A 461,373-nucleotide genomic window follows, 5' to 3' on the forward strand; every position below is an offset into this window, starting at 1 on the left:
CTGAAAAAAGAAAAGACACCGGCGGGTTTATTGACAGGTATTTTTATGATTTTCGTTTTCACGCTCCGCTTCTTTTATGAATTTTTAAAGGAGAATCAGAGTTCATTCGAAAATAATTTGACCTTAAATATGGGCCAAATTCTATCCATTCCGGCTGTCCTGTTTGGTATCGGAGTTCTTTTGTACGCGAAAAGAAAGGCTTAATTCGAGTAATCGAATTGCAGGTGATCTAAATTCGGAAGGTGTTTTTTGGGGCGTTTTACCTCGTAATCGTAAATGACTTGACCTAGGTTTTTGTAGAAGGGAAATCCGATCGTATCGTAATCATATTTCTCATCATTGAAGATTTCGTCTTCATTACAAAGCAAAACTGCGGTTACCATAAATTCGACTTTCTTGTCAAAATCCACCACATAGGCATTGTCTAATAGGAATCCATAGGCATCACCTACCTTATTGAAAATGCGCATGGATGGATTCAATGATGCATTTTTTTCTGATCCATAATATAAGAATTTGCAATAAGTCGCGAACTCCTCTTTGTAAATTGGATCTTTCGATTCCATCGGATACATCGACATATAGCGGTAAAGAAACCCATAATCCTCTTTAGACAGCTGGAATCGGTCTTTTGCTGGGAAGGCATCAGGCAACATTAATCTTTTGAGGAAATCATGTTGCGCCTGCAATGGATACGCATTTTTTAGGCTAAAGTCCAACGGTTTGTCTTCCACCACACCTGCATCATTCATGGTTCCCTTACCTAATAATATGGGTGTCGCTGCGCTGTAGGGTTTATCGTTAAAGGCCTCTGCTTGCTGGTAGATAACTTTGCCAGATGCGTCCATCAAGTTTATTGGGTTTGTGTATTGATTCTCTAAACGAGGCAGAGGAGTTTGTAAACGATGGGTAAGTCTAACCCCGTTGAACCCTTTCGAGCGCATCTTTTCGTTGAAAGGCCGTTGGCCTAAAAATTCGTAAAGGCGATTATAGGCTTCATTATCAGACACTAACAAAATCTTTTTAATGTAGTGTTCCACACTTGGTAAACCTGATTTTGCCGTGGTATCCGTCTTGATTTCGAGTTGAGATGGTCGGTTTTTTAGGGTTTGAAAGGCGGTTGATTTATCAATTTTTAAAGTATTCAATTTTTCTAAGGCCAAAACACTCGCCGCTAATTTCACGGTGCTAGCAGGATAGAAATATTCGTTCGAATCTGAGCGATAGGAATAGGTGGTCAGCCTAGGTTTGTTCTTCGCATCGCGATCTATCTGGGTATAAAGAATCTGAAGGCGGTATTTCTCCGGGTTGTCCGTCAATTTCTTGAATTTGTCTGGGTTAGATAGCAATAATTGCTCCAGTATGTTGGCGGGTTTTTGAGCGAATGTACTCATGCTGACGAAAAGAATAATAAGGATTTTACGCATAGCTTTTGATGGCTTCTGTGATGGTATCAATATCTGCTAATGTGAGGCAGGCAGGTAAGATGGCGCGACAGACAGGAGGTGCAGTGATATCTGGGTAGGCAAAATGATTCACTAAAATGCCGGCTGATTTTAGGTGTTCGAACAATCCTGGAGCTTTAGAACAGAAAGCAGGATAACCCGGTTCATAGGTCACAGGGGCATCAAATCCCTTGAGATTGTCTGCGAAGCGATCCGCTAAAGCCTTACTTTTCGTGCTCTGCTCTTTATAAGCTTCCATCGATTGCAACCCAGCATAACAAAAGGCAGGATTAGGGGGTGATGAGCCCACCCAAAAGGAATCCTTTTTGATCTCGTCTATGTCTGCAGCGGAACCTAAAATGACGCCAGCGGGTAATCCGAAGGCTTTGGAGAGCGAAACGGTTTGCAAAAGATGTCCAGAACAGGGAATGTGAATATCTTGCACTCCAGCTCGATGTGACTCGTCTACGATCAAATAATCATTCGGGTTAATCGTCGTGGCGAAAGAGAAATCAAAACTGTTGATCCAAGGAGATCCTATTCCGTCAGAGGCAAGGATTTGACCTTTTTGATGGCTGGAAATCCAATTTTTGTAGCTTCCGGCGAATGGGGTATGTGGATGGCGCCACAAGGCAGGGTGTGCCTGAGGTGCTAGGTTTAGGGTGAATCCTTTTTGTTGGGCGAATTGTACGGCGATTTGGGCGGCAGCTAGGCCGGAAGAACAGAGGGCTGCAGCTTCTACTTGAAAATAATCGGCAAGTGCACGTTCAAAATCTTCCCAAATCGAGAATTGTAAATTGTTGCGACGAGAGCTGCCGAAGTTTTGGGAATAGTGTTCAATTCCTTCTGTTAAGGCCTTTTGAAAGGTCGGATGAGAACCAATGTTCAGGTAATTCGTTCCTCCAAGCCAGAGGTATTCTGCACCTTCAAAGGTGATTTTTCGGCCAGGAATGTGATTTTCTGTTAAGGAATAACTCATAGCAAAGAAGCTCCAGTTCCTGGTAAATTAGCATAAGAAACAACGCCGTAGTCGATGGTAATACCAGTCGAAATTTGGTCATCCACTAATAAGCAGCCGTCCATATCAACGTAATCGAGTAAGGGAAGTAGTTGCGCGATGGCAGAGCATCCGATGGTCGATTCCGTCATACATCCCACCATGACTTTTAATCCCAGGGTTCTGGCTTTTTTGATCATGCGTAGGGCAGGCGTTAAGCCACCGCATTTCATTAATTTGATGTTGATGCCATGGAAATAGCCTGCACATTTTTCTACATCAGACTCGAGAATACAGCTTTCGTCAGCGATAATTGGTAAAGTGGATTCTTGATAAACACGCTTCATCCCCTCCCAATTATCGGCTTTCAAGGGTTGTTCGATGAATTCTACCCCCAGTTTTTCTAATTCTGGGGCAAAATATATCGTTTGTTCGGGCGTCCAAGCGGTATTCGCATCGACGCGGAAAATAGCATCTGTTTCTCTTCGTAAGGCTTCCACGATTTCTAAATCGTCGTCCGTACCCAATTTTATTTTATACAGAGGAAAGGGAGTCTGCTGCATTTTGGCCACCATCTTCTCTACCGTATCGATCCCGATCGTGTAATCCGTAATGGGATTATCGGAGATGTCTAGGTCCCAAATCTCATACAGCGGTTTGTTATGCGTCTTTCCCCAAAGATCCCAATAGGCTACATCCAGCGCACAAAGGGCGAAAGGGTGTTCGTCTAATAGGGTTTTGGACATCATCGCCCAAAAATCACTCGGATGCGGTAAAATATCGTGTGGCAATAAATCAAGTATTGATTCGATCTGAGACTTCATTTTCGCCATGGTCACGCCATAATAGGGCGTCTCTGTCGCTTCCCCAAAACCACTTTTTCCATGCCAGCTCAGCTCCACTATCAGGGTGGGTTGCACGTCACGCGATTCATGCGTAATCGTGAACGTGTGCTTTAAAGGCAAATCGAAAGTATGTAGTTTCAGTTCCATACGGGCTTATTTGAGTGGAATATAGGGCAATTTCTTCGCTTTATCACCCGCTTTTTGCCAAACCAATCCATCTGCACGAGACCAATTAATTAAGTCCCCTGATCCATTATGCGCTAATACTTCTCCATTCTCTACCGGGATCCATTGATCTAATTCCGCAGAGGGTTTAGGTAAGAATTTGATTTCTTTCACGTTGTATTCAGCCCAATCGCAAGATACCCACGGTAAGAAATAGACCCAGAAACAAGTCAGCGTTGAGATCGGATTTCCAGGGAAAGCGAAAACAACTTTTCCGTCAGAACGAGTGGCCACAAGCATCGGCTTGCCGGGTTTTTGGCTTATTTTGTGGAATACCGTTTCGAATCCAGCTTCTGCTAATACACTTGGAATTAAATCTTTTTTGCCAGCAGAAACGCCGCCAGATAATAAAATAATGTCATTTGATTCCAACACCTTATCGATGCTTGCTTTGATTTTTTCCGCTGAATCAGGTAGGTGACTTGAGTTTGCTTTGAAACCTTTGGACAATAAAACCGACTTCAACATCATCACGTTCGAACTGCGAATCTGGTGATCTTTCGGTGTCTCGTGCAAGCCTACGATTTCGTCTCCTGTAGAGAAAATGTGTACGTGAGGCTTCGATTCTACTTCAATATGGGCTTTACCCACAGTCGCTGCGATCGCAATTTCCACCGGTCCAATCTTCGTTCTTTTCTTCACTAAAACGGAACCAGCTGGTGCATCAGCGCCTTGCAGGTGAATAAATTGCCCTTTTTCTAAAGGTGTTTTCCCGATATAAGTCGCAATTTTTTTCTCGATACTTAGGTCCTCGATTTTAATGATGGCTTCTGTACCACGTGGGGCAGTAGCGCCTGTCATAATTTCCAATGAACCATCCATCTTTTTGATCGCTTTCACCGGTTCACCTGCAAATAACATACCCTCAATCTTCCACGTAGGTGCGGCGATATCCTTAACCGCAATGCCGTCCATCATGGCCCGGTCAAAAGGAGGGAAGTCACGATCGGCCACAATTTTTTCGGCGATATTCATCCCTAAGGTTTTCGCCAAAGGTAATTTTTCGGTGCGAAATGGAATGGTGATGTTTTTAAGGAGTTCAATGGCTTCTACAGGGCTGATCATGTTTGTTGTTTTACGTAATTGTTAAATTTCGCTATTTTTTGCTAATTCTCCCGTATTTTTGTCTTCTAAATTTCAAATCAGCTATGTCAATTGACTTTTCTCACCTGCAATCGGATGGCACTCCAGGAATGGTGGATGTGAGTTCGAAAAATGAAACGGTTCGGGAAGCGAAAGCCCAATCCATTGTGTATTTAGGGGCTGAAATTGTGCAGCATTTCGAGGCAGCCGGTTGGCAAAATAAGAAAGGTAGTATTCTACAAACCGCAGTGATTGCGGGTACGATGGCAGCGAAAAAGACGTCTGATTTGATTCCTTTGTGTCATCCACTTGGTCTGGACTCCTGCAAGTTTGAAACGGAAGTGTTAGCGGATCAGATTGTGATTACTTGCATTTGTCGTTTGGAGGCCAAAACAGGTGTTGAAATGGAAGCTCTCGTAGGCGCCTCTGTAGCCGCCTTGACAGTATACGATATGTGTAAGTCGGTATCCAAAGGTATCGTCATCAAAGAAACAAAACTGATCTCGAAATCAGGCGGTAAATCTGACTTTCAAGCCTAATATGTCTTCACACCACATCATCCGAGACAAACAAGAACCCGCGCTGATCATCGCGAATGGGGAGGCTTGCTCGTTGGATTTGGTGGAACAATTATTGGAATGGTCACCTACGGTCGTGGTGCTGGATGGGGCTTTGGAGAGAGTCATTTCGCTAGGCATCAAAGTAGACGTCTGGTTAGGCGACTTCGATCACGCTCAGGCAGCTGATTACAGTGATTATCCCTTGAAAAAAGTACATACGCCGGACCAAAATTTGACAGACTTAGAAAAAGCGTTTGAATATTTACTCGAGGAGGGTTACCCAGCTGTCAATGTCGTTTGGGCGTCTGGAAAACGGATGGATCACACGCTGAATAATTTTCATTCGCTGGTGCGCTATGGCCGAAAATTGAAGATTGTGTTCTTCGACGATTATTCAACGTCTTATTTATTACCTCCTACGTTTGAAAAGTGGTATCCAGCAGGAACTCCGCTGTCACTTATGCCCTATGGCGAAGCATTTCAAGTAAAATCATCCGGTTTAGTCTACGATTTAAACCACCCTGAGTTGCGCCTGGGAACTCAGACGAGTTCCAGCAATGAGGCGCGCGAAGATGGGATCGTAAAAATTTCGTACGAAAGCGGGGCGCTTATTTTGATGGAGTGCCACGATTAATTTTGTCCTGTTCTGATGGCTTGTAAAAGACCGGTCTCGAAGGAACCTCTGGAAAGTAATTCTGCTCCACCCAATTGCCCGGAAAATCGTGTGGGTATTTATAATCAGCTCCATAATTCAAATCTTTCATCATCCGCGTAGGCGCATTGCGTAAATGCAAAGGAACCGGCAAATCCCCCGTTTGTTCCACATAGGCCATGGCTTTGTTGATGGCATTGTAGGCGGAATTGCTTTTGGGTGAAGTCGCTAAATAGATAACCGTCTGAGATAAAATGATTCTCGACTCCGGATTACCAATTACTCGAATGGAATCGAAGCAAGATTGGGCTAATAGCAGCGCATTGGGATTCGCTAATCCAATATCTTCAGAGGCCAATATCAACAGTCTACGACCGATAAATTCTAAGGATTCTCCCCCTACTAACATCCGCGCTAACCAATACACTGCCGCATCTGGATCAGATCCGCGGATCGATTTGATAAACGCCGAAATGATATCGTAATGTTGCTCGCCGTCTTTGTCGTATTGCGCTAGGTTCTTTTGCAATCGTTCGGTAACTAAGGCATTCGTAACCTCGAGTTCATTTCCGCCTTCTGTGGTAATTAATAGCTCGAAAAGATTCAATAATTTACGACCGTCACCACCCGAGAAATGGAATAAGGCATCGGTTTCCGTTAGGGTAATTTTTTTATTCTTGAAAAGCGAATCTGTGGCGATTGCTTTGTCAAGCATCGTATGCAGGTGCTCATTCGAAAGCGATTCCAATACATACACTTGGCACCGCGATAAAAGGGCCGAAATAACTTCAAACGAGGGGTTTTCTGTCGTTGCTCCTACTAAGGTGACAATCCCTTTCTCCACCGCATTTAATAGGGAATCCTGCTGGGATTTCGAAAAACGGTGAATCTCATCGATGAATAGGATGGGCGATTGCGCCTCGAACATCCGGTTCTTCTTCGCTAACTCCAAGGTCTCCCGCACTTCTTTTACCCCTGATTGAACCGCAGAAAGCGAATACATAGTTCGCTTTAAGGCGCCAGATAATAAAGTCGCAAGGGTCGTTTTTCCTACGCCTGGAGGCCCCCAAAGGATGCAAGACGGCAAATGTCCTGCCTCAATCGCTTTTCGCAAAGGCGCGTTCGGACCCACGACCTTTTCTTGGCCGATGTATTCATCCAGGGTTGTGGGGCGCATTCGTTCTGCGAGAGGCTGCATCATCTTTCGAAGTTACGCGAATTTTGTAAAATAGAAATAGAATTTGTAGCTTGAAGTTCTAAATAAACCTATCAAATATGAATCAATCTAGACGTTCCTTTTTGCTCAATTCTGCGATGGGACTGGGGGCTTTAGCCTTTGCTTCCCCTGCTTTGCAAGCTTTATCAGCGGTTAAATACAAGAAATTAGTGGGGGTACAATTGTACTCAGTGCGTGATGATATGCGCAAAGATCCACAGGCTACCTTGAATGCTTTGGCAGAAATGGGCTATAAATATGTGGAGCACGCAAACTACATCGGTCGTAAATTTTACGGCTGGGAGGCGAAAGAATTCAAAAAGCGTCTGGATGATTTAGGAATGAAAATGCCTTCAGGTCATACGGTGATGGGTAAACTGCACTGGGATGATGCGAAAAATGACTTTACAGATCTTTGGAAATATACGGTAGAAGATGCCGCGGTTATGGGTCAGGAATTAGTGATTAGCCCGTCCATCGATATGGGGATTCGCAAGGATAAAAACCTATTGTTGAAGTACATGGATATCTTTAATAAGTCAGGGGAATTATGCCAAAAATCTGGCATGCGATTCGGCTACCACAATCACGATTTCGAGTTCTCAGAGAAGTTAGAGGGAGAATTATTATACGACATCATGTTGAATAACACGGATCCTTCGCTAGTAGCGCAACAGTTAGACATAGGTAATATGATCAACGGTGGCGGTATTCCAGCAGAAGTGATGAAGAAATTCCCAGGTCGTTTCGTTTCGATGCACGTGAAGGACGAGGTGCCTTCGTCGGCAGGACATGAGAAATTCGAATCTACTGTTTTAGGGAAAGGTTCTGGCCAAATCGATGTACAAGCCTTAGTTAAATTAGGCGATAAGGAAGGTGGGACAAAACACTTTATCATCGAACAAGAAGCGTACCAAGGATTAAAACCATTGGATTGTATGAAAGAAAACATCGCGATCATGCGCGGATGGGGATATAAATAAAATAGAAATGAAAAAACTTGCCTTAGGTCTACTATTAGCTGCACCCTTTTTAGCGGATGCACAATCTTCTTTAAAACCTGTTATTGCTCAAAAAGCTGATGGCTTGAAAGACAAGGTCATCGCTTGGCGACGTGATTTTCACGAACATCCTGAACTAGGAAACCAAGAAGTGCGTACCGCAGGTATTGTGGCCGCACATTTACGCTCTCTTGGCATCGAGGTGCAAGAGAAAGTGGGAATCACAGGTGTGGTGGGTGTTTTGAAAGGCGGAAAGCCAGGTCCTGTCGTAGCATTACGTGCGGATATGGACGGTTTGCCGGTAACAGAGCGTGGAGATTTGCCTTTTAAGTCGAAAGTGGTAACAGAATTTAATGGCCAAAAAACGGGTGTTATGCATGCTTGTGGTCATGATTCTCATGTGGCTATTTTGATGGCGGTGGCGGAAATTTTGGCCTCTGAAAAAGCGAATTTAGCGGGTACGGTAAAATTCATTTTCCAACCAGCTGAAGAAGGCGTTTATAATGATAAAGGGGAGATGGTTCTTTCAGGAGCTGAATTGATGGTGAAGGAAGGCGTTTTGGAAAACCCGAAAGTAGACGTAATTTTTGGTTTACATATTGCTGCTGGATCTGATAACGGCGTTTTGGAATACAAATCCGGCGCAACCATGGCGGGTGTGGATCAACTAGACATCAAAGTGAAAGGGAAGCAAGCCCACGGCGCAGCTCCTTGGACGGGTGTAGATCCGATTGTTATTTCTTCCCAAATCGTGATGGGACTACAAACGATCGTTTCACGTTCTGTTAATATCACGGAAGATCCAGCCATCGTGACGGTAGGTGCGATTCATAGTGGTATTAGACAAAACATCATTCCCGAATCTTCTCATATGATCGGTACGATTCGTACGTTTGGCGTGGCACAACGTGAATTAGTGCACCAACGCATTAAGGACATCGCAACTAACATCGCTGAGAGTGGTGGTGGAAAAGCAGATGTGACCATAGGTACAGGATATCCAGTGACGTATAATAATCCGGGATTAGTGGAGAAAATGTTACCTACGTTGCATGGAGTAAATGGGAAAGATAAAGTGCGAGTGATTCCTGCTCACACTGGGGCAGAGGATTTTTCTTTCTTCCAACAAAAAGTGCCTGGCTTCTTCTTCTTTTTAGGAGCGAGACCAGACAATAAGAAAGCGGATGAAGTAGCTGGTCACCACACGCCTGACTTTCATTTAGATGAAGGTCATTTCCAAGTAGGGGTGAAAGCCTTGAGTAGTTTGGTCGTAGACTATATGGACATGGCGCAACCGAAGAAAAAGAAATAGATTTTGAGAGACGCGCTTGTCGCGTCTCTTTTTTTACCCCAATTTCTAAACCGATGAAAAAAATCCTCTTATTCCTTTTACTTATAGGCTCTGCAGTCTATGGGCAAAATTTAAAACAAGAACTTTGGAATAAACCGTGGAAGGCTTCCTGGATTACGTATGCAGAAAATTCGGCGAACGCGTATAATTTAGTCGGTTTGAAAGACTACGGGGTTTATCGCTTTCAGCACAAAGTTCCATTGTTAGCGAAGCCATCCAAATGTATTATTCACGTTTCGGGGGATAATCGCTATAAATTATATGTGAATGGGACCTGGGTTTCTGCAGGGCCTGCGAGGGGTGATCTGTATTTTTGGAACTTTGAGACTATAGACATTGCCCCTTATTTGAAAGCGGGGGAGAATAAAATAGAGGCTTTGGTTTGGAACGAGGGGAAAGGGAAGTCTGAAGCCCAAATTTCTTACGCGACTGGATTTATTTTGCAGGCGGACGAGGAGGCTTTTGACGTTTTTAACACAAGTGTACGCTGGGAGGTGGCTAAAAATATAGGTGTTAGTCCGCTGGCCGTTCGTGTACCAGGTTATTATGTGGCAGGCGCAGGTGAATTACAGGAATATAGTAAAGGTTGGTCGCCTTTTATATCTTCGAAATCACTAGGTCCAGGATTGACAAAAGGAGCCTCAATTGATGCTAAAGGCTGGATGCTCTATCCATCTGCGATTCCTTCTATGGAATTAAAATCACAAAGATTTGCAAATATTCGGAAAGGAGAGGGAGATTTGATTCATGGGAAAGCGCTTGTAGTGCCTGCAAATAGCTCGGTGGATCTTTGGATTGATCAAGGCGTTTTAACTAATGCCTATCCGCAATTAACTTTTAGCGGTGGTAAGGATGCCAAAATTGGCCTTACGTATGCGGAGGGACTTTACGAGAAGAAAGCCTTGAGTACAACCACGAAGAATGGGAATCACAAAGGCAATCGGAATGAGATCGATAACAAATATTGGTTAGGACGTAAAGATAGCTTGATTGCTGATGGCGCAGACCATACGTTTGAATCGATGACCTATCGTACGTTTCGCTATGTGCGTTTGACCGTAAAGACGGAAGCGGAGGCATTGACTTTACAGGATTTTAAGAGTGTATTTACAGGTTTTCCTTTTCAAGCAAAGGCATCTCTGAAAACGGATAATCCCCTGATTCCTCAATTATTGGACGTAGGTTTCCGCACCGCGCGTCTGTGTGCTATGGAAACCTATATGGATTGTCCCTATTACGAACAATTGCAGTACATCGGTGATGCACGGATACAGGCGCTTGTGAGTCTATACTATGCGGGCGATGAGCGCTTGGTTCGTCAGGCACTTGATCACATGGATCATTCGCGTATCGCGGAAGGGATTACATTAAGTCGTTATCCGACAGACTTGCACCAACAAATTCCGACGTTCTCCTTGTGGTACATTGGGATGTTGCACGATTATTTGCGTTACGGAAAAGACCCTCAATTTTTGAAGAATAAGTTAGCCGGGATGCGGGGTATTTTGGATTATTTTGCCCGTTTTGAAGGGAAAGATGGCACCTTGCAAAACATTCCGTATTGGACTTTCTCGGATTGGGTAAATGCGTGGCCACGGGGAATTGCTCCGGTGGGACCGTCGGGTCGTTCGGCGGTGATTGATTTTCAATATATGTGGGTGTTGCAAAATGCGGCGGAATTAGAAAGGTATTTTGGGTATCCAGAGATGGCGGCTAAATACGATGCGAAAGTGAAAGCGTTAAAGCCTGTCTTGAGCGCCTTGTATTGGGATGCCTCACGGGGTTTATATGCGGATAGCGAATTACATGATAAATATTCGCAGCATGCTAATTCGTTAGCGATTTTAGCCGGAATGCCGGCTGCCGGTGTGGCAGATAAATTGCTAGCTGATAAAAATATGGCTCAGGCGACGATCTATTTTAAGTATTATCTGCATTTAGCTTTGGCCAAAGCAGGGAAAGGCAACGACTACTTGAAATGGCTTTCTATCTGGAAAGAAAACATAGACATGGGATTGACGACTTGGGCAGAAACCTCTGACATATCTACTTCTCGTTCTGATTGTCACGCCTGGGGTTCAAGTCCGAATATTGAATTCTTCCGTATTGTTTTGGGCGTAGATTCAGATGCACCAGCTTTTGCTAAGGTGAAAATAGAACCTCATTTAGGTGAACTTTCGCAAGCAGAGGGTATTGTGCCGCATCCGCAGGGTGAAATCCAGGTACAGTACAAGCCGGGAAGCGCTTCAATTACATTACCGGGAACGGTAACTGGAAGATTTGTTTGGCAAGGAAAGAAATACCCATTAAGAGCTGGAAAAAATTTATTGACTATCCCTAGGTAGGATAGGACGGTTAGCCGCTTTTACCTCTGTAGTTTTAAGAAAAAAATAGAACCATGTACAAACACGTATCTTATCTCTGGGACGACGCTAAAGCAGCGGCACTCGCAGGGAATGAAGTCCACTTATTCATCTACCGCTCGAATATTTTAGGGGCGGATTTACGCATCACGAATTATGGCGGGGGAAATACCTCGGTGAAATTGCAGGACAAAGACCCGTTAACAGGTTCTGAAACTGAGGTGATGTGGATCAAAGGTTCCGGTGGCGATATCGGTACTTTGAAAAAGTCAGGCTGCGCGGCCTTGTACGTGGATCGTTTACGTTCGTTGACGAATGTCTACCGTGGATTGGAACACGAAGATGAGATGGTGGAATTATTCAATCATTGCATTTTTGATTTGTCGTCCAAAGCGCCTTCGATCGACACGCCTTTACACGGATTTTTACCTTTCAAGCACATTGATCACTTGCATCCTGATGCGGCCATTGCGATTGCGGCATCGAAAGATGGGGAGCAAATTACCAAAGACTTGTTCGGTGGATTAATTGGCTGGGTAGGCTGGCAACGTCCAGGCTTCGATTTAGGCTTGCAATTAAAGGCCTGTTTAGACGAAGCTGCTTCACGTGGTGTGCAATTGCGCGGCATCATGTTAGGCTCACATGGTTTATTTACTTGGGGTGATACCTCTTATGAATGTTACGTCAATACATTAGAAGTCATTGAAAAATGTGCGGAATACATTGAATCGAAAACGGCCACTGTTTTCGGTGGTGCACGGATGTCTTCGTTCTCTGCGGAGGAGCGTGCTGCAAAGTCAGCCGAATTAGCGCCGGTATTACGTGGATTCTGTTCCTCTCACGTGCAAATGGTCGGACATTTCTCTGACGATGAGCGCGTATTGCAATTCATTAATTCGAATGATTTAGATCGTTTGGCACCATTAGGAACCTCTTGCCCGGATCACTTCTTGCGGACGAAAATTTCGCCATTGGTCTTGGGTTCTGATGTTTCTGTGGAGGCCTTGACGCCCTTGTTCGAGGATTATCGCATCATGTACGGATCGTATTACGATTCCTGCAAGCATGCGAATTCTCCAGTGATGCGCGACCCGAATCCGGTCGTGATTTTATATCCGGGTGTGGGAATGTTTACGTTTGCCAAAGACAAACAAACCGCCCGCGTTGCCGCCGAGTTTTATACCAATGCCATCAATGTAATGCGTGGTGCGGAGGCGATTTCGTCGTACACATCCTTGCCACGTCAAGAAGCTTTTGATATTGAATATTGGTTATTAGAGGAAGCTAAATTGCAGCGCATGCCAAAACCAAAAGCCTTATCTGGCCGTGTCGCATTTGTGACTGGATCAGGTGGTGGAATCGGAAAGGCGATTGCCAAAAAGATGGCTCAAGAGGGTGCCTGCGTGATTTTAAATGATGTAAACGCGGATCGTTTGGCGGAGGCCAAAGCAGAGTTTATTGGTTTATTCGGTAAAGATGTCGTTTCGACCGTGATTGCCGATGTAACGAATCAAGAGTCGATTGAAGCGGCGATGAAGCAAGCTTGCTTGGATTTTGGTGGTGTGGATCTGATTGTGAATAACGCAGGAATATCCATCTCGAAAGGGATTTTGGAACATACGCAGGCAGACTGGGATAAATTATATGACATTTTAGTGAAGGGACAATACTTGGTTTCGCAGGCGGCGATTGCCGTGATGCGCAAGCAGGGATTAGGTGGTGATATTGTGAACATTGTTTCGAAAAATGCTTTTGTTGCAGGTCCGAATAACGTCGGTTACGGAAGTGCGAAAGCAGCGCAGGCACACATGACTCGTTTATTAGCCGCGGAATTAGGACCGGATCACATCCGGGTGAATACAGTAAATCCAGATGCGGTGATCGCGGATTCCAATATTTGGGCAGGTGGATGGGCTGAAGGTCGCGCGAAAGCCTATGGCATCACCGTGGCTGAATTGCCAGCTTATTACGCTAAAAGAACCTTATTAAATGAATCTATTTTGCCGGATGATATAGCAAACGCGTGTTTCGCATTCGTGGGTGGCTTATTGAATAAGTCGACTGGAAATGCGCTAAACGTGGATGGTGGTGTAGCCGCAGGATTTTTAAGATAATGATGACTATGAATATTTCGAACCATAACGAAGCCTTATTGGCTGGGCATACCCGCCGATTGGATTTCTTGAAATCCGAGGTGAACTTGCCAGCCGGCATTTTGCAGAAATTAAAAGATTTTCAAATCGCGATTCCCTCTTGGGCCTTAGGCACGGGAGGAACCCGTTTTGGTCGCTTCTCCGGCGGAGGCGAACCGCGTAATTTGGAAGAGAAAATCGCTGATGTGGGTTTATTGCACGCCCTGAATCAGTCATCCGGCGCGATTTCGTTGCACATTCCCTGGGATATCCCTACGGATCCTGCGGCGATTCGTAATCTGGCAGTCCAACACGGTTTGGCATTCGATGCCGTGAACTCCAATACTTTTCAAGATCAAGCGGATCAAGCGCATTCCTATAAATTCGGATCCTTGCAACACGTTTCTGCAGCGACTCGGAAACAGGCGATTGATCACAATATTGAGGTAATTAAGCATGGAGTTTCGCTCGGTTCAAAAGCCTTAACTGTTTGGTTATCTGATGGATCTTGTTTTCCAGGTCAGTTGAATTTCCGTCACGCCTATGAGCGCACGGTGGATAGTTTGCGGGAGATTTATGCGGCGCTACCTGCCGACTGGTCTTTGTATTTGGAATACAAAGCCTACGAGCCGAACTTCTATTCGACGACTGTGGGTGACTGGGGTGCGTCGTATTCAATGGTGAATAAATTAGGGCCACAAGCAAAGACTTTGGTGGATTTAGGACACCATTTACCGAATGCGAACATCGAGCAAATCGTTTCGATCTTGTTGATGGAGGGTAAATTAGGCGGTTTCCACTTTAACGATTCGAAATATGGCGATGATGATTTGACGGCTGGGTCAATCAAACCATACCAATTGTTCTTAATCTTCAATGAATTAGTGGACGGGATGGACGCAAAAGGAATGAATCATGCCAAAGACCTAGGTTGGATGATCGACGCCTCACACAACGTAAAAGATCCCTTAGAAGATTTATTGCAATCGGTGGAGGCAATTCAAATCGCCTATGCACAGGCATTATTGGTGGACCGCGCGGCCTTAGAGGCAGCACGCGAATCGAATGATGTGGTGCGTTGCCAAGAGATTTTACAGGCTGTGTTTCGTACGGATGTGCGGGCATTAGTGGCACAGGCTCGTTTGGAATTAGGCGGAGCATTAGATCCGATCGCCCTATTCCGTCAGGAGAAAATGCGGGAACAACTTATCAAGTCTCGCGGTGCAAAAACAGTAGCGACTGGATTGTAATATGAGCGTTAAAACACCTGTCATCGCGGTATTTGACATCGGAAAGACGAATAAAAAGGTCTTTCTGTGGGATACTTCGTTTCAGATTGTGTTTGAGAAACAACAGCATTTTGCAGAGATTGTAGATGAGGATGGATTTCCTTGCGAGGATTTGCCGGCACTTCAAAAATGGATTGTTTCCACGTTTACAGAACTTTGCCAAATGCCAGAATTTGAGCTCATCGGCTTGAATTTTTCTGCCTATGGCGCTTCGTTTGTATATGTGGATCGAACGGGGGAGCCGGTGGCGCCCTTGTATAATTATCTAAAACCTATTGCAGAGCCTTTTCCCTATGCAGATTTTGGAGGGGAGGCGGAATTTGCGCGCAAAACGGCATCACCCATTTTAGGGAATTTGAATTCTGGATTGCAGGTGTATGCGGCTCGTTCAAAGCCTTTTTGGTCGGAGGTGTTCAAAGCCTTTCATTTTCCTAATTACCTCGCATCCCTATTTACGGGAAGATTTTTATCTGAGATTACCTCCATCGGTTGCCACACCGCTTTATGGGATTTTGACAAGGGGCAATACCATCCTTGGGTCTCAGCTATTGAAGATAAACTACCTCCAATAGCCAGCGAGTCTAGTATGGAAATGGATGGAATAAATTACGGGTTCGGCCTACATGATTCCTCTGCAGCTTTAGTACCTTATTTGCGCACGGTTTCGGATGAATTTGTACTATTATCCACGGGGACTTGGTGCATTGCTATGCATCCGTTCAATGAATCGCCCTTGACAGCCGAAGAATTAGCGAATGATGTCTTATGTTATCTGCAGCCCAATGGAAAACCTGTGAAGGCATCTCGCTTATTTGGAGGGCATTTTCATGAGGAGCAGGTGGCTATGATGGAGCAGCATTTTGGCGGATCATTTAAAGATTTGAAATTTTCAGACGAAGTGTTTGAATTAAAATCGAAAGCTTCTTCCGTTTTCGAATGTGCCTTCTCTTCGCGAAATTTAACTGATTTTACAGATTTGGCTTCGGCTTATGATCAATTCATGGTAGATTTAGTAGGCCAACAAATCTATAGTTTGAATTTGTTGCTGAAAGAGGCACCGGTCAAACAATTGCTTGTCGATGGCGGTTTTAGTAAAAACGAATGGTATATGCGCTTGTTGGCACATGCCTTCCCCGAAATAGAAGTGTATGCCGCAGAAGTGGCACAAGCCAGTGCTTTAGGGGCTGCTTTACTAGTTTACGAAGGGGAATTACCCCAAAATTTAATTCAATTGAAACGATATTAGGATGCGCGTTGCCCTGTTTGTTCCATGTTACATTGACCAATTCTATCCGCAAGTAGCGGTGGCGAGTTTGGAATTGTTGGAAAAATTGGGTTGCGAGGTTATCGTTCCTACTGACCAAACTTGTTGTGGCCAACCGATGGCCAATTCCGGTTTTGCGTCAACGACGGAAGGTTGCGATGCGAATTTTACACATAATTTTGCCGGTTTTGATTACATCGTAGGACCTTCGGGTTCATGTGTGTTGCATTTGAAAGAGCATCATCCATCGGAGAAAATACGGAATTCGGTGTATGAGATTTGTGAGTTTTTAACGGATATTTTGAAGATCTCGAGCTTGTCAGCTAAATTTCCACACCGGGTCGGATTACATCAAAGCTGCCACGGACAGCGCGGTTTGCGTTTAAGCTCGATGACAGAGCGCAATGAAAAACCCTTTTCTAAGTTAGAAGATCTACTGGGACTCGTGGAAGGTGTTGAAATTTTAAAACCTGAACGAGCAGATGAATGCTGTGGTTTCGGTGGAACCTTCTGCGTAACGGAAGAAGCTGTTTCCGTGAAAATGGGAGTGGATCGAATTAAAGAACACGACGTGAATGCGGTAGAATATATCGTAGGTGCGGATACTTCATGCTTGATGCACATGGAAGGGATTTTGCGTCGCCAAGGTTCCAAAGTTCAGGTAATACATATAGTTGAAATATTAAATCATGAGTAGCCACGCTGAAGCTTCGGAGAAATTTATTGCGGATGCTGAGCGGACCGACTGGCATGATGAGACCTTGTGGTTTGTCCGCGAAAAACGCGATATGGCATCGAAGGTTTTACCTGAATGGGAAGCGCTTCGTGAACATGCCTCCCAAATCAAAGATCATACCCTAGCAAATTTAGGCAGCTATTTGCAAGCCTTCGAAGCGAAAGCGCAAGCAAATGGAATTAAAGTGCATTGGGCTAAAGATGCGGCAGAACATAATGCGATTGTTCACCAGATAATTGCCGATCAAGGTTCTAAAATCTTGGTGAAGAGTAAATCGATGCTAACGGAGGAATGCCACCTCAATGATTATTTGGCAAAAAAAGGTATCGAAGTTGTAGATACCGATTTAGGTGAACGCATTGTTCAATTCAGAAAGGAAGCGCCAAGTCACATTGTTTTGCCTGCGATTCATCTGAAAAAAGAGGATGTAGGGGAGACGTTCCATCAGCATTTAGGAACGCCAAAGGGCAATAAAGATCCCCAATTTCTAACAGAGGCCGCTCGCCAACATTTGCGTGGGCATTTTCTAGCCTCTGAAGTGGCCATCACCGGAGTGAACTTCGCTATTGCAGAAACAGGTGAATTTGTGGTTTGCACGAATGAAGGAAATGCGGACATGGGGGCACATTTAGCCAAAGTCCACATCGCTTGTATGGGGATCGAAAAGATTATCCCGAAAAGAGAGGATCTAGCCGTGTTTTTGCGTTTGCTAGCTAGAAGTGCTACAGGGCAATTGATCACGACCTATTCCTCCCATTTTCATAAACCACGCGAAGGACAAGAGATGCACATCGTCTTGTTAGACAATGGTCGCACACGTCAGCTCGCTGACCCGAAATACAAGAATTCATTGAAATGCATCCGCTGCGCGGCGTGCTTTAACACCTGTCCAGTATACAGAAGAAGTGGGGGACATAGTTATCATCAACCAGTGGCTGGACCGATTGGCTCCATTTTAGCGCCAAATATTGACAAGAAGGCCAATGCAGATTTGCCTTTTGCTTCCACGCTTTGTGGTTCTTGTTCGAATGTTTGTCCGGTAAAGATTAATATCCACGAGCAATTGTGGTTTTGGCGTCAAGACTTGATGGCGGCTGGATTAGCTCCAGTAGGCAAAACGATAGGCATGAAGCTGATGGCGTTCACCTTTGCCCATCCTGCGATTTATCGAATAGGAGGGTCGCTACTGCGGAGATTTGCGTCCCTATTAAATACAAGATTAAATCCTTGGTACAAACAGCGGGAAATGCCAGAAGCACCCAAGGAAAGTTTTCAAGAATGGTATAAGAAACGATGAGCGTAAGAGAAGAAATATTGGGGAAAATTCAAGCTCAAAGCGAAATGAAACATCCGGGAATTTTTCAAGGAGCTTCTGTGGATTTTGATTTCAAAGCTTCTTTGGAGGTGGTAGGAGCGCGTGTTTTGACCGCCGAAGCATTGGAAATCGAATTTCCAAGTAGGCGTAGATATGACAAAACCTTAGATGGTTTGAGTTTAGCCGAAGTGGAAGTATTAGAAATCGATGGCGAATTTGGAGTTGCGGAAAATGGGGCGATTTGGTTGACGGAAGAAGCGTTGCCGCATCGCGTGGCGCCGTTCATTTGCCAACATTTAGTGATCAACGTTTCTAAAATAGTTCCGAATATGCACGCCGCTTATGAAGAATTAAAAATGCCAAACTCGAGTTTTGGTTTATTTTTAGCCGGTCCATCTAAGACCGCGGATATTGAGCAATCGCTCGTGATTGGGGCACATGGCGCTCGGAGTTTAACCGTGGTAATTCGGGCTTAATTTTGTATTTTTGCTTCGTATGAAGCCCATTTTCTTCTTTTTTGTCCTGTTTTTTCAGCTGTCAGCGCAAGCCTTTCAAGGCACGCAGGAGAAAATCCAACGCTACAAACCCTTCATTGATTCCTTGTCTCTAGTCTACGGGATTCCTTCGAAATTAATTATTGGGGTAGGGATCTGTGAATCCGGTTTTGGCCAGTCTAAACAATCCATTAAACAAAATAATTACTTTGGGTTACGCGGTAAATACGTGCGTAAAAAGAAGTCGAGTTTTAAACATTATGCGAGGCCAGAGGATAGCATGGTAGATTTTTGTGAGGTTTTGGCTAGCAAAAAATACTACACAAATTTGAAAGGGAATCCTGATCCGATGAAGTGGACGCGAGCAATGGCGAAGGCGCGTTATGCGGCGAATGCGAAACGCTGGATTCGGTTAATGAAAAAATCCTTTACGTTGATTGATTAGATGAAAAGGTTTTATCTGTTTTGGGCGGCTCTTTGTTTTATTTTAGCGTGTTCTGCGCTGTATTTGTACAGTTATATCCCCAGCACGTATTTACTTGCGGATCAAGAAATCAAGAAGTTATTTGAGATAGAAAAACCCGTGGAGCAGGTTTCGGAAATTATCACGGTAGCGAAAATTGACACGATTCCCACGTATGTCGTCCCTTCAGATACAGCCCAAATGGTCTATTCTGCCATTCCTGAGCCTATTTTGCCGGACTCTAGTGTGGATGATTCCACGCAGCATCGGGTGCTTTTAATAGGGGACTCGGAAGCCGGAGGGATGAAAAATGTGTTGAATGATTATTGCCAAAGCAACGGCCACAAACTCGTCGCCACCGTCGAATGGGCTTCAGCCACTTCCTTGAACTTTGCGAAATCCGATACGATTTCCAAGATTATCAAACGCTACCGTCCCACTTTCGTTTTCGTTCTTTTCGGTCTAAATGAAGTCCTAGCGAAGGATTATTCAACGCGTAAAAACCTCGCAAAAAGTTTTCATAAACGCCTGAACGGCCTTCCGTATGCTTGGATAGGACCTACGAATTGGGGTTATGATTATGTCGTTTCTGATGCTTTTCAAGCGGCGGCTGATTCCGCTGCCTTTTTCTCGTCTAAGCATTTAGTTTTACCTAAAGCGACTGATGGCAGACATCCTTCTTTGTCGGGATACCGCATTTGGATGGGAAATGTGGCGAATTGGTTACAGGAATCGAGTCGTTGGAAGATACGGATGATGCCGCCAGAGCGGTTTGGCTATCCGAAAAAATACAAAGCAATTGTGTTAAATGCAGCAGATTATAGAGGTTATTAAGCAGGCGTTTGGGTCGATCCCCTTTGAGCAGCTCCTTCGTGAATACCTGCTGTATTCCACGAAAGAGCCCTGGTTTTTTACGGAGTTTTCGTTCCTATTTACATTCGGGATTTTTCTCTTTTTCTATGCGCTCCTTTTTACCCAAAATGCCCTGCGCAAAATCTATTTAATCGCTTTTAGTTTATTCTTTTATTATAAATCGAGCGGCCCTTTTTTAGCCCTATTTGTATTCCAAATCGTAGTTGATTTCCTTTTCGCTCGTAGAATAGAACGGGCTGAAGGCAACTCAAAGCAAATTTGGATGAGCGTCGCCGTTCTGTTTAGCCTTTCTTTCTTGCTATATTTTAAGTACCCTAACTTCCTTTTAGAGAACACGAATTGGCTCTTATTGACGCATTTCGAACCAGTAGATTTGTTTCTTCCCATTGGGATTTCCTTTTATACCTTTCAGTCGATTTCCTATATTGTGGACGTGTACCGCGGAGAGATTCGGTCCTCCAAAAGCTTCCTCGATTATGCTTTTTACATGACCTTTTTTCCACACTTGGTGGCGGGTCCCATTGTTCGGGCGAAGGATTTTTTAGGCCAAATAAATTCCCCAGAAAACCTGGATGCTCGCCGCTACAAAGAAAGTTTGTTTCGGATTGTGACTGGACTGATCAAGAAATTATTGATTGCAGATTACCTGGGAAAATACGTGGATATGGTATTTGAAAACCCAGCCTTTTATACGGGAGGGGAGAATCTGTTGGGTGCTTTGGCCTATAGCTTCCAGATCTATTTTGACTTTTCTGGCTATTCCGATATCGCTATTGGATTAGCTTTGCTGTTAGGTTATCGCTTGAAGGAGAATTTTGAAAATCCGTATGGATCCTCGAATGTGACCGAATTTTGGCGCAAATGGCATATTTCACTCTCCACTTGGCTTCGTGATTACGTCTACATCCCGTTAGGTGGAAATAGAAAAGGTACATTTAATACCTTTCTTTTTTTGTTGATCACGATGTTAGTAGGTGGTTTTTGGCATGGGGCTAGTTGGCAATTTGTTTGCTGGGGAGCAGCACACGGATTAGCGCTGGCACTTCACAAAGCGGTTCACAAGCACCTTCCGGAAGGCAAATGGATGGACTTTATGGGCGGTATTTTTACGTTCAGCTTTGTTACGTTCTGTTGGATTTTCTTCCGAGCGCGTGATTTCGATACGGCTGTGTTAATGCTGAATCAAATGGCCATAGCGACTTCGGAAGCTGATTTTGTTGGTTTTTGGTTTTCTCGGAATGAACTGGCTATTTTGCTCGTGACCCTTTTAGCTTGGACTTTAATTCCTGGAGATTGGAAGCGAAAAGCATTTGAAGGAACATTTTATGTGCCATCCTTCTTTTGGTTTTTCATCTTATTAGCAGCCCTACAATTAATCATTCAATTCCGAGACACCTTAGTGCAACCCTTTATTTACTTTCAATTTTGAGGCATCTATTTCTGCTTTTCTGGGTGTTATCGCTTCCTCTTTTTGCCAAAGTGGATTCCACCCAAGTCTGCCATTCTTGCAATGTCATTCGGCGGGATTCAGATGTAGCTGAATTAGCACCTAAATGGAAATCCGGAACATTAAAAGTTCTGCATCTTGGGGATTCCCACGTACAAATTGGCCATTTTTCAAGCGAGATAAAACGGCTGTTAGGTGTTCAACAGGAAGGAATTCAATTCCCTTACAGCCTTGCTAAAAGCGTTGATGGCCGAGTCTTGAAGTCCAAAGCGAGTGGTCGCTGGGAAGGAACATCCATTCTAAAACCATCCGCTGGTTGGAATATTGGTTTAGCCGGTTATGCCGTTTCTACGCGTGATAGTACCGCACAAATCACCTTTACTTTAAAGGATTCCCTGGCTAGGTTTAATCAGATTCGGGTTTGGACTAATTCAGATTCTTGTGCAATGATTCCAGATGTAGGACCGGAATTTACTTTGGATAAACGTGGGCAAAGTGGAAACGTGGCCTATTGGGATTTTAAAAGCTATACGCCTGTAAGTCAATTTACCCTAGCTCTTCAAAAAAGCGCTTCAAATCAAGATGAGTTTACCCTACACGGGGTGGAGGTTTTGTCCAATGTAACCAGTATCGATTACCAAGATTTAGGCGTGGCTGGAGCGCAGTTTACGCATTTGAAATCTCGTGGGAATGTAGATTTGGACCAAATTGAACTCCTAAAGCCGGATCTACTGATCTGTTCCTTTGGAACCAATGAAGCCTATAATGCAAACTGGAATCTGGCAACCTACCGCCAGGCACTTGTCGAATTTATGCAAGAAGTGAAGTCCAAATCCCCCGGAACCGTTTTTCTATTTACTAGTCCACCAGATACGCGAAGTCAAAAACGCATCCCCAAATTTCAGCAAGAGGTCGTTCAAATCTTGTCTGATTTGCCTGCAGCCTATTATGATTTGAATCAGGTGATGGGTGGTTTTGGTTCAAGTGCAGAATGGGTAAAAAATGGTTGTTTTCTGAAGGATCAATTGCATTTAACGAAAGAAGGGTACCAGTTGCAGGCTAAACTTTTTGTTTTGGCCTTATTCAAATCCTGGGGAGAATCTGCCGCCTCCGAAATTTTACAAAATCAGGTCAATCAGCACACAGTCAGCATCGGAATTCCTAAATAATTCCTATATTTAGTGCAAAACCTGTTTAATCTATGTCAGTTTCAAGAAGGAAATTTATAGGACAATCTGTTCTAGGTTTGGCTGCATTTAGCATCGTGCCACGCCACGTATTAGGAAAGGGCTTTTTAGCCCCATCTGATCAATTAACCAAAGCGATTATTGGGACCGGAGGAATGGGGCGGGGGCACATACCTTATGCAGGAACGCGAGTAGTTGCGCTATGTGATGTGGACAAGAAAAACCTACAGCTTGGATTAGATAAAGTAGAAAAAGGAGTAAAATCATTTCACGATTACCGGGAGATGATTCAGTTGCCAGAAGTCGATATTGTACACGTGGCCACTCCGCCTCATTGGCATGGAATTATGGCGGCAGATGCGGCAAGAGCAGGAAAAGATATTTGGTGTGAGAAACCGATGACACGTACGATCGGGGAGGGTAAACGCCTCAAAGAAGCCGTTCAGCAGCATGGACGAATTTTTAGGCTTAATACCTGGTTCCGCTTTGAAGGCAACTTCTATGGAATGAATACAACCGTAAAACCAATGAAAAAGGTGGTCGATTCTGGGCTATTGGGCTGGCCATTGAAGTTTACAGTGAGTAAGCATACCGGTTTTGATTGGAAATTTTACTGGGTAGGGAAAACGGATTTGACGCCGCAACCGGTGCCTTTGGAATTAGATTACGAAAGTTGGTTAGGGCCAGCGCCCTATAAACCTTATAACGTTCACCGTACCCACCAAACCTTCCGCGGCTATTGGGATTACGATGGAGGTGCGCTAGGAGATATGGGGCAACATTATTTGGACCCGATACAATACATGCTGGGAAAAGATAACGAGTCGCCGGTGTACATCGAAGTGGATGCGCCTGTGCAAGATAAAGACGCCGTGGGTATCTTTAATCGCATTACCTATACGTATGCAGATGGATGCCAAATCGTGTTAGACGGCGAAGCCAAAGACGAAAAAGTCGCTTACATCGAAGGCCCTAAAGGGAAATTGTACCGCAATATGCAGTCGGATATTCCGGATTTGGCAAAAAAACTAGCCGAATTCCCGGATCCCGTGATGCAACAAACGGATTTCGTTGATTCTGTCAAAAATCGTAAGAAATTTGCCTTGAATGAGGAAAATGGACACCGTTCTTGCACCTTAATTAACCTGGGTTTAATCGCGATGCGCGTGCACCGCAACTTGAAATTTGACCCCATCAATCAAGTCATTGTGGGGGACGATGAGGCAAATCGCCTAATGGATCAACCGATGCGCGCACCTTATATTTTATAAAACGATGAAATATCTATTCCTATTTTTATTGATTGGTACCACGGTGTTCGCGCAAGACGCGAGCCGCGTGGAACAAAATCGCCTCCGTTCTCTAGCAGAGAAAGGCGACTTTTCTAGCTTGAAATCCTCGGCTTATGTCCTAAAAGGCGCCTATGATCCCACGCAAGTGACGGAATCCTATATCCAAGCCATCTCGAAAAACAGAGCGGAATTGCTGGCCTATTTGGCGATTGGTTTGACGGAAAACGCGGAGATGAAAACCATGGCTCATTTGGATGCAGCGGTTTGGTTACAGCGTTACGCAGCAGCAAGACCTCAGGTGATGGCGTTTATTTTGAAGAACTATTTAAGTGCGCCGCGCGATTTTCAGCTTTTGAAAGCGGCAAGTAAATCTTGGGATGCCACGCACGCTCAAGCGTTTGTAAAAGCGGTAGGTACCTATAAAGCTGCATGGGCTGTTCCGGCAATGCCTTCGGGTTTTACCAAGGAAAAAGCCTTGGCTTTGTTGCAAGTGGGCGGCGTAAATAATCTGGCGACTGTGTGGGCCCTATTAGCCTCATCTACAGAATCGACGCTTGAAATAGCCGATTTTTGTACATATCTTAAGGCAAATGACTTCTTCAAAAAGGCTTTAGCGAACTATGAAAATGCCAGTCTAGCTCAAAAATCAGTATTGTTTGTGTATGGATCTTCGCGTCAATGGCCTGAGGTGAAACCTTTGGTTTGGCGATCTGTTCAGTCGAATGCCGTAACTCGCGCAGTTGGATTCTATGCCTTACCTTATTGGGTATCGGTAGCAGATTTTGATATTATCGCGGGCAAATTAGGGAATGCTGATTTAGCTAATGAAGTGAAATCGTTGCAACAGGCAATGGCTCAAATCACTCGACAAGATGGCACGTTAAATAGCAAAATTACTGCCTTCGCTCTGCAGGCTACTCAAAAAGCGAATTGGATTCCTTTCGTACAAGAAGTGGAAAACCTAGGTTGGTTGTATGCAGAAGCTAAGAAAACGAAAAACGAAGAGGCTATTCGTGCTTTCGCACGGATCAATGCGAAGTTGTTTAAAAATGTAGATCAACAGGTTTTGAACTACCGCAATGCGTTGGATTTAACGGCTAACTTGGAGACGCGGGAGCAGATTTTTAAGGGTTTGGCAAAATGTAATTCACTTTCAGCGATGCGTACGCTTTACCTCGGATTACAAGATCCTAATGTTCGCCAATACGCAGCAGATGGTTTAGCGACTCTCTATCTGGCTAATCCAGATTTCAGAGGTCAAATGACGAAGGAGTGGGTGCAAGAAGTGTTTTGGCAAATAGCTGATCCTGCGGTTCGCGAGAAACTGAATGATGCTTTTAAAATCGCTGATCGTGGATTTTACACGATGTACAATGGACAAGATTTACGTGGTTGGAAGGGACTTGTAGCGAATCCAGTGAAGCGCAGAACAATGTCTGCTGATACATTGGCTTTGTTACAAGTAAAAGCGGATGAAGTTATGCGCTCAGGATGGGAAGCGAAAGGAGAGGAGCTGCATTTTACAGGGCATGGTGACAATTTGTGTTCGGTGAAAGACTACCAAGATTTTGAAATGTATGTCGATTGGAAAATCGAAAAGGACGGAGATGCCGGTATTTATTTGAGGGGATCTCCTCAGGTGCAGATTTGGGACATTTCACGTACAAATGTGGGAGCGCAGGTAGGTTCTGGAGGTTTATACAATAACCAAATCAATCCACGCAATCCCTTGAAAGTGGCGGATAATCCGATTAATGAATGGAATACCTTCCGCATCATCATGAAAGGCGAGCGGGTAACGGTATACCTAAATGGCGAATTAGTGGTGAATGACGTACTTTTAGAAAATTATTGGGATCGCAAAATTCCGATTTTTGTCAAAGACGCGATAGAATTGCAAGCCCACGGGAATCACATCGTTTACCGTAATATTTATGTAAAGGAATTAAAGCCATCGACAGCCTATGTGGCTCCAGAAGCAGACTTTACTGCCTTATTTGATGGTTCCTCTTTATTTAATTGGACCGGAAATACGACGGACTATTTCCCATCTAACGGTGAATTAGTGGTGGATCCGACCCGTGGAGGAAAGGGTAATTTGTATACCAAAAAAGAATACGGTGATTTCCATCTCAAATTCGATTTTCAATTAACGCCTGGGGCTAATAATGGCTTAGGCATTCGCGCACCTTTAGAGGGAGATGCGGCTTATGTGGGGATGGAATTGCAGATTTTGGACAATACAGCGCCTATTTATGCGAAACTTCAACCCTATCAATACCACGGTTCCGTTTACGGAATCATTCCGGCGAAGCAAGGTTTTTTAAAACCGGTGGGAGAGTGGAACGAAGAAGAGGTAATCGCTCAAGGAAATAAAATCAAAGTAATTTTAAATGGAGAAGTTATTCTAGACGGGGATATCGCGCTGGCTACAAAAGACGGTACGGCTGATCACAAAGAACATCCAGGATTGTTAAACAAATCAGGTCATATTGGGTTTTTAGGACATGGTTCTCCTTTGAAATTTAGAAATATTAGAATTAAAGAATTGATCAAGAAAAAATAGAAATATGGCTATCAATTGCACAGTTAACAAGAAAAAGGTCTCTTTGGATATTGATCCAAACACCCCCTTATTATGGGCGCTTAGAGATCATTTGTCCCTTTTAGGAACAAAGTATGGTTGTGGTATTGCTCAATGTGGAGCATGTACCGTTTGGGTGAATGGAGAACCAACGCGTTCTTGTGTATTGCCTATTTCTGCCGTGTCAAACGCACAAATTACCACGATTGAAGGACTGGATCCTGCCGGAAAACACCCGGTTCAAGTGGCTTGGGATGAGCTGGATGTTCCTCAATGTGGTTATTGCCAAGCAGGTCAAATTATGACTGCTGCGGGTCTTTTGAAAAAGAATCCGCATCCCACAGATCAAGAAATTGTAGATGGAATGTCCGGCAATATTTGCCGTTGTGGTACTTATCACCGAATTCAAGAAGCCGTAAAATTAGCCTCTAAAAAGACCAAGAAATGAAAACATCGAGAAGAGATTTTATTCAGAAAACCGCCTTATTTACAGGTGTTTTTACCCTAGGTTTTGATTGGTTTTCAGCCGAAGCTTCCTCCATGGAGGTGGTGGCTGGTGCGAGTCGATTTAATGCCTTTTTGTCGATCGATACGCTAGGCAAAATCACCTTATTTTCACCCAATCCAGAAATTGGACAAGGGATAAAAACGGCTTTCCCAGTAGTGGTGGCAGAAGAATTAGATGTGGATTGGGCGCAAGTTCAAGTGGAACAAGCGAATCTAGATACGAAACAGTTCGAACGTCAATTGACGGGAGGTAGTGGCGCATTGAAACATTCGTGGGAGCGATTAAGAAAAGCTGGAGCCACCGTGCGGAAGATGATGTTGCAAGCGGCAGCAGATCAGTGGAAAGTGGATGTAGCACAATGCAAAACCTCGAAAGGATTTGTAATAGGTCCAGCAGGCCAAAAAGCCTCCTACGGATCCCTTGCCGAAGCGGCTGCTAAATTGCCTGTTCCGTCTGAGGTCACGTTTAAGGATCGCAAAGAGTATAAAATTATTGGAACGCGCGTAAAGGGCGTTGATAATAAAAATGTAGTAACGGGTAAGCCTTTATTTGGGATCGACATTCGTAAACCAGGGATGGTTTTTGCACAAATCGTGCGTCCACCTTTTGGGGCAACGTTGAAATCGTTTTCGGCGGAGGATGTAAAGAAAATGCCGGGTATTTTAGAGGTAGTTTCGTTTAAAAACAAAGTGGCCATTGTAGGTGAGAGTACCTACGCCATCTTGCAAGCCCGCGCTAGCTTGACTTGTGATTATGGTTCTGATGTGCCTTTGGAAAGCAATGATACCCACCAAAACTGGTTCGACGAAGGAATGAAATCCGATAAGGCTCAGGTAATGCGTAAAGACGGCGATTTTGCTGCTGCCATCGCCTCAGCTGCTAAAGTAATTGAAGCGACCTACGAATGCCCTTTCATCTCCCATTCACCCATGGAACCGATGAATTTCTTTGCAGATGTTAAAGCTGATTCTGTTTTACTAGCGGGTCCTACACAGGTTCCGCAACCAGCACAAAAAGCCGTTTCGGATTTATTGAAAATTCCGGTGGATAAAATTCAAGTGGAATTGTCCAAAATGGGAGGAGGTTTTGGCCGTCGTCTAAGCAATGATTTTGTGCTAGAAGCGGCTGAATTGTCGAGCATAATCAAGAAACCTGTTTTAGTGATGTGGACTAGAGAGGATGATATGACAGGGGGGACCTACCGTCCGGCGGCTCGATATCGTTTTAAAGCTGGGTTAGATAAAAATGGTGAAATTATTGCTTTTGCCTTGAGAGGTGTAGGCCTAAATGCGGGTAATTCAACACGTCAAGATAATTTCCCAGTGGGAGCCATTGAGAATGTATTGATTGAATCCATTGATCAAAAATCTGCCGTAACCACAGGACCTTGGCGTGCACCTATCACGAATTTCCTAGGATATGCAGAACAGGCCTTCTTGGATGAGGTGGCAGAAGCCGCTGGAAAAGATCCAATTCAGATGCGTTTAGCCCTTTTGGAAAAAGTAAAAACGAAACCAGTCGGTAAAATCACCTATGAGCCGGCTCGCTTTGAAGAAGTGATCAAGCAAGTAGCTGAAAAGGCGCAATGGAAGAAGAAACCAGGTGTTCACCAAGGATTTAGCGTCTATTATTCTCACTTATCCTATGTGGCCCAAATCGCAGAAGTCAAAGTCGAAAAAGGCAAACCAAAAGTGACGAAAGTAACGGCTGTAACCGATTGTGGCGAGGTTGTTAACTTGAGTGGCGCTGAAAATCAGGTAAAAGGAGCCATCATTGATGGAATGGGACACGCCCTTTTTGCTAAATTAAATTTCCAAAAAGGGGTAGCCAGTCCTTCCAACTTCAATGCTTACCGGATGATTCGCGGAAATGAAATTCCAGTAATCGATGCGCATTTTGTGAATAATGGAATTGCTCCTACTGGATTAGGCGAACCGGCTTTGCCTCCCACCGGTGGCTCGATTGCCAATGCTATTTATGCGGCGACTAAGAAACGCCATTACAAACAGCCGTTCAACTAGATGAAAATAACCTGGCTGGATAATCTTCGTGTAAATGCAACTATAGGGGTGATTTTGATTCACGCCTCGGCAACTATATTATTTCGATTTACGAAGGTTCCAGCTGATTATTGGTGGTTCGCAAATCTCTACAATGGGGGTTATCGCTATGTGGTGCCCATTTTTGTCATGTTATCTGGCGCTTTACTATTGCCGCGCGAGGAAGCGATTGGACCTTTTTTGAAGAAGAGTTTTATGCGCATCGTTTTGCCTTTTCTCTTCTATAATTTGATCTTTTCAATCTTTAATTGGCAGGTGCGATTGCGTGGAAAATCTTTTGGTCTAGAGGAAGGGTTGAACTGGTTAGGACAGCAATATTTTAATGGGGCTTCCTACCATTTTTGGTATATCTACATGATCATTGGGATTTATTTGTTTATCCCCATCATAGGTCGTTGGATTAGGTCTGCTCCGGAATCGCATATCCAGTATTTTTTGGGTATTTGGGGCTTGACAATTTTGTTTAATAATCCGCATTTTCCTTATCTGAAGCTACCAGTCACATTAACGGTTTTTACTGGCTATGTGGGCTATTTAGTACTAGGTTATTACCTGAGTACAAAGGAATTTTCTTCCAGAATCAAAGGGAAGGCTTTTGTTATTTTCTTGATAGGTACGCTCTGGACGATGGTTGGCTCCTATTATTTTACCTCCGAGAGTGGAAAGTTTTACGGCTTGTTGTATGCTAATTTTTCCCCTAGCGTTGTTTTAGCTACGGCAGGCTTATTCTTGTTTTTCAGGTACCAAAACCTTGATATTCGCATTCTGTCACCTTTTCGCGATTGGGTGAGTTCGCACAGTTATGGTATCTATTTAGTGCATATTATTGTATTGTTTTATTTGGCCAAAGCGGGTGTGTACGGAGAAATGCTTCACCCTAGTATTGCGGTACCTTTGACTGCATTGGCTTGTCTGTTGATTTCGGGAGGAATCGTTTGGGTATTACGGAAAATACCCCTGATTAAATACATGGCTGGTTGATTGATTGTGGGGGTATTTTTGTACATTCGTTAGAATACCTGTAACCACTCATACCTAACCATTTAATGCACGAAATTTATAAGTTTGGCCACAGCCTCGCTGTGTTCATGAGCTTTTTCATTATCCTGCTTTTACTGTTAAAATCCTCCGGACCTTTCTTTAAAAGTCCGAAGCGATTTCTTTTTTTCTATTTTCTCATTTTCGGTTTATTCACGCTACTTCATTATTGTCTATTCGTTGAATGGCATGTGGAAATTGTAGCAGTCCTTTTCGGTAATTTTGATGCTTTTTTTTACTTGCTTTATCCTTTGGCCTATTTTTATGTGCGCGGGATGGTACAAGAAAACACCCTATTATGCCCCAAAGATTTGCTGCATCTGATCCCCTTTTTTATTCAGTTATTGGATATGCTGCCTTATTCTTTAACGTCTTTTGCACATAAAATTCTGATAGCGGAATTAATTAAATTCGATATTCACGAGTTGGTAAAACAGCAGTTGGGATTTTTCTTCTCTGCTCGTTTTCATTTTTATGTCAAGTTGTTACTGAGTAGTATCTATCTTTTTTATAGTTGTAAAATCTATTTCCGCCATCGTCCTCGAAATGAAAAAAACTTCATTTTGCATTATTGGATTCCCGGCTTCCTATTTGTTCAGATTTTATTAATCCTCTTCTTAGCTTATTTCTTTTTGATTCTGCCCGGCAGTAACCACTTTAAATTAACGTATCAAGGGAATTCTCCTTGGAATTACTTGGGACTGGGTTCTTATTTAGTGCTCTCCTTGAGTGTCTTTTATTTTCCAGAATTTTTGTATGCTCCTTATATTATTGCTGAGCGGGAGGCTAAATTGAAAATTCCGAACTATGAATTGTCGGCAGAGAAATTAGTAGAAATTGAGACAAAATTAGATTTGTATCTAGAGGAGTATAAGCCCTTTTTAAAGTCCACTTTTTCACTTGCGCAATTATCTGCAACGCTAGATATTCCCGTGCATCATTTTAATTATTACTTTCGGAAGACACAACAGTCTAATTTTTTGGAGCAAAGAATGCGTTGGCGTATTCGACATGCGAAGGAATTAATAGATGCAGGAAAGGATAAGATAATTACTTTAGAAGCCATCGGTTTAGAGTCTGGTTTTCAATCGAGAACCACCTTTTTTGTAAACTTCAAAGAATTAGTGGGGGAATCTCCCTCTGCTTATGCTGAAAGAAAAAATAGTAATTAAGGCTATTTTAGCTGTTTTTTGAGGTGGTTTGTTCGGATTTTCGAAAATGGAACATGTACTTTGTTATTTTTTCTCTCCTCTCAACTTTAATCCTTACTATTGTTTAAGCGAATCTGATACCGCCTAACCACTAAAAATAATAATAGAACAGATGAATGCAGGGAGCGAGGGTTAATGACCCTTTGCTCCTTTTTTTATTTGATATGCCCGTCTTCCATCTCGATGATTCGGGTCGTTCTAGCTGCAAATTCATTATCGTGAGTAACAATTAATAAAGTCTGCTTATACTCTTCCGCTAATTCTTGAAAGATGTTGAATACGATTTCAGAATTCTTTTTATCGAGATTACCAGTAGGCTCATCTCCCATAATGAGAAGCGGGTCGTTGATGAGTGCACGAGCGATGGCAACGCGTTGTTTTTGCCCGCCGGATAATTGATTGGGATCCTTTAAAGCTTCGTTTTCTATGCCTAGTATTTTTAATTTTTCGTAGGCTCTATGTTCGATTTCCTTCTCTGAATATTGCCCTAGCTTTAGGCCTGGGAGCATGACATTACGTAAAACAGAAAATTCGTTTAACAGGTAATGAAATTGAAATACGAAACCAATTTTTTCATTTCGAACGATGGCAAGTTCTCCCTCTTTTTTATCCTTCATCGATATGCCGTCTACCAAGAGATTGCCTTCATAGTCTGTATCCATTGTGGACAAAATATAGAGCAAGGTAGATTTGCCACAGCCTGAGCGTCCGATTACAGAAACGAACTCACTTTGCTTCAGCTGGAAGCTAACCTTGTCTAATATCTTCACGGTCACAGGGTCGTGAAAATATTTTGTAATTTCTTTTGCCTCTAATACAACCTTGTTCATATTATTTTCCTCTAATGATGATGACAGGGTCGATTCCACTTGCTTTTCTAGAAGGGAAGAAGCCTGCGAAATAGGTAGTCACAATGGCAAACGTTCCACCAATAAAGTAGAATTTTGGATTGTAATTAATCGGGTATGTTTTGACTGTAGGAAGGGATTCTGTGTTGAAGGGGATTTGGTCAATAAGCGACGATAAACTAAAACCCATTAAAAGCCCCATCAATCCACCAAAAAACCCAATACTCAAGGCAATGGATAGGAAGATTTTATTGACGTCATTTCCAGAAAACCCAACCGCCTTTAAGATGGCAATCGAATCCATTTTTTCGTATATCATCATATTCAAAATGTTGTATATCCCGAATCCAGCCACTAATAATAGGGTAATCCCTACTGCATAGGAGATGAGCGTTCTGACGGAGCTACCCGTTTCGAATTGAGAGTTTGCCGTTTGAATATCCACTGCGTTTAATTCGTAAATTCTACGATACTCTTTGGCTACTTCAGGAGCCCAAAGGATATCTTTTAATTTTACTTGAATGTCCGTGATGTAATTACTAGGTTGTCCCAGTAGTTTTTGCGTAGTAGAAAGAGAGCAATAGCTTTGTACATTATCTAAATCCTGTATACCTGATTGGAATATACCTACGACCCTAAGTGCCACCTGATCCCCCTTGCTGGTGGTCACTTGAATGACATCCCCTACATTTGTCATCATTTTAGTCGCGACCCCTTTGCCTAAAACGATGCTATTGGGGATATTTTTCAAATCAATATAATTGCCAGAGGTTACATAATCACTAAATTTGAACAAACGGTTTTCCTCCACTGGATCAATACCGAAAATCGCCCCAGTTAAATCCACTGCCCCCACATTGTAAAATACCTGGGCATTTATTTTAGGGGCAACTCCTAAAACACGGTCATCTTTTCTGATGGCCTCTATGATTGTTTTGCTGTTATTAATGCCTAATAATTCGTTTTTGGGTTTAATTGAAGAAACGAAATTATGACCTTGGGGATTCAAGAAATCGGCAGGTTGCTTTTCTGAAATTTGAATCTCTTTGTATATCCTTACGTGAGCCGTCCGGTTCGTAATTAAACCATCCAACATATCGTTAAGACCTGACATAAAGCTAAGCACCGTGATAAACATTGTGATACTAATCGTCACACCAATTGCAGCTACAAGTGTTTGCTTCCACCGCGCAATTAATAAAGAAAAAGCGACCTGATAGACGAGTTTATATTTCATTATTACGGCTTTACGATTTCATCCGTGGCTTTCAGGCCGGATAGAATCTCTGCTTTTTGGAAATCTTTTAATCCGATTTTGACTACTCTTTCTTCTCCAGAAGCCAAAGTGACGATGGAATCATTTTTCAAGAAATTTCTTGGAACTAAGATGACCTTATCTTTTCGGCTTAATAAGATATTTGCTTCAAAGGTGATATTGGGGAATAATTTAGGTGGCGCCTTCGTGAATTTTGCTTCCACTAGGAACGTTTTGCTGCGCTCGTTCATTATTTCGGAGATCTTAGTCACCTTTGCTTCGAACACCTGTTTTTTATAACTGTCCAAAGTCACTACCACATTTTGCCCTTTTTGAACACGTAGAATGTCATTTTCGTCCACTTGTAATTCCAATACGAAATCTCTGAAATTACCAATCACGGCAATCGGAGTTTGGGGAGTGACGATTTCGCCTTTTGATTTAAATAAACTATAGACAATGCCATTTGTCTTAGATCGCAAGGTGAAATCCTGTGCTTGGTTCGTTGAAATTTGTAGATTCTTCTTCGCTTGTGATGAGCTAAATTCCAATATTCTTTTTAAATCTTTGAATTTCTGGATGGCAGAAAAATAATTCGATTTAGAAGTCTGATAGGCTAATTCTTTAAGCTCAAAATCTACTTTCGTTCCGATTTGCTGGCTCCAAAGATTTTTTTGACGATAGTAAAGAGAAGAATCAACCCTGAACTTATTTTTGGCTGTTTCAATGACTAATTTAGCCTCATCTAGTTTGCCTTGATTCGCTGACAGGTCATTAAAATTTGCAGCTAAAGCCGCATTCTCTGCACTAAATCGCTGCGTTTCATTTGTAATGGTTAACAAGGGACTTCCAATGTGTACGGAATCACCTTCTTGAACCAAAACCTCATTGACAATACCGTTTACGGTTACAAATGCCTGGTATTGGTCAGTTGTTTTTAATACGCCAGAGGCGTAAATGGATTCAGTGATGGGACCCACCGAGGGAAGGCTAGTTTCTGGCTTCTTTCCACAAGATAAGAGAAGGATCCCAATCGCAAAAAGGACTACATGTTTCATAGTCGTAAATTACCCAAAAATCGAACACATTAGAATGATGCTAATCAATTAATTCTAAAATAGATGTTCGAATTCTTTGATTTCAGTCATGTTTTCCGGAATTGCACTAATTCGCAAACTGTTCCTTTGGATAAGAAATAGGCTAGGGGTGGAGAAAACGCCATACTCTTTTCGCAGCTTTTCGTTCGCTTTAATCGTTTTCCAGTGGGTAGGAAAGGTCCAAGGATTCATTTCTTCATCTATTTGAATGGCAATGACCGGTAGTTTTATTTTTTCAGAATAGGGGATTAAATCGACCAAAAGTTCGGTACAATGAAAGCAAGATGGGCTGTAAAATACGAGTAGAATTGTCGGTTTTTCTGAAAAATACTGTGAAAGCAGGAAATCTTTCAATCGAATCTCCGGCACTTTTTCTCCGATTTGTAACATTCGAATATGGTGAATTTGTTCGTTGATTTTAGCTCGACTATTAGCGGGGCAATCTGGATCAAGGCTGAATTCTTCCAGCTTTTCGATCCACTGATTTTTGCCTGTCGAAGCGATTTTTTTGTAATAGAAATCAACAGCTTCTCCATATTTAATGAAGGATTTTGTTTTTAATTCTCTGATGTGAATTACAACTTGAATAATCGAAATACGCTTCGCTTTTGGTTGATCATAAACGGGAAAGATTACCGCGGGACGTTGTGCAAATAGGGAAAAAGAAAGGAAAAGTAAGACGTATTTCATGTTCGATTAATCCCGAATACAACGTACTGATAGTCCAGCGTCCTTATCATTATTTGAAATTTGATTATAGGTCTGAGTCGTATAAATGACGAGGCCTTTAGCATAGGTCGCATCTGAATTAGAGGAACTCCAATAAAAAAACTGAGATCCTCTGTTAGTGAGTGTACTATTTACTCCAGTGCTCAAATAACCCGCTGCGTGCATTTTTAATGCACCTGCATAAGCCTGTGATCGAAGATTCGTATTGTTTACATTTGTCCATTCCGTAACAGTCGGAATTCTCCAGCCAGCCCCTAGTTCTAAGGTGCAAGGATCATTTGTTGCCCCCCAATTAACGGTTTCTGTATTACTATTAGTTGAAGGAAAAGCAGGGGATGTAGTTGTTCCATTATTTTTATAGCCTTTTTTCTTATTGAATTGCCAATACCATCCCGCAGCAGCTTCGGATGCATCTGTTTCTGATATGGCTTGATTAGTAGAGCCCAGATTTTGGGTAATCCAGCATTTTTGAGAACCACTTAGGTTTGAACTGACAGTACCATAGGTGACTGTTTTGTTGACAGGTGCTACCCCATTCGCAGTGGTATGAACAATCGTTAAATTATTGCCGCATACGAACATAATGGTCTTTTTGCCAAATCGCTCTAAACCTTTGCCACTACCGATTTTACCGCTAAAATCTACGAAAAGGGTTGGATTTGTGTGCCTAAATCCTGTTTTAGTTAATTGAGCAAAACTCAAAAACGGAATAAAAAGAAAGAAGAGGATTCTTTTCATGTTGTTAATAGAAATAATCAATTTGAATTCGATCTCCCGCTACCAAGGTGTAGGTCTCATTGTTCGCTGGAATATAGGTGAATGTGGTTCCCGATAAGCTAAATGCTGTTTTAGATATACGAACTCCATTGACGAAAAGTTTTATTACTGCATTGCTGGATTTAGTCTGTGTCAAGGTAAAAGCAGTTTGACCTACAGTCGCCGTATATTCATCTGATACCTCTCGAACTAAACTAAAATCAGTGCCTTGAACCGCAGCAGTCATGGCAGAAGTTCCATTTCCTTTTAGGATTCCAGTAATGGTTGAGGCACCTGTTCCTCCATTTCCCACTGCCAAAGTTCCAGTAACCCCCGTTGTTAATGGCAAGCCAGTTATATTAGTAGCAGTGCCTGATGCTGGTGTTCCTAGTACAGGTGAAGTTAGGGTAGGAGCGGTTAATGTTTTATTAGTTAAAGTCTCAATCCCGGTTAGACTTACTTTTAAATTTAATGCGGTTTGTGTGGCAGTGCTGATGGGCTTTAACAAATCCGTTGTGTTGTCAACATTCGCTAAGCCGACCATCGCTTTTGTGATGCCTGAAACAGAACCAGTAAAAGTGGGAGATGCAATAGGTGCTTTTAGGTTCAAATCCGTGATGTCTGCTTTTAGTGCGAGATCAGTTGAATTGGCTTTTAGATTAAGCGCAGTAATCGTAGCCTTTAAGTCCAGTGCCGTTTGGGTTGCCGTGCTAATGGGTTTTAATGCGTCGGTTGTGTTATCGACATTCCCAAGACCTACCATCGTTTTCGTAATGCCTGAGACAGTCCCTGTGAAAGTAGGCGCGTCAATGGGTGCTTTTAAAGCCAAAGAAATAGTGCTCGCTTTTGTATCTAGGGCAGTTTGGGTGGCTGTGCTGATGGGTTTAAGTAAATCGCTCGTATTGTTTACATTACCTAAACCTACTTTAGTGGGGTTGATTCCTGTGGCTATTTTTACATCAGTAATCGCTCCTGAAGCAATCGTTGGACTGGAAGCAGTTCCAGTTAAATCTCCAGCTAATCTAATTTTGCCATTCACTAGCGTGGTTGCATCCACCGTTATGGAGGCATCTACGTAGGCCTTGTTTGCCGCATCGGTAGAAAGCGCAGGAAGGTCAGTTAAGGTAATTTTTTTACCCGTGGGGAATTGTAAATTGCCTTGCATAGTGCTACCCGCTAACTGCACATAGCGAGCATCCGTAGTTCCGATATTATTCGTTATTTCATTCCAGACGGTACTCACATAAATAAAAGTTCGCCCATTGTTTGATCCCGTAGGATCACCAGATACGATGAATATATCACCTTCCACTGGAGTACTACTCGTGGTAAATGATCCATTATTATAGATTCCAGTGTAATTGCGACCAAGGGAGATGGCGATTTCTCCTGCAGCGTTAGGGGATACCCCATTTACTTTTTTTACGGTTCCTTTTAAATCTAAAGCCGTTTGTATTGCTGTACTAATGGGTTTATTGGCATCTGAGGTATTGTTTACATTGCCTAGTCCCACCATTGTAGCTGTGATGCCAGATACATTTCCGGTGAAAGTCGGAGAAGCTGTACCCGCTTTGGTCGCTAAACCGGCCTCTAATTCTGTCGTGTTTGCTTTTAAATCAAGGGCTGTTTGGGTGGCTGTGCTAATGGGCTTGTCTAGATCAGTCGTATTATTCACGTTTCCAAGACCCACCATCGTGGAGGTTATTCCTGATACATTACCAGTGAAAGTGGGTGATGAAATGGGTGCTTTTAGATTAAGGTCGGTAATGTCTGCTTTTAAGGCTAGATCGGTGGCATCCGCTTTTAAAGCCAAATCTGTGATCGTTGCTTTTAAGTCTAAGGCCGTTTGTGTGGCTGTGCTTATGGGTTTTGCGATATCAGTAGTATTGTTCACATTTGCTAGACCAACCATCGTCGCTGTAATACCTGACACAGATCCTGTAAAGGTAGGTGAAGCGATAGGTGCTTTCAAGTTTACATCCGAAATGTCTGCTTTTAGGGCAAGGTCGGTTGTATTCGCTTTTAAATTGACCGAGGTAATACTTGATTTTAAATCGAGCGCTGTTTGGGTGGCCGTGCTAATAGGCTTCGCTAAATCGGACGTATTATCGACATTTCCTAAACCTACTTTAGATGCACTTATTCCAGAGGCTATTTTAGCATTGGTGATGGCTCCAATTGCAATTTCTGGGCTAGCTGCTGTTCCCGTTAGATCACCTGATAGTCTGATCTTTCCGTTGATTAAGGAAGTCGCATCGAGTGTTTTAGAAGCATCTACATAGTCTTTATTAGCTGCATCAGTTGCAGCGGTAGGCAAATCAGTGAGGCTGACCTTTTTTCCAGAGGGGATACGTAAATCACCTTGCATTGTACTTCCTGCTAGTTGTACATACCTTGCATCAGTCGTTCCGATATTATTTGTTATCTCATTCCAATCTGGGTTCAGGTAAATGAATGTTCGGCCATTATTAGCGCCATCTGGATCTGCTGAGACAATAAATACATCCCCATCTACTGGTGGTGCACTCGTAATAAAAATACCCCCATTGTACAAACCGGTGTAATTTCTACCTAGCGTAATGACCACATTACCATTAGCATCAGGAGAGACCCCATTCACTTTTTTTACGTTACCTTTTAAATTAAGAGCCGTTTGAGTAGCTGTGCTAATCGGTTTCGCAACATCTGATGTATTGTCGACATTGGGAAGTCCTACCATTGATGCCGTAATTCCAGATACACTACCCGTAAAATTGGGGGAAGCTAAGGGAGCTTTTAAATCCAAATCAGAAGTGTTTGCTTTTATCGCCAAATCGCTCCTTGTTACTTTCTCATCTAACGCCGTTTGCATGGCTGTGCTAATGGGCTTATCTAGATCTGCTGTATTGTTGACTAACTCTAAGCCTACTTTAGCTGGATTAATGCCAAAAGCAATCTTTTGATCCACTACGCTCGAATCTCTTATCTTAGAACTTTGAATTGCCCCATTTACGATTTTTTCAGGAGTAATGGCATTCGCTTTGATAATCGGTGAAGTAGCATCTCCAGTTAAATCCCCTGACAATTTGATTTTTCCAGGCAAAATTTCAGAGGCTAAAGGGACCTCATTTAAAATTACTTTATCGATCTGATTTTTGATTTCGATCCGAATCGTTGCTAAATCAGTTTGGTTCAAAAGGCCCGCATCGTTTTGAAAGTCAGATAGTTTAGTGGGAGCACCTTTTACATTAAGGTAATCCACCGACTTAGCATATAGTGCATAAGGGCTGTATTGAAGTAGAGAGCGACTTACTTCGGTGAAGGCGGTCGCTGAGGGGAATTTGACCTCGACTTGTAACGTTTTTAATGTATCATTCCAAAGAACCGCATCAAATGAATTAATGGTGATTTTAGTTCCTTTGCCAATGATGGTATTAATCAGTCCATACTCATCAGTTTGAGTAGTTTGCATTTCTTGATAATCTAGACGCGTTCCCGAAAGTAGACTAAATCTCAATTGTATGGCTTTATTCGCGAGTGGTTGACCACTGTAGTTGTTGCCTGGCATCGGAATAGGATTCGGGTCAAGAATAACCGCTTGGTAATTGATGCCCGTTTTTTGGCCAAAAGAAAAGAGGGAAATCCCTATAAATAGGATTGTGTAGAATAGTTTATTCATAGCTATCGTAGGGGAGAGTATTGAATACCAAAACCGAATGAAACTGGATTAATCGCGAACTGACTACCGTCTTTTTGAATAGTATTCAATTGCCAAGCCTCTGAGAAGTAGGCGAAAAGGGCGGTATGATCGTTCATTTGTTTTGCGAGCTTAATTTCGCCTCCTAATTGCCATTGAATTCGATCAAATTGCTTATTCCCTTGTAGATTATATACTTTATTTCCCATTTTTTGGGATCCTAAAACCAATTGATTAATCTGCATTATTCCACTGTAAGAAAGACTCACACCTTTGCCTAAACGTGATTTTATACCTAAGCCTAACTTAATTCCCACATAGGTAGAAGAATAAGTAAATGGGATGTTTTGTGTCTCTCCAAAGGAATTAAACTGATTGATAGCAATTCCCACTTGGTAGTTTAGTTTACGCACAAATGCACTCTTTGTTTTAGCCGAATCGACAAGGCGATCATTTCTAAGAATAGAGAGCTGTAAGCCGGCGTCTGGTTGGAAGGAGTTTTGAGCAATACCTGCTGGACTTTGAAATCGGAAACTGGCGGAATTCAAACCTATCTGATAATTCCAATCTTGAGCTGAAAGCTTTGAAATAGGAATTATACAGATAAGTAGAAAGGTATAGAGAGGGGTTAGGTATTTAATGGTATTCATTTTTTCGTGGTTAGGCATTTTTTCAAAGGCTAAAGCAAGCTACATAAAAGGTTTTAAATGCGTTATAACATAAATTATTTGCAAATAGGTAATTCCTTAAAATAGGCATTTGGGGTTAAATTTAGCGCATTTTTTATTGTATTAAGTTGATAAATTATCAGTAAACTGATAATCTCATTTTTCGATTAGGATTCCAATTAATTATTTTTAATACACTAAAAATGATCTGTTTTTTATTTGGTAACTTGCTGCTTAAATCTCGCACAATGAAAATTACCTACCTTGAAAATTATGCTGCTCTGAGTGAAAAAGCAGCCCATTTAATTGCATCAGAAGTAAAGCAAAATCCCGACTTGTTGTTTTGTGCAGCGACTGGAGGAAGTCCTACGGGGATGTATGCTGAAATGGCGAAGGAAAAAGCGCTTTATTCTCAGATGCAGGTAATTAAAATGGATGAATGGGGAATTATCCCGCTAAGTCATCCAGATTCGTGTGAAACCTATTTGAAAAAGCATTTATTAGGTCCTTTGGGAATATCAAATGACCGATACACCTCCTTCGATACAGCTCCTGAAGTAGTTGAATCAGAATGCAAACGCATAAGTAAATTTATTCAAGAGAATGGTCCTTTAGATATCTGTATTTTGGGTCTAGGAAAAAATGGACATATTGCATTTAATGAACCTGCGGAAACGTTGAATCCAGATTTTCACAAAGCTATTTTAGCGGAATCTACTATTGCACATGATCCAGCTTTATCAGCTGGGAATGAACCAGCCTATGGTCTTTGCGTGGGAATGGAAGGTATTATGCAATCGAAGAAAATCATTTTCCTGATTACTGGAAAGGGAAAACAAGACGCTGTAAAGCGGATTATGGAACGCAAAATTGGAACCGATTGTCCTGCATCTTTTTTGTGGATGCACCCTAATGTGGAATGCTTAATTGATAATTCGGCCGTCTAATCCTTGTAGGGATGTCGCTCTATCCAGGTGGTAGCAGGTTCTAGAAGTGGGAAAATCCAGGATAGGTTAGTATGTATCATGCCAAAACGGTGCCGCATTAGACCCTTTAGTCGTACTGCTTTTGCCCCAATGGAGCTTTTAATTTCAAGGGCAGTTCTCCCCAGAATAATACGTTCAAATCCTTGTATGATACCGCAATTAATGAGGTCATAAAGCATGTTTAAGTACAGCATTTTTTCGCGCTGTATTTTTTCATCGTATCCAAGGAAATAGGTTTCTAATTCTTTGCCATGCCGAATGACAGTTGTGAATCCAACTAATTGATTTTTAAGGTAATATCCGCGCAATATAAATTCAGATCCTAGGTGTTTTTTGAAGCTAGAAAAGTGTTTTTTGGGTAAAATAAAGGTGTTAAATGGGGCATTTTTTGCCACATGCAGGTAGAGATCATAAATCGTTTCTTCTGCCTGCAAAATTTCCTCATAATTCAGCTCTTTCGTGCTAATTTCAGCTCCTTTTTTACGACAGCGCTTAAATTGATCCCGGTATTTTTTAGATAAGTCTGCCACATAATCTTCTTCCTTTTGCCAAATTGATTTTATTTCAAAAACCATATTGGGTTGAGAGCTGAATGGGAAGTCTGTTTGAAAGGCAGGGATTTGAAACGCTTGGATTTGGCTCTCCGTAAAATCTTTAAATATAGTTAAGTGATTTTTTTTTGGCCAAAATTCAACAACCTCCCGAAGCTTTTCAATCACCTTTGATTCATCCGCATCCGGTAAACAGGTATACGCATTTTGACCGCTTAACATGTTGTTTCCAACAAGCAATAATTTGGAGGCAAACTGTTTAAATAAAATATTTCTAAGAGCCGTTTTTATCGCATGATCTCTCTCTCCAAAACTCGGTAAAAGGGCAAGGTCAATTTCTTGAATTAAAGCCGTAGCCATCAGTTTCTCCCCTTCAAAAATGCCAAGAAATGTATTTAGCATATTTTCAGGTGATGATTCTTCCAAAATTTGCAAGTAGCATTTCTGTAAAAAAATACAAGATTGAGCTACCTGATCCCAGTTATCGGGTAATTCGGCTGTTTTCGTGAAAAGTTGATGGGTGTAAATTGTACTCAATTGGATCGGTTATTGAGGTTGTAACAAGTAGGAGATAGGAATTGTTCCGTCGTTAAGTACAAAGCACAAAGTACAAAGCAAAAAGTTCAAAGTTGGAATCCCCTCTGGGGATGATCTCATGAAATTTTTGTCCTCCGGACTCATTCCCTCCGGACTGACGCTTCGCGTCATGTGGCCCCGCCGGGAATCGAGTCGAGCGCGACCCCGGCCGTCTCTAGCGTTTAGAAGGGGCGCTCGTCTGCTTCCCTCTGGGTGGCCCCGCCGGGAATCGAACCCGGATCTAGCGTTTAGGAAACGCCTATTCTATCCGTTGAACTACAGCGCCAATATCTATAATCTCTACTCTCTTATCTCTACTCTCCCTCTGGATTATACCCATCACTATGCCCCATCAAGTGGTTACCTTCCAGCCAGTTAGGGAAAATCTGCATGTGCTTATCTTTCAACATGTCCATAATCGTCTCGCGAAGTTCTGCTAAATTACTGCGTTGTTCTGCTGAGATGAAAACGGTTTTAGGGGTGTTGGTTTTCCAGTGTGTACGTTTTAAAAAGGCCGTTACTCGATCCATTTTACTCAATTCTGGTTCGCCGTCTATACCTACTTCGGTTCCTTCAAAGAAAATATCTTCGACAGGGAAAAGGTCGATTTTATTGAAGACTAAGATGGTGGGTTTATCACCCACACCCATTTCATTTAAGATACCTTGAACGACTTCGATTTGTTCCTCAAAATTCGGGTGGGAAATATCTACCACGTGTAATAAGACATCCGCCTCACGTACCTCATCTAAGGTCGATTTGAAGGATTCGATCAAGAGGGTAGGGAGTTTGCGAATGAAACCTACGGTATCCGTTAATAAGAAGGGAATACCCTCCCAAACCACTTTGCGGACCGTGGAATCTACTGTGGCAAACAATTTATTTTCAGCGAAAACGTCTGTTTTAGCTAGTTTTTGCATTAAAGTAGACTTGCCTACGTTCGTGTAACCAACTAGGGAAACCCGAACCATTCGGTCACGGTTTTTGCGCTGGGTGTAGGATTGTTTGTCAATAGCCTCTAATTTGTCCTTTAAGAAGGCAATTCGGTCGTTTGCAATACGTCTATCCGTTTCTAATTCCTTTTCACCTGGACCACGCATACCTACGCCACCACGTTGTTTGGAAAGGTGAGACCACATGCGGGTAAGTCGCGGCAACATGTATTGGTATTGTGCGAGTTCTACTTGGGTGCGGGCTTGAACGGTTTGGGCTCTTTGGGCGAAAATATTCAAGATCAACAAACTGCGATCGAGAACTTTGACCTCTTTGCCGTATTCCTGAATGTTAAATTCAATGTTGCGGACCTGTGAAGGACTTAGGTCGTCGTCAAAGATGAGCATGTCCACGTCTTTTTCGATGACGTAAGCCATAATATCTTCAAATTTTCCTTTACCTACATAGGTCTTGTTGTCTGGTTTCGCTAAGTTTTGGGTAAAACTGTGTAGCGTTATCACACCCGAGGTAGAGGCTAGAAAAGCTAATTCCGCGAGGTATTCGGCCGTTTGTTCGGCGTTTTGCTTTTGGGAGGTAACTGCGACTAAAACTGCGGTTTCTTGTTCCTCATCCGTACTATGTACTACGTTATTTTTCATTTTAGCTAAAAAAAGCCTTTCTGGTAAGAAAGGCTTTCTTGTTAGGTAAGCTGTTATACTTATGCGTTTAACGCTTCTGCACCTCCTACGATCTCTAAGATTTCCTTCGTAATGGCTGCTTGACGTGAACGGTTGTACTCTAATTTCAATGCTTTAATTAATTCCCCAGCGTTCTCGGTTGCTTTATCCATTGCCGTCATACGAGCACCGTGTTCTGATGAATTAGATTCTAGTAAGGCACGGAAGATGGATAATTTGATTGACTTTGGAATTAATTCAGAAATAATTTCTTCTTCAGATGGTTCAAAAATGTAATCCACTGAACTTGCCTTTTCACCTGATTCTGAGGCTACTAAAGGAAGTAATTGCTCTGTTTGAATGATTTGTGTCGCTACGTTTTTCGAATAGTTGAAAAGAACCTCTACTACATCGAATTGTTTCTCTGTGAAGGCATTTAAAACCACTTCACCAATCTCGCGAACGTTATTGAAGTTCAATCGAGTGAAGATGTCTGCATGAGCTTCATTCACTTTGTACCCACGACGTGATAAATACTCACCCCCTTTTTTACCAAGAGCTAATATCTCTACTTGGCCAGCTGCGTGCAAGTCAGCATATTTTTCTTGTACTAAAGCCATGGTCGCTTTACCTACGTTCGCATTGAATGCGCCGCAAAGGCCACGATCAGACGTTACTACGATGATTAATGCATTCTTAATTTCACGCACCTCAGTGAAAGGATTCTCAGCACCTGCCTCTGTTTGAGCAGAAACGGTTGCGATCATTTCCGCTAATTTCTTAGCATAAGGACGCATTTGGTGTATTGCATCTTGGGCACGACGCAACTTCGCTGCCGAAACCATTTTCATGGCTTTGGTGATTTGCTGCGTCGAGTTGACAGATACAATTCTATTTCTTACTTCTTTTAAGGAAGCCATAGTATTCTAATTTTATGCTTTGTACTTAGCTGCTACTTCATTACCTACACGCTTCAAGGTAGCGGTTAAGTTGTCATCGTATTTCCCTTGACCTAAAGCTTCTAACGTAGCTTTTTCTGTCGCACGTAATACTTGAATGAAATCTTGTTCGAATTCACGAACTTTTTCTACTGGCACGTTATCTAAGTTACCAGTTGTCGCTAAATAAATCATCGCAACTTGCTCCTCTACACGTTGTGGTGCGAACTGAGGTTGCTTTAACATTTCTAAGTTACGGCGACCACGGTCAATCGTTAATTTAGTCGATGCATCTAAGTCAGATCCGAATTTAGAGAAGGCCTCTAATTCACGGAATTGAGCTTGATCTAATTTTAATGTACCAGCCACCTTCTTCATTGACTTGATTTGCGCGTTACCACCCACACGAGATACCGAGATACCTACGTTAATCGCTGGACGAATACCTGCGTTAAACAAGTTTGTTTCTAAGAAGATTTGACCATCAGTGATCGAAATTACGTTCGTAGGAATGTAAGCCGAAACGTCACCCGCTTGAGTTTCGATGATCGGAAGAGCTGTTAAGCTACCGCCACCTTTCACTAAGTGCTTGATCGATTCTGGTAAGTCGTTCATATTACGCGCGATCTCATCCGAGTTGTTTACTTTCGCTGCACGCTCTAATAAACGAGAGTGAAGGTAGAAAACGTCACCTGGATACGCCTCACGTCCTGGTGGACGACGTAATAATAAGGAAACTTCACGGTAAGCTACCGCTTGCTTCGATAAGTCATCATAAACGACTAAAGCTGGACGACCAGTATCACGGAAGAATTCACCAATCGCTGCACCTGTAAATGGAGCGTAGAATTGCATCGGTGCTGGATCTGCAGCTGTTGCAGAAACGATAACCGTATAATCCATCGCGCCTGCTTTACGTAAAGTTTGCTCAACCTGCTTCACAGTAGAAGCTTTTTGACCAATCGCTACATAGATACAGAAAACGGGTTCTCCTTTATCGTAAAATTCTTTTTGATTAATGATAGTATCGATACAAACTGCCGTTTTACCTGTTTGACGGTCACCGATTACTAGCTCACGTTGACCGCGACCTACTGGGATCATCGCATCGATTGCTTTGATACCTGATTGTAAAGGTTCTGTTACGGGTTGACGGAAGATAACCCCTGGTGCTTTACGCTCTAGAGGCATCTCGTATAAATCACCTGCGATAGGACCATTTCCGTCGATAGGCTCACCTAACGTGTTCACTACACGGCCTAAAATCCCGTCACCTACTTTAACAGAGGCAATTAAGTTTGTTCTTTTTACGGTATCCCCCTCCTTAACTGAGCTAGAGTCTCCTAATAATACGGCACCTACATTATCCTCTTCTAAGTTCAAGGCTAAAGCTTTTAGACCGTTTTCAAATACGATCAACTCACCTGCTTGTACGTTAGATAGGCCGTAAATACGTGCCACACCATCACCCACTTGGAGTACGGTACCTACTTCTTCTAGTTCTGCGACAGTTTTAGCTTGGGATAATTGCTCCCTTAAAATTGCTGAAACTTCATCTGGTCTTACTGATGCCATATAAAATGGAGGGGTTTATTAATTTATAAACTGATTTTTAAACTATTTATTTTGAATCAAATTTCGGGTGCAAAATTAGCTAGGAAATTTCAATATTCCCATAATTATTACAAAAAAAGACGTTAATCATAAGACTTTTTAAAGAACGTTATTTTGATAAATAATTTACACGTGTTAAATGCCGTTAAAATTCTTGAAAGAGAGGCTTTTTTCTGTATCTTCGAGGCTTTCTTTTGACATTAAATTAACACGGAATATGAAAATTAAATTACTTGCCATTCTTACTTGTCTTGTGTCTTTGTCTACTTTGGCACAAACTAAATCCAAACCTAAGCCTACCACAAAACCGAAATTAACTATTTCACTGACAAAAGTGCCTGTGAAAGAATTTGCGAATCAAGTGGATTCAGTTTCTTATGCCGTGGGTGTATTAGTTGCACAGAATTTCAAGTCTCAAAAGGTGACTTTGAATCCTGCGATGGTGGCCAAAGGTTTTGAGGCGGCTACCCAAGGTGGCGCTTTGAAAATGACAGAACAAGAATGCCAAAACGTTGTTTCTTCTTATATGATGAAGAATCAAGAAGCACTTGCTTTGGAAAAATCGAAAGAATTTTTGCCAAATAAAGAGGCTGGGGAGAAGTTTTTAGCAGAGAATAAAAAGAAAGATTCTATTGTGGTAACTGCTTCTGGCTTACAATACAAAATTATCAAATTAGGTACAGGCCCTAAGCCAGTAGCGACAGATAAAGTAAAGACTCATTACCACGGTACTTTAATTGATGGTACGGTATTTGACTCTTCTGTTCAACGTGGCGAACCTATTTCATTTCCGGTGACTGGAGTAATTCCTGGCTGGGTTGAAGCCTTACAATTGATGCCAGTAGGGTCTAAATTCAAATTGTTTGTACCTGAATATTTAGCTTACGGTGTTCGTGGTGGTGGTCAAACGATCAAGCCCTATTCTGCTCTAGTTTTTGAAGTGGAATTATTAGAGATTGAAAAATAAATCTATGAAGAAGATACTTCCTATTTTCATCCCGCTTTCCTTATTGGTTGTTTGGTTTATGCACGGTTCTGATCTGCAGAATCAAATCAATTACCAGGAGGGAGATTTGCAGCCTTCCGCTTTGCAGCGTAAAGTAGAAAGCAAAGTGTTCGAAATTTTGAGCAATTACCATTACCGCAAGGTGCCGGTAAATGACTCCTTGTCTTCGAAGATATTTGATTCCTACATAAAGCAATTAGACCCGAATAAGGTGTTCTTTTTAGCGGAGGATATCAATGATATAGAAAAGTATCGTTTTGCAATCGATGAGGCGTTGAATTTAGGAGATTTAACTCCTGCATTTCAAATTTATAACGTATACCAAAAAAGGATGAAGGCTCGCTATGCTTTCATTACTGCACAATTGGATAAACCAACAGATTTTACTGTAGATGAAACCTACCAGCCAAATCGCGAGAAAGCGACTTGGGCAAAATCGGAGGCGGAGTTGGATGATTTTTGGCGTAAAGATTTAAAACGACAATTGTTAGACTGGAAAATTGGTGGTAAGGCAGACACTACGTCGGTACGCGAATTAAAAGAGCGTTACAAGCGGACGGAGAAGTATATGGCCAAAACGAAGTCAGAAGACGTTTTCCAAGTCTTTATGAATGCCTACACGGAGAGTATTGATCCGCATACAACCTACATGATTCCTAAGGCAGCGGAAGAATTCAATAAGGATATGTCTCAAAGTTTCGAAGGAATAGGGGCTACGCTTCGTCTAGAAGGCGATTATGTGAGTATTGTGGATTTAGTTCCAGGAGGGCCAGCCTACCGCAGCAAGCAAGTGAATCCGAAGGATCGCATCGTGGGTGTAGCGCAAGGAGAGGATGGGAAATTTGTCGATATCATCGGTTGGTTTACCGATGATGCGGTGAAATTAATTCGTGGTCCTAAAGGAACCGTGGTTCGCTTAAAGATATTGCCCGCCTCTGGTGTGACAGGCTCACCGACTACAGAAGTCCGCATCGTCCGTGAGAAGATTAAATTAGAAGAGCAGACCGCTAAGAAAGAAATTTTGTTTCAAAAACAAGGCGACAAAACTATTAAAATCGGTTTAATCACGATCCCAATGTTCTACCGTGATTTCGAAGGCGCTCGTAATAATGAAGCAGGTTTTAAATCAACTTCGGCGGATGTGCGCAAGTTTTTAGTGGAGTTCAAGAAAGAAGGTATTGATGCCTTGTTAATTGATTTGCGTAACAATGGAGGAGGATCCTTGATTGAAGCTGTTGATTTAACCGGTTTATTTATCACGTCTGGACCAGTGGTTCAGCGTAAAGAATCAACGGGCCAAATTACCCAAGAAAATGATGAGAATCCAGAATTAGTTTACGATGGCCCTATGGCAGTTTTGATCAACCGTTTCTCTGCATCTGCTTCGGAAATTTTTGCTGGAGCCATTCAAGATTACCAACGCGGTATCATCGTGGGAGAGCAATCCTATGGAAAGGGAACGGTTCAAAGCGTACTAGATTTAAGTCGTTTCGTTCGATCTGAGAAGGAAAATCCTGGTGTTTTGAAAATCACGTTAGAGAAATTCTACCGTATTACTGGAAGTTCTACTCAACACAAAGGCGTGAGCCCTGATTTCGCGTTGCCATCTGCTTTCTCTGCGGAGGAATTTGGCGAAAGCTCACAACCAAGTGCGTTGCCTTGGGATATGATTCGTTCTACGACGTTTACGAAGACGGGAAAAGTAAATCCAGCGACGGTTAAAACGTTGCAGGTAGCTTTCCAAAATCGTTTGAAAACGAAACCTGAGCTATTGAAACTGAAAGAGGATTTAGAGCGTTGGAAGAAATTAAAGGAAACGAATTCGATTGCCTTGCAATATGATAAGCGCAAGAAGGAATTAGACGACCAAAAGAAAAAGCCAGATGAGACTACTGCAGTGATGGAAGCGATGGCGGGAGAGGCAGCAACGGATGTAGAGGGCAAAAAAGCGGAGTCGAAAGAAAAAGATAAGCACGCGAAAGATACGTATTTGAAAGAGACGCAGCAGATTATTGCGGATTGGCTGAAAGGACCAATGGCAAGCGTAAAACCAGTGGCTAAAAAATAATGAAAGCGTTAACCGATGTATTGGTAGAATCTTCGCAACTGGTTCGAGAGACCGGACGATGGATTCTGCAGCAATCATCGCAGTTTACGAGTTCGGATATTATCTACAAAGGAACGAATGATTTAGTTTCGTTTGTGGACCAGCAGGCTGAAGCAAAATTAAAGCAAGGTCTTTCGGCTATTTTTCCAGAGGCTGACTTTATCGCGGAGGAAACTTCATCCAATTATGAGGAAGTAGGAGATGGTTATTATTGGGTAATTGATCCTTTGGATGGCACCACGAATTTCCTGCACAAATTACCCGTATTTGCGGTTTCGGTGGGTTTGATTCTGAATAAACAGCCCATTCTAGGTTTAATATATGAACCGAATCGCGATGAATTATTTACGGCGGTAAAGGGCCACGGAGCGCATTTGAATGGCAAACCCATCCAAGTTTCCCCTGAAAATTCGCTTGCTAAGTCCTTACTGGCTACCGGATTTCCCTATTATGATTTCTCATACCAAGACCGCTATTTAGATTTATTGAAGGAACTAATGCGTTCCTCGCACGGTTTAAGACGCATGGGTGCGGCGGCCATTGATTTAGCGTATACGGCTTGTGGGCGTTTTGAAGGTTTTTTTGAGGCTAATTTGAAGCCCTGGGATGTCGCTGCAGGTAAAATTATTATCGAAGAAGCAGGAGGAATGGTGACCAATTTTTCGGGTGGCCAAGACGTTATTTTTACGGGTGAAATTATAGGTGCAGGTCCCATATTCTCGGAATTTTTAGGAACTTTGCAGTCTAAGTGGTTTGATTAATATGGAAAACGGGATCATCTTTTTGGTATTTGCTGCGGCGCTCGTTTATTTAGTTCGCCTAGTATACAATCAGTTTTGGGGTAAGAATGCAGGAAACTGTGCCAAAGGCTGTGGAACTTGCGCGGCTTCTTCCACCATCGATAAAATGAACAGTGAAAGAAGCTAATTCCGGTAAAACATTCGATTTTCAGATCATTAAACGGTTATACGGCTTTATTCAGCCCTACCGTTTTCGCTTTTGGTTTCTCGTATTTTTGATTCTTTGTATGGCGGGGATTTCACCCGTTGTGCCCTTACTCATACGCTATACCTTAGATAATTACTTAGGCTTGACTTTCGCCTCCGATTTAGTTCGTATGCTCGGTTGGATGCTGGGAGCACTTTTATTACAAACAGGTCTGCAGTTTTCTACCTCTTATTTAGCTGGTTACTTAGGCCAAACCGTCATCCGCGATATTCGTATTCAATTGTATGAAAAGATCGTTAATCTGCGATTAGCCTTCTTTGATGCGACGCCTATCGGGCGTTTAGTAACGAGGACGGTGTCAGATATTGAAACATTGAATGATGTCTTTTCAGAAGGTTTAGCTTCCATTGCTGGTGATTTACTACAATTATTTCTGATTTTAGGGGTGATGTTTTATGCGGATTGGCGCTTGACCTTGATCATCATTGCGACAGTTCCTTTCATGGTCTTTTCGACCTATGTGTTCAAGGAATATATTAAGAAGTCATTTAATGAGGTTCGGACGGCGGTAGCTAATCTAAATTCCTTTGTACAGGAGCATATCTCTGGAATGTTAATCGTCCAAATGTTCCACGCTGAAAAGCAAGAATTAGCGAAATTCAACCGTATTAACGAAGAGCATCGCGATGCCAATATTCGAGGTATTTTGGCTTATTCGGTCTTTTTTCCGGTAGCTGATGTTATTGCAGCAATTGGAACGGGGCTTGTAGTGTGGGCTGCGTCTACCTATATCGTGAAAGAAGAGATGGGAGTGGGGACATTGACTGCATTCATTATGTTCATTAACTTGTTTTACCGTCCCATTCGAATGCTAGCGGATCGTTTCAATACCCTACAAATGGGGATTGTGTCAACGGAGCGCATTTTAACCCTTTTGGATTCGACAGATTATATCCAAAATAACGGTACAATTGAGGCGGATCACATCGATGGTAAAATTGAATTTTCGGATGTTACTTTCGCGTATCAGGAGCCTGAATGGGTAGTTAAAAATGTGAGCTTTACGGTGGAAGCGGGCAAAACCTGTGCTATTGTGGGAGCGACAGGAGCAGGTAAATCGTCTATTATAGGTCTTTTAGGGCGTTTGTATGATTGCCAAAGCGGTGAAATTAACATCGATGGCGTTCCTCTAACCTCTTACGAAATTGGCTCTTTGCGTAAAAATATCGCCGTTGTTTTGCAGGATGTATTCTTGTTTAGCTCATCAATTGCATACAATATTCATTTAGGAGACGAATCCATCACGAATGAAAAAATGGTAGAAGCCGCGAAAGCGGTGGGTGTCCATGATTTCATTCTTTCACTACCGGGTGGCTATGATTATGAGGTTAAAGAGCGCGGAGCGACCTTAAGTGTGGGACAAAGGCAGTTGATTTCGTTTGTACGTGCTTTGGTCCATAACCCGAAGATTATTGTCTTAGATGAAGCTACATCCTCCGTGGATTCTGAGACGGAAGTGTTGATTCAGCAAGCCATTTCTACGTTGATGAAAGGGCGTACTGCCGTGGTGATTGCCCATCGTCTGTCTACCATTCGGAATTCAGATCAAATTTTAGTGATGGACAAAGGCGAAATTAAGGAACGGGGTACACAGGATGAATTATTGGCTTTGGATGGTTTATATGCGCAACTCTATCATCTACAATTCAGAAAATAAACGTATCTTTGCGGGCTTATGAATTTGAAAAATAAAATAGTAGTTTGTTTAATCGCCTTAATCGGTTTAAGTGCGTGTGGTAAGTTCGAGAAGTTCAGAAAGAGCGCGAGCGTAACAACGAAATACAAAGCCGCTGTCGATTATTACAAGAAAAAAGAATTTGATAAGGCTGGAATCCTTTTTGATGAGGTTTTGCCGTTGCTGACGGGAGATTCAACCCAGGAAATGGCTACTTTTTATCAGGCTAAATGTGACTTTGAATTAGCTAATTATACCGTTGCAAATACACACTTCAAGCGTTTTTCAGAGGTTTTCTCTCGTTCTGAATTTGCAGAAGAATCCATTTATATGGCTGCCTTCTCATTGTATAAAGATTCACCTAATTTCAATTTAGATCAAACAGGTACTTTGTCCGCCATTAACGAATTGCAGAGTTATTTGAACAATTATCCGGATTCAAAATACCGCGAAGATTGTAGTTTGATGATCAAGGATCTTCGTAAGAAATTAGAGAAAAAAGCCTACGAAAAGGCGAAGCTGTATTACAAGACGTCACCATTTAATATTGCGTCATTGAAGTCAGCCGTTATCGAGATTACGAATTTTCAACGTGACTTCCCTGATTCCGACTACAATGAGGAGATGGCCTATTTCAAGGTAGTTTCCCAGTTTGATTTGGCAAAAAGTACAGTTGAATTCAAACAAAAAGAGCGATATGAGGAAGTATTAAAGTTTTATTTAGAATTCATTGATAAATACCCACAAAGCTCTTATCTGAAAACGGCTGAAAAATGGTACACGACGAGTCAAAATGAAGTGACCCGTATCGCTAAATTAGAAGCTGAATACAAAGCATTGCAGGAAAAAGAGAAGTCGAATACTTCGAAAATTGCTACGAGCCCGCAATAGTATTTCTTAAAAATTAACGTTAAATTTGCAATCTTAAATTATATAGAGATGTCTAAGACTCCAACAAATCCATCCATCATTACACGTGATGTAGACAAGATCGCTGCTAAAACTGGTAACGTTTACGAATCAATTACAATCGTAGGACAACGTGCCCGTCAGATTTCTAGCAAGATGAAAGAAGAATTATCAGGTAAATTATCTGAGTTCGCTTCTTCTGTAGATAATCTAGAAGAGATTTTTGAGAACCGTGAGCAAATCGAAATCTCAAAATACTACGAGCGTATGCCTAAGCCTTCGGCTTTAGCTATCGATGATTTTTTAGCTGATAAAGTTGATTTCAGAAACCGCGAAGAAGGTACAACTGAAAACTAATCAACACTGATTTTAACGATCGATCATGAAATCAATACGATTTCTGTTGATATTCCTTTTAAGTTCTTGGGCTGTTCAAGCTCAAGAACTTTTAACTTCCATTAGTATCAGTACCGAGCAATTACAGCTCGATCAGCAGCGAGGCGGTTCTCAAGTCTACGCTGAATTACAAAGAACGATGCAGGAATTTATGAATGGCCGGAGATGGTCATCAGATAATTTTGCGACGGAAGAAAAAATCAAACTCAACATCAATTTACTGTTAACAAAATCCTCAGCGCAAGGTGATATTGAAGCTACTGCGCGTGTGCAAGTGTTGCGTCCTGTTTTTGGCACTTCTTATGAGACTGTATTGTTAAATTTAGTAGACAAGAATTTCAATTTCAAGTACCAATTAGGCACGCCCATCACCTACAATGACAATAGTTTCTCTGATAATCTGAGTTCGTTGATGGCCTTTTATGCCTATTTGGGATTAACGTATTCTTACGATTCTTTTGGACCTCGTGGTGGAGAACCATTCGTGCAGAAGTTGAATAATCTAACGAATCTAGCCCAAAATTCGGGTTCAGGATGGGGTGTTATCTCCGATGTGCGAAGCAGAATGGGAGTCTCGGAAAACTTGATTAATCAAAATCTTCAACCGATGCGTGATGTCTATTATGATTACCATCGAGTTTATTTAGACAAAATGTCTGAGAATCCAGATGCCGCCAGAAAAGGTATGTTAGAGATTTTGAAATCGATTCGTCAAATCAATTCATTGCGTCCTGGTGCGGCTAGTATTCGGGTCTTTTTTGATGCCAAATCAGAAGAAATTATTTCCCTTCTCGATGAAGCCCTGCCGGCAGAACGCCAGCAAGCATTTACGTATTTGAGTACGTTAGATCCGATTAGGACGGAGGCTTATCGCAGATTATTAAAATAGCGAGCTGCTTCGTAGCAGTAGCCAAGTTGATTGTGGTCATTCCACAGTAGTCGCAAGTGGCTTAGTAATTAGTCCGAAGAATAAAAGAGGTTTTTTGAATGAAATTCCCGAACCTAAAATTTTGTTTGGCTGAGAGTATTTTAAAAAGCAATTCAGAAAATTATTGCGCAGCACAATTTTCAAATTGTTATTTAAAATGCCTCAGCTTATTTTGTTATAGATAAGGGTTTCAACTCAAAAACCGCCACCAATTCCGTCTTATCCGTCACCTTATTTCGATTATCAATTCGCTGTCCTAGAATCCAGGCAACAGAACCTTTGCTTAACAGAATTTGGGTATTCTTTTTGATAGCTAAGGGTACTTTCTTATCCGTAAGGAAGTCGGAGATTAATTTCTTCTGATTCATTCCTAAAGGGCAAAACCAATCACCTTCTTGTACTTTGCGGATTTCTAATGGAAAATCGAGTGTATCTGCATCTAAACAAGCCACATTCGGATCAGTGATGGCTTTCCAGTCTGCGGTTCGTTCTTCGATGAATATATGCAATTCCTGATTTCCGATTTGTATCACTTCATCATCTTCTGAGATAACGATGGGTTTATAATCCGCTTGGCTTTTGAGAGATAAAATCCATTGACCTCTATCGACATTTAGGCTATGGCTTGGTGATTCGAAAATGGCTCCTACTTTATCAGTCTGTAAGATAGCTTCGATGGAGGCTGAATTGAAATGGTAGCTGAGTAATAGTTCAGTAAGTAAAACGGTACTTTTAGGCGTAATTGAAGGAATTTTGACCGTTACATTCCCAGTCGTATCAGTAGAGCTGTTTTCGCTGATAAAACCCTGTAATTCTTCTTGCATCCAGGCCTCGATTCCTTTGATTTTTGAGCTAGTGGCTGCGAGAGTTTGCTCGAAATGGGCGTTAAGTTCTTGGAACTTGGGCATTATTTCATGGCGAATGAAATTGCGTTGGTATTTATTGGATTCGTTCGATGAATCTTCGCGCCAAGCCAATTTATGAGCGACTACAAAGTCAAAAATCGCATCTTGGCTGGCAAATGATAAGGGACGTATTAATTTTCCTGATTTGATAGGAATTCCATGAAAGCCGGCGATTCCAGTGCCTCGAACGAGATTAATTAGCATCGTTTCTGCACTGTCTAATTGGTGGTGACCGGTCGCAATAAAATCATAACCTTCTTTTACGCGGATTTCTTCGAACCATTGGTAGCGCAAAATACGGGCGGCCATTTGGGTAGAGATCTTTTCTTGAGCGGCGAAAGCGTTAGTATCGAAACAGATGGTATGATAGGGCACTTTAAGGGTTTTGGCGAATTTCTTCACGAAAACCTCGTCCGCTAACGATTCTTCACCCCGAAGGCTGAAGTTGACGTGGGCAATTCCAAATTTGAATTTGGCCAAAGAAAAAAGCTTACTCAATACAATCGAGTCGATTCCTCCGCTTACGGCGATCAAAATTTTCTGATCAGGTTGGAATAAATTCTCTTTTTGGACAAAATGGATAAAATCTTCCAGCATAAAAATGGTAAATTGCGTGATCAATGGAGCTACGAAATTAGCGATTCAATTTCAAGATGCGTTACAAAGGTTGGATTTTCCTGGTATTTCTTCTCAGTTTGTCGTTTTTCGCACAAGCACAGGGGCAGCTTTTACAAGTCATTCGAGCGGACAGTTTGAATGGGATGCAACAAGAATTAATTGTGCGTAAGACCCTCATAGGTCGTGTATTATTGCAACAAGGAACGACTACACTTTATTGTGATCAGGCTGTCTTAAATTCAACAACGAATAACGTAGAAGCCTATGGGCATGTGCGTATCATTCAAGCGGATACGGTCACCATTACGGGGGATACGGCATTATATAATGGCAATATGCGCCAGGCCTATATAAGTGGAAGAGTGAAATTGGATGATCATACGATTATCTTGAATACGCCCAAATTAGACTATGATTTAAACTCTAAAATGGCCATCTATCATTCAGGGGCTAAGATTATCGACAAAAAATCCACCTTAACCAGTCGCGAAGGATTTTACAATACCACCACAAAGAACTTTTTATTTAAAGAAAAGGTCCGCGTCATCGATAAAGAGGGAGGTTCTGTGAAAGCAGATTCATTGAAATATAACACGCTTTCTAAGGAAGCCTTTTTTATCGCACCTACGGAAATTGTGACGAAAAAGGATACCGTCATTACAAGCCGCGGATTCTACAATACGATCACGAAAGTGTCGAATTTTACGGGTCGTTCGACGGCAAAAACCGACGAATATATTCTCACAGCAGATACCTTATTTTACGATTCTCCTACCCAAATTGGGGTGGCAAAAGGGAAGGTTGAATTCGTTAGCCAAAAAGAAAAGGTAATCCTGAAAGGTGACAATGGGCGTTATGCGGGTAAGACAGGAATTACCCGGGTTTATGGCCATGCCTGGATGCAGAACATCATGGAGAAAGACACGCTATATTTGACGGCGGATACCCTCGTTTCTGTTAATATAAAAAAAGATTCGATTCGAAAGTTATTTGCCTATAAAAATGTCCTCATATACAAGTCAGATTTATCTGGCAGATGCGATTCGCTAGGTTACAATGTGCAGGATTCGATTATTCATTTCTACCAAAAACCGATTCTTTGGACCCAGGATTCGCAATCTCAAGCGGATTCCATTTCCTTATTTATGGGAAATCAGAAGCTAAAGGAAATGCGTTTGCGTGGCAAGTCATTTGTGATCTCTATCGATTCAGCGAACCACTACAACCAGATTAAGGGAAGGAAAGTCTGGGTGCATTTCAAAGAGGATTCTAAATTAAATCGAGTAAATGTAGAGGGGAATGGGGAGAGTATTTATTATGTTATCGATGATAAGAAAGTAACCACTGGATTAAATCGGGTGGAGTGCAGTCGAATGAACTTGTTTTTCGAGGATAACAAGGTGAAGAAAATTGCCTTTATCACGAAGCCAGAGGCGAAGTTTGTACCTCCCAAAGAATGGAAAGGCGACCTACAAGAATTAGATGGATTCCGCTGGCGGATCTCTGAAAAGCCATCCCTCCAAACGATTCTGAAAAGAGTCGAATACCCAGTTCTTGTTAAAAAACCTTAAAAAGGACAGAGCGGTCTGAAATTGTACTAATTTCGTCTCAACGATTTGAGAATGAAAATAGTATTGCGACATATCACTTTAATTTTAGTCCTGGCCACTTTGGTAGGATTTAAAAATGATCCCTATTTATTTCAGGGTGATCGCATTTTTGTTTCTCATTTATATCCCAATCCTGCTGCTGAATATGCCTTGGTAGATTACCAGTATTCGGGCAATAACCAAGAGGTCAAAATTGCGATTTATAATGTCTTAGGATTGGTAGTGAAGGAAGTCGAATTGGACAAAGAGGATCGCAACGCTAAAATCTCTTTACGCGAATTGAATAGTGGCCTTTACATGTACCAGTTACTTGTAGATGGGAAACCGGTCGCCACGAAGAAGTTGATGGTACGTAAACAATAAAAAAAGAGCCGCTCAATTCGCGGCTCTTTTGATTTGTCTTAAAGACATGTCTTAAAATCCTCCCACCGTTCTTTTAATGAAGGCTGTCAAATCAGCCCCCGTTAACAGATTTTGCGATAGTAAGGCTAGGTCTGAGATTTGTTTCGCTAGCGCTTTTTGTTCGCTCTCGTCTTTCAAATCAGCTAGTTTACTAATCAATGGGTGGTTTGCGTTGATGGTGATGTTATAAGTGTTTGGCATAGCTCCAAACATGCCCATTCCGCCACCGCCAGTCTTCGACATGTCACTCATTCTACGCATAAACTCGTTTTGAGTTACGATTGCGGGTAATTCATCGGGTGACATCGCTTCCACGGCTACCACTTTTTGTTTGTCATTCAGAGTTTCTTCGAAGACTTTCTTTACGCTCTCTTTTTGCGCATCAGATAAAATCGCTTCTAATGTAATCCCCGTATCAATTAATTTGTCGACCGCATCAGCATCTACACGCTTCCATTGCGTCTTTTCTAATTTAGACTCCATCGTGTTAATGAAGTGGCTGTCGATCAGGGTATCTAATTTAATGACTGAATAACCTTTGTTTTGGGCGGATTGAATAAAGGCATCTTGTTGCTCGACGTCGGTGGTATACAAGAAAATCTTGTTTCCGTCCTTGTCTGTTTGGGCAGCTTGCACCTCTTCACTGTATTCGTCTAACGTGAAATACTTGTTATTCGTATCTTGAACTAGACAAAAATCTTTTGCTTTCTCTAAGAATTTCTCATCCGAGATCATTCCGTACTTGATGAATAAACCGATATTCGCGAACTTCTCTTCGAAAGCAGGACGATCCGATTTGAATAATTCAGCTAATTTATCTGCTACTTTTTTAGTGATATACGAATTGATTTTCTTCACGTTCGAATCTGCTTGTAAGAACGAGCGAGATACATTCAATGGAATATCTGGTGAGTCGATGACCCCGTGCAATAACATCAAGAATTCAGGAACGATGTCTTTGACCTCATCGGTGATGAATACCTGACGGCTGTAAAGGGAGATTTTTTCGCGTTGCAACTGCATCTCGTTCTTTACTTTTGGGAAATATAAAATACCCGTCAAATTAAACGGATAGTCCACATTTAAGTGAATCCAGAACAAAGGCTTCTCTTGGAATGGATATAATTCCTCGTAGAATTTCAAGTAATCCTCGTCTGTTAAATCAGAAGGAGATTTAGTCCAAATCGGGTTCGGGTTATTAATTACCTTATCGCCAAACTCAATCTCAATCGGCAAGAACTTGCCGTATTTCTCCAAGATCGACTTTAATTTAAACTCCTCTAAAAACTCCTCTGAGTCTTCTGCGATGTGCAAGATGATGTCTGTTCCGCGGGTCTTCTTTTTAGCTGGTCCAATCGTGTATTCCGTAGAACCATCGCACTTCCAAGTAGCTGCTTCAGAACCCTCTTGATATGATTTTGAAATGATCTCCACTTCTTTTGCCACCATGAAGGCAGAATAGAATCCTAGACCAAAATGTCCGATAATTCCTTTGTCATCCCCTTGGTCCTTGTATTTCTCTACGAATTCAGTGGCCCCAGAGAAGGCGATTTGGTTAATGTATTTCTTGATTTCTTCTGCGGTCATACCGATACCGTTGTCAGAAATCGTGATAGTCTTTTTGTCTTTGTCAAAACTCACTTTCACCTTCAGTTCTCCCAATTCGCCGTTAAATTCACCAATGGAACTTAATCGCTTGATTTTTTGGGACGCATCTACGGCATTTGAAACTAGCTCACGAAGGAAAATCTCGTGATCCGAATAGAGAAATTTCTTGATGATGGGAAAAATGTTCTCGGTGTGAATGGAGATGTTACCTGTTTCTTTCATATTTTTTAAAATTAATAATCCTAAATTTGGTCTACCTTTTGCAATTTTAATTCCAAGACGGCGGGAGGTGTCACATTGTCAGATTACTATGTCAAAATCAAAATTACGTCAAGAAGATAATTGCCTCAATTGTGGCCAAAAAGTGCATACTCGTTTTTGCTCCCATTGTGGTCAAGAAAACAAAGAGCCTTACGAGACATTTTGGGGATTACTGGTTCACTTTGTCGAGGATATTTTTCATTATGACGGGAAGTTATTTTCTACTATCAAAATTCTCTTTACCAAACCTGGATTTTTATCTTCCGAGTACCTGAATGGAAAACGTACGACGTATTTACATCCGATTCGTTTCTATTTATTTACGTCCGCTTTTTTCTTTATTTGTCTGTTTTATGTGTTTCACCCTTTGGAGAAATACCTTGAAAATCCGGCAACGAAAAAGGAAGCGTCAGTCCCCGTTATTTCCTTTAAAAATGAGTTAATGAAGGATCAGAAGGGAAATCCTAAAACCTTTCAAGATTATCTACTTGTTCAATCAAAATTGCCTGCTGCTAAAAGAGACTCAGAATTAGAACAAAAAATGGTCAAACAGGCGTATAGTATTGGGGAGGAATATACTAATTCAGAGGATTTATTGAAGGCGCTGGCAGATACGATGCTGCATAAAATGTCAACCATCTTATTTATTGCTCTGCCGCTTTTAGCTTTTATTCTGCAATTAGTGTTTATCAGAAGGAAGGGCTTTTATTATATGCACCATGGAATCTTTGTATTGCATTTGACAACTAGTTTATTTTTAGTTCTTTTCGTGACGGATGTGTTGGGTTTAGCAGCTTTAGCGCTTCATACGGATTGGATTAGTTCGATTTCGTCCTGGCTAGTTTTTGCTTGGTTTGTTTATTATTTCGTTGCATTTAAACGTTTTTATCGGTTAACAAGTGGGAAAGCTGTGCTTTATTTTATGGCCACGGCTTTTTTACAGAATATGTTAATGTTAGTCATTTTCTTAGGTCTACTTATCTTCTCATTCTTTAGTCTGTGAAAAAAATAGTCTTTTTATTGTGTCTAGCTTTCGCAGTAAACGCCCAGCAGGAGACCTTGCGAATGGCCTATCCATTTCTTCCTTTAGCCATTAATCCGGCAGATGCGGGAGCGCTGAAGATTTTTTCTGCCAAAGGGGTTTTTCGCAAAAAGCCTCTTTTCCAAACCATTGGTGGAGCTTCCTCCTCACAACAATTGATGAGCATTGATATGCCTTTGCAAAAGGGGAGCTGGGGCTTGGGGTTTTTGGGATACAATACAGATCAATCTTATGCGACTCCATCAGGCATGATTTCATCAAATCTAGGTTTAGCTGTGGTCGGTTCTAAGCATGAGTTTTGGGGAAGAGGAAATCAACTGAGTTATGGTGTGAATCTAGGTGTTAACCAATATCCAATTCTTGGAAAATCGGGTTCGAGCGAGCTTTTAGGGAGTATTGGGATAGGGGTGACCTATCGAAAAGAAGCATTTATGGTCGGAATTTCGAAGCCTACGAATCGATTTGATGGTTTGGGTGATGCTCCACTTTATGTGCAGGCGTCCTATTATTTCCCGGTGGGTGATTTGCATACACTGAAAGTGGGAACCGTTTTACGAAAAGATCAACAGACAAAAGTCGATTTAAATGCCGTGTTTTGGTTCCAAGAAAAGTTGGGGATAGGATTGTGGTACCAGCAGACGGGATCGGAATTTGGTGATCCAGCTTTAGTAGGTTCACTAGAGGCACCGCTAGGTTTGAATTTTAGGGTAGGCTACTCCTATGATTTTTTAGGTAAAAATGTGTCAACGCTGGGTTCTACCACGACTAGTGAAGCGTCTGGTTTTCATCAAATTTTCCTCCGATATGACCTCGATTTTGGGTTGGGAAAATTGGGGCAATTTAGGCCTTAAAACAATAGGCTAATTATTGGTGATTTTAGGGGAAAAAATTGAAATTATTAAAGAAATTTTAGGGGGCTTTTATAATGGATGAAATTCCTCAGAAATTTGTGCACTTATAGCTAAAAAACCCTCGAAAAATTAGGGGTATTTTGCGGAGCAAATAGTAAATTGCGTAGATTTTAGCATTTATAGATTGTTAAGATTGTACTAAACCAAAACATTGAAACATTTCTTTGGCCTAAAGCCTAGAAAATTAACTTATGGATCCATTTTCCTACGTAGCCAATGCCGATACGCAAGTCATAGCTGACTTGTATGAGGCGTACAAACAAGATCCCAATTCGGTAGATAGCTCTTGGAGAGATTTCTTCAAAGGTTTCGATTTTTCTCAAACCTGGTTAGGCGAGGGAGCTCCTGCGGGCGCTGTTTCAGCTGATTCAAGCCATGTTCAGAAGGAAATGGCGGTTATCTCCTTGATTAAGGCATTCCGTTCAAGAGGCCACTTATTATCTAAAACTAACCCGGTGCGTGAGCGCAAGGATCGTAAGCCACGTTTAGATTTGGCGGATTATTCTTTGTCTGATGCGGATTTAGATACCGTTTTCCAAGCGGGGTCTTTCATGGGTTTAGGTGCAGTGACTTTGCGCACAATTCAAGCAGCTTTACATAAAATCTATGCGGGTTCAGTGGGTTTCGAATATTCGTATATCCGCGACGTGCAGCAAAAAGAGTGGTTGCGTAATAAAATCGAGAAGGAAGCACTTTCATTCAAGCCTACGTTTGAGGAGAAAAAGCACATTCTTCAGAAGATGAATGAGGCCGTTGTTTTTGAGAACTTCTTAGGTACAAAATATTTAGGTCAAAAGCGTTTCGGCTTAGAAGGTGGTGAATCTACTATCGCTGGTTTAGATGCGATTATCAATGTGGCAGCTGATGCGGGTGTAAAAGAGGCGGTAATCGGGATGGCGCACAGGGGTCGTTTGAACGTTTTGGCAAACATCATGCACAAATCATACGAAGCAATCTTTGATGGTTTCGAAGGGAATGTGCCTCATGAGATTCATGGAGATGGTGACGTAAAATACCACCTAGGTTATTCAAGCAAACATATTTCTCCCAAAGGAAGCGAGATTTCGTTGAAATTAGCTCCTAATCCATCGCACTTAGAAGCGGTAAATCCTTTAGTTGAGGGTTTCTGCCGTGCGAGTGCAGATGCGCATTATAAAGGAGATTACGATAAAGTATTGCCTATTTTAATTCACGGAGATGCGGCGGTAGCTGGTCAAGGTATCGTTTATGAGGTAACTCAGATGGCGAAATTAAAGGGTTACGGGACAGGTGGAACGATCCACTTTGTGATCAATAACCAGGTAGGTTTTACAACTGATTTTGAAGATGCTCGTTCGGCGATTTATTGCACGGATGTAGCTAAAATCATCGATGCACCGGTATTCCACGTGAATGGAGATGATCCAGAAGCAGTGGTATTTGTGTCTCGTATGGCGGCAGAATACCGTCAAGAATTTAACCGCGATGTATTTGTGGATATGGTTTGTTACCGTCGTAATGGCCACAATGAATCAGATGAGCCTCGTTTTACGCAGCCTACTTTGTACGCGAACATCACGAATCATCCAAATCCACGCGAGGTTTACACACAACAATTAATCAAGAACGGTGAGATTGAGGCTAAATTAGCCGAAGAAATGGATTCTGCTTTCAAAGCAGAATTGCAGGCTCGTTTAGATATGGTGAAGCAAAAAGTGAGCCCACCCTATGTTCCCTTGAAATTAGATAACCGCTGGTCAGCGCTTCGTTTCTCCAACGAAACAGATTTCGATTCGTCTCCTAAAACGGCGATCTCGAAAGAAGTGATTGATTCAGTAGCGAAAGCCTTGACTTCTTTGCCAAAAGGTTTTACTGCCTTAAAGCAAATCGAAAAAGTAATTGCAGATCGCAAAGGATATTTCGAAAAAGGCCAATTAAACTGGGCAACGGCTGAATTATTAGCGTATGGTTCACTTCTTTTAGAAGGCAAACCAGTTCGTTTATCTGGTCAAGATGTGCAACGTGGTACGTTCTCTCACCGTCACGTCGTATTACACGATGCGAACACGAATGAGAACTACAATTCGTTAAACCACATCAAAGAGGGGCAAGAGCAAGCGCAGATTTACAATTCCTTACTTTCTGAGTACGGCGTATTAGGTTTTGAGTTTGGCTATGCCTTAGCGAATCCAGATGCCTTAGTTATTTGGGAAGCACAATTTGGTGACTTTGCCAATGGTGCTCAAACGATGATTGACCAATTCGTTTCGTCTCACGAATCGAAGTGGGGTACGCAGAATGGTTTAGTGATGTTATTGCCGCACGGGTATGAGGGCCAAGGTCCAGAGCACTCGAATGCGCGTCCAGAACGTTTCTTGCAGTTAGCTGCGGAAAACAATATGATCGTAGCGAACTTAACAACGCCAGCCAATATTTTCCACGCTTTACGTCGTCAATTGACTTGGGATTTCCGTAAGCCATTAGTGGTAATGTCGCCTAAGTCGATCTTCCGTCACCCGAAAGTGGTTTCGCCTATCGAAGAGTTTACGAAAGGTAAATTCCAAGAGGTGATAGGGGATAGCTATGCAGATAAGGCCAAAGTGAAGAAGGTATTACTTTGCTCAGGTAAAGTTTACTTCGATCTATTGGATCGCCAAGAAAAAGATAAGCGCAAGGATGTGGCAATTGTTCGTTTGGAACAATTACACCCATTCCCTACGAAGCAAGTAGACGCAGAATTAGCGAAATACAAAGGAGCTGATGTATTCTTCGTGCAAGAAGAACCGGAAAACATGGGCTACTGGTCGTATGTGATCCGTGAATTTGGCTGGTCTAAATTCAAAGGTTTAGTCGCGCGTAAAAAATCTGCTTCTCCAGCGACTGGATTCTTGAAAGTTCACGGCGTAGAGCAAGCAAACCTAATTAACAAAGCATTCGAATAATAGAATTATTATGGCTATAGAAATGAAAGTGCCCGCTGTGGGCGAGTCGATTACGGAAGTGACCGTTGCTACTTGGAACAAGAAGGAAGGCGATCACGTGAAATTAGACGAGGTTTTGTGCGAATTAGAATCGGACAAAGCGACCTTTGAATTGCCTGCAGAGGCGGAAGGTGTGTTGCATATTGTGGCGAAAGAAGGCGATGTTCTTCCGATAGGCGCGATCATCTGTACGATTGAGGCAGGTGGAGCGACGGCTTCGGTGAAAGTGGCAGATGCTGCACCAGCTGCAACCGTTGCTGAGGCCTCGACGCCAGCACCAGCACCTGCAGCAGCTCCTGCACCAGCGGCGGGTCCTACGTCTGTTTTAGAAGTAAAAGTTCCTGCGGTAGGGGAGTCGATCACGGAAGTGACGGTTTCTGTTTGGAATAAGAAAACAGGGGATAGCGTTTCTTTAGACGAAGTACTTTGCGAATTGGAATCAGATAAAGCGACGTTCGAATTGCCAGCTGAATCAGCGGGTGTATTAGAAATTGTGGCTGAATCAGGAACGGTAGTTCCGATTGGAGGAATTTTGGCAAGAATCACTGTAGGTGGTTCTGTAGCTGTGGCAGCTCCTGCTCCAGCAGCAGCGCCATCTGCTCCAGCAGCTCCAGCTTCTTCTGGGGATGCGACTTATGCAGCTGGTCACCCATCTCCTGCAGCAGCAAAAATATTAGATGAAAAAGGAATCTCCGCTGCTTCGGTAGCAGGTTCTGGCGTAGGTGGACGTATCACGAAAGAGGATGCGGTATCTGCGGTTAAGCCAGCTTCGGCACCGGCTCCAGCTGCTTCTGCTCCAGCAGCACCAGCTGCACCAGCGGGAGGTACGCGTCGCGAAAAAATGAGTTCATTGCGTAAGACAGTGGCTCGTCGTTTAGTTGCAGTGAAGAATGAAACAGCGATGTTGACGACGTTTAACGAAGTCGACATGAAGCCTGTGATGGATCTTCGCGGTAAATACAAAGATAAATTCAAGGAGAAACACGGTGTAGGCTTAGGCTTTATGTCGTTCTTCACAAAAGCAGTTTGCGTGGCTCTAAAAGAGTACCCATCTGTGAATGCAAAAATCGATGGAGACGAAATCGTTTTCCACGATTATTGTGATATTTCCATTGCGGTATCTGCGCCGAAAGGCTTAGTAGTTCCCGTGATTCGTTCTGCGGAAAACTTGTCTCTAGCGGGAATCGAATCAGAAGTGGTTCGTTTAGCAGGTAAGGCACGTGAGAACAAATTGAGCTTAGAGGAAATGAGTGGCGGTACATTCACCATTACGAATGGGGGGGTATTTGGTTCGATGTTATCGACTCCGATTATCAACGCACCACAAGTGGCGATCCTAGGTATGCACAATATCGTAGAGCGTCCGGTAGTGGTAGATGGCCAAATCGTCATCCGTCCTATTATGTATTTAGCACTTTCATATGATCACCGTATTATCGATGGTCGTGAGTCGGTTAGCTTCTTAGTTCGCTTAAAGCAACTTTTAGAGGATCCAGCTCGTTTATTATTAGATATTTAATCAATTGAATAGGCCTTTAGGGGCCTATTCGCTTTCAATCGCCTATATGCAAGATTTTGATGTAGTAGTTATTGGTTCTGGCCCTGGTGGATATGTTTCGGCGATCCGTTCGGCTCAATTAGGTTTCAAAGTGGCCATCATTGAGAAATACGCTGTGATGGGTGGAACTTGTTTAAATGTAGGATGTATTCCTTCCAAAGCGCTTTTGGACTCGTCTGAGCATTATTACAATGCCGTTCATAGCTTCGAAGAGCATGGAATCGATATCACGAAGCCGAAGGTGAACATGGGCCAAATGATCAAGCGTAAAGCGGGGGTGGTTTCGAATTTGAATGCAGGTATATCGTATTTGATGAAGAAAAATAAGATCACCACTTTCCATGGTTTGGGTTCATTTGACTCCGCTAAAACGGTGAAAGTGACGAAAGAAGATGGTTCTTCCGAAGTGATTTCTGCTAAAAATATTATCATCGCAACTGGTTCTAAACCGACAATCTTACCTTTTATCCCGGTGGATAAAGAGCGTATCATTACATCTACGGAGGCCTTAAAGATGAAAGAAGTTCCGAAACACTTAATTGTGATCGGTGCGGGAGTAATTGGTGCTGAATTAGGTTCAGTTTATGCGCGTTTAGGTTCTAAAGTTTCTTTCGTTGAATTTGCGGATAGCATGATTCCTACGATGGACAAGACGATGGGAAAAGAATTACAGAAGTCGATTGCCAAAATGGGCGCCGATTTCTATCTTTCACACAAAGTGACTTCCGCAGCCGTTAAAGGCAAAGAAGTGACAGTGAAAGCGCAAGATTCAGCTGGAAAAGAAGTCGAAATCAAAGGTGACTATTGCCTAGTATGTATCGGTCGTCGTCCATATACAGATGGTTTAAACTTAGCTGCGGCTGGTTTGACTGCTGATGAGCGTGGCCGTGTTGCCGTAGATGAGCATACCCTTCAAACTTCGGTTCCAGGCATTTATGCGATTGGTGACGTCGTTCGTGGTGCGATGTTAGCACACAAAGCGGAGGAAGAAGGAACCTTAGTTGCGGAAGTAATTGCAGGTCAAAAACCACACATCAACTACAATTTAATTCCAGGTGTTGTCTACACATGGCCTGAAGTGGCTTCTGTGGGAAAGACAGAACAAGAATTAAAAGCAGCAGGCATCTCTTACAAAGAAGGTTCATTCCCATTCAAAGCCTTAGGTCGTGCCATTGCATCGGGTGATGTGGATGGCGTGTGTAAAGTGTTAGCAGATGCAACAACTGACGAGATCTTAGGTGTTCACATCATCGGAGCTCGTGCCGCCGATATGATTGCGGAAGCAGTCGTTGCGATGGAATACCGTGCTTCAGCTGAAGATGTAGTTCGCATGTCTCATGCTCACCCGACGTATACGGAGGCGATGAAAGAGGCTTGTTTAGCGGCTACGGCGAAGAGGTCGATACATTCGTAGTGGTTAGATTAGAGATTATAGAGTAGAGAGTATAGATGGGTTCTACCGTTACAGTCATCAAAAAAGGGAGCATTTGCTCCCTTTTTTGATTCCATATCTCTACTCTTTACTCTATTATCCCTAATCTACCTCTAATTCTTCAAAATTAACTTTCTTCGCCCGCGCATAAAAGCGCCATGAAAGCAGGGCAGACGAACAAACTAAACTAGCCGTTAAGCCCACCCAGATGCCCACGGCACCTACTTTCTCGTAAATTCCTATGTAATAACAAAGTGGAATTCCGACTCCCCAATAGGATATAACGGTAATGGCTGTAGGGATTTTATAATCCTGTAGTCCGCGTAATAATCCAAGTGAAACGGCTTGAATGCCATCAAAAAGTTGGAATATAGCACCCCAAACGACCAACGTAACAGCAATCGCAATCACCGGTAATTCTTGCGTATAACCTCGTACAAGATATTCGCGGCCGAAGAAAAACAACAGAGCACAAGCACCCATAAATAAGAGGGAAAGGATTAACGCTGCTTTGCCAGACTCGATGATACCTGCACGGTTTCGTTCGCCAATGGCCGTTCCTACATTAATTCCGCCTGCCACGGCAATTCCGGTGGCCATCATGTACGTTATCGAGGCCATATTAATAGCCACAATATGAGCTGCTTGAGCCGTAACTGAAATCCAGCCCATCATCACTACAGCCATGCCAAAAGTCGCAATCTCAAAGAAACCTTGCATTCCAGAAGGAATTCCGATGCGAAGAATGTTTTTCTCTAGGACATTCTTGACCACATGGACATGTCCTTTACGCAGGTAAGGTTTGAACTCTTCTCTTGTAAATACATAAATAGCTAATGTTCCCGCCATGAATAAACGGGAAAGTAAGGTAGAAATGCCAGATCCGAATAAACCCAAGGCTGGAAAACCCCATAATCCATTGATCAAAATATGGTTACCAAATACATTTAAAGCCAATGCGATGATGGTAATCGTCATACCCACGGTAGTCCGTTGCAATCCATCCATGAAGCTTTTCAAAGCGATGAACCAGAATATAGGTAAAACGGATACCGATATTAAACTCAAGAAGGGTAGTGTCAAGGCTTTGTTAGCCTCTGTTTGACCAAATAAATCGTAGTTTAAACTAACGATGTATGTGATCAGAATAGTGATAAGGCCTAAAAAGGTGGCTACTCGCAGGTTTGCGCGCAATAGATTTCCACATTCCGTTTTGTCACCCTCAGCCACGGCTTTAGAAACCATGGGGGATACAATTTGTATGCAAATGATTCCTATAACCGCAATAGTGAAAAATATGGACTGCGCCATACCGGATGCACCGAGGCTTTCGGCGGCACCGGTGGACATTTGGCCTACTTGAATCGTATCAGCAAGGCCCATAAGCATAACGCCCAATTCGCCTACCACGATAGGTAAGGCCAATTGGACGGTCTGTTTGATTTTAGGAAAAAGAGACATTAGATACGGACGATTTCTGCGCCGATGGCATTTAGGCGTGTATCAATGTTTTGGTAACCGCGATCGATTTGTTCGATGTTATCGATGATCGAAGTTCCGTTCGCTGACATCGCTGCGATTAAAAGGGAAACACCCGCACGGATATCAGGAGATGACATGCGAATTCCTTTTAACGTTTGCTTGCGGTCGAATCCAACAACCGTAGCACGGTGTGGATCGCAAAGGATGATTTGGGCACCCATTTCGATCAAACGATCTACGAAGAATAGACGAGATTCGAACATTTTTTGGTGGATTAGGACCGTTCCTTTGGCCTGAATCGCAGTCACTAAAATGATCGATAATAAGTCCGGTGTGAAGCCTGGCCACGGGTGGTCAGAGATCGTTAACATCGACCCATCGATAAAGTTTTCTAATTCGTAATGCTCTTGAGAGGGGATGAAAATATCATCGCCACGGAATTCCATTTTGATCCCTAGTTTTTTGAAAACCTCAGGAATGATGCCTAATTCAGGAATTTGGCAGTTTTTGATCGTGATTTCGGATTGTGTCATCACCGCTAAACCGATGAATGAACCGATCTCGATCATATCTGGAAGCATCGTGTGCTCTGTTCCATGCAATTCGTCCACACCCTCGATGATCAACATGTTAGATCCAATACCAGAGATTTTCGCTCCCATGCGGTTCAACATCTTGCTCAATTGTTGCAAATAAGGTTCGCAAGCGGCGTTGTAGATGGTTGTTTTTCCTTTGGCTAAAACGGCAGCCATCAAAATGTTTGCCGTACCTGTTACAGACGCTTCGTCTAGAAGCATGTACGCACCTTGTAATTGTGACGCATCTACTTCGTAGATTCCGCCATCTTCTGGGCTATAGTTGAACTTAGCACCTAATTTCATGAAACCAAAGAAGTGGGTATCCAATCTTCTGCGGCCGATTTTGTCTCCACCTGGGGATGGAATACGTCCTTTTTTGAAGCGAGCCAAAGTAGGTCCTAAAAGCATCACCGAACCACGAAGCGCAGCTGCTTTTTTCTTGTAGGTATCTGAATCTAAGTAATCAATGTTCACTTGAGAGGCATCGAATTCAATGCTGGACTCGGATAAACGACGCATGCTTACGCCCATATCGCCTAATAAATCAATTAGTTGATTGACGTCGCGAATGTTCGGGATATTGTGGATGGTTACAGGCTCTGCTGTTAAAACCACGGCACACAAGATCTGTAATGCTTCGTTTTTTGCTCCTTGAGGAGTAATTTCTCCTTTTAAACGGCGGCCACCGGTTACTTTAAATGATGCCATAAATGATTACTTATTTTTACGGAAATTGTTATTTCGGTTGTTGTTATTGTTGCTTCTGAAGTTATTCTTCCGGTAGTTATTGTTCCGGTTATTGTTGTTGCTATTCGGATATTCCGGTGCGTTATACGCGTTTCTAGCGTTATTTGCCACCTTAGCGTGTCCTAATCCCTCTTGCGAAAGCTCATCCACGATAGTGCCTAAAAGGTTTTCTGACATCTCTTTGATGTTCTGCCAAATCACCGCATCGTCCACCGATTCTTTGTTCCAGGTTACATAAAAACCTTTCATCAAGCGGGCGATGTATGCTACTAAAATCTTTTTATCCTCTACTTTTTCTTCAGCAATCGCACGTAGAATTAATAATTCGACGTTACGGCCATAATGCTTGAAACGCAAGTTGTGCTGGTTATATGCCACTTTACGCGGTGCTTTTCCTAGCGATTCTGGTGATGGAGAAGGGAATGGCCCCTGCACATTTAACTCAAAATTGGACATGATGTATAAATCATCCCAAAGCTTCTTCGAATAATCTTGACTGTTATCCTTCATATTCGGGTGAATTTGTTTCATCACCTCTACCATCAAAAACGCGTATTTTGTCCGTTGCTCTTCATCGGCAATGGTCAAAATATAATTCACTAATTTTTGAACACTTGATCCGTATTCTTTCATATTTCTGTGCTCTTAAAGCATTAAACTCATTAAAATGCGTGGAACGGCGACGAGTAAAAAGACGATGACCGCCCAAATAGCCATCACTAAGACTGCTCCAGCGGCATAATCTTTGGACTTCTTCGCTAATTCACTCTGCTCCGGCGAAACTAAATCGGTGATACGCTCTAAAGAGGTATTCAATAATTCTGCCACCCATACGCCGGCCACCGCTAAGGAAATCCAAAGCCATTCCGACGCCTCAAACCCGACTTTCCAGCCCACATAAATCACGACAGCCGTGCTCACCAAATGAAAACGCGCATTGCGCTCATTCTTGATAAGTTCCACTAGTCCATTGATTGCGTGCTTTAAACCAAACATCTTAGAATTCAGCTGTTTTAGGAGTACGTGGGAAAGGAATCACGTCACGAATATTGCTCATACCCGTCACAAATAGTACTAAACGCTCGAAACCAAGTCCAAATCCAGCATGTGGCGCAGACCCGAATTGACGGGTTTCTAAATACCACCAGATGGATTCTTCTTCGATTCCCACCTCTTTCGTACGTTGCAATAATTTCGCATAATCATCTTCACGCTGCGATCCACCGATGATTTCTCCAATGCCTGGGAATAAAACGTCCATCGCACGAACCGTTTTTCCGTCCTCATCTAGTTTCATATAGAACGCTTTGATGTCTTTCGGGTAGTTCGTTAAGATAACCGGTTTTTTGAAGTGTTTCTCTACTAAATAACGCTCGTGCTCTGACTGAAGGTCGATTCCCCATTCAACTGGATAAACGAACTTGCCATTCTTGTGCGCTTTCGAATTCAATAAGATGTCAATCGCTTCTGTATAGGTCAAGCGTTCGAATTCGTTTTCTGTTACAAAACGTAATTTCTCCGACAGACTTAATTCCGATTGCTCTTCTTTCTTTTTGTTCTTTTCCTCTTCGATTAAGCGCTTTTCTAAGAATGCAATATCGTCAGCGCAGTGATCTAAGGCATATTTGATACAGAATTTAGTGAAGTCTTCCGCTAAATCCATGTTGTCTACTAATTCATTAAAGGCTACTTCTGGCTCGATCATCCAGAACTCCGCTAAGTGGCGGGTGGTGTTTGAATTCTCCGCGCGGAAGGTAGGTCCGAAGGTATACACTTTGGACAAAGCCATCGCTCCTAATTCTCCCTCTAACTGTCCTGAAACCGTTAAATTCGTCTCTTTTCCAAAGAAATCTTCCTTGTAATCCACTTTTCCTTCCTCTGTTAACGGAGGATTAATAGGATCCAAAGTCGTCACGCGGAACATCTCGCCAGCTCCCTCTGCATCCGAACCCGTAATGATGGGCGTATGTAAATAGAAGAATCCGTTGTTGTTGAAATAGGTGTGAATCGCGTAGGCCAAAGCGTGGCGGATACGCAATATCGCTGAGAATGTATTGGTCCTAGGACGTAAGTGTGCAATCTCGCGCAAGAACTCTAGTGAGTGTTTCTTAGGCTGTAAAGGGTATTTTTCTGGATCCGCTGTTCCGTAAACCTCGATGGAAACGACTTCCACCTCTACGTTTTGGCCTTGTCCTTGAGATGCTATTAATTTACCCGTAACGGCGATACAAGATCCCGTAGTCACTAATTTTAACGTTTCTTCTGAAACAGTTCCCTCGGAAACAACTGCTTGAATATTGTGGATGGTCGACCCATCATTCATCGCAATAAACGCGACAGAAGAGGAAACTCTTTTCGTACGAACCCAACCTTTCACAACGATGCTCTGCTGCGTGGGAGTTAAACCTAGTATTTCTTTGATTTGCATAAATGACTCGGGCATTATTAATAAAAAGGCCTCAATAGAGGCAATAACCCTCAAAAATACGGATAAAAAACCGATTTATTTTATTTATTTGTAATTAAAAATCGGCTTATCTTTGGTGTAGATTATTTAAACAATGCAGGGATTATCCTTAAAACAGAATCAACAACAGAACCTTTCGCCACAACAGATACAATATATCAAGTTGTTGCAGATTCCTACGGCTGAATTAGCGGCTAGGATCGAGGAGGAATTAGAGGATAATCCAGCATTAGAGGAAGGTTTAGATCATAATGAGGAGCAAGAACCCCGCGAAACACTAGATGACCTGGAGCGTGAGGAGATGGAAGTGGGGGATTATCTGCAAGATGAATATGCTGGCTACAAGATGGCCGGAGATTCCTATGATCCCAATGAGGAGACGCGCGAACGCCCTTTGGCCACCGAATCAAGCACCCAAGAATATTTATTGAACCAAATCCGTTACGTCGTTCGTACCGAGCGCGAAGAAGTTCTCGCCCAGCAAATCATCGGTTCCTTAGAAGAGGACGGCTATTTGCGTCGTAATATTGAGAGCATCGTTAACGATCTTGCCTTCACGCAAGGCTTTGAGACGGATTACGATGAAGTGGAGCAAGTATTGTTTAAAGTGCAGTCCTTAGATCCGGCCGGTATCGCCGCTCGTTCCTTGCAAGAATGTCTTTCCTTGCAATTGCACCGAAAAGAGTCAGACGCACCGGCTCATCTAATCGCCATACGTTTAGTGGATGATTTTTTCGAGGAGTTTTCCAAAAAGCACTTCAGCATTTTATTGACTAAACTTGCCATCACAGAAGAGGAGCTCAAAAAGGCGATGCAAGTCATCACCCATTTGAATCCCAAACCAGGTGGGGGAGACGACGCACCCATCGCCCCGTATTTACAACCGGATTTCATTATCACGAATCAAAACGGCAAGATTGAGATCAAAATCAACGGAAAAAACGCCCCTGAGCTTCGTGTTTCCCGTGCTTTCCAAGAAATGTTGCAGACCTACGACAAAGGCGACAAGCAGCAAAAAGATATTAAAGAGGCCGTTACGTTTATTAAACACAAATTAGACTCCGCATCTTGGTTCATTTCAGCCATTCAGCAACGACAAGGCACCTTGATGAAAACCATGGAGAGTATCGTTGCGAAGCAATATGATTTCTTTTTGACGGGAGATGAGTCCGTTTTAAAGCCAATGAAGATGAAGGAAATCGCCGCCATGATCGAAATGGATATTTCCACCGTATCTCGGGTGGTCTCGGCGAAGTCTGTGCAAGCAGATTTTGGCATCTATCCGCTAAAATACTTCTTCTCCGAAGGCATCACCCACGAATCTGGTGAGGATTTCTCTACCCGCGAAGTGAAGAACATCTTGCGCGAGATCATCGAACAAGAACCTAGCTCAGAACCGCATTCAGATGAGGATTTAGAGCAATTATTACTCGAACGCGGCTTCGTCGTGAAGCGCAGAACCGTGGCTAAATACCGCGATCAACTGGGGATTCCGGTGGCGAGGTTGAGGAAACACCTTTAAATGGTGAATGGTAAATGGTGAATGGTAAATGGGTGGATATTAAATGGTAAGTGGTGAATAAGGGGCGGTTTTTTATCATTGTGTTGATATGAATTGGACCTTAATTTCTCTATTTTTAGTCCAAAAACAATGACCACTAATCTTATTCAAACAAAAACCTTTGCATTTTCTTTGCAAATTATTTCGGTTTATAGAATTCTTCAAATTGAAAAGGAATACGTCTTATCTAAGCAACTATTGCGGTGTTCAACCGCTGTGGGAGCCATGGTGATGGAGGCTGATCACGCAGAATCGAGGGCAGATTTTAAACACAAAATGAGTGTCGCCCAAAAAGAAATTAATGAATCAATCTATTGGCTAAAGCTTTTAGAAGCTGCGAATTATCTTTCGGTAAAACAAATATTTTTACCATTGAAAGATGCGAACGATATTTTGCATATCATTACAAGAATTTTGATAACAGTAAAGCAAAACATAAAACTGAATACCTAGCGACCATTCACCATTCACCATTTCCAATTCATTCACCATTTACCATGAATTTTTTAAAACTCCACCGCAACGGCCCCATCTGGACTTTGACATTACATCGTCCTGAGGTATATAATGCCTTGAATGCAGGTTTAATTCACGAAATCAGGGAAGTGGCTGAAGCGGCGCAGATTGATGACGAGGTGCGTGTTTTAGTCATCACGGGAGAGGGAAAAGCCTTTTGTTCAGGTGCAGATTTGAAGTCCGGTGTAAGTGATCCTAATTTGGGTAATGTGTTGCGTTCCACTTATAACCCTATGATTACGGCATTGCGTGGTTTAAATAAACCCGTTATCGGAGCGATTAATGGGGTCGCTGCGGGTGCTGGCTGTAGTTTAGCCTTAGCCTGTGATTATATTGTTGCACACGAGGATGCGTATTTTTCTGAGTTATTTGTCCAAATAGGTTTAGCCATGGACGCGGGTTCTACCGCCTTTTTAATGCAGTCTGTGGGATACCACCGAGCTTTTGATTTAGCGACTACCGGTAGAAAGATGGGAGCGCAAGAGGCGAAAGAGATGGGTCTAGTGGCTGAGGTCGTTTCAGGAGCTGATTGGGAAGGGAAGGTGCATGAGGTGGCTTTAGCCTTTTCGAAAAAAGCAACCTTAGCGATTTCCTTAATGAAACGTAGTTTACAACGCGCTTATAATCAGGATTTAGCAGCGACGCTAGCCTCTGAAGCGGAAGAACAAACGATTTTGGGGCACAGCGAAGATTTTGCGGAAGGGGTGACGGCCTTTATGCAGAAAAGGACTCCTCACTTCAAAGGGAAATAATTTTTAGAAAATTTTAGAGGATAGTTTTTCATTTTGCCAAAGAAATTCTACCTTTGCAATCCCGAAAGGGCAATGGTTGCGTAGCTCAATTGGATAGAGCATCTCACTACGGATGAGAAGGTTTGGGGTTCGAATCCCTACGCGACCACAGAAAAAAGACCTGCACGAAAGTGCGGGTCTTTTTTGTTTTTTCTTCTATATTTAGGCAACCTATTTAAAACCATGAAGAAAATTCTTACCCTGTGCTTGCTAGCACCCTCCCTTATTTTTGCGCAAGAAATTAAAGTGCCTGCCGGCTTTCACGTGAGTGAAATAGGAAAAAACTTGGGCTCTACGCGTCATATAGCCGTTTCGAAGCAGGGCAATGTCTATGCTAAATTATCTAAATTAAAAGAAGGAAATGGTATCGTTTTGTTGAAAGACAAGGACAAAGATGGGGTGTTTGAGGAACAGACGTTGTTTGGGAATTATACGGGCACCGGCATCGCGATTCATGATGATTATTTATATGCTTCGTCGAATAAGGGCGTATTTCGCTATCGATTAAATGAAAAGGGTGAGGTAGCTGATTGGAATAAATTCGAGACGATTGTGGATGGCTTACCCGATCATGGTCGCGATAACGCGAAGTCGTTTACCTTTGATCAGGATCGCAAAAATATCTATGTGACCATTGGATCTTGGAATGACCCCTGCAGAGAGCCGGGGACTGGGAAAGGGATGAATCCTTGTGCGGTGTTGGATTCGGCGGGGGGAGTTTGGCGTTTTGAGGCGGCTAAACTGAATCAAGGTTTCGCTGATGGAACGCGTTTTGCGACCGGTCTGAAGAATGCGGTAGGAATTACCTGGAATAATACGACGAAGTCTTTGTTTGCAATGGCGCATGGTCGCGGTCAATTCCACGATTTTTATTCTCAATATTATACGCCAAAACAAAGCCAGGAACTTCCTTCAGAAGCAATGTATGAATTCAAAAAGGCGGGCGATGATGCGGGTTGGCCATATATTTACTACGATCATTTCCAAAAGAAGAAGATCGTTGCTCCAGAATATGGTGGGGATGGAAAGAAAACGGGAGGAGAAAAGGCATTAGATCCTGTAGTGGCTTTTCCGGCACACATGGGTCCTAACGATATCCTATTTTATACAGGAACAAGCTTCCCTGCTCGCTACAAAAACGGCGCCTTTATTGCGTTTCACGGTCAATCAGCAGAATTAAAGAAAGGTTATTTCGTTGCTTTTGTGCCGTTCAAAAATCGGAAACCGTCTGGCCCTTGGGAAATATTTGCGGATAATTTTTCTGGACAAGATTTGGCGAAACCCACAGGTCCCATCGAACACAGACCTTGCGGCTTAGCTCAAGGACCGGATGGTTCCTTGTTTGTGAGTGATGATTTGAATGGAAGTATTTGGCGAATTAGCTATAAGAAATAACTATTTCAGTGCCTTCTGTAAAACCTTTAAGTTCCCATCTATTGCCTTAGGATCATAACTTAATCCGAGGATTTTGGCCACAAAAGGGTAGACGTTCACATTCTCGAAACCTTCGAGTTGAAGTCCAGATTTGATGGCAGGTCCCCAAGCTTGGAAACTAGCGCGCATTTCGGGTAGGGCGGTGTCAAAACCGTGTTTACCTTTCGAGGTTTTGCGGGTAGAGAGGTTGAATACTTGTGGGAGTTTGGGTACTAATAATAGATCGCCTAAACGGTTAAAGCGATCATCTGATTTGCGGTAATGCCAATGCGCAGGTGTCTCATCAAGCTGAAAAGTCGTAAAACGCGTATCCTTTTTCAATTCCTGGTAGGTAGAATCAATTTTCGATGGCTCTTTGGCATACACATGCAACAAGGCATCGCCCCAAGGTACTTGAAATGCAGGGGTATTTAATGGAGCCGGTTTGCTTATCGTATTCACATTGTCCACTTCTTTCATCCCGTGATCGGAGACAAAAACGAAGTTAATGGGCAGTCCTAAGGGAGCAAGCGCAGCCTCTAAATCAGCGATAGCTTGGTCGACAAATTGCACAGATTTCTTAACACGCGGGTCTTCTGGGCCAAATTCGTGTGCGTCGTGATCGACCTCCGGAAAATAGAACGTGATTAAATGCGGACGCTTATCAGCGGGTAAGGAAAGCCAATTTTTGACCTGTGCGATACGTGTTTTGATGTCGATGACCTCGTTGTATACGTAATAATAGGAGGGGTAGGTGTCTTGAATATTCGCATCTGACGCCACCCAGTAAAAACTTGCGGCCATCATTTGCTGTTTTTCAGCTAGTACCCAAAGCGGTGTTCCCCCGTACCATTTTCCTTCGCCCACCATTTTCTTGTTGGACATCCGGTACTCTTGGCCAGAGTTTACATCTAGATAAGTATTGTCCACTAAGCCGTGATGCGCTGGGTATAAACCGGTAGCAATGCTATAGTGATTTGGGAATGTTAACGACGGGTAAGAGGGTTGCATATAGCTTGCCTTTACGCCGGAGGTTTCTTTCGATTGCAGTAATTTTGCTTCGTATTTATGCGAAAAATCGGATCGAAATCCATCCGCAGAAATCAGAATAACATAAGGCTTTTCTTGTTGGATCTTAGCGTTAGATCTACCCGCAATGATGTGTTGGGTAGTATCTTGTGCCCAGCCTGAAAGGCTAAAAAACAATAATAAAGCGAGTATTCTCATTTACTTCTTTTTCCAGAATTTACCACCGGACTTGCCGCCACCCGGTTTTCCGCCAGATTTGCCCCCGCCCTTATAGCCGCCGAAAGAGCTTTTTTGAGCAGCTGGATTGTATTCAGGGGTCTCCCCAAATTCCTCCGGTACCGCCGCTTTCGTTACTTCTTTCTCTAATAGATCTTCGATTGTCTTAAACTTACGTTGCTCAGATTCTGTGATGAACGTATATGCCGTTCCTTTCGTCTGTGCACGCGCGGTACGACCGATGCGGTGGATATAATCCTCGCCGTCATTGGGCACGTCGTAATTAATCACTAATTCGATTTCGTCGATGTCAATACCGCGGCTTAAGATATCCGTGGCCACTAAAATCTTCGTCTTCTTATTTCTAAAATCTTGCAATACCTGCTCGCGAACGTCTTGTTCTAAATCCGAGTGAATCTCTTCCACAGAGAATCGTGCGCGTTTTAAATCGGCTGTGAGGGATTTGACGTTTTGCTTTTTGGAACAAAAAACAATCACACGAGTATAGTCCTGCAATTTCAGCAGATGCTTCACCAGCGGACTCTTTTGCTTCTCATAGACCACAAAAGCCTCCTGAACGATTTGCTCTGGGGGTTTCGAAACGGCGATGTTGATCTCGACCGGATTTTGCAATAGCTTTTGGGCTAAGGTCCGCATCTTAGGCGCAAAGGTCGCGGAGAATAAGAGGTTCTGGCGCTTTTCTGGCAAGAACGAAATGATCTTCATCAAATCATCTGAAAATCCCATATCTAACATGCGATCAGCTTCGTCGAGTACTAAATAGCTGCAGTGTTTTAGGTTCACATAGCCCATATTCAAGTGGGCAATCATGCGACCTGGGGTACAAACCACGATATCAACGCCACTCGTTAAAGCCGTTTTCTCTGTCGTAAAGGAATTTCCATCCCCTCCACCATAAATGGCTATCGAGCTCACATTCGTGAAATAGCCTAATCCTTCCATGTTACCGGCGATTTGAATAGCAAGTTCACGGGTAGGAACAATGATCAGCGCATTAATGTGGTCCTCGGGATGAGGTTCAGTAATTAATTTGTGGATGATGGGCAAAAGGAAGGCAGCTGTTTTGCCGGTTCCGGTTTGGGCTGAGGCTAAAATGTCGCGGCCCGCTAAAATAGGTTGGATAACTTGGGATTGTACCGGCGTCGCGGTCTTATATCCCATAGAACTGATACCGTCTAAAATTTGTGGGCTAAGCCCGAGTTCTTCAAATGTCAAAGTATGTGTGTTTATTTTACCTTCTGATAGGTGGACAATCAATGCTTCGATCTAAATGGAAGATTAACTGAAATTGGGTAACAAAATAGTGATCGACTAAGTTCGTCGCGTATTCGGATGGAATTAAGAGTTTAGTGGTAAATTCCGTTTGTGCTGGTTGGTTTTTAGGCGCTGAAAAAAGATTACCTAGTTGCGTACGTAAGCTAGCCTCAAAGCCAAAATCCATAAAGTCATTCAACCGATACCGGAAACCTACTCCTACTGGAATAGAAAATCCAATCGATGGAATAGTCTCATTATAATTACGAATCATATTTGTAGGATAATCGCTAGCGATCACATCCGCATAATTTCTCCAAGAGGCGCCAGGTATACCAGCACCACCTAAAGAATCTAACTGATAAAGCTCTGGATTCGTAGAAACCAAGGCAATTCCGGCGGATAAATAAGGCGAGAACCGATTACGCTTCATATAATTCTGTTGATTCCCATTTAATTCCAAAAGCCCAGAAAGGCCAAACTCCACGATGTCATTTCTAAAGCGGAAACGCAAATCGGGTGTCTTAGGAAGCAGCGCTGAATTGTCAAATGTATAATCATTTCCGGCTAAGCGGATGTAATTCAAATTACCCTTGATGCTGAAATTTTTGCTGACGTGGCGGGTTAAATGGCCTCCTACATTGAAACGACTTTGGTCATTTACTAGGCGATTAAACATACCTAATTCGTCCGTCAAGCTGTAATAATGCGAGCTACCTGCCCCAAAACCAATCGAAGTATGTGGATTAAATGTCGTTCTTTTGAAACCGGTTCCTCCTTTTTTACCAATTTTCCAAAATTGCGCTTGGGTTGTTGAACTGAAAGCCAACAAGAGGATAAGGAGGATAGAACTTTTTCGTAGCATAGGGTACGGAATTTTTAACGTCAAAAACAAATATACTCATAATTCGATAAACGCTAAGAGCTTGTATTTATTTTGCGTGGCTAATTTGGAATATTTCTAACTTGCTTCTGTCGGGAAGCTTCGGTAATTTTAGGTATAATTCTGTAACCATGAAAAAAATCATTCTCCTTTTGTCAGTTGCTGTTTTGGCATCCTGTGGATCTAACTCCGAAGTGAGCGCACCCACAGAGAATTTAAATGAAGTTTTGACGTGTATTGATGCCAAAGGCTTAGTCTCCAAATACGGAGCTAAATCAGTCATTCTGGATACGTCCATCGTTTCCGGGGACGATACGCTGAAAGGAGCAATCATTTTTCCTGGTACGCCTAAGCAAGCGAACGTATTCTTTCACGAAGGGAAAATTTCTGACGTAAGCATCCAAGGTGAAAGTTCTGCTTGGAAAACGGTTTCGGGCTTATATCTAGGTTTGCCATTGCAAGATGTAGAGAAATTGAATACGAAAAACTTTACGATCTCGGGTTTTGGCTGGGCACATGGTGGCTCTGTCGTTTCTTGGGAGGGAGGTAATTTAGCCGGTGATAGTACCTTAACTCATTTGGCTTCGTTCCGGAATAAACGCCAAAATATCTCAGTAGAAGAATTCAATAAAGTGTCTGGGGAAGCAGAGTTTGACGTGCGTCATCCGTCTATCCAACAAATGAATCCCGTAGTAGAGCAAATCACGATTTTGAAACCTTACATTCCTTCGAAAGAAGAGGGGAAAGGTATTGCGAAGAAGATTCAATCCAGTCAAATACCGGTTCGCTAGGTTAATTTAGGGTTATTTTTGTGGCGGTCCGCATCGCGTTCCGTCTTCTTTAAGAGGTTCTGTTTCAGAGCCTCTTCTAGGTTAATTCCGGTTTGGTTTGCCAAACAAATCAACACGAATAACACATCAGCCATCTCATCGCCTAAGTCCTTGTTCTTATCGGATTCTTTCTCGGATTGTTCCCCATAACGACGCGCAATAATACGCGCGACTTCCCCCACTTCTTCGGTCAGCATCGCCATATTTGTTAACTCGCTGAAATAGCGAACCCCTACGGTCTTAATCCACTCGTCTACTTGTTGCTGCGCGTTTGAAATTGTCATAATTAAGGGTTTTTAGAGTCGATGATAATGGTGACCGGTCCGTCGTTCGTCAAGTTGATTTGCATATCGGCTCCGAAGACGCCGGTTTGGATTTGTTTACCTATTTTTTCAGTCAAAGTTTTAATCATCAGCTCATACAACGGAATGGCTTGTTCAGGCCGTGCGGATTCCAAAAAGCTAGGGCGATTCCCCTTGCGAGTCGCCGAATACAGGGTAAACTGACTTACTAATAAGAGCTCACCGTTAACGGCCTGTAAATCTACATTCATTTTTCCCTCCTCATCGGAGAAAATACGTAATCCAGCTATTTTGCTCGCTAAATACGCCACATCTTCCTGCGTGTCATCTACGTGAATGCCTAATAAAACCACAAAACCCTGTTGAATGGAGGCTTGCAGTGCACCCTCAATGTGCAGAGTTGCTTGACTTACGCGTTGAATAACGGCAATCATATTACAAGAGTAGGTAAACGATCAAGAAATAGACCCCGTAACCTAGGATGTCGTTTGTCGTTGTGATAAACGGGCCACTCGCCACCGCTGGATTTATCTTTAATTGATTCAATACCAAGGGGGTAATGGTACCCATTAGACTAGCCAGCATTACCACCGCGAAAAGAGAGATGGAAACGGTCATGGATAACATGATTTGGCCTGAATCCACTAATAATGAACATCCAAAAGCGAATATCGCTGCGATTAATGCGTTGATTAAAGCAACTAAGAGTACTTTCTGAAGACGTTTCCACAACGTAGTATCTAAACCACTTTTGTCTGCTAAAGACTGTACAATCAAAGAGGAGGATTGAATTCCTACATTGCCACCGGTCGAACCAATCAAAGGAATAAAGGCAGAAATGGCTGGTAAAAGGGAGATGGTGTCGTCGAAACGATCAATGATTTTGGCAGCTAAAAAACTACCCACCATACCACCAATCAACCAAGGCAAACGAGAACGAACTAATAACCACACGGAGTCATCTTCCTCCACATCCTCTGAGATACCGGCCATGACCTGAATATCCTCTTGTGCGGATTCTGTGATGAAATCGACCACGTCATCGATGGTAATGCGGCCTAATAAACGTCCTTGAATATTAACCACCGGAATGGCCTCTAAATCGTATTTCTGCATTAAATCGGCTACTTCCTCGCCGGAGGCATAGGTCTGAACCGAAACAATTTCATCATCTTCATAGACGTCTGCGATCTTAGAACCACGCTTCGCTAAAATGATTTTCTTTAAAGAAACAGTGCCCAATAACTTCCCGTCATCATCGATGACATACACCGAATACACTTTCTCCACATCCTCTGCCTGCTTGCGGATTTCCTCGACACATTCGGTCACAGTTTGAGAAATATTAATCTTGATTAACTCTTTTTGCATTAGACCACCGGCACAGTCTTCGTCGTAATGCATTAAATCGATAATGAAACGGGCCTGTTCGCGGTCTTTCAAGAGTGCGATCACTTCCTCGCGTACCTTGACAGGTTGCTCGTTCAGGATATCCACCGCATCATCGGAGTCAATTACGTTGATGTATTGCGCTACCTCCTTGGAAGTAAAGTTCTTTAAGAATTTCTTGCGGTCATCTGCGTCTAGGGTTGAGATGATTTCAGCAGCGATTTTCGTGTCAATTAATAACACGATATATTTCGCTTCTTCCGTTGTTAACTCGATTAAGATTTGCGTGATATCCGCAGGGAATAAGCCGTCTAGCTTCAATAAAATCTCCTCATTCGCCTGATTTTCGATTAAATGGCGAACGTCCTCTATGAACTCTTTGGTTAGTTCAAACGGAAGGTGATTTGGGTTAACTTCTTCCATGATTTGAGGGATTTTAGATGAAACAGCGCAAATTAGTAAAAATAGATCGATTAAGCGCCTAGGTAGCCATTATCTTTCCATAAAATCGTTAACTCGGTGAACTCGGCTACGCCTAGTTGTTCGGCACGTTTACTCAGTAAGGGATGTTCAGGTAATTGCAAGGCTCTGAGGGCATTACGCAAAGTCTTGCGACGTTGGTTAAAGGCCATCTTCACTAAAGACTTGAATTTCGCTGGATCGCATTCTAGTTTTTTGTCCCAATTTCGAACCAGGCGAATGACGCCGGAGTTGACTTTGGGAGGAGGGGTAAATACCTCCGGTCCTAAGCTGAATAAGTACTCGATATCGTAAAAGGCCTGAAGTAGCACGCTTAAAATACCGTAATCCTTATTGCCCGGCTTTGCCGCGAGGCGCACCGCTACTTCTTTTTGGAGCATGCCTACCACCTCGATGCATTGGTCTTTGTATTCCAAAATGCGGAAGAAGATCTGCGTCGAAATGAAATAAGGGAAGTTGCCCACAATGGCGAATTTCTCTTCGCCAAAAATATTCTCCAACGGGTAGCGCAAGAAATCGCCATCAATTAAGCGCGGCCCCGTAAATTCTAAATAGTTCTTACGTAAGTAGTCCACAGACTCTTTATCGATTTCGATGAGGGAGGTTTCGTATTCCGTTTTTTTGACCAAAAACTGTGTCAACACACCCATCCCCGGCCCAATCTCCAATACTTTCGTATAGGCTCCAGCGGGCTGCAATCCATCAACGATGCGCTTTGCCGCGTCTAAATCATTTAAAAAATGTTGTCCTAAACTCTTTTTTGCTCTTACTTGCACCGGGTCTCTGGGGTTTAAGGAGTAAAATTAAGCCCTTTTTTGTACATTTAAGCAAAATTTTCGATTAAAGGCATGGAGGACAAGCAGGCCCTGATTAAAACATTGGATTCCCTGAAGCTTTTTGGCATCGTTATGGCGCTCGATGGCACCATTACGCATGCGAATGCCTACACGCACCAATTGCTAGGCTATAAGCCGGGAGATTTAAATGGTCAGGATTTCTTTAGTACGCTTGTGCCGGACGGAGAGAGCGAAATCCGCCGCACTGCTTTTGACAAAGCCATCCAGACTGGAGGCCTTTTCGAAGAACGCGAACGGAATTACAAAACGAAATCAGGGGCCATCAAGTGGGTAGAAGTCGCTTCTACCGTGGTCAGCGATAATTTCCTGAGTATCATAGGGGAGGACGTCAGCGAGAAGAAGAAAGTATCGGAAGCCCTTTCGCGTTCCAATGCCCAATTACAAGACTTAATTAATAATACGACCGACCTCATCCAAATCACCGGGGTGACCGGTCGTTTCCTTTTCGTAAACCGTGCCTGGTTAGAAACTATGGGATATACGGAGGAGGAAGCCAAAGATTTAAAAATACAGGATGTGCTCCATCCCGAGTTTGCTCATCAGACGCAAGCTCAATTTGATATGTTAGCGAAAGGGGAGGATATTCCAGAATTTACCGCCGTATTTAAACGCAAAGATGGTCGTAGGCTCTATGTTTCAGGATCTGCTACTTGTCGTTTCGAACGCGGGGTACCTACGGCATACCGTTGTATTCTACATAACTCTACGGCGAAAGTCCGTGCGGAGCGAGCGAATAAATTATTCTCTTCTATCTCTCAGGTAGCGATCAATTCCTCAAATCTGGATGATTTGTTTGTGAACATTCACAAGCAATTAGGCGAGGTGATAGACGTGAAGAACTTCTTCATCGCGCAATACGATCCAGGGAAGAGTTATATCTATTTTCCTTACTACATCGATGAGTACTTTAATTCCCGGGTGCACTTTACGAAGCGCCGATTAGGGAATGGCTTGACTGAATATGCGTTGATGGCGAATAAGCCACTCATTTTACACGATGACGATATCCATCAATTAGCCGCGGAAAAGAAGATTTACTTGTACGGGGTGGTTCCTAAAGTCATGCTCTGTGTTCCCCTCCGCATCGGAGATCGGGTGACGGGGATCATTGGGGTGAAGTCCTATGAGCGCGCGAATAAATACGAGAACCGAGATCTAGAGTTATTGGACTTTATTTCGGGTCAGGTGGCGATTGCGATATCGAGGAAGCAGGCGGAAGAGGCTTTAGCGAGAGAAACGGCTCGATTAAATTCCATCTTCGAAAGTTCGTCTCACCTCATGTGGTCCGTGAACAAGCGATTGTTGCTCATGAGCTTTAACCACGACTATGCGGACTTATTGCAGCAAGAGATTGGGATAACGCCACAATTGAATTTCAGCTCGGAGACGATGGGCTTCAAGATGATGGCGCCGGCGGAACGCAAGGTGATGGAAGAGCATTATAAACAAGCGTTTAGAGGCACGAAACAGCACTTTGAGCTTTGTTTGAAGAAGAAAGACGGGACGGATCGCTGGTTAGAGATTTATTTGAATCCGATTTTAGACCAGGGTATTATCTCAGAAGTTTCTGGTATCGCTCGGGATATTACGGATATTAAGAAGTACCAAACGGAACTGGTGGAAGCTCGCGAACAGGCGGAGCACTCCTTGAAGGTGAAGGAGCAGTTTTTGGCGAATATGTCGCACGAAATTCGGACACCTATGAACGGGGTGATTGGGATGGTGGACTTGCTTTGCGATACCCCGCTAGAGGAAGAACAACGGGATTATTTACAAACGATACGGAAGTCGTCGGAGACGCTACTACATATTTTAAATGATATTTTGGATTTGGCCAAAATCGAAGCAGGCAAAATGGTCTTACATCCTACGGATATTCTCTTAGAGGATGTATTCGATCGATTAATGGCTTTATTTACGCCATTAGCGCATCAGAAAGGGAATAAAGTATCCTACAAATTAGATGATAAAGTGCCCGCTTATGTGAAGGCTGATGAGACGCGTTTACTTCAGATTCTATCGAATCTTACATCGAATGCACTGAAGTTTACAGAAAATGGTTCCGTTAAGATCTCGGTGAAACCCATTTCAGTTTCTTCCGATGCGACGGAATTAGAAGTACGGGTGACGGATACGGGGATTGGTATCAGTCCGATGAATTTAGAAAAGCTATTCAACGCCTTCCAACAAGTCGATAATTCTACTTCCAAGAACTATGGCGGAACGGGATTAGGTTTAGCGATTTCGCGCGAATTCTGTAAGATGATGGACGGCGAGATTGGGGTGGAGTCTGAGGAAGGAAAGGGAAGTACGTTCTGGTTTACGATTAAACTCGCGATAGGGGACTCTTCTCTAGCGGCCAAAACGAAGAAAGACGAGAATCTTTCCATTTCAGGGACTTTACATTCCGTACACGCTAGAGTCTTATTAGTGGACGATAATGCCACAAACCGCAAGGTAGCAAGTCAGATTTTGATGAAGGCGGGTTGTGAGGTTTTAATGGCCTCCAGCGGCCAGGAAGCTATTAGTGTATTACAAAAAGACGCTCATTTCGATTTAGTGCTGATGGATATTCAAATGCCAGAAATGGATGGGATGGAGACTACACGTCGCCTGAAAGCATTGAATCTAGCCTCATTGCCACCTATCGTAGCGATGACGGCTTATGCCATGAAGGAGGATCGCGAACGATTCCTAGCGGCCGGAATGGACGATTATTTGGCCAAACCGATACGGGCGCAGCAAATTATTGCGATGGTGTCTCGCTGGGTATCCGAGGGACATGGCTCGGTGGAGGAGGCTTTAGTGAACACTGATTTTGTGGTTGATGAAGAAGTATTAGCCTCGCTTTCGGATGCGGTAGGCGGAGATCCGGCTTTCGTGCAAAGCATGTTAGAAGAATTTATTGCGGAGGCCAAAGAACAGATTGCGGCTGCTATCTCAGTTCATTCAGCTGGTAGTTGCAAAGGAGTTCAATCTGAACTGCATACGTTGAAGGGAAATTCTGGAACCTTGGGTGCGGCGCAGGTACATTCGATTTGTGAAAAGATCGAATTGAAGGCCAAAGTTTGCGATTTCTCCCAATTTGCCACCGAGATTGTTGATCTACAAATTGCTTTAAAGAATTTTGAAGACGCGATTAAAGCCAAATTCGTCTAATATGCGCCATTTTGGCGTGTTTTCTCTTTTCGTTTTGCGAAATACAATGTCATTTTTTCCGAATTTATCGATTGGGTATTCATTTGCTAGGTAGGGGGAAAACCTAGCCGATATGAACCCAAATAATTACACTTCACAAGCTGGAATTATTATTCAAAACGCGATGGAAATCGCGAGCCAGAATGGCCAGCAAGCCATTGAAACGGGGCACCTTTTGCAAGCCATCTTGCAAGATGATACCCAAACATCCGCCTTTCTTTTAAAGAAGAACGGCGTGTCTGTTCTACAAATTCAAGAGAAATTACAAGCCATCCTTTCTTCTTACCCCAAAGTATCAGGCGCTCAGCCTTATGCGAGCAATGCCTTACAGCAAGTTTTGACGAAGGCAGAGGCTTTGAAAACTGAATTTGGCGATTCGTATGTCAGCGTAGAGATTTTATTTCTCTCTTTAATCGAATCCAAAGATACCATCGCAGACTTATTAAAGTCGCTGGGCATCAACAATGCAAATTTTAAGAAATCCATCATAGAATTAAGAGGAAATAGAAAAGTGAACGATCCACATGCAGAAGGTACTTACCAGTCTTTGGAAAAATACGGTAAGAATTTAAATGAATTAGCTAAAGCCGGAAAAATCGATCCGGTCATCGGACGCGATGAAGAAATTCGCCGGGTCTTGCAGATATTATCCCGCAGAACGAAAAATAACCCCATCCTATTAGGAGAACCGGGTGTAGGTAAAACCGCCATTGTGGAAGGTCTAGCCCAACGTATCGTCTCTGGAGACGTACCCGAAAACTTGAAATCCAAGATCGTCATGTCGCTCGATATGGGACTTTTAGTAGCGGGAGCGAAGTACAAAGGAGAATTTGAGGAGCGTTTGAAAGCGGTCATCAAAGAAGTAACCGACTCCGATGGAGAAATTGTCTTGTTCATCGATGAGATTCACACCTTGATCGGTGCAGGCGGCGGAGGCGAAGGAGCGATGGATGCCGCGAACTTGTTAAAACCTGCTTTAGCGCGTGGTGAACTTCATGCGATCGGTGCCACGACTTTGAAAGAGTACCAAAAGTACATCGAGAAAGACAAAGCCCTTGAGCGTCGTTTTCAATCCGTTTTAGTCGAAGAGCCGGATGTCGCAGATGCGATTTCCATTCTTCGCGGGATCAAGGATAAATACGAATTGCACCACGGTGTACGTATTCAGGATGACGCGGTAATTGCTGCGGTAGAATTATCGAACCGCTACATCTCAGATCGTTTCTTACCAGATAAGGCGATCGATTTAATGGATGAGGCGGCTGCCAAAATGCGACTTGAAATTGACTCCGTTCCGGAGGAAATCGATGACATTCAGCGCAAAATTATGCAGCTAGAGATCGAACGCGAGGCGATTCGTCGCGAGAATAACAAAGAGAAAGAGACGATATTATCCCGTGATTTAGCGGATTTATCGGAGAAACGAGATGCGTTGAAGGCCAAATGGCAAGCAGAGAAATCCGTGCTCGATGCAGTTCGCGCCGAGAAGGAGACGATTGATCGCTTAAAGCTAGAGGCAGAACAAGCGGAGCGCCAAGGCGAATACGGTAAAGTAGCCGAGATACGTTACGGTCGTTTAGTCGAGTCGGAACAGAAGTTGAAAGATATGCAAGCGCAGCCAGCGGGCGAAAACTCGATGTTGCAGGAAGAGGTTACCGCCGAAAACGTGGCAGAAGTTGTCGCGAAGTGGACAGGAATTCCCGTAAGTCGTATGTTGCAAACGGAAGTGGAGAAGCTATTGCATTTGGAAGATGAATTGCACAAGCGCGTAGCTGGACAGGATCAAGCCATTGAGATGGTTTCGGATGCGGTGCGTCGCTCTCGTGCTGGATTGCAGGATCCTAAACGCCCGATTGGTTCGTTCATTTTCTTAGGTACGACCGGGGTGGGGAAGACGGAATTAGCCAAGACTTTGGCCTCTTATCTATTCAATGACGAAAACGCGATGATCCGCATCGATATGTCAGAATACCAAGAACGCCATGCGGTAAGCCGCTTAGTGGGAGCGCCTCCGGGATACGTGGGCTATGATGAAGGCGGTCAATTAACAGAAGCGGTGCGTCGCAAGCCCTACTCGGTTGTGTTATTGGATGAGATCGAAAAGGCGCATCCGGATGTTTGGAACATCTTATTACAAGTATTAGACGAAGGTCGATTAACCGATAATAAAGGTCGTACGGCGAACTTCAAGAACACGATCATCATTATGACGTCTAACATCGGTAGCCACTTGATTCAAGAGAAAATGGCTCAGATGGAAGGTTGGAACAATGCCTTGATTTTAGAGGAAACCAAAGAAGAAGTAATGACATTACTGAAACAGGTTGTTCGTCCTGAATTCTTGAACCGTGTCGATGAAGTCGTGCTGTTCGAACCATTGACCTTAGAGCATGCACGCAAAATTTTGGCGATTCAATTCAAAGAGGTTCAAAAGCGTTTAGCAGAACAAAATATCACGTTGGAAGCTTCAGAAGAAGCCTTGAATAAACTCGCTACGGATGGATATGACCCGAATTATGGTGGTCGTCCGATGAAGCGCGTACTTCAAAAAGCGGTTCTGAATGAATTGTCAAAGGCTATTTTATCGGGTAAGATTCAGAAAGATTCAGCGGTGATGATGGAGTTGGATGCGAAGGGGGAGTTGAGTTTTGAGAATATTATCGTGGAGGTTTAAGAGTAGAGAGAGGAGATAGTAGATAATAGATAATAGAGTAGAGATAATTCACCTTTTTTATCTCTACTCTATACTCTCTACTCTCTAATCTATACTCTATTTTGCAAGCAAACCATCCTCGTAAACCGATAAATCGCCTGCGTTCCTACGCTCGTACTACGTGAATCCGTAGTAGCAGGGAAAGGTCCTCCGTGCACCATAGCGCCAGAAACTTCCACTCCCGTAGGGAAACCGTTGAATAATAGACGGCCTACTTTTTGTAATAAGGTATCTATTAGATCCTCTGAAATTTCGGCTTTAGTGCCATGAATAGTTCCGGTTAACTGCCCGTCAATCGATTCTATAAATGTCAACATTTCCGCTTCATTTTCGACCAAAATAGCCACGGTGCAAGGCCCGAAAACTTCTTCTAAAATTGCACGATTCGCATTAGCCGCATCTGCCACAAATAAGGCAGGAGAAGGTAGCTCGCGCGATGTTAATTTGGTAGAATGTTTAGCTAGGTTCGAAACGCCAAAAGTATAGGCTGATGCGATTCCCGGCATTAAAAAAGTACCCAATGGTAATTTATCTAATTCCGCAGCCAGCAAATCAAGGAATGCAGCATCTTTCTTTTGAAGGATAAGTAAACCAGGATTCGTGCAGAACTGACCTACACCCAGGCAGACAGAACCAGCTAGGCTAGCGGCTAGAGCTGATGGGTTTTCGGCGATTTTGTTCGATAATAAAATAACGGGATTCACGCTACCCATTTCCGCATAAACGGGAATCGGGTGGGGTCTACGAACAGCTAGGTCATACAAGGCTTTACCTCCTCTGTACGATCCTGTAAAACCTACCGCCTGAATGTCAGTGTGTTGCACTAATTGTGATCCTACCTCATTCGAAGAACCGTGAATCAAAGCGAAAACACCTGCGGGTAAACCACAAGAAGCGACAGCTTTAGAAATCGCTGAACCTACTAATTCTCCCGTTTTAGGATGTGCTGGATGCGCTTTGAAAACGACAGGGCAACCTGCAGCTAGGGCAGAAATTGTATCTCCACCTGCTACTGAAAAGGCCAAAGGGAAGTTGCTTGCCCCGAAAACAGCCACAGGACCTAGTGGGATTTGGGTTTGAAATAAATCCGGTTTAGGTAATGGTGCACGGTCCGGTTGAGCGGGATCGTGGATTTCTTTTTTCCAAGCTGGATTGGAGATGAAGTCTGCGAAGGCTTGAATTTGGCCTATTGTGCGACCTCTTTCTCCCGTAATGCGCGCTTCTGGGAGGTTTGATTCCGTGCAGGCGCTTTGGATTAATTCATCACCTAAGGCCATTATTTCGCGGGAAATGGCTACCAGAAATGCCGCGCGATCTACATCGGAAATACGACGGTAAATAGGGAATGCGGCTTTTGCAGCGGCAACGGCTGAGTCGATTTCTGCAATCGAAGCGTCTTTATAATTCATTAGGCAACAGTTTGAATGAGGGTTCCAATAGGTTCAATCGTAATGTGGATGCTATCTCCAGATTGTAGCGTGAAGGGTGGATCTGGGACAATGCAAGTGCCTGTCATCAAATAGACGCCTGATGGAAAGGACATTTCGCGGGTTAAATAATCCACTAATTCGGCGTGTGAACGCTTCATTTGGGAGATTTCAGTATCGCCCTGGAACACGCTTTCGCCATTTCGGACGATTTCCATCGAGATGATGGTGGTGGGTTCCAACGGTTTTTCGGTCACTAATAAGCATGGGCCTAGACCGGCGGCTGCGTCATAGACTTTGGCCTGAGGCAAATACAAAGGATTTTCGCCCTCGATATCTCTTGAACTCATATCGTTACCGATACTGTAGCCCGCTAATTCGCCATGTTTATTGACAAAAAGTGTCAATTCTGGTTCAGGCACATTCCAAAAAGAATCATTCCGAATACGCACCTTTCCGCCGGGTCCTACGGACCGTAAGCGATTGCCTTTGTAGAATATCTCAGGACGCTCTGCGTCATAAACTTTGTCGTAAAAGGTGTCTCCCCCGGATTCTTTAGACTCTTCCATCCGCGCCACTTTACTGCGTAAATAGGTCACTCCGGCCGCCCAAATTTCTTGCGAATCGATGGGGCAGAGTGGAGTTTCGATTTTGGCCTCCTGAAAAGCGAGAGAAGTACAATGCTGAAATAGCTGGGACTGATTTATAAAGTCATCCCAATTTCCAGGAACCGTGCAAACTAGCCCTTGCTGATCCTGCACCTGAATTCCAGCCGAGGTTAAATAAATTTTATAGGTTGTCATAGGTTGTCTAGTGAGGTATCAATCTCTGCTGCGTAGCGAGATGCATACGTCAATTCATAAGTACAAAGGTTATCAATTACCTGATTTACTATCGTAATCGGGTGTTTTTTGCAAATTTTCATCACTTCATTCATCTGAGCATAGCTAAACTGTATGCTGCGGATTTTCATGGGTTCTTTCTCATAAATTTCCGCTTGTTCTAGCGCATCCACCGCCCCTTCTTTATAAGCTTGAATGAGTCCGGGAACGCCTAAAAGGGTGCCGCCAAAATAACGAACAACTGCCACCAACACATAATGCAAATTTTGAGAGAGAATCGTATTCAAAATGGGTTTTCCTGCACTTCCGGAAGGTTCTCCATCATCGTTTGATCGCGCTTCTTCTGGAGAAAATCCGAGTCGATAGGCATAACAAATATGGCGTGCTTTGGGATGTGCTTCTTTCAAGGAAGCTAGATGGCTTTTGATTTCTTCCAAATCTTTCACGGGATATGCCCAACTGATGAATTTACTTCCTTTATCTTTGTAAAGTCCTTCAGCTGGTTTTGCGATCGTGAGATAGGAGTCGGGTATCAATGACATAAGGATAAATTTAGGCTAAGCGATGCACAATAACTATTATTTTCTGCGGATTTTATCAGGTCAATTACGTCAGATATTGATGTATGCACGCTTGAAACAGTGTTTTTCGCAGGAGAAGGATGAATTAGTTTTAGGTTTTGAACGCCAAAACGGCGACGATTTCTACTTCAAATGCTCCCTCGGTCCTCAATTCTCTAGTCTTCAATTCCCAGATTCTTTCCACCGTGCCGGTCGAAATTCCATCGACCTGTTCTCTGATTTACTGTTAGCCGAAGTGCAGGAAGTGGAGATGTACGAAAATGAACGCGCCTTCGGGATTCATTTTCTGGGCAATTATGTGCTCGTATTTAAGCTTTTTGGGAATCGGGCAAACTTGATTTTGTACCGCGATGGAGAATACGATTCACAGTTTCAAAAACGACTAAAGAAAGACGATGAGCTTTCTCTAGATTCCATCTCACGTTCCATCGATCAAAGTTTCGAAGCCTTACAGGCAGCTGATGGAGAATATTTTCCGCTCTTTCCCACGCTAGGTAAAGAAGGGCAAGCCTGGCTTGCAGCACAAGGATATGAAAACCTACACCTAAATGACCGCTGGTCTCTGTTGCAAGAGATGCTTCAAATCCTAGATGAAGGCACTTTTTACGTGGTAACAACACCTAAAGGCATTGGTTTTACTTTATTTCCTCCAACTTCAGAACCGCTTTTCCAATCGACGGATCCCATTGCCGCTTTGAATCAATTCTATGTGCTGCATTATTCGGTAGGGGAGTTCACTCGGGAGAAGAGACAAATACAGGAGGGTTTAGAACGAAATTTAGCGAAATCTCAACTTTACCTACAAGAGCTGGAGAAGCAAAAGGTGATTCGAGAGACCAATGTGCCATTCGAAGAAATAGGTAATATTTTGATGGCTTTTTTACACCTAGTTCCAGAGGGCGAAAGCAAGGTTGTTTTAGAGGATTTTTACCGAAATCAGCCCATCACGATTAAGTTAAATTCAACGCTTAGTCCTGCGGCTAATGCAGAGAATTATTACCGAAAGGGTAAAAATTTCTCCAAAGAACTAGCCCATTGGGAAGAAAATATTGCGCGTAAGCAGCAGGAAATCGCTGAAATTTCAGATAAATTAATTGCCTTAGCATTGGTCGAAACACGAAAAGGCTTGAAACCCTTTTTAGCCTTAGCCACAGATAAAAAATCCGCCGAAGAATTGCCCTTTAAGCAGTTTGAGATTGAGGGCTGGGTGATTTGGGTAGGAAAAAATGCCAAGAACAATGATCTCTTAACGCTGAAATATGCGAAGAAACAAGATATTTGGTTGCACGCTAGAGACGTTTCTGGGTCTCACGTTATCGTCCGTAATCCTCAAAATAAAACGGTTCCTGCCTTCGTCATCGAAAAGGCAGCAAGTTTAGCGGCTTATTTCTCCAAAAGACAGACCGAATCCCTTTGTCCCGTGATTGTTACCTCTAAAAAGTATGTGCGTAAAACGAAGGATTTGCTGCCCGGTATGGTCATCGTAGACCGCGAAGAAGAGGTTGTTTTAGTAAAGCCGGAGCTTTGGAATTAGTACAATTCCGATAAAAAGGTTAATTTAGTCAATTCAAGACCTTAATTAACTTTAAAACTCTATGCAATCAAACGGTTTACAAACACTTGACTACCTCGTATTTCTCTTTTATTTCGTGGTAGTAGCTGGTTACGGCTATTGGATTTACAACAAGAAAAAATCCGAATTATCTGACTCGAATGACTTCTTTTTAGCAGAAGGTTCGTTAACCTGGTGGGCGATCGGCGCGTCATTAATCGCGTCCAATATCTCAGCAGAGCAATTTATCGGGATGTCCGGCAATGGTTTCAGACTAGGTCTAGCCATCGCTACCTACGAATGGATGGCTGCAGCAACGCTCTTAATTGTGGCGATTTTCTTTATGCCGATCTATTTGAAGAATAAAATCTTCACCATGCCTCAATTTTTATCGCAACGTTACTCTCCTACGGTGAGTTTAATCATGGCCGTTTTCTGGTTAATGTTATATGTAGCGGTGAATTTGACATCCATTTTGTATTTAGGCGCCCTAGCGGTAACGACTATTTCAGGCATTGATTTCACCGTTTGTATGATCGGAATGTCTGTGTTTGCTGTGATAATCACGTTAGGTGGTATGAAAGTAATCGGGTTTACGGACGTTATTCAAGTATTCTTCTTGATTTTAGGGGGATTAGCTACAACGTATTTGGCCCTACAAATGGTGTCAGATCACTTCGGTGGAGAAGGTGTGATGAGCGGTTTAAATCATTTGATGACTAAAGCGCCAGAACATTTCCACATGATTTTAAACAAGGATAATGCCAATTACCCGTCTCTACCAGGTCTAACCGTGTTAATCGGGGGTATGTGGATTATCAACTTGAACTACTGGGGGTGTAACCAATATATCACGCAACGTGCTTTAGGTGCTGATCTTCCAACAGCGCGTAACGGTATCTTGTTTGCGGCATTCTTGAAAATGTTAATGCCCATCATAGTGGTTTTACCTGGTATTGCAGCGTATCTATTACACAAGGATGGTATGTTCCAACAAGAAATGATGAAAGATGGTGTTATCAATCAAGATAGTGCTTATCCGGTCTTATTGAACTTATTACCAGCTGGATTGAAAGGTCTTTCTTTCGCGGCTTTAACGGCTGCCGTAGTAGCCTCGATGGCAGGTAAAGCAAACTCAATTTCAACGATCTTCACCTTAGATATATACAAAAAATACATCAATACGAATGCGACAGAGAAACAATTAGTTTCCATTGGTCGTATTGCCGTAGTGGCTGCTATGGTGTTAGCAATTGCGATTGCTCCATTTATGGGTATCGACAAAAAAGGTGGTTTTGAATTCATTCAAGAGTACACTGGATATGTTTCTCCAGGTATTTTTGCCTTGTTTATCTTAGGTTTCTTCTGGAAAAGAACGACTTCAAATGCCGCTTTATTTGCATTAATAGGTGGTGTAACGTTCTCGATTTTGTCTAAATACATTCCTACTTGGACGGGCGTTAACGATTGTATGTTCTATACGGCATTCTTAGATGGCGATGTATATATGATTCCATTTATGGACCGTATGGGATGGGTATTCATCTTCTGTGTGGTTTCAATGGTGATTATTTCATTAGCAGATCCAGAAAGCAAGAACAACCCTAAAGGATTAGAGATTGATGCCAAAATGTTCAAACTCGAGCCTTCTTTCATTTTAGGAACGGTTGTGGTTGTGATGGGGATTATAGCGCTGTATACGTATTTTTGGTAATTTTCGATGGTAAGCGTTTTAAAATTTTGTTGCACAAATAATTTTGTAAACGCTTACCCTAGAAAATTCTGTTGATACATTGACTAAGCTGCGTAGCAGCGACTACATAAAAAAAGGGATCGAATTTCGATCCCTTTTTTTATAGTCGTCAGTTGTCAGTGGACAGTAGCCAGGCAAAACACTGCTGAATTCATCGCCGCAGGCGATTCCACCTTTATGCTTTGTGCTCTATTCTTTATGCTTTAAATCTATACTCTCTACTCTATAATCTATAATCTTTTGCGCTCCGCGCAAATTATAAGGCTCCGCTGATAATCGAATCCACCACTCCCGGATCTAACAACGTAGACGTATCTCCTAAGTTAGAAGTGTCACCTTCCGCCACTTTGCGTAGAATACGGCGCATGATTTTGCCTGAACGTGTTTTAGGCAGACCCGTTACAAATTGAATCTTATCTGGTTTAGCGATAGGCCCGATGACGCGTGCCACTGTTGCTAAGATATCTTTGCGGGTTAAATCATCATTGATGGTCGGGTGTTCGCAGATGACATAGGCATAAATGCCTTGGCCTTTAATATCATGCGGATAGCCTACGACAGCGGATTCAATCACACCCGTGTGCATATTGATAGCATTCTCCACTTCGGCTGTTCCGATACGATGTCCAGAGATATTCATCACATCGTCTACGCGTCCCGTAATGCGGTAGTAACCATCTTCGTCACGCATACATCCATCTCCGGTGAAGTATAAACCTGGATAGGTGGAGAAGTAGGTCGATTTGCAACGCTCGTGATCACCGTACGTCGTACGAATAATCGACGGCCACGGGTATTTAATACATAAATTGCCATTAACGCCATTTCCGGTGATCTCTTTTCCATTTTCATCCACTAACATGGGTTGAACTCCAGGTAGTGGTAATGTGGCAAAAGCTGGTTTTAATGGAGTAATACCAGCGATTGGCGAGATCATGAGTCCACCTGTTTCCGTTTGCCACCAAGTATCCACGATAGGGCAGTTGCCATGACCTACTTTGTCATTATACCAGTGCCATGCCTCTTCATTCAACGGCTCGCCTACGGATCCTAAAACTCGTAAAGAGCTTAGGTCTTTACCTTCGATATGTTCATCTCCAAAACCCATTAACGAACGAATCGCTGTAGGGGCTGTGTAGAAAATGTTAACGGAATGTCTTTTGATGATATCCCAGAAGCGTCCTGCATCTGGGTAAGTAGGAATTCCTTCGAAAAGAACGGATTTTGCTCCATTTAAAAGAGGTCCATATACTAAGTAAGAGTGGCCCGTAATCCAGCCAATGTCAGCCGTACAGAAGAATACTTCTCCAGGATTGTATTGGAATACATTTGCGAAAGTATAGGCGGTGTAGACCATATAGCCGCCGCAGGTATGTACGACGCCTTTAGGCTTTCCGGTAGAACCTGATGTATATAAAATAAACAAAGGATCTTCTGCATTCATCGCTTCAGCCGGGCAATCTGCTGCCGCCTCGTTTTCTTCTTGTTCCCACCAAAGGTCACGACCACCTATCATGGAAACAGGTGTTTTTGTTCGTGTTTTTACGATTACCTTTTCTACGGATGGACAAGTTACTAAGGCATCGTCCACCGTTTCTTTCATCGGAATGGTCTTGTTACCCCGAACAGCTCCGTCCGTAGTGACCACCACTTTACATTCCGAATCATTGATGCGATCTGCAATGGATTGGGCTGAAAATCCGCCAAAAACCACCGAGTGGATAGCTCCGATTCGGGCACAAGCTAAAACGGCGATAGCTAGTTCTGGAATCATGGGCATGTAAATACAAACACGATCTCCTTTTACGACGCCTTGGTTTTTCAACACATTACTGAACTTACACACTCTCGCGTGTAATTCACGGTAAGTTAAGGTGATGGCTTCATCTCCAGGTTCGTTAGGTTCATAGATGATGGCTGCTTGATCTGGAATCGTTTTTAAGTGGCGATCTAGTGCATTGGCTGTGATGTTCATTTGGCCATCTTCAAACCATTTGACCGAATAATCATCAAAATTCCAGTCTAACACTTTCGTGAATGGTTTAATCCAATCAAATTGATTTGCGATGCCTGCCCAGAACTTCTCTGGTTCTCGCACGCTTAATTCATACGTTTTTTGGTAATCTTCTAGGCTCGTAATTCTCATAATTAAATGTTATCAAATTCTCCCTGAAAGGAATAAAAGCCAAAAAGGCTCATTCCAATTGAAATAAGGGGTGCTAATACAAAGGTGTAAATAATGGCAGGGACGAGATCGTTCCCACCTTTGGCCCATAAAGGAACCGCTTGAAAATAAATCAAATAAATGCCTGCACCGATTCCTAGACCGATCCAAACTATCCCTAAAATGCGTTTGATAAGGTTCATTAGGCTGCTTTTTTAGCTGATTTGATATATATAATTCCAATGACTACGCATACGCTAATTAAAGTGATAGGGTAGTTTAATCCTTCCAAATAGGGTTTTTGAACGACTCCTGCGGTTTGTGCATTCGAAACTAAGAAGGTCGCGATCGCTGGCATTAATCCACCAAAAACGCCATTCCCAATGTGATAGGGCAAGGACATTGAGGTATATCGAATTTTAGTGGGAAACATTTCTACTAAAAAGGCGGCGATAGGACCATAGGCCATCGTCACAAAAGAGATTAAGAAAAACACATAAGCGACTAAAGTCCACTGGTCTTTCTCGTTTATTTTAATGCTAATCTTAGATTCCGTTTTATCTAGAGAAACTTCCGTAATGACATTTTTATAGGAACTGCCATCTGTAAATTCCTTAGTCACGGTAGTTGTTTTACCTTGTAGTATCATCTTTTCTGAACCCGGAACTACCGTTTTATTCGTCACATCCACTGTTTTGTACATTTGGTCAAAAATGGGACGATAGGAGAAAACGGCTATAATCATACCCGCCATCATAATTCCTTTGCGTCCTATTTTATCCGATAACGCGCCAAAAATCACAAATAAAGGGGTTCCCAATAATAGTCCTATGACTAAAATCATGTTTGTCTGAATATCATCTAGATTACAGATTTTTAAGAGGAAAGTTTGGGCATAAAACTGACCTGTGTACCAAACCAAACCTTGTCCCATTGTCGCACCGAAAAGCGCTAAGAGTACATATTTCAAGTTTAGTTTATTGCCAAAAGATTCTTTCAAGGGGTTTTTGCTGATATTTCCCTCTGCTTTGGCCTTCTCAAACATGGGTGACTCCTCCATGTTTTTGCGGATTAACAGAGAAACGAGCACCATCAAAATAGAAACCAGAAAGGGAATTCTCCAGCCATATTCATCGAATGCTTCTTTGCTCATGGATGACCTAGTGGCCATAATAACGGCTAGTGAAATAACTAGACCTAGTGTGGCAGTTGTTTGAATCCAAGAGGTGAAAAATCCACGCCTTTCTGCGGGCGCGTGTTCCGCCACATAGGTTGCGGCTCCACCATATTCACCGCCTAAAGCAAGACCTTGTAAGAGACGTAATGTTAAGACTAAAATAGGAGCCCAAGCTCCAATAGTGGCATAAGAGGGGATTAAACCAATCGCAAAAGTGGCGCCTCCCATCAGCATCAGGGTGACCATAAAGGTGTATTTACGGCCAATTAAATCACCCAATCGACCGAATACTAAAGCCCCAAAAGGTCGTACCACAAAACCGGCTGCAAATGTCGCTAAGGTGTTTAAAAAGGCTGCAGTTGGATTATCAGTTGGAAAGAATTTGGTCGATAAAACCGTAGCTAGGCTGCCAAAAATATAGAAATCATACCACTCAATTAAGGTACCGACAGACGACGCACTAATAATATAGGCGAGGCTTTGTTTTTTGGTTGTCATTATTATTAAATAGGTTGTAGCAAATCTATCATTTTCTGCCTAATTCTGCTAAATTTGAGCCAAAATTCTTGCTTATGTATACCGAAACACAACGCTTCACTCAGTGGTGGTTATGGCTGATATTAATAGGCTCTTGGATAACTATGATGTACTCCATTGCCACTGTATCACCTGCTACAACCATCTCATTTTTGATATCATTTGTTGTAGGGATGTTATTGCCTGTTTTGTTTTGGCAAATGAAATTAACGACTCGCATTACTGCTGATGGCATCTATGTGCGCTTTTTTCCATTCCATTTGAATGAGAAATTCTTCGCTTGGGATACAATCACATCTTCTTCCGTTCGCACTTACAGCCCTTTGATGGAATATGGTGGCTGGGGAATCAAATACAGCTTTAAGGGAAATGGTTTAGTCTATAATACGGCGGGAAACGTGGGTTTGCAGCTCTATTTTAAAGAGGGAGATCCTATCTTAATTGGCACCCAAAAAGGGGAGGAGATTAAGCAGGTTTTAGCGGCATTAGGTCATTTAAACGAATCTGTGAAATAAAAGGCGTACCTTTGCGCCACATTATGAGGATGTTTGTTAGTATTTCATTGCTCATAACACATCTTTATACAGTTATATGTCATTTGAATCATTACACCTCATTGAGCCTATTTTAAAGGCGCTCAAAGAAGAGGGTTATACAAATCCTACACCAATTCAAGCCCAATCAATCCCTATAGTCCTTCGTGGCACGGATTTATTAGGTTGCGCCCAAACGGGTACGGGTAAAACGGCAGCATTTACGTTGCCCATCATTCAACTTTTAGAGGAGAACAAATCGTTCTCAAAAAATAAGAAAATCCGCGCCTTAATCGTGACTCCTACGCGGGAGTTAGCGATTCAAATTGGTGAAAGTTTCAGAGCCTATGCGCGTCATACGGACTTGAAATATGCGGTTATTTTTGGGGGTGTAGGCCAAAGTCCCCAAGTCTCAGCCATCCGCAGCGGCGCTGATGTGGTGATTGCGACGCCTGGACGTCTTTTGGACCTAATGAACCAACGCCTTTTATCCATCGCAGATGTAGAATATTTCGTCTTAGATGAGGCGGATCGCATGCTTGATATGGGTTTCATTCACGATGTGAAGAAATTATTAGCGGCTTTGCCACACAAACGCCAGTCGCTTTTTTTCTCGGCTACGATGCCACCGGAAATTGTGAAACTAGCGGGAAGTATTTTGAAAAACCCGGCTTCTGTTTCCGTAACACCGGTTTCCTCTACCGTTGAGATTATCAATCAATCGGTTTATTTCGTAGACAAAGGCAATAAAAACGATTTATTGCTCGACATCTTACAAGATACCTCGATCAAAACAGCCCTTGTCTTCACCCGAACTAAACACGGAGCAGATAAAGTGGTTAAAATGCTATTGAAAGCTAGTATTAAGGCAGAAGCGATTCACGGGAATAAGTCCCAAAACGCCCGACAAACGGCGCTTAAAAACTTCAAAGCCCAAACTACGCGTGTGCTTGTCGCTACCGACATCGCCGCTCGTGGTATTGATATCGATGAATTAGAATACGTAGTTAACTTCGAATTATCGAACATCGCTGAAACCTACGTTCACCGTATCGGTCGTACCGGTCGTGCAGGAGCAAAAGGTGCCGCGATTTCATTCTGCGATATCGAGGAAAAAGCATATTTGAAAGACATTGAGAAATTAATTGGGAAGAAGATTCCAGTAGTGGAAGCGCACAAATACCCGATGAAAGTCTTGCATGTAGAAAAAGCAGCTAAAAAACCGCAAGGTCAATCGCGTAATGGCGGTGGTTCTCGTACGGGTGCTCCAGCAGCTGCAGCAAAAGATGCCAAGCCAGCTCGTTCTTTCGATAAGGCAAGTTCTGGCCGTAAATGGTACGGAAAGAAAAATACCTATTGATAAGTGAAAAAATCAGCTAAAATACTGCTCGTCATCGTAGGTCCCACAGCAGTGGGTAAGACCGCACTTTGTGTGGAATTAGCGAAGCACCTACAGACGGACATTATTTCGGCGGATTCCCGTCAATTTTACCGCGAACTTTCCATAGGGACGGCAAAGCCATCGGCTGAAGAGCAGGGTGGGGTAACCCACCATTTTGTGGATTCTCATTCGGTTGAGGACTATTTCTCCCCAGGCGATTTCGAGCGGGAGTCGATGAAGTTATTGACGAAACTCTTCAAAAAGCACGATGTTGTAGTCGCTACTGGCGGCTCCGGATTGTATTTGAAAGCCTTGATGGAGGGTTTGGATGTGATGCCGGAAGCGGATTTAGCCTTGCGCGAAACGCTGAATGCACGCTTGGAAAAAGAAGGACTTTGGGCTTTATTCTCTGAATTGAAGCAATTAGATCCCGTTTATGCCGCTCAGGTAGATGCCAAAAATCCACAGCGCGTCGTTCGGGCCCTTGAGGTCTGCCTTTCCACTGGGAAACCCTATTCTGAATTTCGATTAGCTCAAAAACCAGCCAGACCTTTCCAAGTCATTAAGATTTGTCTAGAACGTTCGCGTGAAGAGTTATATACGCGAATCGATCAACGGATGGATCAGATGCTCACGGCTGGTTTAGTGGCCGAAGCACGTGCATTCGAGGATAAGCAACATTTATATGCCTTGAAAACCTTAGGTTACAAAGAAGTCTATGCGTTTTTGCGGGGTGAATACGATGAGGAGGAAATGGTTCGCTTGTTAAAGCGCAATAACCGTCATTATGCGAAGAAACAAATGACTTGGTTCAGAAATCAGGATGAATTTATCTATTTGCATCCGTCGACTGCCTTTGTCGAAATATTGAAACAATTAGAGGCTTAAATAGGCTTCGAGACCACCTTCGAGGTGATCGATGTTTGTGAAGCCTTTGGCCTTTAACAAACGCATGGCAATCAAACTCTGCGTCCCATTATAACAGATAATTACCCAATTTTTATCTTTAGAAATTTCATCGATGCGCTCCAAAAGGGTATCCAATGAAACGTGAAAACCTCCTAAATTAAAGTCATCCCATTCTCTGGGCGTCCGTATATCTAAGAGGTTTAATTGGTTTAATTCAGCCTTGAAATCTGAAGCAGTCATGTTAATATCCAGCCGCTTGCCACGCCATCATTCCGCCTAACACGTTGCGTACATTCGAGTAGCCTTCTGCCGTTAAATAAGCTGCAGCACGTCCAGAACGAGCACCTGAACGACAATGGATAAGAATTTCTTCATTTTTAAGGTGAGCGATTTCGTCTAAACGATCAGGCAATTCACCCAAAGGGATCAAAGTCGCCCCTATGTTGAATTCATCAAATTCATATTCTTCGCGCACATCGAACAAGTTCAGTTTTTCACCCTTGTCCATTCGCTCTTTTAATTCTTCAATTGTAATATCCATCTTATTCGTTATTTCCGTCACCTACCACCCAAACATCAATCGTGTCACCTGGATGAATACTCGTTCCATCGCAAGTGGCACAGGTTTGTTTGAATACAGTTCCTGCTGTTAAATCACTATTTGCCTCGTAAGTCACGTGGCCTAATTTTAAATTCATTCCTGCCAAAATAATCGACACCTCATCTAAAGGCTTTCCAATCAAATCGGGTAATTCAATTTCCGCATCTGCAGTACCATTTCCGATATACAAATCCACCTCTGTACCCTTCGGAATACTGCTTCCAGCCGTTATTTTACGTCCCAAAGCTTGCATGTCAATGACCTCCTTCAAACGTGGATCATTCACTTGATGTACAATCCCTTTTTTCAATCCAGCAATAATCAATTGTTGCTCTGCACTTCGTACTGACAAGCCAATTAAATTAGGCATTCTGATGGTAGGAGGTGTTTCTGAATTGATTGTAATGTAGATTTTACGACCTGATTTAACTAAGGCATTTGGCAATGGATATTGCGATAAGATCGTCAAAGGTGGCTTATCTGCCACAAACGTACAGTCCGAAATTTCGTATTCTAGGTTATTCGCATCGACAGATTCCTCCATCTTATCCATCGACATTCCTTTTAAATTAGGAACTTTAATGGTCTCCCCATGATGCGTGCTCCAGGGTAAATACACAAAAAAGAAACCAAAAAACAACACTAAGAATAACGTCACTAAGATCGCGACGTGCAGGTAGAAGTCCTTTTTTGATTTAGTTGAAATGATTGCCATAGAGGGAGAAATCTAATATGGTGCAAGATAATAAAATCATCATAGAATTGGATTCAAAATGCAGAAATTGTGCTGCGCAATAATTTCTTGCATTTTAATCCAATTCCATTCTTCATTTTCTTTCTTCTCTCTAATCTAAATTTTGCGTAACAAAAAAGGGGCTTCCGCCCCCATTTTGTTTACTGACCACTGACTACTGACCACTGGCTACTGTCTAGTACTTAAACACCTTATCACCCGCCATTACCTCTTGCGTTTTTTCGTCAAAAGTAACGCGTTGTCCCGTGCGGTAAGCTGCATTAGACATGATGGTTGCGATCGAGTGTTGGTAACCTGCTTCGATAGGAGCATTAGGCGTTTTGCGAGAACGAACACATTCCATCCAGTTTTTCACGTGGTTGAAAGTTAAGATATCTCCGCCTGTATCTGCATCCGTCGCTACTTTTGCTCCTTCGATTTTCATCGTTGGTAATAAGTTGGCTTGAAGGCCCATTGCTTTTGCTTCGCGCTCACGAAGACCTCCGTTAGGCGAGATGGTATTCGTGTCTAGGTTTAATTCGCCACCGTTAGAGTAGTAAATTTCTTTCGTTCCACCGGCTGCATTAGAGAAGCGAGAGGTGAATTGTACCTGGAATCCTTTGTTTCCTTTGCCATAGTCAAATACCACAGTCATGGTGTCCGCATTTACACGGCCATCATTCCATTGGTAAATTCCTCCATTTGCTACTACTGAGTTAGGGTGAGATAAACCAGAGAACCAGTGTACGGTGTCGATTTGGTGAGACATCCATTGTCCTGGAATTCCTGATGAATACGGCCAGAATAGGCGGTATTCTAAGTATTTACGAGGATCAAATTTATCTGCTGGGCGATTCATTAAGAAGCGTTTCCAGTCGATATCAGATTCTTTTAAGATGCTTGTTAATTCTGGGCGTCTCCAGCGACCTGGTTGATTAACGTTCCACATCAATTCTACCATTTTAATATCGCCAAACTTACCTGACTTGATGAATTCATCCGCTGCCCAGTAGTTTTCTCCTGAACGACGTTGAGAACCGATTTGAACGATTTTGCCAGAGTCTTTAACCGCTTTTAAAACCGCGCGGTTGTCTTCCATCGTTTCGGCTAATGGCTTTTCTGTGTAGGTATCGCAACCTGCTTTTACGGCTTCAATCGTATGCAATGCGTGCTGAAAGTCAGCTGTGGAGATGAATACGGCATCGATCCCTTTCGCAGAATACAATTCCTCATTGTTTCTGTAAGTTTGGATAGATCCGCCTAATTCTTTTTCTAAAAAGGCTTTTCCTTCATCTCTGCGGCGATTCCAAAGATCTGAAAGAGCGACCATTTCGAAGTTCATTCCTTTGGCCAAAGCCTTAAAAGGAGGAACGTGTGAGGCACGGTGACGATCAGAGAAACCTACGCAAGCCACGCGAACGCGGTCGTTTGCGCCAAGAATCTTGCTGTACGATTTTGGGCTAAAAGCTAAAGTACCTAGAGAAGCTAGGGCACCTTTGTGTAAAAATTCTCTTCTTTCCATAGGTTGGTTTATTTAATTTCTCTGATTTTGATGTTTTTATAGAAAACGGAATCCCCGTGCTCTTGGAAAAGGATTGGACCTGAATCTTGCGCACCAAAACCATCCCACACTTTATGCTTGCTATGTGCAACTAACACTTTGAAGATATTGCTCTTGCGTTCGTATTCCACTACTTTGAAACCATTAAGCCAATGTTGAACGATGTTGTTTGGGTACACAATGATGCGACCTTGGTTCCATTCTCCTATTTTCTTTTGGAAACGGCCATCGATTTTATTCGATGGAATGATGTCATATAAACTCGCTAAAGTACGGTTTCCAACTGTTCCTAACTTCGCATCTGGGTGTTTTGCATCGTCTAACACTTGGTATTCTAAGCCTATCGCTGACATGCCTGAATTATAAGATTCATTCACGAAATACTTCACACCTGAATTAGCACCTTCTGTTAGTTTAAAATCAAATGTTAATTCGAAAGCGGAGAACTTATCATTCGTTAAGATATCACCGCCATTTCCTGATTCTTTGCCACCAGAGCTATTCACGTGAAGCGTACCGTCTTCTACTGTCCAAACCGATGGAGGAGCCGTTGTCTTAAATGCTGAACGGAAGCCTGTTAAGTCTTTTCCGTTGAATAATAGACGGAAACCTTGTGAGTGCTCTAAAGGCGATACATTGTTTAAGGTATAATTCTCAACAACTACTCTATTGTCCAAAGGACGCGGTTGCATCTCTTTTCCCGTTTGGATACGGATATTTTTCCACATCACTTGCATGCCCGGTTTCATCTCTCCATAAATAGCGTGTACTTGGAAGGCGATAAATCCTTTCGCCGTCATATCATCTACTAAATAAGTCACAGGATAATCGTTAATCCACGTGCGGATCGTGCTTCCGATGGCCTCGATGCGGTAATGGTTCCAAACATCCCCTAATTTAAAGGCCTTCTTCGCCTCTGGTTTTAGTTCATTTTGAGCTAACCAACCACGGCGTGATTCGTCATAAATACCACCTGACCAGCCTCTAGTAGAGGGGTCGATTTCTGCTTGGTAACCGTGAACGCGGCCATTTTGGTATTCTGGAATAGATAAACTTCTGAATTGAACGCCAGAATTCATTTTGTTATCTACTTTGACATCGAATTCTAGGATAAAATCTCCATATTCTTGTTCGGTAGCCATAAAGGAATTAGGTGTGTTCGCTACAGTGGTTCCCACCATCACGCCATCCTTTACTTCATATTTAGCTTGTCCATTGAGTTGCTTGAAACCTTTGAAGGTTTTTCCGTCGAATAGGTTGGTCCATTTTTGAGCTTGCGCTTGAAACGATCCTATCGCTAAAAACAAGCTTAAAAAGGGTATAATCAATTTTTTCATAGTAGATTTTAAGTTTTTATCAGAAGGCTTAATTCTTCGAAATTTACTCAATTATCTTAAAATAATTTAGTTTCCCTAGGTGGTAAAATCAGGGCAGGAAAATAGTCCGAAACGGAAGCCGTATTTATTAAGTATTCTATTATTTTTGTAGATTAATAATAGATGACTATGCAAAAACAGACTAAAGCCATTCGTATTCAAGCCGAAAGATCTCAAAACCGAGAGCATTCGGTGCCATTATACTTGACTTCTAGCTTCACATTTGAGGATGCGGAACAGGGGAGAGCAATATTCGCGGACGAAATGGCGGGTAATATCTATTCACGTTATATGAATCCCAATGTGGATGAGTTCGTAGAAAAGATGAATATGCTGGAGAATGCAGAAGATGGAATTGCCTTTTCTACGGGAATGGCAGCGATTTTTGCATCGATGGCTGGTCTTTTAAAAGCGGGCGATCACGTGGTTGCGTCCAATGCTTTGTTTGGTTCTTGCATTCAGATTTTGACAAAGATTACCGCGAAATGGGGTATCGAATGCACCTTTGTTCCGGGTGCAGATATTAATGCTTGGAAAGCGGCCATTAAGCCTAATACGAAATTTTTATTTTGTGAATCCCCTTCTAATCCAGGTTTAGAGCTGATTGATTTGAAAGAATTAGCAGCTTTGAAAGAAGGAAAAGAATTGATTTTAGCCGTCGACAACTGTTTTGCGACGCCTATCTTACAAACTCCATTGGATCTAGGAGCTGATTTAGTGATTCACTCAGCGACGAAATATATTGACGGCCAAGGTCGTGTGTTAGGTGGCGTTATCTGTGGAAAGAAAGTATATATCGACGAGATTCGCTTCTTTGCGCGCCATACGGGTCCTTCCATGTCTCCATTCAATGCTTGGGTGTTGTCTAAGAGTTTGGAATTATTGGATTTAAGATTGCAGAAGCATTCTGAAAATGCGATGGCCTTAGCGGAAGCCTTGGAAGGACATAAAGCCTTGAATAATGTCAAATACCCTTATTTAAAATCACATCCGCAATATGAATTAGCGAAACGCCAGATGAAGTACGGCGGAGGAATTCTTACAATTGATGTAAAAGGTGGATTTGAAAAGGTGGTGACCTTAAGTAAGCTATTAAAAATCGCTTCCATCTCACCTAATTTAGGAGATACACGGACGATTATCACGCACCCAGCTTCTACAACGCATTCTAAATTACCAGCGGAAGAGAAAGCGGCTTTAGGCATTACGGATGGTTTAGTTCGCGTGGCCGTAGGATTAGAGTCTATTGAGGACTTAAAAGCAGATTTCTTACAAGCCCTTAATCAAATAAGCTAATGTGGATCGCTCTGATCGTTTGTTTGCTTTTGTTGACCGTAAATGTCGTGATAGGCGTTTATGTGGAGCGGAAGTTATCTGCTTTTATGCAGGATCGATTAGGGCCCATGGAAGTGGGAAAATGGGGTTTGCTCCAAGTTTTTGCGGATCTATTGAAGTTATTCCAAAAGGAGGATATCGTCCCTGAAAATGCCCAAAAACGTTTGTTTCTCTTTGCACCATGGATTATTTTCTTGTCCGTTTTTGGCGCTTTTGCGGTCATTCCGTTGAGTTCTGGTACTTTCTTGCAAGGCAGTCAAACCGAGATGGGATTGATGCTCTTGATGGGTATTGTTTCTTTAGATAGTTTAGGGATTTTATTAGCGGGTTGGACTTCAAATAATAAGTATTCTTTATTAGGTGCGATTCGTTCTGCGGCGCAATTGGTTTCGTATGAGATTCCGTTGGGATTAACCATTTTGTGTGTGGTTTTGATTTCTGGCTCCTTGAATTTACAGGACATTTCTTTGCAACAAGGAATATTTGCAGCAGAACCTCAATACCTGTTTGGTTTAAAAGGATTGGGTATTGATGTGACACAAGCTGGCGGTTTCTTAAGCTGGAATGTGGTGCGGATGCCTTTGTTTTTCTTCTTATTCATCATTTATTTCATTGCCTCATTAGCAGAAGCGAATCGGGCGCCATTTGATATTCCAGAAGCTGAATCAGAATTAGTAGGCGGTTTTCATACCGAATATGCCGGAATGCGCTGGGCTTTGTTATTCTTGTCAGAGTATGGAATGATGCTTTTGGTGAGCGTATTGGGAGTTATTTTATTCTGGGGATCTTGGTATTCTCCCTTCCCTAATTTCGGAACTGTTCGTTTAGCGGATTGGACGAATGGTAAGCCAGGAACGATTTATGCTACCCTGATTGGTTTTGTTTGGTTAATGTTGAAAGCCTATATTTTGATTGCTCTTCAAATGTGGATTCGTTGGACCTTACCTCGTCTAAGGGTTGATCAATTAATGTATTTGTGTTGGAAAGTCCTGACCCCCTTTGCCCTGATTTTCGTCGCAATATCTGCGCTTTGGTCGCTACTCATGTAAGGAATCTCCTTTATTTTTTGTTTATTTACAGAATTGCGTCTGTTAACCTATATTCTATGATCAAACTCTTATCCAGAGTCCTTTGCCTTGGACTTCTATTTGTCCTTTCGCATCAAAGCATTGCACAAACTACCTCGCTTCCGGCCATTTTCGGTAAAGTAATCGATGCCTCTACAGGCGAGCCATTAAAAGGAGCCGATATTTCAGTCGATTTTAAAAAGTCAGGCGTAACTACGGATACCTCAGGAAACTTCAAAGTGCACGTTCCCTATGGGGAATGGGTGATCAAAGTGAGTTATGTAGGTTATAATCCCTACCGAACTAAAATTTACGTGAAAGCGAATACAGAGTTAAACGTTGAGTTAAATAACGTGACAAAGCAATTAGAGGAGGTTATTGTCTCGAGTGCTGCGACGAAGCGAGATATTCAGACACCTTCTTTGGGAGTAACCGTATTAAGTTTAAAAGGAATTAAGAAGTTACCTACCATGATGGGTGAGGTGGATGTGATACGCAGTTTACAATCATTACCTGGGGTTTCTTCCGTAGGTGAGGGCGCGAATGGCTTGAATATTCGGGGTTCGAATGTGGACCAAAACCTAATTTACATCGATGATACTCCTATATTTAACCCTACCCACATGTTTGGTTTGTTCTCGGTCTTTGCGTCAGACGCGATTCGGGATTTAGAATTGTATAAAGGCGGGGTTCCGTCTCGTTTTGGAGGTCGTACCGCTTCGGTTTTGGACATTAAAATGATCGAACCGAATACAGATAAGTTCAAAATGCAAGGCGGTATCGGCTTAGTTTCAAACCGGGTAATGGCTGAAATTCCCATCATTAAGGAAAAATTATCTGTTTTAGTGGCAGGACGTCTTTCTGTTAACGACTTTATGTTTAAATGGTTTGCCCCTGATTATTTAAAAAACCTACGTGCGAATTTCTCTGATGTAGCGACGAAGATCTATTATCGTCCTAATACAAAGAATACGATTTCATTATCTACCTATTTAAGCCACGATTACTACCGAGTAGACTCCTTGTTCAGTATTGAAAACGTAGTGGCGAAGCAAACTTCCTTTAATTATGGTCACAAGAATGTAGCTTTACATTGGAATCACTACTTCTCACCTAAGTTAAATATGATGGTGAGTGGATCCCTAACGGATTACTCAACCAAGACTTTTGCACCAGATACGGTGAATACGATTGACTTAAACTCATCGATCTTATATCGCAATATGACGGCTAGTTTCGATTACCAGCCGCGCGAAAATCACAAAATGAATTTTGGTATTACGGGAACTCGCTATGATATCGACCCAGGTAATTTGAATGAGGGAGTTGTTTCCAGGGTTGCGACCGTTAAATTACCTTTAGAGCAGTCTTATGAATTAGGTGTATTTGCGGATGATGAATGGACAATTAGTCCGAAATTTACGGTGCAAGCTGGTCTACGCTATTCTCAATATTACCGAATGGGAGCAGGGACAATTAATGAATATGTTCCTGGACAAGTTCCCTCGTTGAATTCAATTGTAAAGAAAACAAATTATGCTGATGGAGAGGTAATGGCCTCGTATGGTGGTTTGGAGCCTCGTTTGACGATGAAATACTCGTTAGCGGAGAATACCACGATGAAATTTGGCTATAATCGCCAGCAGCAATTTTTCCAATTATTATCGAATAACACTACGCCTTTGCCTACTTCACGTTGGAAGACAGCAGATACATTTATAAAGCCACAACAGAGTAATTTTCTGTCTTTAGGTTTATTTAAAACTTTCAATGAAAATGTCTACGAGGCTTCTATTGAGACCTATTATCGAGACGTGAGAAATACATTGGATTTCGTTTCTGGAGCTAATCTTCAGTTGAATCCCAATATTGAGACCCAATTGATTACGGGTAAAAGCAAGGCCTATGGGATGGAATTAATGATGCAGAAGAAAAAAGGGGAAGTATCTGGTTGGGTATCTTATACGTATGCTAGAGCCTTTAATCAAATGATCGGAGATTATCCTGAAGTGCAGGCAATCAATGGGGGAGAGTGGTTTGCGACAAATTACGACAAGCCACACACATTCAATATGATGTTGAATATTCAACCCACAACGCACCATAGTTTCTCCTTTACGTTAGCATACAATACGGGACGTCCTTTTTCGTCTCCATCTGGATCGTATGAAATTGGTGGAAAGAAATTTCCCGTGTTTGCAGAACGCAATAATGACCGCGTAAGAGATTACCATCGCTTAGATTTCTCTTGGACGATCAATAATCCATCCATGAAAAAGCAACGCTGGGAAGGTAGCTGGGTATTTACGATCTATAATTTATATGGTCGTCAAAACCCTTACTCCGTCTTCTTCAAATCAACTAAGAATGGGTTGAGAGCTTATGAATTAAGCGTTTTCGCCTCTCCATTTATCTCGTTAACCTACAATTTCAAATTCTTGTAATATGTCTTTATCTCCTAAAAATATACTTTTTTACCTGTTTCTGCTTGGCGTAGTGACATGGGCCTGCGTGAATCCTATTAAGGATTTTGTCCAAATCGATGCAACTTCATTTACTACCATTGAAGCGGATATATCGGACGATCCTGAATTGAGTAAGGTGCGTTTAACGAGTTCTTCGAATCGCTTAACCTCCCAATTAGCGTATCCTATTTCGAAAGCAGTGGTAACTGTCACAGATCAAAGTGGAACTAAAACGAGCTTCACAGAAGGCATACCAGTAGGTACTTATTATCCACCGAAAGGTTTTGTAGGAAAAGTAGGGTCTACTTATACGTTGAATGTAAAGATGTTAACAGGCCAAACGTATGAAAGTACGGCCGAAACGATGAAGGCAGTACCTGAAATAGAAAATGCCATCACTCGTTTCGAAACGTTTGAGCAATATGATAAAGTAGACGTGCGTCGTGCTGGATTTACCGTTTATTTGGATTTTAAGGATATGCCTTCAGAGGGAGATTTTTACCTTTGGAACTGGAAGCATTACGAGAAAATTGGTTTCTGTGCAACTTGTACGGATGGTGGGAAATATGATTTCAAAAAGTTGGATTGTGTCCAACCTAAATTCCCAACGGATGCCATTTTGAATTATATGTGTGATGGAAATTGCTGGGATATTACCACTAATAATGATTTGAATGTATTCTCTGATGTATTAACAAATGGACAGCGTGTGGTAGGACGTCAAGTGGCTCGTATTCCTTTCGATAATTGGACGCCTTATTATTTCCGTTTAGAGCAACGTTCAATCACTAAAAATGCATTTGCATTTTATCAATCCTTGATCTCGCAAGTACAGTCTTCAGGATCCCTATTTGATGTGCCGGCAGAGACTCGTTTCAGCTTAAATATTAAGTCTGTCACTAAGCCTACTGAACGTGTTTTAGGAATATTTAATGTCTTTTCTGTACGTAAGAAGATCTTTATTATTGACCGCAGAAAGGATATTCCTGTAGGAGAATTACCTATCATATCCATCATTCCAGGTGATACCTATGCTTGTCCTCCTGGATCTGTAGGTTGCCAAGATAAGGCGCCTTGCATAGAATCTACCACTAGAACAAAAATTACTCCCGAAGGTTGGGTATTCTAGTTTTTTAGGCACAAATTTGTGCTTTAATTAGAACTATGATCGGTGTTTTATTAGTGAATCTGGGAACTCCAGATGATCCAGGTACCCCTAGTGTACGTAAGTACTTACGGGAGTTTTTGATGGATGGTCGTGTCATTGACATACCGTATCCATTCCGCTACTTATTAGTGAATGGTATCATTGCTCCCTTTAGAGCACCTCAGTCTGCTAAAATCTATAAGGAGTTATGGGAAGAACGTGGTTCTCCCTTGAAGTTTTATGGAGAAGACGTTTGTGCGTCTTTAGCGGAAACCCTAGGTGAGGGCTATATGGTTCGCTTAGCCATGCGTTATCAAAGCCCAGATTTGAAGTCGGTCATGTCAGAAATGCAGGCAGCTAGTCTGAAGAAATTAATTGTTATTCCTTTCTTCCCACAATACGCTTCAGCTACCACAGGTTCCGTCTATGAGCGTGTAATGGAAATTATGTCAGATTGGCAAATTATGCCATCTCTTTCGATGGTAAGCTATTTTTACCAGCATCCGATTTTTGCCAAATATTTTGCAGACAAAGCCGCAAACTACCAAAAGGATGTCGACTTTGATTACTATTTATTCTCCTACCACGGTGTTCCAGAACGCCATATCCGTAAAGGAGATATCACGAAGAATACCTGTGTTTTTGGCACTTGCTGCGAAACCATCACAGAGAAGAACCATACTTGTTACCGGGCACAATGCCATGAGACAACTCGTTTAATTGCGAAGGAGATGGGGTTAAAACCAGGAACTTTTGGCACTGCCTTCCAAAGCCGTTTAGGCCGAGACCCCTGGTTACAACCTTACACAGATGAAACGATTAAAACGCTTGTAAAAGAAGGTAAGAAGAAGATATTAGCCTTCTCTCCAGCTTTCGTAGCGGATTGTCTAGAAACCACGATTGAAGTGGGTGAGGAGTACAAAGAATTATTCGAAGAAGCGGGTGGCGAGCACTGGCAACTAGTAGAGAGTTTGAATAATTCGCCGGAATATGTGGCACTTTTAGAGGACCTTGTAAAGAACTCATAAGATGGTAGCCCTACTTTTAACTATTGTTTTTTCAGTTTTATTATTGGTGAATTTTCGCGTGCATGCGAAGTATAATATCGATACGAGAATCGCCATTTTGTTGAACTATCCTGTTTGTTTTCTAACCGGCTATTTTCATCAAATGGATGCGATTCCTTTCCACTGGCCCTCTACAGGGTATTCATTGGGTATTTTAGGCATTGGAGTTGGTTTCGTGATTACATTCTTATTATCTGGTTATTCAACCGTGAAAAATGGAATGGCGCCCACTTCTTTAGCGAACAATATCTCCTTAGTGATTCCGGTAATGGTGAATCTCTTTATTTGGAAGACGGGTGGAGAATTGACTTTATCTGTAGTTGCGGGCCTTCTGTTGTCGTTTGCAGCCATTTATTTCTGCAGTCCATCTGGTGTAGGTTCTGTCCAAAAGCCAGTTATTGGGGCTTTGGTTGCCGTCTTTGTGGCCTATGGGATCACGAATACAGCTTTTAATTATTTGAATGCAGCGATCGTACAGCAAGTGGGAGGTAGTATTTCCTTTACCTTGATGTTATTACTTGGCTCGATGGCTACTTCTGCGATTGTCTTGGTCTATTGGTCAATCACTGGTGGGGTTACTTGGTCTCTAAGATCTGTTTTAGCAGCTATTCCTTTAGGTCTTCCGAATTTCTTCTCCTTCTATTTCTTACTAAAAGCCTTAGATGCGTACCAACAAAATGGTGCGGTGGTATTGACTATCTATAATCTAGGGGTTATTTTATTAAGTGCAGTGACCGCGTTAGTTTTCTTCAAAGAAAAGTTGACGAACAAGCAGTGGGTGGGTATTGGGTTGGGGTGCGCTGGTATTGCGTTGATTATATTGTAATACACGAGAATTGTGCTGCGCAATAATTCTCTTTTGTATTACAATATAATCAACTCTAATTTCTTCCAGAAGCTTTTAGTTTATGAAATAGTTCACACATCGTTGCGAAGCAACATCCATCTTTGTTTTTTGTGCTCTGTGCTTTTCCTTCGGACTAAGCCGTAGGCGACTCACTGACTAAATTGCGAAGCTATGACTAGGCAAACGTTTTAAAATTGCTCCGCAATTATAAAACGTTTGCGGTCTGCTCCTTAATCTTCTCCAGCTCGTCTTTCATATTCACGACTAATCGCTGAATGGTGGAATCGTTTGCCTTTGAGCCGATGGTATTGATCTCACGGCCAATTTCTTGGGCCATAAAGTTGAGTTTTTTTCCGTTGCCTTCTTCTAGAATTTCAATGAAGTAATCTAGGTGAGTCGCTAGGCGTACTTTTTCTTCGGAGATATCAAATTTCTCGATGTAATAAACGACCTCTTGTTCGAAGCGATTTTTATCAAAATCTTCTTTCAAGCCAAGTTCCAAAAGGGCATTTCGCATCCGCTCACGGATACCTGGCATTCTGATTTTATCTTGTTCTAGCACTTGCGCTAGTCCTGATTTGATTGAAGCGATGTATTCACGGAATTTGTCTTCCACGACTTTCCCCTCCCGGGCACGGAACTCCTTGCATTCTTTTACTGCTTCTTGGACGGCTTCAAAAACTACTTTCCAAAGTGCTTCGATTTCCTCTTCGTTGTCTTGCGAATGATCCGGAGAGTTCAAACTGGGCATCGACATAGCCTGTAAATACAAGGCATTTTCGTCAATGTTCGAGATGCCTAATTCAGAGGCGAAGCGCTTTAATTCTGTGAAATAGGTGGCTATTTGACCTTGAGGAAGGATGCTTTGTTCAACGTTCTCGTTGTTTTTTTGAATGTGCAGATTCAGCTCCATTTTACCGCGTTCTAATTGCTGCGTAAGGTAATTGCGGATGTCGATTTCTTTGGCTGAAAGCGATTTAGGAACACGGCAAAAGATATCCGTAAACTTCGAGTTTAGACTTTTAACTTCGACACGGATTTGCAGGTCTTGGAGTTCTTTTTGGGATTTTCCAAAGCCCGTCATGGAGTAGATCATATGGTTTCTTTTTTGGCCTTAGCCGCTTGATAAAAAGCAAATGCAATAAACAATAGCATCGCAATGGAAGCCCCTAAGTCAATTTTATTTCCCGTAATCACTGAAAAGGGAGCAAACTTAAATTCAATCGTATGTTTCCCAGCAGGAATCGCTAAGCCACGCAATACATAATCCGCCTGTACGTGATTGGTTTCTTTTCCATCGATATAGGCTTTCCAGTCTTTGTTTCCACGGTAATAGATTTCCGAGAACACCGCAAAGGCCGCTTGTTTTGAATCAGATGTATAGGTCAAATGATTAGGCTTATATTCTGTTAATTGAATACTGCCATCTGTTTTGAACTCCTTTGTAGGAACGAATGCTGCATCTTTTTGTTCTACCAACGCAATCGATCGAGGATCGATTTTGCTGATTCCATTCAATGCTTCATCCGCTGTAGGAACTACGTTTACCGACGAAACAAACCAGGCATTCCCTAAAGCACCCGGATTTGTTTGAGGTGCTAATTGGCCAGTCGAGTCTGGGCTCAAAATATATTTCGTATTCAGCATATTCAGGATATTCATTTGTCCTGGATTCCCTGTGAACTGTTTTTCAATCAATTCTTGGTAACGACGCAATTTAGCGGCGTGGTATCCACCTAAAGATTGGTGGTAATAAGACGTGGTCGCATCACTCATAAAGTTTGTTGCCACATTCACCACGCGGTAATGGGTGGTGTCTTGTAAGATTTTTTGATCGGCAGGTGTAGGTAAGATTTGCTCGTCCAGTGTAGCTTTGGAGACGAAGAAATCTTTGCCAAAATAACGTTTAGCCACTGGGGTTAAATCAAAAATACCCAATAGCACTAAGGCGATTAACCAGATGGATTTTTTGACTTTGCCGGTACTGGCAAGTCCTAAAATACCTACCCCGATTAATACGATAAAGAAACTGCGGAAGGCGTCAGATTGAAATAATTCGATGCGGTCAAGCTGGATAGAGCGCCAGATTTGGTTATTCAACGCCGTATCTTGAATCAAAGCTCCACCAAAATTAGGTCCTTTAAAGTCAAAGAATAAATCGGGTGCCATCCCGAAAAACAAGGCAAGTCCACCACTTAATCCGGCGGCATACAACAACGGTTTTTTGATTTCAGACCAGCTGGATTTTTGCTGAATGAATCGAATCAATCCTAGAATTCCCAAGGTTACGAAACCTAATTGCACGAAAGAAAGTACCATCGTTATGGCTCTGAATTTGTTGAACAACGGGAAGTATTGGAATAAAATTCCGTTGAAGAAGAAATATTTACCCCAAGAGAAGGTGATGAATAAAGCTGTGAATCCGATGATCCACCATTTTTCGGCTGATTTGATGTAGAAGGCACCAAACAAAAATAAAAATATCACTAAGGCTCCCGCATAAGCAGGTCCAGCCGTATAGCTTTGATCTCCCCAATAAGCCGGTCCTTTTTCGACAAAGCCTAAAGCTTGTTCGTCTGGAATACCCGCGTTAGACATCGTTTGGTAGGTATTAGATGACGTTCCACCTAAATCTCCGGCAGAAGCTCCACCCATGAAATTGGGGATCAACAACGTACCTGTTTCGGCAATACCGTAGGACCAATCGAAAGCATAGGTTTGATCTAAACCATCTCCACGCGATTTGTTGGCACTAAGTTCGGAGGCGCCACGCGTCGTTTCTTTGGCATATTCGTAGTTATTCCAAAGGCGCATCGAGTGCGTTCCTAAAGCTAAAACTAAACCTAAGCCTAGTAATAATCCACGTTTCAGCCACTCTATCACTGTTTTGTGAATGATAGCTTGTGATAAAGTGTAGATTTTGTAGAATCCAATGATAAAGAATAAGTAATACGTAATTTGAACGTGGTTAGCATATAATTCCAAAGCCATTCCTAGGGTGAATAGGGCAGCGCCTAGCCATTTTCGATTACCCCAGCCTAATTTCACACCTGCTAAAACGATAGGAGCATAGGCTAAAGCAATTACTTTAGAGGTATGACCTGCTGGAATAATCACCATATTGTAGGTCGCAAAGGCGTAGAAAACGGCCCCGGCGAATCCTAAAATGGGAGAGGCTCCCATTGCCCAAAGCAAAATATACATTCCTAACATTTGTAGGAAAAGCAAATTTACAGGGCTGGGAAGGAGATTGGTAATGAAAGAACCGATTTTGGCAGAAATCGAATAAGGATACGATCCTGAAATCTGGTAGGTAGGCATCCCGCCAAACATCGAGTTCGACCACCACGCATCCTCACCGGATTTCTCCTTGTATTGTAAGCTCTCCTGTGCCGCCGCCTGGGCTTGCTGGATATCATGTTGAATCAATACTTTACCTTGTAGAACGGGTCCACAATAGATGAAAGCGATCAATAGGAAACCCAATAGGACAATCCCGTGGGGGGCAAAGGAGCGCAAATTAATTTTCATAGTTTATGAAATCGATACTAATTCAAGTTCAAATGTTAAATCACGACCAGCTAATGGGTGATTCGCATCCAACGTAACGTGTGAATCTGTTAAATCAGTGACCACCACTTCTACCACGTGACCCCCATCTTGGTGCATAGATAAAGAAGCACCTAATTCTAATTCGATGTGAGGAGGAATTTGAGCGCGTTCTAAGGTCACTGTATTTTCTGGAGAATGCTCGCCATAAGCCTCAGCTGCCGGAATAACAACGGTTTTTTTCTCACCAATGGTCATACCAGTCACGCCATCATCAAAACCTTTGATGACCATACCTGAACCTAATTGAAACTCAAGAGGTGTTCTTCCTACAGAAGAGTCAAAAATAGAACCGTCGGTGTGTTTACCTGTGTAGTGTACGGCAACCTTGTCGCCGGTTTTTGCAATAGACATAATGAATCGTTAAAATTTAAAAATAAGCTACAAATAACACGATTTTTCGGACGCTTTCAAAGCAAATGTCTCCACCATTTACCATCTTTTCTCTCTACTCTTTTCTCTCTTATCTACAAAGCGAAGCTTGGTACTTCAGGGATAGGGTATCGCCTAATTCAATCGCCGTCTTAAAATCCAAGCAGGCATCTTCGATCAAACCTAAATGCATCAGATTAATACCCCGATTATAATAGGTTTCGGCATAATAAGGATAGCGAATGATTGATTTTGAAAAATCCCGAATGGCCCCTTTGTCATTGCCTAGTTTGGATTTGAAATAGCCCCGGTAGAAATAGTAATCTGCATTGGTGGAATCGAGACGTATGGCTTTGGTTAAGTCAGAAATGGCACCCGAGTATTCTTCCATCGATCCTCGTGAAAAGGCTCTGGCGAAGTAGATTTCAGGGTTTTTAGGGTCTTTTGTCAAAGCCACCGAAAAATTATATGTCGCTTCTTTGTATTTTTCTTGTTGTATTTGCGTGAGACCAGCTGCATATTGTAACATGCAGCTACTGAAGAAAAAGAGGGCAAAAAGAGAGGCAAATAAACGGATCATTTAAAAGTAACGATGGTGATTCCCGCACCGCCACGGTCTGCGTGTTCGTCAGTAATGTTTTTAATTTCTCTGTATCGCTTTAATTGTTCGCGAATTAAAGTTCGTAAAATTCCATCGCCTTTTCCGTGCAAAATTTGAACTTCAGGAACGCCTAACAGGAGGCAATCGTTGATGTATTGGTCTAAAATAACGTAAACTTCCTCGCCACGCTTTCCTCTAATATCCAGTTTGAGCTGAAATTGAGCCATGCGATCATTGATGTCGATGCCGCGAAGAGGGGCTGTACTTTTCTTGGGTTGTTTAGGAGCGACGATTTTTTGGAGGCGATTCAATTTGATGGTACTGCGAATGGCTCCTAAAGAAATGACCGCGTCTTTCCCCTTAAGTTCCATGATTTGTCCCAAAGTAGGTTCGTCGCCACTCCCTTTAATCACCACCCAATCACCCACCGCGATAGGGGAGTTAGCATAAACGATTCCGGGAGTTTCAGACACGACTTTTGCAGGCGCAGGAGCCACCGTTTTTAATTCCTTTTGGACAAAATTTGCTAGATCCGCGCGCAATTCCTTCGTCTTTTCTTTATCTGCCTCTTTCTCGCGAATTTGTCTAATCGTCTGCTCAATGCGTTGATTTGCCTCTTGGATGATTTTTTTCGCCTCAGCTTTCGCCGCATTCAACATCGCCTTTTGCTCTTCTTGCACGTGATTTTTCAGGCGCTCATAGTTTTCCTTGATGGATTGTGCCTGCTCATTAGCTAAGGCTAAACTAGCGTTTTTACTCTCCCAGATTTGCTTCTCCGTCTCCGTTTCCAGTAATAACTTGTCAAAATCCACCTGCTTCTTGCCCAATTTCTTGCGCGCATTTTCGATAATGGCCTTAGGCAATCCAATCTTCTGAGCGATTTCAAAGGCAAACGAACTACCCGGTTTTCCCATATCCAAGATGAATTGAGGTTCCAAATGCTCGGTGTCGTAGCGCATCGCGGCGTTGAAAAGTCCTTTTTGGCGATCTGCTAGGCTTTTTAAGTTGCCAAAGTGGGTGTTAATCGCTCCATAGCACCCTTTGTCTGCCAGTTTCTCTAAGATGGATTCTGCAATCGCTCCCCCTAAAGAGGGCTCCGTTCCCGTACCAAACTCATCGACTAAAATCAATGTTTTCTCGTTTACGTGCTGCAAGAAATGCCGCATATTACTTAAGTGGGATGAATAGGTACTTAATTCGTTTTCTAAATTTTGTTCATCCCCCATATCCAAAAATAGTTGAGAGAAAAAGCCCATCGTACTGCCTTCGGCTAATGGCACTAAACAGCCGGATTGGAATAAGAATTGCAATAAACCTACGGTACTTAAAGTCACGGATTTACCTCCCGCATTGGGTCCAGAAACAACCATAATGCGGCGATCGTCCTCTAATCGAATCGTTAGTGGTTTAATTTTTTTACCTATTTTTTCGAGTGATTTTTCTAATAAAGGATGACGTGCATCGGTCCAGTTAACGATCGGTTTATCTTGAATAAACGTAGGTTTAATCGCTTTGTGGGAGCTTCCCCAGAGGGCTTTGGCCCTAATAAAATCAATCAATCCTAGCCACGAAAAGGCGTGGGCTAAAAAAGGTGTCAAAGGACGAATTCGATCTGATAGTTTCGATAAAATCTGGATGATCTCGCGACGTTCGGCTGATTCCAAAGACTTGATCTCATTGTTCATCGCCAGCGCGTCAGCGGGCTCTAAAAAGACCGTTTTCCCCGTATCTGATTCATCCTGAACGAAACCTTTGATCTTCCGTTTGTGCTCAGCCGCTAAAGGAATCACCATTCGGCCATTGCGCAGTGTCAAGGAGAAATCCTTGCTCACCCAGCCCTCTTTATAGGCCTGGCTTAAATAGGAATCGAGCTTTTTACGAAGGCCTTGCTCTTCGGCAATTCGCTTGCGACGTAAATCTCCTAAAGCAGGGGAGGCTGTCTCCTTGATTTGGCCGTTTACATCAAATACGCGGTCCAAATCCTGAATAATCGGAATGATTTGTCTGAAATCCCCATCGCTTTCTGCACCTTTGGCTAGGAAATGCTGGGTGATTTTATGTATTTTAGGGTATTCAGTTGAGTCAATTGCTGCGAAAAAGCGAATGGTTTCATACAAAACCGTCAACGCACGTTGCCAGTCTCTCCATTCATCTGCTGACAAATAATGGCCTTCCAGCTGCAGCGGACTTAGATAAGATCGTAAATCGTAATAATCCGTCTGCGGAAATTCGCCACCGTGCTCACCCAAAATACGGCTCATCTCATCGACTTGTTCTACCCATTGTTTGACCAAGGGGAAACGGTCCGAAAAACGCATTTTATCTGCATATTCCAGCCCCATCTGACTTAAACAAAGCTGCTTAATTTCCTCTTTTACCTGGTTGAAACCCAGTTTTTCGGCAAGATTTACGGGGTAATTCATAGAGAAAAATGCAACTTTATTTTTTCGAGTAAGACCTCGTTGATTTTATAATAACTTTCAGTCGTCCAACCCGCTACGTGGGGGCTGAAAATGGTCGCAGGGTAGGCGGCAATTTCTGTAAAAAGCTCTTTTTCTACTGGAGACCAGGTAGATAACTTTTCATTTGGTAGCACATCCAAAGCTAATCCCTTGATTTGGCCGGAACGTAATCCGTGCAATAAAGGCTCGAGTGGTGCAATGGGGCCTCGGGAACTATTAATCACTATAATGGACTTCTTGAACGAATCTAAAAACTCAGTGGAAATTAACCCACGCGTCTCAGAAGTCAAAGGGATATGTAAACTCAAGATGTCAGCCCGTTCAAAAATTTGATCCATTGTGGCTGGGTAATCTGTCGATGGGGCGTATTTGTCATAGGCTAAAATGTTCATTCCAAAGCTAGAAAGCCGCGAAGCGACTGCTTTGCCCATATTTCCATATCCGATAATACCGATCGTCTTTCCCTTCAGTTCAAATCCGCGGTTTCCTTCTCTTTCCCACAATCCGTGACGCACCTCGGTATCCGACGTATGAAGTTTGTGTGTAAGGGATAATAATTGTCCAATGACGTGTTCCGCAACGGCGTCAGAATTTCCTTCATTGGCGGAAAAAACGGTGATTCCTCTAGCTATGCAGGCTTCGACATCCAGTAAATCAAGTCCAGCGCCCGCTCGAGCGATAAAAATTAATGGGGTATCAGTCAGTATTTCTGCCGTGATTTTGAACTTGCTCCGAACAACTAATCCTTCATAAGAAGGTAAAATCGTCACAAACTCATCAAGTGATAAATCGGTACGCGTCTCCACCTCGAATCCCAAATTCGTTAGCCCTTCTGCCATCGAAGGATGAACCTCGTCGACAATCAAAACTTTACGCATTCATTCGGTTTTTTACGAGATCTAACGCTAAAAATAAGGCCTGAAGGAATGAGCCTGGGTCGGCTACGTTTTGGCCAGCAATATCATAAGCCGTACCATGATCTGGCGAGGTACGAATAACAGGCAAACCTGCGGTGAAATTCACACCAGAGTCAAAAGCGATGTATTTGAAAGGAATCAATCCTTGATCGTGGTACATGCCCAGAACGCCGTCAAACTCTTTGAATTGCGCTTTTCCGAAGAAACCATCCGCTGGATAAGGTCCAAAAACCAGGTTTCCTTTCGATCTAAATTCATCCACTACCGGTTGAATAATCTCTAATTCTTCTTGGCCTAATAGCCCAGCTTCACCCGCGTGTGGATTTAAACCTAATACGGCTAAACGAGGTTTGTCAATGGAGAAATCCTCCTTTAAACTCTTTAAGAATAAAGTGATTTTTGTACGCAATAAATCGGCACCTAATGCCTTGGAAACCTCTAATAGAGGAATGTGGCCCGTTGCTACTCCCATTCTAAAACCATCAGAAACCATCATCATAAGAGACGATTTAGCTTCGAAACGATCGGTTAAATATTCGGTATGTCCAGGGAATTTAAAGTCCTCAGATTGGATGTTATGTTTATTAATTGGAGCCGTAACGAGTGCGGAGATTAGTCCGCGATCTAGGTCATTTGCGGCTCTTTCTAAACAATCAAAGGCGGCTTTTCCTGCTTCTTTGGTCTCTTTTCCGGGTTCTACAAGGGTTGATGTGTCGTCCCAACAGTTGATGACAAAGCTTTCACCAGATTTAGCCTCAGAAGCTTCTTGGATCACAGCGATGGACCACTCTTTTAATTCGAATTTTTGGCGGTAAAAATCCAATACCTTGGCAGAACCATAAATCACAGGCGTACACCACTTTAGCAAGCGAGGGCTGGCTAAGGATTTCAAGATTACTTCGGGTCCGATTCCGTTGTAATCTCCTAACGTAATGCCAATGATAGGTTTCATAAAAAGCAATTTTTTGTTCGACCTGCAAGTTAAGAAAAATCGTTCGAAGGCGGTAGAATTATTTTTCTTGGTAACGAACCCAATAAATATGGTATTTTTTTAAGTTTTCCCAAATAAAATGCGGTATTCGATGCGATTTTCACAATATATTTAGCATTTTTGTTAGAATCTCCTACTTTATTGATTATGCCAAAATCATACGTTAAGAAAATCTCCAGTTTATTGATCGCTAACCGCGGCGAGATTGCTATTCGCATTATGCGTGCTGCTTCCGAATTAGGTATTCGGACCGTGGCCGTATACACGTTCGAAGATCGCTATTCTTTACACCGCTATAAAGCGGATGAAGCCTACCAAATCGGGAAAGATGATGAACCTTTAAAGCCTTACTTGGACATCGAGGGCTTGATTTCTTTGTGTAAATCAAAGAAAATTGACGCTATTCATCCGGGATATGGTTTTTTGTCGGAAAACGTAGTGTTGGCGACACGTTGTAGAGAAGAAGGAATCGTTTTCGTGGGTCCTTCACCGGAAGCAATGAACGCGTTGGGTGATAAAGTAGCTGCTAAAGTGGCTGCATTGAAGGCCAATGTTCCTATGATTGAGGATTCGAAAGGGGATTTAGCTGATTATTCTTTGGCTCTATCCGAAGCGAAACGCATTAAATTCCCTGTGATGGTAAAAGCGGCTGCCGGTGGTGGTGGACGAGGAATGCGCGTAGTGAGAACGGAAGAAGAGCTAGAAAAAGCGTATCAAGAGGCGAAGAATGAGGCGAAAAATGCGTTTGGAGATGATACTTTGTTCATCGAGAAATTCATCGATGATCCGAAGCACATCGAGGTACAATTATTAGGAGATCAGCACGGAAATTTGGTGCATTTGTACGAACGGGATTGTTCGGTACAAAGACGTTTCCAAAAAGTGGTCGAAATTGCCCCCTCTTTTGGTCTAAAAGAAGAAACAAAACAGAAATTATACGCTTACGCGCTTTCCATCGGTAAAGCAGTAAACTATTATAACGCAGGAACGGTGGAGTTTTTGGTCGATAAAGACGAAAATATCTATTTCATCGAGGTAAATCCGCGTATTCAAGTAGAACATACGATTACGGAAGAGGTGACAGGCATCGATATTGTCCGCACACAGATCCTAATCGCCCAAAATTACAAGTTATCCGATCCAGGTATTTTCATCCAAAACCAAGCGGACATTCCGCTAAAAGGTTTTGCAATTCAATGCCGTATCACGACAGAAGATCCAGCAAATGGATTTAAACCGGATTTTGGAACGATCATCGCCTACAGAAATGCAGCTGGTTTCGGGATTCGTCTAGACGAAGGATCTTCGTATCCAGGGGTAAAAATTTCCCCTTATTTTGATTCGATGTTAGTGAAGGTGTCTGCCAAAGGACGTACGCTTCGCGGTGCGTCCGAACGATTAAACCGCGCGCTGACCGAATTCCGAATCCGTGGCGTAAAAACGAACATCCCTTTCTTGCGTAACGTCATCACGCATCCGGTCTTCCAAGAAGGCCACTGCACGGTGCCATTCATTGCGAACCACCCGGAATTATTCAATTTTAAACCCACTCGCGACCGCTCTACAAAGGCGATTCGCTACCTGGGAGAAGTAATCGTTAACGGAAATCCGGATGTGAAAGTGAATCCAACGGCTCCTTTCCGCACTCCAATTATCCCGTATGTGGATCCGATGGCGGAATACCCGAAAGGAAACAAACAATTATTGACTGAAATGGGTCCGGAGAAATTTGCGAAGCACATCCGTGATGCGAAGCAAATCTATTTCACGGACACCACGTTCCGTGATGGACACCAATCGCTTTTAGCCACCCGCGTTCGTACGCAAGATATGTTAGCCGTAGCTGACGGATTTGCGAAATCCTTCCCTCAATTGTTCTCGATGGAGGTTTGGGGTGGCGCGACCTTTGATGTGGCGATGCGTTTCTTGCAAGAATCTCCTTGGAAACGTCTGCAAGAATTCCGCGAGGCGATGCCGAATATGCTATTGCAAATGCTTTTTCGCGGCTCAAACGCCGTGGGATATTCCGCTTACCCAGATAATTTGATTGAAAAATTCGTGGAGAAATCCTCCGAAGCCGGAGTCGATGTCTTCCGAATTTTCGATTCCTTGAACTGGATTGACGCGATGAAAGTGTCGATCAAAGCGGTTCGGGAACGCACGCCGGGCATCGCAGAAGCAGCCATTTGCTATACGGGCGACGTCTTCACAAATGTAAAATACAATCTGCAATATTACGTGGATATGGCGCGTCAGCTAGAAGATGCCGGCGCACATATGTTGTGTATAAAAGATATGGCGGGACTTTTACGTCCTTTCCAAGCGGAGAAATTAGTAACTGAATTAAAGAAAGCGGTTGATTTACCTGTTCATTTGCACACGCACGATACGGCTTCTGTTCAATCAGCGACGTATTTAAAGGCTATTGAAGCAGGTGTGGATATCGTGGATGGCGCGTTAGGGGCGATGTCCGGTTTGACGTCTCAGCCTAATTTGAACTCTTTAGTAGCCATGATGCAGGGTCACCCGAAAGCATCCGATTTGAATTTAGACTTACTAAACGAATATTCTAATTATTGGGAAGCGGTGCGTACGATGTATACGCCGTTCGAATCCGAATTGAAAGCGGGAACGGCTGAAGTATACAATAATGAGATTCCAGGTGGACAATACACGAATTTACGTGGTCAGGCGATTGCGCTGGGTGTAGGCGACAAGTTCGAGCAATTGAAGCGCAATTACACGGAGGCGAATACGCTTTTTGGCGATATTGTGAAAGTTACACCATCTTCGAAAGTGGTAGGGGATATGGCGATCTTTATGACCGCGAATTCGTTAACGGCGGAGGATGTGTATGCCAAAGGCGCTACTTTATCTTTCCCTGAATCCGTTAAAGATTTCTTCAAAGGTGGCCTAGGCCAGCCTTACCAAGGATTCCCGAAACAGTTACAGGAAATTATCTTAAAAGGTGAACACGCCATCGAAGGTCGTCCAAACGACCATTTGGCACCGATTGATTTCGATGCTGACTTCAAGTCCTTTACGAAGAAATTCCCAGAGGCGGAGGATGGATTCTTCGATTACTTATCGTACAAAATGTACCCGAAAGTCTACGAAGATTATTACAAGAATTCGGCCTTATTCGGTGAATTATCAGCCCTTCCTACACCAGCCTTTTTCTATGGCTTAAAACAGGATGAGGAGATTATGATCACGATCGAGCCAGGTAAAACCATCATCGTGAAGTTCTTGTATATGTCAGAACCAGACGAGTCAGGGTTACGTAACGTGACTTTTGAATTGAATGGCCAGGCACGCCGCATTAAGATTTTGGACAAAAACGTCAAAGTTGAACGCGCGCAACATGCGAAAGCAAAAGTAAAAGGCGACATCGGTGCTCCATTACAAGGACGTTTATCACGTATCTTAGTGAAGCCAGGCGACGAGGTGAAATTAAACGCCCCACTGTATGTGATAGAGGCGATGAAGATGGAATCGATTGTTTCGGCACCATTTGAGGGAATTGTGGGGAACGTATTATTAACAGAAGGAACGGTAGTGGAGCAAGAGGATTTGGTATTAACTCTAGAAGAAGCCAAACTACCAGAACCAGATGTGGAAGAATACTTATTCGTATACGGGACGTTACGACGCGACTGTGGAAACGATTTACACCGCCTTATTGCGCGTAATTCGGATTACATAGGCATGGCGACTTACCAAGGGCAAATGTATCAAGTCGCTGATTACCCTGGTATTATTCCGTCAGAAGACGCAAAAGATCAAGTAATAGGCGAATTGTATTTATTGTCCAACACAATCAAATTATTGAACGTGTTAGACGAGTATGAGGAATACAATGCCGACAAGCCTGCAGATAGTCTATTCGTACGTGAGCAAGTGAAAGTAAGTTTAAAAGGCAAGGAAATCGAAACCTACGCGTATTTATATAACAAGAAAATCGACCCGAAAACGCGTATCGCGTCAGGGGATTATGTGAAAGGTTAATGAAAAAAATTGCCCTTTTTTGTTTGTTGTCACTCGCTTTACAGGCGCAGAGTCCTTTGTTGAAAGCGCACGCACACAATGATTACGAACACGAAAGGCCGTTTTTTGACGCTTTTCAGCTTGGTTTTGGCTCCATTGAGGCGGATGTGTATGCGGTGAATGGTCAATTATTAGTCGGTCACGAACGAAATCAACTTAGCCTGAATCGCAATCTGAAGGATTTGTATATCGATCCTATCATCCGTGTTTTGAAGGCGAATAAAGAGGGTAATTTTCATCAATTATTGATTGATTCGAAGACCTCCGCAGATTCCACTTTGCCCTTGATTATTGCCGCCTTGAAGCCTCACGCTGAAATCATCCAGCAAAAAGGATTCCGAATTGTGATCTCCGGAAACCGTCCTAAACCCTCGCAATACATCGAATCACCCGCTTGGATCACCTTTGATGGACACTCTGATGAGCGTTTTCCCACGAATAAAGTGGTGTTAGAGAGTGAATCGATGTTGAAGTTTGGCTTTTGGGGTGGGCAGGGACCTATTCCTGCAGCTTTGAAGGAAAAGCTTAAAAATTATGTCGATCAAGTCCATGCAAACGGTCGAAAAGTCCGTCTTTGGGCTACGCCAGATTCTCTTTTAGGATATCAAGCTCTTTTAGATATCGGTGTGGATTATATCGGTACCGATAAGCTGAGTCTGTTGGCGGATTATTTGAAATTTAGCGAGAGTAAATAAACTGTAGGTGAGGCTTTTATAATAAAACCTCATCCTATGACAACTAGACGCGAATTCTTGGCCATTACCTTGGCTACCACACTTCCTATATCATCTCTTTTTGCTGCGAATAAATCCTATTCTTTAGGTTATTCTTCCATTACATGGAGCGGTCAAGATGAGCTAGCCATTAAAGAAATTTCAAGTCTAGGTTTTAAAGGCATTCAATTAAGAGCCAATACTTTTGCTAAATACGGTGAAAATCCGGCAGCATTGAAGGCCTTGATTGATCAGGCTGGTTTGCAATTATGTATGTTTTCGAGTGGTAATGTGGAGATTGATCCTGCTAAAGTAGACGCCTCCATCGCACAACATGTTAAGCATGCTAACTTTGTAAAGACTCTGGGTGGTACTTCCATTCAATTGACGAATTCTCTACGTAAGAAAGGGGTGAAGCCGGAGGAGAAAGACTTAATTCGTTTAGCCGAAGTCATGAATGAGATCGGTGCTAAAACGAAGGAAATCGGAATTCAAGCTACTTACCACAATCATATGGACCAGTTTGGAGAGACTCCCGAAGAAGTTGAATTGCTTGTAAATCATATGGATCCTAGTAAAATTAGATTGCTTTTAGATGTAGCCCATTATTTCCAGGGTGGCGGTAATCCAGCGGAAGCGGTATTAAAATACCGTAAAGTATTGCATTCTCTTCATGTAAAAGATGTACGCCAAACCGAGCCTCGCTACCGTTTCGTTGAATTAGGGCAAGGGAAAGTGAATTTAGAAGAAGTGTTTGCTAATTTGGACAAAATCAAGTTCAAAGGCTTCGCCATCGTTGAATTAGATGCTGTTCCAGATGCAGGTAAAACACCATTATCTTGTGCTGAAACCAGTAAGGAATTTTTAAAAGGTAAAATTCACTATCCTTTTTCTTAAATTGCAGCCTAATCTAAAATCAAATGGCGAGTAAAAAGGATCCTGCAATTGGGTTTATCTTCATCACATTATTAATTGACGTACTCGGAATCGGCTTAATCATCCCCGTTTTACCTACCCTAATCAAGGGTTTTGTAGGCGGTGATATTTCGGTAGCCTCCCAATATGCCGGCTGGCTAATGGCTTCTTATGCCATTATGCAATTTCTGTTTTCACCCGTTTTAGGGGGATTATCGGATCAAATAGGCCGCCGCCCAGTGATTTTAGCCTCTTTATTCGGCTTCACCATTGATTATTTAGTCTTAGCTTTTGCCCCTAATATCGTGTGGTTATTTATCGGGCGTATTATGTCTGGAATAACGGGTGCTAGTTTTACGACAGCGCAGGCCTACATCGCGGATGTTTCTAAACCAGAAGATCGGGCAAAGAACTTTGGGGTTGTAGGAGCCGCTTTTGGGGTTGGATTTATTATTGGACCTGCGATAGGGGGAATGCTAGCTTCTTATGGAGATCGTATTCCGTTTTTCGCAGCAGCTGGTCTAACCTTAATTAATGGAATTTATGGTTATTTTATTTTGCCTGAATCGCTAGCAAAATCGAATCGCCGCCCCTTTGATATCAGTCGCGCAAATCCGTTAGGTTCCTTAAAAAACCTAACAAAATATCCAGTTATTGCCGGTTTAGTGGGTGGTTTTTTCTGTTTACAATTAGCTGGTCAAGTGCATCCTAGCACTTGGTCTTATTTTACGATGAAGGTATTTGGCTGGACGCCTGATCAAGTAGGTTATTCCTTAGCCTTTGTGGGACTTATCGTAGCGATTGTACAAGGAGGTTTGGCTCGGGTGATTATGCCAAAATTGGGTGAAATTCGTGCCATTTCTTACGGTTTGCTTCTATATGGAATTGGTTTCTTTATGTTCGCTTATGCGACGAAGTCTTGGATGATGTATGCCTTTATGATTCCTTTCGGCCTAGGAGGAATTGCAGGACCAGCCCTTCAAAGTTTGATAACGCAACAAGTAGGGCCAAATGAGCAAGGTGAATTACAAGGAGGTTTGACTAGTTTGCAATCAATTACGACCATTTTTGGCCCACTTTTGGCCTCCAATTTATTTGCCTATTTTGCCTCTGAAAGAGCCCCTATTTTATTCCCTGGAGCCGCCTTTTTTATGGCCGCTATATTAGTGCTGGTTGGCTGGTTTATCGTTATGCGTTCCATTCCAAAGAAAGCTCAATAATTTTACTATCTTTCGGAAAATAAACCCCTATATCATGAAAACAATGATCAAATCAATCTGCCTAGTGGCAACAATGTTAATTGCTTCAGTTGCTTATGCACAGACTACTGAGGAAATTTTAGCCAAGCACGAAGCTGCTATGGGTGGCGCTGATAAATGGGCTACGGTTAAGACCGCTGTCATAAAAAATAAATTCAGTGTTCAAGGGATGGACATCGATAGCAAAACTTCCTTAATTATTGGCAAGTCTTTTCGTCAAGAGGTAGAGGTAATGGGTAATAAAATCATTACGGTCATTGATGGTGATAAAGGTTGGATGAATCGTCCTGCGATGATGGGAGGAACGGGTGAGCCAGAAGATATGCCGGCTGAACAAGTGAAAATGGCCAGTTCTCAAAAGACCTTAGGTTCTATCTTAACCAATGCGAAAAAAGATGGATACAAGATTGAGTTAGTTTCTAAAGAGAAATTAGAAGGTGCTGATGTGTATCTTTTAACTGTAACAAAGCCTTCGGGAGAAGATAGTAAAGTCTACGTTTCCACCACTACTAATTTTGTAGTAAAAACGCAGTCGAAAGTGCAAGCAAATGGTCAAGAAATAGATTCAGAAGTGAGCTTTTCGAACTATAAAATGGTGAACGGTTTGGCATTTCCGCATACCGTAGAAACAGCTAATCCAATGGGTGGAATGATGACAGTAGAAACAGTATCAGTGGAAATTAATCCAACGATCGATTCTGCCATCTTCGCAAAACCGAGTAAATAATCAAGCGATTTTCGCTGCATTAAAAAAGGGCTTCAGAAATGAAGCCCTTTTTTTTAGGGTAAAAATTGTTGAATATGATTTCGGGCACTTCGAATCGCTTTGTCAATATCCTCTTCTGAACCTTCATAGGCCTTATCCTCTACTTCAATCACGATCGGACCTTGATAACGAACATCGTTCAAGGCAGAAATAAACTTACCCCAATGTATATCTCCTAAGCCTGGAATTTTAGGGGAATGGTATTCGAGAGGATTGGCTAATATTCCAACCCGGTTTAACTTCTCGGGATACACTTTGACATCCTTTAAATGCACGTGGTGAATCCGATCCGCATAGTGGTAAATAGGGTAGGTGTAGTCCATCATTTGGAAAACCATATGGGATGGATCATAATTGAGTCCAAAATTCGCCGACGGAATAATTGTAAATAATTCATCCCAAATCTTAGGGGTAGTCATCAAATTCTTTCCACCTGGCCACTCATCATCTGTGAAAAACATCGGACAGTTCTCGATACCAATTTTGATCTGTAGTGAATCGGCTAAGGCAATTATTTCCGGCCAAACCTCCGCAAAGCGACCAATGTTGTATGTTACATTCTTTGTGTAATCACGTCCTACAAAGGTATTCACACGCGAAATGCCTAAAACGGCTGCTGCATTAATGACTTTTTTGATGTGCTCTCGGTAAAAAGCAGCTTGTTTTTCATCTGGATCCAATGGATTTGGATAATAGCCTAGAGCGGATATTTTAACTGAATGCTGCGCTAATTTCGCTTTCAAGACTAATAAATCCTCCGTGGATAGTTGGTCTACCGAAATATGGGAAACACCTGCATACCTACGCGCATCGGCAGAGGAAGAAGGCCAACACATCACTTCTACGCAAGCAAATTGTTGCTGCTGGGCATAGTCTAATACCTCAAACAGACTTTTGTTTGGAAGAATCGCTGAAACAAATCCGAGATCTAGCATCTTATTTCTTTTTTTCTAAACCATAGAACAAGGCAAATGACCCAGTAGCAATCCAAAGACCTACCGCCTCTCGCGCTAATTCTTGATTATGTGTTTTCATGCTCAAGCCATCTGTTAAAAATCCTTCCCAAGCCGTCATTTCGACCCATAATTGCAATCCAGCAAAGAGGGATAAGCAAAATAGCACGATTAAGAGTTCAGGATTTGTTTTGCCACGCATTGCCTGAATGGATGTGTAAACCGCAGTCGCATAAACGGGAACCCATAAGATGGGATCAGGATCATTCAATTGCCAATACGTAAACAGTAAAAAAACGACTCCGAAAATACCTCCAAGGATGAATTGTACGTTTCTCATGTTAGTTACATAGGTTTTTAACGGCTTCAGCAGCACCTGGATAATTCAATTTTTGAGCTTGCTGAAACGCTAAGCAGGCTTTATCATTTTGTTTTGATTTGATATAGCCAAGGCCCAGGGCATAATAGGCTTTTCCAAAATTCGGATTTATCTCTGCCGCTTTTGCAAAATTTTCAATGGCTCCGGCAAAATCTTCCTCTTGGAACAGAATATTTCCTCGATTATAATAAGCATTGATGTCTTTAGGAGCCAATTGAATAGCCTGTGTGAAATCAATTTTAGCTTTCGCTGGTTGCGCTAAGGCTGCCTGGATAATCCCTCTTTGGAGATATCCTGCGCTTGAATCTGGTTGGGAAGCGATAGCTTTATCCGTAGGAGCCAAGGCTTTATCCCAAACGCCTTGTTCCATCAAAACGGCCCCTAAATTCAACTGAGCAGTATATAGTGATGGTTTTAATTCAATAGCCTTGCGATAGGCTGCTTCAGCTTCCGGGTAATTTTTTTCTTGAAATAGAATGACCCCTTGTAAGTTATAAGCCTCAGCTAAACCAGGGTTTTTCTCAATTGCTTTCTGGAGGGCTTCTTTGGCAGAAACCGTTTCTCCTTTCTTGAGACGTGCTTTCGCTTCATCTAACCAAGCCTCACCTGAAGTGGAACAAGCCCAAGCAAAGCAAAGACTTACAAATAGAATCAATTTTTTCATCATTTAAAGTTAAGGGGCTATTCCAAAAAAACGATATTTATTTTGAAAAAAGCTGCTTTTTTGCCATCTTTGTCATGGCAAATTACCAGCTCCCGCTGAATCCCCCAGGTCTTGATCGAAGCAAGGGTAGGTCGGTCGTAGCGGTGAATTTGCCATTTTTTTGTTATAAAAATCTGACCTATGAAATTTTTTATCGATACAGCGAACTTAGCGCAAATTAAAGAAGCACAAGATTTAGGTGTTTTGGACGGTGTTACTACTAACCCTTCCTTAATGGCTAAAGAAGGAATTACCGGAAAAGACAACGTTTTACGTCATTACAAAGCGATTTGTGATATTGTAGACGGAGATGTTTCTGCCGAAGTAATCGCCACAGATTACGAAGGAATGATTCGTGAAGGCGAAGAATTAGCGGAGCTGGACGATAAAATTGTAGTAAAGATTCCGATGATCAAGGACGGTATCAAAGCCTTGAAATATTTTTCTGAAAGAGGGATTAAAACCAATTGTACACTTGTTTTCTCTGCAGGGCAAGCTTTATTAGCTGCTAAAGCAGGTGCAACCTACGTTTCCCCTTTCATTGGACGTTTAGATGATATCTCTTTCGACGGTATTGAATTGATCGAACAAATTCGTTTGATTTATGATAACTACGAATTTGACACACAAATCTTAGCGGCCTCTGTTCGTCACCCAATGCACATCATTAAATGTGCTGAAGCTGCGGCTGATGTGATGACAGGTCCTTTATCTGCTATGCTTGCTTTATTAAAGCACCCATTAACGGATAATGGTTTAGCGCAATTCTTAGCGGATCACGCAAAAGCAAATTCTTAATTAACCTAGGCGATTTTTATGTCTGTTTTATCTTTTGAACAAGTAAGTATTTCACAAGAAGGTGTTAACACACTAGAAGACATTAATTTAACGATTAATGAGGGAGATTTTTATTATTTGATTGGTAAAACGGGTAGCGGGAAGAGTACTTTTTTCCGTAGTATCATCGCGGAAATTGGTCTTCAATCTGGAACAGCCTCGGTGGCTGGATATTCGTTGAATACCATCAAGCGTTCTGAGGTGCCTTTCTTGAGACGTAAGTTAGGCTTCGTTTTCCAGGATTTTCAATTGTTAACGGATCGCAATGTCGAGAAGAATTTGTCCTTCGTTTTAGAGGCGACAGGTCACACGAATAAAGACGAAATTCGATTTAAAATCGAGGAGGTTTTAGCCCGCGTGGGAATGAGTTCTGCGATTTCAAAGCGTATTCACCGTCTTTCAGGTGGAGAGCAACAACGCATTTGTATCGCGCGTGCTATTCTGAATAATCCCGTTTTGTTGCTTGCTGATGAGCCTACTGGCCATTTAGATCCAGAGGTTTCTTTAGAAATTATGCAGTTATTTAAGGAATTGAATCAAAGTGGAATGGCCATCATAATGGCGAGTCACGACTACAATACCATGGCTAAAGTTCCAGGCCTAATCCTGAAATGCGAAGGAGGGAAAATCTTCCCTGTCGCTAGTCTATAATTCTATTTTCCCGTATAGTAAATCACTGGAATAATACATTCCTCTAAAGAAATGCCTCCGTGTTGGAAGGTGTTTCTATAGTGGTTTACGTATTGGTTATAGTTATTAGGGTAAGCAAATAGATTGTCTTCTTTAGCGAAAACATAGGTAGTCGAGACGTTCGGTTTTGGCAAGAAAATGTTTTCTGGTTTCCGGCAAACCATCATTTTACTCGCGTTATCCCAATTCAAGTTTTTTCCTTGCTTGTAGCGTAAATTAGTGTTTGTGTTGCGATCTCCCACGATTTTAATCGGGTTCTGCACACGAATCATCCCATGATCGGTGGTGATTATGACACGACCCTTCTTTTCTGCGATCTTCTTTAGTAAGTCAAATAGGGGAGAATGTTGGAACCAGCTAGCCGTTAAACTGCGGTAAGCTGACTCATCTGGAGCTAATTCCTTGATCATCGCCATGTCTGTTCGCGCATGGGATAGCATGTCGACAAAGTTGTAGACAATAACGTTTAAGTCATTCGTGGCTAATTTGTTGAAATTATCGACTAATTGTTTCCCTTGGTATTGGTGAATTATTTTGTGGTAGGAGCTTTTAGCGTTGATTTTCAAGCGCTTCAATTGCTCCTGCAAGTAAAATTCTTCGTGTTTATTGAAACCCTCTTCGTCTTCTGAATCGCCTAAATCATACACCCATTTATCTGGGTAATTCTTCGCGATTTCAGACGGCATCATTCCTGCAAAAATGGAATTTCGGGCGTAAGCGGTTGTCGTAGGTAGGATGGAATAATACTTGCTTTCGGACTCTAATTGAAAGTATTCTTGAATGTATTTGTCCAACGTTTTCCACTGGTCAAACCGCAAATTATCGATCAAGATAAAATAGAGCGGACTCTTGTCATTAATCTTGGGAAAAACGTGCTTGCGAAGCATTAAGTGCGATAATACGGGTGTTTCAGCATCCGGCTTTTGCAACCAATCTTCGTAGTTTTTCTCGATGAATTTACTGAAATGGGCATTTGCCTCATTTTTTTGGTTGTTCAAAACCTCGGCCATTGATTTGTTTTCGGTGGTGTCGATTTCGAGTTCCCAGTAGACAAGCTTTTCGTAGATGTCTGACCACTCTTTGGCATTCAAATGATCTTGGTATTGCATCGATAGAGCCAAAAACTCCTGCTGGTAAGTGATATTCGTTTTCCCTTCTTCGAGTCTTTTCTTATCGAAAATACGTTTGACAGATAGCAGTAATTGATTGGGATTCAATGGCTTGATAAGGTAATCCGCAATCTTAGAACCGATGGCATCTTCCATTAATTCTTCCTCCTCCGATTTAGTAATCATAATGACCGGAAGGTTAGGTCTGATCTTTTTGATATGCAACAAAACTTCTAAACCAGACATTCCGGGCATATTTTCATCCAAGAATAAAATGTCGAACTTCTGCGTTTCTACTAATTCCAAAGCGTCAGCCCCTGAATTAACCGTATAAACTTCATATCCTTTGCTCTCTAAAAACAAGATATAGGGTTTCAATAAATCAATTTCATCGTCTGCCCAAAGTATTTTATACGTCATCGCTCATTTATTTACCTTTCAAGTCTAAAATTAGCTAATTTTACATCTACATCCACGTTAATACATGTTAATAGATCCTCCTGTTTATTTAACGGAATCTGCAGTTGAAAATCTGCGTTTAATATCCTTTCCTGAGCCATTTCTTCGGGTTGGAATGCGCGGTGGAACTTGTGGTGGTACGTTTGTACTCGGTTTTGATGCTAAAACGGAGAATGATGAGGAGTATCTGATTGAAAATATACCCGTAATTATAGATCGAAGAGAATTATTATTTGTCCTAGGTACAGAGATCTCTTATGAAGTCCAAGGCAATGGTTTTTACCTTCATAAACCCGCTAAATCATGAAATTTGCAGCTATAGATATCGGTTCTAATGCCGCTCGCCTTCAAATATCGAGTGTGTTAGAAAACGATGGTGTTATCAGTTTTAAGCGGATTGAATATGTGCGTTTTGCCCTTCGATTAGGTCATGATGTGTTTAGTGATGGAGCTATATCTCCAGAATCAGAGGTTCGGATTTTCAAACTCTTGCATGCCTATAAATTATTGATGGACCTGCATGAAGTGAAGGATTATGCCATTTGTGCGACATCGGCGATGCGCGAAGCTTCTAATTCCGCCGAGATTATTACACGTATTCACAAGATTTTGGATATGAAAATCCAAATAATTGATGGAAGCCGTGAGGCAGAATTGATTAATGATGTGGTGGTTCAATCCTTACACCCTAAGAAAAATTACTTGCACATTGATGTGGGTGGAGGTAGTACTGAATTGAATATCTACCGTCACCGCGAAAAATTGGCCTCTAAGTCTTTTAAAATTGGTTCGGTGCGTCTACTGGAGGGAACGGAAAAAGAGGGAGATTGGGAGAAGATGAGGAATTGGATTTCGCAGCAAAAAGAATTGATTTCAGGAGATATTGAGGCAATTGGGACAGGAGGGAATATTGCCAAATTGTTCAATTTGTCGAAGCCTGCCGCAGAAGAAAAGTCGATGACATTTGATGCCTTATTTGAGATGGCAGCCTATGTGGGTTCGTTCTCATTTGATGATCGGGTGAATAAATTACGTTTAAATACGGACCGGGCCGATGTAATTGTTCCTGCGGCTTCGATCTATTTGACGGCGATGGAATTGGGAGGTTGTCAGACGATTTTAGTGCCTGATTTAGGATTAAAAGACGGTATACTCCAAATGTTATACGATCGCTATTTAAACCGAAAGAAGTAATTATTTCTCGATGCGGTATACGAGACCCATCGACAAGATTTGGGAGAATTGCCAATTGGGATCTTGGTCATAGTCGCGGAATAATACTACTTGTAAGTTAGTACTGACGTATTTGTTGACCTTCATGGTTACATTTGCGTCAAATCGGTGTACAATGCTATTCGAAAGAGTGAGTCTGAAATAATCGATTAGGGCTGAATAACGTGCCTTTACATTGATATTTTCCCAGACATCCTTGTCTATATTGACTAAGTATTGAAACACAAACTGATTTCTGATATTATCTCCTGGTTTTTCTAGACCGTATAATCCGGCTCTAGAGATGGCTTGATCGAAGACAAAGGTTTGGCGTAAACTACCAATACCAATTCGCGTATAAAAGGATTTGTCTGGATGGTATTCTAAACCCATTGAAGAGGTCAAATAGGCCGGAGCAAAAAGACTCGAAATCAAGGAGTCGACAGGAACTCCAGCTTTATTTTTCTTGCCGTAATCATATCCGTTAAAGAATTGCGTCTGGAAGTTAGTCGATCCATAAAAGTCCCATTTAGGACTGATACGGTAACCCGCTTTAAATTCATACGCGATCCGGTCGATATTTTTACGGAGACTTTGGGTTCTGTTTTGGAGAAATCCCACTTGTAATGTAAGGTCCGAATTAAGGCGCCACGATTCATTCGATACATTCGCTGTATGATTCAAATACCAGCCAATTGCTAAGGTATTTGTCCCTCCACCTTTCCAGTTATCGCTGAAACTAGATTGATTTAAGTTGATGCCTGAAGTCATGACTTGCTTCCATTTATTGGCCGTCGAATCAGCCTTGGATTCCGCTAATACGGGCTCCCAAGTAGTTAAAAACAGCAAAAAGAAAAGCAAATTATACTTCATTTGACAAAGGTACAAAAAACCTGAATGAATGGCCTATTTTCCTATGGATAAACGGATCTGACCTGAAAAGACCTCTTGTGGAGCTAATTCAATGAGCCCATCACCGGTATTAAAAGCGTCTGTATTCGCGGTCATCGGTTCAATCGCCACCGAGTTGTAGCCTTCCGGTTGAAAGACAACTAGGAAAGGGAATTGAACGGAGGATTGTTCTAAAAAGAGTGAACGATTGTGTTTAAGATCTATAAATTCGGTGATGTGTTTCTCTTTAGGCTCCAGTCGAAAGACGTGGTCCACTTTTTCCTCACTAAAAATAAACTTGGTCTGACCTTGTAAATTTTCCTCTTTTAAGGGAATCATCTGCGAGTCCAATAAAAAGCGGCTAATGGGATGGAATTTAATAGATAAATCAGCTACCGCCGTTTCAGGGAAGCTGAAATAGGGGTGCCAACCGCAGGCGAAAGGCATCGCAGTGGGACCGGTATTTTGCGCTTCGAAAGTAATTTCTAATGCCCCTACATCCGTTAATGTGTAGTTGTATCGGAATGTAAATGGAAATGGATAATTAGGTTCTTCACCTGTGTAAGCGTGTTCCAAAGTAACAGATGAATCAGATTCTTGTACTAGGGTAAATGGCGCTCTAGCGAGTAATCCGTGGATGGCGTTTCCTAAAGCGGGTTCGTTGATAGGTAATTGGTAATTTTTGCCTTTGAAGGAATAGTTTCCGTTGCGAACTCGATTCACCCAGGGGGTTAATAAGGCGCTAGGGTGGTAAGGGTTGCTCGCTATGGGATGGATGGAGCTTCCAGGAAGGTCGATTAGAGATATTCCTGATAGGCGTAATTCAATTAAACTCGCTCCCGTCTGGGTATCTAAAATAAGGTAATTGCCTGTTTTTGCGTTTTTTAATTCCATTGCGTTTTTTCTTCGATGCCCATTCCATAGAGGGCAAAATCATATTTGACAGGATCGCTTGGATCCAGTTCTCGTAGCGTTTCTGTAAGGGCCAAAGCAGTTTTCCAATTTGCCTTCTCCTCCTTCATTAAGCCTAGTTGTGCGGCAGTTCGCATCGCGTGCACATCAAGTGGGCAAACTAATTGGGTAGGTTTAATCGTGTCCCAAAGTCCAAAATCAACTCCTGCCTCATCTTTTCTCACCATCCACCTTAAAAACATTGAAATGCGTTTACAAGCCGAATTTTTCTTTGGAGACGCAATGTGCTTCTTGGTACGTTCTGGAGCCCATTCGGATTGAAAGAAGTAATCGTAAAAGCCATTCAGGCCCTTTTCCACACTTACGTCTTCCGCTTTCAAACCTAGGTTGAACGCAGTTTCAAGGGAATTATTGTTTTGATAATGCCTTTGGAAGAAATCAAGAAAATACAGCGTGTCCGGATATTGAAATGTGCGGTGTTTGAAATGCTCAAAGCGCTTTAAATCACTCGCTTGATGTCCTAAAACGAATTCATAAGGCGTACCATCCATCAAATCGATGAGCGTTTGGGCATTTTGAAGAATGGTTTTTCGCTGGCCCCAGGCTAAAATCGCCACCCAAAATCCCATAATTTCTTTGTCTTGTAAGCGACTAAAGCGATGTGGAATTTGAATTGGATCGTGTTCTATGAAGCGCGGATGATTGAAAAAAGCGAATTTCTCGTCTAAGATGGCCGCTATTTTTTCTGAAATCATTTTCGGCTAAATAGAGCGACTAAACGGGAGGGAAGGGAGAATATCCAAACCAATACCGTTACTGCTACCGAAAAAGCCGCAATAAAGGGATAGGAAAGAATAAAGAAAATCTCAAAAATGACGTGACCTGCGGTGATAGGCCTCTTTCTCTTGTTCATATTACTGTAATAAATAAGAGATTTCAGCTCTGACGCGCTTATCAACTGCATTTAATTTCTCAAATGCTTTCGGAGAAAGTTTGATGATTACTTTGTTATCACCATTAGGTAAACGTCCGATTACCTTCACCCAAATACTTTGGTTATTGGTTAGATTCTTAACTAAAACCAACGTTCCGATAGGGGCCGTGCGGTGCAAGGCTAAGAATTTTCCAGAATTGTCAGGTACGTCAATTAGTTCCGCGATACCTGTTTCAATCTTCTTTTTGATGTCTTCAGGGCCTTTTTCTTTCACGGGAGCGACAACGTTTTCAGTAGGGGCTGGCGCTGCGGGTGCTGCCGTTTTAGCAGGTAATAAATTGCTTTTATCTACTGCAATGGAGGAAGTCGAGCCAGTGGGATCTGAAACAATCAATCGTTGTCCCTCTTGCAAGCGATCTGATGTTAAATTGTTCCATTTGCGCAATTCCGCCATCGTCACTTTGTGCATGTTCGCTACCGATAGCAAACCTTGCTTCGGAGCTACGATGTGGATTTCTGCTTCTTTGAGTGATTCTGGTGCTTTTTCTGCTACTTTTTCCTCCATCACTTTAGGGGCAGGATTACTTTCCTCTAAATAATGCAAAGGGATATAAACGATTTCACCTGTTTTTACCGGGATTTGAACATCGGCATTAGCCGATTTGAATTCGCTTAATGATAAATTATAGCGCTTTAGAATCGAAAAAAGGGATTGTTTAGGCCCTACTTTGAACAATAAAAAGGTCTTGTTGTTTTCCTTTTTTAATCCCAAAGAATCAAGGGAGCTCGCCTCAGAAGAAAGCTGCAAAGCGAATAAAAAGGCAATTAGTAAGGTTAGTTTATAATTTTTCATAAATCTTCAATTTCAGTTTATCCTTTACAAAAATCAATTGCTCATTGAGTAACGAAAAGGTTTGGTATCCGATGGTATCTCCTTCAGCGATTAGTTCTAATAGGATCGTATCAAAGGTTAAATTACATACACGAAGGTAGTTTTTCCAGCCATTATCGTAAAGATAATAAGAAAATAGTAGCTTATCCTCACCTTCAAAATAATCTATGCCTTTCGCGATTGTTTCATTGAATTGCTGCAGGAAGAAGCTTTGGAAGTCTTTGAAATATTCCTGGCTTTCTTCGTAATGCTGAGGTGCTTGGAAAGAAAAGGCATTTTCTGGGTTAATAGGGCGTGGTTTTTCTTCTTTCAGCAGTTGTAAAGGTGCTAAAGAATACGTTTGTATAGATTCTACACCCGGGTTTTTCGATTGCTTTAATTTGATGAAGATCGCCTCGTTTTCTGAACCTTGCACAAAGTTCAATTGGGCATAATCGGATGGAGCCTTTCCTAAAAGGGAAACCTCTTTTGTTAATAAATCTATAGAGTGCCAAAATGCCTCTTGCAATCCCCTCGTTTCCACCCACAATTGCGGCTTTTCTGGTTTTCCCCAGTAGCGGATGCTCCAGATCGGTTCAGCAAAGGAATGTTCGAAAAATGCAGGCAATGGGTCGATTGTTTGGAAATTATGTGCAAATTTGGCAAAAATCTACCGAAAATACGTAAATATTATGATGCACGGCAAAAAGGTGATCGCGATTATTCCGGCTCGATTCGCATCCACTCGTTTTCCTGGAAAACCCCTTGTTAATCTGGGTGGCAAACCGATGATTCAACGGACTTACGAACGAGTAAAAGCGGTAGAAGGCTTTGATCGAATTGTCATTGCGACGGATGATCAACGTATTTTTGATGCGAGTGTAGCTTTTGGTGCAGAAGTGATGATGACAGCTGAAACGCATTTAACGGGCACAGATCGTTGTGCCGAAGTGCTGAGTCGTTTAGGTGAAACGGTCGATTATGTGGTGAATATTCAAGGAGACGAGCCTTTTATCGAGCCAGAGCAATTAAAGGAAGTGGCTGCAGGATTTTCGTCAGGCGCACCCATTTTGACCCTCATTAAAAAAATAACAGACACTGAAACACTGTTTAATACCAATACTCCTAAAGTGATTCGCGACGAAGAAGGCCACGCACTATATTTTTCGCGCCAAACCATTCCCTATTTAAGAGGGGTGGAGCCATCGGATTGGTTAAACAAACATACTTATTTCAAACACATTGGTTTGTACGCTTATCGGGCCGATATTTTGCCTGGTTTAAGTGCCTTAAAACCTACATCTTTAGAGCAGGCTGAATCCCTAGAGCAGTTGCGCTGGATCCAAAATGGTATTCGAATTAAGGCCATCGAAACGCAATTTGAAACGATAGGAATTGATTCCCCGGAAGATCTCGAAAAAATTCAAAAAATGGGCCTCATTTAGGCTGAAAAGCGGTATATTTGCTAGATTTTTGGCATAAACATCTGTCAAAGATCCGATTATACTTATGCAAAGACCACACATCAAAGACGTATTGCGCGAAAAGATTTTAATTCTAGACGGCGCAATGGGTTCTTTAATTCAACAATACAATTTAACGGACGCGGATTACCGCGGCGAGCGCTTCAAGAATTTTCCTCACGAAGTGAAAGGAAACAATGATTTGTTGTCCATCACGCGTCCGGATGTGATTAAAGAAATTCACGCGAAATACTTCACAGCAGGTGCGGATATCGCGGAAACGAATACCTTCTCTGGAACTTCCATTGCGATGGCGGATTACCACATGGAGGATTTGGTCTATGAATTAAACTTCGAGTCGGCGAAAATTGCGCGTGAAGTAGCCGATGAATTTACGGCCAAAGATCCTTCGAAGCCACGTTATGTCGCTGGATCCATTGGACCGACAAACCGTACACTTTCGCTTTCTCCAGATGTAAATGATCCGGGTTACAGGGCAGTCACTTTTGATGAATTAGTGGAAGCCTACACGGAACAAATTCGTGGTTTGGCGGATGGAGGGGCTGATTTACTATTAGTAGAAACGATTTTCGATACTTTGAATGCAAAGGCAGCCTTGTTTGCCATCGATCAATATTTTAAGCAAAATCCATCCAAGCCTTATTTGCCGGTGATGGTCTCTGGAACGATTACGGATGCCTCAGGGCGTACCTTATCAGGCCAAACAACGGAAGCCTTCTTGACTTCGGTATCCCACATGCCTTTGCTTTCAGTCGGGTTAAACTGCGCTTTAGGTGCGGATTTAATGCGTCCTTATGTGAAGACTTTGAACGATAAATCTCCTTTCTTAGTTTCTGCTCACCCGAATGCGGGCTTGCCGAACGAAATGGGTGAATACGATCAATCTCCCGCAGAAATGGCGGTTATCATTGATGATTTCTTAGCAAACGGATTCTTGAACATCATTGGAGGGTGTTGCGGAACCACTCCAGCGCACATTCAAGCGATTGCGGAAGTAGCTGCGAAACACAAACCGCACGTGATTCCAGAAGAAAATGTCAATCAAAAACTATCGGGTCTTGAGCCTTTAGAGATTACGGAATTAACGAATTTCGTGAACGTAGGGGAGCGTTGCAATGTGACTGGTTCTAAGAAATTCGCACGATTAATTCGCGAAGAGAAATTCGAAGAAGCGATTGCGGTAGCTCGTGAGCAGGTGGATGGTGGTGCGCAGATTTTGGACATCAATATGGATGAGGGGATGATTGATGGCGTGAAAATGATGCCTCAATTTCTGAATTTATTGATGGCAGAGCCTGATATTGCACGTTTGCCGATTATGATTGACTCCTCGAAATGGGAGGTGATTGAAGCCGGTTTAAAATGTGTGCAAGGTAAATCGGTGGTTAACTCGATCTCCTTGAAAGAAGGGGAGGAGAAATTCATCGAATCTGCGAACAAAGTGAAAATGTACGGGGCCTCAGTCGTTGTGATGGCCTTTGATGAAACGGGTCAAGCGGACTCATACGAGCGTCGGATTGAGATTTGCCAGCGTGCCTACGATATTTTAGTCGATAAAGTTGGTTTCCCGGCTCAGGATATCATTTTTGATCCTAATATTTTAACAGTTGCAACCGGAATTGAAGAGCATAATAATTATGCGGTTGATTTCATCAAGGCAACAAAATGGATTAAAGAAAACTTGCCACACGCGAAAGTGTCGGGTGGGGTTTCGAATATCTCGTTCTCTTTCCGCGGAAACGAATTAGTACGTGAGGCAATGCATACCGTGTTCTTGTATCACGCTATTAAGGCGGGTATGGATATGGGAATCGTAAACGCCAGTCAATTAGGTGTTTATGATGATATTGATAAAACGTTACGTGATTTGTGCGAGGATGTTTTATTGAATCGCAATCCAGAATCAACAGAGAAATTAGTGGCTTATGCCGAAACAGTTAAATCTGCTGGTAAAGAATTAGTGGTCGATGATGCTTGGAGAAAAGAACCAGTAAACAAGCGTTTAGAACACGCTTTGATTAAAGGTTTAACGGAATTCATCGATGAAGATGTGGAAGAAGCGCGTCAATTAGTGGAGCGTCCGATTCAGGTAATTGAAGGTCCGCTGATGGATGGTATGAATGTGGTGGGGGACTTGTTCGGTGAAGGAAAAATGTTCTTGCCACAGGTTGTGAAGTCAGCGCGTGTGATGAAGAAAGCAGTGGCCTATTTATTGCCTTATATTGAAGCAGAGAAGCAAGGAGGGGAGAGTTCGTCGGCTGGAAAGATCTTGATGGCGACGGTGAAAGGCGATGTGCACGATATTGGAAAGAATATTGTGGGTGTGGTTTTGGCTTGTAATAATTACGAGGTGATCGACATTGGTGTGATGGTTCCATGCGATAAGATCCTTGCTGCGGCGAAGGAGCATAATGTAGATATTATTGGTTTATCCGGTTTGATTACGCCGTCACTTGATGAAATGGTGTATGTGGCCAAAGAAATGGAACGCCTTGGTTTCAAAGTGCCTTTATTGATTGGTGGAGCTACAACGTCTCGTATTCACACGGCGGTTAAAATAGATCCTCACTACTCAGGACCGGTGATTCACGTATTAGATGCGTCCCGTTCCGTGCCAGTGGCAGGTCGTTTATTACAAAGTGAATTGACCTCTCAAGAAATCTTTAACGAGATTAAAACGGAATATGCTGAGTTGAGAACGGCTCACGCCGCTCGTCAGCAGGAGAAGAATTACTTATCCATCGATCAGGCTCGTGCAAAATCGAGTGGTATTGATTGGACTGGGTTTAAGTCAAAACAACCGTCTTTCTTAGGCGTGAAGTATTTCGAGGATTATTCCTTAGAAGAAATTGCGAAATACATTGACTGGACTCCGTTCTTCTCGACTTGGCAATTGTCCGGAAAATACCCGCGTATTTTCGATAACGAGGTAGTAGGAAAAGAAGCGAAGAAATTATTCGATGATGCGCAGGCTTTATTGAAAGAAATTATTGCGAATAAATCGCTTCAGGCGAAGGCGGCCTTAGGATTCTTCCCAGCAAACTCGCTAGGAGATGATATTATCTTACACGATTACGTGGAGAAGGCGTTAGAGGTTGCTTGCGAGAAGCACGGTTCGCACAAACAGGTTTCCTACGAGATTCAACACAAAGACGAATCTTCTGACAAGAGCCAGTGGTTGCACCATTTGCGTCAGCAAGGCCAAAAAGCAAGTACTCTTCCTAATCGTTGTTTAAGCGACTTTATTGCTCCATTAAACTCAGGGGAGACAGATTATATCGGTGCCTTTGCGGTGACAACGGGTCTGGGAATTGAAGCGCTGTTAGATAAATACGAAAAAGAGCACGATGACTATAATTCGATTATGGTCAAGGCTTTAGCGGATCGTTTAGCGGAAGCTTTCGCCGAATTATTGCATGAACGTGTGCGCAAGGAGTACTGGGGATATGCGGCTGAGGAGACTCTTAGCAACGAAGACTTGATTTCTGAGAAATACGACGGTATTCGTCCGGCACCGGGTTATCCGGCTTGTCCAGATCACACGGAGAAGAAGCGTTTATTTGAATTATTGGATGCGGAGAAGCAGATCGGGATTCAATTAACGGAAAGTTATGCGATGTATCCGGCTTCTGCAGTATCTGGATTCTATTTCTCTCATCCGGAGAGTACGTATTTTGGTTTGGGTAAGATTGCCAAAGACCAAGTGACTGATTATGCGAAGCGCAAAGGAATGTCCCTAGACGACGTAGAAAGATGGTTAAGCCCCGTATTGAATTATGACTAAGATTACTAAATACTTTGAGGAAGCGGCGGGAAAAACACTTTTCTCGATCGAGATTATTCCACCGATGAAAGGCCAACATTTGGGCGAATTAATGTCGCACATTGAGCCTTTGATGGAGTTCAAGCCACCGTTTATCGAGGTGACGTATCACCGCGAGGAATATGTAGAGAAAATGATTGATGGAGTATCGAAACGTATTCCTATTCGCAAGCGTCCTGGAACCTTAGGTATCTGTGCGTCTATCATGCAGCGTTTTCAAATCGAAGCAGTTCCTCATGTAATTTGTGGCGGATTTACCAAAGAAGAAACGGAAGATTTCCTCATCGATTTGCACTATTTAGGTATTGAGAATGCCCTTTTATTACGAGGTGATCAAGAAAAAGGCGAAGCTCATTTCATTCCTAAACCAGGCGGTCACGCCTATGCGAATGAATTAGTGGAGCAAGTGGCGGCCATGAATCAGGGTATTTTATTGCACGAAGAAACAGAATCTCTTCCTACGAATTTCTGTATTGGCGTTGCTGGTTATCCGGAGAAACACATTGATGCCGTTTCCTTTGATCAGGATTTACGTTATTTGAAGCAAAAGGTGGATGCTGGGGCAGATTACATCGTGACGCAGATGTTTTTTGATAATGCAAAGTATTTTGATTTCGTCAAGAAATGCCGCGAAATGGGCATCAACGTACCCATCATTCCAGGTTTGAAGCCTTTAGCAACAGAACGTCAATTAGACATATTGCCGGAGATTTTCCATTTAGAGATTCCTACTGAATTTGTTTCTGAAGCACGAAAATGTGCCAATAATGTAGCTATTAAGCAATTAGGCATTGAATGGGCGGTGCAACAAGGGAAAGAGTTGATCCAAGCTGGTGTGCCTGCTTTGCATTTCTATACGATGAGTAAATCCGATAGCGTGCGTGCTATTGCAGAAAAATTATTCTAATGAAAGTCTTAGTTTATGGTGCGAGTACAAACCCAAGTCGATATGCCTATATCGCTACGGAATTGCTTTTGCAGCATGGACACGAGGTCTCTTTAGTAGGAATTAAAAAGGGGGAGGTTTTGGGCTTAACCATTCAGCAGAATCAACCTTTGCTGGAAGAAATCGATACGGTTACACTTTATGTGGGTCCTGCGAATCAAGACGGATTAATTGATTATTTAGAATCAATTAACCCTAGAAGGGTAATTTTTAATCCAGGCACAGAAAATCCTGAGCTAGAAAGGGCATTAGAAAAAGTGGGAATTCAAACAGAAGAGGCCTGCACGCTAGTTTTATTGCATACAGGCCAGTTTTAAGATCTTATTGAGCTGTTAACGTAAACTCAAATTCTTCCATAATCAAGTTCGCTAGCAATTTCTTGCAAGCGTTAGTTACCACCTCATTTGCTTCAGCTTCAGAAGCTGCATCCACCGTTAATGTGATGTGCTTGCCGATACGAACGCCTGCCACTTGGTTAATACCTAAGTTTTGTAAGCCAATAAGTACCGCTTTTCCCTGAGGATCAAGGATTTCTTTTTGAGGCATTACGTTGATTTCAGCTAAGAATTTCATTATTTGTTTGGATTTAAAAGGAAAATAAGGCCGGAAAGAAGGATGTATGCGATCACTAAAACCGGAATTGCTGCAAATTTAAGCATAACAAGGGCAGCAATGCAAAAAATAAGGAAAATGAATTTTACTTGATTGCTTTTCCAATCCCAGGTCTTGAATTTAAAAGCGAGTAAAGGCAATTCACAGACCAAAAGATAACTCATCACCACCGCATAAATTAACAGGCCTTTGAAGTGTAGAATATAGGCGCTGTATTCCGGCTGAAAATGAATAATTAGTGGTAAGGAAGCAATTAATAAACCATTTGCCGGGGTAGGAACACCGATAAACTGATCACTTTGGCGCGTATCAATATTGAATTTAGCCAAACGATAGGCAGACATCAAAACCAAAGCAAACACCAGGAATGGTTTGTAGAATCCAAATAGACCTACCGTGCATTGCGTTCCGCAGCTTTTCTCTACTAAAGAAAATAGAATAAAGGCAGGTAAAACCCCAAAAGAGACCATGTCCGCCAAAGAATCCAACTCTTTACCTAGATCAGAATAAGCTTGTAAGGCGCGCGCTAAAAATCCATCGAAGAAGTCGCAGACAAGGGAAATGAACATACAATAGGAGGCGCTCACTAAATCGCCTTGCATCACGAACCAAAGTCCAATGCAACCCGCTAATAAATTACCTAGAGTTAATAAGTTAGGGATTTCTTTTTTCATGCTTTTACGTATGGATTGGATACTTTCTCCTCTCCGATGGTAGTGCTTCCTCCATGTCCAGGATACACAATCGTCGAATCAGGTAAAGTATATAATTGCGTTTGAATACTATGTACTAAATGAGCGTGATTACACAAAGGGAAGTCCGTTCTGCCTACACTGCGTCTAAACAACACATCCCCATCAAACAAAAGACCCTCTTTTTCAAAATACAAAGCCACATGGCCTGGAGCGTGCCCAGGTACAAACAAGATTTTGATTTCCATTTCACCAATGTTTAATACTTGGTTTTCCTCGTACCAAACATCGACTTCAGAGGGTTGGTAGTGCGGGAAACCATACACTTGTGCCCGATTCGCCGCATCTCTTAAAAGTGGCTCATCTTTTGGGTGTAGGTAAAAAGGAATCTTGAATTCTTGTCGAAAATATTCTACACCTAGCACGTGATCGATATGTGCATGGGTATTTAAGATGTGGGTTAAGGTGATGTTTTTCTCCTCGATGAAGGCTTTTAATGTTTGACGCTCTTCGTAGGTATAACAGCCTGGATCTACGATAATGCCTATTCCTTGGGAATCCCAAATGATATAGGTGTTTTCTTGAAACGGATTTAACGTGAAGGCTTGGTGAAAGATCATATTTATTTACCTAAAAGAAAGATACAAGGTTTTTTATGTAAATCAGGCTGTGCTTTGGCCCAATCGCTTGCCTTTTTTGTTTGAACAAAGCCGGTGGGTGCGGTGATGTCACACGCAATGCAAATGAAGGAATCAGGCGCACATTGTGCGATCAGATCTTGAAGAAGGGAATTGTTTCGGTAGGGAGTTTCAATAAAGATTTGAGTCTGACCCCATTTGTCCACATCTCTATCTAATTGCTCTATTTTGCGAATGCGCGCGGCTTTGTCGATAGGAAGATAGCCAATGAAGGCAAAGCTTTGGCCAGAAAAACCAGATCCCATTAAACCTAAAAGGATGGAAGAAGGACCTACTAAAGGAATTACTTCAATGTTTTGTTGCTGTGCAATCGAAACGGCTAAGGCACCCGGATCCGCCACCCCAGGGCAACCTGCTTCTGAAATAACACCGATGTATTCGACTGAACTATGTTTTTTGTAGAAATCAGTGACTGTTTTGGGTTGGGTATCTTTGTCTAATACCTCAAAAACCAAACTATCTATCTGAATCCCCAGTTTCAATTCACTAATGAATCGCCTCGCCGTGCGTACATTTTCGACTAAAAAATGCGTCGTCTGCTGAAGAGCCGCTAAGATTTGAGGGCTTAGGACTTCGGAGGAAGTATTTTCAGCAATCGGGCAGGGAATGAGAAAAATTTTCATAAATATGATTGAAGCGCCTGTAGAAATAGCTCCGGTTGATCCGCTTGCACCCAATGGCCCGCCCCAGGAATCTCCACTACTTCAAAATTAGGGAAAATTTCCGCAATGTATCGTTCGTCTTCCGGTTGAATGTAATGGGAATCAGCTCCTTTAATGAATAACGTTTCGGTATTCGAGGTAGCAGGAACGAATAATTCATGGCCCACCACATCAATGTTTTTGGTGATTACTTTCAGATTAATTCGCCACGCAAATTGCTGCTCCGCGTTCCGGTAAAGGTTTTTTAGCAGGAATTGACGCACGCCTTCTTTTTCTTCAAAGCGTTTCAAATGCTCATTGGCCGCTTGACGACTTTCTAGTGTTGTTAAATCTAGGCTGTTTAATCCTTCCAAAATGTGCGTATGGTGTACCGGATAGAATTTTGGCGCGATATCGACAATCATGATTCGAGAAGCGATACCCGGATGTAATAAATCAAACTGCATGACCACCTTGCCTCCCATACTGTGGCCTATTAAAATAGGATTTTCTAATTGATGTTCTTGTATGAAATCCAATAGATCAGCCGCCATCACCTCGTAATTGAATTCGTCTCCCCAGGGCGATTGTCCGTGGTTTCTTTGGTCTACTAAAAATACGCGGTGATTTTCAGAGATCGCTTTTCCAAAACCCAACCAATTATCAGAGGTCCCAAAAATGCCGTGTAGAATAATAACCGGCGTGCCCGATTCTCCAAGTGCGCGATAGAATAATTTCATTAGGCTAAGTAAATGGCTTTTTCTTTGCGTTCCGTTAATTCCCCAATCGGACTTAATTCAAATCCATTCTCCAGTGCGAATGCTTCGAATGCAGCCGTATGTTCCGCTTCTACAGCGATTAGTAATCCACCGGAAGTCTGTGGGTCAGCCCCAATATAGCGTTGTCGCTCAGAAATCTCCTCACTGATACGTTCGCCATAGCTCGCCAAGTTACGTGCTGTTCCACCTGGGAAGCACTTTTGGTCTAAATAATGATCTATATTAGGTAGCAATGGTAAGTTTTCGAACGCAATTTTAGCGCTCAAGCCTGATCCATCTGCCATTTCTACTAAATGTCCGAACAAGCCAAAACCAGTCACATCCGTTAGGGATTTCACATAATTCAAAGGTCCTAACTTCTCCCCAAATGAATTTAATGTACTCATCTGCTTCACCGCACGCGCTAAATCGCCAGGACTAACAATGCCGCGTTTTTGACCCGTAGATAAAATACCCACGCCCAATGGCTTTGTTAGGTATAACATACAGCCTTTCGTGGCTGTATCATTCTGTTTTAAGTTTTCTTTCCGCACCTTTCCAGTAACTGCTAGTCCAAAAATAGGCTCAGGAGAATCAATCGAGTGGCCTCCTGCTAATGGAATTCCAGCTTCTGCACAAGCCGCGCGTCCACCTTCTAATACTTGCGCTGCAATTTCAGGTGCTAATTTATCGATGGGCCATCCTAAGATTGCGATAGCCATCAACGGACTTCCACCCATCGCATAGATATCAGAAATAGCATTTGTCGCCGCAATTTTCCCAAAATCAAACGGATCGTCGACGATGGGCATAAAGAAATCGGTCGTTGAAATAACTGCTTCGCCATTCTGCCAATCAAAGACAGCCGCATCATCTCGGCTCTCATTTCCGACTAATAATAGGGGATGAGAGGCCTTTGGTTTGTCTGATTTAAGGATTTGGTCCAAAATCTGTGGGGATATTTTACATCCACAGCCTGCACCGTGGCTAAAGGAAGTTAATTTGATTTGTTCTGACATCTGAAATAATTAGGCTACAAAATTATTCTTTAAATAATTAAAAATTAAGATTCTGTTAAATAAATGCTGATTATAGGACTATAAGAGGCTGCGTCTGTTAGGATATTGCAGGTTTTTTAAAGATTAGTCCTAAATATCAGCTAATTACCCCTTTTTATGCTAAAATACTTTTTTGAGATATTTTGGAGTATTTGATTTTTCTAGTTTATTTTGTGTTATCATTTCTCAAATTATTATATAACTAAATTCCAAATTTATGCAGAGAAGGTTTATTACTAAATCAGTGTTATTAGGAGCGTTTTTTGCGCTTATGATGGCACTACCTGTTGGGCAAGCCTTTGCTCAGGGGTCTACAACATCCGCTTTGTCGGGTACTGTTGTGGATGAAAAAGGAGAAGGATTACCAGGTGCTACGGTAATCGCAGTTCACGAACCTACGGGTTCTCGTTACGGTGCATCCACTCGTGGAGATGGTCGTTACAACATCGTTAACATGCGTGTAGGTGGTCCTTACAAAGTGACTGTATCTTTCGTGGGTTACAAAGAGTCTGTTCAATCAGGAATTTCTTTGACGTTAGCTTCAGAACTTCGTCAAAACTTCAAATTAGAATTAAACCAAGCTCAATTAGAAGAAGTGAAGGTGGTTGCGTCTCGTTCATCTGTGATTAACTCAGGTCGTACGGGTGCTGCTACTACGGTTTCTAACAGCTCTATCACTACTTTACCTACGTTAAACCGTTCGTTAGGTGATTTCGCTCGTTTAGATCCACGTGCAAACGGATTGAACTTCGCTGGTCGTAATGCATTATACAATAACGTAACGGTAGACGGAGCGTTCTTTAACAATGCTTTCGCTTTATCTCCTACGATTGGTGGTCAAGCTGGTGCTTCTCCAATCTCAGTGGATGCGATCGATCAATTCCAAGTATTAATTGCTCCTTATGACGTTCGTCAAGGTATGGCTACAGGTGCTAACATCAACGTAGTAACGAAGTCAGGTACAAATGATTGGACTGGTTCTGCCTACTATTTTGGTACAGACCAAAACCAAGTTGGTAATAAAATCGGTGATGTCGTGAACCAATATGGTAACTTCCAAAGAGGTCAATTCGGTGGTCGTATCGGTGGTGCTATCGTTAAAAACAAATTGTTTATCTTCGGATCATTCGAGCAAGAATTACAAACTCAACCAGGATCTAACTTTGTTGCTAGACGTGCGGGTTCTGCAGCTGGTAACCAATCGGTTGCTACAGTTGAGCAATTAGAAGCTATCAAAAGCTTGTTAAAATCGAAGTTTAACTACGATCCAGGTGCTTACGAGAACTGGGATAAAGAAAATTATTCACAAAAAGCGAACATTCGTTTAGATTGGAATATTTCTGACAAGCACAAGTTTAACTTGAAATACAACTACCTACGTTCTTATGCTGATGTTAGCCCATCTTCATCAGGATCTTTGTCAGGTGGTCGTAACCCATCGGCTACGGTATTACCTTTCCAAGGTTCATTATACCGTATCAACAACAACTTAGATTCGTATATTGCTGAATTGAACTCAACGTTCTCAAGCAAATTAGCGAATAACTTGACTGTTGGTTACACACAAATGCGTGACTTCCGCGAATCACCTGTAAATAACACTCCGTTCCCTACAGTTGATATCGGTAACAATAACTTAAACTCATTAACTGCTTTTGGTTTCGAGCCATTCTCAGCTAACAACATCTTGGATTCAGATATCTTCCAATTATCTGATAACTTGACTTACTATGCAGGCAATCACGTATTTACGTTAGGTGCTGCGTTTGAGATGAATGCATTTAGAAATGGTTTTGCTCCTAACTACTATGGTGGCTACCAATTCAAGTCAGTAGATGACTTTATCGCCTCTGTAAACACAGGTGTTTCTAATGCAGTTCAATACCAACAATCTTGGTCTAACTACGCTACATTCCCATTTGCGGAAATGAAGGGTAACACAACTTCATTGTATGTTCAAGATGAAATCACAGCAGCTAAAGGATTGAAATTAACTTTCGGTCTACGTGCAGATGGAACTTCATTCCCTGTAGATAATGATCCTAAGTATAACAATGCTTACGTTCCTAGCTTGACTTTCCGTAATAACACGGTATTAAGAACAAACCAATTGCCAGACTTTACGACTTTATGGTCTCCACGTTTTGGATTTAACTGGGATGTGAAAGATGACAAGACTACGCAAGTACGTGGTGGTTTAGGTATCTTCTCTGGACGTGTTCCTTACGTTTGGTTATCTAACCAATTGTCTAACAATGGTGTGTTGTTTGGATCTGAGCGTTTATCAAATCCTACAAACCGTCCATTCAACGCGAATGTAGATGCTTACCGTCCAGCGGTAGCTACTTCTATTATCCCTACGTCTTATAACTTAGCGGTAACAGATCCTAACTTCAAGTTCTCTCAAGTATTCCGTGCTAATTTAGCGGTAGATAAGAGCTTAGGTAATGGTTGGTTAGTATCATTAGAAGGTATCTATACAAAGGATATCAACGCTGTCTATTTGGAAAACGTAAACTTACCAGATTCGAAAGTGAAAGCAGTAGGTGCTGACAACCGTGTCATTTATTACACTGCTGCTAATGGTATCCCTACGAATACGAAGAACAACCAAATCTATGGTGGTACAAAAGGATTAAATGCTCCTACCACTGGAAATACTGGTTTGAATCCGAATATTTCTGATGCGATTTTGATCAAGAATACACAATTAGGTTATTCTTATGCATTAACTGCAACGGTTTCTAAGGCATTTGATAATGGCCTATTTGCTTCCTTATCTTACACAAACTCTGATTCTCGTTCAGTGAATGACGGTGGTTCTATCGCTCAATCACAATGGAGAGATCGCGTTGTGTCTGGAGATCCTAATGAAGACGTAGCTTCTTATTCTTCTTATATGCAATCACACCGTTTCAACGCGTATGGCTCATATAAATTGAATTACTTGAACGAAAAAGCTTCAACTACTTTTGGATTTACGTATTCAGTTGCTCCAGCAGGTCGTTTCTCTTACACGTATTCAGGTGATATGAATGGTGATGGTCAAACAGCGAATGACTTGATGTATATCCCACGTGGAGAAGGTGAAATTATCTTAAAAGACAAAGTTATTTCTTATAACGTTTCTCAGAAATTCACTTACACTGCAGCACAACAATGGGCTGATTTAGATAAGTACATCTCTCAAGATGCTTATTTGAACTCTCGTCGTGGACAGTATGCTGAGCGTAACGGTGCTGAATTACCTTGGGCTGCTAACTTTGATTTCAAAGTAATCCAAGATTTCTACATCAATGTAGGTGGTAAGAAAAATACGTTACAATTCACTTTGGATGTATTTAACTTAGGTAACTACGCTTCGTCACAATGGGGCTTAAATCAAACAGCTTTACGTGCTGGTTTAGTATCTTTCTTAGGTAATGATGCTGCTACAGGTAAGCCAACGTTTGAATTCCCTCACCGTTACCAAGGTAACCCAACATCATCTGTACCATTGACAGATTCATTCCAACGTAGCTTTGGTTTAGGATCAAGATGGCAAGCACAGTTTGGTGTACGTTATATCTTCAATTAAAACTAATTGGCTTTGCCAATACAAACTGATTGGCCTCGCCAATTCAGTTTTAAGTCAAAACAAAAGGGAGCAAATGCTCCCTTTTGTTTTTTAGTCGCAAGTCAAAGAGTCATCGAAAGAATAAAGCATATAGCCACAAAGAATAAAGTTGGTTAACAAAAAAGGCGCAATCTGCGCCTTTTTTGTTTGTATAGTACCCAGAAGTTTTAAAAAATGCGAGGGCACAAAATTATTGCAAAGCACAATTTTAGCCCTCGCTTTTTTAAAACTCTTTGTGATGCGCCATTCTAAACAAATCGTCCTTACTCAATGACTTGAAGTAATCGTAAGTGATCTTCAATCCCTCTGCACGACTCACCTTGGGTTCCCAGCCTAGAATGCTGCGCGCCTTGGTAATGTCTGGTTTGCGTTGTTTAGGGTCATCTGTAGGTAATGGAAGAGAAATCAACTTCTGTGAGGTGCCCGTTAATTTAATGATTTCCTCGCCAAATTCTTTGATGGTGATCTCATCCGGATTTCCAATATTCACAGGTTGTGCATAATCGCTCAATAAAAGGCGATAAATACCTTCGACTAAATCATCTACATAGCAGAAAGAACGTGTCTGAGAACCATCTCCAAACATCGTTAAATCCTCACCACGCAAGGCTTGTCCTATGAATGCCGGTAATACACGACCATCATTCAGTCGCATGCGAGGCCCGTAGGTATTGAAAATACGAATGATGCGTGTTTCTAAACCATGATACGTATGGTAGGCCATCGTCATCGCTTCTTGAAAACGTTTAGCTTCATCATAAACGCCACGCGGTCCCACCGGGTTTACATTTCCCCAATACTCCTCTGGTTGCGGATGAACATTCGGGTCTCCGTAAACTTCTGATGTAGAGGCGATCAAAACGCGTGCTTTTTTAACCCTAGCTAAACCTAAGCAATTATGGATTCCCAGTGATCCCACTTTCAAGGTTTGGATCGGAATCTTCAAATAGTCGATAGGAGAGGCAGGCGAGGCAAAGTGTAGGATATAATCCAAATCACCTGGAACGTGGATGAATTTGGAAACATCGTGGTGGTAGAACTCAAAGTGTTCTAATTTGAACAAATGTTCAATGTTTTTTAGATCGCCCGTGATCAAATTATCCATGGCGATTACGTGGTAACCCTCTTTGATAAAGCGATCGCATAAATGAGATCCTAGAAATCCAGCTCCGCCGGTGATTAAAATTCGTTTCATATTAGTGTATGGTTTGGCGGCCGATGGAATAATAGGTATAGCCTAGTTCCTGCATTTGGTTTAATTCGTATAAATTTCTGCCGTCAAAAATGACTTTATTCTTCAATAAACTATCCATTCGCTCGAAGTCTGGCGTTCTGAATTGTGGCCATTCTGTGACGATTAAAAGAGCATCTGCGCCCTCTAAAGCTTCGTATGGGTTTTTAGTAAATGTGATTTTATCGCCCATTAATTGCTTCACGTGGCCCATTGCTTCAGGGTCATAGGCACTCACGGATGCTCCTAATTCTAATAAGGCATCGATGTTGTACAAAGCGGGTGCTTCACGGATATCATCCGTATAGGGTTTGAAAGCTAAACCCCAAATGGCAATTTTCTTTCCTGCTAAATCACCTTTGAAGTGTTTTGCTAGATGTGGAATGAGTTTAGTTTTTTGATTTTCATTCACTTTCATTACGGAGTCCAAAATCTTAAACTCATAATCGTTCTCCGCCGAAGTTTTAGCCAGCGCTTGCACATCCTTAGGAAAGCAACTTCCACCATATCCAATACCTGCAAATAAGAAGCGTTTCCCGATGCGAGAATCGGTTCCGATTCCCTTGCGCACCTCGTCCACATTCGCACCTACCAGTTCGCATAAGTTCGCAATCTCGTTCATGAAGGTGATTTTGGTCGCTAAAAAGGCATTGGCTGCGTATTTTGTTAATTCAGCCGAACGTTCATCCATAAAGATAATTGGATTTCCCTGGCGAACTAAAGGCGCATATAAGCGAGACATTAAGTCTTTTGCACGATCTGATTGAGTACCTATCACCACTCGATCAGGTTTCATAAAATCCTCCACTGCCACGCCCTCGCGTAGAAATTCAGGATTGGAAACCACATCGAATTCGACTGTAGCATTTTTCGCTATAGCTGCTCTTACCTTATCTGATGTTCCCACCGGAACGGTACTCTTATCGATGATAACGGTATAATCAGATAATATGGGGCCTAAGTCATTGGCTACCTGCAGAATGTATTTTAAGTCTGCAGAACCATCGGCACCTGGAGGGGTAGGGAGGGCTAAGAATATGACTTTTGCTCCTTCAATTCCTTCTTTTAAAGAAGTGGTGAAATGAAGGCGTCCTTCTTGGGTATTTCTTTGGAATAAATCATCTAATCCAGGCTCGTAAATGGGAATTTTCCCAGCCTGCATTTGCTGTACTTTTTCTTGATTGATGTCTACGCAAGTTACTTGGTTTCCTGTTTCTGCGAAACAAGTTCCAGTGACTAAACCTACGTATCCAGTTCCTACAACGGCTATTTTCATATAATTACTGTATTACTTTTCCAATACTTCCCGTAGGTTCACTGATTTTTAACCAATTCGCTAAGGTGCTGGAAATATCGCTAATGTTTGTTCTTACGCTTATTTCTCTCGGTTTTATATTCCATCCAAAGAATAAAAGAGGAACGTGTGTATCATAGGCATATACCGTGCTATGAGAAGCACCCGTTTTATAACCTGAAACCCACTGCGGCCTTAATAAATACATAAAATCACCACTTCTGGCTTGGTTGTACCCATTTGTTAAGATTTCACGGTAAATGGCAGGAATAGGGCTTAAACCAATTTCTCGCATGGAGATGAACTCAGCAACTCCAGGTTGTCTTTTGAATATTTTCTCCAAAATTTTTCCTACTACCTCCTTCGAAATACGCAATCTATCTATGTTAGCATGATTCAAGTAGATTTGGTTATTTTCTACCCCTACGATCAGGTTGACATCGCCAAATTCTTTTCTTAATGCCTCTTTGGCTTCCGATACCGCTTTTTCTGTCTCAAAAGTCCCACCAGGCATTCGTTTACTCTTTAGGTAGTGCTGATTGTCTGCGACTGCATGATCAGCAGTTAAGAAAACCAGGTATTGATTTTTACCTATTTTGGCATCTAAATAATCTAAAATTTCTGAAATGTCTTTATCTAAGCGCAAATAGGTATCCTCTACTTCAATGGATTGAGGTCCAAAAGCATGGCCCACATAATCCGTCGACGAAAAGCTAAGAGCCAAGAAATCGGTTGTCCCATTCTTACCTAATTTCTCCTCCTCTAAGGTCTTTAATGCGAATTCTTTCAACAAACTATTGCCATATGGAGTCTTACGAAAACCCTCAAGCATATTCTTTCCTTTTAAATCGTGAGGGAAAGTTGGCGTTTTTTCATCCCCAATCTTGCCTTCATAGGGGCTATCATCTTCCGCTGATCGTGTGTAAGAAGCAATCGGATACAAGGTATTCCAGCCTTGATTCAGGTATTTTTGTGGTCTACCTTCTAAATTAAATTTTTGCACCCAAGTGGGTAATTCTTTCATATAGAAGGTAGATGAAATCCAGTAACCATCAGCTGAATCATACCAATAAGAGGCATCTGCCGTGTGACCACCTGGAATGATTGAACCTCGATCTTTCAAGGATATGGCAATCGTTTTTGATTTATAATTCTGAGCCATCTTTAATTGGTCTGTGATGGTCGAGGTGAAAAGATTGCGTGGAGACATCATTCCTGCTTTACTTTTGCTGCCTACTGTTTGAACCGTAGAGTCATCTACACAGTACACTTTTTTGCCGGATGCCACATCAATCCAATCATTTTCTACAATACCGTGAATAGCAGGGACAGAACCAGTATAAATGCTCGCATGCCCAGCTGCCGTGACTGTGGGCGCATAGTTGTAATGGTTATCGGTGCAATTGATTCCCTCTTTCATAAGCCTTTTAAAGCCTTTGTCTGAATAACGGTCATAGTATTTGTATAGGTATTCGTAGCGCATTTGGTCTACCACTATTCCTACGACTAAAGCAGGTTTTTTCTGAGCCAAAGAGGGCAATGACAGTAGTCCTAAGAAAATGAAAAGCAATTTTTTCATAAATAAGGGGGGAATTCGTTTAAAATTTTTGTTGAATGATGTAGTATAATATTTTGTAGGCCATTGGTAAGAACAAGGTACTCGGCTTGTTGAATTTTCTGATACTGACTGATTTGTTGTAAGGTATTTAAATTGATCTCCACATGAGGTGCTTTGCATTCAATCAGCATAAAAACCTCGCCGTTGTTCTTAAAAAGTCGAATATCAGTTCTTCTATTCAATTGATCCACCTTCATGCTTCCTTCAATTTGAAAAAGAGACGCAGGGTATTTCAATTCATTCACTAAATAATGTAAGCAATGCTGCCTAACCCATTCTTCAGGTGTCAGCAATCGATATTTCTTAGTGATCTCCTCAAAAATATACAATTTTCCTTCCTTTTTCTTTACTTTGTGAGAATAGGCAGGAAAGACTAAGTTTAATTCTGGAGATGTGATCATCTTTATCAATATAAGCTCTAAATTAATCTTTTTGCTTAATTAATTCATCACAACGGAGTGTATAAATATGAAAACGAAAGAGGAAATTGTACAGAATTGGTTACCCCGCTATACGGGCACGAATTCAGAGGATTTTGGTCAGTATATATTATTAACCAATTTCAAGAATTACGTGGATATGTTCGCGGAGAAATTTGGTGTGGATATAAAGGGCCACGATCGCCCCATGCAGACGGCTACGGCACATAATATTACGATTATCAATTTTGGAATGGGTTCACCCATGGCCGCCACGGTGATGGATATTTTATCCGCCATCAGCCCTAAAGCAGTCCTTTTTTTAGGGAAATGTGGTGGATTGAAGAAGAATTTAGCATTAGGAGACCTAATCCTTCCGATTGCGGCGGTTAGAGGAGAAGGAACATCAGATGAATATATGCCTAAAGAAATTCCGGCATTGCCATCGTTCCGCTTGCAACGTGCGGTTTCTTCGATGATTAAGAAACATGAATTGGATTATTGGACAGGTTTAATTTATACGACTAATCGCCGGGTTTGGGAACACGATGAAGTATTCAAGACTTATTTATCGGATATTCGGGCGATGGGCATCGATATGGAAACAGCTACCATTTTCACCGTGGGTTTCAAGAATAAAATTCCACACGGGGCTCTTTTATTAGTGTCCGATAACCCAATGACACCAGATGGCGTAAAAACAGACGCTAGCGATAAAAAAGTAACGGCTAATTTTGTGGAAAAGCATCTTCAAATTGGGATAGATTCCCTCGAAGAATTAGCTAACTCCGGAGAGTCTGTGAAGCACTTACGTTTTGATTAAATAAAAAGGCCTTCTAAGTAGAAGGCCTTTTTTATTTAGTTACAATAATCTCGAATCACGTTATAGGCAGCTGCATAACCCAGTTCACCCGCTTTGCTTAAATCCAAGCAGCCTGTCGTATCGTTCAAGGCCAGTTTGATGATCCCTCGGATGAAATAGGCTTCGGCAAATTTGCTGTTTAATTCGATTGCGTTGTTGCAATCTTGAATGGCGTTGCGTTGATCTCCTAAACTCGATTTAGCTATTCCTCGTTGAAAATAAGCTTCAGCGTAAGTGGGTTGGAAGGAGATGGCGCGGTTGTAGTCATCAATTGCACTTTTGGGATCGCCCGTTTTTGCTTTGGCTAAACCGCGGTGGAAAAATACCTCTGCTCTTCCAGCACTCATGTCGCTCATTTTCGTACGATCGACTAATCCGTTCCGGATTTCGTCGAGTTGAATTTTGCCTAGTTTAGCGGTGTAAAGAATCTTCGCATTTTCATTATTCCCAAATTCAATAGCCTTCGTAAAATCTTCCATTGCTGCGCGTTGGTCGCCTAATTTGGCTTTAACGAATCCACGGCCATACATTGCCTCAATATTCTCTGGATCTAATTCTAAGGCCTTGTTGAAGTCCTCAAGCGCTCCTTTCTCTCCATTTTCACCCCGGTAATTTTCTAGCTGCGCTTTGCATAAGCCGGAATAATACCACTCCTCAGATTTTTCAGGACTCAATTTTAAAACTTCTGTGAAATCCGCTAATGCCCCTTTGAAGTCGGCTATTTTCATTTTGGCGAAAGCCCGTCCAGACAAGTAATTGGTGCGTTTTGGTGTGATTTCGATGGCTTTGTTGTAATCTTCGATGCTTCCCGAATAATCACCTAATTTCGATTTGCTATCGGCTCTTACGGCTAATGTAGGGGCGTAATCCGGTAATAATTCGAGTGATTTATTGAAATCGGTGATGGCGCCACGGTAGTTTTCTAATTTGTTTTTGGAAATACCCCGACTCAGATAGGCAGTTCCTTCTAATGGATTTAAGCGAATCGCTTCGTTGTAATCTTGAATCGCTAAAGGATGATTGTCTTGCTTGCTGTAGCTTTGGCCACGTGCGATAAACGCTTCGAAGTAATTTGATTTTAGTTCTAAGGCTTTGTTGAAGTCCAAAATAGCTCCTTGAAAATCCTTCAAATTATATTTGGCAAAACCACGGTTATAAAAGGCAATAGGATTCGGATTAGCTGCCGTTTTCTCTATTTCAAGGCTAAAGTTGCGTAGAGCATCCGCGTAATTCCCCGTTTTATTCTGGTTTAATCCTATTTCTAAATGATTTACCTCAGCTGTTTGTGCTGATAAAGAGAAATGACCAGCCATGATGGCGAAGGCTAAAATGCCCACTTTTAATTTCATAGAAACTTATTTTTTTGTAAAAATAAGCGAAATTACTGGCTTGTTAAAATTTGAATCCACCCAAAAACAAGGATCAAAAACAGCGTTCTCAAAGCCGTTTTTTTCAAATAGGGATCGATTTGTTCAGAAGTCATTCCGGAGTGTAGTTCTCGGAATAATTGGATAATGGGATAAACACCCACAATAAGTAATTGTTGATTTGCGCCTATTTTTATTCCAGCCACAAAAGGGTAGGCATAGAAGCAAGCAATGGCGATTATGTAGAGTGCTTTTTGGTAATAAAAACCGAACGTTTTGCCTATTCGAACGGGGATTGAATTTTTACCCGTTTTGACATCATTATCAATATCCCGTAGATTATTCAAATTTAATACTGCCACAGATAATAATCCACATCCAGAGGCCGGCAGTAAAATGGCAAAATCCAAACGATACGTTTGCAAATAATAGGTTCCCACCGTTCCGATTAAGCCAAAAAATAGAAACACCGAAATGTCCCCTAATCCCATATAACCGTAGGGTCTTTTACCTACTGTATAGGCGATGGCTGCAGCGATGGCAGCTAGGCCTAAGGCCAGAAATGTGCCCCATACTTCGATGGGGGCATTCTTTAGGCCGAAAAACAAAAGAGAAAGCCCTGATATAAAAGAAAGAACCGCTGTCCATATAACAGCAGTTCTCATCTCTTGTTGACTTATTTTTCCTGTTTGTACGGCTCTTAATGCCACTTTGCGATCTGCGTTATCTACTCCATTGGAGAAGTCACCTAGGTCATTCGCAAAATTGGAAAGGATTTGTAGTAAAAGGGTAGTCAGCGTTGCTAATAAGGCAATAAGGAAATCAAATTTCCCGGAAGCATACGCTAGAAAATTGCCCAATAATATACTTCCAACAGCTAGCGGTAAGGTTCTAGGTCTTGCCGCTTCTACCCATCTATTCATCTTACTTGCCGATCGCAGCTAAAAATTCTGGACTATTTGGTTTGATTCCTGATGCAAAGAAATTTTGCAATTCGCCTTTTTCGTTAATTACGTATTTGCAGAAGTTCCAGCTTGGTTCTTTCTCGTTCCAACCGTTCTTCGATTTGTCCGAAAGCCATTGGTATAAGTCACATTTTCCACTTCCTTTTACCACGACTTTTTCCATCATTTGGAAAGAAACACCATAATTTAAAGAGCAGAATGATGAAATCTCTGCGTTTGATCCTGGTTCTTGTCCACCAAATTCATTCGCAGGAAATCCTAAAATGACGATGTCTTTGTTCTCTTTGTGGAATTTTTCCCAGTCTGCGTATTGTGGAGTGTAACCACATTTAGACGCCGTGTTCAATACGATAATTTTCTTTCCTTTGAATTGAGAGAAATCAATCTCTTTTCCATCGATTCCTTTCATTTTGAAGGAGTGGAAGTTCGTAGTCGCTGCGGATATTTCCATTTTTTCTGGTCTGTTTAGGACGGTTTTTTGTGTGAATGGGAGGGCCAAAGCCGTTAATAACGATCCGATTTTCATAAAACTTGCGATCATAATGATGATTATTAAAAGGGTGAGGTAAAGGTATTTACGTTTCAAATTACATTCTATTAGGTGAAACTATACCTAATAACGACGTAGCATGCTGAATTGTTTTTCCTGTCAGCTCAGCTAAGGTAAGTCGAATGTTTCGCTTCACCTCATTTTCTTCTGATAGAATACTCAATTCATTATAGAACTTATTAAAAGTCTTGGCTAAATCATAGGCATAATTCGCAATGACAGAAGGAGCAAAGTTCGCCGCTGCCTGCGCAATAGACGCTTTGTATTCGCCTAATAAGTAGATTAATTCTTGTTCCGATTCGGCTAATTCGGAATCAATAGAAACAGGCGATATCTCACCGCCTTTGCGTAATATGGAACAAATACGAGCGTGCGTGTATTGAATGAAAGGGCCTGTGTTGCCTTGGAAGTCGATAGATTCTTCCGGGTTAAATAACATGCGTTTCTTCGGTTCGACCTTTAATAAGAAATACTTCAAGGCACCTAAACCCAGGTTATGAAACAATTCGTTTGATTCTACCTCTGTGAAGCCATCGATTTTGCCTAATTCTAAGGTACGATCCTTCGCGGTTTGAATCATTTCAGCCATCAAATCATCGGCATCAACCACCGTTCCTTCGCGCGACTTCATCTTGCCGCTTGGTAAGTCTACCATTCCATAGGAAAGGTGGAAGTTGCCTTTTGAGAAAGGCTTGTTTAATTTCTTTAAAATATGGAATAGCACCTCGAAGTGGTAATCTTGCTCGTTACCCACTACGTAAACTGATTGATTCGCTTTGAAATCTTCATATTTCAATTGGGCCGTTCCCATATCTTGGGTGATGTATACGGAAGTTCCATCTTTGCGTAAGACTAATTTTTCATCTAAACCCTCGGCCTCTAAATTAATCCAAACGGATCCATCAGGCTTTTGGAAAAATACACCCGCCGCTAATCCTTCGTCCACTAATTGCTTTCCTAACAGGTAGGTATTGGATTCGCGGTAGATTTTATCGAATGAAACGCCCATCGTTTGATAGGATTTCTCAAAACCAGCGAAAACCCAGGCGTTCATTGTATTCCATAGGTTCATTACCTCTTCGTCGCCTTGTTCCCATTTCAAAAGCATTTCTTGGGCTTTTAATAGAATAGGCGCTTGTTTTTTAGCTTGTTCCTCGTCTAAACCGCTGGCCTTTAACGCCGCGATTTCTTCTTTGTAGGCCACATCAAAAGCCACATAGTATTTGCCCACAAGGTGATCGCCTTTCAATCCGGACGTTTCAGGTGTTTCTTGATTGCCAAAAAGCTGGTATGCTAACATCGACTTACAAATATGTATGCCGCGATCATTTACTAAATTCGTTTTAACCACTTCGTAGCCACCAGCCGCTAAGATTTGTGCCACAGAAAAACCTAAAAAATTATTTCGTAAATGGCCTAAATGCAACGGTTTATTCGTGTTAGGAGAAGAGTATTCGATGAGTACCTTTTCGCCTTTTGATTCAATTTGGAAGGGATTTTTATCAGAAGCTATGCTAGCTAATAAACCTAACCAAGCGGAATCGTGAATGGATAAATTTAAAAAACCTTGAACAACTTGGTAGGCTTTTACGATGGAACAATTCGCTAACATATATTCGCCTAAATCCGTAGCAATGGCTGCAGGAGCTTTTCCGGCTTGCTTCGTAAATGGGAAAACAACTAAGGTGTAGGCGCCTTCAAACTCCTTTTTGGTCTCTTGTAACGCGATTTCGGTCACTTCGATTTGAAAGAGTGCTTTTAAACCTTTTGCTAATTCTTGCTGTAATGATTGTTGAATGTTTGACATCTAAATGGCTCTGATTTATCAATCTGCAAAGGTAGCTAAATTCACTCTAAACCTTGCTTCTCATGCTCAGAAATGAATAAATTAATCTTACCTTTGCCCTAATTATGCAAAATATGTACCACGAGGCAATTCAAACTTTAAAATCAGGAGGCGTACTGTTGTATCCTAGCGACACAATCTGGGGTTTAGGCTGTGATGTCCGAAATGAGCAATCCATTGAGAAGATTTTGGAACTAAAGAATAGGCCTGCTTCTAAAGGTTTGATAGTCTTAATATCTAAGATCGAACAATTGAGTGAATACGTGGAGCAGGTGCCAGATCTTGCTTGGGATTTAGTTGAATTTGCGGAGGACCCTTTGACTATTATTTATCCCAAAGGAAAAAATGTCTCTCCCTCTTTATTAGGGCCAGATGGTAGTATTGCGATTCGCTTAGTAAAAGATGAGTTTTGTAAAGGTTTGATTTACCGCTACCAACGGGGAATTGTTTCTACTTCCGCGAACCTTTCTGGGGAACCTTCTCCATTGAATTTGGCAGGAATTGCGCCTTCCATTATAGCTGGGGTAGCTCATGTGTTGAAAAATCCAGCAGGAGAGGGGCCCGCGAAGAAGGCGAGTAAAATTGTGCAATTAGGCCTACACGGCGACTATAAGTTAATCAGAGGATAAATGAAAGAAGGGAAGGAGATTGTAGCAGATCCCATATTCTCCAAGATTGGCTTAGCAGCTGATCGTTTAGGAGTGGATAGTTACGTCATTGGAGGCTATGTGCGAGATGCGATTTTAGGTCGGGATTGTAAGGATATTGATGTGGTTTGCATTGGTTCTGGTATCGATTTAGCACTCGAAGTAGCGAAGGAATTTGATTTACCTGAACACGCGGTGTCCGTTTTTAAGAACTTTGGCACGGCTATGATTAAAGTCGATGACTGGGATCTCGAGTTCGTAGGCGCACGAAAAGAATCCTATAACCGTGACTCCCGAAAGCCCGTTGTGGAAGAGGGGACCTTAGAGGATGACCAAAATCGCCGTGATTTCACCATCAACGCGATGGCGGTTCAATTGAATAAATCGAATTGGGGTAACTTATTAGACCCTTTTAACGGTCTTGATGATTTAAAGGCCAAAATCATTCGCACCCCTTTAGCTCCCGGAATTACTTTTTCAGACGATCCCCTTCGGATGATGCGTGCGGTTCGATTCGCCGCTCAACTCGGATTTGATATATTACCTGAAACTTTCGAAGCACTTAAAACGGAGAAAGATCGCCTGGCGATCATCTCGATGGAGCGCATTTCAGATGAATTGAATAAGATGATTCTCTGCAAAAAGCCATCTTACGGCTTCCTTTTGCTAGATGCATGCGAAATTCTCCCTATTATTTTTCCTGAGTTTATGAAGCTGAAAGGTGTGGACACAGAAGATGGAAAGGGGCACAAAGATAATTTTTACCACACCTTACAGGTGCTAGATAATATTGCGGAGAATACAGATGACCTTTGGTGGCGCTGGGCTGCGATTTTACACGATATTGCCAAACCGCAAACTAAACGTTTCGCCCAAGGCAAAGGCTGGACATTTCATGGCCACGAAGAGATGGGTGCCCGTCAAGTACCTAACATCTTTAAGCGCTTGAAACTGCCTTTGAACGAGAAGATGAAACTTGTTCAAAAGCTAGTTCGTCTTCATCTGCGTCCTATTGCTTTATCGAAAGAAGAAATTACTGCTTCTGCCTTGAGACGCCTTTTATTTGAGGCCGGAGAGGAGTTAGAGGCATTAATGACTTTGTGCCGTGCAGATATTACGTCGAAAAATGGCGATAAGGTGAAACGTTACCTCCGTAATTTTGATATAGTTGAGCAAAAACTGAAAGAAGTAGAGGAAAGCGATTCGCTTCGGAATTTTCAGCCTGTTTTCTCTGGAGAGATCATTATGCAAGTCTTTGATATTGGTCCTGGACGCGAAATTGGTTTGATTAAAATTGCGATGCGCGAAGCGGTTCTGGAAGGTACTATTCGAAACGAACTCGCCTCAGGTTGGGATTTGCTCCTAGAGGAGGGTAAGAAGTTGGATTTAAAACCCGTCGTATCTCTCGCTGATATTCAATAAAAAAGGCTCCGAATTCGGAGCCTTTTTACATTCTTAGGCAGATGTAAATTATAAGTTGATCACAAAATCTTCTTTTGCATAGCGAACTTTAGTCGCAGTTGCCATAAAGTCATTTGCAGCATCACGCTCACCTACCGCAAGCATTAATACGGAGTGTAATCCCATTGCTTCTAGACCTAATAATTCATCTAATTGAGCTGGAATAAAACCTTCCATGGGAGTAGAGTCAATTTGTAATTCTCCTGCAGCTGCTAATGCTGTACCCATCGCTAAATAGGCTTGGCGATCTGCCCAGTTTCTTTTTGCTTCTACTGGACGACCTAATAGAGAACCAGCGATTGCTCCACGGTAATCACCTAGCATATCCACCGAAAGACCACGTGTGTCAGCCACTAATTGGATGAACGCATCAATTTGAGCTTCTGTAATGTCATTCCAGGCTGCAAATACTAATAAATGAGATGACTCTACTGCTTGTGGTTGACCATAAGCGATTGGTTGAATTTTTGCTTTTAATTCAGGGTTTTCAATAACCAAAATTTTGTAAGGTTGTAAACCAAAACCTGATGCTGAAAGGCGGATTGCTTCTAATAAAGAATCAATTTTTTCTGTGGAAACTTTGTTTCCAGTCATTCTTTTGGCAGCGTAGCGCCAAGATAATGAGTCGATTAAAGACATAATGTTGAATGGTGAATTGTGAATGATAAATGTTAAGGCTTATTCTGGAAAATGGTCTGCGACATATTTTCTGCGAATAAGCCTTGAATTTTATCGAATTAAATAATTCAATTTCTTTTACTCCATTGCTTCTTAAATGAGAGCGATAGAGTAAGGGTATTAGAGAAAATTTTAAAGGGTAATCGTATAAAACATTGTCGTAAGGCAGTTTTAGAGATTACCCTTTAAATTTGAGCCATTTTACAGCCCCCTATTTAAATTTATTCGCTTACTAAACTAACAGTAAGAGCGAAATCATCATAAATCGCCTTATCCCCAATCGAATCAAAGAATTTCTTTGAACCGTATTTGATATTGAAGTCAGTACGATCGATCGTGATGTTTGCTTTTGCGCTCAATTTTCCACCTTTCACTGAGATTTCAGCTGGGAAAGTGATTGATTTTGTGATGCCTTTTACTGTCAAGTTTCCGGTTACTTGGTTGCCAGCTACTTTAGTGATAACGAAAGACGCTGTTGGGAATTTTTCGATTTCGAAGAAATCACCTGAAGTGATGTGTCCGATGAATTTTTGGTTGTAACCTGGATCCGTGATATCTAATGCTTTGATAGTTTTCAAATCAATTGTGAAGTTTCCACCGATTAACTTGTTGCCATCAATGTTTAGAGCGCCAGCAGAAATACCTACTGTTCCATTGTGCTCGCCTGTTACTTTTTTCGCTAACCAAGCGATTGAGCTTGCTGTCTTGTTTACGTTAACTACTTTCGGTGCAGCTACACCAGCGAAAGTGATTAGGCCTAAAGCCAAAGTTGCAATAACTACTTTTACAGATTTCATATAATTTATTGTTTAATTGTGGGAAAATACGGTTCTAAATTCGTCCAAAATTTGGTTCATTTCTTCGAGCCTTTTAACTCCTAAAGCGTCGAAATGTTTTCCCCAGTCATTTTGAACTTGGTCTACTTGAGATATTAAGTCAAGACCTGCTTGTAGAATTAAAATGTCTACGGCTCTCCGGTCTTGAGGGCATTCGCGACGTAGGACTAATTTTTTTTCAACTAGTTTGTCCACTAGGCGTGAGGCATTGGACATTTTGTCTAGCATACGCTCTGTGATGGCTAAAACGGTCATTGGGTTCCCTTGTTGTCCTCTCAGGATACGTAATACATTGTATTGTTGTACTGTAAGTCCAAAAGGTTTCAATAACTCCTGCTGTTTCTGAACGATCCAGTTGCCCGTATAGATCGCATTTACAACGGCTTTTGCTGCTTCAGAAGGAAATTTTGACTGTTTTAAATCTTCGGAGATACCCATGTTGAAAATTTGATGTTGTAAAATTAGATGTAATTACATTAAATACAAAAGAAAATAAATTTATTTTAACCAATACCCTGATATTTTTATTTTTTGGGCTATTTTTGAACATGCAGACATCCTTATCCCTTCAATATCCCTTTATTCTTGCTTCTAACTCTCCCCGTCGAAAAGAGATTCTGCGTTCCGCCGGATTTGAGTTTTCTGTATTACCTAGTGATGTGGATGAATCCTTTTCTGTGGATATGAAGCCTCAGGAGGTGCCGGTGCATTTGGCAGAAAGAAAAGCGAATGAATTAGCTCGAATTTCGCCTAATGCCTTAGTTCTAGCCGCTGATACGGTGGTTATTTTAGGGGATGATATATTAAATAAGCCACAGGATAAGTCAGAGGCAATTCAAATGTTGCAGCAATTATCTGGGAAAACGCACGAAGTGGTGACGGGTATTGCTTTGCACACTCCTCAGGGCTTATTTACGAAAGCGGACTCTGCACTAGTGAAGTTTAGAGTTTTTGAAGACTGGGAAATTGATTTCTATGTTCGCGAAGGATCATGCTTAGATAAAGCAGGTTCCTATGGGGTACAAGATTTCTTAGGAATGGTGGGAATTGAATCCATTCAGGGCTCTTTTTACACGGTGATGGGATTGCCCATTTTTGACGTGTATCAATTAATGAAACCCTATATTCTAGATGGTAAACAATTAACGATTAGATAGAGAAGCTTTCTCCACAACCGCATGTACGGCTGGCGTTCGGGTTTTTGAATTGGAAACCTTTGCCATTTAGTCCGTCAGAGAAGTCTAACTCGGTTCCTGCTAGGTAAAGGATTGATTTTTTGTCTACCATTACTTTCACACCTTTGTCTTCGAAGATCATATCGTTTGGTTGAGCTTCAGCAGCAAAATCCAAATTATACATAAGGCCTGAACAGCCGCCACCTTCTACGGCTACTCGGATGTTGAATTCCTCCGTTAAACCTTCTTTAGAACGTAATTCTTTGATTCTATTGGCAGCTAAATCCGTTATCGTAAGCATGATGGTCGTATTTTGATGAAAATCTAATACAAAAGTAGCCCTTTTTTTGATAAAAAAAACCTTTATTTAGAGTGAATCTAAATAAAGTCTAGTTTTTCAAAACCATTGGTCTTAATTTTGTGTTTCAATTGCAGATTAAAAACATATACCATGCTTTCAATAAAGAATTTACAAGCGAGAATAGGGGAGAAGGAAATCTTGAAGGGGATTAATTTAGAAATCAAAGCCGGTGAGGTTCACGCCATAATGGGACCCAATGGATCAGGTAAATCAACCTTAGCGTCCGTTTTAGCAGGACGTGAAGACTACGAAGTTACCGGAGGATCCGTTGATTTTTTTGGAAAAGATTTGTTGGATTTAGCTCCTGAAGAACGCGCAGCAGAGGGTTTATTCCTTGCTTTTCAATATCCTGTGGAGATTCCAGGGGTGTCGACTACGAACTTTATGAAGTCAGCGGTAAATGAAATTCGCAAATACCGTGGCGAGGAGCCTTTGGACGCTGTTCAATTTTTGAAAATGTTCAAAGAGAAAATGAGCTATGTGAATATTGACCAAAGTTTATTGTCTCGTGCCTTAAACGAAGGTTTCTCCGGTGGAGAGAAGAAAAGAAATGAAATTTTCCAAATGGCGGTATTAGAACCTAAGTTGGCTATTTTGGATGAAACAGACTCCGGTTTAGACATCGATGCCTTGCGTATCGTGGCGGAAGGAGTAAATAAATTGAAATCCCCTGATAATGCGACGATTGTAGTGACTCACTACCAGCGACTTTTGGACTACATTATTCCAGATTTTGTTCACGTATTGTACAAAGGAAAGATTGTAAAATCAGGAGGGAAAGAATTAGCGCTTGAATTAGAAGAGCGTGGGTATGATTGGATTATTTCAGCTTTAGGAGAATAAGATGTTGTATACAGAATTAACCTCATCGGCTCAGAAAGAGGCATTGGATCGTTTTAAGGCCAAAGGATTTCCGACTAATAAGTGGGAAGAATGGAAGTATGCATCCTTGAAATCGTGGAATGATAAAGACCTAGATTGGAGTCCTGCTGCTTTAAATGAAATTTCCTCAGCCAACTTACTAACCCAAAACGGGAACACTAGCTTCAAGGGGGCTTTACCAGCCGGAGTAGAATTTATTTCATTCGATGCTTTTATGGCAGCTAATCCAGCGATTGCAGCTAAATGGGAGCAGCGATTACCTATCTTAGATCAGAACTCCTTATACGATTTAAACACTGCGCTTGTGGTAAATACACAGGTTTTGTGGGTAAAAGCAGGTGTTTCGGTTGATCAGGCAATCACACATGATTTTATTCTATCTGCAGCGAAAGCTTCAGCGGTTCAAAGTCGATTGATTGTTTATGTGGAAGAGAATGCGTCCTTAACTTTAATTGAGCGTGCATTTACGAAAGAAGGTTCAGCAGAGGTTTTGTCCAATTTTGTTCAAGAAATTTATGTGAACGAGAAGGCGAATTTGACCTATGTGAAGGAGCAAGATTTAGCCCAAAACACCACTCACATCGATCACACGTTCATCACGCAGCTTTCGAATAGTCAGGTAGATTTATTTACTTTCTCGCTGAATGCCGCTTATTTACGTAATAACCTGCATTTCTACAGCGATGGCGAAAATGTGGTTTCGAATTTGAATGGTCTTTATGTGCCAGGTGAAGATCAATTGATGGATTCACACACGGTTGTAGATCACCGCAAACCGAATTCAGAATCACACGAATTATACAAAGGCGTGTTATTAGGAAACTCCACAGGCGTGTTTAATGGTAAGATTTTTGTACGTCCAGACGCGCAGAAGACCAATGCTTTCCAAAGTTGTAAAAACGTACTAGCTTCCACTCGGGCTACAATGAACACGAAGCCTCAATTAGAGATTTGGGCGGATGATGTGAAATGTTCCCATGGAACGACAACAGGTCAATTGAACGAAGAGGCATTATTCTATCTACGTTCAAGAGGTATTTCTTTAGGAAACGCGCGAACTTTATTGTTACTCGCTTTTGTTCAAGAAGTAATCGACCGCGTAACACACGAAGAGACAAAGTTACGTTTGACAGATAAAATTATTTCAAAAATCCAGACTTCCTTAGCGATTTAATCATGGCGGAGAAATTAAATATAGATCAAATTAGAGCAGATTTCCCTGTTTTACATCAGCAGGTGAACAAGGCTCCTTTGATTTATTTTGATAATGCGGCGACTACACAAAAGCCCAAAGCTGTCATTGCTGCGCTTTCAGCCTATTATGAGCAGGATAATGCGAACATTCACCGAGGTATTCACACCTTGGCAGAACGCGCGACTACGGCGTATGAGTTAACAAGAAAAAAGTTAGCGGCCTTTTTAAATGCTCCCTCTACTGACCAGATTATTTTCACTTCGGGTACGACTGCAGGGATTAATTTAGTTGCCCAAACTTTTGGACGTGCTAACGTCGGAAAAGGAGATCAAATCATTGTTTCTAACCTAGAGCACCACTCGAACATCGTGCCTTGGCAGATGATTGCGGAGGAAAAAGGGGCAGAGATTAAGGTGATTCCTGTGAGTGATGCCGGTGTTTTAGATATCGAAGCATTTAAAGCTTTACTAAATTCAAAAGTGAAGTTAGTCGCCGTCAATCACGTTTCTAACGCGATTGGGACGATTAACCCGATAGCTGAGATTATTTCTTTAGCGCATGCTGTAGGCGCGAAAGTATTAATTGATGGGGCACAATCAGTCGCGCATTTATCAGTAGATGTGCAAGCATTGGATATGGATTTCTTTGTGTTTTCGGCGCATAAACTTTTTGGGCCTACGGGTGTGGGAGTTTTATACGGGAAGCGTGATTTACTAGAAGCGATGCCACCTTACCAAGGAGGAGGGGAGATGATTAAAGAGGTGAGTTTTTCGGGTACGACCTACAACGAATTACCCTATAAATTTGAGGCAGGAACGCCTAATATTGCGGATGTGATTGCTTTTGGGGCAGCTTTGGATTATGTTCAGGCTATCCCTTCGGAAGCTTTAGCAGCGCAAGAAGAGGCGCTTTTAGCCTACGCAACACAGAAATTAAAATCGATTCCAGGTCTACGTATCGTGGGTACAGCTCCTGAAAAGATCGCCGTTATTTCATTTGTGATTGACGGAGTTCACCCGCAAGATATTGGGGTGTTATTAGATAAATTTGGCATTGCGATTCGTACCGGACATCACTGTGCGCAGCCATTGATGCAGCGCTACGAGTTAGTGGGTACGTGCCGTGCCTCCTTTGCTTTCTACAATACGTTCGAGGAGATCGATCGTTTTGTGCTTTGTTTAGAGAAAACCTTACAGATGTTAGGATAATGGGAAAGTCGATTAACGAAATACAAGAAGAATTAATTGAAGAGTTCGGTCTTTTTGAAGATTGGGCGGATAAATACGAATATTTAATTGACCTAGGTAAGAAGTTAGCGCCTATGTCAGATGCCTTTAAAACGGAGGATAATGTAATTAAGGGCTGCCAAAGCCGCGTTTGGTTACATGCTGAAAAGCAAGGTGATTTAGTCGTTTTTCAGGCGGATTCTGAGGCCATTATTGTGAAAGGAATGATATCGATGTTGATTCGGGTTTTGTCGAATCACACGCCAGCGGAGATTTTAGCCGCGGATTTATACTTTATCGAGCAAATTGGTATGAGCCAGCATTTGGCCCAAACCAGATCAAACGGATTAGTTTCGATGGTTAAACAAATGCAACATTATGCGCTGGCCTTCTCTTAAGCGATTATTTAGAATGGAAAATTCAAGTCAAATGAATGAGGTAGAATTAAAGGAAAAAGTGGTCAAGGCGATTAAAACCGTTTATGATCCAGAAATTCCAGTTGATGTGTACGAGCTCGGATTAATCTATGAAATTAAGATTTTCCCGGTCAATAACGTGTATATCTTGATGACCCTCACTTCGCCTTCTTGTCCGTCTGCGGAAAGTATTCCAGTGGATATTGAGAAAGCGGTCAGGGAGATTGAAGGGATTGCGGAAGTCTCCGTAGAATTAACATTTGATCCTCCTTACGAGCAGGATATGATGTCTGAAGTGGCCAAATTGGAACTTGGTTTTATGTAATTGCGTTTAATTTAAAATCTAATATAAAAATATATGTATCCAGAACATTTAGTACATCCTATGCGGATGGATATCGTTGCCGGAGGTTTCCAAGAATTGAAGTTAGCTTCAGAAGTGGAAGATGTAATGGCTAAGCCAGGTACTACCTTGGTATTTTTCAACTCTGTTTGTGGATGTTCAGCTTCTACAGCTCGTCCAGGTGTAAAACACGCGGTAGCTTCATCAGCTAAGAAGCCTAATCAATTAGTGACCGTTTTTGCTGGTGTTGATCCAGAAGCGGTTCAAAAAGCACGTGAGTATACCTTACCTTACCCTCCATCATCTCCATCCATTGCTTTATTCAAAGATGGTGAGTTAGTACATTTCGTAGAGCGCCATCATATTGAAGGACGTTCAGCAGACATGATCGCTGGACACTTAGAAGGCGTATTCGAAGAGTTTTGTTAATATTAACACAATAAAAAAGGGAGCTTCCATCAGGAGCTCCCTTTTTTTATGTCCTTTCAGTGAGGATTATTGCTTAGGCGCACCGCCCATCGCTCCTGATTCTGAAGTATTATTTTTTGCTTTCTCAGCCATTTTCTTAGCGGCACCTTCATAATCACCTGCTTTGATGAAGGACATCTTCAACAAGTCGATTGATTTTTGAGTAGCCTCTTGAATTTGCGCAGGAGTTAAGCTCTTGATCTTGTTTTCTAATTCTTCAGACCATTTCATGTTACGGCCTAAGAACAAGTTGCTGTTCAAGCTTCCTACTAAAGCATTGTCTTGAGAACGAGTTACTTGGCGTGATTGTAACCAAGATTTCTTCGCTTCATCGATTTCTTTTTGAGTAAAACCTTCTTTCAATACTTTTTCGATTTCTTCTTTGAAAGCAGACTCAAGCTTAGCTAAGTTCTCTGGAGCGTAGATGGCATAACCAATAAAGGCTCCGCTTTGATCTAATGGACTCGCCACGAACTGTGAACCTACACCATAAGATAAACCATCTTTCTGGCGAATACGGTTCATTAAACGTGAGCTTAAGCCACTGCCACCACCTAACATATAGTTTGATAACTCTAATGCAGCATAGTTTGGATCGCTATCTGAGATTTTCAATGGCTGGTAGGCTAAGAAGAAGGCATTAGCCTTATCTGGTGTTTCAATTGAAATTGCTTTTCCACCTGTTTCTTTAAACTCATCAGGAATGCGTTTGTAAGGCTTAGGTGATTTCCAATTGCCAAATTCTGCTGCGATTAAATCTTTCAGTTCTTTCTCATCAAAATCACCTACTGCTGAGAAGGTTGCATCTGAAGCTCCGTAGAAGTTTTTGTAGAAATTAACTGACTCCTCTAATTTTACAGCGGCATAGTTAGCCGTTTGCTCTGCCATGGTAGGCTGGTAGCGAACATCTTTTTTATCGTAGTGCCCAGCTCTTAATTGGCCTAATGCCTCAGAACCTTTAGCTTGTGGCTCACTTTTTTGACCTTCGATTGCTGTTAAATTTTCTTGCTTCAATTTTTCAAATTCAGCAGCAGGGAATACCGGTTGTTTTAATGCCTCAGCCACTAATTTCATAGCTGGGATTAAATTTTCACGTGTTGTTTCAATGGAAACGTTCGCTTGTGTTGCTCCACCTGAGATACCTACACGTGCTTTCAATTTGTCTAATTCATCTTGGAATTGTTGACGTGTGTGTTTCGCAGTTCCTTTAGTTAACATATCAGCTGCTAAATCCGCTGCCGTAGCTGTTCCCATTAACGATTTTACATCGCCAAAACGCAAGGTCATACGAGCATAAACTGAATTACCTCTCGTCTTCTTTGATAATAGCGCAACTTGAACACCACCGATTTTCTCTTTCTTCGTGCGAGCGTCAATGTTTGCTGGAGAAGGATCAAAAGCTTCGCCTTGGCTAACTGCAGCCTTAGGCTTGAAGTCCTTTAATACAGTTGCTACATCTTTTGCTTCTGGAATCTCCGCACGCTCCGGTTTCTCTGTAGGGTAGAAGGTACCAGTCGTTCTATTGGAAGATTTAAAGTAAGCCGATGCCACACGTTGAATATCAGCAGGGGTGATTTTCTCTAATTGGTTACGTGTGTGGAACAATAAACGCCAATCACCTTGAGCGATGTATTCAGAAAGACCTACACCTACACGTTGTGCATTGTTTAATAACAATTCGATGTTCTTAATGCCTTTGGTCTTAATACGGTCAACCTCTTCTTTTGTTGGAGGAGTTTTAGCAAAATTCTCAATCGTTTCGATCATGATCTTACGAACAGAATCCACTGATTTTTCTTTTAAAACCTCAGCACCAAAATAAACTAATCCAGGTTCTTTTAATTGGAAAGTCATTCCGAACTGGCTGCTTGCTTTCTTGGTATCAATTAATGCCTTGTACAAGCGTCCTGAAGGAGCATCGGTTAGTAAGTCAGTCATTACGTCTACCGCAACATAGTCTGGGTGTAAACCGGATGGAATGTGGTAGGCCATACCCACTACTTGAACATCACCGACGCGGCGAAGAGACACTTCTCTTTCTCCATCTTGCGTAGGTTCAGCCGTAAACGTAGGCGTTAAAACACGCTCAGGACGAGGGATAATACCAAATTTCTCGTTGACTAACTTTAATGTTTTAATTGGGTCAAACTTACCTGCCACTAATAAAACCGCGTTATCTGGCTGGTAGTATTTACGGTAATAAGCTTGCAAGTTTTCAATAGGCACTTTTTCGATGTCAGAACGAGCACCGATAGTGGAGTTACCATAGTTATGCCATAAGAAAGCCGTAGAAACGATACGCTCCATTAAGACACTACCTGGATCATTTTCGCCACGTTCGAATTCGTTACGAACAACTGTCATTTCGGTTTCTAATTCGCTCTTCGCAATACGTGAGTTGATCATACGATCAGCCTCCATATCTAAAGCCCAATCTAGATTTTCATCTGTTGAAGCGAATGTTTCGAAGTAGTTCGTGCGGTCTAACCAAGTGGTTCCGTTGAATTGAGCGCCATGATCAGAGATCTCTTTCGCTACTTCTTTGTGTTTTTCTTTTGTCCCCTTAAACACCATGTGTTCTAACAAGTGGGACATACCTGTTTCACCATAGCCCTCGTGACGAGAACCTACTAAATAGGTGATGTTAACGGTAATTGTTTGCTTCGATGGGTCTGGAAATAATAATACTTTTAAGCCATTGGCTAATTTGTATTCCGTAATTCCTTCTGCTTCCGTTACCTTTTCGGGTATTGGAAGGCTAGCGGATGCCTTTTGTGTGGTTGGAGTGGGTTTAGGCTGAGCCATTGCAGGTTGCAAAAGACAAAGCAGTAAACCCGATAGAATAATTTTCTTCATAGGGTATTTTGTTTTGAGAATCGAAAATTAAAAATTAATTGACTGAGTGATACTGATAAAATGATGAACGGCAAGAATTATTTCTTATACTGTTGAATTAACTTATAAATCGCCTTTTGTGTTTCCATGTTTGGAAAATATTCAAAAATTATTTCGTGCTTATCATAGTCCAATAAAAGACCAGACTCCAAGAAATGAAAGGCCTCTTTAAATTGCCCTGCTTTAATTAAAAAGATAGCTGCGCGGTAATATAGGTCAGCTTCCTCTGGAAGTTCATCGATGGCAGAAAGCATAATCTCTGCGCACTTTTCGAAGTCATTTAAGTCGTAATGTAATTGCGCCCATTTGACCCAAGTAGGAGCGAAGAAAGAGTCTAGATCAACGGATTTGGCATAGGCCTCATCAGAAGAAACGGGATTGCCTAAATAGGCTTCCACATCCGCTAAACCCGTCCAGTACAAGGGATTAGTGTCGTTTAATTTCAATGCTTTCTTCAAGAAATGTAAGGCTTCAAACCACTTGTCCAGTTCAGTCAAGCAAACGGCTAAACCATAATAGCCTTCATCCCAAAGAGGATCTACCTTAATCGCCTCCTTATAATGCGTTAGTGCTTCATCAAAACGACGCTGACGTTCAATGCTAGCCCCTAAGCAGCAATATAATTCCGGGTTAGGATCATCGTATTTTAAGCAAAGTTGATACGATTCCTCGGCCTTCGCATACTCCTGAATGTTCATATAGGTATTCCCTAAATTAAATAGGGAAGACCCAAAGGTAGGTTCAATGGCAAGCGAATATTCATAGGCATCGATGGCCTTTTCAAATTGCTTTAGCTTCGAATAGGCGATACCTAAATTGTACCAGGCTGTGAAAGAAAAGGGGTCAGCATCAATGAACTGCTTATAATAGGGGATGCTTTCCTCAATTTTGCCTATTTCATCTAAGCAATTTGCGAGTTCCACTAGGGCATTTTCATTCTCAGAATTAAGCTCTAAGCACTTCTTTAGCATATCTACCGCCTCGCGGGGTTTTCCCCAGGCTTGGTAGCTCAAGCCGATACGGAAATAGACTTCGTCTTTTTCTTCTGTTCGGTCTAATGAAGCTAAAAACAGTTGAATAGATTCTTCATGTTGCCCCATTTGGCTTAATAAATAGCCTTTAACGAGGGTTAATTCGATATCGTTCGGGAAAAGTAGGATGGCATTTTCAATTAATTCCATCGCCTCTTCTGGCTTTTGCATTTCGCCTAAAATTTGCGCTTTCAGGGTAATTAATTCTAGCGAATAACTGAAATGACTCAGGCCTAAATTAACGGCCTCTAAAGCTTGATCAAAACGCGATTGAACAAAGTAATGTTCTGCGATTTGTTCTAAAGTCTCTGCATCGAAAAACGCGTTTTCTTGCTGATTCAACATATTCTCGTACCGTTGAACGGAAGACTGAATGTCTTCTTTATTTTCGTCGAATTCGGGATCTAGCATTTTTCAGGATACATTTTTACTAAAATAAAGAATATTATTTATTCTTGAACGCCTTTTCGGCTTAATTTTGTTCCAAACATCTGATAATGTCAAAAATCTGCGCCATTGCGGACCTCGGTACGAATACCTTTCAATTATTGATTTCACCTTTATCTGAATTTCGGGTGGAGGAGCATTTGCAGCGACCGGTCGGTTTAGGAATGGGCGCGATGGAGGAGGTGATTTTACAACAAGATGCGATGGATCGGGCTATTGCTTGTTTGACAGAGTTTAAACATGTTTTTCTGGCCAAAGGTGGGGATATGAGCCATTTTTATGCCATCGGAACGAGCATTCTTCGCCGTGCCTCCAATTCAATAGAATTTCAGGAGCGTGTCTTTAGTGAATTAGGGATACGCATACGTATCATTGACGGAATCCAAGAAGCAGAATTTATTTATGCTGGTATACGAAATTCTTTGCCTCAACGTTGGGAGAAAACGAGTTTGGTGATGGATATAGGCGGAGGAAGTGTGGAGTTTATCTTGTTTAGAGGTGAACAGGTATTATATCGAGTGAGTTTGGAAATAGGAGGATTGCGGTTGAAATCGCTATTTTCAGTGGATAATGAGTTTAATTTATCTGTTGTACCTGATTTAGATGCGTATGTTTCGAAGGAAATGATACCGCTGTTGGAGGCTTGTCGTGAGGCTAAACCGACTGTTTTAATAGGAGCCGCTGGGGCCTTTGAAACGATATTAGATATTGAGAATAGAGGGGGGGGAACTCCTGCTTCTTGTGAATTAGATGTTCCTGCTTTTTTGCAGCACAAGACAAATTTAGATGCCTTGCGTTATGAAGATCGGGTGGGCTATCCTGGTATGAAAGCTTTCAGGGCAAGTATATTTCCCTATGCGACTTTTTTAGTAGAGAAAGTGTTACGGGAATTAGCTCTAAATGAGCTTTGGTTTTCGTCGTATAGTTTGAAGGAAGGATTTTGGTTTACGGAACTTCAATCTTCCATAAGTCAGCCTTAGAATTTGAAAAAAAAATTGTAAACTTGTAGTAAATAAGATTAATCAATTCATCCTATGGCTTTATCGCTAGCAACTATTTTACTTCAGGCGGGTGTAACCGTCGATTCACTTTCTTCTGCCGTGGCAGATTCTATTGTTAATGCTTCTGGTCCAGTTCAAGAGGTGACTAAAGTAGTCGTAGAAGAATTCTCTGTGTTAGACTTATTAGGAAAAGGGGGATATGTGATGTATCCGATCGGTTTCTTGTTTGCTGCGGCCGTTTTTTTGTTCATTGAGCGCTATTTATATATCCGCAAGACGGCAAAATTGGATGAGAATTTCTTGCACACCATCAACGATATGTTGCAGGCTGGGAATGTGCAAGGTGCGATTAATTTTTGCAAAGCGACCTCTTATCCGATTGCGAAGCTTTTGGAAAAAGGCTTATCTCGTTTAGGTTCTCCTATCCGTGATATAGAAGCGGCGATTGAGAATAAGGCCAAAGTAGAAATCTACAATATGGAGAAGAATTTAGGAATTTTAAGTGCGATTGCGCGTATTGCCCCGATGTTTGGATTCTTAGGAACAGTAACGGGTATGATTCGTACCTTCCACAATATCTCGATCTCTAATAAAATTGATATCTCAACGATTGCTGGTGGTATTTATGAGAAAATGGTGACTTCTGCATCAGGTTTAATCGTGGGTATTATTGCCTATGTACTTTATACCTTGTTAACGACGATGATTGACCGTACGATTAATAAAATGGAAATTACGGCGATCGATTTCTTAGATATTCTTCACAAACCAGCGTCTAAAGCCTAATTCGATGAACTTCAGAAAAAGAGCCAGAGAAGCATCGGAAGTAGAAACAGGAGCCCTAGCGGATATCCTTTTCTTTTTATTGATGTTCTTTTTAATGATTTCGACGCTAGCATCCCCGGATGCAATCAAATTGCTTTTACCAGAAACAGCAAAGCCAATGCCTACGCCTGCGAACGAAGTGATTCGTTTAACAGTGGACGAAAAATTGAATTATTACATAGATGATCGTTTAGTGGATGTAGCGAATTTAGAGACGGAATTGACGAATGAAGTGACCACTAAAAAGGCGGTGACTTTAGTGGTTCGAATGGATCGCAATCAAACAGTTCAAGAATTAACCAATATCTATGACTTGGCAGCTAAATTGAAGTTATCGATGGTAATGGCTGCGGAAAAGAAAAAATAGAAATTATGGAAGGCTATGTAATCATCGCCCTCAAATCAATAGCCGTTTACGTGTTCATCGTAGCGGCTATTCGTGTTTTCGGGAAGAAAGAGTTTGCGCAATTATCGGTGGTGGATGTGGTTTTCATCTTATTAATCTCGAATTCCGTGCAGACGGCGATGGTAGGTGATGATACGAGTTTATCTGGAGGTTTTGTGGCTGCTTTGGCTTTATTTGCGATGAATTATGCATTTAAGCGTATATCATTAGGGAGTGAATCGATGAGTAAAGTCATAGACGGGGAGCCTGTCATGTTGATTTATGACGGGAAAATTCGCCCAAATGCATTGAAAGAAGCATCCATTTCTTTAGAGCAATTAAAGGCAGTAGTAAGGGAACATGGAGTGGAAGAGATAAGTGATGTGAACCTAGCTATCTTTGAAGTAGATGGTAATATTTCTGTATTAAGTGATAATTATCGGAATTTGACTAAAAGAAAACGAAAAGGACACCGGATTCTTGGGCAAAATACGGCCTAAAATCGTATATTTGTCCTATATCTCAGCTGTTTGTAGAGTTGAGAATCATTTTGTTTTCTTAATTAATGGAAAAAATCCTAAAATTCGGTGGGACCAGTTGTGGTAGCATCGAAAGCATTCAATCCGTTTTGGCGATCATCGAGTCAAACGGGAAATCCTCCTCCCATTTTGCTGTTGTCTTTTCTGCGATGAGCGGTGTGACCAATCATTTGTTAGAAGCGGGCACCCTAGCGGCTCAGCCGAAAAGCACGGTAAATACCCTGATTGAGACGATTGAAACACGTCATTTTGAGGTAATTAAGCACTTTATCCCGGTAACTGGACAAAGTCAAGTGATTGCACATGTGCGTACTTTAGTGAATGAATTACGCGATGTGTTGAAGGGGATTAACTTGATTAAGGAGATTTCGCCTAAGACGTCAGATGCATTAGTTAGTTTTGGCGAGCGTTTATCGACGTATTTAATCTTTGCCATCCTACAACAAAAAGGACTTCCGGTTTTCTACGTGGATGCGCGGGAGATCATTAAAACCAATAGCGCTTTCAGTCACTCCGAAGTAGATTTTGAGGTAACGAACCCATTGATTTCTAGTTATTTCGAAGCAAATAAGGGTAAAATAGGTTTAGTGACAGGTTTTATTGCGTCTAATGCAAAAGGGGAGACTACTACTTTAGGTCGCGGTGGATCTGATTATACCGCTTCGGTGATTGGAGCAGCTTTAGGGGTAAAAGAGATTGAGATTTGGACGGATGTGGATGGGATGATGACTGCCGATCCGCGTAAGGTGAAATCAGCCTTTACCATTCCTTCGATTTCGTATGCGGAAGCGATGGAATTGACACATTTTGGCGCTAAAGTAATTTATCCTCCTTCTTTACAGCCTGCATTTGCTAAAAACATCCCGATTAGGGTTCTTAATACTTTTAACCTATCTTTTGAAGGCACTGTGGTTAGTAAGGAGCCTACGGGGAGTCCTTACATTATTACAGGTATTTCGTCGATTGACCAGCTTGCTTTAGTTAATCTGCAAGGTTCTGGGATGATCGGTGTAGCTGGGGTTTCTGCTAAACTTTTTACAGTTCTAGCTCGCGAAAAAATATCAGTTGTCTTGATTTCGCAAGCCTCTTCTGAGCATAGTATTTGTTTTGCCATTGATCCTTCAGTGGCGGATAAGGTGCGAAAAATAGTAGAAAAGGAATTTGCAGCTGAGATCGCGACGGGTGATATTGAGGGAGTAGATATTCAAAAAGAGCTTTCTGTGATTGCTGTGGTAGGTGAGGGGATGCGTAAGCATACCGGTGTGAGTGGTAAATTGTTCTCTTCTTTGGGAAAAAACGGGATCAATATTGTGGCTACGGCGCAGGGATCTTCTGAGTTGAATATTTCGGTAGTGATTGAAAATAAGGACCTTTCTAAGGCATTGAATGTGATTCACGAGACGTTCTTCTTTTCTCAGATTAAAACATTGCATCTCTATTTAGTAGGTGCTGGATTGATTGGAAAGACTTTATTAGCACAAATTATTGGTCAGGAAAATTATTTGGCCAAATACAAAGGCATTAAAATCCGATTAACGGGAATAGCGAACAGTCGTAAGCAGTTAATTCAAGAAGAAGGAATTGAGCTTGATCAGGCCTTACGTTTACTGGATAGTGCAGGAGAGCCGGCTGATATAGTTGGATTTGTAGCGAAAATCAAGGCCTTAAACTTGCCTAATTCTATTTTTGCCGATTGTACAGCGAATAAAGAGATTTATACGAATTACTTAGGCTTATTCCAGTCCAATATTTCGGTTGTAACGCCTAATAAGGTGGCGAATTCTGGGCCTTATGATTTGTATGCGCAATTGCATCAAACTGCTTTGGCTAAGGGAGTTAAGTTCTTGTATGAGACGAATGTAGGGGCAGGTTTGCCGGTGATTAATACCTTGCAAGGTTTAATTGCTTCTGGGGATCGCTTTGAGAAAATTGAAGGGATTCTTTCGGGAACCTTATCATTCTTATTTAATCAATTTAAACCAGGAAAGTCTTTCGGAGAAGTGTTACGTACCGCTAAGCAAAAAGGGTATACTGAACCGGATCCGCGGGAAGATTTAAGCGGAATGGATGTGGCTCGTAAAATTTTAATCCTAAGTCGCGAGATCGGATTGAAATTAGAATTCTCTGACATTACGATTGAAAAAATCATTCCTCCAGCTTGTGAAGCGGCTCCCACAGTAGAGGCGTTCTTTGAGGAAATCGATAAAGCCAATGATTTCTTTGAGAAATTAGTCAATGAGGCCGCAGCGAAAGGCGAAGTCTTACGCTATATTGCTTGTTTAGAGGATCAAAAAATCACGATTGGTTTGCGTTCAGTAGGGCATGATCATCCTTTCTATCAAATGGATGGTGCGGATAATGTGATAGCTTTCACAACTAAGCGTTACCATGATCGCCCATTAGTGATTAAAGGACCGGGAGCGGGTGCAGAAGTGACAGCCTCTGGTGTTTTTGCAGATATTGTTTCTATAGGTAGTCATCTCGCATAATATGGAAAAGATACGTGTTTATGCTCCTGCAACAGTAGCGAATGTGGCTTGTGGATTTGATATCTTCGGTTTTGCCGTGAATCATCCAGGAGATGAGGTCGTTTTAGAAAAGAAATCGACTCCGGGTATCGTCATTAAAGAAATTACAGGTGATGATGGCCGTTTACCCAAAGCGGTAGAAAAAAATACGGCTGGTATTGCCATCCAAAAATACTTAGTACACATCGGTCGTGAAGACCAAGGTTTCGAATTATCCTTGCACAAAGATATGCCTTTAGGTTCCGGATTAGGATCTTCCGCGGCTTCTGCGGTGGCAGGCGTTTTTGCGGCGAATGAACTGATGGGTCGCCCATTATCTCAAAAAGACCTCTTGCCCTTCGCAATGGAAGGCGAGCGCGTCGCCTGCGGCTCTGCGCACGCAGACAACGTGGGTCCTTCGCTTCTAGGAGGCTTTATCGTCATTCGTTCCTACGATCCCTTAGATATCATTCAAGTGCCCGTACCATCGGATTTATATGCAAGTATTGTCCACCCTCAAATAGAAGTAAATACGAAAGATGCGCGTGGAATTTTAGATAAGGAAATCTCTTTATCCACCACCATCACTCAAATGGGGAACGTAGCAGGACTTGTCGCAGGCCTTTTATTGCCTGATTATGAGTTAATTGGCCGTTCTTTAGTCGATGTGATCATCGAACCATCTCGCGCAATCCTGATTCCTGGTTTTGCGGAAGTAAAGGCTGCTGCGATTGCAAATGGCGCATTAGGCTGTTCTATATCAGGTTCCGGCCCTTCTTTATTTGCCTTATCGAAAGGCGAAGAAACAGCTCAAAAAGTAGCGAAAGCGATGGCCGCAGAATTTGCCGCCTTGGGTATTGGATCAGAGCAATATGTCTCCCAAATCAACCAAAAAGGTCCTGTTGTTTTAGCCGATTAGGCTTTCGGATGCGCTTGTAAGTAGATGGCCTTCATTTTTTCCATCGAATTATGCGTATATACCTGCGTGGCAGCTAAATTAGCATGCCCAAGCAATTCCTTGATGGCATTTAAATCAGAGCCTTTATTCAATAGGTGTGTCGCATAGGTGTGACGCAATACGTGTGGAGAAAGCTTCTCTAGTTGGCTATATTCCCCTAGATTTTTCTTGACTAAACGTTGTACAAACATGGGGTACAAGGGTTCGCCTTTATCTGTGAGTAGTAAATGAGTGTGTTCTACTGTGCAAAAGCTGCGATAGGTTGCTATTAAGTCAACGAGTAAGCCAGGAATAGGAATCATCCGTTCCTTATTTCGCTTTCCGATTACTCGGATTGTTTTAGCCGCCAGATTGACTTGATTGTTTTGCAGTGAAATCAATTCAGCAAGACGAATGCCTGTTCCGTAAAGTAAAAACAAGATAAGTTCGTCTCTCGCTTCGCTGAAATTCGTGGCAATCTTTCTGTTATCTACCAGGTTTTCCATCTCCGATTCCCGGACAAATTGGGGGATTTTCTTCGTGGTTTTGACCATCCTGATAGAGGTCATTGGATTTTCTTCGATTTTCCCTGTTCTTAAAAGATACTTATAGAAGGTACGCAATGTGGCCAGTTTGCGGTTAATGCTGCGGTTTTGGATGGAATCATCGGATAAACTGATGAGCCATTTTCGAATGGTTAACGCTTGAACTTGAGATAAATCTGCAGGTGCAATGAAAGCGGTAAACTGTTCTAAGTCAGTAGAGTAGGAGGTAATCGTGTGCGAACTGAGGCGCCTTTCGATGGACAGGTGGTCCAAAAAAAAATTGACTAATTCACGATTCATCATCGAAATTAGTCAATTCCTTTAAAGAATGTATAGGAAATTAGTTATTAATATTTCCGTAAGTGATTTGCTTGTAAGCAGCACGAATCATTTCTTTACGACGACCTACAGAAGGTTTTTCGAAAGCAGATCTTCTACGTAGTTCTTTTACTACACCTGTTTTTTCAAATTTCTTCTTGAAGCGCTTTAAAGCCTTATCAATTGATTCGTTCTCTTTTATCGAAATAATTAACATTTTCTTTTGTCTGTTTTTTTAAATTGTGTGCAAAGATAATCATATTTTTTTGATGCGCAATAGGTGAATCGATTATTTCAATGAATGTTTTTGCCTATTTTTGTGCTTTCATTTTACCCAATTTTATGTCAGACTTTTCACGGACTACCGTTACTGCGGCGTTAATTTATGCGAATGGACCTATTCACATTGGTCACTTGGCCGGATGTTATTTGCCTGCAGATATCTATGTGCGGTATTTGCGTTTGCAGAAAAAGGATGTGATTTTCGTTTCAGGAACGGATGAACATGGTGTTCCAATTACAATTAAGGCGCAAAAAGAGGGTAAAACACCTCAGCAAGTAGTTGATTATTATTACACAGAAATCAAGGATTCGTTCGAGCAATTTGGCATTTCCTTTGATATATATGGAAGAACTTCTGATCCAGTCCATCATGAGGTTTCCCAAGAGTTCTTTTTGAAACTATACAACGAAGGGAAATTTATCGAAGAAGTAACGGAGCAATTCTATGATGAAGAAGCGAAGCAATTCTTAGCAGATCGCTACATTACGGGCGATTGTCCTTCGTGTAAGCAGCCTGGAGCCTATGGCGATCAATGTGAAAAGTGTGGAACAACGCTTTCTCCTACGGAATTATTGAATCCTAAATCGGCTTTAAGTGGTTCTAAACCAGTATTGAAGCCGACTAAAAACTGGTTCTTGCCCTTGGATCAATGGCAGCCAGAATTAGAAAAATACATTAACTCACACCCAGAATGGAAGTCGAATGTGACGGGTCAGGTTAAATCCTGGTTGCAGGAAGGCTTGAAGCCACGTGCGATGACGCGTGATTTGAATTGGGGTGTGCCTATTCCTTTGCCAGATACGGAAGGCAAAGTGCTTTATGTGTGGTTTGATGCTCCCATCGGATATATATCGATGACGAAGCAACTAACGCCAAAATGGGAGACATATTGGAAGGCGAAGGATAGTCGCATCGTGCATTTCATTGGGAAAGACAATATCGTATTCCATTGTTTGATCTTCCCGGCGATGTGTATGGCTCACGGAGGCTACCAATTGGCCGATCAAGTGCCAGCAAATGAATTTATGAACCTAGAAGGGGATAAGATTTCTACCTCGCGTAACTGGGCGGTTTGGTTGCATGAATATTTAGTGGATTTCCCGGGTAAGCAGGACGTCTTGCGGTATGCTTTGACGGCTTCCAGCCCAGAAACGAAGGATGCCGATTTTACGTGGGCTGATTTTCAGACCAAAAATAACTCCGAATTAGTCGCCATTTTAGGCAATTTCGTGAACCGTGCTTTTGTATTAATTGATAAAAATTTCGGTTCTGTGGTGCCTCCTAAAGGCGAAGGTACAGGATTAGAAGCTGATTTAATGGCGGCAGTGGCTGAAATTCCAGCTAAACTTGCGGTAGCTTTAGAAAATTATAAATTCCGCGATGCACTTGTGTTAGCGATGGAAATTGCCCGTTTAGGGAACAAATATTTAGCGGAAGCGGAGCCTTGGAAAATCATGAAAGAGGATCCAGGGAAGGCTGGAACTGTATTGAATTATGCGGTGCAATTAGTGGCTCAGGTAAGTATAGCCTTAGAGCCATTTATCCCTTTTAGTACTCAGAAATTACGTACTGCGCTAGGTATGGAGAGTTTTGAATGGTCAAGCATTGGTGATTTTGAGGTGATTGCTGCAGGAACAGCCTTGCAAAATCCCGGCTTGTTATTCGAGAAAATAGAAGATGAAGCAGTTCAAAAGCAGGTAGATAAATTAGTTCAAACAAAAGCGCATATGGAATTAGCAACTAAAACGGTGCCAGCATTAAAAGAGACGGTAGCCTTTGATGATTTTGCCAAAATGGATATACGCATCGGTGAAATTGTTGCGGCAGAGAAGATGGAGAAGAGTAAGAAGCTGTTAAAGCTTCAGGTGAATGATGGTTTTGTGACAAGAACGATCTTATCTGGTATTGCAGAACATTTTGCGCCTGAAGATCTTATAGGTAAGCAGGTGACCTTCTTAGCGAATCTTGCTCCGCGCAAAATGATGGGAATTGAGAGTGAGGGGATGATTTTGATGGCAGAAGATGCAGACGGTAGTCTAGCATTAGTGCAACCGAACAAGCAAATTTGGAATGGAGGGACCGTTAATTAGGTCCTCATTTTCAGGTAGGTATAAAATAAAAATAAGGTCAGAAGAAACTTCTGGCCTTATTTGTTTAACCTCTAAACCTATTTAACTATGAAAATTTATACAAATATAATGCTTTAGTGGATATTTTATAAGTTTAGTGCAAAAAAAAATAAAAAAAAGGTGAAGTTAAAAACTTCACCTTTTTTGATTACCTCTAAACCTATTTAACTATGAAAACTACTAACAATCTAATTATAACATAACAACCAAGTGCTCTTGTTGTTCTGAACTGTTATCGAAATTAGTGTCGATAACGGGCTCAGTGCTAACAATTGACCAAACTAAGTTGATCTTTTTAGCCTCTTGATTAATCTCTTTGATCCAATTTAACGTCTTTGTGTCTGAAAAATTTTGTCCTTGCTCAGAAATAGTTTTGATTGTTTGGTTGAAAACCACTTTCTCTGACTCAGATACTTTTAAGAACTCAGTCTTGTTATTTTGGAAATCTTGTAAAATCGATATAGTCAAACTCGCTGCGCTTGCGCTCTTTACTTGAGCGTCTTTGCGAATCAACGAGGTGATCACTTCTGATAATGTTTCTGTTTTTACTGATAAATCGTTTGAACGATTAAATGAACGTGCTTCTTCTCCTGCAACCGCAACTAGGTTTAATCCAATTAAACAGCTAGCTAATAATAATGTCTTCTTCATATTTTTGTTATATTTATTATCTAAATCAACGATGCAAAATTATTGCATTTTTTTAATATGGCAAAACTTTATTTTAGTCTATTTCGGGTTAAATTTTTCAGAATATTCCGAATCTTAATTCAAAATCAGAATATTTAATATAATATGTGGAGTATAGCAGAATAATATTTGGCTTATTATTTCAAATCATTTGATTAATTCTTAATTAAAAATTACGGAAAAATTCAAAGATTCTTTAAAAAGTACAATCATTGGTTGTATTTGTTCATTGTTTTGGTGAGTCCTTCAACGCAGAATGTTTCTATTATCTCCGCGGTTTTGTCCAAAATGAAGGGGATTGTCTCTAATTCTGCTTCAGAAAAGTTACTTAAGACATAATCAGCCTGCCTTCCTTTGGCAAAATCACTACCGATTCCCATACGCAAACGTGGGTATTCTGTGCCTCCTAGGACGCCTTCGATACTTTTAAGTCCATTGTGCCCGCCGGATGATCCTTTGGGCTTTAGGCGCAAGGTATCGAATGGGATAGCCAAGTCATCCACTAATACGAGCATGTTTTCCTTTTCGATTTTATAGTAGGAGAGCCAGTAATTCACAGCCTTGCCGCTCAGGTTCATGAACGTAGTGGGTTTGATTAGGTAGATCGTGTGTCCTTTTAATTTATAGGAAGCGATAGAGGCTAGTCGATCGGTTTTGAAGCTGATGTCCTTTTGTTTGGCCAAAAAATCTACTGCCATAAATCCAATATTATGGCGTGTAAATAAATATTGCGGGCCTATGTTGCCCAATCCAACGATTAAAAAGTTCATAGGGTATTGAATTTGTATACAAATTACGCTCAAATTTTTTAGAACACCTCTTTGCGCTTACCTTCGCATAAAATTTATTCCTATGAAAAAAATCGCCTGCATCACAGGTGCGAGTTCGGGAATCGGTCGCGCCACTGCTCAATCCTTAGCTAAAGAAGGTTTTCAATTAATCCTTTGTGGCAGAAGAAAGGAGCGTTTAGAGGAACTGCAAGCTAGTTTATCGGTTCATTCCACGCTATTAACGTTCGATGTGAGCGATCAATCTGCAGTTATTCAAGCGTTTGAATCGCTTCCAGCTGAATGGAAAAATATCGATGTCTTGGTTAATAATGCGGGTAATGCACATGGTATGTCCGCGATTCAAGATGGAGATGTAGCTGATTGGGATGCGATGATGGCCTCGAATGTGACCGGCTTATTATATGTATCTAAAGAAGTGATTAAAGGAATGGTGAATCGGAAATCAGGCCACATTATTAATCTGTCTTCTATTGCAGGAAAGCAAACTTATCCGAATGGGAATGTATATTGTGCGTCCAAAGCGGCAGTTGATGCCTTATCTGCGGGGATGCGCCAGGATTTAAATCCGTTTGGGATTAAAGTTTCAAATGTAGCTCCAGGGGCAGTTGCTACCGAATTTTCTGAGGTTCGTTTTAAGGGAGATCAAGCGAAAGCAGAGGCGGTTTATGCTGGATACGAACCTTTAGTCGCAGCAGATGTGGCTGAATTAATCCGCTATATCGTCTTAGCGCCTGCGCACGTCAATATTGCGGACGTGACTATATTGCCGACAGCACAAGCGTCAGCTTTCCAGATACTTCGAAAAAATTAAATAGAACGTTGGCGAACGGTCTCAAAAATGATGACACCCGCAGCAACTGATACGTTAAGTGATCCTACTTGACCCGTTTGAGGAATTTTAGCGATCTCATCTGATTTACGGATGATTTCGTCTGTGATTCCGTCTTCCTCTGATCCCATGATGATGGCAATCGGATCTTTGTAGTCTATTTCGTAAATCGTGCTTTTAGCCTTTTCTGTACAAGCTACCACGCGTAATCCTGAGTTTTGTAAGAAGTCAATCGTTTGGATTAAGCTATCTTCCTTGCATACGGGAATAAAGTTCAGAGCTCCAGAGGATGTTTTCATCGCATCTGCATTGATTTGAGCGGCTCCACGAGAAGGTAACACGATCGCGTGAACACCCGCACATTCTGCCGTACGTGCAATAGCACCGAAGTTTCTCACATCTGTAACGCGGTCCAAAATCAAAATAAACGGTATTTCGCCTTTCTCAAAGGTATCTGCAATGACATTCTCTAGTTTTGCATAGTGAATGGCAGAAACGAAAGCGATCGCACCTTGGTGATTTTTGCGCGTAATGCGGTTTAATTTCTCCAAAGGCACCTTCTGCACCTGAATACCTTTTTCTTTAGCTAAATCAAGGATTTCGGTGTTTCCAAGCTCTCTTTGAACTAATAAACGATCAATTTCCTTACCCGAACGAAGGGTTTCTAGTACAGATTGTACCCCAAACACAAACTCTTTATTGTCTGTTACAGGAGCTGTAAAATGTCTAAATGGTCTCTTAAATGGGGGTCTTGATGCGTTTTCTTCTGACACGTTGTTGCTTGAAATTTTGCACGAAGGTCGGCATTTTTTTTAACATTTCAGCTAGATAATTCCTTACCTTTGTCTCTTAATCTTATTAGAATGTATAAAACTACCGAAATTGCTTCCTCTGATATTCCTTCAGATAATCCCGTTCACCAACGTCTATTGTATCCTTATATCCACGTCAGCAAATTACTTTCTGGCAATGTATTAGAGATTGGATGCGGCACAGGACGTGGTGTGGGTGTATTAGCCGACGCGGTAAGTAACTATACGGGAGTGGATAAGAATACTGAATTGATGGAGAGTTTATCGAAGACTTATCCTAAGTTCAAGTTTATCGATATGTTCTTACCTCCATTAAAGGATTTGCCATCGAATCATTTCGATTATGTGGTGACTTTTCAGGTGATCGAGCACATCGAAAACGATGATTTCTTTTTAGCCGAAGCCGCACGAGTATTAAAGCCAGGTGGAAAATTGTATTTAACGACGGTGAATAAGAAATTCTCCTTAACCCGCAATCCTTGGCACGTACGCGAATATTTAGCGCCAGAATTACGCGACTTGATGAAGAAACACTTCTCTGAGGTTGTTATGGAAGGGGTGCATGGGAACCAAAAAGTGATGGATTATTATGAAGAAAATAAGGTAGCAGTTAAGCGAATTACTCGATTTGATATTTTTAATCTACAATATAAATTACCAAGAACTTGGTTGCAGGTTCCTTATGATATCGCGAATCGCATGAGTCGATTATCGATGTCTAAGTCGAATAATTCACTTGTTTCATCGATTCAGGTGGATGATTATTTCCTTAGCCAGGATCCTGACAATTCATTGGACTTCTTTTACACAGGGATTAAATAATGGAATTCATTGACGAAGGAATAGAGGAATATGCTCGCCTGCACACGGAGCCAGAAAATGACTTGTTAAAGGAGTTAGTTCGGGAGACGCATGCGATGGTGTTGCAGCCTCGGATGCTTTCAGGTCATTTGCAAGGGCGTTTTTTGTCTTTTATTGCTAAAGTCTATCAACCCTCTCTCATTCTCGAAATAGGCACTTATACGGGTTATTCTGCCCTTTGTATGGCAGAAGGATTAAAAAAAGGTGGTCGTTTGATTACGATTGATGTGAACGAAGAATTGGAAACCTTCACTCGTTCGTTCTTTGATCGATCTGCTTATAAAGAGCAAATTGACTACCGCATCGCAGATGCTGCTGTTGAAATTCCTTCCATTGTAGGTCCCATTGATCTGGTATTTATCGATGCGGATAAGCGTAATTATACGCTGTATTTTGATTTAGTGATCGACAAAATGCGTCCAGGAGGACTTATTTTAGTGGATAATGTGCTGTGGAGCGGTAAAATTATTGAGGAATCAGCACGTGACAAATCGACACAAGCCTTGCGTGATTTCAACACCAAAGTGGCGAATGATGCGCGTGTAGAGCCTTTACTACTTCCAATCCGGGATGGATTATTCCTTCTGCGGGTTATCTAACTTCTTTTTAGGCGGTAACAGAAAATCGTCTGGCTGTAAAATCTCAGGGATCTGGATGGAGTTATCAAAGAAGGTAACTGTGGATGGGTGATAGATAATGTAATTCTTATCGCTAGGCACGTAATCGTTCAAGATCCACGGATTATATTTCTTCAAATCATCGTAGCTGACATTTAACTCATCCGCGATTTCATAGAGGTTTTTGCCGCAGGAATTATCATAACAGATGAGTTTGGCTTGGTTAACCGGTTGAATACCTAGGGAATCATCTTTTTTGAATTCATCGGCCCAGAATTTTTGGTAAGCTAAAAAACGTAATACGTACCAATCCGTACTTGAGTCCACCTGAATGTCTGATTTTCCCACCCAATCCATCACATAGGAAGTTTTCTTCGCCGTTCCTAAACCTACCCGGTAGGAGAGAAGTGTTCCCACCCAATTATTTAAAACCCGGTTATTGCGGGTAAAATAGTTCGCAGCGCCTCTAGTGGCCTCGATTATATGCTTTCGCTCATCCACATTTGCATTCACCTTCATGCCCACATCTGTTGCGGTACCTGCTTTAAATTGCCAATATCCCACAGCTTGAGAGCTCGAAACGGCTATGGGGTTTAATCCACTTTCCTGAACGGAAAGGTATTTGAATTCATTGGGAATCCCGGCTGATTGTAAAAGGGGCTCCATAACGGGGAAATAGAAGCGCATTTTTTCTTTCATCCCTTCTACGAATTTCTTGCTGCTTCCTAAGCGTTTTTGCTCTGTTTCGAGAATGGATTTAGCGGAAGGATGGATGAATACCTTTACGTTTCCGATTAAAAGGGAGTCGGGAAACTCGGTTTTGGCAAAAACCGGCAAACAGAATAAATGTATTAAAAAAAGTATCCAGAGGGATTTCATAGGGTAAAATTACCTATATAAACTATAATATGTACCTTTGTGGTTCAAAAATAAGCAGATGATTTTAATTGACGATACGGTAATCTCTTCCGATGTTGCAGACGAATTTTTCGTATGTGATTTAGCCAAATGCAAAGGCGCATGCTGCGTAGAGGGCGATTTAGGGGCTCCATTGGAGGAAGAAGAATTAGAGATTTTAGAGCGTATTCAGGACGATATTAAGCCCTTTTTATCCGAGGTAGGCTTAAAAGAATTAGCCAAAACAGGTGCTTGGGTAAAAGATGACGACGGAGATTTTTCTACCCCAGTAATCAAAGGGAGAGAATGTGCCTATGCCTTATATGACGATAAAGGCTATTTAAAGTGCGGTATCGAACAAGCCTATTTCGCTGGTAAAACAGATTTCAGAAAACCCATTTCGTGTCATTTATATCCGATTCGTTTGGCTAAATTAGCCGATTATACGGCCTTAAATTACGATCGTTGGTCTATTTGTTCCGACGCGTGTTCGAATGGAGCGTCCCTAGGAGTTCCAATTTATGTATTTTTGAAAGAGCCTTTGATTCGTAAATTTGGGGAGAAGTGGTATGTGGAGTTGTGTCAAGAGATTGAGGACCGTAAAGAAGAATAATGGCTGATTTTGAGGCAATATATCAGGTAGTGGCATTGATACCTTCCGGCAAAGTATCGACGTACGGCGCTATTGCGGGCTATTTAGGCTCAAAAGGCGGTGCTAGATTAGTGGGCTGGGCGATGAATGCATCGCATGGTCAAGCCAACATTCCTGCGCATCGTGTTGTAAATCGCAATGGCGTTTTAACGGGAAAGAACTTTTTTGGAGGGAATAGAATGCAAGAATTATTAGAAGCAGAAGGTCTCACCATCAAAGACGATCAAATTCAACAGTTTTCTACCCATTTCTGGGATCCTTCCATCGAGTTATTATAATTTCTTCAGGTAGTTTTTACCCCCTAAACCTCTCATTTGGCGTTGAATAGCCGATGTTCGTTTGCGTACATAAGCTGATGGATGCTCGATAGAAAAACGGTTTGGACTCGGTAAAACCGCTGCAATCCTAGCCGCTTCTGAGGCTGAAATCTCGGATCCGCTATGTCCATAATACTGTCTACAGGCCGCTTCAACCCCAAATGTCATGGGTCCCGTCTCTGCCACATTCAGATAGACTTCTAAAATTCGTTCTTTGCCCCAGATTAATTCAATGAGGAACGTAAAGTAGACCTCCAGTCCTTTTCGGATATAGCTTCTGCCTTGCCATAAAAAGACGTTTTTAGCCACTTGTTGCGAAATGGTACTCGCGCCACGTATTTTTTTGCCCTTCATGTTGTGCTTTACCGCACCCCACATTGCATCAAAATCAAATCCGTGGTGATCTGGAAACGCCTGATCTTCTGAGGCCACTACCGCAATAGCTACGTTTTTATCTAAATCCTTGTAAGGAGTCCATTGGCTATAAATCTTGGACGGTTTTCCCTCTAACAACGCATCGATTTTTCGAGAGGCCATGGTAGGTGTAAAATAGACCGGGAAGAATTTGAGAAATACGACCGAAAACAGGCTAAAAATCCATAGGTAAAGGAAGAAAAAGCCAATTTTCTTGAGCCAAGTGCGTTTCTTGGGGCTTTTCTTCGCTAAGCGTTCAAACTTTTTACTTCCGTTGGATGGGATAGGGGATTTTTTATCGTATTCTATTCGCTTTGCCATAGGGTTGTAAAATTACAAAAAGGGCTTAGACCACAAAAATATCACTACTTAATCGATCGGCAATTAATTTTCCTTCGCCTTCTAGTATTAAACTGTCATTTTCAATTCGAGCGAAACCTTGAGAAACCCAGATCTGAAATTCTTTTTCAGGATAGGGATGCCCCATTTTTTCGAAGCTCTCCCGCACATAGTTCAAGTCGATTCCCCATTTTGTTCGCAAGCGGACCATGAGGTATTCATTGAGTTGATCGGCTGGGCTGAGTTCTTCTTTTTCTGCTAATGCGAGACCTGATGCGATGTATTTGGCATTATTCGCCACGTTCCATTGCCTAGTATGGCCATTGAAACTATGGGCGGAAGGTCCTATGCCTAAGTAAGGTTCTTGCTGCCAATAACTGGTGTTATGGACAGAATAATGGCCTTCTTTGGCAAAATTTGAGGTTTCGTAGCCCTCATAACCTTTGGATTCTAAATAATCGCGGACCTGCGTAAAGGCGTTTGCCATCGCGGAATCCGGTATTTCCTGAAAAGCCCCTTTCTTTTTTTGAACGCCAAAAACCGTTTTAGGCTCTACCGTTAAGCTATAAGCTGAAATGTGTTGGACTCCCAGCGAGGTGGCATTTTTTAAATCTTCTGCTAATTCTACTTCGGAGTTAGCAGGAATTCCGTAAATCAAATCGATGCTGATGTTGTTGATACCCACTTTTTGCGCATTCTGAATTGCTTGAATCGAATCGGATGCTTGATGGTTTCGATTCATCAAGACTAGGTTTTTTTCTTGAAAGGATTGAATACCTATGCTTAGGCGATTGATGCCTTTTGAGGCAATCATCTCACAATAAGCTGGAGTTAAATCTTCTGGATTCGCCTCTAAGGTAATCTCAGCGTCGTTTGCTATAGGATGAAAGCTGCGAATCGTGTTGAAAATCGTATCTAAATCTGTAGAAGATAAGAGGGAAGGGGTTCCTCCTCCAAAATAGATGGTTTGTAGTTCAGCACCCTGCAAATAGTCTTTTTGCGCTACTATTTCGCGACATAAGGCGTTGACCATTTCCTCTTTTCGGCTCGTATTGGTCGAAAAATGGAAATCGCAGTAATGACAAGCTTGCCTACAAAAAGGGATATGGAGGTAGAGGTGCACTGAATTAGGGTTCGAAAATCAAACAACTCAAGGTAGCCGGATCGAGCATTTCTTTCGCAAGCGATTGAATGTGAACGCTGTCAATCAGGTCAATTTGTTCGAAAATTTCGTCTAAACTCTCAATTTTCTCACGATCTAGGAGATTCTTAGCCATCATTAACATGAAATTGAGGTTTCCCTCTTCTGCCATCGCTAATTGACCTTTTAACTGGCTTTTTATCTTCTTCAATTGTGGGGCTGTTAATTCCTTTTCTTGCAGTTTGGCAAATTCCTTGTGAATTAATTTCAGCGATTTATTCACCTGATTAGGCTCTGTTCCAAAATAAATGGCCCAATAACCTGAGTCTAAAAAGGAAGTTAAACTTGCTTCAATCGAATATACCAGTCCGTGTCGTTCGCGTACTGAAACATTCAGCAAAGAATTCATACCTGGTCCACCTAATAGATTGACTAGAAGGAAGAACGCAAGTCGATTCGGGTTTTCAATGGCAAAGGATTGACGTCCTAAAGCAACGTGGGATTGCGTAATGCCTCTTTTGATGACTTTGGTCTGTGGGATCATCGGTGAAGGAGCAAGGCGTTTCACGATTTGCTTCTTTGCTTTAATGGATCCCAAATGTTTTTCTGCCCAAGCAAAAACCTTCGATGGATCTAATTTTCCGATGGAGGAAAACACAATACGTGAAGTGTCTAAATTGCGTTCGATGAAGGATTCGAGGTCCTTTTTTTGGAATGCTTGAACTGTTTCTGTCGTCCCTAAAATATTCACCCCTAGCGGATGATTTGGGAATAATAATTCATCAAAGTCATCTTGAATGGCTTCTTCTGGAGCGTCATAATACATCGACATCTCCTCTAAAATGACCGAACGCTCTTTCTCTAATTCCTTTTCAGGAAACACAGATTCAAACGTAATGTCAGTTAATAGCTCTAAGGCCCGTTCGAAATAGGGGCTAAGAATAGAGGCATGGAAACAGATTTTTTCTTTGGTGGTATAGGCATTCAATTCTCCGCCATAAACTTCGAGGCGGTTAATGATCTGCATATTGTTCTTTTTCTTCGTCCCTTTGAAGGCCATATGCTCCCAAAAGTGCGCTAAACCCTCTTCTCCAGCTAATTCATCCCGACTACCAATGTCCAACATAATCCCTAAATGCGAGATCTCTGTGTGAAGCACTTGTCTGTGCACCACCGTGATTCCGTTAGAGAGGGTATGCAGGTGAATGGAATTCATAAATGGGGTTTTGGTGAAAAATGTCTCAAAAATAAGTAATTTTATGGCTAATCGCTTCCTTTATTTCTATGAATCCAGTGTCCAAGGTGTTAATTATTCAAACCGCTTTCCTCGGGGATGCGGTTTTAGTAACATCCTTATTGGAGAAAATCCGGATAGAATCCCCTGAAACAGCCATTCATTTGTTAGTAAGGAAAGGGAATGAGTCTATTTTTCAGGCTTACACACATCCTTGTTTGGAGCGCGTTTGGACCTATGATAAGTCCAATAAACGAGCTTCTTGGCTTGATTTACGCACTAATTTGAAGCAAGAATCCTTTGATAAAGTTTTTGTGGTACAGCGATTCTTCGGAATGGGTTTGTTGAGTCTGATGATTGGTGCCAAGCAGGTTTTTGGGTTTGCAAAAAATCCACTTTCCTGGTTTTTTACGAAATCCTATCCACACCCTTTTGGAAACGGAATCCATGAAGTGGAGCGCAATACGGCTTTATTGAGCGATTGGTTAGGGGAGAAGGTGTATAAGCCTTTCTTGAATCCTTCGCAAGTACCAGCTCCCGCTAACAATTACATCTGTATTTCCCCTGGAAGTGTGTGGGAGACGAAGCGTTTACCCATTCAGAAGTGGATCGATTTTATCCATTTACTGCCTCGTGATCAGGCAGTTGTATTAATGGGTTCACCTAACGAAAAGTATTTGTCAGAAGAGATTGAGCAGGCCTGTCCAGGTTGGCCTATCTTTAATGAAACCGGGAAACACGCGCTCTTAGCTTCTACGTCTATTTTTGCCCAAAGCAAAGGTAATTTCGTCAACGATTCCGGTCCGATGCACTTGTCCTCTGCCGTGAATGTACCTACGGTTGCTTTATTTTGCTCTACGATTCCAGATTTTGGCTTTGGACCTTTGGCTGATCACAGTCAAGTCATTGAGGTATCGGAAACATTAGATTGTCGTCCTTGTGGAGATCACGGCAAGAAAAATTGCCCGCTAGGTCATTATGCCTGTGGAAATCAGATCTCAACCCAAAAAATGTTATTAGCTTACGAAGCTCTCGAAGCAAGTAAATAAAGGACAGCCATTCTCACGGCCACGCCATTTTCTACCTGATCTAAGATGATTGAATGGGGCGAATCCGCCGCATCAGAGCTTAATTCCACCCCACGATTTATCGGTCCCGGGTGCATCAAAACGATCTCTTTGGGTAATTCCTCCAACATCGCGCGATTGATTCCAAAGAACTGCGAGTATTCGCGAAGACTCGGGAAGTACTTGATTTGTTGTCTCTCTAATTGGATACGCAACACGTTAGCGGCATCACACCAAGCTAAGGTACTCTTTACGTCGTGAGAAACTTCGACACCTAAGCTTTGTATGTGCTTCGGAATCAAGGTGCTGGGTCCGCAAAGACGAACTTCTGCTCCTTGTTTTTTCAAGGCATAAATATTAGAAAGGGCCACGCGTGAGTGCAAAATGTCACCGATGATGGCGATTTTTTTGCCGGCTAAATCACCCAGTTTTTCTTGTAGAGAGAACGTATCTAATAAGGCTTGCGTTGGATGCTCGTGTGTTCCGTCGCCTGCATTGACAATATTAGCTTTTATATGTTTCGCTAGATAATGAGGCGCACCTGGACTTGCATGGCGCATCACGATCATATCGACTTTCATCGCTAGGATATTGTTTACCGTATCTAATAAGGTTTCTCCTTTTTTGACTGAGCTACCTGAGGCAGAGAAGTTAATGGTGTCTGCTGAGAGTCTTTTTTCAGCTAATTCGAAGGATAATCGGGTACGAGTTGAATTTTCAAAGAAGATGTTGGCAATCGTCACATCGCGTAGAGAAGGAACTTTTTTAATCGGTCTGTTCAAGACCTCTTTAAATTCTCTGGCCGTTTTAACAATCAATTGAATGGACTCTTCATCCAGATCTTTGATTCCTAATAAGTGTGGCGACTTTAACATAATTATTCAGGTTGAGGAATTAACCAAATTCTGTCCGCTTCGTGGCCTTGTTCCGTCCACTCTACGAGTACTTTTTCGGTGGGTAAGGTATTCACACTTTTACCCACGTAATCTGCGTTAATCGGCAAATCTCGATTATAAATACGGTCGATTAAGACACATAATTCCACTTTAGCCGGTCTCCCAAAACTATTCATCGCATCTAGCGCTGCCCGAACCATTCGGCCTGTGGCTAACACGTCATCGACAAGGATAACTCGCTTGTTTTCAATCAAAAAGGGGACATCGGTTGAATTAGGAGATACCGTTTCTCTGCGGCGGTAATCGTCGCGAAAGAATGTAGCGTCTATTTTTCCTACACTAGGTGCTTTTTCAAGGTGTTTGCTTAATTCTTTCGCGATACGTTCTGCAAAGAAAATTCCGCGAGGCTGTAAGCCTAGAATTACTGTTTCAACACCGTTGATTTGATTTTCAATGAGCTCTTGACACAACCTTGAGATGGTTATTTCGAGTAATGGGCTTGATAAAATCAGCTTGCGAGTCATTGATGCAAAGATATCAAAATTTTAATTAAAAAATCGGATGATTGGCGTCAAAATCAGGTAGTATTTGGTCCTTATCCGATACAATCGGGTTTTCAACGCCCCATTCGATCCCTAATTGCGGGTCATTCCAGCGTATCCCTGATTCAGCTTCTTTATTCCAAAAATTCGTGCATTTATACACAAAAATCGTCTCCTCTAGGGCGATAAAACCATGAGCGAAACCGATGGGTACATACAACATATTACCTTTATCTGCGTCTAAAACGAATTTTTCGTGCTGTCCAAAGGTAGGGGAGTCCTTACGTAAATCCACCACCACGTCTAAGGCTTTCCCTGTCATGACACGTACTAATTTACCTTGACCGTTTGGATTGTGTTGAAAATGTAAGCCGCGCAACACGCCTTTGGTGGAAAAGGAATAGTTGTCTTGCACAAAATCTTCTGGGATTCCATTTGCTGCAAAACGCGTTTGGTTGTAGGATTCGTAGAAAAATCCACGTTCGTCATGATATTTTGTTGGTATGCACTCAATGACTCCTGATAAACGATGCTTAATGAATTCCATAAATTGTTTTTTGGCAGGGAAAGGGATAGATTTGTGGCAAAATTAATCCTATTTTCCTTCTTTCACATGAATTCAGCGGAATTAATTCAGCAAATTGAACAAAAGAGATCCTTTTTATGCGTCGGTTTGGACACCGATATCTCGTTGATTCCAAGTCGATTTAAGACGGAAAAAGATCCCATTTTTGCTTTTAATAAAGCGGTCATTGATGCTACTTTGCCCTATGCAGTCGCTTATAAGCCTAATATCGCCTTTTATGAAGCTTTAGGGCCTGCTGGTTGGGAAAGTTTACAGAAAACGATGGATTATATGCCTAAGGACGTGTTTTCTATTGCGGATGCGAAGCGTGGTGACATTGGAAATACGGCGACTAAATACGCTCAAACATTCTTTGAGCCCGCTCGTGCCGGTTTTGATTTCGATTCTGTAACTGTGGCGCCCTATATGGGAGAGGATTCGGTGAGCCCTTTCTTGCAATTTGAAGATAAGTGGGTAATTCTTTTGGCTTTAACTTCTAATCCTGGAAGTAACGACTTTCAGCAATTAAAAGACGAAACGGGTATTCCTTTCTACGAACACGTCATGCGTAAATCGATGGAATGGGGAAATTCTGATCAATTAATGTTCGTGATAGGAGCCACTAGGACGGATTATATTGCCAAAGTTCGTAAAATTGCTCCTGATAATTTCTTCTTAGTTCCTGGTGTAGGAGCGCAAGGGGGAAGTTTGTCTGATGTGGCCAAATTTGGTATGAATGATAAAGTAGGATTACTCGTGAATTCCTCTCGTGGCATCATTTATGCAGGGGATGATACCTGGGTTTCTGCCGCCAGAGAGGCGAAAAAAGTGCAAGAAGAAATGAATCAACTACTAGATCAATATTATAAATAACATGGAATTAAGCATCGGTACCCCCGCCTTATTATTCTCAACAGTTTCCTTGTTGATGATCGCTTTTACAAATCGCTTTATGTCGATGGCTTCGTTGATTCGTGGTTTACACGAAAAATTTCAACAAAATCCGGACGATGCGATTCGCATGCAAATTGATAACCTGCGATTGCGGATGAAACTAATTCAGCGGATGCAGATTATAGCCATCGTGAGTTTGATTTTAAGCGTGGTGTGTATGTTTCTGTTGTTTATGAACCAACAGTTAATAGCTCGTTGGTTTTTTGGAATCGGCCTTTTAGGTATGAGTATTTCCCTAGCGCTAAGTGCTTGGGAGATAACGATTTCCACTAAAGCACTCGAAGTGGAACTCTCAGATATGGAAGAAATTATAAATAAGAGGAAATAATGCTATTTTTTATCTGAATAGTAAAAAATAACTATCGAAATATTTTCCGCCTATAAAATATTTACTACTTTTGTATACAATAATTACATTTCATACAAACGAAGATTTTGAATGACTTAGGTCATTAAAAATACTACTTAGGCGGATTGAATAAAGGCTCGGAATTTTTCTGAGTCTTTATTGTTTCTAGCCTTTTCGCATCTTATGCCTTTAAAATAAGCGCAGAAAGAGGAGGGAGGTTGATCGCGATTGAGAATGCTTTCCCTTGCCAGTTGATTTCTTCCGTCATTGTAGCTCCAGAAACGGGGTAATTACTACCACCGAATTCTTCTTTGTCTGAATTGAAGACAGTTTTCCAAATCCCAGGAAGTGGAACACCTATCCGGTATCCATCACGAGGTGCAGGTGTTAGGTTCAAAATCACAATGACTTGTTGCTTAGCCGTTTCTCCTTTTCGGATATAGGAAATCACGGAATTGCCTTGATCGTTTGATTCAATCCACTCGAATCCCTCGTAATCAAATTGTTTACTGTAGAACGCTGGTTCTGATCGATACAATTGATTTAAGGCTTTAACCGTTTCTTGAATTCCTCTGTGGGAGTGATGTTCCGTCAGGTGCCAGTCGAGGCTTTGGGTGTGATTCCATTCTTCTCTTTGGCCAAATTCCCCACCCATAAACAATAAATGAGAGCCTGGATGCGTGAATTGTTCTGCTAAAAGCAGACGTAGGTTAGCAAATTTCTGCCAATCATCGCCAGGCATTTTATTCAATAATGAACCTTTACCATAGACCACTTCGTCGTGCGAAAGTGGTAGACAGAAATTCTCTGTAAACGCATAAATAAGGGAGAAAGTCAGTTCATTGAGGTGATGTTGGCGGTAAATGGGGTCTTTTTGGAAGAAACGCAGGGTGTCGTTCATCCAACCCATCATCCATTTTTGGCCAAAGCCTAAACCTCCCATAAATACCGGTTTCGTCACCCCTGGGAAACTTGTAGATTCTTCCGCAATCATCTGGATATGCGGAAACTCTGCATAAATGTGGCTATTTAAGTCTTGTAAGAAGGAAATAACCTCGAGGTTATGATTGCCTCCAAACTGATTTGGCTCCCATTCTCCGTCATTTCTCGAATAATCTAAATACAACATGGATGCTACTGCATCTACGCGCAATCCATCCACATGGTAGCGATCGCACCAGAAAAAGGCGTTTGACATCAAGAACGAGCGAACTTCGTTCTTTCCGTAATCGAAGATGTACGATTTCCAATCTGGGTGATAACCGCGTTTCGGATCCGGATGCTCGTAAGCACTGCTACCGTCAAAGTTAAATAATCCGTGCGCATCGCCCGGAAAATGGGACGGAACCCAGTCTAAAATTACTCCTATTTCCGCCTGATGAAAGGCTTCCACTAAACGCATAAATCCTTGAGGATCACCAAAACGTGCTGTAGGAGCAAAATAACCTGTGATTTGATATCCCCATGATGGATCATAGGGATATTCCATCACTGGCATAAATTCTACGTGTGTGAAGCCCATTTCTTTGACGTAATTCACCAGTTTTACCGCTAAATCATCATAAGATAGGTATTCATTTTCTAGCGTTTTCATCCAAGAGGCTAAGTGCACCTCATAAATGGACATAGGTGCATTCAGGGCATTTTTAGAAGCTCTGTTTTCTTGCCATTTGGTATCTTTCCACTCTTTATAGGTGTTCCAAACGATACTCGCTGTCTTAGGTGGAGCCTCGCAATACAAGCCCATCGGGTCTAGTTTCTCCAAATATTCCCCACCTGCCGTTTCAATTCCATATTTATAGGTTTCTCCTGTTTTTACACCCGGAATGAAGCCTTCCCAGATGCCAGATGAGTCCCAACGAGGAAATAAAGGATGCGAATAGCGGTCCCAATAATTAAAATTACCCGTTACAAACACATTTTTTGCGCTAGGAGCCCAAACCGCAAAAAACGTTCCTAGGATCCCATCGTACTCTATTTCAAAAGCCCCTAATTTCTCATAAAGTCTTGTATGTTTGCCGTTTAAGAAAAGGGCTATATCGAAATCAGTTAATCGAGAATAGGGGTGTACGTTCGCCATAAGGGGTTCTGCTTCAATGTTTAGGCTAAAATAGCGAAAATAAATTAGAAAATAATTAGTCTTTTTTTTGCTGGTAGTTTTGAATATAAAAGGGAAAAGCCTACCTTTGTGCCACCAAAATAAATAATGGTCCGTTCGTCTAGGGGTTAGGACACGTCCCTTTCACGGATGAAACACGGGTTCGATTCCCGTACGGACTACTTCGGTAGGCAAAAAACCACACAAGACGTGTGGTTTTTTTGTTTTATAATGTCTTCATTTGTCTTTTGAATCTGTTATTTGCCCTTGAGACTTTTCTTTTTCCTTTTTCTTTCCTTCTCTCTTTCTGCTCAACAAATTGCTCGATTGCGATTTGATGATAACTTTTCTGCCTTGAAAAATGATAGTTTGAAGAAGGAAGTAACGGATTATTTGAAAGAAATTCGCTTAGGAAAAGAAATTAGATTAAGCTTTGGAGGGGAGTGGCGAGAGCAATACCAGTCGTATACTCATTTTAATTTTGGGGAGGTGCCTGCGGATTTTGTGACCCAAAGTCCGTATCAATTAATGCACCGAACCATGTTGCATGCAAATATTGAGTTTCCTCGTGGTTTTCGCGTATTTACACAACTAAACAGTACGGCACGTTTCTTTAATCCTAATCCGATTACAGGACAATTGGATCAGAATGTACTATCACTTCATCAATTATTTGTCGATATTCCCTTTGCTCAGAATTTGAAATTACGGGTTGGAAAGCAGGAATATTCCTTGGGTTTGGAGCGATTTGTAGCTACAAGGGAGGGGCCTAATACAAGAACTCCTTTTTATGGTATCAATTTGAAATACCAGCAAAAGAATCTTCAGTGGGATGCATTTGTTTCGCATCCGATTCGCATTAAACCTGGAGTATTTGATGATGAACCGACAGATGAGATTTTAGGTGGATTCTATGCGAATTACCGGGTTAAAAAAAGAATGCAGTTTGAACCCTATTATTTTTATTTCGAGAGTGATTTGCGGGAATATCAATTTAAACGTGGCTTAGAAAAGCGCCACACGATTGGTTTAAGATCATTTTCTAGTCCAGGGAATTGGAATTACGATATTGAACTAGCGGGCCAAACGGGTCAATTTAATGACCTGTCCATCGCAGCTTTTATGGGTGTTTGGGACTTTAATATTGCCCTAAAAAAAGCGTTTTATGTCGGATTTTCAGGGAATTTTGTGCCTGGAGATCGTTCTGGATTAGATACACAATTGAATACGTTTAATACCTTATTTGCAAGACCGCCTTTTGGCCAAACCGTAGCCTTAAATATTACGAATACGTGGAATTTTAGCCCCTACATTCGTTACCAAGACTTCAAAAAGTGGTTAGTGACAGGAAGAGCCTCTTTTGTGAGCAGGGAGAGTACGTCTGATGGTATATTTACGCCCAATATGACGCCAGCTAGACCTATTCTCGGCAAAAATCTAGGAAGCGTCGCTTCAGATATCTGTAATATCTATGCTTTAGACGCCCAGTTTTTCCCCACTAAACATTTTAGTTTTCAGCTAGAACTAGGCTATTGTGATGCAGGCGACTACCTAAAAGAAAGTGGTTCAGGCCAAAACGTCCATTATTACGCCTTACGTAACGTGTACCGATTCTAAGTTTTTGTCCCGAATCATCCACAACATCACAAAGCAAATCGCTCCGTTCAAGATCAATTTTGCGAACCCAAAACCACCAAATAAACTCTGCGCCTGTGTCTCTAACACGAACGTAATGATAGGTGAGAGTACACAGATAATAGGCACCCATTTATCACGGATGGCATATTTCGTAAACAAACCGAATGAGAATAAGCCTAATAAAGGGCCATAAGTATATCCTGCTAAATTAAATACCGCGGCAATCAATTCAGAAGTGTTGAAGATATGGAATAAGCCAATCACGACGAAAAACAGGGCTGAGAAGCCGATGTGCACGAAATGCTTCATCTTCTTTTGCTTGTCCTCCTTAAACTTCTCAATACTCAAGAAATCAATGCAGAATGAGGTCGTTAAGGCTGTTAAGGCCGAATCAGAACTCGCATATGATGCAGCAATAATGCCTAATAAAAACGTCACAGCAGCTAAGGTCCCAAATTCTCCTCCTAGTGCTAACATCGGATATAATTCATCCGTTTTTGTAGGAACGGCGATCCCCTTAGAAGCGGAATAAATGTACAATAAGGCACCTAAAGAAAGGAACAAGATATTAATAAAAAGAAGCACCCAGTAGAACCAGAACATGTTTTTCTGAGCTTCTCCGATCGATTTGCAGGTCAGGTTTTTCTGCATCAAATCCTGATCTAATCCCGTCATAACGATGGCAATAAAAACACCGGCTAGGAAGTCTTTTCCAAAGAAATGAGGGTTCTTCCAATCCCACTCAAACAAATGCGAATACCTGCTCGCACTCACTTGTTGAATCATGTCAGGGATGCTCATGTCCATTTTTTGGCCCACTAAAACAATGGTAATGAAGAGCGCAATTAATAAGAATAGAGTCTGTAAAGTATCCGTCCAAATAATCGTTTTAACCCCTCCACGGTGCGTATAAAGCCATATCAAGAAGATCGAAACGAAAACGGTTATGATAAAGGGTACACCGATAGGGGCGAATATCGCAATTTGCAATACGTTAACCGCTAGGTACAAACGAGCGGCTGAACCGATTGTTCTAGACAATAAAAAGAAGGCAGAACCGGTCTTATAGGACCAAAAACCAAAGCGTTTTTCTAAATATCCGTAAATGGAAATCAGATTCAACCGATAATACAAGGGCATTAATACCAAAGCAATCGTCAGATACCCAAGCGAGTGACCTAAAATGACCTGGTAATAGGTGAAATAGGTTTTACCCACTGCACCCGGTACGGAAATAAAGGTTAAGCCAGAAATGGACGTTCCAATCATCCCAAAGGCCACTAGCCACCAAGGCGACTCGCGATTAGCTGTAAAAAATGCGTGTGTATCAGCGCCTCTGGAGGTAAAATAAGAGATCGCTAACAGCAGGCCAAAATAGAGGGCAAGAATTCCTCCAGCTAATTGTACAGACATAAGGTTTGGAACGGATTTTTTTTTAAATTTGATTTCAAATTCATCAAAAATATGGAATTCTGTGTAGATAGTATTTATCGTCTACCTTTTTCTTTTCAAAATCAGGAAAAATGGCAAGAAGACACGTCGACCCTCGTAGAGGAAGAGGTGATCGAAGCTCATCAGCTGATTGTCTACAATGATGAAGTTAATTCCTTTGAATATGTCATTTTAACGTTGATTGAGGTGTGTGAACACACGCCACAACAAGCGGAGCAATGTACCTTGCAGATTCATTTCAGAGGCAAATGCGGCGTAAAAACCGGTGGATTTGAGGAGTTAGTAGCTATGCGCAATGAGATTTGCCGTAGAGGAATTTCCGCAGAAATAGAAGCCAGCGCCTAATGAATAATTACCCCTCCAAGATGATTGAGCAAGCCGTGGAAGAGATTTCCAAACTGCCCGGCATCGGTAAAAAATCAGCTTTGCGCCTCGCTTTGCACTTATTAAAGCGCCCAGAAGCCCAATCTTTGCAATTAGCCCACGCCGTGGTTCAACTCAGAACAGAGACTAAATATTGTCCACAATGCCATATGATTTCGGATGGCGATTTGTGCGGTATTTGTGCCAGTCATAAACGCGATGAGAGCATCATTTGCGTGGTAGAAGATCTACGCGATGTGTTAGCGATTGAGAATACCGGCCAGTTTATGGGCCTATACCATGTTTTGGGCGGGATTATTTCCCCTTTATCGGGTATTTCGCCAGGCGATTTGACCATCGAATCTTTAGTGGCACGTGTCGCTTCGGGGAAAGTGAGTGAAGTGATTTTAGGTTTGAGTCCCACAATGGAGGGGGATACGACGGCTTTTTATTTGACCAAAAAACTGAAAGAGTTTCCCGTAAAATTATCCACCATTGCGCGTGGTATTCCCATCGGCGGTGATTTAGAGTATACCGACGAGATTACACTAGGCCGAAGTATAGTAGGTCGAGTAATGTACGAATAGTATAAACCGAATAACGATGAAACGTTCCGAATTTCTAAAACAATCCCTAGTGCTTGCGGGTGCAAGCGTGGTTTTGCCCTCTTTTTCAGTTCCTGTAGCTGATTCATTTAGCTTACCCGCTTTGCCTTATGCTTTCGATGCGTTAGAGCCTCATATCGACCGTTTAACGATGGAAATCCACCACGATCGCCACCATAAGGCTTATGTGGATAATTTAAACAAGGCTTTGCCCGGTACTACCAAATCTATTGAAGAGATTTTAGCCACCGTTTCTACTCAGTCAGTTGCCGTGCGTAACAATGGGGGAGGGCACTGGAATCACAGTTTTTTCTGGAATGTGTTAGGACCTGCCAATGGTTCTAAACCATCCGCTGCTTTAGCGAAGCAAATAGAGGCTGATTTTGGTTCATTTGATGCGTTTAAGGCTGAATTTACGAAGACAGCTACCTCCCGTTTCGGATCAGGTTGGGCATGGTTAATCAAGAAAGACGGAAAATTGGTGATTTCTTCGACGCCTAATCAAGATAATCCATTGATGGATTTGGCGGAAGTGAAAGGACAACCAATTTTAGCTTTAGACGTGTGGGAACACGCTTATTATTTAAAATACATGAACAAGCGCGCGGATTATATCGCAGCGTTTTGGAACCTAGTTAACTGGGACTTTGTATCAACAAACTTTAGTAAATAAGATGTTATTAGATGAAATTCCATCGCTGGATTTAGCTGATTTCCTTTCAGGAGAAGCTGGTCGCAAGGCGAAATTTGTACAAGATTTAGGAGCTGCTTTCAATACGATAGGATTCGTGGCAATAAAAGGTCATGGATTGTCGAACGACTTCACGAAGAAGCTTTACTCAGATGTGGAGCAATTCTTTCAATCGCCAGATTCGCTAAAGCAAACCTATGAAATTGAAGGAATTGCGGGCCAACGCGGTTATATCGGAAAACGAAAAGAAACAGCCAAAGGCTTTAAGGTACCTGATTTAAAGGAATTTTACCATGTGGGTCAACCGCACAAGGAAGATGGAGATTCGGTTTGGTCAGAATATCCAGCGAACGTTTTTCCAGCGGAATACCCTGATTTCGAGAAGAACACGGTGGAAGCTTATCAAACCTTAGAGAAGGCTGGTAAAGCTTTGCTGCAAGCAATTGCGCTCTATTTAGAGCTTCCTGAAGACTATTTTGAATCCCGGGTGAAAAATGGTAATTCCATCTTACGTGCGATTCACTATTTCCCTATTCTGGATCCTGATTCCTTGCCAGAAGGAGCGGTGAGAGCGGCTGCACACGGTGATATTAACTTGATTACTTTGTTAATGGGCGCTTCTGCGGAAGGCTTAGAGGTATTGCGTATGGATGGGAAATGGATTCCCATTACGGCTTTACCGGATCAGGTAGTGGTAAATGTGGGTGATATGTTAGATCGGTTGACGAATCATAAATTGAAATCGACAATTCACCGCGTTGTGAATCCGCCGCGTGAAAAAATGGGTACATCTCGTTATTCAATCCCTTTCTTTATGCATCCGCGTTCTGAAATGGATTTGACTTGTTTACCTTCTTGCGTTTCGACGGAATATCCTAAAATCTATACGGACATGACAGCAGGGGCGTTTTTGAATGAGCGATTGATTGAATTAGGACTTAAAAAGGCTTAAATGAGGCGGCTAAAACACTTAGATTTCCTGTGGGATGTCTTGCTTTTAGCCTGCACCTCTTTTGGTGGACCTCAAGTGCATTTTGCGCTCTTTTTAGATCGATTAGTGAAGAAAAGAGCCTATTTAACGGAGGAAGAGTTGTTTGAAATTCAAGCGCTTTGTTCCGTATTACCAGGCCCTACCTCTACTCAAATGATCACAGCGATCGGTTTGAAGCGGGGTGGGGCTTCTTTGGCTTACCTCACCTTGTTTATTTGGATTACGCCTGCGGTATTTATCATGACCCTGGCAGCCTATGGAATGACTTTTTTACGGAATAATTCCATACTTCATTACGTTCTTCCAGTGGGTATTGGTTTGATTTTGCAGGCGGGTTGGTATATGGCCAAAAAGGTCATTACAGGCCATATGTATGTTATCATTTTGCTCGTGACCTTGTTTTTAGGGATCGCTTTTCACAGTCCTTATATTTTCCCTTTGGTACTCGTTTTAGGGGGTGTAGTGTCCTCTTTTAACTACAAAGATTTTCCTCGCCAAACCAAACACAAATTCGTCATTCCTTGGGCTAATTTTCATTTGTATTGGGGTTTTTTACTCTTTTTGGCACTTTTAGGCCACTTTACAGATTATTTTCCTATCCGCCTTTTTGAGAATTTTTACCGGAATGGTTCTCTCGTTTTTGGGGGTGGTCACATTTTGGCCCCCGTACTTTACACCGAATTTGTGGAGTTTAAACAGTTAATCAGTTCGGACGTCTTTTTGACGGGAATGGCCCTTTCGCAGACGCTTCCGGGTCCTGTATTTGCCTTTACGTCTTATTTAGGGGTCTTGTTGATGAAGGATTATGGTCTGGTAGGTGAATTGGCGGGTTCGCTCATCGGTGCGCTGGGTATTTTTTTGCCAGGGACTTTTTTGATCTTCTTTGTATTCAGAATTTGGGGACAATTGAAGCAATACCGCTTCATTCGCGCCTCTCTAGCGGGTATTCAGGCGGCTTCTGTGGGTTTGACCTTGGTGGCTGTGTTTACCTTTACTAGACCTCTAGTAGTGGATGCAGAATTTATTTCTCTTGGAATCGTGGTCGCGGCTTTTGTGCTGGCGGAGAAAACAAAAATTCCCGCCATCTTGCTATTTGGATTAGCATTGATAGCGGGAATTATAGGTATTTAAGCCGTTTTTAGGCTATTAAGTTCAATAGGTATTGTCCATAACCACTTTTCACCAGCGGCTCAGCGATTTTCTTTAATTGCGCTTTGTCGATGTAACCCATACGATAGGCTACCTCTTCGATACAACCTACTTTCATACCTTGGCGTTCTTCGATCACTTGAACGAATTGACCTGCTTGCATTAGGGACGCGAAAGTACCTGTATCTAACCAAGCTGTTCCGCGGTTCAAAATACCCACCGATAGACGACCTTGCTTCAAGTATTCCTTGTTTACGTCCGTGATTTCGTATTCTCCACGAGGGGATGGAGCAATGTTTTTGGCAATCTCCACCACATCATTATCGTAGAAATACAAGCCTGGGACAGCATAATTTGATTTCGGTTTCGCTGGTTTCTCTTCGATCGAGATCACTTTATTGTCTGCATCGAATTCGACCACTCCATAACGCTCTGGATCATTCACTGAGTAAGCATAAACCACACCACCTGAAGGATCATTATTCGCTTGTAATAACTTACTTAAGCCGGAACCATAGAAGATATTGTCGCCTAAAACCAAGGCAACCTTGTCTTTTCCAATGAATTTCTCGCCAATCACAAACGCTTGCGCTAAACCATTCGGTTCTGGTTGAACAGCATATTCGAAACGACAACCGATTTGGGATCCATCGCCTAATAACTTCTCGAAATGAGGTAAATCGTGTGGCGTAGAGATGATCAAAATCTCTTTTATGCCCGATAACATCAAGATAGACAAGGGATAATAGATCATCGGCTTGTCATAAACCGGCATTAATTGCTTGCTAACCGCTAATGTCAATGGGTGTAATCTCGTTCCGGATCCACCCGCTAAAATAATTCCTTTCATCTTATCTGCCTGCGTAGTTTTTTTCGTAATATTTTTGATAATCACCTGAAGTGACATCATTTAACCATTTTTCATTTTCTAAATACCAATTCACGGTTTTCTCTAAACCCTCAGCGAATTGCAAACTAGGTTCCCAGCCTAATTCTTTCATAATCTTGTTCGCATCGATCGCATAACGCAAATCGTGACCCGCACGATCCGTTACATACGTGATTAATTGAACCGATGTTCCTGCTGGACGACCTAATTTCTCATCCATAATTTTGCATAATAAATGAACTAAATCAATGTTCTTCCACTCATTAAAGCCACCGATATTATAGGTTTCGCCTATTTTTCCATCATGGAATACCGTATCGATTGCACGCGCATGGTCAATCACAAATAGCCAATCACGTACATTTTCGCCTTTTCCGTACACCGGAAGCGGTTTGTGATGAATAATGTTGTGAATCATCAAGGGAATTAACTTCTCAGGGAAGTGATTAGGCCCATAATTATTCGAACAATTCGTGATCACCGTAGGTAGACCATAGGTTTCGTGGTAAGCCCGAACGAAGTGATCTGAACTCGCTTTCGAAGCCGAATAAGGCGAACGAGGGTCGTAAGACGTTGTTTCTAAGAAAAATTCCTTTGGATCGTGCAACTCGCCATAAACCTCATCGGTTGAGATGTGGTAGAAGCGCTTGCCTTCCATTTTACCCGCCCAATGTTTCTTCGCGGCTTGTAATAAATTCACCGTTCCGATGACATTTGTTCTTACGAACGCCAAAGGGTCCGTAATCGAGCGATCCACGTGGGATTCCGCCGCTAAATGCAATACACCATCAAATTGATGCTCTGCAAATAGGGCATCGATATGCTCCGCATCCGTAATGTCAGCTTTAATGAAGTGGTAATTAGGGGCAGATGCCACATCTTCATTATTCGCTAGGTTACCCGCATACGTCAAGGCATCCAAATTGTAGATCTGGTAATCTGGGTATTTGTTCACAAACAAACGAACCACGTGAGAACCAATAAATCCGGCACCGCCGGTGATAACTAATTTTTTCATCTTATTAATTGATTGCTTCTTGCCATTTCCAGGCGTCTTGCAAGGCTTTTTCTAAACTAAATTGGGTTTTCCAACCTAATACGTGGTTGGATTTATCTGTTGAGGCGTAAACCGCCGTAATATCGCCCGCTCTACGGTCTCTGATTTCATAGGGAACTTTCTTGCCAGTCGCCTTTTCGAAAGCGGTGATAACTTCCATTACAGAGCTTCCATGGCCTGTTCCGATGTTAAAAAAATCGTAATTCTTGGTTGATTTACCTTCAATTAAGTGGGCCAAAGCTTTCACGTGCGCACCCGCTAAATCCATCACATGAATATAATCGCGAATCGCAGTACCATCAGCGGTTGGATAATCCGTTCCCCACACTTGCAATGGTCCGCGTAAACCAGCCACCGACTGAGTCAAGAATGGAATCAAATTAGCTGGTGGTCCGATCGGTAATTCGCCAATTAAGGCCGATTCGTGCGCTCCAATGGGGTTAAAGTAACGTAAGGCAATCGCTTTTAAAGTGGAGGAAGCTGCTACCGTATCGCGAATGATCTCTTCACAAATCTGTTTCGAGTTGCCATAAGGTGAAGTCGCGGGTTGTACTGGCGATTCTTCTGTGGCAGGTAGCGTTTCTGGTTGACCATAAACGGTACAAGAAGACGAAAATACTAGGTTAGAAAGGCTGTATTGAGCCATTTTTTCTAATAATAGTACGGTTGACGCTACGTTATTTCGGTAGTATTTCAGGGGATTCTCCACTGATTCACCTACCGCTTTGGAGGCTGCAAAGTGGATAATTCCTTTGATATCGTATTTCGTGAATAATAAATCGTAGGTCTCTGGATGGTTGACATCGCCCTCTTCGAAAATCACCGGTTCTTTTGTGATGATTTCTAGGTTTTTAATGACCTTTTTCGATGAATTGGAGAAGTTATCTACGATAATAGGGGTGTAGCCGTGTTCTTTCAAAACCACATAGGTATGTGATCCAATGAATCCAGCTCCTCCCGTAATTAAAATTTGCATACGTAAATGATAAGAATTAAAGACAAATTTAGGGGAAAATAGGCCAAATGTCTTTAATTTTGTCAAAAATATACGTTCTCTATGACGGAAGCTGCCATTAAAGCCATGATTCATTTATTAGACGATTCTGATCAGGAAGTCGTTAGCATGGTGGAGCAGCAAATCCGGACCTTGGGACCGTCCATCATTCCGGTTTTAGAATCGGAATGGGAGACTGAAAGTCTAAATCCACTTCTTCAGACTAAAATTGAAAACTTAATTCACGATTTCCAGTGGCAATCGGTGAAGACGCGTTTGCAGCTTTGGAAGGAAGCGGGCGGGATGGATTTGTTAGAAGGGATGTGGATTTTAGCCACTTACCGCTATCCAGATTACAGTTTTGAGCAATTGAAAGTAGAAATGGATCAGTTGTATTACGAGGTTTGGCCACAGATGCGCGAGGAATTGCACCCGATGGACCAGGTGAAGGTTTTAAATACGGTGTTGTTTGAGCAATTGAAGTTTGGACCTAATTCTAAGAATTTTCACGCTGCCAATAATTCGTTCATTAACAATGTGTTGTCCTCCAAAAAAGGAAATCCCATTAGCCTTTGCGTCATCTATATGTGGATTGCCCAAAAATTAGGTTTACCTGTTTATGGCGTGAATTTGCCCAATCTCTTCGTGTTGACCTACAAGCAAAATGGCTTGCAGTTTTACATCAATGTATTTAACAAAGGATTGATTTTTAATAAGATAGATATCGATAATTACATTGCTCAGTTGAACTTATCATCAAACGAAATTTATTACAACCCTTGTTCTAATTTGGAAATCATCCGTCGCGTGATCCGTAATTTGATGATGGCTTACGAAAAAGCTGGGGAGCAGGAGTACAAAGATGAATTAACAGAGCTGATTGATCTCTTAGATTAAGGCTACCGTTAGACTAAATTCGGGGAATTCTTCCCAAAAAATGCCGATCTCTTCTCCTGTGGCTAGTTGAGCTTTGCTCGGATTTTGTTCGAAATCGCTTATTTCTATTTCTTTTTGAAACGATAGTCCCGGTTTTCCGACCGCTTTGTAGATGGATTCTTTGGCAGACCAGGCCAAAGTCAACAGATTCGAAGTATCCTTCCATTTTTCTAATTCCGTGGCGCATAAAAAGCGAGGAGCAATTTTTTCGATGTTTCGTCCCGGTTTCTCTACATCTATTCCAATTCGTTTCTTACGCGAGCACGCCGCAGCCACGAATGGATAGGAGTGGGTGAGACTAATGTGCCAGTCGGAATTCTGAAAAAAGGGCCTATTTCGATCGTTTTGGACAAGAACAAGGCTGTCGAATTTAGGTGACAGCTGATGTAAGCAATACCTAGCTGCTATCGATTCCAGTTTTTTAATTGGATTTTCGATAGCTGGAGTAGCCCAGGATGCCGGAAAGCTTTCAAAAAAAGCGATCGGTTCATTGATTTTCCAAACCAAGATTTGGAAATCGTCCGTGCTAATTTTTGAAAATATTTGAGGCATATATGGGAATAGTTGGACGTAAAATTATCATTTTTGTAGCTAAATCGATGGAAATAATTTGAGTACGCTACAAATCGAACGTATTGATACCTTCTCAGGGCACCGTGGACCGGTTTATGCGCTTGAAAATGGCGTGGATTCCCTGTTTTATTCGTCGGGATCTGATGGATGGGTAGTGCAATGGAATTTGGCAAAACCGGATCTAGGTAAAGTAATTGCTCAAATAGAGGGTTCCGTTTATGCGATGAAGCTTGATGCATCAGGAATCTTATGGATAGGCCATAATTATGAGGGAATCCAAGGAATTCAAGTAGCGGATCAGACCCAGGTATTCGCCATTCCCACGAAAGGTTTATCCATTTTTTCTATTGCTTTTGTAGGTTCTAATGCTTGGATTGGGCATAATGAGGGTTTAATTACGGTGGTGGATATCGCCACTAAATCGGTTGTAAAACACATTAAAGCGAGTTCAACAAGCGCGCGCTGTTTCTGCGTTTTAGCGGATAATCGTGTGGCGGTAGGCTATTCGGATGGCTTTGTTCGTGTATTTAATGCTGAATATCAGTTAGTTAGGGATTTTAAAGCACACGATTCCTCTGTTTTTTCTCTCCAAAGCAGGGGAGAAGAGCTCTACAGCGTAGGCAAAGATGCGCGAATCAAGCGTTGGAGCAACGATTTTCAGCTACTAAATGAGGTAATTGGGCATATTTATGCCATACACGATATTCAATTCTCTCCGGATGGGAAATGGTTTGCGACGGCTAGTATGGATAAGACGGTAAAAGTTTGGGAGAGTGATACGTTAACTTTGCGCAAAGTGTTAGATGCTTCTAGACATGGAGGGCATAAGAATTCGGTTAATAAACTAATCTGGTCTTCATTCGATGATTTGCTGGTATCAGCATCAGACGATAAAAATCTTTCCGTATGGAAAATTCAATGAAATTTTTCCTATTTTAGCATTTGTATACCTAAATCTATCAACATTGGAAGCTTCTTTTTCGAAATCTTTTCGCGGTTATGATGTCTCGCAAGTAGACGCTTATGTTCAAAGTGTACAAGACTTTGAGACCGAATCACAAAACTCTTTGGCTAAATCAAATCAGAAAGTAGCTGATTTAGAAGCCGAAGTGGCTCGTTTAAGAGAAATTGAATCCAGTTTATTTAGAGCGTTGAAATTAGCAGAAGAAAGTCAGCAGAACTTCGCGGCTAAAATGGAAAAGGAGGCGAAATCAATCCTTGATAAAGCCACTAAAGAAGCGGAATCTATTAAAAAGAAAGCCGAGTCCGATGCTCAAAAACAAGCTTTGCTGACCGAAAACGAACGTAAACAAACCTTAGCGCAAGCAGGTCAAGAATTAAAGGAGCAAGAGCGTCAATTGCGCAATTTGCAGGAAGCTCAGAAAGAAATTGCAGCTCAATTAAAGCAAATTTCAGAGCAAACATTAGGGTCTATTTCCCAATGGAATGCTACCGAATTAGTTAAGCCAGTGGCCTCAATAGATACTATTGCTGCACCAGCAGCTAAAAGAGGACGCAAGCCAGGTGTGAAAAATAAGTCTAAGGCAAAAGTGGTGAAAAAGCCCAAAGTAGCTGCGAAAGCTAAAGTCGCGAAACCTAAAGTAGCCGCAAAACCGAAAGCAGCTCCTGCTAAGCGTGGTCCTAAGCCTAAAGTACAAGCCATTACACCTGAATCAGTGGTTAGTCCAGCGGTAAAGTCAGCCCAGCCGGAATTAAAACCAGCTGCTAAGCGCGGTCCTAAGCCTAAGGCGGTGGCGAAAACACCTAAAACAGCTAAAGCACCTAAAGCCGCTAAACCAGCCGCAAAATCAGCCACAAAACCAGCTGCTAAACGCGGTCCTAAGCCTAAAATCACTTTGGAAACCGTATCTGACGAAGGTTTACCAACCTTGAACAAGGTGTTAGAGGCTTATGCAAAATCATCAGGTCCAAGAGGAAAAGTAGGGGAGATCAACTAGGATGGCGAATTACCAAGTTTCTATCGATGACATACGCATTTTTGCTTTTCACGGGTTGTATCCGGAGGAGCGAATTTTAGGAAATTGGTATACCTTAGACGTGCTAGTCGAATCGGAATCGCAGCCTAATTTTTCAGATGATATCGCGGATACCATCGATTATTCGCAGATTTATACCATTTGCAAGCAGGTAATGGCCAAGCCGGTGGATTTATTAGAAACAGTAGCTGAAACGATTGCTCAAAAAATCAGAGCTGAATTAAGCCAAGAAGTTGCCGTTTTAGTGCAAATTTCGAAGGAAAATCCTCCTATGGGTGTCTCTGCAGGACGAAGTACTGTCGTTTATCGCCTCGATTGAATTTTGTAAACATTTATTGTGTATTTTTGGCGAAGCTAACCTAAACTAATGCGTCACCAAGTTACCATCAAAGATATTGCCAAACAGCTGGGAGTTTCAGTTGCGACCGTATCCAGGGCTTTACGTGATTTGCCGGATATTCATCCAGATACGAAGAAATTAGTCTTGGATCTTGCCAAAGAGCTTGATTATCAGCCTAATGTCCTAGCTACCAGTTTAGTTAAATCGAAGACCAAAACACTCGGTCTTATCGTTCCCGATCTAGGATACTATTTCTTTTCTACGGTAGTTAAAGCTGTCGAAGATGCTGCTATTGCAGCAGGATATTCTCTTCTGATTGCCCAAACGCAGGAATCCTTTGAGCGTGAATTAACAAATATTCAAAACCTGTCCCGTTCTCAGGTAGAGGGGATAATCATCTCCTTGTCTCGTGAGACGGTTAATTTTGATCATTTAACTCGTTTACAACGCAGGGGAATCCCACTCGTGTTCTTTGACCGAGATAGTGAAGAAATTGATGCCTCTAAAGTGATGGTGGATAATGAGCAATCTGCTTATGAAGCCGTTAAACACTTAATTGAGAATGGATGTAAGCGCATTGCTTTTTTAGCAGGGCCTAAGAATGTTTCCGTAAGTAACCAGCGAAGAATGGGTTATTCGCGCGCTCTTCAAGAGGCTGGAATCGAGTCAGATCCTTCGTTGATTATACATAGTGATTACTTCCAAGATTCAGCGATTGCGAAGACACATCAACTGATGAAAGAGGCGAATCGTCCGGATGGTATCTTAGTGGTGTCAGATCGTTTAGCTATCGGAGTCTTAATTGCTCTTCGAGAATTGAATATTTCAGTGCCAGATGAGGTAAAAATGGTGAGTTTCAACAACGAGCCTATCTGTTCGTTGGTTTCACCTACAATTTCATCGATTGCGCAGCCATTGGAAGAAATAGGCCGATTATCGGTTGAATTATTGCTAGAGCAAATCGAACACAAAACAGATAATCCGGTTCCAAGGGTAGAAGTTTTGAAGACAAAATTGATTGTTCGGGAGTCTTCTGTTCGCAAAAAATAATCCCCTTATTTTAGCATCATTTTTTCTTGGAAAAATAGGCAAAATTTAAGATATTTGTTCTATTGAAAAATACCGCTTTTTGCTGTGTTTTTCTCTTGAATCAAAACAGTTTTTATGTCATTACAAAGCAACGTTATCCCTATCAACATCGAAGATGAAATGAGAGGGGCGTACATCGATTATTCGATGTCAGTTATTGTGTCTCGTGCGCTTCCAGACGTACGTGATGGGTTAAAACCAGTTCACAGAAGGGTGTTATTCGGAATGGAGGAACTGGGGGTTAGTTACAACAAATCCTATAAGAAGTCTGCTCGTATTGTCGGAGAGGTACTGGGTAAGTATCACCCACACGGTGATTCTTCCGTGTATGACACGATGGTTCGTATGGCCCAAGATTGGTCATTGCGTTATCCTTTAGTGGATGGCCAGGGTAACTTTGGATCTGTGGATGGTGATTCTCCGGCAGCGATGCGTTATACGGAGGCTCGTTTGAAGCGTATTGCGGATGAGTTGCTTTCTGATTTGAACAAAGAAACGGTTGATTTTCAGCCTAACTTCGATGATTCCCTAGAGGAGCCTACCGTTTTACCAGCTAAGATTCCTAACTTACTATTGAACGGTACATCAGGTATCGCGGTAGGTATGGCGACGAATATGGCGCCTCACAACCTAAATGAGGTAGTAGATGGTATTTCTGCTTATATCGACAACCGTGATATCACGATTCTTGAGTTGATGCAGTATATCAAAGCACCGGATTTCCCTACAGGAGGTACGATTTATGGTGTGCAAGGTATTCGCAATGCATTCGAGACAGGTAGAGGTCGTATCGTAGTGCGTGGAAACGCTACTTTTGATACGTCTAAAACAGGTAAAGAGCAGATCGTTGTTTCTGAGATTCCTTACATGGTTAATAAAGCGTCCTTAATCAAGCAATGTGCTGATTTAGTGAATGACAAAAAGATCGAAGGTATTTCAGAGATTCGCGATGAGTCTGACCGTCAAGGGATGCGCATCGTATTCGATTTAAAGCGTGATGCGGTAGCGAATGTAGTTTTGAATAACCTTTACAAGCATACAGCGTTACAATCATCATTCTCGGTAAATAACGTAGCCTTGGTGAAAGGTCGCCCTATGATGTTGAATCTAAAAGACTTGATTCACCACTTCGTAGAGCATAGAAATGAGATTATCGTACGTCGTACACAATACGATTTGCGTGAGGCACGCAAGCGTGCACATATTTTGGAAGGCTTTATTATTGCTTTAGATAATCTAGATGCGGTAATTAAGTTAATCCGTGAGTCGAAAGATCCGAATGCGGCTCAAGAAGGCTTAATGTCTAAATTCAACTTGTCTGAACTTCAATCGAAGGCTATCCTGGAGATGCGTTTACAACGCTTAACCGGTATGGAGCGTGAGAAGATCATGAATGAGTTTGCGGAGATTATGAAGTTGATTGAAGATTTGGAAGATATTTTGGCCAAACCAGAACGTCAATTACAAATCATCAAAGACGAATTAAACGACATCAAACAACGTTATGGCGATGAGCGTAGAACGCAAATCAATATGACGGATGAAGAATTCTCAGTAGAGGATATGATTGCGGATGACGAGATGTTAATCACGGTTTCTGCACAAGGTTATATCAAACGTACTCCAATCACAGAATACCGTTCACAATCACGTGGTGGCGTAGGTTCTCGTGCTGTTGCAACGAAAGATGACGATTACACGGAGCATTTGTTCTCTGCAACGATGCACAACTGGTTATTGTTCTTCACAGAGCGCGGTAAATGTTTCTGGTTACGTGTTTACGCGGTTCCAGAAGGGTCTAAGGTTTCCAAAGGTCGTCCTATCCAAAACTTGATGAACATCGAGAACGGTGACACCATTAGAGCCGTCATCAACGTGAAGTCGATTACTGATCCTGATTACATTGATAATAACTTCATTGTGATGTGTACAGAAGACGGTACGATCAAGAAAACGTCATTAGAGGCATATTCTCGTCCACGTCAAAATGGTATCATCGCTATTACTATTCGTGAAGGAGACCGTTTATTAGACGTTGCCTTGACAAATGGTAACAACCAAATCGTTATTGCTACTAACACTGGCCGTTCTGTTCGTTTTGAAGAGACACGCGTTCGCCCAATGGGTCGTTCAGCAGCTGGTGTGAAAGGTATTTGGATCGATGAAGACATTCCTACGGAGAAAGTGGTAGGTATGGTTTGCGTTTCTGATCCGGAAGTACAACAATTGTTAGTGGTATCGGAGAAAGGATTTGGTAAGCGTTCTGAAGTAGAAGATTACCGCTTAACAAACCGCGGTGGTAAAGGTGTTAAAGCCTTGAATATCACGGAGAAAACGGGTAATCTAGTCGCTATCAAAGAGGTGAATGATAACAATGACTTGATGATTATCACCAAAGCGGGTATCTTAATCCGTACGAGCGTCGCTGAACTTCGTGTGATGGGACGTAATACACAAGGGGTTAAATTAATTCGCTTGAAAAATGAATCTGATGAGATTTCATCTGTAACGAAGATCGAAAAAGAGCCGGAGCCTGAAGAGGTAGAGGTTTTAGAAGGTGCTGAGTTAACAGAAGGAGTAGTTGATACGACAAATGCTGTAACTGAAGCTCCGGAAGGAGGGGAGGAGACAGCATCTGAAGCAGCCTCAGAAGAAGTAACTGAAGAATAATACCTGAGCCCAGACGAAAGTCTGGGCTATTTTTTAATTAAATAAAACAATGAAAAAACTACTTTTATCCCTGTTTACGGTGGCTTTGGCGATGAATGCTTCATTTGGCCAAGCAGAAAAAGCACTAGTTGATGCACAAAAGAAAAACATCAGCGAAGCGATCAAAAAATCTGACGAAGACGTTAAAAAGGCCCCTACAAAGGCTCGTTTATGGTTGACTCGTTCACAAGCTTATTTAGATTTAGCGTCTTTCCCAGATTCTACTTTCGCTTTAACTAACCCAGAAGCAGCTTTCCAAGCGTTGGATTTTGCTAATGAGGCGATCAAATTAGATACGAAAGATGGTAAAAAAGGTTCAGTAGCAAAAGAGGCTGACCAAATGATGGTGGACAAGAAATTCTCTAATGCCTTTTTAAATATGGGTGTGGTGAAATACCAAGGGAAAGATTACAGAGGTTCACTTCGTTATATGGCTAAAGCTTCTGAAGTAGCGCCTAATGACACGATTACAGCGATGTACACAGGTGTTACAGCTCAACTTTGCCAAGAAGACAAAATCGCACAGGCAGCTTATGAGAAGTATTTGACTATTGGAGGTAAAGACTTAGCTATCTTATACGGATTGTCTCAAATCTACAAGAATAACAAAGACGAAGACAAAGCATTAAACATCATTGAAAAAGCAATCGCTATTTATCCTTCAAACAAAGACTTGAAAGGGGAGAAGTTCAATATGTTGATTGCTTTCAACCGTATTGATCAAGCGATTACGCAATTAACTCAAACAACAGCTAACGATCCTAAAGATGGTATTTCTTGGTTAAACCTAGGTTTATTGTATGAAAACAAGGTTTCTGGATTAAATGACGAAATCAGAAAGATTCAAGATAAATCATTCAAAGTTCAAGAGGCAGATCGCCGTCTAACAGCTCAAAATGATCAAATTTCTGCTTTCCAAGACGAAGTTAAGCGTACGAAAGCGAAATTAAAGGCAGCTACAACGCCTAAAGCTAAAGCTTCTGTTAATAGCCAAGTAGCTAGTTTGGAAACGAAAGTGAAAGATTTAATCGAGGTTCAAAAAGGTATCCAAACAGAAAAAACAGCAGCTGAAGCTGCAGCAGGGGATGCCGCAGCAAACAAAGCTAAAATCGATGAATTAACAGCTAAAGTGAAGGAAATTCGTGCGAATTTGCCTAATTACTACACAAAAGCGTTAGAAGTAGATGCAACAAACTATGATGCATTATACCAATTAGGTGCTTATTATTACAATGATGCCGTTGAGATTAAGAAGCAATTAAATGGTATGGATATGAATGATTACAAGAAGTCTGGTAAGGATTTAGAAGCTAAATTAGCGGTAAAATACAACGAGGCTTTACCGTATTTCGAGCGTGGTTTCAAAGTTAAGAAAGACGAAGACTTGAAAGAAATCTTAAAACAAGTGTATCGTGAATTGAAAGACGAAGCTAAATTAGCTGAGTTAGAGAAATAAAAATTAGAAAGGGCTACTTAGAAATAGGTAGCCCTTTTCTTATGGATTATATTCTATTTAACATAATATAAATTATATAACAAATGTGTCAGTGGTCAGTCGGCAGTATCCAGTAATCAAGTATCCAGTAATCAGTAATCAGTATCCAGTAAACTGTATGTTAATTCATCTTTACTCTATACTCTCTAATCTATTTCCTGACTACTGTCCACTGACTACTGATTACTAACGTGAAACGTTACCGTAAACTCCGTAAACGAATCTGGCACAGAAACCACTGAGATTTGGCCATTGTGTAATTGAACGATACGTTCAACGAGAGATAAACCGATGCCGTAGCCCTTAGAAGAGGCTGTATTTTCGCCTCTAAAGAACGGTTGGAATATGTAGGGTAAATCGTTCGCGGGGATGCCTTTTCCTTCGTTTCTAACGAAAATTTGTATGGAATTTCCGGAATTCTTGAAGCTAACTTGCGCAGATTTGGATGGGCTGAATTTGCACGCATTCTCCATCAAATTCTTAATGGCCGTTAAAATTAGTTTGTCATCTGCCTTGATTAATAGCATTTCCTCGTCCTCTGGCATGTGTGAGGTGTCGATGCTGACTTTGTAGGCGGAGTTGAGTTTTTGGGTTAAACTTCTTGCTTCCCAAAGGATTTCGTCGATTCTCCATTCATTAAATCCTGCCTGGCTGTCGGATAAGCTTAGTTTATTCAATTCTAATAAAGATTCCGTGATCGCGGCTAATTCTTGGGTGTCTTCTAATACGGAGCTGATGGTATTTTTATAATCCCCAGTCTCTCTTTCTTTCAAAAGACTTACTTCTAATTGGGACGAAATTTTAGTTAATGGATTCTTTAATTCGTGTGAAACGTTCGCAATAAAGGTCTTTTGTAATTTAAAGGCGTTCTCAATGCGTTCTAATAATCGGTTGACCGTAGACACCATCTTCCCTATTTCGTCCTCAAAATCAGGCGATTTGAGGCGTTCTTCCAGGCGTTTGGGCGATAATTTATCCACTTGTTGGATTACTTCAGAGATTGGATTGACTGCTTGACCCGCAAAAAACCAGCCTGACAGCACTACAATGAGGATAAATAAGAGAAATAGCGCGATTAGGATGTTTTTTAAATCTTTCGCATTCTCCGCCGAATATTGATCCACTGCTCCCGCAAAAACGACTAAACGGCCCTGTGGCGTGGCGAAAACAGTACCAAGAACCTCGATATCTTCCCGTTGAAAGCGTATTTCTTGCTTTTGGCGGACTTGTTTAATGAGATCTACATCGATGTGGAGGTTGATGCTATCGTTCGAGGCGTAGATTCGCTCGTTGCATAAATCGTATACCAAAATACTCTCCCGGTACAATAAATCGCGGTTGGTTTGCCCGATGATCCCCATTAATTTGGAGTCAACCTGGTTTACGTTGACCAATAGTTGAGCCGTTGTGTTCGCTTTTTGGCGTAAACGGCTATAAAATTTGTCCTTGTAATTCTCTTGCGTGAAGATGTAGATGACAAAATAGGATACGAATAAAATCGCAGAAACGAGGTAGGTAAACTGGTAGGTCAGCCTGGATCTAATCTGCATAATTATTCGTTTTTAAGGATATATCCTCTACCAAATTGGGTGTGAATCAACTTACTAGAAAAGCCTTTATCGACCTTTTTACGCAAGTAATTAACATAAACTTCGATCAAATTCGAGCTATTTTCATCCTCTACTTCCCAAATATTCTCAGCTATTTGAGCCTTCGAAATCACCATTTCTTGGTTTCTAAGGAAGTATTCCAGTAATTGAAACTCTTTGGAGGTCAAATTAATAGACTGTCCAGAACGCGTGACTAATTTACTGATAAGATCCATCTCTAAATCTGCAAATTTCAGTACCTGTGCATCTAATTGAGTCTGAGATGAACGTTTTAATAATGCTTTAATACGGGCCAAAAACTCTTTAAAATCAAAGGGTTTGCCCAGATAATCATCTGCACCCGCATCAAAACCTAGTAGTTTGTCATCTGTAGTACTTAATGCAGTCAGCATTAAGATAGGTGTCTGAATTCCTTCTGCTCTCAACTGTTTACATAATTCAAGGCCATTGATACCTGGAATAATAATGTCTGATACAATTAAGGAGTAATTATTTCGCAAGGCTAATTGCTTCGCGATGGTCCCGTCATAGGCCACTTCCACCTCATAGCTGTTCTCTTCTAATCCTTGTTTCAGGGATTGAACAGTTTTAGGTTCGTCTTCTATGAGGAGTATTTTGATCATTTTAGGATGGATTTCAAGTCCGCTGGAGAGTAATTAATTGACTTTAGTACTTTATTATCGGCCTTACGATACACTTTCCAAACACCGTTTTCTTCTTTTATCTCCGCTTCTGTACCATCTTTATCTTGGTAAAATTTCACGGTATATTCAGCTTCTTCTAAGGATGCACACGCTTTAGACATATTAGAACGCTGCACTTCATTGAATAATTCGACGAATTTTTCACCTAGTCCAAACTCTAAAACCGCCCCAGATAATACATATTGAAGATCACAAAGTGCATCAGCTACCTCTACTAAATCATTAGCGGCTATCGCTTCTTTCAATTCATCTAATTCTTCTGCTAACAGGCTAACACGTAGATTGCAACGTTCTGCAGCAGGTATGGTGGGTTGATTAAGTATAGGGGCTCCAAAGGTCGTGTGGAATTGAGCCACCTGGTTCAATGAGTCTAGTTTTTCCATTTTATGTATTCAATTTATTAAAATTAAACAATTAATGGGTCTCTAGCAATAAGCGTTCTTTGTGGAAAATGTGGAAAACTGAAAATACAATTGTGCACAAGTGTGGATAACTTGTGGATAACTCAAAAGGTTTCTGTGGATAAGTCCTGTTTTGTTTACAATTCTTATCTCACTTATTGAGGTTTACTTTCAGAGAAAGTACCATCTGTATAAAAAATCAGTACTCGTTCAATCTTTTTAGCGAGATGAGCGGTAGTAGTTGGAGCTGACACCACTGGTTGGCTTGCTTTTGGGCTACTTTCTCTAGGGCGTCTGAGATTCGATTGTACGATCGTTTGTTCAGGTAAATTATTTTTAGGCGATTCTGGCGCGCTAGGTATAATGGCATCAAAAAGAGATGGAGTAGATGCGACCGGAGAAGGAGCTGCTTTAGGAGCGGGTGCCGAAATAGATAAATCGCGTTTATCATCTAATAACTCTTCCGCGGGAATTTCAGGGAAAGCAATGAGAATCTTTTGTACGACATCTAAGCTAGGCTTATTTCTTCCTGAGAGAATGTGAGAGATACTACTACGAGGAATTCCTAAAGTATCCGCAAACTGAGATGCACTTAGTTTCTTTACTTGAATTAACAATTCGATCTTTCCGCTTAGATTCATTTTTGTAAACTTGATTGATATGTTACAAATTTAAACAATCTAATCAAGTTTACAAATTGAAATTTTAAGCAAATGAAATGAGTTTACAAAAGTGACACACAGTCAGAGTGAAGTGCAATCAGTTTACTTTTGTATAATCCTCCAATAGCTTTCTTGAAATCCTTTTTAGACATCCCTAACTGATCGTAGATATCTTCGGCTGGGCTTTTATCGTGTAGATACAAGACGCCTTTGTTATCCTTAATTGCCTGCAAGACTTTCTCTACTTGTGCATCTAAACGTACACGTCCCACTGGTTCCAAACGTAAATCCAGGCGCCCGTCCTCTCGCAAATTTTCAATGTAGACAAATGTATTTTCGCCTAATGTTACATTTGTAAATATCTCATTTTTGAATAGCATTCCAATTTTACAATTGTCAACTAAGCATTTAATACCTAGGTCAGTGTATTCAAATGGAACAGCTTCGATTTTTGTACCAGGTGCAAAACGATTTTCTTCCTCCTCTATAAAGGCAGGCAAGAAGTTTTCTATTCTGGCAGAAGCGACGATGCGATCTGTTTGGGCATCTAGGTAAATGTAAACGAGGTAGAATTTGCCTACCACCATTTTTTGGTATTGTTGACTGAAGGGAACAAATAAGTCCTTCGCTAATCCCCATTCTAAGAATACCCCTAGTGGTGTAACTGATTTAACCTCCAAATAAGCGAATTGCTTAATGGTGGCATAGGGTTTTAAAGTAGTGGCAATGATGCGGTCTTCTGAATCTCGGTAGATGAAAACATCAATCGATGAATCGATTTCATACGTTTCTGGGACGTATTGTAAGGGTAATAGGATTTCATCTTCGTAACCATCTAAATAGAGGCCAAAAGGTACTTCTTTGATAATACGAAGGTGATTGTATTCACCAATTTTCAATTCATTTTCCATAAAAAAAGCCCGGCTGTGAACCGGGCATTTATTCTTGTTGTTGACTAAACGACTACGTTATTCTCTCTTAATGCTTGATTAAGTGATGTTTTTAAGTCTGTACTTTCTTTTCTTTTACCAATGATTAAGGCACAGGGTACGCCATAGGTTCCAGCTGCAAAGGTCTTTTGGATGCTACCTGGAATAACAACCGAGTTTTCTGGTACATAACCGATGTATTCAACTGGCTCAGGGCCTGAAACATCGATGATCTTAGAAGAACCAGTAATGGTTACTCCAGCACCTAAAACGGCTTTTTTACCAATGTGTGCACCTTCCACTACGATACAACGAGAACCAATAAAAGCTCCGTCTTCAATAATAACAGGAGAAGCTTGAGGTGGTTCTAATACACCACCGATACCCACACCACCACTCAAGTGTACGTGTTTCCCGATTTGAGCGCAGGATCCAACCGTAGCCCAGGTGTCCACCATGGTTCCTTCGTCTACATATGCTCCAATATTCACGTAAGAAGGCATTAGGATGGTTCCCTTAGCTAAAAATGCACCATAACGGGCTACAGCTGGAGGAACAACACGAACGCCTAACTCTTTGTAATTCGATTTCAATTTCATTTTGTCGTGGAATTCGAAGATACCCACTTCAGAAACGGCCATTTGGCGAATAGGGAAATACATTACGATTGCTTTCTTTACCCATTCATTCACTTGCCAACTACCATCAGCCTTAGGTTCTGCGGTTCGCAATTCTCCTTTATCCACTAAGTCTACGACTTTTTCAATCGCCTCGATGGTTTCAGCCTTCGAACGAAGCTCCGGGTTGTCCCAGGCAGCTACAATACTATTTTCTAATGAATTCATAAAAATGATATGCAATAAATGAAGATGCAAATTAATCAAAAAAGGCTTGGCTTCCCCAGATCAGTGGAAATAAAATCGAAGCCTGCTGGCGATGAGAGCGAAAAAACGCTAAAAAATCGAACTAAATTTAACTTCAACTTTAATAAGTCATTTAGCTGATTATCAATCAGTTACGCATCGATGCAAAATAATATTTTGGTAAATTGTGCTAGAAAATTAGCTAAAAAGACAAGTGACATTCTGTCACTCTCCTACCCCATCGATCTGGAGCATTTATTTCTTATACAAATATGCGAAAAAAGTTTGAATAAAAAACGTATCCGAGTAAATTTTATACAAAAACTACATAATTAGCTTTATGACTAAATTAAAATATCCTGATTTACTTTTGTAAAATAGGCCTTGTAAACGTTTAATTGGGTTTATTTTATCCTATCTCTCTTGGAATAATACATTTTAAATGCTATATTTGGTCTTTGTATGAAATCAAATTAATTTATTCAATGAAAAAAATTAAAGTTGCTATTAATGGTTTTGGTCGTATCGGTCGACTTACTTTCCGTCGTTTATTGGAAAAAGAAAATGTGGAAATCGTTGCTATTAACGATTTAACTGACAATGCTACTTTGGTACACTTACTAAAGTATGATTCAGTTCACGGTCGTTTTAATGGAACTGTTACTTCTGATGCTGACAGCATTACTGTTAATGGTAACGTGATTAAAGCTTTTGCAGAACGTGATCCTAAGCAATTACCTTGGGGTGCTTTAGGAATAGATGTGGTTTTAGAATCTACTGGTCGTTTCATCGATCAAGAAGGTGCTGGTCAACACTTAACTGCTGGTGCTCGTAAAGTAATCATCTCCGCTCCTGCTAAAGGTGATATTCCTACAGTTGTTTTAGGTGTTAATGATGATACATTAACGGATGATATGACGATTATCTCTAATGCATCTTGTACAACTAACTGTTTAGCTCCAATGGCTAAAGTGTTAGATGATGCGTTTGGAATCGAAAAAGGATTCATGACTACAGTTCACGCTTATACAGCGGATCAAAACTTACAAGATGCACCTCACTCCGATTTACGTCGTTCTCGTGCTGCAGCATATTCTATCATTCCTACATCTACAGGTGCTGCTAAAGCGGTAGGTTTAGTATTACCTCACTTGAAAGGTAAATTAGATGGTAACGCAATGCGTGTTCCTACTCCTGATGGATCTGTTACAGATTTTACCGTAGTATTAAAGAAAGAAGCTACAGTTGCTGAAATCAACGCTGCTTTAAAAGCTGCTGCTGATGGCCCAATGAAAGGTATCTTAGAATTCACTACAGATGAAATCGTATCTATCGATATCATCGGAAACCAACACTCTTGTATCTTAGATTCTAAGTTAACAACAGCGATGGGTAACTTAGTGAAAGTAGTAGGTTGGTATGATAACGAATTTGGTTATTCATCTCGTGCAGCAGATTTGATCGCTCGCGTAGGTTAATCAACTTGTTTGACATAAATGAAAAAGCCTCTCATTCGAGAGGCTTTTTTTATTTCGCATTTATAGCTCTGAGGTAATTGATGTTAAATCCTTTTTCGTAGAACATCTCCTCGAAGCGTGTTTTGATTCCAAAGTGATCGTCCATCCATTCGGAAGTGTATAAATCATTCGTCTTGACGATGATGTCCCAACCATTTTCAGTTAGCGAGCCCTCTGAAAATTCGAAGAAAGGCAAAGAATCGGTTTTAAGGTGAAGAATACCTCCAGGCTTTAAGATTTTCTTGTAGCGATTCAGAAAAGTGTGAAAAGTGAGGCGGCGTTTCTCATCACGATCTCGAAGACGAGGGTCCGGAAAAGTGATCCAAATTTCATCGACTTCATTTTCCGCAAACTGTTCGTCTATCTCTTGCATATGGATGCGAAGAAACGCAGTGTTCGTTAATTCAAGTTCTCTCGCAGCTCTCCCTCCTTGTGCTAATCGATCTCCTTTAACATCAACTCCGATGAAATTCATCTCGGGAAATAGTTTACCTAAGCCATTCGTGTATTCTCCTCGGCCACAGCCAAGTTCTAAAACTAATGAGCTGTCATTTTTAAAGTAATCCGATTTCCATTTACCAGCCAAGGTTCCGAAAATGGGTTTCGGACTTTGGATGACATTATCTAAGGCGATGGCTAAATTGTATTTGGCTGTTTTTCTTCTGCTCAAGGGTACGCGAATTAAAAGGTAATTTCTCCTACGAGATAGGTAGATCCACAGATGAGAATCCCATCTGATGATTTTGAATTTAATTTAGCTAGGGCAATGGCCGCGTTCACGGAAGGAATGACATTACCATTCAGTCCTTTAGATGCTGCTAATTTTTGAAGTTCTAAAGCGGAGATTGCTCTCGGGTTGTTTGCTTGGCAAAAATAGTAGCTGGCCTCTTTTGGAAACAAGGATAAGACCGAATCGATGTCCTTATCTGCCACCATACCGAGAATAATGGTCAAATGATCGAAACCTTCCTGTTTTATTTGTTGCATAATCTCTGTTATGCCACTTTTGTTATGTCCCGTGTCAGCAATGATTTTAGGACTTTCCCCTAAAATTTCCCAGCGGCCTTGTAAACCGGTATTCACTCGGGTTTGCTGAATACCATTCCTGATTTTTTCCCCTTCAAGAGGAATGATGGTTTGAATCTGCTCACACCAAGCCAAAACACCACGGATGTTTTTTTGCTGGTAATGGCCTTTGTAAGGGCTATTTACGTTCATTTCACCCCAAGTGGGGCTTGTGAAAGTGAAATCCGATGCGCTCACTACATCTGAAGCAAATTGTAAAGGGGCATTTACAGAGGAAGCTTTGGCAAGGAAAACCTCAGACGTTTCTAGCTGTTTTTCACTAATGGTTACCGGCGTATTTGATTTAATGATACCAGCCTTTTCGGACGCAATTTTTTCTAAGGTATCCCCTAGCAAATCCTGGTGGTCAAAACTGATATTGGTAATTAAACAGGCCAAAGGCGAAATGATGTTCGTTGAATCCAATCGACCGCCTAAGCCCGTTTCAATGATTGCATAATCGACCTGCTGTTCCTTGAAATAGGTGAAGGCCATAATGACGGTCCATTCAAAAAAAGACGGACGGACTTTTTCAATGAGATTTTGATGGTTCGTGACAAAATCAGCCACCCATTCTTCAGCGACCTGAATTCCATTGATTTTAATTCGTTCAGTAAAGGAATGAAGATGAGGAGATGTGTATAAACCCACCTTATAACCGTGTTCCTGAAGAATAGAAGCCATAAAATGGGACGAACTCCCCTTTCCATTTGTGCCAGCAATGTGCAAAGACTTAAAATAATCCTGCGGTTGACCCATGATTTCACAAAGCGCCTCTATATTGCCTAAACCAGGTTTATAGGCTTTAGCGCCCTCCCGGTGAAATACCGGCAATTGTGCATACAAAAAGGAAATGGACTCGGAATAATTCATCGGATGCCTATCTTTCTCCTACGCGGAAGGTGATAGACCCGGTCGCTTCTTTCGGGCTTGGGCCTGAAGACGTTTTGATGAATTTAGATTTTTCGATGGCTCTTTTGTATTTCTGCGCCAAAGAATTAGAGAATGAATTCTCCGCAATCACTAATTTGATAATATTTCCATCCTCATCGATTTTGATCGTGAATCGAATCATACCCGTTTCACCTGTATCATCTTTGACGTTAGGACGATTAGCAATTCTCCAGCCTGAGATATTCACAGAAGAAGACCCAGAACCATCTCCGCTTCCGCCATTACCGGAATAATTCGTTGAATTGTTGATTTTTCCGTTCGGGCTACCTTTATCCCCTATTTTTCCAGCATCTGGACCATTCGAGTTTCCTCCTGGATTTGGATTGGTGCCACGTGTACCATTGCTGGTTGTTTTTTTCTTGAATAAAGCACCCTCGTCAATTTTCTCTTCTGGCTCAGGTGTCGGCTTTGTGGAAACGGTGGTTGTCTTTTTTGTATTCTCAGAAATGCTCACTGGGCTTTTAACTACCGAAGAAATGACTGTTTCTTTCGAGCTAGGCGTCGGTTTTGCTTTGGTAACCGAAGCAACTTCTGTTTCTTTTTCCGCTGGTTGTGATTCGTCATTATTAGGCAAATCACTCGCTTGATTATAGGATTGTACATTTCCGCCACCCTCGTCATCTGTCCCGTAATTTACTTCGAAACCAGGTTCTGGTAATTCCAGCTTCATTTCTTCTGCGGACCAGATCTTAGCATACCAAAACAACAAGAACAACAAACCTTGAATCACGATCGTGATCGCCAAGGCTTTTCGTTGGTTTTTGCGTTCTATTGCTTGTTGTTCGATGCGTTGGTTCATATCTTATAGCGCCTTATACACCCAAATGTCTACTTTCTTGGACGCTTTTAATTCACTAGCTTTGGCATAACCCGCATCCATCGAATGCTCTGTACCTAAGCTAATGCGGTAAAATTTAGTCTGCTCGTCCTTTAAGATAATCTCCGCTTGGTCAAAACCACGCGATTTGAATTCTTTTAACCCTTTCTCCGCTTGTTTTAATGATTGAAAGCTCGCGGCTATTAAATAGATCACATCTTGATTCGTAGGAGCTACTTCAGTTGGTGCTTCGACTACTTTTTTCTGAACAGAATCTACTTGAACTGGGGCTGGAACCACAGGTGCTGCAACTGCTACTGGAGAGGCTACTTTTTTCTCTATTTTAATCGGATTTAAAGAACTCTGCGATTGTTGGCTAGAAGGTTCTGTCAGGAAAAATGCACCCAAACCTCCTATGATAAAGGCAATTAGCGCATAAACGTAAGTAGATCTGCTGACCTTGATAGGTGAAGGTTCTGGAGTATAACTTGGAAGATCTTCTGCCACCGGCACTACTTCGAGCACAGTTTTTTTCTCTTTAGGTAAGGTATGACCTAAACCTACTGGGAACAGTCCAAAAACGGACAAATCCGCATTAAAATCTGGATTTGGAGAGAAGGACAAGCGGTTTTCCGAATTCAAGGTAAACGCTCCTAATTCTCCTATAGTCAAATAGCCTTGATTGGATATTTGGGATTTTAATTCCTTCGAAATGGCTGTTATTTCAATAGAAGCCTCTTTTTGTGAGATAGACAGTTTTTTAGCCCATTCCGTCGTTAAGAAACGATCATCTGTTTTTAGTTTCTCATTAAAGGCGACGCATTTTCTTTTGGGATAGATCTTTCCTTCCTTCGCATTGAACTGAAAATCTTGTGCATTCACAACGAATCCACCAAATTGTGGAATAATCACACATTCGTGTTCGTAAAGTAAGTGCTCAAGAAAGGTATAAAATTCAGTCATTCTTAAAATGAATATGCGAGAGTTGCTGTAAAGTTAAAACCTTGTGTTGGATAAAATAAATATCGCTGGTAATTTTTTCCCAATATATTATTCGCAGATAAAGTAGCCGTGAATTTCTCTGTAATTGCATACTCCCCTTTTACATTGAGATCCACGATGTTATCCAATGTAGTCGCCTTTTGGGTTCTTGGATTAAAGCCATATAGTCCTCCTACATAATAGATTTCTGGTGAAATTTTGAATTTAGGTAGCACTGCGATGGTATTTCTCCAAGCGATCTGGACATTAGGACGGTGATAGGCGTATAAGAAATTACCCAGGTTTCCGTAATTCGTATAATCCACTTGTAAGTCTGACTGGATTTTATCTGTGACTGTCATCTTCACATTTGCCTGTAGGGAAAGGACCGATACAGCTGCATCTGCGTTAGAATATTGGATATCAAATTGAGACAAGTCAGCTGCTGAGGCTGTGAAGAAGGCCATTTTAGCATATTCTCCATAAGTAGCTTTCAATTCGTAATGTACATTGCGTTCGTTTGTTCCCGTTAAGCCACCTGCTACGGCCCATTTTTGTTGGGTATTTTGCAAGGTGATTGCTTGAGAAAGCCAAGGGTTAGTTAACAAGCTGCTGCGGTAGGAGTTAAACTGCGTATCGCCTTCAAATCCAGCGAATAAACGAATGAAGTCATTCGCACGGAAGCGAACTTGTACACTTGGGTAAATCCGCAATTCCTCATCTTGTACCGCATTAATGCCCGCTTGCAGGTTTAAACGTGGTAAAACATCATAAGATAAACTTGGTTTCAAGCGGAAGAAATTGCGATTTGTTGACGTATTGCTCGTGAAGTTAGATAAGATGGCATCTCCATTAATGCGAAGCGATAATCCTTCCGAAATCGCATAATTTGCCTTTATGTAAGAAGTTGACATCCACTCTTTAGGAGCTAAATTTCCCGCTAAAGACGAGAATTCGGTGCCAGCCTGGTAAGAGAATTTCTTGCCTTCTGTTTGGCTATAAATATCGCCATTGAACTTAATCTGATCGTAATGTACCCCAAAAGCATCTTCTGGCGTGTTCGCAGGTATGCTTTCTTTACCGTAAAAATTCGTCGCGATACGGCGGTAATCCAATGAACCTTTCAATAAGGCTTTAGACCAAAGGGATTGGCTGTAAATTTTCACTTCATTCTCTGAGCGACTCGAAAAGGCATTATCTGTGGGTCCCATCGAGTTTGCATCGTGATTGATGTACAATCCACGCAATTCTTTGGCCGTAGGATTATAGCCAAAATGGCCATTCAATAAGGTATGACCATAATTACCAGCTCCGATTTTAATGGAGTTTTTCGCCATGGAGGCAAAAGGAGATTTAAGTTCCTCCCCTGTTCTTGGGCCTAGCACATTCGTTTGAATGCCAGGTAAAACAAGTGCCTGCGGCTTAGAAAGGTCAAAATTGAAATCAACTTTGTGGTCTTTACTGTAGTCCGGAATTTCATTCAAAGCCTCAAATGAACGACTCATCGTAGGCTGCACCTCAATTTTACGCACCTTTTCCGTGACAAATTCTTCATTTTGGATAGTACCTTCCTTTTTCTGTTGACCATAGGTTAAGATGGAAATCAGGCTGAAAGAGGATGCTAAAACGATTTTGGATGGGAATCTCATATGCATTATTTAGGGAAATAGGTTTTCAAAAGGGCTTTAGCAGCTTCTACGCTTTCTTTGTCCTCTGAATTGTCAATAATGGATTTTAAGGTAGCTTTCGCCTGAGCTAGGTTCTTTAATTCGAATAGGTTTTTGGCCAAAATCAAATAGGCCTTCCCTAGTGTCGCATCTGAAACCTCTGCAAATTCATTTCTGAATTTATCTAGAATCATTTCATTCGATGTAGCATAATTGCCTTTCGCATTATTCAATTGAATGATATCCAGGTATTTAAGCGCAGCCTCTTCTAAAGCTTCCGCTTCTTTTACAGCAAGCGTGTGGTAATCCGCATAAGCAATCATAGCTGAATCAAGCTCTTTTAATTGAATGAAAGACTCTAAAATGCGCTTATTTGAACGTTGAATAAGAGTCGAATCAACTCCTTTCTCTTTTAATAGTCGGTAATGGCCAATGGCCTCTCTGTAAGAAGCGGAATCAAATTCGATATCAGCCACCTTTGTAATGACCGAATTCAAGGATGGGTGAACATTTTGCTCGATGACCTTTTTGTAGAATTGGAAAGCCAAAGCTTTGTTATTCGAACGATTAGCCGCATCTGCGATTAAATAGGTCACTTCAGAAACGCGCTCATCCGCCGGGAAATGCTCCACGAATTTCTTCAAAGGCTCAATTGCCTTATCGTATTTCTCGCCTAAATAGATTCCTTTGGCCGCTTGGTACTCTAAATCGGTCTTCTCTTCTTCGTTTAGGCTACCGCTTTGATAGATGCTCAAATAGGCGCTCATCTCTTCTGGACGACCTACTTCATTCAATTCCTCTTGTAAACCGGCCACCGCATCTTTCGCGAAAGCCTCTTTCGAGTATTTCTCGATCACTACCTTGTAATCTGTAATGGCCTTCTCTGGTTGCTTCGAGTTAGAATACGATTGCGCTCTTTTTAAGATGGATTCAGCGTAATAAGGACTATTCGGCTGATTGTTGATCAAATCGGTAAAGCCTGCAATGGCTTCCGCATATTTGCCTGTGCGGAAGGAAATCAAGTTCTCTTGGAAACTCGCATCATCGCCAAACTTCGTGTTAGGGAATGATTTTTTCAAAGCCTGGAACGTCGCCTTTGCTTCTGTGTCTCGTTCAAGGTAGACTAGCGTGATTCCTTTTTGGTACATCGCATAATCCTTCTCCGTCTTCGCATTTTCAATCGCTTGATTATAATAAGTCAGGGCCTCTGTGTAGTTTTTCGCCACTAAATACGTGTCAGCTAAACGTAAAACGGCATTTGCATTCGCTTTTCCATTCGGATTCGCCTTTAATTGATCTACATAAGTCTTAAAATACGTATTCGCATTCGTGAAATCCTTCACGGAGAAATAGGCATATGCAATTCCAATGCGATTTCTTTGTAAGAAATCTGCCGAATGCTTGCCAGAAAGCAACGGTTTATAGACTAGGATGGCAGCCTCAAAGTCTTTCAATTGAGATAGACATTCTGCCTTTCCAAATGAAGCCTCATCCGTTACATTTTGATTAGCCGCTTGTGAAATCGCTTTATCAAAGTAGGAAATAGCCTCCTTGTACTGTTCTTTGTTGTATGCTTTGATACCTAAGTTATAGGTTAATGTTTGGTAAGCCACTTTCAATTCTTCCGAAATCGGTACACCTGATTTCATAAAATCGGTAGCTGGAGCTAATTCAGGTAATTTAAGGATAGCATCTGCGGCGAAACTTTGGTAAGCTGCAGTAAAGGAGCTTGATGGATAGGTTTTGCCAAATTGCGCAATTGATTTTAACCCTTTCAACCAATTGCCTAGGTCAATAGCAATGCTGATAGACTTAAATTGGGCTTCCTCTTGCTGATTCGAATCAAAAGCAAGTGCGCCTGATTGATTGAATGATTCTGCTGCCTCCGTTTTTTTACCCAATTTTAATTGAGCTAAACCTTGCAAGTAGTACGCTTTTTGGCCTAATGAATCATTTTTCAATAATCCACTAATTGTTTGAATCGCGTCTTCGTATTTATCGATGGTATATAAGGCAAAACCTTTTTTATAAGAGGCCGCTTCGTTTTTATGCTCTTTTAAATAATCGCTGAAGCTCTTCGCTGCCTTAGCATATAAGCCTTTCTTAAATTGAACCTCTGCTACTAAAAGGGCTAAATCTGGGTGAGTGGAAATGATAGGCTCCGCATATTTCAAAAGTTCATCCCATTGAGCCGTTTGTTGATACGATGAAATCAACCAATAAGGCAGATCTTTGCGGTATTTCGAATGGCCATTGGACTTTTTAAAATCAGCAATGGCTTCTAAGTAGTTCTTTTGTTGGTAATGAATGACACCTGCATAGTAGGCCGCAGAGAAGGCATATTCCTCATCTGGATCTGTTTTTACTTCATTGAATAAAGCAAGGGCATTATCGAAATCTTTGGTCTCAAAATAGGCAACGCCTAATTTATAACGGGATTCTACGTTTCCTAAAGAGGAATTTTCGAGGTAGCGAATCGCTTTTGCATAATTTGCAATATCATAGAAATACAATCCGATTTTTCTAAACAATACATTACTTTGAGGTGTATTCGGATGATTTAAGCTGAAATGGTAGCCTAGCACATCAATTTCAGGTTGATTTAAATAAAGTGCGCACAATACTTGGTAGTATTCTGCCATGATCACCTCGTTTTTAGTTACGTCGGTTTGTCTACCTAAAAAGTTCGCGAATTCTTCGCGAGCTGCGACATAGTTTTGTGCCTCAAAATACTCTTTGCCTAAACTATAATGGATCTGATTGCTCTCAAAAGCCAGAGATTGCTGCGCAAAAGACGAGAAATGTAGGGATAAAAATAGGACGAGGCAGTAAAAGGAAGATTTAAATACCATAGGTTTATTGTCAATAGTCACGACTAAACAATAATACGATTTTTATGTGAATTAATTGTTCCGTCATTTAGAATTATTTGGAAAAAAATAGCACATGCTAGACTATACGGCTGATTTTTATAATTTTACCTAAATCTATTTCTCAACAAATAACAAAATGAATTTAAAACTACTATTCCTTAGTGTAATCGTCTCATTTGGCTGTTTTGCTGGACCGATTAAACACGAAATCAGTATGTCTGAACCTTTCTCTCATTATTTTGAGGTGAAAACAACAGTAGACGTCAGTAAAGAAATTAAATTTTTCGATCTTAAAATGGCAGCCTGGACACCTGGCTCCTATTTAATACGGGAATTTGCGAAAAATGTAGAATCGGTTAGCGCTGAATCGAATGGCTCTAAAGTCGCTATTTCGAAGATTAGCAAAAATACCTGGCGTATCGCCTTAAGCCCAGGTTTAAAGCAAGTTTCTGTTCATTACCGCGTGTATGCGTATGAAATGTCAGTTCGTACTTCCTTCTTGGACGATGCGCACGGCTACATTAATCCGGCTAGTGTATTGATGTATGCCCCTAAATTTGCTGCTCAGCCTCAGGAATTGACGATTGTCCCTCACAAAGACTTTAAAAAGGTTTCTACTGCCATGAAAAATGTAGGTGGATTCAATTTCATAGCAAAGAACCTGGATGAATTGATTGACTCCCCTATCGAGATTGGAAATCACAAGGTTTGGAACTTCAAAGTGAATAATATTCCGCACCAAATCGCCTTTTATGGCCCCGCTAAAGTTGATTCAGTTAAATTTTTAGCGGATGTACAGAAGATGGCGGAAGAGGCGCAGAAAGTAGTAGGAGAACATCCTTGCGATCATTATTTGTTCATCATTCACAACCTAAATCGCGGTGGTGGCGGTCTAGAGCACTTGTATTCAACGACTTGTCAAGTGACTCGTTCTAATTATGAAACGACGAAAGGCTACCAAGGAATTATGAATTTGTTAGCGCACGAGTATTTCCACCTTTGGAATGTAAAACGTATTCGTCCCAAAGCACTTGGGCCATTTGACTATGAAAACGAGAACTATACGCACAATTTATGGTTCTCAGAGGGTATTACGAGCTATTATGCAGACGTAATCAATCAACGTACCGGTATGGTTTCTACGGCGGATTATATCAAAGCGCTTGGCGAAGAAATTGCGGGTGTGGAAAATACACCGGGTAATCAAGTGGAATCTGCGGCGGAATCGAGCTGGGATGCGTGGATTAAGTATTACCGCCCGAACGAAAACTCGCGTAATGCTTCCGTTTCTTATTATGATAAAGGTTCTTTATTAGGGGGAGTTTTGAATATGTGGATCATTCAACAAACAAAAGGAGCTAAATGCTTAGATGATGTATTTAAGTTTTTATACCAAACCTATTATCTAAAAGCTGGTCGCGGATTTACTGATCAAGAATTAGAGGATGCTTTCTCCAAAGTGGCAGGTGCATCAGCGGCTGAGTTCTTTAAAACCCATATTTACGGAGTGAAGACCCCGGCTTATGCGGCTATGTTTAAGGCTTTTGGCTATCAATTTTCGGATGCAAATGTAGCTAAGACGGTTCCTTATATCGGAGTTGGTATTGCAGCTGGTCGCGTCACTTCGGTTTATAAAGGTGGTGCAGCCTATGTAGCAGGGCTAAACGTAGGTGATGAAGTATTGAAAGTGAATGGGGCTGATTTCCCAGGAATGGATAAATTGTTAGCTGATAAGAAACCGGGTGATTCGTTAGTATTCTCTGTTAAAAGAGATGGAATGGAGCGTACGTTCTTAGTGGCTGTGCAACAGACGCCTTTAAAGGCATTTGTGATTGAATCTGAGGCTACACCGACGGAAGCGCAATTGAAATTACGCCATAAATGGTTAGGCGGGAATTAATCTGCCTGTTTGGCCATTTCGGCATACATATTTTTAAAGGTCTGTAAGACGAAATCTTGAAAGGAGGAGCTGGATACCAGCTCCTCTATTTCATTTTGGGAGGAAAAGTCCATCACGGAATACTTGTAGCTCTGCTCTAAATGCGGAGTCTCAAACTTCACGATGTATTTCGAATTCCACTCGAAAAGCGAAATACGCATCTGTGGATGGCTTATTTCCTTGATAAAATGCATTAGTCTTGAATGATTTTAACGCTTTGGATTTTATCTCCTTCACGCACTAAATCGATCACTTCTAACCCTTCTACTACTTTACCAAAACAGGTGTGCTTACGGTCTAAGTGTGCCGTATTGTTACGTGAGTGGCAAATAAAGAATTGAGAACCACCGGTGTTAGGTCCACGGTGTGCCATTGATAGAACCCCACGATCGTGGAATTGGTTATTTCCCGTTAATTCGCAAGGAATCGTGTAGCCTGGGCCACCTGCTCCTGTTCCGTCTGGACAACCTCCTTGGATCACGAAATCATTGATTACGCGGTGAAAAGTAATTCCATCATAAAAGCCCTTTTCAGCTAAGTCGATGAAGTTTTTTACGTGGATAGGTGCATCCTCTGTGTAGAATTCGATTTTCATTAACCCTTTATCGGTTAACATTTCTGCGTATGCCATAATTTTACATTTAATTAAGCTACAAAGATGCGAATGAAATTTGAATTATTTAAATTGAACTTTCTTTTAGCCCTATGAAATACTTACTATTCTTTTTTGCCTCTATTTGCCTATTTAGCTGTTCCAATTCTTCCGAAGAAGAGAAACGCGAATCGAGCGCCTTCTTTTTACGTGGAAATGCGAAATGGAAAGAAAAAGAGTATCATGAGGCCATTAAATGGTATTCGGAGGCGATTGAGAAGCGTCCAGATTTCTCTGATGCCTATTATAACCGGGGTTTAGTGTTCCAAATCTTAGAAAAGAATGAAGAGGCCTTAGCCGACTTTTCGAAGGCAACAGAATTGGATTCGAAATTCGCTCCTGCCCTCTTTAAAAAGGCGGAAATGCTTCAAACCTTACAGCAATCGGACGAAGCCGTAAATGCAGTAGAAACGTTGGTTAAAATTTTCCCTGATTCTGCCGCTAACTGGACCTTAAAAGGTGATATTTTACTTCAAAAGGCCGATTTATCAGGTTCCTTATCTTCCTATGACAGATCTTTATCACTTGATTCGACTTCAGTAGAAACCTTGATTAATAAGGGCGTTGTATTGCAAGAGATGAATGAAATCGATTTAGCGGAAGCTGTTTTCAAGAAGGCCTTGAAGTCAGGCAAATACCAAGATCTTTTGAATAATAACCTCGGTTACCTTGCTATTCAGCGAATGCAATGGGATTTAGCTGCTTCTTATGTGAAGAAAGCGTTGGAAAAGGATCCGAAAAATGCGTTGTATTTAAAGAATTGGGCCAAAATTCAGGCTAAATCAAGCCTTAAATAAGGCCATATACTTTTTCAATTCTGCCGCGTTTTCTATCGAATTCGTGTGAATTTCTAGGAGCGCCGCTCCTTGGTTATGTAGGAAAGCGTTGAAGTCTAATTCACTTGGGTTCGAGGCAGAATAATAGCTTATTCCAGCGTCTTTGGCTGTATTTTCAGCGGTAAACCCTTGGCGTGTTTCCATAAATTCATCCAGTTCAGGAAGGTCTTTTGCTCCTTCTAGGTTGCGGAAAATGCCCCCGCCCCCATTATTAAAGACGATGATGCGCAAGTTCGCAGGAATGTAATGATTCCAAAGTGCATTCCGGTCGTATTGAAAGGCTACATCCCCAATGATGGAAATACATAACTTGTCTGTCTTTTGAGCGGCTCCTACTGCTGTACTTAGGCATCCATCGATTCCAGAAGTGCCTCGATTAGAGAATACTTCGGTTTTTATGAATTTCGCCAATGTCCAGTTAATGTATCTGACAGCTAATGAGTTAGCGATATGTACTTCGGCTGATTCTTGCTCAATCGCCTCTGTTACTTGGTTATACAAATGTAACTCCGTCCATTTGGGTTGGGCGAAGAATTCAGCTTGCAATGAAGTGATTTTGGCTGAATTCCAGGTGTTCCAAGATTTAGTAGTCCATTCAGCACCTTCCATAAAGCTTTCAGCATCTGTATTTACCACGTGAGTCAAACACAAGAAAGGGTCTGGTCTTCCGATCGGATTCGGGTGAATGAGCCACGATTGTTTTGGCTTGTGTGAGCGTAAAAACTGCTTAATTCGCTTCGAAACAAAGGATTTCCCGAAGTGAATGTGCAAATCAGGTTGTAAGGCTGGCCATACTGATTCGTCGGCTAAGAGCAAATCGTGCGCAATCGTACTCCCGCAATTCGACGTCGCATCTCCTATTACTGGAATTCCGTACGCCGAAAGTGTTTCGAAGATCGAATTGTGTTCCATTTGGCCTACGGTCACTAGGATTTTTTCAGCAGAGGCTATTTCTTGGTTGAAATACGAAAAATCTATCAAATTCTCTACTCTATACTCTCTAATCTCTACTCTTTTTTCTGCTTTCGGTAAGACAAAACCTGGCTCCGGATAAAACGGCTCACTAATGGGTACATTAATCTGTACAGGGCCTTTCGGTTCCGCTAAAGCAGTCAACGGAGCAGCAGAGCAATCATCCGTTTCAAAATCAAAAAAGGCCTTTGCGTGCTTTCCAAATAGGTTTTCTTGGTAAATCGTCTGTCCATCCCATTGGCCAATCCACTCTTTGGGACGATCAGCTGTTAAAACAATTAGCGGAACTTCTTGAAAGAAAGCTTCGACCACGGCAGGTGCAAAATTTAATCCAGCTGAGCCTGAGGTGCAGCAAAGTATGACGGGACGACCCGTTTTAAGGGCGATCCCAAGACCAAAAAATCCTGCCGAACGTTCATCTGCAATGGAATAACATTTGAAACCGCCGTGGCGGGTTAAGGCGATCATTAAGGGGGCATTTCTGGAGCCTGGGCATATAACCGCCTCATTTACACCTTGTTGGTATAAAGAGTCTACAAGTTCGAAGATGCCTTTTGGAAATGCCATAGCAAAAAAAAGCCTCATAAGAGGCTTTCAAAAATTATCCAAGATATGTTTTTAGTGCTTTGCTTCGAGAAGTGTGTCGTAAACGACGGATCGCTTTCTCTTTAATTTGTCTTACACGCTCACGTGTTAAATTAAATTTCTCGCCAATCTCTTCTAGAGTCATTGCGTGTTCGCCATTTAAGCCGAAATACAAGGTAACTACATCTGCCTCACGTTGAGTCAAGGTAGACAAGGCACGTTGTACTTCACGACGAAGGGAATCATTGATCAAGCCAGAATCTGGTTTGTCTTCTGAATCATTCTCTAATACGTCTAATAGCGAGTTTTCTTCACCTTGAACGAAAGGGGCATCCATGGAAACGTGACGACCTGAAATTTTCAAGGTATCTACTACTTCGCCGGTTGAGATCTCTAAAACCTCTGCTAATTCTTCTGGTGAAGGCTCACGCTCGAATTTTTGCTCTAGTTCAGAGAATGTTTTTGAAATCTTGTTCAAAGAACCTACTCTATTTAATGGCAAACGTACGATACGAGATTGCTCTGCTAAAGCCTGAAGGATTGATTGACGAATCCACCAAACGGCATACGAAATGAATTTAAATCCACGAGTTTCATCAAAACGTTGTGCTGCTTTGATCAAACCTAAGTTTCCTTCGTTAATTAAGTCACCTAAGCTAAGACCTTGGTTTTGGTATTGTTTTGCAACGGATACCACGAAACGAAGGTTCGCTTTTGTTAAACGCTCTAAAGACAATTGATCCCCATCACGGATTTTCTGCGCGAGGATTACCTCTTCATCCGGAGTCAATAAATCGACTTTACCGATCTCTTGAAGGTATTTGTCCAGCGATTGACTTTCCCTGTTGGTAATTTGTTTGCTAATTTTTAGCTGTCTCATAAGATCTTACAACAGAATGAAAGCGTCGCACACGAATGCGCGACGCTTGGATAAACATTTTTATTATTCAGCTGAAGCAGCTGGAGCCTCTGGTTTTTCTGGCTTAGGTAAAAGAACCTTAGCAGATAAACGGAATTTGCCCGTTTTCTTATCTACTTCGACTAATTTAACCTTTACTTTATCTCCTTCTTTGAAAACACCGTCCATCGTGTCGATGCGATCCCATGAAATCTCAGAGATATGTAATAAACCATCTTTACCCGGTAAAAATTCCACAAAAGCTCCGAATGCTTGAATATTCTTTACTTTTCCTTCATAAACCTCTCCTACTTCTGGTAAAGTAACGATTCCACGAACCATACTTACCGCTTTCGCCATGGCATCTCCGTTAGAAGAGAAGATACTTACGTATCCGCCGTCTTCTTTTTCTTCGATTGTAACGGTTGCTCCTGATTGTTTTTGAATATCTTGTACGACTTTACCACCTGGTCCAATTACAGAACCGATCTGGTCTTTCATAATCTTGATAACCGTCGCACGAGGAGTCTGAGGTTTGAAGTCTTCTCTTACAGCTGGAATCGCTTTCTTCATCTCGTTTAAGATGTGTAAACGACCTTCTTTCGCTTGAGAAAGTGCTTCCGCTAAAACTTCGTAAGATAAACCTTGTACTTTGATGTCCATTTGGCAAGCGGTGATACCGTTTTCCGTACCTGTTACCTTAAAGTCCATATCGCCTAAGTGATCTTCATCACCTAAGATATCAGATAATACAGCGTATTTACCTGTTTTTGAATCAGAAATTAATCCCATCGCGATACCTGAAACGGGCGCTTTGATTTTTACACCTGCGTCCATTAATGCCAAAGTACCTGCGCAAACTGTCGCCATCGAAGACGAACCGTTTGATTCTAGGATATCAGAAACGATACGTAAAGTATAAGGGAAGTCTTCCATTTTAGGTAAAACCTTCTTAATCGCACGCATCGCTAAGTTTCCGTGACCTACTTCACGACGACCTACCCCACGGTTTGGTTTAACCTCACCTGTAGAGAAGCCTGGGAAGTTGTAGTGCAACATAAATTTGTTGTACCCTTGTGTCATCGGTTGGTCAATGATTTGCTCATCCATTTTCGTACCTAAAGTAACAGTAGTCAATGATTGAGTTTCTCCACGCGTGAAAACAGACGAACCATGAGGAGTAGGTAAATAATCTACTTCACACGTGATTTGACGGATTTCATTCAATTTACGACCATCTAAACGGTAGCGCTCTTGCAATACTAATTGGCGAGCTGCTTCTTTTTCGATATCGTGTAAATAGTGTTTTGCTAAACCGATATTCACGGTGTGATCTTCCGGTAAAGAGGCGATGAATTCATCAACGATTGCCTTGAAGCCAGCTTTACGCTCGTCTTTCTTCGGGTTCGCTAATTTCGCTACGGCTAAATATTTCTCGTAGTAGTTTTTCCACAATTCTGCACGTAACTCTTCGTCATGCGTTTCATGTGAATAAACGCGTTTTTCTGTTTTGCCACAAGCGACAGTCAATTCATTCAATGCCGCGCATTGTAATTTGATTGCATCGTGAGCGATACGTAAAGCTTCTAGCATTTCAGCTTCAGAAACTTCGTCTCCTTCGCCTTCAACCATTAAAATATCGTTTGCGTTTGCCGCCACGATTAATTCTAAGGAAGCTCCAGCTAATTCGCTTACGCTTGGATTTACTTTGTATTCGCCGTTGATTTTCGCTACGCGAACCTCAGAGATAGGACCATTGAATGGAATATCGGAAACAGCTAAGGCTGCAGCTGCCGCTAAACCGACAAATGCATCTGGTAATACTTCTGAATCTGCTGAGATCAAGTTGATTAACACTTGAACATCTGCGTGGTAATCATCTGGGAAAGTAGGGCGCAATGCGCGGTCTACTAAACGAGAGATCAAAATTTCATAATCGGAAAGGCGTGCCTCTCTTTTTAAGAAACTTCCAGGGATACGTCCATTTGACGCAAATTTTTCTTGATAGTCTACTGATAAAGGAAGGAAATCAACTCCTTCTTTGGCCTCTTTGTTAGCCACTACCGTAGCTAACAACATCATATTTCCTGACTTAATAACGACAGCTCCGTCCGCTTGCTTGGCTAATTTGCCTGTTTCAATCGAGACTTCTTTGCCGTCAGGCATTGAAATATGCTTTGTAATGATGTTAAATGACATACGTTTCTGAATAAATTTCACGCAACCTCGCGTGATTTAAGTTTTGTTTGAACGATTCAAACGTTTACAGCGGGGGAATAAAAGAGGGCTCCACCGAAATGAAGCCCTCTTTTTATTATTTACGAATACCTAATTCCGCGATAATCGCACGGTAACGTGAGATATCTGTACGAGTTAAGTAATCTAATAAGCTACGACGCTTACCTACTAATTTCAAAAGCCCTAAGCGTGTGCTGTGGTCTTTCTTGTTTTTCTTAAGGTGCTCAGTCAAGTGATTGATTCTGTACGTGAATAACGCAATTTGCGACTCAGCAGAACCAGTATCGATCTTAGACTTTGCTTTCCCTTTTGCTTCGAAAATTTCTTGTTTTTTCTCAGGTGACAAATACATCTTTTACCAGTTTAAGTTTAAAATAATTATTGAATTTGCAAAAGTACTCTTTTTCTTGCTAATAAACAAATGTTCTAGGCTTCTGTTTTGACACGCCCCAGTTTGCTTTTTAATCTATCCCAAACCACCCGATAGAAGTCCGTTTCGAACAAGCGAGAATCCGCTAAGGCGATCTTTAGGAAGTAGGCTCCAATGAGAGCTAATATGCCATTCGCAAGCCACGCTCCTATCTGGATGATTAAGGCGCCTTCTTTGGCCATCTTATCGCCTTGTTGCGTTAATATATACAATAATATAAAGAAGGAAACTGCGACCACAACCGGCACGCCGAATCCACCCTTCTTAATAATGGCTCCTAGCGGTGCACCAATCAGGAACATCACCAAAATGGCAATGGCATTCGTGAACTTATGGTGCCACTCTAGATTCGTTTTATTTAATTTCGATTCATAATCCTCTAATATGGCCTTATTCGTTTCACCGGAGGTCATCATGTTTTTTGCCTGTTGTGCAGCTAAATCGTAGGGTACAGGGTTTTTAGCTGCCAAACCCTTCGCTAAACGAGGCTTAATCCAATCGGTATTCTGAAAGAATTGCAAGGTTTTCTTCACCGGGGTTACATGGTACAGGAAATTAATGGAAGACGATTTGAAAAATCCTCTTCTTACAATAGAAATCGTATTCGAAAGTGAATCTGCATCATCTGCCAGCTGATTATTGTTGCGCATAATCTCGTGATGGGCGAATTGCTGCTCATCCGTTTTTTGGAGATCAAACACCGCCAGCGACATCACCACCTTACTTTTCTTAAAATCGTGCACCGCTAATTCCGTCGGATTTACTACCGAACCCTGGTCCGCATCTTCCAAGTAATCCTTGCCATTAAACAATTCAAACACTAAATAGCGTTTGTTCATAATGGTATACATCAAAGCAGAATCCGCCAACGTCACGTGGCGATTACCATCATTGTGTGTGTGATCGTAAATAATCAGGTTTTTCAGAGTCTTATTATCCGGGTACTTCTTCCCTACTTTAATGGAATAGCCGGTCAAATCCGTGTAAAAAATGCCTTCCTTTATGTTTAAAGTCGTTTTAGTTGTCTTAATGTCATACAGCAAACTCCAACCTTTGATATTCGCCCACGGCAAAGCCACGTTCATAAACCAAAACATAAATAGGCTTAAAAATACTGCAGAGACTAAAATTGGACGCATAATGCGGAAAATGGAAATCCCTGCACTTTTCAAAGCCGTCAATTCAAAGTTCTCGCCTAGTTTCCCAAAAGTCATTAAAGAAGAAAGCAGTACTGAAAGCGGCATCGCTAATGGAATTGTAATCAACGAGAAGTAGAAAAAGAGCTCCACATAGACAAAAGCCCCTAAATCCTTGCCAAAAAGATCAGCAAAGTAAAATAACACTAAACGCAAAAGGAATATAAAGATGACAACGAGAAGTGTCAAAAAGAACGGTCCAAAAAACGCCTGCAGTACTAATTTATCAATCTTACGCATCCTAACTACCGACGATTTCTTTCAGCTTATCAATTAAATAATCCCACAATTCTTCTGCATCAGCGTCCGTTTTAAAGGTCGATGCGCCATCAATAACCGTTAGATAGGTGGTATTAGAAACTTCACTTACATCCAAGCTTAATTCGATAATGTGCTTTCCAGGTTCAGAATCCCCTTTTATGAAATCGAATTTGACTGATTTATTTGCTTTCCCAGGTAATACCAAGGCCGGATGATTTTCATTATCCCAATAGAAATGCAATTCAGCGCTTCCACGAACAATTACTTTGTCAGCAAACCATTGTTGTAATCCGGATGGACTACTTAAGTAAGGATAAAGCACCTTAGGCGACGCTTTGATCTCATATTCAAAAGTATATGGAGTTTGTGACATAATGTTGTAGATTAAAATACCTGTAAAACTACCTGTGAACAAAGGTATTAACTCTGGGCTAAATCCCAAATCCTGTGCAAAATTAATAAGTATTGTGAAAATATTTGTGTTCTAAGGAGGGAACGCTTACCTTTGCACCATAATTTGGCGGGGTAGCTCAGATGGTTAGAGCGTTGGATTCATAACCCAAAGGTCGGCAGTTCGATTCTGCTCCCCGCTACATAAAATCCCTTTATGGGATTTTTTTATGCCTATGAAAAAGCCCTCGTTTGATGTAATCTTTATGGAACTGGCTCAGAATCTGGCGCTTCGTTCTCATTGCACCCGCGCTCAAGTGGGCTGCGTATTAACTAAAGATACCCGTATTATTTCGATCGGTTACAACGGGCCTCCCGCTGGAACGCACAACTGTGATGATGAATTTGGCGAGGAAGGTTGTCCCCGTGATTCCAAAGGAAGCTGTTCTTTAGCTTTACACGCAGAGCAAAATGCGATTTTATATGCTTCTAAGAATGGTGTATCCGTAGAAGGCTCTACGATTTATGTGACTTTATCCCCTTGCATCTCCTGTGCGCGAATTATTTACAGCATGAAGATTAAGAAAGTGATCTTCTTGAATTCCTATGCGGCCTATAAAGGCTTGGCGTCTGATGAGGGAGTTGACTTTTTGAGGAAGTTCGGGGTTGAGGTGGTTTCATATTCAGAATTATAGCTCGGCTATAATTCTGAATATGAAACGAGAGTAGAGATAATAGAGTATAGAGCATAGATAATACGCAAACGATTAGAATCGGATTATTTCTCTCTACTCTATTATCTATAATCTCTACTCTATCTACTCTCTCTACTCTATTAAAACAAAAGGGGATCGAATTCGATCCCCTTTTGTTTTAATGATGAACTCCCCCATCCCCATGCACGTGGCCGTGGGCAATTTCTTCTGGAGTAGCTTCTCTAATTTTTAAGATCTTTCCTTGGAACATTAAGGTTTTCTCCGCTAATGGGTGATTAAAATCCATAGTGACCGTTTCTCCCTCGATGGAAACGACTAATCCCTGCATACGGTTTCCTTGGTCGTCTGTCATCGGGATGAAGTTTCCGATTTGAAGGATATCGTCAGCGGATTGACCTTCGGCTTGGAAAATGGATTTAGGTAATTGGATGATCGCGTTCGGATCCACGTTACCGTAAGCGTCTTCTGCTGAGATACTGAAATCGAAAGTGTCGCCTTCGTTTAAGCCTAAAAGGTTCTTTTCAAACGCTTCAGGTAAGCCGCTAAGGCCATGAATAAAGACCATCGGTTCTTTTTCATCTACGATTTCTACAACATCTGGTTGTCCATCTTCATCTGGAAATGCAAGTTGATACGAGATGAATACGACGTTATTTTTTGCAATTGGCATGGTTTGAGCTGTTTTTTTGCCTGCAAACCTACGGGAAATACTTGAGATATTTTTCCATCCCTTAGCTTTTGCCTATTTTTGTTTAACTAAATTAACCTATGCAACAGAGCGCTCAAGAAGTTTTAAAGGATATTAAGCAGAAAAAACTGGCTCCTATTTATTTATTGCATGGTGATGAGCCCTATTTGATTGATCAGCTGGTGGATGCTTTTGAAAAGCAGGTGTTGCCGGAGGATCAGCAGAGTTTTAATCAATTTGTCCTTTTTGGCAAAGATCATAGTCTAGGATCTATTATGGCAACGGCGCGTCGGTATCCGATGATGGCGGAGCGTCAAGTGGTGATTGTGAAGGAGGCGGCGTTCATCGAGGCGATGGCGAAAGCGAAGGAAAATGCGAAGGCTAAAGATGATGATTTAAAGGTTTGGGAAGATTATTGCGCGAATCCGACGCCCTCTACCCTACTTGTTTTAACCGTTAAATCCTTGCTTTCTGATAAATCAAAGGTGTTTTCTGCGCTGGTGAAGCACGGTGTGATTGTCACATCGAAGAAAGTGTCGGAAGATAAATTAGGAGCTTGGTTAGTGGATTATTTGGGTCAAAAAGGGATCAAAATTCAGCCTTCTACGGTCGAATTGATGGTTTCGTATGTGGGTGCGGATTTGTCTAGAATGGCGCACGAGGCAGATAAATTAGCCGTGAATGTGCCTGCTGGCGCTGAAGTAGGTTCTGCAGAGGTGGAGAAATACATCGGTATTAGCCGGGAATACAATTATTTTGAGTTCCAAAAAGCGATCATCCAGCGCAATACCGAAAAAGCACAGAAAATTGCCTTCCACTTTGCAGAAAACGCGAAGCAGAATCCTGCCGCACCCATGCTTGTCTTATTGTTTAATTTCTTTTCTAAGGTATTGCAGGTCCACGATGTGGGAAATGTCTCTGACGGGGAGATTGCGAAGCTGATTGGAGTGAACCCTTATTTTGTGCGTGATTATACGACAGCGGCGCGAAATTACCCTTTAGCGAAGGTCGTTCGTATTATTGAGGCTGTGAAGAACGCTGATTTAAAAGTAAAAGGGGTTATCGGCAGTGCGGAGACAGACCGCGAAATCATTTTGGACTTAAGTTTCCAAATTTTGCACCTCTAGATTCTAGTTAATAGGCAAGAAATCATCTTCTTTCACGTATCCTTGCTGACTTTCAATCAGGCTATACACCCAAATATCACGGGTAAACCAATAATTAATCCGATTTCCCTTCTTTAAAAGACGCTCTACCGGTGCGGCAGATGACGGAAAGTCGCGCATGTAGGACTTGTCTTTGGTAATAATTCCATAATTTAAAAAACCCGGAAAGTTCGCAAAAAGCCCAATAAAAGCGATATAAAGGATTAAATAGGTGAATTGACTAGTGCGGATCACTTTCTTTTGAAAGACGGAATAGGTCAAAATTCCAGCCCCATACAAGGCTATCAATAAGAGAAAGCCCAGCAAGAATGGGAAGAATTTAAAGTAAAGCCAATAAATCTGATCCCAAAGGCTCATTTTAAAGCCGTTCAGCCCCTGCTTCTCTCCTATTTCCTCCAAACGCTTCGATATTTCCGGCCGCGCATTCGTCGCCTGTATACTCGATAAATAGTATAATTCCTTCAACCAATCGTTTTTTGCTTTTGCGATATAGGCTAGTTTTAATTTAATATTTTCGGAATCGCGCGGTTTGGTCTTTAAATGGGACACGTAAATTTTCTCTGCACGCAAAAGTCTATTCGCCTTAAACAAAGAATCTGCTAATGCGAGTTGATTTCTATCTATTTGGGAATAAGCTCTTTGGCCAAAACCAAAAGAAAAAATCACAAGAAATATAATTTTATTTAGAGAAAGGGCTTGCATTATTTAAAAAAGGGTGCTAGTTTTGCACCGCAATAAGGGGAAAAAGTTACTCTTTTGCAAACGAAGGTCAACCAGTGGTTGAACTTCCTTTCGGTTCCAGAGTGGACCATTTTTATATACCAAGCCTCGGCTTGAATGATTCCGTAGCTCAGTTGGTAGAGCAATACACTTTTAATGTATGGGTCCTGGGTTCGAATCCCAGCGGGATCACTTCTAATTGAAAAGCCTCAGAGAAATCTGAGGCTTTTTTTTGTGCCTTAAGGTATCATCCACTGAAAACTCCCCTCTTCATAATCGAAGAAAGCCCTTCGATGTCCTGCATGGTTCAGCCACAGCCAATCGAAGGATTGAACGTGAATGGACACAATGCCAAAGTTTTCGTAACCCACTTCACTTTCAGCTAATGTAAAGTTCTCTTGTTCGATGTCTTCTGAAAGTCCGCTTGTCGATGAATCGACCAAATTGGAAGGGCTATAGAGCGTTAAATAACATTTTCTGCTGGAAAGAGAGGTGGTTTGCCAGGCTTTGGCCGTCAAATCATCTGTATGATGTAATACCGCTTTCCCTTTTACGCGTAATTGAATGCGTTCTTCGGAATCATAAAAGAGGGCACTTATGGATGGATTAATCAATAATTCATTCCATTTAGGACTTCTGATATCCGTATGGAAACGCAATTCTCTTTCTTCTGGCAAAGTCTTACGTAAAACAACGGTTCGCAAACTCACTTCGCCATTACCTAAAGTGGCCACGCAAGGCGTATGAAAGGGTGTTCTGCTTTTCTTGGCACCCGTGACTAAACGCGACCAGCAGTCTTGTTCTAAATCAGTTAAACTATAATCGATGTAATTGATTCTATTATTTTCCATCCTATTTCTCAAACACTCTCTTCAGCAACTCAGTCGTCCGTGCCATCGGATTCGCACGGATATCCTTCTCTTGTTTTGCTATTTCGCTGTAGATTCCCTCCATCGCCTTCTCTGTAACGTATGCACCTAGATCAGGGTTGATTTTCTTATTACTGAATGGAATGGCATTGTAGGCTGTGATGGCTCTTTCCCAGTATTTGGTGGCGTTTACTTTGTCTAAGGATGTTTTTATGATGGGATTAAAACTGGATTTCAATTCTGAAGCGGTTTTTGAGCGCAAAAAAGATGTAGCTGCTGTTTCGTCGCCTCGTAAAATAGTCAGCCCATCCGTAATGGTTATTTGTTTGATAGCGTTCACAAAGATGGGTGCAGCGGTCGCTGAAGCATCTTCTGCCGCGCGGTTCATACTAAGGATGAAATCGTCCGCGAATTGGTTTAAGCCCACACTTCTGAGAGTGCTTTCGACTTTAGCGGCTTCTGGTGGCATGAGGATTTTAAGGGCAGCATTTTTGAAGAATCCATCCGGTTTAGCCAGGTTTGCGCAGCCTTTTTCGGCACCTACCCGCAAGGCTTCTTTTAGGCCGTTGGCGATATCATCGGAACTTAAGCCTGTTTTTTGTGCACCTGAAGCGATTTCGGTGGCTTTTTTGAGTATCCCTTGGAAGGATTGGGCTTTGGCATTTATAGAACAAAGGAATAAGAGTATTAGTAGTTTTTTCATATTTATTGAGATTATAGATAAGAGAGCATAGAGAGGAGATAATGGTGAATGGTGAATGGTAAATTTTCCCTTTGGACTTCAGACTCATTCCCTCCGGACTATCGACTAGCGACTAAATTTACCTAATAATTACTATCTTTAAACACACTTTTTATAAACTGTCTATGAATTTCCGTTTCCTACCCTTATTACTCCTTCCCCTATTTTCTAACGCCCAGGCAAACACAGACTCCCTCTTCATCAAGAAGATGTCTGACGAGATCATGACGAACGGAAAGGCCTATGACTTATTGTATGAATTGACCAAAAAGATTGGTGGGCGATTAGCCGGTTCTCCGCAGGCACAGAATGCGGTGATTTGGGGGAAGAAAAGTTTAGAGGCGATGGGTCCAGATAAAGTGTTCTTGCAGCCGTGCAAGACGCCTAATTGGAAACGCGGTGGGAATGATTTTGTGGCGATTACGGGGGTGAATGGTGAGGCGAGAATGCAACCATTGGCGGCTTTGGCCTTAGGGAATTCCCTTGGTTCGAATGGATTAATCGAGGCAGAAGTGGTCGCAGTGGCTAGTTTCGAAGAATTAGAGAAGCGCAAGGAAGAGGTGAAAGGCAAGATTGTTTATTTCCACAGTGTTTTTGATCCGACGAAGATTCAGACGTTTAAAGCGTATGGTGAAAGTGGCGCTTTTCGCCGTTCTGGTGCGAGTAAAGCCGCGAAATATGGTGCAGTGGCGGTGTTAATTCATTCACTGAGTACGGCGCCGGATAATGAGCCGCATACCGGTGTGATGGTGTATGATGAAGCATATCCGAAGATTCCAGCGGTGGCTTTAGGTCCGAATGATGCGAAGATGCTATATTCTTTGGCCAAAAAAGGAACCATCAAAGCCCAAGTACAAACCTACGGTTTCTTCCTTCCAGATGCGGATGACAACAACGTAATTGCAGAAATCAGCGGATCTGAATTCCCAGACCAATACATCACGCTAGGTGGTCACTTAGACAGCTGGGACGTGAATGAGGGCGCACACGATGATGGCGCCGGCATCGTCCAAACGATGGAAGTGTTGCGCGTCATGAAAGCGTTAAACTACAAACCAAAGCGTAGCATCCGTTTTGTCCTATTCGCAAATGAAGAAAATGCCGCGCGCGGTGGCAAGGAATATGCGAACCAAGCTAAAATTAACAAGGAGAACCACATTTTTGTCATCGAAAGTGATGAGGGTGGCTTCACTCCTCGTTCCATCGGAATTACGGCCCCTCCTGCTCAATTCGCCAGATTTCAAACCTGGACTCCCCTATTAAAGCCTTATGGTTCTGAGATTACTTTTGGCGGTGGCGGTACGGACATTGCCCCGATGGCCGGCATCAATAAAGAATCCATCTTAGCTGGACTTATCCCAGACAGCCAACGCTATTTCGATTTACACCATGCAAAGACGGACGTGTTCGAAAACGTAAACAAAAGAGAATTACATTTAGGCGCCGTGAACATGGCAGCCATCATCTATTTAATTGATCAATACGGCGTAAAATGAGATTAACTACATTATTTCTGCTTTTTGCTTTTGCATATTTCGCATCATTCGCGCAAAAGACTTCTTATTCGGTTCTTGTGTACACGAAAAATGGCCCTGGCTACGTGCACGATAATATTCCCTCTGCGGTAGCAGCGGTTCAGAAGTTAGGCTCTGAAAATCACTTTCAAGTGGATGTTTCGGCTGATCCAGTGGTGTTTGAAGAAAAGAATTTGGCCAAATACAAAGTCATCATCTTCACCTCCACTAACAACGACGTCTTCGACACGGACGCTCAGCGCGTCGCTTTCCGCCGCTACATCGAAGCCGGTGGCGGATTCGTGGGCGTGCACTCGGTAACGGGCACAGAACGCAAATGGAGCTGGTTCAAATCGATGGTAGGTGAATCGTTCTCCTGGCACGCGAAATTCCAACCCTTCTCGGTCATCAACATCGCTCCTTCCCACCCATCTCTACAAGGTGTCCCTTTGAAATGGACGAAGGAAGACGAATGCTATTTTGGCTTTGAACTCTACCCAGGCATCCAAACATTAATGATGCACGACGTGACTACCTTAGACCCGTCTCAAAAAGAACTCATCACAAAACACAAAGGCGTCTATGGGGACTATTTCCCAGCGGTCTGGACCCAACACTTCCAAGGCGGCCACATCTGGGTCACCACCCTAGGCCACGCGAAAGAAAACTACCAAGAACCGACCTACTTGAATCATTTGTTGCAAGGGATTAATTACATCGCTGGGCAGGTTCGCAAAATCGATTACTCGAAGGCTTTCTCGACGGGTAAGGATGATGGGTTGAGGTTTTAAACCTATTTCTTTTTAGGTGCCGGATTTGAAATAGCTGAATCTAATCGAGCGGTCTTCTTGATGTCATTCTGCAAACTGTCGATCGATTTAATAATGAACTTCACCTGTGCGTGAGGTAAATTACTCTCGTCTACCATTTTCTTAACGTTCTCTAAATTACGCCAATGGTAGTTCAATTGAGGCTCAGTAAATCGCACGGCGATGTATTTTTCTGCGGCGAAAGACATTAAAGCCAGAGTTGCGAGGATGGCGAGTTTTTTTTTCATATTGTTAATTTTAATATTGATAATCTATAAAAATATTATACCGAGGCAATCCAAAATTGCCGAAATTTACATCGTTAAAAAATAATAGATTCCCTGAAAGACCAAATAAATTTTTTGATATCCTTTCGTTATTAATTGTAACTGAAATATGATTATTAGATATAGGAATATGTGATAAAGGTAATATAATAGATTCCGATCCTACTGAATAAACATTAGGATTTGTACCGATTAAATCATCTCCTTTTTGTGACCCTCCAGCGATCCCAAACTCTTCTGTAAAAAAATTAAAGTTCCCTGATAAGACAGAATTTCCTCCAATTTTTATATCTCCCCCTGCAGGTAAATTCAAAACACCATCTGTTCCAAATGTCCATATTTGAGTAGATGAACTAGTGGTCCCTGTTAATATAGAAAACCCATTTTCTGTCGCCCTCGTATCAAATCCAAAGTTAACTGTTCCTGAGATAGAGCCTGAAGTGATGGTGCCATCCGGGAAAACTAGTGCTCCATCTTTGGTAAAATCCCATTCGTTAAAAGTTATGGAATTATTTGATGTACTATTTGTCTCAATCAAAAATGAAGTATTGTCAGAGGCAATAAAACCAGTTGTACCCTCACCTTCTGGAGCTCCAAATTTCGAACCATCTGGAAATTCTAATTTGCCGTCTACTCCAAATGTCCAATAAAATGCACTCATATTGGGACTATCTGAAATTCCCACTTGAAATCTTTTATTTTCTGTCGTAATTCCAAATCGATAAGTGTCATTTTCAATGTAATCTCCACCAGGAAATATCATATTCCCATCTAAACTAAATGTCCATGTTTTAGGATTTGCAGGATCATCACCATTTATGATTTTAAATCCATCATTATTCCCACCTGTTAATTCAAAATAAGTTGAACCTGAATAATTCCCAGCTAATGTTGTTCCATCAGGAAAAGTTAACATACCTTCAGAATCATATGTCCAACTGTTGAAAATTTCACTTTCTAAATTAGTTTCTGTGGTTATCAATACTTTTCCTCTATTTTCATCTCCAGAAATTCGTACACTTGCAACTTTATTTACATTCTCAGTTAATTCACCGCTACTTAAGAAAATACCGCTATTACTTAAAATCGTAAAAGTTGAAATATCTTCCTCAAGTTCAAATTTACCCATTACACTTCCATCTGGAAAAGATAACACTCCTTGAGAATCAAATTGCCAAAAGTTTTCCTGCTCATCTGAATCTAAGTCTCGAGTCCTCATAATTATAGTACCTTGGTTGCCCTGTTGGATAATACCAATTCCAGCATTTATAGTTATTTCATCTTCAAAAGTCTGGCTACTTTGTAAAATAATACTTGTAGGGCTATTTATTTCAAAAGCTGAAAAATCTTCATTTAGAGTATATTTGCCCAATGTAGTCCTATCAGGAAAGACAAGTTTTCCATCATCTTTGAATGTCCAATAATGATCTTCCTCTTCTGAAGTCGTTTTTAATTCGATGTATCCGCCATTTTTTGATCTAATACTAAATATATCTTTTAATTCGGCCTCTTGATCGCTTATATAGGGGAAAATTCTGGAACCGTCGGAAAATCGTAATTTCCCGTCAGCGGTGTATTTCAGTTCGTGTTCTCTAGGATCAGATTCCCCGTATTCAAAATTTTCAAAGTCAACGGTACTTGTTTTAATTGAAAAATCTGTATCGGGCTTTAATTGAAAAACGGTTTCCGATGCATTACCACTTCTAACTTCAGTTCCATTTGGGAGAATTAATTTATTAGACCAAATATCAAACTCCCATCCATTTGTATCTTCAGATGTCGTTTTCCCAATACTTACGAAAAGGTCGTTATAGATATTTAATCCATTATATTGACTTAATGGAATTGGCAATCCTTCCATATACGAATTATTGGAACCTGTAAGGTTTATGCGATTCGCTGTTAGTCCACCCTCTATGGCTTGATCTCTATGAAAAAGATTGGATTGATCTACCCTGGCATAAGCTGCTTCTGCAGTGCTTACATCTAGTTTATTATCTAAGGCTGTTTGAGTCGCCGTACTAACGGGTTTATCTACATCCGCTGTATTATCCACGTTACCCAATCCCACTTTTGACTTGTCAATTCCTGTAGCCAATTTAGCATTTGTAACTGCTAAATCTGCTAGATGTCTGGTTAATATTCCTCCATCTTGTACTCCTCCAGAATTTACGAGGCCGTCCACATAGGTCTTCACTGCTTTTTGAGTCGGGAATAAAATATCACTTGTTTCATTAGCTCCTAAATCTGTTGCTATGGATTTGTTTGCTACATTTTCTTTTGTTGCAACAGTAGTAGAAAATGTCTCCGTTGAAACTTTCGTGTCTAATGCTTCCTGAGTCGCTGTACTAATTGGTTTTGCTAGGTCAGTAGTATTCGCTACCTCTGAAAGACCTACCATTAATTTTGTAATACCAGAAACGGTTCCAGTAAATGTGGGTGATTCTAAGGGAGCTTTTAATGCTAGATCTGTCGCATTTGCCTTAAGTTCTAGGTCAGTTACATTTGCTTTTGTAGCAACCGTGGTTGAAAAGGTAGCCGTAGACACTTTGGTATCTAGCGCTTCTTGAGTCGCCGTACTAATTGGTTTTGCTAAGTCAGCAGTATTTGCTACTTCTGAAAGCCCTACCATCGATTTAGTGATACCAGATATAGTTCCGGTAAATGTTGGGGACTCTAAAGGTGCTTTTAGAGCGACATCTGTCACATTTGCTTTCGTAGCCAAAGTCGTAGAAAATGTTGCTGATGAAACCTTCGTTTCTAATGCCACCTGCGTCGCCGTACTAATCGGCTTCGCTAAATCGCTCGTATTATTAATTTGATCCACTCCTATAGCCGTTTTCAAAGCTGAGATAGAAGCTACACCTGTTCCTCCTTTGGAAGCAGATAACACGCCATCTACGTTATCTGCGTTAACTCCATTTGCGTAATAGGCAAATGGTACGGATTGTAAACGGGTGGTTCCCATGGCTACAAAGCTAGTTCCTCCAGCGGGATCCATTTCGACTTTTAAGAATTTAGGGTTGATTTTCCAATTGATGTCCGTGAAGTTTCCCGTTTTTGAGATTTGGGTTCCATCGCCGATTACGACGGAAAATATGCCTTGGGCGTTAGTGGTGACCTCTTTAGATTCCACGTATTCCACCGTTCCTGTTTCAGAGCCTTGGATGACAGAGAAGCGGAGGCTGATTTTCTGAGTGGCTAAAACTACACCTGAGGAGTTTCTGCCAACGCCTTGGAAGTTGATGCCATTGTTTTGGGAAAAGGCTAGGACAGAAACGAATAATAAAAGGAACGTAAGGAATTTTTTCATTAGTTTATTCTACTGAATTTGAATGATATAGCTTGTTTAAGATCGTCTGAGGACGTATAGATCAATCGAATGAAATAAGTGCCTCCTTGTAAATGGGTGATGTTTATTTCCTTTTCGAGGTAATTAATATAATAAGTGGCTGGGTAGGTATCAAGAATGCGACCTTGCTGGTCTATTAAGTGAAATTCGACAAATCCAGGTTTAGACAAAGCACCCTTAAGTCGAACATATTCGGTTGCCGGATTAGGGGAAAGAACGAACTCCTCTCCTGCTTCGAAAACCCGATTTACGATACCTGTCACTAAGGGTGTAAAGGATTGAATAAATCCAGAACTTAAACTGAGTTGATTCGTTGTATGGAAATAGGCAATGGAAGTCGATTCGCCTATGCTGTAGTCAAGGGATTTACTGGCCGCTCCACCCACATTGATCGTCATAGGACTGATGCTTTGAGCAGAGGCACTAAAACAACCAAGTACTAAATAAAAGAAAAGGAGTCGAAACATGTATCGTAGAACTGAAATTAAATCTACGATTTAGCCAGAGAGAAATTTGTTCCATTTTAAAAACAGGAGTCCCAAGTTCGGAAGATGAAACAAAAAACAGTTTAATTAGGCGTTTTTAGCGTTTCTAGGTACTCAGATGGTGTACATCCGTAAAAGCGGTTGAATGCGCGGTAGAAAGAAGTTTTAGAAGAAAAACCGGAGTCGAAAGCGATAGCTTCGATGGTTAAATTGTCTAAGGTATTCGCATCAATTTGCGACAGGAAATGAGTTAAGCGCATTTCGTTTAAATAATCATTGAAGCGCTTTTGGTAATAATTGTTGATAATATAAGACAGGTCTCGATTCGGGATTTGGGTTTCCACAGCTACTTGACTAATGGCTAAATTAGGTTGTAAATAAGTCTTTTGGGTTTGGAAATACTTCTCCAAAACTTTAATCTCTTTAGAGTAATTTTCAAGAATAAACGGAACTTTTACTGTTTCATTTTCAACCAGACTAGAAGGTGTTTCCTTGTAGCGAATGAAAGGTAAACCGGTCAATACTTGGGGATTAATCAATAAATAGGTGAATACGGCAAAATGAGATATGACTAAAATTATGTTCGGGATAAGCGTTAATTCAGAACTAGTAAACAAATTTTCCTGCGTAAAATACAGGACAAGAACAATGAAAAAAGCCACAAGGAAGCCAGAAGAAGCTAGAGTAAAAGTACTTAACCAACGTGTAACCCGTTTAAGTTGGTCCGATATAGTTTGATTAGGGTTATTTCTATTGAAAGTTAAAATGAGGCGCCATTGAAAAATGATGTATAGAGTGGCTTGAATAGGTCTGAATAGATAGAATACACTTTCAGGTAAAAATCCTAATTGTTTTTCGATGCCAAAATTTTTGTCCTGAATGGTCTTCATCACAATCTCTACTTTGTAATCGAGTGGACTTAGGAAAAAGGGCAAATAATTAATCAGAAAAAACAGGAAGGGTAATAAGTGTAGAAAATCATAAGCTTGCCACTTTTTCTCATTGTATAAGACACTCCTAACGTACAGATAACCTAGTGGTGGTACTAAAAAGGTCAATGGAGCGGCTGTTCTATACAAATAAGGAAATTGCTGTATCGTGCCCGAGAAAACGAACATGAAAAGTGATATTGCCCAGATTTGGCATAAGATGGAAACAGATAACAAATAATCTGAATATGATCGAAGGGCATTTTTTTTGAATAGCAAAATATACACGGTGAGTAATCCACAGAGTATACCAGCATCCATAAAATCCAGTAAATCAATCATGTATCAAATGTAGTAATTTCTTTTTCCTTTTTTCGCGAAAAATGCCCATTTTTGCACCATGATTAGAGTATTTCTACTGGCATTAGCCTCCGTGTTCGTCTTAAATTCTTGTGAAAAATCGTCTACTGAAATCGAAGCAGAAGTGCGCGATTTGTGGTTGCAAAATCTTCAAAAAGAGCACGTTACAGATGTGAATGTCTTGGATGTTTCTTTAGTTCAAAAGAGTGATTCTTTATATACTGGTGTATTGAAAACGAAGGAGCCGGAAGGTACTTTTTTGTATAATGTAGAAGTAACCCTCGCCGGAGATAAATTTTCCTATGAAGTTATCGGTGATGGTATTCCGACCGATGGCCGAAATACCCACGAACCCGATGATCAGCCTGTAGAGGCTGATTCCTTACATCAATAGTATTTTTCCCGTTCTTCCATGCGTCTGATAAGCAATTATTGCTTCCTTGAATTGTTCCAAAGGATAAGTTGCCTGTATATCCAATTTGATTTCTTGGCTCAGCAACAAAGAGAAAACGGCTTTTATCGCTTTTTGAATGCCTGCTGATCCTAATTCTTCCCACCACGAGCTCAACCACCAGCCTTCCACACTTAGTTTTTTGAAGATTAAGACACCTGAATTAAGGGGAATGGGTTCTTGACTTAATAGGCCAAAAACAAGCATCTTTCCGCCAGTTTTAAGGCAATTCAAGGCTTTGGCCCCTTGATCACCTCCTACCGCATCAAATACATAATCCACTCCTTCGGGGAAAATGTCTCTTACCTTTTTAGTTAAACTATCTGTAGCGACATCAATAACCGCCGTAGCGCCTAAATCCAATAAAGTTTGCTTCTGATCTGCTTGCCTTACCGTAGCGATGACGTGAATACCACGCATAGCCGCTAATTGAATCACGACTTTACCCCAGGCAGATGCCCCGGCCGTAATCAATAAAGAACCCCCTTTTTGCAAACAAGATGTCTCTAACATCCCATAAGCCGTCACCGGATTCACGAATGCCTGGCAAGCCACCTCATCTGTCATACCGTCAGGAATGGGAATCAATCCCGCATCCGGCACACAGGTATATTCTTTCCACGTTCCTACAGAGGTAAACATCACACGGGTTCCTTTGGGGAAAGTAGCCGATTCTTCCACCACACCAGAGGCTTCAAACCCCGCACTACTAGGTAGTTGAGGCGTAATGCCATATAAACCTTGCACAAACATCATATCCGAAGGATTGATATTACGAGCAGTGATGCGGATGAGCGCTTCCTTTGCCGCCGGTGTAGGCTTTTCGATTTCTTCTAAATGAAGGACATTTTCGGGTAATCCGGTTTCGTGAAATACGACTTGTTTCATAGTGTGTTTTTTCCAGGGTTGGTTGCGTAAATTACCATATTATTTCTTTAAATTGTTTAAAAATAGACTAGAATATGCAGGCATTTTCATTGAAGAATCAAGTAGCCCTCATTACGGGCGCTAGCAAGGGAATCGGATTCAGTATTGCAGAGTTTTTTGCGGAGGCTGGAGCCAAGGTGGTCATCAGTAGTCGGGACCAACCTACCTTAGATCAGTTAGCCCAGGAATTGCGGGACAAAGGATATGAGGCGACAGGCATTGCGTGTCATGTGGGTAAGATGGATCAATTGGCTTCATTAGTTTCGGAGACGATTGCCAAATACGGTCAAATAGATATTCTTGTGAATAATGCGGCGACTAATCCGACTTTTGGCCCTATTCACGAAACCACGCTGGATGCTTTCGATAAGATTATGAACGTGAACCTGAAGGCTCCATTCGAGTTAATGCGTTTATGTCTGCCTCATTTGCAAAAATCTGCTAATGCGTCGGTGATTAACATTAGCTCTGTGGGCGGTATTTCCCCTGAACCTGGTCTAGGGATCTATAGTGTGAGTAAGGCGGCGCTTATTTCGATGACGAAGGCTTTTGCCAAAGAATGGGGCGACTTCAACATCCGCGTGAACGCCATTTGTCCGGGATTGATCAAGACGAAGTTTTCGGAGGCGCTTTGGTCCAATGATAAAATCCTTCAACATACGCTTCGCCAATTACCCATTAAACGTATAGGAACGCCAGAGGAAATCGGAGCGACCGCCTTATACCTTGCCTCACCAGGAGCGTCTTACACCACCGGAGCAGTGATTACTGCAGATGGCGGCTTAACCATTTAACTATGTTTATTTCAGATAAAGCGTTAGAACTAGTACCTCGTTACCGGGCATTCCTCGAGAAATACATTATTCCTCTAGAACAAGGGGCCATTTATGGTTCGTTTCGGGCTCATTTACCTGCCCTGCAAGCACTTCGCATTAAAGCGAAAGAAGAGGGCTTGTTCGCCCCTCACCTGCCCGTTTCGCATGGAGGACTTGGTTTGTCCTTAGTGGACTTCGCTTCAATCTCTGAGGTGTTAGGGACGAGTCCTTTGGGACATTACGTATTTAACTGTAATGCGCCTGATATAGGTAATATGGAGTTGATGCATCAATTCGCGTCTCCCTATTTACAAGAGACCTTTTTACAGCCATTAGAGCGCGGGGAGATTCGTTCATGTTTCGCAATGACAGAGCCGGAGCATGCGGGAAGTAATCCGGTGCATATGTCTACGACCGCTGTACGTGACGGAGATGAATATGTCATCAATGGACATAAATGGTTTACCTCCTCTGCGGACGGAGCGTCTTTCACGATTGTGATGGCGGTGACCAATCCTTCGGCGGAAAATAAGTATGAAAGGGCGAGTATGATTGTGGTTCCTTTGGATAATCCCGGATACCGGATGATCCGGAATATTCCCATTATGGGAGATGAAGGAGAAGACTACCTTTCACATAGTGAGGTGGAGTTTGTGAATTGCCGGGTGCCAGTGTCTCATTTGATTGGGACAGAAGGGTCTGGATTTACCTTAGCGCAGGTTCGTTTAGGACCAGGGCGGATTCACCATTGTATGCGCTGGATCGGGATTTGTGAGCGGGCTTTGGGGATGATGTGCGACCGCGCTATCGAGCGGGAATTAAATCCAGGACATTCGCTTGCCATGCAGCAGACGATTCAAAACTGGATTGCGGAGAGCGCAGCTGAAATAAAAGCTTCCCGCTTATTAGTGTTGAATACGGCACATATTATCGAGAGTAAGGGTGCTAAGGCAGCCAAGGAGGATATTTCTACGATCAAGTTCTATGTATCAGATGTGTTGATGAAGGTGATCGATCGGGCCATTCAGGTGCATGGAGCATTAGGGATTACGGATGATACTTTATTATCGTTCTGGTACCGTCACGAACGGGGCGCTAGGATTTATGATGGGCCCGATGAGGTGCATAAATCGGTTTTAGCGAAGAGCATTTTAAAATCACGGAAGGGCTAATGGAAGGCTTTGAAAAATTACCCGCTTATTTAGGCGTTCCTTCGGTGGAGGTTACAGCTTTTCCTGGCGGATTCTCGAATCTGACTTATCAGGTATGCGCTGGTGAGGAGACGTATGTGTTGCGCAGACCTCCGCACGGATTGAAGATTGCCAAAGCCCATGATATGATTCGGGAGTTTCGGGTATTACAAGCCTTGGAAAAGGCGGGTTATACGAAGATGCCGCATCCCATTTCAGCCTGCGAAGATGAGTCTATCCTAGGGGCTCCTTTTTTCCTCATGGAGAAGGTGGACGGAATGATCATTAGAAATCGTCCACCGGCGGAGGCTACTGGAGCATTTTTTCGGCAACTCTCGACGTCTGCACTCGATGTCTTAATTAATTTACATTCACTGGAATTAAGTGATTCTGGCTTAGGTGCTTTAGGAAAACCGGAGGGTTATGCGTTCCGTCAGGCGCAAGGTTGGGCGGAACGTTTTCAGAAGGCGAAGACTTCGGAGGTAACTTCCATCGAGGAGGCATTCCAATGGCTTCTTTCTGCGATTCCTTCCAGCTCTGACGTCGCCTTCATTCACAATGATTTCAAATACGATAACTTGGTCATTACGACTACAGGAGAAGTTCAGGCCGTGTTGGATTGGGAGATGGCTACCGTGGGAGATCCGCTGATGGATTTGGGAACGACTTTGGCCTATTGGGCGGAGGCCGAAGATGAGGATATTCTAAAGATGTTTAATCTCTCGTATGTACAGGGAAATTTTAGCCGCCGCGAGGTGATTGACTATTATGCCTCCAAAACGGGGCGGAATGTGAGTGAGATGGTTTTCTACTATGTGTTTGGGCTATGTAAAGTGGCCACTATCGCTCAGCAGATCTACCAGCGTTTTAGTTTAGGGTATTCAAAAGACCCGCGTTTTAGTGTTCTACATCAAGTCGTGGAGGCCGCTGGCCGAAAAGCGATCGCATCTATTCAAACAGGTAACATATGAAAATCAACAACGTGTGCATCTTAGGTGCCGGAACTTTAGGAACGAGAATTGCTTTACAGGCTGCTTTGTCAGGCTTTCAGGTAGCTGTTTATGATATTAATGCGGAGGCTTTTGTGGCTTCGAAGATAGTGATGGCTAAGATCCTAAGGTCGCTTTCGCTGACGGATGAAATTATTGCGAAGGTAAAATTCACGACGGATCCGGCGGAGGCCGTAGCTGAAGCGGATATTATATCGGAATCCGTGACGGAGGAATTGCCATTGAAACGTCAAGTGTGGGCACAATTTTCCGCTTTAGCGCCGGCTAAGACAATTTTTACGACGAATACCTCCTATTTATTGCCGTCTATGTTAGTGGACTCGGTGGATCGCCCTTCCCTATTTTGTGCGTTTCATTTCCACGATGTGTTTTACTCGAAAGTGGTGGATATCATGCCGCATCCTGGTACGTCTGAAGAAGTGGTGAGTCTATTAGAAGATTTTGGCAGAGCGCTGAAACAAGTCCCCGTGATCGTGAGAAAAGAGAATCCGGGCTATGTATTTAATTATATGCTGATGGCCGTGATAGGCGCAGCAGGAAAGCTAAGAACGAAAGAAATTGCGAGCATCGAAGATATCGATAAGTCCTGGATGGTGAATTTCCATATGCCCATGGGACCTTTTGGAATACTGGACTCGATTGGATTAGATACCGCTTGGCATGTCACCCATAACCTGGAGGATGCAGGTTCGCAGGCTTTTGCAGCCCTATTAAAGACCTATATCGACGCAGGAAAGCTAGGAGAAAAAACAGGGGAAGGATTTTATAAATACCCTGCCCCTGCCTATAAAGATCCTGATTTTCTAGTTTAATCAGGTTGATATATCCGTTCTGCATTTTTTAATACTTCGGCTTTGTCCAAAGTCATTACCTTCGTCTTCTGCGCTTGGTATAGTTCGCGTTGATCCGCGAAGTGTTTCGACTCAGGATGTGAACTAGCGCCAAAGGTATTCACCGTCTCAATGAGTGGTAAACCACCCCCTTTGGGAAACTTCACAAATCCTATGTAGGCATCACCGCTATTCATTTTGCGTTGTGATTCGCCCATAGGCTCGGACATGACCGCCGCTAACACATCTGGCATTCCGGCTTGCGGCCAATCTTGTTCTCCTCTTTTCAAGCGTTGAAACTCCCCTAGCGTCACGTCCAAGCGGCCATAGTGTTTCATCAAGAAATCGTGCACGTATTGCGTTAGCTCCACTGCTTCCGATTCTGTTAAGGGATCTTTAGAAGCCGTATGTCTGATTTTAGATGCCCCATAATAGGCAATGTTATAATACAAGGCGCCCACACTCTCAATATTGGTTACGTGGTTCCATTCTTTCAAGCCTTTTATGATGGTCGCTAAGGCCGGGTATTTAGCTGCATCTAGCGTGAAAAGTACCGAAGCATCGTATCCATAGGGATATAAAATCTTCGCTGGTAATTGGCGATCGAACTTGATGCGCTTCAAATCCTCCCAGCCTATTTTGTCGTAGGTATCAATTAAGTCCTTAGCCCGCTGTGAACGGTTATTGTGATAGGTCTCGTAACCGTCGTATTTATCATAGTTCGCCGGATTCAGATTCTCATTTACCGCCGTCGCCATAAAGGGCGAGTGATTCGTATTAAACAAATATCCAGCCGCTGGATTTAGGTGCTGCGGTAATTCATTCAGTGGTTTGAATTTTTCCCAAAGTGTCTCCCGCGTGTTTCCTGGTAGTGTGGAGGCCCAGTTGTATTTGGCATTACGATACGGCATCTTTCCATTCGAGATATAAAAGATATTGTCTTCCTTATCTGCGTACATAATGTTGAACATAGGCAGGTGATTCTGGTTCAAGGCCGCCTTGAATTCCGTGAAGTTCGTAGAGCGGTTCATGGCGTACCATTGCTGAAGAGCCCCCGCATCCATTAGGGACGGAAGACGTAAAGAGAAATAAGCCCCTTTCGGCGATTTTACTGTAGGGCCATAGATGGATTCGTAGGCCATCTTTGAAACGGGGAAAGGAATCCCTTTGATGCTCAGTTTTATTTTTCTCTTTACTAAAGGCAACCATTCGCCATCTACCTCGTATTGATCCGGATGTGCTTTGTCCGTCTTTAATTGATAGACGTCGATTTTATCTTGGAAGTTCACCGTATGCGCCCAAGCGAGATTAGGTGTTACTCCGTGGAAGATCAATGGGCCACCCGGGAATAAACCTCCCAAGATATTCCAACCCTCTTCTGACTGCACGTGTGCCTCGTAGAAAGCAGTAGCGCCCTCGATGGGCTGATGCGCATTAATGACTAACATTGGCTCTCCAGTAGCCGATTTCGAGCCCTTAATGGCAAAGGCATTACTTCCCTCTCCTGTGAAGCCGGGAAGTGAGGGAATGGAGCCATCTAATATCTTAGGTAAAGTTTTGTCAACCCCACAGAAAATCGCCACAGAAAACATCGTCGTCGCGATATAATCTTCGATAGCTATGGGAAACACGTGCTTGTTCACGACTTCCGATGGATGCGCTTTCCCGTAGGCCTCTAGACCCATCAAATACCCTTGCACGAGTTGCAGGAATTTAGGATCCATCGACTTAATCTGCTGATCGACCACCTTGCGGGTATTCAATAAGCCGAAGACAAAATCCACCGGAGCGCCTTTCTTTCCTAAGGCAGTGCCTAATTTGCCCTTACCCGTGAGGATAAGTGTCTGTATCGTCTTAAAGTCATCCTCTGAATGCGCCCAGGCTAAACCGTAAGCTACCTCCGGATCCGTAGGGGCAAAAATGTGAGGTACACCGTAGGTATCACGCGCGATAGTGATTTTATCCTTGCGGATAATTGGTTGTTGGGCATTTGCCCAAAAAGTAATCAGACAAAGAGCTAGTAGTTTTAATTTCATTATTGAGGTTTTGCGAGTAAGTTAGCTAGTAATCGGTAGGCACCTGGAACGCCTGCCGGTAATTCACGGAAGAAGACCAATCCGGTATAAATGAATTGACCTTTTCCGTATTTTGTCACAGCGATGTTTCCCTTGTTTTGGGATTCACCAGGATCTGAAAATCCTAATGGAAACTCAAAATGAGGGTCAGTTGTTTCAGCGGTATAAATACTGCGTTCTTGAATCCAATCCCTAAAGTCGTTTTCGCTGATTTTATTAGGACTATTCAATAGCGGATGAGTAGGCAGCAGGAATTCCGGCTTAGCCTCTTCTTTCGTAATCCGGTTACGCGACACTAATAAGGGATAAGGCGACATGCTCGACTTCATGGGGCCTAAGAAACTGGCGGTATTGTATTGTACCACGTAATTGCCGCCATTTTCGATGTATTTCATGATTTCTGAATAAGCGTTTTCCCAATAGTCATTCGTGTTGTAAGCACGCACGCCTGTTAAAACCACATCGTATTTCTGCAGATTCGCTGCCGTTAAGTCTTTCTCCGCTAAGAAGTCCACCTCGTAGCCCATTTGCTTTAATGCCTCAGGTACTTTATCGCCGGCGCCTTTGATATAGCCTAAGCGATTTCCTTTTTTCGCGAAATCAATGTGCAGTAAGCTTAAGTTCACGGGGGTGAAATAGCGTTGCGTAGGGATGTGTGGGTATTCGATGGTTTGCAAGGTCAAGGAATCTACCCAGTTGTCAGTTCCGGATGAAATGTGCAGTTGGATGTTGCTCGATAGTTTACCTAGCGGTACCGATGCCTCAGTAAAGGAAATAGGCCATTCGCGCTTCTCTCCTGCTTTCATTCCGTCTTTTACTGGGATGTTTGCCAAAACCGATGCTCCCGACTTTACCTCGATTTTACCTGGCTTTAAGGCCGCAAGCGCTGTGATGGAGAGGTTAGTGGTTTTCGTTGCCTTGCTTCCTTTAGGTAATAATACCACGTTCGAACTCAAGCTAAAGACCGTTTTAGGGGTCACGGCAATCGGTTGAAGAATTTCCCCTTTCACTGGATCGATGATCAATTCTTGTACGGGTTTCTCTAGCGAAAATTCTTCTCCTCCAATCATAAAGGTGGCTTTTGCCGTATAGGCAGGATCCACTTTTGCTTGACCAATTTTTTGCTGGTCACTGACATTAAAGTGTCCCGTGGCTTTCGCTTCTTGTATCCAATAAGGTTGTGTGATAGGCGCGGAGGCCGTAATACTGCGATTGAATGGATATTTTTTATAGGGTTCTAAAGTGCCCTTAATGGTCGAATCTATACCTGCGAAGGAAATCTTCACATTTTCTACCCGAATAGGTGCGCGAACAATAAACTCCGTCTTAATCGGAAGTTTTTCTCCTACCGCTACGATGCCTTGTGAAGTTGTAGCTCCGAGGTAAATCCCGGCAGCATTGACTATCCAAGCATTGATTTCGTTGATTTTCTTCTGTGTCCAAGGGCTGCTAGGTAGCGCTTGGATGGATTTTTTTAAGCTGATTAGAGCCGAAATGCTCTCGTAAGGTTTCGCTGGATTGTAGGCTTTTATGATGGGTTCGATAAGTGCGTCGATGGTTGGATTCACCCGATTCCAAGAAGCATCAATGCCATCCCACAAGTATTCTTTAGGAGCATCACCGCCTAAAGTGGCGAAGTATTCGGTACTTCTTCCGCGATCTACCGCAAAGCCAAAACCTTGGGATTTGTGTTGGCTACGACTGAAAGCGGCTAGTTCGCCGGTGCTTTGGCCTAAAAAAGGCAAATAATCGCCTATGTTGACTTTAAATTGAGAATCTGAGATGGTTGAATTACCGGTAGAACCCGGGAAACGGAACGTATTCCACAGTAAGCGTTTCGCCTGCCAAACGTCCACTCCCTTTTTCAATTGTTCCGGGAACATCTTGGGATCTGCCGCTGCCTTATAAGCTTCAATGGCCAGTGCCGCGGAGGCAGAGTGATGTCCGTGTCCAGCCCGCGCATCCGGAGGAAAACGCGTGAAAATGATATCAGGACGTGTTTTGCGAATGACCCAAACTAAGTCTGAGAGAATCAGTTGCTTGTCCCAAAATGCCAAAGCCTCATCCGTCGACTTCGAAAAACCAAAGTCAAAAGCGCGCGAAAAATATTGATTTGCGCCATCGATTCTCCTAGCCGCTAACAACTCTTGTGTTCTAATTAATCCTAAGGGCACACCTTGCTCGTCGCCGATAAGGTTTTGGCCTCCATCTCCCCTAGTACACGCAAAATAATTCGTCTCCCAATGTTGCTGCTGGGCGAACCACGTCAACATGTGCGTGCTTTCATCATCTGGGTGAGCTGCCACGTGTAACACGGAGCCGAGTACGCGTAATTTCTGCAAATCTTCGCCTAATTGGGCTGATGTGCGTTGTTGAGCTAAAACTGGAAAGGCCAATAAGGCGAAAAGGATGAGTTTTTTCATTAGCTTAACATGTTTCGGTTCCACGGTCCACGGTAATTTCTTTCTAGAAGAGCGGTTGCTTCCGGGTCATTTAACACCGTTTTTGTTCCTGGGTCGTAGGAAAGTGGTCGCCCTAATTTCATCGAAAGATTCGCCAGAATGCAAGATGCGGTGGAAATGTGGCCCTCAGAGATGTCTGCAATAGGTTTTGAACTTTTATCTATCGCAGCTAAGAAATCCAGCATGTGTCCACGTGTGGCCGGTGCCGCATTTAGTTCGATGCGATCCTCTTTCAAATCTTCCGGATATTTCTCTTTCTCATATACCACGTCCATATGCAATTTCTCGCCTTTGGGATCCGTAGGTGTGAAATCGTACTTCATTGTGCTCATTCGCAGGGTTCCTTTTTCTCCATAAATGGTTAAACCCCACGGATATTCTGGATCTGGAGGAGTGCCCCAGCTTCTATGTTGCCAAACACAATTCAAACCATTGTATTCAAAAACAGCTGTTTGCGTGTCAGGGATGTTGGATTTGCCCTCTTTTTGGACATAGATCCCTCCCTCTGAACTTACGCGGTTAGGCCAGCCTAAATCTAGCATCCAGCGCGCCGTATCGAACATGTGGATGCACATATCGCCCATAATTCCATTTCCATATTCCTCAAACGTTCTCCACCAGCGGGTGTGCGGTAAACCGTCATAAGGACGCAATGGCGCAGGTCCGGTCCACATTTCGTAGTCAAAATAGTCTGGAACGGCTTGGACTGGCGGATTACCATTATTGCGCATGTGGTAATAGCAATACATTTCTACGTGTGCCACTTTACCTAAAAGACCTTTATCGATGATTTCTTTTTTGGCCTGGATTAAATGAGGCGTGCTTTTACGCTGTGTCCCCACCTGAACCGTTTTACTATATTTTCTAGCTGCAGCCACCATCGCCTCGCCTTCTAGCACATCGACCGAAATAGGTTTTTGGACATAGACATGGGCTCCAGCTTTCACTGCATCAATCATCTGTAAGGCGTGCCAGTGATCCGGGCTTCCTACAATGGCGATGTCTAATTCATTTTCCTTTAATAGTTGGCGGTAATCGCCGTATAATTTCGGCGTTTTGCGTGATTTCTGACGCGCAGCCACGAGCTTACCCGCTTCCGTTAACATATTTCGATCTGGATCGCACAGAGCCACCACTTCTACAGGTACAACCTGCATCAGACGGAATAAATCGCTCTTTCCATACCAGCCGGCGCCAATTAAGGCCACTCGGTAAGGACGTGTTGGATTCACTAAATCTAATCCATAAGCGCCAAAAGTAGACAAAGCCAAGGCGGCCGATGCCCCTTTCATAAAATGTCTGCGGTTAATGTTGAATGTTTTCATAGGATGATCGTTATGACTGATTCAGCCGGTATTTCTAGGTTTAGTTTTTCTACGCTCAGGTTCTTTTTGCGGCCCTCGTTTTGGACTAATAATACTGTTTTTCCATCTGGACGCTTGAAAGCTGCAGCCTGAATTCCTTCCGGCACTTCGATTCCTAAACGTACAGAGCCAGCCGGTACAAATCGCGCTGCTTGCATAACAATATAATAAGATTGATTGCGGATGATATCCTGACCTGATATGGTTAGCGCACCTAAACATTCCGTGCAACCACCAGGTGTATGAGGCCCATAGCTAGGATCATTCGCTAAATTCCATTCAATGGCCGTTTTTGCATGGTTATTCATCGCGCCTAAAATGACATTCTTCACATGCCACATAAAGTCGCCCGTAAAATCACCTTTATACCCCGTCCACTGTTCCGTAAAATAGAGGTCTTTATCCGGATGCGCCGCTTTCACTTTGCTTAGGGCTGAAATATCCCCATTGTACAAGTGAAAGGCTGACCCACTCACATATTGCTTTGCTTCTGCATCGTTTAATAGATCGATGGCGTATTCTGGATGATCGCAATTGTGATCATAGACGATTATTTTAGTTGAAATATTTCGCTTTTTGAAAACGGGTCCTAAAGCCATTTTGATAAAATTCGCCTGCATCTGTGAGCTCATGTACATACTTGGATTATTACCAGGATGAAGGGGCTCGTTTTGGGGTGTTAATGCCCAAATGGGTATTCCCTCTTTTTCCATCGCTTGAATGTAGTTTGCGAGGTAATTCGCATAGGTTGTATAGTGTTTTTCCAAAAGCGATCCACCTTTGCTCTCCCCATTATCCTTCATCCAGGTGGGTGGAGACCAAGGCGTGGCCATCAATTTTATCGCTGGGTTAATCGCTAAAATTTGCTGTAAAACAGGAATTAGATCAGCTTTTGAGGGCTCTAAGCTGAATTTTTTGGGCTTGTCCTCATAGGAAAATACAGTGGCGTCTAGATCTGTAGCCCCTATGCCAATTCTCAAAACGGAGATTCCGTTTTTGCCAAATAGCTCCTGCAGTAAAGCAGCTCTTTTCGTGGGCTCTAATTGCTGAAATAATTGGGCGCTACCGCCGGTTAACGTGAATCCGAATCCATCGATGCTTTGAAAGGTCTGTTCTGGATGAAGGACTATCTTTGCCCCACTGAAATCACTCGAAAGTTGATCGGTCTTTTGAAAAAAGGATTTCTGTTTAGGAAGGCTAAGAAAGGTTTCTGTTTGGGCAAAACAGAAAAGAGGCAAGCTTAGCAGCAGCAATAGTATTTTCATAGGTTTAAATTTCATTAAAGATATCGATTATTTACAAAAAAATAAACCGCCTTTTTTAGGGGCGGTTTAAAGTTAGGAAAAGAGTCAGGGAGTCAAATAGTCAGGGAGTCCGAAGTCGTTAGTCTGAAGGAAAAAAGACCTCCGGACTCAGTCCCTTCGGACTATTTTCCTCCGGAATATTTCTTCCGTTTCATCGCCCCGGCCTTGTGACCTGAGAGCGATTTGTGTGAATCTAACCCTATAAGAGTCACAGATCCACCTCCGCGTTCATAATCGTGCTTAAAGTGTTCGAAATTTTCCATTACAGAGTGATCAACTAGATGCGTTTTGGAAAGATCAATCGTTACGTTGAATCCGGATGGAATGGCTTCTAGTTTACGCTTGATCCCCAAGTAATTTGTGAATACCGCGGCATCTGAAATCTCGACAAGGTAGGCGTCATCCGTGAATGAAACCTCTGTAGGTGCGCTGAAGATGGCTTTTAATGGCTTGCCATTAAATAAATTGACTAAAATTTCGGTTAAAATACCTGCCCCAATTCCTACCAGTAAATCCACTCCTAACGTGAAAATAATAGTCACTAAGAAAATCAATAGTTGCTCCTTTCCTTTCTCCAAAGTGTGGATGAATTCTTTCGGGTGGGTTAACTTGATACCCACTGTAATTAACATGGCTGCTAATGCTGTATTCGGGATTAACTCAATTAAATGAGCGGCTAATAAGACGAATACTAAAATAAAGAATCCGTGGAAGAAGTTTGCCCACCGTGTTTTGGCCCCATTCGCAATATTAGCGGATGAACGAGCTACCTCTGAGATCATTGGTAATCCACCTAAAAACGCGACCAATGTATTCCCGATACCGGTTGCAATCAAATCTTTGTTCGCATCTGATTTACGTTTGTAGGGATCTAACATATCCATGGCTTTTACCGTCAAAAGTGATTCCAATGTACCCACTAGGGCAAACATTATCACAAACTTGATAAACGTTCCAGTTTGAGTGAAGCCTTCAAAAGAGGCATTCAATTTGATATTATCAACCAAATTCCCAATGTGAACAAGGGCATATCCTGGTTCAGTGGTTTGAAAGTCCATGATTAATTCCGCCGGAATCGCAATCGCTAAAACAACTAATGGCGCAGGGATTTTTTTAATTAGCGGGTTCTTAATGTAAGGCCATCCCATCATAATGACTAAGCTGATCGCACCGATTAAAGTAGCCTTGGGGTCCCAATTCGCAATAAATTCAGGTATGGATGCGAATAATTCTAATGGCTCCTTCCCTTTTGTGAGAATCGGATTCACGTCTAAAAATACTGGAATCTGCTTGCCTATGATGATTAATCCAATCGCTGCTAACATACCATGCACGGCAGAAAGTGGGAAGAAATCCATCAATTTACCCATTTTGAATACCCCGAAAAGGATTTGGACTAAACCTGCTACCACCATCGCTCCTAGGGCTAAGTGCCAGCCTTGTTCTCCTCCGCCAAATTCAGCTACTGCTCCCGCCACAATCACAATTAATCCAGCTGCAGGTCCTTTTATGGTTAAACGTGATCCACTAAATAAACTGACAACGATACCCCCAATGATGGCGGTAAGTAAACCCATAATCGGAGGGAAATCCGATGCTTTAGCAATCCCTAAACTTAAGGGAAGCGCTAATAAAAAAACAATAAATCCAGAGGCTGCGTCTGACGCATAGTTCTCTTTTAATCCGGCTAGGCCGTCTTTAGGTATATTCTTCATCTTAAAAATATCTGTTTGAAAAGGTAGCATGGGTTCTATAATTAGGACCCATAAAAATGCGTGCATAAATACGTATCACCGCTAATCCATCCAGGATAAAGCTGAGCGATACGATGCCTGCTAGTAAAAATTGATCTTCGTGAATATGTGAAAAGATTAAATCCTCTCCTATGAACGTGGGTGTTATCGGAAATCCGGTCAGGCCTAAACACGCTAACAAAAAGATTAGCGCAATTTTTGGATGGTTTTCTGATAATCCTTGGAAACGATTTAAGGTCATTTTCCCCTCTTGCTGAAACAAACGTTGCAAACATAAGTATCCCACAAGCCCAGCCACCAAAATGCCGCTTAAATAGAGCACTGATTCGAAGGAATCAAATTTCTCATTCAGTGAAATGGCTAAAGCAATCCAGAAATGGTTCATGATTACCAAAATCCAGCTTAAACGAATACTCCTGCGTTGTGTAAAGGATTTGAATACGAGCACTAAGCCGATTCCTGCAAACACAACTGGTAGCCAATGTAAAGCGGTGGCGTTCATTTGGTTTTCATTTATTAGGTAATAACTAATGCCAAAAGCCGGTACAAAATAGGCCATCAAACGTTTTCCATTTAGGAAATTCAGTTTGTTGCCTGCCCATTTCATTGGATTCCAAAGGTATTGGTACAACATCGAATCTAAATTCCACTCCTTTAGGCAGAGTACATAGAGCGTATTACGCCATTTTAGAGGCAAAAATCGCTCAATAGAATGAGCTCTAGGCTCGAAGTGGTAGAATTGTTCTCTGATCAAATAGGAAACCACGGATGGCGAAACCAATAATTGATAGGTTCGTAGAAACGCATTACCAGCGAAATGGAACAAGGCTAATTTTTCAAACCCAAGTGAAACTTCGATGAAGATTAAACCAATTTGAGCAATGGATGCATAGGCAATCTGGCTTTTCACCGATGATTGAACTCGGGCAATTCCAGTCGCCACTAAAGCCGTCAATAAGCCTAATCCTGCTATTAGAATTCGCACAGAAGTCTGATTTTCCCAAAAAGGAAACGTTCTTAGCATCAAAAAGACTCCGATATGAACCGAAAGCGAACCATAAAAAATAGCTGAAGACGGTGTAGGACCTTCCATTGCGCGCGGTAACCAAGATGAAAAGGGTAATTGAGCTGATTTTGCCGATGCAGATAGTAAAAACATCAAGGAGATAAATACCCCGATGATACTATGTGTTTGCAAATGCTCGTGAACCAATTCAGCATTGTTCAGCTGTGAAAAAGTAATGTTTTGGCCCCATAAATGATGGCTCGCCCACATCGCTAAAATAATTCCCACATCGCCAATACGGTAAATAGAGAATACTTTCACCGCATTCTTCACTGGCAAATAACGTTCTCGGTAGAAAGAAATCAGTAAGAAAGACGAAATTCCTAGAATTTCCCATCCGATGAATAGTGTCTCTAAATTGCCAGAAAGCGTTGTCACACAATAACCCACATAGAAAAAAAGCGTGGTGTTAAAAAAGCGCTTATACCCCGCTTCGCGGTGTAAATAATAGCGAGAATACAAGGTCACCATAAAGGTTAATATGGCTCCCACAAGCAAATAGACCGCTGTTATTTTGTCGAATAGAAAATCAATTTGGAAGACATATTCCTCGTTTTTAAAGAGGATAATATCATTGATTTGTATCGTCTCAGCGCCAGTAAAAAGCCAATAAGCGATGAATCCTGTTGCGAGACTTAATTGAATCGCTAAGGTGCTAAAGGCCGTAACAGAAATGAGTGTCTCGTTCTTTTTTGGTAAAATTAAACTCACCAAAAAGCCGAAAATAGGCACCCAGATAAATAAATGGAGGGTTAAATTCATGGTTGGATTAATTTTGATTGATTAAATACACAGGGAAATTTTCTTGCGACGACACTAATAATTCATCCAAATTATCAATCTCTTGGATATCCTTTGTTAACGGTTCGTAAGGCTTAAACTCCCCTTTTTCAAATACAGACAACTCTTTCGTTTCCGGATGAATCGTCACGAGTTTCACCCAGTCATTGATGAACCATTCATAGGTTTCTTCGGCCTTTTGGATGGTTTTCAATACAATTTCAGGGAAGTGCTCCACGATCAACAACAAACGAACAGGGTCGTGAACTTCGGTCATCTGAGCCGGCAAGCCGGGTCTTAAATCACCATCGATTCCATTTGCTACCCCGAAAAGGCCCATCACATTGTGTGGTAACTTTGTTCCTGCGCCTAATTTCTCGCCATCCACTCTGGAGAAGTAATATTCTAAATTGATCCCACCACACACCGGTGCAGCCGCTTTCAAAATGTTGAATAAATACGTCCCATCTGGATCAACGCGGTAATCAAAGGAATTCAAGAACGATCGGCGATCTAAGAAAATACCTTTCGACAATTCTCTTCGACCCACAATGCACAAGGCATTTGTAGCATGATTTAGTTCTGGACGCGGTTCGAAAATTGATACAGAACGGGTTCTGATTTTCGCATGTATGTCACTTGCTCTCGCTGACGTGTCGATGGACTCAAAGCGTCTGGAACGTTCTTTGGCATTATTATCTAAAGCCTTTTCAAACAATTTTACATGTTCCGCGTGCTTTATTTTATAATCTGCATCCGTGATTTGTTCATCGTAGAAAACGACATCATCGCGAGTCGTGTCACGTAAACCTCCCACGAATAAAGTCGTTTCCGGAATGTGAATCCCTTTTTCTCTCAGTATTGCTCGTACTTCCGATTTATTGGCCATTTGGCTGATGACACGCGCATTAACGGATCCTGCACGTCCAGAGCAAGCACCACAATCATAGGCCGCATAATGAGGATTGTTCACAGAACTAGCTCCGTGTCCAATCACATAAACGATAGGGGCAAAATTGTCAACAAGGCCGATGCTCTTCAATAAGTTTTCTACTCTTACCGCCATTTCTTCGATTTGGAACCCTACTTGAAGTCCATTCTCTATAGCTTGGTAATCCACCCGAATGGTCGAAAATTTATCTACGTGTTTCAATGAAGACGCAGTCGCAGGACTCATCGACGGCTTGAATAGGCTAACGAGAAGTTTAGCAGCAGACCAAAATCCAAGCGTTTGGCTAAATAACCAACCCGAATAGAAATTGTGGCTGTGTTTTGAGAAGTGGAGATCTGTTCCTAGCTTTTTCTCGCTTCCCTCCTCTTTAATTAAGTAGTTAGGGGTAACTGGAGCGGGACAAAGTTTGGTATAAAACTTACCTCCTACCGGCTGATAGAAAAATTCCACTGAAAAGAAACCAGGCGTGCCAAAAGTTTCACAGGCTGGATCTAAATTTTCCATATGCCTTCTAAATGAACATTCCCGGTCATCAATACAAAACATCGCTTGGAAACTCTTCGAATGCGGTTTAATGGAGTCCACCTTTTCCATTTGCAAGCCTTTTAAAACCTGGTCATAATAGGTCCATTCAAAGGCTTCCTGCCATAGACTTAATACGTCCATTTTCTCTGAATAGCCAATGGGGTCGTGAAGGGGAATAATTTTCTCTGTCACGAAATGGCCAATTGGAGACCAGGATTGGTCTAACTTGTAGTTCAGCGAATCAAACTCTAACAATAATTCAAACAGAATTAAGTCTTCTAACTTAATCAGACGGGTATCCAATAAGGTCTGAGGAAGATCCTCCACAGTAGAAACCATACCTGACCATCCCTGATGTGAAAATTGTTGATCATATAAATATTGTTCATACAATGATTCGTTCTCTCCTACTATTTTTTTCAGCATTGTCGATATAGTCAATGCTGGATCTGCTAGTAGTTTTCTCGTTTCCTTATTATAAAAAATACTCACGAAACTCGTGCTTTCTAACGTTCGGATGGCCTCTAAAAATGATTTCCCCTCTAAAGGAAAATTCCAAATAGAAATTCCTTGGTCTAAAAAGCTTCCGATGATTCGAAACAAGGTGGGATGTACTAAAGAATCTAAGTCAATTCCGTAGGTACTTTTCCAAATACCCCGCAAAGCTCCCACTCGTCCAGGTTCAACGGTAGTATATTCTCCAAAGAGTAATTTACCCTTCCAGGCTTCCGCATTTCCTTTTTTCTGTACTAGAACGCGTTCTAATACATCATCTGAGATGCGTCCTTCCTGATACATCGATCGAAAGGTCTCTAATGGGAAATAGACTTGGTAACCTAGTTTTACATGCGCGGTGGCTAATGCTTCGTGAAACGTTAGGTTTTGGAATGCATGCAAGGTATTATGGTGCACAAAGTCCATTAATGGGGCTTGTGCTGGCAAAAAGTGCTTCAGTTCATGAATCACATGATGCTCATCAAATGAGGTTGGCATATTCAAATAAATTAAAATGTAAAAAATACGATAGTATCGTAGGCTTTTTTTACAGTCTAATATTTCTGAAAGTCAAGAAAATAGGTGTTTTAAAGAAGGCGAAAGCCTTAGTGGGAAAACCTGTTTTTGTTCTAGAAATGGAGATTTCTACAGGTGAAAATAGCGAAGAGACTTTATGTAAAGCAAAAGGAGTAAATAAATTATCGTCCTCATTCTCCGTCGTATCCTCTTCGAATAAAAAATCCATAAAACCATAGTCAGATGACTCGGTTTTATGGATTTGTTGTGATTTTTCTTTTTGAATGGAAGCTTGCACCCCATCCACTTGTACTTTCGACGCCATAGACGTCAAAAACAAGAGTGAGATGAACAATAAGTATATTTTGTTTAGCTTCATTTCCACAAATATACGCTTATTTTAGGGATGATAAGTATTCCACCACATCTCTAATTTCTCGTTTACTCATCAAAGAGCCCATAGGAGGCATTCCAGATGGTAAGTTTTCTCTTGATTTAATACGTGCGACAGGAATACGTAATGGCTCTGCATCATTCGTCTTTAATTGCACCAGTTCATCCGTTTCAGAAATAATGGAACCTGAAACTTCTTGTCCATCTGTCAATACGAAATTCGTGGTACCATAACCCGGAGAAATGCGTGCACTCGGTTCGATCAGAGCCTGTAATAATTGCTCTCTCGTTAATCTAGAGGCCACTCCTTTTAAATTAGGACCTACAGTAGTTCCTTCCCCACCTACAATGTGACAGCGTACGCATTGTACGGTTGAATTATAATTAAAGATATTTCGTCCGTCGCTAATAGATCCTCCAAACAACGCTTCTTTAAATTCATCGGTTAAAGTCCCTTTCACTTTTAGGGCGTCTAATTTAGCCACTAATTTCTCTTCATTACTTGCTTCTACTGCCTCCATTAGGTCTAATTTGATTCCAGATGGCAATTGATTATCCACCATTTTTTGAATCAAATCTGCCAAAATAACGGACGTATTAGTCGGCTTCATTTTGGCCATACTTTGCAATAGAGATTGCTGCTCGGTAAGCGATCCTTTTTCGAAAATCGGTTTTGTAATTGCCGGTAATTCAGCAGCACTTAATTCAATTTTGTTCAAATTGCTTAAGGCAATACCGCGGACATTTTTGTCCTCATCGCTGATACCTTTTTCTAAGATCGAGGCTAATTGAGGTGTTTGAAGTTCTGTCAAAGAACTCAATAGAGCTGCCCTTACCTTTGCATTTGAATGATTTTTGAAAAGGTTGATTTCAATCTCCGTAAATGATTTCAATTGCAACTCTGCTACTAATTTAGCCGTTGCGATTAAAACGTCCGGATTTTCTGAAGCGAAGAATCCTGGGATTTTGGGCTGAATACGCGCAATCACATCAGCTGGATTTCTTTCTAAAACACCTCTGTGGCGTCCATCCACTCGATCCATGACCGATGGATTAGCCCAAGACCCTAAAGTTGCAATAGCTTCCGCACGTAGAGCTTCAGAGATTCCATTTCTTTCAGAGTAAGCAATCAATAAATCAATTTCTTTCGCTGAACCTACGCGTAAACAGGCATTGATGGCTCTTCTAATGATCACCTCATCTTTCAAGCGCGAATCAGCTAAAGTCGCTGCTAACGCTGGCAAAGCCGCCGGAATGGATTCGTCATCGTTAATCGCTCTTGCCGCTTCCGCTACGATATATTCATCTGAATCTTGTAGGAATCCCGCAATTCCTGGATGAGCCATACGACGTAATACGAGTACCGCCGCGATTCGCAAAGAACGATTAGGCGAATTTTGCAAAGCTAACATAGGTTCCGCCTGTCCTATTCTACTTAAGGCTAAAACAGCAGCGTGACGCAAATACAGGTCCTTGTCTGCGTTCGTTTCTACTAATTTTACTAAAGCCGGAATGGCTTTCTCAGAACGAATGCGTCCTAAAGCCTGTGCTGCAAAGAAAGAAACACGTGGGTTAGTCGACGCCACTAATGGAATCAATTGATCTGAAGCGGACGCATCGAAAATATCACCTAAAACTTTAGCAGCTTGCGCTACGATTTCTTCGTCTGTATCGCCTAATAGTGGTTGAATAGCAGTCGCTGCTTTGATTTGGCCTAATCCCCAAATTCCGTGTACGCGGGCTAATTGATTCTCTTTTTGTTGAACCGCTTTCTCGAAGATAGCTGTTGCTTTTCTTTCTGCTAGTTCATATTGCGCTTTCAAACGAACACGTTGATCCGCATAGAATAATAAATCGTATAGTTGCGTCAAACTTTGCTTTGCATAATCCTGCTGTATGTATTTCTTAGTTTGCTCACGTTCCGCTTTTAAATCATTCTCTTTCTCGTCTACATCAATTTTCCAGATACGACCATAGTTCTTGGTATCCCATCCAAAAATCCAATCAGAGGCGTATAAGGCTCCCTCAGGCCCGAAACGAATACCAGTAGGCAAAATCCCTTTCACTACATCTTCTTCTGATTTGAAGTCAAATGATGCCCCTTTGGGTTTTAAGTCAAAAGACCAGATATGGGACATATTCGCATTGCCCACAAACTCGACTAAAAAGAATTTATTCGTCCAGCGCTTTCCTAGAGCCGTTCCTGGGTTCCAAAGCATCCCAGTAGGACCATTGTGGAAATTGCGAATCGGCGGGATGATATAGGCTGCTTGGCCTTCCCAACGAGGGACAAATAATTTCTCATCCATCCAAACCTTGTACTGGTTGTTCCGTGGATCAGTGTATTTTCCATATTGCCAGTTCGAGCGCCATCCGGCATCAGAACCTTCCACCACATGCACTAAACGCTCGCTTTCGCCTGGATGATCGCCATCATTATCGGAACTGATTAAATTACCATAGTTATCAAAAACGAATTCATGTGTGTTACGCAATCCGCTCGCATAGACCTCAAATTCAGAGCCATCAGGATTCGAACGGACGATAACCCCAGAGTTTGGGTTTTTGTATTGTTTGCCATCTTTAGCAGTGATATTCGCACCTATATCTCCGATTTGCCAATAGATTTTACCATCCGGGCCTTCCGTCAAACCTGACATTCCGTGACCACCAAAACCGATGTGAACAGCATAACCCGTCGAAATTGATTCCGGATTAGTCCATTGCCCACCCTTATGTTTTAGACGCATTAAATCTGGTCCTATGGCCACAAATGCATCTTTCTTACGCACTAAAAGACCGCCGGCAACATCTGTTACTTCTTCATTAAAGCCATTGAAAACGCGCGTGGATTGATCTGCATAACCATCTCCATTTAAGTCTTCTACTTTATAGATTTCCTCTTTCTCTACTTTTAGGTCTAACCAATCGTGTGATCCGTCCCCATTCATATCGGGCAACCAGGCATTTTTAGCTGAATTTTCCGGTGCGAATGTGCGGCGTAAAAAGGCTCTGCGATCTTCCACCGTTTGAAAACCAATCGACTCGGTCATCCAATCGCGGTGCCCACGAATATCAAACTCTGACGCCTTATTTCGATTCGTACTATTGACAAAGATCACCCCTTTGTCATCCACTGCGATGGCAACGGGATCTTGCAATAAGGAATCTGAGGCCCATAAATTGATTTTAAGACCTGGAATGAGCTTAATAGGTTGCTTGTCTTTGATGGCTTTCGCGTTTTCAACCACCTTTGTCTGATCTTCGTAAATGATCTTGTAGGTGTCGTCTTTGCCTTGTTTGCTACAAGAAAAAAGCGCTAAAGCGGTGCAAGAAAGTAGAATAATTCTTTTCATTGGTGTGATTAATTTTCTTCGTCCATTAAGCTGCGGCGTTGCTTCGCAGCCTGTTTAGTCGTTTTAAATCGGTAATTAAAGGTCAAATTAAGTGAAGTTAATCGCCCTTGGGATTCCCCACGAGTGTAAAAACCAGAACCATCTCTAGGTTCTAAGAAACGAGATTCATAGCGATTAATTCGGGAGCTAAATATATCTAAAATACTTAAACTTAGTGTTCCATTCCCTTTCATAATATCTTTTGAAGCAGATAAATCAGCCCAGGCGATATACCCTCTCGTTCCTTGCGGCGTTTGTTGCGGCGCTTCGTAATTTGCTCTCACTTGTAAATCCACTGCTCCTAATTTAATGCGGGAACTATGTCTAACAAACCAAGAATAGGTGTCTGCCTTAAAGGCTGCATTGATATTGGTAGCATCCGTAATCGCTCTAAATGCATTAAAGCTTAAATCTGCTTTGTAGGCTTTGGTAAAGTTATAGGAACTAGCAATTTCAATTCCCATCGACTGTTGATCACTTAAATTGACTGGTAATGTTTTTGCAAAACCTAAGGTATCAACGGTTCTGAATCGGTCGATTTTGCCAAAGGTTTGGCGGTAATAAAGGGACGAGCTAATACTTCCCTTATCAAAGTAACGTACGTTTCCTAAATCAAATGAATTGGTAAATTCCGGATTTAAATTGGGGTTTCCAGAGAAGAAATTTCGGTTATCAGAAAAAGTAACAAAGGGCGTTAAATCATTGTAGGTTGGACGTCTCACCCTTCTAGAATAGCTTAATTGAAAGGAATTGTCCGGAGTGATGGTATACGTAAAATGGGCACTAGGAAACAAATTTGCATAATTCCTTGGGTTCTTTTCCTTCGTTTCTTCTAGTTCCGTTTGGATATCAGTAGTCTCAGCTCTTAACCCGAATTGGTACGAAAACTGCTTCATTTTGTTTCCAAAAATCAGGTAGGCTGCCGAGATGTTTTCTTTATAATTAAATACGTTTTTCAAGCCAGGGATAATGGTAAATTGTCCTGATGGTTGTTGTTCTGTTACGATATAATCATTGATCATATTCCTGAAACTGGTGCGAAGACCCATTTCGATTTTGGCATCTTTACCGATCGGATTAACATAGTCTGCTTGCAAAATCCATTGGCGTTCGAATTCGTCATTTAAGGCTTTTTGTACCTTGTTAAGTTCAGGAAAAGCAGATCCATCGGGTTTCTTTCCGTTTTGAGTATAAGTTTGATCCGATCTTTCCCAATAATCTAAGTAGCGCAAATCGGCGCTAAATTCTTTTCCTTTTTTAGCAAAGTTTTTCTTGAAAGTGAGGGCATATTCTCCATTCGGTTCTGCCTCTTTTTCATCTTGTTGGCGATGCGTATCGCTGTACAAATTAAATAAATTTCCGCGGTAATCAAGGTAATTAAAGTCTGTAATGCGTTGAACGTCAGTTCTTCTGAAGATATAGGAGGCGGTTAAAATGGTTTTGTCATTGAAAAAATAATCCGCTCCACCTCTTACATTATTAACTAGGCCAGTGACATTATTAGACGAATGTTGTTCCAGATAATTTGTCTGTTTTCCGGTGTAGACCTCTTGGTAGATACTTCCGCGGCCAGGTGTTCGTCTGTAGAATACCCCATAATTAATGAAGAAATTGAATTTATTCTTTCGGTAATTAACAATCGCCGTTCCTCCAAAATTCTCTGGATACCCCGTAGTCGTTTCTATGGCACCGTTGAAACCTTGGTTTTGGTTCTTTTTTAGCACGATATTGATGATGCCTGCCATTCCTTCTGCCTCATAACGAGCCGAAGGATTCGTAATGATTTCGACTTTATCGATTAGGTTCCCTTGCAAAGATTGTAAACCAGAGGATCCATTGATTCCGGCTAAAGTGGAGGGTTTGCCATCGATCAAAATCCGGACATTATCACTTCCTCTCAGTTTAATTGCCCCTTCTGGGTCCACTTGTATGGAGGGTAAATTTCCTAATATTTCAGATGCTGTAGCCCCTTTATTCGCTAAATCCGTCCCCACATTAAAGATCCGCTTGTCGAGGTTGAGTTCCATGGAGGCTTTTTGGCCCTTCACCACTACCTCATTTAAGGTCTGATTACTTTCCTTGACGCTAATTGTTCCTAAATTAATGGAGCTTGTAAAGGACTGATTAGCCATCTTCAAAGCTTCATATCCGATACTTTCTATCAGAAGATCATACGTTCCTGGTGCTACTTCGACTACAAATTTTCCCTTTTCATTCCCGATCGTTCCAGTAACTAGTGAAGTACCTTTAAAAAGACGAATGCTAGAAAATGGGACGTTCACTTCCCCTTGAATTTTAATTTTTGTTTGGGCAAATAAGCTGGAAACGCACAATAAGAGTAGTATCGGAAGAAGCCGAACGTTTTTCATACAATAGGTTTAGAATAGTCTTGTAAGTTAGAAAGACAATTTTACATTGTTTATACCCTCCTGACCCGATTTTATTCTTATTTTTAGCAGATATATCAACCAGCTATGAAAATATTCGTTACACTCTTTTTATTAACTATTTCTTTATTTTCGAAAGCCGATTCTTATCAGGCCCAAGCGAAACGCGTAACCATTCACCGAGACGAATGGGGCATTCCACATATCTATGGTAAAACGGATGCAGATGCTGTTTTTGGCTTGATGTACGCCCAGTGCGAGGATGATTTCGCTCGAGTGGAGATGAATTACATCGAGAAATTGGGACGAATGTCTGAAGTAAAAGGGGAAAAGGAATTAGCTTATGACCTCTATATCAAATTGTTAATTGATGAGAAAGAGGCCAAAGCAGAATACAAAACCTCTCCTGTTTGGCTTAAAAAACTCTTGAACGCTTACGCAGATGGAATTAATTACTATTTACAAAAACACCCCGAAGTTAAGCCTCGTTTAATCACCCATTTTGAACCTTGGTTTCCCCTGTTATGGACCGATGGATCCATTGGAGCCATTTCTACTGGAGATGTGACTGAACAAGAAACAGCTTTGTTTTATGGTTTACCAGTTCAAGTCGCTAGTGTGAAATACCAAACTCCAGACGAAAAATTAACGGGTTCGAATGGTTTCGCGGTAGGCCCTGCCCTCTCTAAATCCGGTCATTCTTTACTCTATATTAATCCGCACGTGACCTTTTATTTCCGTCCCGAAGTACACGTAGAAAGCGAAGAAGGTTTGTCGGTATATGGAGCGGTGACTTGGGGTCAATTCTTTGTTTATCAGGGATTTAATCCCTACAATGGTTGGATGCACACCTCTTCTGAAGTCGATGTAGCGGATGCCTATGTAGAGACAACACGCTCGCGGAATGGACGGGTGGAATACTTGCTAGATGGCAAATGGATTCCTTTTCAAACGAAAATAATCACCTTGGGTTCACGAAAAATCAAGGCCTATTTTAACCACCGCGGTCCAGTTCTAGCCGCCAGAAATGGGAAATGGATTTCCGTTCGTTCGTACAATAGAGCTCGAAAAAGCTTAATGCAAAGTTGGTTGCGCACGAAAACAAAAGGATTAGCTGATTATAAACGCGTCATGGACATGAGGGCGAATACCTCGAACAATACCGTTTATGCTGACAATAAGGGTAATATCGCTTATTGGCACGGTAATTACGTTCCGCGTAGGGACAGCTCAAAAGACTGGGGCGTACCCCAAGACGGTTCTTCAAGTAAGATCGATTGGAAAGGACTTCATTCTGTTGAAGAAATCGTTCACGTATATAATCCTACTTCTGGTTGGATTCAAAATTGCAATTCAACTCCTTTTACTGTCTCAGGAACTTCGAGTCCATTACGTGCAAATTATCCCGTTTATATGGCGCCAGACGGGGAAAATTTCCGAGATCGCAATGCGGTTCGTTTGTTCTCACAGACCGGTAAATTGGATTTACAGGGTTTGATTGGATTAGGATACGATCGCCGATTGATGGCTTTCGAAACTTTAGTTCCAGCACTTATAGATGCAGCAGGCCATGAATCAGATTTGTCAGAGGTGGTTCAAGAATTGAAAAAATGGGATTATAATGCGTCGTCCAGTTCAATTGCCCAAACTATCGCCATTCGTTGGGGACTGAAGATTATGCCTAAAATTCCTAAGCCCAAGCAATTTGGGGGAGAAACGGAGGTCGTTCAAAATATGGAAGACTATGCGAAAACGGGAGCTAAATCTGAAATGGTTCAAGCCCTACGAGAGGTTTTAGCGGAATTGAATAGAGATTTTGGTACTTGGCGGGTTGCCTGGGGCGAATTAAACCGCTTCCAACGTATTTCGAATGGTGACGCCTTGCAAATGGATGATTCGAAAGCGAGTTTTCCAGTGCCTTTTACCTCTTCCGCTTGGGGCCAACTACCCTCTTACACGAGTCGATCGATTCAAGGATCGAAAAAGTGGTATGGGGTAAATGGCAATAGTTTTATTGCGGCGGTGGAATTTGGCCCTAAAATTAAGGCCTATTCTCTGCTAGCAGGTGGTCAAAATGGTAGCCCTAATTCCCCTCACTTCTTCGATCAAGGTCAAATGTATGCGGAAGGGAAATTTAAGGATATTTATTTTTATAAAAGTGATGTTTTGAAGCACGCGGTCGCTTCCTATCATCCTTAAAATTTGTTATATTTAAACTTACGTTTTCACAAATGCCAAATCAAATACAAGCCGGATTCGAGTTTGAAGCTATCTTCCAAGAGGCGGCTATTGGTATTATTGTGACGAATTCGCAATTTGAAATTATCCTTTCGAATCGTTTTGCGGATAAATTATTTGGGTACGATACGTCAGAGTTATTGGGTGAAAATATTTCCTTATTGATTCCGAACCATTTAAAGGATCGGCATCAGGGTCATTTGGAAAATTTAGGTCATGAAAAACCCATTTCTCGTCCCATGGGTATTGGTTTAGATTTAAAGGCCAAAAGAAAGGACGGTTCCTTATTCCCTATCGAGATTTCCTTAAGTCACTTTAAAGCCAGCGATAGCATGCATTACATCGCATTCGTGAGTGATGTGACTTTAAAGCGTAAAGTCGAGATGGAGTTGATATTAAAGAATCAGCAGATCAATCAACTAAATGAGACTTTAGAACAAGAAGTAGCGGCTAGAACACAGGCTTTACAAAATACCTTGGACAAGTTAGAGGTCAATGCAAAAGAGCTTGAAATTTCCTTAGAAAAGGAAAAGGTGTTAGGGGATTTGAAAACCCGCTTTGTCTCGATGGCTTCCCACGAATTTAGAACGCCATTGACGTCTATCTTGGGTTCCGCTACGCTGATTGAAAAATATGTTAAAGCAGAAGATCAGCCTAAAAGAGAACAACATATTAACCGCATTAAGTCCTCTGTCAGTCATTTGACGGAGATTTTAGAGGAGTTTTTATCGGTAGGTAAATTAGAAGATGGGAAATTAGAAATTCATCCAACTGAGTTTTCTATACAGGACTTTTTACAAGATATTCTAACTGACTTTAGTACCTATCAGCAGGCTATTTACCTGGAATTGGACGATGATTTCAGTTGTGTTCAAGATGCCTCCATTCTACGTAAAGTTATTTTTAATGGTTTGTCTAATGCCTTGAAATTCTCACAGAAAGAAATCATCCTGAAAGTGGAGAAACAAGCGAATCAAGTTTTAATTACCATTATTGATCAAGGAATTGGCATCAGTGAGGAGGACCAAAAGCATTTATTCGAACGCTTTTTCCGTGGAGGAAATGCCACGGTTATTCAAGGAACGGGGTTAGGATTGCACCTGGTGGATCGCTATATGCGTTTATTAGGGGGTAAAGTGGAAATTAAGAGTGAATTAAATAAAGGAACTGAACTACAAATTCAGTTTCCTGTGAAATAATAGTATGGGAAAGCGCCTATTAATTATTGAAGACAGTGTGGATATTCGGGAGAATACGGCAGAGCTGTTGGAATTATCTGGATTTGCAGTGGAGACCGCTTCAGATGGTTTGGAAGGTGTACGATTAGCGCGTACATGGAATCCTGATTTAGTCATTTGCGATATTATGATGCCTAATTTGGATGGATTTGGTGTTTTACAAGTCTTCTCCAGTCAACCAGAATTAGCTTCTATTCCCTTTATCTTCTTGACGGCTAAAACCGATCGGGCGGATATGCGCAAGGGTATGGAAATGGGGGCTGATGATTATTTGACTAAACCCTTCCAAGAAGTGGAATTATTGAAAGCCATCGATGCTCGTTTAAAGAAAGCAAAAACGATTACACCGGTTGTAGAATCGATTTCAGATGTTGCTGCGGTACACGAGGCTTTGGCGTTCTTAGATTTACCTACATGGGAAGGTGAAAAGAAAGTACAAACTCACGCGAAAAAACAGGTGATTTATGCGGAAGGAGATCATCCGATTCGTTTGTATTATTTGGCCAAAGGAAAAGTGAAAGCCTATCACACGAACAAGGATGGCAAGTATTTCATTACTTCGTTTATTCAGGAAGGGGAATTTTTCGGCTTTGTCGACATCTTAGAAAACCAATCTTATCGCGAAAGTGCAGAAGCCTTAGAAGAATCCGTAATCATCAGTGTCTCAGCTGTCGATTTTCAGCAACGATTAAAAGAAAACATTCACTTAGAAGTCTTTTTTAGAAAAGCTTTGACCAGCTATTTGTTGAAAAACGAAAAGCTGATGGTCGAAATGGCTTACCAAAGTTTACGCATGCGGGTGGCGATGGTTTTAGTCGAATTAGCACAAACTTACGGGACTTCTATGTCCGAACCTTTGGTGATTAAACTATCACGTGAAGATCTTGCTTCTCGCGTGGGAACAGCTACGGAATCGGTGATTCGAACTTTGAGTGACTTTAAGAAGGAAGGATACTTAGATGTAAAAGGAGGCGAAATGACCTTGAAAAATATCGAAGGTCTAGCTAAGCTTAAATACTAAAGGGGTGGCAGATAATCGGACTAAGACTCGAATGGGCTAAGTAGTCAGAATAGGCCATTCCGATGCCCCAAGCTCCCCTAAATAGTAGTATTCCTGCTACGAACCATCCTAGGTATTGAAATATCGGCTGTTTCTTTAATTTGGAAGACCCCCAAATATATAGCTGAAGCGCTGGTAAGGTCGCTATGCCTAATATCACCATACTAAAAGCTCCATATAAGGGTTTTGGTTGAATTAAGGCTACACTTAAACCGGCTACCACGAGACCACAAGGTAAAAGTCCATTGGCCATTCCTAAGATAAAATAGCCACTGGGGCCCATTTTAGCCCCTATTTTCTGTAATTTTTTCCCAATCGATTGATGTAAAAAAGACAGAGGCCCCTCTCCTATGTTTTGGCTAATAATTAGGAGTATAAAAACACCTGCCAATACATAATAATAAGACCATAGATTGGGAAATAGCCAAATGGATCCTATTCCAGCTACAAAATAACCCAGCGCACCATATATGAAAATGCGTCCAAGTGGATAAAGCAGCATCCTAGCAGGTGATTTCCCGCGCGCATTAATTTGAGCCACAATGGGTCCACACATCGCAAAGCAATGCCAGCTTCCGGCTAAACCGATGAGAAAAGTATAATACCAAGTATGCATTAAGGAATTTGAATTCGCTGTTCTTCGATGTAGCTTTTGCCGTCTTTCTCCCAGCTTAAACTAACATTCCATGGACCTTTAACTAAAAAGGGCGTATGGATGAGTGCTAGGCCAGTCGAATCGGCAGAAACACTAAGTGTTTTATCTAAATTGGCATTGGATGGTCGGTAAAAAACTAAACTACCTGTTGAAATGGAAGTTGGGAACTGAATTTTGGCTTGTTGAAAATCCGCTGAAAATTCCAAACTGGCCTTAGTTGTTAATGCCGCCGTTTGTTCCCGCTCATTGATTTTCCGTTGAAATGCCTGACCATCTGCATAGTAGTTCTTGCCCACTAATTCGATGGATTCTTTGGACATATTCACATAAAAATACGCCATAAATGCTCCAAAAAGTACAAAGGTGACAATGATGCCATGTCCCCAATTAAAGCTAAATTTATTCATCTGGTTGTATAAAACTTGTTTTGATAATCTCTTCTTTTCCACTTGTTTCGGTAATTTGTACCGGAACCTTTTCCCCATTCTTCCATTTACCTAGTTTGATTTTCAGGAAGAACTCCCCTTTTGCCATTTTTCCCGGGTTGACTAAATTAATAGGTTTTCCCACCCAAACAATCTTAAAGGGCTCAGGCGCCTCTATTCTGAAGCTTTGCTTTTCCATCGACTTGTTCAAAACCTCCATTTGGTATAAATTACTTACCTCATGAGTCTTTTCATCCACCTGGAAAATCATCCCGGGCGTACGAAGCAGTGTAGTTTCAAAATTAGTCCGTGTGACTAACATATAACCTAAGCCCGCGATGATCAAGGCCAAAACAGTGCTATATGCCCCAATTCGTAAGGTGAACTTGAGTTTTTGTCCTGCATTTACCCCATTCAAAGAATCGTAGCGAATTAAACCGGTAGGTTGGTGGGTCTTTTCCATCACCCTATCACACGCATCAATACAGGCCGTGCATCCAATGCATTCTAATTGATTACTCCCATTTCGGATATCAATTCCGGTAGGACAAACGCGTACACACCAATGGCAATCGATGCAGGCGCCTTTATCTTCCCCTTTTCCGCGCGGTTCTCCCCGCTTATAATCATATTGAACTAAAATCGAATTGTTATCCAATAATACGCCTTGTAAACGACCATAGGGGCAAATTACCATGCATACCATCTCCCTAAACCGTGCAAATACAAAGTAAAAGACCGCTGTAAAAATTAAAATGGCGACTAACCCCACCACGTGATCCATGGGAGATTCTGTAACTAATTTGAGCCATTCCTTTTTGCTGATGATATACATCAAAAAGGTGTTCGCAATAGCGAATGACAAGAGAACGAACAAGGTATGCTTAGTTCCTCTTTTCAAGATCTTCTCGGTATTCCAAGGGGATTCGGCTAGTTTTCTTTGAGCTTTATCATCTCCCTCTATCCAGTATTCAATCTTCCGAAATAACATTTCCATGAAGATGGTCTGCGGGCAAGCCCAGCCACACCAGATGCGACCAAATAATACGGTAAATAAACTGACAAATAAAAGGAATGCGACAAGTCCTAAGGCTACTAAATGGAAGTCCTGTGGAAAAAACGGCACACCCCAAAAGATAAATTTCCGTTCTAACACATTAAATAGGAAGATGGGATTCCCTTTGTATTCGATCCAAGGTAAACCGAATAATAGCGTTAATAAAAGGTAGGAGAAATACGTTCTTAGGCGATAGAATTGACCGATAATGCGACCGGGATAGATCCAAAGGCGTTTCCCGTCCTTAGTCTGATTGTACAGATGGTTCCGGTAATCATCATTATCTAAATTGAATTGTGACATAAAAAAAGAGGGTCCGTTGCCGGACCCCTTTAAGATTAAAATGGAGATTTTTCTCGGCAGGTACTCAATCCAAAAGGTTTGTAGAGTAAGCAAAATCTAAATATTCCTGTTAGGGCTATAATCACCGCTACAATGTAAACCGTTAAGGCGAGATTAGCGGGAATGATTTTAGCATATGCAAGAATCGCTAAACTTACTGCGATCGCTAATCGAAAGATTCTATCCATTTTACCTACGTTCTTTTTCATAATTAGGGAGTTTTAGTTTCTGTTCCTTGTGGTTCTTTCGCACCAGGAGGATTGGATCCTTGAAGTGTCAGAATATAAGAGGCAACTTTCTGAATTTGTAACGGATTTAACGTCTTATTCCACGCAATCATCCCCTTTTCAGGAATACCATGGGTAATCGTTTTAAACAAATCCTTCACATCTCCACCGTGAATCCAAAACTTATCCGTTAAGTTAGGTCCCACGCCACCTTGCCCCTTATCACCGTGACAAGCTACACAATTTGTAGAATATAGTTGAGAACCCTCTGTTAAATCTTTGGCCTCTTTTACTACCGTTACATTATCCTCGTTTACTGAATTAGCAAACTTCTTCATGTACTCTTCTCTCGCTTTTTCAGCAATTGTAACCTCGGTTTTATATTCCGTTTCTTGAATATTGCCATCTTGGTAAACGTGGTAATACAGGCCATAAACGACAGCGAAAAGAATTGTTAAATAGAATAAATACATGAACCAAGGCGGCGTAGGATTATCTAATTCCGCAATATCATCGTATTTATGCTCCATTAAGAGGTCTTTTTCTTTTTCCAAAGGTTTTAAACCGGTGAATCCATCCCACCAGCTTTGCTTTACCTCCGGTTCCGGCGAGGCTTGATCCACTAGTTTTTTCAAGGCCACATGCAATTGTAGCGTTACAATTAATATGACAACCCCAGTCATTAGGATCATACTGACTAACCAAATTTCAACAACAGTAACTGACATAATCGTATTATTTTGAGTTCTCATTTAGGTTATTACCTTCGTTAAAGGGCATCTGCTCCATTTCAACGAGGTGCTTTTTGTCCATCCAAATCAAGTAGATGCCTACCAGAATGAAGAATGTCAAAAAGGTTAGCAGCGAGAAAATCATATAATTATCTGCTCCTGGTATGTTCGATATAAATTGCTTAAACATGCGCTTATTTTTTAGAAATGTCCGTACCTAAACGTTGTAAGTAGGCAATCAAAGAAATAATCTCTTTGTCTTGGCTTACCTTAATTTTCTCTGCAGCTAAATTTGCTTGGATCGCTTTTGCTTGCGAATTCAGATCTTTCACCGCATTAGTAATCTCATCTGTAGAATAAGGCACACCTAATTTTTTCATGGCAGCTAACTTATCCTGCGTTTGAGAAGTGTTCAACGTTTGCTCTAAAAGCCAAGCATAATTAGGCATAATCGAACCAGGTGACATGCTACTCGGCTCTCTCATGTGGTGATAGTGCCAAGAATCAGGGTATTTACCACCTTCTCTATGCAAATCCGGTCCTGTACGTTTAGATCCCCAAAGGAAAGGATGGTCATAAACGAACTCTCCAGATTTAGAGAATTCACCATAACGTTCCGTCTCACTTCTAAATGGACGTACTAACTGAGAGTGACAACTCACACAACCTTCACGGATGTAAATATCACGTCCCTCTAACTCTAAAGAGCTATATGGTTTTACTGATTCAATTGTAGGAACGTTTGATTTGACCATAAACGTAGGAACTAATTCAACCAAAGAACCGACTAAAATCATCACTAAAGAAGCCACTAATAACTGGATAGGGCGTTTTTCAATCCAACGGTGCCAGTGTCCATCACTTTCATGTTTCTCCTCGATGATGGCTAATGGAGCTGCTTCTGCTTTCTCATTCGCTAACAACGTGCCTTGAGCCATCGTTTTGAACAAGTTATAGGCCATTAAGATCGCTCCAGTTAAGTACAAGGTTCCACCTAATGCGCGCATCATATGCATGGGCAATAATTGCAAAGTAGTATCTAAGAAGTTACCATATTGCAAAGTGCCTTCTGCAGTGAACTGTTTCCACATCATTCCTTGGGTGAAACCAGAGATATACATGGGGATAGCATAAAAGGCAATACCAATCGTTCCGATCCAGAAGTGTGTTTTGACCAATTTTTCTGAATACAAATTTGTTTGGAAGATGCGTGGAACTAACCAATACAACATCGCAAATGTCAAGAAACCATTCCAGCCTAAAGCTCCTACGTGCACGTGTGCAACGATCCAGTCCGTAAAGTGGGCAATGGCATTAATGTTTTTTAAGGATAACATAGGTCCTTCGAAAGTAGCCATACCGTACGAAGTGATACCCACCACCATAAATTTCAATAACGTATTCTCGCGTACTTGATCCCAAGCACCGCGTAAAGTCAAAAGACCATTAATCATACCACCCCAGGATGGAGCAATTAACATGATCGAGAAAACAACCCCTAATGACTGTGCCCAATCAGGCAATGACGAATACAACAAATGGTGAGGTCCTGCCCAGATATAGATAAAAATTAGGGCCCAAAAGTGTAAAATAGAAAGACGGTATGAGTAGACCGGACGGTTCGCCATTTTTGGCAAGAAATAATACATCATCCCTAAGAATGGGGTCGTTAAGAAAAACGCCACCGCATTATGACCATACCACCATTGAATCAGTGCATCTTGGACGCCTGCATACACATAATAGGATTTAAATAGCGATATAGGTAATTGCATTGAGTTGGTCAAGTGCAATACAGCCACCGTAATGAATGTCGCGATGTAGAACCAAATTGCTACATACAAGTGTCGCTCTCTTCTTTTAAAGATTGTTCCGAACATGTTGATGCCAAACGCTACCCAAACCAAGGTAATCGCAATGTCGATAGGCCATTCTAATTCCGCGTATTCGTGTGATGTCGTAATTCCTAACGGTAAGGTGATCGCTGCAGCTACAATGATTAATTGCCAACCCCAGAAATGAAAATTGGACAAGAAATCACTGAACATACGTGCTTTCAAAAGACGTTGCAGCGAATAGTAGACCCCAGCAAAAATGGCATTACCCACAAAAGCAAAAATCACTGCATTCGTATGCAATGGACGTAAGCGGCCAAAAGTGCCATATTGTGTTAGGTTTGCGGCAGGTGCAAAAAGTTGTGTGGCGATTATCACACCCACTAGCATCCCTACAACACCCCAAACGATGGTAGCAATGGAGAAATTTCGAACGATTTTATTGTCGTAATAAAATTGCTCTAATGAGGTAGATTTTGTACTCATAGTTTGTTTGTTTTTTGGTCATCCTGTAAAATGCGCATCGCTGGAGTGATTAAATCCTCTTGTTGTCCCGTTTTAATGGACCAGACAAAGGCAATAACAAATCCGATGGCCATAAAAAGGCTTAATCCGATCATTAGGTACATTATTTCCATTGTCTACACATTTTATTTGTTGCAATTTCGGGACAAAGCCCTTCGTAAAACCTGACTTTACTCAGCTTTTATTCTGATTTTAGAACGGGATAAAAGTTGTCCTTTCCAATTCATTCCCCACGTCGCAATGACTAACATACTGATGGAATTAATTGGCATTAAAATGGCTGCAATCAAGGGATATAAATTTCCCTGAATCGCATAGCTTAACCCAAATCCATTATAGACTAAGGATAGCAAAAAGCTAGCTTTGATGAGTTGTAGTCCAAATTTCGAGTAGCGCATATACTCTCCTAATCGAGGCAATTCGGATCCCTTTAAAATGGCATCAGACGACGGGGTAAAATGCAGATGGTCATCTGACACGGCGATACCTACAGCTGCCTGTTTTAAAGCCCCTGCATCGTTTAGTCCATCCCCTATCATGGCCACGATTTTTCCTTGTTTTTGAAGTGCTTGGATATATTCCATCTTCTCTAAAGGACTACATTCGAATTTTACGTGATCTTGATTTTCAAACCAATCCAATAAATGAGCAGCATGTTCTTTTTTGTCCCCTGAAATCAAATGGACTTCATATTGATGTCTTAAGCTATGGAGCATTCCCTCCACCCCTGGTCTATTTTCCCACGGAAATTCGATAAATCCAATGGGCTTTTGGTTGATGGAAACGAACAAGCGTGTTTCAGAACTGATAAAACCCTCAGGAGTGCTGAGTTTATTCAATGTGTATTTAGCGCTCCCTATTTGGACAAATAAGTCATCAAATGTCGCTTGAAGCCCTTTTCCACTGATTTCTTTAAATTCGGTTAAGGGAATAATACTCCGATGTTGTAAGAATTTCTTGACCTGCTTCGAAAGTGGATGGGTAGATTGAAATACGAGCGAATAAATAGCATCCCATTCTGTATCGTTCAAATCACGGTTGAAATGAACGCTAGGTTCTTGTTGACTTTGTAAGGTTAACGTGCCTGTTTTGTCAAAAACCAAGGTATCCACTTGGGCCATTCGCTCGAATGTTTGAATGTCTTTGATGAAAAAGTTAAACTTGGCTAGCCACCTGATTCCGTGTCCTAAAGCGAAAGGATACGAAACGGCCAAGGCGCAAGGACAGGCAATGACCAGAATACTCACCACCGCATTTGACCAGCGGCTTTGATCCACGTTGAACCAATAGATTCCCGCAAACGTGGCTAAACTTAACAGTATCACGGTGAAATACATCCCCACTTGGTTCGCAAAGTTCTCCCAGTTTTCTGTTTTGTGATTCGGATCTTTAAAGGCTTGTTGTTCCCAAAGCTGTGTTAAATGACTTTGGTTCAGCTCTTTGCTGATTTGAATTTCGATAGCTTCCCCTAGGTGTTTGCCACCTGCATAAATAGATTGACCTGCTTGAATAGGTATTAATTCGCTTTCGCCGGTGACAAAGCTGTAGTCCATTTGACTTTGGCCCTTTAGTAAATAGGCATCAGCTGGAATAATCTCTTGATTTCGAATCAATAAACGATCCCCCACCTGAATCTCTTCTAAGGGTGCTGTTTCCTCTTTCCCATTCGCGATTTTGGTGACCACTAAAGGAAAGTAGGCTTTGTAATTGCGTTCAAACGAGAGGAAATCAAAGGATTTCTGCTGGAACCACTTCCCTATTAATAGGAAGAATATCAAGCCAGAAACGGAATCGATGTAGCCAGCCCCAGTATGCGATAAAATTTCAAATACACTACGACCATATCCCACCAGAATACCTAGTAAAATGGGTAATTCAATGGTCATTTTGCACAATTTTAGGTGCGCATAGACATTACTAAAATAGTCCGAACCGGAATAGAATACGGCCACGCTACCCAAAGCTAGATTCAGGTAACCAAATAAAGCCTGAAGAGATCCATCGTCAATTCCTAAATATTCTGGAAAGCTAAATAGCATCGCATTCCCAGCACAAAAACCGGCGATTCCAAGCTTTAGAAATAGCTTTTTTTGATCATTATTTTGCGGTTTTTCTTCCGCATTCGAGATATGCGGTTCATACCCTAAGCTCGCAATTAAGGTGGCTAAGGCGCCTAAACTAAGTTGATCTTCTTTAAACCAAACTGTTAAATCCTTCTTCCCAAAATTCAAACTTGTCTTAATAATCTGTGGATTCAATTTTTGCAGGTTTTCTAATAGATATAAACAAGAGCGACAGTGAATAGCTGGCAGGTGGAAGCTAACTTTGGAAAAATCTGCATTCGAAAAGGTGATTAAACGATCCCTGAATGCTTTGTTGTTAAGAAAATCAAAATTCTTATCAATAGGAGAAATGCCCGGGTTAAGATCGCAGTTGTAATATTCTTCTAGGTGATTATCATTCAGTAACTCGTAAACTTGTTCGCAACCATGGCAACAAAAAGTCTTTTCTTGATGAATGATAGGCGTTTCTGAACATTCATCTCCACAATGATAGCATATTACCTCTTCAAGAACCTCCGTGTACATGTGTAAAATCTAATGTTCAAATTTCCGGAGATTCAGGCTTGATTTTCGTGACAAATAGCACATTGAAAACTGATGAACGTCAGGTATTGAAACCTTTCATCCCTCTAATTTCGCATTGTTATTTAAGCCAATGAACAATTTTTCAGATACGGAACGGAAAGTGTTAGCTAGTGGAATCGAACTCCGCTACTTGCCTGATGAATATTTATTTCGTCAAGGCCAAAAAGCAGAATTTGTATTTTACCTGCAAGAAGGCAGCCTCGTGTTAGAAGGACCGGCTGGCTTTGTGACCATCGATCGGAAAGGTGTTTTTATTGGAATTGAGGAAGCAATCGAAGAGAAAAAGCATTTGTATTCTGCTATGACTTCGAGTTATTCACAATTTTTAGTTTTTGAGCGGAAGTATTTCAAGCAGTTGATCGATGAATTCGATTTAGCACTTCCCTATTTTGAGTATAAAAAAGCGGAATTAAATGAACTATTAAAAAAGGTTCAGCAGAAGTACGCTACGGTATAAGGGTTTAGAGTGGTATTTAATTGGGTTTCGGCTCCCTTTTGCTTTTAGCGGAAGGGAGCTTTATTGTAAAGGACTATCCTTTTCCTTTTTCAGGGTATTATAGACCATTTTGTCTAAAAAACCATTCATCCATTTATTCAGGAATACGGTTAATTTCCCTTGGAAAGTGAGAACAAGTGTCTTCTTTTTAGCATCGTAAGCTTCAGCGATACGTTTAGCCACTTCTTCCGCGGACATCATTTTTCCTTCATCGCGCATCGAGTCTCCCGTGATTTTTCCTTCACTGTTTAAGGAAGCGGCTCTAATATTGGAGGCGGTGAATCCAGGGCAAGCAATTAATACATGGACCCCCGTTTCTAATAACTCCGTTCTTAGCGCTTCTAAGAAACCATTCATCGCGAATTTAGAAGCGGAATAACCTGTTCTTACTGGAAGTCCGCGGTAGCCGGCGATGGAAGAAATACCAATGATTCCACCTTTTACGGCTTTTATATGAGGTATTGCGGCATGGGTGGCGTAAACCGTACCCCAAAAATTAATGTCCATCACTTGCTTCAATACTTTCAGGTCCACGGTCTCAAACATCGATCGCATCGAAATACCTGCGTTATTGATTAATAGATCAATTCTGCCATATAGTTGCATCACCTGATCTACCATTGCGCGGGTTTGCTCCTCAGAGGCTGAGTCGCAAGCGATACCTTTGGCAATTATGCCTGCAGCTTGTAATTCTGCTTCTGCCGCGTTCAGATTTTGCTCATTTCTACCTGTGATAACGATCTGAGCTCCTTTTCTGCCGTATTCAAAGGCTAATGCTTTTCCGATGCCTGAACTAGCTCCCGTGATGATAACTACTTGATTCTTCATGTGAATTAATTTCCTTGCGAAGTTAAGGTTTTATCTTGAATTGGTTGGCTTGCCCATATAAAGCCGTATTTTTGTGCACATTTTTAGCAGCATGAGTAAGAAAAAAGAAAAGAAAGCCCCTGTGGTGTTGGAGCAAATTGCGATTTTGGATTTTGCCGCTGAGGCAAAGTGTATTGCCAAAGTAAATGATGAAGTGATTTTTGTACAAGGCGCTGTCGCTCCTGGCGATATCGCTGATTTACGTATTTTGAAGTCCAAAAAAAGCTTCAAACAAGCCCAAGCCATCAACATCCAACCGCTTTCTAAACACCGCACAGACGTTGCCTGTAGTCATTTTGGTATTTGCGGCGGTTGTAAGTGGCAACACGTTTCCTACGAAGCTCAAACCGCCTTTAAAGCGCAACAAGTTAAAGACAATTTGACCCGCATCGCTAAAGTTAAATTGCCCGAATTTCAACCCATTCTAGGTTCAGAGGAGACATATTACTACCGCAATAAATTAGAATTTACCTTTTCTTGTGCCCGCTGGCTGACGGAAGATGAAATCGGTAAAGAAGATTTAGGATCGATGAATGCCTTGGGATTCCATGTTCCAGGCCGTTTTGATAAGATTTTACCTGTCGATCATTGTTACTTGCAACCTGATCCATCTAATGCGATTCGCAATGGAGTTCGTGATTTTGCTGAAGTGAATGGAATCTCCTATTATGAATTAAAAAATCAAAAAGAAGGAGCCTTACGTAATCTCATCATCCGAAATACGGTGACAGGAGAATGGATGGTAACTGTTCAGTTTGCCTATGCCACGGAAGACGAAATTAAATTGGTTATGGAATACGTAAAGTCAACATTCCCGATGATCACGTCTTTGAATTATGTAGTTAACCAAAAAGGGAACGACACCTTCCATGATTTAGAAGTCGTTTGCTACCACGGAAAACCTTTTATGGTCGAAACAATGGAGGATTTGAAGTTCCAAATAGGCCCGAAATCTTTCTTCCAAACCAATGCCAAGCAAGCCCTAAAATTATACCAATTAGTGCGTGAATACGCTGATTTACAAGGAAATGAAGTCGTTTATGACCTATATACTGGTACAGGAACAATAGGATTATTCTTAGCGAAACATTCGTCTAAAGTTGTCGGACTCGAATACGTAGAGATGGCCGTGGAAGATGCCCGTATTAATGCCGAATTAAATGGTATCAAGAATGCAACCTTCTTTGCCGGGGATATGAAGAAAGTTTTGACAGAAGAATTTATTGCTATTCATGGCGCTCCAGATGTCATTATTACCGATCCTCCACGTGCAGGAATGGATCTAGATGTCGTGAATCAAATCTTAGCTGTTAAGCCAAAGAAAATCGTTTATGTTTCTTGTAATCCGGCTACGCAAGCCCGCGATTTAGCCTTATTGGATGTTGCCTATGAAGTAGATGTCGTTCATCCGGTGGATATGTTCCCGCAGACGCATCATGTGGAGAATATTGTGAGGTTGAAACTTAGAGCCTAGAATATTTCATTACGCGATTCCGAAATTGTGCTGCGCAATAATTTCTTGAACCGCGCAATAAAATATTCTAATGCCTAATTTGACTCTACTCTAACTAATTTGAAATGCAAAAAGGGCGATTAATCGCCCTTTTTTTATCTCTACTCTCTACTCTCTACTCTAAAACGGAGTGTTAAGTGGATCATAATCCTCCGGCGGTAAATTCATCTTACTTCCTTTGAAGACAGAATCGTTACTAGACTCAAATGCGGATGTTTGATCACCTAGTGCACTTAAGTCGAAGTTACCACCTTCATTGTTTGAGAAAGGTTGGAAATCTAAATCACAGTATTTGGTGAATTTACCAATGAATTTCAGCCAAACGCTATCGAGTGATCCAGAACGGTTTTTGGCCATAATAATCTCTCCCATTCCCGTAATAGAGTTTCCTTGATCATCTGCTGTGATGCCATAGTATTCAGGGCGGTAGATAAACATAACTTGATCGGCATCTTGCTCGATGGCTCCAGATTCACGAAGGTCAGACAGTTGAGGTTTCTTGTTTCCTCCACGGGTCTCTGTAGAACGGTTTAATTGAGAAAGGGCAATGACTGGCACATCTAATTCTTTCGCTAATTGCTTCAGTGCACGGGAAATTTGGGCGATTTCTTGTTCGCGGTTACCGCTGGCTCCTTTACCCGAACTATCTCCAGTCATTAGCTGCAAGTAATCGATGACGATGAGGTCGATGCCTTTTTGGGCTTTCAAACGACGACATTTCGCTCTCAATTCTAAAATGGATAAAGCTGGCGTGTCATCAATAAACATATTCGCTTCGAACAATTTATTGATTTTCGTGTGTAATTGCTGCCATTCATGTGGCTCCAATTTTCCTTTACGAATTTTCTCTGCCTCAATCTCAGCTTCAGCCGAAATAATACGATTTACAAGCTGCACTGCGCTCATCTCTAGCGAGAATAGAGCCACAGAATGTCCAAAATCAACAGCAGCATTACGGCAAGCCGAAACGACAAAGGCCGTCTTACCCATACCTGGACGAGCCGCGATAATGATTAATTCTTGTCTTTGCCAGCCAGATGTCAATCGATCTAAGTCCGTAAATCCGGACGGAATACCTGTTAAACCACTTTTTTGTAATTGTTTCTTTTCTAATTCATCCACGGCCTTCTTCAAGATATCCGACATACTTTCGTAATTCTTACGGATATTGGATTCTGCGATGGTAAAAAGCTCCTGCTCCATTTTATCTAATAAATGAAACACGTCAGACGTGTCTTCATAAGATAGGCGTTGGATTTCAGAAGATATTTGAATAAGCTGACGCTTTAAATATTGCTCAATGATGATTCTAGCGTGGAATTCAACGTTCGAAGTGGAACTAACACGCGAAGTTAATTGAGCTAAGTAACTAGTGCCACCTGCTTTTTCTAGGCTACCGTTTTGCTTTAAAAAATTGTTAACGGTAAGTAAATCAACTGGTTGAGAAGCTTGGAATAAACCTTGAATGGCCTCAAATATCAACTGGTGTCCTTCTTTGTAAAAGGAGGCAGGTCTTAGTAATTCGATGACGTTTGCTAAGGGTTCTTTCTCTAACATTAATGCCCCTAATAAGGCTTCTTCTAGGTCAACCGCTTGAGGAGGTAATTTTCCTAAACCCAAATCGCTTAAACGCGTGGGCCCTGCTTGCGTACGAACGCCAGCAGACTGATTTCCTTTTTTATAAATGGATGAAGGGGTGTTAGATTCCATACCACAATTTTACGTTAAATTTTCAAAATTATCTTATAAAGGAAGATATTAAATTTCAAGAATTTCTTATTTTTACTCCCATACGATTTAAACCCATTTTTACTTGTTAGAAAAAATAATTTCCCTCTCAGAGGTCTCTCTAATTGACTTTTTAGGCGTAGCAAACGTAAATATCAATTTGTTGATAAACGCCTTTCCTCAGTCCAAAATCATTGCCCGTGGCGAACAATTAACCGTTCGCGGATCGAACGATCAAATTGCTTTAGTAGAAGCGATAGTGAACTCCTGTGTGGCTCATTTGGACAAACACCATACCCTCACTGAAAAACACATGCAAGCCTACATTGATGCGGTGTTGAATCCGACGGGTGAGGAATCAGAACAACCCTGGGTGGAGGATAAAGACGTGCTTCTTTTTGGCAATAAAGGAATCGTGATTAAGGCCAAAACTCCGAATCAACGTAAATTGGTCGATGCCGCTACCACGAATGACATCGTCTTTGCAATTGGACCTGCAGGTACAGGTAAAACCTATACTGCGGTGGCCTTAGCTGTAAAGGCATTGAAGAATAAAGAAGTTAAGAAAATTATCATCACTCGACCGGCAGTAGAAGCTGGTGAAAACCTGGGTTTCTTACCTGGGGATTTGAAAGAGAAAATTGATCCTTATTTGCGTCCCATTTATGATGCATTGGATGATATGATTCCCGCAGAGAAATTGAAATTCTATTTAGAAAATCGGACGATTGAAATTGCGCCTTTGGCCTATATGCGCGGACGTACCTTAAATAAAGCTTTTATTTTATTAGATGAGGCTCAAAACACCACTTCCATGCAAATGAAGATGTTTTTGACGCGTATGGGTATCCAATCGAAGACGATTATTACGGGTGACAAATCCCAAGTCGATTTACCTAAAAACCAAACATCAGGTCTAGGAGAAGCAGAACGTATCCTTTCTGGAATTAATGGAATTGCCTTTGTCGAATTGGACGGTTCAGACGTTGTTCGTCACCGATTAGTGCGTAAAATCATCGAGGCATATGGAAAGCAAGAAAAATAGGATCATTCAGGCGATTAGTCCGGAAGAAATCGAACAGGTATTTGCCATTCGGACGGAAGTGTTTGTCGAAGAACAAAAGTGCTTGCCGTCTGAGGAATTTGATGAGTTAGATGCAGTAGCCAAACATTATTTACTGTTTGAAGACGCCACACCAGTGGCAACGGGTCGATACCGCAAAACAGAAAAAGGAATTAAGGTGGAGCGAATCGCTACGTTGGAGTCAGCCCGCGGTAAAGGCTATGCCTCTCTGATTATACAGCATATTTTTGAAGAATCAGCTATAGAATATCCCGATTGTCATCATTACTATTTACACGCTCAAGTTTCCGTTATGCCTTTGTATGCTTCTTTAGGATTTCAGCCTTATGGAGATACGTTTATTGAGGCGGATATTGTGCATCAAGCGATGGAGCTAGACAGTGGTCAGTGGACAGTAGACAGTGGGCAGTAAAAACGCTGAAGTCAAAGTGGATTGTTTGTAAATAAAAAAGCCAGAACAATGTTCCAGCTTTATTATTTAACTAATTCTGTCTACTGCCGACTGACCACTGCCGACTAAAAAGGCAAATCATCCCCACTCTCAGCCGCTAATGGAGGAAATTGGTATCCGCCTGCTGCTGGTGTAGGCTCCACTCCTGCTGGGATTGAACCAGTGCGATCTAACCGATATGCACGGATTTCAGTGTACCAACGTTCGTTGTATTCTCTTGATTCTACGTTGAATTGTACTTTTACGATTTCGCCCTCTTGAACCGGACCTAAATCTTGTGTTTTATCACCCCAAACTGACATACATACCTTTTTAGGGTATTGATCTTGTGTTTCGATCACAAATTCTTGTTTGATCCAGTTGGTGCCGTTTTTACCTGTTCCTGTAACCTCAGGTAATTTCTTGATTAATTTTCCGCTTATTTCTAAAGCCATTGTACTGATTTTTTTGAGTTCTGTAATTCTTGGCAAGTAAGTAAATAATTGGTAATTTTACTAACCGTTTTTGGCGATGTGGTGAAATTGGTAGACACGCTACCTTGAGGTGGTAGTGCCGTTAAGGTTTGGGAGTTCGAATCTCCCCATCGTCACTTAAATTTTTGTTTAATCTGTAAATCATGTTGAAGATGAAACCTTACAGTGTATTGCTCTACTATAACTATACTCCTATTCCTAATCCGGAAGAGTACCGTGTAAAACACCACCTTTTTTGTATTGAGAATAACCTTTTGGGACGTATTATCGTCGCTGCAGAGGGTTTAAATGGAACCGTTTCTGGTTTGAAAGCTGACTGTGATGCTTATATGCGTTGGCTAGAAGCTGATCCCATCTTTGCCGGAACTGATTTTGACTTTAAAGTAGATTATCACGAAGCGCATTCGTTTAATAAACTGCATGTTCGTGTAAAAAATGAAATTGTGCATTCTGATTTAGGAGTTGATCCTCGCGTTAGAACAGGCAAGCATCTGAAGCCGAAGGAATTCAAGCAATTATTGAAGAATGACCCAGATGTTGTCTTAGTGGATATGCGTTCGAATTATGAGCACGAATTAGGTCGTTTTAAAGGCGCCTATACGTTTGATATGGAGAATCTGCGCGATTTACCTGATCATGTGCAGGAGATTGAGCATTTGAAAAACAAAAAGGTCATAACTTATTGTACGGGTGGGATTAAGTGTGAAAAAGCATCTGCCTATCTCATTGAAAAAGGATTTACGGATGTCTATCAATTGCACGGAGGTATCATTAAATATGGTCTAGAAGAAGGTGGCGAGGATTTTGATGGTTCATGCTATGTTTTTGATAACCGAGTAGCGACGCCGGTTAATTCGGTCAATCCGGAGATTGTATCTGAATGCCATGTTTGTCATACGAAATCTGATCACATGGTTAATTGTGCGAATCCGGAATGCAATGAGCATTTAGCTATTTGCCCATCTTGTCTTAAAGAGATGGAAGGCGCCTGCTCTCCTGAATGTAAAGAACACCCTCGAAAGCGGCCTTACAATGAGAAAGGATATTATTCCAAAAACTCAGTGGGTTATTCTCCTGAATTAGGATTCAAATCTTTTAAACGGACAGAGAAAATAGAAAAACAAAAAAAGGCTCAGTTATGAGCCTTTTTTATTTCTTGGATGTGGTATTCCTGGATGAGAGCTGGAGTCTCGGGACTTAGTGTAAAATACACTTCGGCACTTCCTTTTTCTCCATCGACCCGAAAGGTGCCTCTCAGGTTATTTTCTGGTTCAATCTCTTGAATGGACCGAATGGCTCCTATTTTTCCAAAGATAGCCTTTGCTTCAGCTGCTAACTTTTCGGGGAAATAATCGAGGAAGAAGTTTTCGGCAAAAATCCCCTTTTCAGTCGCGTTCTTCCAATCCGGTAATAAGCGGACTAATTCTGCTTGTCTTTGCTTTAAAATAGCAGATGCCAGTAATTTTCGTGGACTCAGCTTAGTTGAAGAAATTAGGGAATCTAGCACTTTAAGGTTGATAAAACTCGCTGGTGCATAGGTCACGTTCGCGAAAGAGATGATGCCTAAATCATAATCTGGATAAATGCGCCAATTACTTCCAAAACCCGGTAATCCTCCTGAATGTCCCAAAGAGCGTCTTCCTTGATCATCTTGTAGGAAACTTAAACCATAGCCATAGGAAGTAAAGGAACTACCGATTCGGCCGTTTGGATAGGTGTATTTGGGATTAAACCCGCTGATGTTCCATGGGAATTGCATTTCTCGTAAGGAACTACGTTTAAGTGGGCCTTTTTCTGTTTCATCTCGCTCTGGCCAGGCAGATAAGTGCAAAGCAGTGTATTTGCTGAAATCTTCCAAAGTAGTGATCAATCCCCCCATCGCACCATAGGCTCCATCGTGCTCCATGGGTTGTTTCACCCATTTATTATCTAACCAACGGTATCCATAGGCTAATTTGTTTGCGGGGACTTCACTGTATTCCCAATAGGTATTATTCATTCCTAAGGGCTTGAAAATGTGTTCTTGAATGTAAGATTGGTAGCTTTGACCGCTTACGTTTTTGATGATCAAACCTAACATCGCAAATCCCATATTGCTATATTCATAGCTAACGCCTGGGTTTGTAGAGAAGGTGATTCCTTTTTTGATCATCGATTTGAAGGTTTCATCTGAAATGCCTAATTGGCGATCTCCCCACGGATTATCTTCGGGAAATCCAGCCGCATGGGTTAATAAATGACGAATGGTGATGACAGGGGCATCTTTTGTTAGAGATTGAGTCGACTTTAATTCTGGAATGTAATTAGCTGCCGGATCATCTAAGCGTAATTTGCCTGCGTCTCTCAGCTGAAGAATGGCCATACTGGCAAAGCTTTTAGACATCGAAGCAATGCGAAAATCAATCGTCTTGTCGGCCTTTATGCCGTTCTCTATTTGAGCAAGACCTAGTGCATTGGAATGAATCAAACGCCCTTGGTAAACAATTCCATAAACGAGACCAGGCATTTTAGAAAGGTTCGCTTGTTGTTTGAATAAGGAATCAAGCGTGGGAATGAATGAACGAATCTTTTCATCATTTGTTTGAGCGCTAAGACTGAAAGTTGCCGCAAGGAGGAAGAATAGGAGTTTTTTCATCGTTTCTTTTTGGCTAAATTCTCCTGAACTCTAAATAAGGTAATCTCTTTAATGAGTTCCAATGGCATAGGCGAATGATATGGAAATTTAATCGCTCCTTTTGAACCCTCGTAGGGAGCTAATTCTTGTACAAAATTCTTAATCCCGCTAGGTGTTGGATAAAAACCTAAATGGTTATTCCAGGCCGCAAAGTGGATTAAATTGCCATTTAACTTGAAAGTGGGCATCCCGTAAGACATCGTTTCTTCTGTTTCCTCCGGTACGACCGAACGAATCGCATCACGGACTTCGATTAAAATTTTCTGCGTGGCCTCCGGAAAGGTCTTAATGTATTCTTCCATGAATATTAGGCTAATTGTCTGTGTCTAACGAATAAAAATAAGGGGAATGCAAAGGCAAAACCTATTAAAACGGTTGCCAATAAATAAAGGTACAAGCATTTGATTTTAATACGTAATCCCTCTACTAGTATAAAAAAGGTGCCAGCGATGGCGCCGGTCCAAAAATCACAACTTAGACTTTTTGCATAAGGGTTAGTTGTCCAGGTGCTTTGGACAAAATCAATGACATTAAATTTTCCGTTGTTCAGCATCATTCCCTCATATACGTAATAAAAGGTAATACTCCCGCCTACAAGGGAAAGAACTAAATAGAGATAGTGTGCATTTTTCATAAGATTGATTTTATGGTGATATTGCGTCCTCGCATTTCGATGCGATCCCCTACTCTTTTGCCCTTTAATTCGACTCCAAGTGGTGATTCAATGGAAATGGCATAAATGGAATCCAGTTTGCCGTATCCAATGGAGATAAAATAGGTTTCTTGATCTGTCTCTACGAGGCTACCCTCTGAAATGACCACAGAAGCAGGTAAATCCGCTATTCTGTCTAATTTGGCAATAGAATTAAGTGTATTATCTACCAAAGCACTTAGCTTATCCATCTCTCGCTGCATCATTTCTCGACCTGTCTCAAATTTATCTCCGGCACTACTTTTGGTGTCAGAATCTCGGGATTCTTTGGCCAAAAGATACTCTCGACGGGCTTCTTCTAGTGTATTTTCTAAAATGGAACGCAGATTTGCCTGTATTTGAGACTTAGAGCTTTTCATGAATGACTTATTACATTGGAAAATTATCAATAAATTTGCGCATGACCTATTTCTCTCCCACAGACTTGATTATTAATCCGGACGGAAGTTCCTATCATTTGAACTTGCGGCCTGATCAAATTCCAGATACCCTTATTTTGGTAGGTGATCCAGAGCGTGTCCCCACTGTTTCTGCCTTTTTTGATGAAGTCATTGAAATCGTTCATAAAAGGGAATTTGTGACTCATTTAGGCGTTTTAAAGGGTAAGAGGATTGGTGTGTTATCCAGCGGTATTGGTGCGGATAATGTGGAGATTGTGATGAATGAATTAGATGCTTTGGTTAATATTGATTTTGAAACACGACTAGTGAAATCTGAAAAAAGATCTTTAAGGCTCATCCGAATCGGTACATCTGGAAGTATACAAGCTAGTATCCAAGTGGATTCGATTTTGATTTCAGCTGCAGCTATCGGATTTGATAATTTAGCCCAATTCTATGGTTTTGAATCTGCTATGTCGATATCCGAAGATGTTTTAACCGCTTGGACTAAAGCAATTGATTATCCATTGCCTCTCTATGCAGCCAAAGCTAGTGCTTCTCTTTGCGCGCAATTTGCGCCTTTAAATGCGTATAATGGCGTTACCTTAACGGCACCAGGATTTTATGCACCGCAAGGACGCACGATAAGAATGCAATCGATAAGACCTGATTTTTTAGAGAAGGTCGCTGCGGCTAAGTTAGGTGAACAAGAAATAACTAATATCGAAATGGAAACCGCAGCCTATTACGCCTTTGGGGGTGCTATGGGGCACGAAATGATTTCATTGAATGCTATTTTAGCAAATCGAATTACAAACGAATTTTCGAAAGATCCGGAGGGACAAATTAGGTCTTTGATCGAGAAAGCTATAGCATTAATCGCATAACGTAATCATCCATCACATAGCCGTTGCCTATGTCTAGGATTATTTCACGGTCTTTGATGAAACCTTTCTTCAGGTAAAATTCTACCGCGGAGTTATGTTTGTTAACGTTTAAGTAGATAGATGTAAGGCCCATCAATCGAGCTTGATGACTAATCTGTTCAATAATAAAGCTTCCAGCACCTTTTTGTTTGACGGATGGTCGTAAATAGAGTTTATGCAATTTACCATCAGTCTCTGAGGTCTTTTCGAAAGCACAATAGCCGATCGCCGCACCATCCATTTCTAACAGGGAGAACAAGTGAATTTGAGAGCTAATTAATTCCGCGTTGTACATCATCGGAATCATGTACAAAGTTTGCTCCTCCGTTAAAATATGACCATAGGTAGGTCTCCAGGCTTCTTCTGCTATTTCTTGAATAAGGGGAATGTCTTCGAGCGTCGCTTTGCGTAAAATCATAGCCAAAATTTGTAAATTGCAGTCAAAATAGCAACATATGAAGCCACTTATTCTCATCGCAAACGACGATTCGATCTATTCCAAAGGTATCCGCGTTTTAATGGAGATCATGTCCGAAATGGGCGAAGTCGTTGTGGTGGCTCCAGATACGCATCAATCCGGTATGGGTCATGCGATTACGTTGGGTGAACCGTTGCGCGTGGAGAAGACGAATAATTTTGGAGAGCATATTCAATCCTATAAATGTTCTGGAACTCCTGCTGATTGCGTGAAGATCGGTAAACACCAAATTCTAAAAGGTCGAAAAATTGATTTAGTCGTTTCGGGTATTAATCACGGTTCGAATGCTTCGATTGCGGTATTGTATTCAGGAACCATGTCTGCGGCCATCGAGGCAGCCATGGAAGGCATTCCTGCTATTGGATTCTCTCTTTGTGATTTTGCTTCAGATGCGGATTTCTCCCACTGCCACGATTATATTATCAAAATTTGTCAACAAGTGCTAGTTCACGGATTACCTAAAGGACTCACATTAAATGTAAATTTCCCGGCGCATTCTTCGCTACCATTACAAGGTATAAAAGTGGTAAAGCAAGCTAATGCCATCTTTAGAGAGCGTTTCGAAGAGCGAAAAGACCCTTACGGAAAGCCTTATTATTGGATGGATGGGGATTTGTACAACGAGGATTTGAACAACAACACCGATCTAGATGCTCTAGCAGAAAATTATGTAAGCATCGTACCTGTCAAATATGATTTGACCGATTATGATGAGCTAAAGCAAATGCAAAGCTGGGATCTTTAAGAGCGTCAATACACTTAGTGCATCAGTAATCTGTCCATTTTGAGCCATTTCGATCGCTTCTTTCAAAGGAAGTTTTCGAATTTTTAATTGTTCGGTTTCTTCTGGGCAGGCTTGGTGTTGGCTGAGGTTTTGGGCCAAATACATCACCGCTTTCTCATCACTCACCGAATTCGAAAGGTACACCTCCCCTAGTTCTGTCCATTCCGTTGCGATTAGTCCTGTTTCTTCCAATAATTCGCGTTTAGCAGCGGCTAAAGTGGATTCGCCGGATTCAATGGAACAACCACCCTCTGGAACCTCCCAAGAATAGGCATTCAAAGTATAGCGGTATTGACCAACTAAATAAGTGAAACCCGCTGAGTCGATAGCCACAATAGAAATAGCCGTATTTTTAAAATGGACTTTTCCATAAATTCCGGGATTACCGGCTGGATTCAAGACTTCATGGTGTTCCACTCGAATCCAAGCATTCTCGTAGGCTGTTTCTTGATTTAGTGTTTTCCAAGGATTGTTTTCCGTTTCCATCCGGTAAAAATACTATCTTTGTCTTAATGAAACAGCGGCTTGTCCTTCTTTCTTTTGTCGTTTCGGTGCTCATCATGGCCGCGAAGTTTGCCGTCTACTATGCGAGTGGATCCACGACTTTATTAACAGATGCGTTAGAGTCGATTATCAATGTAGTTGCCGCGTGTTTTGCCTACTATTCGATCTATTTAGCGTCCTTACCAAAGGACTTGAACCATCCCTATGGTCATGGAAAAATTGAATTTTTTGCCTCCGGATTAGAGGGGGTACTTATTCTTTTAGCCGCTGCTTATATTTTCCTTCACGCTTCACAGCATTTGTATACCTCGCCTGAGCTAAAGAGTTTGGATGTAGGTATGGCCGTTTCTTTCATTTCTGCAGGGGTAAATGGCTTAATGGGTTATTTTTTAGTCCAAAAAGGCCGCTCCTCCCATTCTCCTGCCCTGATCGCAGATGGTAAACACCTGCGTCTAGATGCCTATAATGGAATTTTAGTCGTTGCTGCTTTGGCGCTTACTTATTTTACCCACTGGTTTTGGGTGGATTCAGTGGCATCCTTTTTATTCGCTGGCTTTATGTGCTGGCAAGGCGTTCATTTGATTCGAGAGTCTGTGGCTGCCTTAATGGACGAAACAAACCCTGCCTTATTTCAAAAGGTGACTGACTGGGTGGTAGCAAACAAAAAAGAAGAATGGATTGATTTACACAATTTGCGCGTGCAACAATATGGCGGAGATTTGCACATCGATTGCCACTTAACTTTGCCTCGTTATTGGGATTTAAATAGAACACACGAGGAAATACACGCCTTTGAAGAAATGTTAGGCGAATTACAAGCAACCCACGTGGAGATATTCGTCCACGCGGATCCTTGTTTAGATGAGTGTTGTAGTCATTGTACTATCGCCGATTGTGCAATAAGAAAAGCTCCATTTTCGAAGAAAATAGAGTGGAATCAGATGAATTTGGCCTTAAACCAAAAACACTTTAACGAAAAATTAGCTGGTTCTTAACTCGTTCTTAGGGACCCGATTCCTCCGTCTACCCCAATAATTTGTCCTGTAATCCACGAGTTAGCTGGATTTAACAAGAATGTCGCTAGATTAGCTACGTCTTCTGATTGTCCCACGCGTCCTAAAGGATGTCTTTTTCCGCCTGCTTCGATTTTCTCCGGAGAATTTAATAGAGCTCCAGCTAATGGAGTTTGTGTTAAAGAAGGTGCAATGGCATTCACTCTAATTTTGTTAGCCGCTAGTTCTGCTGCTAAAGAACGTGTTAAACCCTCAATAGCTCCTTTAGCGCTCGCAATCGAAGCGTGAAAGCCCATGCCTGTTTGAACGGCCACGGTACTGAAAAGGACAATCGATGAAGTGGTAGACTGTTTTAATGCCGGTAAGAGCGCTTGAATTACACGAACCGCACCTAACACGTTGATCTGAAAGTCTTTCTCAAAATCTGCCGAAGTCAAGCGATGAAAGGGCTTTAAATTAATGCTTCCTGGACAATAGGCGATTCCGTCTACAGGTCCGGTGATGGCAGCAATGGCTGAATCATCAGCTCCTAAGGCATCCCAAGTATAATTTTCTACTCCATTGATTGAAGATGGATTTCTAGAGAAGTTAATCACCTCGTGGCCAGCGGTAAGCAAAGCGGTAGCAATGGACTCACCAATTCCTTGGCTAGCCCCAACAATAATGTATTTCCCCATAATTTAGGCTTGAATAGATTGTAAGAATTCTCTTCTGGTATTGTCCTCTTGGAATTTACCACCATAGTAGGAAGTAATGGTAGAGGTTGCCTCGTCTTTTACTCCTCTAGAGGAGACACATAAGTGTTTTGCATCAATAAAAACAGCTACGTGATCTGTTTTCAAGACTCTCTGAAGATGCTTCGCAATTTGCATCGTTAGACGTTCTTGAACCTGCGGTCTTTTGGCATAAAACTGTACAATGCGATTCAATTTCGAAAGGCCAATCACTTGTCCAGAAGAAATATACGCGATGTGCGTCTTACCCATGATAGGTACGAAATGATGCTCACAATTAGAATAGAACGAAATGTTCTTTTCGATCAGCATTTCATTGTACTGGTACTTGTTCTCAAACAAGGCTACTTTAGGCTCATTAGCAGGATTCAACCCACTAAAGATTTCCTCTATGTACATTTTAGCTACTCTCTTAGGAGTGCCACGTAATGAATCATCTGTCAAATCTAACCCTAAGGTTAACATGATTTCACGGAAATGCGATTCAATGATGGCTATTTTCTCCGAATCAGAAAGATCAAAAGCATCCTCCCTCATCGGTGTTTCGATAGAGGTGGCTACATGATTATCTCCAATTTCCTCGTCAGTTAACAAGAAACGGTCGGTATCAATTAGCAGGGAATTCAACGAAATTTCTTTCTGTTTCATACAATCTGATTTTTAAATCTAATTTAGAAGGGAGTTTAGCCCTCAGTTTATTATAAATCACCATGACGATGTTTTCGGCGGAAGGATTCAAATTAGCGAACTCAGGTACGTCTAAATTTAAATTCTTATGATCGAATTTTTTGCAAACCTCTGTTTGGGCTAAATCCGATAAAAACTTCGTATCAATGACATAACCCGTTTCCGGGTCAATTGTTCCGGTTACCTGTATAATAATTTCATAATTATGTCCATGGTAGTTCGGATTGTTACATAAACCGAAAATTTCTTTGTTTTTCTCTGCTGTCCAAAGTGGATTATGCAAACGATGTGCAGCATTGAAATGTTCTTTTCGGAATACGGTAACGCGTGGGGCTTCAGTCATTTTTTCTAAATTCTTATAAATTTAAAGTATTTTCCTTAAATTTCATCTTTATAACACCTATTAGACCTATCATTAACAAAATGAAAAGAAGGAAGTTTATTTCCGATTCCTTAGTATATACCTCTGGTACCGCTTTATTTCCCACTTTCCTACGACAGTTACCTGAAGAACAAACAAAAGTGCGTTTAGGTTTTATTGGCGTCGGATTAAGAGGCCAAAATCACCTCGAAATGGCCATGTATCGACCAGATGTTGAGGTGGTAGCTATTTGTGATATCGATCCTAAAGCCATTGACATCGCTTTAAAGATGGTTTCCGACAAAGGACGCCCCGCTCCTGCTGTCTATGGAAAGACAGAAAAAGATTTTGAAAACTTAGCCAAGCGTACAGATATCGATGGTGTGGTGATTGCGACTCCTTGGGAGTGGCACGTTCCTATGGCCTTAGAAGTGATGAAGCAAGGCAAATACGCGGGCGTAGAAGTATCTGCGACTGTAACCTTGAAAGAATCGTGGGATCTCGTGAATATGTACGAGAAAACGGGTTCTCATTGCATGATTTTGGAGAATGTGTGTTACCGTCGGGATGTTCTCGCGACGTTGAATATGGCTCGCCAAGGGATGTTTGGAACCTTAAATCACGTACAATGTGGTTACCAACACGATTTACGTGAAGTGAAATTCAATGATGGAAAGCAAGCCTATGGTGGCGGTGTGGAGTTTGGGGAGAAAGGTTTTTCGGAGGCCAAATGGCGTACCCAGCATTCTGTCGACAGAAATGGTGATTTGTATCCGACGCACGGTTTAGGACCGGTGGCTGAGATGTTGAATATTAACCGTGGAAATCAGTTTGCCTATTTAACAGCGATGGCCACTCCTGCTTTGGGATTACATAAGTACATCGTTGAAAAAGGAGGCGCGGATCATCCGAATGCGAAAGTGGATTTCAAATGTGGCGATATTGTCCAAACAATGATTAAATGTGTCAATGGGGAAACTATTCTCATTACACATGATACCAATTCTCCACGTCCTTATTCTTTAGGTTTCCGAGTTCAAGGAACGAAAGGTTTATGGATGGAAGATAATAAATCGATCTATTTAGAGGGTGTTTCTCCAAAAGCGCATCGCTGGGAAGAGGCAAAGCCTTATTTAGAGAAATACGATCACCCCTTATGGAAAGCGCACGCAGCTGATGCGGAGAATGCAGGCCACGGTGGTATCGATTATTTTGTGTTAAGAGCCTTTATCGAGGCAATTAAGGCGAAAGTAGCTCCACCAATCGACGTATATGATGCGGCGGCTTGGTCTGCCATTGCGCCACTTTCTGAGGAGTCCATTAAGAAAGGCTCCGCTCCTATCCAAATACCTGATTTTACACGTGGTAAATGGAAAAAAAATCAACCTATTTTTGCTTTAAACGATCAATACTAAACCTATGAACCAATCTAAAAACGTAAACGGACCTCTATTAATAATCGGTATTCTCTTCTTTGTCTTTGGTTTTGTGACCTGGGTTAATTCGGTTTTAATTGCCTTCTTTAAGGATGCTTTTCAGTTAAATAACTTCGACTCGCTCTTGGTTACCTTCGCTTTCTTTATCTCTTATTTCGTGATGGCGATTCCGTCTTCCTGGGTTTTAGCAAAAACAGGTTTTAAAAAAGGGATGTCGCTTGGATTATTAGCCATGGCTGTGGGAACCTTATTATTTATTCCAGCCGCTCAAATGGCCAATTATCCGATGTTCTTGTTCGGTTTATTCGTGATAGGAACTGGGCTTGCACTCTTGCAGACGGCTTCAAACCCTTACGTAACAATTCTAGGACCTGCAGAATCTGCTGCTCAAAGAATCTCAGTTATGGGGATTTGCAATAAGGTGGCGGGTATTTTGAGTCAGTTCATTTTTGGTGGATTGTTTCTTTCAAGCGCTGTGGGTGGATCTGAAAAATTAGCGATTGTGATTATGCCTTATGGTATAATGACCGCGGTTTTAGTAGTGTTAGCGGTTTGGGTGTGGTTCTCCTCTTTGCCTGAGGTGGAAGCGGAGGAATCTGTGGTGGAAGCCGGAAATGCAAAGTCAAGTGTTTGGGCCTACCCTAGTCTAGTTTTAGGCTTGGTAGCTTTCTTTTTATATGTAGGTGTTGAAGTGATTGCTGGTGATACGATTATTAATTACGGAGTTTCTCAAGGATTTAGTCAGGATGTTGCCAAAAGCTTCACGACCTATACTTTATATGGAATGTTAGCGGGCTATGTAATAGGTATCTTCTTTATTCCCAAATACTTAAGTCAACAAAAGGCTCTAAACTATTCCGCTATTTTAGGGGTATTGTTCTCAATAGGTGCTTTAACTCTTTCAGGTTTTATGTCTGTTTTGTGTTTAGCTCTTTTAGGCCTAGCGAACGCATTAATGTGGCCAGCTTTGTGGCCTTTAGCCATCAATGGTCTAGGTAAATTCACAAAAATAGGGTCAGCTTTAATCATCATGATGATTTCTGGAGGAGCTTTGATGCCATTATTGTATGGAAAGATCGCAGATCAAATCGGTAATACGCAGACAGCCTACGTTATATTGATTCCTTGCTATATTTTTATCTATTATTACGCAACAATTGGGCATAAAAAGAGTTCTTGGAAGTAGAATTGCCTATTTTTGCGTTTTGATCCTGTTATGTCTAAAATTTTGAATTTGATAGATCCCTTAATCGCTGATGGAAATCAGTATGCCTCATCGCTTTATGCGTATGAGAGACGCAGCACGATTCCAGTACAAATAGGTGACCTCTATTTAGGATCAGACTTTCCTATTCGGATTCAGTCGATGACTACGGTGGATACGATGGATACGTTGGGATCCATTGAGCAATCCATTCGAATGATCGATGCAGGTTGTGAATTAGTTCGCATTACGGCTCCATCTGTAAAAGAGGCCCAAAATCTCGAGAATATTCGTAAAGGATTGCGCGAACGTGGATATACCACGCCTTTAGTTGCTGACATTCACTTCACACCAAATGCAGCTGAATTAGCGGCCAGAATCGTGGAGAAAGTCCGCATTAATCCAGGTAATTATGCGGACAAAAAGCGCTTTGAAACAATTGATTATACCGATGCTTCTTATGCATCAGAACTAGACCGTATTCGGGATAAATTCCTTCCATTGGTTAAAATTTGTAAGGAATATGGAACTGCGATGCGTATTGGGACAAACCACGGTTCGCTTTCAGATCGCATACTAAGTCGTTACGGGGATACGCCTCATGGAATGGTTGAATCTGCTTTGGAATTCTTACGCATATGTGAGGATGAAAACTATTTCAACATCGTTCTTTCGATGAAATCGTCGAATACTCAGGTGATGGTGGAAGCCTATCGCTTATTGAGTAAAAAGTTGAAGGATGGCGGATTTAAGGCCTATCCAATGCACTTAGGGGTAACTGAAGCCGGTGATGGTGAAGATGGCCGTATTAAATCGGCTGTGGGTATAGGTACTTTATTAGAAGATGGATTAGGAGATACTATACGCGTTTCATTGACTGAAGATCCGGAATTTGAGATTCCAGTGGCACAAGACTTAGTCCGTCGGTATGATACGCGAGCAACGTCTCTGGATCCTATATCCCTATTTTCTGGCGATTCTGTAACTTTTGACTCCCCTATTCATCCTTTTGCGTATTCGCGAAGAAAGACTTCAGAAATTTTTTCGATTGGTGGACACCAAGTGCCTCGCGTAATCGCTGATTTCTCAACAAGGTCTAACATAACGATTGCCGATCTGAAGGCCATAGGCCATTTCTATTTGCCTGAACCGGATAAATGGGCGATGAATGATTTAGGAGCTGATTTTATTTATACAGGCCAGCAGTCACTCGATTTTATGTTGCCTAATGGCTTACGTCAAATTCAGGATGCTTCGGTTTGGACTCCTTCAGAATACGTTTATCCATTATTTGATTATGCAGCCTATCAAAATGCGACGAATAAGCACACCACATTGAATTTCGTTCAAGTGGACGCTGCAGAATTAACGGCAGGTGCTGATGTGTTTGATTCTACTTGCGTCATTCTTTTAAGTTCTACTAATGCGCATCAGATGCCGGCTATTCGCCGTGCCTTCTTCCATTTGATCGAAAAGGGTATGACGAATCCAGTCATTATTCATTTAAATTATACTTCTGTTTCTGATGATCAATTCCAATTGTTCGCTCCAACGGATGGAGGAGCCTTGTTTATTGATGGTTTAGGGGATGGATTAATGTTAAGTTTGAAACACTCGAAGAATAAAGAAGCGTTGTGTAATTCGACGAATTTTGGGACACTTCAAGCGAGTAGGATGCGAATTTCTAAAACGGAATATATTTCTTGTCCGTCTTGTGGTCGCACCTTATTTGACTTGCAAGAAACGACGGCAATGATTCGCCAAAAAACAGATCACCTAAAAGGCATCAAGATTGGAATTATGGGTTGCATCGTGAATGGCCCGGGAGAAATGGCGGATGCAGATTATGGATATGTAGGGATTGGAAAAGATAAAATTGCGCTCTATAAAGGGCAAGAAGTAGTGAAAAAGTCAGTTCCTGCCGTTTCTGCGGTGGATGAATTGATCACCTTAATAAAAGAAAATGGGGACTGGCGTGAGCCGTCTGTAAACGACTAGACTATGAGCAGATTAAGAGAACAGTTTAAGGTGGGTGAAGTTTTTACGTATTTTATTCGTGTCTTCCAAAAACCCAAACCAGGCGCTCCCGCGAATTTTAATATCCGTGCGATGCACACGATTAACAAGATTTCGATCTTGATGTTTATCGTTTGTTTGATTGTAATGACCTACCGCGCGTTTATTCGTTAGTTATTTCGTTCCATACAGGCACCAATTGGACTTTGCTTTTTTCAAAGCTGCGGCGTCCTTTGTTTTGCCTTTGACATAATCACATAAGAATTGATTCTCTTTAGGTCCTAAAGCGCCCGGCATGGAATTAATTAGTTCATCGATTACCTTCATCGCTTGAGAAGCTTTTCGTTGCTTGAAAAGCATATCCGATTCGACCATCCAGGTTCTTCGAACGATACTAGAACGATCTAATCCAGTTTTAGCCATCTGAACTTTCAATTTTGAAATACCCGAATCGCCTAACTGCGTAGCTCGTGAGCTGGTTAAGGTAATTTGGAATATATTCTCATAAATCATACGCACCACGGATGGGTCAAAAATGGAATTATAGTAATTCAAATTGCGAATGAAATAATCAAATAAGCGATTATCGTGGCTCATTAAGGCTACTTGCATTAAATTGAAAGTAGATTGCGAACTGTATTGCACCGGCTTTAATAAAGCGATGTAGGCATTCATGGCCTTGATATTCGATAGCGTGTCACCGGTGATTCGTGCATACTCAGCGTAGTTCAATAACATACCTGGATTCTTTTCTCCTGCAGCTAAACGTTTAGGGAACTGCGAAGCTTGCTCAACTGGATTTGCTGCCTTTTCCCCTATTCCATTCACCATCGTCACTGTGTTCTCTTTCTCACCAAAAATCCTCGCCTGAACTATTTTCATTGATTTAGGCTCGAAGAATACAAAAGTAGGTGTGGCATTTACAATAATCCCGGCTTGTTTTAAGACCATTTGATTCGCTGGATTGCGAATATCTAATTGGTAATTGACGAAATTTTTGTTGTATACCGCTCCTACGGCTGGTTGAGTAAATACGCCTTTAAATGAATTGCAAATGTGGCAATCTGGAGCATAAATCTCCATGAAAAGCAATTTGTTTTGCTTGATCGCTTCTGCTCGAGCTTCTTGTAAGGAGGAAGCGGTGCTGAAATTAATACCTTGTGAGGATCCTATAAAGGGTAATATCAGGAATAGGAGTATTTTTTTCATACTTATTTAGCGCCTTTTTCTAACGCTACGATTTCTTTCTGTAAATGCGAAGATAACGTGCGACAGGTGGCCTCTAATTCCTGAGCGAAGAAATTATCGCCTGTGGCTTGTAACGAAGCATCTGCCACGGTTCCTACGATTTCGATGAAGAAACGTTTCATGTCTAACACTTCCATGTCTTTCGTCCAAAGTGGTAAAGTCAACGTTCCTTTGTGATAGGGATCCCAAGTGGCTACTAAAATAGCTTTTGTTTCTTCGATACCTTCGTTCGGATTATCAGTGGCTGACCAAGAGATTTGCTCAGGGATATTTTGGTCGTCTAATTGTATTTTAAAATTGATTTCAGAATGTTTCATGGATGTAAAATTAATCGTATTTTCGTATAAATTAAGGAAAATTAATGGTTAAGGCTGAAATTATTACCATTGGGGATGAGATACTTTACGGGCAAATCCTGGATACGAACACGCAGTGGATCAGTCTTGAATTAGATAAATTAGGGATCAAAACTGTACGGAAATCATCCGTTGGTGATCAAAAATCAGAAATACTTCAGATACTTACAGAGGCCGCTAGACGGGCTGATGTTGTTTTTATAACTGGCGGATTAGGTCCTACGAAGGATGATTTGACGAAAAAGATTCTAGCGGAGTATTTTGGCTGTGAATTAGCCATGCATCCAGTAGCCTTACAAGATGTGACCGAATTCTTCGCGAAACGGGGTCGAGAACTTTCGGATATCAATCGAGATCAAGCGTTATTACCTACAAAGGCTGAATTTATTCGCAATAGTCAAGGCACAGCTCCTGGAATGTGGTTTAATGAGAAAGGCGTTATTTGGGTTTCGATGCCAGGTGTCCCTTATGAGATGAAAAATATCATGGAGCAGGAAGTGCTTCCTCGATTAGTTAAACACTTCCAAATGCCCGTCATCTACCACAAGGTCATAAAGACGGTCGGAATAGGTGAATCTTATTTATCAGATCTGATAGAAAGCTGGGAATTACAATTGCCTGAACATATTAAATTAGCCTATTTACCCTCTATGGGTATTGTTAAATTACGTTTAACGGCTGTGGGTGAAGATTTAGCCAGATTGCAAGAGGAAGTGGAGGTAGAATTACAGAAGGTACATCCGTTGATTAAATCCTATATTTTTGGGTATGAAAAGGATGAACTGGCAGATGTGGTGGGTCGTCTATTGATTGATCAAAAAGCTACCTTGTCTGTAGCAGAAAGTTGTACTGGTGGACATTTGGCTCATCAGTTTACCCAAAACCCCGGTAGTTCAGCCTATTTCATTGGTGGAATACTCTCTTATGCTAATCAAGTTAAAATAGATCAATTAGGGGTAGCTGAAGAGATTTTAGCTTCGCAGGGCGCCGTATCAGAAGCGGGTATTCAAGCGATGGCGCAGGGTGTCCAAAAAAGACTCAGAACTACCTATGCTTTAGCCACTTCTGGCATTGCTGGGCCAGACGGAGGAACGGAAGAAAAACCGGTAGGGACGGTTTGGATTGCTTTGGCACATCCCACAGGAGTAATTACTCGAAAATTGACTTTAGGAGGAACGCGCATGCAAAACATTTATTTAAGTTCCTTAGCTTGTGTAAATTTGTTGCGCAGATATTTATTAAACGATTTAAGCTAAGTATATGGCCAATACAGAAGTGATTATGCCCAAAATGGGAGAAAGTATCATGGAAGCGACTGTTTTAAATTGGTTAAAACAGCCGGGAGATTACGTGGAAGCGGATGAATTTATCTTAGAAGTGGCTACGGACAAGATTGATACGGAAGTTCCCTCTCCTGTGGCGGGTTATTTGCAGAAGATTTTAGTTCCTGTGGGTTCTGTTGCTACGATAGGTAAGGCGATTTGTGTGATTGATGCGGTTTCATCAGAGACTACTTCAACCACAGACTCGTTTTCGTTAGATGAGAGTATGTCTGCTTTAATCGATTTAACGGTAGGATCCTCTGAATTAAGCACGGAAAAATCAACTAATCCTTGGATTTCTCCCTTGATTAAGCAGATTTGTCAGTCTGAGAATGTATCCCAAAGAGAATTAAACCAACTGCCCGGTTCCGGGCTTGATGGTCGCATCACGAAGAAAGATGTGTTAAATTACATCGCGGTTCGAAATTCGAAGCGTATGATTTCATCCGGAACCTTGAGTCAAGGGGCTGGAATGCGCCTTCCAGGTGACGAAGTAATCGAAATGGATCGTATGCGGAAGATGATTTCCGAGCGTATGCTTGATTCAAAACGCATTGCACCCCACGTTACATCGTTCTTAGAAGCTGATGTGACCAATATGGTGAATTGGCGTGCTAAAGTGAAGCAAGATTTTCAAGATAAATACAAAGAAGCCCTAACCTTCACTCCACTCCTATTTAAAGCGACTGCGGACGCCTTGAAGGATTTTCCAGGTATGCTTATTTCCGTAGAAGGAAATTACATCGTTCAGCACGCTCAAATAAACATCGGAATGGCGGTAGCCTTACCTAATGGTAATTTAATTGTCCCTGTTATTCACGAAGTGGATAAAATGACTTTGGCAGAATTGACGCAAAAGGTGAATGATTTATCTGCTCGTGCCCGAGCGAATAAATTGAAGCCTGCTGATTTAGAAGGTGGAACATTTACGATTTCGAATATTGGTGGATTTGGCAATTTAATGGGTACGCCTATAATTGTGCAGCCTCAGGTAGGTATTTTAGCCTTCGGGGTTATCGAAAAGAAACCAGCAGTCATTACGAACGACAAGGGCGAAGATGTAATAGCTATTCGTCAGAAGATGTTCATTTCCCATTCGTATGACCACCGAGTGGTGGATGGTTCGCTAGGTGGAGGATTCGTGAAGCGGGTTTCGGATTACTTGGAGAAGTTTAATTTAGATTCAGATATATAAAAAAAAGAGCCTCAATTGAGGCTCTTTTCGATTTAAAATAAATAAGTCTTAGAACTTAGCATCTGCCGGTTTTACATTCGGTCGGATGATTCTTAATAGCGTTAGTAATTTAATCATCGGATAAGTCGGATCAAATTCAAACCATTTGGTAGCGAAATTAACGCGGTTCGGTAGTTTGTGGTGGTTGTTTTGGAACAACTCGCCCATCATCACGACATCAAATATTAACGAGTTCTTAGAGTGATCATGGTTGTCATAGTTTTGGTAACCATATTTATGACCTGACCAGTTTACGATGGCGCCGTGTACAGGTCCCATTAAAAAGTGAACTGGTAACAAGAAGAAAAAGGCCCAGTGCATGTCGAAGTAAACGTATCCTACGATATATAAAGAGGCATAAGCCACTCCCCAGCCTAAACGGGAGATCCAAGAATCACCAATTTTTTCAATTGTCTTAGAAACAGGGTAATCGTGTTCGAAGCGCTCTTCTACCTTTTGCTCTCTGTTTAAAACCGCATTGTAGATGTTTTTTGTTTTCCACATCATGGTAAATACGTTACTAGAGAACATGGGAGAGTGTGGATCTTTTTTTGTATCCGAGAATGCGTGGTGCATTCTGTGTAAAATCGCATAGGCACGAGGGCTTAAGAAAGAAGAACCTTGTGATAAGTAAGTCAAGAAATAGAAGAATTTTTCCCAAAACTTGTTCATCAAAAACATCTTGTGAGCAGAGTAACGATGAAGGAAAAACGTTTGGCTAAACAAGGAAACATACCAATGTATGAAGAAAGCCGGAAGTACTAATTGCATAATAGAAGATAGATTTAATGTTTTAACAAAGTTACGAAGCAAATGTTTCTAATGTAACCTGCAAATACGTTTATTAACTGATTTTAGTCAGAATTTAAGATGTGTAAACCGTGACAAACCGCTATTCCAGCCGTTTCCGTACGTAAAATGGACTTTCCAAGACTAAAAGGTTTCCAGTTATTATTAACTAATAATGCTGATTCCTCTGGCGTAAAGTCACCTTCTGGACCAACTAAAACGTGATATACTTGACCTTTAGAGGCGGTTTTAGCTAGCGAAGACACAGGAGGATTCGAAATAAAAGCGAATAGTTTTTCGCCTCCCTCCTTCGCTGCAACTTCTTTCAACGTATGCAAACCCGTTATTTCAGGCAAATACAAATTCTTAGATTGCTTTAAAGCGGAAATTGCCGTCTTTTCTAATCGCTGGAGTTTTATTTCTTTTCTTTCGGAATTCTTAGAAGCAAAGAAATGTATTCCATGAATGCCAAATTCACCACATTTCTCCACCATCCACTCCATTCTCTCCATTTGCTTCGTGGGAGCGACATAAAGGTGTATTTGATAAGAAGGCGAAGGCTCTGAGTCAATTACTTCTAATGGGCCAAAAGCTACTTTTTTCCCCTCTATTGAAGTAATGGCCGCACTAAATTTAGATCCACGACCGTCTAACAAGTGAATGGTCTCTCCTACTCTTAAACGCAATACCCGTATAGCATGAAAGGATTCCTCTTCAGATAAATAAGAGGAATCCTTTGCATTGGGAGCGTAAAATACGGCTATACTCATGTGTTATTCGTCTTCATCCTCTTCCTCATCATCTGAGTTAAAGGTATAAAGTGATGGGTCAAGGCTCAGCGTGTTGCCATTAAAGTCCTGAACAAACTGAGATAACATTTCATCATCTAAAGCGGGAACATACAAAGCTGCTTCAATGCTAACGCCATATTCGAATTCTGGATCGATTTCGATATACTCAGCTACTTTAATCTCTTCATTTTCTTCTAAATCTTCGATTACTTCTAAGATCAGCATTTCTACTTCTTCGTCTAATTCCTCGTTTGGCTCGTAGTTTTCATCACGGTTCTCTAAAGGAACATACAAGGGATATTGCTGAATGATTTCTCTTTCAGCTGCTTCGTATAATAAGCTGGAGTAATGCAATTGTAGGGTACATACAATCGCATCATAAATGACTTCTTGTTTCTCGTATTGACCCACAAATTGGATGTGAACCATTTCTCGCTCGTTTCCAGAAGGCAGGTCTTCGTCTAAAATGTAGACAAAAGAACGTTTCTCTGCTTCACATTGCTTTTTTAAGGCTGCAATTTCTGCTGGGTCAAAGCCTGGGTTTGTGTTAGTTGACATCTAGGATTATTTGATTAACAATAGTTCACGGTATTTTGGTAATGGCCACTCATCATCATCGATGATTAATTCTAATTTATCGACGCTGTAGCGAATCTCTTCGAAATAGCCTTTTACCTTTGTGCTGTACAGAACAGCTCTTTCTTCTAAATCTTCGATGTTATTTGCTTCTTTACGCGCCTCAGTCATGCCATTTTGTAAACGAACGATGGAGGACGTGTATTCGGAGATTTTTTTGATCATTTCGATCGTAGGCGCATAGTATTGAGGATCGATGCCAATTTCTTTTTGGCCCTTTACATTCTCTACTAATTGCGTTTGATACTTCAATGAAGTCGAAACAATATGGTTAATGGCCATATCACCGATCACGCGAGATTCAATTTGAATTTTCTTTACGTAGTTTTCTAATTCGATTTCATGACGTGCGTGCATCTCTTCCTTCGAATAGATACCATGTTTCGTGAATAATTCAATAGATTCTGGACGAGCGTAAACCGCTAAAGCCTCAGGTGTAGTCTTTAAATTAGACAAACCACGACGTGCTGCCTCTTCTACCCATTCGTCTGAATATCCATTACCCTCGAAACGGATATTTTTAGATTCTTTTACATAGCGCTTTAAGACCTCCATGATGGCTAATTCTTTCTTCACGCCTTTCTCCAAAATCTCTTCCACCTCTTTGCGGAATTTGATTAATTGGTCAGCTACAATGGTATTTAATACCGTCATTGGAGCCGCAGAGTTAGCAGAAGATCCTACCGCACGGAATTCGAATTTATTACCAGTAAAGGCAAATGGAGATGTTCTGTTGCGATCCGTATTATCTAGGATTAACGATGGAATCTTATTGATACCTAATTTAAGGTATACATTGTCTCCTTTTTCTAATTGAATTTCGTCTAGTCCATCCATGTTTTCCATGTCGTCCAAAACTTGGCTCATCGTACTTCCTAAGAAAGCAGAAACGATGGCTGGGGGCGCTTCATTGGCGCCTAAACGGTGTTCATTTCCTGCTGACGCGATAGACGCACGTAATAAATCAGCGCGATCATGTACCGCTTTCAAGGTATTGACAAAGAATGTCAAGAAGCGTAAATTCTCTTTAGGCTTCGATGAAGGGGCTAATAAATTAATACCTGTATCTGTTGCTAGTGCCCAGTTATTGTGCTTTCCAGATCCGTTAATTCCTGCAAAAGGTTTTTCGTGGAATAGGACTTTGAATTTATGTTTAGAGGCCACTTTGGACATCAAATCCATCAATAAAGCATTGTGGTCACATGCTAAGTTTGCTTCTTCAAAGGTAGGCGCCACTTCAAACTGAGCTGGAGCTACCTCATTGTGACGCGTTCTCACGGGCATACCTAATTTAAGTGCCTCGATTTCGAAGTCTACCATGAAGGCATTCACGCGGTTTGGAATAGATCCGAAATAATGATCTTCTAATTGCTGTCCTTTCGCTGGTGCATGGCCAAAAACCGTACGTCCTGCCATCACTAAATCAGGTCGCGCATTAAATAAGGCCTCGTCTACCACGAAATATTCTTGCTCTGCTCCTAACGTAGGAATAACTTTGCTAACATCACGATTAAAGAATTCTTTAATCACAGCGGTAGCCGCTTTATCAACTAATTCGATGGATTTTAATAAAGGTGTTTTGTAGTCCAAAGCTTCCCCTGTGTACGAAACAAAGACAGATGGAATACATAAAGTGGCCGTTCCAGCCGCATTCTCCATAATAAAGGCTGGCGAAGATGGATCCCAACCCGTATATCCACGTGCTTCAAAAGTAGAACGAATACCTCCATTAGGAAACGAAGATGCATCGGGTTCTTGTTGTACTAGGGCCGAACCCTTGAATTTCTCTACTGCTTTTCCATTGCTTAAATCAATATCAAAGAAAGAGTCGTGTTTTTCTGCTGTGGTACCTGTTAAAGGTTGAAACCAGTGCGTATAGTGGGTTGCTCCTTTCGAAATGGCCCAAGATTTCATCGCTGCTGCTACTTCATCCGCTGCATCGCGATCGATCTTAGACCCCGTTTGGATGGCTGTATTTATTTTTAAATAAGCTTCTGGAGATAGTAATGAACGCATCACTTCATCACTGAAGGTCATGCTTCCATAATAATCCGAAACTTTTTCTGTAGGAAGCTTTACGGGAGTTCCTGTACGGGATTGAGCTAACTCAAGAGCCTTAAATCGAGTGATTGCCATATGAAGTTTTTATTTCTAGGTAAAAATAGCGAATTGATGCGGTATAAAAAATGTCAAAAAATGAAAATCAGGATTGAATTTTCTGTTTTTAATTTGGATTTTTTGAGTTTTTACAAAATCCTCGATCGTTTTTGCAGGATTTTTTGGCCCAAACTATTGTTTTTCCTAAAAAGAGGTATATTTTTGCTATACGAATTCCTAAAAAAGTATTTTTGTTTCAAAATCAAGTTTAAAAATCATGGCTAAATCAAAATTAGAGTACATTTGGTTGGATGGCTACAAACCAACACAAAGTTTACGTTCTAAGACTAAAATTGAGAACAATTTTAGCGGCAAATTAGAAGACCTAGATATGTGGTCTTTCGATGGTTCTTCTACTCAACAAGCGGAAGGTGGTTCTTCTGACTGTTTATTGAAGCCAGTCTATGTTTGCCCAGATCCAGCACGCCGTGATGGTTATTTAGTAATGTGTGAAGTATTAAACGCGGACGGAACTCCACATGAGTCGAATGGTCGTGCTACGATTGATGACGATGATAACGATTTCTGGTTCGGTTTTGAACAAGAGTATTTCCTTTGGGATCCAGAAACAAACAAGCCTTTAGGTTTCCCAGCAAATGGGTATCCAGCACCTCAAGGTCCTTACTATTGTTCAGTAGGCGCAAATAACGCATACGGTCGTGAGATTATTGAAGAACACATGGACTTGTGTATCGACGCAGGTTTAAATATTGAAGGTATCAACGCTGAGGTAGCAGCTGGACAATGGGAATTCCAAATGTTCGCAAAAGGTGCTAAACAAGCAGGTGATGAAATCTGGTTAGGTCGTTATATTTTAGAGCGTTTAGGCGAGAAATATGGTGTTGCGATCAACTGGCACTGCAAGCCATTAGGTGAATTAGATTGGAACGGTTCAGGAATGCACGCGAACTTCTCTAACACAGTATTACGTACAGCAGGAAACAAAGAAGCATACGATAAAATTTGTCAATCATTCGCTCCATTTGTGAAAGAACACATCGAGGTGTACGGTGCAGACAACCACATGCGTTTAACAGGTAAGCACGAGACAGCTTCGATTCACGATTTCTCTTATGGAATCTCTGATCGTGGTGCATCGATTCGTATCCCTATCGCAGCAGTAGAAAAAGGATGGAAAGGTTGGTTAGAAGACCGTCGTCCGAACTCAGCGGCAGATCCATATAAAGTGGCTGCTCGTATTATCAAGACGGTTAAGACTGCCAAAGTATAATACATTTATTAAGCATTTATATACTTTTATAGATAAGATGGCGGGTTTTCCCGCCATTTTTGTTTTACCTTTGCATCCTGATTTCAGGTATGAAAAAAGTCGCTTTTTACACTCTTGGTTGCAAATTGAATTTTGCCGAATCCAGCTCCATCGCTCGGTCTCTCGAACCGATGGGTTTTGTTCGCGCGGAGTTTCAGGATCAACCGGATTTGTTTGTCATCAATACCTGTAGCGTTACGGAACAGGCAGATAAGAAGTGTAAGAAAGTTGTTCGAGAAGCGAAGAAAATTAATCCGAATTCGACCATTGTTATCATTGGCTGTTATGCCCAATTGAAGCCAGAAGAAATTTCGGCTATTCCAGGGGTGGATTTAGTGTTAGGGGCGAATGAGAAGTTTCAATTGCCTACCTTGCTTCCCCCCTATTTGAATCGTGAATCTGCGGATTTACCTAAGTTAATTGCCTCGGAGATCCGCTACGATCTCGATTATCATGCGTCCTATTCTGTGAATGATCGCACTCGTACTTTCTTGAAGGTGCAGGATGGTTGCGATTATCCTTGTTCTTATTGTACGATTCCTTTGGCTCGTGGCCAGTCGCGTTCTGATACGATAGAAAAAGTGTTGGGTTTAATTGAAGAGATTGCTGCCAAAGATGTCAAGGAAATAGTCCTCACAGGAGTTAATATTGGTGATTTTGGCATTCAAAACGGAAAGCGTGTAGAAACCTTTTTTCAGCTTGTTCAAGCGATTGAAGAGAAGTCAACCATTCAGCGTTTCCGTATTTCATCCATAGAGCCTAATTTGTTGACTTCGGAGATGATATCCTTTTTAGGTTCGTCCACAAAGTTTGTTCCTCATTTCCATATACCCTTGCAATCCGGGTCGAATGCGGTTTTACGTTTGATGAAGCGACGCTATCAACGAGAATTATATGTTGATCGGGTGATGTCCATTAAAGAAGTGATGCCCAATGCGTGCATCGGAGTCGATGTAATTGTAGGTCATCCAGGAGAAACACCTGAATTATTTTTAGAAACTTATGAGTTTTTAAACGGTTTAGCTATTTCTTATCTACATGTTTTCCCTTATTCTGAGCGCCCGAATACCTATGCGGTGGATATCAAACCCAAAGTAGATGGTATGCAAAAAGCGGAGCGTTCGAAGATGTTACATATTTTATCGGATAAAAAACGTCATGCTTTTTATGAGTCTCAAGCCGGTTTAAAAGGTCAGGTTTTGTTTGAAGAATCAGCCACACCGGGTACGATGGAAGGTTTTTCTGAAAACTACGTTCGAGTGGTTGTACCTTTTGATCCTTTACAAATCAATACTGTTCAGCAAGTTCGTTATAAATCGCTGAATGAGACGGGTGAGATGTTAGGGGTTGTTTTAGAGCATTAGTCCGGAGGAATTTAGTCCGAAGTCCGGAGGGGAAATCACATCTTCATTTATTTATTGCACACACTTTGCCTTCGGACTTATTCCCTGCGGACTGTTTTCGCAGACAACTAAAAACAAAAAAGTCGAAAGCTAGTAGCCTCCGACTTTTTGATTGAAACAAAACCACAAGAACCATTACTTGCGGCTTTGCTATTGTTGAATTACTCAGCTAACGACTCATCGTGTTGTGAGATATCCAAACCTAATCTTTCTTCTTCCTCGTTCACACGTAATGGAATGATTTTGTCCGTGATGATCAAAAGGATATAAGATAAACCGAAAGCAAAGGCAGATACGATTGCTAAGGCTAATAAGTGCTTTAAGAATAATGAAGTCTCTCCGTAGAATAAACCTTGTTCAGCTACAGCTGCGTTAACGGCTGATGTTGCGAAGATACCTGTCATTAACATACCTACCATACCACCTAAACCATGGCAAGGGAATACGTCTAATGTATCATCTAAGTTAGAAGAGGCTCTCCAGTGTGCAGCAATGTTAGAAACAATCGCAGCTACTACACCGATGAAAATCGCTACTGGAACTGTTACAAAACCAGATGCTGGTGTAATCGCTACTAAACCTACCACCGCACCGATACAGAAACCTAAGGCAGAAACTTTCTTACCACGAGTTACATCAAATAAAATCCAAGATAAACCTGCTGCTGCAGCCGCTACGTGAGTGGTTGCGAATGCTGTTACGGCTAATCCATTTGCTCCTACGGCAGAACCTGCGTTGAAACCAAACCATCCGAACCATAATAAACCTGTTCCTAATAATACGTAAGGAATATTAGCTGGAGGCAAGATGTTAGACTCGATGTGAGACTTACGACGACGTAAGTATAATGCACCAGCTAAAGCGGCCCAACCTGCTGACATGTGAACAACCGTTCCTCCAGCAAAATCCAATACGCCTAAGTTAAATAAGAAACCATCTGGGTGCCATGTCCAGTGAGCTAAAGGAGCATAAACCACCACACAGAAAAGAACCATGAATAGAACAAAAGCACGGAAGTTAATACGCTCAGCTAACGCACCAGAGATTAACGCTGGAGTGATAACGGCAAACTTCATTTGGAAAAATGCGAATAAGGCAAATGGAATAGTGAATTTCAATTGATCAGAGGATCCTAAAGATAATTTGTGATCAAATACGCCATTGAACATAAAGAATGTTCTAGGGTCACCGATCCAGCCACCTAAAGAGTCACCGAATGCTAAAGAGAAGCCAAAAACAATCCAAATCACGGAGATAACTCCCATGGCGATGAACGATTGTAGCATCGTAGAGATCACGTTTTTGTGATTAACCATTCCACCGTAGAAATAAGCTAATCCAGGTGTCATTAATAAAACTAAGCCAGAGGCTACAATCATCCAGGCAGTATCACCTGTGTCTAATCCTTCCGTAGGCATAGCACCAGGAACAGAAGTTGTGAACAATGCAAGCACGGCTACCGCTAATAAAACTAATAACGGGATCCAGGTTGGTTTTTGTGTCGTCATGTTTTTAAATGTTAAGGGTGGATATAATTAAAACTTATAGATGAAGTGCAAGCCTAAAGTTGTTTGTGATTTTTGATCTTTACCATCACCATCTACGAATTGAGCTGTTTTGTAAGAGTCAGTACGTAATTCTGGTTTGATTAATAAATGTCCTTCTGCAGCTGTGAATGTAGCTGTTAATGTCAAAGAGCTAACATCTGTTCCTGATCCATCTGCTGCGCGTAAAGCACGGGCACCAGCAGTATTGTCGAAAACTTCGTAACGACCACCTAAGCTGAATTTATCAGTGAATGCATAGTTAGAGTAAAGAGCAACGCCACCCCATGTTTTGCTATCGCCTACGTTTCCACCGCCTTGGAAATCACCTGTTTGTGATCCGTAAGCTGCGTTAAGTCCTAATAGGTATTTAGGTGTGATTTGGTAAGATGTTGTTAAGTCTAACAAGTTGTAGCTACCTGAATCATCTTTTCCAGTAGATAAGGGAGCGGATTCGTTTGAGCTAATACCATTCACATATAAGTTCCAACCTGCTGCTGGCGAAGTGAATACTTGGTAGATAAAACCTTTAGAGGCGTTGTTGTCATTTAAATTATCCACATTGTTGACCAATCCAACCATGGCAGAAAATTTGTCAGAGAATGCGTAATTCGCTTTAGCACCAATATGATAGAACGGTCCATTATTGAAGAGGTTAGAAAGTGAATAGTTGTAGTTAATTGGAGCGTCGATTACTTCATATCCAATGTGTGTTCCAAATTGACCGACAGTTAACGTTAATTTGTCGCTCGCTTTCCAATTGAAATAAGCTTGTTTGATGGCCAAAGCTGTGGATGCTTTTCCTGCGCCTAAAGGTCCAATTACGTTACCATATTGACCAAGGTCAGCGTTAGGTCCAAATGTTAAATCAACCACTACATCGGCAGATTTAGTAGCGTATCCAAATTTCGTTTGAACTAGTCCTAATGAAAATTGATTTGACTTCTGGTCGAAAGCTCTTTCGTATCCAGAGGCACCTAGGTTACTTCTGTTAGTAGGTCCATTGAAATTCAACATATAGTATGAATCAATGTAACCTGAAAAAGTGAACTTCGGAGCTTCCGCTTCTTTTTCTTGGGAAAATCCACAAAAGGCTGTTGCGGCAAAAAGGGCTGTTAGGATCGTTTTTTTCATGTGGGCTGTTGTTTAAAAGTAAAAAATGCTTGATTACGATTCAAAGGTGCAGCCTTAAATTATACTTTCCAAATATTATCGGCAAAATTTTAACCTAATTTTTAACTTTTTGCAAAAAAATGCCAAAAAGTGGTTAAAAATTAAACCTAAAATTTAAGATTTTGCAAAAATGGAAATAAAATAGGATAAAAATTGAACTAGCAGATTTGCTTCTTGGAAAAATATAATATTAGTCAAGAGTCGCTAGTTGGGAGTCGATTGTCTTTTTTAAAGAATAAAGCACAAAGCACAAAGAATAAAGTTGGAATCGCCTTCGGCGATGGCCTTCAGAAAAGTATGGACATAAAAAATGGGGCCGAAGCCCCATCCTTATTTATACTTTATGCTCTATGCTCTATAATCTAAATTAAAAGCGAAGCTTTTAATTATTCCGCATGCAACCAAGCCTTTTTAGCTAATAAAGTTTCGTTGTCTTCTACGTGATCTGGATCCGGTACGCAGCAATCCACTGGGCAAACCGCAGCACATTGTGGTTCCTCGTGGAAACCAGTACATTCCGTACACTTATCTGGAACGATATAATAGAATTCTTCTGAAACAGGCTCTACGGGTGTTTTAGCATCCATCGATGAACCGTCTTCTAGTTCAATTTCTGTTAAAGCGGTACCTCCGGCCCAAGTCCATTCTACACCACCTTCATAAATAGCTGTGTTTGGGCATTCTGGTTCACAAGCCCCACAGTTAATGCATTCGTCTGTTATGATAATTGCCATACCCTATTTTTGTTTGATTCTGCAATTTACGAACATAAATTTGAATAGTATATAATTTATATGGACTAACGGAAAAAATTTCGACCTTTGTGGGGTAAAATCTATACAATTATGCCAAAGGCTTCCTTTTTACAGCTTATTTCTTTTCTAAAAGCTTTTTTTTCTGATGAATCGAATCGAGAAAAAATAGAACTATTTATAGATAGATCTGTAAATGAGAATCCTTGGTTTTCGGAAACCTTGGTTCGCCACGCGATGCAGGCGATTGAAGAGCAATTCTTTTCGGTGCAAGCTTGGGAAGATTTTTACGCAAAACACCCTATTCAAGCCGCAAAGCCTAAGAATGTAGGAATTGTTTTGGCGGGTAATTTACCTGCAGTGGGTTTGCACGATGTTTTAATGGTTTTAGCTTCAGGACATCAAGCCTCTTTGAAATTGAGTTCACAAGACAAGGCCTTGATGCAACTCTATGTGCTGGCGATGCAGTCATTTGAAGCAGCGGTACCTGTCGGTATCATTGAACGTTTACAAGGAATGGATGCTGTAATTGCGACTGGAAGTGATTTCTCTGGAGGTTATTTTGCGCATTATTTCTCCACGATCCCACACATTATTCGGAAGAACCGCAGCTCTTTAGCCGTTTTAAAGGGTAATGAGACGCAGGAAGATTTCAAAGGTTTGGCCCAAGACATTTTTACCTATTATGGTTTAGGCTGCAGAAACGTTTCTACGATTGCGGTTCCAGTGTCTTATGATTTAACTCCTTTATTCGATGAATTAACCAAGGAGACATGGGTATTAGATCATTCGAAGTACTCCAATAACTTTCAATACCACCGGACTTTGTTCTTGTTAAACCAGATTCCTCATTTTGATTTAGGAAATCTATTAGTGACGGAGAATGATGATTTAGTTTCCCCCGTGGGCGTTTTATATGTACATCGTTATGCTGACGATGCTTCTTTGCAAGCCTGGATTCAGGAGCGTGAGGAGAAAATTCAGTGTAAGGTAGGTTTGGAGATTGGTTTTGGCCAAAGTCAATATCCAGCCCTCGATGATTTCGCTGATGGAATTGATACTTATGACTTTTTGATTAACCTTTCATAGGCTTTAAATAGCCCCCACGCCCCTATTCCTCCTACTAAAGCTCCCACGATTACATCGAGCGGATAATGTGCGCCTAAATAGATTCTGCTGTAAGATATAATCGATGCCCACAGAACCAGGGCTACGCCAGCGAACTTATTCTTGGTCAATAAATAAAAGCCGACAGCAATTGCGAAGGAGTTGGCAGCATGCGAAGAACAAAAACCAAATTGTCCACCACAGCCTGCCGGTAAATGAATCCACGATTGAAATTCGTCGACATGGCAAGGTCTTAGGCGTTTAAATAGAGGTTTTAAAAGACTGGAGCTGAATTGGTCAGCTACTGAAACACTTGCTACTAAATAGAGTACGGATTTCCAGCATTCCGATTTATACTGCTTATATAAAAAGTAAATGAGTAGTCCATATAGCGGAATCCACGTCAATTTACCTGAAATGATTTCCATCGGTCCATCTAACCAAGGCTGGTGAGCCTCGTTAATCAACCGAAATAAATGGTCATCCCAGGTAGGAAACATGGCTTAGAATTTAAATTCAGCACGAATTCGAGCAATAGTAGCTTCAGCGATGGGTTTTACTTTCTTTTCGCCGATAGCTAATTTCTCTTCGATAATTTCCGGATGTGCGATGAAATAGTCGAATTTCTCTCTTGCCTCTTTGAAATAACCTAACATCAATTCGTGCAAGGCCTGTTTCGCATGTCCGTATCCATAACCGCCCGCTTCATAATTAGCGCGCATTTCTGCCACTTGCGCTGGGGAAGCCATTAATTGGTAAAGTTTGAAGGTAATATCGTTATCCGGATTTTTAGGTTCTTCTAATGGAGTGGTGTCTGTGACGATCTTTTTGATTTGCTTCAATAAATCCTTTTCAGGAAGGAAGATATCAATGTAATTGTTTAGAGACTTGCTCATTTTAGCTCCATCTAAACCTGGAATAGTCATCACATCCTCGTTGATGCGCGCTTCTGGTAACACGAAAATATCTTTGTTATATCGCTTATTCACGGAATTAGCGATATCGCGGGTCATTTCGATGTGCTGTCTTTGGTCCTTACCTACTGGTATAATTTGCGCATCATATAAAACGATATCAGCCGCTTGTAAAACGGGATAAGTAAATAAACCGGCATTCACATCCGATAACTTATCCGATTTATCTTTAAAGCTGTGTGCATTTGCCAGCATGGGAAACGGCGTAAAGCAGTTTAAATACCACATTAATTCGGTGTGGTAAGAGGCTAATTTTGACTGGCGGTAGAAGTAATTTTTCTCTGTATCAAAGCCAAAAGCCAGCCAAGCAGCTGCAATAGACAAGGTATTACTGCGAATACTTTCGCCATCCTTTAAGGAAGTAAGTGTGTGTAAGTCTGCAATAAATAAAAAGGATTCATTACCAGGTTGCTTCGAAAGTTCAACCGCTGGCATAATTGCACCTAAAATATTACCCAAATGGGGCTTTCCTGAGGCCTGAATGCCCGTTAAGATCCGCATAGCTTTTCTAAATAATTTATGCAAAAATCAGGAAAATAGACCATAACTCCAAGTGATTTGTGCTTGGGCATTCGAGCTAAATTTGCTAAATTCGTTTTTACAAATTCACCCCTTATTTGATGTCTCTCTCTCCTAGCCTATTGGCCTTTTTGCGTGACCTCCGTGTAAACAACACGCGTGAATGGTTTGCGGAAAACAAAGCCGTATATGAGCTAGAGAAAAAAGGATTTGACGCCTGGACGACTGAGTTGATTTCGGAGTTTGCCGATTTTGAAAACATGGATGGGGTTTTGTTAAAGCATTGCTCTTACCGAATTTACCGAGATGTGCGCTTTTCTAAAAATAAGGAACCGTATAAGACGTGGTTTTCGGCTAGTTTTTCGGAAGGCGGTCGTAAATCTGGTTTGATGGACTATTATCTACACATTGAGCCTAATGGCGCCTCTTTTCTAGGTGGTGGTATGTATTCGCCTACACCAGAACAGTTAGCCGCATTTCGACAAGAAGTAGATTACAATGCGGATGGATTACGTAAGATTATACGGGATCCGAAGTTTACAGCCGTTTTTGGGGAGGAAGTGGGAGAAAGTCTGGTTCGAATTCCAAAGGGATTTGAGGCGGAACATCCAGACGCCGAATTGCTGAAAAAGAAGCAATTATTTTTCTGGAAGAAATACACGGACAAAGAACTTTGTTCTCCTGATTTTACTAAGCAATTGATTGCGGATGCCAAAGTATTGAAGCCCTTTTTGGACTTCTTGAATGCCGTATTTTTTGAAAAAGAACCTTTTATAAAAGAATAATCCTCTATGCAATTTTCGCATTTGCACAACCATTCCCAGTTTTCCCTATTAGATGGTGCGTCTAAGATTTCGTCTATGTTCAAAAAGGCGAAGGAAGATAATATGCCAGCGGTAGCGATTACGGATCACGGAAATATGTTTGGGGTTTTTCAATTTGTAGCCGAAGCGGGAAAGCAAGGGGTGAAACCGATTGTAGGTTGTGAGTTTTATCTTGTGAATGATCGCCACAAACAGGTATTTACGAAAGAGTTAAAGGATAAGCGTTACCACCAATTATTCTTAGCGAAAAACCCGGAGGGCTATCAGAATTTGGTCAAATTATGTTCTCTCGGCTTCATGGAGGGGATGTATTCCAAATACCCTCGGATTGATAAGGAGCTCGTTTTAAAATACCACAAAGGTTTAATTGCCACAACCTGTTGTTTAGGGGCTTCTGTGCCTCAGGCCATTTTACGAGATGGTGAGGAAGCAGCGGAGAAGGAATTTAAGTGGTGGTTGGATTTGTTTGGCGAAGATTATTATATCGAGGTACAAAACCACTTTATTCCAGAGCAGCAGACGGTGAATGAAGTCCTATTGCGTTTTGCGAAGAAGTATAATGTGAAGGTGATTGCGTCGAATGATAGCCATTATTTGGACCAAAAAGATGCAAACGCTCACGATATTTTATTATGTATTAATACCGGCGAAAAGCAGTCCACTCCTACTTACAAGGATATAGAAGGCGATTTCGATATGAAGGGAAAGCGTTTTGCTTTCTATAATGATCAATTTTATTTCAAGACGACCGAGGAGATGACCAAATTATGGTCGCATGTCCCCGAAGCAATCGACAATACAAATGAGATCGTGGGTAAAGTGGAAACACTGAAGCTCACCAAAGATGTGATGTTGCCTAATTTTCAAATCCCATCCACTTTCTTAAGTCAGGATGATTACTTGGAGCACATTACGATGGAGGGCGCGAAAAAGCGCTACGTTGATATTGACCAGGTGGTGGAAGAACGTTTGCGTTTTGAGTTGCATACGATTCGGACAATGGGTTTTGCAGGTTATTTTTTAATCGTAGCCGATTTTATTAGTGCTGGACGTGATTTAGGCGTTTATGTGGGCCCAGGTCGTGGATCCGCGGCGGGTTCAGTAGTGGCTTATTGTTTGGGAATTACAAACATTGACCCCATAAAGTATAATCTCCTTTTTGAGCGTTTCTTGAATCCAGATCGGAAGTCCTTACCCGATATTGATACGGACTTTGATGATGAAGGCCGCCAAAAAGTGATCGACTACGTCGTAGATAAATATGGTAAAAACCAAGTAGCGCACATCGCGACCTATGGTACGATGGCAGCGAAAATGTCCATTAAAGACGTTTCTCGCGTTCTAGACCTACCCTTGCAGGAATCCAATGCCTTAGCGAAACTGGTTCCAGAGAAACCGAAAATTACATTGGACCGTATTTTCAATGCGGCTTTGACCGGAGATAAGAGTTTAGCAGACAAGGAGGGACTTAATCCAGAGGAATTAGAGCAAGTAAAGGAATTGCGTCGCATCAAAGAATCCGGTGGATTGCCGGCGACCGTTATAGAGAATGCGTTGATTTTAGAGGGTTCCGTTCGGGGAACGGGTATTCACGCGGCGGGGATCATCATTGCACCTTCTGATTTAACGGATATTTTGCCGGTAGCTACTTCGAAAGATGTGAGTCTATTGATTACGCAATACGACGGTTCGGTGATTGAAAATGCGGGTGTAATTAAGATGGACTTTTTGGGCTTAAAAACCCTCTCTATCTTGAAAGAGGCCGTTCGCCTGATTAAGCAGAACCACAACGAGACGATCATCTTGGATGATCTTCCTTTGGATGATAAAACAACCTACGAATTATACCAAAGAGCTGAAACGAACGGTACCTTTCAATTTGAATCCCCTGGGATGCAGAAACACTTGCGTGATCTGAAGCCCGATCAATTCTCGGATTTGATTGCGATGAATGCCTTGTTCCGTCCAGGTCCGATGGTCTATATTCCGAATTACATTGCCCGAAAACACGGTCGCGAGAAGATTGAATACGATTTACCAGAAATGGAAGAGTATTTGAGCGATACCTATGGAATTACGGTGTACCAAGAGCAGGTAATGCTTCTCTCTCAGAAGCTGGCGAATTTCACGAAAGGTGACGCCGACGTACTTCGCAAGGCGATGGGTAAAAAAGACAAGGCCACCATCGATAAGATGAAGGGTAAGTTTATGGAAGGTGGTGCGGCGAATAATCACCCCGTGGATAAGTTGGATAAAATTTGGACGGACTGGGAAGCTTTTGCTCAATATGCCTTTAACAAATCCCACTCAACTTGCTATGGTTTAGTGGCTTATCAAACAGGTTATCTGAAAGCAAACTACCCACCAGAGTTTATGGCGGCGGTGCTTTCGAACTCCTTAGGTAACATTGAGAAGATCACCTTCTTCATGGATGAGTGCAAGCGGATGGGCTTATCTTTATTAGTCCCGGATGTAAATGAATCCTCTCGCTCGTTTGCGGTGAATAAGAAAGGCCAAATCCGTTTCGGACTAGGTGCGATCAAAGGTGTGGGTGATGCGGCGGTTGATGCAATTGTGGAAGAACGTCAGAAAAATGGCGAATACAAGGATATTTTTGACTTCGTTTCTCGAATCAATGTGCGTCAGGTAAACAAGAAGAGCTTAGAATCGCTCGCACTTGCTGGGGCATTTGATTGTTTTACTGAAGTGGCTCGATCTCATTATTTTGCTATCGATTCACAGGATAATACGAATTTTATTGAGAAAATTGTTCGCTATTCGTCCCGTATGGCAGAATTGAAGGCAGAAGCGACAGCCTCTCTTTTTGGTGAATTAGGAGCTGGAACGGGTAATGACATCGCTCAGCCTAAGATCCCTACTGCTGAACCTTGGTCTGTGATGGAGCAATTGAAGAATGAGAAGGAAGTGGTGGGCGTTTATATTTCTGGTCATCCTTTGGACGAATACAAAACAGAGATCGCTAATTTCTGTAATTCGAATACGGGTCAATTAGAATTACGTCCGAATGTAGCACAGACTTTTGCCGGTATCGTTACCAAAGTAAACGTTAGAACCTCTGCGAACGGAAATCAGTTTATGATTTTCACGATTGAGGATTATGCAGGTAACTACGAGTTTGCCTTGTTCTCGAAAGATTACATCCAGTTTGAACGTTTTATTGCACAGGATCGCCTGTTATTCATTAATGGATCGTATCAATTAAAGAATCGCCACATGGATCAAATGGTCTTTAAGATTCAATCGATCGAATTATTGTCAGAAATCTTATCCGATCGAACAAAAGAGATCAAATTGCGTTTAGACTTAAATCGCTTGACTCCCGCGTTATTGGATTTATTGCAAGAGACGTTAGAGCGAAATAAAGGCGATAAGAAATTGACTTTAGAGGTGTATGACGAGCACGAGAAAATCGGAATGGATTTTTTATCGCGTAAAATGCAGGTTAGCATCGGTAAAGGCTTGATTTCAGAGCTTAAAGAGCTTGAAAATGTGGGCTTTAAGTTAATTTCGTAAAAATTTTATTCCGGGAACTAATTGTTCTGCCGGTTTTGTTTTAATTTTGAATTTTATAAAATATATCAAACAATGGGAAAATACGTAGAGGCAACAGATGCTAATTTTCAAGAGTTAATCGGCACTGATACACCAGTTTTAGTAGATTTTTGGGCAGAGTGGTGTGGCCCTTGTAAAATGATCGGACCAATCGTGGAAGAATTAGCGGGAGATGTTGAAGGTCAAGCGATCGTAGCAAAAATGAATGTAGATCAAAATTCAGCGGTACCTGCTTCATTAGGTATTCGTTCTATCCCTACTTTAATGGTATTTAAAAAGGGTGAAATGGTAGAACGTTTAGTGGGTGGAAATATCCCTAAGTCCGTTTTAGCTGAAACTTTATTAAAGCACGCTTAATTATTAAGCGAATAGACTTTATTCATAGCCTGTAACAAGATGTTGCAGGCTATTTTTATTTCCTCTTCCGTGATGGTCAAAGGTGGTGCAATACGAAGTGAATTATCGCAGAATAAAAACCAATCAGTTATTAAGCCATTCAGGATACATTCGTCAATCACGGCTTTTACTGTCTTGAAATCCTGCATTTCCATCGCTAGCATAAACCCGATTCCTCTCACTTCGTGAATAATGGGATGTTGTAACAGACTTTTGAATAGATCGCTTTTAGCCGGTATTTGAGCCATCAACTGTTCATCCATGATATAGCGTAAGGTTGCTAATGAAGCCGCGCAAGAAACTGGATGACCACCAAAAGTCGTAATATGGCCTAATACGGGCTCAAAACTCAAGGTTCTCATCAATGTTTCATTCGCTAAAAAGGCCCCAATCGGCATTCCCCCTCCCATTCCTTTGGCAGTGAGAAGTATATCCGGAACAATATCCATGGGTTGAAAAGCCCAAAAAGTGCCCGTTCTCCCAAAACCCGATTGGATCTCATCTACGATTAATAAGGTCCCTGTTTTATCACATTGCTTTCGCAAAGCTTGAAAATAGGCTGCTGTTGCTGTTTTAACGCCGGCCTCTCCTGCTACAATCTCAATGATGACAGCGGCTGTTTTTTCGGTTATTTTAGATAGATTAGCTAGGCATCCGTGGTGAATATGGCGAATGTCAGGTAACAAAGGACGAAAGGCATTTTTAAAATTCTCATCTCCCGCGATAGATAAGGCTCCTTGACTTGCACCATGGTAAGCGTTAAAACAGGAGATGAATTCAGTTCTGCCCGTATAACGTTTTGCTAATTTCATGGCTCCCTCCACTGCTTCTGTTCCTGAATTCGTGAAATAGACTTGATTTAAGTGTTCGGATCCGGTGGATTTAACTAATGCTTCAGCGAGTTGTACTTGAGGACTTTGGATATATTCACCATATACCATTAGGTGCATATAGGCATCCACTTGGTCTTTAATGGCTTTAATGACGGCTGGATTTCGGTGTCCTACATTCGAAACGGCAATTCCAGAGATCAAATCCATATAAGATTTTCCCTGTGTATCGTACATATACACGCCTTCCGCCTTGGTTATTTCTAATGCCAAAGGTGCGTCCGAGGTAGGCGCCATAAATTTTTGGAAGAGCTGTCGATGCGTGAATCCCATAGCCTACAAAATTACGTTAATTCTTGTTAAGTGCTCGCCGTTCGTCAAATTATTCATTTCAATTAGCCTCTTTCGAGTACTTTTGTTTTATGAAACCACTTTTACTCCTTTTATGTACGTGCATCGGCCTTCAGGCTCAGACACTCAGCGGAACCATTCGGTCAAACAAAGGCGAATTGATGCCATTTTCATCGATTTGGGTGACTAATCTTAATAAAGGAACCCTAGCTAATGAGGAGGGCAAATATGCGATTCAATTGCCCAAAGGAGAACACGAGGTGGTTTTTCGTTTTTTGGGACATACCCCTAAATCACATAAAGTTAATTTATCAGGAGATTTGTCGCTTGATGTAGTTCTAGCGGAAGAAACTGTAACTCTTCAAGATGTAAATGTTGGCGGCTTAAAAGAGGATCCAGCCATTGGTATGATGCGCCGGATGATTTCCATGGCCCCATTTCATTTGAAAGAAATTGATCGCTATGCTGCCAAAGGATATGTCAAAGGTGCCGGTAAAATTACTTCCATTTCTAAAGTGATGAATGCCCTCATAGGAAAGAAGATGGAAAAAGAAGCGGGTATTAAAGTGGGTTCTACCTATGTGTTAGAAGGGATTAATCAGATTACCTATACTCGTCCAAATAAGATAGACGAGAAAGTATTGTCTAATCGAAATAACCTTCCCGCTGTCCTAAAGAATTCAGGAGCTCCTAATTTACGTATTACACAAACCAATTTTTATCAACCTAAGGTGTGGGGTTCCTTAATCTCCCCTATCTCACCATCGGCATTTTCGTTTTATCATTTTGCCTATTTAGGTAGTTTTCAGTTGAATGGCCAAACGGTTTCTAAGATTCAAGTCAAGCCTAAATCAACTTCAGATGACTTATTTGAAGGTACACTTTCTATTGTAGAAGACACTTGGAGTATCTATTCCTTTAGTTTAGCTTTTCGTAATTCACAAGGGTATTATACATTTCAACAGCAAAATGCCCTTTTTCAAGGCGTTTGGATGCCAGTTAATTATGATGTGAATGTCAATTTTGATGCCATGGGTTTTGGGGCAACATTCCGCTACATAACCCAGGTGAAAGAGTATTCTATAAAAGTAAATCCTGCTTTTGTGGTGAAGCCTACGATTATTGAAGAGCGTTTGCATAAGGATTGGGCGAAAGAAATCAATAAGGAAAAGATTACAACTCCTAAACTGGCTTTGGGAAAAGAATTGACGCGTAAAAAGCTGAAGAAGGTGTTAAAAGAAATAGATAAAGAAGAGAAAAAAGAGGAGTTTAGTTCGGATTATACAATTACGGTAGATTCTTCTGCTGCCATAAAAAAGGAGGAATATTGGGAGGCAGAACGCCAAGTTCCATTGACAGAGGCTGAGGTCAAAGGTTATAAGGAAGCAGATAGTCTTTCTGTTCAAGATGAGAAAAAGCGTTTAAAGGATTCAGTAAATGCCTTGCCTCGATTCCGCTATGGAGATATTTGGTCTGGTCGTATTTATAATTATGGTCAAAAAGGCCTAGGTGCCAGACTAGCACTGAGTGGTTTTCAAAATGGATATAATGCCGTAGATGGTTATTCGTTAGGTCGAGGTGTAGACTATCGTTATACCTATAAATTGTCGGATTATTGGGGGTCTGGATTTGATGTTCGTTATGCTTTCTCTAGAAAAGCATGGAACGGATCCGCTTACGTGGAACGTAATTGGGATGAGAACCGCCAACGAATACATCTTTCTGGTGGTTCAGCGATTCAACAAATAAATTCAACAGAACCAGTTCCTGCCATCGTTAACCTCTATTATGCCTTATTCTTATCACAGAATTATTTGAAGTTGTACCAAAAAGATTTCGTAAAGCTTACCTATGGTATGCAAATGAGTTCTAAGTGGAATCTAAATACGACTTTAGAATTTCGATCTCGAACCAGTTTAGAGAATCACGAAGAGAATGGGTTTTTCTACAAAGAACGTCGTTTTGAATCCAACGGCCTTCCTTTTGCTACAAGTAAGCAATGGTATGGCTCGCTTATTTTTAGATATCAACCTTTCGCCACTTGGAGGAGATATAATGGATCTCGTAGATTGTCTAATGAGGTAGGCCCTACTATTACAGGTGCATATGAACAGGCTTTTGGAGATGATACATATAATAAAGTATCTCTACAGGTTTCTCAATCAATTTCATTAGCTAACTGGGGTGAATTTAATTACCGAATCACGGCTGCTCATTTCATTAATAAGCCTTCTTTACTAGTAGATTATCAACATTTTAAGGGGAATGAAGTTAATGTTTCGACCGTTAGTTCTAGTTTTTTAGCACTTCCTTATTATTCCCTTTCGAATTCTGGAGATCATTTTAAGGCATTTATCACTTGGGAGCCGAGAAAATTTGTGTTAACCCAAAATGCTTTTCTATCTCTATATGGGCTAAAGGAAAAAGTGGGCTACTCCTATCTTCAGACTGCTGTTAATTCTCAAGTTATTCATTACCAAGAGTTTAGTTATGGCTTAACTGGGATAGGTAAAATTTTAGGTCTAGATTTAGTCTATCCAATGGGAAATGTGGTGCCTGAAAAATGGAAAGTTCTAGTCAGATTGCCTTTCTAATTGTTTATTTGCACACATTTACCTAAATTGTGCTAAATTTTTTTGGAATAATCTAAATCAACCTTTATGAATCAAATTGTTTACTTAGTTCCTGCTTTTGGTTTAGTAGGATTGCTGTACACAGCATGGAAGTTTAACTGGGTATCTAAACAGGATGCCGGTAATGAAAAAATGCAAGAGTTGGCTGGTTATATCGCAGATGGTGCGATTGCCTTCTTAAAAGCAGAATGGAAAATTTTAACCTATTTCGCGATTCCAACCGCTATTTTATTAGCTTGGTTAGGATCACAAGAGGGAACACCGGAAAATCCGATTCACTCCTCCCCTTTAATTGCAGTAGCATTTTTAATCGGTGCAGTTTTCTCTGCTACCGCAGGTTATATCGGTATGATCGTAGCTACTAAAGCAAACGTTCGTACTGCTGAAGCAGCAAGAACTTCTTTAGCAAAAGCTTTGAATGTTTCTTTCACAGGTGGATCCGTAATGGGAATGGGAGTAGCTGGTTTAGCTATCTTAGGTCTAGGCGGTTTATTTATTGCATTCTACCAAATCTTCGCACAAGGTCAAGCATTGACTTCAGTAGAGATGAAAACGGCGATCGAAGTATTAGCTGGATTCTCTTTAGGAGCTGAGTCTATCGCTTTATTTGCGCGTGTAGGTGGAGGTATTTATACGAAAGCAGCTGACGTAGGTGCTGACTTAGTAGGTAAAGTAGAAGCAGGTATCCCGGAGGATGATGTGCGTAACCCTGCCACTATCGCTGATAACGTAGGTGATAACGTAGGTGACGTAGCCGGTATGGGAGCTGACTTATTTGGTTCTTATGTAGCGACTATCTTAGCGACTATGGTATTAGGTCAAGAAATTTCTGTTACAGATAATTACGGAGGTTTCTCTCCTGTCTTATTACCGATGTTAATTGCAGGTGTAGGTTTACTAGCTTCGTTAGTTTCGACTTTCTTTGTTCGTATCTCTAGTGAAACTTCATCAGTTCAAAATGCATTGAACGTAGGTAACTACACTTCTATTGCGATTACATTCGTAACGTCTTACTTCTTAGTGAAGAATATCTTACCAGAGTATTTAACACTTCGTGGTACCACTTTCACTTCAATGGATGTGTTTTATGCGATTATCGTCGGTTTAGTGGTAGGTACTTTAATGTCGATCATTACAGAATACTATACAGCTATGGGCAAGCGTCCAGTTGATTCAATCGTTCAAAAATCAGGTACTGGTCATGCGACTAACATCATTGGTGGTTTAGCAGTAGGTATGGAATCAACGGTATTGCCAATTTTAGTGTTAGCCGCTGGTATCATCGGTTCATATCACTTTGCAGGAATTTACGGTGTGTCAATCGCAGCAGCAGGTATGATGGCTACAACAGCGATGCAATTAGCAATTGATGCTTTCGGTCCTATCGCTGATAACGCGGGTGGTATTGCTGAGATGTCTCAATTACCAAGTGAAGTACGTGATCGCACGGATAACTTAGATGCGGTAGGTAATACGACAGCTGCAACGGGTAAAGGTTTTGCTATTGCTTCTGCAGCTTTGACTTCATTAGCTTTATTTGCAGCGTTCGTAGGTATTGCTGGTATTAGCCACATCGATATTTATAAAGCAGATGTTTTAGCCGGTTTATTTGTAGGTGGAATGATTCCATTTATCTTCTCTGCTTTATGCATCTCAGCAGTAGGTAAAGCAGCGATGGAAATGGTGAACGAGGTTCGTCGTCAATTCCGTGAGATTCCAGGTATCATGGAATACAAAGCGAAACCAGAATACGAGAAGTGTGTAGCTATTTCAACTGAAGCTTCTATTCGCCAAATGATCCTACCAGGTGCAATTGCTTTGATTGTTCCGGTTTTAGTAGGATTTACAATGGGACCAGAAGTATTAGGAGGCCTGTTAGCAGGTGTAACGGTTTCAGGTGTATTGATGGGTATTTTCCAATCGAATGCAGGTGGAGCTTGGGATAATGCTAAGAAGTCATTTGAGAAAGGTGTGTTGATCGATGGTCAAACGTATAAGAAAGGTTCTGAGCCTCATAAAGCGGCTGTGACGGGTGATACCGTGGGTGATCCATTCAAAGATACATCAGGTCCATCTATGAACATCTTGATTAAATTGATGTCCATCGTTTCATTAGTGATTGCCCCTTACATTCACGTAGGAGATAACGATCACGCGTCTGCAACGAAGATGGAGAAAGCTCCTATCGTGAAAGCGATCGTGGCGAAGAAATAGTCTTCTATTTTATTAGGCATAAAAAAAGCCCCGCAATTGCGGGGCTTTTTCTTTATCTATCAATCTGTGAAATCCTTGGAAGTAATTAAGCAGTTAATTTACCTCTTAATGCTCTTGGGATATCGATTGTTGCTACTGGGTTAGACATTGGATTTAAGATCTCACATCCTTCCACAGCTAATTTATTTACTTTAACAGTTTGACCTAAGTCTAAACCAGAAATATCAACTGTTACGAAATCAGGAATGTTTTCTGCTTGACCACGTAAAGTTACTTTACGTAATTTTTGCACCATTTTACCCCCTTTGATAACACCCGGAGAATTTCCAGTTACTTTAATAGGCACAGCAATCTTGATTGCTTTTCCTTTTTGAATTTCCAAGAAGTCTACGTGGTAGATCATCTCGTTTACTGGGTGGAACTGTGCATCTTGTAAGATCGCACGGTATTTCGTACCCTCAATGTTTAATTCAACTTCGTACACATCCGCAGAATATAATAATTCACGGAAAAGGATCATTGGAACAGCAAAGTGAACTTGCTCAGAACCACCGTATAATACACATGGTGCCATTGCTTCGTTACGTAAATCATTTGCGCTCTTCGTACCGAGATTCGCTCTTTTAAACCCTACAATCTCTAATTTTTTCATCTTGTTTTTGTTAATGCTTCTAGTCTTTCGCACATTGGCTATCCCCTAGAAACGGTTGAAATTAATATTTAATAAATAATGAACTGATAGATTCGTGATCACGGATACGACCAATCGCCTTTGCAAAAAGCTCTGCTACTGAAAGTACCTTAATTTTGTCACAAGTTTGTTTTTGAGGAATCGTATCTGTCACTAATAATTCTGTCAAAACAGAATTAGAAATGTTCTCATACGCCTTTCCTGATAAAACCGGGTGAGTGACAACCGCCCTTACTGAATTTGCTCCTTTGTCCATAATTAATTGAGCCGCTTTGCACAAGGTGCCACCGGTATCAATTAAGTCATCGACTAAGACTACATCTGCACCTTTAACGTCTCCAATTAATTGCATCGAAGCAATTTCATTAGCACGTTTACGGTGCTTATCGCAAATAACCATCTCCGCATTGAAGAATTTAGCCATGTTGCGTGTACGAACAACGCCTCCCACATCGGGTGATGCGAAAAGGATGTTCTCTAGATTTAAAGATTTCAAATACGGAACGAAGATGGCATTTCCTTCCAAGTGATCTACTGGGAAGTCCATGAAACCTTGGATTTGACCAGCGTGCAAGTCAATCGTCATTAAACGATCGGCCCCAGCTGCAGTCAATAAATTGCCAATTAATTTCGCTCCAATACCTACACGTGGGCGATCTTTACGATCTTGACGTGAATAGCCAAAATACGGGATAACAGCAGTCACATAGTGAGCCGATGCACGTCTAGCGGCATCAATCATCAATAATAACTCCATTAAATTATCCGCAGATGGGAAAGTAGACTGAATGATAAACACATCGCAACCACGAACAGATTCGTCAAAACTAGGTGACATTTCGCCGTCTGAGAACTTTAACGTGGTTACAGCGCCCAAATCCTTTCCATAATACTTAGCAATATCTTTTGCTAAATAATTAGATGCAGAACCAGAAAATATTTTAACTGCGTTAATCGCTGCCATGGGTTTGTTAGGGCTTATTTTTTATAATAAGGGGCAAAATTAAGCAATTTTGCCCCTATTTCAAATTATTTAACAGATGCACGGATGATGTTTAAGGCACCACCTGCTTTGAACCATTCGATTTGTTGCTCATTGTACGTGTGGTTCACAGCAAAACTATCTGTGCTACCGTCCGCGTGAACTAACTCAATCATCAATGATTTTTCAGGAGCAAAGCTTCCTAAGCCCACGATGTTTATCGCATCATCCTCTTGGATTTTGTCGTAATCAGCTTCGTTCGCGAAAGTCAAGGCTAACATGCCTTGCTTCTTTAAGTTGGTTTCGTGGATACGAGCAAATGACTTCACTAATACGGCACGAACACCTAAGTGACGTGGCTCCATTGCTGCGTGCTCACGAGATGAACCTTCACCGTAGTTGGTATCTCCTACTACAATGGTTCCTAAACCAGCCGCTTTGTAAGCACGCTGAGTAGCTGGAACTGGACCATATTCACCTGTCAATGCGTTCTTCACGTTGTCCGTCTTCTCATTGAAGAAGTTCACTGCTCCGATTAACATGTTATTAGAAATATTATCTAAGTGACCACGGTATTTCAACCAAGGACCTGCCATGGAAATGTGGTCTGTAGTACATTTACCTTTGGCCTTAATTAATAATTTCAATCCTTTTAAATCAGATCCTTCCCATGCTGCGAATGGATCTAATAATTGTAAACGATCAGACGTAGCTGAAACCTTTACTTGAACGCCTGAACCATCAGCTGCAGGAGCTTGATAGCCAGCATCTTCAGCAGCAAATCCTAATTTAGGTAATTCGTCTCCTGAAGGAGCGTCTAATTTCACTTGCTCCCCTTTATCGTTTGTTAACGTATCCGTTAATGGATTGAAAGTTAAATCACCTGCAATCGCTAATGCTGTAACCATTTCTGGTGAAGCAACAAAAGCAAATGTGTTTGGATTACCATCCGCACGTTTTGCAAAGTTTCTATTGAACGAGTGAACAATCGTGTTCTTCTCCCCTTTTTCAGCACCTGGACGAGCCCATTGGCCAATGCAAGGACCACAAGCATTCGAGAATACTGTCGCTCCGATAGAATCAAAAGTGGAGATAAAACCATCGCGTTCGATGGTGTAGCGTACTAACTCAGAACCTGGAGTGATAGTAAATTGCGCTTTCGTCTTCAAACCTTTTGCCGCTACTTGCTTCGCTAAAGAAGCTGCACGTGCGATATCTTCGTAAGACGAGTTAGTACAAGAACCGATCAAACCTACTTCCACTTTCGTAGGCCAGCCGTTTTTCTCAGCCATTTCTTTCATCTTAGAAATAGGCGTAGCTAAATCTGGAGTGAAAGGACCATTTAAATGTGGCTCTAATGTATCTAAATCAATTTCAATTACTTGATCAAAGTATTTCTCAGGGTTTGCATATACTTCAGGATCAGCTGTTAAGTGTTCTTTAACGCCATTCGCTAAAGCTGCTACATCCGCACGCCCAGTTGACTCTAAGTAACGAGCCATCGAAGCATCGTAACCGAAAGTAGAAGTCGTAGCTCCGATTTCAGCACCCATGTTACAAATAGTTCCCTTACCAGTGCAAGACATAGAAGTAGCTCCTTCGCCAAAATATTCAACGACTGCACCTGTACCCCCTTTTACCGTTAGGATACCTGCTACTTTTAGGATAACGTCTTTAGGAGACGTCCAACCATTTAATTTACCCGTTAATTTAACACCAATCAGTTTAGGGAATTTTAATTCCCAAGCTAAACCTGCCATGACATCGCAAGCATCTGCTCCACCTACACCAATGGCAATCATACCTAAACCACCCGCGTTAACCGTGTGTGAGTCAGTACCAATCATCATACCGCCTGGGAAAGCATAGTTTTCTAAAACTACTTGGTGAATGATACCAGCGCCTGGTTTCCAGAAACCGATACCATATTTGTCTGAAACGGACGATAAGAAGTCATAAACCTCTTTATTTTTATCCACTGCTACTTGTAAATCCGTAGTAGAGGCAACTTTTGCTTCAATTAAGTGATCACAATGCACGGTAGAAGGAACAGCCACTTGTGGACGTCCTGCTTGCATGAATTGTAATAAGGCCATTTGAGCAGTTGCATCTTGCATCGCCACACGGTCTGGTGCAAAATCTACATAAGAAGCTCCTCTAGCATAGGCAGCAGTAGCTGTTCCTTCCCATAAATGGCTATAAAGAATTTTTTCAGTTAACGTAAGCGGTTTACCTGTTAACGCACGAGCTGCAGCAATGCGAGCCGGCATGCGATCGTAAACAGCTTTAATCATTTCAATGTCAAAGGCCATGGTAATAATGTTAGGTAAAAAATGTTCACAAAATTAATAGATTAGCTTCAATTTTGCCACTATTTTAAGAGAACATTTCCTTTGTTAGGGAATTATTAAGAACTTTGTTTTATTGCTTGATTTAACCTATTTATTATAGGACTATTTTAACATTTTAATACCCTCTCCGTTTGAACTTTTTGAAAATATTCCTGTTGATTGGATGTTTTTTTCATTTTTCGCTAAATGAAATTCAAGCGCAATCCCTACCTCCAGCTTCTGTTTTAGAGCATGCTTTACGTTCTGCCGATGTGCATGGGCAAGCGATTGGATCCTTTAAGATGCGTGTTAAAGTACAAGAAAAGGCACGATTTAATCAGGTTATTGGGATCGCTCGCAAGAGATTAGCGGCGAAAGAAGGAATTCAAATGGGGCAATGGTATGGAAATCAAACCATCTTAGAGGTACAGGTGGGGCATTTGAACCAACTGATACACGGAATTGAATCCGTTCAGACCTTTCATAAGAAATACACGAAACCTACTTTGTTTCTTTGGCCTGATTTGTACCAAGATTATGTGGGGACCTCTTGTGTGTCTCCGTTGAGCTTTCAAGCTAAATCCTATTATTATTTTAATTTCAAAGGAGATACGCTGGTAGAAGGTAAGTTATGCCGGCAATTTCAAGTAGAACCTAAAATACGTAGAGATCGCTTATTTAAGGGTGTTTTAACGTTAGATGAAGCGGGTTGGATTGTTCGATTTAAAGGAACTGTCTTCGCAGATGCGATCGATTATTCGTTTGATTTGCAACATCAGTTCTTTCAGGACAAATGGATCCCGAAGAAAGGGGAAATTAAATTAGTGGCTGGGTTATTGGGAAGTGATGGGGAGTATGTTTGGGAGCAAGAGTCCATTGGTCAGCCAGAGGAATGGCGATTCGATTCACGTCTGTTTGACGAGCCTAAAAATCCCAAAGAGACCTTGAATATATCTCCAGTGGCATTTGATGAGACATTTGCGAATCAATTTTTGACCAATTTACACGGCTCTTTATTGCGCAAATGGAAGCAAAGGCCTACCTCTAATTTAGTGATGATTGATTCGGTCTATTACAAATCGGCTGAAATTAATAAAGGTTTAGATCCTACGTTTTTTACCGAGGTACCTGGAATGAAAAACCGAGAGGTACTCATAGATAGCTTTAGAATTGCCCCTTTTAATCCTACACAGCTTATTTTGAGTAAGTCTTTCTATTTTGGACAATTCAAGCGTGATTTTTATCCATTTGAGATCTATTATAAATCCCCCGTTTTTGATTCCAATTTTAATACAGTGGAAGGATTTGTGGTTAATACGGCCGTAGTGTTTAGAAAGCGATGGTCACGATATCAGCTGTTAGAGGCGGAGGTTTTGGGTCGAAGAGCTTTTGGTATTAACCGTAATTCTGGTTTACTGAGATTACGTTATCGCTCAGATGCATTTGATTTAACGGTAGCAAATGGGGATTATATAGCTCAATATAATCCTGAGAATACGATTTCGCCAGAGATGAACTCGTTGTCTACTTTGTTATTGAAGAATAACCAGATGAAAATTTACCGGACTAAGTTTACTTCAATGAACCTGACCAAGCGTTTCTCTGCTCGTTTCTTTTTTAAATCATTGGTTGAATATTCCGAGCGTTCTCAGATGGATAATACGACGGATTATTATTGGATTAATTTCTTGAATCGAGATTTTAAGCCGAATAATCCAACGAATTCAGAATATACACAGGAGGGTTTTGCTACACATAAATCCTTTATTACTCAATTACAAGTAGGTTTTCGACCTTTCTTAACCCAAAGTTACCGAGCGAATACACGGCTGACAGATTGGGGATCTTCTCCCCTTTTGTTAGCGAAATACCGGGCAGGATGGAAAGACGTGGCTGGGTCTTCTACGGATTTTAATCAAGTGGAATTGTCCTATCTACATAATATTGAAGTGAATCCTTGGATTAAAATGGGATTGTTGATTAATGCCGGTACATTTATAGGTAATAAGCCATCCTACTTTATCGACTTTAAGCATTATAATGGAACGTTAAACCTAGTTCAGGCGGGTGAAATGTTAGCCTCTGAGCGTTTAGTGGGTTATTACCAAAACTTCACCTCAGGTGCTAACCAGCGGTTGAATGTGAACCATTATGCTAATTCTACCGCTGGAAGCTATGTAGAAGCGCTGAGCTTTTTTCAGTTTTCTAATCTTTGGTTAAAGCCTCTTTTAGGCATGAAAAAGCTCTATGTAAAGGAAGTCTTGATTGCCAATGCGAATTATGTCCAGAATCAAAATTTACTCTATAACGAACTAGGTTACGGACTTGATGGCGTGTTTAAAGTCTTTCGATTAGAGGCGATTGCGAACTTCATTAATGGTCAATTTAGTTACATCGGATTTCGGGTGAATATCAATTCCCGAATTCGCATCGGAAATATCCCAGAATAATTTTTTTTAGCTTTTCGGTGTATTTTGCCTCTTTGTTAAATTTAGAGCCCTTATATTTGAGGTCATTTTAAGAATTTCATTTTTTAACCAGCATAATGGCAAAAAATTTAGTCATCGTTGAGTCTCCTGCGAAAGCGAAGACCATAGAAGGATATTTGGGAAAGGATTTCGTGGTGAAGTCTTCTTTTGGTCACGTACGCGATTTGCCTTTAAAAGGAGATAAAGCCATTGATGTGGAGAACGACTTCGCTCCTACCTATGTGGTATCGGCGGATAAGACAAAGGTCATTTCTGAGTTAAAAAGTTTAGCGAAATCATCGGAGGAAGTGTGGTTAGCAACGGACGATGACCGGGAAGGAGAAGCCATTTCTTGGCACTTAAAAGAAGCTTTAGGGTTAAAAGATAACGCGAAACGGATTGTTTTCCGTGAAATTACGAAACCAGCCATTTTGCAAGCCATTACGCAGCCACGTACCATTGATATGGATTTAGTGAATGCGCAGCAGGCACGCCGGATTATGGACCGTTTGATTGGGTTTGAATTATCACCTGTGCTTTGGTCTAAAGTACAAAAAGGTTTATCTGCTGGCCGTGTGCAATCTGTTGCGGTTCGTTTGATTGTAGAACGTGAGCGTGAAATTGAAAATCACGAAGCGGTAGCTACTTTTAAAGTAGTGGCTCATTTTGATCTTCCAGGTAAAAAGGTATTAAAAGCTGAATTGTCGAAGGCATTTGCCAAAGAAAATGATGCATTAGACTTCTTGAAAAAATGTGTAGGCGCTGCGTTCAGCATCAAAAGCTTAGAAACGAAACCGGCGAAAAAATCACCTGCACCTCCATTTACAACGTCTACCTTACAACAAGAGGCTTCTCGTAAATTAGGTTTTGCGGTAGCTACGACCATGTCTGTCGCTCAAAAACTCTACGAATCAGGTCGTATTACGTATATGCGTACCGATTCTACGATGTTATCGCAAGAAGCAAGAGATAAAGCGAAGGCGGAAATTGAATCAGCTTATGGCGCTAAGTTCCACTACAGTCGTCAGTTTAAGACCAAATCTGAAAGCGCACAAGAAGCTCACGAAGCCATTCGTCCGACAGATTTTGCCAATCACAGCATCACAGGTGATGCGCGTGAGAAGCGTTTATATGAGTTAATTTGGAAGCGCGCCATCGCCTCTCAAATGGCGGATGCCTTAATTGAGCGCACGACCGCTTTAATTGATATTTCAACGACACCTGAGTTGTTATCAGCACAAGGTGAAGTGATTGCCTTTGAAGGTTTCTTGAAGGCCTATTTAGAAGGAAAAGATGACGAGGACGAGGATGAGAACAAAGATATGTTGCCACCTTTGAACGTCGGACAAGTGTTGACATTAGATGAAATGAAGGCCCAAGAGCGTTTTACTCGTGCTGCGCCGCGTTATACGGAGGCAAGTTTAGTGAAAGCTTTGGAAGAAAAAGGAATCGGTCGTCCTTCGACCTATGCTCCTACCATTTCTACCATTATTAAGCGTGCCTATGTGGTGAAAGAAGATCGTCCAGGTAGAGAGCGCGAATTCCAAACTTGGGTACTTTCAAATAACGAGATTTCGGGAACGAAAGCAACAGAAACAGTGGGTACGGAAAAGTCAAAATTATTCCCTACACACATCGGAACACTCGTAACAGATTTCTTAGTTGAAAACTTCGAAAATGTAGTCGATTATACGTTTACCGCGGAGATGGAGGATGAATTTGATAACATCGCCAAGGGTAAATTAGAGTGGACGGTCTTGATGAAAAACTTCTACAAGTCTTTCCATCAAACGATTGAAGATTCTAAATCCATTAACCGCAGTTCTGTGGGTGGTGGACGTGAATTGGGTGTAGATCCTAAGACAGGGCGTTTAGTTTCGGTTCGTTTAGGGAAATTTGGCCCATTTGTACAGTTAGGTGAATCTTCTGAGGAAGAAAAACCAGTCTTTGCAAATTTAACGAAGACACAAGCAGTAAGTACGTTGACTTTTGAAGAAGCTTTGGCCTTGTTAGAACGCCCTAAATTGCCTCGCGAAGTGGGAATTCACAACGATATGCCAGTGATTATTGGTGCTGGAAAATTAGGTCCTTACATTAAATATGATGGCAAATTTACGAGTTTGCCTGATACACACGATCCATTCACGATTGAAATGGATCAAGCGATTGCGGTCATTGCCCAAGCATTGAAGGACGCGGAAGCTGGTGGTTTAGGATACTTTGAAGATTCCTTGATTGAGACCGGTAAAGGCCGTTTTGGTCCTTATGTGAAGCACAATGGCAAGTATTATTCTTTAGCGAAAACAGATAATTTAGCCACCATTGATCAAGCGCGTGCCATCGAATTAATCGAAGCAAAGCGTAAAGTGGAAGCGAATAAATTCATTAAGGAATTTGCAGAGAATGAGTCTGTTAAGGTAGTGAACGGCATGTACGGTCCGTATATCCAAATCGGAAAACGCAACGTGAAGATCCCTAAAGGAACGGAACCTGCTGATTTAACCTTAGAGGAGTGTTTAGCCCTAGGTGACGCGGCTCCAGCCCCTAAAAAAGCACGTAAAAAATAAGCATATGAGTCAGATTATCGATGGAAAGATGGTAGCCGAAACGATGAAAGTCGCTATTGGTGAAGAAGTAAAACAAATGGTTGCCGCAGGCCAAAAAGCCCCTCATTTAGTGGCCATCCTCGTAGGAAATAATGGCGCATCTGAGACCTATGTAGCGAATAAAGTAAAATCGTGTGAGGAATTAGGCTTTGCGTCTACCCTGTTACGTTTTGATCCTTCGATCTCTGAAGCTGATTTGTTAGCGGAAGTACAAAAAGTGAATGACAATCCGGAAATGGATGGCTTAATCGTTCAATTACCACTTCCAAAGCACATTAATCCAGATAAAGTAATGGAAACGATTCATCCGTCTAAAGATGTAGATGGTTTCCACCCGATCAATATTGGTCGTATGGCCAAAGGATTGCCGGCATACATCTCTGCCACACCGCAAGGAGTGTTGGATTTATTAGCTTATTACAAGATTGAAACCGCTGGAAAGCACTGCGTGGTAGTCGGTCGTTCTCAAATTGTAGGTTTACCCATGTCCATCTTAATGCAGCGCAATCACCCAGTGGGTAACTGCACGGTTACCTTAACGCATTCTAGAACGACTAATCTAGAAGAAATTTGTTCTCAAGGGGATATTGTTATTGCAGCATTAGGTATACCAGAGTTTATTAAGTCTGCCCACATTAAACCAGGTGCCGTGGTTATCGACGTAGGTTTAACCCGCGTGGAAGATGCGACAAAGAAATCAGGCTTTGCTTTAAAGGGCGATGTGGATTTCGCTGATGTAGCTCCAAAATGTTCCTACATCACGCCTGTACCTAAAGGCGTAGGTCCCATGACCATCGTTTCCTTGATGAAAAATACGCTTTTAGCAGCTAAAGGTGTTATTTATCCGAAAAACTAAGATTGATATAGATAGCGATAAAAGACTCCTAAAGGGAGTTTTTTATCGTATTCATCATTCAAAAAAATCTCTCCCGATTCCGCCTGTTCTGGCACATTGAAAATCCCTTTCATTAAGTTTTCTACAACCAAGGTTGAAAATCCTAAGGAGTAGACGTTCGTTAATAGAATATGTTCCTTCGGATCTAAAATTTCCTTAACAGAACGCAGCATATCATCGATTTGTTCTTCTAATACCCATTTTTCTCCTTCTGGACCACGACCATAGGCTGGAGGATCCAAGAGAATGCCTTGGTAGAAATTGCCGCGTCTTGCTTCGCGTTTGACGAATTTAAGCGCGTCTTCCGCCATCCAACGGATATTATCTAGCTTGGATACTTCCATGTTTTCTCTTGCCCAGGATAAGACGGGTTTCACCGAATCCACGTGTGTCACATCAGCTCCTACCTGCTTGCAGGCTAAACTTGCACCGCCAGTATAGGCGAACAAATTGAGTATTTTAGGCTTTGGTGTTTTTAATAAGGGAATGTTCTTTGCCAAAAACTCCCAGTTCGACGCTTGCTCCGGAAATATACCTACGTGCTTAAAGGAGGATAAAGATATTTTGAAATTTAAATTTAAGGTCTCTGATTGATAGGGCATAAACCATTTATCAGGTACCCCCTTCTTTACTTCCCAAACCCCACGTTCCGTACTTCCCTTTTCTTTTTTGAAGTAGGCATTCGCTTTACTTGCCCAGAATTCTTCAGATAATGATTTTTGCCAAACAGCCTGCGGCTCCGGACGTCTCACCACAAAGGCTCCAAACTGTTCCAGTTTTTCGAACCCACCTGAGTCAATTAATTCGTAGTTTTTACCCCAAAAAGCGGGTGTTTCAATGGCAATAGAAGCTGAATTTTTCAAATTTTAGGGGTTCAATGGGATTTTAGTCAGGAAATATACGGAGCGTCTTCCTTCCTCTGAATTGTTGATAGTTTGGTTGCCAGAAGCGATAAAGTTATTGCTATACCAATAGTTAAGGTCTGATTTTTCTTGACGGCGAATTTTATCACCCTCATTTTGTGTGCTCAATTCTTGTACTTTCTCATCGCCAGACTGACCTTCAGGGCTAATGTATTTAGAGATAATGTTGTTCCCTCTTTGGTAAGATAAAGTCAACACATCACCGTGTAATGAGGTCTTAATCTTTTGAATTAATTTTTCCTCTTTGATATTATTTAAATCAATAGACTGATCCCAAAGTAGATTCCCTTTTTCATCTAATTCAGCAATCACTGCGTGGGTATAAATCCAACCATCAAACTGCTGTGAATTGCTATATGAATTATAGCCTCTGTACCCCCAAGGGCTGTAATAACTCGAAAAGGGCGAGTACAATCCATAATTTCCATAACCCCAACGATAGGGATTATACATCATATTCCAAGGGGAATAGAGTCCACCACCTAGCATTCCCAAAGTTCCTCCAAAAGGCGAGTAATTCACATATTTATAATCTGGATAGAAAGCTTCTGCCACCACGATATAATGGTCACCCTTTTTGATGATTTCATGCATTAAAAGACGGTAATCTAAACGTAGCTCCTCACCTTTTTCCTCTTTCGATTTAATCTTTTTCTCCTGTTTGTTCTTCTGTTTTTCTCCTAAGAAATTAAAGAAGTTCGTAAACTGCGTGAAGCTTGTAAATTTTGACTCTTGTAAATCTCCATCTAAATAGGAGCTGAAGTATAAGCCTTGTGAACTTGGTCCTTTCGAGGATCCTATAGAGCCTTTATGGCCATAGGTTCCCACCACTATCTGTAATGAATCGTTTAGTTGAGTTGATTTGGCATTCATCTGTGCATACTCGTCTTTCGGATTCATGGTAATTTGCCCTAACTGATTCCCATCTTCATCAAAGGATTTTAAGATTAGTTGGTAGTTTTTTGCCTTTTTCCCTACCGAATAGACCACATTGATTTGCTGTTGTAGTGTGTCTAAATCCATCGATTGGATCTCTGCTTGTCCGTTCACGACAGCCGGAAGAATGCGGGTTCGCTTTTCACTTAGATTGGTGAAAAGAATGACGGGTGTGCTGTTAATGATACCCCCAATAAATAAGGACTGATTTAAGGCTTTAAAGTTCGAAATTTCCATCTTCTCGACCGAAAAGATTTGGAATTTTTCCAATTTACCATCGGTCGGATTGACACGAACGATGTAGTAATTATTGCTTTTAAAGCGACTGAACAATAAATAGAGGCGATTCCCGTCGTAACAATGCGTTACATAATCTAGGTTGCCGTCTACGCTTCCTTGGTTTGTCCAAACCTGCTCTAAATTCGTATTGAATTTTCTAATATTGAATTCCGCTTTACCTATGTGATTTAATACAATCACCCCTTTTTCTCCTAATGGAATGGAAAAAGTTTCCAATTGACTTGAACCTACTGGGATTTCAATTCGCTTCATTTCTTGGGCGAAAGTAGCGATACTACAAAATGTAAATACAAGTAAAAGGCGGATCGATTTCATCATTATTCAGCTAGGCTTAAAATTATATCGAATTCTGCTTTTGCGACGGGTGTTACGGATAAACGGGATTGTTTGATGAGCGCTAAACCAGATAAGCGATCATCTGCTTTCATCGTTTTCAATGTGACCGTTTTAGCGAATTTTTTAACCGGGATTAATTCGACAACGACCCAACGTGGATCTTCCGTAGTCGGATCAGGAAAGTGCTCCCGTTTTACTTCTGCTAATCCTACGACTTCCATTCCTTCGTTAGAATGGTAAAAAAAGACCCAATCGCCTTTTTTCATCGCCATCATATTGTTCCGGGCTTGGTAATTTCGAACGCCGTCCCACACAGATTTCCCTTCCTTAACGAAATCATCCCAAGAATATTTGAAAGGCTCTGATTTTACTAACCAATAATTCATGATTATGGGAATTTAGGGAATTTAGAGAAGTCAGGTTTGCGTTTTTCAAGGAAGGCATTCTTGCCTTCTTTGGCCTCATCCGACAAGTAATAAAGCAGTGTTGCGTTACCTGCTAATTCTTGGATACCTGCTTGGCCATCTAATTCCGCATTAAACGCAGATTTCAACATGCGAAGCGCTAAAGGACTCTTCTCTAACATCTTTTCGCACCAGGCTACCGTAGTTTTTTCCAGCTCTTCTAAAGGAACCACTTTATTCACTAATCCCATTTGTAGTGCTTCAGAAGCGTCATATTGATCACACAGGAACCATATTTCTCTCGCTTTCTTTTGACCTACGACACGCGCTAAATAAGACGCACCAAAACCACCATCGAAAGATCCCACATTCGGTCCAGTTTGGCCAAAACGCGCATTTTCAGCCGCTATTGATAAGTCGCAGATGACGTGTAACACGTGACCACCACCGATAGCCCAACCAGCCACCATCGCTACTACGGGCTTAGGAATGGTTCTGATTTGACGTTGTAAGTCTAAAACATTTAAACGTGGAACGGTATCTTTTCCTACGTAACCACCATCACCACGGACACTTTGATCCCCTCCAGAGCAGAACGCTTTCCCGCCTTCTCCTGTTAAAATAATCACACCCACTTTCGGATCTTGGCGAGCCAGTTCCATCGCCTCAGACATTTCCTGAACGGTTAATGGAGTGAAAGCATTGTGTTTATGAGGTCTATTGATCGAAATTTTAGCAATTCCATTGTAGAATTGAAATAAGATATCCTCGTAGGTTTTGATGGTTTCCCAAGGGAAAGATGAAATCATAAATGTATTAGTTTGATTCGTTGTATTCTACCTCCCATGTGTGGTCGGCTAATAAAGTTACTTTGGCTAAAAAACGGCTATATTTAAACGATCGGCCCCATTCCTCTGGCGCTACTAGGGAAAGTAAGTCTGCTCCATTTTCTTTTTCGTATAAATAATAGGTCTCACTAATGATGGGTTCGAATCCCATGGCTGCATCATAAATGCGCTCTGAAATTTCTTTACGGTCTGCTAATAATTTTGCCTGACGCGCTAATACCTCCATCTGCTCGTACAGTTGGTTCATTTGGCGGTCTGTTTGCTGGCGCATCGCTAGCATAGAACGGCCTTTTACCTTACCCATATCATCCGGTTTGATAACTGCACCTCCTGCCGTATGGGCATAAGGAAGTAAACCTGGATTTTCGGCTACTTTATCAGGATTAATGGGATTAAAAAAAGCTTCTTCTGACATAAATGGGGCTTAGTAAAGGGTGTACCTTTAATAACCTACGAAATTAGAGAATGTTTGGTTAATTTTGGAAAGATTCTCTAATTATATGCGTCATCTGGCTTCGCTCTTCTTGGATTTACCTGTGGCTGAAACAGAATTTGAACGGCAAGTCTTTGCTTTTTGCCAGGCTTGGCGAGCGGGTCAAACAGAGTTCACCTTTCACACTTCCGGCTCCACAGGCGAACCAAAGCCTATTGTCATTTCTCGGGAGCGACTGTATTTATCTGCAAAGATGACCGGAGATTGGTTAAAACTGGAAAAAGGAAATGTGGCCCTATTGTCCTTGCCACCCACCTACATTGCTGGAGCGATGGTATTAGTTCGGGCTTTGGTACATGATTTAGCCTTGATTTTAGTAGAACCTTGCCAAAACCCTTTAAGCCAAATCCCTCCTCAAAACATTCATTTAGCCTCTTTTGTTCCGACACAATGGGCGACGATGCTCTCTTCAGGAATAGCACTAAATGGCTTTTTTCAAGAAGCAAAAGGAGTCTTATTAGGTGGGGCCTCCGTCCCTGAAATTCTGAGAAAAGACTATGGTTTCCCCGTTTACGAAACGTATGGGATGACAGAGACGGTTTCTCATATCGCCTACAGAACGTGGAATCAGGCTCATTTTCAAACATTACCGGGTGTCCAAATAGGTCAAAATGACGAAGGTTGTTTATTAATCTGTGCTCCGGTGACAGATAATAAGTGGATCGAGACGCGCGACGTGGTTGAATGGGTTTCTGAAGGTCAATTTACTTTAAAAGGGCGTTTAGACCGGGTAATTAATTCAGGGGGCATCAAGTTGCAGCCTGAGAAAATAGAAACGGTGTATCGATCTCTTACCTCCCTGCCCATCTTTGTAGCCGGAATTCCAGATGCCTTTTGGGGTCAAAAATTGGTTTTGTTTTTGGAATCTTCATCACCCGTTTCCATTAACCTTGAAACAGCTTCATTAAGCTCAGCAGAGATTCCCAAAGAAATCATTTACCTTCCTGCATTTATAAAAACCGCCAGTGCTAAAATTGATACGGCGAAAACCGTAGCTTTGTATCTTAATTCCCTTTAGATGAACCCGAATAAATTATCCCGCAGCTTTAAACTCTTTTATGAGTCGCCCATTAATGTGCCGGCTCCCTATCACTTAGAAGCTGTTTTTACCTTTTTGCAATTTGATACCGAAAAGCCTACTATAGCGATTGAAATTCAATACATCGACCGTTCGGATTTTTCCAGAGAAGAATTAATTGCAGATGGTTTAGTACCGGATGATAGCTGGACATATGAAGGAGAATTGCCCTTAGTATGGCGAGATCGATTGATGCCTGCTTTTCAAGAATATGTCACAGGATCTTGTTCTCCTAAAGATCAGGAGCCATTTATTACTTTAGAAGCGAATGATACAACTCCCAATGTGCCCCTGTATCTAGAGCCACAAGAGTCCTTGATTCAAGAATTTATGCAAGCGATGTTCGAAATCGATGGTCGCGAATTACCGCTTTATTTGGGATTTCAATTCAAAGATCGCGCTGGAAATTGGCGTAAGATCGAGGGAGAAATGTCTTTTGCCGCTCTTAATTTTACCTACCTTGATAGCGAAGAAGGTCAAAAAACCTTCTCTAATTGGGATGAATTACAGGAATTAATGAACCACGTTTTTATCGCCGAATTTTCTGCCGAGAAAGCAAATCAGAACTGTAAATCCGCTAGTTTAGCGGTCTATCCTGGAGATGGTTTATGGTATGTAGCAGGACATTCGTTACGTAAACCAAGCGGAAACAATTATTATTTTGACGAGTTAGAAGAAAAATTACAGTTCATTTTTTAGCTATGGAAAATCAAATTTTAGACGTTCTTAACCTTCAGAAATCCGCTCTATTGCGTTTATCTACATCATCTGCTGCGCAGCGTATAGAGAAATTGCGAAAAATCGAAAGCTACTTAATGCAGCATAAAGAGGATTTGTGTGATGCCTTGTATGCGGACTTTAAGAAGCCTGCTTCAGAGGTTGTTATTGCTGAAATGCTAGGTGTCAAGCGAGAAATAAACCATACCATTAAGCATTTAAAGTCATGGATGAAACCCCAATCGGTTTCTACACCGTTAATGCTTTTAGGGACAAAAGGATTAGTTCAATATGAAGCCAAAGGACTTTGTTTGATTATTTCCCCTTGGAATTACCCCTTTAATTTATCGATTTGCCCTCTTGTGCATGCGATTGCCGCAGGTAATGCCGTTATTTTGAAGCCATCTGAATTAAGTCCAGCTACGGCAGCTTTCATTCAGAAGATGATTTCGTCTTTATTTGATAAAAGTGAAGTGTCTGTTTTTGAAGGGGATGCGACTGTATCTACGTTTTTATTAGATCAGAAATTTGATCATATTTTCTTTACAGGTAGCCCAGCTATTGGGAAGGTTGTCATGTCAGCGGCTGCTAAGCATTTGACCTCTGTTACGTTAGAATTAGGAGGCAAATCGCCTGCGATTGTGGGGCCAGAGGTGAATGTGGAAGAAGCAGCGGCGAAGATTGCCTGGGGTAAGTTCTTAAATAATGGCCAAACCTGTATCGCCCCAGATTACCTATATCTGCATGAGAAGAATTATTTCTCCTTTTTAAAGGCATTAGAGGCTACTGTTGAAACTTTTTATGGTAAGAACGTGGCGAAAAGTAAAGATTATGCCCGTATCGTTAATCGCCGTCATTTTGATCGCATTGTATCTTTATTGGACGATGCGAAAGAAAAAGGAGCCCAAGTACTCTTTGGAGGAAAGACGGATGCCGATGATTGTTTTATCGAACCTACGGTATTGATTAACTGTACGCCTGAGATGCGCATTATGCAGGAAGAGATTTTTGGCCCTATCCTACCCGTGATGTCCTATCAAGATGAAATGGAGGTGACTGCAAATATTCGCCAAGGTGATAAGCCATTGGCTTTGTACGTATTTTCGACGAATACAGAGTTTAATCAATATATATTAGATCACACAAGTTCAGGGACATCGGTGGTTAATGATTGTTTGATTCAATTTGGTCACAATGAATTGCCTTTTGGCGGGGTAAATCACTCTGGAATTGGTAAATCTGGTGGTCATTATGGTTTTGTCGAGTTCTCTAACCAAAAATCGGTTGTTATTCAACGAACGAATTTATTGAAGAATTTCTATCCTCCTTACGGCGTTAAAGTGCGTTGGATGATTGATTTTGTATTAAAATGGCTATAAGATTATTCATTTTAGGTTTATTTTTTTTAGGATCTTGCCAAAGTTCTCCCGACTCCAAGGGTGAGAAAATTCCTGATCAGCAAGCGATCACCACAGGTCAGCAAGGAGAAAAGAATATTCAGTTTTTAACGCTTCAACTGGAAGATCAGCCTAGTGCGAATCTGTTTTATTTGCGTGCAAAGAACTATATAAGTCTTCATGCGTATGGTTTAGCTGATCAAGATATCGAAAAAGCCTTGCGTGATAATCCAGGTGAACCTGATTATTTAGCTCTTTCTGCTATAATTAAGCAGAAAGTAGAGGATTATGCGACTTCTATTGATCGGGCTAAATTAGTCGAAATTACAGACTTAAATTCTTCTCAAAACACGCTTTTGTTAGTTCAAAATTATTTTGCCACCAAGCAGATGAGTCTTGGTCGCTATTATTTGAAAAAGATCGATCCTAGTCTCTTACCTGCTTCGGATAAGGCTATTTTAAAAGCGGTAAAGGACTATGCGGTCTCAGATTCTGCTCGACTATATACCTTGATGGATTCAAAGCCGGCTGACGAATCACCCTTAGTGTACATTTATTATGAGCAGGCCATGCAAAATTTAGCTTCTTTGCGTTACCAGCAATTGATTTTAGCAAGTTTGAAGAAATACCCATTGGATCCCTATTTTATGCGTTATTGGGCTCGGTTTTTAGTTAAAATGAAAAAATACTCACAGGCAGCTTTAGTCTACAAGCAAGTACTGAAGACCTATCCTAAGACGAAATCTTTGCAGGCGGAATTAGTCTATTTTGATTTGGCCAAACAAGGCAAATTGCCAATAGAACGGACAGAATCTACTGCTGATTCCTTATCTGTATCATCCGATTCCTTATCTCAAAATTAATCAGGCGCTCATTTCAATACATTGCGCCTTAATTTGTACCTTTGCACAAATTTTTTAGAATGATCAAAATTACATTTCCCGACGGACAAGTAAGAGAATTTGAAAAAGGTATCACTCCTTTTCAAGTGGCCTTGTCTATTTCAGAAGGTTTAGCACGGAATGTGTTAGCGGCTAATTTAAATGGCGAGGTAGTGGATTCCTCCACTCCTATTGAAGCAGATGCAGCTTTGCAATTATTAACCTGGAATGATGCAGATGGGAAAAAGACCTTTTGGCATTCGTCTGCTCACTTATTAGCAGAAGCAATCGAGGCTTTGTATCCTGGTACTAAATTCGGTATCGGTCCAGCTATTGAAAACGGTTTTTATTACGATATTGACTTAGGAGAGCAAGAATTTGGTTCAGATCAATTCAAGGCGATCGAAGATAAAATGCTTGAATTAGCACGTACGAAAAATGAATATGTTCGTACCTCAGTATCTAAAGCTGATGCCATTTCTTATTTCAAAGAGAAAGGCGATGAATACAAATTAGAATTAATCGACGGTTTAGCTGATGGCTCAATCACCTTCTATAATCAGGGTAATTTCACTGATTTATGCCGTGGACCACATATTCCTAACACAGGATTTATTAAATCTGTTAAATTGCTTTCAGTCGCGGGTGCCTATTGGCGAGGCGACGAAAAACGTAAGCAACTAACGCGTATTTACGCGATTACCTTCCCTAAAGCAAAAGAATTAGAAGAATATTTAACTTTATTAGAAGAGGCTAAACGCCGTGACCACCGTAAACTAGGAAAGGAAATGGAATTGTTCGCCTTTTCTGAAAAGGTGGGAATGGGGCTTCCTTTATGGTTACCTAAAGGTACCTTGTTACGTGAGCGTTTAGAAAACTTCCTACGTCGTGCGCAAGTGAGAGCGGGTTATTCTCCTGTTATCACTCCTCACATCGCGAGTAAAGAATTATATGTGACTTCAGGTCATTATGCGAAATACGGAAAGGATTCTTTCCAACCTATTCATACGCCAGACGAGAACGAAGAATTCTTCTTAAAGCCAATGAATTGCCCTCACCACTGCGAGATTTACAAAACCAAGCCTCGTTCGTACAAGGATTTGCCTTTGCGTTTAGCGGAGTTTGGTACCGTTTATCGGTATGAGCAAAGTGGTGAATTACACGGTTTAACGCGTGTTAGAGGCTTTACTCAAGATGACGCGCACATTTTCTGTCGTCCGGATCAAGTGGAAGATGAATTTATGAAGGTGATTGACTTAGTGTTGTATGTATTCAAAGCCTTAGGTTTTGACTCCTATTCAGCACAGGTTTCCTTGCGCGATAAAGAGAATAGAGAAAAGTACATCGGTAACGATGAAGATTGGGATCGTGCGGAGTCTGCGATTATTCGCTCGGCTGAAGCAAAAGGTCTTCCTACGGTTATTGAATACGGAGAGGCGGCTTTCTATGGTCCTAAGCTTGACTTTATGGTGAAGGATGCCTTAGGTCGTAAATGGCAGCTAGGTACTATTCAGGTTGATTATCAGTTGCCTCAACGTTTTGAATTAGAATATACGGGGTCAGATAATATGAAACACCGTCCTGTCATGATTCACCGGGCGCCATTTGGTTCATTAGAGCGTTTCGTAGCCATTTTAATTGAGAATACAGCAGGGAACTTCCCGTTGTGGTTATCTCCTGACCAAATTGCTGTTCTTCCTATTTCAGAGAAATACGAAGATTATGCCAATGAATTATACCTTCGTTTACAAGAGAAAGATTTGCGTGGTTATGTAGATCATAGAAACGAAAAAATGGGACGTAAAATTCGGGATGCAGAAATCGCGAAAGTACCATTTATGATTGTTGTGGGTGAAAAGGAACAAGCAGAAGGAATCGTTAGCGTTCGGAAGAAAGGTGATGGTGATGTGGGATCGATGACGTTGGACTCCTTCATAGCGATGGCACAAGAAGAAATCCAGTCCTTAACCTATGAAAAATAGGAGCTTATGCGCTTTTTGCTTGCATTTGCGTTATTTTTGATTTAGCTTTCGATTTAATCTATATTAAACCCATTTTATTTTATGGCTTTACGCCCGAATAACAATTACAGAGGAAACAAAAGAGAAGAAGAGCCTTACCGCATCAATCAGTTAATTCGTGGTGTAGAGGAGGTTCGTTTAGTAGGCGAGAATATTGAAGTGGGAGTTTATCCCTTTGCGAAGGCTTTAGAACTAGCTGTAGCTCAGAGTTTAGATCTAGTAGAGATTTCTCCTAAAGCGGTCCCTCCTGTTTGTAAGATCATTGATTATGCGAAATTCAAGTATGATCAAAAGAAGAAGCAGAAGGAAATCAAGGCAAATGCAACGAAAACGGTCATTAAAGAGATTCGTTTCGGTCCTAACACGGATGAGCATGATTTCAATTTCAAATTAAAACATGCGGTTAACTTTCTTAAAGAAGGCGCTAAAGTGAAAGCTTATGTGCACTTTGTGGGTAGAACAATCGTGTTTAAAGAGCGTGGTGAAATGTTGTTATTGAACTTCGCTAAAGGTCTGGAAGACGTAGGTAAGCCAGACGATATGCCTAAATTAGAAGGTAAGCGAATGAGCATCATCTTCTCCCCTAAAGCCATCAAGAAATAATTTTCATACGGATGCTGGAATTATAGGGTAATTTTCATTACTTTTGCATTCCAAATTTCAAAATTTAATTTTTACATAATTATCAAACAATGCCAAAAATTAAAACTAACTCTGGAGCGAAAAAACGTTTCAAAGTAACGGGAACTGGTAAGATTAAGCGTAAACACGCATTTCATAGCCATATCCTAACTAAAAAAACAACTAAACAAAAGCGTAATTTAGTTCACGCTACTTTAGTTCACCCATCTGATATGGACCGCGTTAACTTATTGTTAGGTCTTTAATTAGAATTTAAGTTATTGTTAAACCAGAAAGAAGGCTCAAGTAATCAACCGATTCGCCTCATTTCAAAAAACAAAAAATTATGCCAAGAAGTGTCAATCACGTAGCCTCAAGAGCTAGAAGAAAGAAAATCCTTAAGTTAGCTAAAGGATTCTACGGTCGCGGAAAAAATGTCTGGACAGTAGCAAAAAACAAAGTAGAGAAAGGTTTGCAATACGCATACCGTGACCGTAAAGTTAAGAAAAGAGATTTTCGTGGTTTATGGATCCAACGTATCAATGCAGCAGCTCGTCAAGAAGGTCTTTCTTACTCAGCGTTCATGGGTAAATTCAATAAATCTGGAATGACGTTAAATCGTAAAGTCTTAGCTGACTTAGCGATGAATCACCCAGAAGCTTTTAAAGCAGTTGTGAAGAACTTGAAGTAATTCTTGTTTAAACAGAAAGAGAGCCTCGAATTTTTCGGGGCTTTTTTTTGTGCCTATATTTGTCCTATGATGCATCAGCCGATCTACCTTGATTATGCAGCGACCACTCCGGTTCACCCGGAGGTGCTTTCGGCTATGCTCCCCTATTTTACGGAGGTATTCGGTAACGCCGGCTCATCCGCCCATTTATACGGTTGGAGAGCTGCAGAGGCGGTAGAGCAATCGCGCACATCTATAGCGTCCTATTTTCAAGTCAAACCTTCTGAAGTATTATTTACTTCTGGTGCTACTGAATCTATCAATTTAGGTATTCGTGGTTTTTTACAAGGAAAGCCGAAGGGACATCTTATTACTAGTGTCTTAGAACACAAAGCTGTGTTAGAAGTGTTTCATTCCTTAGAGGTCGAAGGTTGGTCGGTGACTTATTTGACGGATACTGCGGAACTTGAAAAAGCCATTCGCTCAGATACAGTTTTAGTTTCATTCATGTTAGTGAATAATGAATTAGGAACGATTCTTGATCACGAAAAGGTATTACGCTTTTGTGAAGAACAAGGTATTTGCTTTCATTCGGATGCAACTCAAGCCATAGGTAAACACTCACTAACTAAACTGCCACATCTTCTCAGTTTTAGTGGTCACAAAATCTATGGCCCGAAAGGAATTGGGGCTTTAATTGCGCGCGTTCCCATGAGTCCCATTCTGTACGGCGGTGGACAAGAACGAGGTTTACGTCCCGGTACTTTACCAGTCCCTTTAATTGTAGGCTTAGCAAAGGCTGTGGAGATGATCCCAGAATGGCTTTCTAGGGCTTCTTTTTACCATAATGCCAAAGAACAATTAGCTTCCTTTCTTCCTTTGATTAATTCTCCTGAAAATTCAGTTCCATCCATTCTTAATTTTACGCTAAAAGGGGCTGATTGGGAAAAGATGTTTCAAGTATTAAACGGCTTAGCGTTTTCGAATGGTTCAGCTTGTAATGCAAAAACAGAATTACCCTCTCACGTGTTAATAGCCTTAGGTTATTCGGATGAAGATGCGTTAGCAAGTGGCCGAATAAGTTTAGGCTATTTTACCACAGAAGAGGAAATTGATCGTGTATGCGAAATCCTTTCCCAAAATTTACCCAAACTTCTATGAAAGAACTTTATACGGTCATTCAGCAAGTAAAGGATTTGCAAAAAGCTGGGTTGAAATTTGTCTTAGCAACCGTGGTTCGTGTGGAGGGTAGCGCCTACCGTCGTCCAGGAGCGAGAATGTTGATCGCGGAAGATGGGAGCTGGTGGGGTGGAATTTCCGGTGGTTGTTTAGAGGGAGATATTTTGAAGAAGGCACAACTAGCCTTGTTTTCGCAGAGCTATAAAACGATAACCTATGACACCCGCGAGGAAGACCCGTTTGCCTTAGGCATTGGATTAGGTTGTCAAGGAGTTATTGAAATTCATATTAATCCATTTCAGGATCAAATTAATGCGCTTGTCGAGGCACTGGAGAGTCATTTAGCCGGAAATGAAGCGCACACATTAAAGATGCATCTTTCTGCTCATTTTCAAATTGAATTAGCTGATGCGCCTGCCTCACATGGAAGTGAATGGTCGGATGACGTCTTTACGGAGTATTTGCCGGCACCCATGACTGTTTGGGTTTTTGGAAATCAATTTGATGCACAGGGATTTATTCAGCAAGCCAGTGTATTAGCATGGCGCGTTTATTGGGTGGGTATTTTGGCTAAAATGAACTCTAATCTTACGGTTATGGGTCGTTACGGATATGAGGATATTTGGCCTATACAATCTTCTGATTTTCTAGTGATGATGACACATGATTTGGAAAAAGATGTGAAGATTTTGGAAAAATTGATCTCCGCTCCTGTTACACCAGCCTATGTGGGAATTCTAGGACCCAAGAAAAGATTTGAAAAGCTCCAAAACCATTTCAAGCAGGATTTAGTTACACTATTACCTATTTCGACACCGATTGGTTTGGATATAGGTGCAGAAGGTCCAGAAGAGATTGCGATCTCAATTATGGCAGAAATTTTATCAACTAAAAATAATAGAAACGGCCAGCGATTAAGTTTACGAGATCGCGCCATTCACGAATAATATGAGTACACAAATCAACCGCCTAAAAGAACAAATTTCCCCTTTACGTGATGCTTTAGTGCATCATCCAATCAATTCCTTTATTCAAAGTACCGCAGAACTTGAGGTATTTATGAAGCACCATGTCTTCGCTGTATGGGACTTTATGTCCTTAGTAAAGAAGTTGCAACAGGAATTTACCTCGGTGGATGTGCCTTGGAATCCCAAAGGCCCAGCAGAAGTTCGTTATTTAATCAATGAGATTGTATTAGGGGAAGAGTCCGATGTGGATCAAAATGGTGTTTACATCAGCCATTTTGAACTTTACTTAAGAGCGATGGAGGAATTATCTTTTATGCCCTCTCCTTTCTTACATGAGTTAAGATCCTATGCGAATTTGGATGAATTATTGCTAGCTATTCCTAAAGCCAATATTCCTGAATCCGTTAAAGCTTTCTTGACCTTTACTTTTTCTTCGATTCAAAATAGAAGCATTGAAGAGATTGCGGCTATTTTTACGTTTGGCAGAGAAGATATCATTCCAGAAATGTTTCAAGTCATTGTCGATCAATTGAAGCGTGATTCACCAGAAAAAGTAGAAACCTTAGTGTATTACTTAGAACGTCATATTGAAGTAGATGGTGGTCATCACAGTGAGTTAGCCTATAAGATGATGGAACACCTGTGTGGTGACGATGAGGCTAAGTGGCAGAAAGCGACTCAGGCTGCTGTGGAGTCATTGCAGGTTAGGCTGAAGTTGTGGGACGGTATAGTCTACAATAGATAATAGATTAGAGAGTTGAGAGTAAAGATGTAGCATAAAAAAAGCCCGATCCATGACAGATCGGGCTTTTTTATTTTACCGCTTAGGCTTATTTTACTTCTTCAAAAGAAACGTCTTCCGCTCCACCATCAGCTGCTGAATCTGCTGATTGAGTTGCTTCGCCGCCTTCTGCGCCAGCACCTGCCGCATACATCTCTTGAGATGCTGCTGTCCAAGCTGTATTCAATTTTTCTAATCCAGCATCGATACCAGCTAAATCTTGTGAAGCGTGAGCTACTTTCAATTCTGCCAAAGCACCTTCGATAGCCGTTTTATTTCCTTCCGATAATTTCTCACCGTATTCTTTCAATTGCTTGTCCGATTGGAAAATCAACGCATCTGCTTGATTGATTTTTTCTACTTTTTCTTTTTCTAATTTATCCGACGCCTCGTTTGCTTTCGCCTCGTTACGCATTTTCTCGATATCCTCGTCAGTTAAGCCGCTAGATGCCTCGATACGGATTTTTTGCTCTTTACCTGTTCCTTTGTCTTTGGCAGAAACATTCAAAATACCATTCGCATCAATATCGAATGTTACTTCGATTTGAGGTACACCGCGTTGTGCTGGTGGCAAACCATCTAAGTGGAAACGGCCTAATGAACGGTTATCTTTCGCCATTGGACGCTCACCTTGAAGCACGTTTAATTCTACTGAAGGTTGGTTATCCGCTGCCGTAGAGAATGTCTCAGACTTCTTCGTAGGAATCGTCGTATTCGCTTCGATCAATTTCGTGAATACACCACCCATTGTTTCAATACCTAATGAAAGTGGAGTAACGTCTAATAATAACACGTCTTTCACCTCTCCTGTTAATACTCCACCTTGGATAGCAGCTCCGATCGCAACTACCTCATCAGGATTTACTCCTTTTGAAGGCTTTTTGCCAAAGAACTTCTCTACTTCCTCCTGAATACGTGGAATACGCGTCGAACCACCTACTAAGATGACCTCATCGATATCAGAGTTTGTATAACCTGCGTTTTTCATCGCACGCTTACAAGGCTCTAATGTACGTTGGATTAAGCTATCTGCTAATTGCTCGAATTTCGCTTTTGATAAGGAACGTACTAAGTGCTTCGGGATACCATCTACCGGCATAATGTACGGTAAGTTGATTTCCGTTGCAGCACTAGAACTCAATTCAATTTTCGCTTTTTCAGCCGCTTCTTTTAAGCGCTGTAAAGCCATTGGATCTTTACGCAAATCGATATTCTCGTCAGCGATAAATTCTTCTGCTAACCAGTTGATGATTACTTGGTCAAAGTCATCTCCACCTAAGTGTGTATCACCATCTGTTGATTTCACTTCGAATACGCCATCGCCTAATTCAAGTACGGATACGTCAAACGTACCACCACCTAAGTCGAATACCGCAATCTTCATATCCTTTCCACCTTTGTCTACGCCATAAGCAAGTGCCGCTGCCGTAGGTTCGTTGATGATACGTTTTACTTCTAAACCAGCGATTTGGCCTGCTTCTTTCGTCGCTTGACGCTCTGCATCATTAAAGTAAGCAGGAACGGTGATAACGGCTTCGGTTACGGTTTGGCCTAAATAATCCTCTGCAGTTTGCTTCATTTTTGTCAAAATCTGCGCAGAAATCTCTTGTGGAGTATATAAACGATCACCGATGCGAACACGTGGTGTATCATTATTTCCCTGCTCTACCGAGTAAGAAATTGTTTTTAGTTCAGAGCTAACCTCTGAATATTTTTTACCCATGAATCGCTTCACAGATGAAATCGTATTCTGTGGATTTGTAATCGCTTGTCTTTTCGCAGGATCACCTACTTTACGTTCGCCGTTCTCTAAAAATGCAACGATCGATGGAGTCGTACGTCTACCTTCTGAGTTTGCAATAACGACTGCCTCGTTCCCTTCCATTACCGCCACACATGAGTTGGTGGTTCCTAAGTCAATTCCAATAATTTTTCCCATGATTATTTTTAAATATTTTGACAGCATTTATACAAGGAATGTGCCATATGAGATGGCCAAAGGCTTTTGTGACATATTGTCACCTTTTGATTTAAAATCAGTGAGCTAACGGAAAAAATGGCGATATGTGGTATATTTGTATACTAAAAATTAGACAATTATGTCCGAATCAAAAGATTTTAATTGGGTAGAAGGCCCAGAACCGCACAGAGCGCGTACACGTGCCATTGTGAGAGCGCATCCGGAAGTGAAGAATTTAATCGGAAAGAATCCGATGACCTTCGTTTGGATTTTGGCCTGCGTAGGAATGCAGATCGCCATGGCCTATTTCATCAAAGATTATCCATGGTGGGCGATTGTGGGTGTGGCATGGATTTTTGGGGCTTTCCCTACGCATACGTTGTTTGTGTGTATACACGAATCAGCGCACAATTTAATTTTCAAAAAGAATTCTTGGAATGTGTTAGCGGGAATCATTGCTAACTTCCCTTCCCTATTTCCTACAGCCATTTCCTTCAAAAACTTCCATTTAAAGCACCATGCTTTTCAGGGCGTTCATGAATTAGATGCTGATTTACCTGATTATTGGGAGGCTAAATTGATCGATAATTATTTCATCGGTAAGATGATTTGGTTGTTGTTGTTCCCTTTCTTTCAAGGTATTCGTACTATGCGCTGTATCGAACTAGCGGTGTTTGATCGTCCAGTGATCATGAATATTATCGCTCAAATAGCCTTTGATGCGGTCATTGTTTATTTCTGGGGTTGGTCAGCACTAGCCTATATGGGATTAAGCTTCCTATTTTCTGTGGGTTTACATCCACTGGGAGCACGTTGGATTCAGGAGCATTTCTTAGTGTTAGATAAGAACCAAGAGACTTACTCCTATTATGGTAATTTGAATGGCATTAATATGAATGTTGGTTACCATAATGAACACCATGATATGCCGTCTGTGCCTTGGAATAATTTACCAAAGTTAAAGGCAGCCGCTCCTGAGTTTTATGACAACTTAAAGTACCACACTTCTTTTGTGAAGTTATTCTTTACCTTCTTATTTTCTCAAGAACTTGGTTTATATTCTCGTATTGCACGTAAAGACCGTGATGGGGTGCCATTGACGGATCAATCGATACCAGATATAGAGCTCACTAAGTAATGGTAAATGGTAAGTGGTGAATGGTAAATTAAAAATCATTCACCATTTACCATTCATCATTTACCATTCAGTTTGCGTGCTTCCCCATGCACCATCACTGTCAACTCCGGTCCAGCCAGGTTCGTGATCTCCACTCCCGATTTTTTCACAGCGATGTTTAATTGATTCGCGCGGAAGTTGATTTTGAAGGAGAATTCGTTCCACTGTTTTGGCAAGAAAGGATTGAAATGCAAAGTGTGATCCTTTAAGCGCATTCCACCAAAACCTTTGATAATCGACATCCAGGTTCCCGCCATACTGGTGATGTGGCAACCATCTTCCGTATCGTTATTGTAATCATCTAAGTCTAAACGTGCGGCACGTGTATAGAATTCGTAGGATTTATCTTCTTTACCTAGTTTTGCGGCTAAAATACTGTGAACGCAAGGGCTTAATGAAGATTCGTGTACCGTGATGGGTTCATAGAAATTGTAATTGCGCTCTAATTCTTCTAGACTAAAATCGTCTTCAAAGAAATAAATTCCTTGCAATACGTCCGCCTGCTTGATGTAGCATGAGCGAAGAATGCGATCCCATGACCATTTTTGGTTGATAGGTCTTTCTGCCGCAATAGTGTCAACTGGTGCGATTACTTTGTCTAAGAAACCATCTTGTTGCAAATAGATCCCCTGCTTTTCATCGCGTGGGAAATACATGTTTTCGATGATATGCTGGAATTGCGCAATTTCCTCTTTTGCAAATGCCGTTGAAGTAATCTTAGCTGCAGCTTCTGCAGGGTAATTCTTTTGAATCTCTGCGTAAACTTCAAGTGTGTATTTTAAACACCAAGTGGCAATATAATTAGTATACCAGTTGTTATTTACGTTGTTTTCGTATTCATTAGGGCCAGTAACGCCTAGCATGACGTATTTCTGCTTGTCTTCTGACCAGTTTACGCGTTGTGCCCAGAAACGCGCGATTCCGACCAACACTTCCCAGCCGTATTCCACTAAATGTTTGCGATCGTCTGTGTAATTCACGTAATCCATAATCGCGTAAGCGATGGCACCGTTACGGTGGATTTCTTCAAAAGTGATTTCCCATTCATTATGGCACTCTTCTCCGTTCATCGTCACCATTGGATAAAGGGCAGCCCCTTTATTGAAGCCTAGCTTACCTGCGTTTTCAATAGCGCGGTCTAGTTGTTTCCAACGGTAGATTAACAGATTTTTAGAAACTTTAGCAGGGGCCGTTCCTAAATAGAATGGAATGCAATAGGCTTCTGTGTCCCAATAAGTTGATCCGCCGTATTTTTCACCGGTAAAGCCTTTAGGTCCAATATTCAAACGATCATCCTCCCCTGTATAGGTTTGATTCATTTGGAAAATATTGAATCGAATACCTTGTTGCGCGGAAGCGTCACCAGAAATGATGATATCGTTGATGGCCCATTTTTTGGCCCAAGCAGCTGCTTGTTCTTGCAACATTTGCTCAAATCCTTTAGCTGAAATACGTGCTAAGTAATCTATCGCAATCTTTTCAAAAGAGGCAGTAGGGTGATTCTCTGAGCTGATATTAACCGCATACTTGATGATGGTTAATTTTTCCCCTTGCTTTGCTGATAGCGTGTAAGCAAGCTCACTGTATTTTTCGCGCGTTGTCGAGGTAGCTTTTGAGTCTACTTTCTGACCATTGGCTAAAATTTCTATTTGTTGAGCTGTAATGACTTCGAAGCCTGTTTTCTTGGTTTTGGACCAAACAAAATTCGAACCCACTTTTACCTCATCCCAGAATTTCTCATCGTAGTTCGAGTCTTTATTCTTGATGTCTCCATCGATAAAGGCTTTCATTTGAATTTCTTCTGTGAAGTTAAGCGGTGTGATAGAATAGGAAATGACACCTGATTCATCATCTGCCATGCTATTTAGGCGAACGGATTCGATGGCTAAACGCTTTCCATTGGCTAGGGAGATTTCGCAGGTACGAAGGATATAACCCTCCTTCATGTTCAATTCACGGTAAAATGAATGAATTTCACTCGTGTGTAAATCGACCTCTACTCCGCCGATTTGGATAGATAGACCATTCCAGTTAGCGGCATTTAATACTTTGGCAAAATATTCTGGATACCCATTTTTCCACCAACCTACACGTGTTTTATCTGGATAATAGACGCCCGCTACATAATTTCCTTGAAGGGTTTTACCTGTATAAGTTTCTTCAAATGAACCTCTTTGCCCCATTCGTCCGTTGCCGAGAGAAAAGATGGATTCGGTGATTTCGTTGTAGGCAGGATGGAATTGGTCTTCAATGACTTTCCATTCATCTATTTTAAGATATTGCTTCATTCAGTTTATTAGGTAATTAGGATAATGTCACAAAAATAGAAAATTGTAAATTTTGGACATTTCTGTGCTAGGCTGTTTCTTTAAAAAAGAAGTAAATCAGCTGATTTTATTCCGATAAAGTTCGGAATTACCTTGTTAGCATCGCTCAATACTGACGCTTCTCCTATTCCAATGACCTTCATTCCTCCATTTATGGCAGCTTCCACCCCTGCTTGTGCATCTTCGAAAACGATACATTCTGCCGGAGTAAAACCAAGGCCTTCAGCTCCTTTTAAGAATACTTCTGGGTCTGGTTTGCTTTTGCTTACTTTATTACCATCGATGATTAAATCAAACCAAGACATTAATCCTGTCTTTATTAAGATGATTTCCGCATTTTTACTGGCGGAACCTAAAGCGATTTTATAGCCCTCTGCTTTGATTTGGCCTAAAAAATCCACCACACCCGGAAGGATTTCGGATGGATTCATATTCGAAATTAACTGCAGGTAATTGTCGTTTTTCTCTATTAACCATGATTCCTTTTGCTCATCCGTAGCCGAAAAAGAGGCCCAGTCCAAAATGCGATTCAATGATTCTACTCTAGAAACGCCTTTTAATTGTTCGTTCTGCTCTTCCGTTAATTGGTAGTTGAAATTCTCTCCTAGCATTTTCCAGGCTTGGAAGTGGTAAATCGCTGTATCAACTAATACTCCGTCGAGATCAAAAAGGCAGGCTTTGTAAGACATATTTAGGTAGGGATTGTTTTAAAGATTAGCAAAATTATTACATTTACATCTGCCAAAAAACCTTTTTCTGCTGTGCTAGACAGTTTATTTTAAATTATATGCGTAAATTTTATCTTGTTCTATTGTCCGCCTTCTTAATGTATCCCCTTATGGCTCAGAAAACCGTAAAAACTGATAAACATGTTGTGTACCAAATGATGTTTCATCTTTGGGGAAATCAAAATACGAATGTGAAGAGAAACGGTTCTGCTGCTGATAATGGGGTAACGAAGTTTAAAGATGTATCTATGAAGGGTTTACAAACCTTGAAAAAGAAAGGCTATTCTCATTTATATACGACGGGAATTTTAGAGCATGCGACGATGGAGGATTTTTCCGCTTTCGGATCGCCTTTAGATCATCCACAGGTAGTGAAAGGTCGGGCGGGTTCTCCTTTTGCGATTAAAGATTACTATGATGTGAATCCTTTTTTAGCTGATAAACCGGCAGAACGCATGCAAGAATTTGCTGCTATGTTAGATCGGGTGCATCAAGCGGATTTAAAATTAGTCTTGGATTTTGTGCCTAATCACTTAGCTAGAGCCTATCATTCAGATCAGAAGCCAGCAGGTGTTGTTGATTTTGGCCATAACGATAACAAAGACCTCTCCTTCTCGCCTTCAAATAATTTCTATTATTTACCGGGTACGCAGTTTACTATTCCTACGGGGGTAAATCCGCCAGTCCCTGTGACAGTTCCTTATATTGAGATTCCGGCTAAAGTGAGTGGAAACAACGTTTTCTCTGCGCAACCATCGATTCACGATTGGTTTGAAACGGTTAAGTTGAACTACGGTGTCGATCTTCAACAAGGAAATCAGACTCATTTTGATCCGATTCCGGACACATGGTTGAAAATGACAGATGTGTTAATTTATTGGACCAAAAAGGGTGTGGATGGTTTCCGCTGTGATATGGCGGAGATGGTGCCAGTAGAGTTTTGGGCTTATGCGATTCCTAAGGTGAAAGCAATTAACCCAGAAGCCGTATTTATCGCGGAGATTTATAATCCACAAGAATACCGGAATTATATTTTTAAAGGAGGATTTGACTATTTGTACGATAAAGTAGGCCTTTATGATGTAATTCGTCATATTATGGAGAAGAAACCTGGCGCAACAACGGCCGATATTACCCGTGTTTGGCAAAATGAGTCGGGTGATTTTGCGAATCATATGTTACGTTTCTTAGAAAACCATGATGAGACGCGTTTGAATTCATCAGGCTTTGCGGCAACTAATTTTTGGTCTACGATTCCAGGGATGGTGCTGACTGCCAGTATGCACGATGGCCCATTAATGATCTACTTTGGTCAAGAGTTTGGGGAGAAAGCGCAAGAAATCGAAGGGTTTAATGAGGCAGACGACCGTACAACGATGTTTGATTTCTATCGGGTAGATACACACCAGCGCTGGCTAAATGGTGGAAAATTTGACGGAGGTAAATTAACTGCAGCTGAAAAGGAAATAGATTCTTTCTATACCGAATTGTTAGCTTTGATTAATTCGAGCGAAGTGATTCAAAAAGGAAAGTTCTTTGATCTTCAATACGCACAAAATGCAGCCTATCCAAAAGATAAGGTATATGCTTATTTACGCTATACAGATAAAGGACGCAACTTAATCATTTGTAATTTTGATTCAGTACGTCATGATTTCAACATCGAAATTCCTAAGTTAGCACTGGATATGATGGGAATTAATTCCTATGCGCTTAAGTCAATCAAATCGTTCGTCCCTCCTGCTGCTCAAGCGGGAAAAGTCGAAGGAAATCGTATTCAAATTCCCTCCAATTCAGCGATCATTATTTCACTATAAAAACCTATGAAAACATTTACTAAGCCGCGTTTAAGTATTGGCCAAATCTTTAATATGAGTGTCGGATTTTTAGGCATTCAATTTGGTTTTGCATTACAGAATGGTAATGCCTCCCGCGTACTTCAAAACTTCGGTGCAGATGTGGAGCAATTATCTTGGTTTTGGTTAGCTGCGCCTTTAACAGGAATGATTATTCAGCCGATTATTGGATTTTATTCTGACAGAACTTGGAATGGGCTAGGTCGAAGAAAACCTTTCTTCTTGACCGGAGCTATTCTGGCTGCCACAGCTTTGTTCTTTTTCCCTCATGCGGGTGCCTTAGCGAATTTTATTCCACCTATGATTGTGGGTGCAGGTATTTTAATGATGATGGATGCGTCATTTAATGTGGCTATGGAGCCGTTTAGAGCATTAGTGGCGGATAATTTACCAGAGGAACAAAACACACTAGGTTTTTCCATTCAGACTTTCTTGATTGGAATTGGAGCGGTAGTAGGTTCTTGGTTACCCTACATGTTTGGTAATTGGTTCGGTATTTCAAAGGATGCTGTGGAAGGCCAAATTCCTGATAACGTATTATATAGTTTTTATGTAGGGGCTGCTGTGTTTATTACGGCGATTGTTTGGACGATAGCGACGACTAAAGAATATTCACCTGCAGAGCGCAAGGCGATGGGTTTTGAGGAAGAAGGGACTAAAGATTCCATTTGGTCTGTTTTCCGTTACATCAAGGAAATGCCTTTCACGATGCGCCAATTAGGTGTGGTGCAATTCTTTTCTTGGTTTGCCTTATTCTCTATGTGGGTATTCTCCACTCCTGCCATTGCGCACCACGTTTACGGATTACCGATGGACGATCATAGTTCTCCTGAATTCCAAAATGCGGCCAACTGGGTGGGAATAATTTTCGGTGTATATAGTGCGGTTTCAGCTGTTTATGCCATCTTTTTGCCACGTATTGCGAAGTCAATCGGAAATAAAGCGACGCATGCAGTTTCATTGATAGCCGGTGGTTTGGGATTAATTTCAATCTATTTCATTTCTGATCCACAGATGTTAATTTTCAGTATGGTGGGTGTGGGAATGGCTTGGGCCTCGATTTTAGCGATGCCTTATGCCATATTAGCTGGTTCTATTCCGATGTCTAAAATGGGTGTTTACATGGGTATCTTCAATTTCTTCATTACGTTACCTCAAATCGTGAGTGGTATCATTGGAGGATCTTTGGTGAAACATGTGTACGGTGGTAATGCCATTTTCGCTATCGTGGTAGCGGGTTTCTTCTTTATCGCTGGTTCGATTAGCGTATTGTGGATTAAGGAAAAGGCCTAGCATGAAAGTCTGGGTATTTTTTCTTCTCCCTTTCATCGCTTTTTCTCAGGTAATTCCTTCAGCAGTTTTGCCTCGTATTCAAGCAGCGCGAGAAAAGCGTAATCCATTGTTGATAGCGGAGCAATTTTATGGCCTTCCCTATTCCTCTCATGCTTTATCAAAGGAAAACCCGGAGAAGTTTGTCGTTGATTTTTCTGGTTTTGATTGCGTGACTTTTGTGGAGAATGTGTGGAGTTTATACCGTTCCAAAGGTATTGATTCTACATTTCTGCGCGAATTAGAACAGATTCGTTATGCTAGAAAACCTATTTCCTATGAAAATAGGAATCATTATTTAAGCGCTACCTTTCTTCAAATGGAGGACAAAGGCTTGTTTAAACAGGTAATTCCTGCTTCATACCGTGTATTAGCGGTCAAAAAAGTGGATTTTTTATCGCAATTCTTGGCCCCTAAAAAATGGATGATTGTGCTCCCTGCTATTCAGAAAATGGAAAACGATTTAGGTCCGATGACCTATGTTCCTAGTGCCTACTTTTCCCAAGTGTCTTCTTACCTACAATCAGGTGATGTGATTGCTTTTGTCTCAAAGCGGAAAGACCTTGATTACCAACATGTAGGCTTTATTCGCCAACATAAGGGGCAATATTATTTAGTCCACGCTTCTCAAGATCGCCGAAAAGTGTGTCAATCAGTTGAATCAATTTCCGTATATTTAAAGAATCATCCTTCAATGATAGGATTTAATGTCTTTAGACCGGAATATGCCAAATAAACGTTACGATTTCGACCAAATTATTGATCGCCGCCAAACCCATTCGTTCAAATGGGATAATGTGACTTACCCCGTTCATGCAGACATGATACCCATGCCAGTGGCTGATATGGATTTTTCAGTGGCAGATGAAATATTGGAGGCATTAGATCGTATTACGGCTCACGGTATTTTAGGTTACTCGATTGTTCCTGAAACTTTAAAAATAGCTGCTCAGCATAAAATTGAAAGCGATTATTCCTGGACCACTTCGCTTGATTCACAAGTATGGATTCCTGGTATTGTTCCCGGAATTACTGCTGCATGTGCGGCGTTAACGAATGAAAAAGAAGGTATCATTACCGCAGTTCCTGTGTATCACCCCTTTCATTTAGTGGCTGGTTGGGTTAATTGTCCACTGATTACGTTTGAATTGATCAAGGAAGGTGATCGTTGGACCTATGATTTTGAAGATTTTGAACGAGGTCTTCAAAAAGGGCCGAAAGTTTTCCTTTTATGTAATCCACATAATCCAGGTGGGACGATTTTTAATGAAACAGAAATCTTACGCATTGTCGATCTTTGTGCCAAATACAACGTTACTATCGTTTCTGACGAGATTCATGCTGATTTGCGATTATATCCTCAGTCCGAACATCTTTCCATTGGCCGATTTGAGAAACAACCCATCATCAGCTTTTTTGCTACCTCTAAGGCGTTTAATACAGCGGGATTAGGTGGTGCAGTTGCCGTCATTCCCGATGCAGCACTTCGAGATAAATTCACCAAAGCATCCGCCGGCTTCTTCTCCATGTTATCTAGACATAGTATTGAAGTGATGTTAGCCACTTATGCTCATGGGGAAGAGTGGTTAGCGCAGCTTTTGCCCTATTTACGTGCAAATCACGATTTACTTTTGGAATATGTACGTGAAACTCCCGGTTTATCTATGCAGCCTCTGGAAGGAACCTATTTAGCTTGGATTGAATATGACGAGAATTTATGGGGGGATTTCCAAAAGAAATGTTGGGATGCTGGTGTTCACGTGTTACGTGGAGAGCAATTCAGGGGTCGGAATTTTATACGGATGAATTTTGCTTGCCCACGCGTTATTCTAGAAAAAGCAATTGAACGCATGAAATCAATCACACATGGCTAGGTTGTTGAAGTTTTTCTTGTTCGTTCTTTTACTAGGTTTTTTAGCCTATATATTCGTGTACATAGGAGAATTAGATGACAAACCAGAAGAAACAGAGATGACAGATGTAGATGTGGTGAAGGCTTATGGAGATTCCCTAGCGCTCATTGCTGCAGATGATACCATATCGAAAACGATGGCTACTACACTGACATCTGCCTTTGAAGACTTTACAGTTACTGTAGAGGTAGGAGCCATTCGACTAGAGAAAAGTCATTCAGTTCTTTTAGAAAAAAAGGTAGCGAATTTCAAGGCATCCACAGTCTTGGCCACTGATTTGAATGGAAATGAGAAGCCAGAATTTTGGGTAGCCGGCTGGCAGGGTAAAAACTACCGAATCTTTGCTTTTGAATATGAAAACCGGAAATTTCGGGACATTCGCTTTCCGGCTATTATGGGGCGGCAGCGTTTGGGATATGTGGGGGCAGATAGTTTGTATTTAGAAAAGGCGGCTATTGTGCATTCCTTTGGATATGAAAATGATCCTTATGCCGATATCTCTTCAGGGATTCGCGCTTGTTATTATAAATATGGAGCGGACGGCAGTTTTGTCCTCTCTAAAACCTTAGACCTAGAAAAAAACAATGAGTAAAGTAAGCCTACGTTCGCAGCAGTGGTTTGGAAAGACCGGTAAAGATGGATTTATCTACCGTGCCTGGATGAAAAACCAAGGGATTCCAGATGATTATTTCCAAGGAAAACCGGTGATTGGTATTTGCAATACCTGGTCAGAATTAACGCCTTGCAATGCGCATTTCAGGGAATTAGCAGAATTTGTGAAGAAAGGCATTATTGAAGCAGGTGGATTTCCGGTGGAGTTCCCTGTCATGTCTTTGGGCGAAACCTTAATCAAGCCTACTGCGATGTTGTACCGTAATTTAGCGAGTATGGACGTGGAAGAATCGATTCGGGCAAATCCAATTGACGGAGTGGTGCTGATGTGTGGATGCGATAAAACGACTCCTTCTCTTGTGATGGGAGCTTGCAGTGTCGATTTACCAACCTTGGTTATCTCTGGTGGACCCATGATGAAAGGGAAATTTAAAGGAAAGGAAATTGGAACGTCGGATGTTTGGCGTTTCGCTGAAGCGTATAAGCTAGGCGAATTAACGCAGAAGGAATTTATTGAAGCAGAAGCCTGCATGGCTAGAACGCCTGGTCACTGTGCCGTGATGGGAACGGCGTCTACCATGGCGACGATGGTGGAAGCCTTGGGTTTAAGTTTACCTCAAAATGCGGCTATTCCGGCGGCTGATGTACGTAGAAAAGTACTTGCGCAGCATTCCGGACGCCGTATTGTGGAGATGGTAAATGAGGATTTGAAGATGTCCAAAGTCTTAACGCGTCCCGCTTTCGAAAATGCGATTCGCGTCAATGCGGCTACTGGTGGCTCGACTAATTTCGTGATTCACTTGACAGCAATTGCGGGTCGATTAGGGGTAGATTTGAAACTAGATGATTTTGATGAATTCTCTCGTAATATTCCACTTTTAGCCAATATTCAGCCTTCTGGAGAACACTTCATGGAAGACTTGTATTACGCAGGAGGACTTCCGGCTTTGATGAATCAAATGAAAGAACATTTACATACGTCGATTGTGACAGTAAATGGTAAGACGGTGGGTGAAAACATCGATAATACGCCTATTTATGACCCAAGCATCATTTCGTCGTTTGAAGCTCCGTTCAAACCCGATTCTGGAATAGCGGTGGTTAGAGGAAATTTAGCGCCGAATGGAGCCGTATTGAAGCCATCTGCGGCTTCTAAAGCCTTATTTAAACACCGTGGTAAGGCGGTTGTCTTTGAAAATATTGAGGATTATCATGCAAGAATTGATTCTCCTGAGTTAGAGGTAGATGAAAATTCGGTGATGGTTTTAAAAAATGTAGGCCCTAAAGGGTATCCAGGAATGGCTGAGGTGGGGAATATGGGCATACCGAAAAAGCTTTTGGAAAAAGGTGTGAAGGATATGGTCCGAATTTCGGACGGTCGTATGAGTGGAACGGGTTTTGGTACAGTGGTACTTCACGTATCGCCTGAGTCTGCTGCCGGTGGGCCTTTGAATTGGGTGCAAAATGGGGATTACATTGCCTTAGACGTTGAAAATCGTATGATTAATTGGGAAGTATCAGAGGAAGAGTTGGCGGCTCGTAAGTTAGCACAACCTTTTGAGAAGCCTAAAACGATTCGGGGTTATGTAGGCCTTTTTATTGATCACGTAGAACAAGCAGATCAAGGAGCTGATTTTGATTTCCTAAAAGGCGGTTCAGGATCTATCGTTACGCGCGATTCTCATTAATATGAAAGTATATATCGTCACCGGTGCAGGACAAGGGATTGGGTATCAAATTGCACAGCAGTTGATGTCTGAGGGGCATTTAGTGGTTAAAAATGATATTGACTCTGCCCTACTTTCTGGTCCATACTCGAAAGCCGGTGACGTTAGTTCTTACGAGTTTATCCAGGAGTTAGTTGCCTATGCGAAATCATTACCCGGTGAGTTAGCCGGTTGTGTGTGTAATGCGGGGGTGACGACTTTTGGGAGTTTTTGGGAGTATAGCCCAGCTTCTATGAAATCTTTATTGGATTTAAATATTCAGGGGACTTTTTTCTTGATTCAAGAAGTGGCGAAAGCCATACGTAATGCGGGTAATCCTGGTTCCATTGTGGTGACATCTTCTGTCACAGGACATCAAGCACATCCGGATTTAGCGGCGTATGGGATGACAAAGGCGGCCTTGAATCAATTAGTCCAAAACTTGGTCATCGACCTCTCGCCCTTTCAAATTCGCATTAATGCCGTTTCGCCTGGTGCTACGATGACCGAAAGAACAGAGAAGGATGCTAGTTATTTGCAGGAATGGAGCCGATTAACTCCTTTGGGTAGACCAGCTGATGTTCAGGATATTTCTGAAGCTGTTTGTTTCTTTTTAAGTGATAAGGCAAAACATATCACTGGTCAAACATTAATTGTTGATGGTGGCTGGACAAGTATAAGTCCCCCACCTAAAGCCTAAGACCAGGCCTTTTCTAAGAAATTAAGCCAGTTTTGGTGGCAGAATTTTACAATGTCCTCGTCAGAAAATCCACGTTTTAAAAGCATTTCAGGTAGTTTTTGTAAATCAGCAATGGTCTCCATGTCTGCTGGACATTGTTCTCTACCAAATCCTCCGTCTAAGTCAGTTCCTAATCCCACGTGATTCGTGTTACCAGCTAAATCACAAACGTGGACTAAATGATCTATGAGTGTATTCAGGGTGACGTTCTTATTCAATGGTGTAGATTCCCCTCTCACCCAACCTGGTACCATCATCCAAGCATCCATCGGCATTCCAATGACCGCTCCACGCGAAATAATCTCCTTCAACTGTTCATCGCTGAATTGACGATTGTGATTAACTAAGGCTCGGCAATTTTGATGGCTCGCCCATACCGGACCTTGGTGGTATTCCATCGCCTCCCAAAAACTATCATCACATAAATGCGTAGCATCCAAGATGATGTTTAAATCCATCATCTTGCGCAATAAATCATGTCCCTTTACTCCCATTCCGCCTGTGGCATTGGTTCCTTGCGCATAACGTCCCGGACCATAATGGGCTAGCCCCAAGGCACGTAATCCAGATGCGTAGGCTATTTCTAAATACTCTAATGAAACGATAGAATCAGCTCCCTCTAGACTTAAGATATAGCCGATGGTATGCCCATCCGCTTCCCATTGTGTTATATGATCGTGTAATTCGGATCTATTTCGAATAGGACGTAGATCGCCTGTTCTTTCTAAAGCTTTGTAATAGGCTAATTGACCTTGCGTTTGTGCCCAGGCTTGTTCTGGACTATTCCAGCCAGGTAAAGTGGAGTCAGCGGCTACATAGCGAGCGATTTGAGTGGCCACGACGATGCCTACATTCCCTTTTCTTAATTCGTCTAAACTTACAGTCGCATTGCCACGATCTGGTTTATCCGTTAAATGCTTTTCGCGATCATTGATTTCTTGAATACTAGCGCGTAAGTCTCGATTCCACTCGAGCGCGTTCATACTTAAATCTAAATGGGCGTCGATTAATAGCATAATCTGCGATTTCTAGCTTTTACCTCCCACAAACTACCGTCAATGACTTGAAGATGCGAATGTAGATTCACTGTAGGACAAATATGGTAAGGTATCATTCGGATGATTTCACCTATAGTATATGCTGAATTATCACCTACTTCTACAATGCCATGTTCTTCGCTTTGTGATTTAAGTACCCAGCTTGGATGGTCGATAAAACGGACACGGTTATCTATCGGATTTTCTGCCGCAACCGATTTGTGCCCTAAATCGAGGCAAATTGTCGAATCTGTGGGTTTTGAGATAATTCTAGCGATAATCTCTACTCCAAATTCAAAGGTATTTTCTGGAAATAATGCCGCATAACCCGCATCAAAGAAGATAAAGGTACCTGGGCTGCAGGTAAATTGGGAATTTTTATGATGCACAAGAAAACTAGGTGTACCAGATACTACTAATTCTAAATCGCTTGTATCGATTTGTCCTAAAAGCTCGTAGAATGAGGTGAAATCAGTTTCCACATGTTTGGCACGGTCTTCGTATACTTTGTCCCGAATATGACCATCATAGGCGTGTAGGCCGCGTAATGTGACGTTAGGTAACGTTTGAATATGTTGAATTAAACCCAAAGCCTTATCGGGTGTAATTCCCGTCCGATTCATCCCCATATTCAGGTCTACATACACTCCTGTTGAAAGGTCTGCAATAATGCGATTGAGTTCAGAAGCGGCAAAGGCATCATCTATGATGGAAGAGAATTTCGTTTTAGGGTAATGGGCGACTAATTCTTTAAATCGTTCCAAATTAGGTCCGATCAACTGCATTGATATAAGTACATCTGGAGCCTCTGAAAGGGCTAAAAGTTCAGCCTCTGCAATGGTAGCACATTTGAACTTAGTGATACCCGCTGCTAATAATAAGTCGTTTCCCTCTTTCGTCTTATGTGTTTTGATATGTGGGCGAAGACGTGCAGGATTGCCATCTACCATTTCAATGACTTTGGCAATATTACGTTTTACACGATCAGGATAAACAATTAATCCCGGGCTTTCAAATGCGTCGAAAGTTTTCATGAAATTGCTCGATCTAAGTGAACATAGCCCCCATCTACGTGGATGATTTGCCCAGTGGTGTGACTTGATTTAGGTGACAGTAAAAAGGTAACCATATCCCCTATCTCTTCTTTTGTGGTCATACGCTGTCCTAAAGGTATTTTGCAAGTGATACTGGCTAATTTTTCCTTCGGATTTTCTAACGTCTCAATCCATTTCTCATACATAGGTGTGTAACATTCAGCCACGATGACCGAATTAACTCGAATGTTATAATCACGCAATTCTAGCGCCCATTCACGTGTTAAGGCATTTCTTCCTCCATTCGAAGCGGCATATCCAGAGGTATTTCCTTGTCCTGTTTCTGCTGTTTTCGACCCGATATTAACGATAGCCCCTTTGCTTTTTTTCAAATAAGGTAACACCGCTTGAGCCATTAAATAATAATGCGTCAAATTCGCATTTATGGATTGTATGAATTTTTCGTAATTCCCCGTTTCTAGGCCCACCCCATCATTTAATCCCGCATTATTCACTAATCCATCAATTTTACCAAACATCTTGGCAACTTTATCTACTACTTGTTGGCATTCGGACGGATTACTTAGATCGGCCACAAAGGAGAATGCTTGTCCGCCTGTTGCTTGAATTTTTTCGATGCAACGCTGATTATCATCTTCATTTCGTCCTACGATGGCCACCATAGCGGATTCTAAGGCTAAAGATTCAGAAATTCCTTGCCCAATTCCTTTGGCTCCACCTGTCACGATGATTACTTTCTCTCTTAATCCTAAATTCATAGTGTTTCTAATTGATAAAATTCGATAGCGTTCTGACGGTAAATTAGTTCTTTTTCTGACTCATTTAATCCTTTAAGCGCTTCTTGAAACGAAGCAACCCAGCGTTCTACCGTTGAATTTACTAAAACAACCGGATAATCACTTCCGATTAGTAGTCTCTGTGGACCAAAAACGTTCAAAGCCATATCCACAATCTCATTTACTTGTTGCTGTGTCCAAGACTGATCCGCAGCTTCCGTCACAATCCCCGAAATTTTAGCAGAAACGTGTGATAAATTAGCAAACGCTTGAATTTCCTTCTTCCATTCTTGGATATTCCCTGATTTTAGTGGGGCTTTGGCCAAATGATCTAATACGATTTTTTGCTCATCGCAAGTTTCACAAAAAGCAATGGCCGATTTGATTTGATGCGGATAAATCAATAAATCATAGCTTAAATCGAAGCTTGCGAGGGTTTTAACACCTCGGATAAATTCTCTATTAGCTAGAAAATGGGGGTCTTTTTCTCCTTGAACAATATGTCTAAATCCTTTGATTGATTCAAATTGTGAGAAATATGCCAGTCTGTCCTCGATATTAGCACTTTGTAAATCGACCCAGCCCACGACTCCTTGAATGAATTCGTTTTGTTCTGCTAATGCTAATAGAAACAAGGTTTCCTCTTCTGAAGAATCTGCTTGAACAGCCACGCAGCCTGTAAATCCTTGGTCTCTAAAAAGTGGTTCGCTGTAGTTTGGGTAAAAATCAGCCCGAAGAACGGACATCTCCGGTGTTATCCAGGTGTCTCGTTCTTCGTTGTAATTCCAAAAATGTTGATGTGCATCAATCATCCCTGATAGGCTATCGCTGTTTGTTGTTGTTCTCCTAATCCATCCATGCCTAAAGTAACTACATCACCTGGTTTTAAATAGATTGGTGGATTAAATCCTAATCCCACACCGTGAGGTGTACCCGTGCTTATGACATCCCCAGGTAATAAAGTCATGAATTGAGAGATATAGGAAACTACTTGAGGTACATTGAAAATCAATTGATTGGTATTACTTGTTTGGAAGCGTTTCCCGTTGACATCTAACCACATATCTAAAGCATGTACGTCTTTGATCTCTTCTTTTGTCGCTAAATAGGGTCCCAAAGGCGCAAAGGTATCACATCCCTTCCCTTTTGACCAGTTTCCACCCCGTTCTAATTGGTATTCTCGTTCAGACAAATCGTTGTGCAAGCAATAACCGGCTACATAATCGTAAGCATCTGCTTCTGAAACATAAGAGGCTTTTTTGCCGATCACAATAGCTAATTCAACCTCCCAGTCTGTCTTTATCGAGTTTTTGGGGATAACGATATTATCATTGGGACCTGAAAGCGCAGTCGTACTTTTGAAGAATAAAATGGGTTCTTTCGGAATTTCAGCGCCCGTTTCTTTGGCATGATCCGCGTAATTTAAACCTACGCACACAATTTTACTCGGTCTAGCGACGCAAGAACCTAATCGTCCTGTAATGGCAGGGAAATCACTTGGGTTAAGTTGAGCTAATTCTGCTAATCCATTCTGTTGAAAAAAGGACTCATTAAAATCTGTAAAACGTGATGACACGTCATAATAGGTCCCATCTTGGTATATACTGGGCTTTTCTGCTCCCTCATTTCCTATTCTTGCTAACCTCATGTTATAATTTTTTAATAACGTCCCACATGGTATCAGCTAAAAACTGATTTCCTGCTTCATTTAAGTGAACACGGTCAGATGTTAAGATACCTGACGCTTTGTTTTCGATGTTGTTTTTAGACTCATAATCCAAAAAGGCTTTGCGCAAATCGATTAATTGTAAGCTATTGTCTTTAGCGATTTTCTTGATGATCGCGGAATAGGCATTTAGGTCTCCGTCGTTCTCGTTTGAGTTATCAAACTTCTCTCCAATTACCGTAGGTGTACAGATAACTACCTGAGCATTAGCTTTTTGAATCTTCTTAATTAAAGCATTGTAGAATCTTTCAAACTTGTCTGCATCTGTACCAGTACGTGAACTTGTTTTATGCCAAACGTCGTTAATACCAATGTAAATAATCACTATATTCGGATTCTTAGCCACTACATCTTCTTCATGACGTAGGTATAAATCGTATACTTTGTTACCACCAATTCCGGCTCCAATTAATTCATATTGATTAGAAAGTCCTTGAGCGGCAATCATTTCGGTCATTTTGGTGATGTACCCTGTCTTACCTACTCCCGCTTGAGTGATCGAATCACCAAAGAAAATAATACGCTTAGGGCCATCTTTCTTGAATGAACTTAAAGAGGTTCCCAAAATCAATAACAGGCAAATCAGTTGTTTTTTCATAGGTTTAGTTGTTTAGATAAATGAATCCACCGTCAATTGGATAATCACAACCCGTGATAAATGCGGCTTCATCGGAACATAAATATAAAGCTAAATGGGCAATTTCTTGTGGTTTTGCCATTCGACCTATCGGTTGAGTAGCAGAAAGTTTCTCAAACATTTCTTTTTGCTGGTCTGGGTAGTTTTTAACAATAAAACCATCCACAAATGGCGTATGGACTCTTCCTGGTGAAATACAGTTGCAACGGATCCCTTGTTTTACGTAATCTTTCGCCACTGATTGTGTCATCGATTTAATTGCCCCTTTTGTCATTGAATAACCAAAACGATCCGGAATTCCTACAGATGCAGCCACCGAGGCCATATTCAATATAACACCCGACTTCTGCTCAATCATAGATGGAATAAAAGCATACATGCAGTGATAGGCTCCTTTCACATTGACATCAAAGATGCGTTGGAAATCAGTTGGGTTCGTTTTTTCCAAATTCCCAATTTGTGGAATCCCCGCATTATTCACAAGGATATCTATCGATTTCAACTTTGCAGCAATGGCCTCTACCGCTTCTAGAGATGTTATATCAGCCTGATGAAAGATGATTTCAGCTGGCATAGGCTCGACAGATGGATTTAAGTCTAAAACATGCACCTCTGCCCCTTGAGCTAAGAATGTTAGCGCAATGGATTGTCCGATGCCAGAGCATCCGCCGGTAATAAGGACTTTTTTGTTAGTTAGTTTGAACATGTCATTCAGTTGTCAGTGGGCAGTTATCAGTAGTCCGGAGGGAATGAGTCCGAAGGATTCGCCTATACTATCTATACTCTCTACTCTATAATCTATCATTCACCATTTACCATTCACCATTTAAAGCGAAACCCCTCTCCTCCAGAACATAAAGTCATCCTGTCCTAAATCCATCGCTTTCGTATTAATCTCTCCAGAGGCTAATTGAATGATGTATTCTAAGACTTCTTCGCCCGTTTGTTCCACTGTTTTTTCACCTGAAATAATAGGACCACAGTCAATATCAATGATTTCAGGTAGCTTTTGAGCTAGTTTCGTATTCGTTGATAATTTCACCATGGGGCTGATTGGGTTACCTGTGGGTGTTCCTAGGCCTGTGGTGAATAATTGAATCGTAGCACCTGCACCAGCCATACCTGTGGTGGCTAATACATCATTTCCAGGAGTACAAACTAGGTTTAAACCTTTCTTGGTGACATATTGGCCATAGCCTAACACATCCTCAATAGGAGAAGAACCTGCTTTTTTAGCGGCTCCTGCAGATTTAATCGCATCGGTAATTAAACCATCTTTGATGTTACCCGGAGATGGATTCATATCGAACCCAGCACCCACTAATGCAGCACGTCTGGCGTATTCTCGCATTAAGAAACCAAAATTATCGGCAATTTCCTTCGTTACAGCTCTGTTTTGAAGTTCTTGTTCAACACCACATAATTCAGGGAATTCAGCGATCAACACAGTACCACCTAGTCCTACGACTAAGTCTGCGGTATGGCCTATGGCTGGATTCGTTGAAATTCCGGAGAAACCATCAGATCCACCACATTTAACACCTACGCGTAAAGCCGATAAGGGAGCCGGTTTACGGGTTTGTTTATTTATTTCCACCAGACCCTTAAATGTTTGTAGAATCACTTCATTCAGCATATTCTCTACTCCGCTCCCATTATCTTGTTGTTGCTCAAAGATGTATAATGGCTTAGAAAAGTTAGGGTCTTTTTCTTTTAGCTTTTCTTTAAATACCTCAATTTGAGAATGTTGGCAACCTAAACTTAAAACGGTGATTCCACCTACGTTCGGATTTAGGCAATAACCCGCTAATAAGGCGCAAAGATTTAAGGAATCGTCTTTATTCTCGCCACAACCACTTTCGTGCGTTAAGAATTTGATTCCATCTACGTTCGGGAATTGGGCTGATTTATGTACCAAAATCGAAGCAGAGGAAGCTGTATCTATTTCTAGTGCTTTTCCTTCAGCTAGTTGCTTTCCTAATTGTTGAACCTTTTGAGTGAATGGATCCATCTTTTGGAAGCCCAAACCATTTAAAAAGGCATTCTTTAATAATTCGATATTTCTGTTTTCGCAGAAAACTAAGGGAATAACTAACCAATAGTTTTGAGTTCCTACTTGACCATCTGCGCGGTGATAGCCGTTGAATGTTCTGTTTTTGAATTTGGATACATCAGGTGCTGTCCATTCATACTCTTTTTGTTTTCCGACAAAATCCGTGGCAGCATGATGTAGATTAAAGGTATGAATGAGCCCACCTTTGGGAATATCTTGACTAGCTAAACCGACTAAAACGCCATACATGGTTGCTCTGCCATCTTTTGCAATTGCTTCAGTGGTGAATTTATGCTTAGCTGCAATATCATCTTGAAGCGTAATTTCATTGCCGTTATGTTGTATAATCTTTCCTTTAGGTAGATCTTGTAGGGCAACAAGTAAATTGTCAGTTGGGTTGATTTGTAAGAATTTTTGGCTCATTTTGTTAGGCTAAATATAGTATTGGCTAGTACCCATTTGGCTCCTGCTGGAGTTCCTGGGATTGTTTTTTGGTAATTCGACATCAAGGTTTCCCAGGCTTGTACGGCTGGGTTAAGGGAATCTATCTCCCCTTTTTTGGCAAAACTAAAATTATCATTCGCTATAATTTCCATGCAAAGTCTATTCTCAAAACGAAAGATATGCATCGATTCTATACCAGATGAAAGGATACTTTCTTCAATTTCAACAGGAATCGACTCGTGGTATTTCTCATACTCCTTGATTAATTCAGGATCGTCCTTTAAGTCTAGAAATAAGATAAATCGTTGCATTAGTCTTTGATTTCAAATCCTTTGTAAGCGAAAAATACGATATAAGCGAAACACAGTAATGGTACACTTAAAGCGGCTACTGTACCTACTTTGAATAAAGACGCGGTTAACGGTGGAACAAGGGCACCGCCTACAATAGACATAATAATTAAAGAGGATGCTAATTTTGATCCATCTCCAAGGCCTTTACATGACAAGGCGAATATGGTCGGGAACATAATGGATTGGAAGAAATAAACAGCGATTAAAGCTAATAAAGCAGCTATACCACCTCCAAACATCGCAACGGCTACAGAAATCACTGCTCCTATGGCATATATGCCTAACACTTTGTTTGAGGCAATTCTTCCCATTAAATAGGTTCCTAAGAATCTACCCAGTAAAAACAAGATAAAGGCAAAAGAAGCATGGAAACTAGCGATCTGCGTGGGGCTCATCGTATCAGATATTTGGTAGATTTTATCTACTATCCACAAATTGTCGTTTTTCGCTAAATCCAATTTCAAATCCACAAAATTTCCCCAAAGAGAAACCTGTGCCCCTACATTTAAAAACTGCGCTAATATCCCTAAAACTAAATGTTTACGCTTTAATAAACTGGCTATGGTTACTTTGCTAGTTGATTCTTCAGCCGACTGTAATTCAGGCATTTTTGTGAATACAAATAGGATGGCAACTAATGCGACTACAAGTCCGATGATTAAATAAGGCATTTGTACAGAAGCGGCTTGGCTTATTCGAATGGCTTCAGCTTCCGCAGCAGGAAGCGCTTGAATCATTTCTCTGGTGTATTCTTTCTCAGAGAAGATGAATAATCCACCAATGATGGGTCCTAAAATAATACTCATACCATTGAATGACTGCGCTAAGTTCAATCGGAAATCTCCTTTTTTAGGATCCCCTAATACCGTCACATACAAGTTTGCAGCTGTCTCTAAAAAGGCAATTCCTGAAGCCATTAAAAATAAGGCCGCTAAGAAAAATCCGTAAATACGTACCTCAGCTGCAGGGTAAAATAAGAATGATCCGGCAGCATAAAGGACTAAACCCACTAGGATTCCTGCTTTATAGCCCATTTTCTTCATCACATAACCGGCAGGTAGTGCCATCGCGAAATAGCCAAAATAAAAGGCCGTCTCCACGATATTGGCTTGCCAGCGTTGTAAATCAAGTGCAGTTTGGAATTGCTTGACTAAGGAGCCGTTTAAACTGTTAGCTAGTCCCCACAAAAAGAATAAGCTAGTGACTAAGATGAGTGGAATCGTATACGAGGTAGATTCCGAATTCTTTAAAGTAGGTTGATCGTCGTTTAGAGGTAATGCCATGTTGATTTATTTTATATAAAAGCCAAAACACTGCTTAATTTACCGCCTTTTATTTAATTTTATTGCAAACCAAATTGACATAATGAAAAATTACATTGCCCTATTCCTTCTACTTTGTAGTATTAGCCTATCAGCGCAGATTAAGTCGCCTGAAGAATTCTTAGGCTACCCGATTGGTACAAAATTTACCTACCACCATCAGATAGTAGCCTATAGTCGTTATTTAGCTGCACAAAGTAATGGTTTAGCGCAATGGCATGTGTATGGGCAAACAAGCGAGGGGCGTGAGCAAGGACAAATGCTCATCGCGAATCTACCGACTGGTGTGAGTCTTGAGCAAGTGCAGCAAAATCACCAGAAGCGTATTCAAGGCGAAAAAACCGACCCTTTACTCCCAGTGATTATTAATTTATCTTTTAATGTGCACGGAAATGAAGCGGCCGGAAGTGAAGCCGCATTGAATACCTTGTATTCTTTGATTTCTAAACCCAATAAATCCATTCCTTATGTCATTTTGATTGATCCTTGCATTAATCCGGATGGTCGTGATGCTTATGTCACGCAATACAATCGCCGCAATTACTTACCAGGTGGAAATCCAGATCCAAACGATCAAGAGCATTACGAGGGTATCACTTCAGGACGTTATAATCATTTCTCCTTTGACTTAAACCGGGATTGGGTTTGGCAGACACAGAAAGAAACGCAGCAGCGTTTGAAGTTCTACCGTTCTTGGATGCCCATGATGCATGCGGATTTTCACGAGCAAAGTTTCCAACACTCGTATTACTTCCCGCCGGCAGCGAAACCCTATTTGAATTTCATCGCTCAGTCAACTAAGGATTTACAAGAAAGTGTAGGACGTTCATTTTCGAAGTTATTTGATGAAAAGAAATGGCCATATTTCACTTCAGAGGTCTATGATTTATTATATCCTGGTTATGGAGATACTTACCCAGTCTTGAATGGCGCATTAGGAATGACCTTAGAGCAAGGGGGAATTAGAGGTGGATTAATTTCTGCCAAAATCGACGGCGACACCATTTCACTAGTGGATCGCGTGAAGCATCACTCGGCTCTAGCACTAAATTTAGTAGAATGGTCTTTAGCGAATGCAGAAAGTTTGAAAACTTCTTTTTATGGTGTGCATGATAAGTCGAGGACGACTCCGTCGAATAAGTTTTCCTATTATTTTGTGCCAGAAAAGGAATTAGAAAAAGGTCAGGAGTTTATCCAATTATTAGAGAAAAATAATATCACCTATTTGAAAAATATGGGTGTTACAAAGTCAACCCAGGCATATGATTATTCTACACTGAAGCAGTTTACATTGTCTGATAAATCTATTGGATTATTAATTCCTGCCAAACAGTCATCTGCGCCATTGATTCAAGCTTTATTGGACCCTACTATTGCTTTGGAAGATTCTATGACTTACGATATCACAGCTTGGAATCTGTTTCAATTAAATGGCATAAAAGCCTATGGAGTAAATGAAAATGTGTTTACTGTGGTTAAAGATCATGAAGGAGAAAGGTTGTTAGATCTTGATACGTCAGTGCATATAGCCTATATTGCAACGCCTAAAGTTCCATCCTTAACTCAAAAATTAATTCATTCGGCAATTCAAATTGGCGCTTTAGTTACTTTTTCGGATGTGCAAAATGGAGAAATTATTATTTCGTTTACTCATGTGAATAACGCAGATCGTGTTAAGTTTTTACAAAAAATGGAAAAGCTTAATATATTTCTAGAATCTCTCGACTCCTACCGTTCAAAAACAAGCTACGACCTTGGTTCCACCCACTTTAAACCCATTTTCATCCCTAAGATCGCCGTAGTAGTCGATCCATCAAACGACGTAAATCAACAAGGGGAACTAGCCTATTTCTTAACTCAGAAATATGGTTTTAAGCCTTCGTTAATCCCATCGACGCAATTATTCAAGTCGAATCTGTTCAATTACACGCACATCATTTATCCAGATGGCAAGTATGCTGCCCTCTCGAATACGAATTCGATTCTATTAACTGATTGGGTAAAAAAAGGTGGTAAACTGATTTTAATGGAGGGTGCTCGAAAGATTTTAGACGATAAAGATTTAGTGGCGAAAGAAGATACAGCAAGGCATACGTCAACCTATGCTATGCGAGAACGGGCAGAATTATCCAATACCACTTCAGGGAATCTATTGCAAGTGGAAGTGGAAAAGACCCATCCTTTGGCATTCAGAATTAACGATTCGTCGATTTATATCTTAAATCAAGTAACTGATTTTGTGAAGCTTCCGAAAGATTTTACTCCTGTTTTAAAAACTTCTGCTAAACCGAATATTATGGGCTTTGTAGGGGCAAATAAGAAAGCTCAACTAGCTAATTCTTTATTTTTAGGCGTTAAAGAAGTGGATAAAGGCAAAATCATTTGGTTTGGTTTTAATCCTTTATTCCGTGCGATTCCTAATCAAGGTCAAACTATTTTTGAAAACTGCTTCCTTTATTCAGAATTCTAATGAAAAGATTCACTCTCATATTTGCTCTTTTAAGCTATTCGCTATTTGCTCAAAAGGTAGCCCCTGTCTACCCTGTTCCCTCTGCTAAGCAATTAGCTTGGTCGGAATTAGAGTATTATGGTTTCATACATTTTAATATGAACACGTTTACGAATGTGGAATGGGGCGAGGGAAAAGAAAGTCCGTCTTCTTTCAATCCTACAGCCTTGGATTGTAATCAATGGGCTAGAATTGCAAAGAAGGCTGGAATGAAGGGACTGATTTTGACGGCGAAGCATCATGATGGATTTGCCCTTTATCCCTCTAAATATACCTCACATTCAGTGGCGAAATCACCATGGAAGAATGGAAAGGGGGATGTGGTGAAGGAATTATCTGAGGCCTGTAAAAAATACGGGTTAAAACTAGGCATCTATCTATCGCCTTGGGATCGTTTCCACCCAGATTATGGAACAGATGATTATAACCAGGTGTATGCCAAAATGCAGGAGGAATTATTAACGAACTACGGACCCATTTTTGAGTTTTGGTACGACGGCGCCAATGGTGAAGGACCTAATGGAAAAAAGCAGGTGTATGATTGGAATTTATTCCACTCAATGGTAAACAAATACCAGCCTACTGCGGTGCAATTCTCCGATGCTGGTCCTGACATTCGTTGGGTAGGAAACGAGCGAGGATATGCTTATGATACAATGTGGAGTCCTATTTTACGCGATAAGATCTATCCAGGATGTCCTGATTTTGACAATTATAGAAATGGTCAAGAAAATGGAACCCATTGGGTTTCTCCTGAAGTGGATGTGTCTATTCGTCCAGGTTGGTACTACCATCCGGAGCAGGATAATAAGGTCAAGACACCTGATTCTTTATTAAAGATTTACGCTGCTTCAGTAGGCCGTAATGCAAATCTTTTATTAAATATTCCAGTTGATACGCGTGGATTGATTCATAAGAATGATTCCGCTTCCTTGATGGGATTTGCGTCGATTCGGGCAAAGTCGCTTGTTAATCTTTTGAAGAAAAATATAAATGATCCCTTATTTGATGGGAAGAGCTCTACCTTTTGGATGGCAACTCCTACAAAGAATGATATATACGTTGAATTAAAGACCCCTCTTAGCATAAACAACATCATGCTTCAAGAGCCCATTGCCTTAGGTCAAAGAGTAAGTGCTTTTGAAGTAGAATTAATCGATGAATCGGGTAATAAAGAAGTGATAAAGGCGGGTACAATAGGTCACAAGCGAATGGTCACCTTCAGGGAGCGGAAACTAAAAAGCTTCCAAATTAGATTTACAGGTTCAAGAGGTCCTGTTTTAATTTCTAATTTAGAAGCTTATCGGTTTATTTCAACACGTAACGAACCGCTTTTCCAGTAAAGGTAAAGCCGCTCGCTGTTTGAGTGCTGTAAACAGAATATTTAACGTCAATGAGGGCGGTTGCACCTAATTCTTTGGCCTTTTCAACCATTTGACGAAGGATTTCTTGCTTTTTATCCTGGTGGTTTCCTCGGTATAGCATCTTCCCATTTTGGGTTTGCTTGTCCTCTAATGGAACTTCTCCTGACATTTTGATGGTTTCGATATCCTCATAGCTCTGTTTCGGATGATCATTAAAATACACAACATCAATATCGTATTTCACAGGAACTTCAAAACCTAAACCATCGTGTCGCTCGACCCCACCATTTTTAAAATCATTCGTATAATAGGTAGAAGGTTTGATGTTCTTAGAACAACCTACCACAGATAATACGAGAAGAAACTTACATGCTTTCTGAATCATAGATCAATACTTTATCCCAAAGGTGGGCACAGTTTTTAATAAACTCTAAGTGAATAGGAGCCGTTTGGTAATAATCGTGCCCTTTTTCGTCTTCAAACGTAGTTAATAAACAATAATCATACGAGCGATCGATCACGGGACGATCAGTACTAGCCGGTTTCCCTACGCTAAATACATCCACCGTCTCCACGTCAGCTAATGACTGGACGCCTGCCTCAAAAAGCGCGATATCTTCAGCGCTTAACCCTTTTTTTAACCAAAAATTTACAACGTGTACAAACATATTTTATTATTTATTTAAACCTTCTTGTTGACTAATTTGAGCTAATTTTTGCCCTAACTCTGCGGATGCGCTAGCTAATGGCATGCGAACCTGAGCACCAAACAACCCTTGATTCTCTAATAATTTCTTCACTCCTACTGGATTTCCCTCTTCGTATAAATACGGGTCGATGGTCAGGAATTTGCCTAATTCTTTTTGGGCTGAACGATAATCCCCTGCCAATGCGTGGTGAATCATCGTGGTAAACTGCTGAGGAAACGCGTTTGCAATCACAGACATAACACCCACACCCCCAATTGAAATGATAGGCACAGCTTGCACATCATCTCCAGAGATTAATAAAAAGTCTTCTGGCTTGTGGTAAACAATCTCCATACATTGCTCAATGATGCAAGATGCCTCCTTAATACCAATGATATTTTTATGTTCCGAAAGCTTTAATACCGTTTCGGCTGACATATTAATCCCTGTTCTACCAGGAATATTGTACATAATGACTGGAACCGGACAAGCATCTGCAATTGCTTCATAATGTGCGATTACGCCTCTTGCACTTGGTTTATTGTAATAAGGACAAACAGACAAAATGGCGTCAATTCCATCGAACGAAGTTTGTTTGATTTGATTAATCAACGACTCCGTATTGTTTCCGCCTAATCCATAAACGATAGGTAAGTTCTTTGTATTAGCCTCTTGAATGGTAGAAACGATTTGTTTCTTCTCATCTGCTGTGGTTGTCGCAGATTCTCCAGTCGTCCCTTGAACAACTAAATAATCAACCCCTCCGTTACTCACGTGTTGAATTAATTTCTTTAGGCCATCCCAGTTAATAGAACGATCCTCGTTCATGGGTGTAACTAGTGCTGGCGCAACGCCGTGAAATTTAGGTAATGATTGCATAATTAAGAAAGAAGGGCAATAAACTCGTCCTCCGATATAATTGGTATGGATAATGAATTGGCTTTTTCTAGTTTCGCTGGTCCCATATTTTCACCGGCGACTAGGTAATCTAACTTGGCAGAAATACTGGAAACGACTTTTCCGCCGTTAGCGATGATTTTTGCCTTTAACCCGTCTCGATCAAAATGGCTAAATACACCCGAAATTACGAAAGTTTTACCTTCTAAGGCCGTTGTTTCTAAAACTATTTCACTTATTTCTTCGGAAAATTGCACCCCAGCCGTTCTCAGGCGCTCGATGATTGCTCTATTTTCGGAATCCGCAAAGTATTCCAAAACACTAAGAGCAATCCGCTCCCCTATTTCAGGCACTGCGATTAATTCTTCTAGGTTAGCCTGCACTAAATTCTCTAACGAGTGAAAATGAAGGACTAATTTTTCCGCGATGGTTGCTCCCACGTGACGTATACCTAGGCCAAATAGAACTTGTCGAAACGGGATTTGCTTCGATTTTTCTACGCTGGAAAGTATGTTTTGAATTGATTTAGACTGAAAACCTTCTAATCCAATGAATTTCTCTGCATTTAAATCATAGAGGTCTGCCACATTTTGGACAATTCCTTTTTCGAATAATAAATCGACCGTTTCTGTTCCTAGGTTTTCGATGTTCAAGGCTTTTCTGGCAATGAAATGTTCGATCTTACCTTTAATTTGTGGTGGACAACCGGTGTCGTTGGGACAGTAGTGGTTTGCTTCTCCTTCTAAACGAATAAGTTCAGTATTACATGAAGGGCAGTGGTGTGGAAAAATAAAGGCATTTCCTTCTTTTCTGGCAGAAGTGTCAACACCCGTAATCTTTGGTATGATCTCACCTCCTTTTTCAATGAAAACGGTATCACCTTCTCGTAAATCCAGTCTTTCCATTTCATTCGCATTGTGAATAGAGGCACGTTTGATGACCGTTCCTGCTAAGTAAACGGGCTCTAGATTAGCGACTGGAGTCACATTTCCGGTTCTGCCTACTTGATAAGAAACAGAGTTGATGCGTGTACGGGCAATTTCAGACGGATATTTGAAGGCAATCGCCCAGCGAGGAGATTTGGCCGTAAAACCTAACCTTTCCTGTTGTCCAAAATCATTGACTTTGATTACAATCCCATCCGTATTTAAGGGTAGATCATTTCTTTTCTCTGACCAATCCTCGATATACGTTAATACCTCATTGATCGAAGAGCAAACACGATACGTAGGTGAAACACTAAAGCCAACCGATTTTAAATGTTCTAATGCCTCCGAATGGCTGTTGAAAGGATTCTCATTACCTAAATAGGAATAAATAAAGCATTCCATCTCTCTTCGAGCAACTTCAGCAGAATCCTGCATTTTGAAAGTTCCGGAAGCCGCATTGCGAGGGTTGGCTAAGGGTTGATCTCCTTTAGCAATCTTCTCCGCATTAATTCGATCAAAGGAAGTAATAGGCATATAGCCTTCGCCTCTGATTTCATAGGTGGTGGGTAAAACCGTAGAATTAACGCGGGTGGGTAAACTTTTGATGGTCTTTACATTCGCTGTAATATCATCCCCTCGCGTTCCATCTCCTCTTGTTACCCCTTTTTGTAAAACCCCGTTTGTGTACCAAAATGACAAGGCTACCCCATCAAATTTCAATTCACATACGTATTCGAATTTCTCTCCTTCTAACCCTTTTTTAACCCGCTCATCAAAATCCCGTAAATCGGTTTCATTGTAAGTATTCCCTAAGGATAACATGGGGAATTGATGGGTAACAGATTTGAATTCTTTGGTAATGGTGCCGCCTACTTTTTGAGTGGGGCTATCCGAACGAGCAAAAAGTGGATTTTCTTGCTCTAATTTGATTAATTCAGCGAGTAATTGATCGAATGCTTGATCCGAAATAATACTTTCATTCTGTTGATAATAGGCCTCATTATAGAGATTGATCTTCTCAATGAGTTCATTCATCCGCTGATTTATATCCATAATCGAAATTAAAACTTAATTCAATTGGAATCAAGCGGGAAACAAGGTTTAGGAATATTTTATACCTTTGTTGTATGAGAAATTTGATCATCGCCCCCTCGGTTTTAGCCTGTGATTTTTTAAACATAGGTTCAGAAGTACTCATGTTGAATGAATCTAAAGCAGATTGGATTCACATTGACGTGATGGATGGGGTTTTTGTGCCTAATATTTCTTTTGGTTTTCCGGTTTTGGAAGCCATCAATAAAGTCGCTACAAAGGTGCTTGACGTTCATTTAATGATCGAAAAGCCGGAACAATATATTATGACGTTTGCCAAAGCAGGCGCCAAAGTCATCACCGTGCACTACGAAGCTTGTCCTCATGTTCATCGTACGATTCAGCAGATTAAAGACGCAGGTTGTTTGGCAGGTGTCGCTATCAATCCGGGTACACCAGTAGAGGTTTACGAAGACATTATTGCGGATTTAGATTTAGCTTTGATTATGTCGGTTAATCCCGGTTTTGGAGGTCAAAAATTCATTCCAAACGCCATCAATAAAACAAAGCGCTTAGCTGAAATGGCTGCCAAGGCAGGAAATACATCCTTGAAGATTGAAATAGATGGAGGCGTTACGATGGCGAATGCAGCGGATTTATATCAGGCTGGTGCAGATGTCTTAGTGGCAGGAAGTTTTGTTTTTGCTTCTAAAGATCCGAAGGCAACTATTGCTGAACTTTTGTCCGTAGCGAATTAATTCGATGGGTGTCAGGATCTTCGTTTTGTTGATTTTTGTTTCCACCCTTACTTTTGCCCAAAAAGTCAAATGGGCTTCCCAAGTCATTTCTGTTTCTAGTGAATACAAAGACCCTCTTCTCGGAAGAGAATACCGAGCTTTGCATGCTTTAGGTCGTCCCAGTAAATACCCTAAAATGGCTGCCACTCCTAGTGCTTGGCAATCCATGACCGCCGATAGTCCGGATGGAGAATACCTGTTAGTAGGATTTGATACAACGATGGTGGTGAAACAGATAGCCATCTTTGAAAATTTTGGGGCTGGTAGCATTACTTCAGTAGATGGTTTAGATCAGAATAATAAGATCTATCCTTTGCGTACATTCTCCCCTGGATATGCAAGTGCCAATTCTCAGGTCACGACGATTCGCCTCCCTACTAAAACGAGCTTCAAATTAAAGGGGATTAAGATATCCTTTAATTCCTTACGAGTAAAAGGATACTCGCAAATCGATGCCATTGGTATTTCAGATAGCGATGAACCTATTGAGTCTTCTTTAAAACTAACAACTGACGCGAATGCCTTTCAGGCACGTGAGAATTTAGGGAATGCTATTAACTCGAAGTTTAATGAGATTTGTCCTGTAGTTAGTCCGGATGGCCAAAAGCTTTATTTCACCCGCTGGAAGCATCCTGATAATTTAGGAGCTAATAAAAACCAAGATATTTGGGTGTCTAATTGGCAGTCAGATCGTACTTGGTCAAAAGCTACCCTGTTCTCCGCTCCAATCAATAATGACGAAAATAACGCGGTTTGTGGTATTACACCTAATGGAAAGACTTTATTATTAAACAATGTCTATGGGAAAGACGGGACGATGGAAAAGGGCGTTTCCTTCTCGTTTCTCTTAAGAACGGGCGAATGGAGTTTTCCTAAAGCTCTGAAAATTGTCAACTTTAAGAATAAATCAGAATTCTCTGAATATACGTTGGCTCCTAACGGGAAAGTCCTCTTGATGACCACTGAAACCAAAGATTCATATGGTGGGAAGGATATTTATGTTTCCTTTTTGAATACGGATGATTCTTGGTCAGAACCTAAAAACATAGGCCCAGTAGTAAATACAGGTGAAGCTGAATCAACTCCCTTTATTGCTCCAGATGGTGTGACAATGTACTTTTCTTCTAGCGGTCATGTAGGTTATGGCAATAATGATATCTTTTTGTCTCGTCGTTTAGATGATACGTGGCTAAATTGGTCGGCACCAGAAAACCTAGGACCTATTGTCAATACACCTCAGTGGGATGGTTATTTCTCTGTCTCGGCTAAAGGTGATTACGCTTATTTTAGTTCCACAGAGAATTCGGTGGGTGCTGAGGATATTTTCCGTATCAAGATTCCTGAAAAGGCGAAGCCTTTGACCTTAATTCAACTGACAGGCCAGGTTATTAATCAAAAGACTAAAGAACCTATGGCGGCACGTATCGTCATCAAAGCAAAAGGAAATCCTGTGGATACGCTCTCCATTGATTATGACCCTTATGTAGGTGATTATAGTTTTATGTGGCCTGCTAAAAAGCCCTTTACAGTGCAAATTAAGAAACAGGGATTCTTCTCAAAAGCGGAAAGTTTTGACTTTACTTCTTCTCCTAATTTTCAGTTAGTCAATCGCAATTTCTTTCTTCAAACAGTCGAGAAAAATAAGGCTATTGCTTTTTCTAATCTTATTTTTGATCAAGGTAAGGCAGAATTAAAACCTGGTTTTGAAGCTGAATTAGAGAAGATTATCGCTATTCTTTCTGAAAACACTCAATATTCATTGCTATTAGAGGGGCATACAGATAACCAAGGGGATTGGAATGATAATTTGAAATTATCGCTCGAACGGGTAGAGAATGTGAAGGCTTATTTAGTTTTTAAAGGAGTGGATGCGAATCGTATTAAAACGAAGGGATGGGGCGGATCAAAGCCTTTGGCCAATAACCTATTAGAAGACACACGGAAAAGTAATCGACGTGTGGAATTCACACTTCTATCGATTGAATAAAAAAAAGAGGGGATTGCTCCCCCCTATTTCACTCAACCTAAAACTAGTATTATAAAAGAACGATCAAACTCTTAATGATCGCTGTAAGACGGATTGCATCTAAAATACGCGCTTCAGTAGCTCCGTGATTCTTCACTGATTGCTCATGAGAAGTCACACACATCTCACAGCCGTTAATTGCTGAAACTGTTAAGCTAGCTAATTCAAAGAATTCTTTGCCTAAAACAGGGTTCATCATAATCGACATACGAATGCCAGCTGGTGCCGTATTGTAGTACTCTTTATCTACCATGTGCTTAAATCGGTAGAAAATGTTGTTAGCATTCAATAAGGATACTAAGGCATGCATTTCAGTAATCTCTGCATCTGTCGCTCCTTTACTTAGCGCTAGTTCAGTTAGGGAATCAATCGTTCTAGTGTGCTTTTGATTCACAGAAACCGCTAAGGCTAATAGAATAGCTTCTTTTTCTGTCAACGTTTGAGCGCGTAAGGCATTCGAAACATTGATTTTAAGATCTTTAATGTAGCGGTGATCTGCTGCATCTAGGGTATCTAAAAGGGCAAACGATTCTGTGGCAGGGATATTAATCTCCGCCAATAAGTTGTCTTTTGTCTCACTCATGATTGTTGATTTTAATAGCCCCAGGGAATCCTGGGGCTAAAGAAATGATTATAATGTAGCGTCTCCAGCTTTCCAGTTACATGGGCAAAGCTCGTCTGTTTGTAACGCATCTAATACACGTAATACTTCGTCTACGTTACGGCCTACTGAAAGGTCATTTGCAGATACCCAACGGATTACACCATCTTGGTCAGCGATATACGTAACACGGTATGCTACTTTCTCTCCTTCTGTTAAGATACCTAATTCTTCAGCTAAGCTCTTAGAAGTATCAGCTAACATAGGGAATTTCAATCCACGTAAATCGTCGTGATCTCTTCTCCAAGCTGCGTGAACGAATTCAGAATCAGTAGAAGCTCCGATTAAAGAAGCATCGCGATCTGCGAAATCTCCTGCACGGCGGTTGAATTCAGCGATTTCTGTAGGGCAAACAAAAGTAAAATCTTTTGGCCACCAGAACATCACTAACCATTTACCATCTTTCTTGTGATCTTCTGAAGTGATTGTTGCGAATTCTTTTCCTTGCTCTAAAGAAACGACTGCAGTTTTTGAAAAAGTTGGGAATTGACTTCCTAATCCTAACATGTGATTTGCCATTTGTATTTGTTGTTTTATTGTTCTTGTTAAATTGTGATGCAAAGATCTTGATTAAAGTGTTATTAGCCAAATCTATATTTTCTATATTTGTATAGTTTTTAATTATACTATGACGATAACTCAATTAGAGTACATTGTGGCCTTAGCTGATCTGCAAAGTTTTTCCAAAGCAGCGGATTATTGTTGTGTTTCTCAGCCCAGCCTGAGTATGCAGGTGCAAAAGTTAGAGGATGAATTAAATCTAACGCTCTTTAATCGTAAGGCAAAGCCTCTCGTTCCTACCCTAGAAGCAAGAGAGGTTATCGCTAAAGCTCGGGCGATTCTGAATGAAAGTAATTCGATTCTTTCTCTTTCTAAAGGTTGGTCAAATCAAGTAAATGGATCTGTCTCCATAGGAGTGATTCCTACTATTGCCCCTTATTTGATGCCTAAATTTTTGGCTGATTTTCAATTGAAATACCCAGATCTAACGATTCGCATCGCAGAAACCACAACAGCTAACATCAAGAGAGGCATTCAAGAAGGTAAAATAGATATTGGTATTCTAGTGACTCCTTTGAATGATTCTTTAGTAGAAATCCCGCTTTATTATGAGGAATTATTCTTGTATTCCAATGTGTGGGAAGAAGACGGTTCTAAGTTGAAATCTACGTTGGATCCCTCTAAACTTTGGTTATTAGAAGAAGGGCATTGTTTAAGTAGTCAAGTGAATTCCATTTGTAATTTACCCTCTGGTCCTTTGATTGGGACCAAGATGACGTATCAGACGGGAAGTATGGAAACAATTGTGCGTTTGGCTGATCAGGGTTTTGGCCAAACCATTATTCCTCAGATGTTTGTGGATTATTTGGATCCTAAGTTGAAGGAAAAAGTATATAGTTTGCCCGAACCTAAGCCCGTTAGAGAAGTAGCGCTGGTTCACGCTATTTCCTATTCTAGAAAAGCCATTGTAAAGGCTCTAGAAGTTGAAATATTAGCGCATATACCAGATTCTTGGAAAAAACCTCAGGAGCGCAATATTATCCCCATATAGCTTTTGCCTTTGCGCTGCTTACTAGTGGTCTAAGGAATAATAAACTAGCGGCAAAAACAAACGTCAGAACCAATATACTGATCCGCATATTGCCTGTTAACTGAATAATTAGGCCAAACATAAACGTCCCAATTACTGTGGACAATCGATCACAGACATCATAAAAACTGAAATAGGAGGCGGTATCCTTCTCCCCTTTGGGACATAATTTAGCATAGGTGGCGCGGCTATTCGATTGAATACCCCCCATGACGAATCCGATGGCAGTGGCCAATAAATAAAAATTGAATTGTGAGGTTACCGTATAAGCATAGGCACACACAAATATCCAGACAAAGACAATTAAACCTAGCGCTTTTACATTACCCACCCAGCCTGATAATCGAGCACAGAAATAGGCGCCCGGAATAGCGACTAACTGAATGAGTAGAATCGTAATAATTAAGGCATCTTCTGGAAGGTGTAATTCTTGACTTCCAAACAATGCACCTAAATACATGACTGTTTGAGCACCCATATTAAATAGGAAGAAACTGACAAGGAATAATTTGATTTCCTTATTTACCATTACTTCCCTAAATACCTTTTGAAGTTCTTTGAAGCCTCCTAGCCACCACTGGTTTTGGTCTTTTTCTTTGGCAGTTGAATCAGGAAGGTGATGCAAAGGGATTTGGGCAAATAATAACCACCATAATCCTACGGTTAAAAAGGAAACACGCGCTGCCATTTCGCCCCCTATTCCACCATACCATTCGGGTTTTAGGAGCATCGTTAGATTTTGAATCAATAATAAAACGGAACCTATATAACCTAGGGTAAATCCTTTTGCACTTAATCGATCAAAACGATCAGGGGTCGCAATTTCAGGCAGGAAGCTATTGTAGAATACCATACTTCCTCCCCATCCAATGATGGAAAATAGGAATCCTAGCGTTCCAATATAATAATGGCCTTTGCTGAAAAAGAATAAGGCGATGCAACTGAAAGAGCCTAAATAACAAAAGAACCGCATAAAGCTTTTCTTTGCACCGGTATAATCCGCTATGCCTGATAAGAAAGGCATTAAGATGGTTAAGGCTAAGAAGGCAACGGAAATAGTATACGAGAAAACAACCGTATTGCTTAATTCAAAGCCTAAAATGGAGATCATACCAGGCGTGACACTACCTAATGTAATCGCAGCGGAAGGAAAATAAATAGGGAAAATGGCTGAAGTAATCGTTAAAGAATGCACTGAATTGGCCCAGTCATAAAAGGCCCAAGCATTCAATGTTTTCGGATTATTCAGTTTCTGTTCCATTAAAATAAACCTAATTGCTCCCCTTTAGGAGGGTTTTTGATTTCAAAAGGTATTTCATCTTCTTTCTTCTCTTCAACAGATGGCTTCTCTTCTACTTTTGACTCTTCCGGAAAGTTGACAACAAATTCAGGTTCATCTGAAATTGCTTCTGCAGGTGTCTCTAGTTCATCTGAAACCGTTTCTACCACTTCCTCCACATCCTCTATTTCTACGGATTCAGGAGCATCGGCATTCTTTTCAGTTACCGGCGCTTCCTCCTCTGTTTCTAGGAAAATGACTTCGACTAGTTTCGGATAATTTAATTTACTACCCAAGGCCTTCCAGCCTCTTACTTCGGCCAATTCATCGATGGGAATGATTTCTAATTCATTCGTCTTTCCATCTGGTTTGTGCTTAATCTGCACGTTAGGCGCATAATTGTCCGTCACAGCAATTAGTTTACTTGCTTTATGATCCGAAATGAAAAGGAATTTTTTATCTAAAGAAGTAGTCTCCAGATGGAATCGTTTGATCAAGTGAGTCTTATTGGAACCATCAAAATAAGCAGCCGAAATAATAGATTGAGGCTCAAATTTCTTTAAATACATTATTTCCTCTGCCGGGTAACGATTCGTTAATTCGAAATTCGTTAACTCATAATTACCTGAGGCGTAAATGGCCAGAATACTGTCATTCGGTTCAAAATTACCGATATGATCTCCGTGTCCATCGCGGTTTAAGCGACCGATCGTAGGGTCGTACCAAATATCCACTCCACCTAATGTAGATACTCCCGCTGATTTCATGGTGATTTTGCGAACCGGGTATTTGGTTAGCATGTTCCCTAAGGATTCACGGCCTTTGATCGCTAGCTTCGCAAAGTCATAGTCAAATTGCTTGATTTTAGCCGTACAATTAGCTGTTAAGCTGATTTGGATTACCTCTGCTTCCCCATTTTCATTGGCGGAGAAATAAGTAATCTTCGATTTAGCATTATCGCTACTCACTTTGTATTCGCGATCACGCGTCACCGAAGTGACTTTGAAACGCTTCACATAGGATGTGCCTGACTTGCCATCTAGGTAAACAACGTTATAGACTTTTCTATCATCGTTCTTCTTGAAGACAGAGCAATAGATAATGTCGCGACCCACGAATACTTTCTCTTGTACTTTAGTGACTACGCAGGTACCGTTTGACCTGAATACGATAATATCATCGATATCCGAGCAATCCATGACGTACTCGTCTTTCTTCAAGCCATAACCTATGAAACCATCTTCGCGATTCACATATAGTTTTTGGTTAGCAGCGGCTACAACTGTTGCTGAAATAGTATTGAAGTTCTTGATCTCAGTACGACGCTCTCTTCCTTTTCCGTATTTAGCTAATAGATTTTTGAAGTAATCAATTGCATAGCGAATCAAATTAGCTAAATGATCTTCAACCTCAGCTAACTCGTCTAATAAACGCTTCATTAATTCGTCTGCCTTAAAGCTGTCAAATTTAGAAATACGCTTAATTCTGATTTCTAGTAATTTTAGGATATCCTCTTCCGTGATTTCGCGGTAGAAGTCCTTTTTATAAGGCTCTAAGCCTTTATCTACCGTTTGAATGACTAATTCGAAGGTTTCGCATTCTTCAATGTCGCGGTATATGCGATTTTCGATGAAGATTTTTTCCAAAGAGCTGAAGAGCACTTTCTCCATCAACTCTCCTTTGCGAATCTCTAATTCTTGGCGAAGTAAGTCAACCGTTTGATTAGTAGATACGCGAAGGATTTCGCCTACACCCATAAAATGCGGCTTATCTTCGATAATCACACAGGCATTAGGTGAAATGGAAACTTCACAGTCTGTAAAGGCATATAAGGCGTCAATCGTTACATCTGGAGAAATACCTGGTGCTAATTGAATTTGAATTTCTACGTCTTTGGCCGTATTATCAATTACCTTCTTAATCTTGATTTTACCTGTATCATTTGCCTTGATGATGGAATCAATCAAAGAAGTCGTGGTAGTCGTGTACGGAATCTCCGTTATAACAAGCGTTTTCTTGTCTAATTCATCGATTTTAGCTCGGATACGGATTTTTCCTCCCCTAAGACCATCGTTATAATTAGACGCATCCATCATTCCCCCTAATAGGAAATCGGGATATAGCTCTACTTTCTTGTTATTTAAAATATCGATCGAAGCCTGGATAATTTCACAGAAATTATGCGGCATGATTTTAGTTGCCAAACCTACAGCAATACCCTCTACCCCTTGCGCAAGCAAAAGTGGAAATTTAATAGGTAGCGTTACGGGTTCGCGCTTACGACCATCGTAGGACATTTGCCATTCGGTGGTCTGGTTGTTAAAAACAACGTCGTTCGCAAATTTGGATAAACGTACTTCAATATAACGCGCCGCTGCGGCGCTATCGCCAGTTCGGTTGTCTCCCCAGTTACCTTGGCAATCGAATAAAAGGTCTTTTTGGCCTAAATTAACAATCGCATCATTGATAGAGGCATCCCCGTGCGGGTGATACTGCATGGTTTGACCGATCACATTCGCCACCTTATTGAAACGGCCATCGTCCATTTCCTTCAACGCGTGCAAAATGCGTCGTTGAACAGGCTTTAATCCATCTTCAACGGCCGGAACCGCACGCTCTAAAATAACGTAAGAAGCATATTCTAAGAACCAATTCTCATACATCCCTGCTACCGCAATCTGATTCTGTAGTGCGCCGTCCGCTGTTTCACTCATAGTAATTATCGCTATTAATCTTCTGTGTGGAAGAGTTGGTACAATATTAAGGCTGTAGCTCCCCAAATCAAATTCCCCTCATACACAAAGGAAGGACTCAGGATTTTATTTCCATCGTAGCTAACTTCAAAAGGTTGTAGATTAGCCGGATCTTGAAAGAAAGATACAGGTATTTCAAAAATACGATTTATTTCTCTTTTATTTAAATCGTAGCTTAGCTTTTTATTCAGTCGAACGGAAAATGCGGTTATCCAATAATTAGAGACGTGAATCCAATGTTCTGTGATGTAATCTAACGAAGAGACATCAATCTCAATACCTATTTCCTCCCGTACTTCCCTTGCCGCCGTCTCCCGTAAATCCTGATCCGTAGGATCCATTTTTCCACCAGGTAAAGCCATTTGTCCGCTATGATGTCCATCGTATTGATTTCGCTCAATCAAAACTAGGTGCGGTTCCTGGTCGTCTTCTTCAATAAATAATACAGCTACTGCTGCTTGTTTTGCGTTGGCTTTGATCTCCTGTTTTTGAAGGATTTGTTCGTATATCTGCTTGAAAGGTTCGAATTCTTTCATGTTACAAAAGCGTATTGGCGATGGCTTCTGCACATCGTATTCCGTCCAAAGCCGCAGACATAATGCCACCTGCATAACCTCCACCTTCACCACAAGGATAGAGGCCTTTTATTTCTGGATGCTCTAAGGTTTCCTTGTCGCGTGGTATTTTTACAGGTGAGGATGTTCTACTCTCTAAGCCGATGATTTGACCTAAATTGGAAGAGAAACCGGGTATTTTCTTGTTGAAATCTTGAAATCCTTGAGCCAATGGTTCTGAAATGTAATCTGGTAAGAATTCTCGCATTTCACCAGGTTCTAAGCCTGGTACGTAACTTGTCGGATGCGAACTCTTGCTTGCTTTTCCTTGGATAAAATCTAAGGTATATTGAGAAACCGCTTTTTGGGACCCTCCTACTAAACTTCCTGCCTTCTGCTCTAGTTCTTCTTGTAATTGCATTCCTGCCAAAGCTCCAAATTCTTTGTATCGCGCTAAGTCTTCCTCTACAATACTGACCACAATACCAGAATTCGCGTATTTAGAATCACGTCTAGATGGTGACATTCCATTGACTACGACTTGATTAGGCGATGTCGCCGAAGGTACAATAAATCCACCTGGGCACATACAGAAGGAGAAAACTCCTCTTTGAACACCTTGGAATTTACTTTGAGTTACTAAACTGAAACTGGCTGGAGGTAAGTATTCAGGACGTTGTTTTACTTTGTATTGCGCTTGATCAATAAAAGACTGCTGATGTTCAATTCGTACGCCTATCGCGAATGGTTTAGCTTCGATGGCTACGCCTTTATTTTGTAATAATTGGAATATATCACGGGCCGAGTGGCCTGTGGCTAATAAAAGTTTATCGGCTTGAAATTCTGCTCCATTCGAACATACAACTCCTTTTATGGATTTATTCTCGATCAAAAAATCAACTACTCGGTGATGAAAATGCACTTCTCCTCCCGCTGCAATGACTGCATCCCGCATGGAGGCGATAATACCTGGTAACTTATTTGTTCCTATGTGTGGGTGAGCCTCAAATAAAATATCGCTATGAGCGCCATGTGCTACAAATGTTTCTAGAACTCCTTTAATATCGCCGCGTTTCGTACTTCTCGTATATAATTTACCGTCAGAATAAGTACCTGCGCCACCTTCTCCAAAACAGTAATTGGAATCTGGATCCACTAAATTAAAGCGGTTAATGGCCGCTAAATCTCTTCTGCGATCTCTTACATCTTTACCCCGTTCTAATACGATGGGTTTAATTCCTTTCTTGACAAAGTCAATCGCAGCAAATAATCCGGCAGGACCAGATCCGATAATGATGACTTTTTTGGCGTCTTTTGATAAAGTAGGTAATTGAGCAGAAAGACCGAAATCGTGGTCCTTTTCATAAAAACCGATCCGAAGATTGACTTTTATTTGTCTGCTTCTAGCGTCGATTGACCTTTTTTCGATGCGATAGGTACAAGCTGCTAGATACGCCTCTCCCATTTCAGTAGCTAAAAATTGAGCTAATTTTTCAGGAGAATGGGCAATATCTGGGCTAAGAACGAAGTCTTTTTGGTCAATCATACGAGTATTTTGTGCAAATTTACGAATCAATTTTGACTAATTCAGATGAATAAGCTCGGCTCAGAAGTTTCTCCCTATTTATTACAACATAAAAACAACCCGGTTCATTGGGAGCCGTGGGGACCTGAGGCATTAGATCGCGCAAAAATTGAAGACAAGCCCATCATAGTGAGTATTGGGTATGCCGCCTGCCATTGGTGCCACGTGATGGAGCACGAATCTTTTGAGAATCAGGAAGTGGCGGCCATCATGAATGAATACTTTGTAAACATTAAAGTAGACAGGGAAGAACGTCCAGATGTAGATATGGTGTATATGGAGGCGCTTCATCAGATGGGATTGAATGGAGGTTGGCCACTCAATGTTTTTTTATTACCAGATCAAAAGCCCTTTTACGGAGGTACCTATTTCAAAAAAGCCAACTGGATTCAGTTGTTATATTCTATTCATAATGCTTTTGTGAACAACCGCGAAGACTTAGCTAAATCGGCGGATGGATTCGCAGAGAGCTTATCTGAAAACGCCTCCTTTTTTGCTCATTCAGATTTAAATGAGACTGCCGCAGTTATTCCAACGGCATTGACTAAAATTAAATCTGCATTAGATCCTGTTTTCGGAGGAATCAACAAAGCTCCTAAATTTCCTCTACCCTCTTTGATTCAATTTTTATATGCAGTACCCTCTTCTCTTTCGGTCGAATTGGGATTGCCCATACTTCAAAAAACGTGGTTAGAAAAAATGGCCCAAGGGGGTATTTATGATGCAGTTGGTGGTGGTTTTTCTAGGTATTCGGTAGATTCTGAGTGGTTTTGCCCTCATTTTGAAAAGATGCTCTATGATAATGCGCAATTATTGTCTGCTTACACGAAAGCCTACAAGAGAGAGCGGAATCCACTTTATCAAGAAGTGATTTTCGATACTATTAGCTTTCTAAAGCGCGAATTACTTTCGCCTCGAGGTTTGTATTATTCCTCCTTAGATGCGGATTCAGAGGGCGAAGAGGGTCTGTTTTATACCTGGTCTTTTTCGGAATTAGCCGCCTTGAACAATGACGAGTTTTTAAAGACATATTCCATCTCGAAAAACGGTAATTGGGAGGATGGACGTAATATTTTATTCAAATCATCTCCTGTTTTAAACTCGCATTTCGAGAAAGAAATGAATGTTTTACGGGATGCTCGGTTAACCCGAATAAGACCTGGGACAGATACAAAAGAAGTCTTGGTATGGAATGCGCAATTAGTGGCAGCATTTGTAGAAGTCTATCAAGTGTTTGGTCGAAAAGAGGATTTGCAAAGTGCTATAGATTTAATTACGGCTATTGAAACGCATTTTAATAAAGGTGATCAATGGTTGCATCAGGCTCAGTTTTCGCGCGAGCCTATTGGTGCTTTTTTGGATGATATCTCTGCCTTGGTTTTGGCCTATATAAAACTCTATTTATTGACCTCAGATGCTAATTTCAAGGAGAAAGCAGATAATCTAATACTAAGAATTGGTGATGAGTTTTCGCATCCAGAATTAGCGCTGTATCAATACCGGTCAAAGAAAGCGGATTATTTAATAGCGGAAAAAGTAGAAGTAATGGATTCGGTGATGCCTTCGTCTAATTCGATGTTGTGTGAGGCTTTCTTATGGATGGGTATTCTGAAAAATAAGGCTGAATATACCCTTAATGGCCGTGCCATGTTGTCTCAAATTCTCGAAAGAGCCATTGCGCATCCTGCTTATTTTGCGAATTGGTTGCGCATTTATTCGGAATGGATAGAACATCCGAAAGCTTTGCTAAAATATGCGGGTGACGGCGATGGTTTGGATGTTTTCGACTGGTGTATCGACAAGGATCAACTTGTTTGTATTCCTTCTGAAGAAATAGAGACCTATTTGTTATGTGTGGGTGATTATTGTTTCGCTCCTGTTTCGACTTTGCAAGAAGTAGATAAGCAGTTAGCTGAGCTTATTTAATTCGTTCTGGATTCTCCGTGACGAAAGCGCCCCAGCCTTTTTTTGTTCCTTTAAGCGTGGAACTGATGTTTTTATTATGAAAATGATGGCAAATAGCGATTCCTAGTGCGTCAGTTGCATCGTGCATTTTGGCATCTAATTTAATATTGCCAATAATCTCCACCATTTTAGCGACTTGTTCTTTCGACGCATTCCCATTTCCTGTCACCGACTGTTTGATCTTTTTAGGTTCGTATTCCGCAATCGGAATTGATTTAGAGAAGGCTAAAGACATCACCATCCCTTGCACGCGACCTAATTTCAACATCGATTGTACATTTTTGCCAAAGAAGGGCGATTCAATTGCAATCTCATCAGGCAGAAACTCTTCGATAATTCCCAAAACCCGTTCGTGAATCTTCAAGAATTTAGCTCCCTGCGTAGTGTATTTAGTCAAGTTTAGCACGCCATATTGCAAAACAGTTACCTTGTCATTCGTAATTCTCAATAGACCATAACCTAAGTATCGTGTCCCTGGGTCAATACCTAAGATTATTTTTTCTGAAGAGGAAGTGCTAATTTGCGTCATTAAAGCTCTGTATGTTTATTCATCAAATTCCGTCGTTCATTCCTGCCCTTTTACCCCGATTTACGTGGTCAAAAGCAGTTGATCGTCAGATTTATTTAACCTTTGATGATGGACCAACTCCTGAAATTACGGATTTTGTCCTAGAATGCTTAGCGGAATTTGAAGCAAAGGCCACATTTTTTTGCATTGGTAAGAATGTGGTAGAAAATCCGAGTATTATTCAACGAATTAAAGCTGCAGGTCATAGCATCGGAAATCATACCATGAATCATAGCAATGCTTGGAAAATGGATTATGACGCTTATGTTGATGACTTCAATAAATGTGAGGCAGTATTTAATCAACTGGCAATTAAATCCATTGGTTTCCGCCCTCCCTATGGCCGGATTACGCGCGAGATGTACCGTGAAATGGATAATGTAATTTTATGGTCCGTATTAACAGGGGATTATAATGCCTCTTTATCCTCCTCAGAAATTATTTCATCCGTTTTGCCCTTACTAAAACCTGGTGCAATTGTCGTGATGCACGATAGTGTCAAAGCTTTTCCACGTTTGCAGGTTATTTTACCTGCCATTCTTCGTTATTGTAAAGAACAAAATTTCGTTTTATCCGCCTTATGATTGATACGCACGCACACTTGTATGATGTTCATTTTCAAGAAGATATGTCTTTTTTCTTAAAGGAGATTAAAGAGGCAGGTGTGACAGAAGTTTGGTTGCCAAATTGTGACTCTGAATCTTGGGTGGATCTAAAGAAATTAAGTATAAATTACCCTGATTTTGTGCTTCCGATGGTTGGGTTACATCCTACGTATGTGAAGGAAAATTACCAAGCAGAATTAGCTGTATTAAAGTCAGAATTAGACAAAACTAAAGTGTTAGCCATCGGTGAAATAGGTTTGGATTATTATTGGGATACCACTTTTGCAGAACTACAAATGGATGCTTTCAAGCAACAATGCCATTGGGCATTAGACTTTGGTTTATGGGTTGATATACACTGTAGAAAAGCGTATGCCGATTTAATTAAAACGTTAAAATTGCCCGAATTCAAAAATTTAAGGGGTATTATTCACTGTTTTGCAGGTGATGCCCGAGAAGCAAAGGTATTGATAGATTTAGGCTATTATTTGGGTATTGGAGGTGTAATAACCTATAAAAACACGACTCTATTTGAGGATATTAAGGATATTCCTTTGTCACGGATTGTATTAGAAACGGATGCTCCTTATTTAAGTCCTGTACCCTTCAGAGGAAAGCCTAATTCACCTAAGAATATTCCGATTATCGCTCAAAAATTGGCTGATTTATATGAGGTATCCCTCGAACATTTGGTGAGGCAAACAAATGCGAATGCACAGCAATTAAAAGCTATCTCAGGTTATTAATTAATCCTTTCATTTGACTATCCCAATCAAGTATGGCCTTTTTAAGGCGTAGAACTACCGTGTTAGCCGATTCTTTGAACTTAGTCCAAGATCCCTGAAATACGAGTTTTCCATTTTCCATAATTCCTACCGAATGGCTTAATTGGAGAATATCCGTCAAATCATGACTAATTAATATGCAAGGAATAGCTCTTTCAGAAACAATAGATGCAATAATTTGAGAAAATTCTAATTTTTGTTCCGTATCTAACTGGCTAAAAGGCTCATCTAAAACCAAATAAGAAATGGGTTGGCTGATAGCTTCTAAAAGCGCTAGTTTTTGTCTCTCTCCCCCAGATAATGAGGCTACTTTTGTATCCTTTTGCTTGATTAAATAAAATTGCTTGAGGTATTTTTTTATGACAGCATCCTGTTGTGTGTTAGGTAAGTATTGAAATAAAACCTGCGCATAATTATACACGCTGTGATGTGGCTTTAAATGAAGGGTTTGTGGAACATAACCCGCCTGTTTGAATTGAGGAATTAGTCGATCAATTCCATCATTTAATTCCTTAGAATTAATGGTGATTGAATAGGCTGGATCGTATTTTAATCCCACTAATAGGTTTGCAATCGTGCTTTTTCCCGAACCACTTTTTCCAATTAATGCGTAGATTTCGCCTGATTTTACTTTTATTTGAATATTGGATAAAGCAAAATGACTAGTAACTTGGTGTTTCTTTATGCCTATTTTTAACATTAAACCTATTTAAAATGATTCTGTGCGGAATTGATGTGGGAACTTCTTCCATTAAAGTTAGTATTGTTGATGCAGCAAACCAACAATTAATTTATTCTACTTCCTTTCCGGAGGTCGAGAATGAGATTTCCTCCCCTCAACTCGGTTTTGCAGAACAGGATCCTGAGCATTGGTGGTATTGCGTAAAACAAGCTATTTTAAAAGCGAATTCAACTGGTTTATATGACCCTAAAAATATTGGTGCCATTGGTATTTCGTACCAGATGCACGGTTTAGTGGTCCTTGATAAAAATACTCAGGTGTTACGTCCTTCTATTATTTGGTGCGATTCGCGTGCCACACCTTATGGAGAGAAGGCCTATATAGCGTTAGGAGAATCATTTTGCCAAAGTCATTACCTCAATTCCCCTGGTAATTTCACTGCCGCTAAATTAGCCTGGGTAAAAGAAAATCAACCCGCCATTTTTGAACAAATTACTCAGGTAATGCTTCCTGGTGATTTTATTGCAGGTCGATTTACGTCTACTTTCACTACGACGGCATCAGCGCTTTCAGAAGGTATTTTATGGGACTTTAAAGCTTCGCATCCGGCTAAAGACTTGATGGCTTATTACGGATTCCCTGAATCGATCTTCCCTCCTGTTCATGCTTTATTTTCAGTTCACGGCACGATTACATCTGCCGTTGCTTCTGAATTAGGTCTAGGATCACACGTTAAAGTGACGTATAAAGCTGGTGATCAGCCTAATAATGCCTATTCCTTAGGTGTTTTACACCCAGGTGACATCGCTACGACGGCAGGTACATCGGGTGTGGTTTATGGTATTTCAGATGAGTTAAAGTATGATAAAGAAAATCGGGTGAATTCGTTTGCGCACGTTAATCATACAGCTGCAAAAACGAGTGTGGGAGTATTAATGTGCATCAATGGAACGGGTATTTTAAACCGGTGGGTTAAGCAAAATTTCTTCCCTTCTTTATCTTATTCCCAAATGAATGAGCTAGGTGCAAAAGCATCTATTGGGACGAATGGTTTAGTTTGCATGCCTTTTGGCAATGGAGCGGAGCGTATTTTCCAAAATCAAACCATAGGTGGAAGTTTTCAGCAGTTGGATTTCAATCGTCATTCATCAGCCGATATTATTCGCGCAGCCCAGGAGGGTATTGCCTTTTCAATGGTCTATGGTATTGAATTATTAGGAAATGTAGGTGTTAAGCCTAAGAAATTAAAAGCTGGATTCGCCAATATGTATTTAAGTGATTTATTCACTCAAGCAATCGTTAATGCCTCTGGTGCTTCAGTTGAATTATTGGAATCAGATGGAGCTTTTGGAGCTGCTTTAGGAGCAGGTGCTGGTGTGGGTTATTACACGAATGAAGATGAGGCCGTAAGTCATATCAAAGTTTTGAAGACGATTCAACCTGATGCTGGTTTGAAGAATGCCTATGCAGATGCCTATGGTGTTTGGAAAAATAATCTACCCGCTTAAAAAAGGTAAAGCCTCTCAATTGCTTGAGAGGCTTGTACCCAGAGCCGGAGTCGAACCGGCACGGGCTTGCACCCACGGGTGTTTGAGACCAGCGCGTCTACCAATTCCGCCATCTGGGCAATTCAAAATTGCAATGCAAAACTAGGCTAAATCATTTGCTTTCGCAAATATGCTCTTGATAAATTCTATATTATTCGTAGCGTAAAGCCTCTACAGGATCCATTTTCGATGCTTTGAAAGCTGGATAAATTCCTGAAAATAAGCCTACTATAATACAAATTATAATACCTGTCATCATCCACAACCAAGGAATAATAAAGCTAGCTGCTCCTGAGCTAATGGCCTGAGCAATTAAGTTACCAATCGGAATCGCTAACATAATCCCTCCTATTCCTCCTAGTAAACAAATGACAATGGCTTCAATTAAGAACTGTTGTAAAATTCGACCAGGAGTCGCTCCTAATGATTTACGGATACCAATTTCACGAGTACGCTCACTCACAGAAACCATCATAATATTCATTAAAGCAATAGCCGCACCTAAAAGCGTAATAAAGCCAATCACGAATCCACCAATTCGCAGGGAACCTGTGATGCTTTCAAAGCTTTTAGCAATGGAATCCGAGCGATCTATACTGAAAGAATCTTCCATTCCAATTGGGTCCATTCTAACTTTTCGCATAGCGCCGCGTGCCTCTTCCATAAAATCATCTAGATTAGTAATCTTGGAAGAGGAAGTAGTGATATCAAACGTAAGATTACGACCTACAGCCATTTTTCGACCCGTTTCAAGGGGAACCATGATAACGCGATCATCTCCGCCCCCCATCATATTTCCCTTCTTATCTAAAACCCCTATTACCTTCAATTTGATCCCTGAAACAATAATTTCTGTTCCAATCGGGCTTTCTTTTTCATACAATTGGTCAATGACATCGACACCTAGAATACACACGTTAATAGCATTTAATTGTTCGTTAGGAGAAAAATTACGGCCCGCTCCTACTTTATAGCCTTTTAACTCCATAAAATTTTCGTCGATTCCTAAAACGCGTGTATTGGGATTCGTTTTTTTAGAAGCATACTTAGCGATGGCGTTGTTGTTTACATTCGTCTTAAGGGAAACTTTACCTTTTGCAGTAAATAAATATTTATAGTGACTTGCCTGACGATAGTCGATGTTTTTAAAGCGTTTTTCTTTCTGCCCTTCACGTCTCACTTGCATAGTTGGGCGGTTACGTATATCGAATGAGTTTGCTCCCAAGCCAGAAAATGAATTATCTACTGAACTTTGAATACCATCAATAGCCGTTAATATGCCTACTAAAGAGGTAATCCCCAAAGAAATAATAAGCGCAGTTAGTACCGTTCTTAGCAAATTCCCCTTAATGGAGCGCAAACCCTCTAAAACATTTTCTTTTACATTCATAATACTTTTTGACTAAGCCGGATTCTTCCGGCGACTCATTGACTGTGCCGAAGGCGACTAAGTCACGTAGTGACGACTACTGCAACGCAACCGCAAGTTATCCCCTTTTTCACAGCATTAAAAACCAATGAAACAGGCTTTTAATCCGTTAGTCCTTTTTTTGACCTAATTAATTCAATCCTCCCCCTTTCTTAATCGCGAACTATTTGATAATTTAGTGTAAAATTATGTCAGTGGAAGAAAATCAAAATAACGCACCTGTTTATAACGACGATAGTATTCGTTCCCTAGATTGGAAAGAACATATTCGGCTTCGTCCGGGTATGTATATTGGTAAATTAGGCGATGGATCATCAGTGGATGATGGTATCTATGTTCTTGTTAAAGAGATTATGGATAACTCGATTGATGAGCATATGATGGGAAATGGTAAGTCTATTGACGTTAAAATTTCTGATCATAAAGTGGAAGTGCGTGATTACGGTCGTGGTATTCCTTTAGGAAAGGTAATTGATTGCGTTTCTAAAATTAATACCGGTGGTAAATACGATTCAGGTGCTTTCCAAAAATCCGTAGGTTTGAATGGTGTGGGTACAAAAGCTACGAATGCGCTTTCCAATTACTTTAAAGTTCAATCCTACCGAGATGGTCAAACCAAATGGGCGGAGTTTTGCAAGGGTGAGCTAACAGCTGAATCACCTGGTATTGAATCTTCTAATGCGAAGAGTGGAACACACGTTCAGTTTGAGCCAGATAATACGATCTTTAAGAATTACCATTTCATCCCGCAATATTTGGATTCCTTGTTTTGGAATTATGCCTACTTGAATGCTGGATTGACCATTAATTTTAATGGAGAGAAATATTTTTCCCAAAATGGACTTTTCGACTTACTTTCTAAAAAGACGAATGCGGAGGAAAATCGGTATCCGATAATTCATTTAAAAGGGAACGATATTGAATTAGCCATTACGCATAATAACCAATACGGAGAGGAATATTATTCTTTCGTAAATGGTCAAAATACGACTCAAGGCGGTACTCACTTAGCAGCCTTTAGAGAAGCGATTGTTAGAACGGTGCGCGAGTTCTTTAAGAAGGACTTTGATCCATCGGATGTACGTGCGAGTATCGTAGGTGCTATCGCAATTCGGGTGCAAGAACCTGTTTTTGAATCCCAAACAAAGACAAAATTAGGTAGCACCACTATTTCTCCTGATTCAAACTCCACCTCCATTCGTACGTTTGTTGGGGATTTTGTAAAGACTGAATTGGATAATTATTTACACCAAAATCCAGCTTCAGCAGACGCTTTATTAAAGCGAATTTTGCAATCAGAGCGCGAGCGCAAGGATATTGCAGGTATCAAGAAATTAGCGAATGAGCGCGCGAAGAAAGCGAACCTACATAACAAAAAATTAAGAGATTGCCGTGTACATTTATCCGACGAAAAATCGGAGACGCGTCACGACACTACTTTGTTTATTACCGAGGGTGATTCGGCATCAGGAAGCATCACTAAATCACGTGATGTTCAATTGCAGGCTGTATTTAGTTTACGAGGAAAGCCTTTGAATAGCTTTGGCCTGACAAAGAAGATTGTCTATGAAAACGAGGAATTTAATCTATTGCAGCACGCATTAGATATTGAAGATTCTTTAGATAATCTGCGTTACAATAAGATTGTGATTGCAACGGATGCCGATGTGGATGGAATGCACATTCGCTTGCTTATTTTGACTTTCTTCTTACAATTCTTTCCAGATTTAGTGAGAAATGGTCACCTGTATATTTTAGAGACTCCCCTATTTAGAGTTCGAAATAAGAAGGAAACGCGTTATTGCTACTCTGATGAAGAACGTCGCAATGCGATTGAAGCCTTAGGTCCTAAACCTGAGATTACGCGTTTTAAGGGTCTAGGGGAAATTTCTCCTGAGGAATTCGGGAACTTTATTGGCGAGGATATTAAATTAGAACCGGTGATTCTCGAAAAAGATTTCACTATCCCTCAGCTTTTAACGTATTACATGGGTAAGAATACACCAGAGCGCCAAAAATTCATTATTGATAACTTAATTATCGAAAAGGATTTAGAAGAGGTGCTTTTAGCCTAATCAAAAATTCAATTCAAGGAGTTGCTTCAGTTCTTTCAAGGCTTTAGCAGCTCCTTTTTTTTCTGCCTGTACAATACCAGCCTGTATAATTTCTTCAGCTCTATTATCTTTATTTGCTGATAATAAAGCATTTGCATAGGTATAGTAAGTGGCTACATAATCAGGGAATTTTGAAACGATCATTTCAAACTGCTTAAAAGATTCTTCAATGGTACCTTCTTTCTGGTATTCAATAGCTAACAAATAATGGTTAAACGGATCCGTTGGATCTTGATTAATCTCATTTTTAATAAATTCTTTACGATCCATTTTGCTAAATTAAAAACAAATTAGTATGCTTGCATAACAATTTAATCTGCCATGAAAATACTAGTCTGTATCTCCTGTGTCCCAGACACTACCTCAAAAATAACAATAGATCCATCAACCTCCCAAATAAGTAGTCAGGGATTAACATTTATCGTAGGCCCCTATGATGATTATGCCCTTTCTCGTGCTATTGAACTAAAGGAAAGTAACGGTGCCGAAGTCATAGTTTTACACGTAGGCGGAGTTGAATCAGAAGCACTTATTCGTAAATGTTTAGCTTTAGGGGCTGATTCAGCTGTTCGAATCGATGGTAATCCCACTACCTCTGCACAGATTGCACATTCCATTGTATCCTATGTGAATCAAAATCCAATGGATTTAATTTTGATGGGAAAAGAGTCCATTGATTATAACTCAGGAATAGTGCATGGATTAGTGGCGGGTGCCTTAGGATACACTCACTTTAACCCAGTAATGCATTTGGATTTTTCGGGTGATGGCTTGAAATTAGAAGTAGAAATGGATGGAGGTAAAATGGATGTCTCGTGTCCCCTACCTGCCGTTTTAGGATGTCAAGAACCCATAGCTGAATGGAAAATTCCATCGATGCGCGGTATCATGACTGCTCGAACTAAAGAAATTGCTGTGTTACCTTTCGATACTTCAAGCCAAATTCAGATTCTAAAAGCTGATATCGCCGAAACAGCTCGCAAAAACAAGATGATTAATGCTGAAGATGCTGAGCAATTAATCGATTTATTAAGAACAGAGACAAACGTATTATAAGATGAAAAAGGTAGCGATCATTGCCCAAACAAAAGAAGGTCAACTTTCAGATGCTTCTAAATCATTAATTTCATTTGTATCTTCTTTCAATCCTGAGTCTATTTTGCTTTTGGCAATAGGAGATATAAAATTTAGCACAGTTTCTGCGTCTAAGTCAATTGATGTCGTTCAATTAACTGAAGGTTTATGGACTGATTCAGTTAGTATTCAGCCCTTGATTCAAGCAGTTGGTGGTTATAGTGTTTTAGGTATTAAATCAATTCAAGTCGATAATTTACTAAGTCTATTAGCGGCAAGTTCATCTCAAGAGATGATTTCAGGGATTCAACAAATGTCCTATTCAGGTGGAAAATTTTCGATCACTAAATCGATCTTCTCTGGAAAGGCTTCCTTGTCTTTAACGTCTGAAACTGCTGGCTATTTTAGTTTAAATCGTAATTTTGATTTCAGTGCTAATTCATCCTTTGAAGAACAATCAATTAATTCAGTTTCCACTTTATCTAGGGCTGCGGGTAGCAAAGCTTCTATTATAGCCTTGAAACCTATTACGGGATCTATTCCATTGCCTGATGCGGCTTTAGTCGTAGGTGCTGGACGTGGTCTAAAAGATCCAGGTAATTGGACAATAGTAGAGGATTTAGCCAAAGCCTTAGGGGCTGCAACTGCTTGTTCTAAACCAGTATCTGATTTAAATTGGCGTCCTCACCACGAACACGTTGGTCAAACAGGTGTGAAGATTTCGCCTAATTTATATATTGCATGCGGAATTTCTGGAGCTATCCAGCATTTAGCAGGTGTCAATGGTTCTCGCATCGTTGTTGTCATTAATAATGATCCAGAAGCACCCTTTTTTAAACATGCAGACTATGGAATCGTTGGAGATGTAAATGATATCCTTCCAAGACTAACAAAAAAGCTTCAAACTCATTAAAATTAGCGGTCTAATTGGTACATTTGTGTTTTAATATAGGCCTTTGAAAGAGTTTGTTCCTTTGCGTATTTTATCTGTCAACCCTAGTTCTGTAGGAGCTAGTTCTTACATCCTTTTATTAGAGGCAGATAACTCACAGGCTTTGCGCTTTCCTATTGTTATAGGAAGTCAGGAGGCACAATCTATTTCGGTTTATTTAGAACATATTCAAACGAGTAGACCGCTAACACATGATTTGTGTGTTAATCTACTTTCCTACTCTAATGTTTCGCTACAAAAAGTCTTAATTACCGATTTTAAGGATGGTATATTTTATGCCAATTTGGAGATATCAAGGGAGGGAGAAATCTTTCAAGTAGATGCCAGACCATCGGATTCTATTGCCTTAGCTATTCGCTTAGCAATACCCATATTCATTTCTGAAAAACTTTTAAATGATATCTGTATTCCAGAGGAGGAGTTTATGGATGAATTAGAAGATGAATTTGATGTACTGGATAAATCACCTGTTGTTCGCTCCAAGGCTGAATTAGAAGGATTATTAAATAAGGCATTACAGGAAGAAAACTACGAGGAAGCGGCAAAATTAAGAGATGAAATTGAAAAATTATAAATATGAAATATTCTAAAAGTCGTCCGCAGTCAACTCAATTAACTTTGGTGATTTCAATGGCGAGTTTGGCCTTTATTCTTGCCTTATTCTTTCAACTATTTGTGAGCGTAAAGTCGTGGGGGGATGAGATTAAATCACAAATGAAAGTATACGTTTATTTAAGCGATTCTTTACAAACAAGTGATTTAGCATCGACCATTACGTACTTTAAATCACGTCCCTATTTAGGTCAAAAAGAGTTGAAACCTGAATTGGAATTTAAATCAAAAGCCCAGATTGCTACTGAATTTTTAAAATCCTCGCAAGAAGATTATCAAACTTTATTAGGGGAAGAAAATCCGTTTAAAAACTGTTTGATTTTAGGGATAAAAGAGGAATATAAAAATGAAGCATCCTTTAAAAAAATAGTAGCTGAGATTCAAGCAAGACCAGATGTGTATGAAGTTACGTATCCGAATACCTTTATTGGGTCACTTTTAGGTAAGATTAAAGCAGTGGGTTATGTAGGAGTTATTTTAATTGTCCTATTAGTATTATTTGTCTATGTTCAGTTAGCTAATAGTATTCGACTTCACATTCATGGAAACCGTGTATTGATTAAGACAATGCAGTTATTAGGGAGCACTAATGGGTTTATCCAAAAGCCCTATCTATTGAACGCTTTATTAGTGGGTTTCTTAGGTGGGTTGATAGGTTTTATTTTGGCTGATGGAGCCTTTTATTACTTTTCTACATCGATACCTGAAATTTCCACCTTATTTTTTGAAACGGATAATCAAGCTCAGTTAGCACTTGTTTGCATAGGTTTTTGCACCTTATTCAGTTTAATTGCTTCATTCTTTTCTATTTCAAAGTATCTAAAAATTCAACATACAAACCTATTTTAATATGAGTCAATCAAATATGCCGTTAGGTGCCAAAGACATTAAAATTCTCTTACTAGGTATTGGAATTATGTTGACAGGTTTCTTTGTGATGACCTTAGATAAGGAGGAATTTGGTTTTGGCTTTTTAGGCTTAACCCTAGGTCCCATTCTAGTTCTAGTGGGAATCATCATTCCGGTTTTTTCTTTATTTAAGTGGAAGCGCTAATGTCAGAGATTCTTAAAACAATCATATTAGGATTAGTTGAGGGTTTAACGGAATTCTTGCCTGTTTCTTCAACGGCACATTTAATTGTTACTGAAAATTTATTAGGGATTGAAAATTCAAAGTTCCTTAATTTCTTTACGGTCTTTGTTCAGTTAGGAGCAATTGCTGCGGTGCCATTTCTTTATTTTAAGCGTTTATTTGCATCTGGTCTGTCCATTTACTATACCATTATTGCTTCTTTCATTCCTGCTGTTATTCTAGGAGTTCTTTTGGATGATTTCTTAGAAGCACTTTTTCAAGGCTATTGGTTTATTGCGGGTTCCTGGATTTTAGGTGGATTACTGTTGATTCGAATTGATCAATGGCTACCTTCTAAATCAGATTCAATTGAAATTCAATCAATTACTTATTTGAAAGCATTTAAGATTGGTTTATTTCAGTGTATAGCCATGATTCCTGGGGTTTCCCGTTCTGGTGCTACCATTGTGGGAGGTCGAGTGCTAGGTCTTAGTCATGCTGCTGCTGTGGAGTATTCCTTTTTACTGGGGATTCCTACCATCTTAGGTGCATGTGCAAAAAAACTATTGGATTATCGAAATGATTTTGATGTCTTATTTACCCAAGAACATATTCAGTTTTTGAGTATTGGTACCGTGATTAGTTTCATTGTAGCCCTACTAACGATTAAATGGATGGTTGGTTTTGTTAAACAACATGGATTCGCCTTGTTCGGCTACTACCGCATTGTTGTAGGTCTTTTATTATGTCTGTACTTGTGGATGAATTAACGGAAGTTCAAGATAAATTTTATGTGATTAATAAGCCTAGAGATTGGTCTTCTTTCGATGTTGTGAAGAAGATTCGTAATCTTGGTCGGTTTAAAAAGATTGGTCATGCTGGGACATTAGATCCATTGGCAACCGGTATATTAATCATGTGCGTAGGGAAATACACAAAGAAGATCGATTATTTCCAATCCTTACCTAAAACGTATACTGGAAAATTGGTTTTGGGAAAAACGACGCCTTCCATTGATTTAGAAACCGAATTCGATGGTGATTATCCAATTGAGCATATCGATGCGAGCTTATTAGAAGAGGTGCGTTCTTCGTTCATGGGACATATTCAACAGGTACCTCCTATTTACTCTGCAATCAAATTAAATGGACAACGCTTATTTACTCATGCTAGAAATGGTGTGAATGCGGAGGATTTAGAAATTAAAATTAGAGAGGTAGATGTGTATCGAATGGACATTGATGCATCCCGTTTTCCAGAAATTAGTTTTGAGATTGAATGTAGTAAGGGAACTTACATTCGTAGCATTGTACGTGATTTTGGCATAAAATGTCAATCAGGAGCTTATATGAGTGAATTAGTTCGAACAAAAATTGGTGATTGGGGTTTAGATAAGGCACAAGAGGTGGCCAATTTTAATAGCGATTTACATGAAGTGCTTTTATAGTTTTGATACAGTACAGATTGAATCAGCAACCGCGGTAACGATAGGGATGTTTGATGGTTTGCATTTAGGTCATCTGAAGGTTATTCATGGTTGTTTAAACGCAGCGAAAGAGAGTAGCCTTACAACTTGCGTTATTACTTTTTCTAATCATCCTGCAGATCATTTTACCGGTAAACGAAATGAGCTTTTAATGCCAATGCAAGAAAAAATAGCAGCATTTGAAGCAATGGGTGTTGATTATTTAGTGATTCTTCCCTTTGATTCCTATTTAGTGGAATTACCAGCCACTCAATTTATTAAAGAGCACCTCCTCAAACGAATTAAAGCGACTAAGGTGGTATTGGGTTATGATAACCATTTTGGTAAAAATAGAGAAGGCTCCATTTCTTTTATAAAGGAACATTTTTCGGCTCAGTTAGAAGCTATTTCGATTGATGTAGCCAAAGTTGACGAAGTAATTGTTAGTTCTTCTCAGATTAAGAAATTCTTATCTGAAGGAGAAGTTAAAAGGGCTAATGCCATGTTAGGTCATCTTTTCTCGATTGCGGGTGTCGTTATACATGGGAACCAAAATGGACGCAAAATAGGATTTCCTACTGCGAACATGTCGGTGAATGCGGATAATAAATTTATACCACAGTTAGGTGTTTATTTAACAGAGGTACATGTTCAGGCTGGTACATTTTATGGATTAACCAATATGGGCTACCGTCCTACCTTGAATAAGGATGAAGGAATTCACATTGAAACGCATATTTTGGGATTTGAAGGCGATATCTATGGGCAAGGTATTGAAATTCGATTTATAGAGAAAATTAGATCAGAGAAGCGATTTGATTCCTTTGAAGATCTAAAGAATCAAATCGCCGCCGATTTAGCTTGGGCTAAATTGTACCTAGCATAAATTCATATAACTGCCTAAAAAGACTATTTCGTCTCCTCTTTTCGTTAATAATTCCTGAATTTTTTGATCTAATTTATTACCTTCAATATCAATAAAGAACCAGAATTTGAATTCATTGGTGTCTTTCTGAGGTCTAGATTCTATTTTTAATAAGTTGATTCCCCTCGATTCAAAGTCTTGTAAAAGAGACAATAAGGCTCCTGGCTTATCGTCATTCTTTAATTTAATCGCTAAACTAGTTTTGTCTTTATCGGTTTTCTTTAAATTTTCTACTTTGGAAATAATGAAGAAACGCGTTTGATTCGCATCGTTATCTTGAATATTATCAAATAAGATGGGTAAAGAATAAATCTTAGCAGCGATATGCGAACACAAAGCAGCTCCATCCTCTTCTTCTACAGCTAATTTTGCGGCACGTGAGGTAGAATCGACTTGGACGAAGAAATCTTCTTCCTGGCCTGAGAAATAGTCATTTAAAAAACCTTTACATTGCTGAAAAGCGATGTCTTTCGAATAGATTCTTTTAATACCTTGAATTCCATTGTGTTTAGAGGCTAAACAAAAATTAACGGGAATGATGATTTCAGAAATAACAAATAGATTCTTCTCATTTAAGAGATCCATTGTTTCCTTTACCATCCCTTCCTGATTATTCTCAATGGGTACTACGCCATATTTAGCTCGCCCCGTTTCAACAGACTCAAAAACTGACTTGATGGAAGGTAATGAGATGTAATCAGCCACAGCGCCAAAACGATTCTCCGCCGCTTGGTGAGTAAAGCTTCCTTCTGGCCCTAAATAACAAATGATTTCAGGGAGTTCTAAATTACGCGATACACCAAATATCTCCAGAAATATAGCCTCAATAGCCTCTTTCCTTAATTTACCTGTGTACTGGCTCGCTAAACGATCGATGATTTCCTTTTCCCGATCTGGATGGTAAATTACCACATTAGATTCGCGTTTTAATTTACCAATCTCCTCTACAAATTCCATTCTGTTAACAAGTAACGAAAGAATGGAATCATCTATCTGGTCTATTTTGCCTCTTAATTCAGGTATATTCATGCGTAATAGTGTGCTAATTAGCTCAATTTACGAATTTTAGGAGATTTAAGGAAGGGAAATAAAAAAAGGATTTGAATAAATCCTTTTTAGTAAAGCAAAATTGCAATGTGTGATTCCGTTTGGATTCGAACCAAAGACCTACTGCTTAGAAGGCAGTTGCTCTATCCAGCTGAGCTACGGAACCTTAATCAAAATAAAAAGTCAATTTATAATTGGTGATAAACACGTCCTCATAAATTGACTTTTGTCGGGGTGGCAGGATTCGAACCTACGACCTCTTGGTCCCAAACCAAGCGCGATACCGGGCTACGCTACACCCCGAAAATTGACTGCGGAGAGAGAGGGATTCGAACCCTCGGTACCGTTACCAGTACGCATGTTTAGCAAACATGTCCTTTCGGCCTCTCAGGCATCTCTCCTAGCATTTAAGAGAGCACAAATGTAGTAAATATATTTAGTAAATGAAATATATGGCGAAAAAATTATTTCGCCATAACATCAAAACTTGAGATAGATTTACCTTCTAAACTCGTTTTACCCATTAAAAATAAGTCGATATTTCTAGCTGCTTCACGACCCTCAGAGATTGCCCAAACCACTAAAGACTGACCACGTCTTGCATCTCCAGCAATGAAAACTTTCTCATTATCAGATTGATATGTTGAGCTGGCTACTAAATTGCCTCGCTCATCTGACTTCACTCCTAGGGCCGTTAATTGTTCAAATAAGCTACCGTGATCAGTATGTAAAAATCCAGCAGCAATGAGAGCTAAATCACAAGGAATTTTTCTACTATTTATAACCTCCTGCTCCATTTTTCCATCCTTCATATTATATACGATGTCTCCAATGAGTAAAGCTTCTAATTCTCCTTTGTCATTCTTTATAAATTCTTGTAGAGAAATAGACCATAAACGCTCTGCTCCTTCATCATGTGAAGTAGAAGTACGTAACATATTAGGCCAGTTAGGCCAAGGTGTGTTGGATGCTCTTTCTACTGGAGGTTTAGGCATTACCTCTATTTGAGTAATGGAAGCAGCTTTATGACGATTAGAAGTTCCTACACAGTCAGAACCAGTATCTCCCCCACCAATAACGACTACATGCTTTCCTTTTGCACTGATGTCTGCATTAGTATATTTTTCACCTTTATGATTCACTTCTAATGCAATAGAAGCATTACGCTTATTTTGCTGTGATAAAAACTCCATCGCAGGATAAATACCGATGGCATCATTTCCTTTAGCCGTAATAAATCGAGGTGTTGTACTTCCTGTGGCTACTAAGACTGCATCAAAATCATTCGTTAAATTAGCTAGTTTCTCCGTGGTTCCGATATTAGCATTAGTAATGAAGGTTATACCTTCTTGTTTCATTACTTCTACTCGACGAGTAACCACCGATTTATCTAATTTAAAATCTGGAATACCATAGCGTAATAATCCTCCAATTTGATCCGCACGCTCATACACCGTTACTAAGTGACCAGCTTTATTTAATTGAGCTGCTGCAGCTAAACCTGCTGGTCCTGATCCAATCACTGCAATTTTCTTGTCCGTACGTGTCTTAGGTACAAATGGAACAACCCAGCCCTCTGAATAGGCCTTTTCAATGATTGATTTCTCAATCAATTCAATAGCAACAGCTGGTTTATTAATACCTAAAACACAGGCTGACTCGCATGGTGCTGGACAAATACGTCCTGTAAATTCAGGGAAGTTATTGGTTGTGCTTAAAATATCATACGCATACTTCCAATTTTGCTCGTAAACGGCATCATTGAACTCCGGAATAATATTCCCCAGTGGACATCCATTATGACAGAATGGAGTACCGCAATCCATACAACGACTAGCTTGCGCTTCTGTGTCTGCTGTAGAATTTAGTTGTTCAATTTCTTTGTAATCGTTCACACGCTCAGATACGGCTCTTTTAGGAGCTAATTTGCGGTCAATTTCCAAAAATCCTGTAGGCTTACCCATTCTATCTTATTTTAAATCTACTTTAATATCTTGATACACTCTGTCTTTGTCAGCTAATACGTCTGAGATGCTTAATTTTCTAGAACTTAAGGCATTCTTATAATCGATTGGCAATACTTTCTTGAACTGGCTAGCTAAAGCATTGAAATTATCAAATACTAGTTTTCCTTTCACAGAACCAGTTAAGGCAACGTGTTTTTCTAAATACATCAAAATGATGTTTTTGTCTTCTGGTGTCAATTCTGTGATTTCCACCATTTCGCGATTTACTTTCGCGTCAAAGGTATTTTGCTCATCTAGGATGTAAGCAACTCCTCCAGACATCCCAGCGCCAAAATTACGGCCAGTATTTCCTAAAATAATAACTAAACCTCCTGTCATGTATTCACAACCGTGATCACCAATGCCTTCTACCACTACTTTAGCTCCTGAGTTTCTCACACAGAAACGTTCTCCTGCCATTCCAGCTAAATAGGCTTCACCAGACGTAGCACCATAGAATGAAACGTTCCCTACAATAGAGTTCTCTGATGCTTTGAAAGAAGCTACTGGTGAAGGGTAAGCCACTAATGTCGCACCACATAATCCTTTCCCTACATAGTCATTTGCATCTCCTTCGATTTCGAATTTGATACCTTTTACTGAGAATGCACCAAATGATTGACCAGCTGTTCCTTTAAACTTGATATTTATTGTATCCGTAGGTAAACCTTTCTCGCCGTATTTCTTTGTAATCTCGTTTGATAGGATTGTTCCTACGGAACGATTTACGTTAATAATAGCTAGTTCACCATTGACAACTTGACCTTTATCAATTGCAGGTTGAGCCATTTTTAATAACTCCCAATCTAATTGATCAGCTAATCCATGATCTTGTTCCTCTGATTTAAATACAGCAACACCTTCTTCTAAAACTGCTGGCGCTAAAATTGGGCTCAAATCTACATTTTTGAATTTCCAGTGTCCCGACAGATCTTTCATTTCCAAAAGATCCACACGACCCACCATCTCTTCTAGCTTACGGAAGCCTAATTCAGCCATAATCTCGCGTAATTCCTGTGCTAGGAAGTGGAATAAGTTGACTACGTGATCTGCTTGACCTGTGTATAACGCTCTTAATTCTGGATTTTGAGTGGCCACCCCTACTGGACAGGTATTTAAGTGACACTTACGCATCATGATACAACCAGCGGTAACTAAAGCAGCTGTGGCTACACCAAATTCTTCAGCTCCCAATAATGCTGCTACAGCTATATCTTTACCAGTCTTTATTTGACCATCCGCTTGAATCGTAACACGACCCCGCAATTTGTTTTTTACCAGGGTTTGATGCGTTTCTGCTAAACCAAGCTCCCAAGGTAAACCTGCATGACGAATAGAAGATAAAGGAGATGCTCCTGTTCCACCGTCGTAACCTGCAATTAAGATATGATCAGCATGCGCTTTTGCCACACCGGCAGCAATCGTTCCTACACCTGCTTCAGAAACTAATTTAACCGAAATTCTAGCAGCTCTATTCGCATTCTTTAAGTCAAAGATTAATTGTGCTAAATCTTCGATTGAATAGATATCGTGGTGTGGAGGTGGTGAAATTAAACCTACTCCTGGCGTACTGTGACGCGTTTTTCCGATCCAATCATCTACCTTGTGACCAGGTAATTGACCACCTTCGCCAGGTTTTGCACCCTGTGCCATTTTGATTTGTAGTTCCTTCGCATTGGTTAAATAATGCGCCGTCACACCAAAACGCCCTGAGGCTACTTGTTTAATAGCTGAATTCATGGAATCACCATTCGCCATTTTTTCAAAACGAATCGGATCTTCTCCACCTTCTCCCGTATTTGATTTACCACCAATACGGTTCATAGCGATGGCTAATGTAGTATGAGCCTCGTAGGAAATTGATCCAAATGACATCGCACCTGTCGCAAAACGAGCTAAGATGTTTTCTACTGGTTCTACTTCATCAATAGAGATAGCCTTACTTGACTTGAATTTCAATAAGCCACGTAGCGTAATAGATTTCTTGCTTTGGTCATCAATTAATTGAGCGTACTTTTTGTAAACCGAATAATCATTCTGCTTTGTTGCTTGTTGCAATAAGTGAATCGTAGCCGGATTAAATAAGTGCTCCTCACCTCTTTGTTTCCATTGGTAGATACCACCTACTTCTAATTTAGGTGAATCTTGTTTTAATAGTTGATACCCAGAAGCATGCTTAATCAGGGCTTCTTTGGCAATCGTATCTAGGCTAATTCCACCAATACGAGAAATAGAACCGCTGAAATACGTATCCACAACTTCTTTACCTAAACCAAGAATTTCAAAGATTTGTGCACCTTGATACGACTGTAAAGTAGAAATACCCATTTTAGAGAAGATCTTTAATAGCTCCCCATTAACGGCTTTGATATAGTTGTATTCTAATTTATCGTAGCTTAAATCCTTATTGACGAAGCCTTGATCTTTCATAGCTTTAATCGTTTCGAAAGCCATGTAAGGATTCACCGCACTTGCGCCGTATCCAATCAACGTAGCATAATGGTGTGTTTCCCACACATCTCCTGCTTCGATAATAATACCCACTTTAGCTCTTTTCTTTGTGCGAATCAAGTGATTATGAACAGATGCTAAGGCTAATAGAGATGGAATGGGAGCATGAGAACTATCAATTCCGCGGTCTGTTAACAAGATAATCGAGTATCCATCATCTACTGCATCTTCTGCGTATTGATTAATACGATCCAAAGCCTTCTTTAACACTCCCTCCTCTTCAGAAGCACGGAACGTCATATGAATGGACTTTGTTTGGAAATTTTCATGATCAATCCAACGGATTTTCTCAACTTCCTTATTACGAAGTACGGGCTGCTGAATCTCGATTTGACGGCAGTGTGTCGGACTTTCTTCTAATAAATTGGATAAACCACCTATATCTGATAATAGCGACATCACCATACGCTCGCGAATCGGGTCAATCGGCGGATTCGTTACCTGCGCAAATAATTGTTTGAAATACGAAGACAAATGTTGAGCCTTTTCAGATAAAACGGCTAATGGCGTATCAATACCCATTGAACCTAAAGCTTCCTTACCTGTTTCAGCCATTTGCGCTAATACAACGCGGATATCTTCCGTTGTAAAACCAAAGATTTGTTGTCTAGAAACTAATTCAATAGCTTTAGGTTGTCTATATTCAGAACCTGCCTCTGGAAGATCTTCTACTCTGATTTTATTCTTCAAAAGCCATTCCCCATACGGTTGTTGTTGGCAGATTTTCTCTTTGAGTTCTTCGTCTGGGATAATACGACCTTGCTCCATATCCACCACAAACATTTTACCTGGTTGTAAACGACCTTTAGAAACAATGGTAGCAGGATCTAAATCCAATACCCCTGCTTCAGAAGCCATAATTACGTGGTCATCAGAAGTCACCCAATAACGAGATGGACGTAAACCATTTCTATCAAGCGTAGCTCCGATCATTTTTCCATCCGTGAAGGAGATACTTGCAGGACCATCCCAAGGTTCCATCATGGCAGCATGGTACTCATAAAAATCCTTTTTGTATTTCTCCATGCTCTCATTGCCATCCCAAGCTTCTGGGATTAACATCATCATGACATGAGGTAACGAGCGACCTGTTAAATACAATAACTCAATGGCGTTATCTAAAATAGCTGAATCAGATTGTCCTAAGCTACAAACAGGAAGAATCATATCTAATTCTTCTTGTGTAAAGTATTTGCTTGAGAATAAAGCAGATTGCGCTTGCATCCATGATGAATTACCTTTTACCGTATTGATCTCTCCGTTGTGTGCTATAAAGCGGAACGGTTGAGCTAATTTCCATTCTGGGAATGTATTCGTCGAGAAACGCGAGTGTACTATGGCCAAAGCCGAAGTAAAATTCTCCTGGAATAAATCTAAGAAATAGCCTGGAACCTGCATTGTCGTTAACATACCCTTATAAATGATGGTACGACACGATAAAGAAGCGAAGTAAAACTTATTGTTTAATCCAGCAATGGTTTCGTTTAATAACTTAGAAACATATTGTCTAAAAACATATAGTTTACGCTCAAAATCAATTTCTGATGCACAATCGGCGGGTCTTTCAATAAATAATTGTTGAATTGACGGCTCTGCATTACCTGAATCAGCCCCTGTTATTTCCGAATTATCAACAGGCACTATTCTATAACCTAAGACTCGTAATCCTAATTTCTTAGTCTTACGCTCAATAACTTCTTTACATTCTTTGATTAACGTTTCGTCTTTAGGGAAAAATACCATACCTACCCCATAATTACCTAAGGAAGGTAAAGAGAAACCTAATGAGCTAGTTTCTTCTAGAAAAAATTCATGAGGTAGTTGAACAAGGACACCCGCGCCGTCACCTGAGTTAGGATCACATCCGCAAGCCCCTCTGTGATCCATGCGGATCAACATTTTAATTGAATCCTGAACAATGCGATGGGATTTTATACCTTTTAGACTGGCAACAAAGCCAATTCCACACGCATCATGTTCAAATTCTTTTCTGTACAAACCTACTTCATTCGGATTTCTCATAGGAAACTATAAATATTCTAATAATAATGATAACAAATTGAAAATAGCTAAGTGTGTTCAAAAAGCTATTTCAGGTAGATAATATACCTAATTTCAAATTTAATTAAAAATAAATTTGGCAAAACGATCTAAAGACAAAATATTCTTCTGAATTCAAAATATCAGAAATGCAAAACAAAAAATCTTGGTAAAATGCTATTCTAGTCGTAATCCTCTCCGTATGAATCTCCAAATTCGCTTTCTCCTTCCGTATCATCCTCATCTTGGAACTCATTTTCTAAGTCATTCAAGTAGATCGCATCGACTCCTTCTTGCACCGTATTAAGTAAGGTTAGATTCTCAATTTTCGCAGCATCTAATCTTTCAGCAATAGGTTCGTTTTTTGTAACGACTACAAATAAACCTCCTTCATTTGTACATATCTTAGTGCCTTTTCGGATAGCAGATACACCGTATCCATCTAGATCTGCTGTTTTAGAGAGATTAAGGATAATATTGGCATAGTCTTTCTTAAATAAAAGACGAATAGCATTTTCTAATTCCTCTGAATTTGTGGCCGATAATTGTTCAGCTTTCCAATCAATAACGGCATAACTCTCGTTTTGTTCGAGTTGAAATGAATTTACGTTAGACATTTTTTAAATACTGTATGGTGTTAGTGTAAATACGATTAGTTAAATCTTCTTGGGGTTCTTTTTTAAAGGTAAGACCTGTAATTTCTTCGAACAATAAAATGTAGCGTTCTGAAATTTGTTGTACAAATTCATCAGTAATTGTGGGGATGCTTTGCCCCTCTTTCCCCTGAAAACCATTGGCTATCAGCCATTCCCTAACAAATTCCTTAGATAATTGCTTTTGAGCTAATCCTTTTGCGAACAATTCTGCATAAGGTTCTTTATAGAAATAACGAGAGGAATCTGGTGTGTGAATTTCATCCATTAACATGACCTTCCCATTATACAAGCCAAATTCATACTTGGTATCCACTAAAATTAAATTCTTCTCTGAGGCCATCTCCTGTCCTCTTTGAAACAATTGATGTGTAATAGCACATAATTCATTCATATGTTCTTTAGAGACAATACCTTGTTGAATGATTGCTTCTACAGAAATATCTTCATCGTGACCCTCGCTAGCTTTTGTAGTGGGTGTAATTATTGGAGAAGGTAATTGTTGATTTTCTACTAGACCATCCGGTAAAGTTACCCCACAAACCTCACGTTTTCCTGATTTATATTCTCTCCAAAGATGACCTACCAAATACCCTCTAATGACCATTTCAATGGCAAATGGTTCGCATTTTAAACCAAATGCAGCATTAGGATCTGGTGTTGCTAATAGCCAATTCGGTACAATATCTGCCGTTTTCTGTAAAAAATAACTAGCAATTTGGTTTAACACCTGACCTTTATAAGGTATTAATTTAGGTAATACGACATCAAAAGCAGAGATGCGATCAGATGTTATCATTAATAAATGGTCTCCTATTCCGTATACGTCACGCACTTTTCCTTTATAAAAAGAGGTTTGATTAGGGAATTGATAAGGTGCTGGATTCATGGTTTGGCTAATTAGTAGATAAGATTTTTCTGCTTTTTCTTCATTAAATCAAGTAAAGATAAGGCTTCCTGCGTATTTATTTTTTGAGTTTGGCTGATCATTTGCGCCGAAGAGGATTGTTTCTTCAATTTATTCTGAGGAAAATTGATTGCGTACAATTCAAATGCTTTTACCAGTGTGTCGACATTCCCATTTTGGATGATGGATCTATGTAAATCTGCATAACCCTCCTTCGAATCACCATTCATAGCCATAAAATAACTGTATAGAATGTCATTATTGATACTTTGATCTTTGATTAAATTTCTTTTTGCCTGTTTTGTATTTCGATGCGTTTTTAATTCTAAAACAGCAATTAAATGCTCTATTTCGGGATTGGTGAAAATAGATGATTTTTGAATTTGTTTGGCATTATCCAAAGCTTGAGTATAGTGATGAGAAGCAATTTGCTTGTTCAATTGTCTTATTTGTGCATTATACTCCTCGGATGATTTAGAGAATAAACCATCGTAAAATAAAATGAAGAGATAAAACAAGGTAGAAAACATTTAGATCTTTATGGCTTTGGCTGTAAATACAATATCTATAAAAACTAAAATGAGTATTAAAATTACTAAATAAATTCGCACATAGGAGCTCTTAATCCAGCTGTTTAAGCTTTCTGAAGAAAAAATAGTAGATCTATTCGAATCAGTTGAAATGGACTGCCAATGGTGATTCGTCCATATAAATACGTCAAATTGATCCTCTTTTGGATGAGAAGGCAATGAATTCATTACTATCCGTTTCAGATGTACTTTCGTGGTTTCATTAGCCCGCTCTACTAAATTCAAAAATGAATCTCGATTTGTAGCGGGAATAATTTGGTAAAATTGAGTTTTACTTGGTTCATAAATAGATAAACTATAGGTGCTATTTTCTGGCATCTCTGATGCTTTTTCTACCAGGGAATTCCACGTTAAACTGGAACTATTGGAAGATATAACAAATAAAGTAGTTCCTAATTTAGAGCTCTCTACATCCTTATTTTGCTTGACACTAATAGTATATAAACAGAGGATAAGCAATGCTACAAGTAATAGAAATCTAAGTATGTATTTAAATACTAGGACTCTTGAGATTTGAAATACCTTCCCTCTCGCTACATAATATTTATAGGCAATGAGTAGCGAAGACCCTATAAATAAACCAAACAATAAAATACCTATTTCCTTTAAATTCATAAAAGGGGGTAAATTCAATTAAAATTAAATTGCTATTTTTACAATTCTATCAAAAATAGCATGGATATATTAAAAAGTAAGCGTCTCGATCACCTAAAATATGAAATTCGTGGACCGGTTTATGATAAAGCGTTAGCTCTTCAAAATCAGGGTTACAAGATTACTTCATTAAATATTGGTAATCCAGCCGCCTTTGGCTTTGAAACGCCTGATGAGATTGTCCATGATATTATCGTAAATATACGAAATGCGCAGGGATATGTTGATTCCCGTGGTTTATTTGCTGCACGTAAAGCAGTTATGCAGTATTACCAGAACTTAGGTGTAAAGAATATCTTAATGGAAGATATTTATATTGGTAATGGGGTAAGTGAGTTGATTTCTTTGGTGATGACTGCTTTGTTAAATACAGATGACGAAGTATTGATTCCCTCTCCTGATTATCCACTTTGGACTACTGTGGCAGGTCTAGCTGGCGGTATAGCTGTGCATTATACTTGTGATGAGACTCAAGATTGGGCTCCAGATCTTGCGGATATGGAAGCTAAAATTACATCCAAGACGAGAGCTATCGTTTTAATTAATCCCAATAACCCTACCGGAGCTGTCTATTCTAAAGAAACAGTTAAACAAGTAGTGGCTTTAGCAGCTAAACATCAATTAGTATTATTCGCAGATGAAATCTATGATAAGATTCTGTATGATGGGACTTCACATCATACCGCTGCAGGTTTATCGGATGATATTTTGATTATCACGATGGGTGGTTTGTCTAAAAATTACCGTGCGGCAGGTTTTAGAGGTGGGTGGATGATCTTAACAGGGGCAAAACACAAGGCAAAATCGTATATAGAAGGATTAAATTTCTTATTTAGTACCCGTTTATGTGCGAATGTGATTACTCAATATGGAATTCAAACAGCATTAGGGGGATATCAATCGATAAATGACCTAGTTGCTAAAGAAGGTCGTTTAAATCGACAAATGAACTTAGCCTATGAACGAATTAATGCCATTGATGGTGTTAGTGCCGTAAAGCCTAAAGGAGCCCTATATTTGTTTCCAAAGATAGATCTATCTAAGTTCAATTTTGAAGATGATAATCATTTTGTGATGTCTCTTTTAGAGGAACAAAAGATATTAGTGGTGGGAGGACAAGGATTTAATTTCAAAGAGAAGGATCATTTTAGAATAGTATTTCTTCCACATGTGGAGCAATTAGGTGTTGCCTTAGATAAAATTGCACTTCACTTTGAAAATTACCGCAAATGATATTTAACGAATTCTCCCGTAAGCAAAAGCTGTTTATATTCCTGTTTGGAGTATTCTTAACGAATGCGATTGTTGCGGAGATTATTGGTGTTAAAATTGTTAGTATTGAACGTACGTTAGGGTTTCCGCCGCTACATTGGTATACGCCTTGGGGAGATTTTTGGGACTTAAATCAAACAGCTGGTGCTTTAAACTGGCCTCTAGTTTTTATCACATCTGATATCATTAATGATTATTTTGGTAAAAAGGGAGTTCGATTTATTTCCTTTACTACTTCCCTATTCATCGCTTTTTCATTTCTTATCATTTATACGGCTACTTTGCTTGTCCCAGCTGATTTTTGGGTAGAGGTAAATAAGGGTTCTGAAAATTTTAATATAAATGCTGCTTTTGCCAGAATATTTCGTCAAGGATTGGGGATAATACTAGGTTCATTATCAGCGTTTTTAGTTAGCCAAATCATTGATGCCTTAGTTTTTGAAAAGATTAAATCACGAACAGGGTCGAAACATATCTGGTTAAGAGCTACGGGATCTACGCTGATATCGCAGTTAATTGATAGTGTATTGGTAATTGGGATTGCCTTCTATGCATTTGGCAATTGGACTTTTACACAATGGATGAATGTCTCTTTCAATAATTACTTCTATAAATTCTTCGTGGCCATCCTATTTACGCCTGTTTTATATCTAGCCCACTGGGCAATAGAGAAGTATTTAGCTAAGGATAAAGCGCTTTAGATTATCTGCAATGACTGCAGTTGATATTCCTACATTCAAGGATTCAGCTTCTCCAAAGGCTGGAATAGTGATTCGCTCATCCAAACTTTCCATAATTTCTTCTCGAATACCGTTTGATTCATTCCCTAAAATGATAAAACCTTTATTAGGAAACTGGTAGTGATGTATATTTTCACCATGTAGGACAGCTCCGATCTTTTTATATTCGCTGTGTGCTTTAAAGAATGATGGTAAATCGACATAGGTAAATTCGATACGGGAGAACGAACCCATGGTTGAGATGATTACTTTTGGATTATAAAACTCCGTACAATCGTCTGATAGAACCAATTGTTTAAATCCATACCAATCGCAAATACGAATAATCGTTCCCAAATTACCTGGATCGCGAATGCCATCAAGGACGATGGTGTAACGATCTTGAATTTTAAATGAAGGGAATTTCTTTTGTTGTACGACAGCAAGCCCTATTTGATTGTTGACAAGGGTACTTAACTTTTGGACATTTTCTTCCTCTAAAAGATAGATAGGCGCTTTTGATACTTGACTGATTTTATGGGCTAATGCTTGCTGACTCTCACAAATGACAAAAAAATCAACAACAAAGTCAGATTTGATTAATTCCAACAGAGACTTCTCCCCTTCCACTAAAAATAAATCATTCTCTTTTCTTCCTTTTTTAGAATGTAGGGAATTAATTAACTTTATTTGTTTATTAGTTAGCATCTCTTGAAAAATCAATCAATTATCGGTTTTATTATTATCAGTATTGGGCTCATTTCCTGTGGTCAATACCAATCCTTTGAGATCCCTAATCCAGTTATTAATCAAATAAACGTAACAGGTAATCGCCAGATACCTAAAGCAGAATTACGTGCAAATGTCATTGGCGTAAAGAATTCATATCGCAGATTACTCCCTGCAAAATTATACACTTATCTGGGCATTAAAAGGAAAAGAAAAGATTCTCTTGGAATTAAACCTAGTTTCATTCAATTCCTTAAGTCGCCTAATCCCACGTATAATCCTGTTTGGTTAGCTACCAATACGACACAAATTCAACGATATTATAGGGAGAATGGCTTTTTGAAGGCCCATATTCAATCTAATATAGATACAATTGGGCAATTGGTCAATGTCACTTTTGCCATTGATGAGGGAGAGGCCAGTTATTTTACCAAACAAGATTCTATATCGGTAGACAATCCTATTTTAGCGGAACATGTGAGCTCTTATTTGAAAGAAAATAGTGTTATTAGACCGATGGGACGATTACAATTATCCTTGCTAAAGAAAGAAAAGGAGCAATTAAGTCATCATCTACGTAATGAAGGTTATTACTATTTTTCGCCAGATGCAGTGGGTATACGGTTAAATGATGTAAAGGATTCCACGCTTCAACGCATTTCACTTTACTATAAAATACCAGAATTTAAGAATCATTTTGCAATTGCTAATTATGATCGCCTGTATCGGATTGGATTGCCTGAATTTAGCATTTCTGATCCCTATGGTAATCCGGCAATTCATCCTCCAATAAAGGGTTTGACTAAATTGATTAATCTAAAGGAGGATGATTTGTATTCTGTCGATTTATTTAATCAAAGTTTAAAGAATATTTACCTTACTGATCAATTTAAGACGGTTTCTATTCGATTTGATACGACTAGAACAAGGCTATTTCCTAAAATTGAATTGTTCCAAAACGAGAAATATAATTTTAGTTCTGAATTAGGAGGAAGTGTATTTAGGGGGATTCCAGGCCCATTTTTAACGAATTCTTTTAAAATAAGACGCTTATTCTCGAGCTTAGATTACTTTGATTTTTCTACACGTATTGGTTATGAGGCCCAATCTGGTTTTATTAATACGAACGATACGAGGAATAATTTAGAATTAAACGTCTCCGCTTCCATCAACTTCCCTTCACTCTATTTACCTAAGGCGATGGTAGGTAAATTAGGTTCCTATTATGGGGCAAAAACATCTGTGGGAGTGGGATTTGATTTTATTAATCGTCCAGAGTACCAAAGAACAAATGTAAACCTGTTCCAACGTTATACCTGGCAAAATAGTGAGTACAGCTTCTTTACGTTCTCCTTGGTCAATCTCAACTTATTAAATACGATTTATCCGGAAACGGCCACTTCTGATGCCTTTAAGACCTATTTAGAGGAACTTAAAATTAAAGGAAATAATCTCTACCGAAGCTTTAATCCCAGTTTTGTAAGTAGCATCTCATTCCAATACGTATACCGAGATTTACTTCCGAGTAACGAACTGAAAAATGGAAAAATATTCCAAATAGGTCTAGAATCGGGTGGTACTACATTGAACCTTTTGCCTAATCACAAATTTAGTTTTGTGACAGACCTCTTAAATAGTGGACAGGATATTCAATTTTACCGTTTCTTACGTTTGAATTTAGATTACCGGAAATATAAGATGTTAGGTCGTAATCAGAAATCACAAATTGCTTTTAAACTCGTAGGTGGAATCGCGTATGCTTATGGCGATGAAAACGATTATCAATTACCTTATGAAAAGAACTTCTTTATTGGTGGCCCATCCAGTTTAAGAGCTTGGAAGCCAAGACGTTTAGGACCAGGTTCTTATGTTTCCTCCTCTAATTTAGTAGAACAGCCGGGAAGCATTTTACTAGAATCCTCATTAGAATATCGATTTAAATTATTCCCCTTATTTGGTCAAATGAATGGAGCTTTCTTCATTGATGCAGGTAATGTCTGGAATATGACACAGGGGAATACGGATCCTAGTACTCAATTTCATTTGAGTGATTTCTATAATCAGATTGCGGTAGGTACAGGTTTTGGGCTTCGTTGGGATTTCGATTTCTTTTTATTGCGACTTGACTTAGCTACGAAAGTTATTAATCCGGCTAACCCAGTAAATCAAAAATGGGTTCTGCCACAAACTTCTTTCGAAGGAGGACAAAACCCAATTGAGTTTAACATTGGTATTGGCTATCCTTTTTAAGGACTATTTACGTGCCATTACTTTCATTGCTTTTGCTACGATAGCTTCCGCATTTAATCCATATTTCTCCATTAATTCGGCAGGCTTTCCTGATTCGCCGAAAGAATCATTTACCCCTACGAACTCCATTGGTGTAGGATGATTCATAGCCAAATATTGAGCAACAGAATCACCTAATCCACCATTGTACTGGTGTTCTTCAGCCGTAACCATGCAACCTGTCTTCTTAACAGAAGCTAAGATGGCTTGAACATCTAATGGTTTAATCGTGTGGATATTGATCACCTCAGCTTTAATACCTTTTTCTAATAATGCTTCAGCCGCTTGAATGGCTTCCCATACTAAGTGTCCAGTTGCTAAAATCGTTACATCAGTTCCTTCTACTAAATGTAAGGCTTTACCGATTTCAAATTTCTGATCTTCAGGTGTAAATACTGGAACGACCGGACGACCAAAACGTAAATATACCGGACCTTCATAATCTGCAATGGCAATTGTTGCAGCCTTTGTTTGGTTGTAATCACAAGGATTGATTACTACCATACCTGGTAACATCTTCATTAAGCCAATATCTTCCAAAATCTGGTGCGTTGCTCCATCCTCTCCTAGTGTTAAACCTGCGTGTGAACAACAGATCTTTACGTTCTTTCCAGAATAAGCTACTGATTGACGGATTTGGTCGTAAACACGACCCGTTCCAAAGTTTGCAAAGGTCGTTGCGAAAGGAATGAAACCGCCTAATGTTAAACCTGCTGAGATACCAATCATGTTCGCTTCTGCGATACCTGTTTGGAAAAACCGTTCAGGGCTATTTTTGATAAATCCTTCTAATTTCAATGAACCAATCAAATCAGCGCATAATGCGACCACTTTAGGGTTATGCTGACTTAAATACTCCATACCAGCTCCAAAACCCGAGCGTGTATCCTTTTTTGTTTCGTAGGTAAATAATGCCATTTCTCTATTATTAATAATCGCCTAAAGTTTCTTCTAATTGCGCTAACGCGTCTTGTAATTGTTGGTCGTTTGGTGCTACACCATGCCATTTATGAGAATACATCATAAAATCTACACCAGCGCCCATTTCCGTCTTCATGATAATCATGATAGGAGATCCTTTTCCTAATTCAGCTTTGGCCTTATTCAATGTATTTTGAATATCCTCTGCATTATTTCCGTCCATACGCATCACATTCCAACCGAATGCTTTGTATTTCGCTTCTAAATCACGGTTACTCATTACCTTCTCTGTAGGACCATCGATTTGCTGGCCATTTTCATCAATGAAAGCAATCAAATTGTCCACCTTGTGATGAGGAGCATACATCGCAGCTTCCCATACTTGGCCTTCATTTTGTTCACCATCACCCATCAAACAGAAGACAGTTGATTTGTCACCATTCAATTTCTTAGCTTGAGCAGCTCCGATGGCCACGCTAAGACCTTGTCCTAAAGAACCTGACGCAATACGAATACCTTCTAGGTACTCGTGTGGCGTAGGGTGTCCTTGAAGACGCGTATCTATTTTTCTAAACGAAGCTAATTCAGCCGTAGGGAAATAACCACGACGAGCTAACACGCTGTAGATTAATGGAGAAATGTGGCCATTCGATAAGAAGAATAAATCCTCATTAGTACCATCCATATCAAACACGACTTTTCCTGCAGCATCTGTTTTCAGATTCATGGTGCTAAAATACAGATCCACTAAAAGATCTGTACAACCTAATGATCCACCTGGGTGACCGGATTGGCAACCGTGAACCATTCTTAAAATGTCTCTACGTACTTGAGAGCTGATTTTTTGTATTTCTTGTGTTTGCATGGTATGTGATTAGTGAATTTGAGAACTGTGGTTCTTTGTATCCACTTTTTCGATAATATCTGTAATAATTCCTTTTTCGTCTATAATAAAAGTAGTTCTAGCTACTCCCATATATTGCTTGCCGTACATCGATTTCTCTACCCAAACGCCAAAAGCTTCCGCTAATTGATGCTCAGGATCAGATAAAAGAGGGAAAGCTAAATGGTATTTTGCTTTAAACTTTGTGTGAGAAGCATTGCTATCAATACTCACTCCTACTACCTGAAAACCTTTGTCTTGAAGTGCTTCTAAATTTTCATTTAAATTGCAGGCCTGAGCGGTGCAACCAGGTGTATTATCTTTTGGATAAAAATACAAGACTATTTTCTTTCCACTCGGGATAGCAAAATTATTTCCGTCAGAGTCCACCATTGAAATGGTAGGAGCTGCATTACCTATTTGTAGTTTCATATTATGATATAGCTAATTCAAATAAGGGAGCACCTTCTAAAGCCCCAGTTAATACATCTCCAATGGCTAGAGGACCCACACCCGCAGGCGTACCGGTAAAAATATAATCACCTGTCTTTAGCGTAAAATACTTGGAGACTTCTTCAATCAACTCAGCGACATTCCAAATCATCAATTCAGAATTTCCGTCTTGAACCAATGTTCCGTTTTTGTGTAAAGTGAAATGAATGGGATTGGCTAAAATAGCCGGATCAAAAGGTTGCATAGTACTCACAAAGGCTGAACCATTAAATGCTTTAGCCTTTTCCCAAGGAAGTCCTTTTTCTTTTAATTTGCTCTGTACATCTCTGGCAGTAAAGTCAATACCTAATCCGTAAGAATCAATGTACTTGTGAGCAAATTTTGCTTCTATATTTTTGCCCACTTTGCCTATCCTAAATACTAACTCTAGTTCGTAATGAACGTCAGAGGAGAATTTAGGATAGTAAAAGTGACTATTTGCATCTAATAAAGCCGTATCCGGCTTTAAGAAGACCACCGGTTCCGTAGGTCTTTCATTCGATAATTCTGTAATATGATCTACGTAATTTCGACCGATGCAAATAATTTTCATGGCTTATTTCAATACTTCTGATACTAAACGAGCAGCATCTTTTAATAAAACAGCTGAGAATACTTTCAAGCCCGAGTTATTAATAATGGCAGCACCTTCTTCTGCATTGGTCCCTTGAAGACGAACAATAATTGGGATATTGATCTCACCAATGTTTTTGTAGGCTTCTACTACCCCATTTGCAACACGATCACAACGAACGATACCACCGAAGATATTAATCAAGATTGCTTTAACATTAGGGTCTTGTAGGATAATGCGGAAACCAGCTTCCACCGTTTTTGCGTTTGCTCCACCCCCTACATCAAGGAAGTTAGCGGGATCTCCACCAGATAATTTAATAATATCCATAGTAGCCATCGCTAAACCAGCTCCGTTTACCATGCAACCTACGTTACCATCTAATTTAACGTAATTCAAATCATTTTCAGATGCTTCTACTTCTAATGGATCTTCTTCTTCGATATCACGTAAAACCGCTAAGTCTTTGTGACGGAATAAAGCGTTATCATCTAAGTTCACTTTAGCATCTACTGCTAAGATTTTATCATCAGATGTCTTCAACACGGGGTTGATTTCAAACATGGATGAATCAGTCTCTACATAAGCGCGGTATAAAGATTGGATGAATTTAACCATCTCTTTCAAAGCTGCCCCGCTTAAACCTAAAGCAAAAGCTACTTTACGTGCTTGAAAGTCTTGAAGACCTACACGTGGATCAATCCATTCTTTGATAATCTTTTCAGGGCTATGCTCAGCCACTTCTTCGATATCCATACCACCTTCTGTACTTGCCATGATTACATTGCAAGCCTTCGCACGGTCTAATAAGATTGATAAATAGTATTCTTTTGGCTCTGAATCTCCTGGATAATATACATCCTCAGAAATTAATACCTTGTTTACTTTCTTTCCTTCAGGACCAGTTTGATGCGTAATCAATTGCATTCCCAAAATTTGAGAAACGCGCTCTTTTACTTCATCTAAGTTTTTAGCTAGTTTAACACCGCCCCCTTTTCCACGGCCACCCGCATGAATTTGAGCTTTAACAACAAACCATCCTGTACCCGTCTGAGCCTTTAATTGCTCAGCCGCTGAAATAGCGTTGTCAACAGAGTCAATCACAATTCCTTCTTGAATGCGCACTCCGTAACCTTTTAAGATTTCTTTCGCTTGATATTCGTGAATATTCATTTAGTAAAATTTTAATTTCGTGAAATTACTATTTATTTGCGTAAATATTAAATAACCGCTCATTCATTAGTATTTTCTAAAAAAAAGACAAAAAAATGTTAGAATTAAAAAATATTTCCAAAAGTTATGGAACACAATTAATTCTAGACACTATCTCTTTACAAGTTAAAGAGTCTGAAATGGTTAGTATTTTAGGTCCATCTGGATCTGGTAAAAGCACGTTACTTCAGATCATTGGCCTATTAATGAAAGCAGATTCAGGCCAGATTTACTTAGACGGAATTGATTATGCTGCGCTTTCAGATAAGGATCAGGCAACATTCCGGAATCAAAAGCTAGGTTTCGTTTTTCAGTTTCATAATTTGTTAGGAGAATTTACTTGTGAAGAAAACATCAAGTTCCCCCTATTTATCAAGGGAAATAAGTTAAATGAATCCGATTTGGAGCTGTTTGATAAAATCGTCCAGACCTTAGGAATACAGCCCATCCTTCAAAAATTACCCTCACAGATCTCCGGTGGAGAACAACAACGTGTGGCCGTTGCAAGAGCTTTGATTAATCGCCCTACCCTTCTTTTAGCAGACGAACCTACCGGGAACTTGGATAATAAAAATGCGGAAAACCTGTATGAGTTGTTTGTTGAGCTAAAAGCGGTTTGGCAACAACGAATCATCATGGTAACCCATAACGAGAAATTGACCTCGCATTCAGATCAAGTTATTTATCTAAATTCCGGTAGAATCGAATAGAATTACTGCCAAAATGTCATAAATTTGCAATCTAAATTTCATTGATTGTAAAATGCAAGATTTAAAAGTACTGACAAAGGAAGAGAAAGAGGGTTTGGATGTTCCGAGAATTTCGGAGGATCAGGTGGCAGAGAATTCTTTTGGAAAAAAGGTCTATATCGAAAGTTATGGCTGTCAAATGAATTTTGCAGATTCAGAAGTCGTCACTTCCATCCTACAAGAAAACGGTTACGTTACAACGTCAAACGTCAAAGAAGCACATACAATCTTATTGAACACCTGCGCGATTCGCGAGAATGCGGAACATAAGATTCGCCATCGCTTGCAAGTATTCACTCATTTGAAAGCGAAGAATCCTGCTTTAACTGTAGGTATTTTGGGTTGTATGGCTGAGCGCTTGAAAACTAAGTTGATCGATGAGGAAAAGATCGTAGATCTAGTGGCTGGGCCTGATGCCTACCGTGATCTACCTGCCTTATTAGATGAAGTATCAGATGGCCAAAAAGCCATTAACGTTTTTCTTTCTCGTGAGGAGACTTATGGTAACATTGAACCTGTTCGCCTTAACTCTAATGGAGTAACAGCCATGGTCAGTATTATGCGTGGTTGTGATAACATGTGTACTTTCTGCGTTGTTCCCTACACCAGAGGTCGTGAAAGATCACGTGATTTACCATCAATTATCGCAGAATGCGAGAATTTATTCCAGCAAGGATACCGCGAAGTAACTTTATTAGGACAAAACGTAGACTCCTATAAATGGACATCTGAAGAGGGGCAATTAGTTAATTTTGCCCAATTACTTGAAGCGGTTGCTTTAGTTAATCCTTTATTGCGTGTTCGTTTTTCCACTTCTCATCCAAAAGATATCACTGACGAAGTATTGTATACGATGAAGAAGCACGATAATATCTGTAAAAACATTCACCTGCCCGCTCAGAGTGGAAGTAATCGCATTTTGGAATTAATGAAGCGCTCATATACTCGAGAATGGTATTTAGATCGAATTAAGTCTATAAGAAACATCTTAGGTGAAGAATGTGGGATTTCCCAAGATATGATTGCTGGATTCTGTACAGAAACCGAGGAAGATCATCAGGATACGTTGTCTTTGTTAGCTGAAGTAGAATATGATTTTGGTTATATGTTTGCTTATTCTGAGCGTCCAGGCACACCGGCTGAAAAGAAATTGATAGACGATGTTCCCGAGGATGTTAAAATGCGTCGTTTGCAGGAAATCATTGATTTGCAGCGTATCCATTCTGCCAAACGCAATGAAATGTGGGTAGGAAGAAAGGTACAAGTATTAGTAGAGGGTGATTCAAAGAAATCGAAACTACACCATTTTGGCAAAATAGATTCGAATAAAGTAGTCGTATTCCCTAAAGGAAGCGAAGTTAAAGGAGATTATGTATTTGTTAATATAACTCATTGTACATCAGGAACTTTATTAGGTGAATTATGTTAGATAATAGTCATCTTGCGAGTATAAAAGCCCGCTTTGGAATCATTGGAAACGCTCCTGCACTATTGCGTGCCATTTCTGTAGCAGAGCAAGTAGCTGCGACAGATATGACCGTATTAATTACGGGAGAAAGTGGATCGGGTAAAGAATCCTTTTCCAAAATTATTCACTCGCTTTCTAAGCGAAAGCACGGAGCTTTTATTGCCGTAAACTGTGGTGCGATTCCTGAAGGAACGATTGATTCTGAATTGTTCGGACACGAGAAAGGGTCATTTACAGGTGCTATCGAAGCCCGTAAAGGATATTTTGAAGTGACGGATGGTGGAACCATCTTTTTAGATGAAATTGCCGAAATGCCCTTGGGAACTCAAGCTCGCTTATTGCGTGTTTTAGAGAATGGGGAATTTTACCGTGTAGGTTCTTCCAAAGTGCAAAAAACCAATGCACGCGTCGTTGCTGCCACAAATCTTAACTTGCAGCAGGCGATTGAAAAAGGGAAATTTAGAGAAGATTTATACTATCGTTTAAGTACCGTGCCTATTTACGTTCCACCCTTACGGGAACGAGGTGATGATATTGAATTACTGTTTAGAAAATTCACTACTGATTTTTCAGAGTCACACCGGGTGAAGCCTATTATGTTAACGAAGGAAGCGAAAGATTTACTTCAAAAACAGCGTTTTCCAGGTAATATCCGTCAATTAAAAAACCTCGCAGAACAAATTTCAGTCCTGGAACTAGGTGATCGAATTATTGATGAGTTGCAACTACAGTATTATTTGGACTTCAACGAACCCAAATTAGGTAATTCGGTTGTGAAATCTGATGCATTTTCCGGACCCGAGGGAATGAATGAACGGGAAATTTTGTATAAAATCTTGTTCGATTTAAAGCGAGATGTGACAGAATTGAAAAAGATCTTATTGAAAGTAGTGGAATCTGATCAGTCCAAAGCCTACGAGATTCTGCACGATAATATGGCCATATTTGAAGATGTTAGAAATCAAGTGGAAGTGAGTAACCCTCCTGCCGGATTATCCTTACCTATTCACGAACAAGAAGAGACCAAGTTTACTGAGGAGCCCATTGATTCCAATTATGAAGAGATCATCTTGCCTGCTAATGATGTTACCTTATCTTTGGAAAAACAAGAGAAGGAAATCATCATTCGTGCGTTAAAGAAAAACAAGAATAAACGTAAGTATGCAGCAAAAGATTTAGGTATCTCTGAGCGTACTTTATATCGTAAAATCAAGCAATATGATTTGGAAGAACTGGATTAATCTTTGTGTTATTATTGCGTCCTTTATTGGATTATCTTCTTGTTATAGCTTCAAAGGGGCAAGTTTAGATCCTAATTTGAAGACTATTCAAGTAAGCAATATTCGTATGGAAACAGCCGGTGGCCCAGCGAATCTTAGTTTGGAGATTAATGAGAAACTAAAAGAATATTTTCAACGCAATACTTCGTTAAAAATTAATAATAAAAATCCTGATTTATTAATTGAAGGAAGTATTACAGGATACGAATTAACCCCACAAGCACCTACTGGGGATGACAAGGCCGGATTAAACCGCATAACCTTACGAGTTCAATTTCGGTTAACAAATCGATTGGATGAGGACAAAAACTTCGAACAAGAATTCTCCTTTTATCAGGATTTTCCGCAGAGTCAAACGTTGACCCAAGTAGAAAAGGCCTTAATTCCTAAATTAGTCGATCAAATTATTTTAGATTTGTTTAACAAAATAGCTGGAGACTGGTAATATGGAAACTTCAAAAGCACAAAAGCTTTGGTTCTTATTGAACAAAATTGAACGTACAGATCAATCTGAGCTAAATCAGGACAAATTGCTTTACCCCTATTTCTACTTATTACATTGGAATGAACGTTTTTCTATTTTGAAGCAACAGAAAATAGCGCTTCAATCCTCTCAACGTAAACAGTATTTTCACTCTATCTTTGATATTTCAGATGAACAAGTTGAAATTACGGAACCAATTCCTGCTGAAGAGATCAAAGCTTTACAAGATTCGTTAATTGATCAATTTATTTTGAATCAACCTACTCTTGCAAAACCGAAGAGATCAGAGCTAGATGATGCTCCACAAGAAGATTTGTCAGCTGTTGAATTCAGCCTTCCTGTTTCAGAGACGGTTGCTATTCTATTAACTAAGCAGGGTAAATATTTACAAGCGATTGAATTATATGAGAAGTTAAGTTTGATTAAACCTGAAAAAAGGCTTTACTTTGCAACTCGAATTTTAGAATTACAAAATTTACTAACAGAATAAATATGTTTACTTTATTAATTTCTTTGATTATTATCTTCTCCGCGCTTTTAGTAGTGCTTATTTTAGTACAAAATCCTAAAGGCGGTGGTATTAGTGGAGAGTTTTCATCTTCAGGTGCCACACAAATGTTTGGTGTTCAAAAGACAGGAGATTTAGTAGAACAATTAACTTGGGGTTTTTCTATTGCCATTTTGGTATTAGTATTAGTAACTAATTTCACCTTGTCAGATACTAAAGAAACAAGTACTTCAGTAAACGTAGAAAAAGCAGCTACTAAAACGGTACCTGTTGCTCCAGCTCCTGTAGTGCCTAAGCAATAGAATTTACCTACTTATAACTTACTAATACTGCCAAAATTTCAGCAATGAGTTTTGGCATTATTATTGTATAAGCCTTTGTACCATGTTCGCATGGATGTATAATCTCTAATTTAAAAATTAAATTTATAACACATGTCAAATTTAAGTATTAAGCCCTTAGCGGATCGGGTTGTTGTAGAACCAGCTCAAGCTGAAGAAAAAACAGCATTTGGTATTATTATTCCTGACACAGCGAAAGAGAAACCACAAAAAGGAACAATCGTAGCGGTGGGAAATGGAAAGAAAGACGAGCCTATTACTGTTAAAGTAGGTGATTCTGTTTTGTACGGAAAATACTCAGGTACAGAAATCACTATTGACGGTAAAGATTACCTAATCATGCGTGAGTCTGACATTTTTGCAGTTTTATAATTTTAACACAACATTAATTACAAAATCATATGGCAAAGGAACTATTTTTCGATAGCGAAGCTCGCGAAAAGATGAAGAGAGGGGTTGATACCCTTGCAAATGCAGTTAAAGTAACTTTGGGACCTAAAGGTCGTAACGTTATCATTGATAAGAAATTTGGATCTCCTTCTATTACTAAAGATGGTGTATCTGTAGCAAAGGAAATTGAATTAGAGGACGCTGTGGAAAACATGGGTGCTCAATTAGTGAAGGAAGTTGCTTCTAAAACGGCTGATCAAGCGGGTGATGGTACAACAACTGCCACTGTATTAGCTCAGTCCATCTACACAATTGGTTCTAAAAACGTAGCTGCTGGTGCAAATCCAATGGATTTGAAACGCGGTATCGAAAAAGCAGTAGATGCTATCGTTGCTGATTTGAAAAAACAATCTCGCGCGATCACTACTTCTAAAGAAATCGCTCAAGTAGCAACCATCTCAGCAAACAACGATTCTGAAATTGGAACGATGATTTCTTCAGCAATGGAGAAAGTAGGTCGTGAAGGTGTAATTACCGTAGAAGAAGCTCGTGGTACTGAAACCGAAGTGAAGACGGTAGAAGGTATGCAGTTTGACCGTGGTTATTTATCTGCTTATTTTGTTACGAACACAGACAAAATGGAAGTGGAATTAGAAAAACCATTCATTTTGATTTCTGAGAAGAAAGTTTCTTCAATGAAAGAATTACTTCCTGTTTTAGAGGCAGTAGCACAAACTGGTCGTCCCCTATTAATCATCTCTGAAGATGTAGATGGTGAGGCTTTAGCTACCCTAGTTGTTAACAAAATGCGCGGAGCATTGAAAGTGGCTGCTGTTAAAGCTCCAGGTTTCGGTGATCGTCGTAAAGCAATGTTAGAAGATATCGCCATCTTAACTGGTGGTACCGTTATCGCAGAAGAAAGAGGTTTCAAACTAGAAAATGCTACCATCGAATATTTAGGTCAAGCTGAGAAAGTAATCATTGACAAAGACAATACGACTATTGTAAATGGAGCTGGATCGAAAGACAATATTGAAAATCGCGTGAATCAGATCAAAGCTCAAATTGAGAATACGACATCTGATTATGATCGTGAGAAATTACAAGAGCGTTTAGCTAAATTATCTGGTGGTGTGGCTATTCTTTACATCGGTGCTGCTACAGAAGTAGAGATGAAAGAGAAGAAAGACCGCGTTGATGATGCTTTACACGCTACGCGTGCCGCTGTGGAAGAAGGTATCGTAGCTGGTGGTGGTGTGGCACTTATTCGTGCGATCCAATCATTAGATAAATTAAAAGGCGATAACGAAGACCAATTAACTGGTATCAACATCATCCGTCAAGCGGTTGAATCTCCATTAAGAACGATTGTATCGAATGCAGGTGGTGAGGGTTCTGTAGTTATCAATGCAGTGAAAGCAGGGAAAGATGATTTCGGTTACAATGCACGCGAAGATAAATATGAAAATATGATCGCAGCGGGTATCATTGACCCTACTAAAGTGACTCGTTTAGCATTGGAAAATGCAGCGTCTATCGCAGGCTTGTTGTTAACAACGGAATGTGTGATTGCTGATAAACCGGCTAACGAACCAGCTCATGGACATGGCCCAGGTGGCGGTGGAATGGGTGGAATGATGTAATTTTAATTAGATTAATCCTTGAAAACTCCCCATATTTGGGGAGTTTTTTTTTGAATAATAAAGTATGAAAAGAATTGCCATAGATATGGATGACGTTTTGGCGAAAACCACACACGTCATTATTGATCGAATTAATCAAATTGTCAATAAAGAGTATAGCTACGAAGAACTTTTATCAGGAAGTACGTCCATAAAGGAAGAGTTTTATGCTCATTATTTAGCTAATAACTCTTTTTTGTGGGAACCAGGTTTTTTTGAACATATTCCCGTAAATGAGGATGCTATAGAAGTGGTAAGAAAATTAACGGAACGCTATGAAGTATTTATTGTTTCAGCGGCTACAGAATTCCCTAATTCCTTAAAAGAGAAATTAACATGGATGGAAAAGTATTTTCCATTTATTACTTGGAGGCATATTGTTTTTTGTGGACACAAACATATGATTCAAGCAGATTACCTCATAGATGATCATGAAAAGAATTTACATACTTTTACGGGAACACCTCTCCTTTTTACTGCACCGCATAATCTGCATATAAACGATTTAAAGCGAGTGAATGATTGGAAAGAAGTAGAGAAATTACTGTTGGATTAATGAAGAAAGCGCGATTTAGTATTGGTATTTTATTTTTTATATGTGGATTAAATTTTGCCACTTGGGCAACGCGTATTCCGGATTTCAAATCCTTTTTAGGGCTTTCTGATGCACAATTAGGAACGGTTTTGATGGGTCTTCCCATAGGATCCTTGGTTTCTTTACCTATAGCCGGCTGGTTATTAACTAAATATGCTTCTCGATGGATATGTATCATTGCGGTAGCCATGTATGTGATAGTCATTCCTAGCCTCAGTCTATTGAGTTCTCCCATAGCCTTATTTGCGGGACTTTTCTTTTTTGGTATGGCTGGAGATATTATGAATATAGCCATGAATACCCAAGTTGTTAGTTTAGAGGCAAAAATGAACAAGATTATTATGTCTTCTTTTCATGCCGTTTTTTCCATTGGATTAATGGCTGGGGCATTTTTAGGAGGAATTTTGGAGAAAGAAAACTTCAGCACAACAGAACATTTTAGTTTAGTAGCCTTATCGAATATTTTGTTAATTCCTTTCAGCTTTCCGAATCTACTAACAGATAAGCCTGTGCAAGATGAATCTAAACCAAAGTCATCCATTTTAAATTTAGGTCCTTATTTAATCACCTTATCTTTTATTGCCTTTTGTGGGATGTTATGTGAGGGAGCCATGGCAGATTGGATTTCGTTATATTTTAAGGAATACATTCCTAATTCACCCTTCCCCATTACGATTGGATTTTCATTTTTTGCCGCAGCGATGGTTTTAGGTCGGTTTATTGGCGATACCATATCCTTAAAATACGGGGTATCTACCATTCTAATTTTAAATGGAATATTGCTTGGTTTAGGTATGTTATTAACACTTCTTTTCCCCTCTATCTACCTTAAAATAGCGGGTTGTTTTATTACTGGCATTGGTATTTCCACGATAGTACCTTTAATCTATTCACAAGCTGGAAATCAGAAAGAGATTATGCCCTCCATTGCGATTGCTGGGGTTTCAACAATTGCCTATGTAGGATTTTTATTAGGACCCGTTCTAATTGGTTATTTATCAGACTTTGTAGGCTTAGATAAAGCCTTATTTTTGCTTGTTATTCTTGGATTTTTAGCTGCTTTTATATCCAAAACTTGGGCCAATTCTAAATGATCATTGAATACCGCAAACCTTCCGATGCATTAGCGCCATTTGTGGACCATTTATGGGAAAAGCAGGTGGATGTTTCTGGAATTATACCTTATGATATTGAAACGATATTTCCAGAGGATCAAACTGTATTGACTTATTCATTTGGTAAGGATTACTATCGTTCACATGCCAATACTGACGATTTTAAACCGATTAATGGCATTCAATTGGAAGGATTGCATCAAGCTCCTAATTTTTATAAGCACCAACCCGGTATACATATTTTTGGTGTAAAGTTCCGTGTTGGTGGATTGTTTGCGTTTTTGCCAACTGCTATCTCTGCTACAAACAATATCAGTACAGAGGCTTCCATACTTTTTCAAGAATTACCAGCTCTAAATCAGGAAATGAGTTTTAATGAACGATGCGAGCTAATGGAGGCTTATCTATTAAGTCATTTGATAGAGAAACAGGCCAAAAAGTATTTGAAATTATTACTGATGC

416 protein-coding genes and 10 tRNA genes (2 of these 426 only partly in view) are annotated in these 461,373 nt (G+C 41.1%); 205 read left to right on the plus strand and 221 right to left on the minus strand.

Annotated elements, in window-relative coordinates; all coding sequences use genetic code 11:
- Positions 1-204 carry the 3' end of a prolipoprotein diacylglyceryl transferase gene (lgt, locus tag G9X62_RS08490; protein ID WP_223130295.1) on the plus strand. Its footprint begins 624 nt before the window's first position, so 204 of the gene's 828 nt are visible here — the last part of the coding sequence; its start codon lies beyond the left edge, outside the window; it ends in the stop codon at positions 202-204.
- Here the strand turns inward: lgt and G9X62_RS08495 are convergent.
- Genes G9X62_RS08495 through G9X62_RS08510 form a run of 4 tightly spaced genes read right to left on the minus strand, consistent with a single transcriptional unit; the run spans position 201 to position 4,577 of the window.
- Complete coding sequence (locus tag G9X62_RS08495; RefSeq protein ID WP_223130296.1) at positions 201-1,427, minus strand: serine hydrolase; 1,227 nt, start codon at positions 1,425-1,427, stop codon at positions 201-203. The two genes, lgt and G9X62_RS08495, sit on opposite strands and share 4 nt — an antisense overlap.
- Positions 1,420-2,424 (minus strand): aminotransferase class I/II-fold pyridoxal phosphate-dependent enzyme, encoded by a 1,005-nt coding sequence (locus G9X62_RS08500; RefSeq protein ID WP_223130297.1) that lies wholly within the window; start codon positions 2,422-2,424, stop codon positions 1,420-1,422. The genes G9X62_RS08495 and G9X62_RS08500 overlap by 8 nt, the downstream gene beginning before the upstream one ends.
- Positions 2,421-3,434, minus strand: coding sequence for a dipeptide epimerase (locus G9X62_RS08505; RefSeq protein WP_223130298.1), 1,014 nt, complete (start codon positions 3,432-3,434; stop codon positions 2,421-2,423). Before G9X62_RS08505 ends, G9X62_RS08500 begins: the two co-directional genes overlap by 4 nt.
- 6 nt (positions 3,435-3,440) lie before the next feature.
- Positions 3,441-4,577: a molybdopterin molybdotransferase MoeA gene (locus G9X62_RS08510; RefSeq protein WP_223130299.1), complete on the minus strand. Its 1,137-nt coding sequence runs from the start codon at positions 4,575-4,577 to the stop codon at positions 3,441-3,443.
- 83 nt (positions 4,578-4,660) lie between these two features.
- Between G9X62_RS08510 and moaC the strand changes: the two genes are divergently transcribed.
- Positions 4,661-5,134 carry a cyclic pyranopterin monophosphate synthase MoaC gene (gene moaC, locus G9X62_RS08515; RefSeq protein WP_223130300.1) on the plus strand — a complete coding sequence of 158 codons (474 nt, stop codon included), beginning with the start codon at positions 4,661-4,663 and terminating at the stop codon, positions 5,132-5,134.
- 1 nt (position 5,135) lies between these two features.
- Positions 5,136-5,789: a thiamine diphosphokinase gene (locus G9X62_RS08520; RefSeq protein WP_223130301.1), complete on the plus strand. Its 654-nt coding sequence runs from the start codon at positions 5,136-5,138 to the stop codon at positions 5,787-5,789.
- On the opposite strand, the gene G9X62_RS08525 is transcribed toward G9X62_RS08520, so the two are convergent.
- The gene (locus G9X62_RS08525) at positions 5,764-7,008 is read right to left on the minus strand and encodes a replication-associated recombination protein A (RefSeq protein ID WP_223130302.1); all 1,245 of its coding nucleotides are present in this window, start codon (positions 7,006-7,008) and stop codon (positions 5,764-5,766) included. The two genes, G9X62_RS08520 and G9X62_RS08525, sit on opposite strands and share 26 nt — an antisense overlap.
- Before the next feature lie 74 nt (positions 7,009-7,082).
- On the opposite strand from G9X62_RS08525, the gene G9X62_RS08530 reads away from it, so the two are divergent.
- The 19 genes from G9X62_RS08530 to G9X62_RS08620 all read left to right on the plus strand — a co-directional run bounded on the left by G9X62_RS08530 (position 7,083) and on the right by G9X62_RS08620 (position 31,592).
- Positions 7,083-8,006 carry a sugar phosphate isomerase/epimerase family protein gene (locus G9X62_RS08530; RefSeq protein ID WP_223130303.1) on the plus strand — a complete coding sequence of 308 codons (924 nt, stop codon included), beginning with the start codon at positions 7,083-7,085 and terminating at the stop codon, positions 8,004-8,006.
- 7 nt (positions 8,007-8,013) lie between these two features.
- On the plus strand, positions 8,014-9,336 hold the full coding sequence (locus G9X62_RS08535; protein ID WP_223130304.1) for an amidohydrolase: 1,323 nt from the start codon (positions 8,014-8,016) through the stop codon (positions 9,334-9,336).
- A gap of 53 nt (positions 9,337-9,389) precedes the next feature.
- Positions 9,390-11,720, plus strand: a complete 2,331-nt coding sequence (locus G9X62_RS08540; RefSeq protein ID WP_223130305.1) for an alpha-L-rhamnosidase-related protein — start codon at positions 9,390-9,392, stop codon at positions 11,718-11,720.
- Positions 11,721-11,773: 53 nt separating this feature from the next.
- On the plus strand, positions 11,774-13,852 hold the full coding sequence (locus G9X62_RS08545) for a bifunctional aldolase/short-chain dehydrogenase (protein WP_223130306.1): 2,079 nt from the start codon (positions 11,774-11,776) through the stop codon (positions 13,850-13,852).
- 8 nt (positions 13,853-13,860) lie between these two features.
- Complete coding sequence (locus G9X62_RS08550) at positions 13,861-15,120, plus strand: TIM barrel protein (RefSeq protein WP_390654047.1); 1,260 nt, start codon at positions 13,861-13,863, stop codon at positions 15,118-15,120.
- Between the two features lies 1 nt (position 15,121).
- A complete protein-coding gene (locus G9X62_RS08555; RefSeq protein ID WP_223130307.1) occupies positions 15,122-16,405 on the plus strand; it encodes an FGGY-family carbohydrate kinase in 1,284 nt (427 codons plus the stop codon).
- Between the two features lies 1 nt (position 16,406).
- Positions 16,407-17,120 (plus strand): (Fe-S)-binding protein, encoded by a 714-nt coding sequence (locus G9X62_RS08560; RefSeq protein ID WP_223130308.1) that lies wholly within the window; start codon positions 16,407-16,409, stop codon positions 17,118-17,120.
- Complete coding sequence (locus G9X62_RS08565) at positions 17,113-18,456, plus strand: lactate utilization protein B (RefSeq protein WP_223130309.1); 1,344 nt, start codon at positions 17,113-17,115, stop codon at positions 18,454-18,456. Before G9X62_RS08560 ends, G9X62_RS08565 begins: the two co-directional genes overlap by 8 nt.
- Positions 18,453-18,950 (plus strand): LutC/YkgG family protein, encoded by a 498-nt coding sequence (locus G9X62_RS08570; RefSeq protein ID WP_223130310.1) that lies wholly within the window; start codon positions 18,453-18,455, stop codon positions 18,948-18,950. Before G9X62_RS08565 ends, G9X62_RS08570 begins: the two co-directional genes overlap by 4 nt.
- A 19-nt stretch (positions 18,951-18,969) precedes the next feature.
- A complete protein-coding gene (locus G9X62_RS08575; RefSeq protein WP_223130311.1) occupies positions 18,970-19,413 on the plus strand; it encodes a glucosaminidase domain-containing protein in 444 nt (147 codons plus the stop codon).
- Positions 19,414-20,265, plus strand: coding sequence for a hypothetical protein (locus tag G9X62_RS08580; protein ID WP_223130312.1), 852 nt, complete (start codon positions 19,414-19,416; stop codon positions 20,263-20,265). It abuts the gene before it with no gap.
- Entirely contained in the window at positions 20,240-21,733 is a 1,494-nt protein-coding gene (locus tag G9X62_RS08585; RefSeq protein ID WP_223130313.1) for an MBOAT family O-acyltransferase, read from the plus strand. Before G9X62_RS08580 ends, G9X62_RS08585 begins: the two co-directional genes overlap by 26 nt.
- The gene (locus G9X62_RS08590; protein ID WP_223130314.1) at positions 21,730-22,920 is read left to right on the plus strand and encodes a GDSL-type esterase/lipase family protein; all 1,191 of its coding nucleotides are present in this window, start codon (positions 21,730-21,732) and stop codon (positions 22,918-22,920) included. The genes G9X62_RS08585 and G9X62_RS08590 overlap by 4 nt, the downstream gene beginning before the upstream one ends.
- A gap of 32 nt (positions 22,921-22,952) precedes the next feature.
- Positions 22,953-24,209 carry a Gfo/Idh/MocA family oxidoreductase gene (locus G9X62_RS08595; protein WP_223130315.1) on the plus strand — a complete coding sequence of 419 codons (1,257 nt, stop codon included), beginning with the start codon at positions 22,953-22,955 and terminating at the stop codon, positions 24,207-24,209.
- A 4-nt stretch (positions 24,210-24,213) separates the two neighbouring features.
- Positions 24,214-26,796, plus strand: coding sequence for a 3-keto-disaccharide hydrolase (locus G9X62_RS08600; protein ID WP_223130316.1), 2,583 nt, complete (start codon positions 24,214-24,216; stop codon positions 26,794-26,796).
- Positions 26,797-26,800: 4 nt separating this feature from the next.
- The gene (locus tag G9X62_RS08605) at positions 26,801-27,262 is read left to right on the plus strand and encodes a (2Fe-2S)-binding protein (RefSeq protein ID WP_223130317.1); all 462 of its coding nucleotides are present in this window, start codon (positions 26,801-26,803) and stop codon (positions 27,260-27,262) included.
- Positions 27,259-29,343 carry a xanthine dehydrogenase family protein molybdopterin-binding subunit gene (locus tag G9X62_RS08610; protein ID WP_223130318.1) on the plus strand — a complete coding sequence of 695 codons (2,085 nt, stop codon included), beginning with the start codon at positions 27,259-27,261 and terminating at the stop codon, positions 29,341-29,343. The genes G9X62_RS08605 and G9X62_RS08610 overlap by 4 nt, the downstream gene beginning before the upstream one ends.
- Positions 29,344-30,363, plus strand: a complete 1,020-nt coding sequence (locus G9X62_RS08615; RefSeq protein ID WP_223130319.1) for an acyltransferase — start codon at positions 29,344-29,346, stop codon at positions 30,361-30,363.
- A 248-nt stretch (positions 30,364-30,611) separates the two neighbouring features.
- Positions 30,612-31,592 (plus strand): helix-turn-helix domain-containing protein, encoded by a 981-nt coding sequence (locus G9X62_RS08620; RefSeq protein ID WP_223130320.1) that lies wholly within the window; start codon positions 30,612-30,614, stop codon positions 31,590-31,592.
- 194 nt (positions 31,593-31,786) lie between these two features.
- On the opposite strand, the gene G9X62_RS08625 is transcribed toward G9X62_RS08620, so the two are convergent.
- From G9X62_RS08625 to G9X62_RS08655, 7 genes are read right to left on the minus strand one after another with little or no spacing between them, the layout of a single operon-like run.
- Positions 31,787-32,461 carry an ABC transporter ATP-binding protein gene (locus G9X62_RS08625; protein ID WP_223130321.1) on the minus strand — a complete coding sequence of 225 codons (675 nt, stop codon included), beginning with the start codon at positions 32,459-32,461 and terminating at the stop codon, positions 31,787-31,789.
- Position 32,462: 1 nt separating this feature from the next.
- Positions 32,463-33,716, minus strand: coding sequence for an ABC transporter permease (locus tag G9X62_RS08630; protein WP_223130322.1), 1,254 nt, complete (start codon positions 33,714-33,716; stop codon positions 32,463-32,465).
- A 2-nt stretch (positions 33,717-33,718) separates the two neighbouring features.
- The gene (locus G9X62_RS08635) at positions 33,719-34,792 is read right to left on the minus strand and encodes an efflux RND transporter periplasmic adaptor subunit (protein ID WP_261345508.1); all 1,074 of its coding nucleotides are present in this window, start codon (positions 34,790-34,792) and stop codon (positions 33,719-33,721) included.
- 54 nt (positions 34,793-34,846) lie between these two features.
- Positions 34,847-35,521 (minus strand): TlpA family protein disulfide reductase, encoded by a 675-nt coding sequence (locus tag G9X62_RS08640; protein WP_223130323.1) that lies wholly within the window; start codon positions 35,519-35,521, stop codon positions 34,847-34,849.
- 6 nt (positions 35,522-35,527) lie between these two features.
- The gene (locus G9X62_RS08645) at positions 35,528-36,298 is read right to left on the minus strand and encodes a fibrobacter succinogenes major paralogous domain-containing protein (RefSeq protein WP_223130324.1); all 771 of its coding nucleotides are present in this window, start codon (positions 36,296-36,298) and stop codon (positions 35,528-35,530) included.
- A 4-nt stretch (positions 36,299-36,302) separates the two neighbouring features.
- Positions 36,303-39,974 carry a hypothetical protein gene (locus G9X62_RS08650; RefSeq protein WP_223130325.1) on the minus strand — a complete coding sequence of 1,224 codons (3,672 nt, stop codon included), beginning with the start codon at positions 39,972-39,974 and terminating at the stop codon, positions 36,303-36,305.
- 2 nt (positions 39,975-39,976) lie between these two features.
- Complete coding sequence (locus G9X62_RS08655; protein WP_223130326.1) at positions 39,977-40,642, minus strand: hypothetical protein; 666 nt, start codon at positions 40,640-40,642, stop codon at positions 39,977-39,979.
- A gap of 266 nt (positions 40,643-40,908) precedes the next feature.
- On the opposite strand from G9X62_RS08655, the gene G9X62_RS08660 reads away from it, so the two are divergent.
- On the plus strand, positions 40,909-41,607 hold the full coding sequence (locus G9X62_RS08660; RefSeq protein ID WP_223130327.1) for a 6-phosphogluconolactonase: 699 nt from the start codon (positions 40,909-40,911) through the stop codon (positions 41,605-41,607).
- Here the strand turns inward: G9X62_RS08660 and G9X62_RS08665 are convergent.
- The 5 genes from G9X62_RS08665 to atpA form a co-directional block, all read right to left on the minus strand.
- Entirely contained in the window at positions 41,604-42,734 is a 1,131-nt protein-coding gene (locus tag G9X62_RS08665) for a GNAT family protein (RefSeq protein ID WP_223130328.1), read from the minus strand. The genes G9X62_RS08660 and G9X62_RS08665 overlap by 4 nt on opposite strands.
- 249 nt (positions 42,735-42,983) lie before the next feature.
- Positions 42,984-43,060 (minus strand) — tRNA-Arg (locus G9X62_RS08670).
- 27 nt (positions 43,061-43,087) lie between these two features.
- On the minus strand, positions 43,088-44,365 hold the full coding sequence (gene hflX / locus G9X62_RS08675) for a GTPase HflX (RefSeq protein ID WP_223130329.1): 1,278 nt from the start codon (positions 44,363-44,365) through the stop codon (positions 43,088-43,090).
- Positions 44,366-44,424: 59 nt separating this feature from the next.
- The gene (gene atpG, locus G9X62_RS08680) at positions 44,425-45,303 is read right to left on the minus strand and encodes an ATP synthase F1 subunit gamma (RefSeq protein ID WP_223130330.1); all 879 of its coding nucleotides are present in this window, start codon (positions 45,301-45,303) and stop codon (positions 44,425-44,427) included.
- 12 nt (positions 45,304-45,315) lie between these two features.
- Positions 45,316-46,896, minus strand: a complete 1,581-nt coding sequence (gene atpA, locus G9X62_RS08685; protein ID WP_223130331.1) for a F0F1 ATP synthase subunit alpha — start codon at positions 46,894-46,896, stop codon at positions 45,316-45,318.
- Between the two features lie 256 nt (positions 46,897-47,152).
- On the opposite strand from atpA, the gene G9X62_RS08690 reads away from it, so the two are divergent.
- The 8 genes from G9X62_RS08690 to porD are packed head-to-tail and all read left to right on the plus strand — an operon-like array spanning position 47,153 to position 54,925.
- On the plus strand, positions 47,153-47,902 hold the full coding sequence (locus G9X62_RS08690; RefSeq protein ID WP_223130332.1) for an FKBP-type peptidyl-prolyl cis-trans isomerase: 750 nt from the start codon (positions 47,153-47,155) through the stop codon (positions 47,900-47,902).
- A 4-nt stretch (positions 47,903-47,906) separates the two neighbouring features.
- The gene (locus tag G9X62_RS08695; RefSeq protein WP_223130333.1) at positions 47,907-50,009 is read left to right on the plus strand and encodes a carboxy terminal-processing peptidase; all 2,103 of its coding nucleotides are present in this window, start codon (positions 47,907-47,909) and stop codon (positions 50,007-50,009) included.
- Positions 50,009-50,809 carry an inositol monophosphatase family protein gene (locus G9X62_RS08700; protein WP_223130334.1) on the plus strand — a complete coding sequence of 267 codons (801 nt, stop codon included), beginning with the start codon at positions 50,009-50,011 and terminating at the stop codon, positions 50,807-50,809. Before G9X62_RS08695 ends, G9X62_RS08700 begins: the two co-directional genes overlap by 1 nt.
- 1 nt (position 50,810) lies before the next feature.
- Positions 50,811-50,975: a FeoB-associated Cys-rich membrane protein gene (locus tag G9X62_RS08705; protein WP_223130335.1), complete on the plus strand. Its 165-nt coding sequence runs from the start codon at positions 50,811-50,813 to the stop codon at positions 50,973-50,975.
- The gene (locus G9X62_RS08710) at positions 50,962-52,713 is read left to right on the plus strand and encodes an ABC transporter ATP-binding protein (protein WP_223130336.1); all 1,752 of its coding nucleotides are present in this window, start codon (positions 50,962-50,964) and stop codon (positions 52,711-52,713) included. The genes G9X62_RS08705 and G9X62_RS08710 overlap by 14 nt, the downstream gene beginning before the upstream one ends.
- Before the next feature lie 24 nt (positions 52,714-52,737).
- Entirely contained in the window at positions 52,738-53,622 is an 885-nt protein-coding gene (locus tag G9X62_RS08715; protein ID WP_390654055.1) for an outer membrane protein assembly factor BamD, read from the plus strand.
- A gap of 48 nt (positions 53,623-53,670) precedes the next feature.
- The gene (locus G9X62_RS08720; protein ID WP_223130338.1) at positions 53,671-53,997 is read left to right on the plus strand and encodes a DNA-directed RNA polymerase subunit omega; all 327 of its coding nucleotides are present in this window, start codon (positions 53,671-53,673) and stop codon (positions 53,995-53,997) included.
- Between the two features lie 25 nt (positions 53,998-54,022).
- Positions 54,023-54,925: a type IX secretion system protein PorD gene (porD, locus tag G9X62_RS08725; protein ID WP_223130339.1), complete on the plus strand. Its 903-nt coding sequence runs from the start codon at positions 54,023-54,025 to the stop codon at positions 54,923-54,925.
- 206 nt (positions 54,926-55,131) lie between these two features.
- On the opposite strand, the gene tilS is transcribed toward porD, so the two are convergent.
- Entirely contained in the window at positions 55,132-56,466 is a 1,335-nt protein-coding gene (tilS, locus tag G9X62_RS08730) for a tRNA lysidine(34) synthetase TilS (RefSeq protein ID WP_223130340.1), read from the minus strand.
- Positions 56,467-56,522: 56 nt separating this feature from the next.
- On the opposite strand from tilS, the gene G9X62_RS08735 reads away from it, so the two are divergent.
- The gene (locus tag G9X62_RS08735) at positions 56,523-58,058 is read left to right on the plus strand and encodes an OstA-like protein (RefSeq protein WP_223130341.1); all 1,536 of its coding nucleotides are present in this window, start codon (positions 56,523-56,525) and stop codon (positions 58,056-58,058) included.
- Positions 58,059-58,109: 51 nt separating this feature from the next.
- Entirely contained in the window at positions 58,110-58,460 is a 351-nt protein-coding gene (locus tag G9X62_RS08740; protein ID WP_223130342.1) for a T9SS type A sorting domain-containing protein, read from the plus strand.
- A 51-nt stretch (positions 58,461-58,511) separates the two neighbouring features.
- Here the strand turns inward: G9X62_RS08740 and htpG are convergent, their stop codons facing one another.
- Positions 58,512-60,329: a molecular chaperone HtpG gene (gene htpG / locus G9X62_RS08745; protein ID WP_223130343.1), complete on the minus strand. Its 1,818-nt coding sequence runs from the start codon at positions 60,327-60,329 to the stop codon at positions 58,512-58,514.
- Positions 60,330-60,417: 88 nt separating this feature from the next.
- Here htpG and G9X62_RS08750 point away from each other — a divergent pair, with 88 nt between their 5' ends.
- The 5 genes from G9X62_RS08750 to lpdA all read left to right on the plus strand — a co-directional run bounded on the left by G9X62_RS08750 (position 60,418) and on the right by lpdA (position 68,253).
- Positions 60,418-61,371, plus strand: coding sequence for a DUF3667 domain-containing protein (locus G9X62_RS08750; RefSeq protein WP_223130344.1), 954 nt, complete (start codon positions 60,418-60,420; stop codon positions 61,369-61,371).
- A complete protein-coding gene (locus G9X62_RS08755) occupies positions 61,368-62,261 on the plus strand; it encodes a type IX secretion system membrane protein PorP/SprF (protein WP_223130345.1) in 894 nt (297 codons plus the stop codon). The genes G9X62_RS08750 and G9X62_RS08755 overlap by 4 nt, the downstream gene beginning before the upstream one ends.
- A 251-nt stretch (positions 62,262-62,512) precedes the next feature.
- Positions 62,513-65,242: a 2-oxoglutarate dehydrogenase E1 component gene (locus tag G9X62_RS08760; protein ID WP_223130346.1), complete on the plus strand. Its 2,730-nt coding sequence runs from the start codon at positions 62,513-62,515 to the stop codon at positions 65,240-65,242.
- Between the two features lie 10 nt (positions 65,243-65,252).
- Positions 65,253-66,800: a 2-oxoglutarate dehydrogenase complex dihydrolipoyllysine-residue succinyltransferase gene (gene odhB, locus G9X62_RS08765; RefSeq protein ID WP_223130347.1), complete on the plus strand. Its 1,548-nt coding sequence runs from the start codon at positions 65,253-65,255 to the stop codon at positions 66,798-66,800.
- Positions 66,801-66,846: 46 nt separating this feature from the next.
- Positions 66,847-68,253, plus strand: coding sequence for a dihydrolipoyl dehydrogenase (lpdA, locus tag G9X62_RS08770; RefSeq protein WP_223130348.1), 1,407 nt, complete (start codon positions 66,847-66,849; stop codon positions 68,251-68,253).
- A 120-nt stretch (positions 68,254-68,373) separates the two neighbouring features.
- Here lpdA and G9X62_RS08775 read toward each other — a convergent pair whose 3' ends face one another.
- Genes G9X62_RS08775 through asnS form a run of 5 tightly spaced genes read right to left on the minus strand, consistent with a single transcriptional unit; the run spans position 68,374 to position 73,506 of the window.
- A complete protein-coding gene (locus tag G9X62_RS08775) occupies positions 68,374-69,732 on the minus strand; it encodes an MATE family efflux transporter (protein ID WP_223130349.1) in 1,359 nt (452 codons plus the stop codon).
- On the minus strand, positions 69,732-71,039 hold the full coding sequence (gene murA / locus G9X62_RS08780; RefSeq protein WP_130896224.1) for a UDP-N-acetylglucosamine 1-carboxyvinyltransferase: 1,308 nt from the start codon (positions 71,037-71,039) through the stop codon (positions 69,732-69,734). The genes G9X62_RS08775 and murA overlap by 1 nt, the downstream gene beginning before the upstream one ends.
- A 6-nt stretch (positions 71,040-71,045) precedes the next feature.
- Positions 71,046-71,711, minus strand: a complete 666-nt coding sequence (locus G9X62_RS08785; RefSeq protein WP_223130350.1) for a DUF4290 domain-containing protein — start codon at positions 71,709-71,711, stop codon at positions 71,046-71,048.
- Positions 71,712-71,723: 12 nt separating this feature from the next.
- On the minus strand, positions 71,724-72,074 hold the full coding sequence (locus G9X62_RS08790) for a diacylglycerol kinase family protein (RefSeq protein ID WP_223130351.1): 351 nt from the start codon (positions 72,072-72,074) through the stop codon (positions 71,724-71,726).
- Position 72,075: 1 nt separating this feature from the next.
- Positions 72,076-73,506 (minus strand): asparagine--tRNA ligase, encoded by a 1,431-nt coding sequence (asnS, locus tag G9X62_RS08795; protein ID WP_223130352.1) that lies wholly within the window; start codon positions 73,504-73,506, stop codon positions 72,076-72,078.
- A 133-nt stretch (positions 73,507-73,639) separates the two neighbouring features.
- Between asnS and rpoN the strand changes: the two genes are divergently transcribed.
- The 5 genes from rpoN to G9X62_RS08820 all read left to right on the plus strand — a co-directional run bounded on the left by rpoN (position 73,640) and on the right by G9X62_RS08820 (position 77,808).
- Complete coding sequence (gene rpoN, locus G9X62_RS08800) at positions 73,640-75,067, plus strand: RNA polymerase factor sigma-54 (RefSeq protein ID WP_223130353.1); 1,428 nt, start codon at positions 73,640-73,642, stop codon at positions 75,065-75,067.
- Positions 75,068-75,196: 129 nt separating this feature from the next.
- The gene (locus G9X62_RS08805) at positions 75,197-75,559 is read left to right on the plus strand and encodes a four helix bundle protein (RefSeq protein ID WP_223130354.1); all 363 of its coding nucleotides are present in this window, start codon (positions 75,197-75,199) and stop codon (positions 75,557-75,559) included.
- Between the two features lie 44 nt (positions 75,560-75,603).
- The gene (locus G9X62_RS08810) at positions 75,604-76,374 is read left to right on the plus strand and encodes an enoyl-CoA hydratase/isomerase family protein (RefSeq protein WP_223130355.1); all 771 of its coding nucleotides are present in this window, start codon (positions 75,604-75,606) and stop codon (positions 76,372-76,374) included.
- Between the two features lie 74 nt (positions 76,375-76,448).
- Positions 76,449-76,522, plus strand: a tRNA-Arg gene (locus G9X62_RS08815).
- A gap of 74 nt (positions 76,523-76,596) precedes the next feature.
- Positions 76,597-77,808: a PQQ-dependent sugar dehydrogenase gene (locus G9X62_RS08820; protein WP_223130356.1), complete on the plus strand. Its 1,212-nt coding sequence runs from the start codon at positions 76,597-76,599 to the stop codon at positions 77,806-77,808.
- Here G9X62_RS08820 and G9X62_RS08825 read toward each other — a convergent pair whose 3' ends face one another.
- From G9X62_RS08825 to G9X62_RS08835, 3 genes are all read right to left on the minus strand, one after another.
- Positions 77,809-79,053: an alkaline phosphatase family protein gene (locus G9X62_RS08825; RefSeq protein WP_223130357.1), complete on the minus strand. Its 1,245-nt coding sequence runs from the start codon at positions 79,051-79,053 to the stop codon at positions 77,809-77,811.
- Complete coding sequence (locus G9X62_RS08830) at positions 79,054-80,253, minus strand: DEAD/DEAH box helicase (protein WP_261345509.1); 1,200 nt, start codon at positions 80,251-80,253, stop codon at positions 79,054-79,056.
- Between the two features lie 70 nt (positions 80,254-80,323).
- Entirely contained in the window at positions 80,324-81,211 is an 888-nt protein-coding gene (locus G9X62_RS08835) for an outer membrane beta-barrel protein (RefSeq protein WP_223130359.1), read from the minus strand.
- A 149-nt stretch (positions 81,212-81,360) separates the two neighbouring features.
- Here G9X62_RS08835 and G9X62_RS08840 point away from each other — a divergent pair, with 149 nt between their 5' ends.
- Entirely contained in the window at positions 81,361-82,020 is a 660-nt protein-coding gene (locus G9X62_RS08840; RefSeq protein WP_223130360.1) for a hypothetical protein, read from the plus strand.
- Here G9X62_RS08840 and G9X62_RS08845 read toward each other — a convergent pair.
- From G9X62_RS08845 to rsmA, 4 genes are read right to left on the minus strand one after another with little or no spacing between them, the layout of a single operon-like run.
- Entirely contained in the window at positions 82,017-82,343 is a 327-nt protein-coding gene (locus tag G9X62_RS08845) for a nucleotide pyrophosphohydrolase (protein WP_223130361.1), read from the minus strand. The two genes, G9X62_RS08840 and G9X62_RS08845, sit on opposite strands and share 4 nt — an antisense overlap.
- 2 nt (positions 82,344-82,345) lie before the next feature.
- Positions 82,346-82,795: a D-aminoacyl-tRNA deacylase gene (gene dtd / locus G9X62_RS08850; protein ID WP_223130362.1), complete on the minus strand. Its 450-nt coding sequence runs from the start codon at positions 82,793-82,795 to the stop codon at positions 82,346-82,348.
- Between the two features lies 1 nt (position 82,796).
- Positions 82,797-84,173 carry a magnesium transporter gene (gene mgtE, locus G9X62_RS08855; RefSeq protein ID WP_223130363.1) on the minus strand — a complete coding sequence of 459 codons (1,377 nt, stop codon included), beginning with the start codon at positions 84,171-84,173 and terminating at the stop codon, positions 82,797-82,799.
- Positions 84,174-84,223: 50 nt separating this feature from the next.
- Positions 84,224-85,006, minus strand: coding sequence for a 16S rRNA (adenine(1518)-N(6)/adenine(1519)-N(6))-dimethyltransferase RsmA (gene rsmA / locus G9X62_RS08860; protein WP_223130364.1), 783 nt, complete (start codon positions 85,004-85,006; stop codon positions 84,224-84,226).
- 72 nt (positions 85,007-85,078) lie between these two features.
- Here rsmA and G9X62_RS08865 point away from each other — a divergent pair, with 72 nt between their 5' ends.
- The gene (locus G9X62_RS08865) at positions 85,079-88,246 is read left to right on the plus strand and encodes a PAS domain S-box protein (RefSeq protein WP_223130365.1); all 3,168 of its coding nucleotides are present in this window, start codon (positions 85,079-85,081) and stop codon (positions 88,244-88,246) included.
- Between the two features lie 112 nt (positions 88,247-88,358).
- Positions 88,359-90,959, plus strand: a complete 2,601-nt coding sequence (gene clpB / locus G9X62_RS08870; RefSeq protein WP_223130366.1) for an ATP-dependent chaperone ClpB — start codon at positions 88,359-88,361, stop codon at positions 90,957-90,959.
- A gap of 89 nt (positions 90,960-91,048) precedes the next feature.
- On the opposite strand, the gene G9X62_RS08875 is transcribed toward clpB, so the two are convergent.
- The 3 genes from G9X62_RS08875 to G9X62_RS08885 are packed head-to-tail and all read right to left on the minus strand — an operon-like array spanning position 91,049 to position 93,809.
- Positions 91,049-92,407: an aldehyde dehydrogenase (NADP(+)) gene (locus G9X62_RS08875; RefSeq protein ID WP_223130367.1), complete on the minus strand. Its 1,359-nt coding sequence runs from the start codon at positions 92,405-92,407 to the stop codon at positions 91,049-91,051.
- Complete coding sequence (locus tag G9X62_RS08880) at positions 92,407-93,228, minus strand: fumarylacetoacetate hydrolase family protein (protein WP_223130368.1); 822 nt, start codon at positions 93,226-93,228, stop codon at positions 92,407-92,409. The genes G9X62_RS08875 and G9X62_RS08880 overlap by 1 nt, the downstream gene beginning before the upstream one ends.
- Entirely contained in the window at positions 93,225-93,809 is a 585-nt protein-coding gene (locus G9X62_RS08885) for an IMPACT family protein (protein ID WP_223130369.1), read from the minus strand. Before G9X62_RS08885 ends, G9X62_RS08880 begins: the two co-directional genes overlap by 4 nt.
- Positions 93,810-93,831: 22 nt before the next feature.
- Between G9X62_RS08885 and G9X62_RS08890 the strand changes: the two genes are divergently transcribed.
- Both G9X62_RS08890 and G9X62_RS08895 read left to right on the plus strand, forming a co-directional pair.
- Entirely contained in the window at positions 93,832-95,382 is a 1,551-nt protein-coding gene (locus G9X62_RS08890; protein ID WP_223130370.1) for an NFACT RNA binding domain-containing protein, read from the plus strand.
- A 61-nt stretch (positions 95,383-95,443) separates the two neighbouring features.
- Positions 95,444-97,114 (plus strand): sodium/sugar symporter, encoded by a 1,671-nt coding sequence (locus G9X62_RS08895; RefSeq protein ID WP_223130371.1) that lies wholly within the window; start codon positions 95,444-95,446, stop codon positions 97,112-97,114.
- Positions 97,115-97,409: 295 nt separating this feature from the next.
- Here G9X62_RS08895 and acs read toward each other — a convergent pair whose 3' ends face one another.
- Genes acs through G9X62_RS08910 form a run of 3 tightly spaced genes read right to left on the minus strand, consistent with a single transcriptional unit; the run spans position 97,410 to position 100,992 of the window.
- On the minus strand, positions 97,410-99,299 hold the full coding sequence (gene acs / locus G9X62_RS08900; RefSeq protein ID WP_223130372.1) for an acetate--CoA ligase: 1,890 nt from the start codon (positions 99,297-99,299) through the stop codon (positions 97,410-97,412).
- 2 nt (positions 99,300-99,301) lie between these two features.
- Positions 99,302-99,520 carry a DUF6814 family protein gene (locus G9X62_RS08905; RefSeq protein WP_223130373.1) on the minus strand — a complete coding sequence of 73 codons (219 nt, stop codon included), beginning with the start codon at positions 99,518-99,520 and terminating at the stop codon, positions 99,302-99,304.
- Positions 99,520-100,992 carry an MFS transporter gene (locus tag G9X62_RS08910; RefSeq protein ID WP_223130374.1) on the minus strand — a complete coding sequence of 491 codons (1,473 nt, stop codon included), beginning with the start codon at positions 100,990-100,992 and terminating at the stop codon, positions 99,520-99,522. Before G9X62_RS08910 ends, G9X62_RS08905 begins: the two co-directional genes overlap by 1 nt.
- Positions 100,993-101,066: 74 nt before the next feature.
- On the opposite strand from G9X62_RS08910, the gene G9X62_RS08915 reads away from it, so the two are divergent.
- The 3 genes from G9X62_RS08915 to miaA all read left to right on the plus strand — a co-directional run bounded on the left by G9X62_RS08915 (position 101,067) and on the right by miaA (position 103,833).
- Positions 101,067-101,546 carry a hypothetical protein gene (locus G9X62_RS08915; RefSeq protein WP_223130375.1) on the plus strand — a complete coding sequence of 160 codons (480 nt, stop codon included), beginning with the start codon at positions 101,067-101,069 and terminating at the stop codon, positions 101,544-101,546.
- A gap of 76 nt (positions 101,547-101,622) precedes the next feature.
- Complete coding sequence (locus G9X62_RS08920) at positions 101,623-102,924, plus strand: DEAD/DEAH box helicase (RefSeq protein WP_223130376.1); 1,302 nt, start codon at positions 101,623-101,625, stop codon at positions 102,922-102,924.
- 3 nt (positions 102,925-102,927) lie between these two features.
- Positions 102,928-103,833 carry a tRNA (adenosine(37)-N6)-dimethylallyltransferase MiaA gene (gene miaA, locus G9X62_RS08925; protein WP_223130377.1) on the plus strand — a complete coding sequence of 302 codons (906 nt, stop codon included), beginning with the start codon at positions 102,928-102,930 and terminating at the stop codon, positions 103,831-103,833.
- Here the strand turns inward: miaA and G9X62_RS08930 are convergent.
- From G9X62_RS08930 to G9X62_RS08950, 5 genes are all read right to left on the minus strand, one after another.
- Positions 103,822-104,094, minus strand: coding sequence for a rhodanese-like domain-containing protein (locus G9X62_RS08930; RefSeq protein WP_223130378.1), 273 nt, complete (start codon positions 104,092-104,094; stop codon positions 103,822-103,824). The genes miaA and G9X62_RS08930 overlap by 12 nt on opposite strands.
- 1 nt (position 104,095) lies before the next feature.
- A complete protein-coding gene (locus G9X62_RS08935) occupies positions 104,096-104,395 on the minus strand; it encodes a rhodanese-like domain-containing protein (RefSeq protein WP_223130379.1) in 300 nt (99 codons plus the stop codon).
- A 1-nt stretch (position 104,396) separates the two neighbouring features.
- On the minus strand, positions 104,397-105,170 hold the full coding sequence (locus G9X62_RS08940; RefSeq protein WP_223130380.1) for a PASTA domain-containing protein: 774 nt from the start codon (positions 105,168-105,170) through the stop codon (positions 104,397-104,399).
- Between the two features lie 214 nt (positions 105,171-105,384).
- Positions 105,385-106,710: a Gfo/Idh/MocA family protein gene (locus tag G9X62_RS08945; protein ID WP_223130381.1), complete on the minus strand. Its 1,326-nt coding sequence runs from the start codon at positions 106,708-106,710 to the stop codon at positions 105,385-105,387.
- Positions 106,711-106,718: 8 nt separating this feature from the next.
- A complete protein-coding gene (locus G9X62_RS08950) occupies positions 106,719-108,086 on the minus strand; it encodes a 3-keto-disaccharide hydrolase (protein ID WP_223130382.1) in 1,368 nt (455 codons plus the stop codon).
- Between the two features lie 168 nt (positions 108,087-108,254).
- On the opposite strand from G9X62_RS08950, the gene G9X62_RS08955 reads away from it, so the two are divergent.
- From G9X62_RS08955 to G9X62_RS08980, 6 genes are read left to right on the plus strand one after another with little or no spacing between them, the layout of a single operon-like run.
- Positions 108,255-109,421, plus strand: a complete 1,167-nt coding sequence (locus G9X62_RS08955; RefSeq protein ID WP_223130383.1) for a trans-sulfuration enzyme family protein — start codon at positions 108,255-108,257, stop codon at positions 109,419-109,421.
- Positions 109,421-110,509, plus strand: coding sequence for a complex I subunit 1/NuoH family protein (locus G9X62_RS08960; RefSeq protein ID WP_223130384.1), 1,089 nt, complete (start codon positions 109,421-109,423; stop codon positions 110,507-110,509). Before G9X62_RS08955 ends, G9X62_RS08960 begins: the two co-directional genes overlap by 1 nt.
- Before the next feature lie 56 nt (positions 110,510-110,565).
- Positions 110,566-112,971 (plus strand): TonB-dependent receptor, encoded by a 2,406-nt coding sequence (locus G9X62_RS08965; RefSeq protein WP_223130385.1) that lies wholly within the window; start codon positions 110,566-110,568, stop codon positions 112,969-112,971.
- A gap of 1 nt (position 112,972) precedes the next feature.
- On the plus strand, positions 112,973-114,121 hold the full coding sequence (locus G9X62_RS08970; protein ID WP_223130386.1) for a DUF4249 domain-containing protein: 1,149 nt from the start codon (positions 112,973-112,975) through the stop codon (positions 114,119-114,121).
- A 35-nt stretch (positions 114,122-114,156) separates the two neighbouring features.
- Positions 114,157-115,167 carry a ferrochelatase gene (gene hemH / locus G9X62_RS08975; RefSeq protein ID WP_223130387.1) on the plus strand — a complete coding sequence of 337 codons (1,011 nt, stop codon included), beginning with the start codon at positions 114,157-114,159 and terminating at the stop codon, positions 115,165-115,167.
- A gap of 1 nt (position 115,168) precedes the next feature.
- Positions 115,169-116,032, plus strand: coding sequence for a DMT family transporter (locus G9X62_RS08980; protein ID WP_223130388.1), 864 nt, complete (start codon positions 115,169-115,171; stop codon positions 116,030-116,032).
- 226 nt (positions 116,033-116,258) lie between these two features.
- On the opposite strand, the gene G9X62_RS08985 is transcribed toward G9X62_RS08980, so the two are convergent.
- From G9X62_RS08985 to pdxA, 7 genes are all read right to left on the minus strand, one after another.
- On the minus strand, positions 116,259-117,149 hold the full coding sequence (locus G9X62_RS08985; protein ID WP_223130389.1) for a YicC/YloC family endoribonuclease: 891 nt from the start codon (positions 117,147-117,149) through the stop codon (positions 116,259-116,261).
- Positions 117,146-119,584 (minus strand): YfhO family protein, encoded by a 2,439-nt coding sequence (locus tag G9X62_RS08990; protein ID WP_223130390.1) that lies wholly within the window; start codon positions 119,582-119,584, stop codon positions 117,146-117,148. Before G9X62_RS08990 ends, G9X62_RS08985 begins: the two co-directional genes overlap by 4 nt.
- Positions 119,585-119,587: 3 nt before the next feature.
- Entirely contained in the window at positions 119,588-120,016 is a 429-nt protein-coding gene (locus G9X62_RS08995; RefSeq protein ID WP_223130391.1) for an FKBP-type peptidyl-prolyl cis-trans isomerase, read from the minus strand.
- Between the two features lie 109 nt (positions 120,017-120,125).
- A complete protein-coding gene (locus G9X62_RS09000) occupies positions 120,126-120,614 on the minus strand; it encodes a tetratricopeptide repeat protein (protein ID WP_223130392.1) in 489 nt (162 codons plus the stop codon).
- Positions 120,611-123,058, minus strand: a complete 2,448-nt coding sequence (locus G9X62_RS09005) for an endonuclease MutS2 (RefSeq protein ID WP_223130393.1) — start codon at positions 123,056-123,058, stop codon at positions 120,611-120,613. Before G9X62_RS09005 ends, G9X62_RS09000 begins: the two co-directional genes overlap by 4 nt.
- The gene (locus G9X62_RS09010) at positions 123,055-123,975 is read right to left on the minus strand and encodes an NAD(P)-dependent oxidoreductase (RefSeq protein WP_223130394.1); all 921 of its coding nucleotides are present in this window, start codon (positions 123,973-123,975) and stop codon (positions 123,055-123,057) included. The genes G9X62_RS09005 and G9X62_RS09010 overlap by 4 nt, the downstream gene beginning before the upstream one ends.
- A complete protein-coding gene (gene pdxA / locus G9X62_RS09015; RefSeq protein ID WP_223130395.1) occupies positions 123,968-124,966 on the minus strand; it encodes a 4-hydroxythreonine-4-phosphate dehydrogenase PdxA in 999 nt (332 codons plus the stop codon). The genes G9X62_RS09010 and pdxA overlap by 8 nt, the downstream gene beginning before the upstream one ends.
- A gap of 186 nt (positions 124,967-125,152) precedes the next feature.
- Here pdxA and G9X62_RS09020 point away from each other — a divergent pair, with 186 nt between their 5' ends.
- Genes G9X62_RS09020 through G9X62_RS09040 form a run of 5 tightly spaced genes read left to right on the plus strand, consistent with a single transcriptional unit; the run spans position 125,153 to position 132,666 of the window.
- Positions 125,153-129,013 (plus strand): pyruvate carboxylase, encoded by a 3,861-nt coding sequence (locus tag G9X62_RS09020; RefSeq protein ID WP_223130396.1) that lies wholly within the window; start codon positions 125,153-125,155, stop codon positions 129,011-129,013.
- A complete protein-coding gene (locus G9X62_RS09025; RefSeq protein ID WP_223130397.1) occupies positions 129,013-129,747 on the plus strand; it encodes a PI-PLC domain-containing protein in 735 nt (244 codons plus the stop codon). Before G9X62_RS09020 ends, G9X62_RS09025 begins: the two co-directional genes overlap by 1 nt.
- Before the next feature lie 36 nt (positions 129,748-129,783).
- Positions 129,784-130,662, plus strand: a complete 879-nt coding sequence (locus G9X62_RS09030; protein WP_223130398.1) for a sugar phosphate isomerase/epimerase family protein — start codon at positions 129,784-129,786, stop codon at positions 130,660-130,662.
- 23 nt (positions 130,663-130,685) lie between these two features.
- Positions 130,686-131,900, plus strand: a complete 1,215-nt coding sequence (locus tag G9X62_RS09035) for a TCR/Tet family MFS transporter (protein ID WP_223130399.1) — start codon at positions 130,686-130,688, stop codon at positions 131,898-131,900.
- A gap of 34 nt (positions 131,901-131,934) precedes the next feature.
- Positions 131,935-132,666 carry a LolA family protein gene (locus G9X62_RS09040; protein WP_223130400.1) on the plus strand — a complete coding sequence of 244 codons (732 nt, stop codon included), beginning with the start codon at positions 131,935-131,937 and terminating at the stop codon, positions 132,664-132,666.
- A gap of 53 nt (positions 132,667-132,719) precedes the next feature.
- Here G9X62_RS09040 and G9X62_RS09045 read toward each other — a convergent pair whose 3' ends face one another.
- The 3 genes from G9X62_RS09045 to G9X62_RS09055 are packed head-to-tail and all read right to left on the minus strand — an operon-like array spanning position 132,720 to position 134,701.
- A complete protein-coding gene (locus G9X62_RS09045) occupies positions 132,720-133,640 on the minus strand; it encodes a sugar phosphate isomerase/epimerase family protein (protein WP_223130401.1) in 921 nt (306 codons plus the stop codon).
- A 1-nt stretch (position 133,641) separates the two neighbouring features.
- Positions 133,642-133,998 (minus strand): transmembrane 220 family protein, encoded by a 357-nt coding sequence (locus tag G9X62_RS09050; protein ID WP_223130402.1) that lies wholly within the window; start codon positions 133,996-133,998, stop codon positions 133,642-133,644.
- Between the two features lies 1 nt (position 133,999).
- Entirely contained in the window at positions 134,000-134,701 is a 702-nt protein-coding gene (locus G9X62_RS09055) for a tetratricopeptide repeat protein (RefSeq protein ID WP_223130403.1), read from the minus strand.
- 180 nt (positions 134,702-134,881) lie between these two features.
- Here G9X62_RS09055 and fsa point away from each other — a divergent pair, with 180 nt between their 5' ends.
- Positions 134,882-135,538 carry a fructose-6-phosphate aldolase gene (gene fsa / locus G9X62_RS09060; RefSeq protein WP_223130404.1) on the plus strand — a complete coding sequence of 219 codons (657 nt, stop codon included), beginning with the start codon at positions 134,882-134,884 and terminating at the stop codon, positions 135,536-135,538.
- 18 nt (positions 135,539-135,556) lie between these two features.
- Positions 135,557-136,228, plus strand: coding sequence for a cell division ATP-binding protein FtsE (locus tag G9X62_RS09065; protein ID WP_223130405.1), 672 nt, complete (start codon positions 135,557-135,559; stop codon positions 136,226-136,228).
- A gap of 2 nt (positions 136,229-136,230) precedes the next feature.
- On the opposite strand, the gene porX is transcribed toward G9X62_RS09065, so the two are convergent.
- Complete coding sequence (gene porX, locus G9X62_RS09070) at positions 136,231-137,796, minus strand: T9SS response regulator signal transducer PorX (RefSeq protein ID WP_223130406.1); 1,566 nt, start codon at positions 137,794-137,796, stop codon at positions 136,231-136,233.
- A 64-nt stretch (positions 137,797-137,860) separates the two neighbouring features.
- On the opposite strand from porX, the gene G9X62_RS09075 reads away from it, so the two are divergent.
- Both G9X62_RS09075 and G9X62_RS09080 read left to right on the plus strand, forming a co-directional pair.
- A complete protein-coding gene (locus tag G9X62_RS09075) occupies positions 137,861-138,142 on the plus strand; it encodes an iron-sulfur cluster assembly accessory protein (protein WP_223130407.1) in 282 nt (93 codons plus the stop codon).
- Positions 138,139-139,029 carry a Ppx/GppA phosphatase family protein gene (locus G9X62_RS09080; RefSeq protein WP_223130408.1) on the plus strand — a complete coding sequence of 297 codons (891 nt, stop codon included), beginning with the start codon at positions 138,139-138,141 and terminating at the stop codon, positions 139,027-139,029. The genes G9X62_RS09075 and G9X62_RS09080 overlap by 4 nt, the downstream gene beginning before the upstream one ends.
- Here the strand turns inward: G9X62_RS09080 and G9X62_RS09085 are convergent, their stop codons facing one another.
- The 6 genes from G9X62_RS09085 to G9X62_RS09110 are packed head-to-tail and all read right to left on the minus strand — an operon-like array spanning position 139,030 to position 143,283.
- A complete protein-coding gene (locus tag G9X62_RS09085; RefSeq protein WP_223130409.1) occupies positions 139,030-139,920 on the minus strand; it encodes a DUF3078 domain-containing protein in 891 nt (296 codons plus the stop codon).
- A 33-nt stretch (positions 139,921-139,953) separates the two neighbouring features.
- On the minus strand, positions 139,954-140,832 hold the full coding sequence (locus G9X62_RS09090; RefSeq protein ID WP_223130410.1) for an aldose 1-epimerase: 879 nt from the start codon (positions 140,830-140,832) through the stop codon (positions 139,954-139,956).
- On the minus strand, positions 140,823-141,605 hold the full coding sequence (locus tag G9X62_RS09095; protein ID WP_223130411.1) for a TIGR02757 family protein: 783 nt from the start codon (positions 141,603-141,605) through the stop codon (positions 140,823-140,825). The genes G9X62_RS09090 and G9X62_RS09095 overlap by 10 nt, the downstream gene beginning before the upstream one ends.
- Positions 141,602-141,763 (minus strand): hypothetical protein, encoded by a 162-nt coding sequence (locus G9X62_RS09100; protein ID WP_223130412.1) that lies wholly within the window; start codon positions 141,761-141,763, stop codon positions 141,602-141,604. Before G9X62_RS09100 ends, G9X62_RS09095 begins: the two co-directional genes overlap by 4 nt.
- A gap of 1 nt (position 141,764) precedes the next feature.
- Entirely contained in the window at positions 141,765-142,637 is an 873-nt protein-coding gene (locus tag G9X62_RS09105; protein ID WP_223130413.1) for a septal ring lytic transglycosylase RlpA family protein, read from the minus strand.
- Entirely contained in the window at positions 142,624-143,283 is a 660-nt protein-coding gene (locus G9X62_RS09110; protein ID WP_223130414.1) for a hypothetical protein, read from the minus strand. The genes G9X62_RS09105 and G9X62_RS09110 overlap by 14 nt, the downstream gene beginning before the upstream one ends.
- A gap of 64 nt (positions 143,284-143,347) precedes the next feature.
- On the opposite strand from G9X62_RS09110, the gene kdsB reads away from it, so the two are divergent.
- The 4 genes from kdsB (at position 143,348) to G9X62_RS09130 (ending at position 149,225) form a co-directional block, all read left to right on the plus strand.
- Positions 143,348-144,100 (plus strand): 3-deoxy-manno-octulosonate cytidylyltransferase, encoded by a 753-nt coding sequence (kdsB, locus tag G9X62_RS09115; RefSeq protein ID WP_261345510.1) that lies wholly within the window; start codon positions 143,348-143,350, stop codon positions 144,098-144,100.
- Positions 144,101-144,164: 64 nt separating this feature from the next.
- Entirely contained in the window at positions 144,165-147,923 is a 3,759-nt protein-coding gene (metH, locus tag G9X62_RS09120; protein WP_223130415.1) for a methionine synthase, read from the plus strand.
- Positions 147,916-148,869 carry a methylenetetrahydrofolate reductase [NAD(P)H] gene (gene metF / locus G9X62_RS09125; RefSeq protein ID WP_223130416.1) on the plus strand — a complete coding sequence of 318 codons (954 nt, stop codon included), beginning with the start codon at positions 147,916-147,918 and terminating at the stop codon, positions 148,867-148,869. Before metH ends, metF begins: the two co-directional genes overlap by 8 nt.
- Positions 148,869-149,225: a CoA-binding protein gene (locus tag G9X62_RS09130; protein WP_223130417.1), complete on the plus strand. Its 357-nt coding sequence runs from the start codon at positions 148,869-148,871 to the stop codon at positions 149,223-149,225. The genes metF and G9X62_RS09130 overlap by 1 nt, the downstream gene beginning before the upstream one ends.
- 4 nt (positions 149,226-149,229) lie before the next feature.
- Here G9X62_RS09130 and purS read toward each other — a convergent pair whose 3' ends face one another.
- Genes purS through selD form a run of 6 tightly spaced genes read right to left on the minus strand, consistent with a single transcriptional unit; the run spans position 149,230 to position 153,328 of the window.
- Positions 149,230-149,481: a phosphoribosylformylglycinamidine synthase subunit PurS gene (purS, locus tag G9X62_RS09135; RefSeq protein ID WP_130896307.1), complete on the minus strand. Its 252-nt coding sequence runs from the start codon at positions 149,479-149,481 to the stop codon at positions 149,230-149,232.
- Positions 149,481-150,194, minus strand: a complete 714-nt coding sequence (pssA, locus tag G9X62_RS09140) for a CDP-diacylglycerol--serine O-phosphatidyltransferase (RefSeq protein ID WP_223130418.1) — start codon at positions 150,192-150,194, stop codon at positions 149,481-149,483. The genes purS and pssA overlap by 1 nt, the downstream gene beginning before the upstream one ends.
- Positions 150,191-150,832: an MBL fold metallo-hydrolase gene (locus G9X62_RS09145; RefSeq protein ID WP_223130419.1), complete on the minus strand. Its 642-nt coding sequence runs from the start codon at positions 150,830-150,832 to the stop codon at positions 150,191-150,193. Before G9X62_RS09145 ends, pssA begins: the two co-directional genes overlap by 4 nt.
- 2 nt (positions 150,833-150,834) lie before the next feature.
- The gene (locus G9X62_RS09150; protein WP_223130420.1) at positions 150,835-151,533 is read right to left on the minus strand and encodes an SAM-dependent methyltransferase; all 699 of its coding nucleotides are present in this window, start codon (positions 151,531-151,533) and stop codon (positions 150,835-150,837) included.
- Positions 151,530-152,291, minus strand: coding sequence for an alpha/beta fold hydrolase (locus G9X62_RS09155; RefSeq protein ID WP_223130421.1), 762 nt, complete (start codon positions 152,289-152,291; stop codon positions 151,530-151,532). The genes G9X62_RS09150 and G9X62_RS09155 overlap by 4 nt, the downstream gene beginning before the upstream one ends.
- On the minus strand, positions 152,291-153,328 hold the full coding sequence (selD, locus tag G9X62_RS09160; RefSeq protein ID WP_223130422.1) for a selenide, water dikinase SelD: 1,038 nt from the start codon (positions 153,326-153,328) through the stop codon (positions 152,291-152,293). Before selD ends, G9X62_RS09155 begins: the two co-directional genes overlap by 1 nt.
- A gap of 256 nt (positions 153,329-153,584) precedes the next feature.
- Here selD and G9X62_RS09165 point away from each other — a divergent pair, with 256 nt between their 5' ends.
- Positions 153,585-156,944 (plus strand): TonB-dependent receptor, encoded by a 3,360-nt coding sequence (locus G9X62_RS09165; protein WP_223130423.1) that lies wholly within the window; start codon positions 153,585-153,587, stop codon positions 156,942-156,944.
- A gap of 262 nt (positions 156,945-157,206) precedes the next feature.
- Here the strand turns inward: G9X62_RS09165 and G9X62_RS09170 are convergent, their stop codons facing one another.
- Genes G9X62_RS09170 through G9X62_RS09185 form a run of 4 tightly spaced genes read right to left on the minus strand, consistent with a single transcriptional unit; the run spans position 157,207 to position 161,527 of the window.
- The gene (locus G9X62_RS09170; RefSeq protein ID WP_223130424.1) at positions 157,207-158,178 is read right to left on the minus strand and encodes a UDP-glucuronic acid decarboxylase family protein; all 972 of its coding nucleotides are present in this window, start codon (positions 158,176-158,178) and stop codon (positions 157,207-157,209) included.
- A 1-nt stretch (position 158,179) separates the two neighbouring features.
- Complete coding sequence (locus G9X62_RS09175; RefSeq protein WP_223130425.1) at positions 158,180-159,490, minus strand: UDP-glucose dehydrogenase family protein; 1,311 nt, start codon at positions 159,488-159,490, stop codon at positions 158,180-158,182.
- Between the two features lie 4 nt (positions 159,491-159,494).
- Positions 159,495-161,087 (minus strand): alkaline phosphatase PafA, encoded by a 1,593-nt coding sequence (gene pafA / locus G9X62_RS09180; RefSeq protein WP_223130426.1) that lies wholly within the window; start codon positions 161,085-161,087, stop codon positions 159,495-159,497.
- The gene (locus G9X62_RS09185) at positions 161,084-161,527 is read right to left on the minus strand and encodes a type I restriction enzyme HsdR N-terminal domain-containing protein (protein WP_223130427.1); all 444 of its coding nucleotides are present in this window, start codon (positions 161,525-161,527) and stop codon (positions 161,084-161,086) included. The genes pafA and G9X62_RS09185 overlap by 4 nt, the downstream gene beginning before the upstream one ends.
- A gap of 67 nt (positions 161,528-161,594) precedes the next feature.
- Here G9X62_RS09185 and G9X62_RS09190 point away from each other — a divergent pair, with 67 nt between their 5' ends.
- Positions 161,595-162,368: an AMP nucleosidase gene (locus G9X62_RS09190; protein WP_223130428.1), complete on the plus strand. Its 774-nt coding sequence runs from the start codon at positions 161,595-161,597 to the stop codon at positions 162,366-162,368.
- Between the two features lie 35 nt (positions 162,369-162,403).
- Here G9X62_RS09190 and G9X62_RS09195 read toward each other — a convergent pair whose 3' ends face one another.
- The 4 genes from G9X62_RS09195 to argS are packed head-to-tail and all read right to left on the minus strand — an operon-like array spanning position 162,404 to position 167,096.
- Complete coding sequence (locus G9X62_RS09195) at positions 162,404-163,756, minus strand: tetratricopeptide repeat protein (RefSeq protein WP_223130429.1); 1,353 nt, start codon at positions 163,754-163,756, stop codon at positions 162,404-162,406.
- 32 nt (positions 163,757-163,788) lie between these two features.
- Entirely contained in the window at positions 163,789-164,697 is a 909-nt protein-coding gene (gene menA / locus G9X62_RS09200) for a 1,4-dihydroxy-2-naphthoate octaprenyltransferase (RefSeq protein WP_223130430.1), read from the minus strand.
- Between the two features lies 1 nt (position 164,698).
- Entirely contained in the window at positions 164,699-165,280 is a 582-nt protein-coding gene (locus tag G9X62_RS09205) for a glutathione peroxidase (protein WP_261345511.1), read from the minus strand.
- A gap of 46 nt (positions 165,281-165,326) precedes the next feature.
- Positions 165,327-167,096: an arginine--tRNA ligase gene (gene argS, locus G9X62_RS09210; protein ID WP_223130431.1), complete on the minus strand. Its 1,770-nt coding sequence runs from the start codon at positions 167,094-167,096 to the stop codon at positions 165,327-165,329.
- Between the two features lie 113 nt (positions 167,097-167,209).
- On the opposite strand from argS, the gene G9X62_RS09215 reads away from it, so the two are divergent.
- Together G9X62_RS09215 and G9X62_RS09220 are read left to right on the plus strand one after the other, a co-directional pair.
- Positions 167,210-167,764, plus strand: coding sequence for an L-threonylcarbamoyladenylate synthase (locus G9X62_RS09215; RefSeq protein WP_223130432.1), 555 nt, complete (start codon positions 167,210-167,212; stop codon positions 167,762-167,764).
- A complete protein-coding gene (locus G9X62_RS09220) occupies positions 167,765-169,204 on the plus strand; it encodes a CCA tRNA nucleotidyltransferase (RefSeq protein ID WP_223130433.1) in 1,440 nt (479 codons plus the stop codon). It abuts the gene before it with no gap.
- 48 nt (positions 169,205-169,252) lie between these two features.
- Here G9X62_RS09220 and G9X62_RS09225 read toward each other — a convergent pair whose 3' ends face one another.
- The 3 genes from G9X62_RS09225 to G9X62_RS09235 form a co-directional block, all read right to left on the minus strand.
- Positions 169,253-169,882 carry an NAD(P)H-dependent oxidoreductase gene (locus G9X62_RS09225; protein ID WP_223130434.1) on the minus strand — a complete coding sequence of 210 codons (630 nt, stop codon included), beginning with the start codon at positions 169,880-169,882 and terminating at the stop codon, positions 169,253-169,255.
- A 260-nt stretch (positions 169,883-170,142) separates the two neighbouring features.
- Positions 170,143-170,718, minus strand: coding sequence for a YceI family protein (locus G9X62_RS09230; RefSeq protein WP_223130435.1), 576 nt, complete (start codon positions 170,716-170,718; stop codon positions 170,143-170,145).
- Positions 170,719-170,730: 12 nt separating this feature from the next.
- Positions 170,731-171,195: a MarR family winged helix-turn-helix transcriptional regulator gene (locus G9X62_RS09235; RefSeq protein ID WP_223130436.1), complete on the minus strand. Its 465-nt coding sequence runs from the start codon at positions 171,193-171,195 to the stop codon at positions 170,731-170,733.
- A 110-nt stretch (positions 171,196-171,305) separates the two neighbouring features.
- On the opposite strand from G9X62_RS09235, the gene G9X62_RS09240 reads away from it, so the two are divergent.
- Positions 171,306-171,914: a Maf family protein gene (locus G9X62_RS09240; RefSeq protein ID WP_223130437.1), complete on the plus strand. Its 609-nt coding sequence runs from the start codon at positions 171,306-171,308 to the stop codon at positions 171,912-171,914.
- Here the strand turns inward: G9X62_RS09240 and G9X62_RS09245 are convergent.
- On the minus strand, positions 171,907-172,233 hold the full coding sequence (locus G9X62_RS09245) for a HesB/IscA family protein (RefSeq protein WP_130896345.1): 327 nt from the start codon (positions 172,231-172,233) through the stop codon (positions 171,907-171,909). The two genes, G9X62_RS09240 and G9X62_RS09245, sit on opposite strands and share 8 nt — an antisense overlap.
- Before the next feature lie 150 nt (positions 172,234-172,383).
- On the opposite strand from G9X62_RS09245, the gene sufC reads away from it, so the two are divergent.
- From sufC to G9X62_RS09275, 6 genes are read left to right on the plus strand one after another with little or no spacing between them, the layout of a single operon-like run.
- Positions 172,384-173,136: a Fe-S cluster assembly ATPase SufC gene (gene sufC, locus G9X62_RS09250; RefSeq protein ID WP_223130438.1), complete on the plus strand. Its 753-nt coding sequence runs from the start codon at positions 172,384-172,386 to the stop codon at positions 173,134-173,136.
- Between the two features lies 1 nt (position 173,137).
- Positions 173,138-174,349 (plus strand): Fe-S cluster assembly protein SufD, encoded by a 1,212-nt coding sequence (gene sufD / locus G9X62_RS09255; protein ID WP_223130439.1) that lies wholly within the window; start codon positions 173,138-173,140, stop codon positions 174,347-174,349.
- Between the two features lie 2 nt (positions 174,350-174,351).
- On the plus strand, positions 174,352-175,578 hold the full coding sequence (locus G9X62_RS09260) for a cysteine desulfurase (RefSeq protein WP_223130440.1): 1,227 nt from the start codon (positions 174,352-174,354) through the stop codon (positions 175,576-175,578).
- Entirely contained in the window at positions 175,578-175,994 is a 417-nt protein-coding gene (locus G9X62_RS09265) for a SufE family protein (RefSeq protein ID WP_223130441.1), read from the plus strand. Before G9X62_RS09260 ends, G9X62_RS09265 begins: the two co-directional genes overlap by 1 nt.
- A 31-nt stretch (positions 175,995-176,025) precedes the next feature.
- A complete protein-coding gene (locus G9X62_RS09270; protein WP_223131844.1) occupies positions 176,026-176,337 on the plus strand; it encodes an iron-sulfur cluster assembly protein in 312 nt (103 codons plus the stop codon).
- Positions 176,338-176,370: 33 nt separating this feature from the next.
- Complete coding sequence (locus tag G9X62_RS09275; RefSeq protein WP_223130442.1) at positions 176,371-176,784, plus strand: BrxA/BrxB family bacilliredoxin; 414 nt, start codon at positions 176,371-176,373, stop codon at positions 176,782-176,784.
- Between the two features lie 66 nt (positions 176,785-176,850).
- Here G9X62_RS09275 and G9X62_RS09280 read toward each other — a convergent pair whose 3' ends face one another.
- Positions 176,851-179,679 carry a M16 family metallopeptidase gene (locus G9X62_RS09280; RefSeq protein WP_223130443.1) on the minus strand — a complete coding sequence of 943 codons (2,829 nt, stop codon included), beginning with the start codon at positions 179,677-179,679 and terminating at the stop codon, positions 176,851-176,853.
- Positions 179,680-179,756: 77 nt separating this feature from the next.
- Positions 179,757-181,160: a tetratricopeptide repeat protein gene (locus G9X62_RS09285; protein WP_223130444.1), complete on the minus strand. Its 1,404-nt coding sequence runs from the start codon at positions 181,158-181,160 to the stop codon at positions 179,757-179,759.
- An 86-nt stretch (positions 181,161-181,246) separates the two neighbouring features.
- On the opposite strand from G9X62_RS09285, the gene G9X62_RS09290 reads away from it, so the two are divergent.
- The 6 genes from G9X62_RS09290 to G9X62_RS09315 all read left to right on the plus strand — a co-directional run bounded on the left by G9X62_RS09290 (position 181,247) and on the right by G9X62_RS09315 (position 187,372).
- A complete protein-coding gene (locus G9X62_RS09290; RefSeq protein WP_223130445.1) occupies positions 181,247-182,176 on the plus strand; it encodes a Ppx/GppA phosphatase family protein in 930 nt (309 codons plus the stop codon).
- A 54-nt stretch (positions 182,177-182,230) separates the two neighbouring features.
- Positions 182,231-182,983, plus strand: a complete 753-nt coding sequence (locus G9X62_RS09295) for a MotA/TolQ/ExbB proton channel family protein (protein ID WP_223130446.1) — start codon at positions 182,231-182,233, stop codon at positions 182,981-182,983.
- Positions 182,984-182,987: 4 nt separating this feature from the next.
- Positions 182,988-183,389 (plus strand): ExbD/TolR family protein, encoded by a 402-nt coding sequence (locus G9X62_RS09300; protein ID WP_223130447.1) that lies wholly within the window; start codon positions 182,988-182,990, stop codon positions 183,387-183,389.
- A gap of 5 nt (positions 183,390-183,394) precedes the next feature.
- The gene (locus G9X62_RS09305) at positions 183,395-183,907 is read left to right on the plus strand and encodes a DUF421 domain-containing protein (protein ID WP_223130448.1); all 513 of its coding nucleotides are present in this window, start codon (positions 183,395-183,397) and stop codon (positions 183,905-183,907) included.
- Positions 183,908-183,972: 65 nt separating this feature from the next.
- A complete protein-coding gene (gene thrA, locus G9X62_RS09310) occupies positions 183,973-186,435 on the plus strand; it encodes a bifunctional aspartate kinase/homoserine dehydrogenase I (RefSeq protein WP_223130449.1) in 2,463 nt (820 codons plus the stop codon).
- Between the two features lies 1 nt (position 186,436).
- Positions 186,437-187,372 carry a homoserine kinase gene (locus tag G9X62_RS09315; protein WP_223130450.1) on the plus strand — a complete coding sequence of 312 codons (936 nt, stop codon included), beginning with the start codon at positions 186,437-186,439 and terminating at the stop codon, positions 187,370-187,372.
- Here G9X62_RS09315 and G9X62_RS09320 read toward each other — a convergent pair.
- On the minus strand, positions 187,369-188,238 hold the full coding sequence (locus tag G9X62_RS09320) for a tyrosine-type recombinase/integrase (RefSeq protein ID WP_315857613.1): 870 nt from the start codon (positions 188,236-188,238) through the stop codon (positions 187,369-187,371). The two genes, G9X62_RS09315 and G9X62_RS09320, sit on opposite strands and share 4 nt — an antisense overlap.
- 37 nt (positions 188,239-188,275) lie before the next feature.
- Entirely contained in the window at positions 188,276-188,470 is a 195-nt protein-coding gene (rpsU, locus tag G9X62_RS09325; protein WP_130896373.1) for a 30S ribosomal protein S21, read from the minus strand.
- Positions 188,471-188,595: 125 nt separating this feature from the next.
- Between rpsU and metG the strand changes: the two genes are divergently transcribed.
- Positions 188,596-190,626: a methionine--tRNA ligase gene (gene metG, locus G9X62_RS09330; RefSeq protein ID WP_223130451.1), complete on the plus strand. Its 2,031-nt coding sequence runs from the start codon at positions 188,596-188,598 to the stop codon at positions 190,624-190,626.
- A gap of 231 nt (positions 190,627-190,857) precedes the next feature.
- Here metG and G9X62_RS09335 read toward each other — a convergent pair whose 3' ends face one another.
- Both G9X62_RS09335 and pth read right to left on the minus strand, forming a co-directional pair.
- Positions 190,858-191,316, minus strand: a complete 459-nt coding sequence (locus tag G9X62_RS09335) for a hypothetical protein (protein ID WP_223130452.1) — start codon at positions 191,314-191,316, stop codon at positions 190,858-190,860.
- 248 nt (positions 191,317-191,564) lie between these two features.
- Complete coding sequence (gene pth / locus G9X62_RS09340) at positions 191,565-192,125, minus strand: aminoacyl-tRNA hydrolase (protein ID WP_223130453.1); 561 nt, start codon at positions 192,123-192,125, stop codon at positions 191,565-191,567.
- Between the two features lie 82 nt (positions 192,126-192,207).
- Between pth and G9X62_RS09345 the strand changes: the two genes are divergently transcribed.
- Positions 192,208-192,957: an SDR family NAD(P)-dependent oxidoreductase gene (locus G9X62_RS09345; protein ID WP_223130454.1), complete on the plus strand. Its 750-nt coding sequence runs from the start codon at positions 192,208-192,210 to the stop codon at positions 192,955-192,957.
- Here the strand turns inward: G9X62_RS09345 and rlmB are convergent.
- A complete protein-coding gene (gene rlmB, locus G9X62_RS09350; protein ID WP_223130455.1) occupies positions 192,954-193,748 on the minus strand; it encodes a 23S rRNA (guanosine(2251)-2'-O)-methyltransferase RlmB in 795 nt (264 codons plus the stop codon). The two genes, G9X62_RS09345 and rlmB, sit on opposite strands and share 4 nt — an antisense overlap.
- A 90-nt stretch (positions 193,749-193,838) precedes the next feature.
- Between rlmB and G9X62_RS09355 the strand changes: the two genes are divergently transcribed.
- Both G9X62_RS09355 and G9X62_RS09360 read left to right on the plus strand, forming a co-directional pair.
- Positions 193,839-194,609 carry a class I SAM-dependent methyltransferase gene (locus G9X62_RS09355; protein ID WP_223130456.1) on the plus strand — a complete coding sequence of 257 codons (771 nt, stop codon included), beginning with the start codon at positions 193,839-193,841 and terminating at the stop codon, positions 194,607-194,609.
- The gene (locus tag G9X62_RS09360; RefSeq protein WP_223130457.1) at positions 194,609-195,247 is read left to right on the plus strand and encodes an O-methyltransferase; all 639 of its coding nucleotides are present in this window, start codon (positions 194,609-194,611) and stop codon (positions 195,245-195,247) included. The genes G9X62_RS09355 and G9X62_RS09360 overlap by 1 nt, the downstream gene beginning before the upstream one ends.
- On the opposite strand, the gene G9X62_RS09365 is transcribed toward G9X62_RS09360, so the two are convergent.
- Positions 195,224-196,144: a lytic transglycosylase domain-containing protein gene (locus G9X62_RS09365; RefSeq protein WP_223130458.1), complete on the minus strand. Its 921-nt coding sequence runs from the start codon at positions 196,142-196,144 to the stop codon at positions 195,224-195,226. The genes G9X62_RS09360 and G9X62_RS09365 overlap by 24 nt on opposite strands.
- Positions 196,145-196,202: 58 nt before the next feature.
- On the opposite strand from G9X62_RS09365, the gene G9X62_RS09370 reads away from it, so the two are divergent.
- Both G9X62_RS09370 and G9X62_RS09375 read left to right on the plus strand, forming a co-directional pair.
- Positions 196,203-196,775, plus strand: a complete 573-nt coding sequence (locus G9X62_RS09370; RefSeq protein ID WP_223130459.1) for a DUF3109 family protein — start codon at positions 196,203-196,205, stop codon at positions 196,773-196,775.
- The gene (locus G9X62_RS09375) at positions 196,775-197,092 is read left to right on the plus strand and encodes an MGMT family protein (protein WP_223130460.1); all 318 of its coding nucleotides are present in this window, start codon (positions 196,775-196,777) and stop codon (positions 197,090-197,092) included. The genes G9X62_RS09370 and G9X62_RS09375 overlap by 1 nt, the downstream gene beginning before the upstream one ends.
- Here G9X62_RS09375 and mtgA read toward each other — a convergent pair.
- Genes mtgA through G9X62_RS09390 form a run of 3 tightly spaced genes read right to left on the minus strand, consistent with a single transcriptional unit; the run spans position 197,087 to position 200,241 of the window.
- A complete protein-coding gene (gene mtgA, locus G9X62_RS09380; RefSeq protein WP_223130461.1) occupies positions 197,087-197,866 on the minus strand; it encodes a monofunctional biosynthetic peptidoglycan transglycosylase in 780 nt (259 codons plus the stop codon). The two genes, G9X62_RS09375 and mtgA, sit on opposite strands and share 6 nt — an antisense overlap.
- Before the next feature lie 25 nt (positions 197,867-197,891).
- Positions 197,892-199,007, minus strand: a complete 1,116-nt coding sequence (hemW, locus tag G9X62_RS09385) for a radical SAM family heme chaperone HemW (RefSeq protein WP_223130462.1) — start codon at positions 199,005-199,007, stop codon at positions 197,892-197,894.
- Between the two features lie 4 nt (positions 199,008-199,011).
- Positions 199,012-200,241 (minus strand): M16 family metallopeptidase, encoded by a 1,230-nt coding sequence (locus G9X62_RS09390; RefSeq protein WP_223130463.1) that lies wholly within the window; start codon positions 200,239-200,241, stop codon positions 199,012-199,014.
- Between the two features lie 68 nt (positions 200,242-200,309).
- Between G9X62_RS09390 and G9X62_RS09395 the strand changes: the two genes are divergently transcribed.
- The gene (locus G9X62_RS09395; RefSeq protein ID WP_223130464.1) at positions 200,310-201,308 is read left to right on the plus strand and encodes a glycosyltransferase family 9 protein; all 999 of its coding nucleotides are present in this window, start codon (positions 200,310-200,312) and stop codon (positions 201,306-201,308) included.
- On the opposite strand, the gene G9X62_RS09400 is transcribed toward G9X62_RS09395, so the two are convergent.
- Genes G9X62_RS09400 through rfbC form a run of 3 tightly spaced genes read right to left on the minus strand, consistent with a single transcriptional unit; the run spans position 201,281 to position 203,311 of the window.
- Positions 201,281-202,201 (minus strand): aspartate carbamoyltransferase catalytic subunit, encoded by a 921-nt coding sequence (locus tag G9X62_RS09400; protein WP_130896400.1) that lies wholly within the window; start codon positions 202,199-202,201, stop codon positions 201,281-201,283. The genes G9X62_RS09395 and G9X62_RS09400 overlap by 28 nt on opposite strands.
- A 2-nt stretch (positions 202,202-202,203) precedes the next feature.
- Positions 202,204-202,746 (minus strand): bifunctional pyr operon transcriptional regulator/uracil phosphoribosyltransferase PyrR, encoded by a 543-nt coding sequence (gene pyrR / locus G9X62_RS09405; protein WP_223130465.1) that lies wholly within the window; start codon positions 202,744-202,746, stop codon positions 202,204-202,206.
- Positions 202,747-202,771: 25 nt separating this feature from the next.
- Complete coding sequence (rfbC, locus tag G9X62_RS09410; protein WP_223130466.1) at positions 202,772-203,311, minus strand: dTDP-4-dehydrorhamnose 3,5-epimerase; 540 nt, start codon at positions 203,309-203,311, stop codon at positions 202,772-202,774.
- Between the two features lie 66 nt (positions 203,312-203,377).
- On the opposite strand from rfbC, the gene pyrF reads away from it, so the two are divergent.
- Both pyrF and G9X62_RS09420 read left to right on the plus strand, forming a co-directional pair.
- The gene (pyrF, locus tag G9X62_RS09415; RefSeq protein ID WP_223131846.1) at positions 203,378-204,202 is read left to right on the plus strand and encodes an orotidine-5'-phosphate decarboxylase; all 825 of its coding nucleotides are present in this window, start codon (positions 203,378-203,380) and stop codon (positions 204,200-204,202) included.
- A gap of 1 nt (position 204,203) precedes the next feature.
- Positions 204,204-204,611, plus strand: coding sequence for a DUF2721 domain-containing protein (locus tag G9X62_RS09420; protein ID WP_130896405.1), 408 nt, complete (start codon positions 204,204-204,206; stop codon positions 204,609-204,611).
- Between the two features lie 202 nt (positions 204,612-204,813).
- On the opposite strand, the gene glgB is transcribed toward G9X62_RS09420, so the two are convergent.
- On the minus strand, positions 204,814-206,712 hold the full coding sequence (gene glgB / locus G9X62_RS09425) for a 1,4-alpha-glucan branching protein GlgB (protein WP_223130467.1): 1,899 nt from the start codon (positions 206,710-206,712) through the stop codon (positions 204,814-204,816).
- 128 nt (positions 206,713-206,840) lie between these two features.
- On the opposite strand from glgB, the gene G9X62_RS09430 reads away from it, so the two are divergent.
- Both G9X62_RS09430 and G9X62_RS09435 read left to right on the plus strand, forming a co-directional pair.
- Positions 206,841-206,912, plus strand: a tRNA-Glu gene (locus tag G9X62_RS09430).
- Between the two features lie 172 nt (positions 206,913-207,084).
- The gene (locus G9X62_RS09435; RefSeq protein ID WP_223130468.1) at positions 207,085-208,347 is read left to right on the plus strand and encodes an alginate export family protein; all 1,263 of its coding nucleotides are present in this window, start codon (positions 207,085-207,087) and stop codon (positions 208,345-208,347) included.
- On the opposite strand, the gene G9X62_RS09440 is transcribed toward G9X62_RS09435, so the two are convergent.
- Complete coding sequence (locus tag G9X62_RS09440) at positions 208,324-209,781, minus strand: sodium:solute symporter (protein WP_223130469.1); 1,458 nt, start codon at positions 209,779-209,781, stop codon at positions 208,324-208,326. The two genes, G9X62_RS09435 and G9X62_RS09440, sit on opposite strands and share 24 nt — an antisense overlap.
- Before the next feature lie 51 nt (positions 209,782-209,832).
- Here G9X62_RS09440 and G9X62_RS09445 point away from each other — a divergent pair, with 51 nt between their 5' ends.
- From G9X62_RS09445 to G9X62_RS09465, 5 genes are read left to right on the plus strand one after another with little or no spacing between them, the layout of a single operon-like run.
- Positions 209,833-210,165: an ATP-dependent Clp protease adaptor ClpS gene (locus tag G9X62_RS09445; protein WP_223130470.1), complete on the plus strand. Its 333-nt coding sequence runs from the start codon at positions 209,833-209,835 to the stop codon at positions 210,163-210,165.
- Positions 210,165-210,770 carry a recombination mediator RecR gene (gene recR, locus G9X62_RS09450; protein WP_130896410.1) on the plus strand — a complete coding sequence of 202 codons (606 nt, stop codon included), beginning with the start codon at positions 210,165-210,167 and terminating at the stop codon, positions 210,768-210,770. Before G9X62_RS09445 ends, recR begins: the two co-directional genes overlap by 1 nt.
- 16 nt (positions 210,771-210,786) lie before the next feature.
- Positions 210,787-211,461 carry a superoxide dismutase gene (locus G9X62_RS09455; protein WP_223130471.1) on the plus strand — a complete coding sequence of 225 codons (675 nt, stop codon included), beginning with the start codon at positions 210,787-210,789 and terminating at the stop codon, positions 211,459-211,461.
- A gap of 1 nt (position 211,462) precedes the next feature.
- On the plus strand, positions 211,463-212,431 hold the full coding sequence (locus G9X62_RS09460) for an isopenicillin N synthase family dioxygenase (RefSeq protein WP_223130472.1): 969 nt from the start codon (positions 211,463-211,465) through the stop codon (positions 212,429-212,431).
- Entirely contained in the window at positions 212,432-213,601 is a 1,170-nt protein-coding gene (locus G9X62_RS09465; protein WP_223130473.1) for a chromate transporter, read from the plus strand.
- Positions 213,602-213,608: 7 nt separating this feature from the next.
- Here the strand turns inward: G9X62_RS09465 and rfbA are convergent, their stop codons facing one another.
- The 3 genes from rfbA to galE are packed head-to-tail and all read right to left on the minus strand — an operon-like array spanning position 213,609 to position 216,541.
- Positions 213,609-214,469, minus strand: coding sequence for a glucose-1-phosphate thymidylyltransferase RfbA (gene rfbA, locus G9X62_RS09470; protein ID WP_130896523.1), 861 nt, complete (start codon positions 214,467-214,469; stop codon positions 213,609-213,611).
- A gap of 1 nt (position 214,470) precedes the next feature.
- Positions 214,471-215,526: a dTDP-glucose 4,6-dehydratase gene (gene rfbB, locus G9X62_RS09475; protein WP_130923821.1), complete on the minus strand. Its 1,056-nt coding sequence runs from the start codon at positions 215,524-215,526 to the stop codon at positions 214,471-214,473.
- Between the two features lie 4 nt (positions 215,527-215,530).
- Positions 215,531-216,541 (minus strand): UDP-glucose 4-epimerase GalE, encoded by a 1,011-nt coding sequence (gene galE / locus G9X62_RS09480; RefSeq protein WP_223130474.1) that lies wholly within the window; start codon positions 216,539-216,541, stop codon positions 215,531-215,533.
- Between the two features lie 81 nt (positions 216,542-216,622).
- Between galE and G9X62_RS09485 the strand changes: the two genes are divergently transcribed.
- Positions 216,623-217,456 carry a transglutaminase-like domain-containing protein gene (locus tag G9X62_RS09485; RefSeq protein ID WP_223130475.1) on the plus strand — a complete coding sequence of 278 codons (834 nt, stop codon included), beginning with the start codon at positions 216,623-216,625 and terminating at the stop codon, positions 217,454-217,456.
- Here the strand turns inward: G9X62_RS09485 and G9X62_RS09490 are convergent.
- Complete coding sequence (locus tag G9X62_RS09490) at positions 217,448-218,047, minus strand: 4'-phosphopantetheinyl transferase family protein (RefSeq protein WP_223130476.1); 600 nt, start codon at positions 218,045-218,047, stop codon at positions 217,448-217,450. The two genes, G9X62_RS09485 and G9X62_RS09490, sit on opposite strands and share 9 nt — an antisense overlap.
- A gap of 58 nt (positions 218,048-218,105) precedes the next feature.
- Between G9X62_RS09490 and G9X62_RS09495 the strand changes: the two genes are divergently transcribed.
- The 6 genes from G9X62_RS09495 to G9X62_RS09520 all read left to right on the plus strand — a co-directional run bounded on the left by G9X62_RS09495 (position 218,106) and on the right by G9X62_RS09520 (position 225,659).
- Positions 218,106-218,990 carry a WD40 repeat domain-containing protein gene (locus G9X62_RS09495; protein ID WP_223130477.1) on the plus strand — a complete coding sequence of 295 codons (885 nt, stop codon included), beginning with the start codon at positions 218,106-218,108 and terminating at the stop codon, positions 218,988-218,990.
- Positions 218,991-219,033: 43 nt separating this feature from the next.
- Entirely contained in the window at positions 219,034-220,026 is a 993-nt protein-coding gene (locus tag G9X62_RS09500; RefSeq protein WP_223130478.1) for a DivIVA domain-containing protein, read from the plus strand.
- A gap of 1 nt (position 220,027) precedes the next feature.
- Complete coding sequence (folB, locus tag G9X62_RS09505) at positions 220,028-220,384, plus strand: dihydroneopterin aldolase (protein ID WP_223130479.1); 357 nt, start codon at positions 220,028-220,030, stop codon at positions 220,382-220,384.
- Positions 220,385-220,432: 48 nt separating this feature from the next.
- On the plus strand, positions 220,433-221,455 hold the full coding sequence (locus G9X62_RS09510) for a LacI family DNA-binding transcriptional regulator (RefSeq protein ID WP_223130480.1): 1,023 nt from the start codon (positions 220,433-220,435) through the stop codon (positions 221,453-221,455).
- Positions 221,456-221,569: 114 nt separating this feature from the next.
- A complete protein-coding gene (gyrA, locus tag G9X62_RS09515; RefSeq protein ID WP_223130481.1) occupies positions 221,570-224,164 on the plus strand; it encodes a DNA gyrase subunit A in 2,595 nt (864 codons plus the stop codon).
- Between the two features lie 49 nt (positions 224,165-224,213).
- On the plus strand, positions 224,214-225,659 hold the full coding sequence (locus G9X62_RS09520; protein ID WP_223130482.1) for a tetratricopeptide repeat protein: 1,446 nt from the start codon (positions 224,214-224,216) through the stop codon (positions 225,657-225,659).
- A gap of 215 nt (positions 225,660-225,874) precedes the next feature.
- Here the strand turns inward: G9X62_RS09520 and G9X62_RS09525 are convergent, their stop codons facing one another.
- The 6 genes from G9X62_RS09525 to G9X62_RS09550 form a co-directional block, all read right to left on the minus strand.
- Positions 225,875-227,248, minus strand: a complete 1,374-nt coding sequence (locus tag G9X62_RS09525; protein ID WP_223130483.1) for a sensor histidine kinase — start codon at positions 227,246-227,248, stop codon at positions 225,875-225,877.
- A gap of 2 nt (positions 227,249-227,250) precedes the next feature.
- Positions 227,251-227,928, minus strand: coding sequence for a response regulator transcription factor (locus G9X62_RS09530; protein WP_223131847.1), 678 nt, complete (start codon positions 227,926-227,928; stop codon positions 227,251-227,253).
- A complete protein-coding gene (locus tag G9X62_RS09535) occupies positions 227,928-228,395 on the minus strand; it encodes a pyrophosphohydrolase domain-containing protein (RefSeq protein WP_223130484.1) in 468 nt (155 codons plus the stop codon). The genes G9X62_RS09530 and G9X62_RS09535 overlap by 1 nt, the downstream gene beginning before the upstream one ends.
- Positions 228,396-228,568: 173 nt before the next feature.
- A complete protein-coding gene (locus G9X62_RS09540) occupies positions 228,569-229,054 on the minus strand; it encodes a helix-turn-helix domain-containing protein (RefSeq protein ID WP_223130485.1) in 486 nt (161 codons plus the stop codon).
- 83 nt (positions 229,055-229,137) lie between these two features.
- Positions 229,138-229,986 (minus strand): CvfB family protein, encoded by an 849-nt coding sequence (locus G9X62_RS09545; protein ID WP_223130486.1) that lies wholly within the window; start codon positions 229,984-229,986, stop codon positions 229,138-229,140.
- Between the two features lie 44 nt (positions 229,987-230,030).
- Positions 230,031-230,849 (minus strand): 2,3,4,5-tetrahydropyridine-2,6-dicarboxylate N-succinyltransferase, encoded by an 819-nt coding sequence (locus G9X62_RS09550; protein ID WP_223130487.1) that lies wholly within the window; start codon positions 230,847-230,849, stop codon positions 230,031-230,033.
- Between the two features lie 503 nt (positions 230,850-231,352).
- Here G9X62_RS09550 and gap point away from each other — a divergent pair.
- Positions 231,353-232,345 carry a type I glyceraldehyde-3-phosphate dehydrogenase gene (gene gap / locus G9X62_RS09555; RefSeq protein ID WP_223130488.1) on the plus strand — a complete coding sequence of 331 codons (993 nt, stop codon included), beginning with the start codon at positions 231,353-231,355 and terminating at the stop codon, positions 232,343-232,345.
- A 49-nt stretch (positions 232,346-232,394) separates the two neighbouring features.
- Here gap and trmB read toward each other — a convergent pair whose 3' ends face one another.
- From trmB to G9X62_RS09585, 6 genes are read right to left on the minus strand one after another with little or no spacing between them, the layout of a single operon-like run.
- A complete protein-coding gene (gene trmB / locus G9X62_RS09560) occupies positions 232,395-233,054 on the minus strand; it encodes a tRNA (guanosine(46)-N7)-methyltransferase TrmB (protein ID WP_223130489.1) in 660 nt (219 codons plus the stop codon).
- Between the two features lie 11 nt (positions 233,055-233,065).
- On the minus strand, positions 233,066-234,322 hold the full coding sequence (locus G9X62_RS09565) for a bifunctional folylpolyglutamate synthase/dihydrofolate synthase (protein ID WP_223130490.1): 1,257 nt from the start codon (positions 234,320-234,322) through the stop codon (positions 233,066-233,068).
- Positions 234,323-234,329: 7 nt separating this feature from the next.
- Positions 234,330-235,202, minus strand: coding sequence for a hypothetical protein (locus G9X62_RS09570; protein WP_223130491.1), 873 nt, complete (start codon positions 235,200-235,202; stop codon positions 234,330-234,332).
- A gap of 3 nt (positions 235,203-235,205) precedes the next feature.
- A complete protein-coding gene (locus tag G9X62_RS09575) occupies positions 235,206-236,183 on the minus strand; it encodes an HU domain-containing protein (protein WP_223130492.1) in 978 nt (325 codons plus the stop codon).
- Positions 236,184-236,185: 2 nt separating this feature from the next.
- Positions 236,186-237,850 (minus strand): TonB-dependent receptor, encoded by a 1,665-nt coding sequence (locus tag G9X62_RS09580; protein WP_223130493.1) that lies wholly within the window; start codon positions 237,848-237,850, stop codon positions 236,186-236,188.
- 5 nt (positions 237,851-237,855) lie between these two features.
- Positions 237,856-240,720 (minus strand): tetratricopeptide repeat protein, encoded by a 2,865-nt coding sequence (locus G9X62_RS09585; protein WP_223130494.1) that lies wholly within the window; start codon positions 240,718-240,720, stop codon positions 237,856-237,858.
- A gap of 157 nt (positions 240,721-240,877) precedes the next feature.
- On the opposite strand from G9X62_RS09585, the gene G9X62_RS09590 reads away from it, so the two are divergent.
- On the plus strand, positions 240,878-242,641 hold the full coding sequence (locus tag G9X62_RS09590) for a M61 family metallopeptidase (RefSeq protein ID WP_223130495.1): 1,764 nt from the start codon (positions 240,878-240,880) through the stop codon (positions 242,639-242,641).
- On the opposite strand, the gene G9X62_RS09595 is transcribed toward G9X62_RS09590, so the two are convergent.
- Both G9X62_RS09595 and G9X62_RS09600 read right to left on the minus strand, forming a co-directional pair.
- Positions 242,638-242,874 carry a hypothetical protein gene (locus tag G9X62_RS09595; protein ID WP_130896454.1) on the minus strand — a complete coding sequence of 79 codons (237 nt, stop codon included), beginning with the start codon at positions 242,872-242,874 and terminating at the stop codon, positions 242,638-242,640. The two genes, G9X62_RS09590 and G9X62_RS09595, sit on opposite strands and share 4 nt — an antisense overlap.
- A complete protein-coding gene (locus G9X62_RS09600) occupies positions 242,874-243,311 on the minus strand; it encodes a peptidylprolyl isomerase (protein ID WP_223130496.1) in 438 nt (145 codons plus the stop codon). Before G9X62_RS09600 ends, G9X62_RS09595 begins: the two co-directional genes overlap by 1 nt.
- Before the next feature lie 74 nt (positions 243,312-243,385).
- On the opposite strand from G9X62_RS09600, the gene G9X62_RS09605 reads away from it, so the two are divergent.
- Positions 243,386-244,129 carry a tetratricopeptide repeat protein gene (locus G9X62_RS09605; RefSeq protein ID WP_223130497.1) on the plus strand — a complete coding sequence of 248 codons (744 nt, stop codon included), beginning with the start codon at positions 243,386-243,388 and terminating at the stop codon, positions 244,127-244,129.
- Here G9X62_RS09605 and menD read toward each other — a convergent pair.
- The 6 genes from menD to G9X62_RS09635 form a co-directional block, all read right to left on the minus strand.
- Positions 244,115-245,707, minus strand: a complete 1,593-nt coding sequence (gene menD / locus G9X62_RS09610; protein WP_223130498.1) for a 2-succinyl-5-enolpyruvyl-6-hydroxy-3-cyclohexene-1-carboxylic-acid synthase — start codon at positions 245,705-245,707, stop codon at positions 244,115-244,117. The two genes, G9X62_RS09605 and menD, sit on opposite strands and share 15 nt — an antisense overlap.
- A 34-nt stretch (positions 245,708-245,741) precedes the next feature.
- Positions 245,742-246,605: a sigma-70 family RNA polymerase sigma factor gene (locus tag G9X62_RS09615; protein WP_109323139.1), complete on the minus strand. Its 864-nt coding sequence runs from the start codon at positions 246,603-246,605 to the stop codon at positions 245,742-245,744.
- A gap of 63 nt (positions 246,606-246,668) precedes the next feature.
- Positions 246,669-248,822, minus strand: coding sequence for a polyribonucleotide nucleotidyltransferase (gene pnp, locus G9X62_RS09620; protein WP_223130499.1), 2,154 nt, complete (start codon positions 248,820-248,822; stop codon positions 246,669-246,671).
- 115 nt (positions 248,823-248,937) lie between these two features.
- Entirely contained in the window at positions 248,938-249,213 is a 276-nt protein-coding gene (rpsO, locus tag G9X62_RS09625; protein ID WP_223130500.1) for a 30S ribosomal protein S15, read from the minus strand.
- Between the two features lie 74 nt (positions 249,214-249,287).
- Entirely contained in the window at positions 249,288-250,727 is a 1,440-nt protein-coding gene (locus tag G9X62_RS09630; protein ID WP_223130501.1) for an LptF/LptG family permease, read from the minus strand.
- Position 250,728: 1 nt separating this feature from the next.
- On the minus strand, positions 250,729-251,121 hold the full coding sequence (locus G9X62_RS09635) for an START-like domain-containing protein (RefSeq protein ID WP_223130502.1): 393 nt from the start codon (positions 251,119-251,121) through the stop codon (positions 250,729-250,731).
- Positions 251,122-251,267: 146 nt separating this feature from the next.
- Here G9X62_RS09635 and G9X62_RS09640 point away from each other — a divergent pair.
- Together G9X62_RS09640 and G9X62_RS09645 are read left to right on the plus strand one after the other, a co-directional pair.
- A tRNA-Met gene (locus G9X62_RS09640) sits at positions 251,268-251,341 on the plus strand.
- A 33-nt stretch (positions 251,342-251,374) separates the two neighbouring features.
- Entirely contained in the window at positions 251,375-251,833 is a 459-nt protein-coding gene (locus G9X62_RS09645) for a deoxycytidylate deaminase (RefSeq protein WP_223130503.1), read from the plus strand.
- Between the two features lie 178 nt (positions 251,834-252,011).
- Here G9X62_RS09645 and G9X62_RS09650 read toward each other — a convergent pair whose 3' ends face one another.
- Positions 252,012-252,524, minus strand: coding sequence for an FKBP-type peptidyl-prolyl cis-trans isomerase (locus tag G9X62_RS09650; RefSeq protein ID WP_223130504.1), 513 nt, complete (start codon positions 252,522-252,524; stop codon positions 252,012-252,014).
- A 98-nt stretch (positions 252,525-252,622) separates the two neighbouring features.
- On the opposite strand from G9X62_RS09650, the gene holA reads away from it, so the two are divergent.
- The gene (holA, locus tag G9X62_RS09655) at positions 252,623-253,669 is read left to right on the plus strand and encodes a DNA polymerase III subunit delta (RefSeq protein ID WP_223130505.1); all 1,047 of its coding nucleotides are present in this window, start codon (positions 252,623-252,625) and stop codon (positions 253,667-253,669) included.
- Positions 253,670-253,672: 3 nt separating this feature from the next.
- On the opposite strand, the gene G9X62_RS09660 is transcribed toward holA, so the two are convergent.
- A complete protein-coding gene (locus G9X62_RS09660; RefSeq protein WP_223130506.1) occupies positions 253,673-254,374 on the minus strand; it encodes a hypothetical protein in 702 nt (233 codons plus the stop codon).
- Between the two features lie 173 nt (positions 254,375-254,547).
- Here G9X62_RS09660 and G9X62_RS09665 point away from each other — a divergent pair.
- Positions 254,548-254,620 (plus strand) — tRNA-Lys (locus G9X62_RS09665).
- Positions 254,621-254,667: 47 nt separating this feature from the next.
- On the opposite strand, the gene G9X62_RS09670 is transcribed toward G9X62_RS09665, so the two are convergent.
- Positions 254,668-255,279: a pyridoxamine 5'-phosphate oxidase family protein gene (locus G9X62_RS09670; protein ID WP_223130507.1), complete on the minus strand. Its 612-nt coding sequence runs from the start codon at positions 255,277-255,279 to the stop codon at positions 254,668-254,670.
- Between the two features lies 1 nt (position 255,280).
- Positions 255,281-256,000 (minus strand): DUF4197 domain-containing protein, encoded by a 720-nt coding sequence (locus G9X62_RS09675; protein ID WP_223130508.1) that lies wholly within the window; start codon positions 255,998-256,000, stop codon positions 255,281-255,283.
- 164 nt (positions 256,001-256,164) lie between these two features.
- Here G9X62_RS09675 and G9X62_RS09680 point away from each other — a divergent pair, with 164 nt between their 5' ends.
- Both G9X62_RS09680 and G9X62_RS09685 read left to right on the plus strand, forming a co-directional pair.
- A complete protein-coding gene (locus tag G9X62_RS09680; protein WP_223130509.1) occupies positions 256,165-257,535 on the plus strand; it encodes a M20/M25/M40 family metallo-hydrolase in 1,371 nt (456 codons plus the stop codon).
- Positions 257,532-258,344, plus strand: a complete 813-nt coding sequence (locus tag G9X62_RS09685; protein WP_223130510.1) for a ThuA domain-containing protein — start codon at positions 257,532-257,534, stop codon at positions 258,342-258,344. Before G9X62_RS09680 ends, G9X62_RS09685 begins: the two co-directional genes overlap by 4 nt.
- 2 nt (positions 258,345-258,346) lie before the next feature.
- On the opposite strand, the gene G9X62_RS09690 is transcribed toward G9X62_RS09685, so the two are convergent.
- Positions 258,347-258,610, minus strand: coding sequence for a hypothetical protein (locus G9X62_RS09690; protein WP_223130511.1), 264 nt, complete (start codon positions 258,608-258,610; stop codon positions 258,347-258,349).
- A gap of 10 nt (positions 258,611-258,620) precedes the next feature.
- The gene (locus tag G9X62_RS09695; RefSeq protein ID WP_223130512.1) at positions 258,621-261,617 is read right to left on the minus strand and encodes a hypothetical protein; all 2,997 of its coding nucleotides are present in this window, start codon (positions 261,615-261,617) and stop codon (positions 258,621-258,623) included.
- Here G9X62_RS09695 and G9X62_RS09700 point away from each other — a divergent pair.
- Positions 261,616-261,846, plus strand: a complete 231-nt coding sequence (locus G9X62_RS09700) for a hypothetical protein (RefSeq protein ID WP_223130513.1) — start codon at positions 261,616-261,618, stop codon at positions 261,844-261,846. The two genes, G9X62_RS09695 and G9X62_RS09700, sit on opposite strands and share 2 nt — an antisense overlap.
- A gap of 115 nt (positions 261,847-261,961) precedes the next feature.
- Here the strand turns inward: G9X62_RS09700 and G9X62_RS09705 are convergent, their stop codons facing one another.
- On the minus strand, positions 261,962-262,468 hold the full coding sequence (locus G9X62_RS09705; protein ID WP_223130514.1) for a T9SS type A sorting domain-containing protein: 507 nt from the start codon (positions 262,466-262,468) through the stop codon (positions 261,962-261,964).
- 101 nt (positions 262,469-262,569) lie between these two features.
- Positions 262,570-263,604 (minus strand): helix-turn-helix domain-containing protein, encoded by a 1,035-nt coding sequence (locus G9X62_RS09710; RefSeq protein ID WP_223130515.1) that lies wholly within the window; start codon positions 263,602-263,604, stop codon positions 262,570-262,572.
- 211 nt (positions 263,605-263,815) lie between these two features.
- Between G9X62_RS09710 and G9X62_RS09715 the strand changes: the two genes are divergently transcribed.
- Entirely contained in the window at positions 263,816-264,169 is a 354-nt protein-coding gene (locus G9X62_RS09715) for a hypothetical protein (protein WP_223130516.1), read from the plus strand.
- Here G9X62_RS09715 and G9X62_RS09720 read toward each other — a convergent pair.
- Positions 264,158-265,114 (minus strand): zinc-dependent alcohol dehydrogenase family protein, encoded by a 957-nt coding sequence (locus G9X62_RS09720; protein WP_223130517.1) that lies wholly within the window; start codon positions 265,112-265,114, stop codon positions 264,158-264,160. The genes G9X62_RS09715 and G9X62_RS09720 overlap by 12 nt on opposite strands.
- A 74-nt stretch (positions 265,115-265,188) precedes the next feature.
- On the opposite strand from G9X62_RS09720, the gene G9X62_RS09725 reads away from it, so the two are divergent.
- The 4 genes from G9X62_RS09725 to G9X62_RS09740 are packed head-to-tail and all read left to right on the plus strand — an operon-like array spanning position 265,189 to position 268,980.
- Positions 265,189-265,947, plus strand: a complete 759-nt coding sequence (locus tag G9X62_RS09725) for an SDR family NAD(P)-dependent oxidoreductase (RefSeq protein ID WP_223130518.1) — start codon at positions 265,189-265,191, stop codon at positions 265,945-265,947.
- Between the two features lie 2 nt (positions 265,948-265,949).
- Positions 265,950-267,140 (plus strand): acyl-CoA dehydrogenase family protein, encoded by a 1,191-nt coding sequence (locus G9X62_RS09730; RefSeq protein ID WP_223130519.1) that lies wholly within the window; start codon positions 265,950-265,952, stop codon positions 267,138-267,140.
- Entirely contained in the window at positions 267,140-268,129 is a 990-nt protein-coding gene (locus tag G9X62_RS09735) for a phosphotransferase family protein (RefSeq protein WP_223130520.1), read from the plus strand. Before G9X62_RS09730 ends, G9X62_RS09735 begins: the two co-directional genes overlap by 1 nt.
- A complete protein-coding gene (locus G9X62_RS09740; protein ID WP_223130521.1) occupies positions 268,126-268,980 on the plus strand; it encodes a 3-hydroxyacyl-CoA dehydrogenase NAD-binding domain-containing protein in 855 nt (284 codons plus the stop codon). The genes G9X62_RS09735 and G9X62_RS09740 overlap by 4 nt, the downstream gene beginning before the upstream one ends.
- On the opposite strand, the gene G9X62_RS09745 is transcribed toward G9X62_RS09740, so the two are convergent.
- From G9X62_RS09745 to G9X62_RS09790, 10 genes are all read right to left on the minus strand, one after another.
- Entirely contained in the window at positions 268,977-271,034 is a 2,058-nt protein-coding gene (locus G9X62_RS09745) for a penicillin acylase family protein (RefSeq protein ID WP_223130522.1), read from the minus strand. The genes G9X62_RS09740 and G9X62_RS09745 overlap by 4 nt on opposite strands.
- Complete coding sequence (locus tag G9X62_RS09750; RefSeq protein ID WP_223130523.1) at positions 271,034-273,496, minus strand: PIG-L family deacetylase; 2,463 nt, start codon at positions 273,494-273,496, stop codon at positions 271,034-271,036. Before G9X62_RS09750 ends, G9X62_RS09745 begins: the two co-directional genes overlap by 1 nt.
- Positions 273,496-274,860, minus strand: a complete 1,365-nt coding sequence (locus G9X62_RS09755; protein ID WP_223130524.1) for a Gfo/Idh/MocA family protein — start codon at positions 274,858-274,860, stop codon at positions 273,496-273,498. The genes G9X62_RS09750 and G9X62_RS09755 overlap by 1 nt, the downstream gene beginning before the upstream one ends.
- A complete protein-coding gene (locus G9X62_RS09760; protein ID WP_261345512.1) occupies positions 274,857-276,164 on the minus strand; it encodes a glycoside hydrolase family 30 protein in 1,308 nt (435 codons plus the stop codon). The genes G9X62_RS09755 and G9X62_RS09760 overlap by 4 nt, the downstream gene beginning before the upstream one ends.
- A 161-nt stretch (positions 276,165-276,325) precedes the next feature.
- The gene (locus G9X62_RS09765; protein WP_223130526.1) at positions 276,326-277,918 is read right to left on the minus strand and encodes a SulP family inorganic anion transporter; all 1,593 of its coding nucleotides are present in this window, start codon (positions 277,916-277,918) and stop codon (positions 276,326-276,328) included.
- Between the two features lies 1 nt (position 277,919).
- A complete protein-coding gene (locus G9X62_RS09770) occupies positions 277,920-279,785 on the minus strand; it encodes a proton-conducting transporter transmembrane domain-containing protein (RefSeq protein ID WP_223130527.1) in 1,866 nt (621 codons plus the stop codon).
- A 7-nt stretch (positions 279,786-279,792) separates the two neighbouring features.
- Positions 279,793-282,273: a YbcC family protein gene (locus G9X62_RS09775; RefSeq protein WP_223130528.1), complete on the minus strand. Its 2,481-nt coding sequence runs from the start codon at positions 282,271-282,273 to the stop codon at positions 279,793-279,795.
- Between the two features lie 49 nt (positions 282,274-282,322).
- Positions 282,323-282,670 (minus strand): hypothetical protein, encoded by a 348-nt coding sequence (locus tag G9X62_RS09780; RefSeq protein ID WP_223130529.1) that lies wholly within the window; start codon positions 282,668-282,670, stop codon positions 282,323-282,325.
- A 16-nt stretch (positions 282,671-282,686) separates the two neighbouring features.
- Positions 282,687-286,040 (minus strand): HEAT repeat domain-containing protein, encoded by a 3,354-nt coding sequence (locus tag G9X62_RS09785; RefSeq protein WP_223130530.1) that lies wholly within the window; start codon positions 286,038-286,040, stop codon positions 282,687-282,689.
- Between the two features lie 8 nt (positions 286,041-286,048).
- Positions 286,049-288,448 (minus strand): TonB-dependent receptor family protein, encoded by a 2,400-nt coding sequence (locus G9X62_RS09790; protein ID WP_223130531.1) that lies wholly within the window; start codon positions 288,446-288,448, stop codon positions 286,049-286,051.
- Between the two features lie 105 nt (positions 288,449-288,553).
- On the opposite strand from G9X62_RS09790, the gene G9X62_RS09795 reads away from it, so the two are divergent.
- From G9X62_RS09795 to G9X62_RS09805, 3 genes are read left to right on the plus strand one after another with little or no spacing between them, the layout of a single operon-like run.
- The gene (locus G9X62_RS09795) at positions 288,554-290,665 is read left to right on the plus strand and encodes a penicillin acylase family protein (RefSeq protein ID WP_223130532.1); all 2,112 of its coding nucleotides are present in this window, start codon (positions 288,554-288,556) and stop codon (positions 290,663-290,665) included.
- Between the two features lie 32 nt (positions 290,666-290,697).
- Complete coding sequence (locus G9X62_RS09800) at positions 290,698-291,903, plus strand: PAS domain-containing sensor histidine kinase (RefSeq protein ID WP_223130533.1); 1,206 nt, start codon at positions 290,698-290,700, stop codon at positions 291,901-291,903.
- 4 nt (positions 291,904-291,907) lie between these two features.
- Positions 291,908-292,963, plus strand: coding sequence for a response regulator (locus tag G9X62_RS09805; protein ID WP_223130534.1), 1,056 nt, complete (start codon positions 291,908-291,910; stop codon positions 292,961-292,963).
- Here G9X62_RS09805 and G9X62_RS09810 read toward each other — a convergent pair.
- From G9X62_RS09810 to G9X62_RS09850, 9 genes are read right to left on the minus strand one after another with little or no spacing between them, the layout of a single operon-like run.
- On the minus strand, positions 292,953-293,618 hold the full coding sequence (locus G9X62_RS09810; RefSeq protein ID WP_223130535.1) for a sulfite exporter TauE/SafE family protein: 666 nt from the start codon (positions 293,616-293,618) through the stop codon (positions 292,953-292,955). The genes G9X62_RS09805 and G9X62_RS09810 overlap by 11 nt on opposite strands.
- A complete protein-coding gene (locus tag G9X62_RS09815; RefSeq protein WP_223130536.1) occupies positions 293,618-294,064 on the minus strand; it encodes a FixH family protein in 447 nt (148 codons plus the stop codon). The genes G9X62_RS09810 and G9X62_RS09815 overlap by 1 nt, the downstream gene beginning before the upstream one ends.
- The gene (ccoG, locus tag G9X62_RS09820) at positions 294,057-295,442 is read right to left on the minus strand and encodes a cytochrome c oxidase accessory protein CcoG (protein ID WP_223130537.1); all 1,386 of its coding nucleotides are present in this window, start codon (positions 295,440-295,442) and stop codon (positions 294,057-294,059) included. Before ccoG ends, G9X62_RS09815 begins: the two co-directional genes overlap by 8 nt.
- A gap of 35 nt (positions 295,443-295,477) precedes the next feature.
- Complete coding sequence (locus G9X62_RS09825; RefSeq protein ID WP_223130538.1) at positions 295,478-295,690, minus strand: YgaP family membrane protein; 213 nt, start codon at positions 295,688-295,690, stop codon at positions 295,478-295,480.
- Positions 295,691-295,692: 2 nt separating this feature from the next.
- A complete protein-coding gene (locus G9X62_RS09830) occupies positions 295,693-296,436 on the minus strand; it encodes a cbb3-type cytochrome c oxidase N-terminal domain-containing protein (protein ID WP_261345513.1) in 744 nt (247 codons plus the stop codon).
- 7 nt (positions 296,437-296,443) lie between these two features.
- A complete protein-coding gene (locus tag G9X62_RS09835; protein ID WP_223130540.1) occupies positions 296,444-296,629 on the minus strand; it encodes a hypothetical protein in 186 nt (61 codons plus the stop codon).
- Between the two features lie 4 nt (positions 296,630-296,633).
- Positions 296,634-298,760: a cytochrome-c oxidase, cbb3-type subunit I gene (gene ccoN / locus G9X62_RS09840; protein ID WP_223130541.1), complete on the minus strand. Its 2,127-nt coding sequence runs from the start codon at positions 298,758-298,760 to the stop codon at positions 296,634-296,636.
- Complete coding sequence (gene ccoS, locus G9X62_RS09845) at positions 298,757-298,912, minus strand: cbb3-type cytochrome oxidase assembly protein CcoS (protein WP_223130542.1); 156 nt, start codon at positions 298,910-298,912, stop codon at positions 298,757-298,759. The genes ccoN and ccoS overlap by 4 nt, the downstream gene beginning before the upstream one ends.
- Before the next feature lie 57 nt (positions 298,913-298,969).
- The gene (locus G9X62_RS09850; RefSeq protein ID WP_223130543.1) at positions 298,970-301,387 is read right to left on the minus strand and encodes a heavy metal translocating P-type ATPase; all 2,418 of its coding nucleotides are present in this window, start codon (positions 301,385-301,387) and stop codon (positions 298,970-298,972) included.
- Between the two features lie 130 nt (positions 301,388-301,517).
- Here G9X62_RS09850 and G9X62_RS09855 point away from each other — a divergent pair, with 130 nt between their 5' ends.
- Positions 301,518-301,904, plus strand: coding sequence for a cyclic nucleotide-binding domain-containing protein (locus tag G9X62_RS09855; RefSeq protein WP_223130544.1), 387 nt, complete (start codon positions 301,518-301,520; stop codon positions 301,902-301,904).
- A gap of 60 nt (positions 301,905-301,964) precedes the next feature.
- Here the strand turns inward: G9X62_RS09855 and G9X62_RS09860 are convergent, their stop codons facing one another.
- Entirely contained in the window at positions 301,965-302,771 is an 807-nt protein-coding gene (locus G9X62_RS09860; protein WP_223130545.1) for an SDR family oxidoreductase, read from the minus strand.
- 91 nt (positions 302,772-302,862) lie between these two features.
- On the opposite strand from G9X62_RS09860, the gene rlmD reads away from it, so the two are divergent.
- Positions 302,863-304,284: a 23S rRNA (uracil(1939)-C(5))-methyltransferase RlmD gene (rlmD, locus tag G9X62_RS09865; RefSeq protein ID WP_223130546.1), complete on the plus strand. Its 1,422-nt coding sequence runs from the start codon at positions 302,863-302,865 to the stop codon at positions 304,282-304,284.
- A 159-nt stretch (positions 304,285-304,443) separates the two neighbouring features.
- On the opposite strand, the gene dnaB is transcribed toward rlmD, so the two are convergent.
- Entirely contained in the window at positions 304,444-306,033 is a 1,590-nt protein-coding gene (dnaB, locus tag G9X62_RS09870) for a replicative DNA helicase (protein WP_223130547.1), read from the minus strand.
- A gap of 103 nt (positions 306,034-306,136) precedes the next feature.
- On the opposite strand from dnaB, the gene G9X62_RS09875 reads away from it, so the two are divergent.
- Positions 306,137-307,096, plus strand: coding sequence for a PhoH family protein (locus tag G9X62_RS09875; RefSeq protein ID WP_223130548.1), 960 nt, complete (start codon positions 306,137-306,139; stop codon positions 307,094-307,096).
- Entirely contained in the window at positions 307,077-307,547 is a 471-nt protein-coding gene (locus G9X62_RS09880; RefSeq protein ID WP_223130549.1) for a GNAT family N-acetyltransferase, read from the plus strand. Before G9X62_RS09875 ends, G9X62_RS09880 begins: the two co-directional genes overlap by 20 nt.
- A 104-nt stretch (positions 307,548-307,651) precedes the next feature.
- Here the strand turns inward: G9X62_RS09880 and G9X62_RS09885 are convergent, their stop codons facing one another.
- The gene (locus tag G9X62_RS09885) at positions 307,652-308,020 is read right to left on the minus strand and encodes a DUF3127 domain-containing protein (RefSeq protein ID WP_223130550.1); all 369 of its coding nucleotides are present in this window, start codon (positions 308,018-308,020) and stop codon (positions 307,652-307,654) included.
- Between the two features lie 72 nt (positions 308,021-308,092).
- On the opposite strand from G9X62_RS09885, the gene G9X62_RS09890 reads away from it, so the two are divergent.
- Positions 308,093-308,175: transfer RNA gene (locus G9X62_RS09890), tRNA-Leu, on the plus strand.
- A 36-nt stretch (positions 308,176-308,211) separates the two neighbouring features.
- Positions 308,212-309,201 (plus strand): oxygen-dependent tRNA uridine(34) hydroxylase TrhO, encoded by a 990-nt coding sequence (trhO, locus tag G9X62_RS09895; protein WP_223130551.1) that lies wholly within the window; start codon positions 308,212-308,214, stop codon positions 309,199-309,201.
- Here the strand turns inward: trhO and G9X62_RS09900 are convergent.
- The 4 genes from G9X62_RS09900 to G9X62_RS09915 are packed head-to-tail and all read right to left on the minus strand — an operon-like array spanning position 309,192 to position 311,804.
- Entirely contained in the window at positions 309,192-310,694 is a 1,503-nt protein-coding gene (locus tag G9X62_RS09900; RefSeq protein WP_223130552.1) for a serine hydrolase domain-containing protein, read from the minus strand. The two genes, trhO and G9X62_RS09900, sit on opposite strands and share 10 nt — an antisense overlap.
- On the minus strand, positions 310,691-311,035 hold the full coding sequence (locus G9X62_RS09905) for an iron chaperone (protein ID WP_223130553.1): 345 nt from the start codon (positions 311,033-311,035) through the stop codon (positions 310,691-310,693). The genes G9X62_RS09900 and G9X62_RS09905 overlap by 4 nt, the downstream gene beginning before the upstream one ends.
- Positions 311,036-311,040: 5 nt before the next feature.
- Positions 311,041-311,367, minus strand: a complete 327-nt coding sequence (locus tag G9X62_RS09910; RefSeq protein WP_223130554.1) for a DUF2834 domain-containing protein — start codon at positions 311,365-311,367, stop codon at positions 311,041-311,043.
- Positions 311,364-311,804: a hypothetical protein gene (locus tag G9X62_RS09915; protein ID WP_223130555.1), complete on the minus strand. Its 441-nt coding sequence runs from the start codon at positions 311,802-311,804 to the stop codon at positions 311,364-311,366. The genes G9X62_RS09910 and G9X62_RS09915 overlap by 4 nt, the downstream gene beginning before the upstream one ends.
- A gap of 2 nt (positions 311,805-311,806) precedes the next feature.
- Between G9X62_RS09915 and G9X62_RS09920 the strand changes: the two genes are divergently transcribed.
- A complete protein-coding gene (locus tag G9X62_RS09920; RefSeq protein WP_261345514.1) occupies positions 311,807-312,712 on the plus strand; it encodes a nucleoside phosphorylase in 906 nt (301 codons plus the stop codon).
- Here G9X62_RS09920 and G9X62_RS09925 read toward each other — a convergent pair.
- On the minus strand, positions 312,693-313,169 hold the full coding sequence (locus G9X62_RS09925) for a GNAT family N-acetyltransferase (RefSeq protein ID WP_223130556.1): 477 nt from the start codon (positions 313,167-313,169) through the stop codon (positions 312,693-312,695). The genes G9X62_RS09920 and G9X62_RS09925 overlap by 20 nt on opposite strands.
- 37 nt (positions 313,170-313,206) lie before the next feature.
- Here G9X62_RS09925 and surE point away from each other — a divergent pair, with 37 nt between their 5' ends.
- Positions 313,207-313,974, plus strand: a complete 768-nt coding sequence (surE, locus tag G9X62_RS09930; RefSeq protein ID WP_223130557.1) for a 5'/3'-nucleotidase SurE — start codon at positions 313,207-313,209, stop codon at positions 313,972-313,974.
- On the opposite strand, the gene G9X62_RS09935 is transcribed toward surE, so the two are convergent.
- Positions 313,945-314,499, minus strand: coding sequence for an NUDIX domain-containing protein (locus G9X62_RS09935; RefSeq protein WP_223130558.1), 555 nt, complete (start codon positions 314,497-314,499; stop codon positions 313,945-313,947). The genes surE and G9X62_RS09935 overlap by 30 nt on opposite strands.
- A 26-nt stretch (positions 314,500-314,525) precedes the next feature.
- Here G9X62_RS09935 and G9X62_RS09940 point away from each other — a divergent pair, with 26 nt between their 5' ends.
- Complete coding sequence (locus G9X62_RS09940) at positions 314,526-315,512, plus strand: cation diffusion facilitator family transporter (RefSeq protein ID WP_223130559.1); 987 nt, start codon at positions 314,526-314,528, stop codon at positions 315,510-315,512.
- On the opposite strand, the gene G9X62_RS09945 is transcribed toward G9X62_RS09940, so the two are convergent.
- Genes G9X62_RS09945 through G9X62_RS09955 form a run of 3 tightly spaced genes read right to left on the minus strand, consistent with a single transcriptional unit; the run spans position 315,509 to position 317,294 of the window.
- On the minus strand, positions 315,509-316,207 hold the full coding sequence (locus tag G9X62_RS09945; RefSeq protein ID WP_223130560.1) for an SDR family NAD(P)-dependent oxidoreductase: 699 nt from the start codon (positions 316,205-316,207) through the stop codon (positions 315,509-315,511). The two genes, G9X62_RS09940 and G9X62_RS09945, sit on opposite strands and share 4 nt — an antisense overlap.
- A 3-nt stretch (positions 316,208-316,210) precedes the next feature.
- Entirely contained in the window at positions 316,211-316,912 is a 702-nt protein-coding gene (gene folE, locus G9X62_RS09950) for a GTP cyclohydrolase I FolE (protein ID WP_223130561.1), read from the minus strand.
- Entirely contained in the window at positions 316,872-317,294 is a 423-nt protein-coding gene (locus G9X62_RS09955) for a 6-pyruvoyl trahydropterin synthase family protein (RefSeq protein WP_223130562.1), read from the minus strand. The genes folE and G9X62_RS09955 overlap by 41 nt, the downstream gene beginning before the upstream one ends.
- An 80-nt stretch (positions 317,295-317,374) precedes the next feature.
- On the opposite strand from G9X62_RS09955, the gene G9X62_RS09960 reads away from it, so the two are divergent.
- The 4 genes from G9X62_RS09960 to G9X62_RS09975 are packed head-to-tail and all read left to right on the plus strand — an operon-like array spanning position 317,375 to position 322,142.
- Positions 317,375-318,727: a Gfo/Idh/MocA family protein gene (locus G9X62_RS09960; RefSeq protein WP_223130563.1), complete on the plus strand. Its 1,353-nt coding sequence runs from the start codon at positions 317,375-317,377 to the stop codon at positions 318,725-318,727.
- A 4-nt stretch (positions 318,728-318,731) separates the two neighbouring features.
- Positions 318,732-319,934 carry a sugar MFS transporter gene (locus tag G9X62_RS09965; protein ID WP_223130564.1) on the plus strand — a complete coding sequence of 401 codons (1,203 nt, stop codon included), beginning with the start codon at positions 318,732-318,734 and terminating at the stop codon, positions 319,932-319,934.
- Positions 319,935-319,985: 51 nt separating this feature from the next.
- Positions 319,986-321,950 carry a (E)-4-hydroxy-3-methylbut-2-enyl-diphosphate synthase gene (ispG, locus tag G9X62_RS09970; protein ID WP_261345573.1) on the plus strand — a complete coding sequence of 655 codons (1,965 nt, stop codon included), beginning with the start codon at positions 319,986-319,988 and terminating at the stop codon, positions 321,948-321,950.
- Positions 321,951-321,953: 3 nt separating this feature from the next.
- Positions 321,954-322,142 carry a DUF6728 family protein gene (locus tag G9X62_RS09975; protein WP_130896603.1) on the plus strand — a complete coding sequence of 63 codons (189 nt, stop codon included), beginning with the start codon at positions 321,954-321,956 and terminating at the stop codon, positions 322,140-322,142.
- Here the strand turns inward: G9X62_RS09975 and G9X62_RS09980 are convergent, their stop codons facing one another.
- Positions 322,143-323,177, minus strand: a complete 1,035-nt coding sequence (locus G9X62_RS09980; RefSeq protein ID WP_223130566.1) for a thioredoxin family protein — start codon at positions 323,175-323,177, stop codon at positions 322,143-322,145.
- Between the two features lie 2 nt (positions 323,178-323,179).
- The gene (gene gldC, locus G9X62_RS09985; RefSeq protein WP_130896605.1) at positions 323,180-323,533 is read right to left on the minus strand and encodes a gliding motility protein GldC; all 354 of its coding nucleotides are present in this window, start codon (positions 323,531-323,533) and stop codon (positions 323,180-323,182) included.
- A 44-nt stretch (positions 323,534-323,577) separates the two neighbouring features.
- Between gldC and G9X62_RS09990 the strand changes: the two genes are divergently transcribed.
- Both G9X62_RS09990 and G9X62_RS09995 read left to right on the plus strand, forming a co-directional pair.
- Complete coding sequence (locus G9X62_RS09990; RefSeq protein WP_223130567.1) at positions 323,578-324,828, plus strand: competence/damage-inducible protein A; 1,251 nt, start codon at positions 323,578-323,580, stop codon at positions 324,826-324,828.
- 4 nt (positions 324,829-324,832) lie between these two features.
- Entirely contained in the window at positions 324,833-326,089 is a 1,257-nt protein-coding gene (locus G9X62_RS09995) for a dihydrolipoamide acetyltransferase family protein (protein WP_223130568.1), read from the plus strand.
- Positions 326,090-326,137: 48 nt separating this feature from the next.
- Here G9X62_RS09995 and G9X62_RS10000 read toward each other — a convergent pair whose 3' ends face one another.
- The 4 genes from G9X62_RS10000 to G9X62_RS10015 all read right to left on the minus strand — a co-directional run bounded on the left by G9X62_RS10000 (position 326,138) and on the right by G9X62_RS10015 (position 330,480).
- Entirely contained in the window at positions 326,138-326,899 is a 762-nt protein-coding gene (locus G9X62_RS10000) for an acyl-CoA desaturase (protein WP_223130569.1), read from the minus strand.
- Positions 326,900-326,982: 83 nt separating this feature from the next.
- Positions 326,983-327,687: an RsmE family RNA methyltransferase gene (locus G9X62_RS10005; RefSeq protein WP_223130570.1), complete on the minus strand. Its 705-nt coding sequence runs from the start codon at positions 327,685-327,687 to the stop codon at positions 326,983-326,985.
- A 3-nt stretch (positions 327,688-327,690) separates the two neighbouring features.
- Entirely contained in the window at positions 327,691-328,266 is a 576-nt protein-coding gene (locus tag G9X62_RS10010; protein ID WP_223130571.1) for a hypothetical protein, read from the minus strand.
- A 6-nt stretch (positions 328,267-328,272) separates the two neighbouring features.
- Complete coding sequence (locus tag G9X62_RS10015; protein ID WP_223130572.1) at positions 328,273-330,480, minus strand: glutamine synthetase III family protein; 2,208 nt, start codon at positions 330,478-330,480, stop codon at positions 328,273-328,275.
- 238 nt (positions 330,481-330,718) lie between these two features.
- On the opposite strand from G9X62_RS10015, the gene G9X62_RS10020 reads away from it, so the two are divergent.
- Together G9X62_RS10020 and mtaB are read left to right on the plus strand one after the other, a co-directional pair.
- The gene (locus tag G9X62_RS10020; protein ID WP_223130573.1) at positions 330,719-331,732 is read left to right on the plus strand and encodes a glutamine synthetase beta-grasp domain-containing protein; all 1,014 of its coding nucleotides are present in this window, start codon (positions 330,719-330,721) and stop codon (positions 331,730-331,732) included.
- A gap of 89 nt (positions 331,733-331,821) precedes the next feature.
- Complete coding sequence (gene mtaB, locus G9X62_RS10025) at positions 331,822-333,135, plus strand: tRNA (N(6)-L-threonylcarbamoyladenosine(37)-C(2))-methylthiotransferase MtaB (protein WP_223130574.1); 1,314 nt, start codon at positions 331,822-331,824, stop codon at positions 333,133-333,135.
- Between the two features lie 200 nt (positions 333,136-333,335).
- Here the strand turns inward: mtaB and G9X62_RS10030 are convergent, their stop codons facing one another.
- The 3 genes from G9X62_RS10030 to G9X62_RS10040 form a co-directional block, all read right to left on the minus strand.
- Complete coding sequence (locus G9X62_RS10030) at positions 333,336-334,682, minus strand: ammonium transporter (RefSeq protein ID WP_223130575.1); 1,347 nt, start codon at positions 334,680-334,682, stop codon at positions 333,336-333,338.
- Between the two features lie 27 nt (positions 334,683-334,709).
- Positions 334,710-335,852, minus strand: a complete 1,143-nt coding sequence (locus G9X62_RS10035; RefSeq protein WP_223130576.1) for a porin — start codon at positions 335,850-335,852, stop codon at positions 334,710-334,712.
- A 425-nt stretch (positions 335,853-336,277) separates the two neighbouring features.
- The gene (locus G9X62_RS10040) at positions 336,278-336,625 is read right to left on the minus strand and encodes a 4Fe-4S dicluster domain-containing protein (protein ID WP_223130577.1); all 348 of its coding nucleotides are present in this window, start codon (positions 336,623-336,625) and stop codon (positions 336,278-336,280) included.
- Positions 336,626-336,736: 111 nt separating this feature from the next.
- Between G9X62_RS10040 and G9X62_RS10045 the strand changes: the two genes are divergently transcribed.
- Positions 336,737-337,732 (plus strand): acyl-CoA reductase, encoded by a 996-nt coding sequence (locus tag G9X62_RS10045; protein WP_223130578.1) that lies wholly within the window; start codon positions 336,737-336,739, stop codon positions 337,730-337,732.
- On the opposite strand, the gene G9X62_RS10050 is transcribed toward G9X62_RS10045, so the two are convergent.
- On the minus strand, positions 337,705-338,250 hold the full coding sequence (locus tag G9X62_RS10050; protein WP_223130579.1) for a phosphatase PAP2 family protein: 546 nt from the start codon (positions 338,248-338,250) through the stop codon (positions 337,705-337,707). The two genes, G9X62_RS10045 and G9X62_RS10050, sit on opposite strands and share 28 nt — an antisense overlap.
- Before the next feature lie 3 nt (positions 338,251-338,253).
- A complete protein-coding gene (gene trpS / locus G9X62_RS10055; RefSeq protein ID WP_223130580.1) occupies positions 338,254-339,225 on the minus strand; it encodes a tryptophan--tRNA ligase in 972 nt (323 codons plus the stop codon).
- 119 nt (positions 339,226-339,344) lie between these two features.
- Here trpS and G9X62_RS10060 point away from each other — a divergent pair, with 119 nt between their 5' ends.
- The 3 genes from G9X62_RS10060 (at position 339,345) to trxA (ending at position 343,997) form a co-directional block, all read left to right on the plus strand.
- Positions 339,345-340,028, plus strand: coding sequence for a DUF2461 domain-containing protein (locus G9X62_RS10060; protein WP_223130581.1), 684 nt, complete (start codon positions 339,345-339,347; stop codon positions 340,026-340,028).
- A 6-nt stretch (positions 340,029-340,034) separates the two neighbouring features.
- Complete coding sequence (gene dnaE / locus G9X62_RS10065; protein ID WP_223130582.1) at positions 340,035-343,601, plus strand: DNA polymerase III subunit alpha; 3,567 nt, start codon at positions 340,035-340,037, stop codon at positions 343,599-343,601.
- A 72-nt stretch (positions 343,602-343,673) separates the two neighbouring features.
- Positions 343,674-343,997 carry a thioredoxin gene (gene trxA, locus G9X62_RS10070; protein WP_130896622.1) on the plus strand — a complete coding sequence of 108 codons (324 nt, stop codon included), beginning with the start codon at positions 343,674-343,676 and terminating at the stop codon, positions 343,995-343,997.
- Here trxA and G9X62_RS10075 read toward each other — a convergent pair.
- Positions 343,994-345,199 (minus strand): aspartate aminotransferase family protein, encoded by a 1,206-nt coding sequence (locus G9X62_RS10075; RefSeq protein WP_223130583.1) that lies wholly within the window; start codon positions 345,197-345,199, stop codon positions 343,994-343,996. The two genes, trxA and G9X62_RS10075, sit on opposite strands and share 4 nt — an antisense overlap.
- 89 nt (positions 345,200-345,288) lie before the next feature.
- Between G9X62_RS10075 and G9X62_RS10080 the strand changes: the two genes are divergently transcribed.
- Positions 345,289-347,811, plus strand: a complete 2,523-nt coding sequence (locus tag G9X62_RS10080; protein WP_223130584.1) for a DUF5686 and carboxypeptidase regulatory-like domain-containing protein — start codon at positions 345,289-345,291, stop codon at positions 347,809-347,811.
- Between the two features lie 66 nt (positions 347,812-347,877).
- Positions 347,878-350,064, plus strand: coding sequence for a sodium-translocating pyrophosphatase (locus G9X62_RS10085; RefSeq protein WP_223130585.1), 2,187 nt, complete (start codon positions 347,878-347,880; stop codon positions 350,062-350,064).
- Positions 350,065-350,149: 85 nt separating this feature from the next.
- On the opposite strand, the gene G9X62_RS10090 is transcribed toward G9X62_RS10085, so the two are convergent.
- The 3 genes from G9X62_RS10090 to G9X62_RS10100 form a co-directional block, all read right to left on the minus strand.
- Positions 350,150-350,716 (minus strand): 50S ribosomal protein L25/general stress protein Ctc, encoded by a 567-nt coding sequence (locus G9X62_RS10090; protein ID WP_223130586.1) that lies wholly within the window; start codon positions 350,714-350,716, stop codon positions 350,150-350,152.
- A 61-nt stretch (positions 350,717-350,777) separates the two neighbouring features.
- Positions 350,778-351,719: a ribose-phosphate pyrophosphokinase gene (locus G9X62_RS10095; RefSeq protein ID WP_223130587.1), complete on the minus strand. Its 942-nt coding sequence runs from the start codon at positions 351,717-351,719 to the stop codon at positions 350,778-350,780.
- A 65-nt stretch (positions 351,720-351,784) separates the two neighbouring features.
- On the minus strand, positions 351,785-354,049 hold the full coding sequence (locus G9X62_RS10100; RefSeq protein ID WP_223130588.1) for an aconitate hydratase: 2,265 nt from the start codon (positions 354,047-354,049) through the stop codon (positions 351,785-351,787).
- A gap of 179 nt (positions 354,050-354,228) precedes the next feature.
- Here G9X62_RS10100 and G9X62_RS10105 point away from each other — a divergent pair, with 179 nt between their 5' ends.
- From G9X62_RS10105 to G9X62_RS10115, 3 genes are all read left to right on the plus strand, one after another.
- Positions 354,229-356,517 (plus strand): DUF5686 family protein, encoded by a 2,289-nt coding sequence (locus G9X62_RS10105; protein WP_223130589.1) that lies wholly within the window; start codon positions 354,229-354,231, stop codon positions 356,515-356,517.
- Between the two features lie 95 nt (positions 356,518-356,612).
- Positions 356,613-359,102, plus strand: coding sequence for a type I DNA topoisomerase (gene topA, locus G9X62_RS10110; RefSeq protein ID WP_223130590.1), 2,490 nt, complete (start codon positions 356,613-356,615; stop codon positions 359,100-359,102).
- 4 nt (positions 359,103-359,106) lie between these two features.
- A complete protein-coding gene (locus G9X62_RS10115; RefSeq protein WP_223130591.1) occupies positions 359,107-359,997 on the plus strand; it encodes a bifunctional 5,10-methylenetetrahydrofolate dehydrogenase/5,10-methenyltetrahydrofolate cyclohydrolase in 891 nt (296 codons plus the stop codon).
- Here G9X62_RS10115 and G9X62_RS10120 read toward each other — a convergent pair.
- From G9X62_RS10120 to G9X62_RS10140, 5 genes are read right to left on the minus strand one after another with little or no spacing between them, the layout of a single operon-like run.
- A complete protein-coding gene (locus G9X62_RS10120; protein WP_261345515.1) occupies positions 359,994-360,899 on the minus strand; it encodes a class I SAM-dependent methyltransferase in 906 nt (301 codons plus the stop codon). The two genes, G9X62_RS10115 and G9X62_RS10120, sit on opposite strands and share 4 nt — an antisense overlap.
- A gap of 3 nt (positions 360,900-360,902) precedes the next feature.
- Positions 360,903-362,513 (minus strand): hypothetical protein, encoded by a 1,611-nt coding sequence (locus tag G9X62_RS10125; protein ID WP_223130592.1) that lies wholly within the window; start codon positions 362,511-362,513, stop codon positions 360,903-360,905.
- Positions 362,513-362,917: an EVE domain-containing protein gene (locus tag G9X62_RS10130; RefSeq protein ID WP_223130593.1), complete on the minus strand. Its 405-nt coding sequence runs from the start codon at positions 362,915-362,917 to the stop codon at positions 362,513-362,515. Before G9X62_RS10130 ends, G9X62_RS10125 begins: the two co-directional genes overlap by 1 nt.
- Before the next feature lie 2 nt (positions 362,918-362,919).
- Complete coding sequence (gene menB, locus G9X62_RS10135; RefSeq protein WP_223130594.1) at positions 362,920-363,744, minus strand: 1,4-dihydroxy-2-naphthoyl-CoA synthase; 825 nt, start codon at positions 363,742-363,744, stop codon at positions 362,920-362,922.
- 7 nt (positions 363,745-363,751) lie between these two features.
- A complete protein-coding gene (locus G9X62_RS10140; RefSeq protein ID WP_223130595.1) occupies positions 363,752-364,198 on the minus strand; it encodes a DUF2452 domain-containing protein in 447 nt (148 codons plus the stop codon).
- A gap of 85 nt (positions 364,199-364,283) precedes the next feature.
- Here G9X62_RS10140 and G9X62_RS10145 point away from each other — a divergent pair, with 85 nt between their 5' ends.
- The 11 genes from G9X62_RS10145 to G9X62_RS10195 all read left to right on the plus strand — a co-directional run bounded on the left by G9X62_RS10145 (position 364,284) and on the right by G9X62_RS10195 (position 374,553).
- Positions 364,284-365,294 carry an AMP-binding protein gene (locus tag G9X62_RS10145; protein ID WP_223130596.1) on the plus strand — a complete coding sequence of 337 codons (1,011 nt, stop codon included), beginning with the start codon at positions 364,284-364,286 and terminating at the stop codon, positions 365,292-365,294.
- Positions 365,295-366,053 (plus strand): hypothetical protein, encoded by a 759-nt coding sequence (locus G9X62_RS10150; RefSeq protein ID WP_223130597.1) that lies wholly within the window; start codon positions 365,295-365,297, stop codon positions 366,051-366,053. It abuts the gene before it with no gap.
- A gap of 2 nt (positions 366,054-366,055) precedes the next feature.
- A complete protein-coding gene (locus G9X62_RS10155) occupies positions 366,056-367,450 on the plus strand; it encodes an aldehyde dehydrogenase family protein (protein WP_223130598.1) in 1,395 nt (464 codons plus the stop codon).
- Positions 367,441-368,331 (plus strand): hypothetical protein, encoded by an 891-nt coding sequence (locus tag G9X62_RS10160; RefSeq protein WP_223130599.1) that lies wholly within the window; start codon positions 367,441-367,443, stop codon positions 368,329-368,331. Before G9X62_RS10155 ends, G9X62_RS10160 begins: the two co-directional genes overlap by 10 nt.
- Positions 368,332-368,390: 59 nt before the next feature.
- Positions 368,391-370,331 (plus strand): threonine--tRNA ligase, encoded by a 1,941-nt coding sequence (gene thrS / locus G9X62_RS10165; RefSeq protein WP_223130600.1) that lies wholly within the window; start codon positions 368,391-368,393, stop codon positions 370,329-370,331.
- An 81-nt stretch (positions 370,332-370,412) separates the two neighbouring features.
- The gene (gene infC, locus G9X62_RS10170; RefSeq protein WP_223130601.1) at positions 370,413-370,973 is read left to right on the plus strand and encodes a translation initiation factor IF-3; all 561 of its coding nucleotides are present in this window, start codon (positions 370,413-370,415) and stop codon (positions 370,971-370,973) included.
- 89 nt (positions 370,974-371,062) lie between these two features.
- Positions 371,063-371,257 carry a 50S ribosomal protein L35 gene (rpmI, locus tag G9X62_RS10175; RefSeq protein ID WP_130896641.1) on the plus strand — a complete coding sequence of 65 codons (195 nt, stop codon included), beginning with the start codon at positions 371,063-371,065 and terminating at the stop codon, positions 371,255-371,257.
- An 80-nt stretch (positions 371,258-371,337) separates the two neighbouring features.
- Entirely contained in the window at positions 371,338-371,682 is a 345-nt protein-coding gene (gene rplT / locus G9X62_RS10180; protein ID WP_130896642.1) for a 50S ribosomal protein L20, read from the plus strand.
- A 66-nt stretch (positions 371,683-371,748) separates the two neighbouring features.
- Entirely contained in the window at positions 371,749-372,822 is a 1,074-nt protein-coding gene (locus tag G9X62_RS10185; RefSeq protein ID WP_223130602.1) for a cysteine desulfurase family protein, read from the plus strand.
- A complete protein-coding gene (locus G9X62_RS10190) occupies positions 372,819-373,787 on the plus strand; it encodes an XdhC family protein (protein WP_223130603.1) in 969 nt (322 codons plus the stop codon). The genes G9X62_RS10185 and G9X62_RS10190 overlap by 4 nt, the downstream gene beginning before the upstream one ends.
- 1 nt (position 373,788) lies before the next feature.
- Complete coding sequence (locus tag G9X62_RS10195; protein ID WP_223130604.1) at positions 373,789-374,553, plus strand: DUF3050 domain-containing protein; 765 nt, start codon at positions 373,789-373,791, stop codon at positions 374,551-374,553.
- An 85-nt stretch (positions 374,554-374,638) separates the two neighbouring features.
- Here G9X62_RS10195 and dnaK read toward each other — a convergent pair whose 3' ends face one another.
- Positions 374,639-376,528, minus strand: coding sequence for a molecular chaperone DnaK (gene dnaK / locus G9X62_RS10200; RefSeq protein WP_223130605.1), 1,890 nt, complete (start codon positions 376,526-376,528; stop codon positions 374,639-374,641).
- Between the two features lie 160 nt (positions 376,529-376,688).
- Between dnaK and G9X62_RS10205 the strand changes: the two genes are divergently transcribed.
- Entirely contained in the window at positions 376,689-377,687 is a 999-nt protein-coding gene (locus G9X62_RS10205) for a fatty acid desaturase (protein ID WP_223130606.1), read from the plus strand.
- A 56-nt stretch (positions 377,688-377,743) separates the two neighbouring features.
- Here G9X62_RS10205 and G9X62_RS10210 read toward each other — a convergent pair whose 3' ends face one another.
- Both G9X62_RS10210 and pgmB read right to left on the minus strand, forming a co-directional pair.
- Positions 377,744-380,014: a family 65 glycosyl hydrolase domain-containing protein gene (locus G9X62_RS10210; protein ID WP_223130607.1), complete on the minus strand. Its 2,271-nt coding sequence runs from the start codon at positions 380,012-380,014 to the stop codon at positions 377,744-377,746.
- An 80-nt stretch (positions 380,015-380,094) separates the two neighbouring features.
- Positions 380,095-380,742 (minus strand): beta-phosphoglucomutase, encoded by a 648-nt coding sequence (gene pgmB / locus G9X62_RS10215; protein WP_223130608.1) that lies wholly within the window; start codon positions 380,740-380,742, stop codon positions 380,095-380,097.
- A 149-nt stretch (positions 380,743-380,891) separates the two neighbouring features.
- On the opposite strand from pgmB, the gene G9X62_RS10220 reads away from it, so the two are divergent.
- From G9X62_RS10220 to G9X62_RS10250, 7 genes are read left to right on the plus strand one after another with little or no spacing between them, the layout of a single operon-like run.
- Positions 380,892-382,598, plus strand: a complete 1,707-nt coding sequence (locus tag G9X62_RS10220) for an alpha-amylase family glycosyl hydrolase (RefSeq protein ID WP_223130609.1) — start codon at positions 380,892-380,894, stop codon at positions 382,596-382,598.
- Between the two features lie 6 nt (positions 382,599-382,604).
- Positions 382,605-383,930: an MFS transporter gene (locus G9X62_RS10225; RefSeq protein WP_261345516.1), complete on the plus strand. Its 1,326-nt coding sequence runs from the start codon at positions 382,605-382,607 to the stop codon at positions 383,928-383,930.
- 1 nt (position 383,931) lies between these two features.
- Positions 383,932-384,702, plus strand: coding sequence for an N-acetylmuramoyl-L-alanine amidase-like domain-containing protein (locus G9X62_RS10230; RefSeq protein ID WP_223130610.1), 771 nt, complete (start codon positions 383,932-383,934; stop codon positions 384,700-384,702).
- Positions 384,692-385,840 (plus strand): MalY/PatB family protein, encoded by a 1,149-nt coding sequence (locus tag G9X62_RS10235; RefSeq protein WP_223130611.1) that lies wholly within the window; start codon positions 384,692-384,694, stop codon positions 385,838-385,840. The genes G9X62_RS10230 and G9X62_RS10235 overlap by 11 nt, the downstream gene beginning before the upstream one ends.
- Positions 385,833-386,471, plus strand: a complete 639-nt coding sequence (locus G9X62_RS10240; protein ID WP_223130612.1) for a hypothetical protein — start codon at positions 385,833-385,835, stop codon at positions 386,469-386,471. Before G9X62_RS10235 ends, G9X62_RS10240 begins: the two co-directional genes overlap by 8 nt.
- Positions 386,464-388,179 carry an IlvD/Edd family dehydratase gene (locus G9X62_RS10245; RefSeq protein WP_223130613.1) on the plus strand — a complete coding sequence of 572 codons (1,716 nt, stop codon included), beginning with the start codon at positions 386,464-386,466 and terminating at the stop codon, positions 388,177-388,179. The genes G9X62_RS10240 and G9X62_RS10245 overlap by 8 nt, the downstream gene beginning before the upstream one ends.
- 1 nt (position 388,180) lies before the next feature.
- Positions 388,181-388,897: an SDR family NAD(P)-dependent oxidoreductase gene (locus G9X62_RS10250; RefSeq protein ID WP_223130614.1), complete on the plus strand. Its 717-nt coding sequence runs from the start codon at positions 388,181-388,183 to the stop codon at positions 388,895-388,897.
- Here G9X62_RS10250 and G9X62_RS10255 read toward each other — a convergent pair.
- The 10 genes from G9X62_RS10255 to fucP form a co-directional block, all read right to left on the minus strand.
- Complete coding sequence (locus G9X62_RS10255; protein WP_223130615.1) at positions 388,894-389,952, minus strand: dipeptidase; 1,059 nt, start codon at positions 389,950-389,952, stop codon at positions 388,894-388,896. The two genes, G9X62_RS10250 and G9X62_RS10255, sit on opposite strands and share 4 nt — an antisense overlap.
- Positions 389,943-391,007, minus strand: a complete 1,065-nt coding sequence (locus G9X62_RS10260; protein WP_223130616.1) for a D-TA family PLP-dependent enzyme — start codon at positions 391,005-391,007, stop codon at positions 389,943-389,945. Before G9X62_RS10260 ends, G9X62_RS10255 begins: the two co-directional genes overlap by 10 nt.
- Complete coding sequence (locus G9X62_RS10265) at positions 391,004-391,786, minus strand: L-fucose dehydrogenase (RefSeq protein ID WP_223130617.1); 783 nt, start codon at positions 391,784-391,786, stop codon at positions 391,004-391,006. The genes G9X62_RS10260 and G9X62_RS10265 overlap by 4 nt, the downstream gene beginning before the upstream one ends.
- Complete coding sequence (locus G9X62_RS10270) at positions 391,783-392,616, minus strand: amidohydrolase family protein (protein WP_223130618.1); 834 nt, start codon at positions 392,614-392,616, stop codon at positions 391,783-391,785. The genes G9X62_RS10265 and G9X62_RS10270 overlap by 4 nt, the downstream gene beginning before the upstream one ends.
- Positions 392,613-393,452: a fumarylacetoacetate hydrolase family protein gene (locus G9X62_RS10275; protein ID WP_223130619.1), complete on the minus strand. Its 840-nt coding sequence runs from the start codon at positions 393,450-393,452 to the stop codon at positions 392,613-392,615. Before G9X62_RS10275 ends, G9X62_RS10270 begins: the two co-directional genes overlap by 4 nt.
- Before the next feature lies 1 nt (position 393,453).
- A complete protein-coding gene (locus tag G9X62_RS10280) occupies positions 393,454-394,128 on the minus strand; it encodes an SGNH/GDSL hydrolase family protein (protein WP_223130620.1) in 675 nt (224 codons plus the stop codon).
- Between the two features lie 4 nt (positions 394,129-394,132).
- On the minus strand, positions 394,133-394,873 hold the full coding sequence (locus G9X62_RS10285; protein WP_223130621.1) for an SDR family NAD(P)-dependent oxidoreductase: 741 nt from the start codon (positions 394,871-394,873) through the stop codon (positions 394,133-394,135).
- A 120-nt stretch (positions 394,874-394,993) separates the two neighbouring features.
- The gene (locus G9X62_RS10290; protein WP_223130622.1) at positions 394,994-396,643 is read right to left on the minus strand and encodes a UxaA family hydrolase; all 1,650 of its coding nucleotides are present in this window, start codon (positions 396,641-396,643) and stop codon (positions 394,994-394,996) included.
- Complete coding sequence (locus tag G9X62_RS10295) at positions 396,640-396,975, minus strand: L-rhamnose mutarotase (protein ID WP_223130623.1); 336 nt, start codon at positions 396,973-396,975, stop codon at positions 396,640-396,642. The genes G9X62_RS10290 and G9X62_RS10295 overlap by 4 nt, the downstream gene beginning before the upstream one ends.
- Positions 396,975-398,300, minus strand: a complete 1,326-nt coding sequence (fucP, locus tag G9X62_RS10300) for an L-fucose:H+ symporter permease (RefSeq protein ID WP_223130624.1) — start codon at positions 398,298-398,300, stop codon at positions 396,975-396,977. The genes G9X62_RS10295 and fucP overlap by 1 nt, the downstream gene beginning before the upstream one ends.
- Positions 398,301-398,382: 82 nt before the next feature.
- On the opposite strand from fucP, the gene G9X62_RS10305 reads away from it, so the two are divergent.
- Both G9X62_RS10305 and G9X62_RS10310 read left to right on the plus strand, forming a co-directional pair.
- Positions 398,383-400,809, plus strand: coding sequence for a M14 family zinc carboxypeptidase (locus G9X62_RS10305; protein WP_223130625.1), 2,427 nt, complete (start codon positions 398,383-398,385; stop codon positions 400,807-400,809).
- Positions 400,809-402,191, plus strand: a complete 1,383-nt coding sequence (locus tag G9X62_RS10310) for an alpha-L-fucosidase (RefSeq protein ID WP_223130626.1) — start codon at positions 400,809-400,811, stop codon at positions 402,189-402,191. Before G9X62_RS10305 ends, G9X62_RS10310 begins: the two co-directional genes overlap by 1 nt.
- Here G9X62_RS10310 and G9X62_RS10315 read toward each other — a convergent pair.
- The 4 genes from G9X62_RS10315 to ligA are packed head-to-tail and all read right to left on the minus strand — an operon-like array spanning position 402,157 to position 405,780.
- Positions 402,157-402,597, minus strand: a complete 441-nt coding sequence (locus G9X62_RS10315) for a heavy metal-binding domain-containing protein (RefSeq protein ID WP_223130627.1) — start codon at positions 402,595-402,597, stop codon at positions 402,157-402,159. The two genes, G9X62_RS10310 and G9X62_RS10315, sit on opposite strands and share 35 nt — an antisense overlap.
- Positions 402,578-402,880 carry a Dabb family protein gene (locus tag G9X62_RS10320; RefSeq protein ID WP_223130628.1) on the minus strand — a complete coding sequence of 101 codons (303 nt, stop codon included), beginning with the start codon at positions 402,878-402,880 and terminating at the stop codon, positions 402,578-402,580. Before G9X62_RS10320 ends, G9X62_RS10315 begins: the two co-directional genes overlap by 20 nt.
- 6 nt (positions 402,881-402,886) lie before the next feature.
- A complete protein-coding gene (gene dapA, locus G9X62_RS10325) occupies positions 402,887-403,780 on the minus strand; it encodes a 4-hydroxy-tetrahydrodipicolinate synthase (RefSeq protein ID WP_223130629.1) in 894 nt (297 codons plus the stop codon).
- Positions 403,781-403,782: 2 nt separating this feature from the next.
- Entirely contained in the window at positions 403,783-405,780 is a 1,998-nt protein-coding gene (gene ligA, locus G9X62_RS10330; RefSeq protein WP_223130630.1) for an NAD-dependent DNA ligase LigA, read from the minus strand.
- A gap of 74 nt (positions 405,781-405,854) precedes the next feature.
- Here ligA and rpe point away from each other — a divergent pair, with 74 nt between their 5' ends.
- Positions 405,855-406,517, plus strand: a complete 663-nt coding sequence (rpe, locus tag G9X62_RS10335) for a ribulose-phosphate 3-epimerase (protein WP_223130631.1) — start codon at positions 405,855-405,857, stop codon at positions 406,515-406,517.
- A gap of 4 nt (positions 406,518-406,521) precedes the next feature.
- Positions 406,522-408,543, plus strand: coding sequence for an OmpA family protein (locus G9X62_RS10340; RefSeq protein ID WP_223130632.1), 2,022 nt, complete (start codon positions 406,522-406,524; stop codon positions 408,541-408,543).
- Between the two features lie 49 nt (positions 408,544-408,592).
- Here the strand turns inward: G9X62_RS10340 and G9X62_RS10345 are convergent, their stop codons facing one another.
- Both G9X62_RS10345 and G9X62_RS10350 read right to left on the minus strand, forming a co-directional pair.
- Complete coding sequence (locus G9X62_RS10345; protein WP_130896675.1) at positions 408,593-409,165, minus strand: carboxymuconolactone decarboxylase family protein; 573 nt, start codon at positions 409,163-409,165, stop codon at positions 408,593-408,595.
- A gap of 48 nt (positions 409,166-409,213) precedes the next feature.
- Positions 409,214-409,762: a peroxiredoxin gene (locus G9X62_RS10350; protein WP_223130633.1), complete on the minus strand. Its 549-nt coding sequence runs from the start codon at positions 409,760-409,762 to the stop codon at positions 409,214-409,216.
- Between the two features lie 109 nt (positions 409,763-409,871).
- Between G9X62_RS10350 and G9X62_RS10355 the strand changes: the two genes are divergently transcribed.
- The gene (locus tag G9X62_RS10355) at positions 409,872-410,795 is read left to right on the plus strand and encodes a LysR family transcriptional regulator (RefSeq protein ID WP_223130634.1); all 924 of its coding nucleotides are present in this window, start codon (positions 409,872-409,874) and stop codon (positions 410,793-410,795) included.
- On the opposite strand, the gene G9X62_RS10360 is transcribed toward G9X62_RS10355, so the two are convergent.
- From G9X62_RS10360 to G9X62_RS10375, 4 genes are read right to left on the minus strand one after another with little or no spacing between them, the layout of a single operon-like run.
- Positions 410,782-412,095, minus strand: coding sequence for an MFS transporter (locus tag G9X62_RS10360; protein WP_223130635.1), 1,314 nt, complete (start codon positions 412,093-412,095; stop codon positions 410,782-410,784). The genes G9X62_RS10355 and G9X62_RS10360 overlap by 14 nt on opposite strands.
- Positions 412,095-414,827 (minus strand): DNA gyrase/topoisomerase IV subunit A, encoded by a 2,733-nt coding sequence (locus tag G9X62_RS10365; RefSeq protein WP_223130636.1) that lies wholly within the window; start codon positions 414,825-414,827, stop codon positions 412,095-412,097. The genes G9X62_RS10360 and G9X62_RS10365 overlap by 1 nt, the downstream gene beginning before the upstream one ends.
- Before the next feature lie 14 nt (positions 414,828-414,841).
- Complete coding sequence (locus G9X62_RS10370; protein ID WP_223130637.1) at positions 414,842-415,402, minus strand: NUDIX hydrolase; 561 nt, start codon at positions 415,400-415,402, stop codon at positions 414,842-414,844.
- Between the two features lies 1 nt (position 415,403).
- Positions 415,404-416,966: an NAD(P)/FAD-dependent oxidoreductase gene (locus G9X62_RS10375; RefSeq protein ID WP_223130638.1), complete on the minus strand. Its 1,563-nt coding sequence runs from the start codon at positions 416,964-416,966 to the stop codon at positions 415,404-415,406.
- A 45-nt stretch (positions 416,967-417,011) separates the two neighbouring features.
- On the opposite strand from G9X62_RS10375, the gene G9X62_RS10380 reads away from it, so the two are divergent.
- Positions 417,012-418,931, plus strand: coding sequence for a thioredoxin domain-containing protein (locus G9X62_RS10380; RefSeq protein WP_223130639.1), 1,920 nt, complete (start codon positions 417,012-417,014; stop codon positions 418,929-418,931).
- Here G9X62_RS10380 and ruvC read toward each other — a convergent pair.
- Positions 418,924-419,499: a crossover junction endodeoxyribonuclease RuvC gene (ruvC, locus tag G9X62_RS10385; RefSeq protein WP_223130640.1), complete on the minus strand. Its 576-nt coding sequence runs from the start codon at positions 419,497-419,499 to the stop codon at positions 418,924-418,926. The two genes, G9X62_RS10380 and ruvC, sit on opposite strands and share 8 nt — an antisense overlap.
- An 11-nt stretch (positions 419,500-419,510) precedes the next feature.
- On the opposite strand from ruvC, the gene G9X62_RS10390 reads away from it, so the two are divergent.
- Together G9X62_RS10390 and G9X62_RS10395 are read left to right on the plus strand one after the other, a co-directional pair.
- The gene (locus G9X62_RS10390; protein ID WP_223130641.1) at positions 419,511-420,122 is read left to right on the plus strand and encodes a polysaccharide deacetylase family protein; all 612 of its coding nucleotides are present in this window, start codon (positions 419,511-419,513) and stop codon (positions 420,120-420,122) included.
- Complete coding sequence (locus G9X62_RS10395; protein WP_223130642.1) at positions 420,119-420,889, plus strand: TatD family hydrolase; 771 nt, start codon at positions 420,119-420,121, stop codon at positions 420,887-420,889. The genes G9X62_RS10390 and G9X62_RS10395 overlap by 4 nt, the downstream gene beginning before the upstream one ends.
- On the opposite strand, the gene G9X62_RS10400 is transcribed toward G9X62_RS10395, so the two are convergent.
- The gene (locus G9X62_RS10400; protein WP_223130643.1) at positions 420,873-421,628 is read right to left on the minus strand and encodes an ATP-binding cassette domain-containing protein; all 756 of its coding nucleotides are present in this window, start codon (positions 421,626-421,628) and stop codon (positions 420,873-420,875) included. The two genes, G9X62_RS10395 and G9X62_RS10400, sit on opposite strands and share 17 nt — an antisense overlap.
- Before the next feature lie 14 nt (positions 421,629-421,642).
- On the opposite strand from G9X62_RS10400, the gene G9X62_RS10405 reads away from it, so the two are divergent.
- The gene (locus tag G9X62_RS10405; protein ID WP_223130644.1) at positions 421,643-423,118 is read left to right on the plus strand and encodes a xylulokinase; all 1,476 of its coding nucleotides are present in this window, start codon (positions 421,643-421,645) and stop codon (positions 423,116-423,118) included.
- A gap of 35 nt (positions 423,119-423,153) precedes the next feature.
- Here G9X62_RS10405 and G9X62_RS10410 read toward each other — a convergent pair.
- Together G9X62_RS10410 and G9X62_RS10415 are read right to left on the minus strand one after the other, a co-directional pair.
- Positions 423,154-423,237 (minus strand) — tRNA-Leu (locus G9X62_RS10410).
- Positions 423,238-423,308: 71 nt separating this feature from the next.
- On the minus strand, positions 423,309-424,547 hold the full coding sequence (locus G9X62_RS10415) for an ABC transporter permease (protein ID WP_223130645.1): 1,239 nt from the start codon (positions 424,545-424,547) through the stop codon (positions 423,309-423,311).
- Positions 424,548-424,774: 227 nt separating this feature from the next.
- Between G9X62_RS10415 and G9X62_RS10420 the strand changes: the two genes are divergently transcribed.
- Entirely contained in the window at positions 424,775-426,661 is a 1,887-nt protein-coding gene (locus G9X62_RS10420) for a DNA topoisomerase IV subunit B (RefSeq protein ID WP_223130646.1), read from the plus strand.
- Here the strand turns inward: G9X62_RS10420 and G9X62_RS10425 are convergent, their stop codons facing one another.
- A complete protein-coding gene (locus G9X62_RS10425; RefSeq protein ID WP_223130647.1) occupies positions 426,662-426,970 on the minus strand; it encodes a tetratricopeptide repeat protein in 309 nt (102 codons plus the stop codon).
- A gap of 51 nt (positions 426,971-427,021) precedes the next feature.
- Here G9X62_RS10425 and G9X62_RS10430 point away from each other — a divergent pair, with 51 nt between their 5' ends.
- From G9X62_RS10430 to G9X62_RS10465, 8 genes are read left to right on the plus strand one after another with little or no spacing between them, the layout of a single operon-like run.
- Positions 427,022-427,756, plus strand: coding sequence for an electron transfer flavoprotein subunit beta/FixA family protein (locus tag G9X62_RS10430; protein WP_223130648.1), 735 nt, complete (start codon positions 427,022-427,024; stop codon positions 427,754-427,756).
- Position 427,757: 1 nt separating this feature from the next.
- Positions 427,758-428,687, plus strand: coding sequence for an electron transfer flavoprotein subunit alpha/FixB family protein (locus G9X62_RS11255; RefSeq protein WP_261345517.1), 930 nt, complete (start codon positions 427,758-427,760; stop codon positions 428,685-428,687).
- Positions 428,688-428,730: 43 nt separating this feature from the next.
- Positions 428,731-429,300, plus strand: coding sequence for a bifunctional nuclease family protein (locus G9X62_RS10440; RefSeq protein WP_223131851.1), 570 nt, complete (start codon positions 428,731-428,733; stop codon positions 429,298-429,300).
- Positions 429,301-429,302: 2 nt separating this feature from the next.
- Positions 429,303-430,187 (plus strand): cell division protein FtsX, encoded by an 885-nt coding sequence (locus tag G9X62_RS10445; protein ID WP_223130649.1) that lies wholly within the window; start codon positions 429,303-429,305, stop codon positions 430,185-430,187.
- Between the two features lies 1 nt (position 430,188).
- Positions 430,189-430,392 (plus strand): DUF3098 domain-containing protein, encoded by a 204-nt coding sequence (locus G9X62_RS10450; protein WP_223130650.1) that lies wholly within the window; start codon positions 430,189-430,191, stop codon positions 430,390-430,392.
- The gene (locus G9X62_RS10455; protein ID WP_223130651.1) at positions 430,392-431,180 is read left to right on the plus strand and encodes an undecaprenyl-diphosphate phosphatase; all 789 of its coding nucleotides are present in this window, start codon (positions 430,392-430,394) and stop codon (positions 431,178-431,180) included. Before G9X62_RS10450 ends, G9X62_RS10455 begins: the two co-directional genes overlap by 1 nt.
- The gene (truB, locus tag G9X62_RS10460; protein WP_223130652.1) at positions 431,156-431,857 is read left to right on the plus strand and encodes a tRNA pseudouridine(55) synthase TruB; all 702 of its coding nucleotides are present in this window, start codon (positions 431,156-431,158) and stop codon (positions 431,855-431,857) included. Before G9X62_RS10455 ends, truB begins: the two co-directional genes overlap by 25 nt.
- Complete coding sequence (locus tag G9X62_RS10465; protein WP_223130653.1) at positions 431,841-432,761, plus strand: bifunctional riboflavin kinase/FAD synthetase; 921 nt, start codon at positions 431,841-431,843, stop codon at positions 432,759-432,761. The genes truB and G9X62_RS10465 overlap by 17 nt, the downstream gene beginning before the upstream one ends.
- Here the strand turns inward: G9X62_RS10465 and pheA are convergent.
- The 10 genes from pheA to G9X62_RS10515 form a co-directional block, all read right to left on the minus strand.
- Positions 432,753-433,829, minus strand: a complete 1,077-nt coding sequence (pheA, locus tag G9X62_RS10470; RefSeq protein ID WP_223130654.1) for a prephenate dehydratase — start codon at positions 433,827-433,829, stop codon at positions 432,753-432,755. The two genes, G9X62_RS10465 and pheA, sit on opposite strands and share 9 nt — an antisense overlap.
- A gap of 110 nt (positions 433,830-433,939) precedes the next feature.
- Positions 433,940-434,013, minus strand: a tRNA-Arg gene (locus G9X62_RS10475).
- A 63-nt stretch (positions 434,014-434,076) separates the two neighbouring features.
- Positions 434,077-434,150: transfer RNA gene (locus tag G9X62_RS10480), tRNA-Pro, on the minus strand.
- An 11-nt stretch (positions 434,151-434,161) separates the two neighbouring features.
- Positions 434,162-434,248, minus strand: a tRNA-Ser gene (locus G9X62_RS10485).
- A 63-nt stretch (positions 434,249-434,311) separates the two neighbouring features.
- On the minus strand, positions 434,312-435,811 hold the full coding sequence (locus G9X62_RS10490) for a glutamate synthase subunit beta (protein ID WP_223130655.1): 1,500 nt from the start codon (positions 435,809-435,811) through the stop codon (positions 434,312-434,314).
- A gap of 6 nt (positions 435,812-435,817) precedes the next feature.
- On the minus strand, positions 435,818-440,386 hold the full coding sequence (gene gltB / locus G9X62_RS10495) for a glutamate synthase large subunit (protein ID WP_223130656.1): 4,569 nt from the start codon (positions 440,384-440,386) through the stop codon (positions 435,818-435,820).
- Between the two features lie 200 nt (positions 440,387-440,586).
- The gene (locus G9X62_RS10500) at positions 440,587-441,021 is read right to left on the minus strand and encodes an STAS domain-containing protein (RefSeq protein WP_223130657.1); all 435 of its coding nucleotides are present in this window, start codon (positions 441,019-441,021) and stop codon (positions 440,587-440,589) included.
- Positions 441,014-441,946, minus strand: coding sequence for a phosphoribosylaminoimidazolesuccinocarboxamide synthase (locus G9X62_RS10505; RefSeq protein WP_223130658.1), 933 nt, complete (start codon positions 441,944-441,946; stop codon positions 441,014-441,016). Before G9X62_RS10505 ends, G9X62_RS10500 begins: the two co-directional genes overlap by 8 nt.
- An 11-nt stretch (positions 441,947-441,957) precedes the next feature.
- On the minus strand, positions 441,958-442,404 hold the full coding sequence (locus tag G9X62_RS10510; RefSeq protein ID WP_223130659.1) for a hypothetical protein: 447 nt from the start codon (positions 442,402-442,404) through the stop codon (positions 441,958-441,960).
- 90 nt (positions 442,405-442,494) lie between these two features.
- Entirely contained in the window at positions 442,495-443,169 is a 675-nt protein-coding gene (locus G9X62_RS10515) for a hypothetical protein (protein WP_223130660.1), read from the minus strand.
- A gap of 60 nt (positions 443,170-443,229) precedes the next feature.
- On the opposite strand from G9X62_RS10515, the gene G9X62_RS10520 reads away from it, so the two are divergent.
- Together G9X62_RS10520 and G9X62_RS10525 are read left to right on the plus strand one after the other, a co-directional pair.
- A complete protein-coding gene (locus G9X62_RS10520; protein ID WP_223130661.1) occupies positions 443,230-444,441 on the plus strand; it encodes a pyridoxal phosphate-dependent aminotransferase in 1,212 nt (403 codons plus the stop codon).
- On the plus strand, positions 444,438-445,181 hold the full coding sequence (locus G9X62_RS10525; RefSeq protein WP_223130662.1) for a queuosine precursor transporter: 744 nt from the start codon (positions 444,438-444,440) through the stop codon (positions 445,179-445,181). Before G9X62_RS10520 ends, G9X62_RS10525 begins: the two co-directional genes overlap by 4 nt.
- Here G9X62_RS10525 and G9X62_RS10530 read toward each other — a convergent pair.
- The gene (locus G9X62_RS10530) at positions 445,158-445,922 is read right to left on the minus strand and encodes a TrmH family RNA methyltransferase (protein WP_223130663.1); all 765 of its coding nucleotides are present in this window, start codon (positions 445,920-445,922) and stop codon (positions 445,158-445,160) included. The two genes, G9X62_RS10525 and G9X62_RS10530, sit on opposite strands and share 24 nt — an antisense overlap.
- Here G9X62_RS10530 and tamL point away from each other — a divergent pair.
- Positions 445,911-448,178: a translocation and assembly module lipoprotein TamL gene (tamL, locus tag G9X62_RS10535; protein ID WP_223130664.1), complete on the plus strand. Its 2,268-nt coding sequence runs from the start codon at positions 445,911-445,913 to the stop codon at positions 448,176-448,178. The genes G9X62_RS10530 and tamL overlap by 12 nt on opposite strands.
- A 3-nt stretch (positions 448,179-448,181) precedes the next feature.
- Here the strand turns inward: tamL and G9X62_RS10540 are convergent, their stop codons facing one another.
- The 5 genes from G9X62_RS10540 to sucC are packed head-to-tail and all read right to left on the minus strand — an operon-like array spanning position 448,182 to position 452,260.
- Positions 448,182-449,135, minus strand: coding sequence for a transketolase family protein (locus tag G9X62_RS10540; protein WP_223130665.1), 954 nt, complete (start codon positions 449,133-449,135; stop codon positions 448,182-448,184).
- A gap of 10 nt (positions 449,136-449,145) precedes the next feature.
- Positions 449,146-450,003, minus strand: coding sequence for a transketolase (locus tag G9X62_RS10545; RefSeq protein WP_223130666.1), 858 nt, complete (start codon positions 450,001-450,003; stop codon positions 449,146-449,148).
- A gap of 9 nt (positions 450,004-450,012) precedes the next feature.
- Positions 450,013-450,453 carry a thioredoxin-dependent thiol peroxidase gene (gene bcp, locus G9X62_RS10550; RefSeq protein ID WP_223130667.1) on the minus strand — a complete coding sequence of 147 codons (441 nt, stop codon included), beginning with the start codon at positions 450,451-450,453 and terminating at the stop codon, positions 450,013-450,015.
- 1 nt (position 450,454) lies between these two features.
- Positions 450,455-451,066: a fumarylacetoacetate hydrolase family protein gene (locus G9X62_RS10555; protein WP_223130668.1), complete on the minus strand. Its 612-nt coding sequence runs from the start codon at positions 451,064-451,066 to the stop codon at positions 450,455-450,457.
- Positions 451,067-451,069: 3 nt separating this feature from the next.
- Positions 451,070-452,260: an ADP-forming succinate--CoA ligase subunit beta gene (gene sucC / locus G9X62_RS10560; RefSeq protein WP_223130669.1), complete on the minus strand. Its 1,191-nt coding sequence runs from the start codon at positions 452,258-452,260 to the stop codon at positions 451,070-451,072.
- Between the two features lie 95 nt (positions 452,261-452,355).
- On the opposite strand from sucC, the gene G9X62_RS10565 reads away from it, so the two are divergent.
- The 11 genes from G9X62_RS10565 to G9X62_RS10615 all read left to right on the plus strand — a co-directional run.
- A complete protein-coding gene (locus G9X62_RS10565; RefSeq protein WP_223130670.1) occupies positions 452,356-453,009 on the plus strand; it encodes an ABC transporter ATP-binding protein in 654 nt (217 codons plus the stop codon).
- 52 nt (positions 453,010-453,061) lie between these two features.
- Complete coding sequence (gene miaB, locus G9X62_RS10570; protein ID WP_223130671.1) at positions 453,062-454,477, plus strand: tRNA (N6-isopentenyl adenosine(37)-C2)-methylthiotransferase MiaB; 1,416 nt, start codon at positions 453,062-453,064, stop codon at positions 454,475-454,477.
- Positions 454,471-455,757: a sigma-54 interaction domain-containing protein gene (locus G9X62_RS10575; RefSeq protein WP_223130672.1), complete on the plus strand. Its 1,287-nt coding sequence runs from the start codon at positions 454,471-454,473 to the stop codon at positions 455,755-455,757. Before miaB ends, G9X62_RS10575 begins: the two co-directional genes overlap by 7 nt.
- Complete coding sequence (locus tag G9X62_RS10580; RefSeq protein ID WP_223130673.1) at positions 455,735-456,241, plus strand: LptE family protein; 507 nt, start codon at positions 455,735-455,737, stop codon at positions 456,239-456,241. Before G9X62_RS10575 ends, G9X62_RS10580 begins: the two co-directional genes overlap by 23 nt.
- 1 nt (position 456,242) lies before the next feature.
- On the plus strand, positions 456,243-456,770 hold the full coding sequence (locus G9X62_RS10585) for a hypothetical protein (protein WP_223130674.1): 528 nt from the start codon (positions 456,243-456,245) through the stop codon (positions 456,768-456,770).
- A 2-nt stretch (positions 456,771-456,772) separates the two neighbouring features.
- Positions 456,773-457,090, plus strand: coding sequence for a preprotein translocase subunit SecG (gene secG, locus G9X62_RS10590; RefSeq protein ID WP_223130675.1), 318 nt, complete (start codon positions 456,773-456,775; stop codon positions 457,088-457,090).
- A gap of 132 nt (positions 457,091-457,222) precedes the next feature.
- A complete protein-coding gene (locus G9X62_RS10595) occupies positions 457,223-457,501 on the plus strand; it encodes a co-chaperone GroES (protein WP_223130676.1) in 279 nt (92 codons plus the stop codon).
- Between the two features lie 29 nt (positions 457,502-457,530).
- Positions 457,531-459,162, plus strand: coding sequence for a chaperonin GroEL (gene groL / locus G9X62_RS10600; RefSeq protein WP_223130677.1), 1,632 nt, complete (start codon positions 457,531-457,533; stop codon positions 459,160-459,162).
- A 64-nt stretch (positions 459,163-459,226) separates the two neighbouring features.
- The gene (locus G9X62_RS10605) at positions 459,227-459,757 is read left to right on the plus strand and encodes a 5' nucleotidase, NT5C type (protein WP_223130678.1); all 531 of its coding nucleotides are present in this window, start codon (positions 459,227-459,229) and stop codon (positions 459,755-459,757) included.
- Positions 459,724-460,890: an MFS transporter gene (locus tag G9X62_RS10610; RefSeq protein ID WP_223130679.1), complete on the plus strand. Its 1,167-nt coding sequence runs from the start codon at positions 459,724-459,726 to the stop codon at positions 460,888-460,890. Before G9X62_RS10605 ends, G9X62_RS10610 begins: the two co-directional genes overlap by 34 nt.
- Positions 460,887-461,373 carry the 5' portion of a helix-turn-helix domain-containing protein gene (locus tag G9X62_RS10615; protein ID WP_223130680.1) on the plus strand. 362 nt of this gene lie beyond the right edge of the window, so only the first 487 of its 849 coding nucleotides appear in the window; its start codon is at positions 460,887-460,889; its stop codon lies off the right edge, out of view. The genes G9X62_RS10610 and G9X62_RS10615 overlap by 4 nt, the downstream gene beginning before the upstream one ends.

This window comes from Aquirufa lenticrescens (assembly GCF_019916085.1).
Lineage (GTDB): Bacteria > Bacteroidota > Bacteroidia > Cytophagales > Spirosomataceae > Aquirufa > Aquirufa lenticrescens.

What these genes read in the sequence shown, in the direction of transcription:
- G9X62_RS08495 (WP_223130296.1), bottom strand. Translation starts at nt 1,427, where the DNA reads ATGCGTAAAATCCTTATTATTCTTTTCGTCAGCATGAGTACATTCGCT.
- G9X62_RS08500 (WP_223130297.1), bottom strand. Translation starts at nt 2,424, where the DNA reads ATGAGTTATTCCTTAACAGAAAATCACATTCCTGGCCGAAAAATCACC.
- G9X62_RS08505 (WP_223130298.1), bottom strand. Translation starts at nt 3,434, where the DNA reads ATGGAACTGAAACTACATACTTTCGATTTGCCTTTAAAGCACACGTTC.
- G9X62_RS08510 (WP_223130299.1), bottom strand. Translation starts at nt 4,577, where the DNA reads ATGATCAGCCCTGTAGAAGCCATTGAACTCCTTAAAAACATCACCATT.
- moaC (WP_223130300.1), top strand. Translation starts at nt 4,661, where the DNA reads ATGTCAATTGACTTTTCTCACCTGCAATCGGATGGCACTCCAGGAATG.
- G9X62_RS08520 (WP_223130301.1), top strand. Translation starts at nt 5,136, where the DNA reads ATGTCTTCACACCACATCATCCGAGACAAACAAGAACCCGCGCTGATC.
- G9X62_RS08525 (WP_223130302.1), bottom strand. Translation starts at nt 7,008, where the DNA reads ATGATGCAGCCTCTCGCAGAACGAATGCGCCCCACAACCCTGGATGAA.
- G9X62_RS08530 (WP_223130303.1), top strand. Translation starts at nt 7,083, where the DNA reads ATGAATCAATCTAGACGTTCCTTTTTGCTCAATTCTGCGATGGGACTG.
- G9X62_RS08535 (WP_223130304.1), top strand. Translation starts at nt 8,014, where the DNA reads ATGAAAAAACTTGCCTTAGGTCTACTATTAGCTGCACCCTTTTTAGCG.
- G9X62_RS08540 (WP_223130305.1), top strand. Translation starts at nt 9,390, where the DNA reads ATGAAAAAAATCCTCTTATTCCTTTTACTTATAGGCTCTGCAGTCTAT.
- G9X62_RS08545 (WP_223130306.1), top strand. Translation starts at nt 11,774, where the DNA reads ATGTACAAACACGTATCTTATCTCTGGGACGACGCTAAAGCAGCGGCA.
- G9X62_RS08550 (WP_390654047.1), top strand. Translation starts at nt 13,861, where the DNA reads ATGAATATTTCGAACCATAACGAAGCCTTATTGGCTGGGCATACCCGC.
- G9X62_RS08555 (WP_223130307.1), top strand. Translation starts at nt 15,122, where the DNA reads ATGAGCGTTAAAACACCTGTCATCGCGGTATTTGACATCGGAAAGACG.
- G9X62_RS08560 (WP_223130308.1), top strand. Translation starts at nt 16,407, where the DNA reads ATGCGCGTTGCCCTGTTTGTTCCATGTTACATTGACCAATTCTATCCG.
- G9X62_RS08565 (WP_223130309.1), top strand. Translation starts at nt 17,113, where the DNA reads ATGAGTAGCCACGCTGAAGCTTCGGAGAAATTTATTGCGGATGCTGAG.
- G9X62_RS08570 (WP_223130310.1), top strand. Translation starts at nt 18,453, where the DNA reads ATGAGCGTAAGAGAAGAAATATTGGGGAAAATTCAAGCTCAAAGCGAA.
- G9X62_RS08575 (WP_223130311.1), top strand. Translation starts at nt 18,970, where the DNA reads ATGAAGCCCATTTTCTTCTTTTTTGTCCTGTTTTTTCAGCTGTCAGCG.
- G9X62_RS08580 (WP_223130312.1), top strand. Translation starts at nt 19,414, where the DNA reads ATGAAAAGGTTTTATCTGTTTTGGGCGGCTCTTTGTTTTATTTTAGCG.
- G9X62_RS08585 (WP_223130313.1), top strand. Translation starts at nt 20,240, where the DNA reads ATGCAGCAGATTATAGAGGTTATTAAGCAGGCGTTTGGGTCGATCCCC.
- G9X62_RS08595 (WP_223130315.1), top strand. Translation starts at nt 22,953, where the DNA reads ATGTCAGTTTCAAGAAGGAAATTTATAGGACAATCTGTTCTAGGTTTG.
- G9X62_RS08600 (WP_223130316.1), top strand. Translation starts at nt 24,214, where the DNA reads ATGAAATATCTATTCCTATTTTTATTGATTGGTACCACGGTGTTCGCG.
- G9X62_RS08605 (WP_223130317.1), top strand. Translation starts at nt 26,801, where the DNA reads ATGGCTATCAATTGCACAGTTAACAAGAAAAAGGTCTCTTTGGATATT.
- G9X62_RS08610 (WP_223130318.1), top strand. Translation starts at nt 27,259, where the DNA reads ATGAAAACATCGAGAAGAGATTTTATTCAGAAAACCGCCTTATTTACA.
- G9X62_RS08615 (WP_223130319.1), top strand. Translation starts at nt 29,344, where the DNA reads ATGAAAATAACCTGGCTGGATAATCTTCGTGTAAATGCAACTATAGGG.
- G9X62_RS08625 (WP_223130321.1), bottom strand. Translation starts at nt 32,461, where the DNA reads ATGAACAAGGTTGTATTAGAGGCAAAAGAAATTACAAAATATTTTCAC.
- G9X62_RS08630 (WP_223130322.1), bottom strand. Translation starts at nt 33,716, where the DNA reads ATGAAATATAAACTCGTCTATCAGGTCGCTTTTTCTTTATTAATTGCG.
- G9X62_RS08635 (WP_261345508.1), bottom strand. Translation starts at nt 34,792, where the DNA reads ATGAAACATGTAGTCCTTTTTGCGATTGGGATCCTTCTCTTATCTTGT.
- G9X62_RS08640 (WP_223130323.1), bottom strand. Translation starts at nt 35,521, where the DNA reads ATGAAATACGTCTTACTTTTCCTTTCTTTTTCCCTATTTGCACAACGT.
- G9X62_RS08645 (WP_223130324.1), bottom strand. Translation starts at nt 36,298, where the DNA reads ATGAAAAGAATCCTCTTCTTTCTTTTTATTCCGTTTTTGAGTTTTGCT.
- G9X62_RS08650 (WP_223130325.1), bottom strand. Translation starts at nt 39,974, where the DNA reads ATGAATAAACTATTCTACACAATCCTATTTATAGGGATTTCCCTCTTT.
- G9X62_RS08655 (WP_223130326.1), bottom strand. Translation starts at nt 40,642, where the DNA reads ATGAATACCATTAAATACCTAACCCCTCTCTATACCTTTCTACTTATC.
- G9X62_RS08660 (WP_223130327.1), top strand. Translation starts at nt 40,909, where the DNA reads ATGAAAATTACCTACCTTGAAAATTATGCTGCTCTGAGTGAAAAAGCA.
- hflX (WP_223130329.1), bottom strand. Translation starts at nt 44,365, where the DNA reads ATGAAAAATAACGTAGTACATAGTACGGATGAGGAACAAGAAACCGCA.
- atpG (WP_223130330.1), bottom strand. Translation starts at nt 45,303, where the DNA reads ATGGCTTCCTTAAAAGAAGTAAGAAATAGAATTGTATCTGTCAACTCG.
- atpA (WP_223130331.1), bottom strand. Translation starts at nt 46,896, where the DNA reads ATGGCATCAGTAAGACCAGATGAAGTTTCAGCAATTTTAAGGGAGCAA.
- G9X62_RS08690 (WP_223130332.1), top strand. Translation starts at nt 47,153, where the DNA reads ATGAAAATTAAATTACTTGCCATTCTTACTTGTCTTGTGTCTTTGTCT.
- G9X62_RS08695 (WP_223130333.1), top strand. Translation starts at nt 47,907, where the DNA reads ATGAAGAAGATACTTCCTATTTTCATCCCGCTTTCCTTATTGGTTGTT.
- G9X62_RS08700 (WP_223130334.1), top strand. Translation starts at nt 50,009, where the DNA reads ATGAAAGCGTTAACCGATGTATTGGTAGAATCTTCGCAACTGGTTCGA.
- G9X62_RS08705 (WP_223130335.1), top strand. Translation starts at nt 50,811, where the DNA reads ATGGAAAACGGGATCATCTTTTTGGTATTTGCTGCGGCGCTCGTTTAT.
- G9X62_RS08720 (WP_223130338.1), top strand. Translation starts at nt 53,671, where the DNA reads ATGTCTAAGACTCCAACAAATCCATCCATCATTACACGTGATGTAGAC.
- porD (WP_223130339.1), top strand. Translation starts at nt 54,023, where the DNA reads ATGAAATCAATACGATTTCTGTTGATATTCCTTTTAAGTTCTTGGGCT.
- tilS (WP_223130340.1), bottom strand. Translation starts at nt 56,466, where the DNA reads ATGCTGGAAGATTTTATCCATTTTGTCCAAAAAGAGAATTTATTCCAA.
- G9X62_RS08735 (WP_223130341.1), top strand. Translation starts at nt 56,523, where the DNA reads ATGCGTTACAAAGGTTGGATTTTCCTGGTATTTCTTCTCAGTTTGTCG.
- G9X62_RS08740 (WP_223130342.1), top strand. Translation starts at nt 58,110, where the DNA reads ATGAAAATAGTATTGCGACATATCACTTTAATTTTAGTCCTGGCCACT.
- htpG (WP_223130343.1), bottom strand. Translation starts at nt 60,329, where the DNA reads ATGAAAGAAACAGGTAACATCTCCATTCACACCGAGAACATTTTTCCC.
- G9X62_RS08750 (WP_223130344.1), top strand. Translation starts at nt 60,418, where the DNA reads ATGTCAAAATCAAAATTACGTCAAGAAGATAATTGCCTCAATTGTGGC.
- G9X62_RS08760 (WP_223130346.1), top strand. Translation starts at nt 62,513, where the DNA reads ATGGATCCATTTTCCTACGTAGCCAATGCCGATACGCAAGTCATAGCT.
- odhB (WP_223130347.1), top strand. Translation starts at nt 65,253, where the DNA reads ATGGCTATAGAAATGAAAGTGCCCGCTGTGGGCGAGTCGATTACGGAA.
- lpdA (WP_223130348.1), top strand. Translation starts at nt 66,847, where the DNA reads ATGCAAGATTTTGATGTAGTAGTTATTGGTTCTGGCCCTGGTGGATAT.
- G9X62_RS08775 (WP_223130349.1), bottom strand. Translation starts at nt 69,732, where the DNA reads ATGTCTCTTTTTCCTAAAATCAAACAGACCGTCCAATTGGCCTTACCT.
- murA (WP_130896224.1), bottom strand. Translation starts at nt 71,039, where the DNA reads ATGGCATCATTTAAAGTAACCGGTGGCCGCCGTTTAAAAGGAGAAATT.
- G9X62_RS08785 (WP_223130350.1), bottom strand. Translation starts at nt 71,711, where the DNA reads ATGAAAGAATACGGATCAAGTGTTCAAAAATTAGTGAATTATATTTTG.
- G9X62_RS08790 (WP_223130351.1), bottom strand. Translation starts at nt 72,074, where the DNA reads ATGTTTGGTTTAAAGCACGCAATCAATGGACTAGTGGAACTTATCAAG.
- asnS (WP_223130352.1), bottom strand. Translation starts at nt 73,506, where the DNA reads ATGCAAATCAAAGAAATACTAGGTTTAACTCCCACGCAGCAGAGCATC.
- rpoN (WP_223130353.1), top strand. Translation starts at nt 73,640, where the DNA reads ATGCAGGGATTATCCTTAAAACAGAATCAACAACAGAACCTTTCGCCA.
- G9X62_RS08805 (WP_223130354.1), top strand. Translation starts at nt 75,197, where the DNA reads ATGACCACTAATCTTATTCAAACAAAAACCTTTGCATTTTCTTTGCAA.
- G9X62_RS08810 (WP_223130355.1), top strand. Translation starts at nt 75,604, where the DNA reads ATGAATTTTTTAAAACTCCACCGCAACGGCCCCATCTGGACTTTGACA.
- G9X62_RS08820 (WP_223130356.1), top strand. Translation starts at nt 76,597, where the DNA reads ATGAAGAAAATTCTTACCCTGTGCTTGCTAGCACCCTCCCTTATTTTT.
- G9X62_RS08825 (WP_223130357.1), bottom strand. Translation starts at nt 79,053, where the DNA reads ATGAGAATACTCGCTTTATTATTGTTTTTTAGCCTTTCAGGCTGGGCA.
- G9X62_RS08830 (WP_261345509.1), bottom strand. Translation starts at nt 80,253, where the DNA reads ATGGGATATAAGACCGCGACGCCGGTACAATCCCAAGTTATCCAACCT.
- G9X62_RS08835 (WP_223130359.1), bottom strand. Translation starts at nt 81,211, where the DNA reads ATGCTACGAAAAAGTTCTATCCTCCTTATCCTCTTGTTGGCTTTCAGT.
- G9X62_RS08840 (WP_223130360.1), top strand. Translation starts at nt 81,361, where the DNA reads ATGAAAAAAATCATTCTCCTTTTGTCAGTTGCTGTTTTGGCATCCTGT.
- G9X62_RS08845 (WP_223130361.1), bottom strand. Translation starts at nt 82,343, where the DNA reads ATGACAATTTCAAACGCGCAGCAACAAGTAGACGAGTGGATTAAGACC.
- dtd (WP_223130362.1), bottom strand. Translation starts at nt 82,795, where the DNA reads ATGATTGCCGTTATTCAACGCGTAAGTCAAGCAACTCTGCACATTGAG.
- mgtE (WP_223130363.1), bottom strand. Translation starts at nt 84,173, where the DNA reads ATGGAAGAAGTTAACCCAAATCACCTTCCGTTTGAACTAACCAAAGAG.
- G9X62_RS08865 (WP_223130365.1), top strand. Translation starts at nt 85,079, where the DNA reads ATGGAGGACAAGCAGGCCCTGATTAAAACATTGGATTCCCTGAAGCTT.
- clpB (WP_223130366.1), top strand. Translation starts at nt 88,359, where the DNA reads ATGAACCCAAATAATTACACTTCACAAGCTGGAATTATTATTCAAAAC.
- G9X62_RS08875 (WP_223130367.1), bottom strand. Translation starts at nt 92,407, where the DNA reads ATGAATTATAAAGACGCTTCGATTGCAGAAATCGACTCAGCCGTTGCC.
- G9X62_RS08880 (WP_223130368.1), bottom strand. Translation starts at nt 93,228, where the DNA reads ATGACAACCTATAAAATTTATTTAACCTCGGCTGGAATTCAGGTGCAG.
- G9X62_RS08885 (WP_223130369.1), bottom strand. Translation starts at nt 93,809, where the DNA reads ATGTCATTGATACCCGACTCCTATCTCACGATCGCAAAACCAGCTGAA.
- G9X62_RS08890 (WP_223130370.1), top strand. Translation starts at nt 93,832, where the DNA reads ATGCACAATAACTATTATTTTCTGCGGATTTTATCAGGTCAATTACGT.
- G9X62_RS08895 (WP_223130371.1), top strand. Translation starts at nt 95,444, where the DNA reads ATGCAATCAAACGGTTTACAAACACTTGACTACCTCGTATTTCTCTTT.
- acs (WP_223130372.1), bottom strand. Translation starts at nt 99,299, where the DNA reads ATGAGAATTACGAGCCTAGAAGATTACCAAAAAACGTATGAATTAAGC.
- G9X62_RS08905 (WP_223130373.1), bottom strand. Translation starts at nt 99,520, where the DNA reads ATGAACCTTATCAAACGCATTTTAGGGATAGTTTGGATCGGTCTAGGA.
- G9X62_RS08910 (WP_223130374.1), bottom strand. Translation starts at nt 100,992, where the DNA reads ATGACAACCAAAAAACAAAGCCTCGCCTATATTATTAGTGCGTCGTCT.
- G9X62_RS08915 (WP_223130375.1), top strand. Translation starts at nt 101,067, where the DNA reads ATGTATACCGAAACACAACGCTTCACTCAGTGGTGGTTATGGCTGATA.
- G9X62_RS08920 (WP_223130376.1), top strand. Translation starts at nt 101,623, where the DNA reads ATGTCATTTGAATCATTACACCTCATTGAGCCTATTTTAAAGGCGCTC.
- G9X62_RS08930 (WP_223130378.1), bottom strand. Translation starts at nt 104,094, where the DNA reads ATGACTGCTTCAGATTTCAAGGCTGAATTAAACCAATTAAACCTCTTA.
- G9X62_RS08935 (WP_223130379.1), bottom strand. Translation starts at nt 104,395, where the DNA reads ATGGATATTACAATTGAAGAATTAAAAGAGCGAATGGACAAGGGTGAA.
- G9X62_RS08940 (WP_223130380.1), bottom strand. Translation starts at nt 105,170, where the DNA reads ATGGCAATCATTTCAACTAAATCAAAAAAGGACTTCTACCTGCACGTC.
- G9X62_RS08945 (WP_223130381.1), bottom strand. Translation starts at nt 106,710, where the DNA reads ATGGAAAGAAGAGAATTTTTACACAAAGGTGCCCTAGCTTCTCTAGGT.
- G9X62_RS08950 (WP_223130382.1), bottom strand. Translation starts at nt 108,086, where the DNA reads ATGAAAAAATTGATTATACCCTTTTTAAGCTTGTTTTTAGCGATAGGA.
- G9X62_RS08955 (WP_223130383.1), top strand. Translation starts at nt 108,255, where the DNA reads ATGCAAAAACAGACTAAAGCCATTCGTATTCAAGCCGAAAGATCTCAA.
- G9X62_RS08960 (WP_223130384.1), top strand. Translation starts at nt 109,421, where the DNA reads ATGTGGATCGCTCTGATCGTTTGTTTGCTTTTGTTGACCGTAAATGTC.
- G9X62_RS08965 (WP_223130385.1), top strand. Translation starts at nt 110,566, where the DNA reads ATGATCAAACTCTTATCCAGAGTCCTTTGCCTTGGACTTCTATTTGTC.
- G9X62_RS08970 (WP_223130386.1), top strand. Translation starts at nt 112,973, where the DNA reads ATGTCTTTATCTCCTAAAAATATACTTTTTTACCTGTTTCTGCTTGGC.
- hemH (WP_223130387.1), top strand. Translation starts at nt 114,157, where the DNA reads ATGATCGGTGTTTTATTAGTGAATCTGGGAACTCCAGATGATCCAGGT.
- G9X62_RS08980 (WP_223130388.1), top strand. Translation starts at nt 115,169, where the DNA reads ATGGTAGCCCTACTTTTAACTATTGTTTTTTCAGTTTTATTATTGGTG.
- G9X62_RS08985 (WP_223130389.1), bottom strand. Translation starts at nt 117,149, where the DNA reads ATGATCTACTCCATGACGGGCTTTGGAAAATCCCAAAAAGAACTCCAA.
- G9X62_RS08990 (WP_223130390.1), bottom strand. Translation starts at nt 119,584, where the DNA reads ATGAAAATTAATTTGCGCTCCTTTGCCCCCCACGGGATTGTCCTATTG.
- G9X62_RS08995 (WP_223130391.1), bottom strand. Translation starts at nt 120,016, where the DNA reads ATGTCTATTGCAAAAACCGGCGACAAGGTTGCCGTACACTACACAGGT.
- G9X62_RS09000 (WP_223130392.1), bottom strand. Translation starts at nt 120,614, where the DNA reads ATGATCCGTTTATTTGCCTCTCTTTTTGCCCTCTTTTTCTTCAGTAGC.
- G9X62_RS09005 (WP_223130393.1), bottom strand. Translation starts at nt 123,058, where the DNA reads ATGAATTACCCCGTAAATCTTGCCGAAAAACTGGGTTTCAACCAGGTA.
- G9X62_RS09010 (WP_223130394.1), bottom strand. Translation starts at nt 123,975, where the DNA reads ATGCGTAAAGTTTTGATTGTCGACGAGGTTCATCCTTCGATGGCAGAA.
- pdxA (WP_223130395.1), bottom strand. Translation starts at nt 124,966, where the DNA reads ATGAAACCTATCATTGGCATTACGTTAGGAGATTACAACGGAATCGGA.
- G9X62_RS09020 (WP_223130396.1), top strand. Translation starts at nt 125,153, where the DNA reads ATGCCAAAATCATACGTTAAGAAAATCTCCAGTTTATTGATCGCTAAC.
- G9X62_RS09025 (WP_223130397.1), top strand. Translation starts at nt 129,013, where the DNA reads ATGAAAAAAATTGCCCTTTTTTGTTTGTTGTCACTCGCTTTACAGGCG.
- G9X62_RS09030 (WP_223130398.1), top strand. Translation starts at nt 129,784, where the DNA reads ATGACAACTAGACGCGAATTCTTGGCCATTACCTTGGCTACCACACTT.
- G9X62_RS09035 (WP_223130399.1), top strand. Translation starts at nt 130,686, where the DNA reads ATGGCGAGTAAAAAGGATCCTGCAATTGGGTTTATCTTCATCACATTA.
- G9X62_RS09040 (WP_223130400.1), top strand. Translation starts at nt 131,935, where the DNA reads ATGAAAACAATGATCAAATCAATCTGCCTAGTGGCAACAATGTTAATT.
- G9X62_RS09045 (WP_223130401.1), bottom strand. Translation starts at nt 133,640, where the DNA reads ATGCTAGATCTCGGATTTGTTTCAGCGATTCTTCCAAACAAAAGTCTG.
- G9X62_RS09050 (WP_223130402.1), bottom strand. Translation starts at nt 133,998, where the DNA reads ATGAGAAACGTACAATTCATCCTTGGAGGTATTTTCGGAGTCGTTTTT.
- G9X62_RS09055 (WP_223130403.1), bottom strand. Translation starts at nt 134,701, where the DNA reads ATGAAAAAATTGATTCTATTTGTAAGTCTTTGCTTTGCTTGGGCTTGT.
- fsa (WP_223130404.1), top strand. Translation starts at nt 134,882, where the DNA reads ATGAAATTTTTTATCGATACAGCGAACTTAGCGCAAATTAAAGAAGCA.
- G9X62_RS09065 (WP_223130405.1), top strand. Translation starts at nt 135,557, where the DNA reads ATGTCTGTTTTATCTTTTGAACAAGTAAGTATTTCACAAGAAGGTGTT.
- porX (WP_223130406.1), bottom strand. Translation starts at nt 137,796, where the DNA reads ATGACGTATAAAATACTTTGGGCAGACGATGAAATTGATTTATTGAAA.
- G9X62_RS09075 (WP_223130407.1), top strand. Translation starts at nt 137,861, where the DNA reads ATGTTAATAGATCCTCCTGTTTATTTAACGGAATCTGCAGTTGAAAAT.
- G9X62_RS09080 (WP_223130408.1), top strand. Translation starts at nt 138,139, where the DNA reads ATGAAATTTGCAGCTATAGATATCGGTTCTAATGCCGCTCGCCTTCAA.
- G9X62_RS09085 (WP_223130409.1), bottom strand. Translation starts at nt 139,920, where the DNA reads ATGAAGTATAATTTGCTTTTCTTTTTGCTGTTTTTAACTACTTGGGAG.
- G9X62_RS09090 (WP_223130410.1), bottom strand. Translation starts at nt 140,832, where the DNA reads ATGGAATTAAAAAACGCAAAAACAGGCAATTACCTTATTTTAGATACC.
- G9X62_RS09095 (WP_223130411.1), bottom strand. Translation starts at nt 141,605, where the DNA reads ATGATTTCAGAAAAAATAGCGGCCATCTTAGACGAGAAATTCGCTTTT.
- G9X62_RS09100 (WP_223130412.1), bottom strand. Translation starts at nt 141,763, where the DNA reads ATGAACAAGAGAAAGAGGCCTATCACCGCAGGTCACGTCATTTTTGAG.
- G9X62_RS09105 (WP_223130413.1), bottom strand. Translation starts at nt 142,637, where the DNA reads ATGAAAAATTATAAACTAACCTTACTAATTGCCTTTTTATTCGCTTTG.
- kdsB (WP_261345510.1), top strand. Translation starts at nt 143,348, where the DNA reads ATGATGCACGGCAAAAAGGTGATCGCGATTATTCCGGCTCGATTCGCA.
- metH (WP_223130415.1), top strand. Translation starts at nt 144,165, where the DNA reads ATGCAAAGACCACACATCAAAGACGTATTGCGCGAAAAGATTTTAATT.
- metF (WP_223130416.1), top strand. Translation starts at nt 147,916, where the DNA reads ATGACTAAGATTACTAAATACTTTGAGGAAGCGGCGGGAAAAACACTT.
- G9X62_RS09130 (WP_223130417.1), top strand. Translation starts at nt 148,869, where the DNA reads ATGAAAGTCTTAGTTTATGGTGCGAGTACAAACCCAAGTCGATATGCC.
- purS (WP_130896307.1), bottom strand. Translation starts at nt 149,481, where the DNA reads ATGAAATTCTTAGCTGAAATCAACGTAATGCCTCAAAAAGAAATCCTT.
- pssA (WP_223130418.1), bottom strand. Translation starts at nt 150,194, where the DNA reads ATGAAAAAAGAAATCCCTAACTTATTAACTCTAGGTAATTTATTAGCG.
- G9X62_RS09145 (WP_223130419.1), bottom strand. Translation starts at nt 150,832, where the DNA reads ATGATCTTTCACCAAGCCTTCACGTTAAATCCGTTTCAAGAAAACACC.
- G9X62_RS09150 (WP_223130420.1), bottom strand. Translation starts at nt 151,533, where the DNA reads ATGAAAATTTTTCTCATTCCCTGCCCGATTGCTGAAAATACTTCCTCC.
- G9X62_RS09155 (WP_223130421.1), bottom strand. Translation starts at nt 152,291, where the DNA reads ATGAAATTATTCTATCGCGCACTTGGAGAATCGGGCACGCCGGTTATT.
- selD (WP_223130422.1), bottom strand. Translation starts at nt 153,328, where the DNA reads ATGTCAGAACAAATCAAATTAACTTCCTTTAGCCACGGTGCAGGCTGT.
- G9X62_RS09165 (WP_223130423.1), top strand. Translation starts at nt 153,585, where the DNA reads ATGCAGAGAAGGTTTATTACTAAATCAGTGTTATTAGGAGCGTTTTTT.
- G9X62_RS09170 (WP_223130424.1), bottom strand. Translation starts at nt 158,178, where the DNA reads ATGAAACGAATTTTAATCACCGGCGGAGCTGGATTTCTAGGATCTCAT.
- G9X62_RS09175 (WP_223130425.1), bottom strand. Translation starts at nt 159,490, where the DNA reads ATGAAAATAGCCGTTGTAGGAACTGGATACGTAGGTTTAGTCACTGGA.
- pafA (WP_223130426.1), bottom strand. Translation starts at nt 161,087, where the DNA reads ATGAAAAAATTGCTTTTCATTTTCTTAGGACTACTGTCATTGCCCTCT.
- G9X62_RS09185 (WP_223130427.1), bottom strand. Translation starts at nt 161,527, where the DNA reads ATGATCACATCTCCAGAATTAAACTTAGTCTTTCCTGCCTATTCTCAC.
- G9X62_RS09190 (WP_223130428.1), top strand. Translation starts at nt 161,595, where the DNA reads ATGAAAACGAAAGAGGAAATTGTACAGAATTGGTTACCCCGCTATACG.
- G9X62_RS09195 (WP_223130429.1), bottom strand. Translation starts at nt 163,756, where the DNA reads ATGAAATTAAAAGTGGGCATTTTAGCCTTCGCCATCATGGCTGGTCAT.
- menA (WP_223130430.1), bottom strand. Translation starts at nt 164,697, where the DNA reads ATGAATAGATGGGTAGAAGCGGCAAGACCTAGAACCTTACCGCTAGCT.
- G9X62_RS09205 (WP_261345511.1), bottom strand. Translation starts at nt 165,280, where the DNA reads ATGATCGCAAGTTTTATGAAAATCGGATCGTTATTAACGGCTTTGGCC.
- argS (WP_223130431.1), bottom strand. Translation starts at nt 167,096, where the DNA reads ATGTCAAACATTCAACAATCATTACAGCAAGAATTAGCAAAAGGTTTA.
- G9X62_RS09215 (WP_223130432.1), top strand. Translation starts at nt 167,210, where the DNA reads ATGTACCACGAGGCAATTCAAACTTTAAAATCAGGAGGCGTACTGTTG.
- G9X62_RS09220 (WP_223130433.1), top strand. Translation starts at nt 167,765, where the DNA reads ATGAAAGAAGGGAAGGAGATTGTAGCAGATCCCATATTCTCCAAGATT.
- G9X62_RS09225 (WP_223130434.1), bottom strand. Translation starts at nt 169,882, where the DNA reads ATGTCTTTAATCGACTCATTATCTTGGCGCTACGCTGCCAAAAGAATG.
- G9X62_RS09230 (WP_223130435.1), bottom strand. Translation starts at nt 170,718, where the DNA reads ATGAAATCTGTAAAAGTAGTTATTGCAACTTTGGCTTTAGGCCTAATC.
- G9X62_RS09235 (WP_223130436.1), bottom strand. Translation starts at nt 171,195, where the DNA reads ATGGGTATCTCCGAAGATTTAAAACAGTCAAAATTTCCTTCTGAAGCA.
- G9X62_RS09240 (WP_223130437.1), top strand. Translation starts at nt 171,306, where the DNA reads ATGCAGACATCCTTATCCCTTCAATATCCCTTTATTCTTGCTTCTAAC.
- G9X62_RS09245 (WP_130896345.1), bottom strand. Translation starts at nt 172,233, where the DNA reads ATGCTTACGATAACGGATTTAGCTGCCAATAGAATCAAAGAATTACGT.
- sufC (WP_223130438.1), top strand. Translation starts at nt 172,384, where the DNA reads ATGCTTTCAATAAAGAATTTACAAGCGAGAATAGGGGAGAAGGAAATC.
- sufD (WP_223130439.1), top strand. Translation starts at nt 173,138, where the DNA reads ATGTTGTATACAGAATTAACCTCATCGGCTCAGAAAGAGGCATTGGAT.
- G9X62_RS09260 (WP_223130440.1), top strand. Translation starts at nt 174,352, where the DNA reads ATGGCGGAGAAATTAAATATAGATCAAATTAGAGCAGATTTCCCTGTT.
- G9X62_RS09265 (WP_223130441.1), top strand. Translation starts at nt 175,578, where the DNA reads ATGGGAAAGTCGATTAACGAAATACAAGAAGAATTAATTGAAGAGTTC.
- G9X62_RS09270 (WP_223131844.1), top strand. Translation starts at nt 176,026, where the DNA reads ATGAATGAGGTAGAATTAAAGGAAAAAGTGGTCAAGGCGATTAAAACC.
- G9X62_RS09275 (WP_223130442.1), top strand. Translation starts at nt 176,371, where the DNA reads ATGTATCCAGAACATTTAGTACATCCTATGCGGATGGATATCGTTGCC.
- G9X62_RS09280 (WP_223130443.1), bottom strand. Translation starts at nt 179,679, where the DNA reads ATGAAGAAAATTATTCTATCGGGTTTACTGCTTTGTCTTTTGCAACCT.
- G9X62_RS09285 (WP_223130444.1), bottom strand. Translation starts at nt 181,160, where the DNA reads ATGCTAGATCCCGAATTCGACGAAAATAAAGAAGACATTCAGTCTTCC.
- G9X62_RS09290 (WP_223130445.1), top strand. Translation starts at nt 181,247, where the DNA reads ATGTCAAAAATCTGCGCCATTGCGGACCTCGGTACGAATACCTTTCAA.
- G9X62_RS09295 (WP_223130446.1), top strand. Translation starts at nt 182,231, where the DNA reads ATGGCTTTATCGCTAGCAACTATTTTACTTCAGGCGGGTGTAACCGTC.
- G9X62_RS09300 (WP_223130447.1), top strand. Translation starts at nt 182,988, where the DNA reads ATGAACTTCAGAAAAAGAGCCAGAGAAGCATCGGAAGTAGAAACAGGA.
- G9X62_RS09305 (WP_223130448.1), top strand. Translation starts at nt 183,395, where the DNA reads ATGGAAGGCTATGTAATCATCGCCCTCAAATCAATAGCCGTTTACGTG.
- thrA (WP_223130449.1), top strand. Translation starts at nt 183,973, where the DNA reads ATGGAAAAAATCCTAAAATTCGGTGGGACCAGTTGTGGTAGCATCGAA.
- G9X62_RS09315 (WP_223130450.1), top strand. Translation starts at nt 186,437, where the DNA reads ATGGAAAAGATACGTGTTTATGCTCCTGCAACAGTAGCGAATGTGGCT.
- G9X62_RS09320 (WP_315857613.1), bottom strand. Translation starts at nt 188,238, where the DNA reads ATGATGAATCGTGAATTAGTCAATTTTTTTTTGGACCACCTGTCCATC.
- rpsU (WP_130896373.1), bottom strand. Translation starts at nt 188,470, where the DNA reads ATGTTAATTATTTCGATAAAAGAGAACGAATCAATTGATAAGGCTTTA.
- metG (WP_223130451.1), top strand. Translation starts at nt 188,596, where the DNA reads ATGTCAGACTTTTCACGGACTACCGTTACTGCGGCGTTAATTTATGCG.
- G9X62_RS09335 (WP_223130452.1), bottom strand. Translation starts at nt 191,316, where the DNA reads ATGAAGAAGACATTATTATTAGCTAGCTGTTTAATTGGATTAAACCTA.
- pth (WP_223130453.1), bottom strand. Translation starts at nt 192,125, where the DNA reads ATGAACTTTTTAATCGTTGGATTGGGCAACATAGGCCCGCAATATTTA.
- G9X62_RS09345 (WP_223130454.1), top strand. Translation starts at nt 192,208, where the DNA reads ATGAAAAAAATCGCCTGCATCACAGGTGCGAGTTCGGGAATCGGTCGC.
- G9X62_RS09355 (WP_223130456.1), top strand. Translation starts at nt 193,839, where the DNA reads ATGTATAAAACTACCGAAATTGCTTCCTCTGATATTCCTTCAGATAAT.
- G9X62_RS09360 (WP_223130457.1), top strand. Translation starts at nt 194,609, where the DNA reads ATGGAATTCATTGACGAAGGAATAGAGGAATATGCTCGCCTGCACACG.
- G9X62_RS09365 (WP_223130458.1), bottom strand. Translation starts at nt 196,144, where the DNA reads ATGAAATCCCTCTGGATACTTTTTTTAATACATTTATTCTGTTTGCCG.
- G9X62_RS09370 (WP_223130459.1), top strand. Translation starts at nt 196,203, where the DNA reads ATGATTTTAATTGACGATACGGTAATCTCTTCCGATGTTGCAGACGAA.
- G9X62_RS09375 (WP_223130460.1), top strand. Translation starts at nt 196,775, where the DNA reads ATGGCTGATTTTGAGGCAATATATCAGGTAGTGGCATTGATACCTTCC.
- mtgA (WP_223130461.1), bottom strand. Translation starts at nt 197,866, where the DNA reads ATGGCAAAGCGAATAGAATACGATAAAAAATCCCCTATCCCATCCAAC.
- G9X62_RS09390 (WP_223130463.1), bottom strand. Translation starts at nt 200,241, where the DNA reads ATGAATTCCATTCACCTGCATACCCTCTCTAACGGAATCACGGTGGTG.
- G9X62_RS09395 (WP_223130464.1), top strand. Translation starts at nt 200,310, where the DNA reads ATGAATCCAGTGTCCAAGGTGTTAATTATTCAAACCGCTTTCCTCGGG.
- G9X62_RS09400 (WP_130896400.1), bottom strand. Translation starts at nt 202,201, where the DNA reads ATGTTAAAGTCGCCACACTTATTAGGAATCAAAGATCTGGATGAAGAG.
- pyrR (WP_223130465.1), bottom strand. Translation starts at nt 202,746, where the DNA reads ATGACTCGCAAGCTGATTTTATCAAGCCCATTACTCGAAATAACCATC.
- rfbC (WP_223130466.1), bottom strand. Translation starts at nt 203,311, where the DNA reads ATGGAATTCATTAAGCATCGTTTATCAGGAGTCATTGAGTGCATACCA.
- pyrF (WP_223131846.1), top strand. Translation starts at nt 203,378, where the DNA reads ATGAATTCAGCGGAATTAATTCAGCAAATTGAACAAAAGAGATCCTTT.
- G9X62_RS09420 (WP_130896405.1), top strand. Translation starts at nt 204,204, where the DNA reads ATGGAATTAAGCATCGGTACCCCCGCCTTATTATTCTCAACAGTTTCC.
- glgB (WP_223130467.1), bottom strand. Translation starts at nt 206,712, where the DNA reads ATGGCGAACGTACACCCCTATTCTCGATTAACTGATTTCGATATAGCC.
- G9X62_RS09440 (WP_223130469.1), bottom strand. Translation starts at nt 209,781, where the DNA reads ATGTCTGTACAATTAGCTGGAGGAATTCTTGCCCTCTATTTTGGCCTG.
- G9X62_RS09445 (WP_223130470.1), top strand. Translation starts at nt 209,833, where the DNA reads ATGGAATTCTGTGTAGATAGTATTTATCGTCTACCTTTTTCTTTTCAA.
- recR (WP_130896410.1), top strand. Translation starts at nt 210,165, where the DNA reads ATGAATAATTACCCCTCCAAGATGATTGAGCAAGCCGTGGAAGAGATT.
- G9X62_RS09455 (WP_223130471.1), top strand. Translation starts at nt 210,787, where the DNA reads ATGAAACGTTCCGAATTTCTAAAACAATCCCTAGTGCTTGCGGGTGCA.
- G9X62_RS09460 (WP_223130472.1), top strand. Translation starts at nt 211,463, where the DNA reads ATGTTATTAGATGAAATTCCATCGCTGGATTTAGCTGATTTCCTTTCA.
- G9X62_RS09465 (WP_223130473.1), top strand. Translation starts at nt 212,432, where the DNA reads ATGAGGCGGCTAAAACACTTAGATTTCCTGTGGGATGTCTTGCTTTTA.
- rfbA (WP_130896523.1), bottom strand. Translation starts at nt 214,469, where the DNA reads ATGAAAGGAATTATTTTAGCGGGTGGATCCGGAACGAGATTACACCCA.
- rfbB (WP_130923821.1), bottom strand. Translation starts at nt 215,526, where the DNA reads ATGAAAAAATTAGTTATCACCGGCGGTGCCGGATTTATTGGTTCTCAC.
- galE (WP_223130474.1), bottom strand. Translation starts at nt 216,541, where the DNA reads ATGCAAATTTTAATTACGGGAGGAGCTGGATTCATTGGATCACATACC.
- G9X62_RS09485 (WP_223130475.1), top strand. Translation starts at nt 216,623, where the DNA reads ATGACGGAAGCTGCCATTAAAGCCATGATTCATTTATTAGACGATTCT.
- G9X62_RS09490 (WP_223130476.1), bottom strand. Translation starts at nt 218,047, where the DNA reads ATGCCTCAAATATTTTCAAAAATTAGCACGGACGATTTCCAAATCTTG.
- folB (WP_223130479.1), top strand. Translation starts at nt 220,028, where the DNA reads ATGGCGAATTACCAAGTTTCTATCGATGACATACGCATTTTTGCTTTT.
- G9X62_RS09510 (WP_223130480.1), top strand. Translation starts at nt 220,433, where the DNA reads ATGCGTCACCAAGTTACCATCAAAGATATTGCCAAACAGCTGGGAGTT.
- gyrA (WP_223130481.1), top strand. Translation starts at nt 221,570, where the DNA reads ATGTCATTACAAAGCAACGTTATCCCTATCAACATCGAAGATGAAATG.
- G9X62_RS09520 (WP_223130482.1), top strand. Translation starts at nt 224,214, where the DNA reads ATGAAAAAACTACTTTTATCCCTGTTTACGGTGGCTTTGGCGATGAAT.
- G9X62_RS09525 (WP_223130483.1), bottom strand. Translation starts at nt 227,248, where the DNA reads ATGCAGATTAGATCCAGGCTGACCTACCAGTTTACCTACCTCGTTTCT.
- G9X62_RS09535 (WP_223130484.1), bottom strand. Translation starts at nt 228,395, where the DNA reads ATGGAAAAACTAGACTCATTGAACCAGGTGGCTCAATTCCACACGACC.
- G9X62_RS09540 (WP_223130485.1), bottom strand. Translation starts at nt 229,054, where the DNA reads ATGAATCTAAGCGGAAAGATCGAATTGTTAATTCAAGTAAAGAAACTA.
- G9X62_RS09545 (WP_223130486.1), bottom strand. Translation starts at nt 229,986, where the DNA reads ATGGAAAATGAATTGAAAATTGGTGAATACAATCACCTTCGTATTATC.
- G9X62_RS09550 (WP_223130487.1), bottom strand. Translation starts at nt 230,849, where the DNA reads ATGAATTCATTAGAAAATAGTATTGTAGCTGCCTGGGACAACCCGGAG.
- gap (WP_223130488.1), top strand. Translation starts at nt 231,353, where the DNA reads ATGAAAAAAATTAAAGTTGCTATTAATGGTTTTGGTCGTATCGGTCGA.
- G9X62_RS09565 (WP_223130490.1), bottom strand. Translation starts at nt 234,322, where the DNA reads ATGAATTATTCCGAGTCCATTTCCTTTTTGTATGCACAATTGCCGGTA.
- G9X62_RS09570 (WP_223130491.1), bottom strand. Translation starts at nt 235,202, where the DNA reads ATGAACCAACGCATCGAACAACAAGCAATAGAACGCAAAAACCAACGA.
- G9X62_RS09575 (WP_223130492.1), bottom strand. Translation starts at nt 236,183, where the DNA reads ATGACTGAATTTTATACCTTTCTTGAGCACTTACTTTACGAACACGAA.
- G9X62_RS09580 (WP_223130493.1), bottom strand. Translation starts at nt 237,850, where the DNA reads ATGAGATTCCCATCCAAAATCGTTTTAGCATCCTCTTTCAGCCTGATT.
- G9X62_RS09585 (WP_223130494.1), bottom strand. Translation starts at nt 240,720, where the DNA reads ATGGTATTTAAATCTTCCTTTTACTGCCTCGTCCTATTTTTATCCCTA.
- G9X62_RS09590 (WP_223130495.1), top strand. Translation starts at nt 240,878, where the DNA reads ATGAATTTAAAACTACTATTCCTTAGTGTAATCGTCTCATTTGGCTGT.
- G9X62_RS09595 (WP_130896454.1), bottom strand. Translation starts at nt 242,874, where the DNA reads ATGCATTTTATCAAGGAAATAAGCCATCCACAGATGCGTATTTCGCTT.
- G9X62_RS09600 (WP_223130496.1), bottom strand. Translation starts at nt 243,311, where the DNA reads ATGGCATACGCAGAAATGTTAACCGATAAAGGGTTAATGAAAATCGAA.
- G9X62_RS09605 (WP_223130497.1), top strand. Translation starts at nt 243,386, where the DNA reads ATGAAATACTTACTATTCTTTTTTGCCTCTATTTGCCTATTTAGCTGT.
- menD (WP_223130498.1), bottom strand. Translation starts at nt 245,707, where the DNA reads ATGGCATTTCCAAAAGGCATCTTCGAACTTGTAGACTCTTTATACCAA.
- G9X62_RS09615 (WP_109323139.1), bottom strand. Translation starts at nt 246,605, where the DNA reads ATGAGACAGCTAAAAATTAGCAAACAAATTACCAACAGGGAAAGTCAA.
- pnp (WP_223130499.1), bottom strand. Translation starts at nt 248,822, where the DNA reads ATGTCATTTAACATCATTACAAAGCATATTTCAATGCCTGACGGCAAA.
- rpsO (WP_223130500.1), bottom strand. Translation starts at nt 249,213, where the DNA reads ATGTATTTGTCACCTGAGAAAAAACAAGAAATTTTCGAAGCAAAAGGG.
- G9X62_RS09630 (WP_223130501.1), bottom strand. Translation starts at nt 250,727, where the DNA reads ATGCGTAAGATTGATAAATTAGTACTGCAGGCGTTTTTTGGACCGTTC.
- G9X62_RS09635 (WP_223130502.1), bottom strand. Translation starts at nt 251,121, where the DNA reads ATGTCACAAACTCCATATACTTTTGAATATGAGATCAAAGCGTCGCCT.
- G9X62_RS09645 (WP_223130503.1), top strand. Translation starts at nt 251,375, where the DNA reads ATGAAAAAGCCCTCGTTTGATGTAATCTTTATGGAACTGGCTCAGAAT.
- G9X62_RS09650 (WP_223130504.1), bottom strand. Translation starts at nt 252,524, where the DNA reads ATGCCAATTGCAAAAAATAACGTCGTATTCATCTCGTATCAACTTGCA.
- holA (WP_223130505.1), top strand. Translation starts at nt 252,623, where the DNA reads ATGCAACAGAGCGCTCAAGAAGTTTTAAAGGATATTAAGCAGAAAAAA.
- G9X62_RS09670 (WP_223130507.1), bottom strand. Translation starts at nt 255,279, where the DNA reads ATGGAAAATAATAGAATCAATTACATCGATTATAGTTTAACTGATTTA.
- G9X62_RS09675 (WP_223130508.1), bottom strand. Translation starts at nt 256,000, where the DNA reads ATGAAAAAACTACTAATACTCTTATTCCTTTGTTCTATAAATGCCAAA.
- G9X62_RS09680 (WP_223130509.1), top strand. Translation starts at nt 256,165, where the DNA reads ATGAATTTCCGTTTCCTACCCTTATTACTCCTTCCCCTATTTTCTAAC.
- G9X62_RS09685 (WP_223130510.1), top strand. Translation starts at nt 257,532, where the DNA reads ATGAGATTAACTACATTATTTCTGCTTTTTGCTTTTGCATATTTCGCA.
- G9X62_RS09690 (WP_223130511.1), bottom strand. Translation starts at nt 258,610, where the DNA reads ATGAAAAAAAAACTCGCCATCCTCGCAACTCTGGCTTTAATGTCTTTC.
- G9X62_RS09700 (WP_223130513.1), top strand. Translation starts at nt 261,616, where the DNA reads ATGGCTACAAAGCTAGTTCCTCCAGCGGGATCCATTTCGACTTTTAAG.
- G9X62_RS09695 (WP_223130512.1), bottom strand. Translation starts at nt 261,617, where the DNA reads ATGGGAACCACCCGTTTACAATCCGTACCATTTGCCTATTACGCAAAT.
- G9X62_RS09705 (WP_223130514.1), bottom strand. Translation starts at nt 262,468, where the DNA reads ATGTTTCGACTCCTTTTCTTTTATTTAGTACTTGGTTGTTTTAGTGCC.
- G9X62_RS09710 (WP_223130515.1), bottom strand. Translation starts at nt 263,604, where the DNA reads ATGTTCGTTTTCTCGGGCACGATACAGCAATTTCCTTATTTGTATAGA.
- G9X62_RS09715 (WP_223130516.1), top strand. Translation starts at nt 263,816, where the DNA reads ATGATTAGAGTATTTCTACTGGCATTAGCCTCCGTGTTCGTCTTAAAT.
- G9X62_RS09720 (WP_223130517.1), bottom strand. Translation starts at nt 265,114, where the DNA reads ATGAAACAAGTCGTATTTCACGAAACCGGATTACCCGAAAATGTCCTT.
- G9X62_RS09725 (WP_223130518.1), top strand. Translation starts at nt 265,189, where the DNA reads ATGCAGGCATTTTCATTGAAGAATCAAGTAGCCCTCATTACGGGCGCT.
- G9X62_RS09730 (WP_223130519.1), top strand. Translation starts at nt 265,950, where the DNA reads ATGTTTATTTCAGATAAAGCGTTAGAACTAGTACCTCGTTACCGGGCA.
- G9X62_RS09735 (WP_223130520.1), top strand. Translation starts at nt 267,140, where the DNA reads ATGGAAGGCTTTGAAAAATTACCCGCTTATTTAGGCGTTCCTTCGGTG.
- G9X62_RS09740 (WP_223130521.1), top strand. Translation starts at nt 268,126, where the DNA reads ATGAAAATCAACAACGTGTGCATCTTAGGTGCCGGAACTTTAGGAACG.
- G9X62_RS09745 (WP_223130522.1), bottom strand. Translation starts at nt 271,034, where the DNA reads ATGAAATTAAAACTACTAGCTCTTTGTCTGATTACTTTTTGGGCAAAT.
- G9X62_RS09750 (WP_223130523.1), bottom strand. Translation starts at nt 273,496, where the DNA reads ATGAAAAAACTCATCCTTTTCGCCTTATTGGCCTTTCCAGTTTTAGCT.
- G9X62_RS09755 (WP_223130524.1), bottom strand. Translation starts at nt 274,860, where the DNA reads ATGAAAACATTCAACATTAACCGCAGACATTTTATGAAAGGGGCATCG.
- G9X62_RS09760 (WP_261345512.1), bottom strand. Translation starts at nt 276,164, where the DNA reads ATGAAAATACTATTGCTGCTGCTAAGCTTGCCTCTTTTCTGTTTTGCC.
- G9X62_RS09765 (WP_223130526.1), bottom strand. Translation starts at nt 277,918, where the DNA reads ATGAAGAATATACCTAAAGACGGCCTAGCCGGATTAAAAGAGAACTAT.
- G9X62_RS09770 (WP_223130527.1), bottom strand. Translation starts at nt 279,785, where the DNA reads ATGAATTTAACCCTCCATTTATTTATCTGGGTGCCTATTTTCGGCTTT.
- G9X62_RS09775 (WP_223130528.1), bottom strand. Translation starts at nt 282,273, where the DNA reads ATGCCAACCTCATTTGATGAGCATCATGTGATTCATGAACTGAAGCAC.
- G9X62_RS09780 (WP_223130529.1), bottom strand. Translation starts at nt 282,670, where the DNA reads ATGAAGCTAAACAAAATATACTTATTGTTCATCTCACTCTTGTTTTTG.
- G9X62_RS09785 (WP_223130530.1), bottom strand. Translation starts at nt 286,040, where the DNA reads ATGAAAAGAATTATTCTACTTTCTTGCACCGCTTTAGCGCTTTTTTCT.
- G9X62_RS09790 (WP_223130531.1), bottom strand. Translation starts at nt 288,448, where the DNA reads ATGAAAAACGTTCGGCTTCTTCCGATACTACTCTTATTGTGCGTTTCC.
- G9X62_RS09795 (WP_223130532.1), top strand. Translation starts at nt 288,554, where the DNA reads ATGAAAATATTCGTTACACTCTTTTTATTAACTATTTCTTTATTTTCG.
- G9X62_RS09800 (WP_223130533.1), top strand. Translation starts at nt 290,698, where the DNA reads ATGCCAAATCAAATACAAGCCGGATTCGAGTTTGAAGCTATCTTCCAA.
- G9X62_RS09805 (WP_223130534.1), top strand. Translation starts at nt 291,908, where the DNA reads ATGGGAAAGCGCCTATTAATTATTGAAGACAGTGTGGATATTCGGGAG.
- G9X62_RS09810 (WP_223130535.1), bottom strand. Translation starts at nt 293,618, where the DNA reads ATGCATACTTGGTATTATACTTTTCTCATCGGTTTAGCCGGAAGCTGG.
- G9X62_RS09815 (WP_223130536.1), bottom strand. Translation starts at nt 294,064, where the DNA reads ATGAATAAATTTAGCTTTAATTGGGGACATGGCATCATTGTCACCTTT.
- ccoG (WP_223130537.1), bottom strand. Translation starts at nt 295,442, where the DNA reads ATGTCACAATTCAATTTAGATAATGATGATTACCGGAACCATCTGTAC.
- G9X62_RS09825 (WP_223130538.1), bottom strand. Translation starts at nt 295,690, where the DNA reads ATGAAAAAGAACGTAGGTAAAATGGATAGAATCTTTCGATTAGCGATC.
- G9X62_RS09830 (WP_261345513.1), bottom strand. Translation starts at nt 296,436, where the DNA reads ATGTCAGTTACTGTTGTTGAAATTTGGTTAGTCAGTATGATCCTAATG.
- G9X62_RS09835 (WP_223130540.1), bottom strand. Translation starts at nt 296,629, where the DNA reads ATGTTTAAGCAATTTATATCGAACATACCAGGAGCAGATAATTATATG.
- ccoN (WP_223130541.1), bottom strand. Translation starts at nt 298,760, where the DNA reads ATGAGTACAAAATCTACCTCATTAGAGCAATTTTATTACGACAATAAA.
- ccoS (WP_223130542.1), bottom strand. Translation starts at nt 298,912, where the DNA reads ATGGAAATAATGTACCTAATGATCGGATTAAGCCTTTTTATGGCCATC.
- G9X62_RS09850 (WP_223130543.1), bottom strand. Translation starts at nt 301,387, where the DNA reads ATGTACACGGAGGTTCTTGAAGAGGTAATATGCTATCATTGTGGAGAT.
- G9X62_RS09855 (WP_223130544.1), top strand. Translation starts at nt 301,518, where the DNA reads ATGAACAATTTTTCAGATACGGAACGGAAAGTGTTAGCTAGTGGAATC.
- G9X62_RS09860 (WP_223130545.1), bottom strand. Translation starts at nt 302,771, where the DNA reads ATGAAGAATCAAGTAGTTATCATCACGGGAGCTAGTTCAGGCATCGGA.
- rlmD (WP_223130546.1), top strand. Translation starts at nt 302,863, where the DNA reads ATGAGTAAGAAAAAAGAAAAGAAAGCCCCTGTGGTGTTGGAGCAAATT.
- dnaB (WP_223130547.1), bottom strand. Translation starts at nt 306,033, where the DNA reads ATGGAATCTAACACCCCTTCATCCATTTATAAAAAAGGAAATCAGTCT.
- G9X62_RS09880 (WP_223130549.1), top strand. Translation starts at nt 307,077, where the DNA reads ATGGAAAGCAAGAAAAATAGGATCATTCAGGCGATTAGTCCGGAAGAA.
- G9X62_RS09885 (WP_223130550.1), bottom strand. Translation starts at nt 308,020, where the DNA reads ATGGCTTTAGAAATAAGCGGAAAATTAATCAAGAAATTACCTGAGGTT.
- trhO (WP_223130551.1), top strand. Translation starts at nt 308,212, where the DNA reads ATGAAACCTTACAGTGTATTGCTCTACTATAACTATACTCCTATTCCT.
- G9X62_RS09900 (WP_223130552.1), bottom strand. Translation starts at nt 310,694, where the DNA reads ATGAAAAAACTCCTATTCTTCCTCCTTGCGGCAACTTTCAGTCTTAGC.
- G9X62_RS09905 (WP_223130553.1), bottom strand. Translation starts at nt 311,035, where the DNA reads ATGGAAGAATACATTAAGACCTTTCCGGAGGCCACGCAGAAAATTTTA.
- G9X62_RS09910 (WP_223130554.1), bottom strand. Translation starts at nt 311,367, where the DNA reads ATGAAAAATGCACACTATCTCTATTTAGTTCTTTCCCTTGTAGGCGGG.
- G9X62_RS09915 (WP_223130555.1), bottom strand. Translation starts at nt 311,804, where the DNA reads ATGAAAAGCTCTAAGTCTCAAATACAGGCAAATCTGCGTTCCATTTTA.
- G9X62_RS09920 (WP_261345514.1), top strand. Translation starts at nt 311,807, where the DNA reads ATGACTTATTACATTGGAAAATTATCAATAAATTTGCGCATGACCTAT.
- G9X62_RS09925 (WP_223130556.1), bottom strand. Translation starts at nt 313,169, where the DNA reads ATGATTTTACGCAAAGCGACGCTCGAAGACATTCCCCTTATTCAAGAA.
- surE (WP_223130557.1), top strand. Translation starts at nt 313,207, where the DNA reads ATGAAGCCACTTATTCTCATCGCAAACGACGATTCGATCTATTCCAAA.
- G9X62_RS09935 (WP_223130558.1), bottom strand. Translation starts at nt 314,499, where the DNA reads ATGGAAACGGAAAACAATCCTTGGAAAACACTAAATCAAGAAACAGCC.
- G9X62_RS09940 (WP_223130559.1), top strand. Translation starts at nt 314,526, where the DNA reads ATGAAACAGCGGCTTGTCCTTCTTTCTTTTGTCGTTTCGGTGCTCATC.
- G9X62_RS09945 (WP_223130560.1), bottom strand. Translation starts at nt 316,207, where the DNA reads ATGGGGAAATACATTATTGTTGGGGCTAGCCAAGGAATTGGTGAGTCC.
- folE (WP_223130561.1), bottom strand. Translation starts at nt 316,912, where the DNA reads ATGAAACAGAAAGAAATTTCGTTGAATTCCCTGCTAATTGATACCGAC.
- G9X62_RS09955 (WP_223130562.1), bottom strand. Translation starts at nt 317,294, where the DNA reads ATGACTGAAGCCCCACGCGTTACCGTATTCCGAAAAGAACATTTCAAT.
- G9X62_RS09960 (WP_223130563.1), top strand. Translation starts at nt 317,375, where the DNA reads ATGAAAAGAAGGAAGTTTATTTCCGATTCCTTAGTATATACCTCTGGT.
- G9X62_RS09965 (WP_223130564.1), top strand. Translation starts at nt 318,732, where the DNA reads ATGAACCAATCTAAAAACGTAAACGGACCTCTATTAATAATCGGTATT.
- G9X62_RS09975 (WP_130896603.1), top strand. Translation starts at nt 321,954, where the DNA reads ATGAGCAGATTAAGAGAACAGTTTAAGGTGGGTGAAGTTTTTACGTAT.
- G9X62_RS09980 (WP_223130566.1), bottom strand. Translation starts at nt 323,177, where the DNA reads ATGAAAAAAATACTCCTATTCCTGATATTACCCTTTATAGGATCCTCA.
- gldC (WP_130896605.1), bottom strand. Translation starts at nt 323,533, where the DNA reads ATGAAACATTCTGAAATCAATTTTAAAATACAATTAGACGACCAAAAT.
- G9X62_RS09990 (WP_223130567.1), top strand. Translation starts at nt 323,578, where the DNA reads ATGGTTAAGGCTGAAATTATTACCATTGGGGATGAGATACTTTACGGG.
- G9X62_RS09995 (WP_223130568.1), top strand. Translation starts at nt 324,833, where the DNA reads ATGGCCAATACAGAAGTGATTATGCCCAAAATGGGAGAAAGTATCATG.
- G9X62_RS10000 (WP_223130569.1), bottom strand. Translation starts at nt 326,899, where the DNA reads ATGCAATTAGTACTTCCGGCTTTCTTCATACATTGGTATGTTTCCTTG.
- G9X62_RS10005 (WP_223130570.1), bottom strand. Translation starts at nt 327,687, where the DNA reads ATGAGTATAGCCGTATTTTACGCTCCCAATGCAAAGGATTCCTCTTAT.
- G9X62_RS10010 (WP_223130571.1), bottom strand. Translation starts at nt 328,266, where the DNA reads ATGTCAACTAACACAAACCCAGGCTTTGACCCAGCAGAAATTGCAGCC.
- G9X62_RS10015 (WP_223130572.1), bottom strand. Translation starts at nt 330,480, where the DNA reads ATGGCAATCACTCGATTTAAGGCTCTTGAGTTAGCTCAATCCCGTACA.
- G9X62_RS10020 (WP_223130573.1), top strand. Translation starts at nt 330,719, where the DNA reads ATGGCTAAATCAAAATTAGAGTACATTTGGTTGGATGGCTACAAACCA.
- mtaB (WP_223130574.1), top strand. Translation starts at nt 331,822, where the DNA reads ATGAAAAAAGTCGCTTTTTACACTCTTGGTTGCAAATTGAATTTTGCC.
- G9X62_RS10030 (WP_223130575.1), bottom strand. Translation starts at nt 334,682, where the DNA reads ATGACGACACAAAAACCAACCTGGATCCCGTTATTAGTTTTATTAGCG.
- G9X62_RS10035 (WP_223130576.1), bottom strand. Translation starts at nt 335,852, where the DNA reads ATGAAAAAAACGATCCTAACAGCCCTTTTTGCCGCAACAGCCTTTTGT.
- G9X62_RS10040 (WP_223130577.1), bottom strand. Translation starts at nt 336,625, where the DNA reads ATGGCAATTATCATAACAGACGAATGCATTAACTGTGGGGCTTGTGAA.
- G9X62_RS10045 (WP_223130578.1), top strand. Translation starts at nt 336,737, where the DNA reads ATGCCAAAGGCTTCCTTTTTACAGCTTATTTCTTTTCTAAAAGCTTTT.
- G9X62_RS10050 (WP_223130579.1), bottom strand. Translation starts at nt 338,250, where the DNA reads ATGTTTCCTACCTGGGATGACCATTTATTTCGGTTGATTAACGAGGCT.
- trpS (WP_223130580.1), bottom strand. Translation starts at nt 339,225, where the DNA reads ATGCGGATCTTAACGGGCATTCAGGCCTCAGGAAAGCCCCATTTGGGT.
- G9X62_RS10060 (WP_223130581.1), top strand. Translation starts at nt 339,345, where the DNA reads ATGTCTCTCTCTCCTAGCCTATTGGCCTTTTTGCGTGACCTCCGTGTA.
- dnaE (WP_223130582.1), top strand. Translation starts at nt 340,035, where the DNA reads ATGCAATTTTCGCATTTGCACAACCATTCCCAGTTTTCCCTATTAGAT.
- trxA (WP_130896622.1), top strand. Translation starts at nt 343,674, where the DNA reads ATGGGAAAATACGTAGAGGCAACAGATGCTAATTTTCAAGAGTTAATC.
- G9X62_RS10075 (WP_223130583.1), bottom strand. Translation starts at nt 345,199, where the DNA reads ATGGGATTCACGCATCGACAGCTCTTCCAAAAATTTATGGCGCCTACC.
- G9X62_RS10080 (WP_223130584.1), top strand. Translation starts at nt 345,289, where the DNA reads ATGAAACCACTTTTACTCCTTTTATGTACGTGCATCGGCCTTCAGGCT.
- G9X62_RS10085 (WP_223130585.1), top strand. Translation starts at nt 347,878, where the DNA reads ATGAATCAAATTGTTTACTTAGTTCCTGCTTTTGGTTTAGTAGGATTG.
- G9X62_RS10090 (WP_223130586.1), bottom strand. Translation starts at nt 350,716, where the DNA reads ATGAAAAAATTAGAGATTGTAGGGTTTAAAAGAGCGAATCTCGGTACG.
- G9X62_RS10095 (WP_223130587.1), bottom strand. Translation starts at nt 351,719, where the DNA reads ATGGCAGCGATTAACGCAGTTAAAATATTTTCTGGTTCTGCATCTAAT.
- G9X62_RS10100 (WP_223130588.1), bottom strand. Translation starts at nt 354,049, where the DNA reads ATGGCCTTTGACATTGAAATGATTAAAGCTGTTTACGATCGCATGCCG.
- topA (WP_223130590.1), top strand. Translation starts at nt 356,613, where the DNA reads ATGGCAAAAAATTTAGTCATCGTTGAGTCTCCTGCGAAAGCGAAGACC.
- G9X62_RS10115 (WP_223130591.1), top strand. Translation starts at nt 359,107, where the DNA reads ATGAGTCAGATTATCGATGGAAAGATGGTAGCCGAAACGATGAAAGTC.
- G9X62_RS10125 (WP_223130592.1), bottom strand. Translation starts at nt 362,513, where the DNA reads ATGATGAAATCGATCCGCCTTTTACTTGTATTTACATTTTGTAGTATC.
- G9X62_RS10130 (WP_223130593.1), bottom strand. Translation starts at nt 362,917, where the DNA reads ATGAATTATTGGTTAGTAAAATCAGAGCCTTTCAAATATTCTTGGGAT.
- menB (WP_223130594.1), bottom strand. Translation starts at nt 363,744, where the DNA reads ATGATTTCATCTTTCCCTTGGGAAACCATCAAAACCTACGAGGATATC.
- G9X62_RS10140 (WP_223130595.1), bottom strand. Translation starts at nt 364,198, where the DNA reads ATGTCAGAAGAAGCTTTTTTTAATCCCATTAATCCTGATAAAGTAGCC.
- G9X62_RS10145 (WP_223130596.1), top strand. Translation starts at nt 364,284, where the DNA reads ATGCGTCATCTGGCTTCGCTCTTCTTGGATTTACCTGTGGCTGAAACA.
- G9X62_RS10150 (WP_223130597.1), top strand. Translation starts at nt 365,295, where the DNA reads ATGAACCCGAATAAATTATCCCGCAGCTTTAAACTCTTTTATGAGTCG.
- G9X62_RS10155 (WP_223130598.1), top strand. Translation starts at nt 366,056, where the DNA reads ATGGAAAATCAAATTTTAGACGTTCTTAACCTTCAGAAATCCGCTCTA.
- G9X62_RS10160 (WP_223130599.1), top strand. Translation starts at nt 367,441, where the DNA reads ATGGCTATAAGATTATTCATTTTAGGTTTATTTTTTTTAGGATCTTGC.
- thrS (WP_223130600.1), top strand. Translation starts at nt 368,391, where the DNA reads ATGATCAAAATTACATTTCCCGACGGACAAGTAAGAGAATTTGAAAAA.
- infC (WP_223130601.1), top strand. Translation starts at nt 370,413, where the DNA reads ATGGCTTTACGCCCGAATAACAATTACAGAGGAAACAAAAGAGAAGAA.
- rpmI (WP_130896641.1), top strand. Translation starts at nt 371,063, where the DNA reads ATGCCAAAAATTAAAACTAACTCTGGAGCGAAAAAACGTTTCAAAGTA.
- rplT (WP_130896642.1), top strand. Translation starts at nt 371,338, where the DNA reads ATGCCAAGAAGTGTCAATCACGTAGCCTCAAGAGCTAGAAGAAAGAAA.
- G9X62_RS10185 (WP_223130602.1), top strand. Translation starts at nt 371,749, where the DNA reads ATGATGCATCAGCCGATCTACCTTGATTATGCAGCGACCACTCCGGTT.
- G9X62_RS10190 (WP_223130603.1), top strand. Translation starts at nt 372,819, where the DNA reads ATGAAAGAACTTTATACGGTCATTCAGCAAGTAAAGGATTTGCAAAAA.
- G9X62_RS10195 (WP_223130604.1), top strand. Translation starts at nt 373,789, where the DNA reads ATGAGTACACAAATCAACCGCCTAAAAGAACAAATTTCCCCTTTACGT.
- dnaK (WP_223130605.1), bottom strand. Translation starts at nt 376,528, where the DNA reads ATGGGAAAAATTATTGGAATTGACTTAGGAACCACCAACTCATGTGTG.
- G9X62_RS10205 (WP_223130606.1), top strand. Translation starts at nt 376,689, where the DNA reads ATGTCCGAATCAAAAGATTTTAATTGGGTAGAAGGCCCAGAACCGCAC.
- G9X62_RS10210 (WP_223130607.1), bottom strand. Translation starts at nt 380,014, where the DNA reads ATGAAGCAATATCTTAAAATAGATGAATGGAAAGTCATTGAAGACCAA.
- pgmB (WP_223130608.1), bottom strand. Translation starts at nt 380,742, where the DNA reads ATGTCTTACAAAGCCTGCCTTTTTGATCTCGACGGAGTATTAGTTGAT.
- G9X62_RS10220 (WP_223130609.1), top strand. Translation starts at nt 380,892, where the DNA reads ATGGCTCAGAAAACCGTAAAAACTGATAAACATGTTGTGTACCAAATG.
- G9X62_RS10225 (WP_261345516.1), top strand. Translation starts at nt 382,605, where the DNA reads ATGAAAACATTTACTAAGCCGCGTTTAAGTATTGGCCAAATCTTTAAT.
- G9X62_RS10230 (WP_223130610.1), top strand. Translation starts at nt 383,932, where the DNA reads ATGAAAGTCTGGGTATTTTTTCTTCTCCCTTTCATCGCTTTTTCTCAG.
- G9X62_RS10235 (WP_223130611.1), top strand. Translation starts at nt 384,692, where the DNA reads ATGCCAAATAAACGTTACGATTTCGACCAAATTATTGATCGCCGCCAA.
- G9X62_RS10240 (WP_223130612.1), top strand. Translation starts at nt 385,833, where the DNA reads ATGGCTAGGTTGTTGAAGTTTTTCTTGTTCGTTCTTTTACTAGGTTTT.
- G9X62_RS10245 (WP_223130613.1), top strand. Translation starts at nt 386,464, where the DNA reads ATGAGTAAAGTAAGCCTACGTTCGCAGCAGTGGTTTGGAAAGACCGGT.
- G9X62_RS10250 (WP_223130614.1), top strand. Translation starts at nt 388,181, where the DNA reads ATGAAAGTATATATCGTCACCGGTGCAGGACAAGGGATTGGGTATCAA.
- G9X62_RS10255 (WP_223130615.1), bottom strand. Translation starts at nt 389,952, where the DNA reads ATGCTATTAATCGACGCCCATTTAGATTTAAGTATGAACGCGCTCGAG.
- G9X62_RS10260 (WP_223130616.1), bottom strand. Translation starts at nt 391,007, where the DNA reads ATGAAAACTTTCGACGCATTTGAAAGCCCGGGATTAATTGTTTATCCT.
- G9X62_RS10265 (WP_223130617.1), bottom strand. Translation starts at nt 391,786, where the DNA reads ATGAATTTAGGATTAAGAGAGAAAGTAATCATCGTGACAGGTGGAGCC.
- G9X62_RS10270 (WP_223130618.1), bottom strand. Translation starts at nt 392,616, where the DNA reads ATGATTGATGCACATCAACATTTTTGGAATTACAACGAAGAACGAGAC.
- G9X62_RS10275 (WP_223130619.1), bottom strand. Translation starts at nt 393,452, where the DNA reads ATGAGGTTAGCAAGAATAGGAAATGAGGGAGCAGAAAAGCCCAGTATA.
- G9X62_RS10280 (WP_223130620.1), bottom strand. Translation starts at nt 394,128, where the DNA reads ATGAAAAAACAACTGATTTGCCTGTTATTGATTTTGGGAACCTCTTTA.
- G9X62_RS10285 (WP_223130621.1), bottom strand. Translation starts at nt 394,873, where the DNA reads ATGTTCAAACTAACTAACAAAAAAGTCCTTATTACCGGCGGATGCTCT.
- G9X62_RS10290 (WP_223130622.1), bottom strand. Translation starts at nt 396,643, where the DNA reads ATGAGCCAAAAATTCTTACAAATCAACCCAACTGACAATTTACTTGTT.
- G9X62_RS10295 (WP_223130623.1), bottom strand. Translation starts at nt 396,975, where the DNA reads ATGCAACGATTTATCTTATTTCTAGACTTAAAGGACGATCCTGAATTA.
- fucP (WP_223130624.1), bottom strand. Translation starts at nt 398,300, where the DNA reads ATGGCATTACCTCTAAACGACGATCAACCTACTTTAAAGAATTCGGAA.
- G9X62_RS10305 (WP_223130625.1), top strand. Translation starts at nt 398,383, where the DNA reads ATGAAAAATTACATTGCCCTATTCCTTCTACTTTGTAGTATTAGCCTA.
- G9X62_RS10310 (WP_223130626.1), top strand. Translation starts at nt 400,809, where the DNA reads ATGAAAAGATTCACTCTCATATTTGCTCTTTTAAGCTATTCGCTATTT.
- G9X62_RS10315 (WP_223130627.1), bottom strand. Translation starts at nt 402,597, where the DNA reads ATGATTCAGAAAGCATGTAAGTTTCTTCTCGTATTATCTGTGGTAGGT.
- G9X62_RS10320 (WP_223130628.1), bottom strand. Translation starts at nt 402,880, where the DNA reads ATGTTTGTACACGTTGTAAATTTTTGGTTAAAAAAAGGGTTAAGCGCT.
- dapA (WP_223130629.1), bottom strand. Translation starts at nt 403,780, where the DNA reads ATGCAATCATTACCTAAATTTCACGGCGTTGCGCCAGCACTAGTTACA.
- ligA (WP_223130630.1), bottom strand. Translation starts at nt 405,780, where the DNA reads ATGGATATAAATCAGCGGATGAATGAACTCATTGAGAAGATCAATCTC.
- rpe (WP_223130631.1), top strand. Translation starts at nt 405,855, where the DNA reads ATGAGAAATTTGATCATCGCCCCCTCGGTTTTAGCCTGTGATTTTTTA.
- G9X62_RS10340 (WP_223130632.1), top strand. Translation starts at nt 406,522, where the DNA reads ATGGGTGTCAGGATCTTCGTTTTGTTGATTTTTGTTTCCACCCTTACT.
- G9X62_RS10345 (WP_130896675.1), bottom strand. Translation starts at nt 409,165, where the DNA reads ATGAGTGAGACAAAAGACAACTTATTGGCGGAGATTAATATCCCTGCC.
- G9X62_RS10350 (WP_223130633.1), bottom strand. Translation starts at nt 409,762, where the DNA reads ATGGCAAATCACATGTTAGGATTAGGAAGTCAATTCCCAACTTTTTCA.
- G9X62_RS10355 (WP_223130634.1), top strand. Translation starts at nt 409,872, where the DNA reads ATGACGATAACTCAATTAGAGTACATTGTGGCCTTAGCTGATCTGCAA.
- G9X62_RS10360 (WP_223130635.1), bottom strand. Translation starts at nt 412,095, where the DNA reads ATGGAACAGAAACTGAATAATCCGAAAACATTGAATGCTTGGGCCTTT.
- G9X62_RS10365 (WP_223130636.1), bottom strand. Translation starts at nt 414,827, where the DNA reads ATGAGTGAAACAGCGGACGGCGCACTACAGAATCAGATTGCGGTAGCA.
- G9X62_RS10370 (WP_223130637.1), bottom strand. Translation starts at nt 415,402, where the DNA reads ATGAAAGAATTCGAACCTTTCAAGCAGATATACGAACAAATCCTTCAA.
- G9X62_RS10375 (WP_223130638.1), bottom strand. Translation starts at nt 416,966, where the DNA reads ATGATTGACCAAAAAGACTTCGTTCTTAGCCCAGATATTGCCCATTCT.
- G9X62_RS10380 (WP_223130639.1), top strand. Translation starts at nt 417,012, where the DNA reads ATGAATAAGCTCGGCTCAGAAGTTTCTCCCTATTTATTACAACATAAA.
- ruvC (WP_223130640.1), bottom strand. Translation starts at nt 419,499, where the DNA reads ATGACGCAAATTAGCACTTCCTCTTCAGAAAAAATAATCTTAGGTATT.
- G9X62_RS10390 (WP_223130641.1), top strand. Translation starts at nt 419,511, where the DNA reads ATGTTTATTCATCAAATTCCGTCGTTCATTCCTGCCCTTTTACCCCGA.
- G9X62_RS10395 (WP_223130642.1), top strand. Translation starts at nt 420,119, where the DNA reads ATGATTGATACGCACGCACACTTGTATGATGTTCATTTTCAAGAAGAT.
- G9X62_RS10400 (WP_223130643.1), bottom strand. Translation starts at nt 421,628, where the DNA reads ATGTTAAAAATAGGCATAAAGAAACACCAAGTTACTAGTCATTTTGCT.
- G9X62_RS10405 (WP_223130644.1), top strand. Translation starts at nt 421,643, where the DNA reads ATGATTCTGTGCGGAATTGATGTGGGAACTTCTTCCATTAAAGTTAGT.
- G9X62_RS10415 (WP_223130645.1), bottom strand. Translation starts at nt 424,547, where the DNA reads ATGAATGTAAAAGAAAATGTTTTAGAGGGTTTGCGCTCCATTAAGGGG.
- G9X62_RS10420 (WP_223130646.1), top strand. Translation starts at nt 424,775, where the DNA reads ATGTCAGTGGAAGAAAATCAAAATAACGCACCTGTTTATAACGACGAT.
- G9X62_RS10425 (WP_223130647.1), bottom strand. Translation starts at nt 426,970, where the DNA reads ATGGATCGTAAAGAATTTATTAAAAATGAGATTAATCAAGATCCAACG.
- G9X62_RS10430 (WP_223130648.1), top strand. Translation starts at nt 427,022, where the DNA reads ATGAAAATACTAGTCTGTATCTCCTGTGTCCCAGACACTACCTCAAAA.
- G9X62_RS11255 (WP_261345517.1), top strand. Translation starts at nt 427,758, where the DNA reads ATGAAAAAGGTAGCGATCATTGCCCAAACAAAAGAAGGTCAACTTTCA.
- G9X62_RS10445 (WP_223130649.1), top strand. Translation starts at nt 429,303, where the DNA reads ATGAAATATTCTAAAAGTCGTCCGCAGTCAACTCAATTAACTTTGGTG.
- G9X62_RS10450 (WP_223130650.1), top strand. Translation starts at nt 430,189, where the DNA reads ATGAGTCAATCAAATATGCCGTTAGGTGCCAAAGACATTAAAATTCTC.
- G9X62_RS10455 (WP_223130651.1), top strand. Translation starts at nt 430,392, where the DNA reads ATGTCAGAGATTCTTAAAACAATCATATTAGGATTAGTTGAGGGTTTA.
- truB (WP_223130652.1), top strand. Translation starts at nt 431,156, where the DNA reads ATGTCTGTACTTGTGGATGAATTAACGGAAGTTCAAGATAAATTTTAT.
- G9X62_RS10465 (WP_223130653.1), top strand. Translation starts at nt 431,841, where the DNA reads ATGAAGTGCTTTTATAGTTTTGATACAGTACAGATTGAATCAGCAACC.
- pheA (WP_223130654.1), bottom strand. Translation starts at nt 433,829, where the DNA reads ATGAATATACCTGAATTAAGAGGCAAAATAGACCAGATAGATGATTCC.
- G9X62_RS10490 (WP_223130655.1), bottom strand. Translation starts at nt 435,811, where the DNA reads ATGGGTAAGCCTACAGGATTTTTGGAAATTGACCGCAAATTAGCTCCT.
- gltB (WP_223130656.1), bottom strand. Translation starts at nt 440,386, where the DNA reads ATGAGAAATCCGAATGAAGTAGGTTTGTACAGAAAAGAATTTGAACAT.
- G9X62_RS10500 (WP_223130657.1), bottom strand. Translation starts at nt 441,021, where the DNA reads ATGTCTAACGTAAATTCATTTCAACTCGAACAAAACGAGAGTTATGCC.
- G9X62_RS10505 (WP_223130658.1), bottom strand. Translation starts at nt 441,946, where the DNA reads ATGAATCCAGCACCTTATCAATTCCCTAATCAAACCTCTTTTTATAAA.
- G9X62_RS10515 (WP_223130660.1), bottom strand. Translation starts at nt 443,169, where the DNA reads ATGAATTTAAAGGAAATAGGTATTTTATTGTTTGGTTTATTTATAGGG.
- G9X62_RS10520 (WP_223130661.1), top strand. Translation starts at nt 443,230, where the DNA reads ATGGATATATTAAAAAGTAAGCGTCTCGATCACCTAAAATATGAAATT.
- G9X62_RS10525 (WP_223130662.1), top strand. Translation starts at nt 444,438, where the DNA reads ATGATATTTAACGAATTCTCCCGTAAGCAAAAGCTGTTTATATTCCTG.
- G9X62_RS10540 (WP_223130665.1), bottom strand. Translation starts at nt 449,135, where the DNA reads ATGGCATTATTTACCTACGAAACAAAAAAGGATACACGCTCGGGTTTT.
- G9X62_RS10545 (WP_223130666.1), bottom strand. Translation starts at nt 450,003, where the DNA reads ATGCAAACACAAGAAATACAAAAAATCAGCTCTCAAGTACGTAGAGAC.
- bcp (WP_223130667.1), bottom strand. Translation starts at nt 450,453, where the DNA reads ATGAAACTACAAATAGGTAATGCAGCTCCTACCATTTCAATGGTGGAC.
- G9X62_RS10555 (WP_223130668.1), bottom strand. Translation starts at nt 451,066, where the DNA reads ATGAAAATTATTTGCATCGGTCGAAATTACGTAGATCATATTACAGAA.
- sucC (WP_223130669.1), bottom strand. Translation starts at nt 452,260, where the DNA reads ATGAATATTCACGAATATCAAGCGAAAGAAATCTTAAAAGGTTACGGA.
- G9X62_RS10565 (WP_223130670.1), top strand. Translation starts at nt 452,356, where the DNA reads ATGTTAGAATTAAAAAATATTTCCAAAAGTTATGGAACACAATTAATT.
- miaB (WP_223130671.1), top strand. Translation starts at nt 453,062, where the DNA reads ATGCAAGATTTAAAAGTACTGACAAAGGAAGAGAAAGAGGGTTTGGAT.
- G9X62_RS10575 (WP_223130672.1), top strand. Translation starts at nt 454,471, where the DNA reads ATGTTAGATAATAGTCATCTTGCGAGTATAAAAGCCCGCTTTGGAATC.
- G9X62_RS10580 (WP_223130673.1), top strand. Translation starts at nt 455,735, where the DNA reads ATGATTTGGAAGAACTGGATTAATCTTTGTGTTATTATTGCGTCCTTT.
- G9X62_RS10585 (WP_223130674.1), top strand. Translation starts at nt 456,243, where the DNA reads ATGGAAACTTCAAAAGCACAAAAGCTTTGGTTCTTATTGAACAAAATT.
- secG (WP_223130675.1), top strand. Translation starts at nt 456,773, where the DNA reads ATGTTTACTTTATTAATTTCTTTGATTATTATCTTCTCCGCGCTTTTA.
- G9X62_RS10595 (WP_223130676.1), top strand. Translation starts at nt 457,223, where the DNA reads ATGTCAAATTTAAGTATTAAGCCCTTAGCGGATCGGGTTGTTGTAGAA.
- groL (WP_223130677.1), top strand. Translation starts at nt 457,531, where the DNA reads ATGGCAAAGGAACTATTTTTCGATAGCGAAGCTCGCGAAAAGATGAAG.
- G9X62_RS10605 (WP_223130678.1), top strand. Translation starts at nt 459,227, where the DNA reads ATGAAAAGAATTGCCATAGATATGGATGACGTTTTGGCGAAAACCACA.